Source organism: Clostridium felsineum DSM 794 (assembly GCF_002006355.2).
In the GTDB taxonomy this organism is placed as follows: domain Bacteria; phylum Bacillota; class Clostridia; order Clostridiales; family Clostridiaceae; genus Clostridium_S; species Clostridium_S felsineum.
Map to the genome: position 1 here is coordinate 1,326,443 of NZ_CP096980.1, position 461,373 is coordinate 1,787,815.

The 461,373-nt window shown below is 30.1% G+C and carries 406 protein-coding genes, 24 tRNA genes, 3 rRNA genes, 2 pseudogenes, 3 riboswitches and 2 other annotated features (2 of these 440 only partly in view); of the genes and pseudogenes, 353 read left to right on the plus strand and 82 right to left on the minus strand.

Translation table 11 applies throughout. The features are described 5' to 3' along the window. A protein-coding gene (locus tag CLFE_RS06210; RefSeq protein WP_077893448.1) for a LysR family transcriptional regulator crosses the window boundary here: on the minus strand, positions 1 to 798 show its 5' portion. 114 nt of this gene lie to the left of the window's left edge; 798 of the gene's 912 nt are visible here — the first part of the coding sequence; the start codon lies at positions 796 to 798; the stop codon falls past the left edge of the window. A 193-nt stretch (positions 799 to 991) separates the two neighbouring features. Here CLFE_RS06210 and CLFE_RS06215 point away from each other — a divergent pair, with 193 nt between their 5' ends. Then, positions 992 to 2,977, plus strand: coding sequence for an oxidoreductase (locus CLFE_RS06215; RefSeq protein ID WP_077893447.1), 1,986 nt, complete (start codon positions 992 to 994; stop codon positions 2,975 to 2,977). Positions 2,978 to 3,252: 275 nt separating this feature from the next. Next, positions 3,253 to 4,467 carry an MFS transporter gene (locus CLFE_RS06220; protein WP_169850940.1) on the plus strand — a complete coding sequence of 405 codons (1,215 nt, stop codon included), beginning with the start codon at positions 3,253 to 3,255 and terminating at the stop codon, positions 4,465 to 4,467. A 32-nt stretch (positions 4,468 to 4,499) separates the two neighbouring features. Here CLFE_RS06220 and CLFE_RS06225 read toward each other — a convergent pair whose 3' ends face one another. Then, positions 4,500 to 5,399 (minus strand): LysR family transcriptional regulator, encoded by a 900-nt coding sequence (locus CLFE_RS06225; RefSeq protein WP_308463930.1) that lies wholly within the window; start codon positions 5,397 to 5,399, stop codon positions 4,500 to 4,502. A 218-nt stretch (positions 5,400 to 5,617) separates the two neighbouring features. Here CLFE_RS06225 and aroD point away from each other — a divergent pair, with 218 nt between their 5' ends. The 3 genes from aroD to CLFE_RS06240 are packed head-to-tail and all read left to right on the plus strand — an operon-like array spanning position 5,618 to position 8,508. After that, positions 5,618 to 6,385, plus strand: a complete 768-nt coding sequence (gene aroD, locus CLFE_RS06230) for a type I 3-dehydroquinate dehydratase (protein WP_077893445.1) — start codon at positions 5,618 to 5,620, stop codon at positions 6,383 to 6,385. A 24-nt stretch (positions 6,386 to 6,409) separates the two neighbouring features. Next, positions 6,410 to 7,282, plus strand: coding sequence for a shikimate dehydrogenase (locus CLFE_RS06235; RefSeq protein WP_077832307.1), 873 nt, complete (start codon positions 6,410 to 6,412; stop codon positions 7,280 to 7,282). Positions 7,283 to 7,311: 29 nt separating this feature from the next. Beyond that, complete coding sequence (locus CLFE_RS06240) at positions 7,312 to 8,508, plus strand: MFS transporter (protein WP_139356163.1); 1,197 nt, start codon at positions 7,312 to 7,314, stop codon at positions 8,506 to 8,508. A 61-nt stretch (positions 8,509 to 8,569) separates the two neighbouring features. On the opposite strand, the gene CLFE_RS06245 is transcribed toward CLFE_RS06240, so the two are convergent. Both CLFE_RS06245 and CLFE_RS06250 read right to left on the minus strand, forming a co-directional pair. Then, a complete protein-coding gene (locus CLFE_RS06245; RefSeq protein ID WP_077832309.1) occupies positions 8,570 to 9,790 on the minus strand; it encodes a sensor histidine kinase in 1,221 nt (406 codons plus the stop codon). Beyond that, a complete protein-coding gene (locus CLFE_RS06250; RefSeq protein ID WP_077832310.1) occupies positions 9,791 to 10,468 on the minus strand; it encodes a response regulator transcription factor in 678 nt (225 codons plus the stop codon). 264 nt (positions 10,469 to 10,732) lie between these two features. On the opposite strand from CLFE_RS06250, the gene CLFE_RS06255 reads away from it, so the two are divergent. The 3 genes from CLFE_RS06255 to CLFE_RS06265 are packed head-to-tail and all read left to right on the plus strand — an operon-like array spanning position 10,733 to position 14,037. Further along, positions 10,733 to 11,671 carry a glycosyltransferase family 2 protein gene (locus CLFE_RS06255; protein WP_077832311.1) on the plus strand — a complete coding sequence of 313 codons (939 nt, stop codon included), beginning with the start codon at positions 10,733 to 10,735 and terminating at the stop codon, positions 11,669 to 11,671. Then, a complete protein-coding gene (locus CLFE_RS06260; RefSeq protein ID WP_139356156.1) occupies positions 11,665 to 12,081 on the plus strand; it encodes a GtrA family protein in 417 nt (138 codons plus the stop codon). Before CLFE_RS06255 ends, CLFE_RS06260 begins: the two co-directional genes overlap by 7 nt. A gap of 21 nt (positions 12,082 to 12,102) precedes the next feature. Beyond that, positions 12,103 to 14,037: a glycosyltransferase family 39 protein gene (locus CLFE_RS06265; RefSeq protein WP_077893442.1), complete on the plus strand. Its 1,935-nt coding sequence runs from the start codon at positions 12,103 to 12,105 to the stop codon at positions 14,035 to 14,037. A gap of 65 nt (positions 14,038 to 14,102) precedes the next feature. Here CLFE_RS06265 and CLFE_RS06270 read toward each other — a convergent pair whose 3' ends face one another. Both CLFE_RS06270 and yfcE read right to left on the minus strand, forming a co-directional pair. Next, positions 14,103 to 14,630: a GNAT family N-acetyltransferase gene (locus CLFE_RS06270; protein ID WP_077832314.1), complete on the minus strand. Its 528-nt coding sequence runs from the start codon at positions 14,628 to 14,630 to the stop codon at positions 14,103 to 14,105. 21 nt (positions 14,631 to 14,651) lie between these two features. Further along, positions 14,652 to 15,200, minus strand: a complete 549-nt coding sequence (yfcE, locus tag CLFE_RS06275) for a phosphodiesterase (RefSeq protein WP_077893441.1) — start codon at positions 15,198 to 15,200, stop codon at positions 14,652 to 14,654. Between the two features lie 122 nt (positions 15,201 to 15,322). Between yfcE and CLFE_RS06280 the strand changes: the two genes are divergently transcribed. The 4 genes from CLFE_RS06280 to CLFE_RS06295 all read left to right on the plus strand — a co-directional run bounded on the left by CLFE_RS06280 (position 15,323) and on the right by CLFE_RS06295 (position 20,133). Further along, entirely contained in the window at positions 15,323 to 15,646 is a 324-nt protein-coding gene (locus tag CLFE_RS06280) for a hypothetical protein (RefSeq protein WP_077893440.1), read from the plus strand. Between the two features lie 102 nt (positions 15,647 to 15,748). Further along, positions 15,749 to 17,194 (plus strand): DEAD/DEAH box helicase, encoded by a 1,446-nt coding sequence (locus CLFE_RS06285; RefSeq protein ID WP_077893439.1) that lies wholly within the window; start codon positions 15,749 to 15,751, stop codon positions 17,192 to 17,194. A gap of 49 nt (positions 17,195 to 17,243) precedes the next feature. After that, a complete protein-coding gene (locus CLFE_RS06290; protein WP_077893438.1) occupies positions 17,244 to 18,536 on the plus strand; it encodes a glycoside hydrolase family 18 protein in 1,293 nt (430 codons plus the stop codon). 157 nt (positions 18,537 to 18,693) lie between these two features. Continuing rightward, positions 18,694 to 20,133 carry an Ig-like domain-containing protein gene (locus CLFE_RS06295; RefSeq protein WP_077893437.1) on the plus strand — a complete coding sequence of 480 codons (1,440 nt, stop codon included), beginning with the start codon at positions 18,694 to 18,696 and terminating at the stop codon, positions 20,131 to 20,133. Positions 20,134 to 20,300: 167 nt separating this feature from the next. On the opposite strand, the gene CLFE_RS06300 is transcribed toward CLFE_RS06295, so the two are convergent. Then, positions 20,301 to 21,785, minus strand: a complete 1,485-nt coding sequence (locus tag CLFE_RS06300; protein WP_077893436.1) for a methyl-accepting chemotaxis protein — start codon at positions 21,783 to 21,785, stop codon at positions 20,301 to 20,303. A gap of 103 nt (positions 21,786 to 21,888) precedes the next feature. After that, positions 21,889 to 22,314, minus strand: coding sequence for a putative ABC transporter permease (locus CLFE_RS06305; RefSeq protein ID WP_077835653.1), 426 nt, complete (start codon positions 22,312 to 22,314; stop codon positions 21,889 to 21,891). Positions 22,315 to 22,482: 168 nt separating this feature from the next. Between CLFE_RS06305 and CLFE_RS06310 the strand changes: the two genes are divergently transcribed. Continuing rightward, the gene (locus tag CLFE_RS06310; protein WP_077893435.1) at positions 22,483 to 23,766 is read left to right on the plus strand and encodes an MFS transporter; all 1,284 of its coding nucleotides are present in this window, start codon (positions 22,483 to 22,485) and stop codon (positions 23,764 to 23,766) included. Between the two features lie 44 nt (positions 23,767 to 23,810). Here the strand turns inward: CLFE_RS06310 and gpmA are convergent, their stop codons facing one another. After that, entirely contained in the window at positions 23,811 to 24,542 is a 732-nt protein-coding gene (gpmA, locus tag CLFE_RS06315; protein WP_077893434.1) for a 2,3-diphosphoglycerate-dependent phosphoglycerate mutase, read from the minus strand. 192 nt (positions 24,543 to 24,734) lie between these two features. Between gpmA and hisS the strand changes: the two genes are divergently transcribed. Continuing rightward, positions 24,735 to 26,027, plus strand: a complete 1,293-nt coding sequence (gene hisS, locus CLFE_RS06320) for a histidine--tRNA ligase (RefSeq protein ID WP_077893433.1) — start codon at positions 24,735 to 24,737, stop codon at positions 26,025 to 26,027. Positions 26,028 to 26,055: 28 nt separating this feature from the next. Here hisS and CLFE_RS06325 read toward each other — a convergent pair whose 3' ends face one another. The 3 genes from CLFE_RS06325 to CLFE_RS06335 form a co-directional block, all read right to left on the minus strand. Next, positions 26,056 to 26,604, minus strand: a complete 549-nt coding sequence (locus CLFE_RS06325) for a TetR/AcrR family transcriptional regulator (RefSeq protein WP_077893432.1) — start codon at positions 26,602 to 26,604, stop codon at positions 26,056 to 26,058. Then, positions 26,594 to 27,757 carry an MFS transporter gene (locus tag CLFE_RS06330; RefSeq protein WP_077893431.1) on the minus strand — a complete coding sequence of 388 codons (1,164 nt, stop codon included), beginning with the start codon at positions 27,755 to 27,757 and terminating at the stop codon, positions 26,594 to 26,596. Before CLFE_RS06330 ends, CLFE_RS06325 begins: the two co-directional genes overlap by 11 nt. A gap of 244 nt (positions 27,758 to 28,001) precedes the next feature. Next, on the minus strand, positions 28,002 to 28,625 hold the full coding sequence (locus tag CLFE_RS06335; RefSeq protein ID WP_077893430.1) for an HAD-IA family hydrolase: 624 nt from the start codon (positions 28,623 to 28,625) through the stop codon (positions 28,002 to 28,004). A gap of 144 nt (positions 28,626 to 28,769) precedes the next feature. Between CLFE_RS06335 and CLFE_RS06340 the strand changes: the two genes are divergently transcribed. Both CLFE_RS06340 and CLFE_RS06345 read left to right on the plus strand, forming a co-directional pair. Beyond that, complete coding sequence (locus CLFE_RS06340; RefSeq protein ID WP_077893429.1) at positions 28,770 to 29,387, plus strand: LysE/ArgO family amino acid transporter; 618 nt, start codon at positions 28,770 to 28,772, stop codon at positions 29,385 to 29,387. Positions 29,388 to 29,402: 15 nt separating this feature from the next. After that, the gene (locus CLFE_RS06345) at positions 29,403 to 30,848 is read left to right on the plus strand and encodes an aminotransferase-like domain-containing protein (protein WP_077893428.1); all 1,446 of its coding nucleotides are present in this window, start codon (positions 29,403 to 29,405) and stop codon (positions 30,846 to 30,848) included. A 13-nt stretch (positions 30,849 to 30,861) separates the two neighbouring features. Here CLFE_RS06345 and CLFE_RS06350 read toward each other — a convergent pair whose 3' ends face one another. Then, positions 30,862 to 31,272, minus strand: a complete 411-nt coding sequence (locus CLFE_RS06350; protein ID WP_077893427.1) for an Lrp/AsnC family transcriptional regulator — start codon at positions 31,270 to 31,272, stop codon at positions 30,862 to 30,864. Positions 31,273 to 31,381: 109 nt separating this feature from the next. Between CLFE_RS06350 and CLFE_RS06355 the strand changes: the two genes are divergently transcribed. The 8 genes from CLFE_RS06355 to CLFE_RS06390 all read left to right on the plus strand — a co-directional run bounded on the left by CLFE_RS06355 (position 31,382) and on the right by CLFE_RS06390 (position 40,914). Beyond that, a complete protein-coding gene (locus tag CLFE_RS06355; protein WP_077835645.1) occupies positions 31,382 to 32,140 on the plus strand; it encodes an MBL fold metallo-hydrolase in 759 nt (252 codons plus the stop codon). A gap of 16 nt (positions 32,141 to 32,156) precedes the next feature. Then, positions 32,157 to 32,312: a hypothetical protein gene (locus CLFE_RS06360; RefSeq protein ID WP_242951616.1), complete on the plus strand. Its 156-nt coding sequence runs from the start codon at positions 32,157 to 32,159 to the stop codon at positions 32,310 to 32,312. After that, positions 32,294 to 32,683 carry a GNAT family N-acetyltransferase gene (locus CLFE_RS06365; protein ID WP_242951615.1) on the plus strand — a complete coding sequence of 130 codons (390 nt, stop codon included), beginning with the start codon at positions 32,294 to 32,296 and terminating at the stop codon, positions 32,681 to 32,683. The genes CLFE_RS06360 and CLFE_RS06365 overlap by 19 nt, the downstream gene beginning before the upstream one ends. Positions 32,684 to 32,708: 25 nt before the next feature. Further along, a complete protein-coding gene (locus CLFE_RS06370; RefSeq protein WP_077893426.1) occupies positions 32,709 to 33,236 on the plus strand; it encodes an isochorismatase family protein in 528 nt (175 codons plus the stop codon). Positions 33,237 to 33,313: 77 nt separating this feature from the next. After that, positions 33,314 to 33,970: a TIGR00266 family protein gene (locus CLFE_RS06375; RefSeq protein ID WP_077893425.1), complete on the plus strand. Its 657-nt coding sequence runs from the start codon at positions 33,314 to 33,316 to the stop codon at positions 33,968 to 33,970. A gap of 354 nt (positions 33,971 to 34,324) precedes the next feature. Continuing rightward, positions 34,325 to 36,016, plus strand: a complete 1,692-nt coding sequence (locus tag CLFE_RS06380; protein ID WP_242951614.1) for a cellulase family glycosylhydrolase — start codon at positions 34,325 to 34,327, stop codon at positions 36,014 to 36,016. Positions 36,017 to 36,220: 204 nt separating this feature from the next. Beyond that, positions 36,221 to 37,426, plus strand: coding sequence for an exonuclease SbcCD subunit D (locus CLFE_RS06385; protein ID WP_077834154.1), 1,206 nt, complete (start codon positions 36,221 to 36,223; stop codon positions 37,424 to 37,426). Further along, positions 37,426 to 40,914, plus strand: a complete 3,489-nt coding sequence (locus CLFE_RS06390) for an SbcC/MukB-like Walker B domain-containing protein (protein WP_077893424.1) — start codon at positions 37,426 to 37,428, stop codon at positions 40,912 to 40,914. The genes CLFE_RS06385 and CLFE_RS06390 overlap by 1 nt, the downstream gene beginning before the upstream one ends. 37 nt (positions 40,915 to 40,951) lie before the next feature. Here the strand turns inward: CLFE_RS06390 and CLFE_RS06395 are convergent, their stop codons facing one another. Continuing rightward, entirely contained in the window at positions 40,952 to 41,503 is a 552-nt protein-coding gene (locus CLFE_RS06395) for a helix-turn-helix domain-containing protein (RefSeq protein WP_077893423.1), read from the minus strand. A gap of 104 nt (positions 41,504 to 41,607) precedes the next feature. Between CLFE_RS06395 and CLFE_RS06400 the strand changes: the two genes are divergently transcribed. Further along, a complete protein-coding gene (locus CLFE_RS06400; protein WP_077893422.1) occupies positions 41,608 to 42,318 on the plus strand; it encodes an AzlC family ABC transporter permease in 711 nt (236 codons plus the stop codon). Further along, positions 42,309 to 42,623: an AzlD domain-containing protein gene (locus CLFE_RS06405; RefSeq protein WP_077893421.1), complete on the plus strand. Its 315-nt coding sequence runs from the start codon at positions 42,309 to 42,311 to the stop codon at positions 42,621 to 42,623. Before CLFE_RS06400 ends, CLFE_RS06405 begins: the two co-directional genes overlap by 10 nt. Positions 42,624 to 42,681: 58 nt before the next feature. On the opposite strand, the gene CLFE_RS06410 is transcribed toward CLFE_RS06405, so the two are convergent. After that, complete coding sequence (locus CLFE_RS06410) at positions 42,682 to 43,596, minus strand: SH3 domain-containing protein (RefSeq protein WP_077834159.1); 915 nt, start codon at positions 43,594 to 43,596, stop codon at positions 42,682 to 42,684. Between the two features lie 133 nt (positions 43,597 to 43,729). After that, positions 43,730 to 44,275, minus strand: coding sequence for a hypothetical protein (locus tag CLFE_RS06415; RefSeq protein WP_077893420.1), 546 nt, complete (start codon positions 44,273 to 44,275; stop codon positions 43,730 to 43,732). Between the two features lie 169 nt (positions 44,276 to 44,444). Here CLFE_RS06415 and CLFE_RS06420 point away from each other — a divergent pair, with 169 nt between their 5' ends. The 10 genes from CLFE_RS06420 (at position 44,445) to eutC (ending at position 54,559) form a co-directional block, all read left to right on the plus strand. After that, entirely contained in the window at positions 44,445 to 45,212 is a 768-nt protein-coding gene (locus CLFE_RS06420; RefSeq protein ID WP_077834161.1) for a histidinol phosphate phosphatase, read from the plus strand. 40 nt (positions 45,213 to 45,252) lie between these two features. Further along, positions 45,253 to 45,420 (plus strand): DUF896 domain-containing protein, encoded by a 168-nt coding sequence (locus CLFE_RS06425; protein ID WP_077834162.1) that lies wholly within the window; start codon positions 45,253 to 45,255, stop codon positions 45,418 to 45,420. Between the two features lie 32 nt (positions 45,421 to 45,452). Further along, positions 45,453 to 45,926, plus strand: a complete 474-nt coding sequence (locus tag CLFE_RS06430) for a hypothetical protein (protein ID WP_077834163.1) — start codon at positions 45,453 to 45,455, stop codon at positions 45,924 to 45,926. Positions 45,927 to 45,949: 23 nt separating this feature from the next. Continuing rightward, the gene (pepV, locus tag CLFE_RS06435) at positions 45,950 to 47,347 is read left to right on the plus strand and encodes a dipeptidase PepV (RefSeq protein ID WP_077893419.1); all 1,398 of its coding nucleotides are present in this window, start codon (positions 45,950 to 45,952) and stop codon (positions 47,345 to 47,347) included. 281 nt (positions 47,348 to 47,628) lie between these two features. Continuing rightward, a complete protein-coding gene (locus tag CLFE_RS06440) occupies positions 47,629 to 48,765 on the plus strand; it encodes an RCC1 domain-containing protein (protein ID WP_077893418.1) in 1,137 nt (378 codons plus the stop codon). A gap of 148 nt (positions 48,766 to 48,913) precedes the next feature. Continuing rightward, on the plus strand, positions 48,914 to 49,474 hold the full coding sequence (locus CLFE_RS06445; protein WP_077893417.1) for an ANTAR domain-containing response regulator: 561 nt from the start codon (positions 48,914 to 48,916) through the stop codon (positions 49,472 to 49,474). 2 nt (positions 49,475 to 49,476) lie between these two features. Further along, positions 49,477 to 50,892, plus strand: coding sequence for a histidine kinase N-terminal domain-containing protein (locus CLFE_RS06450; protein WP_077893416.1), 1,416 nt, complete (start codon positions 49,477 to 49,479; stop codon positions 50,890 to 50,892). A 229-nt stretch (positions 50,893 to 51,121) separates the two neighbouring features. Continuing rightward, positions 51,122 to 52,438, plus strand: coding sequence for an ethanolamine permease (eat, locus tag CLFE_RS06455; protein WP_077852219.1), 1,317 nt, complete (start codon positions 51,122 to 51,124; stop codon positions 52,436 to 52,438). Between the two features lie 25 nt (positions 52,439 to 52,463). Beyond that, positions 52,464 to 53,819 carry an ethanolamine ammonia-lyase subunit EutB gene (locus CLFE_RS06460; RefSeq protein ID WP_077893415.1) on the plus strand — a complete coding sequence of 452 codons (1,356 nt, stop codon included), beginning with the start codon at positions 52,464 to 52,466 and terminating at the stop codon, positions 53,817 to 53,819. A gap of 11 nt (positions 53,820 to 53,830) precedes the next feature. Continuing rightward, positions 53,831 to 54,559 carry an ethanolamine ammonia-lyase subunit EutC gene (eutC, locus tag CLFE_RS06465; protein WP_077893414.1) on the plus strand — a complete coding sequence of 243 codons (729 nt, stop codon included), beginning with the start codon at positions 53,831 to 53,833 and terminating at the stop codon, positions 54,557 to 54,559. Between the two features lie 160 nt (positions 54,560 to 54,719). Here eutC and CLFE_RS06470 read toward each other — a convergent pair whose 3' ends face one another. Beyond that, positions 54,720 to 56,330 (minus strand): IS1182 family transposase, encoded by a 1,611-nt coding sequence (locus CLFE_RS06470; RefSeq protein WP_250944600.1) that lies wholly within the window; start codon positions 56,328 to 56,330, stop codon positions 54,720 to 54,722. A 168-nt stretch (positions 56,331 to 56,498) separates the two neighbouring features. Between CLFE_RS06470 and CLFE_RS06475 the strand changes: the two genes are divergently transcribed. Then, the gene (locus tag CLFE_RS06475; protein WP_077894632.1) at positions 56,499 to 57,725 is read left to right on the plus strand and encodes a macrolide family glycosyltransferase; all 1,227 of its coding nucleotides are present in this window, start codon (positions 56,499 to 56,501) and stop codon (positions 57,723 to 57,725) included. Positions 57,726 to 57,855: 130 nt separating this feature from the next. Then, positions 57,856 to 59,133, plus strand: coding sequence for an L-cysteine desulfidase family protein (locus tag CLFE_RS06480; protein WP_077894633.1), 1,278 nt, complete (start codon positions 57,856 to 57,858; stop codon positions 59,131 to 59,133). A gap of 65 nt (positions 59,134 to 59,198) precedes the next feature. Here CLFE_RS06480 and CLFE_RS06485 read toward each other — a convergent pair whose 3' ends face one another. Further along, a complete protein-coding gene (locus CLFE_RS06485) occupies positions 59,199 to 61,130 on the minus strand; it encodes an ABC-F family ATP-binding cassette domain-containing protein (RefSeq protein WP_077894634.1) in 1,932 nt (643 codons plus the stop codon). 437 nt (positions 61,131 to 61,567) lie between these two features. On the opposite strand from CLFE_RS06485, the gene CLFE_RS06490 reads away from it, so the two are divergent. The 8 genes from CLFE_RS06490 to CLFE_RS06525 all read left to right on the plus strand — a co-directional run bounded on the left by CLFE_RS06490 (position 61,568) and on the right by CLFE_RS06525 (position 68,785). Beyond that, positions 61,568 to 62,215 carry a redox-sensing transcriptional repressor Rex gene (locus CLFE_RS06490; RefSeq protein WP_077834174.1) on the plus strand — a complete coding sequence of 216 codons (648 nt, stop codon included), beginning with the start codon at positions 61,568 to 61,570 and terminating at the stop codon, positions 62,213 to 62,215. A gap of 160 nt (positions 62,216 to 62,375) precedes the next feature. Then, positions 62,376 to 63,161, plus strand: coding sequence for a short-chain-enoyl-CoA hydratase (locus tag CLFE_RS06495; protein ID WP_077894635.1), 786 nt, complete (start codon positions 62,376 to 62,378; stop codon positions 63,159 to 63,161). A 13-nt stretch (positions 63,162 to 63,174) separates the two neighbouring features. Continuing rightward, entirely contained in the window at positions 63,175 to 64,314 is a 1,140-nt protein-coding gene (locus CLFE_RS06500) for an acyl-CoA dehydrogenase (RefSeq protein ID WP_077894636.1), read from the plus strand. A gap of 18 nt (positions 64,315 to 64,332) precedes the next feature. Further along, a complete protein-coding gene (locus tag CLFE_RS06505; RefSeq protein WP_077834177.1) occupies positions 64,333 to 65,112 on the plus strand; it encodes an electron transfer flavoprotein subunit beta/FixA family protein in 780 nt (259 codons plus the stop codon). Between the two features lie 18 nt (positions 65,113 to 65,130). Next, the gene (locus CLFE_RS06510; RefSeq protein ID WP_077894637.1) at positions 65,131 to 66,141 is read left to right on the plus strand and encodes an electron transfer flavoprotein subunit alpha/FixB family protein; all 1,011 of its coding nucleotides are present in this window, start codon (positions 65,131 to 65,133) and stop codon (positions 66,139 to 66,141) included. A gap of 92 nt (positions 66,142 to 66,233) precedes the next feature. Beyond that, on the plus strand, positions 66,234 to 67,082 hold the full coding sequence (locus CLFE_RS06515) for a 3-hydroxybutyryl-CoA dehydrogenase (protein ID WP_077834179.1): 849 nt from the start codon (positions 66,234 to 66,236) through the stop codon (positions 67,080 to 67,082). Between the two features lie 70 nt (positions 67,083 to 67,152). Next, entirely contained in the window at positions 67,153 to 68,031 is an 879-nt protein-coding gene (locus tag CLFE_RS06520; protein WP_077834180.1) for a DNA-3-methyladenine glycosylase family protein, read from the plus strand. A 49-nt stretch (positions 68,032 to 68,080) separates the two neighbouring features. Further along, positions 68,081 to 68,785, plus strand: coding sequence for a TVP38/TMEM64 family protein (locus tag CLFE_RS06525; protein WP_077894638.1), 705 nt, complete (start codon positions 68,081 to 68,083; stop codon positions 68,783 to 68,785). Between the two features lie 8 nt (positions 68,786 to 68,793). Here the strand turns inward: CLFE_RS06525 and CLFE_RS06530 are convergent, their stop codons facing one another. After that, positions 68,794 to 69,465 carry a TIGR01906 family membrane protein gene (locus CLFE_RS06530; protein ID WP_077834182.1) on the minus strand — a complete coding sequence of 224 codons (672 nt, stop codon included), beginning with the start codon at positions 69,463 to 69,465 and terminating at the stop codon, positions 68,794 to 68,796. A gap of 313 nt (positions 69,466 to 69,778) precedes the next feature. On the opposite strand from CLFE_RS06530, the gene groES reads away from it, so the two are divergent. Both groES and groL read left to right on the plus strand, forming a co-directional pair. Next, entirely contained in the window at positions 69,779 to 70,066 is a 288-nt protein-coding gene (gene groES / locus CLFE_RS06535; protein WP_077834183.1) for a co-chaperone GroES, read from the plus strand. Positions 70,067 to 70,105: 39 nt separating this feature from the next. Continuing rightward, a complete protein-coding gene (gene groL, locus CLFE_RS06540; RefSeq protein WP_077894639.1) occupies positions 70,106 to 71,737 on the plus strand; it encodes a chaperonin GroEL in 1,632 nt (543 codons plus the stop codon). A gap of 125 nt (positions 71,738 to 71,862) precedes the next feature. On the opposite strand, the gene CLFE_RS06545 is transcribed toward groL, so the two are convergent. After that, on the minus strand, positions 71,863 to 73,638 hold the full coding sequence (locus CLFE_RS06545; protein WP_077894640.1) for an EAL domain-containing protein: 1,776 nt from the start codon (positions 73,636 to 73,638) through the stop codon (positions 71,863 to 71,865). A 383-nt stretch (positions 73,639 to 74,021) separates the two neighbouring features. Continuing rightward, positions 74,022 to 74,119: riboswitch (purine riboswitch) on the plus strand. A 131-nt stretch (positions 74,120 to 74,250) separates the two neighbouring features. Here CLFE_RS06545 and guaB point away from each other — a divergent pair. Beyond that, positions 74,251 to 75,708: an IMP dehydrogenase gene (gene guaB, locus CLFE_RS06550; RefSeq protein WP_077894641.1), complete on the plus strand. Its 1,458-nt coding sequence runs from the start codon at positions 74,251 to 74,253 to the stop codon at positions 75,706 to 75,708. A gap of 114 nt (positions 75,709 to 75,822) precedes the next feature. After that, the gene (gene guaA, locus CLFE_RS06555; protein ID WP_077894642.1) at positions 75,823 to 77,355 is read left to right on the plus strand and encodes a glutamine-hydrolyzing GMP synthase; all 1,533 of its coding nucleotides are present in this window, start codon (positions 75,823 to 75,825) and stop codon (positions 77,353 to 77,355) included. Positions 77,356 to 77,420: 65 nt separating this feature from the next. Here guaA and CLFE_RS06560 read toward each other — a convergent pair whose 3' ends face one another. The 3 genes from CLFE_RS06560 to CLFE_RS06570 all read right to left on the minus strand — a co-directional run bounded on the left by CLFE_RS06560 (position 77,421) and on the right by CLFE_RS06570 (position 79,557). Then, positions 77,421 to 78,563 carry a site-specific integrase gene (locus CLFE_RS06560; protein ID WP_077894643.1) on the minus strand — a complete coding sequence of 381 codons (1,143 nt, stop codon included), beginning with the start codon at positions 78,561 to 78,563 and terminating at the stop codon, positions 77,421 to 77,423. 38 nt (positions 78,564 to 78,601) lie between these two features. Next, the gene (locus CLFE_RS06565) at positions 78,602 to 78,835 is read right to left on the minus strand and encodes a helix-turn-helix domain-containing protein (protein WP_077894644.1); all 234 of its coding nucleotides are present in this window, start codon (positions 78,833 to 78,835) and stop codon (positions 78,602 to 78,604) included. Between the two features lie 335 nt (positions 78,836 to 79,170). Continuing rightward, on the minus strand, positions 79,171 to 79,557 hold the full coding sequence (locus tag CLFE_RS06570) for a helix-turn-helix transcriptional regulator (RefSeq protein WP_077894645.1): 387 nt from the start codon (positions 79,555 to 79,557) through the stop codon (positions 79,171 to 79,173). A gap of 218 nt (positions 79,558 to 79,775) precedes the next feature. Here CLFE_RS06570 and CLFE_RS06575 point away from each other — a divergent pair, with 218 nt between their 5' ends. From CLFE_RS06575 to CLFE_RS06795, 46 genes are all read left to right on the plus strand, one after another. Then, positions 79,776 to 79,988, plus strand: coding sequence for a helix-turn-helix domain-containing protein (locus CLFE_RS06575; RefSeq protein ID WP_077894646.1), 213 nt, complete (start codon positions 79,776 to 79,778; stop codon positions 79,986 to 79,988). Positions 79,989 to 80,066: 78 nt separating this feature from the next. Beyond that, entirely contained in the window at positions 80,067 to 80,270 is a 204-nt protein-coding gene (locus CLFE_RS06580; protein ID WP_077894647.1) for a hypothetical protein, read from the plus strand. A 16-nt stretch (positions 80,271 to 80,286) separates the two neighbouring features. Beyond that, positions 80,287 to 80,685, plus strand: a complete 399-nt coding sequence (locus tag CLFE_RS06585; RefSeq protein WP_077894648.1) for a hypothetical protein — start codon at positions 80,287 to 80,289, stop codon at positions 80,683 to 80,685. Between the two features lie 7 nt (positions 80,686 to 80,692). Then, a complete protein-coding gene (locus CLFE_RS06590) occupies positions 80,693 to 80,842 on the plus strand; it encodes a hypothetical protein (protein WP_242951684.1) in 150 nt (49 codons plus the stop codon). An 11-nt stretch (positions 80,843 to 80,853) separates the two neighbouring features. Further along, on the plus strand, positions 80,854 to 81,585 hold the full coding sequence (locus tag CLFE_RS06595) for an ORF6C domain-containing protein (protein WP_077894649.1): 732 nt from the start codon (positions 80,854 to 80,856) through the stop codon (positions 81,583 to 81,585). Between the two features lie 12 nt (positions 81,586 to 81,597). Beyond that, a complete protein-coding gene (locus CLFE_RS06600) occupies positions 81,598 to 81,744 on the plus strand; it encodes a flavoprotein (protein ID WP_077894650.1) in 147 nt (48 codons plus the stop codon). A gap of 169 nt (positions 81,745 to 81,913) precedes the next feature. Beyond that, on the plus strand, positions 81,914 to 82,573 hold the full coding sequence (locus tag CLFE_RS06605) for a hypothetical protein (protein ID WP_250944737.1): 660 nt from the start codon (positions 81,914 to 81,916) through the stop codon (positions 82,571 to 82,573). A gap of 117 nt (positions 82,574 to 82,690) precedes the next feature. Further along, positions 82,691 to 83,554, plus strand: coding sequence for a phage replisome organizer N-terminal domain-containing protein (locus tag CLFE_RS06610; RefSeq protein ID WP_077894651.1), 864 nt, complete (start codon positions 82,691 to 82,693; stop codon positions 83,552 to 83,554). Positions 83,555 to 83,655: 101 nt separating this feature from the next. Further along, a complete protein-coding gene (locus tag CLFE_RS06615; protein WP_077894652.1) occupies positions 83,656 to 84,063 on the plus strand; it encodes a YopX family protein in 408 nt (135 codons plus the stop codon). Between the two features lie 9 nt (positions 84,064 to 84,072). Beyond that, complete coding sequence (locus CLFE_RS06620; protein WP_077894653.1) at positions 84,073 to 84,495, plus strand: DNA N-6-adenine-methyltransferase; 423 nt, start codon at positions 84,073 to 84,075, stop codon at positions 84,493 to 84,495. A 60-nt stretch (positions 84,496 to 84,555) separates the two neighbouring features. Next, positions 84,556 to 84,912: a hypothetical protein gene (locus CLFE_RS06625; RefSeq protein WP_242951686.1), complete on the plus strand. Its 357-nt coding sequence runs from the start codon at positions 84,556 to 84,558 to the stop codon at positions 84,910 to 84,912. 96 nt (positions 84,913 to 85,008) lie between these two features. Continuing rightward, the gene (locus CLFE_RS06630; RefSeq protein ID WP_077894655.1) at positions 85,009 to 85,971 is read left to right on the plus strand and encodes a DNA cytosine methyltransferase; all 963 of its coding nucleotides are present in this window, start codon (positions 85,009 to 85,011) and stop codon (positions 85,969 to 85,971) included. 31 nt (positions 85,972 to 86,002) lie between these two features. Next, positions 86,003 to 86,725: a hypothetical protein gene (locus CLFE_RS06635; protein WP_077894656.1), complete on the plus strand. Its 723-nt coding sequence runs from the start codon at positions 86,003 to 86,005 to the stop codon at positions 86,723 to 86,725. Positions 86,726 to 86,815: 90 nt separating this feature from the next. Beyond that, a complete protein-coding gene (locus CLFE_RS06640; protein WP_077894657.1) occupies positions 86,816 to 87,889 on the plus strand; it encodes a DNA polymerase III subunit beta family protein in 1,074 nt (357 codons plus the stop codon). Between the two features lie 5 nt (positions 87,890 to 87,894). Further along, positions 87,895 to 88,056 (plus strand): hypothetical protein, encoded by a 162-nt coding sequence (locus tag CLFE_RS06645; RefSeq protein WP_169850993.1) that lies wholly within the window; start codon positions 87,895 to 87,897, stop codon positions 88,054 to 88,056. Next, positions 88,057 to 88,275, plus strand: a complete 219-nt coding sequence (locus CLFE_RS06650) for a hypothetical protein (RefSeq protein ID WP_077894658.1) — start codon at positions 88,057 to 88,059, stop codon at positions 88,273 to 88,275. It begins immediately after the preceding gene. A 25-nt stretch (positions 88,276 to 88,300) separates the two neighbouring features. After that, entirely contained in the window at positions 88,301 to 88,810 is a 510-nt protein-coding gene (locus CLFE_RS06655; RefSeq protein WP_077894659.1) for a hypothetical protein, read from the plus strand. A gap of 195 nt (positions 88,811 to 89,005) precedes the next feature. Next, a complete protein-coding gene (locus CLFE_RS06660; protein WP_077894660.1) occupies positions 89,006 to 89,215 on the plus strand; it encodes a hypothetical protein in 210 nt (69 codons plus the stop codon). Next, positions 89,212 to 89,439, plus strand: coding sequence for a hypothetical protein (locus CLFE_RS06665; protein ID WP_077894661.1), 228 nt, complete (start codon positions 89,212 to 89,214; stop codon positions 89,437 to 89,439). Before CLFE_RS06660 ends, CLFE_RS06665 begins: the two co-directional genes overlap by 4 nt. A 226-nt stretch (positions 89,440 to 89,665) precedes the next feature. Then, a complete protein-coding gene (locus CLFE_RS06670; protein ID WP_242951687.1) occupies positions 89,666 to 90,133 on the plus strand; it encodes a hypothetical protein in 468 nt (155 codons plus the stop codon). Between the two features lie 66 nt (positions 90,134 to 90,199). Beyond that, complete coding sequence (locus tag CLFE_RS06675; RefSeq protein WP_077894662.1) at positions 90,200 to 90,838, plus strand: tyrosine-type recombinase/integrase; 639 nt, start codon at positions 90,200 to 90,202, stop codon at positions 90,836 to 90,838. Between the two features lie 257 nt (positions 90,839 to 91,095). Next, complete coding sequence (locus CLFE_RS06680) at positions 91,096 to 91,572, plus strand: Xaa-His dipeptidase (protein WP_077894663.1); 477 nt, start codon at positions 91,096 to 91,098, stop codon at positions 91,570 to 91,572. A 1-nt stretch (position 91,573) separates the two neighbouring features. Beyond that, on the plus strand, positions 91,574 to 92,023 hold the full coding sequence (locus tag CLFE_RS06685) for an HNH endonuclease (RefSeq protein ID WP_169850994.1): 450 nt from the start codon (positions 91,574 to 91,576) through the stop codon (positions 92,021 to 92,023). Positions 92,024 to 92,183: 160 nt separating this feature from the next. After that, a complete protein-coding gene (locus CLFE_RS06690; protein WP_077894665.1) occupies positions 92,184 to 92,660 on the plus strand; it encodes a phage terminase small subunit P27 family in 477 nt (158 codons plus the stop codon). Next, complete coding sequence (locus CLFE_RS06695; protein WP_077894666.1) at positions 92,657 to 94,348, plus strand: terminase large subunit; 1,692 nt, start codon at positions 92,657 to 92,659, stop codon at positions 94,346 to 94,348. Before CLFE_RS06690 ends, CLFE_RS06695 begins: the two co-directional genes overlap by 4 nt. 7 nt (positions 94,349 to 94,355) lie before the next feature. Further along, positions 94,356 to 94,541, plus strand: a complete 186-nt coding sequence (locus tag CLFE_RS06700) for a hypothetical protein (protein WP_077894667.1) — start codon at positions 94,356 to 94,358, stop codon at positions 94,539 to 94,541. Positions 94,542 to 94,550: 9 nt separating this feature from the next. Beyond that, a complete protein-coding gene (locus CLFE_RS06705; RefSeq protein WP_077894668.1) occupies positions 94,551 to 95,759 on the plus strand; it encodes a phage portal protein in 1,209 nt (402 codons plus the stop codon). Then, positions 95,752 to 96,363: an HK97 family phage prohead protease gene (locus CLFE_RS06710; protein ID WP_077894669.1), complete on the plus strand. Its 612-nt coding sequence runs from the start codon at positions 95,752 to 95,754 to the stop codon at positions 96,361 to 96,363. Before CLFE_RS06705 ends, CLFE_RS06710 begins: the two co-directional genes overlap by 8 nt. 46 nt (positions 96,364 to 96,409) lie before the next feature. After that, positions 96,410 to 97,504 carry a phage major capsid protein gene (locus CLFE_RS06715; protein WP_077894670.1) on the plus strand — a complete coding sequence of 365 codons (1,095 nt, stop codon included), beginning with the start codon at positions 96,410 to 96,412 and terminating at the stop codon, positions 97,502 to 97,504. A 49-nt stretch (positions 97,505 to 97,553) separates the two neighbouring features. Beyond that, positions 97,554 to 97,835: a head-tail connector protein gene (locus tag CLFE_RS06720; protein WP_077894671.1), complete on the plus strand. Its 282-nt coding sequence runs from the start codon at positions 97,554 to 97,556 to the stop codon at positions 97,833 to 97,835. Positions 97,836 to 97,843: 8 nt separating this feature from the next. Continuing rightward, a complete protein-coding gene (locus CLFE_RS06725; RefSeq protein ID WP_077894672.1) occupies positions 97,844 to 98,203 on the plus strand; it encodes a phage head closure protein in 360 nt (119 codons plus the stop codon). A gap of 1 nt (position 98,204) precedes the next feature. Then, on the plus strand, positions 98,205 to 98,564 hold the full coding sequence (locus CLFE_RS06730) for an HK97-gp10 family putative phage morphogenesis protein (protein ID WP_077894673.1): 360 nt from the start codon (positions 98,205 to 98,207) through the stop codon (positions 98,562 to 98,564). After that, positions 98,539 to 98,922: a hypothetical protein gene (locus tag CLFE_RS06735; RefSeq protein WP_077894674.1), complete on the plus strand. Its 384-nt coding sequence runs from the start codon at positions 98,539 to 98,541 to the stop codon at positions 98,920 to 98,922. Before CLFE_RS06730 ends, CLFE_RS06735 begins: the two co-directional genes overlap by 26 nt. Before the next feature lie 50 nt (positions 98,923 to 98,972). Further along, on the plus strand, positions 98,973 to 99,854 hold the full coding sequence (locus CLFE_RS06740) for a major tail protein (protein ID WP_077894675.1): 882 nt from the start codon (positions 98,973 to 98,975) through the stop codon (positions 99,852 to 99,854). A 50-nt stretch (positions 99,855 to 99,904) separates the two neighbouring features. After that, positions 99,905 to 100,261: a hypothetical protein gene (locus CLFE_RS06745; protein ID WP_077894676.1), complete on the plus strand. Its 357-nt coding sequence runs from the start codon at positions 99,905 to 99,907 to the stop codon at positions 100,259 to 100,261. 14 nt (positions 100,262 to 100,275) lie between these two features. Then, on the plus strand, positions 100,276 to 100,497 hold the full coding sequence (locus tag CLFE_RS06750) for a hypothetical protein (protein ID WP_077894677.1): 222 nt from the start codon (positions 100,276 to 100,278) through the stop codon (positions 100,495 to 100,497). 16 nt (positions 100,498 to 100,513) lie between these two features. Next, positions 100,514 to 104,185: a phage tail tape measure protein gene (locus CLFE_RS06755; protein WP_077894678.1), complete on the plus strand. Its 3,672-nt coding sequence runs from the start codon at positions 100,514 to 100,516 to the stop codon at positions 104,183 to 104,185. A gap of 4 nt (positions 104,186 to 104,189) precedes the next feature. After that, positions 104,190 to 105,410, plus strand: a complete 1,221-nt coding sequence (locus CLFE_RS06760) for a hypothetical protein (protein ID WP_242951688.1) — start codon at positions 104,190 to 104,192, stop codon at positions 105,408 to 105,410. Between the two features lie 15 nt (positions 105,411 to 105,425). Then, positions 105,426 to 109,550 (plus strand): phage tail spike protein, encoded by a 4,125-nt coding sequence (locus tag CLFE_RS06765; protein WP_077894679.1) that lies wholly within the window; start codon positions 105,426 to 105,428, stop codon positions 109,548 to 109,550. Between the two features lie 3 nt (positions 109,551 to 109,553). Beyond that, a complete protein-coding gene (locus tag CLFE_RS06770; RefSeq protein WP_077894680.1) occupies positions 109,554 to 109,880 on the plus strand; it encodes a hypothetical protein in 327 nt (108 codons plus the stop codon). A gap of 55 nt (positions 109,881 to 109,935) precedes the next feature. Then, entirely contained in the window at positions 109,936 to 110,463 is a 528-nt protein-coding gene (locus tag CLFE_RS06775) for a hypothetical protein (RefSeq protein ID WP_077894681.1), read from the plus strand. Positions 110,464 to 110,904: 441 nt separating this feature from the next. Further along, the gene (locus CLFE_RS06780) at positions 110,905 to 111,072 is read left to right on the plus strand and encodes a hypothetical protein (RefSeq protein ID WP_169850995.1); all 168 of its coding nucleotides are present in this window, start codon (positions 110,905 to 110,907) and stop codon (positions 111,070 to 111,072) included. Next, entirely contained in the window at positions 111,072 to 111,488 is a 417-nt protein-coding gene (locus CLFE_RS24455) for an accessory gene regulator B family protein (protein WP_077894683.1), read from the plus strand. The genes CLFE_RS06780 and CLFE_RS24455 overlap by 1 nt, the downstream gene beginning before the upstream one ends. Continuing rightward, the gene (locus CLFE_RS06785) at positions 111,485 to 112,486 is read left to right on the plus strand and encodes a GH25 family lysozyme (protein ID WP_077894684.1); all 1,002 of its coding nucleotides are present in this window, start codon (positions 111,485 to 111,487) and stop codon (positions 112,484 to 112,486) included. The genes CLFE_RS24455 and CLFE_RS06785 overlap by 4 nt, the downstream gene beginning before the upstream one ends. A 12-nt stretch (positions 112,487 to 112,498) precedes the next feature. After that, the gene (locus CLFE_RS06790; protein ID WP_077894685.1) at positions 112,499 to 112,867 is read left to right on the plus strand and encodes a phage holin, LLH family; all 369 of its coding nucleotides are present in this window, start codon (positions 112,499 to 112,501) and stop codon (positions 112,865 to 112,867) included. A gap of 76 nt (positions 112,868 to 112,943) precedes the next feature. Further along, on the plus strand, positions 112,944 to 113,561 hold the full coding sequence (locus CLFE_RS06795) for a DUF4352 domain-containing protein (RefSeq protein ID WP_077894686.1): 618 nt from the start codon (positions 112,944 to 112,946) through the stop codon (positions 113,559 to 113,561). A 1,041-nt stretch (positions 113,562 to 114,602) separates the two neighbouring features. Here the strand turns inward: CLFE_RS06795 and CLFE_RS06800 are convergent. Further along, positions 114,603 to 115,964: an MATE family efflux transporter gene (locus CLFE_RS06800; RefSeq protein ID WP_077894687.1), complete on the minus strand. Its 1,362-nt coding sequence runs from the start codon at positions 115,962 to 115,964 to the stop codon at positions 114,603 to 114,605. Between the two features lie 84 nt (positions 115,965 to 116,048). Continuing rightward, positions 116,049 to 116,486: a MarR family winged helix-turn-helix transcriptional regulator gene (locus CLFE_RS06805; protein ID WP_077834189.1), complete on the minus strand. Its 438-nt coding sequence runs from the start codon at positions 116,484 to 116,486 to the stop codon at positions 116,049 to 116,051. Positions 116,487 to 116,973: 487 nt separating this feature from the next. On the opposite strand from CLFE_RS06805, the gene CLFE_RS06810 reads away from it, so the two are divergent. The 6 genes from CLFE_RS06810 to CLFE_RS06835 all read left to right on the plus strand — a co-directional run bounded on the left by CLFE_RS06810 (position 116,974) and on the right by CLFE_RS06835 (position 124,320). After that, the gene (locus tag CLFE_RS06810) at positions 116,974 to 117,588 is read left to right on the plus strand and encodes a hypothetical protein (RefSeq protein WP_077894688.1); all 615 of its coding nucleotides are present in this window, start codon (positions 116,974 to 116,976) and stop codon (positions 117,586 to 117,588) included. A 360-nt stretch (positions 117,589 to 117,948) separates the two neighbouring features. After that, positions 117,949 to 118,734 (plus strand): electron transfer flavoprotein subunit beta/FixA family protein, encoded by a 786-nt coding sequence (locus tag CLFE_RS06815; RefSeq protein WP_077894689.1) that lies wholly within the window; start codon positions 117,949 to 117,951, stop codon positions 118,732 to 118,734. 20 nt (positions 118,735 to 118,754) lie between these two features. Next, on the plus strand, positions 118,755 to 119,699 hold the full coding sequence (locus CLFE_RS06820) for an electron transfer flavoprotein subunit alpha/FixB family protein (protein WP_077894690.1): 945 nt from the start codon (positions 118,755 to 118,757) through the stop codon (positions 119,697 to 119,699). 366 nt (positions 119,700 to 120,065) lie between these two features. After that, entirely contained in the window at positions 120,066 to 121,664 is a 1,599-nt protein-coding gene (locus CLFE_RS06825; protein WP_077894691.1) for an L-lactate permease, read from the plus strand. A gap of 30 nt (positions 121,665 to 121,694) precedes the next feature. After that, complete coding sequence (locus tag CLFE_RS06830) at positions 121,695 to 123,128, plus strand: FAD-binding oxidoreductase (protein WP_077894692.1); 1,434 nt, start codon at positions 121,695 to 121,697, stop codon at positions 123,126 to 123,128. A gap of 49 nt (positions 123,129 to 123,177) precedes the next feature. After that, entirely contained in the window at positions 123,178 to 124,320 is a 1,143-nt protein-coding gene (locus CLFE_RS06835) for an acyl-CoA dehydrogenase (protein ID WP_077834194.1), read from the plus strand. Between the two features lie 182 nt (positions 124,321 to 124,502). Here the strand turns inward: CLFE_RS06835 and CLFE_RS06840 are convergent, their stop codons facing one another. Continuing rightward, on the minus strand, positions 124,503 to 125,456 hold the full coding sequence (locus CLFE_RS06840) for a BtrH N-terminal domain-containing protein (protein WP_077894693.1): 954 nt from the start codon (positions 125,454 to 125,456) through the stop codon (positions 124,503 to 124,505). 440 nt (positions 125,457 to 125,896) lie between these two features. Between CLFE_RS06840 and CLFE_RS06845 the strand changes: the two genes are divergently transcribed. The 4 genes from CLFE_RS06845 (at position 125,897) to CLFE_RS06860 (ending at position 158,738) form a co-directional block, all read left to right on the plus strand. Next, complete coding sequence (locus CLFE_RS06845) at positions 125,897 to 126,139, plus strand: acyl carrier protein (RefSeq protein WP_077894694.1); 243 nt, start codon at positions 125,897 to 125,899, stop codon at positions 126,137 to 126,139. A gap of 59 nt (positions 126,140 to 126,198) precedes the next feature. Then, on the plus strand, positions 126,199 to 136,236 hold the full coding sequence (locus tag CLFE_RS06850) for a non-ribosomal peptide synthetase (RefSeq protein WP_250944740.1): 10,038 nt from the start codon (positions 126,199 to 126,201) through the stop codon (positions 136,234 to 136,236). 56 nt (positions 136,237 to 136,292) lie between these two features. Next, positions 136,293 to 143,813: a non-ribosomal peptide synthetase gene (locus tag CLFE_RS06855; RefSeq protein ID WP_250944742.1), complete on the plus strand. Its 7,521-nt coding sequence runs from the start codon at positions 136,293 to 136,295 to the stop codon at positions 143,811 to 143,813. Between the two features lie 99 nt (positions 143,814 to 143,912). Then, complete coding sequence (locus CLFE_RS06860; RefSeq protein WP_250944744.1) at positions 143,913 to 158,738, plus strand: non-ribosomal peptide synthetase; 14,826 nt, start codon at positions 143,913 to 143,915, stop codon at positions 158,736 to 158,738. Positions 158,739 to 158,905: 167 nt separating this feature from the next. Here CLFE_RS06860 and CLFE_RS06865 read toward each other — a convergent pair whose 3' ends face one another. Next, entirely contained in the window at positions 158,906 to 160,516 is a 1,611-nt protein-coding gene (locus tag CLFE_RS06865) for an IS1182 family transposase (protein ID WP_250944600.1), read from the minus strand. A 179-nt stretch (positions 160,517 to 160,695) separates the two neighbouring features. Between CLFE_RS06865 and CLFE_RS06870 the strand changes: the two genes are divergently transcribed. Then, positions 160,696 to 161,289 carry a CBO0543 family protein gene (locus CLFE_RS06870; protein ID WP_077834150.1) on the plus strand — a complete coding sequence of 198 codons (594 nt, stop codon included), beginning with the start codon at positions 160,696 to 160,698 and terminating at the stop codon, positions 161,287 to 161,289. Between the two features lie 164 nt (positions 161,290 to 161,453). Here CLFE_RS06870 and CLFE_RS06875 read toward each other — a convergent pair whose 3' ends face one another. Next, positions 161,454 to 162,023, minus strand: a complete 570-nt coding sequence (locus CLFE_RS06875) for a TetR/AcrR family transcriptional regulator C-terminal domain-containing protein (RefSeq protein WP_077895485.1) — start codon at positions 162,021 to 162,023, stop codon at positions 161,454 to 161,456. Positions 162,024 to 162,148: 125 nt separating this feature from the next. Between CLFE_RS06875 and CLFE_RS06880 the strand changes: the two genes are divergently transcribed. The 3 genes from CLFE_RS06880 to CLFE_RS06890 all read left to right on the plus strand — a co-directional run bounded on the left by CLFE_RS06880 (position 162,149) and on the right by CLFE_RS06890 (position 165,112). Further along, on the plus strand, positions 162,149 to 163,465 hold the full coding sequence (locus CLFE_RS06880) for a glycosyltransferase (protein ID WP_169851034.1): 1,317 nt from the start codon (positions 162,149 to 162,151) through the stop codon (positions 163,463 to 163,465). 95 nt (positions 163,466 to 163,560) lie between these two features. Further along, positions 163,561 to 164,397, plus strand: a complete 837-nt coding sequence (locus tag CLFE_RS06885; RefSeq protein WP_077895483.1) for an ATP-binding cassette domain-containing protein — start codon at positions 163,561 to 163,563, stop codon at positions 164,395 to 164,397. Beyond that, on the plus strand, positions 164,384 to 165,112 hold the full coding sequence (locus CLFE_RS06890) for a hypothetical protein (protein ID WP_077895482.1): 729 nt from the start codon (positions 164,384 to 164,386) through the stop codon (positions 165,110 to 165,112). The genes CLFE_RS06885 and CLFE_RS06890 overlap by 14 nt, the downstream gene beginning before the upstream one ends. Positions 165,113 to 165,175: 63 nt before the next feature. On the opposite strand, the gene CLFE_RS06895 is transcribed toward CLFE_RS06890, so the two are convergent. Continuing rightward, positions 165,176 to 166,156, minus strand: a complete 981-nt coding sequence (locus tag CLFE_RS06895) for a D-isomer specific 2-hydroxyacid dehydrogenase family protein (protein WP_077895481.1) — start codon at positions 166,154 to 166,156, stop codon at positions 165,176 to 165,178. 125 nt (positions 166,157 to 166,281) lie between these two features. Here CLFE_RS06895 and CLFE_RS06900 point away from each other — a divergent pair, with 125 nt between their 5' ends. Beyond that, entirely contained in the window at positions 166,282 to 167,121 is an 840-nt protein-coding gene (locus tag CLFE_RS06900; RefSeq protein ID WP_077895480.1) for a LysR family transcriptional regulator, read from the plus strand. A 26-nt stretch (positions 167,122 to 167,147) separates the two neighbouring features. On the opposite strand, the gene CLFE_RS06905 is transcribed toward CLFE_RS06900, so the two are convergent. Beyond that, a complete protein-coding gene (locus tag CLFE_RS06905; RefSeq protein ID WP_077895479.1) occupies positions 167,148 to 167,684 on the minus strand; it encodes an amidase domain-containing protein in 537 nt (178 codons plus the stop codon). Positions 167,685 to 167,962: 278 nt separating this feature from the next. After that, positions 167,963 to 169,267: a helix-turn-helix transcriptional regulator gene (locus tag CLFE_RS06910; RefSeq protein ID WP_077834143.1), complete on the minus strand. Its 1,305-nt coding sequence runs from the start codon at positions 169,265 to 169,267 to the stop codon at positions 167,963 to 167,965. A 327-nt stretch (positions 169,268 to 169,594) separates the two neighbouring features. On the opposite strand from CLFE_RS06910, the gene CLFE_RS06915 reads away from it, so the two are divergent. Both CLFE_RS06915 and CLFE_RS06920 read left to right on the plus strand, forming a co-directional pair. Then, positions 169,595 to 169,735: a hypothetical protein gene (locus CLFE_RS06915; protein ID WP_169851033.1), complete on the plus strand. Its 141-nt coding sequence runs from the start codon at positions 169,595 to 169,597 to the stop codon at positions 169,733 to 169,735. Between the two features lie 351 nt (positions 169,736 to 170,086). Beyond that, on the plus strand, positions 170,087 to 170,239 hold the full coding sequence (locus CLFE_RS06920) for a hypothetical protein (protein WP_169851032.1): 153 nt from the start codon (positions 170,087 to 170,089) through the stop codon (positions 170,237 to 170,239). A gap of 29 nt (positions 170,240 to 170,268) precedes the next feature. Here CLFE_RS06920 and recQ read toward each other — a convergent pair whose 3' ends face one another. Continuing rightward, positions 170,269 to 172,410, minus strand: a complete 2,142-nt coding sequence (recQ, locus tag CLFE_RS06925; protein ID WP_077895478.1) for a DNA helicase RecQ — start codon at positions 172,408 to 172,410, stop codon at positions 170,269 to 170,271. A gap of 106 nt (positions 172,411 to 172,516) precedes the next feature. Beyond that, on the minus strand, positions 172,517 to 173,869 hold the full coding sequence (locus CLFE_RS06930) for an alpha-amylase family glycosyl hydrolase (RefSeq protein WP_077895477.1): 1,353 nt from the start codon (positions 173,867 to 173,869) through the stop codon (positions 172,517 to 172,519). Positions 173,870 to 174,085: 216 nt separating this feature from the next. Here CLFE_RS06930 and CLFE_RS06935 point away from each other — a divergent pair, with 216 nt between their 5' ends. After that, the gene (locus CLFE_RS06935; RefSeq protein WP_077895476.1) at positions 174,086 to 176,359 is read left to right on the plus strand and encodes a glycoside hydrolase family 65 protein; all 2,274 of its coding nucleotides are present in this window, start codon (positions 174,086 to 174,088) and stop codon (positions 176,357 to 176,359) included. 41 nt (positions 176,360 to 176,400) lie between these two features. On the opposite strand, the gene CLFE_RS06940 is transcribed toward CLFE_RS06935, so the two are convergent. Further along, entirely contained in the window at positions 176,401 to 177,390 is a 990-nt protein-coding gene (locus tag CLFE_RS06940) for a sugar kinase (RefSeq protein ID WP_077895475.1), read from the minus strand. 440 nt (positions 177,391 to 177,830) lie between these two features. Here CLFE_RS06940 and CLFE_RS06945 point away from each other — a divergent pair. Further along, positions 177,831 to 178,376, plus strand: a pseudogene (locus CLFE_RS06945) (endonuclease V); the annotation flags it as partial. Between the two features lie 151 nt (positions 178,377 to 178,527). Here CLFE_RS06945 and CLFE_RS06950 read toward each other — a convergent pair. The 4 genes from CLFE_RS06950 to CLFE_RS06965 all read right to left on the minus strand — a co-directional run bounded on the left by CLFE_RS06950 (position 178,528) and on the right by CLFE_RS06965 (position 181,086). Continuing rightward, positions 178,528 to 179,733 (minus strand): IS256 family transposase, encoded by a 1,206-nt coding sequence (locus tag CLFE_RS06950; protein WP_169851002.1) that lies wholly within the window; start codon positions 179,731 to 179,733, stop codon positions 178,528 to 178,530. 394 nt (positions 179,734 to 180,127) lie between these two features. Further along, positions 180,128 to 180,409 (minus strand): spore coat protein, encoded by a 282-nt coding sequence (locus tag CLFE_RS06955; RefSeq protein ID WP_077834138.1) that lies wholly within the window; start codon positions 180,407 to 180,409, stop codon positions 180,128 to 180,130. A gap of 24 nt (positions 180,410 to 180,433) precedes the next feature. After that, entirely contained in the window at positions 180,434 to 180,643 is a 210-nt protein-coding gene (locus CLFE_RS06960) for a hypothetical protein (protein WP_077834137.1), read from the minus strand. 164 nt (positions 180,644 to 180,807) lie between these two features. Further along, positions 180,808 to 181,086, minus strand: coding sequence for an STAS-like domain-containing protein (locus CLFE_RS06965; protein ID WP_077895280.1), 279 nt, complete (start codon positions 181,084 to 181,086; stop codon positions 180,808 to 180,810). Positions 181,087 to 181,452: 366 nt separating this feature from the next. Here CLFE_RS06965 and CLFE_RS06970 point away from each other — a divergent pair, with 366 nt between their 5' ends. Then, the gene (locus CLFE_RS06970; protein WP_077895279.1) at positions 181,453 to 182,805 is read left to right on the plus strand and encodes a glucose-6-phosphate isomerase; all 1,353 of its coding nucleotides are present in this window, start codon (positions 181,453 to 181,455) and stop codon (positions 182,803 to 182,805) included. A gap of 27 nt (positions 182,806 to 182,832) precedes the next feature. Here CLFE_RS06970 and pulA read toward each other — a convergent pair whose 3' ends face one another. After that, entirely contained in the window at positions 182,833 to 184,989 is a 2,157-nt protein-coding gene (pulA, locus tag CLFE_RS06975) for a type I pullulanase (RefSeq protein WP_077895278.1), read from the minus strand. A 218-nt stretch (positions 184,990 to 185,207) separates the two neighbouring features. Between pulA and CLFE_RS06980 the strand changes: the two genes are divergently transcribed. From CLFE_RS06980 to gatB, 10 genes are all read left to right on the plus strand, one after another. Next, entirely contained in the window at positions 185,208 to 187,208 is a 2,001-nt protein-coding gene (locus tag CLFE_RS06980; RefSeq protein ID WP_077895277.1) for a triple tyrosine motif-containing protein, read from the plus strand. 61 nt (positions 187,209 to 187,269) lie between these two features. Beyond that, positions 187,270 to 187,989 (plus strand): lytic transglycosylase domain-containing protein, encoded by a 720-nt coding sequence (locus CLFE_RS06985; protein ID WP_077852254.1) that lies wholly within the window; start codon positions 187,270 to 187,272, stop codon positions 187,987 to 187,989. Between the two features lie 73 nt (positions 187,990 to 188,062). Next, positions 188,063 to 188,785 (plus strand): pseudouridine synthase, encoded by a 723-nt coding sequence (locus CLFE_RS06990; RefSeq protein WP_077895276.1) that lies wholly within the window; start codon positions 188,063 to 188,065, stop codon positions 188,783 to 188,785. A 316-nt stretch (positions 188,786 to 189,101) separates the two neighbouring features. After that, positions 189,102 to 189,398 (plus strand): YerC/YecD family TrpR-related protein, encoded by a 297-nt coding sequence (locus CLFE_RS06995; protein ID WP_077834130.1) that lies wholly within the window; start codon positions 189,102 to 189,104, stop codon positions 189,396 to 189,398. Positions 189,399 to 189,687: 289 nt separating this feature from the next. Further along, a complete protein-coding gene (gene pcrA, locus CLFE_RS07000; protein ID WP_077895275.1) occupies positions 189,688 to 191,958 on the plus strand; it encodes a DNA helicase PcrA in 2,271 nt (756 codons plus the stop codon). Between the two features lie 34 nt (positions 191,959 to 191,992). Then, positions 191,993 to 193,999: an NAD-dependent DNA ligase LigA gene (ligA, locus tag CLFE_RS07005; protein WP_077895274.1), complete on the plus strand. Its 2,007-nt coding sequence runs from the start codon at positions 191,993 to 191,995 to the stop codon at positions 193,997 to 193,999. 74 nt (positions 194,000 to 194,073) lie between these two features. Further along, complete coding sequence (locus tag CLFE_RS07010; protein WP_077834127.1) at positions 194,074 to 194,346, plus strand: hypothetical protein; 273 nt, start codon at positions 194,074 to 194,076, stop codon at positions 194,344 to 194,346. A gap of 307 nt (positions 194,347 to 194,653) precedes the next feature. Then, a complete protein-coding gene (gene gatC / locus CLFE_RS07015; RefSeq protein ID WP_077834126.1) occupies positions 194,654 to 194,941 on the plus strand; it encodes an Asp-tRNA(Asn)/Glu-tRNA(Gln) amidotransferase subunit GatC in 288 nt (95 codons plus the stop codon). Positions 194,942 to 194,958: 17 nt separating this feature from the next. After that, positions 194,959 to 196,416: an Asp-tRNA(Asn)/Glu-tRNA(Gln) amidotransferase subunit GatA gene (gatA, locus tag CLFE_RS07020; RefSeq protein ID WP_077834125.1), complete on the plus strand. Its 1,458-nt coding sequence runs from the start codon at positions 194,959 to 194,961 to the stop codon at positions 196,414 to 196,416. 18 nt (positions 196,417 to 196,434) lie between these two features. Further along, positions 196,435 to 197,862, plus strand: a complete 1,428-nt coding sequence (gene gatB, locus CLFE_RS07025) for an Asp-tRNA(Asn)/Glu-tRNA(Gln) amidotransferase subunit GatB (protein ID WP_077834124.1) — start codon at positions 196,435 to 196,437, stop codon at positions 197,860 to 197,862. Between the two features lie 63 nt (positions 197,863 to 197,925). Here the strand turns inward: gatB and CLFE_RS07030 are convergent, their stop codons facing one another. After that, positions 197,926 to 198,120: a hypothetical protein gene (locus CLFE_RS07030; RefSeq protein ID WP_077895273.1), complete on the minus strand. Its 195-nt coding sequence runs from the start codon at positions 198,118 to 198,120 to the stop codon at positions 197,926 to 197,928. A gap of 148 nt (positions 198,121 to 198,268) precedes the next feature. Here CLFE_RS07030 and CLFE_RS07035 point away from each other — a divergent pair, with 148 nt between their 5' ends. Continuing rightward, positions 198,269 to 199,867, plus strand: a complete 1,599-nt coding sequence (locus CLFE_RS07035) for an ABC transporter substrate-binding protein (protein ID WP_077895272.1) — start codon at positions 198,269 to 198,271, stop codon at positions 199,865 to 199,867. 99 nt (positions 199,868 to 199,966) lie between these two features. Here the strand turns inward: CLFE_RS07035 and CLFE_RS07040 are convergent, their stop codons facing one another. Continuing rightward, positions 199,967 to 201,355, minus strand: a complete 1,389-nt coding sequence (locus CLFE_RS07040) for a hypothetical protein (protein WP_077895271.1) — start codon at positions 201,353 to 201,355, stop codon at positions 199,967 to 199,969. 255 nt (positions 201,356 to 201,610) lie between these two features. Here CLFE_RS07040 and CLFE_RS07045 point away from each other — a divergent pair, with 255 nt between their 5' ends. The 24 genes from CLFE_RS07045 to CLFE_RS07160 all read left to right on the plus strand — a co-directional run bounded on the left by CLFE_RS07045 (position 201,611) and on the right by CLFE_RS07160 (position 204,661). Then, a complete protein-coding gene (locus tag CLFE_RS07045) occupies positions 201,611 to 202,216 on the plus strand; it encodes an XTP/dITP diphosphatase (protein WP_077852263.1) in 606 nt (201 codons plus the stop codon). 1 nt (position 202,217) lies between these two features. Next, a complete protein-coding gene (locus CLFE_RS07050) occupies positions 202,218 to 202,691 on the plus strand; it encodes a metallophosphoesterase (RefSeq protein ID WP_077895270.1) in 474 nt (157 codons plus the stop codon). Positions 202,692 to 202,779: 88 nt separating this feature from the next. Next, positions 202,780 to 202,855 (plus strand) — tRNA-Pro (locus tag CLFE_RS07055). A 4-nt stretch (positions 202,856 to 202,859) separates the two neighbouring features. Further along, positions 202,860 to 202,933, plus strand: a tRNA-Gly gene (locus CLFE_RS07060). Between the two features lie 6 nt (positions 202,934 to 202,939). Then, positions 202,940 to 203,016: transfer RNA gene (locus CLFE_RS07065), tRNA-Arg, on the plus strand. Between the two features lie 13 nt (positions 203,017 to 203,029). Further along, a tRNA-His gene (locus CLFE_RS07070) sits at positions 203,030 to 203,102 on the plus strand. 7 nt (positions 203,103 to 203,109) lie between these two features. After that, positions 203,110 to 203,184 (plus strand) — tRNA-Gln (locus tag CLFE_RS07075). A gap of 24 nt (positions 203,185 to 203,208) precedes the next feature. Continuing rightward, a tRNA-Lys gene (locus CLFE_RS07080) sits at positions 203,209 to 203,284 on the plus strand. 4 nt (positions 203,285 to 203,288) lie between these two features. Beyond that, positions 203,289 to 203,372: transfer RNA gene (locus tag CLFE_RS07085), tRNA-Leu, on the plus strand. A 14-nt stretch (positions 203,373 to 203,386) separates the two neighbouring features. Continuing rightward, positions 203,387 to 203,461 (plus strand) — tRNA-Gly (locus CLFE_RS07090). 6 nt (positions 203,462 to 203,467) lie between these two features. Then, positions 203,468 to 203,544: transfer RNA gene (locus tag CLFE_RS07095), tRNA-Arg, on the plus strand. 5 nt (positions 203,545 to 203,549) lie between these two features. Continuing rightward, a tRNA-Gly gene (locus CLFE_RS07100) sits at positions 203,550 to 203,623 on the plus strand. A 6-nt stretch (positions 203,624 to 203,629) separates the two neighbouring features. Then, positions 203,630 to 203,705: transfer RNA gene (locus tag CLFE_RS07105), tRNA-Lys, on the plus strand. Between the two features lie 13 nt (positions 203,706 to 203,718). Beyond that, positions 203,719 to 203,791, plus strand: a tRNA-His gene (locus CLFE_RS07110). Between the two features lie 7 nt (positions 203,792 to 203,798). Further along, positions 203,799 to 203,873 (plus strand) — tRNA-Gln (locus CLFE_RS07115). A 24-nt stretch (positions 203,874 to 203,897) separates the two neighbouring features. Further along, a tRNA-Lys gene (locus CLFE_RS07120) sits at positions 203,898 to 203,973 on the plus strand. Positions 203,974 to 203,977: 4 nt separating this feature from the next. Further along, a tRNA-Leu gene (locus tag CLFE_RS07125) sits at positions 203,978 to 204,061 on the plus strand. Positions 204,062 to 204,075: 14 nt separating this feature from the next. Beyond that, a tRNA-Gly gene (locus tag CLFE_RS07130) sits at positions 204,076 to 204,150 on the plus strand. Between the two features lie 6 nt (positions 204,151 to 204,156). After that, positions 204,157 to 204,233 (plus strand) — tRNA-Arg (locus CLFE_RS07135). Positions 204,234 to 204,236: 3 nt separating this feature from the next. Next, positions 204,237 to 204,310: transfer RNA gene (locus CLFE_RS07140), tRNA-Gly, on the plus strand. A 7-nt stretch (positions 204,311 to 204,317) separates the two neighbouring features. Next, a tRNA-Lys gene (locus CLFE_RS07145) sits at positions 204,318 to 204,393 on the plus strand. A gap of 17 nt (positions 204,394 to 204,410) precedes the next feature. After that, positions 204,411 to 204,486 (plus strand) — tRNA-Pro (locus CLFE_RS07150). Between the two features lie 4 nt (positions 204,487 to 204,490). Then, positions 204,491 to 204,564: transfer RNA gene (locus CLFE_RS07155), tRNA-Gly, on the plus strand. Positions 204,565 to 204,584: 20 nt separating this feature from the next. Beyond that, positions 204,585 to 204,661: transfer RNA gene (locus tag CLFE_RS07160), tRNA-Arg, on the plus strand. A gap of 142 nt (positions 204,662 to 204,803) precedes the next feature. On the opposite strand, the gene CLFE_RS07165 is transcribed toward CLFE_RS07160, so the two are convergent. Beyond that, complete coding sequence (locus tag CLFE_RS07165) at positions 204,804 to 205,970, minus strand: tyrosine-type recombinase/integrase (RefSeq protein ID WP_077895269.1); 1,167 nt, start codon at positions 205,968 to 205,970, stop codon at positions 204,804 to 204,806. Between the two features lie 393 nt (positions 205,971 to 206,363). Between CLFE_RS07165 and CLFE_RS07170 the strand changes: the two genes are divergently transcribed. After that, a complete protein-coding gene (locus CLFE_RS07170) occupies positions 206,364 to 207,659 on the plus strand; it encodes a hypothetical protein (RefSeq protein WP_077895268.1) in 1,296 nt (431 codons plus the stop codon). Positions 207,660 to 208,020: 361 nt separating this feature from the next. Here CLFE_RS07170 and CLFE_RS07175 read toward each other — a convergent pair whose 3' ends face one another. After that, a complete protein-coding gene (locus CLFE_RS07175; RefSeq protein WP_077895267.1) occupies positions 208,021 to 208,416 on the minus strand; it encodes a helix-turn-helix domain-containing protein in 396 nt (131 codons plus the stop codon). A 218-nt stretch (positions 208,417 to 208,634) separates the two neighbouring features. Here CLFE_RS07175 and CLFE_RS07180 point away from each other — a divergent pair, with 218 nt between their 5' ends. The 92 genes from CLFE_RS07180 (at position 208,635) to CLFE_RS07630 (ending at position 289,553) form a co-directional block, all read left to right on the plus strand. Further along, positions 208,635 to 208,874, plus strand: a complete 240-nt coding sequence (locus CLFE_RS07180; protein WP_077895266.1) for a helix-turn-helix domain-containing protein — start codon at positions 208,635 to 208,637, stop codon at positions 208,872 to 208,874. Next, positions 208,864 to 209,139 (plus strand): hypothetical protein, encoded by a 276-nt coding sequence (locus tag CLFE_RS07185; RefSeq protein ID WP_139356234.1) that lies wholly within the window; start codon positions 208,864 to 208,866, stop codon positions 209,137 to 209,139. Before CLFE_RS07180 ends, CLFE_RS07185 begins: the two co-directional genes overlap by 11 nt. Positions 209,140 to 209,142: 3 nt before the next feature. Next, the gene (locus CLFE_RS07190) at positions 209,143 to 209,400 is read left to right on the plus strand and encodes a MerR family transcriptional regulator (RefSeq protein WP_077895264.1); all 258 of its coding nucleotides are present in this window, start codon (positions 209,143 to 209,145) and stop codon (positions 209,398 to 209,400) included. Next, the gene (locus CLFE_RS07195) at positions 209,401 to 209,733 is read left to right on the plus strand and encodes a hypothetical protein (protein WP_077895263.1); all 333 of its coding nucleotides are present in this window, start codon (positions 209,401 to 209,403) and stop codon (positions 209,731 to 209,733) included. A 14-nt stretch (positions 209,734 to 209,747) separates the two neighbouring features. Beyond that, positions 209,748 to 209,915, plus strand: a complete 168-nt coding sequence (locus CLFE_RS07200; RefSeq protein ID WP_169851026.1) for a hypothetical protein — start codon at positions 209,748 to 209,750, stop codon at positions 209,913 to 209,915. Between the two features lie 14 nt (positions 209,916 to 209,929). Beyond that, the gene (locus CLFE_RS07205) at positions 209,930 to 210,097 is read left to right on the plus strand and encodes a hypothetical protein (protein WP_169851025.1); all 168 of its coding nucleotides are present in this window, start codon (positions 209,930 to 209,932) and stop codon (positions 210,095 to 210,097) included. Continuing rightward, entirely contained in the window at positions 210,060 to 210,266 is a 207-nt protein-coding gene (locus tag CLFE_RS07210) for a hypothetical protein (RefSeq protein ID WP_077895262.1), read from the plus strand. Before CLFE_RS07205 ends, CLFE_RS07210 begins: the two co-directional genes overlap by 38 nt. 119 nt (positions 210,267 to 210,385) lie before the next feature. Continuing rightward, positions 210,386 to 211,717, plus strand: coding sequence for a hypothetical protein (locus CLFE_RS07215; RefSeq protein ID WP_077895261.1), 1,332 nt, complete (start codon positions 210,386 to 210,388; stop codon positions 211,715 to 211,717). Between the two features lie 39 nt (positions 211,718 to 211,756). Beyond that, on the plus strand, positions 211,757 to 211,975 hold the full coding sequence (locus CLFE_RS07220; protein WP_077895260.1) for a hypothetical protein: 219 nt from the start codon (positions 211,757 to 211,759) through the stop codon (positions 211,973 to 211,975). A 30-nt stretch (positions 211,976 to 212,005) separates the two neighbouring features. Continuing rightward, on the plus strand, positions 212,006 to 212,140 hold the full coding sequence (locus CLFE_RS24230) for a hypothetical protein (protein ID WP_257675088.1): 135 nt from the start codon (positions 212,006 to 212,008) through the stop codon (positions 212,138 to 212,140). Beyond that, positions 212,131 to 212,499: a hypothetical protein gene (locus tag CLFE_RS07225; RefSeq protein ID WP_077895259.1), complete on the plus strand. Its 369-nt coding sequence runs from the start codon at positions 212,131 to 212,133 to the stop codon at positions 212,497 to 212,499. The genes CLFE_RS24230 and CLFE_RS07225 overlap by 10 nt, the downstream gene beginning before the upstream one ends. 194 nt (positions 212,500 to 212,693) lie before the next feature. Further along, positions 212,694 to 213,338 (plus strand): hypothetical protein, encoded by a 645-nt coding sequence (locus CLFE_RS07230; RefSeq protein ID WP_077895258.1) that lies wholly within the window; start codon positions 212,694 to 212,696, stop codon positions 213,336 to 213,338. 5 nt (positions 213,339 to 213,343) lie between these two features. Then, on the plus strand, positions 213,344 to 213,958 hold the full coding sequence (locus CLFE_RS07235) for a sigma-70 family RNA polymerase sigma factor (protein WP_077895257.1): 615 nt from the start codon (positions 213,344 to 213,346) through the stop codon (positions 213,956 to 213,958). 77 nt (positions 213,959 to 214,035) lie between these two features. Then, positions 214,036 to 214,335: a hypothetical protein gene (locus CLFE_RS07240; RefSeq protein WP_242951722.1), complete on the plus strand. Its 300-nt coding sequence runs from the start codon at positions 214,036 to 214,038 to the stop codon at positions 214,333 to 214,335. Positions 214,336 to 214,351: 16 nt separating this feature from the next. After that, positions 214,352 to 214,705 (plus strand): hypothetical protein, encoded by a 354-nt coding sequence (locus CLFE_RS07245; RefSeq protein WP_242951721.1) that lies wholly within the window; start codon positions 214,352 to 214,354, stop codon positions 214,703 to 214,705. 42 nt (positions 214,706 to 214,747) lie between these two features. Continuing rightward, positions 214,748 to 215,095 carry a PrgI family protein gene (locus CLFE_RS07250; protein WP_077895256.1) on the plus strand — a complete coding sequence of 116 codons (348 nt, stop codon included), beginning with the start codon at positions 214,748 to 214,750 and terminating at the stop codon, positions 215,093 to 215,095. Between the two features lie 15 nt (positions 215,096 to 215,110). Continuing rightward, positions 215,111 to 215,881 carry a hypothetical protein gene (locus CLFE_RS07255; RefSeq protein ID WP_077895255.1) on the plus strand — a complete coding sequence of 257 codons (771 nt, stop codon included), beginning with the start codon at positions 215,111 to 215,113 and terminating at the stop codon, positions 215,879 to 215,881. Further along, positions 215,859 to 217,718, plus strand: coding sequence for a VirB4 family type IV secretion system protein (locus CLFE_RS07260; protein ID WP_250944748.1), 1,860 nt, complete (start codon positions 215,859 to 215,861; stop codon positions 217,716 to 217,718). The genes CLFE_RS07255 and CLFE_RS07260 overlap by 23 nt, the downstream gene beginning before the upstream one ends. A gap of 15 nt (positions 217,719 to 217,733) precedes the next feature. Beyond that, entirely contained in the window at positions 217,734 to 219,800 is a 2,067-nt protein-coding gene (locus tag CLFE_RS07265) for a hypothetical protein (RefSeq protein ID WP_077894697.1), read from the plus strand. 79 nt (positions 219,801 to 219,879) lie between these two features. Then, complete coding sequence (locus tag CLFE_RS24460) at positions 219,880 to 221,760, plus strand: 3D domain-containing protein (RefSeq protein WP_077894698.1); 1,881 nt, start codon at positions 219,880 to 219,882, stop codon at positions 221,758 to 221,760. Positions 221,761 to 221,765: 5 nt separating this feature from the next. Next, positions 221,766 to 222,494: a hypothetical protein gene (locus tag CLFE_RS07280; protein ID WP_077894699.1), complete on the plus strand. Its 729-nt coding sequence runs from the start codon at positions 221,766 to 221,768 to the stop codon at positions 222,492 to 222,494. Between the two features lie 259 nt (positions 222,495 to 222,753). Further along, positions 222,754 to 224,088, plus strand: a complete 1,335-nt coding sequence (locus CLFE_RS07285) for a MinD/ParA family ATP-binding protein (protein ID WP_077894700.1) — start codon at positions 222,754 to 222,756, stop codon at positions 224,086 to 224,088. After that, positions 224,089 to 225,372 carry an ATPase, T2SS/T4P/T4SS family gene (locus tag CLFE_RS07290; protein ID WP_077894701.1) on the plus strand — a complete coding sequence of 428 codons (1,284 nt, stop codon included), beginning with the start codon at positions 224,089 to 224,091 and terminating at the stop codon, positions 225,370 to 225,372. Beyond that, positions 225,369 to 226,310 carry a type II secretion system F family protein gene (locus CLFE_RS07295; RefSeq protein WP_077894702.1) on the plus strand — a complete coding sequence of 314 codons (942 nt, stop codon included), beginning with the start codon at positions 225,369 to 225,371 and terminating at the stop codon, positions 226,308 to 226,310. The genes CLFE_RS07290 and CLFE_RS07295 overlap by 4 nt, the downstream gene beginning before the upstream one ends. A 21-nt stretch (positions 226,311 to 226,331) precedes the next feature. Continuing rightward, on the plus strand, positions 226,332 to 227,174 hold the full coding sequence (locus CLFE_RS07300) for a type II secretion system F family protein (protein WP_077894703.1): 843 nt from the start codon (positions 226,332 to 226,334) through the stop codon (positions 227,172 to 227,174). Positions 227,175 to 227,264: 90 nt separating this feature from the next. Continuing rightward, positions 227,265 to 227,492, plus strand: coding sequence for a hypothetical protein (locus CLFE_RS07305; RefSeq protein WP_077834937.1), 228 nt, complete (start codon positions 227,265 to 227,267; stop codon positions 227,490 to 227,492). A gap of 25 nt (positions 227,493 to 227,517) precedes the next feature. Beyond that, the gene (locus CLFE_RS07310; protein ID WP_077894704.1) at positions 227,518 to 227,949 is read left to right on the plus strand and encodes a hypothetical protein; all 432 of its coding nucleotides are present in this window, start codon (positions 227,518 to 227,520) and stop codon (positions 227,947 to 227,949) included. Positions 227,950 to 227,964: 15 nt separating this feature from the next. Next, positions 227,965 to 228,567 carry a hypothetical protein gene (locus CLFE_RS07315; protein ID WP_077894705.1) on the plus strand — a complete coding sequence of 201 codons (603 nt, stop codon included), beginning with the start codon at positions 227,965 to 227,967 and terminating at the stop codon, positions 228,565 to 228,567. 19 nt (positions 228,568 to 228,586) lie between these two features. Continuing rightward, positions 228,587 to 229,237 carry a Flp pilus assembly protein CpaB gene (cpaB, locus tag CLFE_RS07320; protein ID WP_077894706.1) on the plus strand — a complete coding sequence of 217 codons (651 nt, stop codon included), beginning with the start codon at positions 228,587 to 228,589 and terminating at the stop codon, positions 229,235 to 229,237. A 153-nt stretch (positions 229,238 to 229,390) separates the two neighbouring features. After that, positions 229,391 to 230,083 carry a hypothetical protein gene (locus CLFE_RS07325; RefSeq protein WP_077894707.1) on the plus strand — a complete coding sequence of 231 codons (693 nt, stop codon included), beginning with the start codon at positions 229,391 to 229,393 and terminating at the stop codon, positions 230,081 to 230,083. A 76-nt stretch (positions 230,084 to 230,159) separates the two neighbouring features. Continuing rightward, on the plus strand, positions 230,160 to 233,132 hold the full coding sequence (locus tag CLFE_RS07330; protein WP_077894708.1) for a hypothetical protein: 2,973 nt from the start codon (positions 230,160 to 230,162) through the stop codon (positions 233,130 to 233,132). 81 nt (positions 233,133 to 233,213) lie between these two features. Further along, positions 233,214 to 233,855, plus strand: a complete 642-nt coding sequence (locus CLFE_RS07335; RefSeq protein ID WP_077894709.1) for a prepilin peptidase — start codon at positions 233,214 to 233,216, stop codon at positions 233,853 to 233,855. Positions 233,856 to 233,871: 16 nt separating this feature from the next. Then, complete coding sequence (locus CLFE_RS07340) at positions 233,872 to 234,138, plus strand: SpoVG family protein (protein ID WP_077894710.1); 267 nt, start codon at positions 233,872 to 233,874, stop codon at positions 234,136 to 234,138. Between the two features lie 143 nt (positions 234,139 to 234,281). Further along, positions 234,282 to 235,334: a ParM/StbA family protein gene (locus tag CLFE_RS07345; protein ID WP_077894711.1), complete on the plus strand. Its 1,053-nt coding sequence runs from the start codon at positions 234,282 to 234,284 to the stop codon at positions 235,332 to 235,334. Between the two features lie 23 nt (positions 235,335 to 235,357). Continuing rightward, on the plus strand, positions 235,358 to 235,654 hold the full coding sequence (locus CLFE_RS07350) for a hypothetical protein (protein ID WP_077894712.1): 297 nt from the start codon (positions 235,358 to 235,360) through the stop codon (positions 235,652 to 235,654). Between the two features lie 234 nt (positions 235,655 to 235,888). Then, entirely contained in the window at positions 235,889 to 236,560 is a 672-nt protein-coding gene (locus CLFE_RS07355) for a hypothetical protein (RefSeq protein WP_077894713.1), read from the plus strand. Positions 236,561 to 236,941: 381 nt separating this feature from the next. Further along, positions 236,942 to 237,901: a hypothetical protein gene (locus CLFE_RS07360; RefSeq protein WP_077894714.1), complete on the plus strand. Its 960-nt coding sequence runs from the start codon at positions 236,942 to 236,944 to the stop codon at positions 237,899 to 237,901. A 7-nt stretch (positions 237,902 to 237,908) separates the two neighbouring features. Beyond that, a complete protein-coding gene (locus CLFE_RS07365; RefSeq protein WP_077894715.1) occupies positions 237,909 to 238,670 on the plus strand; it encodes a restriction endonuclease in 762 nt (253 codons plus the stop codon). Beyond that, positions 238,660 to 238,902 carry a hypothetical protein gene (locus CLFE_RS07370; protein ID WP_077894716.1) on the plus strand — a complete coding sequence of 81 codons (243 nt, stop codon included), beginning with the start codon at positions 238,660 to 238,662 and terminating at the stop codon, positions 238,900 to 238,902. Before CLFE_RS07365 ends, CLFE_RS07370 begins: the two co-directional genes overlap by 11 nt. An 84-nt stretch (positions 238,903 to 238,986) precedes the next feature. Further along, positions 238,987 to 239,115: a hypothetical protein gene (locus CLFE_RS24240; protein ID WP_284738950.1), complete on the plus strand. Its 129-nt coding sequence runs from the start codon at positions 238,987 to 238,989 to the stop codon at positions 239,113 to 239,115. Positions 239,116 to 239,165: 50 nt separating this feature from the next. Beyond that, positions 239,166 to 239,498: a hypothetical protein gene (locus CLFE_RS07375; RefSeq protein ID WP_077894717.1), complete on the plus strand. Its 333-nt coding sequence runs from the start codon at positions 239,166 to 239,168 to the stop codon at positions 239,496 to 239,498. Between the two features lie 18 nt (positions 239,499 to 239,516). Continuing rightward, positions 239,517 to 240,107 (plus strand): hypothetical protein, encoded by a 591-nt coding sequence (locus CLFE_RS07380; RefSeq protein WP_077894718.1) that lies wholly within the window; start codon positions 239,517 to 239,519, stop codon positions 240,105 to 240,107. A 241-nt stretch (positions 240,108 to 240,348) separates the two neighbouring features. Next, positions 240,349 to 241,239: a hypothetical protein gene (locus tag CLFE_RS07385; RefSeq protein ID WP_077894719.1), complete on the plus strand. Its 891-nt coding sequence runs from the start codon at positions 240,349 to 240,351 to the stop codon at positions 241,237 to 241,239. After that, positions 241,236 to 242,132: a hypothetical protein gene (locus CLFE_RS07390; protein ID WP_077894720.1), complete on the plus strand. Its 897-nt coding sequence runs from the start codon at positions 241,236 to 241,238 to the stop codon at positions 242,130 to 242,132. Before CLFE_RS07385 ends, CLFE_RS07390 begins: the two co-directional genes overlap by 4 nt. A 192-nt stretch (positions 242,133 to 242,324) precedes the next feature. Beyond that, a complete protein-coding gene (locus CLFE_RS07395; RefSeq protein WP_077894721.1) occupies positions 242,325 to 242,870 on the plus strand; it encodes a hypothetical protein in 546 nt (181 codons plus the stop codon). A 53-nt stretch (positions 242,871 to 242,923) separates the two neighbouring features. Beyond that, positions 242,924 to 243,697, plus strand: a complete 774-nt coding sequence (locus CLFE_RS07400) for a phage antirepressor KilAC domain-containing protein (protein WP_349497238.1) — start codon at positions 242,924 to 242,926, stop codon at positions 243,695 to 243,697. A 25-nt stretch (positions 243,698 to 243,722) separates the two neighbouring features. Continuing rightward, complete coding sequence (locus CLFE_RS07405) at positions 243,723 to 243,914, plus strand: Rha family transcriptional regulator (RefSeq protein WP_077894722.1); 192 nt, start codon at positions 243,723 to 243,725, stop codon at positions 243,912 to 243,914. Between the two features lie 64 nt (positions 243,915 to 243,978). Next, positions 243,979 to 244,233: a hypothetical protein gene (locus tag CLFE_RS07410; protein WP_077894723.1), complete on the plus strand. Its 255-nt coding sequence runs from the start codon at positions 243,979 to 243,981 to the stop codon at positions 244,231 to 244,233. Between the two features lie 15 nt (positions 244,234 to 244,248). Continuing rightward, positions 244,249 to 244,548 carry a hypothetical protein gene (locus CLFE_RS07415; RefSeq protein WP_077894724.1) on the plus strand — a complete coding sequence of 100 codons (300 nt, stop codon included), beginning with the start codon at positions 244,249 to 244,251 and terminating at the stop codon, positions 244,546 to 244,548. 41 nt (positions 244,549 to 244,589) lie between these two features. Continuing rightward, positions 244,590 to 244,877 (plus strand): hypothetical protein, encoded by a 288-nt coding sequence (locus tag CLFE_RS07420; protein ID WP_077894725.1) that lies wholly within the window; start codon positions 244,590 to 244,592, stop codon positions 244,875 to 244,877. 385 nt (positions 244,878 to 245,262) lie between these two features. Then, complete coding sequence (locus CLFE_RS07425) at positions 245,263 to 245,889, plus strand: hypothetical protein (RefSeq protein ID WP_077894726.1); 627 nt, start codon at positions 245,263 to 245,265, stop codon at positions 245,887 to 245,889. 13 nt (positions 245,890 to 245,902) lie between these two features. Next, complete coding sequence (locus CLFE_RS07430) at positions 245,903 to 246,103, plus strand: hypothetical protein (RefSeq protein WP_077894727.1); 201 nt, start codon at positions 245,903 to 245,905, stop codon at positions 246,101 to 246,103. A gap of 29 nt (positions 246,104 to 246,132) precedes the next feature. Beyond that, complete coding sequence (locus tag CLFE_RS07435; RefSeq protein WP_077894728.1) at positions 246,133 to 246,828, plus strand: DUF2786 domain-containing protein; 696 nt, start codon at positions 246,133 to 246,135, stop codon at positions 246,826 to 246,828. Between the two features lie 60 nt (positions 246,829 to 246,888). Continuing rightward, positions 246,889 to 247,116: a hypothetical protein gene (locus CLFE_RS07440; protein WP_139356212.1), complete on the plus strand. Its 228-nt coding sequence runs from the start codon at positions 246,889 to 246,891 to the stop codon at positions 247,114 to 247,116. 82 nt (positions 247,117 to 247,198) lie between these two features. Next, positions 247,199 to 247,864, plus strand: a complete 666-nt coding sequence (locus CLFE_RS07445) for a hypothetical protein (protein WP_077894730.1) — start codon at positions 247,199 to 247,201, stop codon at positions 247,862 to 247,864. A 277-nt stretch (positions 247,865 to 248,141) separates the two neighbouring features. Then, the gene (locus CLFE_RS07450) at positions 248,142 to 248,945 is read left to right on the plus strand and encodes a DUF2971 domain-containing protein (RefSeq protein ID WP_077894731.1); all 804 of its coding nucleotides are present in this window, start codon (positions 248,142 to 248,144) and stop codon (positions 248,943 to 248,945) included. A 90-nt stretch (positions 248,946 to 249,035) separates the two neighbouring features. Further along, positions 249,036 to 249,902 (plus strand): hypothetical protein, encoded by an 867-nt coding sequence (locus CLFE_RS07455; protein ID WP_077894732.1) that lies wholly within the window; start codon positions 249,036 to 249,038, stop codon positions 249,900 to 249,902. Positions 249,903 to 250,092: 190 nt separating this feature from the next. Beyond that, the gene (locus tag CLFE_RS07460) at positions 250,093 to 251,403 is read left to right on the plus strand and encodes a tetratricopeptide repeat protein (protein WP_077894733.1); all 1,311 of its coding nucleotides are present in this window, start codon (positions 250,093 to 250,095) and stop codon (positions 251,401 to 251,403) included. A 74-nt stretch (positions 251,404 to 251,477) separates the two neighbouring features. Then, positions 251,478 to 253,685 (plus strand): type IA DNA topoisomerase, encoded by a 2,208-nt coding sequence (locus tag CLFE_RS07465; RefSeq protein WP_077894734.1) that lies wholly within the window; start codon positions 251,478 to 251,480, stop codon positions 253,683 to 253,685. A gap of 23 nt (positions 253,686 to 253,708) precedes the next feature. After that, positions 253,709 to 254,218: a DUF5697 family protein gene (locus tag CLFE_RS07470; RefSeq protein ID WP_077894735.1), complete on the plus strand. Its 510-nt coding sequence runs from the start codon at positions 253,709 to 253,711 to the stop codon at positions 254,216 to 254,218. 4 nt (positions 254,219 to 254,222) lie between these two features. Then, a complete protein-coding gene (locus tag CLFE_RS07475; protein WP_077894736.1) occupies positions 254,223 to 254,456 on the plus strand; it encodes a hypothetical protein in 234 nt (77 codons plus the stop codon). Further along, entirely contained in the window at positions 254,449 to 255,774 is a 1,326-nt protein-coding gene (locus CLFE_RS07480) for a VirD4-like conjugal transfer protein, CD1115 family (RefSeq protein WP_077894737.1), read from the plus strand. The genes CLFE_RS07475 and CLFE_RS07480 overlap by 8 nt, the downstream gene beginning before the upstream one ends. A 735-nt stretch (positions 255,775 to 256,509) precedes the next feature. Further along, positions 256,510 to 258,417: a group II intron reverse transcriptase/maturase gene (ltrA, locus tag CLFE_RS07485; protein WP_077894738.1), complete on the plus strand. Its 1,908-nt coding sequence runs from the start codon at positions 256,510 to 256,512 to the stop codon at positions 258,415 to 258,417. 22 nt (positions 258,418 to 258,439) lie between these two features. Next, on the plus strand, positions 258,440 to 259,189 hold the full coding sequence (locus CLFE_RS07490) for a type IV secretory system conjugative DNA transfer family protein (RefSeq protein ID WP_077894739.1): 750 nt from the start codon (positions 258,440 to 258,442) through the stop codon (positions 259,187 to 259,189). 73 nt (positions 259,190 to 259,262) lie between these two features. Further along, positions 259,263 to 260,057 (plus strand): S1 RNA-binding domain-containing protein, encoded by a 795-nt coding sequence (locus tag CLFE_RS07495; RefSeq protein ID WP_077894740.1) that lies wholly within the window; start codon positions 259,263 to 259,265, stop codon positions 260,055 to 260,057. 166 nt (positions 260,058 to 260,223) lie between these two features. Continuing rightward, complete coding sequence (locus CLFE_RS07500; RefSeq protein ID WP_077894741.1) at positions 260,224 to 262,662, plus strand: SIR2 family protein; 2,439 nt, start codon at positions 260,224 to 260,226, stop codon at positions 262,660 to 262,662. Positions 262,663 to 262,872: 210 nt separating this feature from the next. Continuing rightward, positions 262,873 to 263,019, plus strand: a complete 147-nt coding sequence (locus tag CLFE_RS07505; protein ID WP_169850996.1) for a hypothetical protein — start codon at positions 262,873 to 262,875, stop codon at positions 263,017 to 263,019. A 24-nt stretch (positions 263,020 to 263,043) separates the two neighbouring features. Then, entirely contained in the window at positions 263,044 to 264,105 is a 1,062-nt protein-coding gene (locus CLFE_RS07510; protein WP_077894742.1) for a hypothetical protein, read from the plus strand. A 120-nt stretch (positions 264,106 to 264,225) separates the two neighbouring features. Further along, on the plus strand, positions 264,226 to 266,130 hold the full coding sequence (locus CLFE_RS07515; protein WP_077894743.1) for an ATP-dependent helicase: 1,905 nt from the start codon (positions 264,226 to 264,228) through the stop codon (positions 266,128 to 266,130). Positions 266,131 to 266,382: 252 nt separating this feature from the next. Then, on the plus strand, positions 266,383 to 267,078 hold the full coding sequence (locus CLFE_RS07520) for a hypothetical protein (RefSeq protein WP_077894744.1): 696 nt from the start codon (positions 266,383 to 266,385) through the stop codon (positions 267,076 to 267,078). 4 nt (positions 267,079 to 267,082) lie between these two features. Beyond that, the gene (locus CLFE_RS07525) at positions 267,083 to 268,234 is read left to right on the plus strand and encodes a helix-turn-helix domain-containing protein (RefSeq protein WP_169850997.1); all 1,152 of its coding nucleotides are present in this window, start codon (positions 267,083 to 267,085) and stop codon (positions 268,232 to 268,234) included. A 243-nt stretch (positions 268,235 to 268,477) separates the two neighbouring features. Then, complete coding sequence (locus CLFE_RS07530) at positions 268,478 to 270,655, plus strand: hypothetical protein (RefSeq protein ID WP_077894746.1); 2,178 nt, start codon at positions 268,478 to 268,480, stop codon at positions 270,653 to 270,655. A gap of 88 nt (positions 270,656 to 270,743) precedes the next feature. After that, a complete protein-coding gene (locus tag CLFE_RS07535; RefSeq protein WP_077894747.1) occupies positions 270,744 to 271,847 on the plus strand; it encodes a DUF3846 domain-containing protein in 1,104 nt (367 codons plus the stop codon). Positions 271,848 to 271,861: 14 nt separating this feature from the next. Further along, entirely contained in the window at positions 271,862 to 272,257 is a 396-nt protein-coding gene (locus CLFE_RS07540) for a hypothetical protein (protein WP_077894748.1), read from the plus strand. Next, entirely contained in the window at positions 272,254 to 274,110 is a 1,857-nt protein-coding gene (locus tag CLFE_RS07545) for an ATP-dependent helicase (protein WP_077894749.1), read from the plus strand. Before CLFE_RS07540 ends, CLFE_RS07545 begins: the two co-directional genes overlap by 4 nt. A gap of 212 nt (positions 274,111 to 274,322) precedes the next feature. Continuing rightward, complete coding sequence (gene holA / locus CLFE_RS07550) at positions 274,323 to 275,318, plus strand: DNA polymerase III subunit delta (RefSeq protein WP_077894750.1); 996 nt, start codon at positions 274,323 to 274,325, stop codon at positions 275,316 to 275,318. Positions 275,319 to 275,375: 57 nt separating this feature from the next. Then, positions 275,376 to 276,809: a DNA polymerase III subunit gamma/tau gene (gene dnaX / locus CLFE_RS07555; RefSeq protein ID WP_077894751.1), complete on the plus strand. Its 1,434-nt coding sequence runs from the start codon at positions 275,376 to 275,378 to the stop codon at positions 276,807 to 276,809. 129 nt (positions 276,810 to 276,938) lie between these two features. Further along, on the plus strand, positions 276,939 to 277,421 hold the full coding sequence (locus CLFE_RS07560; protein WP_077894752.1) for a hypothetical protein: 483 nt from the start codon (positions 276,939 to 276,941) through the stop codon (positions 277,419 to 277,421). Then, positions 277,414 to 278,058, plus strand: a complete 645-nt coding sequence (locus CLFE_RS07565) for a hypothetical protein (protein WP_077894753.1) — start codon at positions 277,414 to 277,416, stop codon at positions 278,056 to 278,058. The genes CLFE_RS07560 and CLFE_RS07565 overlap by 8 nt, the downstream gene beginning before the upstream one ends. Further along, positions 277,962 to 279,374, plus strand: coding sequence for a PcfJ domain-containing protein (locus CLFE_RS07570; protein ID WP_077894754.1), 1,413 nt, complete (start codon positions 277,962 to 277,964; stop codon positions 279,372 to 279,374). The genes CLFE_RS07565 and CLFE_RS07570 overlap by 97 nt, the downstream gene beginning before the upstream one ends. Before the next feature lie 13 nt (positions 279,375 to 279,387). Continuing rightward, positions 279,388 to 280,026: a metal-dependent hydrolase gene (locus tag CLFE_RS07575; RefSeq protein ID WP_077894755.1), complete on the plus strand. Its 639-nt coding sequence runs from the start codon at positions 279,388 to 279,390 to the stop codon at positions 280,024 to 280,026. 40 nt (positions 280,027 to 280,066) lie between these two features. Beyond that, the gene (locus CLFE_RS07580) at positions 280,067 to 281,125 is read left to right on the plus strand and encodes an SH3 domain-containing protein (protein WP_077894756.1); all 1,059 of its coding nucleotides are present in this window, start codon (positions 280,067 to 280,069) and stop codon (positions 281,123 to 281,125) included. Positions 281,126 to 281,319: 194 nt separating this feature from the next. Then, positions 281,320 to 281,556, plus strand: coding sequence for a hypothetical protein (locus CLFE_RS07585; RefSeq protein ID WP_077894757.1), 237 nt, complete (start codon positions 281,320 to 281,322; stop codon positions 281,554 to 281,556). Then, entirely contained in the window at positions 281,549 to 281,965 is a 417-nt protein-coding gene (locus tag CLFE_RS07590; protein WP_077894758.1) for a single-stranded DNA-binding protein, read from the plus strand. Before CLFE_RS07585 ends, CLFE_RS07590 begins: the two co-directional genes overlap by 8 nt. A gap of 98 nt (positions 281,966 to 282,063) precedes the next feature. Continuing rightward, a complete protein-coding gene (locus CLFE_RS07595) occupies positions 282,064 to 282,459 on the plus strand; it encodes a hypothetical protein (protein ID WP_077894759.1) in 396 nt (131 codons plus the stop codon). Positions 282,460 to 282,554: 95 nt separating this feature from the next. Next, positions 282,555 to 283,694 (plus strand): DNA polymerase III subunit beta, encoded by a 1,140-nt coding sequence (gene dnaN / locus CLFE_RS07600; RefSeq protein ID WP_169850998.1) that lies wholly within the window; start codon positions 282,555 to 282,557, stop codon positions 283,692 to 283,694. A 59-nt stretch (positions 283,695 to 283,753) separates the two neighbouring features. Further along, positions 283,754 to 284,650 (plus strand): hypothetical protein, encoded by an 897-nt coding sequence (locus tag CLFE_RS07605; RefSeq protein ID WP_077894761.1) that lies wholly within the window; start codon positions 283,754 to 283,756, stop codon positions 284,648 to 284,650. Between the two features lie 58 nt (positions 284,651 to 284,708). Continuing rightward, positions 284,709 to 284,879, plus strand: coding sequence for a hypothetical protein (locus tag CLFE_RS07610; protein ID WP_169850999.1), 171 nt, complete (start codon positions 284,709 to 284,711; stop codon positions 284,877 to 284,879). Positions 284,880 to 285,079: 200 nt separating this feature from the next. Beyond that, positions 285,080 to 286,393 (plus strand): Ig-like domain-containing protein, encoded by a 1,314-nt coding sequence (locus tag CLFE_RS07615; RefSeq protein WP_169851000.1) that lies wholly within the window; start codon positions 285,080 to 285,082, stop codon positions 286,391 to 286,393. Between the two features lie 200 nt (positions 286,394 to 286,593). Then, positions 286,594 to 286,746: an aspartyl-phosphate phosphatase Spo0E family protein gene (locus CLFE_RS07620; protein WP_077894763.1), complete on the plus strand. Its 153-nt coding sequence runs from the start codon at positions 286,594 to 286,596 to the stop codon at positions 286,744 to 286,746. A 254-nt stretch (positions 286,747 to 287,000) separates the two neighbouring features. Further along, positions 287,001 to 288,101, plus strand: a complete 1,101-nt coding sequence (locus CLFE_RS07625; protein ID WP_169851001.1) for a DUF3854 domain-containing protein — start codon at positions 287,001 to 287,003, stop codon at positions 288,099 to 288,101. Between the two features lie 246 nt (positions 288,102 to 288,347). Continuing rightward, a complete protein-coding gene (locus CLFE_RS07630) occupies positions 288,348 to 289,553 on the plus strand; it encodes an IS256 family transposase (RefSeq protein ID WP_169851002.1) in 1,206 nt (401 codons plus the stop codon). A gap of 160 nt (positions 289,554 to 289,713) precedes the next feature. On the opposite strand, the pseudogene CLFE_RS07635 reads toward CLFE_RS07630, so the two are convergent. Beyond that, positions 289,714 to 291,399: pseudogene (locus tag CLFE_RS07635) on the minus strand (molybdopterin-dependent oxidoreductase); the annotation flags it as partial. A gap of 221 nt (positions 291,400 to 291,620) precedes the next feature. Next, entirely contained in the window at positions 291,621 to 293,882 is a 2,262-nt protein-coding gene (locus CLFE_RS07640) for an ATP-dependent Clp protease ATP-binding subunit (protein ID WP_077895564.1), read from the minus strand. A 164-nt stretch (positions 293,883 to 294,046) separates the two neighbouring features. Between CLFE_RS07640 and CLFE_RS07645 the strand changes: the two genes are divergently transcribed. The 4 genes from CLFE_RS07645 to CLFE_RS07660 all read left to right on the plus strand — a co-directional run bounded on the left by CLFE_RS07645 (position 294,047) and on the right by CLFE_RS07660 (position 297,933). Continuing rightward, positions 294,047 to 294,991 (plus strand): NAD(P)/FAD-dependent oxidoreductase, encoded by a 945-nt coding sequence (locus tag CLFE_RS07645; protein ID WP_077895565.1) that lies wholly within the window; start codon positions 294,047 to 294,049, stop codon positions 294,989 to 294,991. Between the two features lie 36 nt (positions 294,992 to 295,027). Continuing rightward, a complete protein-coding gene (locus CLFE_RS07650; RefSeq protein ID WP_077895566.1) occupies positions 295,028 to 296,191 on the plus strand; it encodes an alanyl-tRNA editing protein in 1,164 nt (387 codons plus the stop codon). 15 nt (positions 296,192 to 296,206) lie between these two features. Then, entirely contained in the window at positions 296,207 to 296,605 is a 399-nt protein-coding gene (locus CLFE_RS07655) for a secondary thiamine-phosphate synthase enzyme YjbQ (RefSeq protein ID WP_077895567.1), read from the plus strand. Between the two features lie 122 nt (positions 296,606 to 296,727). Beyond that, entirely contained in the window at positions 296,728 to 297,933 is a 1,206-nt protein-coding gene (locus CLFE_RS07660; RefSeq protein WP_169851037.1) for an IS256 family transposase, read from the plus strand. A gap of 56 nt (positions 297,934 to 297,989) precedes the next feature. Here CLFE_RS07660 and CLFE_RS07665 read toward each other — a convergent pair whose 3' ends face one another. After that, on the minus strand, positions 297,990 to 298,745 hold the full coding sequence (locus CLFE_RS07665; protein WP_077832424.1) for a tRNA threonylcarbamoyladenosine dehydratase: 756 nt from the start codon (positions 298,743 to 298,745) through the stop codon (positions 297,990 to 297,992). Positions 298,746 to 299,116: 371 nt separating this feature from the next. On the opposite strand from CLFE_RS07665, the gene CLFE_RS07670 reads away from it, so the two are divergent. The 11 genes from CLFE_RS07670 (at position 299,117) to CLFE_RS07720 (ending at position 323,472) form a co-directional block, all read left to right on the plus strand. After that, positions 299,117 to 301,102, plus strand: a complete 1,986-nt coding sequence (locus CLFE_RS07670; RefSeq protein WP_077895090.1) for a methyl-accepting chemotaxis protein — start codon at positions 299,117 to 299,119, stop codon at positions 301,100 to 301,102. Positions 301,103 to 301,648: 546 nt separating this feature from the next. After that, positions 301,649 to 307,378, plus strand: a complete 5,730-nt coding sequence (locus tag CLFE_RS07675) for a X2-like carbohydrate binding domain-containing protein (protein WP_077895091.1) — start codon at positions 301,649 to 301,651, stop codon at positions 307,376 to 307,378. Positions 307,379 to 307,457: 79 nt separating this feature from the next. Then, positions 307,458 to 309,635, plus strand: coding sequence for a glycoside hydrolase family 48 protein (locus CLFE_RS07680; RefSeq protein ID WP_077895092.1), 2,178 nt, complete (start codon positions 307,458 to 307,460; stop codon positions 309,633 to 309,635). A gap of 79 nt (positions 309,636 to 309,714) precedes the next feature. Beyond that, positions 309,715 to 311,163, plus strand: coding sequence for a cellulase family glycosylhydrolase (locus tag CLFE_RS07685; RefSeq protein ID WP_077895093.1), 1,449 nt, complete (start codon positions 309,715 to 309,717; stop codon positions 311,161 to 311,163). A gap of 143 nt (positions 311,164 to 311,306) precedes the next feature. Continuing rightward, the gene (locus tag CLFE_RS07690) at positions 311,307 to 313,436 is read left to right on the plus strand and encodes a glycoside hydrolase family 9 protein (protein ID WP_077851410.1); all 2,130 of its coding nucleotides are present in this window, start codon (positions 311,307 to 311,309) and stop codon (positions 313,434 to 313,436) included. Between the two features lie 42 nt (positions 313,437 to 313,478). Further along, entirely contained in the window at positions 313,479 to 314,012 is a 534-nt protein-coding gene (locus tag CLFE_RS07695) for a cohesin domain-containing protein (RefSeq protein WP_077832418.1), read from the plus strand. 27 nt (positions 314,013 to 314,039) lie between these two features. Continuing rightward, positions 314,040 to 315,848 carry a glycoside hydrolase family 44 protein gene (locus CLFE_RS07700; RefSeq protein WP_077895094.1) on the plus strand — a complete coding sequence of 603 codons (1,809 nt, stop codon included), beginning with the start codon at positions 314,040 to 314,042 and terminating at the stop codon, positions 315,846 to 315,848. Positions 315,849 to 315,889: 41 nt separating this feature from the next. Then, a complete protein-coding gene (locus tag CLFE_RS07705; protein ID WP_077895095.1) occupies positions 315,890 to 317,968 on the plus strand; it encodes a glycoside hydrolase family 9 protein in 2,079 nt (692 codons plus the stop codon). 29 nt (positions 317,969 to 317,997) lie between these two features. Next, on the plus strand, positions 317,998 to 319,605 hold the full coding sequence (locus tag CLFE_RS07710; protein ID WP_077895096.1) for a glycoside hydrolase family 9 protein: 1,608 nt from the start codon (positions 317,998 to 318,000) through the stop codon (positions 319,603 to 319,605). A 40-nt stretch (positions 319,606 to 319,645) separates the two neighbouring features. Next, complete coding sequence (locus CLFE_RS07715; protein WP_077832414.1) at positions 319,646 to 320,929, plus strand: dockerin type I domain-containing protein; 1,284 nt, start codon at positions 319,646 to 319,648, stop codon at positions 320,927 to 320,929. Positions 320,930 to 320,952: 23 nt separating this feature from the next. Further along, entirely contained in the window at positions 320,953 to 323,472 is a 2,520-nt protein-coding gene (locus CLFE_RS07720; RefSeq protein WP_077895097.1) for a dockerin type I domain-containing protein, read from the plus strand. Between the two features lie 41 nt (positions 323,473 to 323,513). Here CLFE_RS07720 and CLFE_RS07725 read toward each other — a convergent pair whose 3' ends face one another. After that, a complete protein-coding gene (locus tag CLFE_RS07725; protein WP_077895098.1) occupies positions 323,514 to 323,858 on the minus strand; it encodes a phenylpyruvate tautomerase MIF-related protein in 345 nt (114 codons plus the stop codon). A 135-nt stretch (positions 323,859 to 323,993) separates the two neighbouring features. On the opposite strand from CLFE_RS07725, the gene CLFE_RS07730 reads away from it, so the two are divergent. The 21 genes from CLFE_RS07730 to CLFE_RS07830 all read left to right on the plus strand — a co-directional run bounded on the left by CLFE_RS07730 (position 323,994) and on the right by CLFE_RS07830 (position 341,747). Beyond that, the gene (locus tag CLFE_RS07730) at positions 323,994 to 325,139 is read left to right on the plus strand and encodes an amidohydrolase (protein WP_077895099.1); all 1,146 of its coding nucleotides are present in this window, start codon (positions 323,994 to 323,996) and stop codon (positions 325,137 to 325,139) included. Between the two features lie 224 nt (positions 325,140 to 325,363). Continuing rightward, positions 325,364 to 325,612: a binding site (T-box leader), on the plus strand. Positions 325,613 to 325,659: 47 nt separating this feature from the next. After that, a complete protein-coding gene (locus tag CLFE_RS07735; protein ID WP_077832410.1) occupies positions 325,660 to 326,283 on the plus strand; it encodes a class I SAM-dependent methyltransferase in 624 nt (207 codons plus the stop codon). Between the two features lie 18 nt (positions 326,284 to 326,301). Further along, a complete protein-coding gene (locus tag CLFE_RS07740) occupies positions 326,302 to 327,447 on the plus strand; it encodes a trans-sulfuration enzyme family protein (RefSeq protein WP_077895100.1) in 1,146 nt (381 codons plus the stop codon). Beyond that, a complete protein-coding gene (locus tag CLFE_RS07745) occupies positions 327,447 to 328,358 on the plus strand; it encodes a PLP-dependent cysteine synthase family protein (RefSeq protein ID WP_077895101.1) in 912 nt (303 codons plus the stop codon). The genes CLFE_RS07740 and CLFE_RS07745 overlap by 1 nt, the downstream gene beginning before the upstream one ends. Before the next feature lie 62 nt (positions 328,359 to 328,420). Beyond that, positions 328,421 to 328,591, plus strand: a complete 171-nt coding sequence (locus CLFE_RS07750; protein WP_077895102.1) for a YezD family protein — start codon at positions 328,421 to 328,423, stop codon at positions 328,589 to 328,591. Between the two features lie 178 nt (positions 328,592 to 328,769). Next, positions 328,770 to 329,981 (plus strand): ATP phosphoribosyltransferase regulatory subunit, encoded by a 1,212-nt coding sequence (locus CLFE_RS07755; protein WP_077895103.1) that lies wholly within the window; start codon positions 328,770 to 328,772, stop codon positions 329,979 to 329,981. After that, complete coding sequence (gene hisG, locus CLFE_RS07760; RefSeq protein ID WP_077895104.1) at positions 329,968 to 330,612, plus strand: ATP phosphoribosyltransferase; 645 nt, start codon at positions 329,968 to 329,970, stop codon at positions 330,610 to 330,612. Before CLFE_RS07755 ends, hisG begins: the two co-directional genes overlap by 14 nt. 1 nt (position 330,613) lies before the next feature. Then, positions 330,614 to 331,906 carry a histidinol dehydrogenase gene (gene hisD / locus CLFE_RS07765; RefSeq protein ID WP_077832404.1) on the plus strand — a complete coding sequence of 431 codons (1,293 nt, stop codon included), beginning with the start codon at positions 330,614 to 330,616 and terminating at the stop codon, positions 331,904 to 331,906. Between the two features lie 63 nt (positions 331,907 to 331,969). After that, positions 331,970 to 332,509, plus strand: coding sequence for an imidazoleglycerol-phosphate dehydratase HisB (gene hisB, locus CLFE_RS07770; protein WP_242951714.1), 540 nt, complete (start codon positions 331,970 to 331,972; stop codon positions 332,507 to 332,509). A gap of 12 nt (positions 332,510 to 332,521) precedes the next feature. After that, on the plus strand, positions 332,522 to 333,133 hold the full coding sequence (gene hisH, locus CLFE_RS07775) for an imidazole glycerol phosphate synthase subunit HisH (RefSeq protein WP_077895106.1): 612 nt from the start codon (positions 332,522 to 332,524) through the stop codon (positions 333,131 to 333,133). Next, positions 333,133 to 333,852 (plus strand): 1-(5-phosphoribosyl)-5-[(5-phosphoribosylamino)methylideneamino]imidazole-4-carboxamide isomerase, encoded by a 720-nt coding sequence (gene hisA, locus CLFE_RS07780; protein ID WP_077895107.1) that lies wholly within the window; start codon positions 333,133 to 333,135, stop codon positions 333,850 to 333,852. The genes hisH and hisA overlap by 1 nt, the downstream gene beginning before the upstream one ends. Before the next feature lie 5 nt (positions 333,853 to 333,857). Further along, positions 333,858 to 334,619, plus strand: a complete 762-nt coding sequence (gene hisF / locus CLFE_RS07785; protein WP_077895108.1) for an imidazole glycerol phosphate synthase subunit HisF — start codon at positions 333,858 to 333,860, stop codon at positions 334,617 to 334,619. Positions 334,620 to 334,636: 17 nt separating this feature from the next. Further along, entirely contained in the window at positions 334,637 to 334,975 is a 339-nt protein-coding gene (hisI, locus tag CLFE_RS07790) for a phosphoribosyl-AMP cyclohydrolase (RefSeq protein WP_077895109.1), read from the plus strand. Then, the gene (gene hisE / locus CLFE_RS07795) at positions 334,975 to 335,301 is read left to right on the plus strand and encodes a phosphoribosyl-ATP diphosphatase (protein WP_077832398.1); all 327 of its coding nucleotides are present in this window, start codon (positions 334,975 to 334,977) and stop codon (positions 335,299 to 335,301) included. The genes hisI and hisE overlap by 1 nt, the downstream gene beginning before the upstream one ends. Before the next feature lie 78 nt (positions 335,302 to 335,379). Beyond that, a complete protein-coding gene (tkt, locus tag CLFE_RS07800) occupies positions 335,380 to 337,368 on the plus strand; it encodes a transketolase (RefSeq protein WP_077895110.1) in 1,989 nt (662 codons plus the stop codon). A 137-nt stretch (positions 337,369 to 337,505) separates the two neighbouring features. Continuing rightward, a complete protein-coding gene (locus CLFE_RS07805; RefSeq protein WP_077895111.1) occupies positions 337,506 to 337,838 on the plus strand; it encodes a single-stranded DNA-binding protein in 333 nt (110 codons plus the stop codon). Between the two features lie 214 nt (positions 337,839 to 338,052). Beyond that, the gene (gene trhA, locus CLFE_RS07810) at positions 338,053 to 338,631 is read left to right on the plus strand and encodes a PAQR family membrane homeostasis protein TrhA (protein ID WP_242951715.1); all 579 of its coding nucleotides are present in this window, start codon (positions 338,053 to 338,055) and stop codon (positions 338,629 to 338,631) included. Between the two features lie 634 nt (positions 338,632 to 339,265). Beyond that, on the plus strand, positions 339,266 to 340,111 hold the full coding sequence (locus CLFE_RS07815; RefSeq protein ID WP_077895113.1) for a DegV family protein: 846 nt from the start codon (positions 339,266 to 339,268) through the stop codon (positions 340,109 to 340,111). Position 340,112: 1 nt separating this feature from the next. Beyond that, entirely contained in the window at positions 340,113 to 340,559 is a 447-nt protein-coding gene (locus CLFE_RS07820; protein ID WP_077895114.1) for a PadR family transcriptional regulator, read from the plus strand. 41 nt (positions 340,560 to 340,600) lie between these two features. After that, a complete protein-coding gene (locus CLFE_RS07825; protein WP_077835751.1) occupies positions 340,601 to 341,152 on the plus strand; it encodes a manganese efflux pump MntP in 552 nt (183 codons plus the stop codon). A 163-nt stretch (positions 341,153 to 341,315) separates the two neighbouring features. Further along, positions 341,316 to 341,747 carry a Fur family transcriptional regulator gene (locus tag CLFE_RS07830; protein WP_077835752.1) on the plus strand — a complete coding sequence of 144 codons (432 nt, stop codon included), beginning with the start codon at positions 341,316 to 341,318 and terminating at the stop codon, positions 341,745 to 341,747. 1 nt (position 341,748) lies between these two features. On the opposite strand, the gene CLFE_RS07835 is transcribed toward CLFE_RS07830, so the two are convergent. Further along, entirely contained in the window at positions 341,749 to 342,090 is a 342-nt protein-coding gene (locus CLFE_RS07835; protein WP_077895115.1) for a hypothetical protein, read from the minus strand. Between the two features lie 107 nt (positions 342,091 to 342,197). Here CLFE_RS07835 and CLFE_RS07840 point away from each other — a divergent pair, with 107 nt between their 5' ends. Both CLFE_RS07840 and CLFE_RS07845 read left to right on the plus strand, forming a co-directional pair. Beyond that, complete coding sequence (locus CLFE_RS07840) at positions 342,198 to 342,596, plus strand: DUF6762 family protein (RefSeq protein WP_077835754.1); 399 nt, start codon at positions 342,198 to 342,200, stop codon at positions 342,594 to 342,596. Positions 342,597 to 342,611: 15 nt separating this feature from the next. Continuing rightward, the gene (locus CLFE_RS07845; RefSeq protein WP_077895116.1) at positions 342,612 to 343,601 is read left to right on the plus strand and encodes a rhomboid family intramembrane serine protease; all 990 of its coding nucleotides are present in this window, start codon (positions 342,612 to 342,614) and stop codon (positions 343,599 to 343,601) included. A 37-nt stretch (positions 343,602 to 343,638) separates the two neighbouring features. Here the strand turns inward: CLFE_RS07845 and CLFE_RS07850 are convergent, their stop codons facing one another. Further along, positions 343,639 to 345,387, minus strand: a complete 1,749-nt coding sequence (locus tag CLFE_RS07850) for an ATP-dependent metallopeptidase FtsH/Yme1/Tma family protein (RefSeq protein WP_077895117.1) — start codon at positions 345,385 to 345,387, stop codon at positions 343,639 to 343,641. A 255-nt stretch (positions 345,388 to 345,642) separates the two neighbouring features. Between CLFE_RS07850 and CLFE_RS07855 the strand changes: the two genes are divergently transcribed. The 5 genes from CLFE_RS07855 (at position 345,643) to CLFE_RS07875 (ending at position 352,156) form a co-directional block, all read left to right on the plus strand. Continuing rightward, positions 345,643 to 345,813: a YtxH domain-containing protein gene (locus CLFE_RS07855; protein WP_077895118.1), complete on the plus strand. Its 171-nt coding sequence runs from the start codon at positions 345,643 to 345,645 to the stop codon at positions 345,811 to 345,813. 196 nt (positions 345,814 to 346,009) lie between these two features. Continuing rightward, complete coding sequence (locus CLFE_RS07860; RefSeq protein WP_077895119.1) at positions 346,010 to 347,314, plus strand: helix-turn-helix domain-containing protein; 1,305 nt, start codon at positions 346,010 to 346,012, stop codon at positions 347,312 to 347,314. Between the two features lie 19 nt (positions 347,315 to 347,333). Next, the gene (locus CLFE_RS07865) at positions 347,334 to 348,599 is read left to right on the plus strand and encodes a helix-turn-helix domain-containing protein (RefSeq protein ID WP_077895120.1); all 1,266 of its coding nucleotides are present in this window, start codon (positions 347,334 to 347,336) and stop codon (positions 348,597 to 348,599) included. Positions 348,600 to 348,666: 67 nt separating this feature from the next. Next, the gene (gene clpB, locus CLFE_RS07870) at positions 348,667 to 351,261 is read left to right on the plus strand and encodes an ATP-dependent chaperone ClpB (protein WP_077895121.1); all 2,595 of its coding nucleotides are present in this window, start codon (positions 348,667 to 348,669) and stop codon (positions 351,259 to 351,261) included. Positions 351,262 to 351,382: 121 nt separating this feature from the next. Continuing rightward, positions 351,383 to 352,156 carry a polysaccharide deacetylase family protein gene (locus CLFE_RS07875; protein ID WP_077835761.1) on the plus strand — a complete coding sequence of 258 codons (774 nt, stop codon included), beginning with the start codon at positions 351,383 to 351,385 and terminating at the stop codon, positions 352,154 to 352,156. Between the two features lie 43 nt (positions 352,157 to 352,199). Here the strand turns inward: CLFE_RS07875 and CLFE_RS07880 are convergent, their stop codons facing one another. Both CLFE_RS07880 and CLFE_RS07885 read right to left on the minus strand, forming a co-directional pair. Then, positions 352,200 to 352,931: a type 1 glutamine amidotransferase gene (locus tag CLFE_RS07880; RefSeq protein ID WP_077851085.1), complete on the minus strand. Its 732-nt coding sequence runs from the start codon at positions 352,929 to 352,931 to the stop codon at positions 352,200 to 352,202. 16 nt (positions 352,932 to 352,947) lie between these two features. Continuing rightward, positions 352,948 to 354,303 carry a Mur ligase family protein gene (locus tag CLFE_RS07885; RefSeq protein WP_169851016.1) on the minus strand — a complete coding sequence of 452 codons (1,356 nt, stop codon included), beginning with the start codon at positions 354,301 to 354,303 and terminating at the stop codon, positions 352,948 to 352,950. A 307-nt stretch (positions 354,304 to 354,610) separates the two neighbouring features. Between CLFE_RS07885 and CLFE_RS07890 the strand changes: the two genes are divergently transcribed. The 8 genes from CLFE_RS07890 to CLFE_RS07925 all read left to right on the plus strand — a co-directional run bounded on the left by CLFE_RS07890 (position 354,611) and on the right by CLFE_RS07925 (position 362,515). Then, a complete protein-coding gene (locus CLFE_RS07890) occupies positions 354,611 to 355,534 on the plus strand; it encodes an undecaprenyl-diphosphate phosphatase (RefSeq protein WP_077895122.1) in 924 nt (307 codons plus the stop codon). A 198-nt stretch (positions 355,535 to 355,732) separates the two neighbouring features. Next, entirely contained in the window at positions 355,733 to 356,179 is a 447-nt protein-coding gene (locus CLFE_RS07895) for a hypothetical protein (protein ID WP_077895123.1), read from the plus strand. Positions 356,180 to 356,632: 453 nt separating this feature from the next. Then, positions 356,633 to 358,138: ribosomal RNA gene (locus tag CLFE_RS07900) — 16S ribosomal RNA — on the plus strand. A 92-nt stretch (positions 358,139 to 358,230) separates the two neighbouring features. Beyond that, a tRNA-Ile gene (locus CLFE_RS07905) sits at positions 358,231 to 358,304 on the plus strand. A 253-nt stretch (positions 358,305 to 358,557) separates the two neighbouring features. Then, positions 358,558 to 361,462: ribosomal RNA gene (locus CLFE_RS07910) — 23S ribosomal RNA — on the plus strand. A gap of 68 nt (positions 361,463 to 361,530) precedes the next feature. Further along, positions 361,531 to 361,647: ribosomal RNA gene (rrf, locus tag CLFE_RS07915) — 5S ribosomal RNA — on the plus strand. Together the 16S, 23S and 5S rRNA genes with 2 tRNA genes alongside form the textbook arrangement of a ribosomal RNA operon. Positions 361,648 to 361,656: 9 nt before the next feature. Further along, positions 361,657 to 361,731, plus strand: a tRNA-Asn gene (locus CLFE_RS07920). Between the two features lie 58 nt (positions 361,732 to 361,789). Then, the gene (locus CLFE_RS07925) at positions 361,790 to 362,515 is read left to right on the plus strand and encodes a lysophospholipid acyltransferase family protein (protein ID WP_077894630.1); all 726 of its coding nucleotides are present in this window, start codon (positions 361,790 to 361,792) and stop codon (positions 362,513 to 362,515) included. Positions 362,516 to 362,651: 136 nt separating this feature from the next. Here CLFE_RS07925 and CLFE_RS07930 read toward each other — a convergent pair whose 3' ends face one another. Then, on the minus strand, positions 362,652 to 362,951 hold the full coding sequence (locus CLFE_RS07930) for a hypothetical protein (protein WP_077834377.1): 300 nt from the start codon (positions 362,949 to 362,951) through the stop codon (positions 362,652 to 362,654). A gap of 79 nt (positions 362,952 to 363,030) precedes the next feature. On the opposite strand from CLFE_RS07930, the gene CLFE_RS07935 reads away from it, so the two are divergent. The 7 genes from CLFE_RS07935 to CLFE_RS07965 all read left to right on the plus strand — a co-directional run bounded on the left by CLFE_RS07935 (position 363,031) and on the right by CLFE_RS07965 (position 372,864). Further along, entirely contained in the window at positions 363,031 to 363,498 is a 468-nt protein-coding gene (locus CLFE_RS07935; protein ID WP_077894629.1) for a hypothetical protein, read from the plus strand. Between the two features lie 345 nt (positions 363,499 to 363,843). Then, on the plus strand, positions 363,844 to 365,190 hold the full coding sequence (locus CLFE_RS07940) for a beta/alpha barrel domain-containing protein (protein WP_077894628.1): 1,347 nt from the start codon (positions 363,844 to 363,846) through the stop codon (positions 365,188 to 365,190). Positions 365,191 to 365,210: 20 nt separating this feature from the next. Then, entirely contained in the window at positions 365,211 to 367,139 is a 1,929-nt protein-coding gene (locus CLFE_RS07945; RefSeq protein ID WP_077894627.1) for an aconitate hydratase, read from the plus strand. A 74-nt stretch (positions 367,140 to 367,213) separates the two neighbouring features. Beyond that, positions 367,214 to 368,218, plus strand: a complete 1,005-nt coding sequence (locus tag CLFE_RS07950; RefSeq protein WP_077834373.1) for an isocitrate/isopropylmalate dehydrogenase family protein — start codon at positions 367,214 to 367,216, stop codon at positions 368,216 to 368,218. Between the two features lie 166 nt (positions 368,219 to 368,384). Then, positions 368,385 to 369,587 carry an argininosuccinate synthase gene (locus tag CLFE_RS07955; protein ID WP_077894626.1) on the plus strand — a complete coding sequence of 401 codons (1,203 nt, stop codon included), beginning with the start codon at positions 368,385 to 368,387 and terminating at the stop codon, positions 369,585 to 369,587. Beyond that, the gene (gene argH, locus CLFE_RS07960; protein ID WP_077850791.1) at positions 369,587 to 370,900 is read left to right on the plus strand and encodes an argininosuccinate lyase; all 1,314 of its coding nucleotides are present in this window, start codon (positions 369,587 to 369,589) and stop codon (positions 370,898 to 370,900) included. Before CLFE_RS07955 ends, argH begins: the two co-directional genes overlap by 1 nt. Before the next feature lie 221 nt (positions 370,901 to 371,121). Continuing rightward, entirely contained in the window at positions 371,122 to 372,864 is a 1,743-nt protein-coding gene (locus CLFE_RS07965; RefSeq protein ID WP_077894625.1) for a phosphoenolpyruvate carboxykinase (ATP), read from the plus strand. A gap of 51 nt (positions 372,865 to 372,915) precedes the next feature. On the opposite strand, the gene CLFE_RS07970 is transcribed toward CLFE_RS07965, so the two are convergent. Together CLFE_RS07970 and CLFE_RS07975 are read right to left on the minus strand one after the other, a co-directional pair. After that, a complete protein-coding gene (locus tag CLFE_RS07970; protein WP_077834369.1) occupies positions 372,916 to 373,125 on the minus strand; it encodes a DUF378 domain-containing protein in 210 nt (69 codons plus the stop codon). 78 nt (positions 373,126 to 373,203) lie between these two features. Then, a complete protein-coding gene (locus CLFE_RS07975) occupies positions 373,204 to 373,671 on the minus strand; it encodes an Lrp/AsnC ligand binding domain-containing protein (protein WP_077834368.1) in 468 nt (155 codons plus the stop codon). 158 nt (positions 373,672 to 373,829) lie between these two features. Here CLFE_RS07975 and CLFE_RS07980 point away from each other — a divergent pair, with 158 nt between their 5' ends. The 4 genes from CLFE_RS07980 (at position 373,830) to pflA (ending at position 378,266) form a co-directional block, all read left to right on the plus strand. Then, on the plus strand, positions 373,830 to 374,627 hold the full coding sequence (locus CLFE_RS07980; RefSeq protein WP_077850792.1) for a ribonuclease H-like domain-containing protein: 798 nt from the start codon (positions 373,830 to 373,832) through the stop codon (positions 374,625 to 374,627). Between the two features lie 52 nt (positions 374,628 to 374,679). Beyond that, positions 374,680 to 375,054: a CBS domain-containing protein gene (locus tag CLFE_RS07985; protein ID WP_077894624.1), complete on the plus strand. Its 375-nt coding sequence runs from the start codon at positions 374,680 to 374,682 to the stop codon at positions 375,052 to 375,054. Positions 375,055 to 375,128: 74 nt separating this feature from the next. Continuing rightward, a riboswitch (ZMP/ZTP riboswitch) is annotated at positions 375,129 to 375,207 on the plus strand. Positions 375,208 to 375,310: 103 nt separating this feature from the next. Then, entirely contained in the window at positions 375,311 to 377,542 is a 2,232-nt protein-coding gene (gene pflB, locus CLFE_RS07990) for a formate C-acetyltransferase (RefSeq protein WP_077894623.1), read from the plus strand. A 10-nt stretch (positions 377,543 to 377,552) separates the two neighbouring features. Further along, the gene (pflA, locus tag CLFE_RS07995; protein ID WP_077894622.1) at positions 377,553 to 378,266 is read left to right on the plus strand and encodes a pyruvate formate-lyase-activating protein; all 714 of its coding nucleotides are present in this window, start codon (positions 377,553 to 377,555) and stop codon (positions 378,264 to 378,266) included. Positions 378,267 to 378,322: 56 nt separating this feature from the next. Here the strand turns inward: pflA and CLFE_RS08000 are convergent, their stop codons facing one another. Further along, entirely contained in the window at positions 378,323 to 378,475 is a 153-nt protein-coding gene (locus CLFE_RS08000; protein ID WP_077834363.1) for a FeoB-associated Cys-rich membrane protein, read from the minus strand. Positions 378,476 to 378,674: 199 nt separating this feature from the next. Between CLFE_RS08000 and CLFE_RS08005 the strand changes: the two genes are divergently transcribed. From CLFE_RS08005 to CLFE_RS08035, 7 genes are all read left to right on the plus strand, one after another. Beyond that, on the plus strand, positions 378,675 to 379,070 hold the full coding sequence (locus CLFE_RS08005) for a PilZ domain-containing protein (protein WP_077834362.1): 396 nt from the start codon (positions 378,675 to 378,677) through the stop codon (positions 379,068 to 379,070). 181 nt (positions 379,071 to 379,251) lie between these two features. Further along, positions 379,252 to 379,355, plus strand: a riboswitch (SAM riboswitch). A gap of 76 nt (positions 379,356 to 379,431) precedes the next feature. Beyond that, positions 379,432 to 380,394, plus strand: coding sequence for a methionine ABC transporter ATP-binding protein (locus CLFE_RS08010; protein ID WP_077834379.1), 963 nt, complete (start codon positions 379,432 to 379,434; stop codon positions 380,392 to 380,394). Beyond that, on the plus strand, positions 380,394 to 381,050 hold the full coding sequence (locus CLFE_RS08015) for a methionine ABC transporter permease (protein ID WP_077850795.1): 657 nt from the start codon (positions 380,394 to 380,396) through the stop codon (positions 381,048 to 381,050). Before CLFE_RS08010 ends, CLFE_RS08015 begins: the two co-directional genes overlap by 1 nt. Before the next feature lie 15 nt (positions 381,051 to 381,065). After that, positions 381,066 to 381,884, plus strand: a complete 819-nt coding sequence (locus tag CLFE_RS08020; protein ID WP_077834360.1) for a MetQ/NlpA family ABC transporter substrate-binding protein — start codon at positions 381,066 to 381,068, stop codon at positions 381,882 to 381,884. A 313-nt stretch (positions 381,885 to 382,197) separates the two neighbouring features. After that, the gene (locus CLFE_RS08025) at positions 382,198 to 382,866 is read left to right on the plus strand and encodes a ribonuclease H-like domain-containing protein (RefSeq protein WP_077894621.1); all 669 of its coding nucleotides are present in this window, start codon (positions 382,198 to 382,200) and stop codon (positions 382,864 to 382,866) included. Further along, positions 382,853 to 384,322, plus strand: a complete 1,470-nt coding sequence (locus CLFE_RS08030; RefSeq protein WP_077894620.1) for a hypothetical protein — start codon at positions 382,853 to 382,855, stop codon at positions 384,320 to 384,322. Before CLFE_RS08025 ends, CLFE_RS08030 begins: the two co-directional genes overlap by 14 nt. Before the next feature lie 67 nt (positions 384,323 to 384,389). Further along, positions 384,390 to 384,767 carry a prepilin-type N-terminal cleavage/methylation domain-containing protein gene (locus tag CLFE_RS08035; protein ID WP_077894619.1) on the plus strand — a complete coding sequence of 126 codons (378 nt, stop codon included), beginning with the start codon at positions 384,390 to 384,392 and terminating at the stop codon, positions 384,765 to 384,767. A gap of 89 nt (positions 384,768 to 384,856) precedes the next feature. On the opposite strand, the gene gltX is transcribed toward CLFE_RS08035, so the two are convergent. Continuing rightward, a complete protein-coding gene (gene gltX, locus CLFE_RS08040; protein WP_077834356.1) occupies positions 384,857 to 386,314 on the minus strand; it encodes a glutamate--tRNA ligase in 1,458 nt (485 codons plus the stop codon). A 239-nt stretch (positions 386,315 to 386,553) separates the two neighbouring features. On the opposite strand from gltX, the gene CLFE_RS08045 reads away from it, so the two are divergent. Together CLFE_RS08045 and CLFE_RS08050 are read left to right on the plus strand one after the other, a co-directional pair. Beyond that, entirely contained in the window at positions 386,554 to 387,063 is a 510-nt protein-coding gene (locus CLFE_RS08045; protein ID WP_077853324.1) for a DJ-1/PfpI/YhbO family deglycase/protease, read from the plus strand. Positions 387,064 to 387,077: 14 nt separating this feature from the next. Continuing rightward, the gene (locus tag CLFE_RS08050) at positions 387,078 to 387,695 is read left to right on the plus strand and encodes a DUF488 domain-containing protein (RefSeq protein ID WP_077852992.1); all 618 of its coding nucleotides are present in this window, start codon (positions 387,078 to 387,080) and stop codon (positions 387,693 to 387,695) included. 21 nt (positions 387,696 to 387,716) lie between these two features. On the opposite strand, the gene CLFE_RS08055 is transcribed toward CLFE_RS08050, so the two are convergent. The 3 genes from CLFE_RS08055 to CLFE_RS08065 all read right to left on the minus strand — a co-directional run bounded on the left by CLFE_RS08055 (position 387,717) and on the right by CLFE_RS08065 (position 390,295). Then, complete coding sequence (locus CLFE_RS08055; RefSeq protein WP_077894618.1) at positions 387,717 to 389,003, minus strand: D-alanyl-D-alanine carboxypeptidase family protein; 1,287 nt, start codon at positions 389,001 to 389,003, stop codon at positions 387,717 to 387,719. A gap of 279 nt (positions 389,004 to 389,282) precedes the next feature. Then, positions 389,283 to 389,630: a hypothetical protein gene (locus CLFE_RS08060; RefSeq protein ID WP_077834352.1), complete on the minus strand. Its 348-nt coding sequence runs from the start codon at positions 389,628 to 389,630 to the stop codon at positions 389,283 to 389,285. Positions 389,631 to 389,797: 167 nt separating this feature from the next. Beyond that, on the minus strand, positions 389,798 to 390,295 hold the full coding sequence (locus CLFE_RS08065; RefSeq protein ID WP_077834351.1) for a hypothetical protein: 498 nt from the start codon (positions 390,293 to 390,295) through the stop codon (positions 389,798 to 389,800). Between the two features lie 275 nt (positions 390,296 to 390,570). Between CLFE_RS08065 and CLFE_RS08070 the strand changes: the two genes are divergently transcribed. The 5 genes from CLFE_RS08070 to CLFE_RS08090 all read left to right on the plus strand — a co-directional run bounded on the left by CLFE_RS08070 (position 390,571) and on the right by CLFE_RS08090 (position 394,746). After that, entirely contained in the window at positions 390,571 to 390,783 is a 213-nt protein-coding gene (locus CLFE_RS08070; protein ID WP_077834350.1) for a hypothetical protein, read from the plus strand. 53 nt (positions 390,784 to 390,836) lie between these two features. After that, entirely contained in the window at positions 390,837 to 391,244 is a 408-nt protein-coding gene (locus CLFE_RS08075) for a hypothetical protein (RefSeq protein WP_077834349.1), read from the plus strand. A gap of 177 nt (positions 391,245 to 391,421) precedes the next feature. Then, entirely contained in the window at positions 391,422 to 392,711 is a 1,290-nt protein-coding gene (locus tag CLFE_RS08080) for a homoserine dehydrogenase (protein WP_077834348.1), read from the plus strand. A gap of 17 nt (positions 392,712 to 392,728) precedes the next feature. Beyond that, positions 392,729 to 394,216, plus strand: coding sequence for a threonine synthase (gene thrC, locus CLFE_RS08085; protein ID WP_077894617.1), 1,488 nt, complete (start codon positions 392,729 to 392,731; stop codon positions 394,214 to 394,216). Positions 394,217 to 394,275: 59 nt separating this feature from the next. Then, positions 394,276 to 394,746, plus strand: coding sequence for an ASCH domain-containing protein (locus CLFE_RS08090; RefSeq protein WP_077894616.1), 471 nt, complete (start codon positions 394,276 to 394,278; stop codon positions 394,744 to 394,746). 50 nt (positions 394,747 to 394,796) lie between these two features. Here CLFE_RS08090 and CLFE_RS08095 read toward each other — a convergent pair whose 3' ends face one another. Both CLFE_RS08095 and CLFE_RS08100 read right to left on the minus strand, forming a co-directional pair. Continuing rightward, on the minus strand, positions 394,797 to 395,984 hold the full coding sequence (locus CLFE_RS08095; protein WP_077834345.1) for a pyridoxal phosphate-dependent aminotransferase: 1,188 nt from the start codon (positions 395,982 to 395,984) through the stop codon (positions 394,797 to 394,799). Positions 395,985 to 395,999: 15 nt separating this feature from the next. Further along, positions 396,000 to 397,481, minus strand: a complete 1,482-nt coding sequence (locus CLFE_RS08100; protein WP_077894615.1) for a nicotinate phosphoribosyltransferase — start codon at positions 397,479 to 397,481, stop codon at positions 396,000 to 396,002. Positions 397,482 to 397,767: 286 nt separating this feature from the next. On the opposite strand from CLFE_RS08100, the gene CLFE_RS08105 reads away from it, so the two are divergent. From CLFE_RS08105 to CLFE_RS08115, 3 genes are all read left to right on the plus strand, one after another. Then, a complete protein-coding gene (locus CLFE_RS08105; protein ID WP_077894614.1) occupies positions 397,768 to 399,765 on the plus strand; it encodes an ATP-dependent helicase in 1,998 nt (665 codons plus the stop codon). A 119-nt stretch (positions 399,766 to 399,884) separates the two neighbouring features. Beyond that, on the plus strand, positions 399,885 to 400,136 hold the full coding sequence (locus CLFE_RS08110; protein ID WP_077836150.1) for a hypothetical protein: 252 nt from the start codon (positions 399,885 to 399,887) through the stop codon (positions 400,134 to 400,136). A gap of 67 nt (positions 400,137 to 400,203) precedes the next feature. After that, on the plus strand, positions 400,204 to 400,548 hold the full coding sequence (locus CLFE_RS08115; protein WP_077836151.1) for a hypothetical protein: 345 nt from the start codon (positions 400,204 to 400,206) through the stop codon (positions 400,546 to 400,548). Positions 400,549 to 400,600: 52 nt separating this feature from the next. Here CLFE_RS08115 and CLFE_RS08120 read toward each other — a convergent pair whose 3' ends face one another. From CLFE_RS08120 to CLFE_RS08140, 5 genes are all read right to left on the minus strand, one after another. Further along, complete coding sequence (locus CLFE_RS08120) at positions 400,601 to 401,440, minus strand: peptidoglycan-binding protein (protein ID WP_077894596.1); 840 nt, start codon at positions 401,438 to 401,440, stop codon at positions 400,601 to 400,603. Positions 401,441 to 401,563: 123 nt separating this feature from the next. Next, positions 401,564 to 402,607 (minus strand): metallophosphoesterase family protein, encoded by a 1,044-nt coding sequence (locus tag CLFE_RS08125; protein ID WP_077836153.1) that lies wholly within the window; start codon positions 402,605 to 402,607, stop codon positions 401,564 to 401,566. A 226-nt stretch (positions 402,608 to 402,833) separates the two neighbouring features. Continuing rightward, on the minus strand, positions 402,834 to 404,390 hold the full coding sequence (locus CLFE_RS08130) for an FAD-dependent oxidoreductase (protein WP_077894595.1): 1,557 nt from the start codon (positions 404,388 to 404,390) through the stop codon (positions 402,834 to 402,836). 64 nt (positions 404,391 to 404,454) lie between these two features. Further along, positions 404,455 to 405,312 carry a metallophosphoesterase family protein gene (locus CLFE_RS08135; RefSeq protein ID WP_077894594.1) on the minus strand — a complete coding sequence of 286 codons (858 nt, stop codon included), beginning with the start codon at positions 405,310 to 405,312 and terminating at the stop codon, positions 404,455 to 404,457. A 102-nt stretch (positions 405,313 to 405,414) separates the two neighbouring features. Further along, entirely contained in the window at positions 405,415 to 405,870 is a 456-nt protein-coding gene (locus tag CLFE_RS08140; protein ID WP_077894593.1) for a GtrA family protein, read from the minus strand. A gap of 352 nt (positions 405,871 to 406,222) precedes the next feature. On the opposite strand from CLFE_RS08140, the gene CLFE_RS08145 reads away from it, so the two are divergent. Genes CLFE_RS08145 through CLFE_RS08160 form a run of 4 tightly spaced genes read left to right on the plus strand, consistent with a single transcriptional unit; the run spans position 406,223 to position 412,050 of the window. Then, on the plus strand, positions 406,223 to 408,238 hold the full coding sequence (locus CLFE_RS08145; RefSeq protein WP_077894592.1) for a cell division protein FtsA: 2,016 nt from the start codon (positions 406,223 to 406,225) through the stop codon (positions 408,236 to 408,238). Positions 408,239 to 408,252: 14 nt separating this feature from the next. Further along, a complete protein-coding gene (locus CLFE_RS08150) occupies positions 408,253 to 409,443 on the plus strand; it encodes a M20 metallopeptidase family protein (protein WP_077835438.1) in 1,191 nt (396 codons plus the stop codon). An 18-nt stretch (positions 409,444 to 409,461) separates the two neighbouring features. After that, positions 409,462 to 410,418, plus strand: coding sequence for an RluA family pseudouridine synthase (locus CLFE_RS08155; protein ID WP_077894591.1), 957 nt, complete (start codon positions 409,462 to 409,464; stop codon positions 410,416 to 410,418). A 12-nt stretch (positions 410,419 to 410,430) separates the two neighbouring features. Then, a complete protein-coding gene (locus CLFE_RS08160; RefSeq protein WP_077894590.1) occupies positions 410,431 to 412,050 on the plus strand; it encodes a putative polysaccharide biosynthesis protein in 1,620 nt (539 codons plus the stop codon). Between the two features lie 36 nt (positions 412,051 to 412,086). Here the strand turns inward: CLFE_RS08160 and spoVB are convergent, their stop codons facing one another. Next, the gene (gene spoVB, locus CLFE_RS08165) at positions 412,087 to 413,589 is read right to left on the minus strand and encodes a stage V sporulation protein B (protein WP_077835426.1); all 1,503 of its coding nucleotides are present in this window, start codon (positions 413,587 to 413,589) and stop codon (positions 412,087 to 412,089) included. Between the two features lie 146 nt (positions 413,590 to 413,735). Between spoVB and CLFE_RS08170 the strand changes: the two genes are divergently transcribed. From CLFE_RS08170 to CLFE_RS08185, 4 genes are all read left to right on the plus strand, one after another. Beyond that, on the plus strand, positions 413,736 to 415,025 hold the full coding sequence (locus tag CLFE_RS08170) for a PQQ-dependent sugar dehydrogenase family protein (RefSeq protein WP_077894589.1): 1,290 nt from the start codon (positions 413,736 to 413,738) through the stop codon (positions 415,023 to 415,025). A 9-nt stretch (positions 415,026 to 415,034) separates the two neighbouring features. After that, positions 415,035 to 415,772 carry a phospholipase C gene (locus CLFE_RS08175; RefSeq protein ID WP_077894588.1) on the plus strand — a complete coding sequence of 246 codons (738 nt, stop codon included), beginning with the start codon at positions 415,035 to 415,037 and terminating at the stop codon, positions 415,770 to 415,772. Between the two features lie 125 nt (positions 415,773 to 415,897). Further along, on the plus strand, positions 415,898 to 416,512 hold the full coding sequence (locus CLFE_RS08180; protein ID WP_077835429.1) for a hypothetical protein: 615 nt from the start codon (positions 415,898 to 415,900) through the stop codon (positions 416,510 to 416,512). Beyond that, positions 416,409 to 418,061 (plus strand): B12-binding domain-containing radical SAM protein, encoded by a 1,653-nt coding sequence (locus CLFE_RS08185; protein WP_077894587.1) that lies wholly within the window; start codon positions 416,409 to 416,411, stop codon positions 418,059 to 418,061. Before CLFE_RS08180 ends, CLFE_RS08185 begins: the two co-directional genes overlap by 104 nt. 201 nt (positions 418,062 to 418,262) lie before the next feature. Here CLFE_RS08185 and CLFE_RS08190 read toward each other — a convergent pair whose 3' ends face one another. From CLFE_RS08190 to nadA, 4 genes are all read right to left on the minus strand, one after another. After that, positions 418,263 to 419,468 carry an IS256 family transposase gene (locus CLFE_RS08190; protein WP_250944770.1) on the minus strand — a complete coding sequence of 402 codons (1,206 nt, stop codon included), beginning with the start codon at positions 419,466 to 419,468 and terminating at the stop codon, positions 418,263 to 418,265. Between the two features lie 143 nt (positions 419,469 to 419,611). Beyond that, positions 419,612 to 420,448 (minus strand): carboxylating nicotinate-nucleotide diphosphorylase, encoded by an 837-nt coding sequence (gene nadC, locus CLFE_RS08195; RefSeq protein ID WP_077895541.1) that lies wholly within the window; start codon positions 420,446 to 420,448, stop codon positions 419,612 to 419,614. After that, positions 420,429 to 421,733, minus strand: a complete 1,305-nt coding sequence (locus CLFE_RS08200) for an L-aspartate oxidase (protein WP_077895540.1) — start codon at positions 421,731 to 421,733, stop codon at positions 420,429 to 420,431. The genes nadC and CLFE_RS08200 overlap by 20 nt, the downstream gene beginning before the upstream one ends. A 7-nt stretch (positions 421,734 to 421,740) precedes the next feature. After that, complete coding sequence (gene nadA, locus CLFE_RS08205) at positions 421,741 to 422,652, minus strand: quinolinate synthase NadA (protein WP_077853409.1); 912 nt, start codon at positions 422,650 to 422,652, stop codon at positions 421,741 to 421,743. A 205-nt stretch (positions 422,653 to 422,857) separates the two neighbouring features. Here nadA and helD point away from each other — a divergent pair, with 205 nt between their 5' ends. Both helD and CLFE_RS08215 read left to right on the plus strand, forming a co-directional pair. Further along, positions 422,858 to 425,146 (plus strand): RNA polymerase recycling motor HelD, encoded by a 2,289-nt coding sequence (gene helD / locus CLFE_RS08210; RefSeq protein ID WP_077895539.1) that lies wholly within the window; start codon positions 422,858 to 422,860, stop codon positions 425,144 to 425,146. A gap of 229 nt (positions 425,147 to 425,375) precedes the next feature. Further along, positions 425,376 to 426,554, plus strand: a complete 1,179-nt coding sequence (locus CLFE_RS08215) for an FprA family A-type flavoprotein (protein ID WP_077835435.1) — start codon at positions 425,376 to 425,378, stop codon at positions 426,552 to 426,554. Positions 426,555 to 426,594: 40 nt separating this feature from the next. Here CLFE_RS08215 and CLFE_RS08220 read toward each other — a convergent pair whose 3' ends face one another. Beyond that, complete coding sequence (locus tag CLFE_RS08220) at positions 426,595 to 428,037, minus strand: lipase family alpha/beta hydrolase (RefSeq protein WP_077895538.1); 1,443 nt, start codon at positions 428,035 to 428,037, stop codon at positions 426,595 to 426,597. 208 nt (positions 428,038 to 428,245) lie between these two features. Between CLFE_RS08220 and CLFE_RS08225 the strand changes: the two genes are divergently transcribed. The 5 genes from CLFE_RS08225 to CLFE_RS08245 all read left to right on the plus strand — a co-directional run bounded on the left by CLFE_RS08225 (position 428,246) and on the right by CLFE_RS08245 (position 431,670). Further along, a complete protein-coding gene (locus CLFE_RS08225; protein ID WP_077835437.1) occupies positions 428,246 to 428,482 on the plus strand; it encodes a FeoA family protein in 237 nt (78 codons plus the stop codon). A 21-nt stretch (positions 428,483 to 428,503) separates the two neighbouring features. Continuing rightward, entirely contained in the window at positions 428,504 to 428,737 is a 234-nt protein-coding gene (locus CLFE_RS08230; RefSeq protein ID WP_077835803.1) for a FeoA family protein, read from the plus strand. A 26-nt stretch (positions 428,738 to 428,763) separates the two neighbouring features. Then, the gene (gene feoB / locus CLFE_RS08235) at positions 428,764 to 430,812 is read left to right on the plus strand and encodes a ferrous iron transport protein B (protein ID WP_077895537.1); all 2,049 of its coding nucleotides are present in this window, start codon (positions 428,764 to 428,766) and stop codon (positions 430,810 to 430,812) included. Between the two features lie 49 nt (positions 430,813 to 430,861). Next, on the plus strand, positions 430,862 to 431,119 hold the full coding sequence (locus tag CLFE_RS08240) for a transcriptional regulator (RefSeq protein ID WP_077835801.1): 258 nt from the start codon (positions 430,862 to 430,864) through the stop codon (positions 431,117 to 431,119). A 128-nt stretch (positions 431,120 to 431,247) separates the two neighbouring features. Continuing rightward, entirely contained in the window at positions 431,248 to 431,670 is a 423-nt protein-coding gene (locus tag CLFE_RS08245) for an HNH endonuclease (RefSeq protein ID WP_077835800.1), read from the plus strand. Positions 431,671 to 431,841: 171 nt separating this feature from the next. Here CLFE_RS08245 and CLFE_RS08250 read toward each other — a convergent pair whose 3' ends face one another. Both CLFE_RS08250 and CLFE_RS08255 read right to left on the minus strand, forming a co-directional pair. Next, the gene (locus CLFE_RS08250; protein WP_169851002.1) at positions 431,842 to 433,047 is read right to left on the minus strand and encodes an IS256 family transposase; all 1,206 of its coding nucleotides are present in this window, start codon (positions 433,045 to 433,047) and stop codon (positions 431,842 to 431,844) included. A 207-nt stretch (positions 433,048 to 433,254) separates the two neighbouring features. Beyond that, entirely contained in the window at positions 433,255 to 433,473 is a 219-nt protein-coding gene (locus tag CLFE_RS08255; protein ID WP_077895530.1) for a hypothetical protein, read from the minus strand. Positions 433,474 to 433,685: 212 nt separating this feature from the next. Between CLFE_RS08255 and CLFE_RS08260 the strand changes: the two genes are divergently transcribed. Then, positions 433,686 to 433,847 carry a hypothetical protein gene (locus CLFE_RS08260; protein ID WP_169851036.1) on the plus strand — a complete coding sequence of 54 codons (162 nt, stop codon included), beginning with the start codon at positions 433,686 to 433,688 and terminating at the stop codon, positions 433,845 to 433,847. A 46-nt stretch (positions 433,848 to 433,893) separates the two neighbouring features. Here CLFE_RS08260 and pyk read toward each other — a convergent pair whose 3' ends face one another. Further along, on the minus strand, positions 433,894 to 435,312 hold the full coding sequence (gene pyk, locus CLFE_RS08265; protein ID WP_077835798.1) for a pyruvate kinase: 1,419 nt from the start codon (positions 435,310 to 435,312) through the stop codon (positions 433,894 to 433,896). Between the two features lie 78 nt (positions 435,313 to 435,390). Next, on the minus strand, positions 435,391 to 436,158 hold the full coding sequence (locus CLFE_RS08270; RefSeq protein WP_077895531.1) for a polysaccharide deacetylase family protein: 768 nt from the start codon (positions 436,156 to 436,158) through the stop codon (positions 435,391 to 435,393). 513 nt (positions 436,159 to 436,671) lie between these two features. Between CLFE_RS08270 and CLFE_RS08275 the strand changes: the two genes are divergently transcribed. After that, on the plus strand, positions 436,672 to 438,054 hold the full coding sequence (locus CLFE_RS08275; protein WP_077895532.1) for a zinc ribbon domain-containing protein: 1,383 nt from the start codon (positions 436,672 to 436,674) through the stop codon (positions 438,052 to 438,054). A gap of 43 nt (positions 438,055 to 438,097) precedes the next feature. Here CLFE_RS08275 and CLFE_RS08280 read toward each other — a convergent pair whose 3' ends face one another. Continuing rightward, the gene (locus CLFE_RS08280; protein WP_077895533.1) at positions 438,098 to 438,832 is read right to left on the minus strand and encodes a TerC family protein; all 735 of its coding nucleotides are present in this window, start codon (positions 438,830 to 438,832) and stop codon (positions 438,098 to 438,100) included. Between the two features lie 252 nt (positions 438,833 to 439,084). On the opposite strand from CLFE_RS08280, the gene CLFE_RS08285 reads away from it, so the two are divergent. The 4 genes from CLFE_RS08285 (at position 439,085) to CLFE_RS08300 (ending at position 444,054) form a co-directional block, all read left to right on the plus strand. Continuing rightward, on the plus strand, positions 439,085 to 440,251 hold the full coding sequence (locus CLFE_RS08285; protein WP_077895534.1) for an amidohydrolase: 1,167 nt from the start codon (positions 439,085 to 439,087) through the stop codon (positions 440,249 to 440,251). A 50-nt stretch (positions 440,252 to 440,301) separates the two neighbouring features. Further along, positions 440,302 to 440,496 (plus strand) — a binding site (T-box leader). Between the two features lie 50 nt (positions 440,497 to 440,546). Further along, a complete protein-coding gene (gene argS / locus CLFE_RS08290; protein ID WP_077895535.1) occupies positions 440,547 to 442,238 on the plus strand; it encodes an arginine--tRNA ligase in 1,692 nt (563 codons plus the stop codon). Positions 442,239 to 442,252: 14 nt separating this feature from the next. Further along, complete coding sequence (locus CLFE_RS08295) at positions 442,253 to 442,630, plus strand: hypothetical protein (RefSeq protein ID WP_077895536.1); 378 nt, start codon at positions 442,253 to 442,255, stop codon at positions 442,628 to 442,630. 119 nt (positions 442,631 to 442,749) lie between these two features. After that, positions 442,750 to 444,054, plus strand: coding sequence for a helix-turn-helix domain-containing protein (locus tag CLFE_RS08300; RefSeq protein ID WP_077835791.1), 1,305 nt, complete (start codon positions 442,750 to 442,752; stop codon positions 444,052 to 444,054). A 380-nt stretch (positions 444,055 to 444,434) separates the two neighbouring features. On the opposite strand, the gene CLFE_RS08305 is transcribed toward CLFE_RS08300, so the two are convergent. Further along, the gene (locus CLFE_RS08305) at positions 444,435 to 446,045 is read right to left on the minus strand and encodes an IS1182 family transposase (RefSeq protein WP_250944600.1); all 1,611 of its coding nucleotides are present in this window, start codon (positions 446,043 to 446,045) and stop codon (positions 444,435 to 444,437) included. Positions 446,046 to 446,236: 191 nt separating this feature from the next. On the opposite strand from CLFE_RS08305, the gene CLFE_RS08310 reads away from it, so the two are divergent. The 4 genes from CLFE_RS08310 to CLFE_RS08325 all read left to right on the plus strand — a co-directional run bounded on the left by CLFE_RS08310 (position 446,237) and on the right by CLFE_RS08325 (position 449,621). After that, on the plus strand, positions 446,237 to 446,557 hold the full coding sequence (locus tag CLFE_RS08310; RefSeq protein WP_077895448.1) for a heavy metal-binding domain-containing protein: 321 nt from the start codon (positions 446,237 to 446,239) through the stop codon (positions 446,555 to 446,557). A 5-nt stretch (positions 446,558 to 446,562) separates the two neighbouring features. Further along, positions 446,563 to 446,793, plus strand: coding sequence for a hypothetical protein (locus tag CLFE_RS08315; protein WP_077895447.1), 231 nt, complete (start codon positions 446,563 to 446,565; stop codon positions 446,791 to 446,793). Between the two features lie 130 nt (positions 446,794 to 446,923). Continuing rightward, on the plus strand, positions 446,924 to 448,894 hold the full coding sequence (locus CLFE_RS08320) for an oxidoreductase (protein WP_077895446.1): 1,971 nt from the start codon (positions 446,924 to 446,926) through the stop codon (positions 448,892 to 448,894). A 76-nt stretch (positions 448,895 to 448,970) separates the two neighbouring features. After that, entirely contained in the window at positions 448,971 to 449,621 is a 651-nt protein-coding gene (locus tag CLFE_RS08325; protein ID WP_077895445.1) for a hypothetical protein, read from the plus strand. Positions 449,622 to 449,665: 44 nt separating this feature from the next. Here the strand turns inward: CLFE_RS08325 and CLFE_RS08330 are convergent, their stop codons facing one another. Beyond that, positions 449,666 to 450,619, minus strand: coding sequence for a DMT family transporter (locus tag CLFE_RS08330; RefSeq protein ID WP_077895444.1), 954 nt, complete (start codon positions 450,617 to 450,619; stop codon positions 449,666 to 449,668). Positions 450,620 to 450,850: 231 nt separating this feature from the next. On the opposite strand from CLFE_RS08330, the gene CLFE_RS08335 reads away from it, so the two are divergent. Both CLFE_RS08335 and CLFE_RS08340 read left to right on the plus strand, forming a co-directional pair. Then, a complete protein-coding gene (locus tag CLFE_RS08335; protein WP_077895443.1) occupies positions 450,851 to 451,762 on the plus strand; it encodes a LysR family transcriptional regulator in 912 nt (303 codons plus the stop codon). A gap of 21 nt (positions 451,763 to 451,783) precedes the next feature. Continuing rightward, positions 451,784 to 452,392: a YkgJ family cysteine cluster protein gene (locus CLFE_RS08340; RefSeq protein ID WP_207651428.1), complete on the plus strand. Its 609-nt coding sequence runs from the start codon at positions 451,784 to 451,786 to the stop codon at positions 452,390 to 452,392. A 71-nt stretch (positions 452,393 to 452,463) separates the two neighbouring features. On the opposite strand, the gene CLFE_RS08345 is transcribed toward CLFE_RS08340, so the two are convergent. After that, positions 452,464 to 453,624: a galactokinase gene (locus tag CLFE_RS08345; protein WP_077895441.1), complete on the minus strand. Its 1,161-nt coding sequence runs from the start codon at positions 453,622 to 453,624 to the stop codon at positions 452,464 to 452,466. Positions 453,625 to 453,972: 348 nt separating this feature from the next. On the opposite strand from CLFE_RS08345, the gene CLFE_RS08350 reads away from it, so the two are divergent. Next, positions 453,973 to 455,370, plus strand: coding sequence for a glycoside-pentoside-hexuronide (GPH):cation symporter (locus CLFE_RS08350; protein ID WP_077836027.1), 1,398 nt, complete (start codon positions 453,973 to 453,975; stop codon positions 455,368 to 455,370). Between the two features lie 594 nt (positions 455,371 to 455,964). Here the strand turns inward: CLFE_RS08350 and CLFE_RS08355 are convergent. Then, the gene (locus CLFE_RS08355) at positions 455,965 to 458,925 is read right to left on the minus strand and encodes a vitamin B12-dependent ribonucleotide reductase (protein ID WP_077895440.1); all 2,961 of its coding nucleotides are present in this window, start codon (positions 458,923 to 458,925) and stop codon (positions 455,965 to 455,967) included. Between the two features lie 203 nt (positions 458,926 to 459,128). Between CLFE_RS08355 and CLFE_RS08360 the strand changes: the two genes are divergently transcribed. Further along, positions 459,129 to 459,635 carry a gamma carbonic anhydrase family protein gene (locus tag CLFE_RS08360; protein WP_077895439.1) on the plus strand — a complete coding sequence of 169 codons (507 nt, stop codon included), beginning with the start codon at positions 459,129 to 459,131 and terminating at the stop codon, positions 459,633 to 459,635. Between the two features lie 260 nt (positions 459,636 to 459,895). Then, positions 459,896 to 460,324: a YaaR family protein gene (locus tag CLFE_RS08365; protein ID WP_077895438.1), complete on the plus strand. Its 429-nt coding sequence runs from the start codon at positions 459,896 to 459,898 to the stop codon at positions 460,322 to 460,324. Positions 460,325 to 460,372: 48 nt separating this feature from the next. Here CLFE_RS08365 and CLFE_RS08370 read toward each other — a convergent pair whose 3' ends face one another. Then, positions 460,373 to 461,373, minus strand: the 3' portion of a protein-coding gene (locus CLFE_RS08370) for an NAD(+) synthase (protein ID WP_077895437.1). Its footprint extends 913 nt past the window's final position; the window shows 1,001 of its 1,914 coding nt (coding positions 914–1,914); its start codon lies off the right edge, out of view — the gene reads right to left on this strand; the stop codon is at positions 460,373 to 460,375.

Below are 461,373 nucleotides of genomic sequence, written 5' to 3' on the forward strand. Positions count from 1 at the left end.
ATATCGTTCATACAAAGGTTTTTCTATATTAATAATTTTCACATTAAAATTCGATAAATTGGGTATTTTAGGTATTATAGCAATACCATAACCGATAGATACCAGTCCAGCAACAGCACTGTCTTCTTCAACCTCACAAATAATTTCAGGATTTATATCAGCGCGATTAAACATATCATTTATAATAGGTCTTAAACCACTTTTTTGATTAAATAAAATATAAGGATAATCCTCAGAAGCTTTTAAATCTATAGTATCTAAAATGCCTAGAGGGTGATCTTTGGGTACAATAAGTACTAAATCCTGCTTAGCCACTGGAACAAATTCAATTTCGGGTTCATCTTCTTTATAAGAACAAAAGATTAAATCAAATTTTTCTCTTTTTAAGTCTTCAATAAGGCTCTTAGTATTGCCCTGTGCGAAAGAAAATTTTATACCTTCATATTCTTTGTTATTTGAAAAGGACTGTACTAAATTTGGTATAAAAGTAGGCCCTAAAGTATAAATAAATGCCATATCAATTTTTCCCTCAGTGGAACTTGTTAATTTTAATAATTGCTTTTTACCAGTTTCTAATTCATTTAAAGCTCTTTCAACATAAGACAAAAAAAACGAACCATATTTTGTCAACTTTATGTTCCTGCCATCTTTTTCAAACAAATGTGTTTTTAGTTCTTTCTCAAGTTCTGTAATACTATAGCTTAAGCTTGGTTGAGTTATGTAGAGTTCTTTAGAGGCTTTAGTATAGTGCTCAGTTCTAGCAAGAGTTCGAAAATATTCTAATTGCTTTAAATTCATTAAATCACTTCCTAGTATAGTTTTATCTTAGTTTAAATTATAGCATTATCTATAGATAGTTTCTATAGATAATGCTTAAAATATTGATTAGATTAATAATATAACCTTTGTTATAATTAAAACAAAGGTTATTGTTAAAGAATAAACATACTTCATGTAGACTGCGTAAGTACATGAATTAGGAGGCAAAAACATGAAATATAAAAATCTCTTAAGTCCAATAGTTATAAATAGAATGTCAGTGAGAAATAGAGTAGTTATGACACCTATGGGAACGAATTTTGCTGATGTAGATGGGGAATTTAAAGAAAATCATATAAAATATTATGAGCAAAGAGCTAAAGGTGGAACTGGTTTAATAATAGTTGAAAATGCATGTGTAGATTTTCCTCTAGGATCAAACGGAACAACTCAAATAAGAATAGATCACGATAGATTTATGCCATCCTTAAATGAGTTAGTAAATAGAGTACATAGGTTTGGAGCATCAATTGCAATCCAAATAAATCATTCAGGAGCATCTGCTGTTCCAGGTAGAATTGGACAAACTCCTGTATCATCTTCTAACATACCATCAAAAACAGGTGGAGCGGTTCCGAGAGAACTTACAAAGGATGAAATATATGAAATAGCTAAAAAATATGGTGAAGCTGCAAAGAGAGCTCAAAGTGCAGGCTTTGATGCTATAGAAATTCATGGAGGACACTCGTATTTAATAAGCCAATTTTTATCACCGGTTTATAATAAAAGAGAAGATGAATTTGGTGGAAGTGTTGAAAACAGAACTAGATTCGCAAGACTTGTTATAGATAGTATAAGAAAAGAAGTTGGACCAATAATGCCGATTTCTTTAAGAGTAAGTGCAGAAGAATTTGTAGAGGGTGGAAACACTTTAGAGGACACACTAAAAATATTAGAATATTTAGATGACGGAGTAGATATATATAATGTTTCAGCAGCACTTAATGATTCGCTTTATTATCAAATAGATCAAATGAATCTTGAAGATGGATGGCGTGCGTACATGTCTGAAGCTGTTAAGAAGAAATTTGACAAGCCAGTAATAATAACAGGAAATATTCGTGATCCAAAGGTTGCAGAGAAAATTATTGAAGATAAAAAAGCAGACTTTATTGGAATGGGACGTGGTCTTATTGCAGAGCCTTATTGGGTTGAAAAGGTTAAAAACAATGAAGAAGCTTTACTTAGAAAATGTATTTCTTGTAATATTGGATGTGCTAACAATCGTATAGCTGCAAATTGTCCAATAAAATGTACAGTAAATCCAGATTTAATTAACAATGATGAATATAAGAAAAATAAAGTTAAGAAACCTACAAATGTTGTAGTTATAGGTGGAGGAACTGCTGGTCTTGAAGCAGCTTGTACAGCAGCAGAAGTTGGATGTACTACTTTCTTAATTGAAGAAAAGTCATATTTAGGTGGACTTGCAAGTGAGATTTCTAGATTACCCGATAAGAAGAGAATATCAGATTTTCCTAAATACTTAGTAAATAGAAGTGAGACTTTAAGTAATTTATTTGTTTTCAAAAATACTAAAGCAGATGCAGAAGTAATAAAGAAATTTAATCCAGATGTTATAGTTAATGCAACTGGTTCTACGCCACTATTACCACCAATTGAAGGATTAAAAGAAAACATAAATAAAGAAAATGGAAAAGTTAAATCCATATTTGGTTTACTTAATGATGTAGATAAGTACGATCACGACTATTCAGGAAAAGATATAGTAGTAGTTGGTGGTGGTGCAGTAGGTCTTGATGTGGCAGAATTTTTCTCAAAGAGAAATGCCAAAGTTAAAATGGTAGAAATGATGCCAGTAGTAGCTAAAGATTTGGACTTAATAACAAAAATGTCTATGATGAAAGAAATGAAAGAACATGAAGTAGAAATTTATACAGAAACTGTTCTTAAAGAAGTATGTGAAGATCACTTCAAAGTTACTAAAGATGGTAAAGAGTTAGATTTAAACTTTGATTATGGTTTTGTATGTCTTGGGATGAAAGCATATAATCCAGAATTTACAGCTATATTAGAAAACTTTGAAGATGCAGAAGTGTTAAATATCGGTGATAGTCGTCAAGCAAGAAAAATTATTAGTGGTACTGAAGAAGGAAGAAATATTATTTTTACTTTGAAAAAGATTGGTGTAATGTAAGAATAGTTTTACATTATTTTGAAGTTGAAAAAGAGAATCTCAAACTTTGCAAACTGGGTTTGAGATTTCTTTTTACAAAATTTTTTTAGAAAAGAGTGTTAAAAATATAGCAATCTTTTCAATAATATGATATTATCAATCTAATTAAATTTCATATTTCGACATTTTTTGAATACCAGTTTATTTGATTTTTCTATTAAAATAAAACACATTGATAAATTAAATATTCTGGCTATTTTTATAATATGAAGTTTTGTCACATAGGAGGAGAGAGTATGAAAAAAAATCCTTATTTTAAATCGGCATTGGGAATATATTTAAGTTATTGTATGTTAGGTATGATTTTAATTTTAATTTCATCTCATATGACATTTTTAGTTAAGCAGCTTAATACTGATGTGTCAGGAGTAGGTTTTCTTATTTCAGTAGAGGGAATTGTTAGATCGTCTACTTTATACTTTGCAGGAAGTTTATCGGACAAAATTGGTAGAAAGAAGTTTCTATACATAGCGCCTTTAATGTCAATAATTTTTTTAATTGGAGTGCCACTTTCTAAAAGTTACTACATAGCAATGATATTCGTAGCTTTTGCAGGTATATCACATGCATTTATGGATGCAGCTAGTTATGCATCTTTGATGGAGTGTTTTCCAGAAACCCCAGGTACAGCAAATATTCTAATAAAAGCCTCAGTAGCTACAGGCGGTGCAATTCTTCCTTATATCATATCCTTTTTTGTAAATAGAAATATGTTTTATGGAGATACTTTCTTTGTAATTGCAGTGGTAATGGTAATAAATTCAATAATACTATTTAACTCCAAATTTCCACAGGCTAATATTGAAAGGTCAAATGAGAAGATTGTAGAGGAGCATTATACAGAAGAAGCTAATTTCAAAAGAGAAGGAATAGCACTTGTAATAATAGGCTTCACTTCTAATGCTATTTTTACAATTTTTCAAACCTGGATTCCAACTTATACACAAAAGGTTTTAGGCTTTAATCAAATTTCTTCCCTTAAATTTATAACTTATTATAGCTTAGGTGCATTAGTATCTGTTTTAATTTTGGCAAAATTGTTACAAAAGACTGTAAAACCAGCATTAATAACATTACTTTATCCTTCAGTTGGTATCGTTTTATTGTTGATTTTATTGTTTGGACATGTACATGTTAATTCTATTAGTATAGTTTTAATTACTTTACTTGGAGCATCTTCAGCGGGAGTACTTCAAATGGCTCAAACTACTATGGGGGAGCTATTTTGGAAGAAAAAAGGTTCTACTATTGCATTGGTATCTACAGCTAGCGGATTGGCAGCAGCTGTAATTCCAGCATTAACAGGAGTTATTACAAAAAACTTTAGTGTAGTACATGTATTTTATTTTATGCTAATTTTATATGTTGTGGGAATAGCCTGTGGATCTGTAGTAAAATTAAGATATAATAAAATTATGAGGGGTAAAATTATAAAAGATGAGGCTATATGAAGATTAAGAGTCTGTTAATATAATGCAGACTCTTAATCTTTAATTAAACTATTTTCTTTTAAATAGGAAATAAATTTGTGAACAGCTGGTGGAAAGTATCTATTTTTTTTATATACAAAATAAATTTTTCTAGAGTATGATGGATTATTAATATTTATTTTTTTTACCTTTGCGTCTTTAAGTGCAGGTGCATCAGCAACAATAGCAACACCAAAATTGGCTTCTACTAAGGCACAAATTGCATATTCATCTGCTGCTTCGCAAACTCGTTGAGGAGATATTAGAACTTTTTCTAAAAGCTGTTCTGAGAGTTTTCCTAGTCCAGAATTTTTATCATAGGCAACTAAGGGGTAAGGTGCTATTTGTTTTAAATCAAGGTTATCAAATCTAGAAAGAGGATGATTTGGTGGAACAATAACAAATAATTCTTGATTTATAATTGGTACAAAGGTTAAATCAGGTTCATTTTCAACAAAGGATGAAAAGATGACATCATATTTGTCATGTTTTAAACCTTCAATCATTTCATCTGTAAAACCCTGTTTAAAAGAAAAGGTAACATTATTATTTTCTTTTAAATTCAAAAAACTACGAACAGTGGTGGGAATATAAACTTGCGCAAGAGGAGATATATAAGCAATATCTACATGTCCTTCTGAACTACTTGCAAGTTCTTTCATTTTCTTTTTAGAATTTTCTAGTTCGTTTAATATATTATCTACGTATTGCAGAAATATTTGTCCATATTTAGTTAAAGCAATATTCCGACCTTGTTTTTCAAAAAGGCATATTTCAAGTTCAGCCTCTAGGTTATTCATAGAGCTACTTAAACTTGGCTGAGAGATATTTAATTCTAAGGATGCTTGTCTAAAATGCTGCAATCGTGCAATAGTTCTAAAATAATATAATTGATTTAAATTAATTTTAATCACTCCCTAAAATATGCTATTGTTAATCTGTTAACGTGATAAATTGCATAATACTTACAAAAAAATAATGTAAAAGTTTACTTTATGTATATTATACCATGTTTGATAGATAAAAACTATCAATAAAGCGTGAAAGATGTATTAAAATTATCAAAAAAATATCATATAATATAATTATGATATGTTAAAAAAATAACTATTATGTTTGAAAGGTGATGCAAATGGAAAATATAGTACAAGTGAGAAATATAAAATTAGGAGAAGGTCTTCCAAAGATAGCAGTACCGTTTATGGGAAGTAATAATGAAGAAATACTTAAAGAAGTTGAATACTTAAAGACAATTAAAGTTGATATAGCAGAATGGAGAATTGACTACTATAAAGATGTTGAAAATTTAGAAAAAGTAAAAGAAATTCTAAGTATGGTAAGAAAAGCACTAGGTGAAATTCCATTACTTGTAACTTTCAGAACTGCTAAAGAAGGCGGAGAAAGAGAAATAAGTATCGAGTACTATGTAGAACTAAAAAAAGCAATTGCAGAAACTAAAAATGCAGATTTAATAGATGTTGAGTTATTTATAGCAGAAGATGAAAAAGTTAAAGATATTGTAGAAACAGCACATAAATTTGGATGTAAGGTTATAATGTCAAATCATGATTTTCATAAGACACCAGAAAGAGCTGAGATAGTTAAGAGACTATGCAAAATGCAAGAACTTGGTGCAGATATTCCAAAGATAGCAGTAATGCCAGTTGATGCAAAAGACGTATTAGAGTTATTATCAGCTACATATGAAATGAAGAGTGAGCACGGAGCTACTCCAATAATAACAATGTCTATGGGATCATTAGGAGTTGTTAGTCGTTTAGCAGGAGAAACTTTTGGATCAGCACTTACCTTTGGATCAGCAAAAACTGCGTCAGCACCAGGACAATTAGAAGCAAACAATCTTTACGAAATACTTAAATCAATTAGCACTAATAAATAATTAATACATAAAGGAGAGAGTAACATGGGAGAAAGAATAACAGGACATACAGAATTAATAGGATTAATAGCATATCCAATTAGACATTCAAGTTCACCAGCAATGCACAATGAGGCTTTTGCTAAATTGGGTTTGGATTATGCATATCTTGCCTTTGAGGTTGGAAATGAAGAGCTTGAAGCTACAATAAATGGTTTTAGGGCTATGAAGGTACGTGGAAGTAATGTATCAATGCCAAATAAAACAGTAGTACATAAATATTTAGATAAGGTGTCAGAAGCAGCTGAACTTTGCGGAGCTGTTAACACTATAGTAAATGATAACGGTGTTTTAACTGGACATATTACAGATGGTATAGGTTATATGCAATCATTAAAAGATGCAGGAATAGATGTTATAGGTAAGAAGATGACTATAGTAGGAGCTGGCGGAGCTGCTACAGCCATTGAAATACAAGCAGCTTTAGATGGAGTTAAGGAAATGTCAATCTTCAATATAAAAGATAAATATTTTGAAAGAGCTAAAAAGACAGTAAAAGACATAAATGAAAGAACTGGATGTAAAGCAACCTTATATGATTTAGAAGATCTTGATAAATTAAAGGAAGAAATAGCAGACAGTTATTTATTTGCAAATGCTACAGGTATGGGAATGAAACCATTAGAAGGAAAAACATACATTCCAGATAAAAGCTTCTTAAGACCAGACTTAATAGTAACGGATGTTGTATACGCACCAAGAGAAACAGAATTATTAAGAATGGCTAAAGAAGTAGGATGTAAGACTATGAATGGTTTAGGAATGATGTTATTCCAAGGAGCAGCAGCTTTTAAATTGTGGACAAATCAAGATATGCCAATTGAACACATGAAAAAGGTACTAGATATAAAATATTAATTAATAGGGGGATCACTACTTTGAATAATATGAAAAAATATTATCCAACAGCCTTTTGCCTATATTTAAATTATTTTGTGCATGGTATTGGAGCTTCAATACTTGCGCAAAACTCGAAATCATTACAAGCTATGTGGCACACGGATGCGGCAGCAGTACTTTATGTTATTTCAGCACTAGGAATAGGACGTTTAATTGCCCTTCCTTTCTCCGGTGCTATATCAGATAAATTCGGTAGAAGACCAACAGTTTTACTTGGAATGTTAATTTATGCAGCCTTCTTTGGTTTAATATTAATAACCCCAAATGCATCTGTTGGATTTGCAGTAGCATTGCTTGCAGGAATAGCAAACTCCTTCTTAGATTTAGGATGTATTCCAGCAGCAATGGAAATATTAGTGGAATCAACTGGACTAGCTAGTATTTTAACTAAGCTATTTATATCTATAGGACAATATGCTTTACCAGTTGCTATAGGTCTCTTGTTGTCAAACAACTTGTATTTTGGATACTCATTTATAATATGTATAGTAATATTAGTTATTAATGGTATTATATTATTAAAATTACCATTTGCGCCAATGAGAGCTAAAAAAGCGGAAAATTCTGAAGAAGCAGCTGAAGAAGTTGTAAAACCTAAATTTTTAGTAGAAGGTATTGCTCTAATTATAATGGGATTTACGTCAACAGCAACCTTTCAAATTTTCTTAAATGTAAATAAAAATTTCGGAATAGATGCGGTAGGTATGACTGCAAGTGCAGCTGGAAAAATTCAAGCTAATTATGCACTTGGTTCCATTTGTGCGGTTATATTGACAGCTTTATTAGTTAAAAAACTAGTTAAGCCTGTAAGATTCTTATTTATATATCCTTTGATTTCTTTTGTAATGTTAATGGCTATGTTTATTACAAAAAGTCAAACTATTGCTCTTATAGGTGGTTTTGTTATCGGTTTCTCAGCAGCAGGAGGAGTACTACAGTTAGTTGTATCTACAATGTCAGATTTATTTCCAGTTTCAAAAGGAAAAATTACAAGTATGGTTATGATGTCATCTAGTATTGCAACTTTTGCAGTTACTGCCATAGCTGGATTTGTTACAAAATCTGTTGGAATACAGTATACATTAGTAGTAGCAGCAGCTATTACAGCTGTAGGAGTACTTTTATCAATAGTTGTAAACGTAAGGTACAATCAGTTAGTAAAAGCAAAAAAACAATTAACATAAATAATAAATAAGTGGTCGCCAAGTTATCATAAATTTTTATGCTATTAAGGCGGCCACTTGTTTAAAAAGTAATTGGAAGCATTATGTGAAACTCAGAACCAATGCCGATAGTGCTAAGGACGTTTATACTGCCCCTATGTTCATCAACTATACTTTGAGCTATAGAGAGCCCTAACCCTGTTCCTCCTTGGCTTCTTGAACGAGATTTGTCCACTCTATAAAATCTTTCAAAAATTTTTTCTATATGTTCTTTTGGTATACCTTCACCATTATCTTTAATCTTTAGTTCACATATATTATTATGTTTTAAAAGGCAAACTTCAATTTTTCCATTAGAGGGAGTATGTTTAATGGCGTTATCAAGCATAATATTTATTAGTTGAATAATTCTCCACTCATTTCCCAAGATAATTATTTCATTTTCTATATTAAAAACTAGTTCTATATTTTTTTTATTAGTTAAAACTTTAAAAGTTTCATAAGTATTATTTATTGTGGTGCTTATGTTGAAATTTGACATTGGCATTTCTTCTTTTTTTACTCTAGCTAAGAACAATAAATCTTCTATAAGTTTTGTCATTCTAAAAAGTTCACTTTGAATGTTATTTAGCCATTTCATTTGACTATGTACGGTTTTATCTTTATTTTCAACTACTATTTCTAAGGTTGAATTCAAAACTGCAAGAGGAGTTCTAAGTTCATGTGAAGCATCAGCTATAAAGATATTTTGTTTATCTAAAGTTGTTTTAACTGGAACAATGGCTTTATTAGCAAGATATAAACTAATAATAATGACAAGAATAACACTTATAGTACCAACAAATAAAAACGATATAATAAGGTAAGTGTATAAATTGATTTCCATGTTGTTATCGATAAAGGCAATTATAAAACCATATTTTTTAGGAACCTTCAAAAATTTAAATCTTAAATGCCCAGTTTTAATATTTCCATACTGTATACCTTTTTTTAAAACTGTATTTTTTAAATTTGTAATATCACATTTTGGTATATTTATATTTTTAGAGTATCCCAAAACTTTTCCATATTTATTTATTTTTATAAAGAAGCTACTTGATACTACCATTTTTACATTATTTGAGGGACCTTTTATTAGAGAAACAGTCTCTTCATTTCTAGCAATATCATTTAAAACCACAGAAACTTGTAAATTCATTTCGTATAAGGTTATATAATATATTCCTAAAAAGATAATTAAAATTACTATAGTAAGGCAAATAGCATTAATTGTTAACAGTTGTATTTTTAATTTTTTGAACATCTAATTAATCTCCTTAAGACAGTAACCACTTCCGCGTATAGTTTCTATAAGCACTTTACAATTTAAAGTTGCAAGCTTTTTTCTTAAATATGATATATAAACTTCAATATTATTTAGTTCAATAGTGGCTTGGAAGCCCCAAATTTTTTGTAAAAGTTGTTCTTTAGTTATAACCATATTTTTATTTTTTAGCATTATTTCAAACACCTGAGATTCTTTAGAAGATAGTTTTATAGTTTCTTTATCAGTCTTAATTTCACCTCTTAAAGGATTAAAGGTGAGATTATGTATTTGAAGCTCCTCATTGTTTATAGAGTCAGTTTGTCGTCTGCCAAGAGCGCGCAATCTTGCAAGCAGCTCATCTTTGGAAAATGGTTTTACAAGATAATCGTCTGCCCCACTGTCTAAACCCTCAATCCTATCTTTTATAGAATCTTTAGCAGTCAAAATTAGTACAGGAGTTGTAATCTTTTGCTTTCGTAAATTTTTTAACACGTCTAATCCTTCTTTTAATGGAAGCATGCGATCTAATATTATTATATTGTATTTTTCAGATTCGGCCATTTTCTCACCTTGTATACCATCAAAAGCAGTATCTACTATATAGTTATTCTTTTTTAGAGTATAAACAAGGGCATCAGAAAGATGTATTTCATCTTCAACTAACAATATTTTCACGTTAAACTCACCACCTTCCACTTTTTTGAAATATATATTTACCATTAATATTAAAATGTAACTTAAGCTTAAATTGACAAAAAAATGTTTTTTCAAACTTAATTATATATCAAAAAGCTTAAGAAAAGCTTAAGAAATATATTAACAAAGAGTTTACAGTAGTTTTAAGAAAAGATTAAGAGAGAGAATATAATATTAAGATGTAACATGATATTTAAAGAAAGGTTTTTAATATGATTTATTGTAAAAGGAGACGATGAAAATATGACCGATAAAGTAATTCAATATTCTATAGTGGTACCTCTGTATAATGAAGAACTTGTTGTAAAAGAAACATATAAGAGGTTAAAAAGTGTCATGGATTCTACAGGAGAGAATTATGAGATTATTTTTGTAAATGATGGTAGTAGAGATAAAACAGCAGTAATAACAAAAGAAATATGTGATAGAGATAAGAAGATTAAGTTTATAAGTTTTTCAAGAAATTTTGGACATCAATTAGCAATAACAGCAGGCATGGATAATTCTAGTGGAAATGCTGTAGTTGTTATCGATGCAGACTTACAAGACCCTCCAGAAGTAATACTTAAAATGATTGAAAAGTGGAAGGAGGGATATGAAGTAGTGTATGGACAAAGGGCTAAAAGAAAGGGAGAGACTTTTTTCAAAAAGCTTACTGCAAGAATTTTCTATAGAATGTTAAATAGTATGACAGATATTGATATACCTGTTGACACAGGAGATTTTCGTCTAATAGACAGGAAGGTCTGCGATGCATTAAAAACAGTGCCAGAGAGAAATAGATATGTGCGAGGTCTTATAAGTTGGCTTGGTTTTAAGCAAATAGGAGTTCAGTTTATAAGGGAAGAGAGATTTGCAGGAGAAACAAAGTATCCTCTTAAGAAAATGGTGGAATTTGCTACAGATGCTATTACTTCATTTTCATATAAACCACTTAAACTAGCAATGTATTCAGGAAGTATTATATCTATAATAAGCTTTGTATATCTTATATTTGTCATTATTCAAAAGCTATTTACAAATGGTATTGTAGCTGGATGGACTTCTTTAGTGGCACTTATGCTGTTTTTTAATGGAGTTATACTTATGATTCTAGGAATTATGGGTGAATATATAGGGAGAATTTATGATGAGGCAAAGGGCAGACCGCTATATATAATTGGGGAAAAGAAGGGATTTTGATGCTAAATAAAGTAGGATATATATTTAACGGACGATTGAAGCAAATAAGTAGATTTTCAGCAGTTGGAGTCATTAATACTTTAATAGATTTTGTTATGTTTACTCTATTTAATAGTGTAATAGGGGTAGGATATAGCATAAGTCAAGTAATAGGATATGGTAGTGGAGTCATTAACAGCTTTATATTCAATAAAAAATGGACTTTCTCTGATAAAGCGGGTAAAAAAAAGCTTCATAAGGAATTAATAAGATTTATTTTTATTAATGTTATTACACTTCTAGTTACCTTAGTATCTATGAATTTGTTTGTAAAAGGTTTAGGGATTAATGTTTATGTAGCTAAGATATTAGTAACCCTTATTGCTCAGGCTATAAACTTTTTAGGTTATAAAATTTTAGTATTTAGTTAATTGCGCACGGAGGATAGATAAGTGAAAAAAATAAAATTATTGAAAGAACACATCATGTTAGCAGCAATTCTTATATTATCTGCAATTTTAAATTTCGGGAATCTAAAACTTGAGGGATATGGAAATGAATATTACTCTGCAAGTGTTAAGAGTATGCTTACAAGTTTTAAAAACTTATTTTTTTTAGCATCAGATCCTAAGGGTTTTTCAACTATAGATAAACCGCCTATAGGCTTCTGGCTGCAAGCAATTTCAGTAAAGATTTTTGGCTTTAATAGTTTTGGTATTATGTTACCTCAAGCTATTGCAGGAATAATTTCAGTTGCAATTATATATTTTCTTGTAAAGAAATACTTTGGTGTAAAAGCAGGGCTTGTTTCGGCATTATGTCTTGCAACTACTCCTATTTTTGTTGCTGTAAGCAGAAACAATACAATAGACAATCAATTGGTAATGGTACTCTTGATTGCAGCTTATTTTTTATTGAAAGCTATTGAGAGTGCAAAACTAAGGCATCTTATTATAAGTTTAGCTTTAGTTGGGATTGGATTTAATATAAAGATGCTTCAGGCATATTTAATAATTCCAGCTATATATATTACATATTTTATAGCATCCAATATAAAAATGAAAAAGAGAATTATAAATCTAGTTATTTCTACGGTAATATTGGTAGTTGTATCTTTCTCGTGGGCTACTGTTGTAGACTTAGTTCCGGCAGCTAATAGACCATACGTTGGAAGTAGTGCAAATAACTCAGAATTACAACTTATTGTTGGACATAATGGAGTTGAAAGATTAAATAATCAAAATAGCATTGGAAAAGAAATGTTCTCTATAGTTCAAAGGAAGATGAAAAAGAAAAGCAGTAATAAGAAAAAATCGAGTAATATTGTTAAAATTGTAGGAGCATTAGTTACTAACTCTTACTTAGATCAAATAAGTTGGCTTATACCACTGGCTATATTTGGATTTATAGCAGCTGCTTTAAAAGAGAAATTAAAGAGACCTTTTGATAATGGTAGAAAAATATCTATAGTATTTTGGATGGCCTACTTTTTGCCACAAGCCTTCTACTTTACATTTACACAAGGTTCTTCTCAAGGTTATTATTTAACAATGCTTTCAGCACCAATTGCAGCCCTTGTAGGTATTGGAATGAGATATCTTTGGAACTTATATAGAGAAAACAACAAAGGGGCATATATGCTTCCAATAGCCTTTTTGATTGACGGTGGATTTCAATTTATATTGTTATATTTCTATAGTAATATTTCAAGTGTAGTTAGCATTTTGATGGCTGTAGTTGGGATATTTAGTTTAGTAAGTTCCGGTGCTTTAATTTTAAATAAGAAAAAGAGTAAATTAAATAGTGGGTTTAAAAAAGCAATAACAGCATTGGGGTTGATAGGATTGATAATAACTCCAATGGTCTGGTCTGGAACAACTTTAGTATATAAAATGCTAGGAAGCTTTCCAACAGCAGGTTTTGAACTGAGAAGCAATAGCAGCATAATGAGTAATGTATTGACACAGATGAGTAGTGAAACAACACCAACTACTTTTAAACTTATGAAATATCTAGAGTCGCATGAGGATAATGAAAAATATTTGTTAATAACAGCTAATCCCATAATAGATGTATCAAGTATGGAACTTTATACAGATAGATCAGCTATAGCACTAGGTGGTTTTATGAGCACAGATAAGGTTATAAGTTTAAATGAATTTAAGGAAATGGTTAAAAATGGTCAGGTTAGATATGTTATGTATTCTGACATAGTAAGTAATGCTGATAAAGATAATCCCAATAATGCAATATTTGCTTGGGTGAAAAATAATGGAAAACTTGTTGATAAGAATGAGTGGTATGATTCGGATGATAAAAAACTCAGTGTTATGTGTTCACCAGAATTTTCTAAGCTTTATGATTTGAAAGGTTGTAAAGTTAATTAAAATTATTTGATTGAAAAGAGCTGTATAGTTAACATAAATTTTACGTTAATTACACAGCTCTTTTATTATAATATTTTTTCATAGAGTCTAAAGACATCTAAGCCATAATGAGAAAGACCTAGGTCAACAGAAGAAACGTAGTTAAAACCACATTTTTCATACAATTTAATTGCAGGAAAGTTTTTCTCATAAACATCTAATCTAACAGCTTTAGCATGATTTTTAATACTGTATTTAGTTGAGAAATCTATAAGGCTCTCTCCAATACCATGCCTTAAAAACTTAGGATGAACTACAAAGGTATATATAATAAATACATCCGAATAATCTGATTCAAAACTCCATTTTACATTATAATATGCTGGTTCTGGCTTATGACTTAATATTAAAGAGCCTACTATTTTCCCATGGTATTTTGCAATATATAGATTGCCATTTTTTATACCATCAATTGCATTTTGTCTAACAGGATACACTCCTTTTATCCAGCCTGGATAGTTTATTTCTGATGCCAAATAGTCATTTAAATCATTATAAAGAAGTTCTAGTTCATCAATATCATTTATTGTACCTAATTGAATAGTAGGTGACACGTTTATCAACTCCCTAAAATTTTATTCATTAATATTAAGTTCAAGAAAAGTATTTCCATCTAAATCTTTTATTTCAAATAAATTATCGCAAAGTACAGCATAAGAATTTGGACTGTCTTCTTTTGGTATAGAGATAGAACCAGGATTTATTATGTATATATTATTTTTCTTTTTTGCAACAGGAACATGGGTGTGACCATAAAGAAAAATATCACCATCTCTAAGTTTGGGCAAATTATCCTCATTATAAACATGACCGTGAGTTAAAAAGACTCTTTTATCATTGTATAAAATAGTAGAGTAGGTTGACATTATAGGGTAGGTTAAGACCATCTCATCAACTTCGCTGTCGCAGTTTCCACGAATAGCAATTATTTTTTCACTATATGTATTTAAAAGTTCAGCTACATCTTTTGGATTGTAACCTAAAGGAAGTGGATTTCTAGCACCATGATATAATTCATCTCCAAGGATAACTATAAAATCAGCCTTTTCAGCGTTGAATCTATTTAGGGCTTTTTGAAGATAATTGAGTGAGCCGTGGATATCAGACATAAAAAAGATTTTCATTTTACATACCGTCCTTTCAATATTAAGTATATTTTATTTAATTTGAGAATTTGTGTCAACATAAAGAATATAATAATATTAATTCTACTGCCCATATAAATTTGAATAGGTGGTGAAATATTTTGGATAAAATAATACTGGAAATTTTAAAAGCTATGCAGCAGGACATTAAAGTGATTAAACAGGAACTAGCGGGAGCAAAAGAAGAAATAAGGCTTACAAAGCTAGAGGTAAAAAGATTAAAAAAAGGAGAAGAAGAGAAAAATAAAGTACTTATTGAATTACAAACACTTATGGATAATGTTTTGGAAAATCAGGAAAATATAAAAACAAAAATAGATAGCGTTGGTACAGAATGTGAAAGTATGAGAAAAGATTTAAGTAATATTGAAGTTATAACAGCTAGTAACTGGTCAGATATAGCCAAATTAAAAAATGTGAAATAATTCATACAGGTTTTAAAGTAAACTGCTATTTTCTAATTAAAATTATTTATGTGGTATACTAGTAAAGAAAAAGATTTGAATATAAAAGTACGAGGTAATAATATGAAGAAACTAGAGTTTAAAGATTTAGGATTAAGTGAAGAAATTTTAGAGTCAATAGGAAAGCTTGGGTACAAAACACCATCAAGTATTCAGGAAAAAGTTATCCCAATAATTCTTAAAAATAGAGATATAATTGCAAAAGCAAAAACAGGAAGTGGAAAAACAGCTGCTTTTGCAATTCCAATATGTGAAAAAATAGAATTAGAAGAAAAGGCTCCGCAGGTTTTAGTTTTAACACCAACACGTGAACTTGCATATCAGATAAAAGAAGATTTTTTAAACATAGGTAGGTTTAAAAGGTTAAGGTGCGTAAGTATTTTTGGAAAAGAACCTATTTCAAATCAAATAAGGGAGCTTAAGCAGAGATGTCACATTGTAGTTGGAACCCCAGGTAGAATATTAGATCATATAGAAAGAGAAACCTTAAATCTTTCAAAGATAAAATATGTTGTTATAGATGAAGCAGATGAAATGCTTAATATGGGATTTATAGAACAAGTGGAAGGGATACTTTCAAAGCTTGAAAAGAATAGAAATACCCTTCTTTTTTCAGCTACACTTCCGGAAACCATAGTGAATTTATCTGAGAAATACATGAAAAACGCTGAAAATGTTGAGGTGAAAGATGAAGCTTCAAGTAAAGGTGAAATTGAGGAGCTTTACTATAAGGTAGAGGCAAGAGAAAAGTTTTCGCTTTTAGTTAAGCTTATATATAAAGAGCTTCCCGGCAGTTCTATTGTATTCTGTAGAACAAAAGATAATGTGGAAGAGGTATTTGGTAAAATGAAGGATAAAGGATTTATATGTGGTGCCCTTCATGGTGGTATGCTTCAGCAGGATAGAATACAGGTTATGAATGACTTTAAAAAAGGTAAATTTACATTTCTAGTAGCAACAGATGTAGCTGCAAGGGGTATTGATGTTGAAAACATAACACATGTCATAAATTACGATATACCTATGGAGAAGGAAAGTTATATTCATAGAATAGGTAGAACTGGACGTATGGGAAACAGAGGAAAGGCTATAACCTTTGTTACTATGAAGGAAGAAAGATTTCTAAAAGATATTGAAAATGAATTTTCGCGTTATATAAAAGAAGGAAATATGCCAACAAAAGAAGAGGTTCTAAAGGGAAGAGAGACTTTAAAAAGTACCTCTCAAAAGCTCAATAAAACAAAACATAATAAAATAGAAAAATTAAATAAAGATATTACGAAGCTTCATTTAAGTGCAGGAAAGAAAAAGAAAATAAGACCGGGAGATATAGCGGGAACCATATCAAGCATAGAGGGAATAAAGCCTGAAGACATTGGTATAATTGATATACACGATAGTTTTTCATATGTAGAAATATTAAATGGTAAGGGAAATGTTGTTATTAAGGCAATGGAGAGTAAGACTATAAAAGGCAAAAAAGTTAGGGCACAGGTGGCACAGAAATAAAAGAAGTGAATATAATAATTAATGGTAATATTTTAGAGAGGTAAATTAGTTGAGGATATATGTTGTTAGGCCAGGTGACAGTGTTTACAGTATAGCGAGAAGCTTTGGCGTTACACCTGAAAGTATTTTAGAGTCAAATAAGCTTCAAAATAATCAATTAGTTATAGGTCAGACGGTTGTTGTACCGAGTACAGAAATATCCTATAGAGTAAGACCTGGAGATACCCTGTGGTCTATATCACGAAAGTTTAGGGTATCACCTGAAAGTATTCAAAAGTTAAATAATCTTCAAAATCCATCTCAAGTTTATCCAGGGCTTATTTTAAGAATACCTGAAAATGCAAAAAATTACGGAACCATAGAGGTAAATGCATTTATACAGCCATCAACCAAGGAAAAGGAAGATGCAGTTTTGAGTGAAAGTTTACCATATCTTACTTATATAACACCCTTTAGTCATCATGTAACAGAAACAGCAGGTCTCACACCCCTTGACGATGAAAATATAATAAATCAAGCAAAAAAAGCAGGGGTTAATCCAATGCTTTCTGTTACCAATATAACAGGCACCACTGGGTCAAATTTTAATAGTGAGCTTATAAGTAACATACTTAATAGTGAAACTCTTGAGAATATCCTTATAAATAATATTTTGAGTCTGATTAGAAGTAAAGGTTATTATGGGGTAATAGTTGATTTTGAGAGAATACCACCAAAGGATAGGGAAAACTATAATAATTTTTTAAGAAAGCTCACAGAAAGACTACATCCTGATTATAAAGTAGCAACAGCATTGGCACCAAAAACCTATGATATAAAGGAAGGTTCCTGGCATGGAGCACATGATTACAAGGCGCATGGAGAGATTGTGGACTTTGTTATAATTATGACCTACGAATGGGGTTGGTCAGGAGGCCCACCACTAGCTGTGGCTCCGATAGATCAAGTTGAGAAGGTAATAAGATATGCGGTAAGTGTTATTCCGCCTTCGAAAATAATGATGGGAATTCCACTGTATGGTTATGATTGGACGCTTCCGTATATACCTAAAGGAGAATTTGCAGAAACTATAGGAAATGATGAAGCAATAGAAAGAGCAAGAAAATATGGAGCTAGAATAAAGTATGACATAAAATCTCAGTCGCCTTACTATAACTATGTAGACGCAGAGGGTAGACAGCACGTAGTTTGGTTTGAAGATGCAAGAAGTGTTGAAGAAAAGTACAAATTAGTTTTTAGGTATAAATTAAAAGGTGTAAGCTATTGGGTTTTAGCTAGGTCCTTCACTCAAAATTTTAAGGTTTTAGATAATATGTTTATGATAAAAAAATATAATCAATAGAATAGCGATGGTATGAGTATATAATATTGGAACAGGAGCGTACATTAGTTTTTACGTTCCTTCTTTTATTTTTTGGAAAACATAAAAAAAGAATGAAGTAATATATTTACAAAACGATAATTAAGTTGAAAACAATATAATATATGGAGGAAGAAAAATGAAAAAAAAATTAAAAATCGTTATAAGTATGTCATTACTTATAACTTTTAGTAGCGTATCAAATGTATTTGCAGCATCAGTTAAAAAAGGAAACCATAATTTAAAATTGGCAGCATATTCGCAAATGAAAAAAAGTATCAAAACTGCAGAAGCTGAGACACATTATAATGAAGCTACACCTGGAAGTGGTTTTATTAATGCAAAAGTAGGGGATGTGTTAGATAACCCAGAAGAAAGTTGGACAAGATATGATGATTCTAATAGCAAAATAGTTTATAAAGGTAATTGGACAACTTTAAATTATGGAGGAGATGGTAACTGGGATAAACAATATCAAGGAACAAATTCACTAGATGCAAGTATTGTATTTTGTTTTAAAGGAACCAAACTTAGATTGATATCTTCAATGTCAAACTATTGTAGCAATAACATAATAGTAACTATTGATGGAAAAGTTGATCATTTTAATGAAGGAAATAATAGTGATGGTGCTTTATGGAAAATGTTGGCTTATCAAAAGGATGGATTAGAGGATAAAATACATACAGTAAAAATATCAATGGCTCCTAACGAAACAAAACCAATAGATAATAAAAAAAATGGTGAAAACAATTATTGGATGGAATTAGATGCTGTTGATATAGATACAACTGGTGCGTTAGAAGATTTACCTACTGTAAATTTAGATAAGACAGAAGATTCAATATTAAAAGATCAAACAGAGCAACTAGTGGCTACAGTTAATCCGGAAGATTTGGCAAATAAGGACTTAGATTGGGTATCAAGTGATCCAAGTATAGCAACAGTTGATGAATCTGGAAAAGTAACAGGGATAAAGCCTGGAAATACTACTATAACAGCTACAACTAAGGATGGAAGTAATATAAGTGCAACATGTAAATTAGCAGTTGATGATTATTGGACTGGAACTACTTTAGGTAATGCTACTGTAAAAAATAAATTAGATCAACCTGATAAGGGTTGGATAAGATATGATGATTCTAATAGTAGAGTATTGCATAATGGTAGCTTTGAGACTTTAAAACTTGGAGGAAGCGAAAATTGTGGAGGCTCTTATCAAGGAACCCATTCAAAAGATGCAAGTATTGTATTTTCCTTTAAAGGAACTAAACTTAGGTTGATATCTTCAATGTCAAACTATTGTAGCGATGGAATAATGGTAACTATTGATGGAAAAAGTGAATATTTTGATGAAGGAAATAATAGTGATACTGCTTTATGGCAAATGTTGGTTTATCAAAAGGATGGGTTAGAGGATACAATACATACAGTAAAAATATCAATGGATAATGAAACACAACCAACAACTAATACAAAAATTGGTGCAAACAATTATTGGATGGAATTAGATGCTATTGATGTTGGTTTAGATGATGGACAAGCTCCACAAGATTTACCGGAAACAAATTTGAATTAAAAATAGTAAAAATCGAAAAAATAATAGAACTCATTTGTTATGAGTTAATTGTTTAAAGTGAAAAATTTACAAACAAAGAAAGAAGGATATAGATTCCTTCTTTTTTATTTAGCATATTTAGATGCTATCAAAAAGCTAAAACAGGGAGCTTCAGCTCCCCCCTATACCTACTTTTGTATGGTCTCCACAAGCTTCTTTACAATGTCCTGCATTTCCTCTATTGCCTTAAGAATTTCACCTATATTTTCATTCTGCTGTTCAATATTTCCTAGAATCTCTTCACTTGAAGCTGCATGCTGCTCGGACATACTTGATATAAAATCCATTTCCTCTTCAATATCTTTGAACAGGTCAGTTATATTATTTATCATTCTAGTTTCATCAAATATATTTAGTTTATTTGTATTAAAGGAACTAACTACAAAATTAAATTTGTTTAAAACATCATAAACTAGAGTAAAGCTTTCCTTGGCAGCTAAATTTCCTTTTGCAACTTTATTGAAGGTTTCGTTTGTTATCAAGTTTATTTCTTCAATAATTTCATTTATATTGTTGACCATTTCAGAGCTGCTGGTTGCAAGTTTATTTATTTCATCTGCTACTATAGCAAAACCACGTCCTGCTTCACCAGCCTTTGCGGCTTCTATATTAGCGTTTATAGAAAGAAGATTTGTTTGGTCGGCTATGCGTTTAATAGAACTCAAAAATTTTGTTATTTTACCAGCACTTTCTTGGAGCTTTATTACGGTTTCAAGAGAGGAATCCACAGCATCCTTAACGACTCTTACCTTATCACACATAGTGTTTATTTTATCGGTACCTTCTTTTATATTATCATTTAGTGTTATTTCTGATTCTTTGATACCATTTGAAAGCTCTTCAACTTTAACTTCTTTTTGAAAAACTGTTTGTATTTTATTAGATATAGTTAATATACTTTTGGCTTCTTCACTTATCCCTTCGGCATTTTCGTTTACAGCTTGTGTTATTTCACCGCTGGATTGTTTTAGACCAATTAGATTTAAATCGAAGCTTTTTAGATTTTTATCTAGTACAGTTGAAGTTTCAGAAATCAAGTCCATTGAAGCTTCTAAATTTTTTATCAATTTTTGGGTTTCCAAATCTTTTTTTTGTAGAGATTTTGTTAAGGCATTAGCCCACCTAGTTAAGAGATATATTAATACTATTACAGCATTTACTAAAACTAAAGTGAATATGAACATGAGAAGATTTGAATTAAAACCTAGAAGCATTTTTGATGAAATTATATATAAAGTTATCAAGGATATATTAAGAAAAAATCCATGAAATATTATAAGCTTTTCATTAAAGTACGTAGATATGGTAGTCATGCTTATAAAAAAGTAGATAAAAAATGAAATAGTTGTTTTTGAATTAAAGTAAGTTAGCGCAGAAATAGATAGGAGCATTAAAAGACTGTAGAGCATACCTTTTGTAGTTGTTTTTAAATTAAGCTTGTATATTAAAATTGCAATAACTTCAATTGCCAAAGAGAGAACTATCAAACCTATAAACTCAAATTCAGATACTTGATTAAATGCTAGTACAAGAAAGATTAGCAAAATTGTAGATATCACAATGGTATTTATTAAATTAGCTTTTTTTAAATTGTAACCCATTTTTTCATCCATTTTAAGCATCCACAAATTAAAAAATGTGAATTTTGCACCTCACTTTTTTAAAATAATAAATCACATAAAAGATATATGTGATTTATTATTTTATCGTAAGATATTACGAACTTGATTGTTCAGTAGTAATAGTGAGTTTTAGAAGTGCATCATGAAGCTTTTCAAAAAGTAGTCCAGCCACTAACCAATATGGAAAGTAGTCTAATCTGGTTATGCCCTGAATTGTAAATGGACCATTATTGTAATGCCATGGACAGGTACCCAATACGAGAGCTAAAAAAGAGCCTATTAAATATTCAAAAATAATTATCAATGCTGAATAAATCGCCCCCCTTATTATAATAGGCAAATGTCTTATATTGTTGTGAATGGGTTCTAAAAAAATTGCCAAACCATATATTAAAAACATCCACATATTTGTCCAAGCACGTAGAGTTACATCACCATTTAACATGGAGCCAAACCCAGTCCATACAATTTCAACACACCAACCAGCAATACCATAAAGTATAAATCTTAAAATTTTCATGAGTTTAGTTTGCCTACATTAACTTAAAATATTCATGCATAAAAAAGTATTAAGAGGCTTCTATATATACTATGCAGTATAAATTATTTTGGTATTTTACTTAGACTTAACATTCCCATAATGTAATAAAGCTATAATTAAACTAAATATTTAAAGTGAGGTATGTTTATGAAATTCAGTAAGACAGAAAAAAGTTGGATATTCTATGATTGTACTATTTCTACCTACAGCATGATAATTATAACAGCTATACTGCCTATTTACTTTAGAATGGTTTTTAAAAATGGGGGCTCCGAGGCTAGCGCTACAGCTTATTGGGGGTATTCAAATTCTATAGGAAGGTTCTTAATAGCGTTATTAGCACCAATACTTGGAACAATTGCAGATTATATGGGATATAAAATGAAGTTTTTTAAGGTATTTTGCATTATGGGTATAGCATTTACAGGGCTTATTGCAGCAGTGCCTGATACCTCTTGGGTGCTTCTTGTTATAGTATTTATATTTAGTACTATAGGAAATGCGGGAAGTAACATTTTTTATGATGCTTTTCTAGTAGATGTAGCACCTAAAAGTAAAATGGATATTATATCATCTATTGCGTATGCAGCAGGTTATTTAGGAAATATTCTAGCATTTTTTATATGTATGAGTATAGTTATAGCAGCGCAGCTTAAAATAATTCCAATTTCTATTACCTTGGCATGTAAAATCGTATTTGTAATAACTGCAATATGGTGTTTAATATTTTCACTACCTATAATTAAAAATGTTAAGCAGGTTTATGGTATAGAAAAGGAGCCAAAGGTTTTAAAAAATAGCATAAAAAGATTGGGACATACATTGAAAAATATAAAGGAACATAAGAATTTAGTACTATTTTTAGTAGCATATTTCTTTTTCATAGATGGGGTAAATACTATCATAACAATGGCAACTTCTTTTGGCGCGGATCTTGGCATAAATTCTTCAATGCTTTTAGTTGTGCTTTTATTTACTCAATTTGTAGCCTTTCCTTGTGCCATTCTATTTGGAAAGCTTTCTTCTAAATTTAAAGGAAAGAAAATGCTTTATGTGGGAATAATAATTTATTCAATAATTTGTATATATGCAAACTTCATTCATAATATAGTTGGATTTTTTATACTGGCTATGCTAGTGGGAACTTCTCAAGGTGGAATTCAGGCACTTAGCAGATCATATTTTGGAAAACTTGTACCAAAGGAAAAGAACAATGAATTTTTCGGTTTTTTTAATATATTTGGGAGATTTGCAACTATTCTAGGACCTCTACTCGTAGGAGTAATAACTCAAATTACAGGCAAGTCCACTAATGGAGTATTCAGTATTTTGATTCTTTTTATAATTGGTGGAATTATGCTTACTAAGGTTAAAGATGATGGTTGTGATAGTGAAAATATTGTAGGAGATAGTGTTGCGGCTGCGGAATGATTTCTTAAAAAAAGCTGACTTATTGTTTGTAAGTCAGCTTTTTTCTAAACATGTTTTGGAAATTTGTCGTCAGCTATTTTTCCTTCCATTCCTAAATAATAACGATCTATTGGTTTAAGGTCATCAGAAAGTTCATATACAAGTGGAGTTCCAGTAGGTATATTTAAGTTTGCAATTCCATCACTAGGTATATCGTCAAGGTATTTAACAAGTGCCCTTAGGGTATTCCCGTGAGCAGCTATTATTATATTTTTTCCTGAGTTTATATCCTTAGATATTAAGTTGTTCCAATCTTCAAGAACTCTTTTTTCTGTATCCTCTAGATTTTCAGTAAGAGGAAGTTCTTCTGGTTTTAAAGAAGCATATTTTTTTTCATTTCCTGGATATCTTTTATCCGTCTTTTCTAAAGCTGGTGGTCTTACTTCTACTGAACGCCTCCAAAGCTTAACTTGATCATCACCATATTTTGTTCTAGTTTCATCTTTATTGAGTCCTTGAAGTGCACCATAATGTCTTTCATTTAATCTCCATGATTTGTAAACAGGTATCCACAAAAGATCCATTTCATAAAGTACTATTTGAAGAGTTCTTATGGCTCTTTTTAGAACCGAAGTATAGGCAGCGTCAAAGGTATAGTTATTCTTTTTTAGTATTCTTCCAGCTTGAGCAGCTTCACTAACACCATCAATAGATAAATCAACGTCTGTCCAGCCAGTGAATCTGTTTTCTTTATTCCATTCGCTTTGACCATGCCTTAATAGCACTAATCTTCTCACAATATCGCCACCTTTTAAATAAATTTACATTACTTATAAATTATTATTAGGCAAATGAGTAAAAATTATTTATAATATATAATATACTGTATTTAAAAAATGTTATATTATTATAAAAAAAGGATTAGGATATAATCATAATTTATATAATGTTTAAAGGTAATTTACACTGTAGAAAGGAAGATTAATTAAATGAGTAATAAAATTAAACCGTCGATTTTGCCAGGCTTTATGGAACTTTTACCTAAAGAGCAGCTAGTATTTAATGATATTGTTTCAAAAATAACTGGTGTATATGAGCAAAATGGCTTCTTACCTATGGATACTCCAATAATTGAAAAGGAAGAGGTGCTGCTTGCAAAATCGGCAGGAGAAACTGAAAAACAAGTATATCGTATTGATAAAGAAGATAAAAGGCAAGTTCTAAGATTTGATTTAACAGTTCCGTTCTCAAGATTTGCAGCTCAATATATGAACGATTTAACTTTTCCATTTAAAAGATATCAATTAGGGAAAGTTTATAGAGGAGAAAGAAATCAAAAGGGACGTTACAGAGAATTTTATCAATGTGATGTTGACGTTGTTGGAAATGGAAGCTTAAGTATAAAAAATGATGCTTTTGTAATAAATATGGCTTCAAAGGCTTTAAAGAAAATAGGACTTAATAGCTATAAATTTCAAATAAGCAACAGAAAAATACTTACAGGTATATTAGAAGGACTTAACATAACAAACATGCAGGAAGTTATGATTCTTATAGATAAATACGATAAAATTACAGAAGAACAATTTTTATCTGATTTAGTTAAGCTTGTAGGTGAAGAAAATTCTAAGGTTATTGATGAAGTTATAAAGATAAGCGGTTCAAGTGATGATGTTGTAGAAGGTCTAAAAAAAGTAGCTGTAAAAAATGAAATGCTTGAAAAAGGAATAGAGGAAACTGAAGAAGTTATAAAGTACCTTAAATTATTTGGAGTAGAGGACAGCGAGTATGCTATAAACCTTAAAATAATAAGAGGACTGGATTATTATACTGGTACAGTGTTTGAAACTCTTTTAACAGGTAATGAATCTTATGGCTCTATATGCTCAGGTGGAAGATATGATAATTTAGCACAAAATTATACTGAAAATGTTCTTCCCGGAGTAGGAATGTCTATTGGTATAACAAGACTTTTCTTTGTGTTAAAAGAAATTGGTTTTATAGAAAATTATAAGGGATCATTGAATGATAAATATCTTATAATACCTATAGGGGAAACCTTTGAATACTGCACTGAAGTTCTAAATAAACTTCTTCAAAGCGGAAAAAGTGCTGAAATATACTTTGAAGATGGAAAACTTAAAAAGAAACTTACATATGCAAATAAGCTAGATATAAAATATGTAATTTTAATTGGAGAAGATGAGGTTACAAATAGCGAACTAGTTATAAAAGATATGGTAACTGGTGAGCAAAAGAAATTAAAAATAGAAGAACTTTAATAAAGAGGCTGCGATTTTAGGCAGCCTCTCATTTTTCTATGCCACGAAATATTATTTTTATAACCTCTTCGATTGCCTCATGAGAAGTTAATTTATTAGAAAGTAAAAAGTCATAATCTAAAAATGTATTGCTAATTTCCTCAAATATTTTACATAGTATAGGAAAATTTATGTCCTCACGAATATGGCCATTTTTAATCTCTTCCTTTAATAAATTATTTACTGCGTTTACTTTGAAATCCTTCAAAAGATTGAGTTTCTTAAAAGCCTCTGGATAAAATATCTCCATATCCTTTAATATTTTAATAGGTAGTTTGTACTTATGATTTGAATATATTATATTATTGAGTTTTTCGTGGAAGTCAACCTTATCATTAAGCACATTTTCTACACTTTCTTTGTCTGATTTTATTACGGAATTAAAGAATTCTTCTATAATTGCATCCTTACTATTATAGTATTTATATATAGTTTTTTTACTTATCTTGAGTTCTTTTGCAATATCATCTACTGTGAATTTTTTAAGACCGTACATTCGTATTTTTTCAGCAGCTAAATCCAATATTTTATCTTTCATTTTTTCCTCCATATAAAGAGATAAAAATACCTATAAGTGCAGTTAAAATAATGGTTATAAGTACTCCGTTTTGCGAAATAGATAAAAAGGCTCCTGCAAATATTCCACCTAAGAAGGAACCTATATATTGGAAGGAGTTAAATATACCATTACCAGTTCCTCGGCAATTTTCATCTACAATATTATTAATGTTATTGGCGGTTAAGGTTACTAAACATACATATCCGCACATAAAAAGTATAGTACCTATTAGTATATAAGTAAAACTATTATTATTGAAATACAGAATATTTCCCAAAAGTATACTAGTAAATGAGACAATTATAATAAGTGATGTATTTTTTTTAGTACAAAATTTTAAAACAATTTTCATTACGATTACAGCGATAAGAATAGATGGGAAAAATACTTTCCACATTCCATATTGATCAGTTAGCTTTTCTAAATAAATAGGAAGAAAATAAAATACAGATACCATAATAAAATTGTTTATAAAGGCAGATAAATTTGAAATTATAAATGATTTATTCTTAAATAAAAGTTTTAAGTCACTTTTTAGAGAGTTAGCTTTCTTCTCTATTTTTTTATCTTCCTTAAGGAATAATAGGATATAAAGAGAATTTATAAGGAGAATAAGTGAACATACTAAAAACATCTTATTTACGGATATAAAGTGATTTATAATAGGGCCTATAGCGAAGGACAATGCAGCAGCAATAGCTATAAAAGATCCCAGTATTCCTAAAGCTTTGGTTCTATTATTTTCACTAGCAGAACTAAAAACCCAAGAGTAGGCAGAACCTATTATAGCACCACTTCCTTGAAGAAACCTTGCAAATATTAAAACATATATATTTTTGGCAAAGTAGGCAAGTAAAAGACCTAAAACAACTTGAATTAGTCCAAGTACAACTACAGGTTTATTTCCAATTTTATCACTTAATATTCCATAGGGTATTTGGAATAGGGCTTGGGCAATACCAAAGGTGCCAAGAGCTGCTCCTGCAAGTAAAGGAGTGTTATAAGAAAGTGTTTTACTGTAGGTAGATATAAAAGGCATTACTAGTGTCATTGACATCTGTCGTATTCCAAGTGCAAGGCTTATCATTACTACAAAAGAAAGTTCTTTTCTGGTTTTGTAATTTTGATCCATGTTTAGCAACTCCTTATTATAAACTTTGGAAACTAAAATAGTTTTACTGGTTTCCTAACTTTATAATAAGTCATAAATTTCCGTATGTAAAGTGAAATTTATTTAAAGCTAATAATATTTAGACAAGATAGGGTATTAAAAAACTGCAGCTATTCTGATTTTTACTCCAAACAAGATGAAAAACAGTAGTGAAAATTATGATACATACTACTGTTTTGTTTGTAAAATTATCTTATATTTATCTTTAAAAGCTAACTATATCCATTAAATTTTTTAGAGAAGTTATGTAAAAATCAGGTTTTTCTTTAGAACAAATATTGTTTGTATCATATAAGCATGTCCTAATTCCACATGCCTTACCAGCCAATATTTCATAGTCTCTATCTCCAATTATTAAGGTTTTTGATTTATTCATTTTATATTTTTCTATTAAATATGTAAAAGCCTCAGGATCTGGTTTTCTCTTAAAGCCATATTTTTTTGTTATTATTTCTGTAAAGCACTCAAGCAGGTGGTAATGTTTAAGAAATTTTAAGGTTGAGTCTCCTCTATGAGTTATAATATAATTTCTACAGCCCATTTTAGTAAGCTTTTTTAATACTTCAATTGTAAAGGGAAAAGGCTTAACCATTTCAGGCGCTATATTGTTTTTATAAAAGTTATATTTACTGATAAAACTATCATCTAACCCATATAATTGTTTAAAGTGCTCTACCGCAAAGCCATCAGAAACCTTAAGGTAATTCAATATATTTTTCGTATCTTCAACTATTCCATTATCCAAAAGTGATTTTTTAAAGGCTTTAACTGTTTCAGGGTAAGTGTCAAATAGAGTTCCGTCAAAATCCCAAATAATATCTTTAATCAAAAAAATGCCTCCTTAAATTTGCTTAATTAAATTAATTATACCCTATTAATTTATGGTTGGTGTAATTAATTTTAATATGGCTTGGGACATTAAGATAATATAAAAATATAATTGTTATTATTAAATTATTTTTAGGAGGTTAAAATGTTTCAATATTATATTAAAGGCTTCATACTGGGATTAGCATATCTTGCACCAATAGGAATGCAAAATCTTTATGTAATTAATTCTGCCATAAAAAGTAAAGGCTTAGAACCTTATATGGTTGCAGGAATAACAATTATATTTGATATATCTTTATCAATTACATGTTTTTTTGGGGTAGGAGCTATATTAAATAAGTGGATTCTTTTTAGGGAGCTTGCTCTACTTATAGGAGGAATTGTGGTTGTAGTTATAGGAATAAAGCTTCTTAAAACTTCACCAGAAATTGATTATAGTATAGAGCAAGATAAAAATATTTTTAAAATTGTGCTTACATGTTTTATAACCACTTGGATTAATCCACAGGCAATTATTGATGGTTCAATGCTCTTAGGAGGGTTTAGAGTTATGCTTTCACTAGATCATTCTATTATTTTTATCTTAGGAGTATGTAGTGCATCCTGCTTATGGTTTATGGGACTTGCTGCTTTAGTATCAAAGATTAAGTACAAGCTTAACAATAAAATTCTTAAAATTATTAATTTTATATGTGGTATAATAATTATTTATTATGGTATGAATTTGGAAATTAGTTTTATAAAACTGCAATTTTTTTAAGGAGAAGATAATAATATGGTTACTATAATTTGGAAGCCAGATAAGAAATCAAAGATTCCTTTATATAAGCAAATTATTCATTATATAAAAGACAAAATAAAAAATGGAGAATGGATAATTGGAGAAAAATTGCCATCACAAAGGGAGCTTGCTGAAGTTTTTGAGGTGAATAGAAGTACAATAATAGAAGCTTTAGATGAACTTAGAGCAGATGGTCTTATTGAAGGCAAAAATAAAGGCGGTACAGTTATAATAAATAACACATGGTCAATAATGGCATCAAGGAAAGCACCTAATTGGGAAGAATATATAGAAAGTGGTATATATAAGCCTAATTTTGATACTATTCAGGTTATTAATAAGCTTGAATGGGATAATAATATAATCCGCTTAAGTACAGGTGAATTGTCAAAGGAGCTTTTTCCTAAAGAAGATATGGAAGAAGTATTTTTAAGTCTTTCAAGAGAAATTACAGGTTTAGGTTATGAAATGCCAAAGGGATCTTTAAAGTTAAGAGAAGAAATATCAAGATATGTGAGAAAGTTAGGAATAGATGCTTCACCAGAATCAATATTAATAGTTTCAGGCTCACTTCAGAGTTTTCAGCTTATAGCTATGGGACTTTTGGATTATGGATCAACAGTTCTTGTGGAAAAACCATCATACATAAAATCACTGAATGTTTTTCAGTCTAGTGGAATGCGTTTAAAGGGTATACCTATGGATCAAGATGGTATTATGGTGAAGGAAATTGAAAAAAATATAAATAGTAAAACAGCATTACTTTACACAATACCTAACTTTCATAATCCAACGGGTATTGTTATGAGTGAAAATAGAAGAAAAGAACTTTTGGATTTATGTTTAGAACGTAGGCTTCCAATAATTGAAGACAACGCTTATGGAGAATTGTGGTTTGAAAAGGTTCCTAAAACTTTAAAGAGCATGGATAAAAGTGGAGTGGTATTATATTCAGGTACGGCGTCAAAATCACTTTCAGCCGGAATGAGGCTTGGATGGCTAATAGGACCAGAAGCTGTTATCGAAAGACTTTCGGATATAAAAATGCAAACAGATTATGGGGCAAGTTCAATTTCACAAAAAGCTTTTTATTTATGGCTTAAAAGTGGAAAATATGAAGAATATTTAGAAAAGCTTAGATTTAAACTTAAAGCTAGAAGAGATGCCGTTATTGAAAGTTTAAATAAGTACTTTAATGATATAGCCTGCTTTGATATACCCAAAGGTGGCTTTTACATATGGCTTAAGCTTAAAGAAAAAGTGGATATGAAAAAAGTATTTTATATTGCAAAGAAAAGTGGAGTCTTAATAAATCCAGGTTATATATATGATTTTGAAAAAAATTATAGCATAAGAATATCCTATTCCTATGGTTCAATTAAAGAGATAGAAATAGGAATAGAAAAACTGTCTCAAATAATTAGAAGCCAAATTTTATAGATTTAAATTAGTATTATTTAATATTTTCTATTGATAAATTTATTTTATAGTTACCATATTTAAGTACTTCATCTAAGAATTTAAGAATTTCATCTTGGGATGCAGCTGCTTTTAAAATATAACATCCATCTCCACTTATTCTATGTGCTTCAATTATTATGGGTTTATTACGTATGTATTTTTGAAATGCTAGATGTTCAGTAGTTTTCATAAAAATAGTTATAAAAGCAGTTACTTTTTTATCAATTTTATTTGGGTTTATTTTTATAGTATACGTCTCTATAATACCTGATTTTTCTAGCCGTTCTACTCTATTTTTTACTGCTTGTCCAGTTAAGTGAACCGTATCACCAATTTCCTGCCACCTAGTACGTGAATTTTTGGTAAGTAAATTTAAAATTTCCATATCAGTTTTATCAAGCATATCATTTAAAATCCTTTCACAATTAAATAATTATCGCTAGTATACTTTAGCGAATCAATTAATAATTATTATATACTAAATGTAAGTTAAACAACAGGAGGATTATATTATGAAAGTTCAATTAATACGTCATGCTACTGTAATATTATATTTAGATAATAAAAAAATACTTATAGACCCTATGTTAAGTCCTATAAATTCTATGGTACCAATTCCAGATGTACCTAATGAAAGCTTAAATCCTTTAGTAGAATTACCGATTAATATAAAGAATATTATTAATTGTGATGCTGTACTCATTACTCATACTCATAGAGATCATTTTGATGATGCAGCAGCAAGTAGGCTACCTAAAAATATTACTGTTTTCTGTCAACCCGAGGATGAAATAAAAATCAAAGCTTATGGTTTTATTAAGGTATATTCCATTCATGACAGCTATACATGGGACAACATAACCTTTAATCGTACAGGAGGAAAACATGGACATGATGAAATAGCCTTGCAAATGGCACCAGTATCAGGCTTTGTTATTTCTTCAAAAGGACAACCTTCGATATATATTACAGGAGATACAGTATGGTGTGGTGAAGTAAAAGAAGCTATTAAAAAGTATAAGCCCGAAATAATTGTTTGTAATTGTGGTGCGGCTCAATTTTCTTATGGTAAACCAATAACTATGAATGCAGATGATATTCATAGATTATGCAAGGAATTTCAACAATTAAAAGTTATTGCTGTTCACATGGAAGCTTGGAATCATTGCAGATTATCACGTAAGGACTTAAAATATTATATTAATAGAAATAATATTGAAAAAAGTGTGCTTGTTCCTGATGATGGTGAAATACTAGAATTTAATTTCTGAAGGGAGAAAAAAGAAAATGGATGATATAACTTTAGTATTTCCAAAAGAGGACTTAGAAGTTAAAGCAATGGAGTTTAAAAAGGAGTTTTTTGATTTTGGGGAAAGAACTATAAATGGTAGTTTTAAGCTAGATTATAAGGATAATTATGCTGAATGGTTAAAGATAACTTAAGTAAAGAAACAGTAAATCCAGAGTGGGTGGTGTCAACAACTTTTTTTGCAGTTAAAAAAAGTGATAGTAAGATTGTTGGAATAGTTAATTTAAGACACTATTTAAATGATTTTTATAAAAATTCAGGACATATTGGATATAGTGTGCGTCCATCGGAGAGAAAAAAAGGATATGCTACAGAGATTTTAAGACAAACATTAGAATATGCAAAGCAAAGAGGACTTAAGGAAGTATATATAGCTTGTAAAAAAGAAAATGAAGGTTCAAGAAAAACAATTCTAAAAAATGGCGGTGTTTTAACTAGAACTTTTAAAGACCAAGGAAAAGAGCATGAAGTTTTTTATATAAATATGAAAAGAGGTGAAATTTAGTGGGAATACTCACTAAAGATAAATTATGAGCAAGACTGTATTATTAATTATTGATGTTCAAAATGCTATGTTTAATGGAGAAGAAGGATCAGTATATAATGGAGAAAAAGTTTTAAATAACATATTAAAGGTTCTTAATAAGGCAAGAGAAAAAGATGTGCCTGTTATATTCGTTCAACATACAGACAAAGAAGGTGAGTATAAAGAAGGAGAGGAAACCTGGCAGCTTAATGAAAAATTATCACCTAAAGAAGGTGAAGTAGTAGTACAAAAAGGAACCTGGGATGCTTTTTACAAAACAAAACTAGAAGAGGAATTAAAGAAGCTTAAAGCTGAAAAACTTGTGATTTGCGGAATGCAAACAGAATTCTGTCTTGATACTACTATAAGAAATGCTTACAGTAGAGGTTATGAACATAATGTGGTTATAGAAGATGCACATACAACCTTTGACAGCAGGGTGCTTAAAGCAGATAAAATAATAGAGCATCATAGTAATATATGGGGAGGCAGATTTGCAAAGTTAATAAAAGTAGATGAAATTAACCTCTAAAATGAAAAATAAAACCTTGAAAAGAGGTATTACATACTATATAATATCCTTATAAATATTTTATAGGGGGAATCTAAATGTCAGCAGATTATGAAATGCTTTATGGAGATACAAATAGGTTACTTAAAATAAAAGCACAAGCAGGAGATAAAGTTATTATAGAAGCAGGAGCTATGGCAGCTATGAATCCTAATTTTGAAATTAAATCGAAAGCAGGAAGTGTTGGAAAAGCTATTGGAAGACTGTTCAGTGGTACCTCTGCTTTTCTTCAAGAATATGTTGCTAAAAGTTATGGAGAAATATTAGTAGCACCTAAATATTTAGGAGATATTAAAGCAGTTAATATGGATGGTTCTGTTAAATATAGACTTGGAAAATCAAGTTTTTTAGCTTCAACGGATAAAATAAATCTTAATATAAAATCTGGCGGAGGAAGAGGTTTTTTATCAGGAGAAGGTTTTATTCAAATAGAAGCAGAAGGCTCAGGAACTTTATTTTTAAGTGCGTATGGAGCTATACATGAAATAAATTTAGCTCAAGGTGAAAAATACATAGTTGATACAAATCATCTAGTATTATGGGAAAGCAATATGAATTATAGTGTTGAGCTTTTAAATGGTTTATTTGGTTCAATTACAGGTGGCGAAGGACTGGTTTGTGTATTTGAAGGTCCAGGTAAAATGTTTATTCAAAGCAGAGATCCTTCTAAAATGGCTACAGGTAAAAGTTCATAAAGATTTTAACAGATAACTAATAGGTTATCTGTTTTTTTATCTTATTTTAACGATGAAGATAAAAAAATAATACATAATACTATTTTTGTTAAAAAAAGGTTAAAAACATTGACGAATATAGCGAGAAGTGATACTCTATACAAAGGATGTTTATACATATAATGACTTTATGTATAAATAATGGAAATAATATAATGATTAGTTGGAGAATTATAAGTTAAATAGAAGAGTGTTAAATAAAAGATGCGCGCTAATTTATTTGCACAAAAATTTAATTTAATTTGATTAAAATATTACAACTCACCAATAAATTATATAATTATTTCTAAATTTAAAATGCTTAAGGAGAATACTATGTTTAATAAACTTGCTATTTTTACTAGTCTTAAGAAGAGGATGCTCTCCATTGTTGTGATAATTGCTATGCTAATGTCATTAGTACCAATTTTAGCTGTTAAAGCGGATTCAAATTACACCCATTTAATTGGTAATTCTACAGTAAAAAAACCTTCAGTTGGAGGTGCGCTGCAGATACTTAATAAAAATAATACAAGCACCCTATGTGATAAAAATGGAGACCCTATTCAATTAAGAGGAATGAGTACCCACGGTTTACAGTGGTTTCCCGGAATCATTAATAATAATGCTTTTGCAGCCCTTTCAAATGATTGGAATGCTAATGTAATACGTCTTGCTATGTATGTTGGTGAGAATGGATATGCAACAAATCCATCAGTTGAGCAAAATGTTATTAATGGAATAAATTATGCAATAGCCAATGATATGTATGTTATTGTAGATTGGCATGTACTTAATCCAGGAGATCCGAATGCTAGCATATATTCAGGTGCACAAAATTTCTTCAATAAAATAGCTAGCCTATATCCAAATTGTAAAAATATAATTTATGAATTGTGTAATGAACCTAATAACGTTGGACAAGGAGTATCAGATGATGCAGCAGGTTGGGCTAAAGTGAAATCCTATGCAACACCTATTATAAATTCACTTCGAAATAGTGGTAATAAAAATCTTGTCATTGTTGGGGATCCATTTTGGAGTCAAAGACCTGATTTAGCAGCAGACAATCCTATTAATGATTCAAACACAGCTTATTCTGTACATTTTTATAGTGGTACTAACCCAGTATCAGAGGTAGATACTAATAGAGATAATGCTATGAGCAATGTAAGATATGCCCTTAACCATGGTGTAGCTGTTTTTGCAACCGAATGGGGCACTAGCTTGGCAACTGGTACTACCGGACCTTATTTAGAAAAAGCAGATGCATGGTTAGATTTTCTAAATGCAAACAATATAAGTTGGTGTAATTTTTCAATCTGTAACAAGGACGAAAAAGCAGCTGCACTTAATAGCTCTGCAAGCCTTGACCCTGGTTCTGATCATGTATGGTCAGATAGCGAATTAACTACTTCAGGTCAATATGTACGTGCTCGTATTAAGGGAATTTATTATAATACACCGGTTGATCCTACACCAAGCAAGCCATCAGCACCTACGGATTTTTCGTCAGGTTTTTGGGATTTTAATGATGGTACGACACAAGGCTTTGGCATAAATGCAGATAGTCCAATAACTGCTGTTACTGTTGAGAATTCTAACAATGCTTTAAAGCTTAGTGGACTTAATACTAATGGTAGTAATGATTTATCAGAAGGAAATTTTTGGGCAAATGTTCGTCTTTCAGCTGATATTTGGGGTAAATCCATTAATATATATGGAGACACAAAGTTAACAATGGATGTTATAGCTCAAGCACCTACAAATGTATCAATTGCGGCTATTCCACAAAGTAGTAGTAATGGCTGGGCAAATCCTACAAGAGCTATTAGTGTTTCTACAAATAATTTTGTTCGACAAGCAGATGGAACTTATAAAGCAACTTTAACAATTTCCACAGATGATAGTCCGAATTTAAAAACTATAGCATCAGATTCGTCAGATAGCACAGTAATAAACATGATTTTATTTGTAGGATCAAGCTCAGATAGTATTTCATTAGATAATATAAAGTTTAGTAAATAAAAATCTATATAAATTAGATTAATAGCATAGTTATAAAAAACTTGTGCAAGCAATGAAGGGGAAACTTTAGTGCTTACACAAGTTTTTGTTTTAAAAAAGAAGAAATATAAGAGGCCTTTTTAGAATGCATTAATATAATAATGTATGTTAAAATGTATCATATATATGTTGTAAAATAGTTATGAGTAAGGGGTGGATATTTTAATGAGGATTTTACATACTTCTGATTGGCATTTAGGCAAAAATTTAGAAGGCTTTAGTAGAATGGATGAACAAGAAGCATTTTTAGAGGATTTTGTTAAGATAGTAGAAGAAAATAACATAGATATGGTGGTTATTGCAGGAGATATATACGATAGTTATAATCCACCAGCTAGAGCTGAGAAGATGTTCTATAGTACTCTAAAAAAAATATCACAAAATGGAGAGAGGGTAACCCTTGTTATTGCAGGAAATCATGATAATCCTGAAAGACTTGTGGCAGCCGGACCGTTAGCGCGTGATCATGGAATAATAATGGTTGGAACACCTAAAACAGTAGTTACAACTGGTGACTATGGGAGACATAAGGTTTTAAGTTCTAAAGAGGGCTTTATTGAACTTAAAATTAATACAGAAATAGCATCAATTATAACTTTGCCTTATCCAAGTGAAAAGAGATTAAATGAAGTATTATATGGGGAAATGGATAGTGAAGAGGAAAAAGTAAAATCTTACGGAGATAGAATACAAAAGCTTTTCGATAAACTTAATGAAAATTTTAAAGAGGATACCATAAATTTAGTAGTTTCTCATCTTTTTGCAATGGGAAGTGAGGAAGGCGGCTCTGAGAGAAATGTTCAGCTTGGTGGAAGTTTTATTGTAAATGGAAACTGCTTTCCTAAAAATGCTCAATATGTGGCACTTGGACATGTACATAAACCTCAATTAGTACCTGGTACTCATAAAACGGCTAGATATTCAGGATCACCACTTCAATATAATAAGAAAGAAATAAATTTTAAAAAGAAATGCTTTATGGTTGAGTTAAAAGCAGGAGAAGAACCCAAGGTAGAAGAAATTGAATTTAAGATATATAAGCCTATAGAGATTTGGAAATGCGATGGAGTAGAAGAAGCAATTAAAAAATGTGAGGAAAATAAAGACAGAGATTGTTTTGTTTATTTAGAGATAAAGACAGACAAATATATTGGCGAAGAAGAAATGAAGGCAATGAAAAGTTTAAAGAAGGATATACTGGAAATTTCACCTAAGATAAGTATAGATGATGAGGTTATAGATATGACAAGCTTCAAGGAACGACCTTTTGAAGAAGTTTTTAAAGAATTTTATAAAAAAGAGAGAAAAGTAGAACCGGAGGACGAAGTTTTAGACTTGATTTTATCTATTATAAACGGGGGTGAAAAATAGTGAAGCCTATAAAAGTTAGAATAAGAGGTTTAAACAGCTTTGAAGATGAACAAGAAATTGATTTTGAAAAGCTTACAAGAAGGGGCTTGTTTGGAATATTTGGACCTACGGGCAGCGGAAAAACTACTATACTTGATTCTATAACGCTGGCACTTTACGGTGAGGTTGCAAGAAAAAGCTCTAACTTTATGAATACTAATTGTACTAGTCTTAATATTAGCTTTCAGTTTCAAATATCAGGAAAAGACATAAAGAGATATTTAGTTGAAAGAGAGTTTAGGAGAGATAACAAAACGGGAAGTGTTAGAAGTAAATCGGCTAAAATTATAGATATTACTTTAGAACCTATAGTTTTGGAAGAAGGAGCTAAAAGTGTAACTGAGAAGTGTGAGGAGATAATAGGTTTAAGCTTAGATGATTTTACAAGAACGGTTGTACTTCCTCAAGGTAAATTTAGTGAATTTTTAAAGCTTGAAGGAAAAGAGAGAAGAAATATGCTTGAAAGACTTTTTAACCTTCAGGAATATGGAGATGAACTTTCTATTAAGTTAAATAGAAAAATAAAAGAAGAAAGAGAAAAAGAAAATGTTTTAACGGGAGAACTTAAGGGTTATGAAGGCTTAAGTGAAGATATTTTGAAAGAGAAAAAAGCTAGCTTAAAGGAAAATGAAGATATTTTAAAAGAGGCTTTAAAGGGTGCAAAAAAAGCAGAGGAAGAATATAACGAAGGTAAAGAAATATGGAATCTTCAAATAGAGATAGCTGAAAAAACTGAAGTCTACAGGGAACTGAAAAGGTCTGAAGAAGAAATTAATGTTAAGGAAAAGAAATCTATACTGGGCGAAGGAGCTTTAAAGGTTAAGCCTTATATTGATAATTATGAAAATACGTTAAAGCAAATTGAAGAATTAAAAGAGAAAATTATAAATGCTGAAAATGAAATGAAAACTGTAGTGTTACAAAAGGAAGACATAGAAAAGAAGCTTAAAATTGCAAAGGATAATAAAGATAATGCACTTCCTAAGTTTATGATAAAAAAGCATGTTATATTAGAGGCTATAGAAGAAAAGAAAATTTTAGATAAGACTAAAGTTGAAGAAGAGGAGCTTAAAAGAAATATAGATAAGCTTAGTAAAGAGGTTTTAAGTAAGGATACCCTTATAAAAGAATATATATCTGAAGTCAATGTATTAACTGATAGTATTCAAACCTTAGAAAATAAAATTGGGATGCTTAAGGTTTCAGAGGATAAGAAAAATAAAATTAATGAAGGAATGTTCTTGTTAAAAAATTATGATGATAAATCAAGGCATATGACTAAGGTTAAATTTGACATAGATAAATTAGAAAAGGACTTAGAGCAGGCTAAAGAAAATGAAAATATGCATTTAAAAGAATTAGAGGAGAGTAAGATAAAATTACAAAGCTATAGGAAAAAATTAGAAAAATTAAATAAAGAACTTCCTGAGGATGAGGTATTACTTACGTTTCAAGAAAATTTAAATGAACTTAGACAGAAATGGAATAAGTACAAGGAGAACACAGAAAAGTTAGAAAAAAGTTCAAATAATTTAGAGAAGCTTAAACAGGAGTTGAAAAACGAAAAGCTTGAAGTAGAAAATTTAGATTGCAAGTTAGTAGATATAAATACAAGAATAGAAGCAATTGAAACAGAAAATATGGCTCATATACTTAGAGAGAAACTTAAAAATGGAGAGCCATGTCCTGTTTGTGGTTCTGTGCATCATGTTAAAGAAGAAGGAATAACAGTAGACCTTAAAGAACTTAATGAACTTAAAAATTACATGGAGACCTATGATAAAAAGCGTAAGAAAAAGAATGAAGAAGTATTCATAAAAGAGGCAAATATTAAGCTAGAAGAAAAAAATATTTTTGAGGTAAAAGAAAATATGAGTACTCTAGGAGAGGAATTTAAAAAAGTTTCTGTAGAAAATAAGGAAAAAGAATTTAAGGACTTAAAGGATAAAATAAATAAGTTTAATACTGAAAAATTAAAGCTGGAGGAAAAAATAAAAGTTTTAACAGAGGCTTCAAATAAAATAGAGATAGAGTATCAGAAGGAAAAAACAGTAGGAAAGCAGTGTGAAAACCATATAAGCTCTTTAAAAACTGAACTTCTTGAAAGTAAAGCTGAAGTTAGTGAAATAGAAAATGAAATAAAATTATTAAGAGAAGAACTTAAGATTCAGGATTTTCAGGCTGAAATGAAGGAAATACAGGAAAAGGAACGTTTAAAAGCAAAAGCAGAAGACGAAATAAAAAAATCCAGAAATCTTTTAAATGAAAAGCACACTGAAAAAGAAAAGTTGATGGAAAATACAACCAAAGTGAAGGAAGAGCTTAGCATTGAAAAAGAGAAGCTTAAGCAAAAGGAAAATACAATAAAGGAAAAAACGGAATTCATAAAAGGTAAAGTAGGTACTTTAGATAAACTAGATGAATTTAAGGAAAAAATAGAAGGTACAATAAAGAAAATAGAAGAACAGTATAATTTGTGTGAAAAGATGCAAAAGGATATTGAAGAAAAATATAGAAAAATTAGTGATGAAATAATAAAGTATAATAGTAACACATCTAGTCTTAAGGATAGGAAAGTTAATGATATAGAAAAACTTAATAAGATTCTTCTAGAGGAGAAATTTAAAGATATAAAGGATGTAAAGGAAAGCTATATAAGCCGAGAAGAAATAAATTTACTTAAGGGTGAAATAGAAAAGTATAGAAATGAAATTTTAAAAATAAATGGTGCTATAGAAGTATTAAATAAGAAACTTAAAAATAGAGTGCTTTCAGAAGAAAAATGGATAGAAATTCAGAATAATAGAATCGAGAAGGATTCTAAACAAAAAAAGCTTGAAGAAATAAAAATAAAACTTGAGGAAGAGATTAAAAATATAGAAGGAAGGCTTAAAGAACTTGGTACACTTCTTAAAAATAAAAAGACTTTGGAACATAGGTTAAGCCTTTTAGATGATCTTGAAAAACTATTTAAGGGTAAAAAGTTTGTGGAATTTGTAGCTCTAAATCAGCTTAAATATATATCTATAGAGGCGTCAAAAAGATTAAAGGAGATAACAGCAGGAAATTTTGGCCTTGAGGTAGATGATAATGGTAAATTTCTAATAAGAGATTATAAAAATGGAGGGGCAATGCGTGATGCTTCAACCTTATCGGGAGGAGAAACCTTTGTGGCATCATTAGCTTTAGCACTTTCTCTTTCAAATCAAATACAATTAAAAGGGAGCGCACCTTTGGAGTTGTTTTTCTTAGATGAAGGGTTTGGTACTCTTGATAGTAATCTTCTTGAGGTAGTAATGGATTCACTTGAAAAAATACACAATGAAAGACTTTCTGTAGGGATAATAAGTCATCTTGAAACAATAAAAGAAAGAGTTCCAGTTAAGCTTATAGTAAGCCCGGCAGAAGCAGGTGTTGGTGGAAGTAAAGTTAAGCTTGAAGTAAGTTAATATATAAAGGGTATAAGTTTTTGTACTTATATCCTTTTTACGTTGGATAATAATTTATTATAGTCATTCGAATCATTTTAGAATGTTGGTTTTTATATGTATGAGGCTTTGCGGCATCAAAAAAGATTGAATCGCCAGAAGCTAGAGTGTATTTTTCATTACCTGTCTCAAGGGTTAAAGTACCATCAAAAATAAGTATATATTCTTTATCATTTTCACCATGAGAATCTGAGGTATAAGAGCTATTAGCGTCCAGTTCTACAGTGAATATTTCAAAATTTCTATCGCTTTGAGCTGAAAATGAACAAAATACTCTGTAATGCATATCTTCACTACACTGCTTTATTGTGTTTTCTTTTTTTACTAAAATTACTTCATTAGAAGGTTCATCTATAAGAAAGGTATAGGGGATTTTAAGCCCGTTAGCTATTTTCCAAATAGTATTTATTGTGGGATTTGATTCACCACGTTCAATTTGACCCAGCATAACCTTACTGACACCTGAAAGCTCGGAAAGTTTACCAAGAGTTAAATTTCTTTGTTTTCTAAGTCTTTTAAGATTTGAAGCAATAATACTGTTAAGATTCATTAAATCACTCCTTGACAAAAATAACCTATAGTCGTATAAATATAATATAACGTACAGTAATTATATTATAACATACTTATATTATGAAACAAATAGGAGGGGAAATGTTAAAGGAAAAAACTATTATTTCAGAAAAATCTCAGTTCTATGAAGGAATAAAAGATTGCATGCCTACTGTATTGGGATATTTAAGTATAGGCTTTGCCTGTGGGGTTGTGAGTAAAGCTAGTGGACTTACAATTTTAGAGATAGCACTTATGAGTATTTTTGTATATGCTGGTTCTGCTCAGCTTGTGGCAGCTGGTATGATTGCTTCTTTAGCATCTATTCCAGCAGTAACTATAGCAATCTTTTTTGTTAATTTAAGACATCTTCTTATGAGTGCGTCACTAGCACCATATTTTAAAAAGAATTCCTATCTGAAAAATTTTACAGTAGGTGTACTTATGACAGACGAGACTTTTGCACTAGCGGCGGTAAAGGGGAAAAATGATAAACGTATAGATTACAAATGGATTATGGGAGCTAATATAATTGCATATTTAAATTGGCTTATAGCAACTGTTTTAGGTGCGTACTTTAGTACAGTGATATATGATTATAAAAAATTTGGACTTGATTTTGCACTTCCAGCAATGTTTATAGGTCTTTTGGTATCAAGTATAAAAGGAAATAATGAAGTAAAAAAAGGATATATAAGCATGGCTATTTCAGCTGTAATTTTTATTTTATGTGTGAAATTTATGTCTTCAAATAGTGCTGTTATGGTTGCTGCAATACTTGGGGCAGGGGTGATGATAAAGAAATGGATATGAAAATTTTGTATATAATTCTAGGGGGAGCTATAGTAACTATACTTCCAAGAGTTATTCCAGTTATGTTTATGTCTAAGCTTGAAATGAATAAAAATGTTTCTGAATTTTTAAAATATATACCAATTTCTATATTAACCGCACTTGTAATGGCAGCAGTTTTTGTTAATAACAATAAGATTTATATAGATTCACATATAATTTTTTCTGCAATTGCAGCGTTTATAGTTGCTATAAAAAAGGACAATCTTCTTTTAACTGTAATATCAGGAGTGGCAGCTATGGCAATACTTAGAATTTTGTATTAGCTTGAATATATAATAAGGACTTCACAGAAATCTATGAAGTCCTTATTATATAAAAGATTTAATTATTAACGTAAGTAAGGTAAGTAGCTGAAGCATAGCCAGTTATTCCATTTACACTGATTTTATACCAAGTATTATCAGAAGAATAACCAACAACTGTAGCCACTTGATTTTGAGCTAAGGAGCCTACTATTGGATATGCAGTAGATGGACCTGTTCTTATATTTAATGAAGTTGCATTAATAACTTTAACATAAGCATTATCTCTTATGTTTATATATCTTCCAGCAGTATATTTAGCATTTATAGTACTCATACTTATAAAGTACTGTTTTGTACCTTGAGTTCCACCATAGGTCGTATCTGGTGTTGCTTCGTATGTGTATGCGCCACTTACTCCGTTTCTAGTACCCCATTTATCAAATATGACTACATGAGAACCAGGGGCATTTAAAATATCCATATGTTTTATATCTGATAAATTAATTTTTGTAAAGTATTGATTAAATATAGTTGATGTAGATAATTTGTAATCTTTAATATTAAAGGCAGCTTGTACAAAACCTGAACAGTCAAGTCCAGCAGTACCAGGTATATGACCATAGGAAGAGGACTTTACATTACCTATAAAAGCACCCTTATTTACTGCATCTGTAAAACTTGTCCAAGGCTCGTTGTAAGAGGAAGAACTAAAACTATCAAAACCTCCCCAGCAATAAGGTATACCTGTAGTCACAACGGTTTCAACACCGCTAAGTTGAGAAGGTTGGGTTATACTTCCAGCATAGGCTGAAGGCACTATACCATTTTTGCTTTTATAGTATGTCCATTTTAAATTAATCATATCAAGAGCTCTTTTTTCAGCTTCAATCCTTGATATTGGAGTTTGTGTTGCTGCATGAATTTTGTTTGGAAAAGGTAAAAAAAGTAAAATTAAAAAAGCACCAATAACAATTAAACTTTGTTTTCTCATTTTCTCAAATATACCCCCTATATTTAGTACTCTAATTATAAAGGGAATAGATATGTAAGAGCAATCTGAAATTAAAGGTCCAATTACCATAGAATTCATGGTAATTGAACCGTAGGAAAAAGAGGTATGAAAATTATCTACATACAAAATATCTTATTTGTCTTAAATCTAAACCAAAGTAAACCCAACGTCTGCCCATCCATCTATAACCAGCTATAGAACGAGGTCCGACGAAGGTAATATATGCCCAAAATTCTCTGCCATTATTTAGCCAGATATAGGTGTATTTATATCTGCATATACGTATTGCGCCAGAATCTACAGCTTTAATAGAAGGACCACCAAAACCAGATTGGAATTGTGGTACATAAGTAGGAGGCGGACCAGGAGGCATCATTTGATCATATCCAGGCTGACCATATTGTCCAGGAGGATTGTGACCAGGTGGCATATGTCCGTGAGGAGGCATTGGAGGATTACCATGTCCATGAGGAGGCATTGGATCCCTTGTATTTTGGCAATCAGGAAAAAAAGGACATTCAGTTTCTGAATTTAAATCATCATTTTCAAATCGCATAGGATCAAAATCTACATCATTTTCATCATTGTAGTCATAGTCTAAATCATCATATCCGTAATCATATCTGTAATTGTCAAAGTCATTGTAATTGTAATACATAAAGTTCTCCTTAAAATTATGATTAATACATTATAAGATATGTAAGAAAAGAATAAAATGTTCCTTAAAAATAGCAAAATTTTCTTTGTAGTTTGTAAAGTGAAAACTAATTCTGTATAATAAAACTAAGGTTTTTGTTCTGTAAACTAATAAGGTGAGGTGATATTTTATGATTTTCGATACACATATTCATACTTTGTTTTCCACAGATTCAAAAATGGAAATAAACGAAGCAATAGATGCTGCAAATAAAAAAAATATAGGGATGATAATTACTGAGCATATTGATTTTAATTATCCGGTTAAAGGGAAATTTGTATTTGATATAGATAAATATTTTAAGGATTATTATAAATATAGAAGTGATAAAGTTTTACTTGGTGTTGAAATAGGCATGGGAGAAGAGATTAAAGATCAAAATAGAGAAATAAATAAAAACTATGATTTTGATTATGTTTTAGGATCAATACATCTTTTAGGTGGCAAAGATCTTTATGAGAAAGATATGTATAAGAACTCTGATAAAAGAGAGGTTTTTGAAACTTATTTTGAAACTATGCTAGCTTCTTTAAGCTGTCATACTTATATAAATTCCCTTGCACATATAGATTATATATCAAGATATGCAACTTATAAAGATCCAGAAATTTATTATAATGAATATAGTGATTATATTGATGAAGTGTTAAAGTTTATAGTGGATAGAGAAATAGCCTTTGAAATAAATACAAGAAGAATTGGTAAAAAAGAAATATGCGATAATTTAATTCCTATATATAAAAGATACAGAGAACTTGGGGGCAGGTTTGTAACAATAGGTTCTGATTCGCACAATAAAGAAAGCATAGGAGCGAATTTTGAAAATGCATTTAAAATAGCAGAAAGCTGCAACTTAAAGCCTGTATATTTTGAAAAAAGAAATATAAAATATATATAATTTATGTTAAAAATTAAACTAGTTTAAGGAGAAATATAATATGGAAATGAAGAAACTTATAGAGAGAATAAATTTGCTATATAAAAAGAGTAAGGAAGAAGGACTCACAGAGGAAGAAAAGAAAGAACAGGAAATTTTAAGAAGAGAATATATAGATATTATTAAAGGTAATGTAAAGGTACAATTAAATAAAGTAAAGAAGATTTAAAATTAGCCTATTTAGTGTATTGAGGTGTTATAGTGGTAGAAGAAGAAAAAAAGTTTTTAACAAATTTATGTAAGCTTTGTGTATGTGAATATCAGGTAGTAAATAATGCTCCTATGATAGGTGCACTTATAAGTCAGGTATGTAGGCTTAAAGAATTAGATGTACCACTAATTGATGGTATTTTGTACATTAAAATAGGTAAAAGAAAACTGCAATATGCACATTGCTTTAATACTTATCATGGTAATATAGTAGACGCTTCTATTTATCAATTTGCAATTATGAATAAAAATATAGAAAAGCTATTCCCTAAAGTTGTTATTGGTGAGGGAAATGAAGCAATAGAGTACTCTGTAATTAAGGAAATAAAGTATGAAAATCAGTTTAAATACAAAGATGAGTTTTTGAAGGAAGTATTATCTAAAGTAGATAAATACGAAAGTTTAGAAATTGATAAATTAGATGAGTATAAAGATAGCAAAAAACAAAATTTGTTTTATATATAATTTTTATTAATGGAGGTTTTTTAATGGATAAGATAAATGAGAAGATAGACTTGTTAAAAGATGATATGGTTTCATCTATTCAAGATATTTTAAGAATCAAAAGTATCAGTGGGGAGAAAGAAGGAAATGCACCTTTTGGAAAGGGAACAGCTGATGCGCTAGAGTATGCCTTAAAATTAGCAGAAAGACTTGGCTTTAAAACTGTTAATTTAGATAATTATGTTGGATATGCAGAATATGGTGAAGGAGAAGAGTATGTAGCGGTACTTGGACATCTTGATGTAGTGCCAGAAGGAGATGGTTGGAATTATCCTCCTTATGGTGCAGAAATACATGATGGAAACTTATATGCAAGAGGAGCAATGGATGATAAAGGACCAACAATAGCATGTCTTTATTCATTAAAAGCCATTGTAGATGCAGGACTTACTATGTCCAAAAAAGTTAGAGTTATATTTGGCTTAGATGAAGAAACAGGTTCAGGAAAGGATACTGAACATTATTTAAAATATGAGAAACCACCAGTTTTAGGCTTTACTCCAGATGCTGAATATCCAATAATCAATGGAGAAAAGGGAATAACTATTTTCAATTTAGTTAAGGATTTTAAAAATGATTATGAAGGAGAAACAAAAATCCAATATGTAAAAGGTGGAGATAGATCTAATATTGTACCTCCATATGCTGAAGCAGGAATAAAGGCTGATCTTAAAGGTGAAATAATCGACAAGTGTGAAAGCTTCTGTGAAAGAACAGGATATGATTTAAAAGCTGAAGAAAAAGATGATATGGTTATAATAAAGTCAAAAGGAATTGCAGCACATGGAAGTACTCCGCATCTTGGTAAAAATGCTATAATGCAGCTTTTAGCATTTTTAGATGAATTAAATTTAGGAAAATCTGATTTAATTGATTATATAACTTTCTTAAATAAATACATTGGAATGGAAACTGATGGAGAATCCTTTGGAATAGGAATGGAAGACAAAGTTTCAGGAAAGCTTTCTTTCAATGTTGGAGTAATAGATTTTGGTAGAGATTTAGGAAAGGTTATTCTCAATGTTAGATATCCTGTAACTTGCAAGTATGAGGACATGATGACAGGAATAAATGATAGAATAGCAAATACAGGAATTAGAATTGAAAATATGACACATCAAAAATCTTTATATTATCCAGAAGATCATAAGCTTGTAAAAATTCTTCAAAAGGTTTATGAAGATCAAACAGGAAATGAGCCAAAGCTTCTTTCTATAGGTGGAGGAACTTATGCAAAGGAAATGCCTAATGTAGTAGGTTTTGGACCTATATTCCCAGGAGAACCAGACGTGGATCATCAAGCAAATGAATTTATAAAAGTTGAACATATAGTACTAAATGCTAAAATTTATGCTCATGCAATATATGAGCTTGCTCGCTAAAACTTTAGATTATTAATAAAATGCCCTTTCACATATTAAATATTGTGGAAGGGCATTTTTTATTAATACAAATATGAAAAATGTTTTAAATGTATTAGATTTAAGAACATTGAAAAGAAAGATAAAAGAGTTATTAATGAATAAATATATTGGGGATTCTTGTAGCATTATTTTCAATTTTGTAAAAAATAATACACAAATTATTAATAAAATGTAAAATTTCCAATATTTATTACGATAATTAATTAGAATAATATTTTAAATGAAAGAGGAGAGTTATAATGAATTTTAAAAAAATATTTATTACAAGTGCTGCATTAGGAATTTCAATATCTTTAGCTAATGCCAATAATAATTTTAGAGTACATGCAGAAACTATAAAGCAGAATAATTCAAAAACCATAGCAACAGGACTAAGCTCTTTTGTCATAAAGGCAGATGGAAGTCTTTGGGCAACAGGTATGAATAAATACGGTGAACTAGGTGATGGTACATACGTAAATAAATCATCATGGGAAAAGGTTGGAGACGATTTTTCAGATATTGAATGTAGTTATAATCATTCATTAGGAATAAAAAAAGATGGGACACTATGGGCATGTGGCGGTAATTGGGATGGACAATTAGGCGATGGTACAGCTACAGAAACAAATAAACCAAACTGGGAAAAGGTAGGTTCTGATTTTTCTCAAATAGCTTGTGGAAGTCAACACTCGTTAGGAATAAAAAAGGATGGAACATTATGGGCATGTGGTGATAATGGACATGGACAATTAGGCGATGGAACAACTACAATTAAGTCAACTTGGGAGAAGGTAGGTTCTGGTTTTTCTCAAGTTGCAGCACAAGGAAATCACTCATTAGCATTAAAAAATGATGGAACACTTTGGGCTTCTGGATTTAATTTGTGTGGACAATTGGGAGATGGGACAACAGCAGATAGATCAACGTGGGAAAAGGTTGGTGATAATGTTGTACAGATTTCTTGTGGTACAGCTTTTTCTATGGCATTAAAAGCAGATGGAACCGTATGGGCAACAGGATATAATCAAGATGGACAATTAGGAGATGGGACAACAACAGATAAGTCAACTTGGGAGAAAGTTGGATCTGGTTTTTCTCAAATTTCATGTGGAGCAGTTCATTCTTTAGCGCTAAAAATAGATGGAAGTCTTTGGACAACAGGAGATAATGAAAGCGGACAATTAGGCGATGGTACATATGTAAATAAGTCAACTTGGGAAAATGTAGGTAATGGATTTTATAAAATTAATGCACGTAATGATGATACTATAGTCCTTAAAATGGATGGCAGCATATGGGATTGTGGATGGGCATATTATGGACAACTTGGCAATGGTAATGAATATCAAAGAGCATCATTGAAACAAGTACTTACAGGAGCATATATGTATTAAGTAGATATTAACAGATATAAAGAAAATTTGTAAAAAGCCTATCATAATTAATAAATTATCAATTATGATAGGCTTTTTTTGATAGAAATATTGAAATTTAGAAGCATTTGTGTTTAAATCATAATATATCAGAGGAGGTGATTTTAGGGTGGATAATAGAGTTGTGGTAGCTGAAGATGAACCTATTACAAGAATGGATATATGTGAAATGCTCACAGGGGCAGGTTATTATGTTGTTGGACAGGCGGCAAATGGACTAGAGGCTGTAGAGGTATGTAGAAGATTAAGACCTAATCTCGTTCTTATGGATATAAAAATGCCTAAGCTTGATGGAATTGAAGCTTCTCAAATTTTAGTTAAGGAAAATGTAGCAGATGCAATAATAATATTAACAGCATACAGTGGTAGAGAATTTATCGATAAAGTAAAAGAGATTGGTGCTATAGGTTATATTATAAAACCTATAGATGAAATAAGACTTATACCCCAGGTTGAGATTGCAATAGCAAAAGGAAAAGAAATCAGTAGTATTAAAAAAAATCTAAATAGTATTAAAATCACCTGTGCTGCTAAGGAAATATTGATGGAAAGATATAGAATTACTGAAAATGAAGCTTATAGAAAGTTAAGAAAAATGAGCATGGATAAACAGTTAACAATACTAGATATGTCTAAAAATATAATTGATAATATAAAAAGTAGGGATTAAGTATGCTTAGAAAATTATGTGAGCTAAATACGGATTTAAGTGAAGAGGATATAACAGAGCTTGAGAATATTGAAAGATCTATTTCTATGTTTGCAACACTTTTTGGAGGAGACATATTTATTGATTGTCTTACAAAAGATTCTGATATTGCTATTGTGGTTTCAGAAGCAAGACCTTTAGAAAATAAATCTTTGTACAAAAACTCTGTGGTTGGGGAATTTGCTTTGAGAAAAAATGAACCGGCGGTATTAAGAACTTTGGAAATAGGGACGCCAACAACAGAATTAAAAGCAGTTACACAAGAAAATATAGTTGTTAAGCAAAATACAGTTCCAATAAAAAATAAAAATGAAAAAGTTATAGGTGTTTTAATCATGGAGAAGGATGTAACTGAACATATAATTCAAAGTCAGAATATGGAGATATTATCTGAAACTACAAAACAGCTATCAGAAACTCTTATGAATATAAAAGATGTAGAGAATAATACTGCCTATAATTTAATAAATGATGGAATTTTAGCCATAGATGATGAGGGTACATGTGTTTATGCTAATTATACAGCTAAAGAACTTTATAAAAAAATAGGATATAAGGATGATATAGTGGGGATGTCTTTTGATAATTTGGTTCTAAATAAACTTAAATTAAAGGACATTTTAAGGGAACAAAAGTCCGTAATATTAGAAACAAGAGTAGGAAAATTTGATTTGCAGATTAAATATGGATTAATAAAAAAAGATATAAAAATCTGTGGAATTATTATACTTATAAAGGATTTAACTGATATTAAAAAGAAAGAAAAAGAACTTGTTTTAAAGGCAGTAGCAATTAGAGAAATACATCATAGAGTTAAAAATAATCTTCAAACTATAGCAAGTATATTAAGGCTACAAGCTAGGAGAATAGAGGATTATCATGCAAAAAAGGCTTTTTATGAAAGTATAAATAGAATTTTAAGTATAGCAACAACCCATGAAGTTCTAGCGCAAAAGGGTATAGATGATGCGGATATAAAAGTAATACTCTTAAAGCTTAAAGATAATGCGATAAGAAATTCGCTAGAGTGTAATAAAAGTATAATTATAAAGCTACAAGGGGACAATATTTATGTGAATTCTGATAAAGCTACAGCCATTGCAATAGTAGTAAATGAACTTATAGAGAATTCCATAAAGCATGCTTTTTATGATAAAGAGGAAGGTATTATAGAAATTTTAATAAATAAAGGACATGGCTATGCAAGTATAGCTGTTAGTGATAATGGAAGTGGTTTCAAGGGTAAAAAGTTAAGAGAAGATAGCTTGGGTCTTAATATTGTTAAAAGCATAGTGACTGATAAATTAAATGGTAACATAAAGATTGAAACAAATGAAAATGGCACTAAAGTAGCGTTTGATTTGAAAATACATCAATAAAAAAATAAAAAAATAATAAATTAATATTTTTATGGGGTTTACATTAACAAATTAATATGTTACACTGTATTCATAAGTTGATGCAACGGAGCATTGATTTGGCATTTTATACAATCCTTTAATTTTTTAATATTACATTTAGTGAGCAAAGGAGCTCAAACGATTAAGATACGTTTGAGCTCCTTTGCTATTTTATCAGGTTAAAAAATAGTTTATTGGGGGAATTTTTATGGCAAAGGAATTGAAAAAAACACTATCAACGTTTCAGCTTTGGGCTATCATAGTTGGAATGGTTATATCAGGAATGTATTGTGGATGGAATAATGCACTTACTTTTACTAGTCCAGTGGGATTTGTAGTTGCCACATTAATAGTAACGGTTTTTTATGGAACTTTTATGTTTAGTTATGCAGAACTTGCTACGGCGATGCCAAAGGCGGATGGTTCTTCTGAATTTGCATCAAGAACTATGGGCAGGCTTGGAGGGTTCTTTGCAGGATTTTCTTGTATTTTAGAATTTTTATTTGCAACTCCAGCTATAGCAATATCTATAGGTGCGTATGTTAATTTTATTATACCATCAGTACCAGTTACAGCAGCAGCGCTTGTTTTCTATGCGTTATTTGTTATTGTAAATTGCTTTGGAGTTAAAACAGCCGCGATAATTGAAACAGTTGTAACAATAGTAGCAATTATTGGACTTATAATTTTTGCAGGTGCATCTGCTACTCATATTGATCCAACTAAGATATTTGGAGGAAATATATATAAAGGAGGTGCTACCGGAATATTTAATGCAATACCTTTTGCAATATGGTTTTATCTAGCAGCAGAGGGTGGTGCTATGTCAGCAGAAGAATGTAAAAACCCTAAAAAAGATATTTCAAAAGGGTTTATACTAGCAATAATAACTCTTATGGTTTTAGCTTTAGGAACTTTTCTTTGCACAGCAGGTGTACTTGATAATAAAACTTTAGGAACCACCAATTCACCTATTCCAGATACTTTGAATGCTATATTTGGAAAGGGAAACTTTTTATCCAAATTTATGAGTTTCATAGGCTTATTTGGTTTAATAGCTAGTCTTCATGGAATAATAATAGGTTATTCAAGGCAGGTATTTGCAATGTCAAGATCAAGATATCTTCCAGAGTTTTTATCAAGAGTTAACTCAAAAGGTTCACCAGTACCAGCAATTGTAGTACCAAGTCTTATAGGAATGCTTTTCGTTCTTACAAACAATACTGCAACAATTATTGTGATTTCAAGCTTTGGCGCTATTGCTCTTCATGCAATAAGTATGATTGCTTTCTTTTTATTGAGAAAAAAAGAGCCTAATTTAGAAAGACCTTATAAGGTTTCTATAATATTACCCATAATAGCTTTAGTATTAAATGCAGTATTTTTAGTAACAACTATATATTCAAGTGTGTCAACAATATCATGGGTGATTTTATCTTTCGTGTTGGCTTTTGTGTATTATTTTATATATTCAAAATTAAAAGGTAGAAGTGATATAGAAGAAGAGCAAAAAGAAGCAGTTTAATATGGTAAAGAAATAGGTGAATTATATGAATTTAAAAACAACATTGTTTAATACAACTTATAAATTTAAAGATATAAAGGATGTACTTGCAAAGGCAAATGAAAAAAAATCCGGGGATGAAATGGCAGGAGTTGCAGCAAGTGGAGCAGCAGAAAGAGTTGCAGCAAAAACTGTTTTAGCAGATATAACACTAGAAGAATTAAGAAATAATCCTGTAGTGCCTTATGAAAAAGATGAAATTACAAGAGTAATACAGGATTCTGTGGATGAAGAGCAGTATAAAAAGATTAAGTGCCTAACGGTTGGTGAATTCAGAGAAGTTTTACTTGAAAATGATGACAAATGGATAAAGAAAATAAGAGATGGATTAACCTCAGAGATGATTGCAGCAGTAACAAAGCTTATGAGCAATATGGATCTTGTATATGCAGCTCAAAAAATTTGCAATACTGCTGAATGTAACACAATCATAGGTAAAAAAGGAACTTTTTCTTCAAGACTTCAACCAAATCATCCAACTGACAACCCTCAAGGTATTATGGCATCATTGCTTGAAGGCATAAGCTATGGAGTAGGAGATGCAGTTATAGGATTAAATCCAGTAGCAGATACTTTAGAAAGTGTATCAAGTGTGCTTAAGGTATTTAATGACTTTACTAAAAAGTGGAGAATACCAACTCAAAATTGCGTGCTTGCCCATATAACAACTCAAATTGAGGCTTTAAGAAATGGAGTGCCAATTGATTTAATGTTTCAAAGTATAGCAGGTTCTGAAATTGCCAATAGGGATTTTGGAATAAGTGTAGACCTATTAGATGAAGCCTATGAGCTTATGAAAGCTAAAAAAAGCTCTAAAGGACCTAATTTTATGTACTTTGAAACGGGACAAGGTGCAGAACTATCGTCAGAAGGTCATAATGGAGCGGATCAACTTGTTATGGAAGCAAGATGTTATGGATTAGCTAAAAGATATAAACCTTTTCTTGTAAATACAGTTGTAGGTTTTATTGGACCTGAATATTTGTATGATGGAAAGCAGGTTATAAGAGCAGGTTTAGAGGATCATTTCATGGGAAAACTTACAGGTTTATCAATGGGAGTTGATGCTTGTTATACAAATCATATGAAAGCAGATCAAAATGATCTTGAAAATTTAGCTATGCTTCTTTTAGCAGCTAATTGTAACTATCTTATGGGAATACCTTGTGGAGATGATGTAATGCTTATGTATCAATCTTCAAGCTATCATGATATAGCAACTTTAAGGGAAATATCAAACAAAAGGCCCATAAAAGAATTTGAAAGCAGGATGGAAGAATTAGGTATAATGAAGGATGGTAAACTAACAGAAAATGCGGGCGATCCTTCAATGTTTATGTAGGAGATGAATGTATGGAAAATTTATTAAAGGTTTATGATACAAAGGAAGAGGAATTATCAGAGTTTAAGGCTTTAACACCAGCTAGAATATGTGTAGGTAGAGCTGGCAGCAGACTTAAAACAAGTACTTTTCTTAAATTCAGAGCAGATCATGCTGTAGCAATGGATGCAGTATGGTCAAATATAGACGAAAAATTAATAGATACTCTCAATTTTTTAAAAGTGCAAACTTTGGTAAAGGATAAGGAAGAGTATATAACTAGACCGGATCTTGGAAGAAAATTTTCTGAAGAAACACTAGATTATATAAAAAATAATTGTATAAATGAACCTGATGTTCAAATTATAGCAGGGGATGGACTCAGTGCAACTGCAATTAATGCAAATCTTAGAAAAATATATTTTGTCATAGTAGAAAAACTAAAGTCAAAGGGATATAAGTTAGGTACACCTATATTTGTTAAATACTCAAGAGTTGCTACTATGGATAAAATAAGTGAAGCATTAAAGGCAAAGGTTACAATAATATTAATAGGTGAAAGGCCAGGACTTGCTACTGGTGAAAGCATGAGTAGTTATATGGCATACGAATCTAGCACAGAAAAACCAGAATCGCAGAGGACAGTTGTATCTAATATTCATAAAAATGGCATACCGCTGGTAGATGCAGGAAAAGAAATAGTTCGTATCATCGACATTATGATGAAAGAAAAGAAAAGTGGAGTTAAATTAAAAATTTAAGAGGAAGGGAGTGTCGCAAAATGATTAAAATTAATCATGAGCGATGCTCTTTTTTTGTTTAAGCTATAAAATTGCCTAATATTTTAAATACTATATTAATTATTTGAATTTCCATGAGATTTTGACGCACTAAAATAAACCTAACTATATTATTCCATAATTAGGAAATAGTTTTTAATTCGTGAAGATACTTTTGAGTTCTTTCATTTTGGATTTTTAAATGTAATTTGTTAATGTTATATCCAAAACAAAGCAAAATAAATTCAGTTTTTACACTATTTTTTCCACGTGTTAAAAATCTTTTGAATTCATAGTCGCTTTTTAAAATTCCAAACGCACCTTCAACTTGAATAGATCTGTTCATTCTCAATTTAGTTCCCAATTCAGTTTTGATATTGTTGTATGAAATTTGACGCTTTTTAATAAAAGTCTTTGAAACCTGCATTTTTCGGTTATTCTTTGCTTTTGTGCACTTTGATTTCAAAGTGCAGTTATCGCAATTTTCACATTCATAAACAGTAACCTCAGACGTATACCCACTTGCAGATTTTTTATGAATAATATATGATGGGAATAATTTTCTATTATTATGACAAATATATGTATCTGTTTTAACATCATATTTCATATTTTCACGCTTACTGATGTCGTTTTTAAAACTTCTTTTTTTCCATTTCTCATAAGTTTGAGGTTTTATATATGGTATTTGATTATTAGACTCTAAAAACAAATAGTTTTCTTCACTTTCGTAACCAGAATCTGCAATCACATTAGTATATTTATGACCAATTTTTTCTTGCATATTAGTAATCATTGGTATTAATGTTGCTATATCATTTCTATCATCAAATACTCCAACACCAGTTACATATTCACTATCAACTGCTATTTGTACATTATAGGCAGGTTTTAATTGACCATTTCTCATATGATCATCTTTCATATGCATGAAAGTTGCATCAGTATCAGTTTTAGAATAGCTATTTCTTTTTGAAAATATTTTCTTACTTAAATTATATTTTTCTTGTCTTTCTTTATATTGTGATAGTTGTTCTATCCACTTTTGAATTGCAGTTTTTCTTTTACCGATTCCATGAACAAACTCTATATTTCTTTTTTCTTTTTCAAATAAAAGCCATTGAAGAATTTTGTTTATATCATCAATCAAAGTTTCTCTCTCAATAGTGAATTTCATTAATCTTTCAAGATTAATGGTTTTAACAAGAGCAATAATTTTATCAAACATCTTACCTTCATTTTTATAAATAGCTTTCTTCCAAACAAAAGTATATCGGTTGGCATTTGCCTCAATTTTAGTACCATCGATAAATACATTTTCAAATAATAATTCTTTTTCTTTAGCTAAATAGTTAACTTGTTGATAAAATAAATCTTCAATCACTTCATTTGAAAGATATTTTTTTCGAAATCTACTTATAGTAGCGTGATCAGGTGCTTTAAAGCCTTGAAGTAGCCATTTGAAATTTATATCTCTTTTGCATGCTTTTTCTATCTTTCTACTTGAATAAATATTTTGAGAATAAGCATAAGATATTATTTTGAACATGATTTTGGGTTCAACTGCTGATTTTCTTCCTACGGAAGAATACGCCTTGTACAATTTTTTATAATTTAATCCCTCCAACAAATAGCTTAGCAAACGAACCGAATCATCTTCTGGTATTAAGTTTTCTAAATTTAATGGTAATATAAGTTGCAAATTATCATTAAATTGATTATAATTTTTTGTGTATAATTTAGTTACATTCATAATTTAATTATACAATCAATGTGAGTTCTTCGGAACTCACATTTTTTATATACAACAAAGGAGCTATTGCAAAACTATTTTTTAGTTTTGCAACAGCCCCTTTTTGATTTATTTATTACATTAGTGGTAAAATTTACATATAAACATTTAAAACAAAGAGGTGTTAATATGTCAAAAGTACTTTTTATGAATTTCCCAGCTTATGGGCATGTAAATCCTACTTTAGGATTAGTAGATGAATTAGTTAAAAGAGGTGAGGAAGTATATTATTTTTGTACAGATGAATTTAAAGAAAGTATTGAGAAAACAGGAGCTAAATTTATAAGTTATGGTGAAAGAATGAGTGCTCTAAAAAATGCTAATAGAAAGGGGAGAAAAGATAAATCACATGGAAAGATTATAATTAAATGTATTGATATTGCCGAACATGAAGTTGAAGATATCTTGAATAAAATAAAAGGAATAAAATTTGATTATGCTATTTATGATTCTATGTTTTGTGCAGGTAATATAATAGCACAAATACTTAAAATACCATCAATTTCATCCTTAGCTGTGTTTGCTACAATAAAAGAAGTAATGAAAATGCAATATTCACCTGTAACTGAAATTGAAATAGAAAATGATCCCACTATATTTAAGGCACATAATGAAGCAAAGGATAGAATTGAAAAAAAGTATTCTGTGAATATGCCTAAAATTAGTCAAATAATGTCATGTAGAGGTGATTTGAATATAGCCTATACAGCTAAAGAATTTGTGGCTAATATGGAATATTATGACGATAGTTTCAAATTTATTGGACCCCCTATTTATAATAGACAAGAAAGTTTGGATTTCCCTTTTGAGAAGTTAGAAAACAAAAAAGTAATATATATTTCTTTAGGAACAGTTTTTAACAATACTAATAGTGATTTATATAAAATATTTTTTGAAGCTTTTGGAGATTCTGATGTGGTAGTGGTTATGTCAGCATATAATATTGATATGTCTAACTTTAATATACCTAAAAACTTTATAGTTAAAAACTATGTGCCTCAGACAGAGATTTTAAAATATGCAGATGCAGCAGTTACACATGCAGGAATGAATAGTACAAGTGACTTAATTTATAATAAAGTACCATTTGTGGCAATTCCTATTGGTGCGGATCAATTGTATATGGCAGCAAGGGCAAAGGAATTAGGTACAGCTATAGTATTAAATAAGGACAAGCTTACTGCAAAAGAGCTTAGAGAATCAGTTGAAAAGGTAATGACAGATGCTTCTTATATTAATAATATAGAAAAAGTAAAAGAATTTTTTAGAGAAGCTGGTGGTTATAAAAGAGGTGTAGATGAAATCTTTAAACTTAAAATAGAAAAGGGTATAAAGGACTATGCTTGTGAATATTAGATAAGTTATATAATTTATTTGAAAAATAATTATTGAGGCTTTCACAGCTAACCAAGTATAATAAGATATAATTGAGGAACTACAATATAAGAATATATAGTTAACAAAAGAAAAATTAGGAGGCATGTAAGTGGAAAAAAGTGATTTAAAATATATAAATTACGTTAAAATTTTAAAAGAAGAACTAGTTCCAGCTATGGGATGCACAGAGCCTATAGCAATTGCGTATGCGGCAGCTGTAGCAAGAGAGAAGTTGGGTCATATACCTGAAAAAGTAATTGTGGAGGTTAGTGGGAATATTATAAAAAATGTTAAAAGCGTTATAGTTCCAAACACAGATCATTTAAAAGGTATAGAAGCAGCAGTGGCGGCAGGAATTATAGCAGGAAAATCTGAAAAAAAGCTTGAAGTAATTTCAAAGGTAACGGAAGAGGAAAAGCAAAAAATTAAAAATTATATTGAGAGTTCCACAATAGAGGTAAAGCCTTCAGAAACCCAATTTGTATTTTATGTACAGGTTAATTTATTCTACAAAGGTTCCTTTGTAAAAGTTAGAATTGTAAATTATCATACTAATATTGTTTTTATTGAAAAGAATGGTAAGGTTATTTATGAAAGAAAGGCAGAAGAGTCAAAGGAAGAAGGACTCTCAGATAAGAAATTACTGAATATAAAAGATATTATTGATTTTGCAAGTACTGTAGAGATAAAGGATATAGAAGATATTATAAGTAGACAGATAAGGTACAATTCAAAAATTGCAGAGGAAGGCCTTAAAAATAATTATGGAGCTAATATAGGCAGTGTTTTGCTTGAAACTTATGGTGATGATATAAAAGTAAGAGCAAAAGCTAAGGCGGCAGCAGGTTCAGATGCTAGAATGAATGGCTGTGAACTTCCGGTTATAATTATTTCTGGAAGTGGAAATCAGGGAATGACAGCATCACTTCCAGTTATCGAATATGCCAAAGAATTAAAGGTATCAAAGGAGAAGCTTTATAGAGCGCTTATTATTTCAGATTTAGTTACAATACATCAGAAAACAGGCATAGGAAGACTTTCAGCATATTGTGGTGCTATTAGTGCAGGTGCAGGGAGTGGAGCTGGTATTGCATATCTTAATGGTGGAGGCTATAAAGAAATTTCACATACCATTGTTAATGCGCTGTCCATAGTTTCAGGAATTGTTTGTGATGGAGCTAAGGCATCTTGCGCAGCTAAAATTGCAGCAGGTGTAGATGCAGGTATTTTAGGATATTATATGTATAAAAACGGACAGCAGTTTAGAGGCGGAGATGGAATAGTTAAAAAAGGTGTAGAAGCAACTATATCTAATATTGGTAAGCTTGCTAAAGAAGGAATGAAAGAAACTGACAAGGAAATTATAAAAATTATGACTGAAAAATAAAAATGGTCCTGTATAAGGTATTCTAGATTAGAACCCTATACAGGACTATTTAAAATATGTACATCCTAGTCTTCTATACTATTACTTAATTCGTCCCATTTTTCATATAATAAATCGAGATTTTCTTGAGTTTCAGTAATTTGGTTATTAACCTCTATACTTTTTTCTTGGTTTGAATAAACTTCTTCAAGACAAAGCATATTTTGAAGTTCTTCAAGCTTCTTTTCTAAGTCAGCTATTTCTTTTTCAGTATTTTTAAGTTCAACTTTTTTTACTCTTTTTTGCTTTTCATTTTCACGTTTTTTCTTCTTCTCAGTATTAATTTGAGTTTTTGTTTTTTGATTTTTAAATTCTTCTTCATCTTGAAACCTTGTTGGATTATTCTTTTTTTCTATATAATAAGAATAATTTCCAAGATACTCTTTAATACCATTTTTCTCTAGTTCAAATATTTTATGAACAACCTTATTTAAGAAATATCTATCATGTGATATTACCAGTACAGTTCCATCATAACTTAAAAGTGCATCTTCTAGAGCTTCACGAGAAACTATATCTAAATGGTTTGTAGGTTCGTCTAAAAGTAAAAAATTATTTTTAGAAAGCATTAACTTAAGTAGGTTAATTCTACACTTTTCTCCTCCACTTAAGGTTGAAATGATTTTAAAAACATCATCACCTATAAATAAAAAGGCTGCTAAAGCGTTTCTTATTTCTGTTGTAGTAAGTTCTGGAAAGTCGCCCCAAACTTCATCTATGATTGTTTTTTCGTCATGTAAATCAGATTGTTCTTGATCATAATAGCCCACAAAAACATTTTTACCCAAAACTTTAATACCTGAGTCGCTTTTCATTTTATCTAAAAGTATCCTAAAAAAAGTAGTTTTTCCACGTCCATTTTCACCAATTAAAGCGATTTTTTCTCCCTTTTTTACATCCATGTAGAGATTTTCGAATAAAGTTTTTTCCTCAAAATGTTTTGATAAATTTTCTACATGTAAAACGTCATTTCCGCTTTTTATTAGGGTTTCGAATTCAATACGGGTTACTCCAGTTTCCTTGTCAGGGCGGTTAACTCTTTCGATTTTATCAAGTGCTTTTTGTCTACTTTCAGCAGCTTTTATACTTTTTTCTCTATTAAAGGATCTAAAGCGTTCTATTATTTTTTCTTGTCTTTTAATTTCTTCTTGCTGAAGATTATAGGCTTTTAATTCTATATCATATTGTACTTTTTTTAATTCTAATGCTTTAGTGTAATTGCCATTAAAGCAATTTACATGACCATTTATAAGTTCAAGGGTTGTGTCAGTAATTGCATCCAAAAAATATCTATCATGGGAAATCAAAATTACTGTTCCTTTGTAATTTTTTAAATAATCTTCAAGCCACTCAATAGCATCTAAATCTAGATGGTTTGTGGGTTCATCTAAAAGTAATATTTCTGGATTTTTAAGTAAAAGCTTACAAAGAGCTACACGAGTCTTTTGTCCACCACTTAAAATGCTTATTTTTTTATCAAAGTATTCATTTGAAAAGCCAAGTCCTGTTAAAACTTTTCCTATTAAACCTTTATAAGTGTAGCCACCTTTTGCTGAGTATAGTTCTGTATAAGTAGTGTAGTCTTTTATAACTTTATTATGGTATTCATCCTTTGAAGGATCATATGGCTCACCCATTTTTATCTCTAAATCTTTAAGTTTAGTTTCTATTTGTAATAAATCACTAAATACAGAAGAGAGTTCCTCATATATAGTGTTATCAATATTAAGGTCAAGATGTTGAGATAAATATCCTAGTTTTTTACTTTTATCTATGAATAAATCACCTGTATCGTGATCTAATTGCGAAGTTAAAATTTTAAATAGTGTTGATTTTCCGGCGCCATTTGGACCTATAAGACCTATTTTTTCACCATCATTTATATTAAATGTTATATTTTCTAAAATTGTATCAATGCCGTAACTTTTACTGATATTTTTACAGCTAACAACTATCATGTGTATCACCAACCTAAAATGTATTATAAAATTAAAGTATACACTTAATTATACCATAGTAAAATTAAGGTGAAAGCTAATTTTTAATAATAAGATTGCATAATTTTATAAAGTATAAAATATTATTATAAGTGTTTAGTATGCATAGGATAAAATCTTCATAGAGATATTACGTTTATGGTAGCTTTTCGGAGTTTTATTGAAAAAAACAAAATAAATTAATAGTATTTAATACTAATAAGTATATTTAAGAATAATAAAGGCAAAAAAGATAGTGTAATTGAATGATAATGTGGTAAAATATATGATGTATTGTTATATATGAAGAGACAAGTTAATTATTAATTATAAAGGTTAAATGTATTTTAATTATTTAATATACCAAATTTAATTTGAACTTGGCTTCTACAAAAGTGATATAGTAAGAGGTGGTCAAAGTGGATAAGAAAAAAAACATATCAATGGCAGTTATCAGACGTCTTCCCAAATACCACAGATATTTAGAAGAGTTGCTAAAGAGCGATGTTGATAGAATATCTTCAAAGGAATTAAGTGAAAAAATAGGTTTTACTGCATCGCAGATACGCCAAGACTTGAATTGTTTTGGTGATTTTGGGCAGCAGGGATATGGATACAATGTTAAAGATTTGTGTAGGGAAATTGATAATATATTAGGACTAACTAAAACATATAATACCATAATAGTTGGTGCTGGAAATATAGGTCAGGCAATTGCTAATTATATAAATTTTCAAAAGATGGGATTTGATTTAAAGGCTATATTTGATATAAATCCTAAATTAATAGGGCTTAAAATACAAGATGTTGAAGTTCAAGATGTAGACAACATAGACAAGTATTTACAAAACAATAGAATAGATATTGGAATAATATGTGTTCCTAGTAAAAATGCACAAAAAGTTTGTGATATTATTGTTAAAAATAATGTTAACGGAATATGGAATTTTGCACCGGTTGACCTTTCCATTCCTGAAAATGTAATTGTTGAAAATGTACATTTGAGTGAGAGTCTTCTAACACTTAGTTGTTTGATGCAAGAGGTTAATAAAGGGCAGGAAGAATAAAAAATAATATAAATATAAATTAAAATTTAATATAAAATGGTTTTAATGTTGAAATATAAAATAAATCATTATATAATAACTATAGAAGCTTATGCTTCTAATTTTTTGCCCGTCTTTGTTATAATATTAACAAGGAAAAAAATTTTTAGGAGGATTAGTCATGGAACTAAACAATGTCATTCTTGAAAAGGAAGGTAAAATTGCTGTAGTTACCATTAACAGACCTAAAGCATTAAATGCATTAAATAGTGACACACTAAAAGAGATTGATTATGTTATAGGTGAAATTGAAAATGATAGCGAAGTACTTGCGGTAATTTTAACTGGAGCAGGAGAAAAATCATTTGTAGCAGGAGCAGATATTTCTGAGATGAAAGATATGAATACTATTGAAGGTAGAAAATTCGGAATACTTGGGAATAAAGTGTTTAGAAGATTAGAGCTTCTTGAAAAGCCTGTAATAGCAGCTGTTAATGGGTTCGCTTTAGGAGGCGGCTGTGAAATTGCTATGGCTTGTGATATAAGAATAGCTTCAAATAACGCAAGATTTGGTCAGCCAGAGGTAGGTCTTGGAATTACGCCTGGTTTTGGTGGAACACAAAGACTTTCAAGATTAGTTGGAATGGGAATGGCAAAGCAGCTTGTTTTTACTGCTCAAAATATAAAAGCAGATGAAGCTTTAAGAATCGGACTAGTAAATAAGGTAGTTGAACCTGAAGAATTAATGAATACAGCAAAAGAACTTGCAAAAACAATTGCAAATAATGCTCCTGTAGCTGTTAAGTTAAGTAAGCAGGCTATTAATAGAGGAATGCAGTGTGATGTGGATACTGCTTTAGCATTTGAATCAGAAGCATTCGGAGAATGTTTTTCAACAGAGGATCAAAAGGATGCAATGACAGCTTTCACTGAAAAAAGAAAAATTGAAGGCTTCAAAAATAGATAGGAGGTAAGTTGATATGGATTTTAGTTTGACAAAAGAACAAGAATTAGTAAGACAAATGGTTAGAGAGTTTGCTGAAAATGAAGTAAAACCAATAGCAGCAGAAATAGATGAAACAGAAAGATTTCCTATGGAAAATGTAAAGAAAATGGCTCAATATGGAATGATGGGAATTCCATTTTCAAAAGAATACGGTGGCGCAGGTGGAGATGTATTATCCTACATTCTTGCAGTTGAAGAATTATCAAAGGTTTGTGGTACTACAGGTGTTATTCTTTCAGCTCATACATCACTTTGCGCTTCATTAATAAATGAGCATGGTACAGAAGAACAAAAACAAAAATATCTAGTACCTTTAGCTAAGGGTGAAAAAATAGGTGCTTATGGATTGACTGAACCAAATGCAGGAACAGATTCTGCAGCACAACAAACAGTAGCTGTACTTGAAGGAGATCATTATGTAATTAATGGTTCAAAAATATTCATAACAAATGGAGGAGTTGCAGATACTTTTGTTATATTTGCAATGACTGATAGAACAAAAGGAACAAAAGGTATATCAGGATTTATAATAGAAAAAGGCTTTAAAGGCTTCTCAATTGGTAAAGTTGAACAAAAGCTTGGAATAAGAGCTTCATCAACAACTGAACTTATATTTGAAGATATGATAGTACCAGTAGAAAACATGATTGGTAAAGAAGGAAAAGGATTTCCTATAGCAATGAAAACTCTTGATGGAGGAAGAATTGGTATAGCAGCTCAAGCTTTAGGAATAGCTGAAGGTGCTTTCAATGAAGCAAAAGCTTACATGAAAGAAAGAAAACAATTTGGAAGAAGTCTTAACAAATTCCAAGGACTTGCATGGATGATGGCAGATATGGATGTGGCTATAGAATCAGCTAGACATTTAGTGTATAAGGCTGCATGTCTTAAACAAGCAGGACTTCCATATACAGTTGAGGCTGCAAGAGCTAAACTTCATGCTGCAAATGTAGCAATGGATGTAACAACTAAGGCAGTACAATTATTTGGTGGATACGGATATACAAAAGATTATCCAGTTGAAAGAATGATGAGAGATGCTAAGATAACTGAAATCTACGAAGGAACTTCAGAAGTTCAAAAGTTAGTTATTTCAGGAAATATTTTCAGATAATTTAAGGAGGTTAGAAGGATGAATATAGTTGTTTGTTTAAAGCAAGTTCCAGATACAGCGGAAGTTAGAATAGATCCAGTTAAGGGAACACTTATAAGAGAAGGAGTTCCATCAATAATAAATCCAGACGATAAAAATGCACTTGAGGAAGCTTTAGTATTAAAAGATAATTACGGTGCACATGTAACAGTTATAAGTATGGGACCTCCACAAGCAAAGAATGCTTTAGTAGAAGCACTAGCTATGGGAGCTGACGAAGCTATACTTTTAACAGATAGAGCATTTGGAGGAGCAGATACACTTGCAACTTCACATACAATTGCAGCAGGAATTAAAAAATTAAAATATGATATAGTTTTTGCAGGAAGACAGGCAATAGATGGAGATACAGCTCAGGTTGGACCAGAAATAGCAGAACATCTTGGAATACCTCAAGTAACTTATGTTGAAAGTGTTGAGGCTAATGGAGATACTTTAAAGGTTAAAAAAGCATGGGAAGATGGATATGAAGTTGTTGAAGTTAAGACACCAGTTCTTTTAACTGCAATTAAAGAATTAAACCTTCCAAGATATATGAGTGTTGGAAAAATATTCGGAGCATTTGATAAGGAAATAAAGATGTGGAGTGCTGATGATATAGAAGTAGATAAGGCTAATTTAGGTCTTAAAGGTTCACCAACTAAGGTTAAGAAGTCATCAACTAAAGAAGTTAAAGGACAGGGAGAAATCATTGATAAGCCTGTTAAAGAAGCTGCAGCATATGTTGTTTCAAAATTAAAAGAAGAACATTATATTTAAGTTAGGAGGGATTTTTCGATGAATAAAGCAGATTACAAGGGCGTATGGGTCTTTGCTGAACAAAGAGACGGAGAATTACAAAAGGTATCATTGGAATTATTAGGTAAAGGTAAGGAAATGGCTGAAAAATTAAGTGTTGAATTAACAGCTGTTTTACTTGGACATAATACTGAAAAGTTATCAAAGGAATTATTAGCTCACGGAGCAGATAAGGTTTTAGCAGCAGATAATGAACTTTTAGCACATTTCTCAACTGATGGTTATGCAAAAGTTATATGTGATTTAGTTAATGAAAGAAAGCCAGAAATATTATTTATAGGTGCTACTTTCATAGGAAGAGATTTAGGACCAAGAATAGCAGCAAGACTTTCTACAGGTTTAACTGCTGACTGTACATCACTTGATATAGATGCAGAAAATAGAGATTTATTAGCTACAAGACCAGCATTTGGTGGAAACTTAATAGCTACAATAGTTTGTTCAGATCACAGACCACAAATGGCTACAGTAAGACCTGGTGTGTTTGAGAAATTACCTGTTAACGATGCAAATGTTTCAGATGATAAGATTGAAAAAGTTGCACTTAACTTAACATCAGCAGATATAAGAACAAAGGTTGTTGAGGTTGTTAAGGCAGCTAAAACCATTGCAGATATTGGAGAAGCTAAAGTGTTAGTTGCTGGTGGTAGAGGAGTTGGAAGTAAAGAGAACTTCGCAAGACTTGAAGAATTAGCAGAAGTACTTGGTGGTACAGTAGCAGCTTCAAGAGCAGCAATTGAAAAAGAATGGGTAGATAAAGATCTTCAAGTAGGTCAAACTGGTAAAACTGTAAGACCAACTCTTTATATTGCTTGTGGTATATCAGGAGCAATCCAACATTTGGCAGGTATGCAAGATTCAGATTACATAATTGCTATAAATAAGGATGCAGAAGCACCAATAATGAAGGTAGCTGATTTAGCTATAGTTGGTGACTTAAATAAAGTTGTACCAGAATTGATAGCTCAAATCAAAGCTTCTAACAATTAATATAAATATTTAAAAATTATTTGTGCCAAAATACTTATATAGTATTTTGGCGTAATTTAGATAATTTTTCAAAATTTAAGGAGGTATGTTTGATGAAAAAGGTATGTGTTATAGGTGCAGGTACTATGGGTTCAGGAATTGCTCAAGCATTTGCAGCTAAAGGATTCGAAGTAATATTAAGAGATATTAAAGATGAATTTGTGGATAGAGGATTAGATTTTATTAATAAGAATCTTTCTAAATTAGTTAAAAAAGGAAAGATAGAAGAAGCTACAAAAGTTGAAATATTAACTAGAATATCAGGAACAGTTGACCTTAATTTGGCAGCTGATTGCGACCTAGTTATAGAAGCAGCTGTTGAAAGAATGGATATTAAAAAGCAAATATTTGCTGACTTAGATAACATATGTAAGAAGGAAACTATACTTGCTTCAAATACATCATCACTTTCAATAACAGAAGTGGCATCAGCAACTAAAAGGCCTGATAAGGTTATTGGTATGCATTTCTTTAATCCAGCTCCTGTTATGAAACTTGTAGAGGTAATAAGAGGAATAGCTACATCACAAGAAACTTTTGATGCAGTTAAAGAAATATCTGTAGAAATAGGAAAAGATCCTGTAGAAGTTGCAGAAGCACCAGGATTTGTTGTAAATAGAATATTAATACCAATGATTAATGAAGCTGTTGGTATATTAGCAGAAGGAATAGCTTCAGTAGAAGATATTGATAAGGCTATGAAACTTGGAGCTAATCATCCAATGGGACCATTGGAATTAGGAGATTTCATAGGTCTAGATATATGTCTTGCTATAATGGATGTTTTATATTCAGAAACTGGAGATTCTAAATATAGACCACATACATTACTTAAGAAATATGTAAGAGCAGGTTGGCTTGGAAGAAAGTCAGGAAAAGGTTTCTACGACTATTCAAAATAAAATATAAAAATCCCCATTATCAAATGGGGATTTTTTATATATAATATACTTTTAGAGGAGGGATTATTATATGGATTTTGATATGATTGAAGAAATAGAAAATGGAATTGTCATAAAAAATGTAAAAAGCTTTGAGCTTAAGGATATATTTGATTGCGGTCAATGTTTTAGGTGGAAGAGAGAAGACAATGGAAACTATATAGGAGTTGCCCTTGAGAAAGTAATAGAAGTTGAAAAAAGACAAAATGATGTTGTTATGTACAACATTAGTGAAAAAGAATTTAAAAATGTGTGGAGTGACTACTTTGATTTGTATAGAGATTATAGTGAAATAAAAGAGGAGTTGAGTAAGGATCCTCTATTAAAAAAATCAGTAGATTTCGGATCAGGAATAAGAATTTTAAAACAAGATCCATTTGAAATGCTTTTATCATTTATAATTTCGGCAAATAATAGAATACCAATGATAAAGAAATGTATAAATAACATAAGTGAGAGGGCAGGGAAGAAGCTTCAATATAAAGGTGAGACATATTATGCCTTTCCTACAGTAGATGAGCTTCATGACTTTACTGAGAAGGATTTTGAAGAATGTACGGCAGGATTTAGGGCTAAGTATTTAAAAGATACAGTAGACAGGATATATAATGGAGAGTTTAATTTACACTATATAAAAAGTTTGGATGATGATAAATGTCATGAGGAACTTAAAAAAATTATGGGAGTTGGACCCAAGGTTGCTGATTGTATAATGCTTTTTTCAATGCAAAAGTACTCAGCATTCCCTGTAGATACCTGGGTAAAGAAGGCTATGATGAGTCTTTATGTTGCACCGGATGTATCTTTGAAAAAAATAAGAGACTTTGGAAGAGAAAAATTTGGAGATTTATCAGGTTTTGCACAGCAGTATTTATTTTATTATGCAAGAGAAAATAATTTGAAGTTATAAGAGATATAATCAATAGCAGAATGTGTTTTTACTAAGGGAGGGATGGGTTTTGATAAGAAACTTATATAATAAGCTAAAAAAGTATAGATTGCATATATTAGGAGTGATTTTGCTTGCATTTCTAATATATGTTGGATATGTATATTATTCTAAGTATTTTTATATATTAAAAAGTCCGCAAAAAGTAAAAGCTTTTATTCTTTCTTATGGAAAGTTTAGCTTTTTAGCATTTTTTGTTTTACAGTTTTTCCAAGTAGTCGCATTTTTTATACCTGGTGAAATAATTCAGATTGCAGGTGGATATATATATGGAACAATGCTTGGAACACTGATATCTGTGTTAGGAATAACAGCAGGAAGTGCAGCGGCTTTTTATATCTCCAACAAATTGGGCAGACCTTTTGTAAAAAAAATATCAGGAAAAAATAATATAAGTTTCTTTGAAAAACTAATTAAAAATGGTGAAATAAAGTATGTAATAACACTTATTTATCTAGTGCCAGGTCTTCCTAAGGATATTTTAGCATATGTATGTGGAATAACTGAGGTAAAAGGTAGAGATTTTATACTTTATTCTACAATAGGAAGACTACCAGGCATATTTGTTTCTGCCTATTTTGGAAATACAATAACTAAGGGTAATATAAAGATGATGATTATAATAGCTGTTATTGCAGTTGTTTTATTTGGTATAGGTGTTATTAAAGGAAAATACATATTAAATCAAATATCTAATATAAAGTCTAAAAAATGAGAATAATCTTAGAATTTCTTTGATTTGTATAGCTTCATTAATATGCCTCCTAGTATAAAACATAATATTAATATTAATATAGAGCAGTGAAGAAAAAATTCTTCAGGCAATATTAATATTACAGGATCATCTGCTGGGTCAAAGAGCCAATAATTATTGTTGAAAAACAGTTCATGGAACTTTATAAAGACATTAGAAAAACCATTTAAGGATAGTATACCAATGATAATAGGAATAATAAAAAGCATAAGTGAGCTGATTTTAAGGTAAAGTTTTTTTCTTTTTTTAAAGCACAGTATAATTCCAACTAGAATTGGTAAAAATATAGAAAAAGCTGCCATATTAACTTTTTTTATAAGGTTTTCTACATCCATAAAATGAATTTGACCATGAGAAGAAGAAGGCAAATTTGGTAGATTAAAGGTTTTTTTAGGGGTAGCTCCATTTATATAAGAAATCATATAGTTATAGTCTTCTTTAACTTTAGAATCGTTTAACACAATCTTTTTCCCAGTGTAGCTCTCTACAGTACTGTTAAAATTAGATGTTATATTTAATGCCTTTATATCATAGTAATAAAGATATTTAAAGTTTATGGTTAAGTTTATTATCATTGAAAATAAGAAAGTAAAAATAAGTATGGATAATATTATTTGTAGAAAGTTAGATAATTTAGACATTTAATCATTCCTTACAATATAAAATTTATTTAATGATTATTTCCTGTATAATAAATATTATACACAAATAGTGATATGTGAAAAAGTAAGAAAAACAATAAAAACAAGAAGTATTTACTTATAATTAAAATATATCTAGCAAATTCAGGCTTATAAGGTAAAATTGATATTTGCTAATATATTCAGTATTATTTATTATAATAATTGTGTTAGCACTCAAGATTAACGAGTGCTAACAAGTTAAAATAAGCTTATACTAAAAGTAAATTAATATAATAAAAAAATTAACATATTTTTAAGGAGGGGTTTAAAAATGAAAATTAGACCACTTGGTGACAGAGTTGTTATTAAGAGATTAGAAGCAGAGGAGACTACTAAAAGCGGTATAGTATTACCTAGCTCAGCTAAAGAAAAGCCTCAAATGGCAGAAGTTGTTGCTGTAGGTCCTGGTGGAGTTGTAGAAGGTAAAGAAGTTCAAATGCAAGTTAAAACAGGAGATAGAGTATTTTTCTCTAAATACAGTGGAACAGAAATAAAGCTTGATAATCAAGAATTGTTAATTTTAAGACAAGACGATATTTTAGGAATAGTAGAAGAATAAGACCACATAAATTGTTAATAATTCAGGGAGGGATTCTAAATGGCAAAGCAAATATTATACGGAGAAGAAGCAAGAAGAGCTATGCAAAAAGGTGTAGATAAGCTTGCAAATACTGTTAAGGTTACTCTTGGACCAAAAGGAAGAAATGTTGTTTTAGATAAAAAATTTGGCTCACCACTTATAACAAATGATGGAGTAAGTATAGCAAAGGAAATAGAACTTGAAGATCCATATGAAAATATGGGAGCACAACTTGTTAAAGAAGTTGCAACAAAAACTAATGATGTAGCAGGAGACGGAACTACTACAGCAACACTTCTTGCACAAGCAATAATAAGAGAAGGATTAAAAAATGTTACAGCTGGAGCTAATCCAATGCTTATAAGAAGCGGAATAAGACTTGCTGTAGAAAAAACAGTTGAAGGACTTAAAGGAATATCAAAAAATGTTAATGGAAAAGAAGATATAGCAAGAGTTGCTTCAATTTCAGCAGCAGATCCTGAAATAGGAAAATTAATAGCAGATGCTATGGAAAAAGTAGGCAACGAAGGTGTTATAACTGTTGAAGAATCAAAATCAATGGGTACAGAGCTTGATGTTGTTGAAGGTATGCAATTTGATAGAGGATATTTAAGTCCATATATGGTAACAGATCAAGAAAAGATGGAAGCTGTACTTGATGATCCATATATATTAATAACAGATAAGAAAATATCAAATATACAAGAAATTCTTCCACTTCTTGAGCAAATAGTTCAACAAGGTAAGAAATTACTTATAATAGCTGATGATGTTGAAGGAGAAGCTTTAGCTACATTAGTTGTTAATAAATTAAGAGGAACATTTAACTGTGTTGCTGTTAAAGCACCAGGTTTTGGTGATAGAAGAAAAGATATGTTAAGAGATATAGCAATTCTTACAGGTGGAGAAGTTATATCTGAAGAACTTGGAAAAGATCTTAAGGATGTAAAAGTTGAGGATCTTGGAAGTGCTGAAAGCATTAAAATATCTAAAGAAAACACTACAGTTGTAAATGGAAGAGGCGACAAGAACGCAATCCACGACAGAGTTGCTCAAATAAGAGGTCAAATAGAAGAAACTACTTCTGATTTTGATAGAGAAAAATTACAAGAAAGATTAGCAAAACTTGCTGGTGGAGTTGCAGTTATAAAAGTTGGAGCTGCTTCAGAAACTGAATTAAAAGAAAGAAAAATGAGAATTGAAGATGCGCTTGCAGCTACAAAAGCAGCTGTTGAAGAAGGTATAATTGCTGGTGGTGGTACTGCATATATTAATGTATTACCAGAAGTAAAAGAATTAACTTCTGAAGACCCAGATATTCAAGTTGGTATAAATATAATAATTAAAGCACTTGAAGAACCAGTAAGACAAATAGCTGCAAATGCAGGACTTGAAGGTTCAGTAATTATAGAGAAAATAATAAAAAGTGATAAAGGCATTGGATTTGATGCATTACATGAAAAATATGTTGATATGTTAAATGTAGGAATTGTTGATCCAACTAAGGTTACAAGATCAGCACTTCAAAATGCTGCATCAGTAGCTTCAACATTCCTTACAACAGAATGTGCAGTAGCAGATATTCCTGAGAAAGAAAAGCCTGAAATGCCAGGTGGAGCACCAGGAATGGGAATGGGCGGAATGTACTAATAAAAAGCTCAAGCATATAAAATAAGATAATTAAAGGACTGAATCCTGTTTTTAGGATTTAGTCCTTTTCTTTTAATAATAAAAAAATATTAATTAAACGTTTTGAATTATAATAAGAAATACAACTAAATTTTCAGGTGAGAATTATTTTCTATTTTGTTTATAATGTAGCTGCTATGTTTTTGAAGCTTATTTTCTTTTTTAAGCTTGCTCATATAGAGAGAAAGATTACTACTCGTATCAAAGGCAGATATTGCCCCGTAAACCCCAGCGATAGAAATACAAGTCAGATTAAAGGTATCCTTAACACCTTTTCTATCAATACCAACTATATATTTATTTTTTCTATCTACTTCATTGAAAAAATTTAAAACCCCACTATCAAATCTGTCTATAATTAACCCACTTAATTTATAACATTCCTCCAAAGAGGCTTTAACAATGCAAATAAAATCATCCCCACCAATATGACCAACAAAGCTTTTTAAGGTGAATATTTCCAGTAAGCAATCTTTTATTATGTTTGCAGTAAATTTTAATATTTTATCGCCATTTTCAAAACCATAAACATCATTATAAACTTTAAAATTATCTAAATCTAAATAAAGTACACAAAAATTTTCATTTGAATTTAAAATATCTGATAGTGTTTTTTCAATAAGCATATTACCAGGTAAGCCAGTAAGGGGATTTAATTCTCTAGCATAATTTTTTTCAATTGCTACAGTAAATTCAAGAAGTTTTTTTATGGTAACTATACCGTAGTAGTAATTATTTTTAGTTACAATAACATAGTCATATATCTTATCAGAATCACGTTCCATTGCCATTTTAGCAGTATCACCTATATTTGTATTATAATCTACTATAAGAGCATTCTTGTCCATTACAAGTTCAACAGGACGTTTTGAAAATATAGCTACACCATATTGAGTTGCAAGTACGGAATCAAGAGTATGTTTCATAACAAGACCTACAGGAATATTATTTTCAACAATGCAAGCACCGGTAAGTAAAGTTGAATGAAAATACTTTTTTAGTTCAGAACATGAAAGTTTTCTGTCAAATGATGAATAATTTATTGCAATATCTCCTATTCTACCTTTATCAAAGCTAAAATAATTTCTTTTAAGTCTATTATAATTTAAAATGAGTTTTTTTACTTCAGTGGGTGTCTCATAAAAATCAGGTTTTGGTTTAAGAATAAAGAAGCCTTGGCCGGCATAAACACCTAAGTCTATTAAAGTTTTGAGTTCACCCTCTGTTTCGATACCTTCTGCTATTAGTTTTAGGTTTGCAGCTTTGGAAAAGTCTACGAAAGATTTTACAAGAAGTCTTTTGAAATTATTTTTATCTATATTTTTTATAAGTTCTATATCTAGTTTTATATAATGAGGTTTTGTTTCTGATATAGTTTGAAGTCCTGAATATCCTGAACCAGTATCATCTAGGGCTATTCTATATCCTTGATCAGTATAGCGTTTTAGTACTTTTGAAAAAGCTTTGTAGTCTGAAATTGCGGTTTTTTCGGTTATTTCAAATATTATATTGTCAGGAGATATATTATATTTAGCAAGATATTCTTTAGTTAAGCCAGTTTGAAAGTTTTTATTTTTAATAATTTCAGGATCTACATTTAAAAAAAGAAGTTTATTTGCATTTATGTTTCTAGCGTTTTTAATAGCACTAATTCTACATGCAAATTCAAGTTCCCAGGTTTTATTGAATTCTTTAGCTGTACTAAAAAGACTATTAGGTGAGTAGAGAGAAGAGTTTTCAGGACCTCTGCTTAGAGCTTCATATCCTAGAACTTTTCCATTTGAAAGAGAAATTATAGGTTGAAATAAGGTGGTTATATTCATATCTTTAAGAATTTCCTCTAATTGATATAACATATCCATTTTAACATCTCCAATATAAAATATTCATTTAGGTTAAAAAACATATAATACAAAAGTACGTATAGAATTTGTACTATAAAGTATTTTAGGTGCAATCCTTTAAGTAGAAAAGTCAATAAGAACAATTTAGTATTATTACAATGATATTACTTATATGTTAATTATAGGTTAAGGACGAGTTAAATAACTATACATATTTTTGCTATTTTAAGAAAGTTTTTAATCAAAGATGATGTAAAAATGATTGACAAAATGCATTTTTTTAAATAAAATAGAAGTTAAAATAATCGATATAGAGAAAATAATTTGATTGTTAAGTAAACGTGTCAAAAGATGCTCACAAAATTAATATTTTGATACATATAGCTTTGTGTTTATTAAATTCTCTATAATATAGTTTAACTCATATATTTCCTGAATATGGCGGGATGTTTCTACAAGGAACCTTAAATTTCTAACTATGAGTGATTTGGTTGTATGCAAAAGCATGCTGATTTTCACTCTGGAAATTGGTGTGCTTATGTTCTAAGTAAAAGGTTTCATAAAATTCTGTATATTTATTATTATATGTAATTATACTATCATAAATATTTTTGAAAGGAAGTTGTACAAATGGCAAAAATCATAAAACAAGCTTATACATTTGATGATGTTTTACTTGTCCCTAATAAATCAGAGGTATTACCAAAAGAGGTTGATCTTTCTACGAATTTAACAAAGAAAATAAAACTTAATATACCACTAATGAGTGCGGGAATGGATACAGTTACTGAATCAAAAATGGCTATTGCTATGGCAAGAGAAGGCGGAATCGGAATAATTCACAAAAACATGACAATAAAAGAACAAGCAAGTGAAGTTGATAGAGTAAAAAGACAAGAAAATGGAGTTATTACTAATCCTATATCCCTTTCAAGAGATAATTCAGTTCAAGAAGCCCTTGATTTAATGAAGAAATATAGAATATCAGGTGTGCCTATAACAGATAAAAAAGGAAAATTAATAGGAATAATTACAAACAGAGATATTGTTTTTGAAACAGATTATTCAAAAAACATAGAAGAATTAATGACTACAGAAAATCTTGTAACAGCACCACAAGGGACAACTATAGATGAAGCTAAAAATCTTTTAAAGAAACATAAAATAGAAAAACTTCCTTTAGTAGATGATAATTTTATGCTTAAAGGTTTAATAACAATTAAAGATATAGAAAAAATAAGAAAATTCCCTAATGCAGCAAAGGATTCTCAAGGAAGATTACTTTGTGGAGCAGGTGTTGGCGTAACAGGAGATATGATGGACAGAGTTAAAGCTCTTGTGGAAGCTTCTGTTGACGTAATAGTTTTAGATACAGCTCATGGACATTCACAAGGAGTTTTAGAAGCTGTAAAAACTATAAAGAAAGCTTATCCAGAACTTCAAGTTATAGCAGGAAATGTTGCTACAGCAGGTGCGGTTCATGATTTAATAGAAGCTGGAGCAGATTGTGTAAAGGTTGGTATAGGACCTGGATCAATTTGTACTACAAGAGTTGTTGCAGGAATAGGAGTTCCACAACTTACAGCAGTTATGGATTGTGTAGAAGAAGCTAATAAATATGGAGTTCCAATAATTGCAGATGGCGGAATAAAATACTCAGGAGACATAGTTAAAGCCTTAGCAGCTGGAGCAAAAGCAGTTATGATGGGTTCTATGTTTGCAGGTTGTGAAGAAGCTCCAGGAGAAACTGAAATTTATCAAGGTAGAAGCTATAAGGTATACAGAGGAATGGGATCTTTAGCTGCTATGCAGTGCGGAAGTAAAGATAGATATTTCCAAGAAGGAAACAAAAAACTTGTTCCAGAAGGTGTTGAAGGAAGAGTACCATTTAAGGGATCTGTAATTGAAACAATATTCCAAATTTTAGGCGGAATACGTTCAGGAATGGGATATTTAGGTTCAAGAACTATGACAGAGTTATTTGAAAAGGCAACTTTTGTAGTTCAAACATCAGCAGGATTAAGAGAAAGTCATCCACATGATATTTCAATAACTAAGGAAGCACCTAATTACAGCGTAAACCAATAATAAGAATTATAACAATAAAATTTTATAAAAAACTAGCTAATACTTAACTTATCATTGTATATTGATGCATAAGTTAAGTTTTATCTTGGCTTTTATATAAATTAGGAGGAAAAAATGGAAAAACAATTAGTTTTAGTTATTGATTTTGGTGGTCAGTACAATCAACTTATAGCAAGAAGAGTAAGAGAGCACAATGTGTATTGTGAAATAGTTCCATACACTTATTCAATAGATAAAATAAAAGAGAAAAATCCTAGTGCAGTAATATTTACTGGTGGTCAAAATAGTGTGTATGGAGAAAATGCACCTCAAGTTGATAAAGAAATTTTTGAACTTTCAGTACCTGTGCTTGGAATATGCTACGGTCATCAACTTATAACTCATACTTTAGACGGAGAAGTTAAGACATCAGAAATAAGAGAATATGGAAAAACTAATGTTACTTTAGATAATACTTGTGAATTATTTGAGGGAATAGAAAGCAATAATTCATGTTGGATGAGTCATACAGATAGAGTTGAAAAGGTACCAGAAGGTTTTAAAGTTGTTGGAAACACTGAAGTTTGTCCAGTTGCAGCTATGGCAAATAAAGATAGAAAGATATATGGAGTTCAGTTCCATCCAGAAGTTTTACATACCCCTTTTGGTGAACAATTTTTCTCAAACTTTTTATTTAAAGTATGTGGTTTAAAATCAGATTGGTCAATGTCTTCCTTTGCTAAGGAAAAAATTCAACAAATAAAAGAAGTTGTAGGAGATAAAAAAGTTTTATGTGCACTTTCAGGTGGAGTAGATTCATCTGTTGCTGCAGTTTTAGTTCATAAAGCAATTGGAAAACAACTTACATGCGTATTTGTTGATCATGGTCTACTTAGAAAAGATGAGGGCGATCAAGTTGAAAGTATTTTTAGAAAACAGTTTGATATGAACTTAATAAGAGTTAATGCTAAGGATAGATTTCTTGGAAAGTTAAAAGGAGTTTCTGATCCTGAAAGAAAGAGAAAAATAATCGGAGAAGAGTTTATAAGAGTTTTTGAGGAAGAAGCTAATAAGCTAGGTGAGATAGATTTTCTAGTTCAAGGAACAATTTATCCAGATGTTGTTGAAAGTGGAACAGATACTTCTGCAACTATAAAAAGTCATCATAATGTTGGTGGACTTCCAGAGGATATGAAATTTGAACTTATAGAACCATTAAGAGAATTATTTAAGGACGAAGTAAGAGCAGTTGGAGAAGAACTAGGAATTCCTCATAAGCTTGTATGGCGTCAACCATTCCCAGGACCAGGTCTTGGAATAAGAGTACTTGGTGAAGTGACAGAAGAAAAGCTTGAAATAGTAAGGGAAGCAGATGCTATTTTCAGAGAAGAAATTGCAAATGCAGGTCTTGAAGAAAAGATATGGCAGTACTTTGCATGCCTTCCAAACATTCATTCTGTTGGAGTTATGGGTGATGGTAGAACTTACTGTGAAACTGTAGCTTTAAGAGCTGTAACTTCTTCTGATGCTATGACTTCTGATTGGGCTAGAATTCCATATGAAGTTTTAGATAAGGTTTCAAGAAGGATAGTAAATGAAGTTAAAGGTGTTAATAGAATAGTTTATGACATAACTAGTAAACCACCTGCAACTATTGAGTGGGAATAGTTTCTACAATAAAAAATATGGCTCTATATAGGCATTTACACGTGGTTAATAGATTGGGTGACCAGCTATTGACCACGTTTTTTATTTTGGGCTAAAAAAGTATTTATGTTTTGGACTACATCAAATTGATGACGAGGATATAAATGCCCATATGTTTTTAATACTTCCCTTACATCTGTATGCCCTAACCTTTGAGCAATAGCAATTATATTAACGTCTAAAGAGATTAAAAAAGATGCATGCGAGTGCCGTAAAGCATGTACTTTTATCTTTTTTATTCCGGCTTTTTTTGAATGCCTTTCTATAGCATGTTTAGGAAAAAATTTATTTGTTGGTAATCCATCAAGTGAAAAGATAAATGAATCTTTTTTACTATTAAATAAAGTTTTCTGAACTTCTTGCCAGTCTAATAATAATTTACAAGTAATATCGTCAATTATAATATCTCGTATTGATGAATCATTTTTTAAATTATCAAATTGCCAAGTATCTTTATTTTTATAATTTAGATCTCTAGTTATTTTTAAAATCTTATCTTTACTAATGTCTTTCCACTGCAAAGCTTGCATTTCAGAAAATCTTAATCCAGTATAAAATAGAAAATGTATCATTATAAATCCAAAATATTGCAATAAATCATTTTTATCAAAAGTATTTAGTACTTGATCTAATTCATCTTTAGTCCAAAATTGTACTTCGGTTTTTACTCTTTTTACATTACCAGCTTTTTTTACTGGATTAATGTTTACTACACCAAGTGTTATTGCTCTTTCAAAAATAGCGCTAAGCATGATGTGCAAGTTTCTCACATAATTCTGATTGTTGCCATTTTCTAGTAAATATTGATGCCATTTTTCTATTTGCAAAGGTGTTATTTTTGATATAGAATATTCACCAAAATAATTAACTATATTTTTATCTATACTTGAAATTCTATTCTCGTAAGTTGTGATTCTAACTTGAGTTTTATACCACTTTTTATATTCCTCAATAAAAGCCTTAATCTTAGTAGATTTATTATATATTAAAGTGCCAGCATAATATTCATTTTTTAATTTGTTATATTCCTCTATTGCTTCTTTTTGATTTTTAAAACCACGTCTTGTTGTTTGCCGTCTTTTACCTGTTTTAGGATCAGTCCCTAATGAAATTTTAAACCAATATAGTTTTCTTGAATCTTGCTTTATGTTAGTATTTGAAGCAGCCATAAAATCACCTTTTCTTTATAATATTTATTCCAAATTTATTATAATTTTTTCTTTTTAGATTTACAATACTTACAATTACATTCTACAAGATCCCTAGGGCATACTTCTAAAACATTAGCTATTGTTTCTAAAGTATTTAAAGTAGGGCTTTTACATCTTTTATCCGATTCTAAATTTGAAATATATCCCTGTGCCAACCCAGATAATTTGCTTAACTTTTTTTGTGTAATTTTTTTCTTTTTTCGATATTGTTTTATCTTAAGTACAAACATTTTTGGTTCACCCTTTTAATTAAATTTAATATTATTTAATAACACTTAATTAATTTTATTACAATTTACAATTAATATCTATAATTAAAAAGTGGAAATATTCTGTCGGAAATATCTCTGGGAGCGATATTTTTTTGATGTATAATAATATTACAAAATTAATATTTTTAACAATTTTGTAATTGTTTCAATGTAAAAAGTTTTAATCTATTTAAAGTATTATTTATCATAGAAACATAAAAATACAATGGGGGAGTATATGTGGAATATACAATTAAGCTAGAAGAAGAATTTGAAAATAAATTAAAAAAGTTAATAGAAAAAGAACGCAAAAATTAATTTGCGCTCTTTTTCTTTATTATATAATGATTTACGTCAGCTTTCATAGCAGCAGTAAGGACTTCCATAACTCCATCAGAAAAATCAGTGTTCTCTTTTAATAATCCTATTTCTATTAATTGCTCTATTGCTTTTTTTAAGCATTTAAATTCTTGTCTTTTTTCAACCCATTCTTTTTCTTCTGTGACTCCATATAGCCAATATTCTTCTGGCTTTTTACTTAAGGTTACTAATTTCAAAAGAAATTTTTTAGATGCATTTCTTTTTCCACTCTCCAGCATATTGTAAAAGGCAGTACTTACATTTAGTAATTTTGCCATATCCTTTTGGTTTTCTATTCCTAGTTCAAGCCTATATTTCTTAAGCCTTTCATTAAATTCCATCTTAATGCCCTCCCGACAGTAAGATTATATAATAAGTTTACAATTTTGTAAAGTACGTTTATTAAATTAACAAACTTGTAAAACGTAGATATACATTAATAATGGAAGAAAAAGTAAGAATTAAAGAGATAATTTATAATAACAGTTGATTTTTATGATTTACAAATTAGTTAAAAAAGTTTACTATTAGGTTGTAGCAAGGAAGGAGGGAAAAGCAAATGACATTAAAGGAACTAAGACGGAAATCTTTTATACAGCAACAAGGAATCGCCTTAAAGCTTGGCATTTCAAGGCAGCAATACCACAAAATAGAAAAAGGAATAGCAACACTAGACAGCAAGAAACTTGAAAAATTATCCAATATTTTCAATAAAACACCGCTTGATATTTTAAAGTGTTGGGAGGAAAGCAGAAATGGAACTAGATGTTGAAGCAACGGCAAAACTTGTAGAATTTTTAGAAAAAATAAAAAAAGAAAAAGTTAACAAGAAGTAACTGGGAGTGAGCTAATGGAGAAAGAAAAAACAGATTATCCAATTGTTTTAACTGCAAAACATGTGGCTGAAATAATGAGTTGCAGTGAAGTAACAGCTAGGACATATATAAAAACAGTAAATGCAAAATTAACAGAACAAGGTAAGCTTTCAAGTAATGCAATTTCTAAAATATCAAGAGTGCCAAGAGATTATTTCTTTGAGATTTTTGGCATTTAATAAGGGAGTGATTTAAATGTTAAAACTTAAACATTTATTTACAAATGTAAGCGAAGACAAAGTGATTTCTTATTGCAAAGAATTGACTACAGGAAAGTATTACAAAGTAGTTAACAGCGGAGATATAGGACGTGTAATGGAGGAAATAACAGAAATAAGCCAAGACGAATTTACTTTAAAATTTACAGAAAGAATCCATGATAAGTTGAATTCTAAAAGCAAAATTTTAGGCATGAATGGGTATTATTTTGACAACTCAAGCAATGAAATTACTTTTGATCCTAAAGAAAAACTAGTGGAGGAAATTTCAAAGTCTTTACATTATGATTCAGCAGATTCTGAAATATACGCAAAGTATTGGCTTAAGAAAACAGTAGCAGAATATAAAAAAGCTTATTGCATATATAGATGCTGAGAATGACTTGATTATTAACAGAGTGAATTTTGCTTATAGATTAGGCACTGAAAAACTTAATAAGAGAGCAATGCAGACATTGAAACTTGACAAAGAAAGAAATCTTATTACAGAGAAAGAATTCTTAGAAGCTATGGAAGTTATAAAAAACAATTAGGGAGGTTTAATATGAACGATTTAAAAATAATTAATCATGAAGGAGTAAATGTAACTGACAGCAGAGAAGTTGCAGAAATAATAGGAAAAGATCACTCACATTTAATGAGAGATATTAAAGGATATGTTTCGATAATTTCAACCAATCCAAAATTGGATTCGTTAGATTTCTTCATTGTAGATAATTATAAAGATGCTAAAGGTGAAGAAAGACCATGTTACTTACTAACTAAGCAAGGTTGTGAAATGGTAGCAAATAAAATGACAGGTAAAAAAGGAGTACTTTTTACTGCTGAGTATGTTCAAGCATTTAATAATATGGAAAAGCAAGTAAAGATATTAACTCCAAGAGAAGAATTAAAATTGCATTATGAAGTTTTAGAAACACACCAAGCAGATATACAGGAAGTCAAAGCAGATATAAAGGATTTAAAAGAGAATTCGCCACTTTTCAATATTGAATGTGAAGAACTTCAAAAGTTAGTGAAAAAGATAGGAACTAAAGTATTGGGTGGACATGATTCTGTATCTTATAAAGATAAATCTTTGAGAACAAAAATTTATGCAGATTTACAAAGTCAGATAAGAAGGGAATTTGGAGTAGGTAGCTATAAAGCAATAAAAAGATGTCAACTAGAAGAAGCCAAAAAAATTGTATTAGGGTATAAAGCACCTATAGTACTTAAAGATAAAATAGACCTACTAAACAATCAAATTAATATGCATAGCCGCATGATTATGTAGGAGGTGTAAACAATGCCTAGAAGATATTTACCGCTCATAGTCGGCTTACCATATTTAACTTTTAAATATAAGAGTACGCTGACTAATAAGTATTTGAAAGATTATTATATAACGGATTTAGGCGGAGTGCTATTTATGGAAAGGAGACAAAATACATGACTTTTAGTGATGTAATTAAGGACTTAATGCTTAAAGATATTGTAATAGGTAGTATTAGTAGTGTGGTTGTAATTATAGCTTTATATACGCTTTATACAGCTATGTGGTGTATATAAAAAATACCCTCGCCAAAGGGTACAAATAAAATTTTATAACAAATTAATTGTAAATGAAAATTAATAAAAAATCAAATGGAGGTAATGAAAGAATGAATATAGATATATCAAAAATTATTAGTGACAAAATCAAGGATATGGAAGGGAACAAAGTCGTTGAAACTGTTATAGAAGAAACTATTGAAAACTCAATTGTAGCAGCAGTAAAAAGCGCACTATCAGGATATGAATTAAAAAGAACGCTTGAAAAGAAGATGGAGAAGGAAGTTTCACAAGTAGTATCCAACATAGGATTTACTGGTTATAACGGTTTTATTGCAGAAAAGGTTAAGGAAATTACACAAGGTGCTTTGCGTGAAGATATTGTTGAAACTATAACTAAAAAATTTAATGAAATTTTGATTATGAAAAAAGATAAAATAAAGCTTTCAGAGATATGTGATGCATACAGGGAGTATATTTGTGAGAATGTTGATGAAAGCGAAAAATATGAGCTTCAAGATTTTTATACAAGTATAAAAGAAGATGAAAAATATCACTGGATAGATGTAAGGTTTGCTAAAGCAGAAAAAGGATATTCATATGATAATAATGACATTAGATTTTCTCTTCATAGACGATCCAACAATAATGATGTTTGGTATATAGGAACCTTAAATATTGATGGATATGACATTTGTAAAACTTTAGATTTTACAAATGTCAGATATTGAGTTGCTTCTTATCAATCTAAAATACAATGATACATCAATAGAAATAGATGTTGATGAAGATGATATTGACAGTAGTTTTGATATAGATTATTAAAATGAAATAAAGCAGGTGAGGTTATGGCGGACAACAAAAAATATTATTATATGAGACTTAAAGAGAATTTTTTCGATAGTGAAGAAATTAAAATACTTGAGTCTATGCCAAATGGTTATAAATACTCAAATATACTTTTAAAGCTGTATTTAAAATCATTGAAAAATGATGGGCAATTAAGACTTAATAAGTATATCCCATATAATGTTGATATGATTGCAGCAATAACATGCCATGATATAGATACTATACGCTCGGCATTAGATAAATTTGTAGCATTAAAATTAATTGAAGTATTAGACAACGGAACAATTTACATGTTAGGAATACAAAGTTTTATAGGAAAAACAAGTACAGAAGCCGACAGAATCAGGACGTACAGAGCAAAAATTGAAGAAGAAAAAAAGCAACTTCAAGAGCCTGTTTGTACAAAATCTGTACAAATGTACACCAGAGATAAAGATAGAGATAAAGATAGAGATAAAGATAGAGATAAAGATAGAGATATTAAAATATCATGGAAAGATATTTTTGTCGTATGGAACGACCTACCTAGTCCAATAAAGCCAATAAAATCTATAACAGAACTTAGAAAAAATAAAATAAAGGCTCGTATGAACAGCTTAAAACTTAAGCAAGAAGATGTTCTAAAGGCTATTAGTAACATTAAAAACTCTAAATTTCTACAGGGTAATAATAGTAAGGGTTGGATAATCGATTTTGATTGGTTATTCAAGGATGATACTAGGTTTAGCAAGGTATATGAGAGCAAATATGATGATAAGGTAGCAAATAAAAAGATCGATAATTTCAATAATTACGAGCAGCGTAAATATGATTATGATGATTTGGAAAAGAAGCTATTAGGTTGGGATGAAGGAGAGTAAATGAGTTTAAATTTTTGGATAGATGAAGTAATAAGGCTAGTAAGAGAAGGACATAGCATTAAAAAGGCTTGTAAGGTAGTTAAGAATTGGAGGAATGAATAATGAGAAAAATTAAGTTTAAATTTTGGGACAAAGAAAAAAATAGAATGTATGATGAAACACCAGAATGGGCAATTGGATGTACTGGTGAAGTATCAAGATTAAAATATCATGATAGTAATGCAGGTGATTGTGTTGAATGGGAAGGGACATATTATTCTAAACATATAATTCCATTAGAGTATACAGGAATAAAAGATGATAAAGGGTATGAAATATGTGAGGGAGATATAGTCTTAAAAACATCTATGTTAGTATCTAATGTAAAACCATTCAAAGGTAAAGTTGAGTTTTCCGAAGGATCATGGTGGATAGATAATGGTAAAGATGCCATTAAGTTATTTACAGAATGTGACGAGTTAGAAAAATTAGGAAACATATATCAAGATCCAGAATTGTTGAAGGAATAGTGAAAAAAGATGAATAAAGAATTGATGTTTAGCAGTAAGGAAGATTCATGGACAACTCCACAAGACTTTTTTAATAAGTTAGACCGAGAATTTCATTTTAACTTAGACCCATGCAGCACACATGAAAATGCTAAATGTAGAAAGCATTTTACAATAAAGGAAGATGGCTTAAAACAAAAATGGGGGGGCAATACAGTGTTCTGTAATCCGCCATATGGTAGGAATTTAAAGTATTGGGTTAAGAAAGCTTATGAGGAAAGTAAGAAAGAAAATACAACCGTTGTAATGTTAATTCCAGTAAGAACAGACACAATATATTTTCACTCTTATATTTATCACAAAGCTAAAGAAATTAGATTTATAAAAGGTCGATTAAAATTTGGAAATTCTAAAAATGCAGCACCTTTTCCGAGTATGGTGGTTGTATTTTAAAAGAAGGTGAGAGCATGAAACCAATAGAGTCATTGCCTTGGTAGGGCGGAAGTTGAAAAAATGCGAAGAAATGGAGTTGAGAAAATGAAATTTTATGAGTTTAATAAAGAATATGAGTATTATGCTTTAATTGCAGTAATTCAAGGTGAAAAATATCCAATGGATGTTGCTATAAAAGCATATGCCGAGGAAAATGAAGGTGGAATAGCGGAATATAATGAAAGTTATAAAGATTCAGCACCAGAAGAAATAACAGAACAAGAAGCACTAGAAGAATATAAAAAGGCTAATATAGAAGGATATATAACAGAAGCAGATAAGATTGCAGAATTTTATAAACAAATCAATTCAGGAAATAACATTAAAGCTGATGATAATAAATATGTATTGTTACTTATAGATGGGGAGTTAATTTAAGTTAGCAATTCAAATAAGTGAATAACTAGGGCGTCATTTGACTATAGTTGCAGCTTGTTATTATCAAATGACACTCAATTGAAAGAAGGTGAAAACATGATACAAACTTTAGAATTGTTCGGAGGGATAGGAGCACCTAGAAAAGCATTTGTAAATTTAGGGATAGACATAAAGGCAATAGACTATGTTGAAATAGATGAAAAGGCAGTAAGAAGCTATAATGCAATGTTTAAAAAATATATAGAGTATAGTACACAAACGGTAGTAGGATATAACCTAAAACCAGACATTCTAATTCATGGTTCACCTTGTCAAGATTTTAGTATAGCAGGACATCAAAAAGGAGCTAATGAAGGTAGCGGAACACGTTCAAGCCTTATGTGGGAGACACTGAATATTATAAAGCAAATGGGACTATGGAAACCACGAGTAGTAATATGGGAAAACGTTAAAAATGTGTTATCTAAACATATGGTTCATAATTTCAATAAGTATTTAGAGGAAATGGAGAAAATGGGATATACAAGTAGTTATAAAATTCTAAATGCTATGGATTTTGGACTTCCTCAACAAAGGGAGAGAGTTTTTACAATTAGTTGTTTAGATGGTTCATTATTTAATTTTGAGACTTTAGAAAGAAAACATATGAGAAATATAAAAGAGTTTTTGGAAGATACAGAAGAAGAAAAATACATTGTAACGCAACCAAGTATGTTAAAGAAAATTGGTTTAAAAGATGGTAGTTTTGGCGGTAGAGTTGAGATTATAAAGGATCACTGTACAACAATAACTACGAAGCAAATGAGGTGTCCCAATAGTGGTGTAATTGATTTGAAAGATGGAAGATATAGATATTTAACTGAGAGAGAATGCTGGCGATTACAAGGTTATTCAGACATGGATTTTTTTAATGCTTTGAAAGTTCATCCAGGTAAAGAGGGAAAACTTAATGGAACGTTATATAAGCAAGCAGGAAATTCAATACCAATACCGATATTAGAAAGCATATTTAGACAGATATTGCAAACTTGGAATATTGACATACCGAAAGTGAGTTGATTTTATCAACTAAAAAGAAGGTGAGTAATAAGTGATTAAAGGACAAGTATCTATCTTTGAAATAATAGAACCTGTAAAAAAGGTAGATGTAAAAAAAGAGTTACCTAAAGTAGAAGTAATGGACAAACAACAGAAAGTTATTAAAGCTTACAAAAGTGCTGAATCTACAAGCAGAATAGTAAAAGGTTTTAGTGGAGATTTAAGAGTAGAAATTAAAGACAATAGAGGACATAAAACCTTATATTTTAATAAAGATGGATTAATGGAATTTGAGTATCTTAAGAAGGTATCCGTATTTCCTAAAGACAGAATTTTGTTTTATAAAGATAATTTTTTTATAAACACTATACAGCAGCAGAGATTACAGGAAGTTAAAGAAAAATATAAAGAGAAAATTAAAAGAGTGATCCATAGACATGGGGATGAAAATATTTTTATAGAGTTAGGGGATAAGCTTTTAGACATAATTGCTAATGGTTGGGTACTGGAATTTAAAGAGACTTTACATGTAGATTGTATGGAAGATGAAGTCTTAGAGGATTTCACAGTAAAAAAGGATATTGGAAGCCTAGTTAAAGTAGGCGATCAAGTAAAAGCAAAAATTAATGGAAGGATTGCAAATGGAACAATAACTAGAGAATATGGATTATGTAATGAAATCTTAAATATAAGCTTTGTAAAAGAAGATGGAGTAAGAGCCTGTACCGCAATTCCCAGATTTACTGTAGAAGCTATCTTAAAAGCAGCAATATAAAAAAGCTTATAAAGTCCCTAGCAGAAAAAATTTAAAAATCTATATCTCGTACATTGTTAGGGGCTTCTTTTTAAAATGGAGGGATAATAAATGAAAATAGTTGTTAATGCATCCGAATTAAAGGATGTTTTAAATAAAATAAATAAATTAAATATTAAAAAAGAAAATTCAATATTTATAAAGACAAACAAACTTAATCAAGTTGAATTTGAGATATATGATAACACAAGCGTTATACAAATAAATTCCATCTTAATAGATGTAAAAGTGTTAGAACATGGTACAGCAGTAATACCATATGAATTAATAAATATACTGATTCATCAAAGTGGAGATTCATATACAATAACTGATAATGAGTTAATCTATGATGATGGATATATAAAAGTTTTAGATAAAGTTTCTAAAGTAGATGGTTTTTTGGAGATAAAGAGAAAAGAACAGTTATTATATATGCATGAGTATGAATTGTACAGGTTAATAAAGAATGTTTCTTATTGTGCTGCCAAGGATGATACAAGGACTATACTTACCGGAATTAATTTTGATGGAAATAGAGTTGCAGCTATAGATGGTTATAGAATTGCAGTATCAGTAAGCAATGAATTTAATACAAATAAGCCTATAACATTATCTAAAGAGTTAATAAAATTTTTAAATAAAATACTTAATAAAAAATCAAAACAGTTAATAAGCTTCTTTTTAGATAAAACAGGTAGATATATAGAAATGCAAATAGGATTAACCTGTATTACATCTAAGCTGATTGAGGGAGATTATTTAAAGTATGAGGATATAATACCAAAAGAATATAGCTATAAATTTGAAATAGATGCAAGGCAGTTTGTGAGTAAATTAAAAACAATGGATAAGGCTGATTTTGGATGTACAAATGTATTAAAAATGATATTAAATAATGATAGCATGGAAATTATAAAAAGACTAGAAATGGCAGTTATGAGCAATAAAATAAATATTAATAAAGATTATGGCAATGATTTACCCTTTAAGATAGCTGCAAACCCAACCTATTTAAAGCAGGCAATGACAAAATATGATAATGCAATTATTAAATTCGGTAATGATATAGAGCCGATTGTAATAAGTGATGATATGAATTTAGATTTAATATTACCTATAAAACTGGCTTCAAGGGATATGTAAATCTTATGCAAATAATGATAATGAGATATAGCAAATATTGCTGGTATAGTGGAATTGATTATATAGGTAAGAAATACAAGGTTATCAGCCAAACCCAGTACTACTATGTTATAAGAAATGGTAAAGAAATTAGAGATATAAAAAAATGTGATGCGGTGGTGATTTAATTGATAGATTTTTTTATAAAACAAGCATTAGAAAATGACCATATACAAAGTAAGCCAATAGAACATTTTACGATAGAACAGTTAAATGAGCTTAGTGAAAAAGCAAGAGATAATAACCTATTAATAACTTTAAGGGTAGAACATAGCAACGTATGGCAAGGAACTTTAGTAAATTTAATAAAGAAAGAAATTGCAAATAAATTTTTAAAATATCTGTAAGGAGATGATTTAAATATTAACACAGATGGATAGAAAAAATATTGAAAATAGATTAAGGCAATATTACGAAGATAAGAAAAAAATAGAAACACTAGAGACCAAGATAAATTTATTAAAAAAGCAAAAAACAAGGATAGAAAGAAATATAAAAGAATGTAATTTTAATATAGAACCTGATTTAAATATGGGGATAGGGTACGGAGAAAAAGTACAAACAAGTCCTTCTGGAATAAGTTATGCAGAAAGTGCTATTGTAAAAGGAATAGATAAGCTTTTAAGAAAAAAAGATGAAGTTGAAAAAGAGATAAATAATTCAGTATGTGCTATAGAAGATATAAGACTTTTTAATATTCCCATTGAATGTATATTAAAAAGATTAAGTCATGAATCACAAAATATAATAGAATACAGCTTTAAAAGAAAATGGACTAATCAGACTATAGGCATAGAAATTTATACAACAGAAGCAGCAGTAAGAAAAAAGAAAAAGCATATTTTAGACTTCATAAACAGGTGGCTAAAAAACATTGCTTAAAAATATTAAGGTTCGATTTTAGTTCGATTTTGGTACGATTTTAAGGAAAATTTTAAGATATAATAATAGTATGGCAAAATTATAAAAAGGACATATGACGCAGACTTATTGAAAAAGATAGGACATTCATATTATCAAAAAGCACTCAATTTAATTTGGGTGCTTTTAATTTATCTACTAATAAAGGAGCAATCAATGAATTTAACTAAGAAAGAACAAAAATTACTTTGGTTAGATAGATATAACAGGAAGCATTGTAATTGTAGACTTAAAGTAGGAGACTATTGCAGAATCTTACATACTACAGCACATACATTATTAGGTAAAACCCAAGTGAGTTTAAGGGAAAAAGTTTATCAGTCTATAATTAGTGCAATAAGAAAAAAGAGAGGTAGTGAAAAATGATAATGTCACGTAAACAAGCTTATGAAGACTACTTAAATCAATATGGAACTAAAATAGATAATTCTATAAGAAAAGCAAATGAAAAGCAAGAGTCACGTATAGTTATAGAGACTAAGATACCTCAAGAGATAATGGATAAATTAAAGGCATGTGGTTATAAATTAGAGTTAACATTGGGAAATAGTTTAAACCCTAATTTTTTAATAGTTAGTTGGGATGAATAGGAAGTTATTGTTTGATGAAAGAGGAGGAATATTATGGAGGATACAGAGTTAATCAAAATAAGAGATAACTTTAGAGAAATAGCAAATATAATAGATGAACTTTTAACACTAGGAGAAAGAGAGAAAAAAAGGTGAGGATGTAACAAAAGAATTAGAGAGTGTAATGGGAAGATATATGTATAAAATGATGGAATTACAAACCCTTAGCGAGTAAGGAGGAATGATTATGAATATAAAGTTAGTAAATATAAAATATATTTACGATACAGACTTAATTGGGTATAATATCAGTTTTAGCACAAGTGAAAATGCATATCAAGATATAAGAGATATGTACGTGGTAAGCAATATAGAATTGACTATACAAGAAATAAAGGATAAGGTTTTCAAAAACTTATGTAAAGAAGATAGGAATTTACAAAAAATGAGTATTAAAGATTTAGAACAATGTTTTTATGAAGCAAATAATAATAATGCAAAGTATGTAGGTGTGAAAATCAAGATGCAAGGATTTTTAAAACCAGAGATTATAATAAATGCACATGCTAATTTTGATAGTAAATTCGCTTATTATAAAAAAGCGTATAATAAAGACTTAACTTTAAAAACATTTAATGGCATTAAAATAGTTGGATTCACTTATGGTAATTCAGTTGGAGAGATTGGAGATAAATTAATATGCAATAATAAATAAATTAAAATTTTTATAAAAGTGAGGTGATGATTATATGATTGTTAGAAACAAGGCAGGTGATAACAGATGATAAAGAAACCAGCAAGACCGATTCCAGAAAACCTATATTCAAGATTTAAATATAGGTTAGAAGAATTGAGTGGAGAGTGGTCGGAGAGAAATTTAACTTTGTTTTATCTAGCAGCAGCAACAGGCTATAGGATGCAGGATTTAGTTGATTTAACCATAGCAGATATAAAAGTAGCACTAGAGAATGAAAAGTTTGAGATCCAGGAGAAAAAACAATTTAATGCGTGGAAAAGTCATCTTAGAAAAAATCCAAAGTCATTAAAGCCAAAGCCACAGATAAGAGAACATGATATAGAACAACCGCTAGAAACAATTTTGAAAAGATATATTAAGAATAAAAAGAAAAGTGAATATGCGTTTCCTTCGCAAAAAGGGAACGGAAGTAAACATATAAGTGCTAAAGCTTATTCAGAAATATTGAAAAAAGTAGCAAATGACAAAGCGATAAATATTAAAGGCATAACAGGACATAGTCTGAGAAAAACATACGCAAGACGATTATATGAAGCTAAAAAGGACATTGAGTATGTAAGAATTGCACTAGGTCACAAGAGTAGAGAAGTAACAAAAAAATACTTAGGACTAGAAGATGATGTAAAAGAAGATGCAGCTAAAATAGCAGCAAGTAAATTATAAATAAATTCTAAAATCGGTATTTAGGTCAAGGTTACTTATTTTAGAATAAATAAAAAAAGCCTTCCATTATATGCACTAAAAAATAAAATAAGTAATCATATATGTTATTGCCGATTGTAGAAAAACGTATTTGGCATGTATTAAAGTGCTGGTATTACTAGCTTTAAAGTATATGAAATTTAAAATATTTAAATAAAGCTAAAAATTAAACATTGAGCCTTGAAAAATGTAAAAGTCTCAATGTTGGAGGTGACAAGATGAAATCTATTGAAGAGATTATAAATAGTAGTTTAGAAGAGATAGAAACTATGGTTGAGGATAATAAAACAGATAAAGAAATAGCTAAAGAATTAGGAATAGGATACTCCACTTTTAAAAGGTATAAAGCCACAAATGAGGGTATGAAAGAAGCTATAGCGGAAGGCAAAGATAAAAAGAACCAAGCAGTTGAACAGGCAGTATATAAATGTGCTATTGGTTACAAATACTATGAAGAAGTTATAACTAAAGTTAAAGTACAAACAGAAACAGAGAAGGGACAAATACTAGAAAATGAAGAAGTAAAGATAAGCAATGTAAAAAAATATAAAGGTCCTGATCTAGCAGCACAGAAATACTGGTTGAACAATAAACAAAAGTCAAAGTGGAGTGAAGACCCTAATAAGACTGTTAATGACAAGAAACTTCTTAAACTTAAAGAAAAAGAAATTAAATCTAAGACATTGGAGATATAGTATGCCATTGTATCGTAAATGTTCTAAATGTAAGAAGAAAGTACCAATAGGAACTTTATGCGAATGTGAAAAGAAAGTAAGAAGAGAAAGCTATAAGGCATATAAAAAAAGAAGGATGTCAGATAAGCAGGAGGCAGAAAGGCAAAGGTTCTATAACACTAATGCATGGAAGTTTCTTAGTGACACTGTAAAGAAACATTATCTAGGTATGTGCGTAATGTGTTGGTATAGAAACAATGAGATGGTTAACAGTGAATACACACATCACATCATAACATTAAAGGAAGACATGAATATGAGTTTGAATAAAGGTAACTGTATTCCATTATGTGATAGTTGCCATAAGAGAGTTCACATTGAATACGATAAGGGTAAAGACTATAGAATTAAAATGCAAAACATACTAAGAACAATCATATATGAGTTTAATCAAACTTTTAAAAGAAAGTAATAGATGATGTTGTTGTAGTAATAAAAAAAGTAATCATAAGAAATACCCCGGGGGGATGCGAAATTTTTTAAATAAAATTAGAAAGTCCGTGGTGCCCACACGGTCGAAAATATTTCCCAAAATGAGCTTTTTTAAGCCAAGCCAAAAAGGAGGAAAATTTATGGCTAGACCAGCAAAAATAGTTGACAGTCAGAGTAGACACAATACAAAAGAAGAAATAGAAGCTAGAAAAGAAGTTGAAGATAAAATAAAAGGTTTGGCTGATAAAATAGAAAAACCACCTAGTTATTTAAATAAAGAGCAAAAGAAAATTTATAAGTTTATAATAAGTGAATTGAAAGAAACTAATTTATTAACCAATTTAGATATTTTTATTTTAGCTACATGTGCAATAGCAGTTGATAGATTACAAAAAATCGAAAATATAATAAATAAAAATTTTGGTAGCATAATGAATAAAAATTTAATGGGTTCTAAAGACAAGTATACTAAAGACTTGTATAGATGTTGTAATGAACTTTCACTTTCTCCACAAAGTCGTGCGAAACTTGGAAGTTTAGCCTTAAGTAATAAAGAAAAGAAAGAGGATCCATTGCTAAAGGCACTTCAAAGTGATTTTGAAGATGATGAAGAATGATACTTTTAAATAAAGCTTTAAAATATTGTAAAGATGTTGAAAATAGTAAAGAGATAACTACAGATGAAGTTAAGCAACAATGTAAAATATTTTTAGATGATTATAATATCAATCAATATAAAAGTGACTTTGAATTTTGTTTTTGTGAAAAGAAGTTAAAAAAAATAAATAATATACTAAAACTATTTAACTATGCTACTGGTTTTGTAGCTGGAAAACAAGTATTAGAAGGGTTGGAAGGGTTTCAAGCCTTATTTTTATGTGCAATTTTCGGATGGAGATATAAAAATAATAAAAAGAAATTTAGGTACAGAGATGTAGTATTATTTATACCTAGAAAAAACGCAAAGAGTTTTATAGCAGCAATAGTTATCTTATTGCTTATGCTTACAGAGCAAAATTTTAGTGAATTTTATTCTATCTGTATTGATAGAGATTTAGCAAAGGAAACTAGAAAAGCAATGGCTCAACTAATAGCAGCTAGTCCATATATAGCAAAATACTTTTTTGTAAGTGATAGTGAAATTGGTATCATAAAATGTAAAATAACAAATAGTTATTATATTCCAAGAACATCAAAAGCGAATAAAAATAACTCTATTAGACCAGCTTGCTTTGTGGCTGATGAAGTTGGAGCATTTACCAAAAATGATAACATACAAGCCATGAGAAAAGGACAATTAAGTGTATTAAATCCTATCGAAATTCAAACAACAACAGCTTACGCAGAAAGTGATTCTATTATGCTTTCTGAATTAGATTATGATAGAGCAGTATTAAATGGAGTTGTTGAAAATAAAAATTTATTTTGCTTGCTATACTACTGCAGTAAAGAAGAAGTGTGGACAGAAGAAGGCTTATACAAGGCTAATCCACTACGAATTGAACAAAACTATGAAGAGATAAGAAAAGATAGAGAAATAGCTAAAATAAAAACAATAGAGCAGGAAGAACTGTTAACTAAAAACTTTAATATATTTTTACAGACAAATGAACTTAATAAATACTTAGATATTGAATATTGGAAAAAGGGAGAAATAACAGAAGAAGAGTTTAAAGAAAAAATCAAGGGTAAAAAAGTTAAGGTTGGAGTTGATTTATCAGTAACCACTGATTTAACAGCAGTAGGAATTGAATATGAAGATGAAGGGATAATTTATTGTAAATCGCATGGTTTCTTACCAGAAGGTAGTCTTGCAAAGAGAAGAGAAAAAATTGATTATAGAGAATATGAAAGGCAAGGATACTGTGACATACATAAAGGAATGACAGTAAACTATACACTTGTAGAAGAATATATAAGAGGATTAGAAAGTAAATATGAGTGCACTATCGAAACAATAATAACTGATCCTATGAATGCAAAAGAAATGATGGAAAGACTTTCAGAAGATTATGATATTGTAATGCTAAAACAAACTTATACAAATTTGAGTCCTGCAACAAAAGAATATAGAAAAGCTGTATATGATGATAAAGTTAGATATGTAAAAAATGAATTACTTGATTGGTGTATGAACAAAGCAAGCACTACAAAAGGAAAATCAGATGATGAAATGCTTATAAAAGAGGACAAAAACAAAGAAAGAATAGATATGGTTGTAGTTTTAATTTTCTGCTATACAGAGTTTGTTGATGGAGATATACATTATAATGCAGCAGATGAATTAGATAAAATGGATTGGTAGGTGAAGTATGAAAATAAAAGATAAAATAAAAGAAATAAAAGAAATAAAAGGGCATCAAGTAGCCGATATACTAACATTCATTGCCTTTATAATAGTGTTCGTAACTACATTTTTATTAAACAAATATGTTGGCATATACATTTTGGCATTAGAATTACTTATTTTTAGCTATTTCATAGCAAAAGAGAGGTGATAAACATAGATGTTTTGGAGCAAAATGGAAAGAAGAGATACTACAGGAGGAAGTTTTAATTGGACAGCATGGGTAAAAGGTGATGATGATAGTTTATATACAACAGCTTTAAATGAAAAAAATTATCTAACAGGGCTTAATTTTTTAGGAAATAGTGTTGCAAAGTTACCTATTTTAATAAAAAAGAATACAGATAAGGGAGAAGATGAAGCAAATAATCATTATTTAAATGATTTATTACAGTTAAGACCTAATTTAAGTATGAGTGCGTTTGACTGTATTAAAAGTTTAATAATGATGTATAAACATCAAGGCGCAGCAGGACTTTATATTGAAAGAGATCAAAAAGGAAATGTAAGTGCGCTATATCCTTGTAAAATAACACAATTTATTATAGATGATGTTGGATTAATTAAATCAACCAATACCATAAGTAAAGTATTGGTTGATTTTGAGTGTGTAGGAGTTCAGGGAAGTTGTTTAGACAAGGATATAATTATTTTAAGAGATAATTCTTTAGATGGAATTAACAGTAAGGCTACAAGACATTATATAAAAGATACTATAGATACAAATTTAGAAGCTCAATCTTATCAAAAATCTTTATTTTCTAATGGATTGACTAATAAATGTGTTGTACAAATGGTATCTGATATAAAAGATGAAAAAGAAATGAAAAAAATACAAGCAAAGTTCACAAGATTATATTCAAGCAATGGGCGTATATTTACAGTACCAGCAGGATATAACGTATCTTCTTTAAATCTTTCACTTGTGGATTCACAATTTGCAGAATTAAAACTTGATGGTAAAAAGGATATAGCCACAGCAATAGGATTACCTTATTCTTTATTACATGATGGAACAATAACAGAAGAGGATAATGTAGCCTTATTAACTAATACAATAATTCCTATTATCATACAAATAGAGCAGGAGATGAATTGGAAACTGTTATCTTCTAAAGATAGAAAAAGTTATAAAATTGAATTTGATATTAATAGCATGTTACGTACAAGTCCCGAAAAGCAAATGACTATTATAACTAACTATGTTAAAAACGGTGTTTATTCTTTAGAGTATGCCAGAAAATTATTAGGCATAACAACGGATTTTAAGAATGAAACCGTAACTCTACCAAGTGGGCAAATTTTATTAAGAGACTTGCTAAGTGGAAAAGCAACATGGCAAAAAAATAAAGGAGGTTCCAATGATTAATAAGGAAGAGAAAAGAGAATATAGAAAAGTATCGAATTATGAAGTAAGACAATTACAAGATAGCAATATGACAGAGATAACTGGATACATAGCAAAGTTTAACAGCGTAACAGAATTATTTGAAGGTTTTTTTGAAAAGATTGATCCACATGCTTTCGATAATACGTTAGCGGATGGACATAATATTTTCCTGTTATATCATCACGATTGGAGTAAGCCACTTGCAAGTACTAAAATAGGTACTTTACAATTAAATAGTGATGATGTGGGATTAAAATTCACGGCAACCATAAATAATAATATAAGCTATGTTAAAGATGTTATAGAGTTAATAAATGAAGGTTTAGTTTGTGGTTGTTCTTTTGGTTTTTGCTGTATAAATGATAGTTCAGAATATAATTCACAAGATGATACTATTACAAGGACTTTACTAGAGGTAGAACTTTCAGAGGGTTCACTTTTGTGCATACCAGCGTATGAGGATACAGAGGTATTTGCAAGAGCAAAGATGATTGAAAAGGAAGAAAGAGATAAACTCCAGAAACAAAAGAGTTTGGAAATTAGAAAAAAGAAAATAGAAATTGAACTAGAGCTAATGAATTAGTTCTTTTTTTATATAAAAAATTAAGAATAAGAAAAGGAGTGTTTTTATGAAAATTGAAGAATTAAGAAGTGCAAAGGATGCAAAAATCAAAGAGGTTAGAAGTTTAAATGAAGCAAATAAGATTGATGAAGCAGAGAAGACAATGGAAGAAGTTAGAAAATTAGACAAGCAAATAAAAATAGAAGAGGAACTTGAAGAAAATGAGAAGAGAGGTTTAGAAAATCAAAAAAAACAGAAAGAAAACAGAAAAACTAATACAGAAGTTAATGAAATGAGGGCATTAACAAAGTATGTAATTAAGAAAGAAGAATTAACTCCAGAAGAAAGGGCAGTTATAAAAACTTCTGATAATAGTGCAGTATTACCACCACAATTTATAAATCAATTACAAGAAATTAAAAAGGGATTTGGATCATTAAAAGAAATATGTGATGTTATTCCAGTTACTAAAAATGAAGGGACTATTCCAGTAGTTGATTACGATCAGAATGAAATGGCAGATATAGCAGAAGGTGCAGATATAGTTGATGGTACTTTAGTTACAACAGATTTAACATTTAAATGTGGTAAAGTTGGTTTAATACAAACATTATCAAGCGAATTAATTGATGATGCTGAAATTGAAATCGAGCAGATTGCACAAAATAACTTTACAGAAATTTCAGTGGCAAAAGAAAATAAAAAAATTCTTACAATTATAGATACTAATGCAACAGAAGTTACAGGGGCAACAGATTATACAGCTTTAGAAGATATAATGGCTAAAGCCCTGCCAGCAGTTAAGTCAGGGTTAATTACACTTGTAAATGTTGAAGCATATGCGCACTTAAAAAATATGAAAGATAAACAAGGAAGAAATCTAGATTTAATAACAACTGGAGCAGATGGAAAAGAGTACTATAATGGTAAGCCAATTTATACGTTCGATTCTTCGTTAGTTACTCCAAGTACAGGAATGACTAAAATATTTTATTCGTTAAATTCTAAAGAAGCGGCTAAATTTATAGAAAGAATGGGTGTGACTGTAGCAAGAAGCACAGAAGCTGGATTCAACGACGATACTATTAAATTACGTGTTTTGGAAAGAATAGATGTTGCAAAAGGTTCAGTTAGAAGCATAAAGAAAATTGAATTAGCTTAAAAAGGAGAGGATAATTTCGTCCCCTTTTTATATTAAGAGGTGAATTAGCGTGGCAACTTTAGATGATATGAAAAATTATTTAAGAGTAGATTCTGATGATTTTAATGAAGATATACAATCACTTATTGATAGTACTCAAATTTATATAGATAGTTGTGTTGGTACTGCCTATAAAGAAAGTAATGATATGGTTAAACTAGCAGATTTATTATTAAAAAAAATTGTTAGTGATAATTATGATAGCAAAAGTCAGTATGTTAGTACTAAAACAACAATTGATAATATGACTACAACTATTTTAGATATATTATCTAATTATGATGGAACTTAGGTGATATTATGAAGATGCAAGCTGGAAGTTTAAATAAAAAAATAACAATACAGAGATATAATAAATCAAAAATTGTTTATGATGATGAAGGAAATCCAACTACAGATGGTTGGTATGATTTTACTACTAAATTTGCAAGTATAAATAATTTATATGGTAATGAGTTTTGGAGTGCTAAGGCAGTAAATCAGCAAGACACAGTTAATTTTATAATAAGGTATTCTAAAAGCATAAGTGATATAGAAAAAGCTAACGGAGCTAAAATTTATCGTATTTTGTGGCAAGATAAAATTTATAATTTAGATTTTATTGATAATGTAAATTATTCTAATACATTTTATAAGATAAAGGCTAAAGCGGTGAATTAACATGGCTGGAATAGTAGTAGATGGATTAGATAATTTAATAGAAGATATGGATAAAATCACTTTAACTGATTCAGACAAAAAGAAAGTTATGAAAAATGCTATAGAAGCAGCATACACAGAAGTTCAGCAAAACGCACCTAAAAGGAAGGGTGGAATAGAAAAAGGAATTAAAGAAACTGTAAAGGTTCAAGATTTTGCAGTTGTTGGACAAATAATACTAGGTACCTGGTATACACAATTTACAGAGTATGGAACAAGTAAACAAAAGAAATATGTTGGTTGGTTTGAGAGAAGCATTGATAAAACAATGGATGAAGTAATAGGAAAATTAGCAGATGGATTATTTGAGAAAGCAAGGTGATGAGGTGAATATAAAAAGTTATGTAAGAAATCTTTTAATGGATTCAACTATTATAAATCTTACAGCAGATAAAATAGTATATTTTCTTCATGCTCAAAACCCTACACCACCTTACATTGAGTATGAATTTGTAGATGAAAATGGTGCATTTTATGAGGAAGGTGAAGAAATAGAAACTAATTATTCTTTACAGGTAGATGTATTTACAAAGGGTACAAGCAGCACAGAAATAGAGGAAGCAGTAAAAGTAAAGCTAAAAGAAAATGGATTTATTAGACAAAGTTTAGCCAATTTACATGAAGACACAACAGATTTAGATCATACAGCAATATGGTTCTTAGGAACTTTAGGAGACTAAATAAATTAGTCTTTTTTTATTATTAAAAAATAGAAAGGAAGTTGATATTAATGGCAACAGTAAACGTTGATAAATTATATTTAGCAACTATAACAAAAGACGAGAAAGGAACAGGCGGTTTAGTATTTGGTACACCAGAGTATATAGAAGGTATTCAATCATTCCAAGCAAAGGTAAAGACAAATACAGGGGAACACTACGAGGAAGGTGTTCTTACTGACCAAGACACTACTTTGCAAAACATAGAAATAAGTTTTGATCTTGGGCATGTTAAAAATACACAAATGGCAAAATATCTCGGAAACCATGTGGCAAGTAAAGGTGGTGTCTATGCTTTAAAAGATGATGTAGCGCCATATATTGCTATACTTGTTAAATATACTTTAGCTGGCGGAAAAGGATTTGGATATAAAGTTTACTATAAAGGAAAGTTAACTCCAGTTGATGAGACACTAAAGCAACAGGAAGGAAAAATAGATTATCAAGATACTACAGTATCATCCACATTCCAGCCACTTAACAACAATGGACTATGGAAATATGGGGTTGAAACTATAGACCCTAATTGTCCAGATAACATTGATACTTTATTCTTCCAGAGCGTAATAATTCCAGCCGAACAAGAAATTAGTGCGTTGGAGATATCTTCTATTACTCCAGTTAACGGTGGTACCAATGTAGCATTAAATGTTAAACCGACAATAACATTTAATAATGCAATAGCTGAAAATAATATAAGTGTATTTAGTGATACAGATAGTACGCCAATAAATATAACAATATCTTTTGATGATACTCAAAAGATATGTACCATAACACCAAACGCTAATTTAGCAACTAACAAAAAATACGAAATAGTACTGGCAGGTACAAAGGATATATATGGGCAAAAGCTAACGTCAGTTATAAGCTTTACTACAGTAACAGCATAATTGTAGGGTGGAAAATCCGCCCTTATTTTATTACATAGGAGGTTATATAAATGAATGTAGGAAAGGTAGAAGAATATAAATTAGAAATAGGAAAGAAAGAATACACTTTTAGATTAGATATGTCCTGTATTCTTAAATTAGAAAAAAAATATGAAAATAGTACAGAAATTATAAATCAATTTTTAAGTTTTAAGAAAGAATTTACTAATGCCATAAAAATTCTAAGTTGTGCTTGTGTAGAGAAAGAATGGACAGAAGAAGAATTTGCTAATTCTTTGAGTGCAGATTTCCCTACCATGAAAGTTATAGATGGAATATGTTATTCAATGATTCAAGGAGCTATTACATTGGATAAATCAGAAGATGAAAAGAAAGATAAGAAGGCAAAAACTAAAAAAAACAAGTAAGCCAGTCGGGTGATTTGATAGACCTAGACTGGTTTTTCTATATAGCAAAAAAGCATTTACATTATTCAGACGAAGAATTTTGGGATGCAACTCCAAGAGCGATTTTAAGCTTATGGGAACAACATTGCAAATTTATGGGTTGGAATAAAAATAACACAAATAGTAAAGGTGATAAGATAAATAATTTTAATGATCCTAGCACAATTATTAGCTTAGAAAGTTGCACATTTTTATAAGAAAGGAGGGTGATTAATGGCAGACCAAACTAAAAAAATAAACATCCAGTATATTTTGGACGATAGTGGATTCAGCAAGTCATTACAAGGTATAAACTCTAATCTTAAATTAAATAAAAGTGCATTGAATGAAGCTAACATTGGTGTAAAAGCTTTTGGAGAAAGTAATGCTAACTTAACAAAAGTACAGAAGTCTTTACAGGATGTAATTGCAAGCAGTAAACAAAAGGTAGATTTGTATGCGGAAAGTATTCAAAAAACTTCAACTAAACTTCAAGATAATATAGAAAAAAGAGCCAAGCTTAAAGAAGAATTGGACATGGAAAAAGAGAAACTTGAAGGTGCTATAAGTGCTTATGGTAAAGAGAGCGAAGTTACCCAAAATGTAAGAGATAAGATAGCAGATTTAACAGAACAATACAATAAAGCCGATAAAGCAGTAGAAACAAATGCTAAAAGCATTGAGAGTTTAAATACCAAAATGAATAATGCTATAGCAGATACGGAAAAATACGAAGGACAATTAAAGAAAACTAATGATACTATATCTAAAAATAATAATGTTTGGCTTAATTCTGGGAAAGTATTAACAGATACTTCGAAAAAAATAATCACTGTAGGTGAAGGAATGAGTAGTGTTGGTAGTGCGGTTACTACAAAATTTACACTACCCTTTGTTGGTGCTGTAGGGATTGCTGTAAAGTCTGGTGCTGATTTTGAACACCAAATGGCAGATATAAGAAAAGAATTAATAGCATCTGGCGAAAATGTAGATGAAGTTGATAGCTTAATGAAAGAAATGTCTACAGATTCTTTACAATGGAGTGGAGATTTTGGACAAAGTACAAGTGACATAAATGCTGGATTGCTGACAATGAAAAAAGATGGATATTCTGGTCGTGAAGCTATAGACGATTTAAAGATTTCCCTAACTACAGCTAGAGGAGCAAATGAAAGCCTTACAGATGTAATTAATACTTTAGGCGGTTCATTAGAAGCATATGGCATGAAGACAGAAAATGCAGCACAAAATACTCAAAACATGGCTCATATAGCTGATAGTTTTGCATACATAGCAAACCATACAAAATCTTCTGTTACTTCTCTTGGAGAAGGTATTTCTATTGCTGGACAAACTTTAAGCCAAATGAACCAACCTATAGAAGTTACAAGTGCCGCTATTGGGGAATTGGAAAGTAATAATATAGATGCAAGTACTGCGGCTAATGCTTTAAAAGCTGGTTTTGTAAATTTAGTTCGTCCAACAGATGCAATGGCTGGAGCAATGAAACAGATGAATCTACAGGTGGTTGATAGCAAGGAGCAAATGAAGCAGCTACCAGATATCATTGATGGCATTAAAAAAGGAACTCAAGGTTGGACAGAAGAGCAACGTAATAATGCTATAGCTACATTATTTGGTAAAGAAAGTTTAGCTAGTTGGAATGCTTTAATAAATAAAGGTGGAGACAATTTACGAACTCTATCTAATGGTGCTAAAAACAGCACAGGTGAAGTAAATAGACTATCTGACAGCATGAAGAATACACCTGTAAACCAATTTAAGGAATTAGAGGGCTCTGTAAAAGCTTTAGGTGTTTCTATTGGAGAAGATGTACTTCCTACATTGACACCTTTAATACAAGATGCTACAGGTGCAGTAAAAGCATTTGGTAGCTTAGATGATGGTACTAAAAGATTAATATTAGAGATTGGTACTGGTGTTGCTGTAGGTGGATTAGCAATAAATGTAATAGGGAAAACAGTTGATAGTGCTGGTAAATTACTTAAGGTTTTTGGACAAATTGGAGATTATGTAGGGAAAAAGGTATTTGAGAAATCTGTAAAAGATAACAGTAAAGCACAAGATGATAATACTAAATCTACAGCTTCTAATACAGAAGCAAAGGGAATAAATACAGAAGCAGAATCTACCAATACCGAAGCTACAACAGCAAATACAGAAGCCAAGAATCTTAATACCGAAGCAGAAAACGCAAAAGGTGGTATAGAAAATACAGCTAAAAGAGAAGCAGAAACAGTAGCGACAAAAGAAAGTACAATTGCACAAGAAGCTAATACTCTTGCTAGTGGCAAAGGTGTAAAAGCTACAGAAGAATTAGGAAAAACCGTAGCAGAAACTGCGGGTAAAGCTGGAATTGCTGGAGAAGCTGTGGCTGGTTTAGGAGAAGCTGGAGAACTTGGTGCTGGTGCTTTGGCTGGTGCTAGTACAGCTACAGTTGGTTTAGGTACTGCTTTAGCTACAGTTGCTTTACCTATTGCTGGTGTTGTTGCTGGGATAGGTGCTTTAAGTTATGGCGCTTATAAATTTGTTAAATGGGGAACAGATGATGCAATACCCACTACAGATATATTCAATAATAAATATAAAGAAACCAGTCAAGTAATAGATGATAATGGAAACGCTATAAATGTTACTACCACTAAGATGCTTAACTTTAGTAAAGCTACAAAAGATAATGTTACTGCCTATATGGATTTAGAAAAACAAGCGGTAAAAACTGGTATATCTATAGCTGAAAGTAATAATAAATTAGGCATTACTCCAGAACAATTAGCTAAAGTAAAGGGTACTTATGACCAAATGACAGGAGTTGTAAATAATGCAATAGATAAGCGAACCAAAGATGAAGAAGGAAAACTAAAAGATTTATTTAGTAAAAGTACAACCATAACTGGACAAGAACAACAAGTAATGTTACAGCAAATACAAACCAGTGCAGACCAAAGAAAACAGAAAACCCAAGAGTTAGAAACTCAATTAACGACTATTTATCAAAATGCTAGTAATCAACATCGAAATCTAACAACACAAGAAGAGCAACAAGTTAACAATATCCAAGCACAAATGAGAGCTAATGCAGTTAAAAATTTGTCTGATAGTAGTATCCAACAAAAAGTATTATTAGAAAGATTAAAAGACGATCATAATCATATAACACAGCAAGAAGCAGAAGAAGTAATCCAGAATGCAAATAAAGCAAGAGATGGTGCAGTTAGTGCAGCTAATACAAAATACAATGATGTAGTTGCCAACGCAATATATGAAAGAGATGTAACACATACTTTAAGTTCAGATCAAGCAGATAAGGTAATAAAAGAAGCAGGAAGACAGAAGGAACAATCCATTTCAGAAGCAGAAAAACAAAGAAGTGGAGTTATAGATAAGGTTCAGAAGATGGGCGGAGAAGCTGTTAGTCAGATAAATACAGACACAGGGAAAATGACAACTCGATACCAGCAATGGTCTAAAGATATTGAAGGCATATTATCCGGTACTATTAGTTTCTTTAAAAATCATCCTATAGTCGCTCAAATAGTACAATTAGGTGCAGATGCGTTAGGCGCTGGCGGCGCGACAAAGGCTATAACTGGTAAAAACGCAAGAGGTACTTCAAATTGGCAAGGCGGTTTAACTACTATGCATGAAGCTGGATGGGAAGTTTATAACCTACCACAAGGTACTAAAATATATAACCACGAAGCAAGTGAGTTCATGGTGAAGCAGACAGCACAAGAGGTTGCTAAAAGTGTTCTTGCTGGGTTTAGTGGTAATGGAAATAATCAACCTATTGTAGTTGAGATGTATATGGATAAAGATAAGGTAGGAAGAGCAGTAGCTAGTACTGTAAGTAATCAAATTTATAGAAACAGTAGGAGGGGATAAGGCTATGCAAATGCTTATAAATGGAACAGATTTAACACAATATAATAGTAGATTAATTAATTTAGATATACAACCATCTAGTGTTAATAATTCGGATGAATGGCTAAGAGATAGTTTAACCCCTCTTAACTTACATCAGCAATTTGAATATAAAAAGATAACAGCAGAGATTTTAGTAATTGGAAATAATAGAGAAGATGCTTTATTAAAAGTTTCTCAAATAACTAATTTATTAAAATTCACAGCAACTATACAATTTGATAATATGAGTTACTTCTATGATTGCAAATTAAGTGGTACACCAAGCCTTACTAAAGGTGTTATTGTAAACAAAGTTGTTATGACTTGCGATTTTAACGCAATTTGTTATAAGTCGGAGGAATCACATGGTTTTAATGGCTCTATAGTAGTAACCAACAATGGTACTATGGAATGTCCGTGTGATATTACCATTACAGAACCAGTTGACACACCAATAGTTACTATTAAAGGAATAACCGAAGAAGATATAAGAGTTTTGTATCTTAAGAAAGATATTCCTATAACTATAAGCGGAGAAAATAAGACCATTACAGAGCCAGACCTAGACCATTGGATTTCAGATTCTACTGGCAATGGCAAATGGATTTATAAGTACTGGAATATAGCAATGTCTAATAGTCCAGAACTAACAGCAAGACCAAACATATTACCTACTAAAGATTTTATAGATAAGAGTGTTTCTTGCTACCATCAAGAGTTATTATCTGATAGTACAAATTTAGTTTATAACGATATAACCAATATTATAGGAAGTATAAAGACAGGTTTATATGTAAATAGTGCCAAGAGTGTATCATTTCAATTCAAACATGATGATGGTGTAAATGTATATCTAAATAATAATAGCGTATATAGTAGTGCTAATGCAGAAATAAACACACCAGATAATCCAAATTATCCTACGATTACATTAGCATTACAGCAAGGTTGGAATGTACTAGAATTTGTATATATAAATCATCTATCAGAAGGTGGAGTATATGCACTAACACAAAAGTCAAGTGATATGGTAGATGGGCTTAATTGTTACTATGCAAGAGATTTAAGCTATTTAGAAGTTGCTAATAAATTTGCAGAAGTGACTTTATGGGAATTTCCTAAATTAGAGGTTGGCATAAATACAATAGCCCTATCCGATAATAATGCGGTTGCAAGTATTGCCCATAAGCCAAGATTTTTATAGAAAGGAGGGCGATTAATGGTTTTATTATTAGATACAAGTAGAAATAAAATAGGAAATATAGATGTATATAAAGATATGTCCATAACTAAAGAAGTTAAAAAGTTAGATAATTTATCTATATATATACCAATTACAGATCCAAATTATAATGTTGTTGCCGAAGAATATTATATAAGAACAAAAGATAATGAGTATGTAATAAAAGAAATAAATATAAATGATGATAATTATAAAGAACTTTATTGCGAGGTTAATGTAGAAGAATTAAAAGGCACATTAGTAGAAGACTTTAACCAGGTCCAAGGTCAGTGTGAAGGCACAGCTAATTTAGCTTTATCTTATACTAATGGATGGAGCGTAGCATATTGTGATGTTAATAAGAAAAGGAATGTAGTAAAGAAACAATGTACTGTCTACGACATTATACAAGAAATACAAGACATATATAAATGCGATATAGTTTTTAATGCTATAAATAAAGAAATATTTATATATCAATCAGTGGGAAGTGATAAAGGTGTATATTTTACAGAGGAATTAAATCTTAAGCAATTGCAATTACAAAGTAACACTAACGATTATATTACACAGTTAATACCGATTGGTAATAATAACATGACTATAGAAAGTGTAAATAATAACCTAAAGTATATAAGTAATTACCAATATACTACTAAAGTAATACAGGCTTATTGGATAGACAACAGATACACAATTCCACAGGATTTATATGAAGATGCGGTAGAAAGACTCAATGAACTTAGCAAACCTAAAAGAAGCTATAGTGTATCTGTAATAGACTTAGCAAAAATAAATAAAGACTATGCTATATTAGATTTTGATATTGGCGATAGTATTACTTTGTTGAGTAAAAGTAAGAAAATAAGAGATAATCAGAGGATAAAAAAGATAACTATATATCCAGATGAACCAGAAAAAAATACAGTTGAAATAAGCAATATATTAGATAATATAGAAGATTTAATTACTAGATTTGATAATACATCTAATACAGTTGATACAGTTACAAATTCTGATGGGAGTATAGATGGTAATAAAGTAGATGGTATTAACGGTAATCAAATTGTAGATAAAAGTATTAGTTCTCTACAAATAGGGAATGAAGCAGTTGGTACTGCTCAAATAGCATTAGCAAGTATTGGTAACGCACAGATAGATAGACTATCAGCAAATAAATTAGTTGTAGATACAGCAGATATAAAAGATGGTGCTATACAACATGCTAAGCTTGGAGATGCAGTAATAGAGAGTGCAAATATAGCTGATGAAGCGGTTACAAGTGCCAAGATACAAAATGAAGCAGTAGGTACTGCACAGATAGCAAAAGAAGCTGTAGGAAACGCACAGATAGCTAATATGGATGTAAGTAAATTAAACGCTGGTGACTTGAACGCAGATATAATTCATATGGTCAGCGGAGATAATAGATTACAATTAAAGGGTAATAAACTACAATTATTTGCAGATAACAATGGACAGCAAGAAAGGGTGTTATTAGGGCAACAAGACAATGGAGATTATGGATTATTGGTAAGAGGTTCAGATGGTCAGACGGTTTTGTTTAACGAAAATGGACAGACTAAGGAAGGGTTTACAGATGGATATGGGAAACTAGATGATAAATCCTTAGACCCCAAAAAAATAGACATAGAAAAAGTCGTTACAGAAATTAACGGAGCAACTACCAAAATACAAAGTTCTAGTGTTATAGTAGATAATAAAAGTTTAGATACTAAATTTACAGAGATAACGGAAACTGTAGATAATATTCAAATAGGTGGTACTAATTTATTAAGAAATAGTGACTTTTCTAAAGGTGAAAATTTTTGGAACAATATAACTGAAATTGTGGATGATAGTATCTATGGAAAAATGGCTTTGTATAATTTACAAAGTGCCCAAGCTTTAGGAGTGCAGAGTTTATTAATACAACATGGCACATATACGATGTCTGCTATAGTTAAAGCGAATGATTTTAGTAAAGTTACAGGTATTGGATTTGTATTTTTCTATACAGATAATAGTTATACTGACTATACATGGGAAGGTCATCAATGGATTGATTTAGGCAATGGTTATAAAAAAGTAATAACTACAGGTGCTACAGATACTAATAAAACGCTTAGTAGAGTAGATATAAGGATATATACTCAAGGGAATAATACATTACAATTTCAAGTAGGAAAAATGAAATTTGAAAAAGGTAATAAGGCTACCGATTGGAGTCCAGCACCAGAAGATGTTCAAACTCAAATAGATACTAATACAACCAATATAGAAGAAACAGCGACCCAAATAGGGTTTAACTTAGAGAGTCAAACATGGAGACAAACTGACAACTTAGAAACCTTCAAGGATTTTCAAACTTTTCTACAGGCTCAAAAGGGGAAAATATTAGCTAGTGTTTCCGAAACCGATATAGAAGGATTATTAATTAAGTGGACTAATATTGTGGGAGTATCTATAAATGGTACAACTCTTACAGCTACAGGAGCAAATAATAATTGGGGTAGTACTGGTTGTAGTTCTATACAAACGTTAAGTAATGGACAATATGTAGAATGTGTTCTTAATGCTCAATCTAAAAGAGGTATGATTGGTTTGAGTCATACTGATATAGACCAGAATTATAATACTATACAATTTGCTTTATACCCAGATTTAGATGGTAATAATAACCCTAGTGATTGGGTAGTGTATGAAAATGGTACATGGACTAAAGATTTAGGAAATTGGAATGTAGGAGACACAGGAAGAATTGCTATAGAAGATAATAAAATAAATTATTATATAAATGGTAATTTAAAGTATACAAGTACCCAAACACCTACATTACCATTAGTAGTAGATACAGCTTTTTATATTCCTAATACTCAATTTGTAGATGTAAAAATAGATTCTTTAGTAAATATAAAGTCCACTATAGAACAGAGCCCAGATGCAGTAAAGATAGGATTTAACGGCATAACCAATAAAATACAAATGGATACTAGTGGTTTACATATAAATGATGGTGCTATAGATATAAAAAACAATGTTGGAAATGTGGTATTTAGTTCAGATAGTAATGGTGACTTGAATTTGAGGGGATCAATTACACACTATGACAGTAACGGTCAACCAGCAATTCAGATACTTAATAATAGTCTTAAGGTTTATGATTGGTCAAGAAGTGGAGATTTTGTTGGTGGAGTGCAAAGTTATACAAATACTGGAGGAGCTTATGCTGGTCGTGGTGGTATAGAAGTTTATGCGGATCAAGGTAATCCACTTTCATTATCATATAGCACCAATACAGGAACATATACATTTTTAAAATTAGATGATACAAAGCAAGAAACCGGAAACATGGCAAGAGGGGCGTTTTTAGAAAATGTGGATTTTGTAAACTATTCAAGGCAATATTTTTATGGAAGTGATTTTAGCATCCCTTGTGGATCAGTTGGTCTGAGTGGCGATAATGATTTATGGGTAAGTACTAAGCAAGGCTATAATATTATACTAGGATATTATCAAAACAATGACGGCGGTGGAAATAGTGGAGTTTATACAAAAGTTACCAGTACAGAATTAACTCAACGGGGTGATATTTGGTGTACTGGTAAATTCTATAGTGCTAACGGAGATGGTGGTGCTTATTATTTAATACCAAGAACTAACCAAGATTCCACAGGAATACAATTATTCTACGAAAATGGTGGCAATCTTATATGGCAAAAGAATAACGGAGAACTAAGGTATTCTGTAGGAATTAATGCATCTGATAAGGCATTAAAGAAAAATATAGTAGATAGTACTGAAAATTATTTAGATATAGTAAATAAATTCAAACTCCATGAATTCGATTATAATGGAAAAATGGGTACAGAAGGACATGTTAAAGCTGGAATAATAACCCAAGAAGCAGAAAAAATAAATAAGGGCTTTACACAAACTTGGGCTAAAGATATAGATGATACAGAATATAAATGCCCGAATTGGTCAGCTATAAGTCCATACTTAATTGGGGCGATACAGCAGTTAAGTAATAAAAATAATCAGCTTGAAAAAGAAAACAACGCTTTAAAAGAAAGGTTAGATCAATTAGAGAATAAAATAAATAAATTATTGGAGGAATAAAAAATGGATAATATTGATACAAATTTAAAAGTAACACCAAAATCTGATGTAGTAAATGTAAGCGATACTACTGTAGACGCATTAGATATATTATGTAAAATGCCTAGTAGGGAATACGATGTAGGTTCAACTCACTACGCATTGGCATTATATGCGCAGGAAAACAAAGATGTGTGTCCAGATTTAATAGAGACAATGAATCTAGGCGCTGGAGATATTTTTTATCTATATGATACAACTAAGCTACTGTATTATGCAGTAGATGCAATAAAAAGATTAAATTTAAAAATTACAGATCTAGAAACAGAAATAGAAACATTAAAAAAATAAATAATAATTTAAAGAGGGCAGGAGCAATTCTTGCCCTCTTTAAAGGAGGTCGAAAATGGATGTAAAAGGGTATGTAACAAAGGAAGAATTTAATTTAGAGATAGAGTTATTAAAAGATAAAATAAATGGTTTAGAAAAAAGCAAAGCAGATAAAGAAATTATTGCAGAAATAAGAGAACAAATTAGTATACTTGGCACTAAAATAACAGACATGAAAGAATCACGACTAGAATTCAAAGAAGATCTAGATAAGCTTAATTTAAAAATACAAGATAATAATATAAACAATATAAAAATACAAGAGCAGCAGCAACAAAATAAACAACAATTATTAGAAGTTAAAGATACTATTAAAAATTTAAATATAAATTTAGTTGATCTAAAAAGTACATTAGACAACAGCTTGTGGAATACATTTTGTAGATTATATAGCAAATATAAAAGTGTAAAAATAATTACTCTTATATGTATTATAGTTTTTGTAACATTACTTATAAGTGCATTATTTTTTTATACAGCTAATGCAGATTATGCAGAGAAATTTAAAGATTTATATACATTTTTTAAAGGTGGGTTAAAATGATAACTATACTTCAAATAATATTATTAAATTCTTTAGAAACAATATTTCTATTTTTATTTATATTATTTAGCTATACTGGGAGAACAAAAATAAATAAAAAAGATATTGTGCTGATGATATTAATAAGTATAAGTTCTAACTTTATACAAACATATGGTTTACCTACAATATTTTCAAATATTATAGGTATATTTTTATATTATATAATATTTAGATTCTTTTATTTTAAAGATAAAAAATTAAAATTATTACAAATAATAATTTTATCATTTGTAAGTTTACTATTTATTCAAATAACTACTTATACACCTTTAATTTTATTTTTGAATTTAAACATAATTATTATACAGAACAATGTATTTTATTTATTTTTAATAAGGATACCAATAGACCTAATATGTTTTGTTATTTTATTATTTAAAAAAGAAAGGATGGATGAAAATGAAAACAGGAGAATTATTGATTAAAATAGGAAATAAATTATTTAAAAGCTCAAATAAAAGAGTTGTGATAGCTACATTTATTATACCTACTATAATACTTAAAGTGAGCACAGTACCTTGTTGGTGGCTTTTCGGAAAGCCAAGAAAACCAAGGTGTTTTAAATAATGTATAGACTATTAGCTTTTAAAATAGCTAAATGTATAGCTAATAAAGAAAATACAGATCACTTTATAAGACATGGGTATTACTATGTGTTGTTATTATTAATAAGTACTATAGGGGAGATAGCATTAATATTATTGCTGTCTCTTTTATTATGTTGCTTTAAGTATACAGTAGTTGTTTTAGTTACTTTTATTATCTTAAGACTTAGATTCAATACATACCATTGTCGCAAGATGAAGACTTGTACTATTTTTTCTTTGTTCTTTATTATATTACTAAGTTTTATAAGTAAGTTTATTTCTACTTATAATATTAATTTTATTGTCTCAGGATCATGTACAACTCTATTGTTTATATTACTTATCAACCAAAACAAAGTTCAAGGTATATTAAAAGAGATGGAGGGATTTTTTTGAATGGAATAGATATTTATAACGGCTCAGAGATTGCAGATTGGGACGCCATTAAATCAAGTGGAGTGCAATATGTATATTTAAAAGCTACAGAGGGATTGACTTTTAACGATTCAAAGATGAAGGAATTTTATAATGGTGCTAAAAGTGTAGGCTTAAAAGTTGGCTTTTATCATTTTTTACATAGGAATAATCCATATATGGAAGCACAACATTTTATTAATATGATAAGTAGCTTTAAAGCTGATATGAAATATATGATTGATGTTGAAGCACAGGAGTTTAGTAATGCTGGACAAAATGATACAAGCACAAGGGTTCGCCAATTTTATGACTATATGCAGAGCAAAGGATATGAATGTGCTGTTTATACTTATAGTTCTTTTTATAAGGAGTTATTTGATGATAGAGTTAAGAGTTTACCTTTATGGTTAGCTGAATATGGAGTTAAAAAACCGAGTGTTACCCAATATATAGGGTGGCAATATGCAGAAGATGGAAATGTACCAGGAGTAAATGGGAAATGTGATGTTAATAATTTTAGTGAAGGCATACTATTAGGAAATTCTAAACCATTAATACTAAATGTAAGCGAAGTTGCGGCGCCACAAAATATAGATAATACTACAAAAATAATACAGCAGCAACTTAATACACTTCTAAAGTTAAATTTAGTAGTAGATGGAATTAAAGGCACAAATACAGATAATGCTATAAAAGAATTTCAAGGAATAATGGGACTTGTACAAGATGGTATATGGGGGCAAAATACAGTTACAGCAGTTACCCAAATATTTAATAATCCAGTTGATGGGATACAGTATCCTCACTATGAATATGCCACTAGATACATACAGTATAGAGTTGGTGGATCAATTGATGGTGTGTTTGGAAATGGTACAAAAGTAAATGTCCAAAACTGGCAAGCTAGACATGGGCTTTCAGCAGATGGAGTTGTTGGTGGAGCCACTTGGAACGAACTAATAAATAAAAATAATTAGGAGGAATGAAAAATGAAAGAACAAATAATAAATGAAATATTAATACCAGGTTTAGGGGTGCTTTTTAATATAATTATAGGGGTAATAGCTTATTATGCTAAACAATTTTATAATAAAAATAAAAGCGTTATAGAGTTGCAAGAAGAGCAGTTAAAGCAAAAGATAGGCATAGATAAATATAATCAAGATGTAGCTATTATAAAGCAATCCGTTGAAGCGGTCGAGCAAATGGGAAAGGAATTTAACTGGACAGGTGAAATTAAAAATTCTAAAGTTCTACAACTTATAGAAGGGAAGACAGGACTTACAGATGAGGAAATATTTAACATAATCAAAGCTGCAGTACTGCAAGTCAATAATATTAAATCTGTAAGTAAATAATGAAAATGTAATTATTGACATAAATTATAAATTTGTTAAAATTAAGATAAATAATAATTACATAGGGGGATTTTACATGAATAAAAAGGAGAAAGTAATATTAGCCGTTGTCGCCGTAGTATTAGTACTTTTACTAGGTATTGCTATAGGTGATAAAGGAAGTAATAGTAAAGAAGCTTCAAATAATAAGAACCAAACGCAGAATAATAAAAATTCATCTAAAGCAACAGCAAGCAACTCAACCCAAGATTCAAAAAGTAAAATATATAAATTGGGTGAAGATGGTCAAATAAATGGTTGGAGCATTAAAGTTTTGGATGTTCAGGAAACTAATACAATAAGTGCTGGCGAAGGTGAGCCTAACATAACTACACAACAAAAGTTTATAAAGATAAAATTACAAATGACTAATAAAACACAATCGCCAAAGCAATATTCGAATGGGAACTTTCTTTTAGGGAACATGAAAGATAGCAAAAAATATCAATTAAATTCAGATGCTGGCTTAAAATTAAATGAAGTTGAAACTATAGATAATAAAAATAGTGGTTTCTTCTTAATGTATGATGACTTGAACCCAGAAACACCAAAACAAACATATCTAGTATTTGAAGTTCCAACTTCATTTAATATAAGTGATGGGGTGCTAGTGGCTGGAGATGATAAAAATACAGCCGGATATTATTTGAAATAAATAATTATAAAAATGACCACATAGTGACCACATTTTTTATTTAAAACAGTTTTTTTAATTAATTAATATTACTTTAAAGTGCCGATACTGCGTTAATTTATTTAGAAATAATATTAAAATAATTGAGTGGGAATAAAAGTAAATTGTTGTTAAGCCAGTGTTTACAAAGTGTTGAAATAAATTTATATTTGAATAATTAAGTAATGAAAAGTAATTAAGATAGAAATATCTTAGTTACTTTTTTGTTTTTTGCAGTGTTTTTGGAAGGGATTTGTATATGAGAAAAGGTGAACAGATATTATAACGTTAAGACTACAAGATATGGTTGTAATTATGGATGTATACCACAAGTTAACGAAGGAGAAAGTATCTTTAAGTATACACAAGGCAAAAAAAATAAAAGGAGCGGATTACCATAGACAATTTAATTGATAACTTGGATTTTTATATTGATTTAACATTTGGCGACTTTTATCAAGAACGAAAGACTGGGAAGTATAAGAAGTATTTTGAATGTCCAAGCTATTATTAGTTAAAAACAATAATCAACAGTATAAACTATTTAAGAAGATATGTGGTATGGAAATATTAAATGTAAAAGAAATGATTTAGGATATGGAAAATTAAAAATCCACCTATTTGTAGTAGATGACTTTTGCAAAATTAAATATTGTTAAATAAAACCTTAATAATTCTAACAATCTATAGGTAAAGTATATTTCAAAAACTGATTATTTTTAATACTTAACATATACTTATATACTGTATTATGTTATTTAATGTAAGGTGTGTATTTATTTTAGGTATAAAGAGATAAAGTACTATTATCGTAATATAGGTACTAATAATATTTAAAATTTAAACGAGTACTTCAATCCTAAACCAGTTCTCTCATGTTTTCATAGGAAATCTGATTTATTTAGATGTATGTCCAGATAATCCGCTAAACAAACAGATAAAAAAAGAAGCCAGCAGTGGTATGTGCTAGCTTTATGCTTTTTCTTAGATGTAATTAAAATATAGATACAATATTTATTAATGCTAGTTTGCTACTACTTGATTCTTCTTTAGTTTATTATTAAAAATAATATATAGCATTACTCCAATTAAAAAGGTAATTATTTCTGTAATTGTCATAGACCATATAACACCATACAATCCAAAGAAATTATTCAATACTATTATGACAGGAATAAAAAGAATTCCTTGTGTAATTGACATAATTGTTGATGGTGTTCCTTGACCTGATGCTTGAAAAATTCCTATAAATAATGTTGTGAATCCATTGAAAAATGCGGAAATAAGCATAGCAACCATGATATAAACTCCAACACTTAATACTGCTGCATCGTTAGAAAACAGATGAATAATTACATTTCTAAAAATATAAACTAAAGTAACAACCCCGCCTGATAATCCAAAAATCCATAAAGTTGATTGTTTTATACTGTCTTTTAATCTCTCAAAGTTTTCATTAGAAAAATTATATGCAAATAAAGGAATAATTCCTAATGCAAGTCCCATTGCAAGAAATTCTGGTACTTGTACAATTCTTAAAGCAATCCCAAAACTAGCTACTACACTTTCTCCATATCTAATTGAATAATTATTCAAAAGAAGAGTTGTAATAATTAGAAAACAAGCTAGGAACAATTCAGAAATCCCAATTTTATATATCTCTATTTTATCTTTAAGAGAAATATTAAAATTATTAATAAAGCCTTTTAAATTCTTACTTTTTGTTTTCAAGTAGTAAACATAGTAAATAGATGAAGCTATATTAGCTAAAATCATTGATAATGCTACCCCTACAACATTAAATTTAAATAATAGTATAAATAATGGGTCAAAGATAAGACTAAAAATTGTGCTTACAACCATTCCGAACATTGATTCTTTTGATGCTCCTTCTGCTCTTACAACTTGCTCCAATGCAAAGTTCATTATAATTGCAAAACCACCAATAAACATAGTTAAAGAATAACTTTTTGTATAATTAATAATAGCAGAAGTATCTGCCCCCATAATCTTAACAATAGGAGTAAGTACTATTGTTAAGATTATTCCAAGCAAAATTCCTATAATAATACTACTATAAAAAGTATATCCTGCTACCTTCTTAGCTTTATCTATATTTTGTTTTGCAACAAGACGAGTTATAAATGTTCCGCCTCCAGCGCCTAACATATTTCCAAAAGCCATCAATACAGTGAAGATTGGTAGTCCTAAGGTAATAGCAGTTAGCATATCTGTATTGTTTAATAGTCCAATAAAGAAAGCATTAATAACGTTATATATTGTACCTACTGACATACCAATCATCATAGGAATAGATAAATGTGCAATTGCCTTAGTAATTGGTGCATTTTCTAAATAATATTCGTTTGACAATTTTTGTTTCATAATTTCATCCTCCACAATAAGAATTCTTAGAATTCATATTCTTAGAATTCTAAGTTTTTGGTTATAAGTTATTATATTAATAACTTATAAGTTTCTATCTACTTTCAATAGCAAAGCTAACAACGTCTCTTTTTCTTGTTTCGTCAAGCTTCCGATAATATTTTCCTCTGTCTCAACCACTGATTTGTTAAAATACTCTATTAATTCAGCGCCTTTAGGCAATACATATATATATTTTTGTCTCTCATTCTCTTTAGGAATTCGCCTTTCTATATATCCCTTTTTCTCTAAACCTTGAAGCATACTTGTAATGCTTGCTTCTGTACGTTGAAATGCTCGAGCCAAATCTTTTTGAATAATACCACTGTCTTGATGTTCATAAATATAACCTATCATGCGTCCTTGTTGAGAATTTAATCCTAACTTTTTTACTTTTTCATCAGAACTGAGTTTCATTTTTATTGCAATACTTCTTATTAATTGCGAATATGGTGTTTGTATAGAGTATTCAGAATTAGTCATTCAAAGCCCTCCTAAAAGCATATTAGAATTCTAACTGTTTATAGTTTAACAGTTAGAATTCTAAGTGTCAATATTTATTTTATATTTATAATATTTTTTTTATCATTTATATGGAAATTTTTACATTTACGGGATTTGTCATCAACTTTCTTAATGTAAACAAAATAAGAAGGCCAACCTCCTTCAGTTCCACTTAGACTTGATTCTCTTGCTTTATTTAGGTGCATTGTTAAGTTGTTATTTATATTAATCTCTATTCATTGTATATATAGTTTTGTTTATAGTTATTTTTTAAATAAGCATGTGTAGTAATCTCTTTTGTTTCTGATCTTGTATACTTTAACTTTATATATTTTACTTGCAATTTGTTTTTTTATGTAGTTTGGACAGTATAAATATATATTTGCTTTGAATGAGCTAAAATTGTAGTATACATATATAAAGAGTTTAAAAACCAAAAATATTATTTATAAATATGAGTTGAAATATGAAGCTATATAAGTTACCTCTAGGTATTAGGATTCCAAGAGATGATGAATATCCTAATGGATATGATGTGAAATCAATTAATATCAAAAGAAATTTAGCAAATATAACTGAGGGATTTAAAATAAATGAAGTTAAAGGAGAAAAATTTTCTCATTATGCAACTATAAATATTGATGCTGACAAAATTTGGAATGTGTTTTGCAGTTTAACAAGTAGGTTAATTGATGATGTAGCTTATGGGATAATAGGGTTTAAAGATGATGAACCTATATTAAGTAAGTTCACAAATACTGAAAGAGTTATTGAAGTTTTCAGAAAGTACAAATTTGAATTGACTAATGATGGATATTTACAATTTGGCATAGCTAACTATAATGATAAGTCATTAAATGAAATTTTTATTACAAGCTTCAAGTATATGATAATATGGACTAATAATAAAGAGCAATTAGTCCAAATATTAAATAGTTTTGATATTGAAAAAGTAGAAAATCTTCAATTTATAGATGAGTTTCCGGTTGTATCAGAAGCACTTACTGCTAATGAAGATGATGGAATTAAACATTATTCGGATGTTATTGAGGATATAGAGAAAGAATTTGATGAATTATGATTTGCACATTATTAATATGTAATAAGAATGTGATTCAATAAAGGAATTAAAATATAAAGATTGAATGGTAATAAAATTTATAAATTCCGTAAGCTATCTAAAATAAGAGCTTGCGGACTTTTTTGCTTTGATTTACTTTATTATATAATAGATAGACATATGTGACAAAATTATGAATTAAAGAATAAAATTGCATAAGTAATTGTACTGTTTTAAATAGTGTGATAAAATTAACTAAAGTGGTAAGACCACTGTACCATGAAATGATTTTTATAAAATGGTACTTGATAAAAACTTGGATACACTGTAATTATATCAAAAGTAGTTTAATAATATGAAGGTGTAAAGGAGAGAAAAAGTATGAATATTCTGTTATGTGTAAAGCAAGTTCCAGATGATTCTATTGAAATTCATTTGGATAATAAAACGAAAAAACCTAATTTGAATGGAGTTAGTTTAGTAGCAAATGCGTTTGACACATATGCATTAGAGTTAGCAGTTCGTTTTATGGAGACTCATGGAGGAAATGTTAGTGTATTAACTATTGGAGCAGATGATTCTTTGAATACATTAAAAAATTGTCTTGCGGTAGGAGCTAAAGAAGCATTTTTTGTAAAAGATGATTTATATGCAGATTTAGACGCTATTGGAGCAGCTAATGCTTTGGCAGATGCTATTCATAAAATTGAAAAAGACAAAGGTGAAAAATTTGACTTGATTCTTTGTGGAAGAGAATCTACAGATGAGATTACTGGTCAAGTAGGAGCAATACTTGCTGAAAAATTGGAGACAGGCTTTGTAAGTAGTGCAATTGTAATCGATTTGAAAGATGATTACATGGAAATTCATCAAGAAATTGAAGAAGGATATAATGTAGTTTCTTTAAAAGCACCAGCTGTAGTAACAGTAAGTAAACCAAATTATGATCCACGTTATCCTACAATTAAAACTAAGATGGCAAGCCGTAGGGCAGTCATTCCAACTTATTCAGCAGCAGAAATTGGAGAGGTAAAACAAGCAAAAGTACGTTGCATAGAATATGTTGAACCTCCTAAGAGAGAGGCTGGCATAAAAATTCAAGAGAAAGATGCTACATTAGCAGTAAATGCTGCTATGGAGCAAATGAAAAAAGATAAGGCAATCTAATTAAGGAGGAAAACGAAAGTATGAAAGCATTATTGTTTATTGAGATAGATGGAGAAAAAGCAATAGGCGGAAGCCTTGAACTTATAAGTGCAGTAAAATCATTAGAGGCAGAAGCCTCAGCCCTTGTAGTTAAGAGTAAGTCTGTGGCAGATAATATAGCAACTTTTGGAGTTCCAGTTGTTTTCACAGAAGCTTCTACAGATTGTGATACTTTAACAGAAGTATTATCCGAAACTATTAAAGAACAAAATCCGGATATTGTTTTATTATCAAATACAGAATTAGCTAAAGATATTGCACCACGTGTTGCAGGACGTATGGAATTAGGCTGTGTAAGTGATGTGATATCAATGAGTAAAACTGATGGAAAAGTTGTATACACTAGACCAGCTTATGGTGGTACAATCCTAGAACATATTGAAGTAGAAGGTACTGCAATAGTTACAGTTAGAAGTGGAAGTTTTTCAAAGCCAGAGGCTAGTTCAAATGCAGGTGTTACAGAGAAAAAGATTGAAATTCCAGCTAGTGCTGTTAAGGCAAAAATAATTGATACAGTAAAAGAAATTTCAGAGTCTGTTAATTTAGAAGAAGCACAAGTTATTGTTTCTGGTGGACGTGGAATGGGAAATGCAGAAAATTTCAAGCTTGTTGAAAAATTAGCAAAGGTGCTTGGTGGTGTAGTAGGCGCAACAAGGCCGCCAATTGAAGAAGGGTGGATTTCTCGTGCACATCAAGTTGGACAATCAGGTAAGATTGTAGCACCAAAACTTTATATTGCATGTGGTATTTCTGGAGCCACACAACATACATCTGGAATGTCAGGTTCTAGTTATATAGTAGCAATTAATAAAGATGAAGAGGCTCCAATTTTTGAAATTGCTGATGTAGGAATCGTGGGAAATGTAACTGAAATTCTTCCAGTAATGATTGAAGAAATGAAGAAGGCAAAAGAAAAAGCAGAGTAAAGTTTTTGTCCCTTATGTAGAGATAAAAGTAAAATTATGAATAGATGTTTTAAAGTTGAAAAACTTAATAATAACGTATATGGTAAAGGGACTATCGCACTAAAAAATGAACCTCAATTCACAAGAAAATAAAATTTCATATATAGAAAAGTATTAAGGAAGTTAAAAATCTAACATATGAAAAACAGATATATAGGTAAGCTGCCAAAATTAATTTGTATCAAAATGCTTTAAAAGTAGTATTTTAATATAAATTAATTTTGAAGTTTATCTTTTAATAAGGGAAAAGTTATATGTCAAAATGTAAATGGCGATCACTCTTAATAAAGGAGCAGTGCCATAAAAAAATTGAATGAGGGGATAAAAATGTTATTTTTAAAATTTTTAATAGCGATATTACCAATTATTTGCCTCATAATTGCATTAAGTGGGTTAAAAATGCCAGCACATAAAGCTACGGTTATGGCACTTGTTATCACAATAGTTTTAGGTATTGTTTTCTGGAAGCTTAATGTAGTTTATGCCGCTTCAGCTGTATTAGAAGGAGTACTTAACGCATTATGGCCGATTTGTTTGGTTATTGTTGCAGCTTTGTTTGCGTATAATTTGACTTTACGTACAGGTGCAATGGAATCAATAAAAAGGATGTTAGCTGGAGTTTCTACAGATAAAAGAGTCCTAGCATTAATTATCGGATGGGGATTCGGTAGTTTTATGGAGGGAATGGCAGGCTTCGGTACAGCAGTTGCAATACCAGCATCTATGCTAGCAGGTATTGGCTTAAATCCATTCGCGGCAGTTGTAGCATGTTTGGTTGTTAATAGTACACCAACTGCATTTGGATCAGTGGGAATACCTTTGGTAACACTTTCATCGGTAACAGGAGTTTCAGCCCACACCTTGGCAACAAATACGGCAATGATTCAAGTAATTCTTGCTTTTATCAGTCCATTTATTATGGTATGTATTATAGGTGGAGGAATAAAGGCACTAAAAGGAGCATTTGCTATTACATTAATTGCAGCAATATCATTTGTATTGCCTTGGTATATTACAGCAACAGTAGTTGGAGCAGAACTTCCTAATATAGTAGGATCTATTTGTTCTATGGCATGCACAGTTATTGCAGCGAAACTATTTAATAGCAAGCCAGAAGCTGAGTATTCCATTGAAACTTCTAATAAGACAGAAGAAGCAATATTAATGGCTAAAGAAGAAATATCAGCATCAGTAAATCAGCATAAAGGAAATTCTATATCATTTGGTAGAGCATTACAAGCCTGGTGCCCATTCATTTTAATATTTATTATGCTATTATTTACATCAACTTTATTTCCAGCGATTAATCGTCTCATTGCACCAATAAAAAGTGTTGTGACTGTATATGCTGGTAAAGGCGGTAGTAAGTTGGCTTTTAGTTGGATTAATACGCCAGGTATTATGATTTTTATTGCTGCAATTATTGGAGGTCTTGTACAAGGCGCAAAAATACCAACAATGGGACATGTATTGGCTGATACACTAAAAGCAAACTGGAAAACAATTGTTACAATTTGCTGTGTTATGTCAGTTGCAAAGATAATGGCTTATAGTGGAATGATTTCAGATATTGCCAGTCTTTTAGTTGTAGCCACAGGAAGAGCATATCCATTGATTTCTCCATTAATTGGAGCAGTTGGAGGATTTGTTACAGGATCAGGTACATCAACTTGTGTTTTATTTGGAGGTTTACAAGCTAAAACAGCACAAAATCTTGGACTTTCTTCAGCATGGATGGCAGCAGCAAATGTTCTTGGAGGAGGTATAGGAAAAATGATTTGTCCCCAAGGTATTGCAATTGGTGCAAGTGCAATTAATAAATCTGGTTCAGAGAGTAAAATTTTGGGGAGTGTGCTTAAATATTTCTTGGTATATGTAGTTATAGCTGGTATTATATGTTTTGTAGGAACATTATTTATAAAATAAAAAAGTTGTATTCAGAAGGGAAGGGTTATTATGTCTCAGTATAATCAATTAACAGAAGAAATAATCTTAAAATTACAAAAGGCAGCTCCAGGACATATTTTAACAGGTGACAATATCAATGCAGATTATAGTCATGATGAAATGCCTATTTATGGAAAGAAATCTCCCCAAGTTGTATTAATGGCACACTCTACAGAAGAGGTTGCAGCAGTAGTAAAAATATGTAATGAAAATAAGATACCAGTAACACCAAGAGGAGCAGGAACAGGACTTGTAGGAGGAGCAGTTCCACTTTTAGGAGGAGTTTTAATTGATATTACAAAGATGAACAAAATAATTTCTTATGACTTGGAGAATTTTGTTGTTCATGTAGAAGCAGGTGTTTTGTTAAAAGATCTTGCAGAGGATTGTGCAAAACAAGGATTATTATATGCACCAGATCCTGGTGAAAAGTCTGCTTGCTTATGCGGTAATGTTTCAACAAATGCTGGTGGAATGAGAGCTGTTAAATATGGAGCAACTCGTGATTATGTGCGTGCAATGAAAGTTGTTCTTCCAACAGGAGAAATTACTAACTTTGGAGCTACAGTATCAAAAACAAGTTCAGGTTACAGTCTACTGAATTTAATGATTGGTTCAGAAGGTACTCTTGGAATTATTACAGAACTTACTTTGAAAGTTATGCCAGCACCAAAAGTAGTTGCAAGTTTAATCATTCCTTTTGAAAATTTAGATGATTGTATTTCTACTGTTCCTAAATTTAAAATGGAACACATGAATCCTCAAGCATTAGAATTTATGGAAAGAGAGATTGTTTTAGCCAGTGAAAGATATATTGGAAAGAGCGTATTTCCACAAGTAATCAGTGGAGTAACTGCAAATGCTTATTTACTTGTTACCATAGATGCAAGTAATGAGGATGAGTTAAATAATCTTATTGAGCAAGCTAGTGAAATAGTATTGGAAGCAGGAGCGATTGACGTTCTTGTAGCTGATACACCTGCCAAAATAAAGGATGCATGGGCTGCACGTTCTAGTTTCTTAGATGCAATTATGGCAGAAACAAAATTATTAGATGAATGTGACGTGGTAGTTCCAGTAAATAAAATTGCTTCGTATCTTGCTTTTGTAAATAAAGCTGGTGAGGAGTGTGGAATAACTATTAGAAGTTTTGGACACGCAGGAGATGGAAATCTTCACATATATCAATGTAGTAATGATTTAGAAGAATCAGAATTTAAAGCAAGAGTTAATAAATTCTTTAAGATTATTTACGAAGAAGCAACAAAATGTGGAGGGCTTGTTTCAGGAGAACATGGAATTGGTAGCGGAAAGATGAGCCATTTAGCAGATAGTGTTGGAGAAATAAACATGGAACTAATGAAAGGTATTAAAAAAGTGTTTGATCCTAATTCTATTATGAATCCAGGAAAAGTATGCTTACCACTAGATGGAGAAAATTAAAAAAAATTTAATATAAACATATTAAGAAAAAGAAAGGTAGGAAATAGATATGAATTTTAAACAAGATGAAAATCATGAGCAATTACAACAAATGTATCGCGAGTTTGCAGAGAATGAGGTAAAGAAAATTGCAAAAGAAATTGATGAAACTATGCGTTTTCCAAAAGAGAATGTAGAAAAGATGGCTGAAATGGGCCTACTTGGAATACCATTTCCAGAAGAGTATGGTGGAGCTGGAATGGATACCTTAAGCTATGTACAATGTGTAGAAGAATTATCTAAATGTTGTGGAACAACAGGTGTTATTGTTTCAGCACATACAAGTCTTTGTGCAACACCAATTTACACATATGGTACAGAAGCACAAAAAGAGAAGTATTTAAAACCACTTGCATCAGGTGATAAATTAGGTGCATTTGCATTAACAGAACCTGCTGCTGGAACTGATTCAGCTATGCAAAAAACAACAGCAGTACTTGATGGCGACCATTATGTATTAAATGGTAGCAAAATCTTTATTACTAATGCAGGATATGCAGATATATATATTATTTTTGCTATGACAGATAAGAGTAAGGGAACAAAGGGTATTTCAGGATTTATTGTTGAGAAGGATTTTCCAGGCTTTTCTGTTGGAAATCATGAATTAAAGATGGGAATTAGAGCGTCTTCTACATGTGAATTATTCTTTGATAATTGCATAGTTCCAAAGGAAAATCTTTTAGGAGAAGAAGGCAGAGGCTTTAACATTGCAATGGCAACTCTTGATGGAGGTCGTATTGGTGTTGCTGCACAAGCTCTTGGTATTGCAGAAGGTGCAATAGACGAAACTATTAAATATGTAAAGGAACGTGTTCAATTTGGACGTCCTATTTCAAAATTTCAAAATACACAATTTGAACTTGCAAAGATGCGTGCAAATACAGAAGCTGCAAAACTTTTAGTATATCAAGCTGCATGTGCAAAGGATGATCATGAAAAGTATACACATTTAGCTGCTATGGCAAAATTAGTTGCTGCTAATAATGCTAGTGATGTAACAAGACGTTGTTTGCAATTATTTGGTGGATATGGATATACAAGTGATTACCCAATTGAAAGAATGATGCGTGATGCAAAAATAACAGAAATTTATGAAGGAACATCAGAAGTTCAAATGATGGTTATTTCTGGATGGATGGGAGTTAAATAATAAATACCTAAAATAAAAAATATATAGAAGTAAATTATACAGTGTTTTAGGTATAAATAAGAGATGTGGCATTAGTATGCTTTTTATGATAATACCACACCTCCTTTTTATTCTTATCCATATACAAAACTATCAGCATTTTAATTAAGGACAAATTAAAAATGCTGATGGTTATAATTAGGTTATACAATTAATTTATAAGTATTGTCTTGCAAAAAGTAATCCCATAGTTTGTATTCATTTTTTAATAAGTAAATGACTCTTGATTTGATTTCATTAATTTTAGAAATATCGCCAGATAAACATGCTTTTATTAATAGATGTTTTAATGACTGATATTCTAATTCCATTTTTTCGAATTGTTCTTTTAAGTTAACTTCTTTATTATTACAGTCAAATGCATATTCGAAAAGAAATTTGTTAGATCGTTGCTTCATTCTTAATGAGTGAATATGAGTAGGAAGTACAACTGAAAGGTAATTCATATCTTTTTCTTCAAAGTTATTTATGTTCCACATGTCGTTACTCACGCTGATTAAGTTTGTTATAGAATCCATTATTTTTTTTGCATTGTCACAAATGCTCTTGTCACTCAACATTAATTCTTTTAAACTTGTTTCTGGAGCATAATCACAAACAATTGATTTATTACCACCGGAATTTATTGATAATACCAAGTCTTCATATGTAACAGTAAACTTTTTACCACCATCAAGAACGTGAAAAATTTTTTTCTCATTATCATAGCCATATACCATAGCCATATGTACAAAATGATTAATATGATAAGTATCTACATAATAAGGAAGCCAATGGTACATATCAACCCACAATATTATAATCTTTTTTTGTTCTAAAAAATCAATGATAGTATTAGTTATTTCTTCTTTGATATTAAACAAAATTTGTTTTTGGTTTTTTAGTAGTACTGATATTAAAAGTTCACCGTCTAGTGATAGTTGGATACTTTGAAATGGTTTACCACTTTCTGTATGATTAGATTTTAAAGAATACGTGTAATTATTATTATATATAGCTTCTTCTCTAGGATTGTTATTTGACATTAGTATACTAAATAATATACTAGTACCGCAGTCTAACCAAATTTTATCAAATTCTTTAATATTTAGTTCCAAGTTTATACCCCCTAATTGATTAAACACATAATTTATGCGTATTAAAATTGTTAATATTATTTTTGTGAAAAATTTTTTCTATTAATTGCTTCTAATTTAGATTTTGAAATGAATTTAATAAAGTATTCATAAGAATGTACAATAGTGCCTATATTTAATACATATACTTTGACAATAGAACTTTCCACTTTTCATGAAAGAAAGAATCACTGAAAATTTATTATTTATATGATTAACATGGTAAATATTACTTTATTATATAATTATACCACTAAAGATAAAATATGTATATATTTTTAGCTATATTTTAAATATATAAAATGTAACTTGTTGATATATACGTAAAATTGTATTATAATAGTAAAAAATAGGATATATCATACGGCGAAAATTGCCATATTGAGTATGGTAGTTTTTTAATAAAAGGAGGAATAAAAGTTATGGAAGAAAAAATTATTAATATTATATGTAATGCTTTGGGAAACAATGATAATAGGGATTTAATTTTAAAAAGTAAAGATTTAGCGGAATTTGGTTTTAATTCTTTAAACTTTATAAAAATCATAGTAAAGTTAGAAGATGAATTTGATATTGAATTTAGCGACAATGAACTTAATTGTTCTAATTATAACTCAGTATATAAAATATTGAATTTAGTAAAAAGTAAGATTGATGCAAATTAGTGTTGAATAATTATATAAATTAAAATTTTACTTTTTAATGGAGAGAAGTGGTGATTTGTATGAAAACGATTAAACGTTATAATGCGTGTATGAAAGCAAAGAATTTATCAGAGCAAAAAGAGTATTGGCTGAATGAATTTAAAGAAGAAGTTCCAGTGTTGGATATACCAATTGACTATATAAGACCAAAGGAAGAAAGCTTTAAAGAAGCAATGATTTTTAGAAAAATTGAAAAACAATTGGGAGAAAAAATAAATAGTACAGCAGGTAAAACAGGAACTACAGAATACATGATATTTTTATCAGCAGCAATGATAACTTTAAGCAAGTACAGCAGGCAGGAAGACATAGTAATAGGAAGTCCTATAAGTGGAAGAACTCATAAGCATAAGGATAAGCATGTAAATATACTCGCAATGAGAGGACGTCCAAAAGGGAATAAAGAATATATAGAATTTCTTCAAGAAATAAAAGAGAGCTGCATTAAGGCATATGAAAATCAAGAGTATCCATTTGAAGAACTTATAGAAGAACTTGATATAAGAAGAGATATGTCAAGAAATCCTTTATTTGATGTTATGCTTGTGTTTAAGAATAATGAAGAAATAGATTACAGTTTAAATGATATAAGGATAGAATATGCAAATGAAAAAAGTAAAATAGCGAAGTTGGATTTGACGTTTAATATATATGAGTTTAATGGAAAATTTGAAATAGGTTTGGAATACTGTACGGATTTATTTAAGGAAGAAAGTGCTGAAAGGATATTAACACACTATATAAGAATACTTGAGCAGATAACTGAAAATGTGGAAAGAAAGATAAGAGAAATTGATGCAGTAACAGAAGAAGAAAGAACGTTAATATTAAAAACCTTCAACGACACAAAAACAGATTATCTTAAGGATAAAACGGTAGTAGATTTATTTGAGGAGCAGGTAGAAAAGACCCCAGATAATACAGCATTAATATTTGAAGATAAACAGTTAACATATGCACAATTAAACAGAAAAGTAAATCAAGTGGCGATAAAACTAAGAGAGTTAGGTGTGAAGCCAGATGATTTTGTAGCAATAATGGCAGAACGAAGTATAGAGATGATAGTGGGTATTTACGGAATAATCAAAGCAGGAGGAGCTTACGTACCAATAGATCCTAATTATCCAAGGGATAGAATAAAATACATGATTGAAGAATGTGCACCAAAAGTAATATTGGTGTATAGAGCAGAAGTAAAAACGAAAATTCCAGTAATAAACCTTGAGGAAAAAGCAGTATGGGAAGGTGAAACTGCAAATCTAGAGAAGGTAAATAAGCCCAATGATTTAGCGTATTGTATATACACATCAGGTACAACTGGTAAGCCAAAGGGTGTTATGGTGGAGCATAAAGGCATAATAAATATGAAAAGTTATTATGAAAATAAAGTAGCAATATCTAAAGAAGATAAAATTCTTCAATTTGCTAATATAGTTTTTAGTGCGTCTGTTCCTGAAATGACTATGGCAATTTTAATAGGAGGAAGTTTAGTAATTGTTCCTGATTCAATAAGATTAGACGAACAAAAAGTACAGGAATATGCACAAAGAAATAAAGTTACAGTTGCTACATTACCTCCAAATTATTATATGCAAATGAATGATTTTCAACCTAGAATAATTATTATTGCAGGTTCAGAGTCAAATGGAAAGTTAATAGAAAAGACAGTAAATTCAAAATATATAAATTCATATGGTTTAACTGAAAATACAGTATGTGCAACACATTGGGAATATAAAAATGGAGAAGAAATACCTAAAAAAATTCCTATAGGAAAGCCTATAAGTAATGTACAGATATATATATTAAATAACAACAGTATGTGTGGAATAGGAATGCCTGGAGAATTATGTATAGTAGGAGCAGGAGTGGCAAGAGGATATCTTAATGGACCAGAACTTACAGCAGAAAAATTTGTAGATAATCCTTATGGAGAAGGTAAGCTTTACCGAACAGGAGATCTTGCAAGATGGCTTCCAGATGGAAATATAGAATATCTAGGAAGAATTGATGAGCAGGTAAAAATAAGAGGCTTTAGAATAGAATTAGGAGAGATAGAAAGCGTACTAAGGAAAATAGATAAAGTAAAAGATACAGTTGCAATAGTAAGAGAAGATGAAGATAAGGAAAAATCAATAAGTGCGTATATAGTATCAGATGAAGAGATAACTGTAAGTGAAATAAGGAAAGAACTTGAGAAAACGCTGCCAGATTACATGATACCAACATATATGATGCAGATAGAAAATATACCAGTAACAAGGAATGGGAAATTAGATAAGAAAGCACTTCCAAAGATAAAAGCAAAGAGTGAAAAAGAATATATAGCATCAAGAAATGATATAGAAGAAAAGATAGTTGCAATATTTAAAGAGATATTAGGTGTAGAAAAAGTAGGAATAAAGGACGATTTCTTTGAACTTGGAGGACATTCACTTAGGGCAACAAGGGTAATAAATAGAGTAGAAGTAGCAACAGGAGTATGTTTATCTGTAAAAAATATATTTGAAAATCCTACTGTAGAACGCTTAAGCAGGCTAGTAAGCCTTGAAAAAGGAGAAAAATATAAAACAATACCTAAGACAGAGAAAAAAGATTACTATATGATGTCTTCAGCACAGAAGAGAATATATCTTATTCAACAAATGGGTGATCAAGGAACAGTATACAATATGCCTCAAAGTTTAAGGCTGAGAGGGAAAGTTAATTTGGAAGCAATAAAGAATGCAATGCAAGAACTGATAAATAGACATGAAATATTAAGAACAGAATTTTTAATGATAAATGGAGAACCTGTACAAAGGATACAGGAGTATGTTAAAGCTGATTTTGAATTTATAGAAGATAAGAAAACAGATGAAGCGGATATTATAGATGCTTTTATAAGACCATTTGATTTAGAAAAGGCGCCTTTATTTAGAGTAAAGCTTGTAAAGAGAGAAGAATGTTACCTCTTTTTAATAGATATGAATCATATTATAAGTGACGGAATGAGTATGGGAACCTTTATGAAAGAATTTAGTCTTTTGTATAACGAAAATAAGCTTGAACCATTGACCCATCAGTATAAGGATTATAGTGAATGGATGAAAACAAGGGATTTAGCAAAGCAAAAAAAATATTGGGTGAATGAATTTAAAGAAGAAATTCCAGTATTAGATATGCCACTTGACTATGCAAGACCCAAAGAACAAAGCTTTAAAGGAGCAATGATTTTTAGAAAAACTAAAAAAGAATTGGAAGAAAAAATAAAGAGTACAGCAGGTAAAACAGGAACTACAGAATACATGATATTTTTATCAGCAGCAATGATAACTTTAAGTAAGTACAGCAGGCAGGAAGACATAGTAATGGGAAGTCCTATAAGTGGAAGAACTCATAAGGATACCGAAGGTATGCTTGGAATGTTTGTAAATACACTTGCAATGAGGGGATACCCGGAAGGAACTAAGAAATATATAGAATTTCTTCAAGAAATAAAAGAGAGCTGTATTAAGGCATATGAAAATCAAGAGTATCCATTTGAAGAATTAGTGGAAGAGCTTGATATAAGAAGAGATATGTCAAGAAATCCTTTGTTTGATGTCATGCTTGTACTTCAAAATAATGAAGAAATAAATTACAGTTTAAATGATGTAAGAATAGAATATGTAAATCAAAAAAGTAAAATAGCAAAGTTTGATTTAACGTTTAATATATATGAAACAGATAATGAAGTTAGCATAGGATTAGAATATTGCAGCGATTTGTTTAAGGAAGAAAGTGCTGAAAGGATATTAACACACTATGTAAGAATACTTGAACAGATAACTGAAAATGTGGAAAGAAAGATTAGTGAAATTGAAATAGTAACCCCTGAAGAAAGAAATTTAATATTAAAAAACTTCAATAATACAAAAACAGAATATCCTAAGGATAAAACAGTAGTAGATTTATTTGAAGAGCAGGTAGAGAAGACACCTAAAAATGTAGCATTAGTATTTGAAAATAAGCAGTTAACATATGCAGAGTTAAATAGAAAAGCAAATCAAGTGGCAAGAAAGCTCAGGAAATTAGGTGTAAAGCCTGATGATTTTGTAGCAATAATAGCAGAACGAAGCATAGAGATGATAGTGGGAATTTACGGAATAATCAAAGCAGGAGGAGCGTATGTACCAATAGCTCCTAACTACCCAGAGGATAGAATAAAGTATATGCTTGAAGATTGCACGCCAAAGGCAGTATTAGTATATAAAGCAGAAATGGAAATAGAAGTGCCAGTAATAAATCTTGAAGAAAAAGCAGTATGGGAAGGTGAGGAAACAAATCTAGAAAAGGTAAATAAGCCAAATGATTTAGTATATTGCATATATACATCAGGGACTACTGGAAAGCCTAAAGGAGTTATGAATAGACATACTGGTTTTATTAATAGATTTTTATGGATGAAAAATAAGTATCAATTGGATGACGGCGATGTAATACTACAAAAAACTACTTACACTTTTGATGTTTCAGTATGGGAAATAATTGGATGGAGTTTTATTGGAGCAAAATTGATACTGCTAATTCCTGATGGAGAAAAGGATCCATTAGTTATATGTAATACAATAGAAAGAAACAATGTAACAACTATACACTTTGTGCCATCAATGTTAAATGTTTTTTTATTATATATAGAGAACTATAAGGAATTAGTTGAAAAGGTAAAGAGTCTAAAGTTTATTTTTACAAGCGGTGAAGCGTTAAAACGTGAACATGTGGACAAGTTTAACTATTTAATTAAATCTTCAATTTGCAGTTGCAAACTAGCAAACTTATATGGACCTACTGAAGCTAGTATAGATGTAACATATTTTGATTGTAAAGATAATACTAACATAATACCAATAGGAAAACCTATATGGAATACCAAGATATATATATTAGATGGAAATAGTATGTGTGGAATAGGAGTACCTGGAGAATTATGCATAGCAGGAGCAGGAATAGCAAGAGGATATCTTAATAGACCAGAGTTAACATCAGAAAAATTTGTGGATAATCCATATGAAGAAGGCAAACTGTATCGATCAGGTGATTTAGCAAGGTGGCTTTCAGATGGAAATATAGAATATTTAGGAAGAATGGATGAGCAGGTAAAGATAAGAGGATTTAGAATAGAATTAGGAGAAATAGAAAGTGCACTAAGAGAGATAGATAAAGTAAAAGATGCAGTTGTAATAGTAAGAGAAGATGAAAATAAAGAAAAATCAATAAATGCATATATAGTATCGGATGAAGATATAACTGTAAGTGAAATAAGAGAAGAACTTGAGAAAATGCTGCCTGATTACATGGTACCAGCATATATGATGCAGATAGAAAATATACCACTAACAGCAAATGGAAAAATTGATAAGAAAGCACTTCCAAAGATAGAAGCAAAGAGCGAAAAGGAATATGTAGCACCAAGAAATAATGTTGAAGAAAAGATAGCTGGGATATTTGAAGAGATATTAGGAGTAGAAAAAGTAGGAATAAAGGATAGTTTCTTTGAACTTGGAGGACATTCACTTAGGGCAACAAGAGCAATAAATAGAATAGAAGCAGTAACAGGAGTATGTTTATCTGTAAAAAGTATATTTGAAAATCCTACTGTAGAAGGCTTAAGCAGGCTAGTAAACCTTGAAAAAGGAGAAGCATACGAACCAATACCTAAGGCAGAGAAAAAGGATTACTATACTATGTCCTCAACGCAGAAAAGAACATATCTTATTCAACAAATGGGTGATCAAGGAACAGTATACAATATGCCTCAAAGTTTAAGGCTTATAGGAAAAGTTAATTTAGACTCAATAAAGAACGCCATGCAAGAACTAATAAATAGACATGAAATATTAAGAACAGAATTTCTAATGATAAATGGAGAACCTGTACAAAGAATACAGGAGTATGTTAAGGCTGACTTTGAATTTATAGAAGATAAAAAAACACAGGAAGCAGATATTATAGATGCTTTTATAAGAACATTCGATTTAGGAAAGGCACCTTTATTTAGAATAAAGCTTGTAAAGAGAGAAGAATATTATCTGCTTTTAATAGATATGCATCATATTATAAGTGACGGAATGAGTATGGGAACTTTTATGAAAGAATTTAGTCTTTTGTATAACGGAAATATGCTTGAACCATTGACTCATCAATATAAGGATTATAGTGAATGGATGAAAAAAAGGGATTTAGCAAAGCAAAAAGAATATTGGATGAATGAATTTAAAGAAGAAATTCCAGTATTAGATATGCCCCTTGACTATTCAAGACCAAAGAAACAAAGTTTTAAAGGAACAATGATTTTCAGAAAAACTAAAAAAGAATTAGGAAAAAAAATAAAAATTACAGCAGGTAAAACAGGAACTACAGAATATATGATATTTTTATCAGCAGCAATGATAACTTTAAGTAAGTACAGCAGGCAGGAAGACATAATAATAGGAAGTTCTCTAAGTGGAAGGACCCATAAGGATACCGAAGGTATGCTTGGAATGTTTGTAAATACACTTGCAATGAGGGGATATCCGGAAGGAACTAAGAAATATATAGAATTTCTTCAAGAAATAAAAGAGAGCTGTATTAAGGCATATGAAAATCAAGAGTATCCATTTGAAGAACTTATAGAAGAACTTGATATAAGAAGGGATATGTCAAGAAATCCTTTGTTTGATGTTATGCTTGTACTTCAAAATAATGAAGAAATAAATTACAGTTTAAATGATATAAGAATAGAATATGCAAATCAAAAAAGTAAAATAGCAAAGTTTGATTTAACGCTTAATATATATGAAACAGATAATGAAGTTGGCATAGGATTAGAATACTGCAGCGATTTGTTTAAGGAAGAAAGTGCTGAAAGGATATTAACACACTATGTAAGAATACTTGAACAGATAACTGAAAATATGGAAAGAAAGATAAGAGAAATTGATGCAGTAACAGAAGAAGAAAGAACGTTAATATTAAAAACCTTCAATGATACAAAAGTAGATTATCCTAAGGATAAAACGGTGGTAGATTTATTTGAGGAGCAGGTAGAAAAGACACCGGATAATACAGCATTAGTATTTGAAGATAAGCAGTTAACATATACAGAGTTAAATAGAAAAGTAAATCAACTGGCAAGAAAACTGAGAGAATTAGGTGTAAAGCCTGATGATTTTGTAGCAATAATGGCAGAACGAAGTATAGAAATGATAGTTGGAATTTACGGAATAATCAAAGCAGGAGGAGCTTATGTACCAATAGATCCTAACTACCCAGAGGATAGAATAAAGTATATGCTTGAAGACTGTACCCCAAAAGTCATATTAGTGTATAGAGCAGATGTTAAAACGAAAGTACCAGTAATAAATCTTGAGGAAAAAGCAGTATGGGAAGGTGAAACTGCAAATCTTGAAAAGGTAAATAAACCAAAGAATTTAGCTTATTGCATATATACTTCAGGTACAACTGGTAAACCAAAGGGTGTTATGGTAGAGCATAAAGGCATAATAAATATGAAAAGTTATTATGAAAATAAAGTACCAATATCTAAAGAAGATAAAATTCTTCAATTTGCCAATATAGTTTTTGATGCGTCTGTTTCTGAAATGACTATGGCAATTTTAATAGGAGGTACTTTAGTAATTGTTCCTGATTCAATAAGATTAGATGTACAAAAAGTACAGAAATATGTACAAAAGTATAAAGTTACAGTTGCTACATTTCCACCAAATTATTATATACAAATAAATGATTTTGAGCCTAGAATAATTATTACAGCAGGTTCAGAGTCAAGTGGAAAGTTAATAGAAAAGACAGAAAATTCAAAGTATATAAATGCATATGGACCAACTGAAAATACGGTAAGTGCAACGCACTGGGAATATAAAAATGGAGAAGAAATACCTAAAAAAATTCCAATAGGAAAACCTATAAGCAATGTGCAGATATATATATTAAATAACAACAGTATGTGTGGAATAGGTATTCCAGGGGAATTATGTATAGCTGGAGTAGGAGTAGCAAGAGGGTATCTTAATAGACCGGAACTTACAGCAGAAAAGTTTGTGGATAATCCTTATGGAGAAGGCAAACTGTATAGGACAGGAGATCTTGCAAGGTGGCTTCCGGATGGGAATATAGAATATTTAGGAAGAATAGATGAGCAGGTAAAGATAAGAGGCTTTAGAATAGAATTAGGAGAGATAGAAAGCGCACTAAGGAAGATAGATAAAGTAAAAGATGCAGTTGTAATAGTAAGAGAAGATGAAAATAAGGAAAAATCAATAAATGCATATATAGTATCAGATGAAGAGATAAATGTAAGTGAAATAAGAGAAGAACTTGAGAAAACGCTGCCTGATTATATGATACCAGCATATATAATGCAGATAGAAAATATAACACTAACAGCAAATGGAAAACTCGATAAGAAAGCACTTCCAAAGATAGAAGCAAAGAGCGAAAAGGAGTATATAGCACCGAGAAATGATATAGAAGAAAAAGTAGTTAGCGTATTTGAAGAAATACTAGGAGTAGAGAGAGTAGGAATAAAGGACAGCTTCTTTGAACTGGGAGGCGATTCTATAAAGGCAATACGTGTAGTATCAAAAATGCGTGAAGCTGGATATGATATCTTAGTAAAAGACATAATGAAAAAATACACAGTTGAGGCTATAGCAGATAGTTCAGTATTAGAAGTAGAGAGAAAATATGAGCAAGGTGAAATCACAGGAACAGTTATAACAACACCTATTATTGAAACCTTTGAAGGCTGGAAACTAAAAAAGCCTCATCACTTTAATCAGGCAATTATGATAAAAGTTAATACAGATAATGAAAGAGAAATAAGAGAAGTACTTGATGCTTTAGTAAAGCATCATGATGTCTTACGTTCCGTGTATAGAAATAAAAAACTTGAAATATTAAGCATGATAGGAAGCAGAAAATATGATTTAAATGTGTATGATTTGAGAAATGAAAATAATACGCAGTATATAGTAGAAAAAGAATGTGGAAGACTTCAAAGAAGTATTGATCTTGAGAATGGACCTCTTATGAAGGTAGGCTTATTTAAAACTGATAATGGAAATTATATGATGATATGTATACAGCATCTTGTGGTTGATGGAGTATCCTGGAGAATATTATTGGAGGATTTCAACACAGTATTAACTCAGTTAAAAAATGGAGAAGAGATAGTATTGCCTAGAAAGACAGCATCATATAAAGATTGGGGAGAAGCACTTTCAGAATATAAAAATAGTAATATACTGAAAAAAGAAAGAGAATACTGGAGTAAAGTTGTATCTAATATTAAGGATGGAGAAATAAAAGGAGACAGCAGCTGCAGTGAAAGGGGCTATGGAAATATAAATATATCCTTTAGTAAATCAGAGACCAAGGACCTTATGTATAATGCTGGAAGAGCATTTAATACAGAAATAAATGATTTATTGATTAGTGCACTTGGAATTTCTGTAAAGAAATTAACAGGACAGAATAAGGTGGCAGTGGTGCTTGAAGGACATGGACGTGAGGAAATTCATAAGAAAATAGACATAGACAGGACAGTAGGCTGGTTTACAAGTATGTATCCTATAATAGTAGAATGTACAGAAGACATACAGGAAAGTATAGTATCTACAAAGGAAATGTTAAGAAAGGTACCAAACCATGGAATGGGTTATGGTTTGTTGAAAAGTGAGTTTGAAAAGGTAAGTGCAGATATTTATTTCAACTATCTAGGTGAAATGGATGCTGAAAATAAAAATAGTACAGATTATTCAATTGGAATAAGCATAGCAGAAGAAAATAGACTTCCAGGAGAGATTAATATTAATGGAAGTGTAATACAAGGTCAGTTAAGTTTTATAGTAACGTACGATAGAAACAAATATGAGAATGAAACCATTGGGAAATTTGTTGAGTTGTATAGAATCAGTCTGAAAGAACTTGTTATGTATTGTGTTAATCAGAAACAAACTGTTAAAACTAAGTCAGATACTTTTGCTAATGATTTAGAGTCAAATGATTTAGATATAATTAATTCGATGTTTTAAAATTAGGACTTTTTTAACTGTGAGATTAAATATAAGAAAGAAAGTGAAAAATAATTATGAGTAAAGGCGAAATTGTAAAATCATCTATATCAAACATCTATTCACTTACTTCATTGCAAGAAGGCATGTTGTATCAAAGCTTATTAGATAATAAATCTAGTAGTTATGTAATACAGAATGTACTTAGTTTTAGCGGAAAAATTGATGAGGAGAAAATTCAAGATGCACTTAAATTACTTGAAAAAAAACACGATGCACTAAGAACAGTAATAATGCATGAGAAAATATCAAAACCAAGACAAGTTGTATTAAAGAATAGAGAAATAGAATATAAAAGAGAAGACTTATCAACATTAAATCAAGCTGAGCAGAATAAAAAAGTGTTGGAAATAGAAAAACTTGATATTAAAAGAGGATTCAATTTACAGAAAGATACACTTATAAGGGTGAAATATATAGTTCTCGATGATGAAAGTAGTAAGCTGATCTGGACTATGCATCATATTATAGTGGACGGATGGTGTTTGTCTATAATATTCGGAGATTTTATGAGGTATTATAAAGAGCTTAAAGCTGGTAAAAGTATTTCTGAAATGGAACGAATAGTAGATAAAGAGAAAATGGAAACAGCAGAATATGGAGAATATATAAGCTGGATTGAAAAGCAGGATAAGGAGGAAGGAATAGAATACTGGAAAGAATTATTATCAGACTATGATGGAGTGGCAGAAATAAAGCCAATCAAGAAACCAAATCCTACAGAGGAACAGGTAAAAGAAGCTGAAATAATTAGTTCTAAGGAAGTAAGTGAAAAGTTATTTCAAGTGGCTAGATTAAATAATGTTACTATAAATAATATAGTAGAAGCGGCATGGGCAATAGTGCTTCAAAGATATAACGGAACAAATGATGTGGTATTCGGCAAGGTAGTTTCAGGACGTAATGCAGATATAAGAGGAATAGAGAAAACAGTAGGATTGTTTATAAATACAATTCCGTTTAGAGTAAAATGCGATGAAAGAACAACAATAAGGACTCTTCTTAAAGAACTTAAGCAACAAGGAATAGATGGAAATAGTTATGATTATTGTTCGTTAGCAGAAATACAAAATGAAACTCAGCAAAAATCAGATTTGATAAAGACAATATTTGCTTTTGAAAATTATTACGTTGACGAGAGTAATTTAAGAAGTAGTGAAGGAGCATTACAGGTAAAATATGAAGCTGCAAGAGAACAAACGGATTATGCAATAGGTTTAAAAGCTTATGTTAATGAGGACCAATTAGTGTATACCATGATGTACAATCCAAATGAATATGATAAAGGTGAAATAGAGACAATACTAAATCGAGTAGGAAAGGTACTTATTAAAATATCAGAAAATGAAGATGTTAAGGTATCGGATATTGAAGTAATAACAGAAGAAGAAAGAGAGCTGGTATTAAAAACCTTCAATGATACAAAAGCATATTATTCTAAGGATAAAACGGTGGTAGATTTATTTGAGGAGCAGGTAGAAAAGACCCCAGATAATACAGCATTAATATTTGAAGATAAACAGTTAACATATTCAGAATTAAACAGAAAAGTAAATCAAGTGGCAAGAAAGCTTAGGAAACTAGGCATAAAACCTGATGATTTTGTAGCAATAGTGGCAGAACGAAGCATAGAAATGATAGTTGGAATATACGGAATAATAAAAGCAGGAGGAGCTTACGTACCAATAGATCCTAACTACCCAGAGGATAGAATAAAGTATATGCTTGAAGACTGTACTCCAAAAGTCATATTAGTGTATAGAGCAGATGTTAAAACGAAAGTACCAGTAATAAATCTTGAGGAAAAAGCAGTATGGGAAGGTGAAACTGCAAATCTTAAAAAGTTAAATAAGCCAAATGATTTAGCCTATTGTATATATACATCAGGTACAACAGGTAGGCCAAAGGGTGTTATGGTAGAGCATAAGGGCATAATAAATATGAAAAGTTATTATGAAAATAAAGTACCAATATCTAAAGAAGATAAAATTCTTCAATTTGCTAATATAGTTTTTGATGCATCTGTTTCTGAAATGACTATGGCAATTTTAATAGGAGGCAGTTTAGTAATTGTTCCTGATTCAATAAGATTAGATGTACAAAAAGTACAAGAATATGCACAAAGGAATAAAGTTACAGTTGCTACATTTCCACCAAATTATTATATACAAATGAATGAATTTCAGCCTAGAATAATTATTACAGCAGGTTCAGATTCAAGTAAAGAGTTAATAGAAAAGACAGAAAATTCAAAGTATATAAATGCATATGGACCAACTGAAAATACTGTAAGTGCAACACATTGGGAATATAAAAATGGAGAAGAAATACCTAAAAAAATTCCTATAGGAAAGCCTATAAGTAATGTACAGATATATATATTAAATAACAACAGTATGTGTGGAATAGGAATGCCTGGAGAGTTATGTATAGCAGGAGCAGGAATAGCAAGAGGATATCTTAATAGACCAGAGTTAACAGCAGAAAAGTTTGTGGACAATCCATATGGAGAAGGTAAGATGTATCGATCAGGAGATGTTGCAAGGTGGCTTCCAGATGGTAATATAGAATATTTAGGAAGAATAGATGATCAGGTAAAGATAAGAGGCTTTAGAATAGAATTAGGAGAAATAGAAAGCGCACTAAGAAAAACAGCTAAAGTAAAAGATGCAGTTGTAATAGTAAAAGAAGATGAAAATAAAGAAAAATCAATAAATGCATATATAGTATCGGATGAAAAGATAACTGTAAGTGAAATAAGAGAAAAACTTGAGAAAACGCTGCCTGATTATATGATACCAGCGTATATTATGCAGATAGAAAATATACCAGTAACACCAAATGGAAAACTTGATAAGAAAGCACTTCCTAAAATAGAAGCAAAGAGTGAAAAAGAATATATAGCACCAAGAAATGATATAGAAAAAGAAATAGTTGAGGTATTTGAGGAGATATTAGGAATAGAAAAAGTAGGAATAAAGGACGATTTCTTTGAACTTGGAGGACATTCACTCAGGGCAACAAGAGTAATAAATAGAATAGAGGCAGTAACAGGAGTACGATTACCCCTAAAAAGTATATTTGAGAATCCTACTGTAGAAGGCTTAAGCAGGCTAGTAAACCTTGAAAAAGGAGAAGCGTACGAACCAATACCTAAGGCAGAGAAAAAGGATTACTATACTATGTCCTCAACGCAGAAGAGAACATATCTTATTCAACAGATGGGTGATCAAGGAACAGTATACAATATGCCTCAAAGTTTAAGGCTGAGAGGAAAAGTTAATTTAGACGCAATAAAGAATGCTATGCAAGAACTAATAAATAGACATGAAATATTAAGAACAGAATTTTTAATGATAAATGGAGAACCTGTACAAAGAATACAGGAGTATGTTAAGGCTGACTTTGAATTTATAGAAGATAAGAAAACACAGGAAGCAGATATTATAGATGCTTTTATAAGACCATTTGATTTAGAAAAGGCGCCTTTATTTAGAATAAAGCTTGTAAAGAGAGAAGAATGTTACCTATTTTTAATAGATATGAATCATATTATAAGTGATGGAATGAGTATGGGAACTTTTATGAAAGAATTTAGTCTTTTGTATAACGGAAATATGCTTGAACCATTGACTCATCAATATAAGGATTATAGTGAATGGATGAAAAAAAGGGATTTAGCAAAGCAAAAAGAATATTGGATGAATGAATTTAAAGAAGAAATTCCAGTATTAGATATGCCCCTTGACTATACAAGGCCAAAAGAACAAAGCTTTAAAGGAACAATGATTTTTATAAAAACTAAAAAAGAATTAGGAGAAAAAATAAATAGTACAGCAGGTAAAACAGGAACTACAGAATACATGATATTTTTATCAGCAGCAATGATAACTTTAAGTAAGTACAGCAGACAGGAAGACATAGTAATAGGAAGTCCTATAAGTGGAAGAACTCATAAGGATACCGAAGGTATGCTTGGAATGTTTGTAAATACACTTGCAATGAGGGGATACCCAGAAGGAAATAAGAAATATATAGAATTTCTTAGTGAAATAAAAGAAAGCTGCATTAAGGCATATGAAAATCAAGAGTATCCATTTGAAGAATTAGTGGAAGAGCTTGATATAAGAAGAGATATGTCAAGAAATCCTTTATTTGATGTTATGCTTGTACTTCAAAATAATGAAGAAATAAATTACAGTTTAAATGATGTAAGAATAGAATATGCAAATCAAAAAAGTAAAATAGCAAAGTTCGATTTAACGTTTAATATATATGAAACAGATAATGAAGTTGGCATAGGATTAGAATACTGCAGCGATTTGTTTAAGGAAGAAAGTGCTGAAAGGATATTAACACACTATGTAAGAATACTTGAACAGATAACTGAAAATGTGGAAAGAAAGATTAGTGAAATTGAAATAGTAACCCCTGAAGAAAGAAATTTAATATTAAAAAACTTCAATGATACAAAAGCAGAGTATCCTAAGGATAAAACGGTGGTAGATTTATTTGAGGAGCAGGTAGAAAAGACCCCAGATAATATAGCATTAATATTTGAAGATAACCAGTTAACATATTCAGAATTAAACAGAAAAGTAAATCAAGTGGCAAGAAAACTAAGAGAATTAGGTGTAAAGCCGGATGATTTTGTAGCAATAATTGCAGAACGAAGCATAGAAATGATAGTTGGAATATACGGAATAATAAAAGCAGGAGGAGCGTATGTGCCAATAGATCCTAACTATCCGAAGGATAGAATAAAGTATATGCTTGAAGACTTCATGCCAAAAGCAATATTACTATGTAAAGCAGAAGTAGAAACGAAAATCCCAATAATAAATCTTGAAGACAAAGCAGTATGGGAAGGTGAAACTGCAAATTTAGAGAAGGTAAATAAGCCAAATGATTTAGCCTATTGTATATATACATCAGGTACAACTGGTAGGCCAAAGGGTGTCATGATTGAGCATAAAGGCATAATAAATATGAAAAGTTATTATGAAAATAAAGTACCAATATCTAAAGAAGATAAAATTCTTCAATTTGCTAATATAGTTTTTGATGCGTCTGTTTCTGAAATGACTATGGCAATTTTAATAGGAGGTACTTTAGTAATTGTTCCTGATTCAATAAGATTAGATGTACAAAAAGTACAGGAATATGCACAAAGGAATAAAGTTACAGTTGCTACATTTCCACCAAATTATTATATACAAATGAATGAATTTGAGCCTAGAATAATTATTACAGCAGGTTCAGAGTCAAGTAAAGAGTTGATAGAAAAGACAGAAAATTCAAAGTACATAAATGCATATGGACCAACTGAAAATACAGTAAGTGCAACGCACTGGGAATATAAAAATGGAGAAGAAATATCTAAAAAAATTCCTATAGGGAAGCCTATAAGCAATGTGCAGATATATATATTAAATGAAAATAGTATTTGTGGAATAGGGATACCAGGTGAGTTATGTATAGCAGGAGCAGGAGTGGCAAGAGGATATCTTAATAGACCCGAACTGACAGCAGAAAAGTTTGTGGACAATCCATATGGAGAAGGCAAACTGTATCGCTCAGGAGATCTTGCAAGGTGGCTTCCAGATGGTAATATAGAATATTTAGGCAGAATAGATGAGCAGGTAAAAATAAGAGGCTTTAGAATAGAACTAGGAGAGATAGAAAGTGTACTAAGAAAAATAGATAAAGTAAAAGATGCAGTGGTAATAGTAAGAGAAGATGAAAATAAGGAAAAATCAATAAATGCATATATAGTATCAGATGAAGAGATAACTGTAAGTGAAATAAGAAAAGAACTTGAGAAAACGCTGCCTGATTATATGATACCAGCATATATGATGCAGATAGAAAATATACCACTAACAGCAAATGGAAAACTCGATAAGAAAGCACTTCCAAAGATAGAAGCAAAGAGCGAAAAGGAATATGCAGCACCAAGAAATGATGTTGAAGAAAAGATAACTGAGATATTTGAAGAAATATTAGGATTAGATAGGGTAGGAATAAAGGACAGCTTCTTTGAACTGGGAGGCGATTCTATAAAGGCAATACGTGTAGTATCGAAAATGCGTGAAGCTGGATATGCTGTATCAGTAAAAGACATAATGAAAAAATACACAGTTGAGGCTATAGCAGATAGTGCCATATTAGAAGTGAGAAGAAAATATAATCAAGGTGAAGTTATAGGAACAGTTATAACAACACCTATTATTGAAATCTTTGAAGCTTGGAAACTAAAAAAGCCTCATCACTTTAATCAGGCAATGATGATAAAAGTTAATACAGATAATGAAAATGAGATAAGTAAAGTACTTGACGTTTTAGTAAAACATCATGATGTCTTGCGTTCTGTGTATAGAAATAAAAAACTTGAAATATTAAGTATGAGAGAAAGCAAAAAATATGATTTAAATGTGTATGATTTGAGAAATAAAAATAATACGCATTATATAGTAGAAAAAGAATGTGGAAAGCTTCAAAGTAGTATTAGTCTTGAGAATGGACCTCTTATGAAGGTAGGCTTATTTAAAATCCAAAATGGAAATTATATGATGATATGTATACATCATCTTGTGATTGATGGAGTATCCTGGAGAATATTATCGGAAGATTTCAACACAGTATTAATGCAGTTAAAAAATGGAGAAGAGATAGTATTACCTAGCAAGACAGCATCATATAAGGATTGGGGAGAAGCACTTTCAGAATACAAAAATAGTAATATACTGAAAAAAGAAAGAGAATACTGGAGTAAAGTTGTATCTAATATTAAGGACGGAGAAATAAAAGGAGACAGCAGCTGCAGTGAAAGTGGCTATGGAAATATAAATATATCCTTTAGTAAATCAGAAACTAAGAATCTTATGTATAATGCTGGAAGAGCATTTAATACGGAAATAAATGATTTATTGATTAGTGCAATAGGAATATCTGTAAAGAAGTTAACAGGTCAGAATAAGACAGCAGTAGTTCTTGAAGGGCATGGACGTGAGGAAATTCATAAGAAAATAGACATAGACAGAACAGTAGGCTGGTTTACAAGTATGTATCCTATAATAGTAGAATGTACAGAAGACATACAGGAAAGTATAGTATCTACAAAGGAAATGTTAAGAAAGGTGCCAAACCATGGAATGGGTTATGGTTTGTTGAAAAGTGAGTTTGAAAAAGTAAGTGCAGATATATATTTCAATTATCTAGGTGAAATGGATGCTGAAAATAAAAATAGCACAGATTATTCAAGTGGAATAAGCATAGCAGAAGAAAATAGGCTTCCAGGAGCGATTAATATTAATGGAAGTGTAATGCAAGATAAGCTGAGTTTTTCAATAATGTATGATAGAAATAAATATATGCAGGATACTATTGAAGAATTTGCAAAGTTGTATAGAAATAGCTTAAATGAAATTATTATGTATTGTAGTAATCAAAATCAAACTATTAGAACCGCATCTGATTTTGGAAGCATACAGTTAAAATCAATTGAGTTAGATGAAATTACTAATTTATTTAAATAAATAATTGTTGGCAGCTAAAGATAAGCTGCATTGAAAATGTACATTTATATAGTAATAAATGTACATTTCTAACACTTAACAGCGAAAGGAAGAAAAAATATGGATAAAAACATAAAATCAATATATTCGTTAACTCCTATGCAAGAAGGAATGTTATTTAATAAAATTAGAAATGACAAAGACAATAGTTACCATATTCAAAATCTTTTTTTGGTACAAGGTAAAATAAATCTGAAATTTATTAAAAAAGCTTTAGATTTAATAGCAAGAAAGCATGATTCGCTTAAAACATCAGTTGTAATTCCAAAATCAACGGGAAGACCTTGGCAGGTTGTTTTAGAAGATAGAAAGTTAGAAATTAAATTTATAGAAGTCAATAAAGCTGTTAATGAGTCTATTGTAGAAGAAATAAAATCTAGTGATTTGAATCGAGGATTTGATTTACAAAATGATAGTTTATTAAGATTAACTATTGCTAGTTTTATTGAAGAAAAGTATGTGTTTTTGGTTAGTATGCATCATATTATAGTAGACGGATGGTGTTTGCCTATAATATTCGGAGATTTTATGAGGTATTATAAAGGGCTTAAAGCTGGCAAAAGTATTTCTGAAATGGAGAAAATAGTAGATGATGAGAAGAAAGAAACTGCAGAGTATGGAGAATATATAAGGTGGGTCGAAAAGCAGGATAAGGAAGAAGGAATAGAGTACTGGAAGGAATTATTATCGGATTATGATGGAGTGGCAGAAATAAAGCCAATTGAGAAACCACATCCTACAGATGAACAAGTAAAAGAAGTTGGAATAAATGTGCATAAGGAAGTAAGCGAGAAGTTATTTCAAGTGTCTAGATTAAATAATGTTACTATAAATAATATAGTAGAAGCAGCGTGGGGAATAGTGCTTCAAAGCTATAACGGAACAAATGATGTGGTATTCGGTAAGGTAGTTTCAGGCCGTAATTCAGATATAAAAGGAATAGAGAAAACAGTAGGATTGTTTATAAATACAATTCCATTTAGAGTAAAGTGTGATAAAAATATGACAATATGTAATCTCCTTAAAGAACTTAAACAACAGGGCATAGATGGAGATAGTTATGATTATTGTTCTCTTGCAGAAATACAAAATCAAACAAGACAAAAATCAGATTTGATAAAGACATTATTTGCTTTTGAAAATTATTATGTTGACGAGAGTAATTTAAGCAGTGGTGAAGAAGGATTTCAGGTAGAATATGAAGCTGCAAGAGAACAAACGAATTATGCAATAAGTTTAAAGGCTTATGTTAATGATGACCAATTAACGTGCAGCATTATGTATAATCCAAATGAATATGGCAAGGGTGAAATAGAGATAGTACTAAACCGTCTAGAAAAAGTACTTGTGAAAATATCCAAAAATGAAGATGTTAAAGTGTCTGACATTGAAGTAATAACAGAGGATGAAAGAGAGACAATATTAAATACCTTCAATGATACAAAAACAGATTATCCTAAGGATAAAACATTAGTAGAGTTATTTGAAGAGCAGGTAAAAAAGACACCAGATAATACAGCAGTGGTGTTTGAAAATAAACAGCTAACATATGCAGAATTAAATAGAAAAGTAAATCAAGTAACAAGAAAACTAAGAGAGTTAAATGTTAAGTCAAATGATTTTGTAGCAATAATAGCAGAACGAAGCATAGAGATGATAGTTGGAATATACGGAATAATTAAAGCAGGAGGAGCTTATGTACCAATAGATCCCAACTATCCAGAGGATAGAATAAAGTATATGCTTGAAGACTGTAAGCCTAAAGCGTTAGTAATATATAGAGTAGAAACAGAAGCAGAAATGAAAATGCCAGTAATAAATCTTGAGGAAAAAACAGTATGGGAAGGTGAAACTGTAAATCTTGAAAAGGTAAATAAGCCAAATGATTTAGCATGTTGTATATATACTTCAGGTACAACAGGGAAACCTAAAGGAACAATGATAGAGCATAAAAGTATAATAAGACTGGTAAAAAACTCAAATTATTTCAGGTTTGAAGATGTTAGAATGCTGCAAACTGGATCTATATCTTTTGATGCAGCTACTTTTGAAATATGGGGAACATTATTGAATGCAGGAAGATTGTATCTTGCAAATAAAAATGAATTCTTAGAAATGAAAAATTTAAAGAGAATAATAGAAGATAATAATATTAATACAATGTTTTTAACAACAGCATTATTTAATCAAATAGTAAGTATAGACTGTACAGTTTTTAATGGATTGAAAACTTTAATGTTTGGAGGAGAAAAAGCTTCAGAAATTTATGTAAGAAAGCTGCTGACTAAAAATAAGAAAATTAAACTTGTTAATTTATATGGACCAACAGAAACTACAACACTTGCAACATGGTATCCTATTGATCGTAATGATATTAAAGAAAATATACCAATAGGAAAACCTGTTTCAAATACTGAAGTTTATATCCTTAGAGGATTACAACTTTGTGGAATAGGAATGCCTGGGGAATTATGTATAGCAGGAGCAGGAGTGGCAAGAGGATATCTTAATAGACCAGAGTTAACAGCAGAAAAGTTTGTGGACAATCCATATGGAGAAGGAAAGATGTACCGAACAGGAGATCTTGCAAGGTGGCTTCCAGATGGTAATATAGAATATTTAGGAAGAATAGATGATCAGGTAAAGATAAGAGGCTTTAGAATAGAATTAGGAGAAATAGAAAGCGCACTAAGAAAAACAGCTAAAGTAAAAGATGCAGTTGTAATAGTAAAAGAAGATGAAAATAAAGAAAAATCAATAAATGCATATATAGTATCGGATGAAAAGATAACTGTAAGTGAAATAAGAGAAAAACTTGAGAAAACGCTGCCTGATTATATGATACCAGCGTATATTATGCAGATAGAAAATATACCAGTAACACCAAATGGAAAACTTGATAAGAAAGCACTTCCTAAAATAGAAGCAAAGAGTGAAAAAGAATATATAGCACCAAGAAATGATATAGAAAAAGAAATAGTTGAGGTATTTGAGGAGATATTAGGAATAGAAAAAGTAGGAATAAAGGACGATTTCTTTGAACTTGGAGGACATTCACTCAGGGCAACAAGAGTAATAAATAGAATAGAGGCAGTAACAGGAGTACGATTACCCCTAAAAAGTATATTTGAGAATCCTACTGTAGAAGGCTTAAGCAGGCTAGTAAACCTTGAAAAAGGAGAAGCGTACGAACCAATACCTAAGGCAGAGAAAAAGGATTACTATACTATGTCCTCAACGCAGAAGAGAACATATCTTATTCAACAGATGGGTGATCAAGGAACAGTATACAATATGCCTCAAAGTTTAAGGCTGAGAGGAAAAGTTAATTTAGACGCAATAAAGAATGCTATGCAAGAACTAATAAATAGACATGAAATATTAAGAACAGAATTTTTAATGATAAATGGAGAACCTGTACAAAGAATACAGGAGTATGTTAAGGCTGACTTTGAATTTATAGAAGATAAGAAAACACAGGAAGCAGATATTATAGATGCTTTTATAAGACCATTTGATTTAGAAAAGGCGCCTTTATTTAGAATAAAGCTTGTAAAGAGAGAAGAATGTTACCTATTTTTAATAGATATGAATCATATTATAAGTGATGGAATGAGTATGGGAACTTTTATGAAAGAATTTAGTCTTTTGTATAACGGAAATATGCTTGAACCATTGACTCATCAATATAAGGATTATAGTGAATGGATGAAAAAAAGGGATTTAGCAAAGCAAAAAGAATATTGGATGAATGAATTTAAAGAAGAAATTCCAGTATTAGATATGCCCCTTGACTATACAAGGCCAAAAGAACAAAGCTTTAAAGGAACAATGATTTTTATAAAAACTAAAAAAGAATTAGGAGAAAAAATAAAAATTACAGCAGGTAAAACAGGAACTACAGAATACATGATATTTTTATCAGCAGTAATGATAACTTTAAGTAAGTACAGCAGACAGGAAGATATAGTAATAGGAAGTCCTATAAGTGGAAGAACTCATAAGGATACCGAAGGTATGCTTGGAATGTTTGTAAATACACTTGCAATGAGAGGATACCCAGAAGGAAATAAGAAATATATAGAATTTCTTAGTGAAATAAAAGAGAGCTGCATTAAGGCATATGAAAATCAAGAGTATCCATTTGAAGAACTTATAGAAGAGCTTGATATAAGAAGGGATATGTCAAGAAATCCTTTATTTGATGTTATGCTTGTACTTCAAAATAATGAAAAAATTGAGTGTAGTTTAAATGGCATACAATTAGAATATGCACATCAAAAAAGTAAAATAGCGAAGTTTGATTTGACGTTTAATATATATGAAACAGATAATGAAGTTAGCATAGGATTAGAATATTGCAGCGATTTGTTTAAGGAAGAAAGTGTTGAAAGGATATTAACACACTATGAAAGAATACTTGAACAGATAACTGAAAATGTGGAAAGAAAGATTAGTGAAATTGAAATAGTAACCTCTGAAGAAAGAAATCTAATATTAAAAACCTTCAATGATACAAAAGCAGAGTATCCTAAGAATAAGACAGTGGTAGATTTATTTGAGGAGCAGGTAGAGAAGACACCTAATAATATAGCAGTAGTATTTGAAAATAAAAAATTAACTTATAGAGAATTGAATGAAAAATCAAATAGTTTAGCTAGGGCACTAAGAGAAAAAGGAGTAAAGGAAGACAGTATTGTAGGGCTTTTAGTAGAACGTTCACTTGATATGATGGTAGGGATAATAGGAATACTTAAAGCTGGTGGGACATATATGCCTATAAGTTCTAATTATCCTGAAGATAGAATCAAGTATATTTTAGAAGATAGCAAATGTAAACTTTTATTGACACAGTGGAATCTAAAAAATAAAGTTTCATATAATGGAAAAATTATGGCATTAGAAGATGAAAAAATATACATGATGCCAAATGCAAATATAGATTCAATTAATAATATTGAAAATTCAGCATATGTAATATATACTTCGGGGTCAACAGGCAGACCGAAAGGTGTTATGGTGACACATAAGGCATTAAGCAATTTTATATTTAACATATATGACAGCTTTGATAAAAATATGGGAACAAGTGACAAGTGCCTTAGTCTAACTAATATTTCTTTTGATGTTAGTATATGCGAAATATTCACACCTATTGTTTTTGGCTCAACTTTAGTGATTTTTGAAAACGAAATAGTACCAGATATTGAAAAGTTAGCAAGAACTATAATATGTGAGGACATAACTTTTGCGTATATACCTCCTACTATACTAAGGGAAGTTTATGATATTTTAAAATTAGAAAAGGTTAAGCTTAATAAAATGCTTGTAGGAGTAGAGCCTATTCAAGATTATATATTAGAAGAATATATGACCTTGAATGAAAATATGCAAATTATAAATGGATATGGACCTACAGAAGCTACTATTTGTACAACTTTTTATAAGTACATTAAAGGAAAAGCTTATGGTAAAATCGTTCCTATCGGTAGACCTTTAAATAATACCCAAATATATATATTAGATAAGAATAATAAACTTATGCCTCCAGGAACTGTGGGAGAGTTATGCATAGCAGGAGCAGGAATAGCAAGAGGATATCTTAATAGACCAGAGTTAACATCAGAAAAATTTGTGGATAATCCATATGAAGAAGGCAAACTGTATCGCTCAGGAGATCTTGCAAGGTGGCTTCCAGATGGAAATATAGAATATTTAGGAAGAATGGATGAGCAGGTAAAGATAAGAGGATTTAGAATAGAATTAGGAGAAATAGAAAGCTCACTAAGAAAGATAGATAAAGTAACAGATGCAGTGGTAATAGTAAGAGAAGATGAAAATAAAGAAAAATCAATAAATGCATATATAGTATCGGATGAAAAGATAACTGTAAGTGAAATAAGAGAAGAACTTGAGAAAACGCTGCCTGATTATATGATACCAGCATATATGATGCAGATAGAAAATATACCAGTAACAGCAAATGGAAAACTCGATAAGAAAGCACTTCCCAAAATAGAAGCAAAGAGCGAAAAAGAATATATAGCACCAAGAAATGATATAGAAAAAGAAATAGTTGAGGTATTTGAGGATATATTAGGAATAGAAAAAGTAGGAATAAAGGACAACTTTTTTGAACTTGGAGGACATTCACTTAGAGCGACAAGGGCAATAAATAGAATAGAAGCAGTAACAGGAGTACGATTACCCATAAAAAATATATTTGAAAATCCTACTGTAGAAGGCTTAAGCAGGCTAGTAAATATTGAAAAAGGCAAAGAGTACGAACCAATACCTAAGGCGGAGAAAAAATATTATTATAATATGTCTTCAGTACAGAAGAGAACATATCTTATTCAGCAGATAGGTGATCAAGGAATAGTATACAATATGCCTCAAAGTTTGAAACTTAGGGGAAAAGTTAATTTAGACGCAATAAAGAATGCCATGCAAGAATTGATAAATAGACATGAAATATTAAGAACAGAATTTTTAATGATAAATGGAGAAACTGTACAAAGGATACAGGAGTATGTTAAAGCTGATTTTGAATTTATAGAAGATAAGAAAACAGATGAAGCAGATATTATAGATGCTTTTATAAGACCATTTGATTTAGAAAAGGCACCTTTATTTAGAGTAAAGCTTGTAAAGAGAGAAGAATGTTACCTCTTTTTAATAGATATGAATCATATTATAAGTGACGGAATGAGTATGGGAACCTTTATGAAAGAATTTAGTCTTTTGTATAACGGAAATAAGCTTGAACCATTGATCCATCAGTATAAGGATTATAGTGAGTGGATGAAAACAAGGGATTTAGCAAAGCAAAAAGAATATTGGGTGAATGAATTTAAAGAAGAAATTCCAGTATTAGATATGCCCCTTGACTATGCAAGACAAAAGGAACAAAGCTTTAAAGGAGCAATGATTTTTAGAAAAACTAAAAAAGAATTAGGAGAAAAAATAAATAGTACAGCAGGTAAAACAGGAACTACAGAATACATGATATTTTTATCAGCAGCAATGATAACTTTAAGTAAGTACAGCAGGCAGGAAGACATAGTAATAGGAAGTCCTATAAGTGGAAGAACTCATAAGGATACCGAAGGTATGCTTGGAATGTTTGTAAATACACTTGCAATGAGAGGATACCCAGAGAGAAACAAGGAATATATAGAATTTCTTCAAGAAATAAAAGAGAGCTGCATTAGGGCATATGAAAATCAGGAGTATCCATTTGAAGAGCTTGTAGAAGAACTTGACATAAGAAGAGATATGTCAAGAAATCCTTTGTTTGATGTCATGCTTGTACTTCAAAATAATGAAGAAATAAATTACAGTTTAAATGATATAAGAATAGAATATGCAAATCAAAAAAGTAAAATAGCAAAGTTTGATTTGACATTTAATATATATGAAACAGATAATGAAGTTGTCATAGGATTAGAATACTGCAGCGATTTGTTTAAGGAAGAAAGTGCTGAAAGAATATTAGAACACTATGTAAGAATACTTGATCAGATAACTGAAAATGTGGAAATAAAGATAAGTGAAATTGAGGCAGTAACCGCAGAAGAAAGAAATTTAATATTAAATACATTTAATGATACAAAAGTAGAGTATCCTAAGGATAAAACGGTGGTAGATTTATTTGAAGAGCAGGTAGAAAAGACACCGGATAATACAGCATTAGTATTTGAAGATAAGCAGTTAACATATACAGAGTTAAATAGAAAAGTAAATCAACTGGCAAGAAAACTGAGAGAATTAGGTGTAAAGCCTGATGATTTTGTAGCAATAATGGCAGAACGAAGTATAGAAATGATAGTTGGAATTTACGGAATAATCAAAGCAGGAGGAGCGTATGTACCAATGGATCCTAACTATCCCAAGGATAGAATAAAGTACATGCTTGAAGACTGTAAACCCAAAGCGTTAGTAGTATATAAAGTAGAAACAGAAGCAGAAATGAAAATGACAGTAATAAATCTTGAGGAAAAAGCAGTATGGCAAGGTGAAACTGCAAATTTAGAGAAGGTAAATAAGCCAAATGATTTAGCTTATTGTATATATACTTCAGGTACGACAGGTAGGCCAAAGGGTGTTATGATTGAACATAAATCATTAAATAATCATCTTCAACATATCAAGAATCATTATTTAAATGAAAAAGAATTACTTATGCCATTGTTTACGTCTGTATCCTTTGATTTAACAGTACCATCTATTTTCACTCCATTAATTAGTGGAAAAACAGTAGTCATATGCAATACAATGGATACATTTAAGGATATATTATTTAGTGGAGAAAATAAATATATTATAAAGTTAACACCATCACATTTAAGATTATTAAAAGAAATGAAAGCTATAAATAAGTCAATTAAAAGAATTATTGTAGGTGGTGAGGAATTAACTGAGAAATTAGCTAAGTCTATTAGCAAATTATGTGAAAATGAAATAGAAATAATAAATGAATATGGACCAACAGAGGCTACTGTTGGATGTACTCTTCATAGGTATAATTATGAAGGAAATTATAGAAATTCAGTGTTAATAGGAAAACCTATAAGTAATACTAAAATATTTATAGTAGATAGTAACTATAAGCTTTTACCCATAGGAGTGCCAGGTGAGATTTTCATAGGTGGAGATGGAATAGCAAGAGGATATCTTAATAGACCAGAGTTAACAGCAGAAAAATTTGTGGACAATCCATATGGAGAAGGTAAGCTGTATAGAACAGGAGATCTTGCAAGATGGCTTCCAGATGGTAATATAGAATATTTAGGCAGAATAGACGATCAAGTGAAGATAAGAGGCTTTAGAATAGAACTAAGAGAAATAGAAAGTACACTAAGAAAGATAGATAAAGTAAAAGATGCAGTGGTAATAGCAAGAGAAGATGAAAATAAAGAAAAATCAATAAATGCGTATATAGTATCAGATAAAGAGATAAATGTAAGTGAAATAAGAGAAGAACTTGAGAAAACGCTGCCTGATTATATGCTACCAGCATATATAATGCAGATAGAAAATATACCAGTAACAGCAAATGGAAAACTGGATAAGAAAGCACTTCCAAAGATAGAAGCAAAGAGCGAAAAGGAATATATAGCACCGAGAAATGATATAGAAGAAAAAGTAGTTAGTATATTTGAAGAGATATTAGGAGTAGATAGGGTAGGAATAAAGGACAGTTTCTTTGAATTTGGAGGTGACTCTATAAAGGCAATACGTGTAGTATCGAAAATGCGTGAAGCTGGATATGATGTCTCAGTAAAAGACGTAATGAAAAAATACACAGTTGAGGCTATAGCAGATAGTGCAGTATTAGAAGTAGAGAGAAAATATGAGCAAGGTGAAATCACAGGAGCAGTTATAACAACACCTATTATTGAAACCTTTGAAGGCTGGAAATTAAAAAAGCCACATCACTTTAATCAGGCAATGATGATAAAAGTTAATACAGATAATGAAAAGGAGATAAGTAAAGTACTTGACGTTTTAGTAAAGCATCATGATGTCTTACGTTCTGTGTATAGAAATAAAAAACTTGAAATATTAAGTATGATAGAAAGCAGAAAATATGATTTAAATGTGTATGATTTGAGAAATGAAAATAATACACATTATATAGTAGAAAAAGAATGTGGAAAACTTCAAAGTAGTATTAGTCTTGAGAATGGACCTCTTATGAAGGTAGGCTTATTTAAAACCCAAAGTGCAAATTATATGATGATATGTATACATCATCTTGCGGTTGATGGAGTATCCTGGAGAATATTATTGGAGGATTTCAATACAGTATTAACGCAGTTAAAAAATGGAGAAGAGATAGTATTACCTAGAAAGACAGCATCATATAAAGATTGGGGAGAAGCACTTTCTGAATATAAAAGTAGTAAGATACTGGAAAATGAAAGAGGATACTGGAGTAAAGTTGTATCTAAAATTAAGGATGGAGAAATAAAAGGAGATAGCAGCTGCATTAAAAGTGGCTATGGAAATATAAATATATCCTTTAGTAAATCAGAGACTAAGGATCTTATGTATAATGTTGGAAGAGCATTTAATACGGAGATAAATGATTTATTGATTAGTGCAATAGGAATATCTGTGAAGAAGTTAACAGGTCAGAATAAGACAGCAGTGGTGCTTGAAGGGCATGGACGTGAGGAAATTCATAAGAAAATAGATATATACAGGACAGTAGGCTGGTTTACAATTATGTATCCTATAATAGTAGAATGTACAGAAGACATACAAGAAAGCATAGTATCTACAAAGGAAATGTTAAGAAAGGTGCCAAACCATGGAATGGGTTATGGTTTGTTGAAAAGTGAGTTTGAAAAAGTAAGAGCAGATATCTATTTCAATTATCTAGGTGAAATGGATGCGGAAAATAAAAATAGTACAGATTATTCAAGTGGAATAAGTACAGCAGAAGAAAATAGGCTTCCAGGAACAATTAATATTAATGGAAGTGTAATACAAAGTCAGCTGAGTTTTTCAATAACGTATGATAAAAATAAATATATGCAGGATACTATTGAAGAATTTGCAAAGTTGTATAGAAATAGCTTAAATGAAATTATTATGTATTGTGTTAATAAGGAACAAAGAATTAGGACCATGTCGGATTATTCAAAAGAAGAAATAACAACGGAAGATTTTGAAGTGTTAACTAGTTACTTCAATTATAAGAAAGCATATGTAATGGATATATATTCACTTACTCCATTGCAAGAAGGAATATTGTATCAAAGATTACTAGATAATAAATCTAGTAATTATGTAATACAGAAAGTGTTTGCCTTTAGCGAAAAAATTGATGAGGAGAAAATTCAAGATGCACTTAAATTACTTGGAAGAAAACACGATGTACTAAGAACAGTGATAATGTATGAGAAAATATCCAAACCCAGACAAGTTGTATTAAAGAATAGAGAAATAGAATATAAAAAAGAAGACTTATCAAAATTAAATAAAGCTCAGCAGAATAAAAAAGTGTTGGAAATAGAAAAACTTGATGTTAAAAGAGGATTCAATTTACAGAAAGATAAACTTATGAGGATTAAATATATTGTTCTCGATGATGAAAGTAGTAAGCTGATCTGGACTATGCATCATATTATAGTAGACGGATGGTGTTGGTCTATAATATTCGGAGATTTTATGAGGTATTATAAAGGGCTTAAAGCTGGCAAAAGTATCTCTGAAATGGAACGAAGAGTAGATAAAGAGAAAATGGAAACAGCAGAATATGGAGAATATATAAGTTGGGTTAAAAAGCAGGATAAGGAAGAAGGAATAGAGTACTGGAAAGAATTATTATCGGATTATGATGGAGTGGCAGAAATAAAGCCAATTAAGAAAACACATCCTACAGAGGAGCAAGTAAAAGAAGCTGGAATAAATGTGCCTAAGGAAACAAGTGAAAAGTTATTTAAAGTGGCTAGATTAAATAATGTTACTATAAATAATATAGTAGAAGCAGCGTGGGGAATAGTACTTCAAAGGTATAATGGAACAAATGATGTGGTATTCGGCAAGGTAGTTTCAGGCCGTAATGCAGATATAAAAGGAATAGAGAAAACAGTAGGATTGTTTATAAATACAATTCCATTCAGAGTAAAATGCGATGAGAGAACAACAATAAGGACGCTTCTTAAAGAACTTAAGCAGCAAGGGATAGATGGAAATAGTTATGATTATTGTTCTCTTGCAGAAATACAAAATGAAACTCAGCAAAAATCAGATTTGATAAAGACAATATTTGCTTTTGAAAATTATTATGTTGACGAGAGTAATTTAAGCAGTGGTGAAGGAGCATTACAGATAAAATATGAAGCTGCAAGAGAACAAACGAATTATGCAATAACCTTAGGAGCTTATGCTAATGATGAACAATTAATGTGCAGCATTATGTATAATCCAAATGAATATGACAAGGGTGAAATAGAGATAGTACTAAACCGTCTAGAAAAAGTACTTGTGAAAATATCGAAAAATGAAGATGTTAAGGTGTCTGACATTGAAGTAATAACAGAGGATGAAAGAGAGCTAATATTAAATACCTTCAATGATACAAAAACAGATTATCCTAAGGATAAAACATTAGTAGAGTTATTTGAGGAGCAGGTAAAAAAGACACCAGATAATACAGCAGTGGTGTTTGAAGATAAACAGTTAACATATGCAGAATTAAATAGAAAAGTAAATCAAGTGGCAAGAAAACTAAGAGAGCTAAATGTAAAGCCAGATGATTTTGTAGCAATAATAGCAGAACGAAGCATAGAGATGATAGTTGGAATATACGGAATAATTAAAGCAGGAGGAGCTTATGTACCAATAGATCCTAAGTATCCAGAGGATAGAATAAAGTATATGATTCAAGATTGCAAGCCAAAGGCAATATTAGTATATAAGGCAGGAGTAAAAACGAAAGTACAAGTAATAAATCTTGAAGAAAAAACAATATGGGAGTGTGAAGGGACAAACTTTGAAAAAGTAAATAAGCCAAATGATTTAGCATGTTGTATATATACTTCAGGTACAACAGGGAAACCTAAAGGAACAATGATAGAGCATAAAAGTATAATAAGACTGGTAAAAAACTCAAATTATTTCAGGTTTGAAGATGTTAGAATGCTGCAAACTGGATCTATATCTTTTGATGCAGCTACTTTTGAAATATGGGGAACATTATTGAATGCAGGAAGATTGTATCTTGCAAATAAAAATGAATTCTTAGAAATAAAAAATTTAAAAAGAATAATAGAAGATAATAATATTAATACAATGTTTTTAACAACAGCATTATTTAATCAAATAGTAAGTATAGATTGTACAGTTTTTAATGGATTGAAAACTTTAATGTTTGGAGGAGAAAAATCTTCAGAAATTTATGTAAGAAAGCTGCTGACTAAAAATAAGAAAATTAAACTTGTTAATTTATATGGACCAACAGAAACTACGACACTTGCAACATGGTATCCTATTGAGCATAATGATATTATAGAAAAGATACCAATAGGAAAACCTGTTTCAAATACCGAAGTTTATATCCTTAGAGGATTACAACTTTGTGGAATAGGAATGCCTGGGGAATTATGTATAGCTGGAGTAGGAGTAGCAAGAGGGTATCTTAATAGACCGGAACTTACAGCAGAAAAGTTTGTGGATAATCCTTATGGAGAAGGCAAACTGTATAGGACAGGAGATCTTGCAAGGTGGCTTCCGGATGGGAATATAGAATATTTAGGAAGAATAGATGAGCAGGTAAAGATAAGAGGCTTTAGAATAGAATTAGGAGAGATAGAAAGCGCACTAAGGAAGATAGATAGAGTAAAAGATGCAGTTGTAATAGTAAGAGAAGATGAAAATAAGGAAAAATCAATAAATGCATATATAGTATCAGATGAAGAGATAAATGTAAGTGAAATAAGAGAAGAACTTGAGAAAAACCTGCCTGATTACATGATACCAGCATATATGATGCAGATAGAAAATATACCGGTAACAAGGAATGGTAAGTTAGACAAAAAAGCACTTCCAAAGATAGAAGTAAAGAGCGAAAAAGAATATATAGCACCAAGAAATGATATAGAAGCTTTAATATGTACAATATTTTCTAAAGTACTTAATGTAAAAAAGGTAGGAATAAACGATGATTTTTTTGAACTTGGAGGTCATTCATTACTTGCAATTAAATTTGAAGTCGAAATGAATAAGTACAATTTTGCTTTTAAAGTCAGAGATATATTTAAGTATAAGACACCTTATCAGATTGAGAATTATATTACAGGAGAAGAAATGGATATAAAAGATTTAGAAGAAGATGTAAATATTCCTGAAAAAGTATCTATAGACTGCAATGACAATTGTATTGATAATATAGAACCATTTAACGATATATTTTATAAAAACTGCTATTACAATGCGCTTTTCCCAGTGATTAAACATTACAACAAAAATATTTTATTATTTTTAATAAATGATGTTTTAGTATATGATTATAATGCTGAGAAAGCTTATATAGATATACAATATATAGGATGTAATCCAATAAAAGATATTCTATATGAGGAAGGAATTGATATTTGTGGAAAGGATATTTCTAATGATATCATAGATGATATTATTAAAGCTATAAAAAAAGAAAGTCCTGTTATAATAACAATAGACTGTTATTATAGTTCTATAAGGCAAGACACATACAAAAAAATTCATTGGTCACATGCATTATTAGTATACGGATTTAATTTAAATACAAAAAAATTTAATGTAATTGAGCATAGTCATAAAGATAATCTTACGTATAGCAAAGCAACTATGTCATTTGAAGATTTGAAAAATTCTTATTTGGGATATATTAAAAATTTCAGTAAAAAAGAACCAACATATTTTGAAATAGTTAATGTTAAAGAAAATAAATCTAATATGATAGCAAAAGATGAATTAGATAAATTGCAAAAGAAAACTTTGATTAAAAATATTTTGTTGAAGAAGGAAGAGTTATATAAAGGTTTGAATGAATTACAGAAATTTGTTCAAATGTATTCAGATGTAATAATAAATGAAAAAACTATAAAAGAAAAGGTTGAAAGCTATGTTGAAGGAATAAATCATATTATTAATGCTAAATATGTTGAAAAGTATAGGATAGAACATGTATTGGGAAAGAATACAACTTACTACAAAAAAATTATTGAAATAATAGAATTATGGGAGAATGTTAGAATTTATCTTGGGAGATATATGTATTCAGGAAAATTTATTGCTGAAAATTTTAAATTGAGTGTTGAAAAAATGTATAAAATAATTGAAAAAGAAAAGGAATTCATTGAAATGTTTGTTGATTCAATAATTTCGATATAATATCTATATATAAGGGAGTGTCGCAAAATGATTAAAATTAATCATGAGCGATGCTCTTTTTTTGTTTAAGCTATAAAATTGCCTAATATTTTAAATACTATATTAATTATTTGAATTTCCATGAGATTTTGACGCACTAAAATAAACCTAACTATATTATTCCATAATTAGGAAATAGTTTTTAATTCGTGAAGATACTTTTGAGTTCTTTCATTTTGGATTTTTAAATGTAATTTGTTAATGTTATATCCAAAACAAAGCAAAATAAATTCAGTTTTTACACTATTTTTTCCACGTGTTAAAAATCTTTTGAATTCATAGTCGCTTTTTAAAATTCCAAACGCACCTTCAACTTGAATAGATCTGTTCATTCTCAATTTAGTTCCCAATTCAGTTTTGATATTGTTGTATGAAATTTGACGCTTTTTAATAAAAGTCTTTGAAACCTGCATTTTTCGGTTATTCTTTGCTTTTGTGCACTTTGATTTCAAAGTGCAGTTATCGCAATTTTCACATTCATAAACAGTAACCTCAGACGTATACCCACTTGCAGATTTTTTATGAATAATATATGATGGGAATAATTTTCTATTATTATGACAAATATATGTATCTGTTTTAACATCATATTTCATATTTTCACGCTTACTGATGTCGTTTTTAAAACTTCTTTTTTTCCATTTCTCATAAGTTTGAGGTTTTATATATGGTATTTGATTATTAGACTCTAAAAACAAATAGTTTTCTTCACTTTCGTAACCAGAATCTGCAATCACATTAGTATATTTATGACCAATTTTTTCTTGCATATTAGTAATCATTGGTATTAATGTTGCTATATCATTTCTATCATCAAATACTCCAACACCAGTTACATATTCACTATCAACTGCTATTTGTACATTATAGGCAGGTTTTAATTGACCATTTCTCATATGATCATCTTTCATATGCATGAAAGTTGCATCAGTATCAGTTTTAGAATAGCTATTTCTTTTTGAAAATATTTTCTTACTTAAATTATATTTTTCTTGTCTTTCTTTATATTGTGATAGTTGTTCTATCCACTTTTGAATTGCAGTTTTTCTTTTACCGATTCCATGAACAAACTCTATATTTCTTTTTTCTTTTTCAAATAAAAGCCATTGAAGAATTTTGTTTATATCATCAATCAAAGTTTCTCTCTCAATAGTGAATTTCATTAATCTTTCAAGATTAATGGTTTTAACAAGAGCAATAATTTTATCAAACATCTTACCTTCATTTTTATAAATAGCTTTCTTCCAAACAAAAGTATATCGGTTGGCATTTGCCTCAATTTTAGTACCATCGATAAATACATTTTCAAATAATAATTCTTTTTCTTTAGCTAAATAGTTAACTTGTTGATAAAATAAATCTTCAATCACTTCATTTGAAAGATATTTTTTTCGAAATCTACTTATAGTAGCGTGATCAGGTGCTTTAAAGCCTTGAAGTAGCCATTTGAAATTTATATCTCTTTTGCATGCTTTTTCTATCTTTCTACTTGAATAAATATTTTGAGAATAAGCATAAGATATTATTTTGAACATGATTTTGGGTTCAACTGCTGATTTTCTTCCTACGGAAGAATACGCCTTGTACAATTTTTTATAATTTAATCCCTCCAACAAATAGCTTAGCAAACGAACCGAATCATCTTCTGGTATTAAGTTTTCTAAATTTAATGGTAATATAAGTTGCAAATTATCATTAAATTGATTATAATTTTTTGTGTATAATTTAGTTACATTCATAATTTAATTATACAATCAATGTGAGTTCTTCGGAACTCACATTTTTTATATACAACAAAGGAGCTATTGCAAAACTATTTTTTAGTTTTGCAACAGCCCCTTAATTTTTTTTGGTATAATTATCATTTTGTGAGAAATAATAAAATCAATACATATTATTTTATAAAGGTTGTGCTTTTATGAATATTGGTTGGAACGTAGAGACATTTTTTTTGATTACAGGAACAGTACTTTCGACTATTGGCTCTATATTTATTATGAAAAATAATTGGAAGCAGTATGGAATTCTATATATTTCAAGTGGAGTTGTAGGAGAATTATTATGTTACTTTTTTATTATTACAGGACTATATGTATATCCCTATAGAATATTGCCTCAAATATCACAAATGCCATTAACATTAATTATGACTATGTTTCCTTTCTATGTTATGTTTGGTGTTAGATATAGCCCTGCTAGATGGGCATACAAAATTCCATTCTACTGGGTGCTAGTTCATATTGGAATGTTCGGAGAAGTTATTGCACAAAACTTTACAAGGGTCATTAAGTATAATAGGTTTTGGGATACATGGGATTCTTATACCTGGTGGTGGCTGTTTTTGTTAATTTTTGAGGTGATTGGTGGTATATTGGTATCTAAAGAATATAGAAAACCTATTGATGAAGGTGTATTTACATATGGTAAATTAGGATGGTTTATTGTACATTTTATTTTAATTAGTACTGTTTTTCTGGCAGGATTTTTTATGGGAATGAAGACTTTAAAATAAGTATAATAATTATTAAAGTCTAACAAATAATATTATTTTTCGCTAGACTTATTTTATTGTCTATGGAATTAATATGGAGGAATTATGAATACTTGATTTATACAGCAGAAAATTGATGAATTTAAAATTAAAAAATTCATCAATTTTGCGTTAAGTAAAAAGATTTATATGTAAAAATAACTCTCTTTGATAAAATCAATTTGTTTTGAAATAATGTGAAGTAGTTGTGAAGAAGTCTCTTTTTTTCCATGTTTAATCCAAACCAACAATATGCCAATAAAAATACTACTACGTATTGTTATAAAGTATTCATAACTGGTATTGGGAAGTGGTTGTAACTTACCAAAGAAGTCTAAGATAGTTAAAGAGTTTTTTTGATGACAAGCATATATAATATCCACTCTGTTAATAGAAAGTAATTGTTCTAATATAGTACTGTGTTCAGTCCAATAATCCAAAAAACAAAGTAGAAGACCTTCTTTTTTATGTTTGTATACTTCGTTTTTGAAAAATATAGTAGTCACATCTTGAAAACAGCAATCACACTGCCAATGTAATACATCAATTAGATGATCGAAGCCTCGATAAAAGGTAGCACGTCCTACTGTAGATGCTTGTTGTATATCGGTGATTGTTATTTTATCAAAAGTTTTTTTTTTCAAACAATATGATAGTCCTTGATAAATCATATTTGCTGAAGTTTTAGCACGTTTATCTTCTTTAATATGATACATTTTTACACCTTCTGTATTGTAAGTTATGGAACTATTGTATTATAACACGAAAATTGTTAAACTTGAAATGCAATGAGATTTTATGTTACAAGAGTAATTAAAATATGAAAAGGAGGAAGGATGCTATGTCTAAAATAATGTTTGTTACTCAACCAACTATGGGACATACAAATGCTATATTAAGTATTGCAGTAAGATTAAAAGAACTTGGACATGAAGTCCTCTTCGTGATTCCTAATGCAAAGAGAATTCCTAAAAAAATAATTAATAGGCTTCCTGATTATGTTAAAACTTCATTATCAATACCTGGAAAGGTAAGAGCAAATGGAATTAATTGTGTTAGTATAGATATGCCTATTAAAGTACTTTTTAAATATATGATATTGCCTTTTGCTAAGCGGTTTACAGAAACTCAGTATGCAATGAATGTATTTTCAGATTGTTTATATAAATATTCTAAACTAATTGAAGGTATTGTTTTAAGAGAAAAACCAGATGTTATAGTCAATGATTTTTTCTTTTTTCCTCCATATATAGTTGCAGAAAGGTATGATATACCATGCGTAACTATATATCACAGTGGATTGCCTTTTAGAGGAGATGGCATACCACCATTCGGAAGTGGACTTGCTATAAATGGAAATTGGGGAGTGAAGGGAAAGTTGTACGCCATTCTTTCAAGAAATACTAATAAACTAGTAACAAAGAGATATATTAGAGCTTGTAAAAAGATGGACGTTTCAGATATTAGAAAAGTAAATTGGAGTAAACCATATTCAAAATGGCTAAATTTATTACTTACAGCAAAAGAAATTGAAGCACCAAGACAATTAAATAATAACAATACAATTTTTGTAGGACCATGTTTCTCATGTAAAAGAATAGACATACAAGATAAGTTTCCTTTTGAAATTTTAAGTGAGGAGATTCCAAAGATATATGTGTCACTTGGAACTGTATTTAATAATAAACCTAAGGTTTTTAAAAAAATCTTGAGTGGACTTGAAAAAGAAAATTACCAAGTTATAGTTAGTGCTGGAGGAGCTTATAATAAGCTAATAAAATACAATTTTAATAATAATATATTGATATTTAAGAGGGTTCCTCAACTTGAAATTTTAAAAAAGGTGGATATTGTTATTAGTCATGGTGGAAATAACACAATAAATGAAACCTTGGCAGCTGGAAAACCAATTATTGTAATGCCTATAGGTGGTGAGCAGGGAGACAATGCTAGTAAAATTCAGTATTTAAATGTTGGTAAGAGAATAAATATTTCAAATTTTAGCAGTAATGAAGTATTAGAAAAAGTGAAAAGTATCTTTGCTGATTCTATATATAAACAAAATGCTGAGAGAATTAGAAAAATAATAAGTAAAACAGATGGAGTTAGTACTTCTGTTAAATTAATAAGTTCGGTAGCTGAAAACAGAAAAATATAGGACATTAAGAGTAGATTTGTCTTTACAGAAATGAAAGGGTATAATGTAAGAAAATGCATATACTTTCAAGGAAGCTGTAATTAGGAGGATACCCCATGGAAAGACTGATTGAAATAAAAAATATCACCAAAAGTTTTGGTAACAAAACCATACTAAAGAATGTTAATATGACAATTAATAAGGGAGATTCAATTGCAATAATAGGACATAATGGATCAGGCAAAAGTACTTTTTTGAAAATAATCTGCAAATTATCATCAATAAATGAAGGTGAAATAAAATATTATAAAAAAATAAAATTTAATTATGTTCCAGAAAGGTTTCCGAAAATGCCAATTACACCGAGGCAGTATATTCTTAAAACTGGATTAATTGAGGGAATAACTAAAAATGAAATAGAGGATAAGTGCAGCGAATTATTTAGAAAGTTTTTTATGGAAAAAATGATTGATACGCCGATAAAATATCTCTCAAAAGGTTCAATACAGAAGGTAAGTGTTATACAAGCATTAATAACTAAACCGGATATTTTACTTTTAGATGAGCCTTTATCTGGACAAGATGTAGATTCTGAGAAGGTATTTATAAAGTTGATAGATGGTTTAATTAAAGAGGGAATTACGGTTGTGATGTCCTGCCATGATAGTATATTAATTAATTCTTTGTCAAATTTAGTATATGAAGTTAAAGAAAGAAACATTGAAAAAGTAGATTATTTAAAGGCAAGCTGCAGGGAATATGATATTTTAGTTTTTAATGGAAGTTCAAATATAAAAGAAAGATATAAGGACATAAAAAAACAAGTTGAAAAAATAGACGTTGATGAAAATAAAATTAAGTTAGTGGTTGATAAAAGCAGGAGTAATGATATATTGAAAACTATGCTTAATTACGGTTATGAACTTAGGAGGATGTACAGTGAAGACTTTTAATTCTCTTTTAAGATATAATTTTATTATATACATAAAAAGTAATAAATTTATAATGCCACTCATAGTATGGATTGCTTTCATGGGTGTTATGTATTCAATAAAGCCATTAGATATAGTATCAAGTTTTATATTTTCCATGATGTTTTTATTTGCTGTAATGCTGTGGATTAGTTTTTCGTATTTAGAAGCTTTAGATAGTGTATCAGAACAATTAGTCATATTAAAGGTTAGAAAAGAATGGATGTACTATTTAGGCAACAATGTTTTTTTAATGCTCATAGGAGTAATAATGAGTTTTATAGGAGTTTTATGCCCTATTATAATAAATGTGGTGAATAATTTTACTTTATTTAATAGAAGACTTACTTTAGAGGATTGTTTATCATCATTAATCTTACATATTATTTTTGCTGTTTTAGGATGTTCAGTTGGGATACTAAGTGGACCAAGATGCATTAAAAGCAGGAAATTAGCTGTAGAAATTATTGTACTGGTTGCAATAATTTCAGTAATAAAATTTCAACTAATAGAAAAAGTTAATATAATTAAGTATATTACATGGATTCTACCACCTGTATGTGATATCCAAGCATTCTTTAGTAATAAAGGTTTTTTTGATATACAAAATACTGTAAAGTCTATAATGTATGGAGTTATATATACATTTATTTATAATGTCATTAATATAGAACTTCTAAAAAGAAAGCGATTTTAGGAGTTAAATAAAGTGCCTATAGATTTTTTATAGGCACTTTTAAAATTAGCCAAGTACCAGCTATTATATACTTGTAGGGCAATCACCTTTTTTTACAAAATCATGAATTGCCTCAATTGAGCATTTTACCATATTTTCTACTGCGGTATCAGTATAAAAAGCCATGTGTTGTGTAAGAATTACATTTGGAAATTGACGAAGATATGCAATCTTTTGATTACTAATAATATCACTTCTTTTATCTTCGTGATAAAGTCCGTCTTCGCCTTCTATAACATCTAAACCTAAAGCACCTATTTTTTTTGATTCAACGCCGTAAATGAGAGCGTTAATATCCATAAGTTCTCCTCTAGCACAATTTATCAGGACAACATTATCCTTCATTTTATTAATTTTTTCATCGTTAATTAAATGATATGTACTTTCCAAAAGTGGTGTATGTAGTGAAATAATATCTGAGGAAGTTATAAGTGTGTCTAAATCCGTATAGGTAGCATATTTTTTGGTTTCATCATTTTCATATTTATCGCAAGCAAGTATTTTGCAGCCAAAGCCAAAAAGATTCTTTATCACACATTGACCAATCTTGCCTGTACCTATAATGCCTACAGTTAAAGAATTAAGTTCACGCCCCTTGAGCCCACTTAATGAATAATCATTTACTTGTCCACGCCACATTGCTTGTTTGTAATTTCTTAAGGACATTAATATAAGCATTACGGTATGCTCAGCAACACCTGTAGGTGGATAATTCGAATTGGCTACTTTTAATCCAATTTTATGAGCATGTTCTATATCTATATGATTAAAGCCAACAGTTCTTGTAGAGCAGAAGTTAACCTTTGATGCCTTTAAGTTATCTTCTATATCAGCAGTTAAATGGCTTTTACCTAAGATAGATACGCCATCATAGCCATTTGCCATTGGCAGAGTTTCGAAATTTAAAGGAGCCTCAGTTAAGGTGATTTCACAGTTGTATTTATCAGCATATTTTTTAAAATATAATTCTTCATCCTCACGTACTTCAAATGCTAAAATTTTCATAATATCCTCCGGGTATCTGTATTAATTTATTAAAAGCATAGCAAATAATACGATAAGTTGCTAATATCAATTTTTAGAGTTATAATAACTTAAAGTTATAACAAATATATAATGAGGAAATAAATATGAACATTAGGCAATTAGAATACTTTGTAACTTTATCAGAAACCCTAAGCTTTACAAAAACAGCACAGAAATTTTTTATATCACAAACAGCAATAACAAAGCAAATAAAATTATTGGAAAGTACTCTGGATACTAAACTATTTAATAGAGATAAACATTATGTAGAGTTAACACCAGCTGGAAGTGTTTTCTTGGTGGAAGCAAAAGCTATTCTTCGTAAAATTGAAGAAGCAACAGAAAGAGTCCATCTAACTACTATAGGATTTGTTGGATTACTTCGTATTGGTTTTATAAAAGGGTATGAAAAAACATGTTTTACTGATTTGATTTTTAAGATATATAATAAATACCCTAATATATCTATTGATTTTTTTAGGGGAACAGAAGAGGAATTATATGATAAAGTTTTAAATTCTGAATTGGATATAATATTTAATAATTTTAAAAAAGAAAGTATGGAAGTAGGACTGGAAAAGAAATTAGTGGGGGAATACCCACTAAAGGTTGTTGTTCATCCAACACATATTTTGGCCACAAAAAAATCAGTATGCTTTGAAGAACTTAGAGGAGAAACAATCTTTAAATATAGTGATGGCGAAGATATGGAGGTTATTCTTTTAATGGTATCTGCAAATATGGGTGTTGCTATTATGCCTTCGTATTGTGTAAGATACTTAAATCAATCTCAGCATATTATGATAATAGAATTAAAGGATAGTGATGCTTATGTTAATATTGGAGCAATATGGAATAGAAAAAATAATAATCCAGCCTTATTAAGAATGCTTAAAATTATTGAAGAAGATAAAATTTCTCTTAAAAAAATGCATGAATTATGATCATGCATTTTTTTAAGAGAAATATATTATATAATGATTTTTACATAATGATATTTAAAAACAGGCCAAGATTTTTTATATGGAATATTTACAGCTTCATAAGAGTGTTGACTAATAAGTGGCTGTCCTAATAAAAACCCAGTTACAATGCTTGAATGAAATATAACACCAGCTTTATTTTGAAAAAATATTAAATCTCCAAGTTCTAAGTCTTTTGCAGCAGTAGTTTCTATACCCTTTGCATAGGGAAGATTTTTTTCGTGATTTATTCTTAGGTAATAGTATAGAGAATGTGCAACGGTCCAACTTATAGACCAAGTATCATAGGCTTTATTTGCAGCATGTTTATACCACCACGGGCGAAAACTATTGAAATTCATAGGAGCGTTTCCAGCTAGTAAACATTGAGAAACAAAATTTGAGCAGTCTCCACTGGTATCATTTATCAATTTAAAGTACCTATAGTTGGGATTAGGATTTAAGGCATAGGTAAGTGCATAATTAACAGAAGCGCTTCTTAAATATTTATTTGGCTGTCTTTTTAGGTTTGTTATATAGTACATAAGGTATTCCTTAAAAGTATTATCAATTATTATATTATGAAATAGGTAAATGAGAAGTTCAAAATAAAGTTAGATTATATAAGTAAAATAAGGGTACTTTAGAAAGTCCCCTTATTTTAAGTGTTATTTTTGATAACGTTTACTTGAACTACCAAGGCATATAAGGTATGCTTGATAGCAAACAAAAATTATTTGCTAAAAGTATACCTAGAGATGCAATTCCTAAAACTAAAGTTGATAATAAAATACATTTTTTAAGCATTATGTCTCCACTCCTTTCATTGGAATTTTTTTGTGAAGTTGTGAATTTGTCTAAGAGCTTGAATGTCATTTATATCTAAAAAATAATCTATTAATTTGTTTTTAATAGAATTATTTGGTTTATTATTTTTGGCAGATAGTATGAAAAATTCATTCATAATATCATAAATTTTATCTTTATGATTTGAGCTTATATATATGTTAACTAATTCACATAAAATATCTGGTTCTAAGTGAAAACGTATGGTATTTTTTGTGTATTTTAATGCGCCCAAGAAATATTCCTCAGCTTTTTCTATAAGATTTATTTCTTTATAAATCTTACCGATTTCGAAATATATCTCTGGTAGATAGAGAAAATTTTCATCTAAATGAGATTTATATTCTACTATAGAATTTAAAATTTCCCTTACTTTATCAAAATTATTAATAGAGATATATACGTCACAGATATTAAGAAGTATGATTATGTATTTTTTGTAATTGTCCTTACCTACAATTTCTAGTATCTTATAAAGTAATTTCAAGCTTTTATCATATTCTTTTAGTTCATGAAGGCAAACAGCTTTTTGTAGAATAACTTCATAATATTTATCAGTATGTACCTTTTTTAATTGTTTTTCAATGCTAACAAATCTTTTTAGTGCTATGTCAAATTTATTTAATTTCATATAACATAAGGCACTATTATAAACAAAAATATATTGATAATCCTCTTTCATGTTTTTAAACTGGTTTAACGCAAAGTCACAGCATTTTATATCATCCTCGTATCTACCCATATAAAAGTATACAGTTGATAGTTTTCTTAAAATTGATATTATATGATGATTAGGTTTAGTTGTACTTATTAAAGCTTTTGCTTTTTCGTAGTATATTGAACTATTATAAAGGTCATTTGTGTTGCAAAAAAAATCTCCAGCTAGCTCAAATATTGCAAGCTTTTTATCTTTTAAATCCCAATTAACTAAAAATTCTTCAGCTTCAAATAATTTTGAAGTAAATATTGCATCTTTATAAATACTTAAATCTTTAAGTTCTTTTATATATTTATCAAGTATTTTTATAGCTTGTGATTTTTCATTTTCTAGAAGATAGTCTAAATTTATATCTATGTCTATTTTGTTCTTTTTTGATATTAATTTTAGGTTTTTTAATATTACATTAGCTACGCTAACTGTTAGATTAGCTTTGTTATGTTCTATTTGACTTATTAGATTTCTAGTTATTTCATTTCCTACTATATCATCTTGACTTAGGTTATATTTTTTTCTTAAGTTTTTCAATTTATCTCCAACTGATAGTATCTCGAAACCTTCCATAACAATTCTCCTCAAGGTAAAGTATTATATTAACCAATTATACCACTAATTGGTTAATATGTAAATAATGTCTGGGATTCAGTAAGAAGTTAAAATCTTTGTTAAAAAAATAATAACACTGTTTGATTTTTAACAAACTATTATAGACGTTTTCATAAACGATTTCAATACTTTAAAATAAATATTAACAATTTATATTTATAATAGTAACAGTTTGTTAACAATTTAAAACGATTTCCATTTTGCATTATTTAAAAAAAACGTATATGATAAATGTGTAAGGAAAATTAATGAATAAAAAATAAAAACTAGCAGGAGGTAATTTTTATGAAAAAAATAGTAGAAGCTTTAAAAAATAGTGTGATGATGTTAGGATTCTTTCTTGATCCAGAATTGGTGAGATATGCCAATATAAATGAAATAGTAAAAAACAATTATAAAGATATAGATATAAAAAAGGTTGCATAGGTTTTTTGAATAAAAACTGTGCAAATTCTATCTAAAGAAAAAATTAAATATAAAAGTTTGTGAGGATAGTTTGGAAAATGATAAAATTTTATTTTCATAAAATATTTGTAAATTCAAAAATAGTGTATGTTTTTTAACTTTAAGGTTAATATGCATACACTATTTTTAATTTGAGAAAATAATTATAGACGTTTTCACAAACGATTTCAATAGATACCTATAATAATTCATTATTTATTAACATATTATTTAAATGCTGTTAACAAAATGAAACGATTTCTATTTTGATTTATTTTTAAAATTGAGGTAATATAAACGTGTAAGAAAATTAAGTTTTAGGAGGAAGTAAGAATGAAAAAGTTAATAAAAGAAATATTTAGTTTAGAAAGTATAAATAGAGGACTTGTTGCAGTAGGATGTTTCTTTGATTCACAATTAGCTAAGGATTGTTACAAAAATTCAAAGATAATTGAGCAAAGACAAAATGAAAAAAAGATTGCATAGTTAAAAATATAAAAACTATGCAATCTTTTTTATATTGCCTTATTTTTAGAAGTATATTTAAAAATTGCAGATTTTATTGCCATATAGTCAACATCATCAGGCAAGGCTTCTTTTATAGGTCTTAGTTTAGAGGTGCCAAGAGTTTTAATTTTTTCATATATTAAATCCTTGTATTCTTCAGGGATGTATGAATCTAAATTAACATTAAGACCTTCATTTGCGCATTTTAAAATATGCTCTTGCACAGTTGTAATAGATAAGTTTCGAGTTTTAGCTATTTCCGATAAATTCAATCCTTTTTTATATAGATTAAAAGTTTCTATATGGGTTGACAATTTTTTGGAAAGAATTTCAGGAACAATTAAGGTAGCTTTATTGTCTTCTGGAGTTAAATTTGTTTCCTTAATATATTCCTTTATTTTTTTCTCAAATATCTCGCCATATTTATTGTATTTTAATTCACCTATACCCTTAATTTGAAGCATGGATATCTTATCTTTTGGATAGTATTTACACATCTCGCTTAATACGGCATCTGAAAAAATAATATAAGGAGGTACATTTTCTTTTCTTGAAAGCTCTAGACGCAAACCTTTTAAAATTTCGAATAAATTATTATCAGTACTTAGTGAAAGTTCTGCTACGATATGAATTTTTTGCACTACTTTTTTGGAGCCTTTAAGAACATCAATACTTTCTTTAGACATTTTTACAATGGGATATTCACTATCAGAAAGATATAAATAACCATCTGCTATAAGTGTATTTATAAAGTTTGTAATTTGTTTTAAAGTGTAGTCCTTCATTATTCCATAAGTAGATAACTTATCAAAATTAAACCTTAAAACTTTATTATTTTTAGAGCCTTTAAGAACTTCAGCTATCATAGTTACCCCAAAATTCTGTCCCATTCTGTAGATGCAGGAAATTATTTTTTGAGCGTCTAATGTAATATCTACTATTTCTACGTTACCAGTACAATTAATGCAGTTATCACAATTATCCACCTCATAATCTTCTCCAAAATAATTTAAAATATATTTTCGAAGGCAGGAAGTAGTCATGCAATAATTTATCATGTCATTTAATTTTTTCATTTCTATTCTTTGTCTATCAAAAGAAGGTATACTTTGTCTTATTAGAAATTTTTGTATTTGTATATCTTGACCGCTAAACAAAATTATACATTCACTTTTTTCACCATCTCTACCTGCACGACCGGCTTCTTGATAGTAAGACTCTAAGTTTTTGGGCATGTTATAATGTATTACAAAACGAACATTTGATTTATCTATACCCATACCAAAAGCGTTTGTTGCTATCATCAGTTTTGTTTCATCGTATAAAAATAGATCTTGACTTTTACTTCGATCATTGTCGCTCATACCCGCATGATATTTTCCTACAGAATAACCTTGACTCAATAGTTTTTGATGAAGAGAATCAACTTCCTTTCTAGTTGCAGCGTAGATTATACCTGAAACATCTTTATGTTTTGCTAAATATTTGGTTATAAAATCAAATTTGTTTTCGTTTTTTACTATTGAAAAGAATAAATTATCTCTATCAAAGCCAGTGATAAAAGAATTGGGCTCTCTAAGCTCTAGAAGATTTATTATATCTTTTTTTACTTCATCAGTTGCAGTTGCAGTAAAAGCAGCTAAGATAGGTCTTTTATCAAATATAGTTATAAAAGGAACTATTCTTTTATAACTAACTCTGAAGTCATGTCCCCATTGAGATACACAGTGAGCTTCATCTACAGCCACCATTGCAACAGGCAAATCTTTAATTGCATTTCTAAAGTATTCCTGTTCTAATCTTTCTGGTGCTACATATAAAATTTTTAAATGTCCTGAAAGTGCTGACATTAAAGTATCGTTTGTTTCTTTTTGGGATAATGTGCTATTTATGTAACTAGCATTAACTCCATTTTCTCTTAAGGTATCAACTTGATCCTTCATAAGTGAAATAAGTGGAGTTATTACAATTGTAAGACCGTTCATATAGAGGGCTGGTATTTGATAACAGATAGATTTACCGCCTCCAGTTGGCATAATAGCAAAGGTATCATGACCATCTATTATACTTTGTATTATGTTTTCTTGACCTTGTCTAAATGAAGAATAGCCAAAGTATTTTTTTAATATATTAAATATGTTGTTATCCATATAAGACTCCTTAAGTAAACAATATAGGGAAAATAAGAGATAAACTAGTTCACATCTTATTTCCCTACATTTAATTATAAACAAAAATTTAAATAAATAAACTATTTTAACTCATAACTTTAAATATTCTTGCTTCGTTTTCTTTTAAATCTATGTTTATATTATCATTTAAATTTAGTTTTATAGTTTTTTCATTTAAAACATCTAAAAGAGAGGTTATTCCTAAATTATTTTGAAAATTTATTATGCTGCATTCTTTAGAACAGTTCAGGGCTACAATTATTTTTTCGTTTTTACTATATCTTAAAAAAGCAAATTGTTTATTTGAAATAAAGAGCTGTTTATATAACCCTTCTGCTAGTGCTTCGGAATCTACTCGCAGTTTACAAAGAACTTTAATAAAATCAATTAATTGCTTGTTTTCACTATTTTTAATAATGTCTGTTTTTAGTGCAGGTCTTAAATCTTTATCTGAATTATTTTGTTTTGTACCTTTTATTGCAAACTCACTTCCATAGTATATTGATGGTATACCAGGCATTGTAAGCAGTAAAGCGTAAGTTGGGTATATATTATCTATGTCAGTTAAAGTACTTGCGATACGATTAACGTCATGATTATCAATAAAATTGTATAATGGCAAATCTTTGTATATGCCACCTTCACCAAATTCTCTGTTTAAAGAATAAGCTATTTCGAAGTAATTTAGAGAATTGTGGCTAGAATAAAGTCCTTTATAAGCTTCATAATTTGTTACAGAGTCTAAAGTATCTTTGTTTGCCCATCTTGAGTAATCTCCAAAAATTATTTCGCCTAAAAGGAAAAATTCTTCTGATTTGCTTTTGCAAAATTTAGATAGTTCTTTTAGGAAATTTAAGTCTATACAGTCTGCAGCATCAAGTCTTAAGCCATCTATTTTAAATTCTTTTATCCAAAAGTCTACTATTTTTAAAATTAGATTTTTAACTTCCCCGTTGTTAAAGTTTAACTTAACTAAGTTATAATGACCACCCCAAGTATCGTAAGAAAAACCATCATTATAAGGGGTATTTCCATTAAAGTTAATTCCGGAGAACCAAGATGCAAAAGGAGAAGATCCCTTATTTTGTAGTACATCTAGAAATTGAGGAAAGTTCCTCCCTACGTGGTTGAATACACCATCAAGTACAATTTTGATTCCATTTTTGTGAAGTTTAGTTATAAGTTTTTTTAAAGTAGCATTGGTTCCGAGTCTCCTATCTACAGTAAAATAATCTGCAGTATCATATCCATGAGAAGTGGATTCAAAAACAGGTCCAAGATACAATGCGTTTATTCCTAAGGATTTTAAATGAGGAATCCAGTCCTCTATTTCTTTAAGCCTTTCTATTGGTTTTGAAGTAAAATCATTTTCAAGTGGTGCGTCACATAATCCTAAAGGATAGATGTGGTAAAAAATTGCATTTTTAGTCCAAGTCATAATTTTCCTCCTTAATATTATGAATTTACTTAATACTAATATATATAGATATATGTAATTTGTGTTAAAAATAAAAGTTGTAAAATGTAGTAATTGTTTCGTTAAAATACCTATATTAATATAAGGAAACAAGGAGAGACTATATTTTATATAGCTTTAGTGGTTTTAGTTAACTAAAATTTTATGTTTTTTAAAGAAATTAAGTAGGTGATTTATTTGAAAAGATATTTTGATTTAGATTCATGGAATATTGTGCAAAATTATTTTAAAGATGAGGACAATGAGTTTTGTGAGAGTATTTTTAGTATTGGCAATGGATATATGGGGCAAAGAGGAAATTTTGAAGAAGATTATACGGGAGAAAGCCTTCAAGGAAGCTATATGGCTGGTATTTATTATCCTGATAAGACAAGAGTAGGTTGGTGGAAAAATGGTTATCCTGAATATTTTGCAAAGGTGATTAATTCTACAAATTGGATTGGTATAAAGGTGGAAGTTAATGGCGAAAATCTGGATATAGCTAAAGGTGAGATTGAAGAATTTAAGAGAGTTTTAAATATGAAAGAGGGATATCTCTTAAGAGAAGTAGTATTAAAATACAAGGGTAAAAGGATACAAATTAAGTCTAAGAGGTTTGTAAGTGTAAAAGATAAAGAGATAGGAGTATTAAGGTATTCAATAACCCCTCTTGATTCTGATTGTGAAGTCTGTTTTTTACCATATCTTGATGGTGATATAAAAAATAAAGATGCTAATTATGGAGAAAAATTTTGGGATGAGGTTTCTAAAAAGATAGAGGATGATAGAGCACAGCTTGTAATAAAAACTAAAAAATTAGATTTTTATCTTTGTTCCTCCATGAAGTATGATGTGTTTAAAAATGGTGAGAAATGTAATGTTGAATATGAAAATATTGAAAAAAATAAATTTGTAGGAAGTAAAATTAAATTAAAAGTTAAAAGAGCGGAAGAAGTGGAAATATTTAAATATGTCTCAAATGTAACTTCTAGGGATTTTTTGGTTACTGACCTTATAGATAAAGGAAATGAAATATTAGATAGGGCATTAAAAAAAGGATTTGATAAACTTATATATGAGCAGAGAGAAGCTTTAAAGGATAAGTGGGAAAAAAGTGATATAGTAATAGAAGGAGATGAAGAAGCCCAGCAAGCTATAAGATATAATATATTTCAACTAAATCAAACTTATACAGGTGAAGATTCTAGACTTAACATTGGACCAAAGGGATTTACAGGTGAAAAGTATGGAGGTAGTACTTATTGGGATACAGAAGCATATTGCCTTCCGTTCTATTTGGCAACTGAAGATATGAGTGTTGCAAGAAATCTATTATTATATAGGCATAATCAGCTTGGACGTGCAAAAGAAAATGCTAAAAAACTAGGCTTTAAAAAAGGTGCACTGTATCCCATGGTAACTATGAATGGGGAAGAATGTCATAATGAATGGGAAATTACCTTTGAAGAAATACACAGAAATGGAGCTATAGCGTATGCCATATACAGGTATACTAATTATACAGGTGATACTGAATATTTATTTAAATATGGTATTGAAGTTTTAGTTGAAATATCTAGATTTTGGGAAGAAAGAGTAAGTTTTTCAGAGGAAAAAAATCAATATGTTATTTTAGGTGTTACAGGTCCTAATGAGTATGAAAATAATGTTAATAATAATTGGTATACAAATAGAATTGCAGTTTGGACATTAGAATATACAGTTAAAGTTCTAGAAGAATTTAAAGAAAATATAAAGTTAAAAGTTGCAGAAGAGGAAATTTCAAAGTGGAAGGATATTATAGCTAATATGTATTATCCTAAAAATGATAAGTTAGATATATTTCTTCAGCAGGAAGGATATATGGATAAAGAGCAGCTTACAGTAGAAGATATTCCTAAAGAAGAACGTCCAATTAATCAAAATTGGTCCTGGGATAGGATTTTAAGATCCTGTTTTATAAAGCAAGCAGATGTACTTCAGGGAATGTATTTTTTTCAGCATCTATATGATGAAGATACCATAAGAAGAAATTTTGATTTTTATGAGCCAAAGACAGTACATGAATCTTCTTTATCACCATGTGTACACTCTATTTTAGCTTGTAAATTAAAGAGACCAGATAAAGCGTATGAGCTTTTTCTTAGAACGGCTAGATTGGATTTAGATAACTATAATAATGATACAGAGGATGGGTGTCATATTACGAGTATGGCTGGAACTTGGATGTCTGTAGTAGAGGGTTTTGGTGGCTTTAAGGTGGAGAATAATATGATTTCTTTAAGTCCAATATTACCATCAAAGTGGAAAGAATTTTCTTTTAGAATAGTGTTTAGAGAAGTGATGCTGATGGTGAGGGTAAGTGAAAATGTTATAGAAGTAGAAAATGAAAGTGATAAAGAGTTGGAATTAATTATTGTAGGAAACGAGTATAAAGTAGATGGAGGAAAAAATATTTCAGTAGATAGATAATGTATAAAAAATGAGTGCACCTTTATGCACTCATTTTCAAATTATCTGCTTACTTTTCCTGAACCGTCACCATTCATAAGAGTTTCAACTTCCTCTACAGTTGAAAGGTTAACGTCACCATTCATACTATATTTTAAGCATGAACCAGCTGTTGCAAATTCTATTATTTCTTGATTTGAAAGCTTAGATGTTATAGCGTATATAAGTGATGCAGCAAAAGCATCTCCTCCGCCGATGTTATCTACAACATGTATATCATATTTTTTAGCATTGTAAAAATCTTTTCCGTCATAAAGTACAGCTGTCCAATCTACGTCTTCTGCTGTAAATCGGTTTCGTAATATAATTGTAGCATATTTAAGGCCGAATTTTTCTACAAACTTTTTAAGTACAGTGTTACAATCTTCACCGATTCCTTCACCAATAGCCATTTCGGCTTCTTCCATACTTCCAAGAGCTACATCGCAATATTGTAAAAGCTCTCTTATTGCCTTACTAAAAGTAGGTGCATCCCATAAATTTTCTCTATAGTTTAAGTCTATACTTACTGTTAATCCTTTTTTCTTAGCAGACTTTACAGCATCTAATGTGATTTTTGCGCATTCTTCTGAAAGAGCTGGAGTTATTCCTGAGAAATGGAACCATTCTGCTCCTTCGAAAATTTTATCCCAATCAAAGTCTTCTCTTTTAGCTTTAGCGATTGCGGAATCTTTTCTATCATAAACAAGTTTTGCAGGTCTTTGTGATTCGCCGTTTTCACAGAAATAAAGACCTATTCTTTCTCCTCCACGTACGATATCGTTTGTAAGAACACCATATTTTCTTAATTCATTTATTGCACATTGTGCTATAGCGTTATCTGGAAGCTTAGTTACATAGCTAACTTCTTTTCCGAAGTTAGCAAGTGAAACTGCTACGTTTGCTTCACTTCCACCATAAAATGCATTGAATTGTTTTGCTTGAGAAAATCTATCATAGCCTTCTGGTGAAAGTCTAAGCATTATTTCTCCTAATGTTACTATTTTGCTCATTTTATTCACTCCTCTAATACTTTAGATTATACTAAAAAATAGGTGAGATAAAATCACTTACTTTTTAGTATATATAATGCGAAAATACTATTACATTATATATAAAATATTTTTACCCTATGTAATAAGATGTAAAAGGCTCCACATTGTAGTTTGATTATATATTAAATGAATACAAAATTCAATGTTTTTGTTAACCGATTTACATATGTATAAATTAATAAGAGAAATGTTATAATAGATTTTTGCCAAATACTATAGTATTATAATAGAAAGTTTGAATAAGGCTTATGTTTTGTAGAATGTTATTAATAAGTAAAGAATTAAGGGAAAAGAGGAAAGAAAACTTGAATAAAGAAGATATAATAAATAGTTATGATTTTAAAAATATAAAAACTGAAAAAGAGGCTGCCGAAGTTCAGCTTAAACTTAATGAATTTATAGAAATTGATAAGAAGCTAAAAATTGAGAAAATAAAAAAAGTGGCTGGTGTTGACTTAGCCTATTGGAAAAAGGAGGACGTAGAATATGCTGTTTGCTGCATTGTAGTTATTGATTACAATACAAAAGAAGTTGTTGAAAAAGTTGAATATGTTGGTGAAATTAAATTTCCATATATACCAGGCTGTCTTGCATTTAGAGAATTGTCACTAGTTTTAGAAGCAGTCAAAAAGTTAAATTTAGATCCTGATTTATATGTATTTGATGGAAATGGCTATCTACATCCTCGACATATGGGTATAGCTACTCATGCAGGAATATATTTAAATAAACCAACTATAGGTGTTGCAAAAAGTTATTATAAAATTGCAGATACTGATTTTGTAGAGCCTGAAAATAGTGAGGGAGCATACACAGATATAGTAATTGATAAGGAAGTTTATGGACGAGTATTAAGAACACACAAAAATGTAAAACCTATTTTTATATCAGTTGGAAATTATATAGATTTAGAAACTTCAACAAAAATTATAAATAAGAGAGTGTAAAATTCTTTCTGTAAAATAACTTTCTATGGTAAGTTTTAAAAGACAAGATTGTCAAAAGTGACTTTCTATCTTGTTTTAAATATACATTCTAAAAATATGTATGTCAAGAACGCCTTTAAAAACAGGCGTTTTTGGCATATTAAGCTTTTTATTCAGTAAGTCGTCCTTCATACATAATGGATAATTCACCGTACACTTTACCCCAATTTCTTAGTGGCAAACGCCATTTTTTTGTAGCTTCAAAAGTAGCAAGGTATAAAGCTTTTAAAAGTGATGTATCGCTTGGAAATACAGTTCTTTGTCTATTTAATCTACGATATGTGCTGTTGAGACTTTCGATTGCATTTGTAGTATAAATAACTTTTCTTACATCAGCAGAGAACTTAAAAATAGGGCTAATAGCATCCCAATTTGATTTCCAGCTTTTCATTGAGTTAGGATAATGTTTTTCCCATTTTCCAGTGATTTCTTCTAATTGCTTATATGCAATTTCCTCAGAAGGTGCATGATATATAGTTTTTAAATCTTTTGCAAATTCTTTTTTATCTTTATCAGAAACATACTTTAATGTATTTCTTACTTGATGAACTATACAACGTTGATATTCAGTATTTGGAAAAGCTACTGATATAGATTCCTTTATCCCTGTAAGACCATCTGCACAAAGGATAAGGATATCTTGAACACCTCTATTTTTTAATTCATTGAGAGCACTAAGCCAATATTTACTGCTTTCATTTTCTCCAATATTTATAGAAAGTACTTCTTTTCTGCCTTCATTATTTATACCAAGAATAATGTAAGCTGCAAGCTTACGTATAACGTTATTTTCCCTTACGGAAAAATGAACTGCATCAATGAAAACAATTGGATATACTGTAGATAAAGGTCTATGTTGCCATGCTTCTATTTCAGGAAGAAGTTTATTGGTTATATTTGAAACCATTCCTTCACTAACTTCAAACCCATATATATCTTCAATTTGTTCTGAAATTTGTCTGGTACTTAATCCTTTAGCATACATAGAAATAATTTTTTCTTCTATACCAGAAATATCTTTCTGGTGTTTTTGTACTATTTTAGGTTCAAAAGAACTTTCTCTATCCTGTGGTACATCTATATTCATCTCACCATATTTGCTTCGAATTCTTTTTTGTTTTTTCCCATTTCTTGAGTTTGTAGTTTCGGCTCGTTCATATGGTTCATAGCCTAAATGCTCGTCCATTTCACCTTCAAGCATAGATTGAATAGTTCCACCTAATAGATCTTTTAAAGCTTCCTGAATATCCTCAGCTGACTGAATATCATACTCGTCTATAAGAGCTGATATAATATTTCTTTTTCCTTCATTCATTGGTTTTACCTTATAAATATCTTTTTTTCTTGCCATAATAAAAGGCCTCCTATGATTTTATTTTACCATAGAAAGCCTTATTATTTTTATTTACAGACTTTTCTTCACATGCTCATAAATAAGCTTTTAAACAAGGAAAGCCACATTCCAATTCCAACAAGATTGGCCGATATAGAAACACATAAAATGAGAACCTTATATAAATAATTAATATATTGTATTTATTATTGTAACATAGTTGTAACATTAATAAGTTAATATATAATCATAGTAATCAATAAAACAAATTATTAATATAGGCAGTCAGTTTGTTCCCCCTTACTGACTGCATTTTTTATTTAAAAAAATAATAAAAGCAGCATTAATTCGAGAATTAATGCTGCTTTACCATATCTTATCTTATATCTCTTGATAGATTAGTAGCGTCAGTTTTTACTTGTTGAACTTCGCTGTCTTGAGCATCTTTTGTAGGATACCAACCTTTTTGTTTCATAGCATCGAAAATTTTGTATTGTTCATCTTCGCTAGACTTTAAGTTATTTACTAAAACATTTCTTAAATTTTGACAAGAGGATTCAGTGATCCCTGTACTATAAGAAGATATTAAATGTTTTTCAGAAGATAAAAGATCCTCTGTTAAATCCTTTTCAGTCATCATATTCATTGTACTATTCATAATAAGCTGCCTCCTTTTTAATAATTATTGGTGTGAGTCAAGATAAGATTTTAAAGAATTAAAATTTTGTTTATGAACTTGGCATCCTGCATCGAATACAGCTTTTAATTGAGGATCAGTGCACATACTAGAATATTGATTGCATTTTTTGTTCATAAGGGCCTCAGCAGCTATATTGTCTTTTATTACTTTGAGATTGTTGCTTTCAATTTGTTTGCTTTGAGTATTCAACATGTTTAACCCTCCTAGTTTTGAATTTGATTATGCTTAGATTTTTTAAAACATAACCTCTGTTTGTACTACGAGAGTTATTATTAACATTTGTAAATTAAATTATGTATTCAAAAAAACAAAAAATAAAAAAGCCGCCTTATAAGTAAGACAGCAAGGAAAGGAAATTAAGAAGAAACAGTAGTGCCTTTTATTACTCTATTGTAATCATTCATATTTGCCAAATTTTTAACTTTGATGTGATCTGATATATAATTTCTGTCGTTGCTATATAACAGTTCTGAAAATAAGTTGTAAAAGAATGTTGTGGGAACATTGCCTAAACCTGCAAAATCTAAAGTTACATTTTCACCTTTGTTCTTTAGAATGTGGTATCTTAGCACAACTGCATCCTGACAAGAGAATTTATCACCTAACATATTTTTAACATTTATTGTTTTTTCCATAAATAAGACCCTCCTTTATAGAAACTATTTATCATTTATCTTATGTGTCTATTATATAACAGTTTTTTGTACTTGTCAAACTTTTAACAAAGAAATAACAAAAAAATTTATGTACAAACTGAGGTCAAAGCATGTTTTATAGATTATTAAGGAAACTAAGTTGCTTTAAAAAGGAAACTAAGTTGCTTTAAATTGGTAGTAATAGCTTGATTTATTTCATTATATAGTCTAAAATTGCTATAGGAAATAAATATAGGATATCTATAAAGTTAAAGGTAATTTTTAAGTGTTTATAATTTAACATATGTATAAAAAGTATAAAAATAGAGAACCTATATCAATAAAAAATATGGAGGATTATAACTTATGTCAGAGTGTTTTAATTTAGAATTAAAAAATACAAAACCATACCTTCAAGATGAAGAATTGAAAAATTTGAAACCAGCAGTAGAAGCAGCGCATCAAATGGTACATAATAAAACAGGTGCAGGTAATGACTTTTTAGGTTGGGTAGATTTACCTGTAGATTATGATAAAGATGAATTTGAAAGAATAAAAAAAGCAGCTCAAAAAATAAAAAATAATACAGATGTATTTATAGTAATAGGAATTGGCGGATCATACTTAGGGGCAAGAGCAGCTGTAGAGATGCTTTCGCATTCATTTAGTTCTAGTGTTTCTAAAGATGTAAGAAAAAGTCCTGAGATATTATTCTGCGGTAACAACATAAGTTCAACTTATATGGCCGATTTACTTGAAGCTATAGAAGGAAAAGATGTATCTGTTAATGTAATATCAAAGTCAGGAACAACAACTGAACCTGCAATTGCTTTTAGAATATTTAAAGAATTATTAGAAAAGAAATATGGAAAAGAAGAAGCTAAAAATAGAATATTTGCAACAACAGATGCTAAAAAAGGAGCACTAAAAACTTTATCAGATAATGAAGGTTATGAAACTTTTGTAGTACCTGATGATGTTGGTGGAAGATATTCAGTATTAACAGCTGTTGGACTTTTACCTATAGCTGTTGCTGGAATAGATATAGATGAAATGATGAAAGGTGCAGCTAAAGCTAGAGAAGTATACTCAGAACCTGATCTTGAGAAAAATGAAGCTTATCAGTATGCAGCAGCTAGAAGTGCACTTTATAACAAAGGTAAGTCTATTGAGATGGTAGTTAACTTTGAACCTTCTCTTCATTATTTTGGTGAATGGTGGAAGCAGCTATTTGGAGAAAGTGAAGGAAAAGATGGTAAAGGATTATTCCCAGCAGCAGGAGATTTTTCAACAGACTTACATTCAATGGGACAATATATCCAAGAGGGAAGAAGGCAATTAATAGAAACATTTATTAATGTAGTAAATCCTAAGAAAGAAGTTATAATAGAAAAAGATGCTGATGATCTTGATGGATTAAACTTTGTAGCTGGAAAGACTATGGATTTTGTTAATAAACAAGCATTTTTAGGAACTGTATTAGCACATCATGATGGTGGAGTTCCTGTTATGGTGGTAAATATTCCTGAACTTTCAGCTTACTATTTTGGATATATGGTTTATTTTTTTGAGAAGGCATGTAGCATAAGCGGATACTTATTAGGAGTTAATCCATTTAACCAACCAGGAGTTGAAGCATACAAGAAAAATATGTTTGCTCTTTTGGGAAAACCAGGATATGAAGATATGGCTGAAGAATTAAAAAACAAATTGAAGTAATAAAAAAGGAGCTAAAAGCTCCTTTTTTTATATTATATAGAAGAAAATATCTTCATTGTTTTTATAAAGAACATTTACACTTAAAGGCTCACAAACATAGGAATCACTTACTTCTTTGATTTTTTCATTTCCAGCATTATTCTTATCAATACATAAATTCCAGGTTCCGCTTAAAGGAACGGTTATATTTGAGTTATTTGCGTTGTAGATTATCATTATATCTTTAAAGACATCATTATTTGCATTGTTTTTAAGAATATATCCAACAGCATTTTTAGGAAGTGATAATGGTTGTAAATGTTTTTTGAAACTTTCTGAAGATGTAAATCTAAAAGCTGAGTGCTTTTTTCTAAAGTCTATAAGATTCTTAACATAATTTACAAGAGATATATTTTTATCCCTAAGCTCCCAATCTATCCAATTTATTTCTTTAGGAGAGTTATAACTGTTCTCAACTCCAAATTTAGTCCTGGCAAATTCTACACCGCAGTGAAGGAAGGGGATACCCTGAGAGGTTAATAGTATGCCCAGTGCTAATTTTATTCTGCTTATACGTGTAGTTTCATCATCAGAGGGTTTTGAAGCAAGTAATCTATCATATAGCGTACTATTATCATGACAAGTTACATAGTTTACTGACTGTAAAGGTGATAGAAAAATCTTTCTGTATTCGTCTAAATCAAATGAACAAGCTAGGGAAGTGAATAAGATTCTATTTTCTAGTTCTGGCTTTCCACTAATAAAACCAATATCTGTTGATGAAAATACATTACCTTTTAAGGCATCACGTATAACATCATTAAAGAAAGCTACATTAGGCATTTTAGAACAATTTGCAATAGTTGCCTTTTTAGAACTTGGCAAATTAGTAGACAAATCCCATCCTTCACCGTACATCATTATATTTTTGTCTATATCATCAAGTTCTTCACGTAATTTATTCATGGTATCGATATCGTGAATACCCATAAGATCAAATCTGAAGCCATCTATATGATATTCGTGTGCCCAATATTTAACTGAGTCTAATATAAATTTTCTAAACATGTAATGCTCAGATGCAGTATCGTTACCACAGCCTGTTCCATTTGAAAAGGAATTATCATCATTACGTCTTAAATAGTATTCAGGAAAAAGTTTTTCGAAATTATTTTCTTTTGCATTCCATAAATGATTAAATACCACATCTAGATTTACACATATTCCATTTTCATGTAATTCTTTTATAAGAGATTTTAACTCGTATATTCTGGTTTTTGGGTCATATGGATTTGTGGAATAAAGACCTTCTGGTACATTGTAATTTTGAGGATCATATCCCCAATTATAGGTAGTTGGGTTAGCTTCATCTACGCTTTCGTAAGAAAAATCATATATTGGCATAATTTGAACGTGAGTTATACCTAGTTCCTTTAAATATTTTATTCCTGTAGGGAAATTATTTTTAGTCACAGCGTTTTCTTCTGTTAAGCCGATAAACTTTCCTTTGTTAAGAATTCCACTATTTGGATTTAATGAAATATCATTAATACTAAGTTCGTATATTACAGCATCAGTAAAATGTTTAATGTTTTTTGGTTTGGAATCTTTTTTCCAATTAGGAGGGTTTGTGCTGTTAAGGTCTAGTATAGCTCCTCGTAATCCATTTACACCAACAGCCTTTGCATAAGGATCAACTACTTCTAATGTTTCGTTATATCTTGTGACTCTATAATTATAACAAAAGCCCTTAAAATCTCCGTTTAAGATTAAAGTCCATAGTCCATTTTCTTCTTTCATTGGTATAATTTCATCGGGTTTCTCTGAATTTGTATTTGGTAGGTATAGTAATAAATCCATTTTAGATGCGCAAGGAGACCATACTTTGAAGGTAGTTTTATCTTTTGTGTATGATATTCCTAGTTTTCCGTTATATGCATAAATGTCGTTAAATTCTTTGGTTGAGAATAGTTTGTAAAAGCTGCACTTTAAAGTAGCGTCATCATAGGAAACGTAATAATTTTTCTTAATATCAATATCATCAATGGTGAGCCATACTGTATCATCTGAATAGCTATATTCCTTAATTCTAACCTCCCCATCATCATTTCTAACATAAATTTTTGATAAAAGAAAACTATAAAAATCATCAATTCTAAATTCTATTTTATTAAAATGAACAATAGAAGCATTGTATATAAACATGATTTCCTCCACAAAATAAGTTTTATAGTTATTAAATTATATGAGTATTTTAAATTTAATGAAAATTTAGAAATTGCATAGATGATATATATTATATAATAAAAAAAACAAAATAAAAAGTAAATATTCATATAACATTTTTTGGAAAAGTAGTATAATATAGATAAAACACTTTAAGGTCTGAGTGTGCTTACATTAAATATTCAGGGGATGATTTTATGAGCGATTTTTATATTGAATTTGATAAAGAAAGCCCACAAAAAAAGGATCAGAAGATAAATATATGTATAAAAGGAAATGAAAAAAGTAAATTTGTATATAAGTTTATTGAAGGGTTTCATGGGAAATGGTCAATAATTAAGGATTTTTCTTCCGATAGGGAGGTTTTATGGCAACCTAAGGAAGAGGGTATTTATACTATTATGGTTCAAATTGCTAAGGATAATTTAGGAGCTTTTGAATTTGTTCTTAGAGAAGATTTTGTTATAGGAGATGTAGATAAAAATCTTATAAAGGCTCTTATTATAGATAAAAAAAGTCTTGTGATAGGTGAAAAAATAAACGCTAAGCTAGATAGTGTGGTTTCAGAAAATGTACTTTATAGATATTATATAAAAAATGGTTTGGAAACAAATATTCTGAGAGATTATAGTTGTAAAAGTGATATATCTTGGACAGTTACGGATTCTGGAAAGTATACCCTTGTTGGAGAGTGCAAAAGGGTCAACTCGCTTAATGAATTTGATTCTAAAAAAGAAGTTGAATATGAAGTTAAGGCTATAAAAAAAGTTCAGATAAGGGATTTTAAATGTTTAAATGATGAACTTTATTGTGAATCGGAAATTGTTTTTGAGGTTGACGCAGTGCATGAAGATAATAGAATGATCTTATACAAGTTCGAAAAAATAGACTCTAATGGTAATTCTGAGTGTGTTCAAGATTATTCCACCAGAAAAATATTAAGTTATGTTGAAAAAGGCTATGGTGATTTTAAGATATTATGTTTTGTTAAGGATATGTACTCTCAAAATAAATTTGATGATAGGGCAGTGATAAATTATAGTGTCAAAAAATACAAAGAAGTACAAATAAAAAGCTTTACTACAGATTTAAGTTCTCCACAGCTTGCAAATACTAATATACAACTTAAGGCTTTAGCTAATGGAGGAAGAAAGCTCGTATATAGATATATTATAGAAGGAAGTAAAAAGGAAGATAGTGGATATATATATGAAGATAGCTATCTATGGAATGAGAAGATACCAGGGGAGTATACCATTACACTTATGGTAAGGGATGAGTCTTCAAAAGAAAAATATGAGGATACTAGAACAATAAACTTTATAATAGATAAAATAAAAAGACCGGCTGTAAAAATGAAAAATGTAATAATAGATAAAGATAAGGACATTATTAAGGGAGAAACTATAAAAATTAAAATAGCTGCAGAAGGTGGGTTGGATTTAAGATATGGCTTTGATGTGGAGAAAAACGGAATTAAAATTCAGAAAATAACATATGGGAATCTTAGTACTATAAGATTTAAATTTAATATACCAGGTGTTTACAAAATAAATGCATATGTTAAAGACAAATATTCGGAAAAAGAATATGATGCACATGATGAAGTATACATAAATGTTTTTGATTATATGCCTGCTAAAATAGAATACGTGCTTATAAATAACAATAATTACTATATGGTTGGAAATGAAATAGAAACTAATACTATATTGAAAAATACTAGAAATATGATTCTTAGATATATACTTAAAATGGAGGGTAGAACTGTTCAGGATACAGGGTACATAGCCTCTGATAAGTATAGTTTTGTTCCAAAGTGTGCTGGAAAATATGAAATTACTGTGTTTGCAAAGAATGTAAAAAGCGATGATGTATGTGATTCGAAGAAAATAGTAAGTATACTTGTACATGATGTGCTCCCCATAACAGATACAAAAATATCATGTGATAACAAGAAGGCTAAAATCAATGAAACTGTTACTTTCAATGTAGAATGTAACGGGGGTAAGGATATATTATATGAATTTTATTTAATGGAAAATGGAGAATGGAAATTGATGCAAAAATATAGTAGGAAGAATTTTTATTCATTTATGATATTTAATGAGGGAATTTACAAAGTTTTAGTGCTTTGCAAAAGTCAATTTAGTATTTCTTCTTATGAAGATTATGATATAATAAAATTAAAGGTTTAAAGTATGGTATTGATTATTACGATAATTATTAAAGGTTAAAAATTATGTGAGAGGTGATATTGTGTCAGTAAACAATGATTCTAATGTCCAAAATGCTCAGAGATTATTGGAACTTCAGCTTCTAAATCAAATGTTTAGTAGTGTATCAAAAAGTGCCAAAGAAGGTGATAGTTCAAGTAGTTCTACAGGTGCTAACGCTTTCGAGTTTATGATGGAAAGTCTCATTAATTCTATGGAAAAATCTGATGGCACATATGATTTTAGTAGTCTAGACAATATGTTTGGTGGAAGTAATGATTTGAGCAAGCTTGGATATAATAAGGGCTATAATATGAATAACATAAAAAAAGAAGATGTGCAAAATTCTGCAAATTATGTTAAGAATGCCACTAGTTCGGGAAGTGTTACTATAGATCAAGCGGTAGATGCGGCATCAAAGAAGTATGGTGTAGATAAAAAGCTTATAATGTCAGTAATACAGCAAGAATCTAGTTTTAATCCTAATGCTACCTCGGGAGTAGGTGCACAGGGATTAATGCAGCTTATGCCGGGTACTGCAAGAGAACTTGGAGTAAATAATGCTTACGATATTCAGCAGAATGTGGATGGTGGAACTAAGTATCTTAAGCAGCTTTTAAATAAATTCTCTGATATGAAGCTTGCAGTTGCTGCCTATAATGCTGGTCCTGGAGCAGTTCAAAATAGCAAAGGAAATATAAGTGGCCTTCCAAGTGAAACTAGAAATTATGTCTCTAAGGTTTTAGGTTACTATAATTCATAAGAATGTTCCCATAGAAAACATTGGTATACTTTTCTATGGGAATTTTATATTTAATTATTGAAAGGAAAATATAATGGAAAGATTAGATAAAATCATATCAAACATGGGTTACGGTTCAAGAAAAGATGTAAAGAAGATAATAAAGGATGGAAGAGTTAAGGTAGATGGGGTTGTTATAAAGGATAATAATAAACAAGTAGATCCAGAGAAAACAAAAATAGTAATAAATGGAGAAGAAGTTTTTTATAAAAAGTACATATATTTAATGCTAAATAAACCCGCTGGAGTTATATCAGCTACTTTTGATAATTATGATAAGACAGTAATAGATCTCTTAAATGTAGAGGATCAAATGTTTGAGCCATTTCCTATAGGAAGACTTGATAAGGATACGGTAGGACTTCTTTTTCTTACAAATGATGGAGATTTTAATCACAGACTAATATCACCTAAATGGCATGTGGATAAGATTTATTATGCAAAAATAAATGAAAAAGTGACAGATGAAGATGTTGAAGCTTTTAAAGAAGGAATAGTTCTTGATGATGGTTATAAATGTATGAGTGCTGATTTAAAGGTTTTAAACTCGGATAAAGAATATGAGGTAGAGGTTATTGTAAGAGAAGGAAAGTATCATCAAGTAAAAAGAATGTTTGAAGCTAGGGGTAAAAAGGTAATATACTTAAAGAGAATAAGCTTTGCTGGAATTGATTTAGATGAAAAGCTTAAAGAAGGGGAATACAGAGAGCTTACAGAGGAAGAGATGAAAATTATAAGAGAAAAAATAAAAATGTAAAAAATAATAAGATATACATTGTAATTTATGGTTACTAAGTCATACTTTGAAATTTAAGGCCAATTCGTTAATTATTTATTTATAATAAAGTTTTCAAAGTCTATTGATTTTTTTAAAACTGTTTACTATAATAGGTATGTAAGATAAATAAAAAGAATGAATAGCCCCCTTTTTATTTATTATGACAGCCCAGCCCCAAGGGCTGTCTTTTATTTTGCGTTCTATTAACATAAAGTAAAACATTCATAAAACTTTTATGGTATTTTTGAAGGAATAATGATAAAATTATGCTATAGTTTTGAAAGAGGTGTGTGGCATGTCTGAGTTTAAATCAAAATTAGAAAGCGAAACTCTAGATTTTTTATGTGACGCTATATTAACATTAGAAAATAGAGAAGAGTGCTATAGGTTTTTTGATGATATTTTTACCATAAACGAAATTAAAACTATAGAACAAAGGCTTCAAGTAGCTAAGATGCTTAAAGAAAAACATACATATTCAGATATTTCAGCTGAAACAGGAGCTAGTACTGCAACTATAAGTAGAGTAAATAGGTGCATTAATTATGGAAGCGATGGATATAATATAGTTTTAAAAAGATTAAAAAAATAGATTATTTGTTAGAAGAATCAGTATAAGGGATTATAGGTTTTTTATTATTATTGGTACATAAATTTAGAAGTAAGTATTAATAATACTATTAGGAGGCCTATACAAGGAAAAGCCGATTCACATATTAGGTTATAACTGTAAAATTGGTAAAAGCTTTTTGCTTTTTAGTTGTAATTTAAGTTTTGCTTTGGTTTCTCTATAACTTATACTGATTTTTAATTTATACTGATTAAATAGTTTTTTAGATGTTATAATATAGAATATTAAGTATTGAGGAGTGGAATAATTTATGGATTTAAAGAAACTGCTTAATGAAGAACAATATAAAGCTGCTACAAAGGTGGATGGACCTATTTTAATACTAGCAGGAGCAGGAAGTGGAAAGACTAGAGTACTTACATACAGGATAGCGCATATGGTTAAAGATCTTCAAATTTATCCATCTCAAATTTTAGCTATAACATTTACAAATAAGGCAGCTAAAGAAATGAAAGACAGAGTTAAAGCGCTTATTGGTGGAAATGAGATTGATAACATGTGGATATCTACTTTTCACTCTTGTTGTGTAAGGATACTTAGAAGAGAAATTGATAAGATTGGATATACTAAAAATTTTACTATATACGATAGTGATGATCAAAAGGTTCTAATGAGAGAATGTATAAAACAAATTGGAATAAATGAAAAAGATATAACGGAAAAAGAAATAATATCTAAAATAGGAGCTGCTAAAGACAGGCTTATATCTGCAAACCAATATAAGAACCAGAATTCAAATAATTTTAAGCTTAATAAAATAGCAGATGTGTATCTTCTTTACCAGAAAAAACTTAAAGAAAATAATGCTCTTGATTTTGATGACCTTATATTCAAAACAGTAGAGTTATTTAATAAAGCACCAGATGTTTTGGCTTTTTATCAGAGGAAATTTAAGTACATAATGATAGATGAGTATCAAGACACCAATAAATCTCAATATGAATTTGCAAGACTGTTAGCCATGGCAAATAAAAATTTATGTGTTGTTGGAGACGATGATCAGTGTATATATGGTTGGAGAGGTGCAGATATAAGAAATATACTCAATTTTGAGAAAGATTATAAGGATGCTGTAATAATAAAGCTTGAGGAAAACTACAGATCAAAGGGTAATATACTTAAAGCAGCCAATGTAGTTATAAAGAACAATCCACATGAACATTTGAAAAGCCTTAGGACAAGAAGTGAGGACGGAGCAAAAATCAATGTATACAGAGGAGAAACTGATCTTGATGAGGCTAATTTCGCAGCGTTTAAAATAAATAGTGAAATAAAAGAAAAGAAGCGTGAATTTAAGGATTTTGCAATATTATATAGGACAAATGCTCAATCACGTGTTTTCGAAGATATTTTTATAAAAAGGAACATACCGTATAGAATTATTGGTGGACTTAAGTTTTATGATAGAAAAGAAATAAAGGATTTAATGGCATATCTTAAGCTTATAGGAAATCCACTTGATAATGTTAGTCTTAAAAGAATAATAAATGTACCTAAAAGAAGTATAGGACAGACAACTGTAGGAAAATTACAGCAATTTTCAGATGAGGTTGAAGAGTCTTTATATGATGTGCTTTTAGATGTAGATAATGTGCCTGGTATACCTAAAAGAGCGCTTTCTTCAATTAAAGAATTTACAGGAATTATAACAAGTTTTATAAGAAGAAAAGATGAGATAAGTGTATCGATTTTAATAAAAGAAATATTAGAACAAACAGGATATTTAAGTGAACTAAAGGCATCAGAAGATATTCAAGATAAGGCTAGAATAGAAAATATAGAAGAATTAGTAAATGCCGCAGTTGATTTTGAAGAAAATTCTGATGATAAGAGTTTAGCAGCCTTTTTGGAAAAAACAGCACTTGTAGCAGATGTTGATAACTACAATGAAGATGCTGATACAGTAGTAATGATGACAGTTCACAGTGCCAAGGGATTAGAGTTTCCTGTTGTTTTTATGGCAGGTATGGAAAATGGTATATTCCCAGGAATGTCTTCCTTTAATAACGAGTATGAAATGGAAGAGTCAAGAAGACTTGCTTATGTTGGAATAACTCGTGCAAAAGAAAAACTGTATATGACTTCAGCTAAGCTTAGAAGGGTATTTGGAAGAACTCAGGCATTTGAAGAATCTGATTTTATAAATGAAATAGACGAAAATTTAAAAGAATATGTAAGTCTAGAGGGAGATAGTAGGAGGAAAAAGGATACTACGGGATTATTTACTACTATAAATAGTGATATACCACCTAAAAATTCCGCTTTTTCTAACTTTATGTCAAAAAACGGTTTTAATGCAAATGGTGTGATTAAAAAAACAGTGCAGGCAGCGAAAAAAGAAATTAGAACTTTAAGTGAAGAAGAGGCGGTAAAGGGAGCAAAGGTAGTTCATATGAAATTTGGTAAGGGTACAATAATAACCACAAGTAAAACAGGTGGACATATGAATTTAACAATAGCTTTTGAAAATATGGGAATTAAAAATTTGAGACTTGATATGGCACCGCTTCAGCTTCTATAGCTAACGTATAAAATTTAGTGAGGTAGTAATAAGTATGAACGAAAAAAGTATAGATATTTCAAGAATGCAGGAACTTATAGAAGAATTAAATAAATATTCATATAGCTATTATGTACTTGATGATCCAATTATAGCTGATAAGGAATACGATAAAAAGTATGATGAACTTGTAAAGCTAGAGGAGAAAACAGGAATTACTTATCCATATTCACCTACCAATAGGGTTGGTGATATAGTTTTAAAGCAGTTTGAAAAGTATACACATAAAGGCAGACTTTGGAGTCTTGATAAGGCGCAAAGTATTGAAGAAATCATTGATTGGCATAATAGGAATAAAAAAGCCCTCAATGAATATAATAGTACTCATGAGGATAAGCTTCCGGAGCTTAAATATGTTTTGACTAAAAAGTTTGATGGACTTACTATAAACTGCACTTATGATGAAAGTGGCGTTATGATAAAGGCTGCGACACGTGGAACTGGATCTATAGGTGAGGACATAACTAGTCAAGCTAAAACTATAAAATCCATACCACTTAAAATAGAAAATGGAGCAGTTATTGAAGTACACGGAGAAGCAATAATGACTAAAGGTGCTTTCGAAAATTACAATAGAAATGCAGAAGTACCCCTCAAAAACTTAAGAAATGGTGCAGCAGGAGCACTAAGGAATTTAAATGTACGTGAAACTGCACGAAGAAATTTATCAGCCTTTTTTTATGATGTTGGATACAATGAAGGTGAAGGTTTTAAATCCTATATAGAAATGATGAATTTTATAAAAGACATGGGATTTCCAGTTGATGAGTACATAAGTGAGTGCAGTGATATTGAAGAAATAAAAAAGGAAATTGAATATGTAGGAAGCATAAGAAGTAGCTTGGATTATGATATAGATGGTGTTGTTATTGTAATCGATGATTTTAAGACAAGAGACTATCTTGGATATACTGTGAAATTTCCTAAGTGGGCAATAGCTTATAAATTTGAAGCAGAAGAAGCGACTACAAAGCTAATAGATGTGGAATGGAATGTTGGAAGAAGTGGAAGAGTTAGTCCTACAGCTATTCTAGAACCTGTAGAATTAGCAGGAGTAATGGTTAAGAGAGCTACTTTAAATAATATGGATGACATAAAAAGAAAAAAGGTTAAAAAAGGGGCTAGAGTATTTGTAAGAAGATCTAATGATGTAATACCTGAGATTATGGGAATAGTAGAAAGTGAAGAGGTTACGGAAGAAATAGAAGCACCAACAATATGTCCATCCTGCGGTAGTGAAATTGTAAAAGAGGGTGTACATTTATTTTGTGAGAATACCTTGTCTTGCAAACCTCAAATGGTTAAGAGTATAGTTCATTTTGCAAGTAGAGAAGCTATGAACATAGAAGGCTTTAGTGAAAAAACCGCAGAGCAGTTGTTTGAAAAGCTAAATATAAAAAGTATATCCGATTTATATAGGATAAAAAAAGAAGAACTGCTGTCACTCGATAAATTTAAAGATAAAAAGGCAAGCAATCTTATAAATGCTATAGAGAAAAGTAAAGAATGTGATCTTGCTTCCTTTATATATTCATTAGGTATACCAAATGTAGGTAAAAAAACAGCAACGGATTTATGTAAGCAATTTAAAAGCTTTGAAAATATAAAGAAAGCTTCTTATGATGAACTTATTTTAGTTCAAGATATAGGTTCTATTGTGGCAGAAAGTATTGTTGAATTTTTTAAGCAAGAAAAGATAGAAAAAAGTCTTAATGAATTATTTGAACTTGGAGTAAAGCCATTCTATGAGGAAAGTGAAGTTTCCGAAAGTGTATTTAATGGTAAAACTGTAGTTGCAACAGGAAGTCTTGAGAATTATAGTAGAACAGAGATAAAGGAAAAGTTGGAAAGTCTTGGTGCTAAGGTTGCTGGAAGTGTTAGTAAAAAAACTGATTATGTAATAGCAGGTGAAAATGCAGGATCTAAGTATGATAAAGCTGTAACACTTGGAGTTAAAATATTAACTGAAGAAGAGTTTGAAGAATTAATAAATAATATGTAAAAAGAATAATAAACTGTTTACAAATAATAAAAAATGTTATAATATATGAACAGGTTGTGTTAGGGGGAAATAGTATGGTTAAGAAAACAGTGGAATGTCTAGGTTGGGTATTTGTTTCGTTAACTACATTGGCTCTAATTTTTACTGTATTAACTACATATCAACTTTTAACAATACAATATTTCAATAATTACAAAATGTTTCAAAGTTTTATGATATGCACTATGCTTTTATGGGCAGTGAAAATTTATGATAAAACTGACAAGATAAAAAGTTTAGTTTATTCTTTATGTTGTGCTGCAATAGCAGTTGGGACTGCATTTTTTATGTATATTGGAGTATTCTAGAAAAAATTACATAATGTGTTTTGCTAGAAACCTTAATAAGTGACATAAGTAAATAATAAATTGGGGAATTGCATATGTACAATATCTCTGATTTATCGTTTGCTATTTAAAGTTGTCATTTGTTAAGGTTTTCTATTTATTATAAAATAAAGTTATGAAAAAATTTGAGATTGTATGATAAAAATTGTATAATTTAATTTAGTATATTATATAGTGATAATGGATAATAAGAATATGAATAAGTCAACGGCAACTTTTATATTGAAATTGGCTTTTTTATATTGGAAATGGGAAAGTGAGGTATATTATGTCTGTTTCTAAAAAAGATGTTGAATATGTTGCAGAACTTGCGAGACTTAGCTTTAGTGAAGATGAAAAAGAAGGACTTATGAAGGATCTTAACAGTATACTTTTATATGTTGATAAATTAAGTGAACTCAATACTGATAATGTAGATATAATTGTTAATCCATATTATATTGAAAATAAATTTAGAGAAGACGAAGTAGAGGAATCTATGGATTTAAAGGATGTTATTAAAAATGCTCCTAAAAATCTTGAAGAATACATAGTAGTACCTAAGGTAATAGATTAAGCTAAGGAGGTATAATAATGAAGCTGTATAAGCTAAAAGCGCATGAGCTTAAAGATATGATTTCAAAAAAGGAAGTCAAAGTTGAAGAAGTTACAAATTCCTTTATTAATAGAATAGATGAAGTGGATGAGAGAGTAAATGCTTTTTTATATGTAGCAAAAGAGGAAGCTTTGATTGCAGCAAGAGAATTAGATAAAAAAATTGAAAATGGAGAAAAATTAGGTGGGCTTTCAGGAGTACCTGTAGCTGTAAAAGATAATATAAGTGTAAAAAATATGCAAAATACATGTGCATCAAAGATACTTGAAGGATATGTGGCCCCCTATGATGCTACTGTGACAGAAAAATTAAAGGAAAATAGTGGTGTTATAATAGGAAAAGCAAATATGGATGAGTTTGCTATGGGTTCATCCACAGAAAATAGTGCCTATAAAATATCAAAAAACCCATGGGATTTAGAAAGAGTACCAGGTGGCTCTTCAGGTGGTTCAGCAGCTTCGGTAGCATCTCTTGAAGCGCCAATAGCGCTTGGAACGGAGACAGGAGGTTCTGTAAGGCAACCAGCTTCTTTTTGTGGCCTTGTTGGATTAAAACCAACCTATGGAAGAATATCAAGGTATGGAGTTGTTGCTTTTGGATCTACTTTAGATCAAGTTGGAATGTTTGCAAGAGATGTAGAAGATTGTGCACTTTTAACACAAAATATAGCAGGTTTAGATAAAAAAGATTTTACAACTGTAGATACTCCAGTTCAGGATTATTCTAAGAGTTTGAGCAAAGACTTAAGAGGCAGAAAAATAGGTATACCTAAGGAGTTTTTTGAAGATGGCTTAGACGAAGAGGTTAGAAAAGCAGTTAAAGAAGCCATAAAGGTTTTTGAGGAAAATGGAGCTGAGGTCAAAGAGTGTTCACTTCCATTATCAGATTATGCACTTGCTACTTATTATATAGTTTCATCAGCAGAAGCTTCATCTAATCTTGCTAGATTCGATGGTGTAAGATACGGTTATAGAAGTTTAGAGGCTGAAAATCCTTTGGACTTATATATTAAATCTAGAAGCGAAGGTTTTGGAAAAGAAGCAAAAAGAAGAATTATGCTTGGTACATATGTACTTTCAAAGGGGTATTATGATGCATATTACAAAAAAGCTTTGAAGGTTAGAAATTTAATTAAAAATGACTTTGAGAAAAACTTCAAAGAATTTGATGCAATTATTACACCAACAACTCCTACACCAGCATTTAAAATAGGCGAAAAGATAAAAGATGTACTCTCAATGTATATGTCTGATATTTATACAGTGCCAGTAAATATAGCGGGAATTCCTTCTATATCATTGCCTTGTGGTTTTGTTTCGGGACTTCCAATTGGTCTTCAAATAATGGGAAATTATTTTAAAGAAGATACGTTATTTAATTTAGCTTATAGTTATGAACAATCGACTTCATGGCATGCAAAGATTGCAAATGTATAAGTAGGAGGTAAAAAGGTAATGGAATACGAAATTGTTATAGGTCTTGAAGTGCATGCAGAATTAGCAACAAAAACAAAAATGTATTGTGGGTGTACTGCTGAGTTTGGAGGACAGCCTAATACACATGTTTGTCCTGTATGTATGGGTCTTCCGGGTGCACTTCCTCATATAAATAAAAAAGCAGTTGACTATGGTATTAAAGCTGGTTTAGCGTTAAATTGTTCAATAACTCATATTGGAAGAATGGATAGAAAGCATATTTTTTATCCTGATAACTCTAGAAATTATCAAATAACTCAAGATGAACTTCCTTTATGTACAAATGGTTATATAGAAATAGAGCTTGAAGACGAATCGAGAAAAAGAATTGGAATCGAGAGAATACATATAGAGGAAGATGCTGGAAAACTACTTCATACAAATGCGGGGACTTTAGTGGATTTTAATAGATGCGGAGTTCCGCTTGCAGAAATAGTTTCAAAGCCAGATATGCGAAGCGCTAAAGAGGCTGTGGCTTATCTAGAAGAATTAAAGAGCATACTTTCATGTGTAGGTGTATCAGATTGTAAAATGGAAGAAGGATCACTTAGATGTGATGCTAATATTTCCGTAATGGAAAAAGGTTCTGAAAAGTTTGGTGTTAGAACGGAAATAAAAAATATGAACTCCTTTAAAGCGGTTGAAAAAGCTCTTAACTATGAATATGAGAGACATATAAAAGCTATAGAAAGTGGGGAGAAGTTAACTCAGGAAACAAGAAGATGGGATGATACTAAAAACGAAACAGCACCAATGAGAAGTAAAGAAGAAGCCAATGATTATAGATATTTCCCAGAAGGAGATCTTGTAACTTTAAATATAGATGAGCAGTGGATAGAGAATATAAGAAAAACTATACCTGAACTTCCAAAGCATAAGAGAGAAAGATTTGTAAAAGAGTTTGGTATACCAAAGTATGATGCATCAGTCCTGACACTTACTATGTCTATGGCTAATTTTTTTGAGGAAACCGCAAAAATTAGTGGAGACGCTAAATCTGCATCAAATTGGCTTATGAGCGATATTTCAAAGATAATGAAAGAAAACTATGTATGGATTGAAGATTTGAAATTCACACCTAAAGATCTTGCAGAGCTTATAAAACTTATAAATGAGGGAACTATTTCTAATGCTATAGGAAAAAAAGTTATTGTAAGGATGTTTGAGGAAGGTAAATCACCTAAGGATATTATTGAAGAAGAGGGTCTTGTACAAAACAGTAATGAGGATGAAATACTAAATGTAGTCAAAGAGATTTTAAGTGAAAATGATAAATCTATAGAGGATTATAAGAATGGAAAGAAGAGGGTTGTTGGATTCTTGGTAGGTCTAGTTATGAAAAAGACAAAAGGCAAAGCAAACCCTAAAATAGTTAACAAGTTAGTGATGGATGAATTAAATAAGTAATATAAAAAGGATTAGGCAGTTTTATGCTTAATCCTTTTTGAAATTTATATAATGTAATAAGTACTAATTAATTTCGTTATCATCATCTACATCTTTGCTTTTAGAAAAAATAACTAAACTTTGTATTAACTTTTCTATTAAATAGTTCTGGTATTTTAATTGTGACAATGTTTTATTAAAAAGTATAAAGCTCCATATTCCGATAAAAGTAAATATAAGTATTGCCGAAAGGCCAGCTATTTCCAAAGCAATCTGCATTTTGGTACCTCCAAGTAATTTAATTTATATTATTAATTATGTAATCTCGCATATCATTATAGCATAAAATCAGTCATAAATGTTTAATTACTAAGTAAGTGGAAACAATTATATATATAATAATAAATTTATATAAAGGTAGATATATATGAAGAAATTTTTTAGAGTATGTGCTATTTTTTTTCTCATTTGCTTAATTCTAAGTGGATGTGTTGAGAAAAAAGAAGCAGAAACTAAGGTATCAAGCAAAGAAAATTATTTGGTATATGATATTGGAGAAATTCCAGAGGATTTATACTCCATAAATACTAAAAATACTAAGAATGATGAGGTTCTTAGTATGCTATTTAGTGGTCTTGTTAGCGAAGATTATAACACAATGGAAATAAAGCCAGCTTTAGCAGATACGTGGACTTTATCGCCAGATAAACTTCAATATACCTTTCATATACGTGAAGGTGCTAAGTGGAGTAGTGGTGAAGATATAACCGCATATGATGTGTATGATTTCTTTAAACAAATACTATCAAGCTCTAATGGGAAATTCTATGCGTATGATTTAAAAAGTATATATGGTATTGATAATTATATTAGTGGAAAAACACCATTTGAAGGAGTAGCTATAAGTGTTGAAAATGATAATGTATTAAAAATAAGACTTAATTCACCATGTAGTTATTTTTTAAAGAAGTTGACACAACCTATATATTACATAAGAAAAATGGATAATAATCTAAAGAATTGGAGTAAAAATTATAACGAAATAAAGTATTCTGGACCGTACAAAATATCTGGAATTTTAAACAATACAGCATTACTTGAAGAAAATAGTAATTTCTTTTCAAAGGAAACAAATAGTATGAAAAAATTCAAACTAAAATATCACTATAATGAAAAAGAAGTAAGTGCATATACTACTGCAGATTTTGAAAATGCTAAAAATATAGATGTGTTTTCTAATCCTACACTTAGTGAGGTGCCAAGATTAAAGGCTAAAGGACAAATAGATATGTTCAAAACTTGGGATACTATTGCATTTTATTTTAACATGAATAATTCTAGTATAGCTGGTGATATTAATTTTAGAAAGGCTATGACATATTTAATTGATAGAAATAAAATTTTAAATTCTATATCTAATGATTTTGCTGTGAGTGAAAACACTTTTGTGCCAGCTGAACTTTTTAATGCAGGAAAATGTGAAGACATATTTAGAGATTATGATATGAATTTAGCATTTCAAAGTCTTGATAAGAGTGGTTATAGTTTTGGTAAAAAAGTTACGTTAATTTATAAAGAAAATACACTAAACAGGGAGTTGTGTGAAAATTTTGTTTATGAAGTAAATAAGACGTTACAAGAGCAAAATAGAAGTAAAATAGATTTTGATGTGAAGGCATATTCAGGAAAAGCACTTGATAATGTAATAAGTAAAGGTAAATATGATATTTACCTTGGCGATTATAACATATGGTATAACAGTGCTGTAAGTTTCTTTGATATGTGGGATTCAAGATCACCGTTAAATGTAAATTATAAAAATAATGTTTATGATGATTATATCTATTCTCTTCACAATGTAGATAGTGATAGTGATAATATTTTAAAAAAAATGGAAGAACAGTTGGCAAATGACTTGCCAGTAGTGCCAGTAGCTTTAAAGAAAGATATTGTATGTAGAAGAAATAGTTTAACAGGGCTAAAGGAAAATAGATATGGAGAACTAATGATAAATTTTTTGAGATAATTAAGGCAGCCTTGCAATAAAGCAAGGTTGCCTTAATTAATATTGAACTAAAGATTTTAAGGGAGAGGAATATTTTATGAGTTAAGGTTTTTAGCTATTTTATTGCGTATTATAGTAATCTTTAAATAAATGAATAATTATAAAAAATAAAAACAAATTGTTATCGCTATAAAATGATTTCTTGGATATTGAAAAAGTTTTCTTTTTTTTGTTATAAGTAATCTTTTTAAAGAAAACAGATGCAATTTCAGTATTCTTTGGTGATGATATGGTAGGCATTTTGAAATAGGTTTCCTCTAATAAATCTTCTGACTTTAATGAAAAATTTTTATATCTCTCGCAATCCTGTATGTTTGGAGCCTCAGGCCAGGATTGTATGATTCCAGATTCTATAAGCTGATGTTTAAATACGTTTACTAGTATATTTTCATGAATAGATTTATCTTCACATAATTCTGATACTAACATCGAGTTTAGAATATATAGTACTATTTCATTACAGGAAAACTTAACTTCCTTTTTTTCTGTATCTTTTATGAAAATTCCTAGAGCTGGATTATATAAATCACTTAAGGAGGAATGAATTTTTAATGCATAATCTTTAAACTTAAACATATTAGAATTATTATATAGAAGAACAGAGTTTAAACATAATAAAGAACTATTTTCGATGTTGTCATTGGAATCAATATAACCGTAATTTTCACTTAAGTACTCAAATATATCAAGCAATAGTTCATAAGATTTTTCGTTTTTACTATAGCTATAAAATATGTTAAGAGCTAGTGTTAGTTTATTTAATTCGGAAAAAGATAAAGAATACAGATCATTTCTAAAATTAATAAACATATTTAGTATATCTAGAGAAAAGTTTTGATACTCTTTTGAGAACTTTTCGTTAGATATCACAGAATATTTATAATAAGCACACATTAAAAAAGCTTGGTTTGAAAACTTGAAATTTTCATCTTTATTCTCAAGTTTTATCTCAGATATTAAATCACTTGAAACATCAGTTTTATCAACAAAAACTCCTTCAAAATTTCGTAAATAAGAGTTATAAAAATCCAGCTGATTTTTTATAATTACTAAATATAAATTACTTATGTTAAATTTCTTTTGATTTACATCTTTAAGGCTTTTATAGTAACTACATAACTCTAAAAGACTTAAAGTCATATAAGCATTGGATGAAACCAAAATGTCCTTCTTTATATTAGAATTTTTCCACTTTAATTTATTGTTTGAGGTATAGAGTTTACAACTGGATTTGCTATATAAACTTACTAGTGGAGAAAGTGATTTAAATGTGTTAATATCATTTAAAGGGGACTGCTTAGTTTTTAAGTTTTTAAAAGGCATTTTAATTCCACATTCAGAGTTAAACAAGATATCACGTATAGATTCTTTTGACAAATGAAGTAATTGATTTTTTATAGAATTTTTATTTAGTGAATTAAGCCTAAAAAACGGTCCTATATAATTCAAAGGCTGCACCATCCTAGTATAATTAATCTATTTATATAATATGATTTTACTTCTAGATATGTGCTATATATAATACATAAAATTCTAACATTATGGCTTAGAAAATATTCCTGCAAAAGAGGCTTAACTCAAGAATCTTTTATGAGGCAGAATGTAATAGAATTTTCGTGTTATATAAAAATACATAAAATTCTAACATTATGGCTTAGAAAATATTCCTGCAAAAAATAAATTCAGAAGAAGTGGTGAGGTAGAGTGAAAAAAATAATTATTGCAAGTAATAACCAAAATAAAGTAGAGGAGATAAGGAATATATTAAAAGATTTTAAATTTAATATAGTATCTCTTAAAGATGAAAACATAAATATTGAAGTAGAAGAGGATGGAAAAACATTTATGGAAAATGCTTTTAAAAAAGCATATGAAATATATAAGGTTAGAGAGGATTGTATGGTTATGGCAGATGATTCAGGACTTTCAGTAGATATTTTAGATGGAAAGCCAGGAATATATTCTGCTAGATTTGCAGGAATACATGGAGATGATAAAAAAAACAATGAAAAATTACTTTCATGTTTAAAGGGAATTCCTTTTGAAAAAAGAAGTGCAAAGTTTTTATGTTCTATTGTTTTGATTGTAAATAACCAAAAAACAATAAAAGTAGAAGGTAGTATTGAAGGATTTATAACAGATAAGGAAATTGGACACAATGGTTTTGGATATGATCCCTTATTTTACATACCAGAATTAAAGAAAACCGCAGCGGAGCTTACAAAAGATGAGAAAAATTCAATAAGCCATAGAGCAATTGCGCTTAAAAATTTGTGTCAAGAGATAAGAAGGTTAAATTGGGGGGAATAAAATGCTTATAGCAGTTATGAGTGACACACATATGTCAAATGAGCATATAAAGAGGGCGTGTGACAGTTTGAAAATGTCACATGCAGATATTGTTATACATTTAGGAGATAATGTTCAAGATATAGAAGAGATTAAAAAGTACTATAAAGGCGAAATAATATATATTAAAGGAAATTGTGATTATACAAATGTACCAGCTGAAAAAACTTTTTCGTTAGAGAAAAAAAGATTTTTTATAACACATGGAGATAGGTATGCGGTTAAATATAATACTATGAAATTAGAGTATAGAGCAAAAGAATTAGAGGCGGATATAGTATTATTTGGTCATACTCATATATCGAAAATTGATTTTAATGATGGAATTTGGTACATAAATCCGGGAAGTGTATCATACCCCAGAAATGGTTGCAATAGCTTGGCTTACATAGATATTGTTGATGGTAAAATACATGCAAAAATAAAAAAAATATAAAAAAGTTTTAAAAAAGGGTTGACGAAACTGGCTGGATAGTGTAGAATAATTTTTGTCGTCAAGCGGTAAACAAAAACAAGGACGACATCGGGGTGTGGCGCAGATGGGAGCGCGCGTGGTTTGGGACCATGAGGTCGCAGGTTCAATCCCTGTCACCCCGACCAATATGCGGGTGTAACTCAATGGTAGAGTGCTAGCCTTCCAAGCTAGTTACGAGGGTTCGATTCCCTCTACCCGCTCCAAAATATGCGTTTTTAGCTCAGTTGGATAGAGCAACGGCCTTCTAAGCCGTGGGCCAGGGGTTCGAATCCCTTAAAACGCACCATTTAAAAACTTTGGTGGGTATAGCTCAGTTGGTAGAGCGCCAGATTGTGGTTCTGGATGTCTAGGGTTCGAACCCCTATATTCACCCTAATGTTGGGATGTCGCCAAGCGGTAAGGCACAGGACTTTGACTCCTGCATCCGCAGGTTCGAATCCTGCCTTCCCAGCCAACATTTTAAAATTAATACATATATGGTTTATTAGCTCAGTTGGTAGAGCACATGACTTTTAATCATGGTGTCCGGGGTTCGACTCCCCGATAAGCCACCAAAGTGCAGGTGTGGCGGAATTGGCAGACGCACTAGACTTAGGATCTAGCGCCTACGGCGTGGGGGTTCGACTCCCTTCACCTGCACCAATTAAATAAAATATGCGGGAGTGGCTCAGTGGTAGAGCGTCACCTTGCCAAGGTGAACGTCGCGAGTTCGAATCTCGTCTTCCGCTCCAAAATATGCGTTTTTAGCTCAGTTGGATAGAGCAACGGCCTTCTAAGCCGTGGGCCAGGGGTTCGAATCCCTTAAAACGCACCATTTATGCGGGTGTAACTCAATGGTAGAGTGCTAGCCTTCCAAGCTAGTTACGAGGGTTCGATTCCCTCTACCCGCTCCAAAATATGCGTTATTAGCTCAGTTGGTAGAGCACCTGACTCTTAATCAGGGTGCCCAGGGTTCGAATCCCTGATGACGCACCATTTAAAAACTTTGGTGGGTATAGCTCAGTTGGTAGAGCGCCAGATTGTGGTTCTGGATGTCTAGGGTTCGAACCCCTATATTCACCCTGATGTTGGGATGTCGCCAAGCGGTAAGGCACAGGACTTTGACTCCTGCATCCGCAGGTTCGAATCCTGCCTTCCCAGCCAACATTTTAAAATTAATACATATATGGTTTATTAGCTCAGTTGGTAGAGCACATGACTTTTAATCATGGTGTCCGGGGTTCGACTCCCCGATAAGCCACCAAAGTGCAGGTGTGGCGGAATTGGCAGACGCACTAGACTTAGGATCTAGCGCCTACGGCGTGGGGGTTCGACTCCCTTCACCTGCACCAATTAAATAAAATATGCGGGAGTGGCTCAGTGGTAGAGCGTCACCTTGCCAAGGTGAACGTCGCGAGTTCGAATCTCGTCTTCCGCTCCAAAATATGCGTTTTTAGCTCAGTTGGATAGAGCAACGGCCTTCTAAGCCGTGGGCCAGGGGTTCGAATCCCTTAAAACGCACCATATGCGGGTGTAACTCAATGGTAGAGTGCTAGCCTTCCAAGCTAGTTACGAGGGTTCGATTCCCTCTACCCGCTCCAAAGGTATGCGTTATTAGCTCAGTTGGTAGAGCACCTGACTCTTAATCAGGGTGCCCAGGGTTCGAATCCCTGATGACGCACCATTTTTTATTGAATACGCCGGGGTGTGGCGCAGATGGGAGCGCGCGTGGTTTGGGACCATGAGGTCGCAGGTTCAATCCCTGTCACCCCGACCAGTATGCGGGTGTAACTCAATGGTAGAGTGCTAGCCTTCCAAGCTAGTTACGAGGGTTCGATTCCCTCTACCCGCTCCAATTTTTAAAAGCGTATTTTAGTGCCCATAGCTCAGTTGGATAGAGTCGCAGACTTCGAATCTGAAGGTCGGGGGTTCGATTCCCTCTGGGTGCACCAAAATATAACTAAATTAAGGCATTACGTAAGGTTGATATTTATATCAGCCTTTTTTTATTTCTCAGTTTCCCACACTTTTCCCGCACTAGAAAAGTATAAGATGAATTTCCCACATTTATTCCCACTAAATAAAATAATTATGTTAGGCAAATAGATCGTTTAATTTTTCAGCAGCACTAATTTTCTTTTCCGGCATTACATGAGTATAGATATTGCTTGTTATTGAAATATCAGAATGACCTAATAATGTTTGAACTGTCTTTAAGTCTTCACCACGCTCAAACAGTTTTGTAGCATATGTATGTCGTAATGAATGAAATTTCTTATATTTTATTCCTGCACTTTTTAAAATTCTTTCATAAGTTCTAGCCATATTTCTACCATTTAATATTTTTCCGTTTTCTGTTGTGAAAATATAATCGTTTTTTTCATAGCTTAATCCTGCTTTTAATTTATCTTTTTTTTGCAGTATTTTTTGCTCTTCTAAAATATGCATAAGATTTTTAGGTATAGGTACTTTTCTAATAGAATTTAAAGATTTAGGAGCTTGTTCTATAGTTTTGTAAATTCTTTCACCATTCTTATCAATTACACTTACTTGAGATATACTTTTTTCTACACTAAGTAAAAGATTTTTAGTATTTATATTACTCCATTTTAGTGCTAAAAGCTCTCCACGTCGTAAACCAGTACCTAATGCTAATAATATTAGCCCTTTTAGTCTATTGCCGTCTAAGGCTTTAATAAGGGCTTTAATTTCAGTATCACTAAATACTTCTATTTCTTCTTTAGAAACTTCTTGTTCTCCTGGAATAACTAATCTTTTTCCGCATGGATTTTTAATTAGGTATCCTTCATCAACTTCATAATTAAAAAATGATTTTAATAGCTTATTTAAATTTTTTATTACATTACTACTTTTGCCATTATCATATAATTCGTTGTAGTATCGTTGCAATATAAGCTGTTTTATATCACTTAACTTTATATTGTATATGGAGCTGTTTTTTATGTAATTTCTATAGATACCTTCATATCTATTGAAGCTACTGGGCTTGATTTTAGAGCTTATACGTACAACTTCAAATAGCCAAGTATGCATTAGATCACCTAGTGTTACTTTTTCATATCCAATATTTAATCCACTTTTTATGTCATTTAAGTACAAGTCTCTTTTTTTTTCTGCTTCACTTTTGTTTTTACCGTAAAATTCTTTTCTTATCAGTTTTCCATTTGAATCTCTTCCAATGGTGGCGGTAATTCTATAATATTTCTTACCGTTCTTAATACAATTTGTTTTATTCGCCATAAAATCACCTCGATATTTATTATAACAAATATACTACAAATGTATATATAATATTAAATAGGAAAAATTTAAGAAACAAGTAATTAAATATGATATAATTAAGTGTAATGTATTATAAAGCACTATATAGAGTATATTTTCAGCAATGTAAGGAAATATAGTATATAAATACAAGTATAAGGAAAATATTAAGATAACCAAGCAAAAAAAGCTGATAAATAACATCAGCTTTTATAATAAAAAATATAAAACCCCTATAGGTCACAGTCTCCAAACTACAAACCTATAGGGCTCCGAGGAAATATGAAATTTCCATATATATCGTAGCATACTAACTGCGATAAGTAAATAAAATAATGGAAATAAATATATCCTCAGAAGATGGGAGGAATTATGGATAAAAATAAAGTATTTAAAACAACAGGAGACAAGCTTAAGTATTTAAGAAAAATAACGGGTGCTACGTTAGCTGAAATTGGTGGAGATAAATTAAGTAAAGCAATAGTGTGTAATATAGAACATAATAGACGACAATTAAATTTAAAAGAAGCTAATTATATAGCAAAAATAATTAATTCTAAAGCTCAAAAAAGAAAGTTGGAATTAAATATAAATGTTACAGGTAAGTGGTTAATGGCTGATTTGAATCAGCAAATAGATATTTGTGTAAAAGAATTTATTAGTAAACTTGAATATAAATTAAATCAACAGGAATATGAATATGCTAAAAAAGAATTAAATGAGATAAAAAGAAATGGAGATATAAGTGATGCACAATCTTATGTGATATACAATATTTGTGCTAAATGGTTTATGAAAAGAAACTTTAATGTTGCAAAGGAGTACTTATTACGTATGTACGAATTGGCAAGTAAAAAGGGTGATATAAATAAACAAATATATGTACTTAAGCAATTAACTAATGTATGTATGTTTCTAAAGGATTATAAAGAGGTTATAATTTGGAGGAATCTTGCTAATACATATTGTGTTAAAAAGTATATACCTAATTTTGTAAGGGATATTGAATTTAATAAAGCATTGGCATTACATGCACTTAAAAATTTTAAAGAATGTAAAGAATCTTTAGAGTGCCTAAAGAAATTTACATTAGGTATAAAAGAAAGTGTCGATGTACAGCTATTAAAGGCAGAGTGTGAAAAAGAGTTAACTAATTTAGATTTATCAGAAAATATACTAATAAATTTATTAAAAATAAATATGGATGACGTATATAGAAAAGCAAACATTTACTCACACATGGCAGAAATAAAGTATTTAAAAGGAAATAATGCCGCTATAGAGTATATAAATAGAGCCTTAGCAGTAAAATTAGAACAAGATTTGAAATTCAAATTTGTAGAGAATGAAATCGCATATAATGCATTAAGAATATATATAAAATTTAATGTAAATCAAGTAGCTGAAATGTTTGAAAAAATATGTTGTATATCAAAAACTATTAAAAACTATAATATATATATTAAAGCAGTAACTGAACTTTATGAATATTACAGCAAAAATAATAACATGGGTGCACTAAAAAGTTTATTAATAGAATTAGAAAATTTACAGTATAAAAATGACAAAATAATAGTATTATACTATAAAATTTTAAAGGTTTTATACAAAACACAAGATAATGTATGTAAAAATGAATTAATAGAAAAAAGTTTTAAAATTTTATAAAAGTAAGAATCAAAGAAAGTATGATATCATAAGCACATAGGGATATAGGAGGTGCTTATAAATGTTAGACATTCTATCAATAGTATTGCCATGGTAGTAATGGCATAAATATAGTAAATATGGGGAAGTTACTCAAAATAGATGAATTTGAGTAACTTTTTTTAGTACAAAAACATTGAAATATCTATTTCAATGCAATATTATAAGTATAAAGAAATGTAAAAAATAAAATTTACAAATGTGTATTGTTCCGATACAGGGGGAGTGTAATGAAAGCGGAAAAGTCGAAATCAATATTAGAAGAATTAGAAGACTATCTAAAAGAGATAGAGGATTATATAAAGAAAGAAAAGAAGCAAGACTAATTATTATCTTGCTTCTTTTTTAATAAACGTATTTTAATTTCTAATTCTAAACCTTGCAGTAAAATATCTAAAAGTTTTTCATCTTTTCTTATATCCTCGGGGCTTATTATAATGCCTTCTGATATTAATTTATCTAGAACTGTTTCTAAGGTTTCGAGTCCAGTGTAGGATTGAATAAATTCTTCTTCAGCATTTTCATTTAGCCAATATGCAACACTTGTTTTAAAGAAAGTTGCAAGCTTTATAGCGAGATTTTTACTTACTCCACGTTTAGATTCAGCTCCAGAGATTACAGACTTTGTAACCCCAATCCTGTCAGCTAATTCCCTTTGAGAAATACCTCTCTTAGCCCGAGCATCTTTTAATCTCTCACTTATCAATTTATTATTCATGAATAGATCTCCTAATCAAAAATTACATTTTAATATACGTATATTATACGTTAAATTTGGTCGCATTTCAAGACCGCTACCAAAAACATTTTGCAATGAAAATATAAGGAATTAAGTAAAAAAACAGGTAAAATATATATAAACGCACTTAAAAACGCTTTATCAAACTTTACTAGGTCGCAAAATGAGTGCATAATTTAAAGTAGGGAGGAGATAAAGTGGAAGAAAGAAATTTAAGAGATTTAAGAAATTCAATTGGATTAACCAGAAAATTTGTAGCTGAAAAATTACATGTTAATCCAGACCATGTAACTAAGATTGAAACTGGCACAAGAAGACTTACTCAAGTAAATGCAGAAATTCTAGCTAGTTTATATAGTGTTAATTATAGTGAGTTAACACATATTGCTAATAAGGTTTATTTAAATAGGCAATCAAAAAAATATGATGGAAAATGAATTAAAGAATAATTGGTATGCATTAATATTATGTATTTTGAGAAATAAAACAATTGATGAGGCATTGAATGTATTTGAAATTATAACAAACAAATATAGAATTGTAGGTAAAAAAAAGAATAGTTACAGTGTGAGGGACATTGAAAAAATACTGTATATAAAAAAAGTAGGCATGAAAAATAAAGATATTGCAGAATATTTTGGTATTACAAGAAGTCAGGTTAAAGCTATTATTCAATATCATTCAAAAAGAAAGGGGAGATAAGTAATGGAAGTAAAAAAGGAGGAAATTAAAGAAATCATAAAAGAAGCTGTTAAAGAAGCTATAAATTTAAATAATAAATTAACATTAACAGTAGATGAGACTGTTAAATTTAGTGGAATTGGAAGGAATAAAATAACTGAGCTTATATATAAAGAAAATACTGATTTTCCATACTTTCGTGTAGGTAGTAAAACTTTAGTTAATAAGGTCTTACTAGAAGGGTGGTTAAACAAAATATCTGAGGAAAAGCGAGTGATATAGGTGAAGCAATATATAAATATGCTTATAAAATCATCACTGGAAACGAATAGAAATATGAGAAAGATAAATGAAAGTTTAAAAGATATACTGAAAGAATCACCAAGCAAATATACAAAATATGGTGAGAAGTTTTTAAAAACTATAAAGAATGATGTAGATGAAAGAAATAAGGTTATAGAAGAACTTAAAGTATTAAAGTCAAAAGATAAATTTAATAGAATATTTGAATTAATGTACAAGCTAAAAAATCTTGATTATATGGATAATGTATCGTGCAAATCGTTTTTTAGTATGTATATTAACTCAATGGCTATAGGAAAATTTATTGGATAGGGAGATGAAGAGAAGTGCTAAGTAATAAAAGAATTAATGAATTAACAAAATTATTCAAGAAACATATAAAAGCTCCTGAAGATGAAAAAGCAGCGATAGAAAAAGAAATGAAGAGGTATGGATGCAGTAATTCAACACAAGCTTTTAAGAAGATAAGAGAGTATAGGAGAAATATTAAGTAAGGAGGATGGTAAAAGTGACTGAAACAGTAAAAGCTTTAATACACGATGAATTAGAAAATGAGAATAAAAAACTCAAGGAGCTTCTTCAAGAATCAATACAGCTACTTGAAAAATATAATTTGAAATTAAAGGTTGGTGATTTTTATGAAAATAACACCTATATGTCCAGTTATAAAAATTAATCAGAAATTTAAGCATCATAGTGAAAGTGATGCTTTTAAAAATATATTAAAAAAGGTGGAAAATGATATTGATATTGATGGTGATAATGTATATGACAAAAACACAAATAATGTCTTATGTAATTTAGATAATATTGATGTAATTATTTTAAAAAGGCTGCTTTATTAGAAAAACATAATTTAAATTGAATGGAGGATAATACAATGAAATATTTTTGTAAAAATTATATTGAAAATGTTTAAAGTATCTATAAGGGAATGGATAAATTAAGGAGAGGAGATCTTAATATGGCTAAATATAGATATGTTTATTCTGCATTTTGGGAAGATCCAGATGTTATGGAGCAATTTACACCAGAAGATAAATTGTTTTATTTATATATACTTACTAATCCCAAAACAACTCAAATAGGAGTGTATAAAATAACTAAAAAGGAAATGGCTTTTGGTCTTGGATATAGTATTGAATCAATTAATAGTCTAGTATGTAGGTTTATAGAGCATCATAAATTAATCAAATATGATGAAGGTACTAGAGAGTTAGCAGTAAAGAATTGGGGCAAATATAACCTTAATAAAGGTGGAAAGCCTATAGTAGATTGTATTAATAAAGAGTTTAATGAAGTTCAAAATTTGGAGCTTATAAATTATGTTGCTAAAAATATTAGAAATGAAAGTATAAAAAATATATATGTGAATTTTATAAAAGATTCAGTGAAAAATTTAAAATCAAACGATACGTTGGACGATATGTATAGCGACACGAGATACGATACGTCAGCGAAACGTGAAGAAGAAAAAGGTGAAATTAAATTTTTAGGTAAATCCTTTAATAATGCGGTGTCTGACGATACGTTACTCGATACGGTAACGATACGTGGACAAAAAGAAAAACAAAAAGAAAACAAAAAACAAAAAGAAAAAGAAAATAATAATACTACTTTTAGTAAAGATACTGCTTTAAGTAATATAAGGCTAGAAGAGATAGAAAAAAAAGAAGCTGTAGAAGCTGATAATGATAAAAATGATTTTGTTAAAATACTAGATTATTATAAATTAAAGGCTCATGTAATTATTGAAAAGCCAGATGATGTAGTATTATCACAACAATTAGTAACAGAAGGAATACCGTTAGATATAGTTAAAAATGGTATAGACGTAGCTTTTAAAACCTTTAAGCCTAAATATCAGGGAGATAAAATAAGGTCTTTTAAGTTCTGCGAAGGTTTCATTAGGGATTTAGCCAGTGAGAAAGAGAAGAGGGAAGGTTTAAATGTCAGATTGATTTCTGAAACGGAAATAAGGTCAATGCCAGATATATTAAAAAATAAAATTCCAAATAGTGATATAACTAAAGTAATAGAGTGCTTAAGTAAAGCAAATACAGGAGATAAGGACAAACTAGAGTATCTAAAAGAAAAAGTAACTGTTGTAGAGAGATATGCAATAGGAAAAAATATAAGTTATACAGGAGCTTTAATAAAAGCCATAAAAGAAAATTGGAAAAGAGAGCAATATACAACATCAACAAGAGATAACTTTAACAGTTATGGGCAAAGAAAATACGATTATGACGATTTAGAGAAAAGGCTCCTAGAAGGACAGGGGTTTTATAATTAAGAACTTATTGTTTGGACAAGCAATAGAAGGGAGAAAATCATGGAGAATAGAGAAAGATTCAAAGCAATGTGTAGTGAATGTGGACATACATTTTATGCTTCTAAGTCTATTGTTCAAGAGATAGGTATATTGGATGCGGGACATGGTTCTTGCCCTAAATGTAGAACTTTCTTGAATTTAACTTTTGATGAAAATAGTAATGAAATGAAGACAATGGAGTGGAGTAAATATTTAAAATCTGTAAATAGAAATAAATAATATTTTAGTTAAGAAACAGGGTGATTATTTATGGAAATAGAGTTGAGGTTTAAACCAGAAAAAGAAGACAGGGGATGGAAATATAGACAGATGTATTTTAAATTTAAAGATAATAGTAAAGCAAAGAAAGATATTAAATTAAAAGGTGATAGACAATGCAAGTAAAATATAAAGATGATAAAAGTATAGAAAGTAGGATAAAAAGATACTTTGATGATTTGAAAAAGATAGAAATATATAAAAGTAAGTTAAAATATTTTGAAGAATATAAAGACGTAATTATGGATGATATTAGAGAAGATGTAAAACATATAAAAGCTACAATAGCTTCAATGGAATTTAAAAATAAAGATGTAGAATTGGTGCTTAAAAATTTAAGTAGTGAAGAAAAAATATATGTTGAGAGTAGATATAAAGATGAATTAAGCATCGTTAAAGTTAAGGAAAAATTATATATGAGTAAAAATACTTATTATAAAGTAAGAAAAAATGTTATAGAAAAGGTAAGAAAGTTAGTGCTTTAGTTTATTATACTAGAGCATTTTTTATTAAAAAGAGGAACAAAAGTGGAGAAAAAATCCAGAAAAATTAGGGACAAAGTGGGAGACCTTTTTGTTTTTGTTATATTGTAAAATAGATATGTCTTTAGGAAAACTATGTAAAAAATCATGTTAGTAATTTTTTTACTCATGTAAACTTATTTGGGGAGTGAAGATGATTGAACAAACAAGAAATTATAGATATGTATTTTAATAAAAACATGTCAGTTAAAGATATTGCTAATAAGTTTTGTAAGAGTAGGACTGCAATATATAAAATCATAAAATCCGACATTAGGTATGAAGAAACTAAAAATTTTAGAGAACAGCAAAAAAATGAATTAGTTAAAGAAAATCAGGATTCAGTTAAGAAATTATTCTTTACTGAAAATAAAAAGGTCTGTGAAATATCAAAGAAACTTCAAATAAGTAATGCATTAGTTACTAGAATTATAAAATTAGACAGTAGATATGAAACTGAAAAGAGTAAGAGAAGAATAGAAAGTAAAAAAAGAAACGTTAAAGCTACCAAAGAAATTATAAATAAAAAAAGACAGAGTATGAGAAGTTCATATGACAATTCAATTGTTAGCGGAATGATGCTACTTCAGAAACAAAATGCAATTTCAATGTCAAGAAATAGAAAAATGTCCACTACTGGAATTGTAGCAGCTAACCTTAATCATTATAATTATGATAGTAAAAGACAAAGATTAGTATTTGATAATTCAAGTGGAGTACGACCAGTAGATTTACCACGTAGTATTAAAATTCATACATGCGACTATATTCCATTAAAAACTTATGAGGAAAGTGAGGTGTAGATAGTATGGATAAAGAAAAATTAAAAGAGGTGATTGAGAAGGCAAAAGCAGGAGATAAGAAAGCCAAAAATATTATTATAAATGATAATATGAAATACATAAAAATCATAGCGAATAAGTTTCGTTTGAAAAATAGGAATTTATCACTGGATGATTTAATTCAAGATGGAGTAATAGCAGTTATTAAAGCTATAAATTCTTATGATATAAATAAATATGTAAAGTTCAATACATATGTTTATAATTTTGTAACTCTAAGTATCATAAGCAATATAAAAAAGAAATACATGACTGTAAAATTACCCCAGGGTATTCATGTTCCTGTTGATATTTTTTCACTGGATGAAAATATTAATGAAATTGAAATTTTATTAGATAAAATTAAGTACGAAGAAAATAAATTTGATTATATAGATGACTATATAAAGTGGGAACAGATATTAAAAAATAAGCTTACAACCTTAGAAAAAAAGATTATATTAAAAACTTATTTTGAGAATAAAACAGTTGAGATTACATCAAATGAATTAAATATAAATAAGAGAAAGGTATCTATATTGAAGCATAGGGCTATTAAGAAAATTAAAAAGTGTGGAAATCATTTAGAGGAGGAATTTTAAATTTCTCCTTTATTTATTTTTTGAGGAGGGAAGTGATGAAAATGTTTGTTGAAAAATTGTTGAAAGGAGGAGGTTAAGTGGATGCACAGTCTTTAAATTCAATTAAAGCAGTATCCCCAGAATTAGTAAGTTCTAAACTTATTGATGTAGTTACAGTTATCTATAATACAATAACGCCAGTTATATATCCTTTAGCGTTATTAGGATATGCTGTAGCTTTTATCTTTTTAATAGGAGGTGCAATATTTCATTCAAAAACTATAAAAAAGATGGGAGGAGTAGATTTTTGTGTTATAACATTGGCACTTATTTTTTATTTCTCAATGCCAGTTTTTATAGGACTTTTGAAAACAATACAAAATGTTGTAATTAAGTAATGAAAGGATGATATGAATGTTAAAAGAAAAGATTAAAAATTTTGGAACAAAGATATGTGTAGGAGCTACTGGTTTAGCTCTAACATTATCTAATTATGTACATGTATATGCAGACAGCCAAATAACAAAACATACACCAAGTGAAGTTGCATCACATATATTTACCGCCAATCAAGGTATAGCCGAAGCCTTTGGTGGTGCTTTAATTGGAATAGCAGTTGTTGTTATAGGAATAAAAATGCTTATGGCAAGTAAGAAACAAGAAGCAAGAAGCGAAGCTATGGATTCAATTTTAACTGTAATAATAGCATCACTTTTAATAGGCGGTTTTGCTATTTTTGCAGGACTGTTCTTTGGATTTGGACAATAAATTTTAGGGCAGAGAAATCTGCCTATTTTTTGGAGGTGAACAATGAGGTACTTTAAAGTCCCATTCAACATAAATGAAGAAGACAAAATTATAGGTGGATATATTTCTTTAAGGCAGTTTGGTTGGATAATACTTTCTGTCTTTTTAATTGCAATTTTATTTTTAGCAAATAGAAGTTATATGACAGTTACAAGAAGCCTAGGTCATTCGCCTAATATAACACTGCATCCAATTAATTTAACCATAAGATTAGTAGTAGCGTTTGCAATTGTTATATTTTCAGCCCTATGTGCTTTTTATAAAGTAGAGGATACTTACAATTTTGATAAATACCTTATAAAAATGCTTAAGTTCAAAATGAGAAATAAAATGTTTAAATTTAGAAAATAGAAGGGAGGAAACTAAATGTTAATTATAGCTTTGGTGTTTCCTATTTTGGCTTTTATATTTTTAGGAAGTGTTGTTTTATATACAAGAAAGAAAAGCAAGCCTAAAAAGACAAAGAGTAATTTAAATGAAGGGGAAAAGGATAGTGAGAGTAGCAAGATAAATAGTAGTGAATTAAAAAAACTCACTGGAATTAAGAAATTAAAGGATAGCAAAATATATATGAAAAACGGCTCTATAAGGGTTAATTTATCAATATCTTCTCCTGACTTTGAGCTTTTAACAGATGAAGAGCAAACTTCTTTTGAAGACTGTCTTATGATGTCAGCCTTGTCATTAAATTTTCCAGTTCAATTTCACACAACCTTGAAGAAAATAGAAATAAGAGAACCGGCGGAGCTTGTGGAAAAAACAATGAATAGTTCGGATACTCTGATTTCAGATAGTTTAAAGGACTACTGCTCACAGCTTTATACATCATATAGGAAGCTTGAAAATGAAAAAGGTATATATGTTAGAAAAAGCTTTTGTACAGTGGGAGCTTATCTTGAAGGAAAGGATGAAAAGAATATTTTAAATGAACTTCAAGCACGAGTAGACAATATAGCTGGAGGACTTTCAAGGGCTAGAATGAAGGTTAATCTGTTAACTTCAGAAGGTGAGGCTCAGCTTTTAGGTGATATATTTAACAGAGGTAAAAATGTAAACATAGAAGATTTAGAGAAAAATGGAGCATTTGATTTATATACAGAGGGAGTTGGAAAGGTTGTTGAAATCGAAGAAGAATAAAAATAAAGATAAAAAAGATAGTCAGAGTGATTTCTTTAAAAAAGGAACTATAAATATTATGGATATTATATCGCCTGATGGAATTATTGAAGGAAAGGATTATATTTATCTAGGTCCAGGAAGATACTCAAGAGTTTACGCCATAATAGGTTTTCCAAGAAATATGACAGTAGGCTATTTAAATGAATTATTTCAAATTGGAGATATTGATATTACAACCTATATTGAAAACATACCAGATGGATCTGTAATAAGAAAACTTACTGGAAAGTATAGTCAGTATATGAGTAATATAAATCTTCAATTAAAACATGGATACTCTATGGATTATGGAATGAAACTGGCGGCAGAAGATTTGGATGAAACAAGAGCACAAATACAGACTAATACAGAAAGAATGTTTTATGTACAGCCTATAGTATTTTTGTGGGGAAAAAATCTAAATGAACTAGAAGAAAAGTCTGAAAAATTCGATACAATTTGTGCAAGAAAATCGCTTGTTAGTAAATGTCTTGTGGGAGATCAACTTAAAGGCTTCTTAACAGGAGTACCTAACCTTAATATGCAGTATTCAGAAGGACTTAGAAATATGGTAACTGGTTCTGTTGCCTGTTTAGTTCCAGTTGGAAATACTGAGCTTTGTCATAAAAATGGAATATTCTATGGTGAAAATATGTTTACTAAATCGCCGATAGTATATAACGAATTTATAGGAGCACCAACCTTAACAAATCCCCACACCTTTGTAAGTGGAACTACAGGCGCAGGAAAATCTGTCTTTTTAAAGCTCAAAGCAGCACGTTCAGCAGCTGCCGGAAGATGGACAGTCGTACTCGATCCACAGGAGGAGTACCGCCCTCTTATAGATAAATTAGGAGGACAGTATATACAGCTTAAACCAGGGGTTAAATCTGGTATAAATCCTTTTGAAATAGAGGTTGAGGAAGATGAAAATGGAAAGAAGAAGATTGATATATATGGAAAACGTTCAGAAATAATAGAAATGATTTCAATATTTTCAGAGAAGTTTAGAAATGGAAATCCACTTCAAGGTGAGGAAATAACAGCAGTAGATGAAAGTGTAGCAAAACTTTATGAAAACTTAGGAATTACAGAAGCGCCTAAAAGTCTTTATGAAGAGAAAACCTATGAAAAGGAAGGTAAGTTTTATACAGGAAACATTAAAAAGGATTTACCAACATTAAGTGATTTAAGAAATATGCTTATTGAAAGAAATAAAACTATAGGCTCACAAGGAGTAAAAGAACTTATAGAGGTTATGAAAATGATAACTGGTGATGGTCCTATGGCAATGTTTGATTGCAAATCTACTATAAATTTTAACAGCAAAATAATTGCTATAAGTTACAAGCATTTAACTGATGAATTTACAAAATTTTATGCTATGATAAACAGCCTGTCATGGATATGGACAACCTTTTCTAACTACAAATACAAGGATATTGAAAAGGAAGTTATAGTTGATGAAGGACATTTATTTGCAAAGTTTGAAAGGTCACTTCATTTTTTAGAGCTTATAGCTAGATTAGGAAGAAAACTTAAAATAGCTCTTACTTTAGCTACTCAGTTTATGCAGGATTTTATAGGTAGTAAAGAGACAGAGGCGATTATACATCTGTGTGGTACAAAAATACTTTTAAAACAAGAAGAAGCTATTGCTAAAAAGGTTTGTGAGTTTTTAGGTCTATCTGCTAGGTGTAGGCAACTTATGACTACCTTTATTTCGGGACAAGCAATACTGCTTTCAGAGCAAGAACTTGTACTTATGCACGTTAAACCCTTTGAGTTTGAATGGGATATGGTGAAAACTTCATAGAAGGGAGGTTTTAAATTGAATTTTATATCGTCAAATGCAGATGCTCCTACTAGAATAATATATGAATATATAAGTGCCTTTGGCGGAATATCAATGGCATTTGCAATAATTATGCTGGGTATAAAAATGCTTATTACAGCACATAAAAAGGATTCAAGAGAAAAAGCTATGGAGTCATTAGGGAAAATAGCAGCTGGTGGTTTTATACTTGGTATAAGTTTAATTCTTGCCGGATTTTTAGGCTGGGTAGCTAATACATCAGGAGTAGAGCTTAATACCAAGAATGTAGCTATAAGTGATACCTCAAAGATAGATAATAGCGATGATGGTGGTTCTTTTGTAGTGCGTGCAGTAGGAGAAGTTATAGACACTGTACCAAAGGCAGTAGATAAAATTGTTGATGCAGGAATTGGATTTAAGCCCTTAGGTGATTTGATTTTTAACACTGACAAGCTTAATTTAGCACCCTTTAAAGATGCAGAGTGGCAAAATTTAAATTACCTATATGTTCTTATGTGTACTTTAGTTGCACCGCTTCTTCTCATTATGATTGCTAAAACAGGTTTTAGTATGATTATATTCTCAGATTCTACTGCTAAAAGAATAGACTTAAAGGAAGAATTAATGAACTGGTTTATTTGTGCTTTTCTTTTAGCCGTAGCTCCATTATTTATTCAAGGCTTATTTGAGCTATTTAATGCTTTTACAGATGCATTAACTACGGCAACAAAATCAATCTTAGGTGATGTATCGAAAAGTCCAGCATTTACTACATCTGCGTTATCTTCATTGAAAACAGGTTCACCAGTAACTACAGCTATAGTGCATCTTCTTTATGCGTGGCAGATAGTTAGAATAAACATAATATTTTTAAGTCGAAAAGTTGTACTTACAGTTATGTACGTGTTTACTCCAATAGCTATTGCATTATGGGGGATAAATCATAAAGTACATGCGGCGGCTATTTGGTTTGGGGAAATAATAACTAATGCATCTATGCAGTTTTTTTATGCCTTTACTTTTACAGCAATGATAGCAGCATTAGGCGCTTCAACATGGCAGGACTGGCTTCTTGCATTAGTATGGATGACAGCTTTAACAAAGATTTCAGAAATGCTTAGAAATTCACTACAAGGATTTTTCACAAAGGTTTCAGGATTGGATGAAACTGCACTGGCAGGAGGAGCACTTGGAACTGTGGGGGCTATAGCAGGAGGCATGACGGCAGCCTTTGGAATGACAGTAGGAGGAAATCACAGCGGTGGAAATAGTGGTGGAGGTTTTAAAGATTTTAAAGCTTCAGAGATAGGAAATAAGGTATTTGGAAATACTCTTGGAGGTTCATTTAAGGGTGGGAATTCTGTAAAGGGTTCAAATTCTTCAATTAAAAATGCTACATCTTTTGGAGACAATCTAAAAGACTACGGAAATTATAATATGGGTGATGGCTTTCCAGTTGGGAACAATGATGAAGAATATAATATGGATAAACCTGATACAACAATAGAACAATTTAAACAAGATAGTGCAAAACAAGGATTAAACAATTCAATTCTAGCAGATAATTTAAATGCTGAAATGTCAAATAATAAGGCAGGAAGTAGAGCAAAAGGAGTTTTAACAGCAATGACAGCAGGAGATCCTATGTTTAAGGGATTAGCTCAGGCAGGAGGAAATCTAGTAGGTGGAGTTCAAAATAGAATTTCAACAGCTAAAGCCATGTATAAGACGGCTTCACAGATGGAGAAGCTGGGACTTGCTAAAGATAAAAAGGAAGCTATGGAGACTTTATTTGGTGGAAATGATGATTTGAAAGCTAACTTTAAAAAGTTAAAAGTTTTAAATAAACCAGCAAATGCATTATTAAATCACACCGCCAATACTAAGGTAGGTAAAACTTTAAGAACAGCTCATAACGTAAGTAGCTTTTCTAAGAATATATCACAGGGAAATAATAGTGCCGCCGCTATGAATTTAGCTAAGGCACATCCATTTAATAGGTTAGAAGATAAAGACAAGACAAAAATCATAGCACAAACTAATCCCTATACATCCATAGATGGCTTTAATGGCTGGTCATAAAATTAAAAATATCTTATAGGAAACAGTTCATACGGTTTGTATAGACTGTTTCTTGTTTTTTGGAAGGGGGGCAAATTAGGTGAAAAATAATAATGGATTAGGCGGTATGTTTAAGAATATGGCTAAAAAGAAAGGTAAAACAGTTCTCAAGGGTTTAATAAAAAAAATAATGTTCCCTTGGGGACTTATTTTTTTATCTTTTTTATTTATTGTGATATTTGCTATATCTGTAGCCAAAACTGGCTTTATGGGTGATCAGACAATAAGTGATAACTTTAATACTTATCAAAACAAAGAGCTTCAGGAGTACTTGTCTAAAAAAGTTAAAGATGCAAATGGTCCGATGGATGATATGTATGGTATGGCAAAAAAGGTGGCGCTTACAGAGGGAAATGTTGAAGGTTTTATATCACTTGCAGAAATGGAAAAAGGGCAAGACATAGATAAGATAGTATCAAAGAATGGACAAACAGGGCTTGCAGGTGCCGAGGATATTATATATGAATATGCAGAGCTTTTAAAGCCAGATTTTAATTATAGGGATGATTATATAGTTACAACGGTTAATATCAACACAAAAGATTCAACAGGTAAAAACGATAATGCAGCACCACAGATTACAAAAGAAAAGGTAAAGCTTTTAACAAGTGCTGATGCACTTAAAGGAAAAGTGGATATAACATATAAAGTTCAATCAGAGACTAAGACAGAAACAAAAACTAGAACATATCAAAAGCCTAAAGATAATCAGCCAATAACTAATGATCCAAATAAAAAACCTGAAATGGAAACAGTAACAGAGACTACGACTACAACAACAAAGGTTGATACTCCAGTGATTGATAAGGTAACTGAAAGTGGAAAGGATATGGAAAGATTAAAAAGTATAATCAAGAAGGAATTTTCAAATGAAGATACTGAGGATAAGCTTAAAATGGCTGCACATTTTGTTATAGAAGGTGCTAGTAATGATTACGATACAAAGAGTCAAAATGGAGATTGGATGAACAAAGACCCTAATGAGGACAGTATAGTAAATGATATATTAGAAGCTGGAGCAGATGGAGGTTTTGAGGGACAAATACCGCTTTTTAGACAGACTGATGCAAGGTGGGCAAATGTACTTTATGGACAGGGAGATGTAGCAACAAGTGGATGTGGTCCAACAAGTTTTGCAATGATAATTTCAGGACTTGGTGGAAATTTAGGATCATGGGATAAAAATAAGGATGGCATATTAGATCCAGGGGAAGCAGCAGAGTATTCAATAGCTTCTGGATACAATAGTTCTAGTGGAGAAGGTACTTCATGGGCGTTATTTGATAGTGGTTCCACTTCAAGATTTGGAATTAATAGTTCAGGTGAAATAGAGTCATCAAACTATAGTTATATATATGACCAACTTAAAAACGGTAATCCAGTAGTTGCAAGTATGCACGCTGGGCATTTTACTAAAGGTGGACATTTTATTGTACTAACTGGAATCGATTCAGATGGACAAGTGCTCATAAATGATCCTAACCCGGCTACAGGTATAAATAAATTTCCAATGGAAGGAATAGCATCAGAAGCCAATGTTTTTTGGGCATTTAACAATCCTAATATAAAGTATGAAAGTTTTATATGTACAGCCTACGGTGGAGTTCATGATGCTATGGAAGGAAGCGGAACTACAGCAGACGGAACAAATCTTGATGGAAAGGATTTTACAAGTAGGGTAATTGCAGTTGATCCAAGTGTAATAAAACTTGGAACTAGGGTGTATCTTCAATTTCCTGATAATAAGAGGTATCAAACTAAAAACGGACAAAGGTATGATTTAAATGGTTGGTATACAGCACATGATACAGGTGGAGCAATAAAAGGTAATCATATAGATTTGTTCATGGGTTTTGGAGGAGCTGAGGATACTGCAAGATGTGATGATTTTGGAACTGTAAATATAAAGGTTAGAAGGTAGATAAAATGAACAGGAAACTTAAATTTATAATTATTATAAGTATTATAACAGCATTGTTTATGGGATTAGGTGTATTCTTATTTTTAAAATTTGTTTATGTAGATAATCATACCATTAATCCTAAAAAAGACATTCAAACTAAGGTTAAAAGTGCAAAATCTAATATAGAAGATGGAAAGGAAAAAAGAGTAAATATCGAAATAAAGCGTGAAAGCAAAAAAAATGATAAGCTTAAAAAGTTTGAGAGCAAGGATGATAATAATGTAAATGTAGGAGCTAATACATCAAATGAAAGAAAGAGTAATGGAAGTTTTTATGTAGACAATATAAATGATTTATACGATGATAAGCTGGTATCTTTAGATGAAATGTTTTTGATAGAGAAAAGGTTAAAAGAAGCAGTAGAAGATATGCCAAAACTTCATAGAGAAACTTTAAATATTAAAAACAATGGTAAAGCTTTGAGTAAATATATATTAAAGAATAAGGACAGAATTGACTACTTGTATGGGATAGATGATGTAAATTCTCTTAGGGCATTAATTAACAAACTCAGTGTTGGAGGAGATAATTCTAAATCAAGGTATGGAGTTATAGACAATTTGAATAAGCAAGATGATAATAATCTAAGATTCATACTGAATGTGCATTTAAATGAAAACAAATGCCAAGCATTTAATATAAACTTAGAGTTTAAACATAATCGAGCTATATTAAATATAAAAATAATGTAGGGACAAATTGCAGACAAAACTAAGAAAAATTGCAGACAAAATAAGGACAAATAGGGAGACCTTTTTGTCATGAATATGATATACAATAGTATTGTCCTTAGAGAAATTATATAAAAATATGTGCTAGTAAAAAATTTACTCATGTAAACTTTTAGTTATCTAGGACTATTCCTCCTTTATTAGTTAAGCAGTTGTTTATTAATTTAAGCAGCTGCTTTTTTGTTGTGTAGAAAAATAAAATATGAGGAGGTAATAAAGAATGAGAGTGGCAATAGCAACAGGAATGACCGAGCTTGATGAAAAGATATGCAGCAACTTTAAAGAAAATGAAGATATACAAATAACAGTGGTAAATTATCGAGAATTCTTTGATAAGGAAAAATTTGATGTTGCAGTTGTATCTAAGCGACTTATGGGAGATATGAATTTAGAACAGTTATTCTTCTTACTGAAATCTAAAAATACTAGAATAATATACTTAACAAGCAGTGATGATGTGTTAGGTGTTAAAAGATGTTTTAAGTATTCCAATGACATACTGTTTGATCCTGTGGAACCCCAAGATGTAATTAAATTAATTTTAAAACCAAATTCATTTTCAGACATTACAGATATTTACTTGAAATATAGCAACATGGAACTTAAAGAGGGTGAGACAGGAACACCAGTTAAGATTATAAAAGAAGGCAGCAACACGCAAACTAGGATTGTAGAAAAAATAGTTGAAAAGCCAGTTAAAGTTACAGAGACAGTATATAAGACTAAAATTTTAAAAAAGAAGGTAATTACTTGCTATACTACAGACAACGCACTTTTGACAGCAGATTTAATTACACAACTTTCTGTGCTTTTATCAAAGAAAACAAATCAAAAGATATTGATTTTAGATTTTAATACATTATTCCCTGTTATGGATAATTTTCTTGGAGTGACTAGGGAAGTAGACATTGAAAGTAAATATGATGTGGAAAAAAGTACAAGTCTTACTTTAATGTATAATGCCATAGAAAGGAATAATTTAAACGAGAGTAATTTTGCTAAGTTTGTTAAAAAGACAAAATATAAAAATTTAGATTTGGCAACAGGAAACTATAATCTAATGTTGTTTGAAAAAACACCTAATGATTATTTTTCAAAAATAGTTAACATAGCAAGTAGGATTTATGACACTATACTTATAAATACAAATCCAGATATAAGTTTGGCAAGTACTTTTGAATCAATAAAAATTGCAACGGATAATATACTTATTGTTAAGCCTAATTATACAAGTATAAGAAACACTCTTCTTTTAGTGGATAGTCTAAAAACTATAGTAAATAAAGAAAAATTAAAGTTTGTTATTTCTGAAATTTCAAGTAGTAGTTTAGATAGTGAGACCATTGAAAAACTCTTTGAGGGATGTAACATAATAGGATATCTTAAAAAAGATACTAGAAAAGAAGAAGCCTTAAATAAGCAAAAACCTTTTATAGATAGTATTGCTTTAAAGAAGAGTGATATAAAACCTTATATAAATATTTTAGAAAAATTTGATTATATTCCTCAAAGTAGATTTTTCGATAAGGTATTTTTCAAAAAAGAGGTGTTATAGATGGGAAAAGTAAACCTAGTAGAAGAGCTTAACTATAAAGACAAAAAAGACATAAATAGAAAAAAGGTGGGAAAAGCAGGGAGTGAACTAATAACTCTAGTGGACAGCATAATAAAGGAGTTTACAGAGAAAAGACCTTATTTAATAAATGATACAGAGAATGGTAAGATTCCAGAGCAATCTCTCAAAAATGAAATACTAAATTATGTAGATGAAAGAGGAATTGAAATAAGCGAAACAAATAGAAACAATTTAATAAAGAGTGTTAAAGATTATTTGTTTGGGTATTATGTAATTCAAGACTTAATTGATAATGAAGAAATTTCAGATGTAAGGGTGCTTTCTTATGATAATATTTGGATAAAAATAAAAGGAAAAAGAATGCCTGCAAAGGTTAAATTTCCTTCAAAAAAATCTTTTGATATATTTTCAAATTACATTGTTATAAAGCTTGGTGGTGTTTTAGATAAAAAGAATGCACTTCAAGTTCTATCAGACAGTACGGAAAAATTTCTTCTAAGAATAAGTGTAAGTTCATCTTTTGTAAATTCTGTTGATAATGCTTATATATCAATAAGAAAACTTCCTAAAAAAAAATTATTTCTTGAAGATTTAATGATTAAGAAAGGTATGTTTAATAACAGTATATATGATTATCTTGTTGAGCAAATAAATGTAGGAGCCAATATACTTTTGTGTGGAAAAGGTGGAAGTGGAAAGACTACTCTCATAAATGCAATGTTAGAAAAAGTTCCATATGATAGATCTGGGCTTATAATACAAGAAGTGAAGGAGTTATTTGCAAGTAAGCATCCTAACATGATGTCACAAAAAGAAATAACTGAATATACTTTAAATGGATTTACGAGATTTGCAATGACTGAAGATTTAGACATGATAATAATAGGAGAGATAAAAGGTAAAGAATCTTTAAGTCTTTCTAAGGTAATTGGCACAGGACATATTGGTTGGGCTTCTGTACATTCCAATAGCTCAAAAGAAGCTGTTGAAAAAATGGTTGATTATATGTTGGAAGGAAATCCTAATTTGAGCAGATATGCTATATTAAAATTACTTTCAGCAATAGACATTATAATATTTATGAAAGATTTTAAAGTTAATGAAATAACGGAGGTTTCGGGCTTTGATGAGAATAATAAGGAGCTTGATTTTAACTCTGTATTTAAATTTAATAAGGGAAGTTTTGAAAAGTTAAATGACAGCTGCGAAAAAGTACAGAGAAAAATACAATATTATGATTATTTTAATGGCGGTGATAAATGATGATTATTGCCTTACATTTAATTTTATTTTTAGTTGTTATTGTTGTATCTTATGGTATTACAAAGCTTTTTATAAATAAAAATAAAATAAATAAGGTACTGTCCTATTTGGATAAAAAGTACAGAGAAAGGTTGTTAGATAAAAAGGTAGATGAAGCATACAGAAAGAAGAAAAAGAATATCTTTGGAAAATTAGATTCACTAATATATATGTCAGGCATAAGAAAATACTTTAAATATATGAACTCCGAGTTATTTGTCGTAGGAGTTTTTATTATATCCTTCTTATTTTCAGCTTTTATTTTTAAACTATATGAAAGTTGGATATTTACTGTTGAGGCATTTTTAGCAATACCTCTTATTTTTTATGGGATTTTAAAACAAATGATCCAAATAAATTTTGATAGAATTGATAATAGCATAATGTTTTTCATAAGTTCATTAAAAAGTAATGCTAATATAGAAAACAATATTGTTTTCATGATGAAAGAAACAACTAAAAAACTTAAGGAACCAATCAGAACATACAATGATGATTTTATAAGAGATATACGATTTGGAATTCCTATAGAAAAAGCCTTTGAAAATTATATAAACAAAGTTGAAAATATAAGACTTAAGAATATACTTAAAAACTTATATATATGTTCCATAAACAATGCTAATTATTCAAAGCTCCTTGATAAAACTAGGGTAGTGGTTAGAAATTATTATGAGGGAAAAGAGAAGAGGAAGAAAAAAGTTAGGTCAGCACAAATAAGTATTATGGCAATAGTAGGGGTAAGTTTAGTAATATTACATTCCCTCTCTGGAATTACAAGTAACTTTTATGCTCTTTTGACAAGAACAACAGCAGGACAAATTCTTGTTGGATATATGATATGTGTAGTTCTGATAGCAATATACAAATGTATAACTCTTAAAGAGTTTAATTATTAGAAATTAGAAAGGGGTGCAAAAATGGAATATGTTGTTTTGAATACTGCACTTCTTATATGTATGCTTATAATTGCATACTACATCAGGAGGACAGTTAAGTTTCGATTTAGTAAACAATACAGAAATATTAAAAAAAGTAATGAAGGAAACAAGAAGGATAATGTTTCACTGGTTAAATATTTTAATATACACAAAATAGAAAGGAAACTTATTATATGCGGTAATCCGCTAAAATTAACGGTTAATAGATATATACTACTAAAAATTTTATTAGCAGTTATTTTTTTAATAACAGGATTTAGTTATATGGGTATTAATCCAGTTGGATTTACTGTAGCCTTAATAACAGCTATATTAGGTTTTTTTTCAGTAGATATAGTAAATTATTTGAGTAATGAGGATGATAAAAATAAAATAAGGATGGATTTAGCAGATGTTTATGATCTTATAAGTTTACAAACAGTTGCAGGAGTAAATCTTGGGCATGCATTATTGGGGGCACATGCAGTTTGTAAAAGTAAAAGATTCAAGAAAAGTCTTATAAGATTGGCGGCTAAAATAAACTTATCTAAAAATATTGAAATGGCACTTAATGAATTTAATAATGAGTATGATATGCATGAGATAGATTCTTTTGTTGCACTTATGAAGGAAAGCTTATCAAGTGGTTTAAAAGAAGAAGCAATAGACGATCAAAGTTCAGCCTTGAAAGCTGTAAACTCTTTTTATACATCTAGTGAGACGGAAAAAATAGATATGTATATTTTAATTATATCCATGCTACTTTTAGGAGGAATTATTGCAATTGTTTACTATGCTATAGGTGTTAACTTAATGCAAAGTGCTCATAAGATTTTTAGTTAATGATAATTTAATATTTGTTTTATGGGTTACAGGAAACTGTGACCTTTTTTATTGTAATGAAAAATTTTAAAAGAAGAGAGTGTTGTAAAAATGAAAAATTTAGGAATTGTATTGGCTACAAAGGTAGTGTCTTTAAAGGAAGGAGTTAAAAATAAAGTTTTAAAGAATAAGAAAGGAGAGGTAAACACTGTAGCGGTTTTAGTAATTATAGCAGTATTTTTACTCATAACCTACCCTATGTATAAAACGCTTATAAGTGGATTTATGTCAAGCGTACAAACGTGGTTCTCAAATACTACTAAAAATATATTCTCTTAATAGGATCACTTAAGGGAGTGATTATGTGTTAAAAAAACGATTAAAACAAAAAAGTGAAGGCAGTATTGAGGTTGTTGTTGCAACCTTAATTGCTGTTTTTGTTATTGGAACTATTATGGTGTATTTTACAGAAAATATGATTCCAATAAACACCAAAATTAAAGCTGAGACTATAGTAAGAAAGTATATGTTGAAAGAGGAAGAGAATGGGTACTTATCTAATGAAAATATATCAGCGATTGAATCTGAATTTAAGACTATAGGAATAAGTAATGTAAACATTTCAGCTATTACTTCTCCAGTGACATATGGGAGTGATGTATATTTAAATGTAAGTTACAAAGATAATGTGAAAAAGATAACTGTTACCAATAGTATAATACCAAGCTTTACTAGTGAAGAAAAAATTGTGAATATACAAAAGAGTTCTACTAGTAAAAAGGTAATAGTTCCTTAAAATGAGGTGGTGATAATGAAGAAAATAAGAAAGGTGTATAGTAAAATTTTAAAAAAGAAAAATGAAGGTAATACTGCAATAGCTATATTAAGTTTATTTACGATTATACTTATTGGACTATTTGGAATGTTTATTTTATTTCATCAAGTTTTAGTAAGTAGAGCTGAAGGAGTTCAAGATGATGTAACTTTATCAAATCTTGCAACTTATAAAAATATAGACCAACAAGCTTTAGCTATAAATAATAGTGATTTGAGAATAACAGATGCCGAAGGAGCTTTTGAAACATTCAAGCAATACTTACAGAAAAATATGAGACTTGATTCTAATATGAATGGATTAAGTGACAGTGTTGCTGATGGCACAGTTACAATAAAAGAATTTACAATCTACAATGTTAAAGAAAATGATGTTGAAATATTTACATATAGTGATAATACACATATTTTTGTAATGAATGAAGTTAAAGATAAAAATATAGGTATTGTTAAAACTGTAAATAATGCAATAGTAAAAAATACAACTGTACATGCAACTATTCAGTACAATATAGACTTAATGTTTAGTAATAAAAAAGAAGTTACAACATCTGTTGGTACGGATCTAGTTAAAAACTAAATAAGAGAGGATGATAAAAGTGCATTTTAGAGTTAAAACACTTATAGGAACTGTTTTTATTGCAACTGCTTTGTTCGGAACACTAATTTATATAGAAGATAAAGCTGTGAATAAAATACCAAAAACAGAAGTTTTAGTTGCAACAAAGGATATAAATCAAGGTAATTTAATTAAAGAAAGTGATTTTAAAAAGGTTCAATATAGTTCTAGTGATGTTAATGATAATGATATTAAGAACTTTGATGACATAAAAGATAAGTATGCTTTATCCAATTTATATAAAGGTGAAACTATTAATAAGAATAGAATAGCAGATAAAGATGATAATTCAAAAATATTTTTGAAGAAAAACGAAAAGGAAATTTCGATACCTATTAATAAAATAAATGGCGATGTTTTTGCAGGAACTCTTAGAAAAGGAGATGTAGTAGATATAGCACATACTGTAAATAACAATACTCAAGGAGTAGAAAATCAAGCACAAATAGACGGAAGACATGTAAAGATTTTAGGTGCGGTTGATTCGCAAGGTAAATTTTTAAATGATAATGACAAAAATGTTGTTGCAGCATCAATATTGATCGCTGGATCAGAAGATGAATTTATAAAGATATCAGGTCACCTATCTTCTGGTTATTTTACAATAGCAAAATCTTCAATAGCAAAATAAATAAAGTTGCCTTATTTATATAGAAAATAATTAAAAAATTAAATTTAAAAGTTTAAATTCATTTGCAAACTTATAAATTAGATTGTAAAATGAAATTAATAAAAGGAAATAAAAAGTTATTTATGAAAAAACATATAAATAAGGAGAATTATGATGGGAAAGATGAAGATATTAATAAAGAATATTTTAAATATGTCTGTAAAGACAAAAATAATTGCTGGAACTGTAGCAGTTGTAATAGCTGGAGGCGGAGCAACTGGCGTTATTTATAAAATACATTTAAACAATTTAGCACAGGCAAAACAAATTCAAGAACATAAAACAGCTTTAGCAAAAAAAGCAAAAGTTAAGGCAGATAAAATAAAAAAACAAAAGGAAGAAGAGGCTAAGAAAGCAGCTGAAGCCAAAAAAGCACAAGAAGTGGCACAACAGCAAGCAGCACAAAAAGCTGCACAGGATGCTGCTCAAGCGGCAGCTCAACAAGAACAAAAACAGCAACAAGTAGCACAATCACAACAGAAGCAATCGAGTGGAAAGAATAATTCTTCATCTGTAGGTAGTAAAGATAATCCTAATCCTTCAAATAATAATGGAGGTTCTAGAGTTATAAGCCAAGGAGGTAGTCCTTCTTCTGGTAAAGGTCACTCAAGTGGAAATGAATCTAATGGTGGTCATTCAGGCGGAAATGGTCCTTCAAATTCTGGGGGAAATAACGGAGGGGATCATAGTAGTTATCAAGCACCAGTATCAAAAAGTAATTTTGATACGAGTCATATTGGAGAAAATGTAGGCAAACAACAACCAACACAAAGTGAGGTTGATCAACTTGCGAATATGAGTAATTAAACTAATTTTTAAGTGTATCAGATAAATGGTACGCTTATTTTTTTATCATTATTTTTTGAAAGGAGTCGGTTGAATTGTGAATAAAAAAATATTTATTGCATCTTTAAGTTTACTTTTTGTGTTGCAATTTAAGGTTAATATATTTGCATCAACACAGATATATGATGCTTACGAAGGTGTTGATAATTGGCTATCGAACAATCTGAGTTATTCACCAGCAGGAGGTAATTTTAATAGTAAGCCTAATGCACCACGTAATAATATGAGAGCACTTCCTAATATGTCCAAAACTAGTAATTGGGATAATTTTTATGATCATGGAAGGTATTGGTCATTTGATAGTAATAGGGTGATACAAGCATTAGATAATAGATATAATTTGCCAAGCACAGTTATGTATTATCTTAATGATATTAACCAACATGGACAAATGTATTATGACAATGGAGTACCTAATGCATATTGTGCATACTATTATATCTTTTACAGAAGACCAAAACCATACTTTGTTTACACAAAATTGTCAGATGAAAATTATTATAAAGATGTAGCAGGCTCATACTGGATTAAGCCTAATAAAAGTATAAATATAACTTCTAAATGGTTTGATAATGAAGGAAGAATGGATTTGGGCAAAGTATTTCTTAGGTTTACTAATAGTGTAAATGATGAAGTCTATCATCAATTTTATTCATCTAATATTAATGTAGTGTCTTTTGATAATAATGTGAATTTTATGCCTAGTGGTGATAGCGATTGTGACAGTAACGGATATGGTGCTATATTTAACTTTGCTATTACTAAGAATAACGCTGATGTGCAAGTGAGTACTTCGGCGCAAAATAGTCAAGGTACTGCTTATCATGGAGGTAATAAAAATAGTGAAAATTGGGGACCTGCTGGAGATCAAGAGTGGATAAATAATTTTATGATAAAGACAGATGGAGATGCACCTGATTATGGAAGAACTTATATAGATAACTTATCACCTACTGGCTTTGATGTATGTATTGATAATGTTAGAGACTCAAGAAGCGGAGTTAAAAGTGTACAATTTTTAGATAGTGGTGTTTATAAAAATACTGAAAACATTGGAAATGGACTATATAGGTATCATTACAATTTAAATAGCGATAGTGATACTTATTCAATAAAAGTAAAATTAACAGATAATGTAGGAAATGAGCAAGTAGTCAAAGCTCCAACGGCTAAGCCAACAGCATTATTTAATTGCCAAAATTCTATATTTCAGAATCAGGAATTAGATATGTCTGATACATCTAACTCAAATGATCCTAAGGATATTGTAAATAGTAATAAACAATTTCAGTATTCAGGAGATAACGGAAGCACTTGGAATGATTTAAATTTACAGCAGCAGACGTCTCAAGTCAACTATTCTTCACATGTATCAAATGAAGGATGGGAAAATGCTGTTGATGATGGTACTATTTCAGGGAATTTAAGCAACCAAGATTTATATAGTTTTCAAGCTTTGAAAATTCAATTGAATAATAATAAAGTAAGTGGTATGGGTATAAAATATCGTGCGCATTGTGCCAGTATAGGTTGGCAAGACTGGGTATCTGATGGAGCTATGGCAGGAACAACGGGACAAGGATTGAACTTGCAAGCTTTAAATGTAGAACTTACAAACGCACCGCAAGGTATGCATGTGTATTATCAAGCATGTATACAGGGTGATGGATGGCAAGATTGGGTTTCAGATGGTCAACAAGCAGGAACAACAGGACAAAATAAAGCTATTATTGCGTTAAGGATAAAAGTAGTTAATTTGAATTATAAACTGGCTCCATATTCTTTAGAACCTGGTAATTATCAAGTAAGGGAGAAGGTACAGAATATGGACAGTAAGAGGTGGTCGTATTATTATATCAGGAATCTATTAATAAAAAGTTTAATACCTATAAATGCCTCTTTAGAGGTCCAGCAGTATGACTATAAAGAAAATGATAATAACTATTGGGTGCGTCCTAATAGTGTGTTTGGTGTGTACACAAATGGATATTTTCCACAATCTTATGGGATATATCCTTCAAGGACTTATGTGTTGTTTGCTAAGGATGGCAATATGACAGTAAACAGTGCTAGAGAGTATGCAGATATAAGCGGTCATTATTCCAATGGTTCTGATTATAGTCAGCAATTTAATTTTTTAAATAACGGAGATAGAGCAGTACAAAGTTCTTTGAATAGTAATAATTATTTGAGTGCAGTTCATAGGCTCACTGCTAAGAATGATGGTGATAGCTTCAAGTTATTTTACACAAATAGTTGCATAACAAATAAAGAATATGCAGCATCTTATCAAGATAGTGGTAAATGGCTTCATATTGATGGTAAAGCTCCAACAGGAGTTATAAGTTATGGGGTAAATGGTGAGACAGTTAATATATGTGGTGCAGATATGACAGATAATGATGGCTCTGGTATAAAAGAAGTGTACTCAATTGTGACAGATCCAGACACAGGAAAAAGTATGAAAGTAAATTTGCATAAGAAAGATAATCTTGATAACTGGGAAACTGGCAATTTTGATGCATACGCTTTAGCTCAAGGTGATAAAGTTAATATTAAAACTTATGCTACAGATAATGTAGGTAATACTGCACTGCTAGAAGATAAGACTATAGATTTCCTAACAATTAAAGCTACACTAACACCGGATAGTGCAAAGCAGGGACAGCAGGTTACTTTTGATATTACAACTACAGGGTATGCTAAATATTTGTATATCTATCCACCTGAAGATATAACATCACAGGATAAAGTAAATACATTTCCACTTTACAAGGAAATCAAAGAGGAGCCAATACATGAAGAAAAAATAAATTATATAATACCTCTTACTGTTCCACAAACTTATACAACGGATGGAAGAAGAAGACAACCATATATTATACGTATAGATGCTAAAAAAGATAATGGACATACTGTAACAGCATATGTTAAGTTGGACGTTTGTGATAATGTCTTAAGTGGTATTAAGACAGAAATCATTGATACAGGTCAGGATGTAAATAAATAATTAAGAGGCGGATAGGCAGAAATGTTTATTCGCTTTTTCTATTTTTTGTGTAAGTGAAAATTAGTAAAAAGGGGATGAAATATGTTAGTAATATTAATTTTTATATGTGGGTTATTTTGCGGAAGTATGATTGAATGGGTTGCAAGAAAAGTTCCTAAAGAAAAAAAGGGAGATGAATTAAGAAAAGATGCCTTTAGGTATATTAAGAGATTAATTAATAGACGTATAATTGTAACTTTTTCAATTGGATTAATTTATTGTGCTTTTTACTTAAAATATAAAGTATCAATAGATTTTTTAAAGTACTGCGCTGTAAGTTCTGTATTAATATTAATTGCAATCATAGACTACAAAACTAAGTATGTTTATTTTTCAACTATACTTGTAGCTCTTGTGATTAATTCTATATTTATATTTGTAGAATTTTTTAATGGAACTGACATAAAAGTATATGTTATGGGAGCTGTTTTTGCATTGGTGGTTTCAACAATATTAGCATTTTTAAAAGTTTTTGGTTGGGGTGATGTGGAAATATTCTTGGTGTGTGGACTTCTAACTGGACTTAATAATACAGCAATTATTATGCTGGATTCAATAGTTATTTGCGGATTATACGGAATTTACCTAATGCTTAAAGAAAGAAAAATATTAATTAAAATGAGGGTGGCTTTCGGACCATATATAGTAGCTTCACTATTGTTTACAATTATGATTTTAAAATAAGAAAGGAAAATTTATAATGGAAATAACAAATGTAAGAATTACAAAGAATGAGTCAATATTAAAAAATACAAAATTGAAGGGATTTGTAGCCATAACAATTGATGGCCAATTTGTTATCAATGGAATAAGAATAATTGAAGGTAAGAAGGGATTATTTCTTGATTTTCCAAGCAGGAAAAATAAAGTAGGGAAATATATAAATTTAGCATTTCCTATAACCAATAAGGCAAGAAAAGAAATAGAAGAAGCAATAATGAAAGTGTACAACGACAAAAAAGAATAAAAGATTATTAACCCTTTTACTTTTTAAGTGAGAGGGTTTTTAAAAAAATATTTCAGAAAAACCAGCGAAAGCCTTTGCTTTTTCTGCAATGAAAATGTGTACATAGTAAAATATAAGTAAGGAATAATTTGGAGGGATGATAAATGTTTAAGATAGCATTGGATCTTGGATATGGATATACTAAAGGAGTTAACGATAGTAATGAAGAAATACTTTTTCCATCAATAATTAGTATGGACATGGGATTTTCTCCGCTGGATAGCTCTTCTGACGTATTTAAAAAGCATAAAGAATTTAATATAAGAACTGTACAGGAAAACTTAAAAATTTCTATTTCAAATGGTATGGATAAAAGAGAGTTTTTAGTTGGAGAAAATGCAAGAAATGAGAGCAATTCGAGTAATCTTCTTGATAATAATAAAATAAACAGTATTGAGACTAAAGTGCTTTTAGCTGCAAGTTCTGTACTGCTGTTTCCGCATGATAAAGTACCTGTAAATTTAATTACAGGACTTCCTATAAATCAAATCAGAAGTCAGAAGCAGGAGTTTAAGGATATGCTTATAAAATATAAAGCAGTTGTAAGCTTACCAGAATATAATATTGAAAAGTTAATAAAATTTGATAAAGTTGATATTCTGCCACAGGGAACTGGAGCTGTTTATGCATCTATATGGAATGATATTAAGAAATATACTATTCCCAATACCTACATACTGTTTATTGATTGGGGATATAAAACAATTGATTATATTGTTTTTTCGATTAATTCAAATGGTGTTCCAAAACTTGCGGGTAATTTTTCAGGGAGCTTAAATAATGGAATGTTTCAGATAGGTAATGATGCAAATATGGCATTTCAAAATAAGACAGGCCAGATGTTAGAAGTAGGTTTCCTTAATCAATTAGTAGCTGATGGGAAGACATGGTTCGATGGCAGATGGATAGATATAAGTAAAGAATTAGAACTTATAGAAGATGATAGGGCTAGAAAAGTAAAGGCAGCTTTAAAATCTAAATTGGCAGATATAATAGATAAAATAGCAGTAACATTTATTGGCGGCGGTGGTGGAATTACAATGTTTCCATATTTAAAAGATTTTTCAAGTAATACTCAATTAGTAGATAATGCTCAAATGGGAAATGCGAAAGGGTATAAGTTAATAGCAGATATTAGAGACAAAATGCAAAAATAGTTTAACATTTTAGGGGTGTTAATATGGTTTTAAATCTGCGATTAAGAAAACAACAAGATGATGATATTGGAGTGGAACTTGAAAAGTTAAAAGATAATAAGGAAAGGGCAGAACTTACAAGGGAAGCTCTTAGATTTTATTTTAAATATAAAGATATAATTACATCACTGAATAAAAATATTATAGAAATAAATGATACATTGAATGAAATAAAAAGGTCAGGAATAAAAAATATTAATGTTGAAAATATTACTGAAAATAAACAGAATAATGACATAGGAAAATGGGATAAAAATGTTGGAGATTTATTTAATTTCTAATAAAAAAATGTAACATACTTTAAGGTTGCTTTAATAAAGGCTTTTATGGGTATAAAAGTGTTAAAATGTTACATTTAAATGTAACACAACTTAAAGATAGAAGTATCAACATATTAAAGTATATTAAAATTTAAAAATGTAACACCTTAAAGTATGTGAATATATAAAAGTGTAACACTTTTAATAAAAAACTTTCTTAAAATTAGATACACAAAGGTGTTAAGAGTGTAACATTTGCATAGACTTGTTCTTAAATTGGAGCAGGTCTTTTTTTATGTAAATAATTTTGAAAGGACTGATTTAATGAAAGAAGATATGTTGATGTACCAAGATACTACATTCGTTAAAACTAAAAATAATGAAGATATAATCCATATAATAAAAACATTTGAAGATTTGAGAATGAGTTTATACAAGCTTGCAGAGGAAAAGATAGAAGTGCTTAAAATAAATCCTGAAACGTATGAGTTGGCTAAAAAAATGGAAAAGTCTTTAGAATTGAAATATGAAATTGAGTGCAGCAGGGAGAGAATAAAAATAGTTGTTTATGATTATTTGCCTAGTATATACATAAAAACAACTAATAAAGGGGGTGGATATTTTACAGAAAAGTGGAAAAATACAATCAGTAAAGCTATAAGATCATTAGATTCAATTAAAGCTGTTGATGAAATTTTTGTTTATATCAAAATGTATGCTCCAGTAGGGGTAATATTTGATGCTGATAATAAATATTTTAAACCTGTTTTTGATGGAATTGGACGAAGCGGGTTAATTTCTGATGATTGCATAAAATACATTTCATCTTTTGGTTTTGAAGTGGAAATGGATAGAAAGAATCCACATACTGAAATATATATTTATTTTAACGATATGGGTAAAAGAATATCAGATTTAATAAAATAACCTATATCAATTTGCAAAAAAAGTGTGACGGAGAAATGCGAGTTTTAAGGGCATAAAACATATATCAACTTGCAAGTTTTGTTATAAGGGTTTAGTTGATATTATATCATTTCTGAAAAAAGTGAGTAAAAATGAGCCTTTAAGGAGTGTGATTTTTTCAAAAACAAGAGTGCTAATAGGCACTCTTTGTCTTGATTAGAGAAAATGGCACTTACTGATTTTGAAAATAAGAAATTAAATTTAAAATAGAACTTCAGGTACAGAATAAATGCAGTGAAAAAATAAGAATGAAAACTTAAAATAGCAAAGAAAATTAAAGTAATAACCATTCATTAAAAATAATAATTATGCAAATTAAGCATTAACAAAAGAGGTGGTAATGTGATTAGACTTCAACAGAGAGATATAGAATATTTAAAACTATTAGGAAGGTTTGGTGTACTTAATAAATCTACGGTTGATAAGCATTATGGCTTACACATTCAATATTCTAGGTATAGAAGAAAAAAACTAGCGGATGCAGGATATATTCTAAAGAATCAAAAGATAAGTTATCTATCCAGTGATGGAAAAGAATATGTACGTGGTTTAGGTATAGAACCTAGAAATATAAGTGGAGATAAAAGAGCTAGAAATAGAATAGCTAAAATAGCAGAGATATTAATATCGCTTGAAAAGGTATATAAAATATATCCAAGCTGGGAGATGAAAAATTCTTTTGCAGATATGAAACTGCTGTACTATGGTAAGATAGTGAATCCTTTGAATTCCAGTGAGTATTATATATATAATCTTGGAAAATTAAATGAAAATCCTTCAAAAGGAGCAGTTACTTTAAAAAAGAGACTTGTAAAAAATATTAGAGAAGAAATAATTCAAAAATCAAGGGAAGGTTTATTTGATAGTGTAATAATATTTGCTGAAGATGGTTTAACAATGAACCTATATAAAGAAGAATTAAGAACTCTGGAAGTTAAAGAACAAGTGTTATTGCCATTAACTGATTATGGTCTTAGTCTTCTTAACCTCTACGGAGTAAAAGATGTTAATTATGTAGCTGCCAAATTAGTTTATGGTAATGTCAATCTTTCTAAGTCAAGTTTTATCTTTGCTGACTATGTTACATCAGATGGTGTTAACATAATTACTATGATAAATAACGATATGGAGAAACTTGTGAAATTAAAACAGTATAGAACAATGTTTGAATATAACTCTGCATCTGTAAGAGCAAAAATAGAAGTAGTGTGCTTAGAGGAGCAGGAAGAAACTTTAGAAAAAGAATTACCAGGAATAAAAATAAGGACTGTAAACTTAGAAGATTTAAAATTAAGAAGGTGATGGTTAAGTGTCAAGGAAAAAAAGAAGAATGAAAGATAGACGAAGAAAACTGTATTTAGAAGTAATTATAAGTGCTGTCGGCTTGATTCTGTGCTACCTGAAAGTAAATAAAGTGTCTGAATATAGGTTTGATGTTGGAAGTATAAGAAATGTCATGCTAATTGTAGTGGCATTTTTATTTTTCATAGTTTTAATAAAACTTCTGTATAAACAGTTCTTAAATAATAGAACATCATCAAAGTATTTAAATAGTAGTATCAACATTGTTGACAAAATGACAGGTGAAGAGTTTGAGGAATTTCTAAAAGCTCATTTTGAAAAGTTAGGATATAAAGTTGAATTAACTCCTAAGACAGGAGACTATGGAGCAGACCTTGTGTTAAATAGAAATGGTAGTAAGACTGTTGTACAAGCTAAACGCTGGATAAACAAAGTTGGAATTGAAGCAGTTCAACAAGTTATAGGTGCTAGGGCTTACTATAAAGCTGATAAATGTTTAGTTGTAACGAATAATTATTTTACACCTAATGCAATTAATTTGGCTGAAAGTAATAAGGATGTAGAGCTTTGGGATAGAAAAGAACTTATAAAAATTATGAATAAGAATAATCCCAATATAAATAATTCCAGTGAGATAAGCAAAAGGGTTATATGTCCCAAGTGTGGAGGAGAAATGAAACTGATACATGGGAAGAATGGAGATTTCTATGGATGCAATAATTATCCTAAGTGCAAGGGTACAAGGAGATGTTCCACCAGTGAGAAATAAAGAAATAGATAAACTGCAAAAGAGAATAAATAAATTAAAATCAATTTCTAATGTAGTAGTTCTCATAGGAGCAGTTTTAGTGACATTATTTATAAAACTAAATTTTATGACTTTAGCTATTATCATAGCTGCGGTTACATTTGTTGTTGCTTTTGGTTTTGATGCAGTAAGGAAGGTATTAAATTTTATTATTAATAAAGTAAACAAAAATAAAGATAAAAGTGATATTTAATGTTCTTAGTGATAAATGAATAGATAGGAATTATAGTCCATAGGGGCTTATTTTTATGTAAAAAAATAGTTGGAGGTAGATTGTATGAGAGCTATTATAATGTCTTCATCAAATAAAGACGATTGGTATAGAGATAAAATCGGAAAAACATATAAATTTATAAGAAAAGATACTTATTTCTGTTATGTAGATGTTAATAGAGAAATAAAGTAAATAAGAGTAAATGACTGTCAGATATATTAAAAAAATAAGGGGATGAACGGATGGAAAGTTTAATTGACAATTTAAATGATGGCAAAAAGATAGTTGTATTAACATATGACATTGATAAATTAGAAAGTATAGGTTTTAATGGCAAAATAAAAGTATATGATAACCTCAAAAGGATGTATAGCTTTAAGAATGACTTAACAATAGTTAATCTTCATCAAAATAATGATGAACTTAATGAGATGGAAATAAAAATATTATTGATACTTTTTAAATCAGCAAGTAGGCAAAAAGTAGATTACGTTTATATACCTAGAAAGTTTAAGGATATTTTTATTAAATATCATGAATTTACTAAATACAAAGAGGTTATAAAGTATATTTAAAATAGAGGTGAATTAAATATGGAACTAACAGTAGAGGAAATGGTACAAAGACTTATAGAAGCACAGAATGACATGCAAAAAGCTGTTGAAAAAGCTAGAGAAGAAGAACGAGCTAAAGTAGAGGAAGAGAAGGATACAGAAATTCAAGGTCTTAACAATCAGATTGAAGTTGCAAATTCAAATATAAATTTACTTACCAGTGAGAAAAAAGAATTAAAAAAACAGCTAAAACTTGTAGAGGTGAAAGTCCAAGATAAAATTAATGATGGAATAAAAGAGAAGCTTACACAAATAGACTATGCACCATCTATTTTAGACATATGCAATAAACTTGATGAAACTATTGGCGGACAAGTAACTAAACTCAAAGGAATTCATGAAGCTCTTGGAGGAAACTTTGATGATATAAGTAAGCAGAGGCTTTATAGTGTGCTTATTAATTTAGAAAGCAATGTAGAGTTAATAAAAAAGTTTCTTGATATTGTTCCTGAAGAAAGTAATATACAATTAGATGATCCACAAGAAGTTATTCAAGAAGACGAAGCTGAAATTGATAATATAAATACTGGTGATAGTAACAATATTGTAGGACTAAGTATGAATTTTTAATATAAACAGGGGGCAACGAAAATGAATGTATTTTTTTATAATCAAGCAATTTGATTAGGTACTGAAAAAGATGTGTATTACTACTTTCCACAGAAAATATATTGAAGAAAGTTGTATAATTATTAAATATATTTATAAAAAGTTAAAATAAAGTAATGATATAAATATTTGTTATATTTTTGTATTTCATATATAATCGTTTATATAGTATAAGATTATATAATTTTTATAAGGAGTAGATATGGGAAATAACAAAAAGGTAAGATTAATTGAAAAAAGATTCGATGGGAAAAAATTATGTGTAGTAACTTCAGTTAATGGCCAAAATAATATAGTTGTTGATAGTAGAAGCAAAAGACCTATCGGTGTTGATAAAGGGCAAGAAATTGTATATATTCAAGAGATTAATAGAATAGAATTCGGTAAAAGTGACAATGTAATAAGCTATTATGCACCAAATAATGTTGGTATATTATTATCTATAGCCAATAAAGCTCTAATCAATGGTAAAAATATATATGAAGAAAAAATAAATCCTAATAAATATAGACATTCAGATGGTATAGGTGTAAATACTTTTAAGCAATTATCAGAAAATACATCAATAATTTATGAATATATAGAGGATATTCAAACAAGTATAGTATTTGGGTATACAGCTATTGAAGCATTTACTAATCTAAGTATAAATGAAGATTATCAGTACAAAAATATTATTAGTAATAAAGGCATAATTGAAATTTATGATAAAAAAGCTATAGAAAGATGGTTATCATTAGATGTTAAAATATCAGATATATTAGTTGATATTTATCAATGTGAAAGCATAAAAAGAGGAGAAATGTGGAACAAGTTTAAAAAATTTGAAAAATGTAGGAATGAAATAGTACATCAAAAATCTATTGAAATTAATAGCCTCTATGAAGAATATTTTAATGAGGAAATCTTTGAATTGTGCAACGTTCCGGAAAAGGTAATTAAATTTTTCTTTGAAAAGGGTGAAAATAAAGGAATTAATAATGTACTTTGGCCATTTGTTATAAATACTCCTAATGAAATAAACGTATTTCAAGATTATAATAATAAGGAATCATGGGAATTTGTAAAAAAACTTGGGGATGATTTAAAATGAGTTTTAAGAATAAGTTTTCATGGAGGAACATTGTATATTGGTCGAAAAATAAGGCTTCACCTTGGCTAGAAAAAAAAGAACGATATATGATGATGGTATTTTTATTTGGTTTAGTTGGGTTTATTTTAGGAATTTTGTTGCTTTTTTTAAACAAAAATTTAGCAAGGGGTATTATGGGTATAGGTTTTATAATTATGATTGTAATATTATTTTTTTATTCCTTAATACAATTTTTAAAAGATCCAGATGCAATAGTTATTATAATATCTTCAATTGTTGCTTTTGTTGTAATATCAATTGCTATTGGACAAGGAATCTTAGAAATAGTTAGTGCTTATTTTACTACAGAAAAAGAAGGTGAGATGGTTGGATATTATTCAAGTTTAACCAGTGGAGTTTTTTCGGCAATAATAGGTGTTGCTGGAGCAATAATAGGAGCTAAAATAGGAGGAAAAAAATCTTATGAGGCTTCAATGGATGCAATAGAAAAGCAAATTCATTATGATAAATCAAAGTACGAAAATGAAAAGCAAGAAGAAATTAAAAAAGTTCAAGAAATGATTGATTATTTTTTAAGAGAAGAAATAATTTATAATTTTAAAAGACTTGAAATGTTTAATGAAAATAATAAAAAAATACTAATTGATTCATTTAAGAATAATCGATTTCCTTCGTATAATTATTATAATGTTAGCAATATGAAAGATCGTTTTAAATTTGATGAGTTTAATAATATAAAATATAAGTATCTTAATTATTTAAGCAAAGAAATTATTGATATTTATAGGATGTTTAGCTTGTTGGAAAGAGGATCATTTAATAAACTTAATAAAAAAGAAAGGGAATATGTAGGAGAGGCGTATCTAAATTATTATTTAAAGTATACATATTAACTCTTTTTTCAACCTTCCAGTGATAAAAACAAAAAAATAATGTATAAAGATAGTAGAGACATTTTTTAGTCTTTACTATTTTTTTAGTAACATTTATTTTCATTAGGTCAATTTTGGCTAACAAAACTGTGCGTAGGCATTTTATGTCTGTGTACGGTTTTTATTTTATCTAAAATTAAGGGAGGAAGAAAGATGGGACAATATTTTGAAGCAATAAACATTACAAAAGGAGAATTTGTAGAACCGCATGACTATGATTCATTTTCAAAACTTACAGAGCACTCGTATAGAAAAAACGATTTTATGTGTGCAATTGAGGGATTACTTCAACCTGGTGGTGCATGGCATAAAGATAAAATTGTATGGGCTGGAGATTATGCAGAAAGTGGTTTATATACACCAGAAGGATATGAAGGAAATATTTATGATTGTGCTAGTGATGGAGTGTTAAAAAAAATAGAACCTGAGATTACAACGCATTTATCGGAATATCTACTAAATCACGATAAGAAACAATTTATTAATATGGAAACTTTACCTTCATATGATGGTGGATGGATTATACACCCTTTATCATTGCTTACAGCTATAGGTAATGGAGAAGGTGGTGGAGATTTCTATACCAGTGATAAAAAAATGCTTTCATATGTTGGAAGTTGGGCTGGAGATAGTATAAGTGCTGAAGAATTTGTTCCAGCAGATTATGAAGAAATTAAACCTGATTTTATAGAAGGATAATAATCATGAAAAGGATACAAAGAAAATTTAAAATTGTGAGAGGAGAAAAAAAGATGAAATATCAAAATGAGTTGCAAATTTTTAAAGAACATCACTTAATACCAATTAGAAGGAATGAAAATGGTGAAGTAATTGTAAGTGCTAGAGATGTTTATAAATTTTTAAAGGTGCAGCAGGATTTTTCTGATTGGATAAAAAAGCAGCTTGATGTTGTTGAAGCAGTTGAAAATAAAGATTTTACTCGCTTCCCTTTTAAAAAGGAAGGTAACAATGCAACATTAATAGGGTATGCTCTTACATTAGATACTGCAAAAGAAATTTGTATGATAGCAGGAGTGGCTCCACGTACGAATGAAGAAACAAAGAAACTTAGTAAACAAGCACGCAAGTATTTTATTGCAGTAGAAAAAGCATGGAATAGTCCAGAAATGATTATGAAACGTGCATTAGAAATTGCAAAGCAAAGTATTGAAAAATTAAAATTAGAAAATATTGAAAAAGATGAGCAATTAAAAGAGCAGCAACCTAAAGTATTGTTTGCAGAAAGTGTTCAGTCTTCACAGACTTCAATTTTAGTAGGTGATTTAGCAAAAATAATAAAACAAAATGGTCATGAGGACATAGGAGCTAAAAGATTATTTGAATGGATGCGTAATAATGGCTATTTAATTAAGAGAAAAGGAACTGATTATAATATGCCAACACAAAAATCTATGGATTTTGGATTATTTGAGATTAAAGAAACATCAATAATTCACAATGATGGACACATCAGTATTTCAAAAACATCTAAAGTTACAGGAAAAGGTTCAGATATATTTTGTTAATAAATTCAAAGGGGAAATGTAAAAGATGGAAAATGAATTAGTAAACAGTATCAATAAAGAAGTAACTTTAGATAGTAGAGAAGTAGCAGAAATGGTAGGTAAAAGACATGATCATTTAGTTAGAGATGTTGAAACGTACTCAAATCAAATTGAAGAAGCAAATAAAACAATTTTAAAAACCCACTCAAAATTGAGGACGTCTGATTATAATGTTTGATATACATCAGGAGAAGCAGAGAAATACTTTAAAGAAAATTGTGGAGCTTAAGGGGGAAATTTAAATGTTAGATACAAAATCAATGGCATTAATTAAAAGTCCAGCAAAAACGGAAGAGGGTAAACTAAAGCAAAAAATATTATGTGCTTATATAGATGGTTTTTTAGATGGTGCAAGTGAGTTAAGTAAGCATATAACTAGTATGTATCAAAATAAGAATCCTAATGCACATACTGTTTTTACTGAAACGGCAGATGTAAATAAAATAGTAGACAAGAAGTATGAGAAGTTTGTGAAATTATTAAATTCAATAGAATGAAGAGGAATAATAAAAATGGGAAAGATAGATGAAATAAAAAGTTTGAGAAATATTGAAATAAACTTTAAAAATTTATTAATAAATGTTTTTGATATTAAATCTATTTCAACGAAAACGGCTATAAAAATTATTCGTGAAAGAAAACCGATAGGAAAATTCTTAGAGTTTAGAAAAGATGGAGGATTTACAGCTGTTGATAATTCCAGTGGCGATGCATGGACGGAAGATTTTGAAACTATTGAAGAAGCTTTTAGGTATCTTCAAGGAGAGGATTTATATGATATACAACAAAATAAAAATTATGAGAAGGATTAACTTTTAATGAGGTAATCTTTTTTATTTGGAGGTAAATGGATATGACTAAAAATGATATTCCATTTTATGAGGAATGTACATTTGGATATTATGAATGGTTTGTTAGAAAAGAAAATGATGAAATAGTTATTTGTAAAGTACCCACATTAGCACCTTTTAAACAGATTATTGATAATAGAAGCTATGAGCTTGATGTTAAGTATTCAGTTATGGGACAAAAGCATAAAGGTAAATTTATAAATAGGGCTGATGCATATGCACTGGTTAGGAAGTATTGGACCGATAATTGTTCTAATAATTATTTGGGATATTTAAAAATAAGAATTTAAATCTATAGCAAAAATATGAGAGAGTTTTAAGGAGAAGGATGAAAATGAGTATATATGATTTTGTGGATAGAAAACATATAGCAGTTAGTGAAAATGAGTGAGATAAATACAGGAGCTACAATGAAGTAGATTATAAGGACAAGAAATATAATGATTCAAAATATAATTGGAAAATGGTTTATTGGGAAAGAAATGATGAAAAATACGGTAGAATAATGGTTAGCGAAGATTATAAACTGAAAAGAGGTTTAACCATGGGAGAATTCTACGGTGGAGGAATAGTAGATTAAATTTAATAAAAATTATATAAAGCAGCTATCTAAAGGGTTTATTGTAGGTAGTTGTTTTTATATATTTGATTTTCAAAGTGAAGGGTGGAAATTTAATGTATTGCGTAACAAGAAAGAATATGAAATTTGCACAATATGAAATACCAGAAGGCACTAAAGGTTATGTTATTGGACAACCAGATGAACATATAGTTAATGCACCAGGAGTTGAATTTAAAATGTATATTTTATTATGGGATATAGAACATACATTAGTTTCAAAGCCAGTGATAAACAATGAATTAAAAAATAGATACTCTACAGGATCTCAAATGACAGCAATAGTAATTGATACAAATACTAAAGAGGTATATATGGGAATAGACGAGGACGATGGATTTTATGATAATGTTACTTTATCATTATTTCAATTAAAAAAGATATTTGGAGAGGATATACCAAAAGAGATTGATAAAGCAGAATATAATGATAGATATATGCTTTCAAGTGTTGTTAATTATCTTGAAAGTAATTTTACTAAATGGGTTAATAAAAATTGTGATTTTATAACTGTAACTAAAGAGGATATTGAAAATGGAGAATATCACAATTTGGAAGAAGGATATAGAGTACTTTCAGTATTAGGTATTAGACAATTTGAAGAAATGAAAAAGAAATATCAAGCTAAACTTGAAGCTGTAGGATTTACTTATGATTTTAAAGGCGGATTAAATTGGGATTAAGGAAGTAATATATATGGATATAGAAAAAGGAGATAAGGTTAAATTTAATTATAAAGGTGAAATATTAGAAGGGGAAATTTATTCAATTTATAATCATGGAGATACAGTTAATATTGTATCAGGGAATAAGCTATATACATTTCCAGTGATAGCAATAGAACGCAGTAAAAAAGAAATAAAAAATAAAGGAGAGCAGTTATCTATATTCGAATAGGTAGCTGCTTTTTTGTAGGAGGAATAATTATGGATACTAAAATAATTAAGAAGATACAGAAACTTTTAAGCTTAAGTGAAAGTAGTAATGAGCATGAGGCGGAAGTTGCTATGCTTAAAGCTCAAGAACTTCTTGTGAAATATAAATTATCAATTAAAGAGGTAAAAGAATATAAGAGCTATGATAGTAAAATACAAGAAAAAGTAACAGACGTAACTTTTACTAAAGCTAAATGGAAGGCTCAACTTGCAAAAGTAATTTCAGAGAATTTCGGCTGCTATGTTTATTACAAAAGAAGAAGAATTAATACTATAGTTTTCTTTGGCAGAGAAGAGGATGTTATAGTATGTAATTTAGTTTTAAATTATGCAGTGGATTCAGTATATAGTGTAGTTAAAAAGCTAAAATATCAGTATTCAAAGAATGGATATAGTACTAGAGGTATAGAAAATGATTATAGTTTAGGTTTTATAGATGGACTTGAGGAAAAATTTGAGGAGCAGAAAAGGAATAACAAAGAATGGGGTATTGTACTTGTTAAAGATAAAGAAGTAGTTGAAGCTCATGAGAAAATAAAGTTTAAGAAAAAGGTAACAATGAATACAGCATATAGAGGTAATGAAGATGCTTATTCAAAAGGGTGTGAGGATGGTAAGAAGTTCAGTATATCCAACAAAATTACTGAAGGAGAAAAAGAAGAGCATATTCAGTTACAAAGCAAGTAATTAATTTAAAAACTGAGGTAAAAGAAATTTATATGATTTTTTAAAATTCAGGAGGAAAAAATGATGTTTGTTAATGTTATTGTGAAAAATAAAATGACAGGTGAATTATTAGAAACCGAAAAAGATGGTTTATATATAAGTCTTGATATTGAAGCAGATGGAAGTATTGAAATTGAGGATATTGGTACATGTATAGATAATTCAACTTACTTAGAACAAGATACAAAAGAAACACAATTAAATGCTATTGAGTTTGAATTAGTTTCGATAGATTTAATTAAAAAATAATAACTAGTATGATGGCAGTTGCTTATTAATTTAAGTAGCTGCCTTTTTCTATGTAAAGAATTTTGAAAGGGAGGTACAAGAAATGAGAATACAAATGAGAATACCTAAAACAAATATTAGAGGATTCAGAGAAGAGGTATGTAAATTTTTCACTGGTAATAAATTTAGAAATATTTCATTTGATTATAGAAACAAGAAAATCATAGCTGTTGGCTTCATAGGTGTATGTAGTTTAATTATTGTTGTTTCAATAATAATGTATGCACATAGTAAAAGTGTCAGTAGGGAAAATCTAAAACATATTAATTCTGTAAGTATTGCAAGTCCAGATGTAGTAAATAAACAGTACATTAAGGATAGTATCAATAATTTAAGTCCCTATGAAAATAAATTAATGAATAGGGTTGCTGAAAAAAACAAGAAAACTAATTCATTTAATAAAGATGATTTAGAAATTAACGATTATCTTGATGATTTACAGGATTATAAGAAAAAGAGTAGTGATGAATTAACAAAGCTTCAAGGTGTAAATTCCTCTACGGAAACAGCTATTTATAAGAATAATGTTATAAAGGAATACAAAGTATTTGTTGATGGATTAAACCATGAAATTAATTATATAAATGAAAAATTAAAAGGTAATAACTCTCCTGAAATTGATGTTGCTAAAGAAGATTACAAAGAGTTAATTAACATTTATAAGGAAAATGACAAGGAGCTTGATAAGATTCAAGGTATGTATAAATAAAATATGGTATATTTTATAAAAATAGTTGTAAATATGGTATAATATAGGTGAAAATTACATTTGGAAAGTATTGTTTTAGTAGATAAGATGTAATAAATTACACTGCTAAATTTCATCTAGGATGCAATAGATATTAAGTTATTAAGAGATTTTTTATAATATGAATTATGTAATTTTAAATTTAAAGCGTTATCCTGTAGTTAAAAATGATAAAGAACACGCAAGTGATTTGGGAGATTTGATTATATAATGAAAAGTAAGGGGAGGAGAAATTCACATGGAAAAATGGATAGAAGAATATGAAAAAAAAATTTTAGATAAAAATATTTCATATGAGAGTATAAAAAAATATGTTAGTGAATATATGCCTAAAAAGTTATATAGATATAGAAAATTTGATGAATATTTAGAAAATAATTTATCAGGTGAGATTTACTTCTCTAATCCTAGAGAATTTAATGATCCATTTGATTCTGCAATTGAAATTGATTATATAACTTGTGCAAGCCTTTATTTGAAAATTGACCGGAGAATAGTAGAAAATCTACTAGAAAAAGAACCTAAAATGAAACGATTGTTTGATGAGCATTTTTATAAAACATATACGAATTTTAAGAACAATGTTAGAATAGCTTGTTTCACTGTAAGTCCGTATAATACTTTAATGTGGAGTCATTATGCTGAAAATCATAGTGGTTATTGCATAGAGTATAATACAGAAAATATAATGTTTAGGAATATGGTATTGCCAGTAATATATAAAGATGAAATGTATGATTGTACAGAATGTTTGATTACAGGGTCTAAAAATATTGCAATAAATGCAATATTTTTTAAAGATAAAGTTTGGGATTATGAAAATGAATGGAGAGCATTTGGAACTACTGATTATTTTGAAGAGAGTGGTGCGAATCCAGTACAACTTACAAATGCAATATCTGCTATTTATATTGGGACAACAAGTAATCAGAAGAATACTAAAGAAGTAGAGCAATTGCAAAAAATTGCGAATGAAAAGAATATTCCTGTATATAAAATGAAAATGTCGAGCAATAAATATAAATTAATTCTTGATAAATGAGAAATTGTATAGTATATAGGTAAATGGTAATTTTATGAATTGAAAGTACTGAAGTCTATAAAATAATTCATAGTAAATTGGGGTGGAAATATGAAATTAAAAGAAATATTCACTATTTATTTTAAGAAGATTTGGTATACGATACTGTTAATTTTAAGTACTATATATATTTGGCATTTTAAAAGTAATATTTATCAACTTAAAGAGATTAATGTTACAAATTTGATTTTTATATTATGGATTGTTCTTTTATTATTTCCTTTATTTTCTGAAATGGAGTTTTTAGGTATAAAGCTAAAAAAAGAAGTAGAAAAAGCAAAAGCTGAAGTAAAAGAAAATTTAAATGATTTGTATATGCAGATTATGGAATTAAAAATTTCTAATTCCAATACAAACACAATAAATTTCGGAAATGATGTTCTTCCTTCAGAACAAAAAATCAAGGAAATGTGTCAGGAATTTCTAAACAATTTAAATACTATAGATGATAATTTGAATGGATTAAAGTCTAAAACTCAAGAAAATAAATCAACAGAACCAGGAATACATGACATTGTTGATGTTGATGCTGAAATTGCTGAAGAATCTGTATATTTATTTAAAGTTAGGTTAATAATTGAAAAGAATTTAACAGATTTATGTGAAAAAACAGGTTATAATGGTCGTAAGTCGATGTTCACAATGCTAGAATATCTATATAAATGTGAAGTAATAAATTTGAAAACAGTAGATCTAATCAGGCAAATTGTGAAAATTGCCAATAGAGGTGTTCATAACGAAATAGTTAGTAATAAATATATTAATTTTATTAAACAAGTTTTTCCAGAACTTAAAAAACAACTTTATGGAATTAATACTCAATTACATTATCATACTTGCTCACGATGTAATTATTCCGGTTACTCCCCAATAGAGAATGTTTGTCCTAAATGCGGATTTATAAGTGATGATGATTGATTAAATATTGATAATTTTCTACAAGTTATTAGATTTATAATTACAAAAAAATATAATATAAAAATTATGATGTTGAAAATGATATTTATGATTAAATTTAGAAAAGTAAGACAAATGTAACCACTAATAAATGACATTTAAGTTGTTAATACATTAAATTAACTAATATATATGAATAAGGAGAGATAATATGGGTATTATAGAAGTTTTAATCAGTGTTTTTACAGGAGTGTTTGGTAATAGTATATATGATTATATTACAAAAGAAAATTTAGAGGATAAAATTAAGGATGCATATAATAATGCAAGTAAAAGTTTTTATAAAATTTATGGAAATAAGTATGGCGATAGTCTTAATAGTTTTTTGACAAGACAAGAAAATTTAGATTTGATTATAAATTTATTTGATTTTTCAAAGAAAGATCCCATTATAAAAGATTTTAATAATTATTCATATGATAACAGTAAATTTGCTAATAATGAAGTAATAAGCAAATTTATAATATTATTTAAAGAAGAAATAAAAAAAGATTTAAATTTAGGTAAGATATTAGCAGAAAAAGAACATATAAATGAACAACATCGTATAAGACAAAATGTAGAGGATATTTTACAACTAGTAAAAATCAATGCGTCAAAAGATAGAGGTATTGATGATAGAAAAATTAATTTTGATGAAATTATGGATATATACAATGAAAAAAATCAATTGGAGCAGGATTATAAACTAATTAAGTGGATACATATAAATAAAGCTCATAAGGAAGGAATTGTATTAAAAGCATACATTGAATATAAAAGAAATAATTTTGAATTAGCTAAAAAAGTCTTTAGCTATATAGTTGAACAATACGAAGAGGAATTTGAATTTAATAATACAATAGCATTAATAGATGAAAAGCTTGGGAATCTTGAACAGGCAGAGAAGAGATATCTTTTAGTTTTGAAAAAAAATCCTAAAAGTTTAAATAGTTTGTTTAATATTGGTACATTATATGCAACGAAACTTGAAAAAATTGAAGAAGGATTAAAATATCTATTTAATGCTAATAAAATAGCGCCTGATGATAGTGAAGTGTTAAATAATATTGGTGCAATATATAAAGACAAGATTCATGATTATTCCAATGCAAAGAAATATTTTGAATGTTCGATACATTGTTCAACAGATAATCCACTGCCATATATTAATATGGGGGAATTATACTTAGAATTTTACAAGGAATATGATAAAGCTGTTAAATTATATGAGGAAGCCTTGAATATTCCTAGGATGGATAATATAGATAGAATGCAAATACATAATATGTTAGGATTGATATATGGAAGTATCAAATTTCATGATAGAGCTAAATCCGCAATGCATTTTGAAAAGGCTATAAAAATAAATTCGGATTTCAAAGAGGCAAAAATGAACTTAAATATTATAAAGTCAAGCCAAAAATATTTTGATATGTTTAAAACAATATCTTCTAATAAAATTATAGATTTGTTGAAATAATATGAAAAAATAAATATATTATTATTTATAAGGTCGCTTATTCAGGCGACCTTTTTTTACGTGGGGTGATTTAATTGATTGTTATATATGCAGAGAAACCAGATATAGCAGAAAAGTTAGCAGCTATATTAGGTAAATGCTGTGTAGAAGATACAGAGCTTACACTTGATATTCTTATTGATTCTAAATTCAAGAAAAAACTAACTGCTTATGAAAATGAAAAAGGCTTTTTTAGATGTGTATTTGAAGGAAAAGAATATTTAGTTACTTGGGGTTTTGGTCATATGGCAGAGTTAAAACAGGCTAAGGAATATGATCCAAAATACAAAGTATGGAAGGAAGAAAATTTTCCTTTTGTTCCAGAACATTTTCAGATACAGATTAAGAAAGAAGCAAATGTAAAAAAGCAGTTTCAGGTAATTAAAAAGTTATTTAATGATGTTAAAACAGAAATGATTATTAATGCAACAGACAGCGACAGGGAAGGACAGCTTATATTTGATTGGGTGAGAAGTTTATCTAAAACTAAAAAGCCATGCATGAGGTTATGGCTTAATTCTTATACAAAAGAAGAAGTTGTAAATGCACTTCATCAACTAAAAAGTAATGATGATTATATCAATCTTACTAGAGCTGCAAGATGCAGAAGTTTAGCAGATTGGCTTGTTGGAATTAATCTCACTGCTGTAAGTACTATTAAGTATGGTACAAGTAAAAATATGTTTCCTATAGGAAGAGTTCAAACAGCTGTTCTTTATATGATAGTTGAAAAAGAACTGGAATTAAGGCAGTTTAAAAAAGAAACTTATTATGTCATTGAAGCACAGTGTAGAACTAAAGACAATAAGGAATTCACATCAACTTGGTTTAATGAAGATGGTAATAAACTTTCTGATAAAGAAGAGGCAGAGGAAATAGTTAAATCACTTAAAGATTTAAAGGGAAAGGTATTAAATTATGCTGAAAATGAAACTAGGAAAAAGCCACCTCTCCTTTATGACCTTACAAACCTTCAAATGGATTCCAATATAAAATATGGACTTACAGCAAAAGAAACTCTTAAGATTGCGCAAAAACTTTATCAAGAGCAACTGCTTACTTATCCAAGGACAGATTCCAGGTATCTTCCTAAAAGTAAAAAGGTTGAAATCGAGAAGATTATAAAAAGCTTTCCTTGTGTATATGAAAATTTGAAAGAAAATGTTTTAAAGTACTTAATATTAGAAAACAACAGAGTATTTGATGATAACAAAGTAAATAGCCATTATGCTATTATTCCAACTTATAAGACAGCAACAGAAGATTTATCGCAAAAAGAAATAATGGTATATGGACTTGTTGCTAGAAGTTTACTTAAGGTTTTTATGTGTGATGTAGCATACAGTAATAAGAAAATTGTTATAGGAATAGGTGATGAAACATTTGCTTTTAGAGGTAGAAAAATTGTAAAGGAAGGGTGGAGAGCAGCAGAGAAGAAGCTCAATAACATTAAGCTTGATTATGAAGAGGAAAGTGATAGTGAAGAAAATACAATTGATATGACCAGTGATATAAAAATTAATATTGATGATGAAGTAGAAATAATGAAAATCAATGTAGTGGAGAAGATAAGTAGGGCACCAGCTAGATTTACAGAAAGAAGTATTCTTCGTGCTATGGAAACCTGTGGTAAGAAGGTAGTTAAGGAAGAATTAAGAGAAGCATTAAAAGAGCATGGTATAGGTACTCCAGCAACTAGGGCAGATATAATAGAAAAATTAATAAGTAGTAGTTATATAACTAGAAAAGGTAGATATTTAATACCTACAGAAAAAGCCAAGAAGCTTATAGAAAGGCTCCCAATAGAAGAAATTAAATCCCCTAATTTTACTGGTGAATGGGAATATAAATTATCACTGGTGGAAAAAGGGGAACTTTCATCAGAGGATTTCTTTAAAGAAAGTATGAATACAGCAATAAGCATGACTGAAAAGCTAAAAACAACAAAAAGAGAAGTTATAGGTTGTAATACACTCGGTAAGTGTCCAGAATGTGATGGAGAAATTATAGAAGGTAAAAAAGGATATGGATGCACTAATTATGCTAATGGTTGTAAGTTTATAATATGGAAAAATGCCTGTGGTGCTAAAATTAATTCCGCTAATGTAAGAATATTATTAAATGGTGGTACTACAGGTAAAGTAACATGCAGAAAAAAAGACGGAACAACATACACTGCAAGGTTAAAACTTGTTAAAGAAAAAGATAATGAACACTATAAAGTAATTGCAATAAAAGTGTAGATAATAGAAAGGTTGGAGATAAGATGTATTACGTAAATTTAAAACAGGAAAAAATACTAAATCTCATAAATAAATTTGGATGTATGACGTATGACCAGATTAAAAAGCTTAATAATTTGAGAAATTTAGACAAGCAACTTAAAACACTTGTAAGGCAGAAAATGTTAAAAATAATTGAAGATAATATCTATGTGCCTATAGGTATTAGAGAAATAAATAGAAAGATTCTTAGAGCTATTGATATATACATCTATTTAATCAATGCAGATAAAGAAAAAAATATTGAATGGTGTACTCTTAATGATTTTCCTTTTGTAATGTCATTTTTCAGAAATGGTAAGGTTTTTGATGTAGCAGTTATAGAAGAAGGAGAGGAGCTTATATATTCAACTGCAATAAATAGGAAAGCTTCAGAAAGAATAATAATTATTATAGAAAATAAAGATCAGATTGAAAAGATAAAAATAAATGAAAAAGTAAAGTACTGCACTATAAAAGATGGTGCGGTTATTTTTTTAGGAGGAGATGAATAAATAGATGGCTGCATTTAAATTTAGTGACAAAGATATAGTTGAAAAGATGCCCCATATTGGGGATGTTGTAGTTAAAAGTAGAGGAGAGGTTAAAGATAAATTCATAATAATTAAAGAGTATGAATGTTTCTTTTTAGCAGTTGCACAAAGACTTGGATTTAGAGAATGTTTCAGTAAAGCAAGTTTTGCACTTTCTGAATTTAAAATAGAAAGAAAAGAGATGATTACAAATGCATGAGAAACATAAGTATAAACTTATTCTGTACATGTTCCCAATTTACCTTGTAGCTTGTATATATTTATTAATTCCATTAGTTGTATTAAAACAGAAACTATCAAAGGTTAGTTTAATGAGCAGTTCAGGTATTGATTTATTTCAAACAGTAGATATGTATAAAAATCCTATGCAAAGTTTAAGTGTTATTGTAAGTGATGGTAAAGTGCTTAAAGGTTTTATATTAGCTTTTTTACTGTTTACAGTTATACTTGTTGTACTATACTTCTTATTTAAGAATATGGAAACAGGAGAAGAGCAGAACGGTGTAAATTATTTAAAGGATAATGGAACACAGGGGACAGCAAATTGGATGGATAATGAAGAAGCTAAAAAAGTACTTGGTGTTGGAACTGAAGAAGGTTTGGTATTTGGAACTGTAAAGGATGGTATTAAAAATAAAATGGTTACGCTGCCTCCAGATACATTCTTTAATAAAAACATAGCTGTATTTGGTGCAAGTGGAAGTATGAAAAGCAGAAGCTTTGTAAGACCTAATATAATGCAAATAGCTGAACTTGGTGAATCAATTATTTTAACAGATCCTAAGTCAGAGATTTTTGAATCTATGTCTGAATTTTTAAGAGATAAAGGATATAACGTCAAGGCTTTAAATTTAGTTAATATGATTAATTCTGATAGGTGGAATCCGCTAAATGAAGTAGAAGATGACATATCAGCTCAAAGTTTTGCTGAAACTGTTATGGCAAATACAAAAGAGCCAGGAGCAAGACAGGATGAATTTTGGAGTAAAACAGAAATGAATCTTTTAAAAGCTCTAGTTTTATATGTAGTTAAAGAAAATCCAGAAGAAGAGAGAAACTTATCGGCGGTGTATTCAATGTTAGCGTTAAATGATCCTTCAACTATAGATGCAGTATTTAGGGCTTTACCTTCAACGCATCCAGCTAAAATGCCTTACAATATATATTCACAAGCTAGTGAAAATGTAAGAACAGGAGTTGTTATAGGTTTAGGCTCAAAGCTTCAAGTATTTCAAAATAAGTTAGTACAGAATCTAACATCAACCAGTGATATTGACTTAACTCTACCCAAAAAAGAAAAGTGTGCATATTTTTGCATAACTTCAGACATGGAGTCAACATTTGATTTTATAGCAGGGTTATTTTTTTCGTTCCTTTTTATAAAGTTAGTTAAATATGCAGATTATGCACCAAAAAAAGGACAGCAAGATGTATATTTTATCTTGGACGAGTTCCCAAACGGTATGACACGTTCTACAGTTAAAACGGTAGAAATAACCGACAAAGCTGTAGCTTAAAACAATAAATGTTTTAAAGAACTATATAACTGAAATCTCAAATGATAGGGTAACGCCTTGAAGGGGATTCGCTAAAACTTTGGATAGCGTTCAACTATGCGTGAGTTGAGGGTTATAAGTCCAAAGAAGTCGTGTGAAGCATACCCTAATATTTCTGACTTGGAAGTAAGGAAAGATGTCTGGAGGCAGATGTTGTGTGTGACAATGCGGGCGGGGTTATTATATGGTTAGAATGACTAAATTAAGAGTCTGACGAAGCTCTGAATGTACGGCTCTAAAGGAATAATCTACAGAAATGTAGACATACCATAAGGTATGTAAGTGAGGTAAAGTAAAAGTTGTTAGTATGAAATACCTTCTGTGCTCATGGGGCACAGGTATCCTAAACGGTAGTTTGAGGATAATACTTACAGGGCTAAAGGAGCGACCTAAGTAATAACAATCCTAAGTTATATGGAACGTGGAAAGCAACTAACGTAGGAGTCAAATGCAAGGCGATTAAAGAACTACGGTTGTACTGAAAATAGATTAATTCTATATAAATGCATTTATAGTTGTGAGAGTAGTGCCACAGTAGCAATGAAACCATAATAATAAGTGGTGGAGCGATAGGCACAAGCCAACATTAGTTTTATTAATATATCTATATAGTAATCAACTATTAAATAGAGGAGATTTTCATAGCTGTCGAGGTGTGACTAAGAAAAAATCATTCTCCACAAAGGGATGGTTACTATGACAAAACGAATTGTAAACAGAGCAGAGCGAAATGCAGAAAGATATGATGCAAAAGAAGTAGCATATAGATTGTATAAAAACAGCCTAGGTAATAAAAAATTTGACAGGCTCATGCCTCTTATTCTATCAGAACAAAATGTAATTCTTGCATATCGTAATATATGCAAAAACAAAGGAAGTTTAACTCCTAGCATTGACGGCAAGACAATAACTGATATAGATGAACTATCTATAGAAGCAGTTATTAAAACAGTGGGAAACAAGCTTAATAATTATCAACCTAAAAAAGTAAGAAGAGTTGAAATACCAAAACCTAATGGTAAAACAAGACCACTAGGAATACTGAGCATATGGGACAGATTAATTCAACAATGTATTTTACAAATATTAGAACCAATTTGTGAAGCCAAGTTTCATGAAAGAAGTAATGGTTTTAGACCATATCGTTCAACTCAAAATGCAATAGCACAATGTTATAAAATGGCACAAATACAGAATTTGCATTATGTAGTGGATGTTGATATTGTAGGATTCTTTGATAACATAGACCATCATAAGTTAATACGCCAGTTATGGGCATTAGGTATATGTGATAGGAAGCTAATAGTAATACTCAAACAAATGCTAAAGGCGGAAATATTATTCAATGATATAATAATTACCCCTGAAACAGGAACACCACAAGGGGGCATATTATCACCGCTTTTATCGAATATTGTACTTAATGAATTAGATTGGTGGATAGCAAATCAATGGGAAATGTTTAAAATTAGAGAAGGCTCAACAGGTTATGAATTTAGAAAAGTTGATAAGAAAGGGAACATCACAATAGATAGGTCGCAGAGATGGAGCAAGCTAAGGGAAAAAACAGAATTAAAGGAAATGTATATCGTAAGATATGCAGATGACTTCAAAGTATTCTGTAGAGATTATGTAACTGCACAGAAGTTAATGTGTGCAGTAAAGCTTTGGCTCTCAGAAAATCTACACCTGCAAACAAGTGATGAAAAGTCTGGAATTAAAAATCTTAGGAAAAATTATACAACATTTTTAGGAATTAAATTCAAAGTAATTCCTAAAGAAAATAAATGGATTGTTACCTCCCACATTGCTGATAAAAGTAAGGATAGCGTAATTAAGAAAATAAGGAATATATGGGGCAATATTAAAAATCCATCTAAACAATTTGAATTGGATAAAAATATAAGTCTCTATAACTCAATTGTAATCGGTATGCATAATTACTACAGCATGGCAACTATGGTATCTAAAGATTTTGCTGAAATTTCTTATAAAGTAGTGGGAAAAAGTAATGGAATGAATCACAATAATAGAGCTTACTCTATAGAAAGAGATGGCAGTATTACGAGTAAATTCATCCTTAAGAAATATGGAAAATCCAAACAGCTAAGATGGATAAAAGACAGAGTTATAATTCCTATTGGTTATGTTTCTCATGAATATCCTAAATATAAAAGAAGAGAAGTAAATAAATATATCAGTAAATCTACTGATAATGGAAACTGCATTAGTTTTGATGTAATCAAGCATATGATGAAAAATACTCATAATTATCCGACAATTGAAATGGCTGATAATGCACTGTCAAGATATATAGCTCAGAAAGGGAAATGTGCAATTACACACAAGCCTTTGTTTATTGGAGATATGGACTGTAGACATATAAAGTCATATAAGAATAAAAGAAATGATACATATGCTAATCTGATTATATTGTCAAAAGATGTATCAACCATTATTGATGCCACAAAGCCTGAAATAATAAAAGAGTATGTAGATAAATTAATTTTTACAATGGAAATGCGGGAAAAGGTTAATAAGCTTCGTATGTTAAGAGAGCTGGAAATAATACAATTCGATGACTATATAGATACTAAAAAATAAAATTAAGTCGGTGGAACGCCGTATGACGAGAAATTGTCATGTACGGTGTGGAGTGGGGGAAAAGTCCGAGTCCTTGACAGAGACTTACCTATCACTATTCGGCGCCATACCTGACTTTACAAAGAAAATATCAACCATGAGATCAAGAGGAATTTCAAGTTGTGTAATATTTCAGAATATAGCTCAACTTCAAAATAGATACCCCAATAATGGGTGGTCTGAGATTATAGGAAATTGTGATAGTAGATTGTTTTTGGGAGCAACGGATATAATTACAGCTGAATTTGTATCAAAGCTATTGGGTACAACTACTGTTAAGGATACAAGTTTAAGTAAATCAGCAGGGTTTGAGGGTATGATGGATTTTGGAAAGATAACAAGTAGAGCTGTTAAAAGAAATCTCATGAATCCAGATGAAATATTAAGACTTCCAAATAAAAATGAAATACTTATTTTAAGAGGGCAAAAGCCTTTAATACTTGATAAGATGGATTACACTAAACATAGACTTTCAAAAGAAATGAAACCTATAAAGGTAAGCGATTATAAGCCAGAATGGACACAAGAATATTTTCAGGAAGAGAATAAAAAGACACTTAAAAAAGCACAAGATAAGTCCAGTGAAGATAATTTAGGAAATAACAATTCTGATACTGAAGAACCTAAGATAAAAGAAAATGAAAGTATAAAACATTCATTTGGTGATAGTAAAGATAGTTTAAATAGCAAAAATACTAAGATTAAAACAACTAAAAAATCTGATTTTTGGTAAACAAAACTTCTCATAAAGGGGAGTTATTTTTATATAGAAAAATAAAATATTAAAATTTTAAGGAGATGTTTTTATGTTAACAAATATTAATTCAAAAGCTTATGATATCATGGCATCAAGACAAAGCAGAAAGATACTTACAGGAATACTATCAGCAGTGGAGACTTTTAAAAATGGTGATGGAAAGGAATTAGATTGTGCTGTTATTTTTTATGATGTATTTAAGGTGTTGATACCTTTAAAACACATGAGCATATCAAGAGAAAATAAGAGAGTTGTAAGAAGCATGATAGGTGCAGAGATTGATTTCGTTGTGAAAGAAATTGATGAAAAAAATAAAATAGCAGCTGCATCACGAACTGAGGCAATGGAGCTTAGGAAATCACTAGAACTAAAGAAGCATAAAGTAGGAGATAAAATTTCAGTTAGGGTTACATCTGTTGGAAGAGATAACTGTAGAGTAGATTGTTATGGATTAGAAACGAAAGTACCTATAGATGAAATAGACTACGGATATATAGATGATATAAGTAAATTTGTTAAGATGGGTACTAAAGTACAGGCTGTTATCAAGGAACTTGATTTGGAAAAGGATAAAATAAAGGTTTCAATTAAAGAGGCAAAGGAAGATCCTTACGAGCAGTTAATAAAATCTATAACTAAAGGTGGAGAGTATTTAGGAGTAGTTACAGGTATTCAGGAATATGGGGTGTTTTTTAATATTAGAAAAGGAGTAAACTGTCTTTGTCCGTTTCCTAACTGGACAAACTTTGCTCCAACTATTGGTGAGAAGTATGTTGTTAAAATAAAGAATATTGATTACAAGGAAAGGAAGATTGATGCTAATATTATGAGAAGTATAGGGTAGGAGAGATTTTATTAAGGCTAGATAATATTTATATTGGATATTATCTAGTTTATGTAAAATAATTTAAAATAAGTATTAAAAATAATTATAAGTATTATTATGATATAATTGGTAATGAACAAATATCTATTATTTATGTTTATAATGTTAAGTTGGAGGGACATATATGGAAACAGTTAAATTTGAAAATGTAAAGGAAGAAATAAAAAGCCTTATAAAGAATCGAAAGTTAATCCCGATTATTGGAGCGGGATTTACTTTTGGAGAAAAAGCGTTTAATGGTGTAGTACCTAATGGAAATATGATGGAACAACATATGAGGGATGAATTAATAAAAGAAAAACCTAATTTGAAAAATAAGTTGATTGAAAAAGGGTTTCAGGATATAGGTAAATATTACATAAGGTATATAAACAAGAATAAAAGAGATAATTTTCTAAAAGATAATTTTACGAATGTTGTTTTAAATAGTTATAAACAATTATTTGTTAAAATAAATTGGCCATGTATTTACACACTAAATTTTGACGATGCACTTGAAAGATATAATAATTATGAGGTTATTTATCCATATAAAAATTATAAAGAAAATATAAGAGAAGAATTCAAATGTATTTTTAAATTACATGGTGATGCAAAGTATGAAATAAAATATAAGGATAGTAACTTGATTTTTAGTAGAAATGATTATATTAAAAGTTTGACAGATAATTCAGAAATAAGACGTTTTTTTGAGATGGACTACATTGGAAACAACATAATGTATGTAGGTTGTAGTTTGAAGAATGAATTAGATTTGTTATTTTCTGTATATAAAACAACACAAATTTCTAAGTTTAAAGTTAATAGATATTATATAACAGATCAAAAACTTGATGAACTCGAGTTAGCTGATTTAGAAGATTATAATATAACTAAAGTTGTACTCATAGATAATTACAATGATTTTTATAATGAGATGAATAAGATTAATAATAGTACGAATGAAATTGAAATAGATGAATTGGAGATGTTTAGAAATATACAGTTAGAAAAAATAAATATGAGTACAGAAGAAAATCTTAAAAATTTACTTTTTTCTATCAGTGGAATTAATGAGAATGAAAAATTCAAGTATAGATTGCCAAACTTTTATATGTATAGGACAGTATCAGATAAAATTATTGAGAATTTAGAAACTAAAAGAGTTCATTTGATTGTAGGACATAGAATGAGTGGAAAAACGTATTTGGTATTTAATCTAATTGATAAAATTAAAGACAGGGATACTTATTTTATACCATCAAAGTATAATGTGAATTTTATAAATTTAGATAAATTAATTAATAAAAAAAGAATAGTAATATTTTTCGATAGTAGTACTTTAGGAATAGATGAATTAGATTATATAATAACAAATAAACATAGAATAAATGAGAATGATATATACATATTTATATTATTAAATACTTCAGATAAATTATTATTATCTTCATTTAGAGATGATGATTATATAGATTTAGATATTGAACTATACAATCAATTAAAAGGTAACGAAGTAAATAAAATTAATGAGAAATTATCGTTAAAGACACTACCTAAATTTGGATACAAATTATCTATTCTGGATAATTTGTATAGTTATCAAGATTTTTGTAAAAATAACTATCCGGAAATTTTTGCTAAATGTGATTTGAAAAGTGTAGATATTCCACTTAATGAATCAGAATTAATTACATTTATAATGTTGGCTACTAATGATAAATTGCTTCTTTCTGAAATAAAGATATTAGGATTAGAGGTAGAAATAAGTAAGATTATTGATAATTATAATACAATAATACAAGTAGATTATACTTTGAGAATAGAAAAGGGATATTCAGTAGGATATAAAATAGTTCCTAATGCTAAATATTGGATTCTTACTGCTTTGGGTAATTTTGCCAAGATAAAAACTAATAGAGTTGATATTGCAAAAGCAATTTGTAAGATAGTGAAACTATTGAGAAAAGAGCAAGAGCATTTTGAAACAAGCATACAAATAATGTTGTTTGATACTTTAAATGATATATTTCCAAGTGAAAAAGGTGGGGCAGTGGGGTTGATACATAAAATATATGAAGAACTTGGTGAAATATTGCACGGGGATAATCATTATTTAATACAAAGAGCAAAAAGTATTCTATACCTTGATAGTGATAGAATAAAAGAATTAAGAAAAGGTGTGTTATTTGCAGATACTTCTCATAGAAATCTTATAAAAGAAAAAGAAAGTTGTAATATTGAGAAAAAAACTAGGAAAATTGAAAATGTAATACAACATGCAGTGCTTACTAAAGCGATGTTATACGGAAGAATAATAAATATTAATAAATATTCCAATATTGATGATATAAAGAGAACTATTGAAAATTATTATGAAGCATTTAATGCTAATGATAATCAAGCTTATGTTAGAGGACTAATGAAAAAAACATTAAAAAATAAGCATAGTACTAAATCAGATTTATATATGCTAATTACCAATTATAAAAATGCAGGAGAACTGGGGAAAGAGTATCGAAGGAAAATTAGTTTTATAGCGAATACACTAAAAAGTTATGAAAAAAATAATTTTAGAAAGTAAAAAACAATTTATTAATATTAGAAATTTAATTTGGTAGTGATAAAAACCAAAAATCAGTGTATAAGAATAGTAGAGACATTTTTAAAGTCTTTGCTATTCTTTTTTTATTGGCAACATTTATTATTAGGTCAATTGACTAACAAACTGTGTATAGGCAAATTCTGTTTATATGCAGTTTTTTTATACAAAAAATTAATAAGGAGGAGAAACATGACATTAATAGTTTATAACAAAGAAACAGGAAGAGAACTAGATAAATACGACAAAATGACTTCTATTAGGGGTTCAGAACTTAAGAACATCATATCAAGAATTGAAAGAGAGTATAGGACAAGTACTGTTTTTATTATCAAATAATTAAAAATAAAAGGTGGAATTATAATGGAAAATAAAGAGTTAGTAAAAGAAAATGAGAAGGAAGTTGCAACACTGGGAGATGGACAAGTATTTATTAAAAGAACACCTCATGGAGCTATAAAGTCTATATGTGCAAAATTAAAATTAGAAGAAACAAAAGGAGAACTAGCCAATATACAGGGAAATATTAGCATCACGGCTGCTGGATATAATACACTTAATAAAATAGCAAGTATAAGTATATTTACTCCTGAAAAATTAACATTACCAGATGGGAGTGTTGTCGTAAATCCATTTCCTGTTTTTGATAAAGAAAGCGGAAGCATAGAGAAAGTATGGGTGAGGAAGACGGCAATAGGATATGCTCCTAGTGGTAATTTAGTTATAACATCTACTACTTTACTCTACGACATTAAGCTTTATTTTATACAGGATTTAATTAAGAAAATCAAAAAAAATAAAGCAGTAGGACGAATAACTGTTGAAAGTCTACTTACAGAAGAAGAAAAGGGCAAAGGAATTTTTATACCCACACAAGGTAAAATTGGAGTGTATGCTAACCTTGAAAATATAGATGCATTAACGTGCTTTGAAACTTTTGTACAGAATAAATTATTTGGAGATAGGAAAGCACAAACCGTTGCAGAGAGAAATGTACTTAAAAAACATCCTGCTTTAGCTTTTTCCAAAGTACAGGCTACAGGTCAAGAAAAGCGTCATGAAGTATATATCCAAGTTATTGGATGGAACAATGATCTTACACAAAAGGATTATATGAAACTTGCAACTATGTACGAAAATGGAGAGAACATAAGTGATTATAAAGGTATTAATGTTGAAGGGTATGAAGTATCCGGAGATATATCTGATGAAGATTTAAAAGCAAGTGCAGATGAAGAAGAAATAAATAATGAAGAAGAAAATACTATAGTTCATGAGCTTACAGAAAAAACGGCAGAACCTGTTCAGCAAATAATTATAGATACTGAAAAGGATAAAGTTAAAGTACCCGTTGGTAATGAAAATAACTTATTTGATAACAATGGAAAAATAAAAATAGAAGACTTGGGAGATGATCCATTCTAAATATAAAATAATTAATAATAATTAAATTTATTAAAAATCCTCTTCTTATAAGAATTTTATAGGTTGAGGATTTTATTTTTTATATGCTAAGCAAATTGAAATATAAGGAGAGATATTCAGATGATTAACGAAAAAGAATTGCTAAAAGGATTAGATATTGACCAGAAAGAAGCTGTAACGGCTCCATTAGATAAGCCAGCTTGTGTAAGAGCAAATGCAGGTAGTGGAAAAACAAGGGTACTTTCATCAAGAGTTGCATATTTGGTTTTAAAGAAAGTTAGTGGCATTATGCTTTTAACTTTTACTAATAAGGCAGCTAAGGAAATGACAGAAAGAGTTCAAAAATTAGTAGGAGATAATATAAGTACTAGAATAATATCAGGAACTTTTCATCATATGGCTTGTATATTCTTAAGAAGGTATTCTAAGGCAGTTGGCATAGATAATAAATTTAGCATACTTAGCCAATCAGATGCAGAGTCTATTATAAGTAGAACACGCAAAGAGGTACTCTCTGAAATACCTAAAAATGAAGTTCCTAAAGATTTTCCTACAGCTCCAAAGATAATGTCAAAGTATTCTTTCTATAGAAATAAATTTAAGGATATAACATTTGATGCTTTTTTAAGAAATATTAATATTATGCCCAAAAGTAGACAACTTATAGAAAATATAATTGAGGAATATGAAATATTTAAAAAAGAATCTAACTCACTGGATTTTGATGATTTGATTATATATTTTAGAAAACTGATCTTAAGTTATATAAAAGTGAGGCAATCAATACATTCTGCTTATCCATATATTTTATGTGACGAGTACCAGGATGTAAATTATATTCAGAAAGATATTATTGATATGCTGGATATGAATAATACTCAAATGGTGGTTGGTGATGAAGGACAGAGTATATATGGATGGCGTGGAAGTAACATAAACTACATTTTGAATTTTAAGGAAAATTATAAAAATGCTTTGATATATACTATAAGATACAATTATAGAAGTGGTTCAGGAATAGTAAAACTTGCTGAAAATGCTATAAACCTTAATGTTGAAAAAGAAGAAAACAAAAAGATTATGATACCATTTCAAAAACAGAAGGTAATTCCAGTGATAAAAGGTTTTATAGATGAAGTAGAACAAGGGAATGTCATAGCAAACCAAATACTAAGTGAAAAATATAATTTTGGAGAAACAGCGGTACTTGTTAGAAGTAATAGACTCACACGAGATTTAGAATTTGCTTTTAGAAAAAGTCATATAAGATATAAAGTTGTTGGAGGTAATCCTTTTTATGAAAAGGCTCATATTAAAGATTTATTTGCGTTTTTAAAGTTTGAATACAATAGGAAGGATAGAATATCATTTATAAGAATTATTACTATGGCAAATGGTGTAGGGGCTAAGACAGCAGAGAAGATATATGAAACTTTTGGAAGATGCAATTTTAATTATGAGTTTATCAGAACCCTTAAAGTCCCTAAAAAATCAAAGAATGATGTTGAAAATATATTTAATATCATGGAAGAAAGCGAGAATATTAAGTTTACAGCAGAGAAATTACAATATATATGTGAGAGCTTTTATGAAAACTATTTATATGACGAATATAATGATGAAAGTATTGAAAATAGATTAAATGATGTTAGAAAGTTTATAGAGATGGCAGAGGAATATTTAACAATAGATAGATTCATAGAAGATTTAATACTAGATAACAAAAATGATGATGATGATAAGTCAGATGTAGTAACTATTTCTACTGTGCATAGGGCTAAGGGCTTAGAGTGGGATAATGTATTTTTACCATACCTAAATGATGATATATTTCCATCTAAGATGAGTACAACTATAGAAGAACTACGAGAAGAACAAAGGTTATTTTATGTCGCAATAACTAGAGCAAAAAAGAATCTTTTTATTTCATATGTTAATGCTTTTACAGATGATCCTAAGCAAAATATACAGTATTCGTCTGAATTTATAAAACAGCTAGATGGGAGGTTGTTTGTTGCGGAATAGATAATAATATGTAGTTTTTATAGAGGAACGTGAGTTAGTGAAAAGTATACTACCTGCGTTCTTTTATTTATAGAGTTGATTATAATATGTTGACATAGAGCAAAAAGTTGCTAATACATATTTTTTAATAAAGTAAAACTAATAATGTACATTGAAAAAATTCAAATGTTTTATACATTTAATATGATATTGACATTTAGAATATAAAGAATTAATATATAAATATAATAGTGACGAAGAGGTGAAAAATATATGAATTTGTTAACTGAGAAATCAATATATACTGAGGGCGAAGCTTATATTGATTCTGTGATAGATGATAAATGTTTAGGTTGGCTGTTACCAATTTTAGAAACTGGTGAAACTGCTTGTAAAGCATTTATGAATTTAAATAGTGAATTTTTTAACTGTAAAGATTATTTAAATATGGTTCCTGGGCATTTATTAAGTTATTGTATTAATAAGCAATTATCTACTCAAAGCTTGATTTCATCGTGTCCTTTTATATCATACAAAGAAGTAATTAATAAAAGAAATGGTTATGCTATACCTATTTTAGGTAAGGAAAATGTTACTATTTCGGTAATGCGCAGTTCAAAACAAAAGCAAGTTGATTTAAGTGATAGAAGATATTTAAAGGAGAAATGTATAAGTAATGATGAAATAGATAGTCAATTATCAATGTTTAATGAATGTAACCAAGATTATTATAAAAAAGATAAATATCATGGTGTGTTATTATATGGAACAAAAAAAGATTGGGAAGGTATTGAATTTGCTGATATAATTTTTTTTGATAGTAAATTAAAAAGAGAATGCTATTCTTTAGATTTAGTTAACAGACTACATATTTATGAATCTACAATGAGTAACGAAGAAAAAAATCAAACTTTATTGAACGCAAAGAATTTAATTAACAATGAAAAGAGTAATTTGGAGGCTGAGTAATGACATGAAATCGGGGAACAAAATAGTAAATTTAGTTGCAACAAACAAAGTAAGGTCAGTAATCCCTGAAAGAATAAAAGAAGCAAGAGTTTATAGAGGATTAACTCAACATGATTTAGCTGAAGAAATAGGTGTTACTCGTCAAGCAATTTGTAAGTATGAGACTGGTGTAAATATTCCGCCGGTAGATATGCTTTTAGAAATTTCACGAAAGTTAGATTTTCCAATTAATTTTTTCTATAAGAAACGAGTCGAAAATTGCAATGAAGGTGAGATTTACTTCAGAAGTAGTACAATACCGAGTAAAACAAAAGATATGTTAAAACAAAAACTTAATTATCTTTCAACAGAAATTGTATATTTTGCTGAAAAATACATAAATTTACCCCAAATAAATTTAATTGACATTAAATACAAAAACGAATATAATATGGACGATATTAAAAATATAGCTAAAAGTTTAAGAAAACATTGGAACTTAGGGAATAAACCAATAAGTAATTTAACATATATAATGCAAGAAAATGGATGTATAGTGGCTAAATTAACGTTAGATTCAAATAAAGTTGATGGATATTCAAGATGGTTAAATAATAGACCGTATACATTCATAGATATTAAGAAAAATGCAGCCGTAAGAGCAAGATTTACTTTAGCTCATGAACTAGGTCATATAATATTGCATCGTAATCTTAAAAGTGGTGAAAACTTAAAAAGAAGAGAAAAAGAAGCACACTATTTTGCAGGCGAATTTTTATTCCCTAGTGAAGCTGTTATGGATGAAATTTCATATGTATCTTTAGATTCTTTAGTTCCTATAAAGTATAAATGGGGAATATCTATTGGAGCTATAGTTCGTAGGTGTCTTGATTTAGAACTTATTACTGAGGAAAGATATACTACACTGCAAAAACAAATTAGTAAACGAAAATGGCGTAAATTTGAGCCATTAGATGATGTGATTAAACTAGAAGAGCCACAGTTATTTAAGGAAGCATTTAATTTGTTAGTAGATAATGGTGTTATGAAAAAATCAGAAATTGTTAATTCAATTTTACTTAGTGAAAATGAATTAACAGATATATGTTGTTTACAGAAAGATTATTTTAAGGAAGAAAAATTAACTATAAATCCTAAGCTAAGCATAATTAAATAGATACGTTTTAAAACATATTATCAATATGAGAAATGAATTTTTTTGTATATAAATTAAAGTGATAAAATCAAAAAAATAATGTATAAGAATAGTAGAGGCATTTTTTAAGTCTTTGCTATTCTTTTTTTATTGGCAACAATTATTTTAGGTCAAAACTGACTAACAAACTGTATGTGAGTACAATTATGTGCTTATATGCAGTTTTTTTATATTTAATTTTAAAATTTGAAAGGCGGAATTATTATGAAAATTAAAGAAGTTACAATGAATGGATTCAAAAACAATAATATTGTACAGGAGCTTACAGGCTTTGATTTATTTACAGGACACAACGGTAAAGGAAAATCTTCAAGACTTCAAGCGGTAGCTCTTGCAATGATGGGTTATATACCTCAGTATGGAAAAACACTAGCAGATATATATAAACTAGCTTCAGATAAAGAAATTAATGTAGGCTTGAAACTAGATAATTTCTCTTTTGATAGAAGTATATTAAGAAAAATAACCACAAAGAGAAAAACAGGAGAAAAAGAAATTAAGTATGGAGAAGAACTAACACTAGTACCAAGTTTAGGTGAGAAAAAAATAGCAGATAAAGAAGCAAGGATAAAATCGGAACTAGGAAACTTTCCTATGATGATTGATTTTCAAGAGTTTTTGAATATGAGTGATACTGAAAAGAGGAAATTTATATATTCTATCACTGGAGTAAACGCAAATACTTGGAATAAGGATTCAATCCAAAAGTATCTTGAAAATAAATTACTTACACTTGAACTTCAAGTAAAAAAGCCTGACCAATATGAGGGTATGAGAATTTTAATTGATGAGGTTATGAATGATTATGTTGATGGTATAGATGTTCAAGTAGCCATAGAAAACCTTGTTTATAGAGCAAAAGAAAAATTATCATATTATAAAGAAAATGCTTTGAAAACAGAGGGTACAGTTCAAAAACTCGCTGAACTCAAAAATTCAACGAATGTAGATGGAGATTTTAAAGAGGTTCAAGATGAACTTAAAAGCTTACAGGACAAGTTACTTCAAACTGAAAAGCTTATAAGTACGTCTATAGAAAGAAAAAAGGTAATAGATAATAGACTTAATAAAATTAACATTATAAAGATAGAAGTAACTAATCTTGAAAGGTTTAAACCAGCTAATGATTTAGATAGTTTAAATAACAAGATAAAAGAACTTAATTTACAGGTGAAGAACGAAAGTGTAAATTATGATGATAAGATAAAAGAAGTTGTAGATAAAATACAGAAGCTTCAAAGTGAACTTCCTGAAAAACAAAATGAAGCACAGGAAATTATAAGGAAGGGAACTGAGAAGAAGACTGTTATTGAAACGTATGAAAAATCACTGAATGATATAGCTTGTCATGGTGGAAAATGCCTTGTTGATGCAAGAATAAAGTGTAATAAGGATTTCGCTAAATTTAAGGCATATGCAGAGGATTTAGTTAAAGATGCTAGAATTGAAAAGGATAATCTTTTAAACAAGTACAAGTGTGTAAAAGCTGAAATCATAGAAATTCAAAATGAAATAAAGGCTTTAGAAAATAAGAGGCATAGTATTCTTTCAGAAGAGAGGGAATTAAATAATAAGAACACTTCAATTAATAATGAAATTCTAAAAGTAACATCTCAAATAAATTCTATTAAAACTGATATAAAATTAAATGCAGAGAAATTGAAGATTAAAAAAGATGAACTGTCTAATTTACAAAATGAAATGGCGACTACAGAACCAGCAGCTCCAATAGATGCTTTGCAAAAACAGGCAGCCGCATTAAGAAATACTATAAAAACTTTTGAAGATGAAAGTAAACTTCAAGAAAAATCTAAAAATGATTATGAGAATCTTAAAAAAGTAATGCTTGAAAATAAAACTTCTGAACTTAATGTAGTGCTTTTAAATCAACTTATAGATGCTTTAGGAGCTAAAGGACTTCAAGGTGAGATTATGAAACAAGGATTAGAACCTCTAAAATCACTGGTTCAAGAAAATCTAAATCTATTAGGCATTAAAAATGAATTTTCATTTATATGTGAGTCTGAAAAAGGGAAGGAAGTTTTTCAGTTTGGATGGATAAATGAGAAAAAGAGTTTTGTTGATTTTAATGCTTTGTCTACAGGTCAGCAGATGATGTTATTAATAGCATTTTTAACGGCGGTGATAGAAAAGAAATCACCTAAATTGAAAGTACTTATGATAGATAACCTTAATGACCTTGATAGTATTAATTTAAAGAATGTATTATCTGGTCTTAAGAGTTTATCATCAAAATTTGATAATATTTTAATTGCAGGTATTGTTAATCAAAAAATAGACATGGATGGACTTAAAGTTTGGGATCTTGATGAAATGGTAGAAGAAAATAAAGACATGGAAGTTAAAGAAGAGATTATATAAATGAGAATAAATATTAAAAATAAAGTGCTAAATGGTTAATTGAACTGTTTAACACTTATTTTTTTCTATATAAAAGGAGGAACTAAAAATGAAATTGATTAAAACTTTAAAGAATATAGATATAAATGATTTAGGCTTTGAAGAATGGTACAGCTTTAATGAAAATGTATATTTTAAATTCTATAACACAAGTTTAAAAATTTTCAGTCTTGAAAATGCAATGAAGAGAGGAAAAGAGGTAAGTATATACAGCATTTACAGTAAAAATCATAATAATAATTTTAAAACCTTATTTTTTAGTCGTTTAAATGATTTAGGATTAAGTATTATTGAATTCATTTCAAAGCTTAAAAAAGATAAGGTAAAAGAAACTGATGAAATAGGTATAAACATTACATTAGAAAAAGGTGTTAGAGTATTTAATCCTTTTTATATCCCTAAAGATTTTAAGGAGCCTGATAAGTGGAAAATACAACATATAGTGAAAGCAATTTTATCAGGTTATGTCATTAAGGGTGAATGTACTAGATATCTTACGGATGATTATACTTATGATGCAGAAACCAATTTTGGTAAAGGTGAAATTGATGTTTTAGAACTTTGTAAGGATCTTGTTGAAAATCCAAGTGGTTGGTGGGTTAGTAAGGAAGAGAACTCAAAGGATTTAAATGGATATAAAATATTAGGAGTAAATTGTTATAGCTTTAATTATAATCAAATTTACTTTAATGAAAAAGCTCAAAAAAGAACAATAAAATTTGAAGGGGAGAATAAAGGTATGAGGAAAATAAGATGTTTATTATGTAAGGATGAAAAAATCGAAGAAATAATAATAGAGGATAATCTTAAAACATATTATGAGCTTTTAAAATGCAACTCAATTGATTTTATGAATGTACCTATTACAGAGAATATGAAGTATTCGATTGAAGCGATTGTGGATGATGAAGGAAGACTTGTTAATAAAGAAATAAGTAAAATATTATATCCATATTTAAAAAGAAAATACGAGTATGGTATAGCAGGAGATTTTTTAATAGTTAAAGTAGATAATACAACTGGTGAGACAATAAGTATGACAGATGGAGACATTAAAATGGTCACTACATTTATAAATGTTCAAGAATATAATTATGGAGAAAAAACTATAGAATATGATACTCAAAGAGAAGTGGAAAAAAAGGAATTTTAGGGGAGGAAAAGTTTATGAAGTTATTAGAAAAACAAGCATTTAAAGTGAAAAATAATTTAAAAATAGGACATATGAGGTGTTCATTTGAAGATAAAAGTATGTGTAATCAATGGATTTCACTTTATAGAAGTAACTTTAAGACTAACAGTGAGTTAAAAGAAATTCAGAAGGTTGTTAATGAAATAGTGGACAAGTATGATACCTTTGAAAAAATTGTTAAAAAGTGTGAAGCTTTTCATGGCTTAGAAATTGATTATATGTTTAATGGGCTAAATTACAATGCAGATTTATTTTTATCAAAAGGTACTTTCAATTACTGGGTAAGGTTGATACCTCAGATTGGAGAGTACAATTTGTATATTTCTGTCTATGATAAACATGATAGAGAAGTAGGAAGTGATAAACAATGAAGGTATTAAATCATTTAAATGATAATCAGCTTAAAGCTGTTACATCTGATTCAAAAACAATCCTCTGTTTAGCAGGGGCAGGAAGTGGAAAAACTACTGTCCTTACACATAGGATTTCTTATTTAAATGAAACTCAAAGAGTAGGCGGTAGTGGTATATTGTGTCTTACCTTTACCAGAAATGCAGCTAAGGAGATGAAGGATAGAATTAAACTCCTTATGGGGGAAGAAGAAGGCGGAAAAGTATTCTGTAATACCTTTCATGCTTTTGGTATTTCTATCCTTAAAGAATGGGGATTTAAGATTGGATATAATAAGGAATTTAGCATTTATGATGAAGAAGATAAGGAAGATATTATAAAAAATATTTTAGTGGATTTATGTATATGCCAAAGTAAAGAAGCAATAAGTACAAGAGATATTCTTAGTTCACTGGAATGTATGGAACATCCAGAGTATAAAGCTGAAAAATATCCAGCATTAAAAAATTATATATTGGCCGCTGGAGAATACAGGCACAGACTAAAGAAAAATTCAGCTGTAGATTTGGATATGCTACTTATAGATGCTGTAAAGTTATTAGAGAAATGCCCTGAAGTTAGAGAATATTATAATAAGAGGTATGAGTATATCTTTTGTGATGAATTTCAAGATTGTGATGATATTCAGATGAAGCTTATAAAAATACTTAAACCAAGAAATTTATTTGTAGTAGGTGATCCTGATCAGTGTATTTATGAGTGGAGGAAAGCTAAACCTAAATATATTGTAAACTTTGAAGCTTATTTTCCAGGTTGTGAGGTAATAACATTAGAAGATAACTATAGGTCTACAGGGGAAATAATAAATGCAGCCAATAAATTAATTTGCAACAATGATGATAGAGTTGATAAGAAACTTATATCCCATAAAGAAGGAGAAAATATAGAGTGTATTACATTTGAAAATATTGAAGAAGAGGCAGAATTTATAGCTAGCACCATTAGAAAAAGTAATAAAAGCTTAAAGGATTTTGCTGTGCTTTCAAGGACAAATAAGCAACTTAATATAGTAGCCCAACAGCTTAGAGAAAGTGGCATTTCATATCAAATTATAAATAACAGCCAAGATGTATTTAAAAAGTATGATATAAGAAAAATACTTAATTTTATAAATTTTGTTATTAATACTAAAGATGATAGGGCAGTGAAAAGAGCAGTTAACTTTCCTAAAGCTATTTTAAATTCAACACAAATATCAAAAATTGAGCTTAAATGTTCGGAAAAGAATTTAAGTTTCTTTGAGGGGCTTCAATCACTAAAGTTTAAGGATCAGGATGAAATTGATTTGTTTTTAAAAAGAATATTAAGCCTTAATGAGTTTATGATTAAGGAAAATAGTAATGCATATGATGTTTTTAAATATGTTGTAGAATTACTAGATGTACAAGCTATATATTCAGAAGAAAATAGAGATAGTAAAAATGATGATATACAAGTAGCCTTAGAAAAAATATCTCACTGGACAGATATTCAAGAGGAGATAAATCAGAGCATTTCAATTTCAGCTTTTCTAAAGTGGCTAAAGACAAAAGATATTCAGGAAAGATTGTTAGAGCAAAAGGATGCGGTAAAGCTCATGACAGTTCATGCATCCAAAGGTCTAGAATTTCCTGTAGTATTTGTTATTGGAATGAATGAAGGTATTTTTCCTAACAGACGAAGTGATATAGAAGAAGAGAGAAGACTTTTCTATGTTGCTGTAACTAGGGCAAAGGAAAAACTCTATATAACAAGACCAAACAAGGTTTTATATAGGAGTGGACTAGAAGTTGATACAGAAGAAAGTCAGTTTATAGGTGAAATGAATATATAATATAGTTTATTAAATAGAATAGTTTTTTATTTACTGTGATAAAAACAAAAAATTAATGTATAAGATATAGTAGAGACATTTAGTTTTTGCTATTTTTAGCGACATTCATTTGGTAGGTTTAATTTAAAAATAACTAACAAACTGTTTATGAGTGCTTTTTAAGCATTTATAGGCAGTTTTTTTATTTACAAAAATTAAGGAGGGGATGAAAATTGATTAATTTTAGAGAGTTACGTAATCAATTGAAAATGAACAAAAGTAAAAATGTTATGGTTTTATATTCGGTTGATTATTATAGTGTAAAAACTACAATTGAACACTTTAAAAAGTACATAGGAGTGCCTGAACTAAATATATCATATATAAATGATATAGATGATATGAAGCAGATTATAAATGCTTGTGAGACACTTCCATTTATGAGTGGAAAAAGGCTAGTACTTCTAAAAAGTGATTTTTTAGAACCTGATATTAAAGATAAAAACAACTTATTACAGGATATTCCAAAATATATTCCTAATGTTCCTGATACAACTAATTTGATCTTATATTCTTTTCAGAAAGATAAAAGAGAGAATGTTAGTAAAAATAAAAAATTATTAAAACTTGAAAAGTCAGGAGCATCAGTTGTTATAAGTCTTAAAAATAATTCATACGAGGTTAGAACTTTAATACATGATTTCTGTGAGAAATATAATTTGAAACTGATTAAAGAAGTGGAGAATTTTATAGCTACCAATTCAGGTAATAATTTAGATTTCTTGCTTAATGATATTAATAAACTTAGATTTATGGATGAAATATCTATAGAAAATATTAAGAAGGCTTTTTCAAACTTGAATGAGCAAGATATATTTGATTTTATAGAAGCCATAAGTAATAAGGATGGGTTAACCTCACTTGAAATACTAAATTCACTTACTCAAAAAGGAGAGACACCTATAGGTATTTTATTTATGCTTATTAGGCAGTTTAAGTTGTTATTCTATGCAAAAGTTTCAATAGAAAAAAAGGTTATTAGCGATGATTTTGCAAAAAAGAATAAACTGCATTCTTACGTTGGAAAAATAATTTATTCTCAAGCTAAAAATTTTACATTAAAACAGCTTCAGAGTTATCTAAGTATTTGTATAAAATATGAGATTAAATTTAAAACAACAGGAGCTTCAATGGTGGATTTGGAAATGCTTTTATCATTACTAATTTAAAATAACAATAATCTAAAAATTATCTATAAAACAAAAGTTGAAAGGGGAAATAATATTATGCTTTACAACGATTTTAGACCACAAAACTTTAATGACATGATAGGACAGGAACATATTACAAGAATACTTAAAAATCAGATTAAGTCAGGGAAACTTTCACATGCATATTTATTATGTGGTACAAGAGGAACTGGAAAAACAACTAGTGCTAAAATAATTGCAAAAGCTGTTAATTGTCTTTCACCAATAGATGGAGAACCATGTGGAGAATGTGAGATGTGCAGAAAAATTAAACAAGGAATATGTACGGATATTACAGAACTTGATGCTGCTTCGAATAATGGTGTAGAAGATATTAGAGGAATAATAAGTTCATTAATATATCCACCAGTTGAAGCAAAGTATAAAGTTTATATATTAGATGAGGTTCATATGCTGTCTATGGGAGCTATAAATGCTTTTCTTAAAACACTTGAAGAACCACCTGAAAATGTGATTTTTATTCTTGCAACTACTGATTCTCAAAAGCTTCCAGTAACTATATTATCAAGATGTCAAAAATTTGATTTTAGAAGAATCAGAACTGAGGATATATATACTAGACTAAAGTATGTATCAGAAAAGGCTCATATAAATATTGAAGATAAAGGACTTAAGCTTATATCAAAAGTATCAGATGGAGCAATGAGAGATGCATTAAGTATATTAGAACAGGCTATGTCTCTTGATACTGAAAGTGGTGTTAATTATAATGATTTATTGAACCTTTTAGGAGTCAGTAATAACAATAATCTTTTTAAAATAACTGAGAATATATTAGAAAATAATAAAATTGAATTATTAAACATTGTTGCTTCACTGGATGAACAAGGTATAGATTTAATGCTTTTAACTAAAGATTTAATAAAGTTTTCAAGGAATTTGCTTATGGTAAAAACTATGAAAGAAAGTGCTTTGAGAGTTGTTCCTATGGCTGAAGAAGATGTTGAAAAGTTGAAAATTATGTGTGAAGATACTCCAAGTGAGAAGATAATATCCTTAATTAAAATGCTTCAAGATTGTGAATTAAAAATGAAAACTTCAAGTCAAGTAAGAGTAGTTTTGGAATTAGGCTTAATTGAATATGATAATTCAATTAATACTATAAAATCAGATATAAGTAATCTTGAAGATGAAATAAAGGAGTTAGTAGGTAAGCTTAATGGTAAAGAGCAAATTAATAATTCTGTAAGTGATATAAAGATAAGGATAAAAGAAAGTAAGGAAAGGATAATTGAAACGTTAAAAAATTCACCTAAAGTTAATATAAAACACGTAGGAGAAGCTTTAGAAAAGACTAAATTAAAAGTTTCTATATTTCCTAAGATTACAATAATATCAGAAAATAAAGAAGGAAGATTAATTTTAAATAATGCTATTGAATGTATAAAAAGAGGTTTTGCTAAATATTTAAATCAGCCTGAAAAAGAGGTTGAGATTACTGTTATATAAGTCAATTAGAATATTATGTAAATTAAGAAAAAACTGTATGTTAATGCAAAAGCATTTATGTGCAGTTTTTCTTTTAAGTAGAAGTTTTAAAGCTAAATTATTTAAATAAAAATTATGGAGGAAACTAATATGAAAAATGAAAATTCAAGAGAGAAAGCTGAAAATAAAATAACAGAAGAGCATAAAAAGTTTAAAGAGAAGGTGCTCAAAATGAAGGTAGAGCAGATATATAATATGTCTGGTACTATTATTTTTACTGAAGCTACAATCTATCATTTACATCAACTTATGAAAAGTGATGAACTTTGTGAGTTAATAAATAAAGAAGATGCAATACTTGAAGGTGCAGTACAGCATATTATCATGAATGTGAGAAAAAAATATGGTCAAACGGGGGATTTACCTGTAGAAGAATTCCATAGTCTTATATGGGATTATTATAAGATGGACCACAGTAAAGCAAAAAAGGCAATGGAATTAAAGGAGAAAGTTAAAGCTAATTCACCAACTAATGATATATTATTAAAGCGTATCAAAGATAAACCATCAAGTCCAAAGGCAGGAGTTCTTCAAATGTCTTTGTTTGACCTTGGAGGTGAAAATAATGCGTAAAGCTAAATTAGTAGAAATAAAAACGTGTAAACTAAAAAAATCATTTCTTATTAATTTTTTAGAGACAAATATAAAGTACTTTGTATCTTCTCAAATTATTAGACTTGATAATGATATATTAATGTTTTGTATATATTCAAAACATAGTAGTTCCAGTGAAGTAGAATTGAGTTATAGAGTATTTATAGATAATACCCAAAAAGATTATATAACTCAAGATTTTACTTCAAATGAAATAAAATGGCGTAAGGCTAGGCTATCAAATATTTTAGGATGGTTATGGGAAGAAAATAGTGTTTTAGTTGATAATAAGTCAACTCGAAATATACTAAAATATTTTAAAGTCAAAGAAAAACCTCTTTCTGCTATAGAAAAGTTTCAAAATGCTGTACTTAAAGAAAAGTTAGAGAAAAAGCATGAGATTATTACGAAAAGAATAGACAAAGAAATGAAAATAGTACCTAAGTTGCCTGATGATTTTGCACAGTGGGTTGAGGAAGAAGCTTTATTTATTATAAGTACAGAAAAGGTAGTAAACCAATGGAAGGATATTGCACTCACTGCGGTAAAAAGGTACTTATTAATAAACCTAGACATAATAAAGAGGGGATATGTCCTAAATGCAAAAGTAAAGTAGTATATAAAGCAGAAGGAAAATCTAAAAATATAGATGATTGTACAAGAACGTCTATTATACAGAAAGTACCTAATGGAGTTATTATAAGAGCTTTTAGCATAAGGAAATTTTATGGGAGCAATTATAAGAAACCTAAATTAATAATACATGAATTTTCAAGAGATTTTTATGAGTTTAATAATGATAATTCTTTGAAAATTAAAACATATGAATGGTGGAATTTTAAGCAAACAGGTGTTATGCGTTGGTGCGAAGGTGGGGGGAATTCCAACTTTGACTATTATAATATCTCCTTATATAGTACAAATTTAAATGATGTTTTATGTGATACCATATGGAAATATTCAGAGATCAAACATTTTGCAACTATAGAACAAGGTCATACATTCCCCGTATATTCTTATTTAGGGTTGTATATGAAATACCCATTTATAGAGCAATTGATGAAACTTAATCTAGTACATTTAGTTAAAGATATATTAAGTTGCTACTATTATTATGGAAGATGCTGTTTTGGTGAAGATTATGTATTTAGCTTTAATGAAAAAAATATAAAAGATATTCTTAAAATAGATAGAAAGTTTTTACACCTTCTTCAAGAACTGAATGCCGGTATAAATGAATTAAAGGTAATACAGGAAGTTTTTAAAGGAAAATTTAATATTACAAATGAAAAAATATTATATATTGCAGCCAAGTTTTATAACCCAAAGGATATTTTTAATTTTTCAAAAAAGTACTCAATAACAATACACAGAATTATTAAATATATAGAATTCCAAATGATTAATTGTAGTTCAAAGGAAAATGATATTCTTTCAGATTGGGAGGATTACTTAAATAATTGTACTTTTTTAAAATATGAGATAAAAAAGGATTCAGTTATATTTCCAAGAAACCTAAAACAAAAACATGATGAGATATATAAGTTAATACAGAATAATAAAAAGGAGTTATATGATAAAGCTATAAAGGAAATGTATAACGAACTTTTAGAAAGATTTAAGTGGAGCTATGGAAAGTACATTATAATTCCACCTAAAAATGCAGATGAATTAGTAAAGGAAGGAAATGTATTAGACCATTGTGTAGCGACAAATTATATGGGAATTATGGCTATGAGAAAAACTGTAATATTGTTTATACGGAATAAAGATGAAATTGATACTCCGTTTTATACCATTGAAGTTAAGGATAATGAGATAAAACAATGCAGAGGTAAGAGAAACTGTGGTATGACAGATGAAGTTGAAAACTTTATTGAGGAATTTAAAGATAAAAAGCTAAGGAAAACTTTAAATAAAAAAATAGCATAGGAAGGTGAAAATCATGACAGGGAAAACGCATATAAGTATAGGACTAGTTGCTTCGGCAACTGTTCTTTCAATAAGTAATCCAACGGTAGAGAATGTTACAGATGGATTAGCAATTGGAACACTAGGAGCATTGATGCCAGATATAGATACAGGAAGGAGTACCATAAGTTATAAGGTTAGAAAAATACTGCTGTATATTATGATAGGAGTATTAACTACGTATATATTAATATCAAATTTTAGTAATCAAATTGAAATGATTAATTCTGTTTTTCAGAGAATAGGATTAAACAAGCTTACAAGTTACGTACCTCATAATTTGAAATTTTCAAATACAGGATTGGTGATTATATTAGCATGTATGATATTTTCCCAGTTTACCAAGCACAGGAGCTTTGCACACAGTATATTGGGACTTGTACTATTTACCATTGGGTTTAAGCTATTACTTGGAAATTTGGCTTTATATTTTGCAGTAGGTTTTATATCACATATGATAGCTGATACTTTAACCAACAGCGGAATAGAAATATTTTATCCAATAAGAAAAAAGGTAGCACTTAAGCTTATTCATACAGGTTCAGTAATGGATCATGTAATAGGTGGACTAGCTTTTATTTATTTTATATCGGCAATGAGTAAAATATTATAAATTTGTTTTAATATGGTATAATTTTATATAGGTGATTTAAATGGAAAATAAAAAAAATTATGCAAAATCAACAGAACTACTTTCAAATTTAGCTAAAGTGAATGAGAAAAACTCAAATAGTGCTATTTCGAACATGATTCTAAACTCTTCAAAAGTAGCTGAAAAAAACTTAAATAGTGTTATTTCGAACATGATTCTAAACTCTTCAAAAGTAGCTGAAAAAAACTTAAATAGTGTTATTTCGAACATGATTCTAAACTCTTCAAAAGTAGCTGAAAAAAACTTAAATAGTGCTATTTCGAACATGATTCTAAACTCTTCAAAAGTAGCTGAAAAAAACTCAAATAGTGCTATTTCGAACATGATTCTAAACTTTTCAAAAGTAGCTGAAAAAAACTCAAATAGTGATATTTCGAACATGATTCTAAATTCTTCAAAAGTAGCTGAAAAAAACTTAAATAGTGTTATTTCGAATACAATTTTAAATATTGTTAAGGCAACTGAAATAAATGAAAGTATACTAGATATTAAAGTAAATAATGATGGAACTATAGATTGTTTAGATGAAAAGAATATTGATGTCGAGAAAAATATTAATGAAATTCAAAATATATTTTCTCAAAAAGCTAATCAAACTTTATATAATAAAGTTGAAGGTTTTAAAAAAAGTCATTTTATCATATTTATATTACTATATATTTTTATTATTAATCCAATTAGTTCCTCAATAGATGATTACATCAAGCAAGGGCTAAAAGTAAAAGTAGTAAATATATGTAATTTAAGCAAATGTAAAAATCCAAAAACTATTTCTAAAAAAATAAAGAAACCTATCTATTCTGAAATAAAAAAGCAAGTCAATAATAAATATATTAGAAGTACTGTAATTAGTAATTATAGATTTGTAAATACAAATTCATTAAATGTAAGAGTATCAGATTCAATGAAATCATATTCAATATATAAATTAAAATTATGTCAAGTTGTGAAGATAATACATAAAAACAAAAATTGGACACGAATTGAATATGAAAATGAGGATGGAAGTATAGTTATACGTGGATGGGTTAATACACGTTATATTAGTAGATTTAAATAAAAATTTAAAATTTGGTGATAAAAATAAAAAATTAATGTATAAGAATAGTAGAGACATTTTTAGTCTTTGCTATTCTTTTTTATTTGGCAACAAATTTTTAGGTCAAATTGACTAACGAACTACATGTGGGCAGTTTCTGTCTATGTGTAGTTTTTTTATATTTAAAAATAAAATTTTGGAAGGTGGAAGTTAAAATGAGTAACATGAGTTATTGTAGATTTAGAAACACAGAAATTGATGTTTATGATTGTATTGAATCGTTGGGAGAAGGTAAAAGTTTAAGCAAGGAAGAGGCAGTAAGTGCAGAAAGAATGTTTAATAATATTTTAGAATTTCTTCAGGACAATAATGTAATTCAAAGCTATGATAAAGAACAATTACAAAAAGTTATAGAAGATTGCAAAGAGAAGGAGGAAAACGAAAATGAATAAGGTTGTATTAATAGGAAGATTAACTAAAGATCCTGAGTTGAAATTTACTCCAGGAAGTGGGACAGCGGTAGCACAATTTAATATAGCTGTAGATAGAAGATTTAAAAAAGAAGGTAAGCCAGAGGCAGATTTTATTCCTATCGTTGTATGGGGAAAACAAGCGGAATCGGTATCAAACTATATGTCAAAAGGTAGGCTTATAGGTATTAGCGGAAGAATACAAACTAGATCATATGATTCCAAAGATGGAACTAGAAGATATGTTACAGAAATCATAGCTGAGGAAACTCAATTTTTAGATTATGGTTCTAATGTAAATACAAGTAGTAGCGGAAATCAAAGTGGCTCAATGGATATATCACATAATAATGATATAACACCAATAGATGATGGGGACATTCCATTTTGACCAGTAAGATAAACATATAATCAAAAAAATAAATCGTTTGAGATATTAAAAGTATCTTGAGCGATTTTTTATTTTAAAAATGAAGGAGAGAATTCACAATGAAAAGTTTTATTGAAAATATAAAAAGGCATTTAGTATATATATTTAGAGGAAACAAGATGGAAGAAGAAATGCAAAACATTCAAAGATGCAACCAAGAATTTATAGATTTATATAAAAGAGCAGAAGAGAAAAATAAAGAACTAGAAAACAAAATTGATGAGATTAAGAAAAAAAGTGAGGAAGAGAAAAAAGAGCATGAATTGGCATTAGAAAAAGCTATTAATGAAAATATTGACTTAAGATATTTCATAAATGAAGTACTTCCAGAGATTCTTAAGAATAATAATTTTATGGATAAGAATACTGCTTATAGTACATTCTTAAAAGTAGTAAAAAGGGGTTCGTTTGAAGAAAAGAAAAAGAAACAATCCCAAATAGTTTTAGTTAAATAGAAAAATCAAAAACTGTATGTAGGTAAAAAGAAGCTTATATGCAGTTTTTACTTTACAAAATAAAAAGTTCTAAAATTGTGAATGGAGGAAAGTATATGAGATTTTCATGTGATAAAAATAATTTACTAAGTAGTTTAGAAGTTGCAACGAGAGCTGTTAATGGTAGGAATACCATGAAAGTTCTCACTGGAATATTGATAGAAGTAAAAGATGGAGAGGTAACTATAACAGGAAGTGAATTAGATTTAACTATTGATTCATCATTTAAAGTTTTAGATTTTGAAAATGGACAGACTGTTGTTGATGCTAAATTACTTTTAGAATATGTTAAGAAATTAAAAAATGGAAGTATATCAGTTTTTACAGAGGGAGAGAGGTTGGTTGTAAAGTCTGGAAGGTCTAGTTCTGGCTTTATAACAATGGATTCTAAGGATTACCCTAAAAAAGTAATCAATTCAAATGAAACTCAAATAAATGTACTTGCTTCTGAATTAGCGACAAGCATAAAAGAGATATTATATGCAGTTGCTAATTCAGAGATAAGACCAATCCTTACAGGGGTTTTATTTGAGATAAAAGATGGAGAATTAAAATTAGTTGCTATGGATGGGTATAGACTATCAATGTCAACTGTGGCTGCTGATTCAGAAAAAGATATATTAATTGTAATACCAGGAAAAGCACTTAAGGAAGTATTAAAGCTACTTCCTAAAAATACTGATACCAACAATGATAAGGATATAGATGTAAGACTTAGTATATCAGATAATTTTGCGAACTTCATTATAGGTAATATAGCTATTGATATAAGACTGCTAGAAGGAGATTTTGTAAAATACAGTAATTTGATAAAGAAAGAATTTAAAACAACTATAGTAGTTAATAAAGAAGAATTAAATAGTGTTCTTGATAGGGCTTCAATAATGGATGAAAAAAATAATTTGATTAAGATGGATATTACGGAAAATAAAATTATAGTTACGTCAAACAGTAATGTAGGAAGTGTTAATGATGAGGTTGAGATAAAAAGTTTTCAAGGAAGTAAATTAATTATAGCTTTTAATTCAAAATATTGGCTTGAACTGCTTTCAGCTTTAAGTACTGAAGATGGAAATATAGAAATAAATTTAAATAGAAATATAGATTGTGTAATTATTAAAAAGGTGAATGATGATAGCTTCACTGGACTTATTTTGCCAGTAAGATTAATTGGAGAATTGAAGGAAAGTGCTTAAAAACAATATTGAAAAAATTTACATTAATACTATAATTAATTGTAATGGAGGATTTTAATATGAGTTTGTTATCACCTTGTAATCAAAATAGTGTATTGCATATATTTCTTTTAAGTTTATATGCAATTCCGATTATTTTTATAATATATGCGTTAGTATCATATAAACTGTCATTTTCAGATGAAACAGTAAGTTTATTTAAAAAGATTTACTATATAATTTGGATATTAGCTTATATAATATTGGTAAATCATGTAGAGTTAAATAAAATATCTATTAAAGATAGTTTTGGAGTACCATATAACATGTGGACTCTAATTATTATTTTTATAATATTTCTAATGGTAGCTTACTTATTAGATATTTTTATTTTATTCGGAAATGGATTTAAGGAATTAAGCATCTTTGGAGCCAAGTTTGTAAAGGAAGATAGAGAAGCAATAACAATTCAGCAGAAAAACACTCAATTGTTTCTTAAAAAAACACAAGCTGCAAATACTATACTTATAGGACTAAGAAAGTATATTAAAGAAAATGATTTTAGCGGACAGATTATAAAAGGAAAATTTCATATAATACAAGAGCTTGTTAAAATAATAAAGAAATATTATGAGATACAATATCTAGGTGCAAATGTTAATGTAATTACCGTTAATAATGCAAAAGAGGATATTGAAAAATTATCATCTAATTATAATATTGATTTTGTAAAAAGAGCAGAATTAAAAAGACACTACAAGCATTCTAATTCATACATTATAGAACAAAATAATAGAAATGTTTTATTTATACCATATACAAGTGATATATATGTTAATGAAGATAGAGATAACAAATCTATGCTAGTAGTTATAGAGGCTGAGAAGGATCTTATGTTAGAGGAACAGTATACAATTATGAGTATTATTACTCTTTATGAAGCTGAAATACTTGAAATAATTAACAATAATAATTAAACTTATATTGAAAAAAATGTATTTAAGGAGTACAATTTATAACAGGGAGTGGTACTTTATGAAGAATGAAAATGATGTATTAACTTTAGATATGCTTAAAATTGCAGCGGAAAAGGTTAGAGAAACTGGTGGAGTAGTTCAGAAAACAAAATTGCCCAAAAGGCGAACTGATAGTTTTGCAAGAGCTAATAAAAGGGTTGAAAAACTAGTTGCATTATTTAAAAGATAATTAATATAAAGCTCCTTTAACTAAAGAACAGAATTTATGCTATCACTTAATCGTGGTAGCTTTTTTGTTTTTTGAAAATACATCCTACATTATTTTAAATGAAAGTTTGTTTTATTATTTACTTGAGTAAATTTATACATTGTTTTACAATAATATTGGTTATAAGTAAAAATAATACATATATTAAAGGGGGAGTAAAAGTGAAAAACAGATTTAAAGTATCGTTGTTAGTATTTCTAATTGTTATTTTGGGATGTTTTACAAGTGTTTTTGCAGATACAACTAAAGATGGTGCTGAAATTGGAACTGCCAATTTGAATAATACTACAGAAAATAGTGCGAAAGTCGGGTACAGATTATCGAATCCGGAAAAAGGATGGAAGAGATATGATGACAGAGATTCAAGAATTAATTATTTGGGTTCTTGGATATCAAATTATCATACCGCTGACTATTTAGCTTCATTAGGATTTTATAATAGTACAGGTATGTGTGCGGGGTCAATGCAAGATAGTTTGAAATTTATAGTATCTTCAAATAAAATTAGAATATTGACATATTGTTATACTGATCAATCTGGTTATTGGATTAAGATAGATGGTAAAACTATTGGAAATTTTGCATGTAATTATGTATCAAGTAATATGGCAGGTGGTAATGGAGATGTTATAAGTTACGAAAATTCCAATTTGGGTAGTGGATATCATACTGTAGAATTAGGAATACAATCTAAGTCTTATTTTAATGCAACGAATGATAGTCTATGGATAGATTCTATAGATATTGACGATTCTGGCTATTTATTTGGCATTTCATTAAATAAAAAAAATTACTCAATGTTAGTAGGACAAACTGATAATATAACAGCAACAGTAACACCAGATAATGTAACAAATAAAGCTGTAACATGGACATCAAGTGATACATCAGTAGCAACAGTAGATTCAAATGGAAAAGTAACTGCTCTTAAAAAAGGAACAGCAACTATAACAGCAACTACACAGGATGGAAGTAATTTAAGTTCTTCATGCACAGTCAATGTTACAGAACCAACAACTATAAGTTTAGATAAAACGAATGATTCAATAAATGTAGGACAAACTGATAATATAACAGCAACAGTTAATCCTTCTAACGTAGGTGTAACATGGATTTCAAGTGATAATTCTATTATAACAGTAGATTCTTCTGGTAAAATAACAGGATTAAAAGAAGGACAGGCAATAATAACAGCAACTACAACTGATGGTAAAACAGCAACCTGTACGGTAAATGTAATAGCTCAACAAGTTACAAAAGTTAAATTAACGCTATATATGAATGATTCAACAACAAGAAAATTTGATTTAACACAAGATGAATTTAATGATTTCATGAATTGGTATACAAATATGAGCGAAGAAGTGAAAGGAACAATACCATATTATATATTCAGTATATCAGCACAAGGAAGTACTCCAGCTCAAAAACATTGTGTACCATTTGCTAAAATAGAAAGCTTTGAGTTTGAATAATAAAGATTTTAATTCCACTGTGATAAAAACAAAAAATTAATGTATAAGAATAGTAGAGACAATTTTAAGTCCTTGCTATTCTTTTTTTAGCAACAATTATCTTAGGTCTTTTTAGGCTAACAAACTGTGTATAGGCAAATTCTGCTTATAGGCAGTTTTTTTATATCTAAAATTTTAAAATTTGAAAGGTGGAATATTTTATGAAAAACAAAATTGAAAAATTAAGAGGAGAGCTTTATATGCTAATTAAAAATCATAATTTAACAGATTCAGAGGTATTAACAAAATCACAAGTATTGCAGAACGAAATAAATAGTTTTATGAAAAAAGATTTAAAGGTAAAAGCTTCATGAGAGGATACATAAGTAAACAATTTATTTGGATACAATATAGAAATTACATCGTTATTTATATAAACAACACAATGCTTGTAGGTATAATTTTGAATGAATTTGTTGTTTACTTTAAGAAAATAAGAAAAGAGTTTGTTAACTTAGTAGATGCATTAAGTGTTATGGAGCTGGAACTAAGGAATAGAGAAAAGTGTTAGATTACATATCTAGCACTTTTATTTTACATATAAAAAAGTTGAAAGGAGTTGTTTATATTGAATGAAAAAATTGATTATGACACTGATCCTAGACTTAGTATTTTAAATGTAGCAGATAAATGTGGAATATTATATAGGCAAGAAGGTAAAAGATTTACAAGTGTATGTCCATTTTGTGGTTCTGAATTAGGACATTTCTATTTAACACCTGAAGATAAAAAATACAAGAATGTTTATCATTGTGTTAAATGTGGAGAACATGGTTCAGGTATTATGCTTTATTCAAAGCTTCATAACTGTACTAATAAAGATTCTTTTAAAGAGTTAATGGGTTTTGATGTAAGTTCATCTACAATTAATTTTATAAAGGAAGCTAAAAAGGTTGCTAGTGTAAAGTTAAATCATATGGCACCTATTGAGGTTAGGAACAAAGTATATAGGAATTTAATTAGAAGAATATCGTTGTCTGAGAAACATTATTTAAACCTTAGAAATAGGGGACTTTCAGAGTATGATATTAAAAATAATGGTTATAAGACATTACCTTTTGATAAAGACTTGAAAAAGAGAATATGTAGAGAACTTATAGGAGTTGGATTTAATCTTGCTGGAATATCAGGATTTTATACAGATAAAAATGAGTGGACTTTCTGGACACCAAAAGAAGGTGGATTTCTAGTACCAGTGATTGATTACTTAGGAAGGGTTCAGGGATGCCAAATAAGAAAAGATGCAGAGAAGAAAAAGTATCCTTGGTTCTCATCAAGCTATATGGAGAATGGTACGCAGTGTAATGGATTTATACATGTTCATTGGAATAAGAATCATTCATCTGAAAAGATAGTTATTACTGAAGGAGCTTTAAAGGCTACAACAGCAAGTATTTTATCAGATACAACATTTGTAGCAGTTCCAGGAGTAAATGCAATTAATAATTTATTTCAAACTCTAAAAATATTGAAACCACAAAAGATTTTTATTGCTTATGATATGGATTATAAGGATAAGAAAGAGGTACAGAAAGCATTAAACACACTTAAATGGAATTTAAAAGTTAATAGATATAATTATACCCAAAGTGTTTGGAATGAAGAATTTAAAGGTATAGATGATTACATGCTTCATGTTGTTAAAAATAAGGAGCTAGTAGTAAATTAAAAAATAATGAAAAAAGCATATATAAATTAAGTATAACTTCATAATTTAAAATATAATTTAGAAGGCATGTCAATACTTCATATAGAGGTAATGACATGCCTTTTAAATTGAATAAGTACTATAGCAATTTTAGAGCATGTGAAGAAAAGTCTGTAAATAAAAATAATAAGGCTTTCTATGGTAAAATAAAATCATAGGAGGCCTTTTATTATGGCAAGAAAAAAAGATATTTATAAGGTAAAACCAATGAATGAAGGAAAAAGAAATATTATATCAGCTCTTATAGACGAGTATGATATTCAGTCAGCTGAGGATATTCAGGAAGCTTTAAAAGATCTATTAGGTGGAACTATTCAATCTATGCTTGAAGGTGAAATGGACGAGCATTTAGGCTATGAACCATATGAACGAGCCGAAACTACAAACTCAAGAAATGGGAAAAAACAAAAAAGAATTCGAAGCAAATATGGTGAGATGAATATAGATGTACCACAGGATAGAGAAAGTTCTTTTGAACCTAAAATAGTACAAAAACACCAGAAAGATATTTCTGGTATAGAAGAAAAAATTATTTCTATGTATGCTAAAGGATTAAGTACCAGACAAATTTCAGAACAAATTGAAGATATATATGGGTTTGAAGTTAGTGAAGGAATGGTTTCAAATATAACCAATAAACTTCTTCCTGAAATAGAAGCATGGCAACATAGACCTTTATCTACAGTATATCCAATTGTTTTCATTGATGCAGTTCATTTTTCCGTAAGGGAAAATAACGTTATACGTAAGCTTGCAGCTTACATTATTCTTGGTATAAATAATGAAGGCAGAAAAGAAGTACTTTCTATAAATATTGGAGAAAATGAAAGCAGTAAATATTGGCTTAGTGCTCTCAATGAATTAAAAAATAGAGGTGTTCAAGATATCCTTATCCTTTGTGCAGATGGTCTTACAGGGATAAAGGAATCTATATCAGTAGCTTTTCCAAATACTGAATATCAACGTTGTATAGTTCATCAAGTAAGAAATACATTAAAGTATGTTTCTGATAAAGATAAAAAAGAATTTGCAAAAGATTTAAAAACTATATATCATGCACCTTCTGAGGAAATTGCATATAAGCAATTAGAAGAAATCACTGGAAAATGGGAAAAACATTATCCTAACTCAATGAAAAGCTGGAAATCAAATTGGGATGCTATTAGCCCTATTTTTAAGTTCTCTGCTGATGTAAGAAAAGTTATTTATACTACAAATGCAATCGAAAGTCTCAACAGCACATATCGTAGATTAAATAGACAAAGAACTGTATTTCCAAGCGATACATCACTTTTAAAAGCTTTATACCTTGCTACTTTTGAAGCTACAAAAAAATGGCGTTTGCCACTAAGAAATTGGGGTAAAGTGTACGGTGAATTATCCATTATGTATGAAGGACGACTTACTGAATAAAAAGCTTAATATGCCAAAAACGCCTGTTTTTAAAGGCGTTCTTGACATACATATTTTTAGAATGTATATTTAAAACAAGATAGAAAGTCACTTTTGACAATCTTGTCTTTTAAAACTTACCATAGAAAGTTATTTTACAGAAAGAATTTTACACTCTCGACTCGAAAACAAACTTAGCTTTTTTCGAAGCAGTATAATATTTATTATCTTCATATAATCGTCTTTGATCTTCTTTCAAAATTTCTCCTTCTCTAAATGGCCATTGTATTCCTTTTGAGTTTATTAATCCGTCATATGTAACACCACTCATATCACAAGGCATATTTCTAGAGCACTCTCTCATTAGGTTAAATGCATCTCTAGGAGTTTTCCACCTATCAAGAAGATTTCCCATACATAAAGATTCGCCAACCTTGTAAATAACTTCGTAATCGCTTTTCTCATCTTCAGATTTTTCAAGTACAGGTCTCATTGCAGAAATACGTCTTTCTGTATTTATAAAAGTTCCTTCTTTTTTTAGACCAGAAACTACAGGAAGATATAAATGGCAGTTTTTTGAACTATCAGTATCACCATATATATCTTGTACAATAAAAAATTCTAATTTATCCATAGCTTCTTTAAACTTTGTATTATTTGCCCACGAATGACGTGGATTTGTTCCTAAGACCCATAATGCTTTTATTTCTCCTGAGTTAATTTTATCAACAATACGGTTATAAGTTATTGTGGGTTTAATAGGTAATACAGCTTCATTAACTCCAAGAATCTCTGATACTCTTTTGCGCCTTGCCATATTATTATAATCGCCTCCGCCATAAAGCATAGTTGTATTACTATAAACACGTGATCCCATTGCATTACATTGACCTGTGATGGAGTTAGCGCCTGTACCAGGTTTGCCAATATTACCAGTCATTAATGCTAAATTAATAATAGCCTGTGCTGTTCTAACTGCTTCATAGCCTTGGTTAACTCCCATTGTCCACCAAAAGGAAACTCTTTTACCATTGTGTATTAATTTTACAAGTTCTAAAATAGCAGCTTCATTAATACCTGTTGTTTTTGAAGCTTTTTCTATACTGTATTGTTTAACAAATTCTTTGAAAGCTTCAAAACCTTCGGTATAATTATTTATATATGAATTATCTATATAGTTGTCTTCTATAAGTTTATTGGCTATAGAATAAAAAAATATTATATCTGTTTTCGGTTTTATTCCATACCAGTAATCAGCATTTTGTGCTGTTTCTGATTTTCTTGGATCTATAACTATTAACTTTTTATTTTTATTATTTCTTATTCTATTCCATAGTACTGGCTGTGTTATAACTGGATTAGCACCTATTAATATTATTGTATCAGATAACTCTGCATCTTTTAAGGTATAGGGTGGTGCATCGAAACCAAAGCTTTCCTTGTGAGCAACTACCGAGGTTGCCATGCATTGTCGTGTATTTCCGTCAACATTAGCCTTTAAATAATTTCTCATTACATGACCAAATAAAGCAAGCTCTTCTAAAGTTAATTGACCTGTACTAATACCTGCAATGCTTTCATTTCCATATTTATTTTGCAATTCTAAAAATTTATCTGCAATTATGTTATATGCATGTTCCCAAGGAATTCTTCTAAATGAACCATCCTTTTGCTTGATTCTAGGTAGTGGTAGCTCTTTTATTAATGTTTGTTGTTTATCTAAAGATACTCCTTTAATACATCCAAAAGCTCCGTTAACTGGATAGTCTTTTTTTGGTGTAATTTTAACTATTTTATTATGTTCAACATAAAAATCTAAATTACATGCCAAAGAGCAATAATTACAAGTAGATTGAATTTTTTTCATAAAAATATCATTCCTCTCTTAAGATAAAATATCTTACATATAGAGTAATTAAAATAAAAAATAAACACCGTGATATGTATCACGGTGTTTAGAAACAATTAGAAGGTTTTTGCAAATAAGGTATATTAGTAATAGTGATATTATAAGAATTAAAGAAAAACCATCAACTAAGTAAAGTTACCTGTTTTTCATTGACAACTTCTACTAAGCTGATGGCTTTTTTATTCAAAAGCAATATTGTTATCTTTAATATAAATAGTTACATTACTTCCATCCTTATATATTCCTTTTATATAGAATTCAGCTAATTCATCTTCTATATATTTTTGTATAGTACGTCTGAGTGGACGTGCACCATATTTTTTATCATAACCTTTATCAAAAATAAAGTTTTTAACTTCTTCGTTTATATTAATAGATATATTTTTATCTCTACCCTCACTTATTATTTCCTTAAGCATTAAGTCGATTATTTTCATAAGCTCATCTTTGTTTAGTTCTGTAAATATAATTGTTTCGTCTATTCTATTTAAAAATTCAGGTCTAAAGGTTTCACGAAGTACATCTTTAATTTTACTAGAAAGGGAGAAATAATCATCACGAGAAAAACCTATTCCGCTGGATTTTAAATTTGTTCCGGCATTTGAAGTCATTATTATTATTGTATTTTCAAAGTTTACAGTTCTTCCTTGACTATCAGTAAGTCTTCCGTCCTCAAGTATTTGAAGCAAAATATTAAATACATCAGGATGTGCTTTTTCAATTTCATCAAGAAGAATAACTGAATAAGGATTTCTTCGTACTTTTTCAGTAAGTTGACCTCCGTTATCATAGCCTACGTAACCGGGAGGCGCTCCTATTAATTTAGATACAGTATGTTTTTCCATGTATTCAGACATATCTACCCTTATTAAAGCCTTTTCATTTTGAAACAATTCCAAAGCTAAAGTTTTTACAAGCTCTGTTTTTCCAACGCCAGTTGGACCTACAAATATAAAAGAGGATGGTTTCTTTAATTTTTTAAAGCCGGATCTATTTCTTCTGATAGTTCTAGCAACACTCGATACAGCTTCGTTTTGTCCGATAACTCTTTTATGAAGTCTTGATTCTAAATTTAGAAGTTTTTCAGCCTCTATTTCTGTTATTTTTTGTACAGGAATTTTAGTCCAAGATTCTACAACTGAGGCTACATCATCTAAAGTTAACATAACATTAGAATATTCATTTTTAAAGTTATCGATTTTTGTTTGTATTTTACATTCTTCAACTTTATATTCGGCTGCCTTTTCGAAATCATTTAATTCGGCACATTTAGTTATTTCTTTTTGAATATTTGAGAGTTCGTTTTTTAATGCTTCAAGTTCTACAAGTCCCTTATTTTTTAAATTTGCTCTAGAACCAGCTTCATCAATTACATCTATAGCCTTATCAGGGAAAAATCTATCAGATATATATCTTCCGGATAGTCGAACAGCATTTTCAATTACATCATCTGGAATTTTTATTTTATGATAATTTTCATAATAAGATTTTACACCTTTTACTATTTCAATAGTTTGCTCAATAGTAGGTTCTTCTACCATAATAGGTTGAAAACGTCTTTCCAAAGCAGAATCTTTTTCTATATATTTTCTGTACTCTTCTATAGTAGTGGCACCTATAAGTTGAAGTTCACCCTTAGCTAAAGCAGGTTTTAATATGTTTGCAGCGCTTAATGAACCACTTTCAGCATTGCCAGCACCCATTATATTGTGAATTTCATCTATAATTAAAATTATGTTTTTAAATTGATTTATTTCGTCGATAATGCCTTTCATACGAGCTTCAAACTGACCTCTAAATTGAGTACCTGCTACAAGCGAATTTAGTTCAAGCATGTATACCTCTGTGTCTAAAAACCTTGCAGGAACATTTTTCTCTGCTATTCTTACAGCAAACCCCTCAGCTATTGCTGTTTTACCAACACCAGCTTCACCTATAAGAATAGGGTTGTTTTTGGTTCTTCTGTTTAAAATCTGAATTAACCTGTCGATTTCTCTTTCTCTTCCAATAACAGTATCAATTTCACCGTTTTTGGCCTTAATAGTTAAATTTATTCCATAAGAATCTAAATATTTTTTCTTTTTTGCTTTTTTACGAGTACTAGTAGTAGTTTTTGAATCTTTAGTGTATTCAGGTTCCTTAGTTTCACCTTGTTCAGAATTGTTAAAAGCATTATTGAAGAAATTTAACAGTCCGCCATTTCCGTTTTCATCCGAAATTTTATCTAAATCAATATTTTTAAGCATATCATTCATTTGAGTGCTTAAATTTTGAAAATCATCTTCTTTCATATCTTTTGTATCAACTATTTGTGTTAAAGGTGAAATGCCGAGTTTTTTTGCACAAGGTAAGCATAGACCAACTAATTCTTGTTTACCATCTATTACTTTATTTGTGAAAATAACAGCAACATTTTTCTTACATACAGAACAAGTAACCATTAGTATTATCATCTCCAATGTTTCAAGTTTATAATAATCAAGTTTATGTTTAATTATATTATATCAAAGAAAAAAGAAATTCATATATTAAATTAATTAAAAAAGTTTATAATATGGTTTATAATATAATATAGTATAAGTTATTCCAATTGGAGGAGAGGATAATGGAGTATGATTTGGTTATTATAGGTGGTGGATTGTCTGGAATAAGGACTGCAATCTCTGCTAGAAAAGAAGGAGTAAAAAATATATTATTAATAGAAGCAGAAGATACTTTAGGGGGAATCCTAAATCAATGCATACATAATGGCTTTGGAGAAAGAATTTTTAATGAAGAACTTACAGGAACAGAATATATCCAAAGATTTATAGATGAGTTTTTGAGGCTTAATATAAATTATAAATTAAATAGTACCGTTATAAAGCTTAGTAGAAATAAAACAGTTACTTTTGTGAATTCAGAAGACGGAGTAGTTGAAATAAAGGCTTGTAGCATAGTTTTTGCTTGTGGAGCTATTGAAAAACCTAAAAAATCAATAAGGCTTTTAACAAGAGATTTAAGTGGAATTTATTATGCGGCTGCAGCTGAAAGGCTAATAAATATACATGGATATATGCCAGGAAAGAGTATAGTTGTACTTGGAGCAAATGAAATTGGTAATTTACTTGCAAATAGAATATATATTGAAGGCGGTAAGGTTAAAGCAGTAATAGATAATGGAGTTAGTTTAAATAAAAAAAATGAAATTATAGAGTTGTTAGCAAAGATAAATGTACCACTTTTATACGATTATGATATTATGAAAATTAAAGGACGAGGAAGAATAGAAGGAATTTATATAAGTAATAGAAATTTTGAAGAAAAATTTATTTCTTGTGATACACTTATTTTTGCTCAAAAATTATCTTGTAACGATAAGCTTTTAAAAGATTCCAATATAAAAAGCTTAAATAAGGAAGAGAAAGAATCAAAAACAAATACTTCTGGAATATTTATAGTAGGAGATGCACTGTATATACATGAATTTAACTCTAATGATATTGTTTTTGAAAGTGAAAGGCTAGGTAAAGTAATAACAGAATATATTAAAGAATGTACAGATAAGTAAAGCTTAATTAAAATTTATATAGGAGATGAATTTATTATGACACATAAGTTATTTTATGATGATCCATACATATGTGAATCAGAAGGAAAGATAGTAAGTGTAATAGAAAAGGATGGAAAATTCGAGATTGTTTTAGATGAAACAAGCTTTTATCCAGAAGGTGGTGGTCAACCTTGTGATTTAGGAACAATAAATGATATACCTGTGGAATATGTATATGAGAAGGATGACGTAATATATCATGTAATGAGCATAAAGCCTAATGGAGATACAGCAAAATGTAAGGTGGATTTTTTAAGAAGGCAGGATAATATTCAACAGCATACAGGAGAGCATTTACTTTCAGCTGCATTTTTCAAGCTATACAATGGAGTGAATTGCGGCTTCCATATGGGAGATGATTATTTAACTATAGATATAGATATGGAAGAAGTAACACAAGATATGATAAAGAAAATAGAAGATGAAGCAAATAAATATGTATACGCAAATGTAGAAACTAAAACTTATTTTATGAGTAAGCCTGAAGCTGAAAAACTTCCACTTAGAAAGGCAATAAAAGCTGAGGGTAAAATAAGAATAGTTCAGCTTGGTGATGTTGATTATAGTGCTTGTTGTGGCACGCATGTTGTTAGAACTGGAGAAGTTGGAATTATAAAGATACTTAAAACTGAAAAGCATAAAGGAATGACAAGAGTTTATTTTAAATGTGGTAAAAGAGCATTTGAAGAGTATACAAAAGAGCATAATATTATAACTGAGCTTCAAAAGATTTTATCAATAGACGAAGAAAATATTTTAAATAAAGTTAAGTCTAATAAAGAGGAAATCTCTACCTTGAAAAAAATAGTATCTGACTATAAGAAGAATGAAGCCAAGATAGAGGCTGATAAACTTAAAAATGAGAAAAATGACGGAGTTATATTTAAACATTATGAGGATGGGGATTTCAGTTTTATAGAGGAAATATATGACGGCATTAAGGACGAAAATGCTATTATAATACTAACATCAGGTTTAGATAACAGAATTTTATTTGCACAAAATGGGAGCAGCACAGTTGAGTGTGGAAAAATATTTAAGCAAAATATAAAGAACTATAATGGAAGAGGTGGCGGAAACGCTAAAAGAGCTCAAGCAGCTTTTTCTAATAAGGAGGATCTTTTTAAGTTTGCTGAATTCTTAAAGAAAATAGAATGAATTTGAGGTGGTCAAATGAAAGGTGTAATTGAATATCAATTAAAAACTATAAAGGATAATCAGTTTGTTGATATAACAAGTCTAGTTGAAAAAGCAGTAGATGACAGTGGAGTTTCAGAGGGAATAGCTTTAGTATTTTGCCCACACACTACAGCAGGTATTACAATAAATGAAAATGCAGATTCAGATGTTGTAAGAGATATTTTGGTGAATTTGGATAAGGCTTTTCCTAAAGAGGGAGATTACAAACATGTAGAAGGAAATTCACATGCACATATAAAGGCATCTTTAATGGGTGCAAGTCAGCAAATTATTATACAAAATAGTAAACTGAAATTGGGAACTTGGCAGGGAATATATTTTACTGAATTTGATGGTCCTAGAACAAGGAAGGTATTTGTAAAAATAATATAACTAAAAATGAGCGTGTGAAGAAAAGTCTGTAAATAAAAATAATAAGGCTTTCTATGGTAAAATAAAATCATAGGAGGCCTTTTATTATGGCAAGAAAAAAAGATATTTATAAGGTAAAACCAATGAATGAAGGAAAAAGAAATATTATATCAGCTCTTATAGAAGAGTATGATATTCAGTCAGCTGAGGATATTCAGGAAGCTTTAAAAGATCTATTAGGTGGAACTATTCAATCTATGCTTGAAGGTGAAATGGACGAGCATTTAGGCTATGAACCATATGAACGAGCCGAAACTACAAACTCAAGAAATGGGAAAAAACAAAAAAGAATTCGAAGCAAATATGGTGAGATGAATATAGATGTACCACAGGATAGAGAAAGTTCTTTTGAACCTAAAATAGTACAAAAACACCAGAAAGATATTTCTGGTATAGAAGAAAAAATTATTTCTATGTATGCTAAAGGATTAAGTACCAGACAAATTTCAGAACAAATTGAAGATATATATGGGTTTGAAGTTAGTGAAGGAATGGTTTCAAATATAACCAATAAACTTCTTCCTGAAATAGAAGCATGGCAACATAGACCTTTATCTACAGTATATCCAATTGTTTTCATTGATGCAGTTCATTTTTCCGTAAGGGAAAATAACGTTATACGTAAGCTTGCAGCTTACATTATTCTTGGTATAAATAATGAAGGCAGAAAAGAAGTACTTTCTATAAATATTGGAGAAAATGAAAGCAGTAAATATTGGCTTAGTGCTCTCAATGAATTAAAAAATAGAGGTGTTCAAGATATCCTTATCCTTTGTGCAGATGGTCTTACAGGGATAAAGGAATCTATATCAGTAGCTTTTCCAAATACTGAATATCAACGTTGTATAGTTCATCAAGTAAGAAATACATTAAAGTATGTTTCTGATAAAGATAAAAAAGAATTTGCAAAAGATTTAAAAACTATATATCATGCACCTTCTGAGGAAATTGCATATAAGCAATTAGAAGAAATCACTGGAAAATGGGAAAAACATTATCCTAACTCAATGAAAAGCTGGAAATCAAATTGGGATGCTATTAGCCCTATTTTTAAGTTCTCTGCTGATGTAAGAAAAGTTATTTATACTACAAATGCAATCGAAAGTCTCAACAGCACATATCGTAGATTAAATAGACAAAGAACTGTATTTCCAAGCGATACATCACTTTTAAAAGCTTTATACCTTGCTACTTTTGAAGCTACAAAAAAATGGCGTTTGCCACTAAGAAATTGGGGTAAAGTGTACGGTGAATTATCCATTATGTATGAAGGACGACTTACTGAATAAAAAGCTTAATATGCCAAAAACGCCTGTTTTTAAAGGCGTTCTTGACATACATATTTTTAGTTATTCATTATATCTTTTATAACTTCTCCGCCTATAATCATTCCAGCTACAGGAGGAACAAAGGATATACTTGCAGGTATTTGCCTTTTTTGTGTGCATTTTCTTGAACCATTTGAACATACACAACCTTCTTTGCAGGTTATAACTTCATCCAATTTTGGTTTAAGAGGAGTTTCTTTCGAATAAAGAACTTTAAGAGATTTTACACCCCTTTTTCTAAGTTCATGTCTCATAACCTTAGCGAGAGGACAAATGGAAGTTTTATATATATCTGTAACTTCGAATTTTGTTGGATCTAATTTATTACCAGTTCCCATACAGCTAATTATGTTTATATTACTTTTTTGACACCAAACTATAAGTGCTATTTTTGCAGATACAGTGTCGATTGCATCAATAACATAATCCGTATCAGGTGTTATTAAATCGCTAATATTATCTTCTGTAACAAAGATTCTATGAGTTTCAACATTGCAATTAGGATTAATATCAAGTATTCTTTCCTTCATGACATCAACCTTAGGTTTTGCTATAGTTTTAAAAGTAGCTTGAATTTGTCTGTTTATATTTGTAAGACATACGGTATCGTCATCTATAAGGACAATATGTCCCACTCCAGATCGTGCAAGTGCTTCTACAGAGTAACTTCCTACACCACCTATACCGAAGACTATGACTTTGCTATTTTTTAATTTTTCTAATCGTTCTTTTCCAACCAGTAATTCAGTTCTTGAGAGAAAATGTTGACGCATTTAGTCATCTGCAGTTTTGACTATATAAAAACTACAGAATTTTCACCACCTTCTAAATAAATTATAAGTTACAGTGTTTATCATAAAATTTTTATAAAAACATTAATAACATATTAATTCTATCATTTTTTTACTTTATAGCAACAGTATATTTAAATAATTATAACAAGTTCAAAATGTTATTTTTAAAATAAGAGATATTTATAACTTTATTTTAAAAATAATCAAATACATGGAATATAACTATTTGAAAACCTTTTATGTATAAATAATTACTAAATGGTAATTTTGTCAAATAAACTCATGTTATGGTATATTATATTGTATTGTATAAGTATTTTCAAATATTATGGTTAAGGGGTGTACAGATAATGAACAAAAGCATAAGGAGTAAGTTGATTGTAACTATTAGTTTGGTATGTATTATTCCAGTTATACTATTCGGTAGTATTTTATATCGAGATGTGTATAACGTTTTAATGGAAAAACTAAATGGTGACTCTCAACAGAGTTTAACAGAGGTAAATAGAAGTATAAACAATTATTTTCAAACTATGGAGAATAATATAGATATTCTTGCAGGAAATTATGATATACAGAATGTAAACAATCATCCTGAGTTTGAATCCTATGTGGCTTCTAATCTTCAGGAAATAAAAGATAATAATAAAGCAGCAAAAAATGTATATTTTGCTACTAGCTTAAAGAAAATTTATTTATCTCCAAAGGTTAAACTGCCAGATGGATTTGATCCTACTAGCAGAGATTGGTATAAAGATGCTGTAAAAAATAATGGAAAAATAGTATTTAGTAATGTTTATAAAGATGCTGCAACTAAAAATAATATAGTATCGATATCAAAAGCTGTATACCAAAATGATACTTTGGTTGGTGTGGTTTGCATGGATGTTGATTTGAGTAAATTAAGCAATGAAATGAAAAATATTAAAATTGGTAGGGATGGGTATATATGTGTAACAGATAAAAAAGGAACAATGATTGTTAATCCTGTTAAATCTGAAATAGGTAAACAGAATATAATTAAAACAGAATTATGGAGAAAATTAAACGGTAACAAATCCGGATTTAGTGAATATAAGAACGAAGATGGAAAAGAACAATTTTCAACCTTTGCATTAAATGAGAATTTGGGGTGGAAAATAGTAGGGATTATGAATAAAAGTGAACTTACTAGAAATACATCATCAATATTAAATACAACAGTAATATTAATACTTATAATTTTAGTTTTGGCAGTTATTGTATCAATACTTATAAGCAAAAGTTTTACAAAAAACATAAATAAAATAGTTGAAATTATTAAGCTTGGAGCAGAAGGAGATTTATCCAAAAGAGTTGAGGTTGATGCTAAAGATGAATTTGGAAAGTTGTCAGATTATTTTAATGATATGATAGAGAAAATACATTTCTTGATTAGTGCCATAAAGCAGTCTTCAGATAATATACTTAACTCATCAAAAATTATATTAAATATGTCAGGGGAAACCAGCACAGCAGTAGATGAAGTTGCTCAAACTATAGATCAAGTAGCACAAGGAGCATACTCCCAGGCTGAGGATATAGCAAATAGCTTTGATGAATTTAACAAATTAAGCAATGAAATTACATTAATCAAGGGTAAAACAGAGAGTATAAATGAATTATCTAAAAACACAAATAATTTTAGTAAAAACGGACTTGAAATAATGGAAGTACTTATTGACAAAACAAAACTTTCAAATAAGTCTTCTAAAGAAGTTACGAAAACTGTAAATGATATGGTTGAAGCATCAAATGCTATAGGAAGTATTACAGACACTATAAACGGAATTTCAGAGCAAACAAATTTATTGGCATTAAATGCAGCTATTGAAGCAGCTAGAGCAGGGGAAGCAGGTAAAGGATTTTCTGTGGTAGCAGAAGAAATTGGAAAGCTTGCAGAAGAGACAACTTTAGCGACAAAAGAAGTTAAAGAACTTATTGAAGATATAAAAAGTAAAAATACAATGGTATTCAAATCGTTAGATGTTTCATTAAAATTAGCTGATGAACAAACTACTGCCGTATCACAAACAAAAAATATATTTAATAAAATTTTAGAACTATTAAATAATTTATCAAACGAGATAGAGGATATAGAGGGGTCTATAAATACTACGTATCAAAGTAAAAATTTTATATATGGTAAATTAGAAAGCATCTCAGCGTCAGCTCAACAATCAGCATCTAGCGCAGAGGAAGTATCAGCAACTACAGAAGAAGTATCTGCTAGCATGAGTGAATTTAATAAGACCTCTGAAAAACTAGAAGAGGTTGTAAATAAACTTGAGGAAGAAATAAATAAATTTACACTTTGATAATTAACTAGTAAAAATTAAATATTAACAAAATGTTTTGTAAAGTAAGCTCTTAATTAATAAAAAATAACAAAATGAGCTGTATTTTAAGCAGTTGGCTAAAAAAGTACAAAGGTAAGAATAAAAATGTACTTTAAAGCTAATTGCTTTTATTTTTTTCAAAAAATCGCTTAAAATCTAAATTTAATAGGCCATTTGTAATAATTATTAGTGTGAAAGGAGAAAATTAAAGTAAAACAAAGAAATTACAAGCATAGATAATGCTGAGATAAATGTTTATATAAATGAGTTTATTTCAATAAATGGCAAAATGATATTAAGTTTGAAGTTTGCAAAACAATTAACTATAATTTAAAATGTAAACAAAATATAAATTATTGTAAAGAGCATAATTTACTAAAAACGCAATTCATTTTGAAAGAACGTAAAACTATTAATTTAATAAAAGGGGGATGAAAAAAGGGGTTTTTGGGTAATTAATTTTGTTTATATGTACTGACAAAATGTTTTTTGCTAAAAGCTTATAATAAATGGAGGGTTAAAACAGTGAAGAAAAGAAATATTGCCATTCTAGGAATGTTTATGATGACAGCATCTTTGGGTATTTCTAAAAACCATGTTTTTGCTGATACAGTGAAAGCAAGTAATTCGGGTGTTCAAGTACAATTAGCTGAGACAAATACTAATGCAACTTCAAATACAATAGCATCGAAATTTAAAGTTACCAATAATACAGGTGCACCTTTAGATTTGACAACTTTAAAATTAAGATATTATTTTACATCAGACGGTACTCAAGCACAAAATTTCTGGTGTGATTATGCAGCAATAGAGGGTGCTAATTATAAAACTATTACGAGTAACGTAGTTGGTAATTTTGTTGCTATGGATAATCCAACAAAAACAGCAGATCATTATCTTGAGATAAGTTTTTCAAGTGGAACAGGACAACTTGATGCGGGTTCATCAATTGAAATTCAATCAAGAGTAGCTAAAAATGATTGGAGTAACTACGACCAATCAAATGACTATTCTTTTAATGCCAATGCAACTAATTATACTGATTGGAGTAATGTAACAGCATATTCCAACGGATCTCTTGTATATGGAAATCCACCAGTAGTAGATCCTGTTATTGATCCAACTAGTGCTACTTTTGATGTGGCAAATCCAAGTGATGTTAATGTAGCTTTACAGTTAAATGAATTTACATTAAATGGGTTAACAGATGAAAATGGACAAACTATAGATCCATCAAATTACACAATATCAGGAAGTAATTTGGTATTAAGTAAAGCTTATCTTCAAAAAGAAGCAATAGGCAAACATACTGTTAATTTTGCATTTACTAAAGGTACAGCAACAGTAAATAAATCATTAGCACTTACAGTTGAGGATACAGCTGGTATAGTAGTAAAGCCTACAACTGTTTCATTTGATAAAGCAGCACCAGCAGATCAAAGTGTTGCTCTTACATTAAATGGACATGCACTTGGCGATGTAGTAGGTCCTAAAGGAACTTTAGTAAAAGGAACAGATTATACTTTAGCTGATGATGGAACTGTAACTCTTAGCAAGGCATATCTTGCAACACTTCCACTTGGTAATAGTACATTAACATTTAAAGCTGCAGATGATCCTAGTAAGGCTGCAACAGTAACAGTAACTGTTAAAAATGCAAATGCTACAAGCATTACAGTTGGTGATGTTACTGGAGCAAAGAAAGGTGATACTGTAAAAGTTCCTGTAACTATAAGTACAGTAAAGACACCAGTAGGATTATTATGTATGGATATAAACTATGATCCAAAGGAATTAAATGTTAAAGATGTACTTCCTACAGATTTAATTAAGGGAGTAGATACTAACAGTTTCATAGTAAATACAACAACACCAGGAAAAATAAGCATTACATTCCAAGACCCAACTTTAGGCAGTGATCCAATAAGTGCAGAAGGAATTATCGCATATTTAGAATTTATAGTAGCTGGCGAAAAAGCAGGAAAATTTGATTTAAAAGTAAATCCAACTACTGTAATACTTGCAGATGAAAATGATAGTGATATAGATTGCAATCCACCAAAGGATGGAAGCGTATCTGTTATTGGAGATCCAATTGTAACTCCAACTCAAATAACCTTTGAACAGGATTCTGCAACAGCTCAAAACGTTACTGTAGATGCAAATGGAAACACATTTAAGGATGTTGTTGAAGAAGATGCTAGCGGTAAAGTTATAAATACTCTTAAACAAGGAACTGATTATACAGTAACAGATACTGGAATTACTTTAAGCCAAGCTTATCTTTCAACTCTATCTGTAGGTACTCATAACTTAGTATTAGAGTTTACTGCTGCAGATGGAACAATAAAGACACAAGCAATATCAGTAGTTGTTACTAAAAATACTACACTTACAATATCAGTTGCAAATGTAGCAGGAAAAACAGGAGATACAGTTAAAGTTCCTGTAACTATAAAAAATGTAACAACACCATTAGGTTTGTTGTGTGCAGAAATAGATTATGATGCAACTAAGTTTACTGTTAAGGATGTACTTGCTAATACAGATTTAATAAAAGATAGCAATGTAAACTTTATAGTTAATACAAGTACACCAGGAAAGATTACAATTACTTTCCAAGATTCAACACTAGGAAATGACCCAATAAGTGCAGATGGAATATTAGCATATTTAGAATTCTTAATAAATGAAGATGCTGCAACTGGAGTAAGTCCAGTAACAATAAGTACAGATCCAACAAAATTAATAGTTGCAGATGAAAATGACGCTGATATAAAAGATAAATCTTCAAACGGAAGTATAGAAGTTACACAAGCACCACTTGCAGATCCAGTAGTAAACACTACACAGGTTAATTATGATAAGTCAGCACCAGCAGATCAAACTGTTAGTGTTACATTTAACAAGGATACTGTTAAAGATGTAAAGAATGGAGATACTGTAATTCCAACATCAGCTTATACAGTAACAAGTGATGGAGTTGTTCTTAGCAAGGATTATCTTGCAACATTAGCTAATGGCACATATACATTTACAATTGATTTCAATAGAGGAAGCTCAGCAACCTTTACTGTTGTGGTTTCAGGAATTGCAACTTCAGTAGTAAATACAGGAAGCGTAACTTATAGTCAAGCATCACCAGCAGATCAAAATATAAGTATTTCATTCTATGGAAATACAATAGTAGATGTAAAAGATGCACAAGGAAATGTTCTTAAAGCTGGAAGCGATTATACAGTAACAGATGCTGGAATTGTTTTAAGCAAAGCTTATCTTGCAACATTAGCTGAAGGAACATATGCATTTACAATTGATTTTAGCCAGGGAAAAGCAGGAAGCTTTAACGTTGTTGTTAAGGGAATTGTAAATTCAACAGTAACTACAGGAAGCGTAACTTATGATCAAAATGTACCAGCAGCTCAAAATATCAATATTGCATTTAACGGAAATACAATAGTAGATGTTAAGGATGCAAAGGGTAATGTTCTTAAACAAGGAACAGATTACACAATAACAGATGCAGGAATTGTTTTAAGTAAAGACTATCTTGCAACATTAGCAGCAGGAACATATGCATTTACAATTGACTTTAGTGAAGGTCAGGCAGGAACATTTAATGTTGTTGTTAAACCACTTACAATATTAAATTTAACTGTTGGAAATGCAACAGGTAATCCAGGAGATACTGTAAGAGTACCTGTAACAATAAATACAGTAACAACACCAGTAGGTTTAGTTTGCATGGAAATTAGTTATGATGCAAGCAAATTTACAGTTAAAGATGTACTTCCAGCTGATTTAATAAAAGATAGTGGTGTAAACTTTATAGTTAACACAAGTACGTCAGGAAAAATAAGCATAACATTCCAAGACTCAACATTAGGAAGTGACGCAATAAGTGCTGATGGAATATTTGCATATTTAGATTTCTTAATAAATTCAACTGCAACAGCTGGAGACAGTGCAATAACAGTAAATCCAGATCCAACAAAATTAATAGTTGCAGACGAAAATGATACTGATATTAAGGATGCATATAAAAATGGAACAATAACTGTTACTGGAACACCAGTAGTAACAAAAGATTCAACAGTTACTACAGGAAGTGTAACTTATGATCAAAATGCACCAGCAGCACAAGATGTTGCTATTACATTTAATGGCAATACAGTAGTAGATGTTAAGGATGCAAGTGGAAATGTTCTTAAAGCAGGAACAGATTACACAGTAACAAGTACTGGAATCACACTTAGCCAAGGTTATCTTGCAACATTAGCAGCAGGAACATACACATACACAGTTGACTTTAGTTCTGGAAAAGCAGGAAGCTTTACAGTTGTTGTTAAAGCAGCTAATACACCAGTAAGTGATAAAACTACTATAGTAGTTGGAACAGTTACTGGAAAAGCAGGAGATACTGTAAGAGTACCTGTAACAATAAGTAAAGTAACAACACCATTAGGCTTAGTTTCTGTAGAAGTAAGCTATGATGCAAGCAAATTTACAGTAAAGGATGTACTTCCAGCTGATTTGATAAAAGATAGTAGTGCAAACTTTGAAGTGAATACAAAAGTTCCTGGAAAAATAAAAATAACATTTAACGATTCAACACTAGGAAGTGAAGGAATAAGTGCAGATGGAATATTTGCATACTTAGATTTCTTAATAAATTCTGGAGCAGTTCAAGGAGATAGCGTATTAAAAGGTAATTCCGTAGTTGCAGATGAAAATGATGCAGATGTAGCTAGTAGTTTTACAAATGGAACAATAACTGTTCAAGCTGCAACACCAGTAGTTCAAGATTCAGTAGTTACTACAGGTAGCGTAACTTATGATCAAAATGCACCGGCAGCACAAGATGTTGCTATTACATTAAATGGCAATACTGTTTCAGATGTAAAAGATGCAAGTGGAAATGTTCTTAAAGCAGGAACAGATTATACAGTAACAAGCACAGGAATAACACTTAGCCAAAGTTATCTTGCAACATTAGCAGCAGGAACATACACATATACAGTTGACTTTAGCGCAGGAAAAGCAGGAAGCTTTACAGTAGTTGTTAAACCAGTAGTTGTAGCAACTAAAACTGTTTTAACTGTTGGAACAGCAACAGGAAAAGCAGGAGATACTGTAAAAGTACCTGTAACAATAAGTAAAGTAACAACTCCAGTAGGTTTGGTTTGCATGGAAATCAATTATGATGCAAGCAAATTTACAGTAAAGGATGTACTTCCTAATGCAGATGTAATTAAGGATAGCAGTGTAAACTTTATAGTTAACACAAGTACAGCCGGAAAAATAAGCATAACGTTCCAAGATTCAACATTAGGTAAGGACGCAATAAGTGCAGATGGAATCTTTGCATATTTAGATTTCTTAATAAATTCAGGGGCAGCATCTGGAGACAGTGCAATAACAGTAAATTCTGATCCAACAAAATTAATAGTTGCAGATGAAAATGATGCAGATTTAGCTAGTAGTTTTGCAAATGGAACAATAACTGTTCAAGCTGCAACACCAGTAGTTCAAGATTCAGCAGTTACTACAGAAAGTGTAACTTATGATCAAAATGCACCAGCAGCACAAGATGTTGCTATTACATTAAATGGCAATACTGTCTCAGATGTAAAAGATGCAAGTGGAAATGTTCTTAAAGCAGGAACAGATTACACAGTAACAAGTACTGGAATAACACTTAGTCAAAGCTATCTTGCAACTTTAGCAGCAGGAACTTACACATATGCAATTGACTTTAGTGCAGGAAAAGCAGGAAGCTTTACAGTTGTTGTTAAGCCAGTTAATACGCCTACACCAGTAAGCAATAAGACTACTTTAGCAGTTGGAACAGCACAAGGAAAAGCAGGAGATACTGTAAGAGTACCTGTAACAATAAGTAAAGTAGCAACACCAGCAGGCTTAATATGCATGGAAATTAGTTATGATACAAGTAAATTTACAGTAAAAGATGTACTTGCTAATACTGATTTAGTAAAACAAAGCTCAATAAGCTTTATAGCTAATACAAGTACAGCAGGGAAAATAAGCATAACATTCCAGGATCCAACACTAGGAAGTGATCCTATAAATGCAGATGGAGTATTTGCATATTTAGACTTTACAATAAATTCAGGAGCAGCAGCTGGAGATAGTGCATTAACAGTAAATCCAAGCTCAACAAGCTTTGTAGTTGCAGATGAAAATGATACAGATATAGCTAGTACTTTTTCAAATGGAACAATAACTGTTGAGTAATATATAAAAAACTACCGCTATTAAAGTAGCGGTAGTATATAAAAAATTTAATTAATTATTTTATAAAGGAGATATTATTATGTTAAAGATAAGTAAGAATTTTAAGAAAATAATGGCTGTAGCTCTTACATCTACAGTTATATTTGGTTCATTATCTGGAGTATTAACTAGTAAAGTAGCAGCAGCAACAACTGATACTTCTTTAAAAGTAAATAATGCATATACTCAAAGATTTGAAACAATGTACAATAAAATGCATGATTCAAAAAATGGATACTTCAGCCAAGATGGTGTTCCATATCACTCAGTTGAAACCTTTATGGTAGAAGCACCAGATTATGGTCATGAAACTACCAGTGAAGCCTTCAGTTATTATATGTGGCTTGAATCAATGCAGGGAAAATTAACAGGAAACTTTAATGGAGTAGGAACTGCATGGGATACAGCTGAAAAATATATAATTCCATCACATCAAGATCAACCTGGTATGGGAAGATATGATGCATCTAAGCCAGCAACTTATGCACCAGAATGGGAAGATCCAAGTCAGTATCCAGCTAGATTAGATACAGGTGCTGCAAGAGGACAAGACCCAATAAGTGATGAACTTAAAAACACATATGGAACTTCAGATATGTATGGAATGCACTGGTTAATGGATGTAGATAACTGGTATGGCTTTGGAAATCATGCGGATGGAACTTCAAGAAATTCATATATAAATACTTATCAAAGAGGAGAACAAGAATCTGTTTTCGAAACAATACCACAACCATGTTGGGATGCTTTTAAATATGGTGGAAGAAATGGATACTTAGATTTATTTACAGGTGATAATAGCTATGCAAAACAAGCTAAATATACAGATGCACCAGATGCTGATGCTCGTGCAATACAAGCAACTTATGAAGCAGCTCAAGCAGCTAAACAAGATGGAGTAGATTTAAGCTCAGTTATAGGTAAAGCTTCTAAAATGGGAGATTACTTAAGATATGCTATGTTTGATAAATACTTCAGAAAAATAGGAAACTCAACTCAAGCAGGAAATGGTAAAGATTCAATGCACTATTTACTTTCTTGGTATTATGCTTGGGGTGGATCTCAAAATGATGATTGGTCTTGGAAGATAGGCTGCAGTCACAGTCATTTTGGTTACCAAAATCCATTTACTGCATGGATACTTTCAACAGATGATAGCTTTAAACCAAAGTCAGCAACAGGTGCTAGTGACTGGGGTAAGAGTTTAACAACACAAGTAGATTTCTATCAATGGTTACAATCATCAGAAGGAGCTATAGCTGGTGGTGCTAGTAACTCAAATCATGGACGTTATGAAGCTTGGCCTACAGGTACAGCTACATTTGATGGAATGGGATATCAAGAAGAACCAGTTTACCACGATCCAGGTAGTAACACATGGTTTGGAATGCAAGCATGGTCAATGCAACGTATGGCTCAATATTACTACAATTCAAAAGATCCAAAAGCAAAAGCTTTACTTGATAAATGGGTTAAATGGGTTAAGTCTGTAGTTAAGGTAAATGCAGATGGAGCTAATACATTTGAAGTACCATCAACATTAAGTTGGAAAGGTCAACCAGATACATGGAATGGAACTTATACTGGAAATCCTGGTTTACATGTAAGTGTTGATTCATATAGCCATGATATAGGAACAAGTTCATCACTTGCAAATACACTTGCATACTATGCAGCAGCTACAGGAGATAAGGATTCACAAACACTTTCAAAAACTATACTTGATGATATCTGGGCAAATTACCAAGATGATAAGGGTGTATCAGCACCAGAAGTAATGGATTCTTATAACCGTATCTTCAATCAAGAAGTATATGTTCCACAAGGTTGGACAGGAACAATGCCTAATGGAGATGTAATTAAATCAGGAGATAAATTTATAGACATACGTTCAAAATATAAGAATGATCCTGATTATGCTAGAGTTAAAGCTGATGTTGAAGCAGGAAAATCAAGTACATTCAACTACCACCGTTTCTGGGCTCAAAGTGAATATGCTATAGCTAACGCAGCATATGGAACTTTATTCCCATATGTAAAGGGCGATGTAAATGATGACGGTGCAGTTAATGGAAGAGATCTTATGTTATTAAGACAATATGTAGCTGGTAAAGTTGATGGTTCAAAATTAGATCTTAACAATGCTGATGTAAATGGTGATGGTGTTGTTAATGGAAGAGACATCATGGAACTTACTAAATTAATTCAACAACAATAAGATTAGTTTGAATATTATGGGAGAAGTGTTTTGATATGAAAAAAAAAATTTTCGCGTAGGTGCTTTAGTTGCATCAGTTATGACAGCATGTCTTGCATTTGGTAGTGTAGTTTATGCAGATGATGTTAATGTTAGTAATTCTAACGATTATCTTCATACAGATGGAAGTAAGCTTCTTGATGATTATGGAAATCAAGTTAGAATGACTGGTATAGCTTGGTTTGGTCTTGAAACTCCAAATTACTGCTTCCATGGATTATGGGCAAATAGAATTGATAATCTTGTTAGTATAGTTGCAGATAATGGATTTAACACTCTTAGAGTGCCATTATCTGTTGAACTTGTAAATCAGTGGCGTCAAGGCGTTTATCCTGATCCAGATTCAGTGAACACTTATATAAGTCCAGAGCTTAAAGGACAAAATAGTCAGCAAATACTTGACGATGTTATAGCTGAATGTAAGAAAGATGGAGTCAAGGTTATGCTGGATATGCACAGAATTGAAAGTGCAGGACAGACAGCTACTTGGTATACAAGTAAATATACAACAGATGATTATGAGAAATGCTGGCAGTATCTTGCTGACCGTTATAAAAATGATGATACGGTTATAGCGGCAGATATATTTAATGAGCCACATGGAAAAGCTTATAGAGCAGAGACATCAGCTAAATGGAATGACTCTACAGATGAAGATAACTGGAGATACGAGGCTCAAAAAGTAGGTAAGGAAATCTTGGATATAAATCCTAAGATGCTTATAGTAGTCGAGGGTGTAGAAACTTATCCTAAAGAAGGAACGGCAAAAGGAAGTACTAATCCTGATGACTATTATGGCGGTTGGTGGGGAGGAAATCTAAGGGGTGTCAAGGATTACCCTGTAGATATAGCTCCATACAAAAACCAAGTTGTTTATTCACCACATGATTATGGACCTGGAGTATCAGATCAATCATGGTTTGATGGTGACTTTACTGAACAAAGTCTTTTAAATGATGCATGGCGTCCAAGCTGGTTCTATATTCAAGAACAAAATATAGCTCCATTATTAATAGGTGAATGGGGTGGAAATATGGACGGTGGAAAGAACGAAGCATGGATGACAGATATTGCAAAACTTATTGCAGATAATAAAATGAACCATACCTTCTGGTGCTTAAATGCAAATTCAGGAGACACTGGAGGAATACTGGGGTATGATTTTAAGACAATAGATGCTAAAAAACTTGCTTTAGTACAACCTACATTGTGGAAGGATGATGCTACAGGCAAATTTGAAGGTTTGGATCATGAAGTTAACCTAGGCCAAAATGGAACACATGTAGAAGGAAAAGCTGTCGTTAAATTTCAAAAAGGTGACGTTAATGACGATGGAGTTGTTAACGGAAGAGATGTTATGGAACTTAGAAGATATTTAGCAGGACAAACATCAACTATAGATAAGGATGCGGCAGATGTAAATGGTGATGGGATAATTAATGGGAGAGACCTTATGGAGATAATGAAAAAAGTATCAGGTAACCAATAATAAAATTGATGATGTACCACTTCAAAGTATTATAAAGATATAAATGGAGAAGTGGTATATCTTTATATAAGAATTTATTTGCCATATAAAGAAAGGCAAAATTAAATTATTTTTCTTATAAAAAGATTTGGTGGTGAGAAGCTATGGTGAAAAGAAAATTAAAAAACTTAACATCCGCAGTAATTATAGCAGCTATGATTGGCGGATTTTTTAATTTAGCTGGACAAAAAGTTTTAGCAGATGAAACTAATACTAACTTTAATTATGGAGAAGCACTTCAAAAGTCACTTATGTTTTATGAATTTCAGCGTTCTGGTAAGCTTCCAACGGATAAAAGAGATAACTGGAGAGGTGATTCTGGTTTAGATGATGGTAAAGATGTTGGACTTGACCTTACAGGAGGCTGGTATGATGCAGGAGATCACGTTAAATTTAATCTTCCAGCTTCATATACACTTGCTATGCTAGGCTGGTCCTTATATCAAAATAAGGATTCATACACAAAAAGTGGGCAATTAAAGTATTTAACAGATGATATGAAGTGGTGCAGTGACTTTTTAATGAAATGTCATCCATCACCTGATGTATTTTATTATCAGGTAGGAGATTCAGGACTTGATCATGTATGGTGGGGACCAGCTGAAGTAATGCAGATGAAGAGACCTTCCTTTAAAGTTGATGATGATAATCCAGGATCAGCTGTTACAGCTCAGGCAGCAGCAGCGCTTGCAGTAACTTCGATGGATTTTAAAGACAACGATGCTGATTATGCAGCTAAATGTCTTAGTCATGCGAAAGATTTATTCAACTTTTCAGATAAAACTAGAAGTGATAAAGGATATACAGCTGCAAATGGATATTATAGTTCCACATCCTTCTATGATGACTTATCATGGGCAGCTTGTTGGCTGTATTTAGCTACAAATGACAAAACTTATTTAGATAAAGCAGAATCCTATGTAGACAATTGGAGTAGAGAACAGCAAACAGATACTATTTCTTATAGATGGGGAATGTGTTGGGATGATGTTCACTACGGAGCGCAGGTTCTTTTAGCTATGTTAACTGGCAAACAAGTATATAAGGATTCAGTCGAGAGAAACCTTGATTATTGGACAGTTGGGTATGATGGTAATAGAGTACAATATACACCTAAGGGATTGGCTTGGATAAGCTCATGGGGGCCATTAAGATATTCATTAGCTACAGCATTTTTAGCTGATACTTATTCAAAATGGTCTGGCTGCAGCACAGACAAGTCTAAAACTTATGAAGATTTTGCAAAAAGCCAAGTTGATTACGCGCTTGGAAGTAGTGGAAGAAGCTATGTAGTAGGTTTTGGAGTAAATCCACCACAGCATCCACATCATAGAACAGCTGAAAGTTCTTGGTTTGATCAAAAAACTGTACCAGGCTACAGCAGACATACACTTTATGGTGCAATGGTTGGAGGTCCAAATTCAGATGACAGCTATGAAGATGATGTTGCAAACTTCAATCAAAATGAACCAGCTTGTGATTATAATGCAGGTTTAGTAGCAACACTTTCAAGTATGTATGGTAAATATGGTGGAGATCCAATAGCTAATTTTAATGCAATTGAGAAACCTACTAATGATGAGTTTTATGTTGAAGCAGCAGTAAATGCAAAAGACAGAAACTTTGAAGAGATAAAAGCAAAAATATACAACAAGACAGGCTGGCCTGCACGAGTTACGGATAAATTATCTTTTAAATATTTTATTGATATAAGTGAACTTGTGAAACAAGGATATAAAGCAAGCGATGTAAAGGTAACTACAAATTATAATGAAGGTGGAACTGCATCACAGCTTATACCTTGGGATGAAAAGAACAATATATATTATGTAAATGTTGATTTTACAGGAACAAAAATATATCCTGGTGGTCAATCAGCCTATAGAAAGGAAATTCAATTTAGAATGACAGCACCAGACAAGGCTACTTGGGATAATTCAAATGATTTTTCATACACAGGGGTTGAAGAAACACCCGGAAATGATCCGACTTTAGATAAGAACATTCCAGTATATGATGCTGGTACAAAGGTTTATGGTAATGAGCCTAAGGGAAATACAATAATTGGAGACATAAATGGTGATGGAGTTGTAAATGGACGTGACCTTATGGAGTTAAGAAAGTATTTGGCTGGAAAAACAACAGATATAGATATGACAGCAGCGGATATAAATGGTGACGGAATAATAAATGGTCGCGATCTTATGGAATTGGTAAAAAAGATTTCTAACTAAGTTTTAAAATTTAATGAGAATATAACGGAGGGAAGAGTATTCATGAGGAAAAAAGGAATAGTTGTAATAGCAATATTGAGTTTAATAGTTATTAGTATGGTGGGTTGTAAATCTAAAACAGCAGATACTAACATTATAAAGACAGACAAGCCCACTATAAAAATTGAAGATGCTAGCGGAAAAAAAGGTGATAATGTAAAAGTCAAAATTATTACAAACAAAGTAAGTGGAAAGAATACAGTTTGTTGTGATTTTAAAATAAAATATGATCCCAACAATTTTGAGGTTTCAAAGGTAGTACCTGGTTCTATTTTAAAAGATCCTAAAGATAATTTTGATTACACAATAGATGGCAAGAATGGTATTGTTTCCTTCTTATATTCATATACAGATAAAAATTTAGGTAAGGAATTAATATCAACAGATGGTGAATTTGCAACAATAAATATAAAAGTTAAAAATGAAGCTAAAAAAGGTAAGTCTCAGATAAGTTTTAATGATAAAACAGAATTTTATGATAAAGGACAAAAACCAATAACTGTTGCTTCAGAGAATGGTGAAATAGATATCAAATAGATATCTCAATTTAAGGGGGAAAATAAAATGAAAAAAAATAAAATTTTAGTGTCAACGTTGGCAATAATCTTTTCGTCTATGGTTTTAGCGCCTGCCAGTGGAATTAAAGTTTTTGCAGATACTGCGGACATAAATGTTAGTGTTGATTCAACTTCTGATAAACAAGCAATAAGTCCATATATATATGGTACAAATCAAGATTTTTCAAATGCTAAAGTTACAGCAAGAAGAATAGGTGGAAATAGATCAACAGGATATAATTGGGAAAATAATGCATCTAATGCTGGGACAGATTATAAAAATGAAAGTGATAATTATTGGCTTACATTATATGATGTGCCTAAAGATCAATCAGATGTTCCAGCTTCAACATATACAACTTTCCATGATAAATCTTTAGCTATGGGAGTTCCATATACACTTGCAACAGTTCAAGCAGGAGGATATGTTGCAGCAGATAAGGATGGAACAACTGTAACAGATCCAGCACCATCTTCAAGGTGGAAAAAGGTTGCATTTAATAAAAATGGTCCGTTATCACTTACACCTGATACAACAGATGATACGGTTTATATGGATGAGTTTGTAAATTCCCTTGTAAACAAATATGGGAGCGCATCAGGTAAAACAGGAATAAAAGGATATTCTCTTGATAATGAACCAGCATTATGGCCAACTACACATCCTCTTATTCATCCAAACAAAACTACTTGTGCTGAGGTATTAGACAAGGATACTGAGCTGTCAAAAACTGTAAAGAAAATAGATCCAGCAGCTGAAACCTTTGGACCTGCATTATACGGATTTGCAGCATTTAGTAATTTCCAAAGTGCACCTGATTGGGACAGCGTTAAAGGAAGTTACCAATGGTTTATAGATTATTATCTTGATAATATGAAGAAAAATTCAGATGCGGCTGGAAAAAGACTTTTGGATGTTTTAGATCTTCATTGGTATCCAGAAGCTAAGGGTGGCGGACAAAGAATAACAACAAGTGATACCTCTAATGTAGATTGTAATAAAGCTAGAATGCAAGCACCAAGAAGTTTATGGGATTCAACATATGTAGAAGATAGCTGGATAGGTCAATGGAATAAATGGGCACTTCCACTAGTTCCTAAAGTTAAAGCATCAATTGATAAATATAATCCAGGAACTAAATTATCCTTCTCAGAATATAACTACGGCGGTGAAAATCATATTTCAGGAGGTATAGCACAGGCTGATGCACTTGGTGCATTTGGTAAGACAGGCGTTTATTTTGCAAGCTATTGGGAATGTGAAAACAACAATAATAACTATGTACAATCTGCATTTAATTTGTATAACAACTATGATGGAAACAACTCTAAATACGGAGATACAAACATAAAGTGTGATACATCTGATATAAATAACAGTTCAAGTTATGCTTCACTTACAAGCAATAACGGAAAGAGAATGGACTTAATAGTAATGAACAAAAACTATACAGATGCAATAAACTTTAATTTCAATGTTAATAGTAGTGAAAAGTATACTTCTGGTGATGTATGGGGATTTGATAGTAATAGTTCTAACATCACTAAAAGAGATTCTATAAGTTCAATAAGTGGCAATAAATTCACTTATAAAATACCAGCACTTACAGCAGTTCATATTGTGTTAAATGCTGATAGTAAAAAAGGTGATTTAAATGGTGATGGAACTGTGAATGGAAGAGATCTTATGCTTTTAAGACAGTATTTGGCAGGAAAAACATCGGATGTAGATTTGTCAGCTGCAGACATAAATAACGATGGAGTTGTAAATGGAAAAGATCTTATGGAACTTGTAAAACTTATTTCACAGCAGTAATTTATAGGTGATTTTATACCTATAAAAGGGAGGTAATATGCATGAAAAAGTTTTTAGCTGTAGTAACTACTATTTTCTTAATAGGAATGCAGATGACACCCATTAAAGCAGCTGAGAGTACGGAAGATAAAAAGTATAACTATGTAGATGCATTTTCTAAGTCAATATTGTTTTATGAAGCAAATTGGTGTGGAGCTGATGCAGGAAACAATAGACTTAAGTGGCGTGGACCTTGTCATGAAGAAGATGGTAAAGATGTTGGGCTTGACTTAACAGGAGGCTTTCATGATGCAGGAGACCATGTTAAATTTGGATTGCCGCAGGCTTATGCGGCATCCACTTTAGGATGGGCTTATTATGAATTTAAAGATTCCTTTGTAAAAAAGGGACAAGATAAATATATGTTAAATATATTAAAGCATTTTACAGATTATTTCTTGAAATGTTATCCAAACAAAACTACCTTCTACTATCAGTGTGGAGATGGAACAACAGACCATTCTTACTGGGGACCTCCAGAACTTCAGACGCCTGATATAACTTCAAGACCAACTTTATATGCAGCAACGCCTGAAAAACCAGCATCAGATGTTTGTGGAAGTACTGCTGCAGCGCTTGCTATTATGTATCTTAACTATAAGGATATAGATACAGATTATGCAAATAAGTGCCTTACAGCAGCAAAAAATCTTTATGATTTTGGAAAGACATATAAAGGACTTAGTCAAAGCGGTGGTTTTTATGGTTCAACTGGATACTGGGATGATCTTTCCTGGGGAGCTGTATGGCTTTATAGCGCAACAAACGACAACAGCTATATAAATGATATTGACTCATTTTTAACTGCAAAAGGAATTGGCGGAGATAACACCTATGCAAATCATTGGACACAATGTTGGGACGATGTATTTGGAGGGGTTTTTGTAAGATTAGCAGAGGTTACTAATAATGCTAAATACAAATCTATAGCTGAAGAAAATTTAAATTACTGGATAAAGGATGCTCCAACAACTAAAGGAGGGCTAAAATATATTGCTTCTTGGGGTACTTTAAGGTACACAGCAGCAGAATGTATGCTAGCGTTAGTTTACTATAAATATTCTAATAATAAGGATTATTTAGATTTTGCTAAGAGTCAAATTGACTATATATTAGGAAGCAATCCAAGAAATAGTTCTTATGAGGTGGGTTTTGGAAACAACTATCCTAAATATCCTCATCACAGAGCAGCCAGTGGCAGAATGGAAGGAGCACCAGGTTACGAGAAAAAGACAGATCCAGAAAAACATCTGCTTTACGGTGCTTTAGTTGGAGGACCAGATGGAACTAGTGATGATTATTCTGATGATGTAAACCAGTATGTAAATTCAGAGGTAGCTATAGATTATAATGCTGGGTTTGTAGGAGCACTAGCAGGTATGAGTAATTACTATGGAGGAGAGGATCTTCCAGAGGCAATACCAGGAATTGAAGCGAATACTCCACAGTATTATGTTGAGGCAAATGTAATGAAGGAGAGTAATGAGGAATGTACTATTCAAGCATTTATGCATAACGACTCACTTCTTCCTCCACATTATGAAAAAGGCTTATCCTTTAGATATTATGTGGATTTAAGTGAACTTTATAAGAATGGTTATACAGCAGCAGATGTGGCAGTAAGGGCTAATTATGCAGCAGGGGGCGGAAGTCTCTCAGGACTTATTCCTTATGATGAAGCTAAGCACATCTATTATGTTGAAGCTTCATGGCCAAATCAGCTTTATGGTAAGGCTGAAATGCAGTTTGCAATTACTGCTTACAATGCAAAATGTCTGGATGCTTCTAATGATTTTTCAAGACAAAATCTTAAGGGTGATAGCAATGTTACATCAGAAAATATACCTGTTTACAGAAATGGTGTAAAGATTTTTGGAAATGAACCAGGAGAATCAGAAGTAAAAGCTGGAGACGTAAATGGAGATGGAGTAGTAAATGGACGTGATTTAATGGAGCTTAGAAGATATTTAGCAGGAAATAATAATAACATAAATTTGAAAGCAGCAGATTTAAATGGAGACGGTATAGTAAATGGACGTGACCTAATGCTTTTAACAAAACTTATTTCAAGTAGTAAATAAGGCGTTTAGTTTTTAAGGGGGATTATAAAATGAAGAAACTTGCGGCAATTCTTACTATAGGATTGTTTTTGGGGATACAAATCAAACCATTAACAGCAGCTGCAGATACTACTCAAAAGCATAATTATGTAGATGCATTTTCTAAATCAATATTGTTTTATGAAGCAAATTGGTGTGGATCTGATGCAGGAAATAATAGATTTAAGTGGAGAAGTGGTTGTCATGAAAATGATGGTAAAGACGTTGGTCTTGATTTAACAGGTGGATTTCACGATGCAGGAGATCACGTTAAATTTGGCATAACACAAGCATATTCAGCATCTACTTTGGGGTGGGCTTACTATGAGTTTAAGGATACATTTGTAAAACAGGGACAGGATAAGTACATGCTTAATATAATGAAGCATTTTACAGATTATTTCTTAAAATGCTATCCAGACAACAATACGTTCTATTACCAATGTGGAAATGGTGATACAGATCATTCATATTGGGGACCACCAGAACTACAAACGACATCAAGGCCTACACTATTTAAAGCAACACCAAGTACACCAGCCTCAGATGTATGTGGAAATACAGCAGGAGCACTGGCACTTATGTACCTTAACTACAAGGACATTGATTCCGCTTATGCTAATAAGTGTCTTACAGCAGCAGAAAGTTTGTATAATTTAGGCAAAAACTACAAGGGATTAAGTCAAGGTCAAAGTTATTACACATCTTCAGGATACTGGGATGATCTTTCTTGGGGGGCTATATGGTTATATGAAGCAACTAATAACAGCAGTTATCTAAGTGATGTACAATCATTTTTACAATCTGCCAATATAAACGAGTACTATCAATATAATTGGACGCATTGTTGGGATGATATGCTTGGAGGAGTTTTTGTAAAAATGGCTCAAATAACTGGAGACGATAAATACAAAAAAATAGTTAATAGTAATATTGATTATTGGACAAATTCTGTTAAAACCACTCCAGGGGGACTAAAATTCAGAACAGGATGGGGTACTCTAAGGTATACTGCCGCAGAATGTATGTTGGCTCTGGTTTACTATAAGACATCTAACGAAAGTAGAGCTCTTGATTTAGCTAAGGGACAAATTGATTATATTTTAGGAAGTAATCCTCAAGGAATGTCCTATGAAGTTGGGTTTGGAGATAAATATCCTAAATTCCCACATCATAGAGCAGCTAGCGGAAGAAATGAAACTGCAGGTGAGAAAAAAACACAGCCTGAAAAGCATATTCTTTACGGAGCTTTAGTTGGAGGACCAGATGAAAGTGATAACTATCAAGACAATATAGAAGACTATCAACATTCAGAAGTAGCAATTGATTATAATGCTGGATTTGTTGGAGCACTTGCAGGAATTTCAAATTATTTTGGTCAGGGTCAAACAGTTGAGAAGATAAACGATCCAGAGGTTAAGGATACTACAGTTACAACTGTGCCAGGAGATTTAAACGATGATGGTGTAATAAATGGTCGTGACATAATGATGATGAGACAATATTTGGCAGGAAAAACTGTAAATGGTCTCGATAAAAATGCTTTGGATGTAAATGGAGACGGTATAGTAAATGGACGTGACTTAATGGAGCTTATAAAAAAGGTTTCAAATAATTAATTACTAAAGTTGAAAATGAAAAAGGGAGATGGGTTAAATAATGAGTAAGTTAAAAACAATATCTTCAGTTATGGCTGGAGTACTATTGTGTACAATGGTTAGTTTTTCGGGTTTAAAAACTGTAAAGGCAGATACAACTACTGATACAAGCAATAATTTAGGAATAAATTGGATGGATGGTTCTAAATATTTTCCTTTAGGTGCTAATTATGCTTGGGATGAATGGGACAATGATTTTAATGACAATGGATGGACAACAAGGTTTGCAAAAATAAAATCAGATTTTGATGCTATGTCAGCGCAAGGCGTTCATGCCGTAAGATGGTGGGTATTCTGTAACATGTATGCATCACCGTTATTCTCATCACAAGATGGAAAAGGAGTATGTACTGGTCTTCCAGCTAAATGGACTGATCATATGAAGGAAGCAGCAGATTATGCTAATTCAAAAAATATGAAAATATACTTCACACTTACTAGCTTTGATGTAGCAAAAACTAATAATAATTTCTATCATGGAACTATTATAGATGATCCAACTATTCGTAAGAGTTATATAGATAATGCTGTTACTCCAGTAGTTAAAGCCCTTGGAGATAACCCAGGTGTAATGGGTTGGGATGTTATTAACGAACCAGAATGGACAATTTCAAGTGCAGACGGAGGAAACCCAGGAGAATCAATAAAAGGATATCCATTAAGTACAGTTAGATCTTTCGTTAAAGATGTAACAGATTGTATACATCAGTATGCTAAACAACCAGTAAGTGTTGGTGCTGCAAGTTTAAAATGGCTTGGAGAACAATATGATTTCTGGTCAGGTCTTGGATTGGATTTTTATGATTTCCATTGGTATGATTGGGCAACACCTTATTTCAATCCATTAAAAACACCAGTGTCACAGTTAAAAGCAAAACTTGATAAACCAGTAATAATAGGTGAAATGATGCCAGACACACAAAATTCTTCACTTAAAATGTCACATAAACAAGTTCTAGATGGTTTGGTTAAAAATGGTTATAGCGGATATATGTTATGGGCATGGACTGATGCTTCAACAAACTGCGTTGGAAAAACATCTCCAGATTTCGATCAATTTAAATCAGAGCATCCAGAGCTTCCTATAGATATGCCAAAGGCTGCTGGATTAAAAGGTGATGTTAACGGTGATGGATTAGTTAACGGACGTGATCTTATGGTATTAAGACAATACTTAGCGGGTCAAGCTGTAACAATAAATCAAGCAAATAGTGATGTTAATGGTGATGGAGTAGTAAATGGACGTGATCTTATGGAAATAGTAAAAATTATAAGTGGATTATAATTAAAAAAAAGGGGGAAAAACAAATGAATAAAAAAATTGTTAGTATGGTTCTTGGGTTAAGCTTAGTTATGACAAGTGGCTTTGCATCACAAATAAATGCACAGACAACTGCAAAGGCTGCAGCTACAGTTCAAAGTCAAGCTTATAAATGGGACAATGTAAAGATAGAAGCTGGTGGATATGTTCCAGCAGTTATATTCAATAAAACTGAGAAAAATTTAGTATATGCTCGTACAGATATGGGAGGAGCATATAGATTAGATACTCAAACTAATAAATGGATACCAATTACTGATAATCTTGGTGATTGGACACTTCAAGGTTGTGAAAGTATAGCAACAGACCCAGTTGATACAAATCGTGTTTATATAGCAGCAGGTATGTACACTAATAGTTGGCAAAGTGAGAATGGATATATTCTTAGTTCACAAGATAAAGGTAATACATGGCAGAAATATGAGCTCCCATTTAAAGTTGGAGGAAATATGCCAGGAAGAAACATGGGAGAAAGGCTTCAAATAGATCCTAATGATAATAAAATACTTTATTTAGGAGCTAGAAGTGGTAATGGTCTTTGGAGAAGTGAAGATTATGGAAAAACTTGGTCAAAAGTTGATAATTTCCCTGACGTAGGAGACTATGTACAAGATCCTACCTATGAATATAGTGCAGATAAAGTTGGAGTAGTATGGGAAACTTTTGATCCTACAACAGGAACAAAAGGAAGTCCAACTCAAACGATGTATGTTGGAGTAGCAGATAATAAAGGTAATAGTATATACGTAACTAATGATGGGGGAAAGACTTGGAGTCCGGTAAAGGGACAACCAACAGGATATCTTCCACAACATGGTATACTTGCATCTGATGGTATGATGTATATATCTTACAGCAACAATTGCGGGCCATATGTAGGAACAGACGGTCAGGTTTGGAAATATAACACAAAAACAGGAGAATGGACAAACATTAGTCCAACTTTTATAGGAGATGACAAAACTGGTTTTGGTGGTATTTCTGTAGATGCACAGAATCCAAATAATCTAGTGGTTGCAACATTAAACAGATGGTGGCCTGATGAAGAAATATATAGAAGTACAGATGCAGGAAAGACATGGAAGCCTATATGGGATTGGAATGGATATCCAAGTCGTACTTTAAACTATACTTTAGATTACTCAAAACAACCATGGCTTGATTGGGGTAAAACTGGAGTAACACCACCAGACCCACAGGTTAAAATAGGATGGATGATAGGAGATCTAGAAATTGATCCATTTAATCCAGATAGAATGTTCTATGGTACAGGAGCAACTCTTTTTGGAACTGATGATTTAACAAATTGGGATAAAGATGGAAAAGTTGATATTTCAGTAAAAGCAGATGGAATTGAAGAATGTGCTGTAAATGATGTTGTAGTACCAACTAAAGGAGCACAACTTTTAAGTGGTGTTGGAGATGATTGTGGTTTCTATCATACTGACATAACTAAAGTTCCAAGTAAGTTAATGACAACACCTACATTTAGTGGTACAGCAAGTATTGATTATGCAGAGAGTGTTCCTAATTTTGTTGTTCGTGTTGGAGATGTTGATACTGGTAAGAATCCTCAAGATAAGGATTGCGGAATATCTTATGATGGAGGTAAAAACTGGTTTTCAGCAGGAAGCAATATATCAGGAGTTACAAAACCAGGAACTGTAGCAGCTGGTGCGGATGCAAAGACTATTGTATGGTCACCAGAGACTGGTGCTAGTGCAGCATATAGCACTAATAATGGAAACTCATGGACTACATGTTCTGGTCTTCCACAGGGAGCAAAGGTTAGGGCAGACCGTGTAAATCCAAAGAAATTCTATGGTTTCTTAAATGGCAAGTTCTATGTTAGTACTGATGCTGGTGCAACCTTTACACAAAGCACACAAACAGGTCTTCCTACAAATGGAAAAGGAGTCTTCAAGGCAGTTATAGGTCATGAAGGTGATATTTGGATTTCAGGAGGAACAGATGGATTATGGCATTCAACTGATTCGGGTGCAACCTTTACAAAGGTATCTGGTGTTGATGCTTCTGATACAGTAGGTTTTGGTAAGTCAAAAACTGATGGTGGATATCCAGCTATATACATGAATGCTACAATTGGTGGTACAGCAGGAATATTCCGTTCAGATGATGAAGGCGCAACTTGGGTAAGAATAAATGATGATGAGCATCAATATGGAGATCCAAATTACTGCATAACAGGAGATCCTAATAATTACGGAAGAGTTTATGTTGGAACAAATGGAAGAGGTATTATTTATGGTGATGTATCGGGAGATCCAACTCCTACACCAACACCAAGCGTAATGTTAGGTGATGTAAATGGAGATGGAGTAATAAACGGAAGAGATATTATGGTACTTACTCAGTATATAGCTGGTAAAGATGTAACCATAGATCAAAAGGCAGCAGATGTAAACGGAGACGGAGCTATAAATGGAAGAGATCTTATGTTAATAAGACAATATATAGCAGGAAAAATAACTTCATTTACAAAATAATATTTAATGGCTGGGGCAAAATTTTGCTCCAGTCTTTTAATTTAGAAAAGTTTACCATTCCATGCCCAAGTAGAAACTTCATCTACAGTTATGTATATGGAGTCCTTAGGAATTGAAAGTTCTCTTTCCATTAAATTAGATATTTCTGAAACTAAATTATTTTTGGCTGACTTTTCAGCTGATCCAAATATCTTTACTTCAATAAAGGCAGCTTTATCCTTTTTTTTACCCTTAAAGTAAAGAGGATAATCGTCTTTAAAACCTACCATAAGCCACTCTTCACTTTTTCCAGGAAGTAGTTCGATTAGTTTTCCGAGTTCTGTCTTTAGTTTGTTTTCCTTTTCTTTGTCTAACTTTACAGTTAATGTCGAATTTATAAATGGCATAAAATCACTCCTTTAAATACCTAGTGTATAAAATATATACTTAAATTAAATTTTACATATAGTAATAATAAAGTCAAGTAAGTGAGAAAATAAAGTTAATAAAAGTTGTTAATTTTGTTAGAAGGAGATTGATTTATGAGCCTTAAAGAAGAATCAGATAAGCTGATTAAGAAGTTGACAGACTATAGAAGGGAACTTCATAAATATCCTGAGTTATCTATGAAAGAATATCAAACCACAGAAAGAATAAAAAAGTGGCTTAAGGAAAACGATATTAAAATTTTAGATTTTCCAATAAAAGTAGGTGTGGCAGCAGAAATTGAAGGAGCTTATGAAGGAAAAACTGTAGCGCTTAGAGCAGATATTGATGCGCTGCCAATAGAAGAGAAAACAGGGCTTCCATTTGCATCCTTAAATGAAGGAGTTATGCATGCTTGCGGTCATGATTTTCACACATCAGCAATAATGGGAGCTGCAATGCTTTTAAATGAAAGAAAATCTGAACTTCATGGAAAAGTGAGAATAATATTTCAACCAGGAGAGGAAACTGGTAAAGGATCAGAATATATTATAGAAAAAGGTTTACTTAAAGGTGTGGATTGCATATTTGGAATGCACAATAAACCAGATTTACCAGTGGGAACAATAGGTATAAAAGCAGGAGAACTTATGGCAAGTGTGGATAGATTTGAAATTAAAGTTATTGGAATGGGTGGTCATGCAGGAATACCTAATAGATGTGTTGATCCTATTATACTGGCAACTCAAATAGTATCTGCACTACAGATAATTGTAAGCAGAGAGGTAAATCCTATTGATGATATAGTAATAAGTATAACAAAGCTTAATTCAGGAACTACCTGGAATGTTATTTCTGATAAAGCTGAAATGGAAGGTACAGTTAGAACCTTTAGGAACAGTATGAGAAATGATATTAGAAATAGGATAGAAAAAACGGCAAAAGGAATAGCAGAAGCTTTAGGAGGAGAAATAGAATTCCAGTGGCTAGCGTATTCTCCAGTTCTAGAGAATGATCCTAGATTTGAAAAGATGTTAATAGAGGTAGCTAAGGAAAATGGTTATAATTATGTTAAAGCTGAAAAAAATTTAGGAGGAGAAGATTTTGCTTTTTACCAAAGTGTAGTTCCGTCTTTTTTTGTATGGATGGGAGTAGATGGAACAGAACAGTGGCATAGGGCAAACTATAATCTTAAAGAAGAAGCACTTAGTGTTGCAGCTAATTACTTTAATGAGGTAGCGCTGAAGATACTTTCTAAATAGTAAAATATTGTAGGAGGCAAACTTAACAAAAATATAGTTTGTCTCCATTATATATAAAATTATTGACATATATATTTAAATTTGTTAATATGGAAATGTAATAAGTTCGTGTATTTAAAAACCTACTTAATCAATATGAAAAATATGTTTAATAAAAGAAAATGCAAAATATGTGTCTACAAAAATACTGTTATTGTAATATAATATCTTAAGGAAAAAAATGATTAAATACTGTGATAAGAAATAGTAACATAAATGTAAGCCTAAAAGAGAGATCTCCTTGGCTGAAAGAGATTAGGTGTAAGTTTATGTGAATGCATCTTTGAGTACTGCTTCGAAATGTAAAAATAGTAGACGGCAGCGGGTACGCCCGATTAAAGCGTTAAGGTATCTTGTACCGAATTAAATGAGTTGTCATGTTGCTTTAATGTGATAATTAGAGTGGAACCGCAAAAAAAACTTTTGCCTCTATATTTAGAGGCAGAAGTTTTTTTATTTTAGAATAAAGGGAGTGTATATTATGAGATCAATACAGTATTTTGATAATATTGCGGCTAATTGGAATGTAATAAGAAGCGAGTATTTTGAAGAAAGATTGAAATATAAAGTTTTGTCTAAGGTGGATGTTAGAAATAAAATAGTAGCTGATTTTGGATGTGGGACAGGTTTTATAAGTCTTAAGCTTGCAGAGGAAGCTAATATGGTTTTTTCACTGGATAATTCTAATAATATGCTTAAAGAATTAAAAAAATCTGCATACGAAAGGAAATTTAATAATATTCATTTATTAAAATCTTCTTTAACTAATGTAACTTTATTTGATGAATCTATAGATGATGTATTTATAAATATGGCGCTTCATCACATAAAAGATGCGGATTTAGCCATAAAGGAGATGTATAGAGTTTTAAAAAAGGGTGGAAATGTAGTTATATCAGATGTGTCAGAGCATAATGGTGAGTGGGCAAGAGAAGAAATGTTTGACCAGTGGCTTGGTTTTTCAAATGAACAAATTTATAGTTGGTTAAAAAATGCTGGATTTAAAGGTATAGATATTGAAAACACTGACTTAAAGTGCAAAGGAACCTCAAGCAGAGGTGAGTATACAGAAGCTTCAATATTTATAGCAAGAGCATCAAAATAAATTTTAGGAGGAAAAGAAATGAAAATAGAATCATTAGTAATTCACGGAGGAAAAGATGGAGATGAATATACAGGTGCAGTTAATGTTCCTATATATCAAACTTCAACTTTTAAGCAAGAAAAGCTTGGTGTAAACAAAGGTTATGAATATTCAAGAACAGGAAATCCTACGAGGGAGGCCCTTGAAAAGCTTATTACAGATTTAGAAGAAGGATATAAAGGCTTTGCTTTTGCCTCTGGAATGGCAGCAATCACAGCGGTATTATCATTATTTAGAAGTGGAGATAAAATAATAATATCTAATAATGTATATGGAGGTACCTTTAGAGTTTTAGATAAAGTATTCGATCATTTTAATATTGGATATAAAATAGTTGATACTTCAAAAATTGAAGATATAAAAGATAACATTAATGAAGATGTAAAAGCAATATATATTGAAACACCAACTAATCCACTTATGGACATTACAGATATAAGGCTTGTTTCAAAAGTGGCAAGAGAAAAGGGACTACTTACAATAGTAGATAATACCTTTATGACACCTTATCTTCAAAAGCCAATTATACTTGGCGCAGATATAGTACTTCATAGTGCTACAAAGTATTTAGGAGGACACAGTGATTTAGTTGCGGGGCTTGTTGTTGTAAATAATAATGATTTGGCAGAAAAGCTTCATTTTATACAAAATTCAACAGGAGGAGTATTAGGACCTTTTGATTCATTTCTTCTTATAAGAGGTATAAAAACACTTGCAGTGAGAATGGATAGGCATAATGATAATTCAAATAAGATTGCTTCTGTTTTAAATCATAGAAAAGAAATAGATAAAGTATATTATCCAGGCTTGGAAGAGCATTTAGGACATGAGGTTCAGAAAAAACAGGCATTAGGCTTTGGCGCAATAATATCCTTTGTTTTAAATGAGAGATATGATTATAGAAAATTTATAGAAAACTTAAAGCTTATTACTTTTGGAGAAAGCCTTGGAGGAGTGGAGTCTCTTATATGCCATCCTGCTACTATGACACATGCTGCAATTCCTTATGATATAAGACAAAAGGTAGGTATAGTTGACAATCTTATAAGGCTTTCTGTAGGAATTGAAAATAGTGATGATTTAATCCATGATTTATTAAAAGCTCTTGAGGGAAGTGAAAAATAATGAATTATGTAAGCGATATTAGGCAGCTTATAGGAAACACACCTATAATTAAAATTAATAGTTTTCAGCTGAAAACTAATGTGAATATTTTTGCCAAATTGGAACTATTAAATCCAGGTGGAAGCGTTAAAGATAGGGTTGGAGTATATATGATAGAGGATGCAGAAAGGAGAGGAAGGCTAAAAAAGGGATATACAATAGTAGAAGGTACAGCTGGAAATACAGGCATTGGTGTAGCGCTTGCAGCTATTAATAAAGGTTATAATGTAATATTTGTTGTTCCGGAGAAATTTTCTGTTGAAAAGCAGACGCTTATGAAGGCTTTTGGGGCGAAAATAATAAATACTCCTAGAGAAAGAGGAATGCAGGGAGCGGTTGAAAAAGCAAATGAGCTTTTAAGAAGCATACCAAATTCTATAAGCCTTGGTCAATTTGAAAACCCAGCAAATCCATTGGCACACTATGAAACTACGGGACCAGAAATATATAGAGATCTTGAGGGGAAGATTGACTATGTGGTTGCTGGTGCTGGAAGCGGAGGAACTTATGTTGGAGTTGTGAAATTTTTAAAGGAGAAAAATCCAGAGGTAAAGGGCATACTTGCAGATCCAGTTGGTTCAACTATGGGTGGAGGAGAAAAGGCAAGCTATGATATAGAAGGCATAGGCAACGATTTTGTTCCAGACACTATGAAAATGAATTTAGTAGACGAAGTTATTAAAGTTAATGATGCTGAAGCCCTTAGTATGGTGAAGCATCTAGCATTAAGTGAAGGATTAATAGTTGGAAGTTCCTCTGGAGCGGCTATGGCAGCGTCATTGAAATTAAGCAAGAAAATTAAAAGTGGCAATATAATTACTATTTTTCCTGATAGAGGAGACAGATATTTTAGTAAAAAGATTTTAGAATAGGCATATATAGATGAATAGGTGCAACAACTTTCTAGCTTAAATTAAAAATAGGGGGAGATTTTATGAATGATTTAAATTATAAAACTCATAAAGCTAAAGAGATTAAGGGGGACGATTATAAAGAAAAAATCTCAAAACTTTTAAAAGAAATAAAATATGGGTCTATAACTTTAGTTATTCAAGATGGGGTTGTAATACAAATAGATGCAAGTCAGAAAATAAGACTTAAATAGGAATCGCATATAGTAAAAAAGAATGAAAGTGAATATTTTAAGTGGAAATCAAGTTAAATTGGTTTTCACTTTTTTGTTTATTACTTAATTAAAGGAATTGACAGAGGAACAATAAATTGATAATATATATTTAATGCGTTAGCACGTTAAAGCGATAAAGAAAATAGGAAGTGAAGAAATGATAAATTTAAAAAAATATATACCTGAAGGTTCAAGAGATATTTTGTTTGAAGAATGTACAATAAAAAATAATATTGAAAGTATATTAAGAAATGTTTATATAAATTTTGGATACGAAGAAATTAAATCTCCAACATTAGAATTCTACGATGTGTATAATCTTGAAAATCAGCCTATAAGTCAGGAAAAAATGTATAAGCTATTTGATAACACAGGGAGAATTTTGGTGCTTAGGCCAGATATGACAACGCCAATTGCTAGAATTGCTGCTACAAAGGCAAAAAATAAAAATTATCCATTAAAGCTAAGCTATTTAGGTAATATATATAGGATGAATAAAGCACTTGATGGTAAGATAAGCGAAATTACTCAATCTGGAATAGAAATATTAGGCACTTCAAACCTTAGAGCGGATGCGGAAATTTTAATAACAGCTATAAAATCCATTTTAAAAACAGGACTTAAAGAATTTAAAATTGAGATAGGGCAGGTTGAATTTTTTAAAAGTATAATTGGAGCCACAAAGCTTTTAGAAGAAGATATTGAGAAATTAAGAAATTTAATTGAAAATAAAAATTTTAGTAAGGTTGAAGAGTTTATTACTGAAAAAGGTAATTTAATTGATAAGGTGAGCTCCGAAATATTAATGAAGCTTCCTACATTATTTGGAGGAGAGGAAGTTATAGAAAAAGCTGAAAAGTTAACTCATAATAAGGGAGCAATAGAAGCACTAGAAACTATTAAGAATTTATATGAAATATTAAAAATATCTGGCTTTGAAAAATATCTTTTAATAGATTTGGGAATGGTTCAACATATAAATTATTATACTGGACTTATTTTCAGAGGATACGCAGATGGAATTGGTGATGATCTTTTAAGTGGTGGAAGATATGACAAACTTATAGAACAATTTGGATGTGATATTCCTGCAACAGGACTTGCTATAAATGTTGATAACTTAGTCTCAGCACTTAATTATAAAGTAATGGAAGAAGATAAGCATGTAATTTTCACAGATATTAAAAATATAGCAGAGGCTTATGAGTTAATTGAAAAATTGAATTCAGAAGGCAAAAAGGCAGAGATAAGCTTGTTTGATAATATAGAAGATACAAAAAATCATTATCTTAAAAATAGCAATACTAAAATTTTTGATTTAAATACAGGAGAAACAATTTTGGGGGAAGGGTATTATGGAAAGAATTAAGACTATTAGAATTGCATTAACAAAGGGAAGACTTGAAGAGTCGGCTACTGAGATTTTTGAAAAAATTGGACTTAATTGTAGTGAGCTTAAAGATAAAGGGAGAAAACTTGTATTCAATGATTATGATAACAATATAGAATTTGTTTTAGTAAAAGCACCAGATGTTTTGACTTATGTTGAACATGGTGCAGCGGATATTGGAATAGTAGGTAAGGATACCTTAAGAGAGATGAAAAAGGATTTTTATGAGGTTCTTGATTTAAAGGTTGGAAGGTGTAAATTTTCTTTGGCATCAATTCCTAGTTTTAAATTAAATGAAGGTTTTAATAGATTGAAGATAGCCACAAAGTATCCTAATGTGGCAAGAGAATATTTTAGAGAAAAGGGAATAGATGTTGAAATAATAAAAATAGAAGGTTCTGTTGAACTTGCACCAATACTTGGGCTTGCAGATGCAATTGTGGATATAGTTGAAACAGGAACAACACTTAAAGAAAATGGTTTGATTATTTTTGAGGATATATGTGATATAAGTGCAAGAATGATAGTAAATAGAGCTAGTATGAAATTAAACAAGTTAAGGATAGAGGACATAATAAATAAGATGAAAAAATATGTAGAGGGTGTTTAAGGTGGATATTATAAAAGTAATACAAGATAAAAGTAAGGCCGGAGAAGAATATTTTAAGTTATTAAAGGAGAGACAAGGTAAAGAAAATGTAGAAGTTATTAAAATTGTTGAAGACATAATAGAGAAGGTTAAAAAAGATGGAGATAGAGCTTTAATTGAATATACTAATAATTTTGATAAAGTTCTTCTTAAAAATATAGAAGTAACAAAAGAAGAAATAAAGGAAGCTTATAGTAAAGTTGAGGATGAATTTATTGAAGCTTTAAAAACTGCCAAGGAAAATATAAAAGAGTATCACTCAAAGCAGGTTCAAGATTCATATATATTAACTAAAGATAATGGGATTGTAATGGGGCGTACAGTTAGAGGGTTAGATAGGGTTGGTATATATGTGCCAGGAGGAACGGCAGCATATCCTTCATCTGTACTTATGAATGCTGTACCGGCAAAGGTGGCTGGAGTAAATGAAATAGTTATGACTACTCCACCTAGCTTTGATGGAACCATAAATCCTAACATTTTAGTTGCGGCAGATTTAGCTGGAGTAGATAAAATATATAAAATAGGGGGAGCACAGGCAGTAGCAGCACTTGCTTTTGGAACGGAAACAATAGATAAAGTTGATAAGATTGTTGGACCAGGAAATATTTTTGTTGCTATGGCAAAGAAAAGTGTGTACGGGTTTGTGGATATAGACATGATTGCAGGACCTAGTGAGATACTTGTCATTTCAGATGAAACTGGAAATCCTAAATTCATAGCAGCTGATTTAATGTCACAAGCAGAGCATGATGTACTTGCTTCTTCAATTTTTGTTACTACATCTAGAGAACTTGCAGATAAGGTTATAAAAGAAATAAAACTTCAAGTAGAAGATTTAAGTAGAAAGGAAATAATACTTAAGTCATTAAAAGATTACGGAGCTGTAATATTAGTTGAGGATTTAAATAGAGCTATAGAAATTGGGAATGTTTTAGCACCAGAACATCTTGAAATCATAACGAGAAACCCTTTTGAGTATTTAAATGATATAAAAAATGCAGGATCAATATTTTTGGGAAGTTATTCACCAGAACCTTTAGGTGATTATATGGCAGGACCTAATCACGTTCTTCCTACAAGTGGAACAGCGAGATTCTCATCTCCTCTTTCTGTAGATGATTTTGTTAAGAAATCAAGTTATTTGTACTATTCGGAAAAGGCTCTTAAAAACGTAAATTCTAAAGTAATTAAAATCGCTGAAACAGAAGGACTTACAGCACATGCTAATTCAATTAAAGTAAGGTTCAATTAAGGAGGAATTGCTTTGGATACAAGAATATCTAAAATTAAGAGAAAAACAGCTGAAACGGATATAATGGTTGAGTTGAATTTAGATGGTGAAGGAAAATATGAAATAGACACAGGAATAGGCTTTTTTGATCATATGTTAAGTCTTTTTAGTAAGCATGCACTTATAGATCTAAAGGTAAAAGCAGTGGGAGATCTTATTGTTGATAGTCACCATACAGTAGAAGATGTAGGTATAGTTATAGGTGAATGTATAAAAGAAGCATTAGGTGATAAAAAATCAATAAATAGATATGGAACAGCATTTGTACCTATGGATGAAAGCTTGTGTCAGGTTTCAATGGATATAAGCGGAAGAGCATTTTTGGTGTTTCAGGGTGAATTTACAGCAGAAAAGCTTGGGGAATTTCAAACGGAAATGGTAGAAGAATTTTTCAGGGCAGTAGCTTTTAATGCTGGTATAACACTTCATATGACAGTGCTTTATGGAAAAAACAATCATCATATGATAGAGGGATTGTTTAAAGCATTCGCTAGATCTTTAAGTGAAGCAATCTATAAAAATCCTAGAATAAAGGGTGTTATGTCAACAAAAGGAACTATATAAGGGGGCTTAACAATGAATAAAAAAATAGCCATAGTAGATTATGGTATGGGAAATCTTCTTAGTGTTAAAAAGGCACTTGACTATATTGGGGCAAATTCATTCATAACTTCAGATGCAGAAAAGCTTAAAAAAAGTGATGCAATAATACTTCCAGGGGTGGGAGCATTTCCGGATGCTATTGAGAGCCTAAAGAAAAATGGATTAAATAAAATAATTACCAATGAAGCTAAAGAGGAAAAACCGTTTCTAGGAATATGCCTTGGAATGCAGCTTTTGTTTGAAGAAAGTGAAGAGGTTACTAAAACAAAGGGACTTGGACTTATAAAGGGTAGAATTATAAAAATAAAAACAGAGTTTAAGATTCCACAGATTGGATGGAACAGCATTAATATACCCAAAGAGTGTGAATTGTTAAAAGGAGTTTTAGAGAAAAGCTACGTATATTTTGTACATTCATATTGTGCAGCTTTAGAAAATAAAGATAATTTAAATGCATATTGTGACTATGGTGCTAAAATCCCAGCTGTAGTAAGTAGTAAAAATGTATTTGGAATTCAGTTTCACCCAGAAAAAAGTGGAGAAATTGGACTTAAAATGCTTAAAAACTTTTGGGAGTTGATATAATGATAATTTTACCAGCAGTAGATATAAGACAAGGAAAATGTGTGAGGCTTTATCAAGGGATATTTGAAAAATCCAGTGTTGTTGCAGAAAGTCCAGTTATAACTGCAAAATCTTTTGAAAAAGCAGGTGCAAAATTCATACATGTAGTTGATTTAGATGGAGCCTTAGAAGGAGAGGTTGTAAATCTTGAGGCTATTGAAAATATAATAAAGGCTACAAAAGTACCTGTAGAGTTAGGTGGAGGAATAAGAAATATAAAAACAGTAGATAAGCTTATAAATATAGGAGTTAAAAGAGTTATATTAGGTACAGCAGCTTTAAAGGATAGGGAGTTCACAAAAAAAGCTGTGAAAGAATACGGTAATAGTATAGCCGTAGGAATAGATGCAAAGAGTGGATATGTAGCAGTAGATGGCTGGCTTAGCGTAAGTGAAGTAAACTATATAGAATTCGCGAAAGTAATGGAAGACATAGGAATAAATAATATAATATTAACGGATATAAGTAAGGATGGAACCTTAAATGGACCAAATTTTGAAATGCTAAAAGAGCTAAATAGCAGTGTAAGATGTAATATAACAGCTTCAGGAGGAATAAAGGACTTAGATGATTTAGTGAAGTTAAGTGAGATGAATATATATGGGGCTATTGTTGGTAAAGCAATATATAGTAACAAGGTGGATTTGAAAAAGGCTGTAGAAAGCATAGAGGTGAGGTGAAGAGTATGCTTACAAAACGAATAATACCCTGCCTTGATGTTGATATGGGAAGGGTTGTGAAGGGAATTAATTTTATCGATCTTAAAGATGTAGGAGATCCAGTTGAAATAGCTGATTTTTATAATAAAGAGGGCGCGGATGAAATAGTTTTTTTAGATATAAGTGCTACCAATGAAGGTAGAAATACAATGATAGAAGTAGTAAGGAGAACGGCAGAAAAGGTATTTATACCACTTACTGTAGGAGGAGGAATAAGAAATACTGATGATTTTAAAAATATATTAAGAGCTGGAGCAGATAAAATTTCTATTAATTCCGCAGCAATAAGGGATCCAAAACTTATAAGTTTAGCTGCTAAAAGATTTGGAAGTCAGTGTGTTGTGGTTGCAGTGGACGCAAGAAGAAATGAAGAGAATGGAAGTTTTAATGTTTTTATAAATGGTGGAAGAGTGGATACAGGAATAGATGCTATAGAATGGGTGAAGAAATGTGAAAGACTTGGAGCAGGAGAAATACTTCTTACAAGCATGGATGCAGATGGTACTAAAAATGGATACGATATAGCTCTTACGAGAGCAGTATGTGATTCTGTTAGAATACCAGTCATAGCTTCAGGAGGCTGTGGAAAGTTAAAGGATTTTAGTGATGTGTTTAATAAAACTTCAGCAGATGCAGCGCTTGTAGCATCCCTTTTTCACTATAAGGAATATACAGTACGTGATGTGAAAAGTTACTTAAAAGAAAATAATATTAGTGTTAGATTGTAAATTAGGTGGTGATTTATTTGAGTTATGAAGAGGTATTAAAAATGATGGATTTCTCAAAAGGGCTTGTGCCAGCCATAGTTCAAGATTATGAAAATAATGAAGTATTAATGCTTGCGTATATGGATAAAGAGGCTCTTAAGAGAACTATTGAAACAGGTAAGACATGGTTTTTTAGTAGATCAAGAAAAACCTATTGGAATAAAGGTGAAACTTCAGGGCATTTTCAGTATGTAAAAAGTATAAGTATAGATTGTGATTGTGATACTTTGCTTGTAAAAGTTGATCAAATAGGAGCGGCATGTCACACAGGAAACAGAAGCTGTTTTTATAGAGGAATTAATGGAGGGATAAAATAATGAATGAAATATTAAGTAAACTTTATTCTGTTATAGAAGATAGAAAGAATAATCCTATTGAAGGCTCGTATACAAATTATCTTTTTGATAAGGGAATTGATAAAATATTAAAAAAAGTAGGAGAAGAAACTACAGAGGTTATAATAGCTTCAAAGGATGATAATAAAGAAGATTTAATAAATGAAATGTGCGATGTTATATATCATACCTTGGTACTTTTAAATTATAAAAATATAAAACTTGAAGATATTGAAAAAGAGCTTGAAAAAAGAAATGAGAAGATTTGCAACAAAAAACAAGAGAGAAGACCTATTGAAAATATATAGTTTATTGTGTATTATTAGTGTAGTTAAAGGATTACTAATAAAAATATTTAAATAACGGGAAGCGAGGATAATAAATATATGAACATTGATCAATTATCAATAAACACCATAAGGGTTTTATCAGCTGAAGCAATAGAAAAGGCTAATTCAGGTCATCCAGGAACTCCACTTGGAGCAGCACCTATGGCATATACACTCTGGTCAAAGTATTTAAAGCATAACCCTTCAAATCCTAAATGGATCAATAGAGACAGATTTGTCTTATCTGCAGGTCACGCATCTATGCTATTATATTCACTTCTTCATTTATTTGGCTATAAAGTTTCAATAGAAGATTTAAAGAAGTTTAGACAATGGGAAAGTATCACACCAGGACATCCAGAATATGGAGTAACTGAAGGTGTTGAAATCAGTACAGGACCACTAGGTCAAGGAATAGCTAATGGAGTAGGTATGGCTATTGCTGAGGCACATCTTGCGTCAAAATTCAATAAAGATGGTCTTGATATAGTAGATCATTATACATATGTTTTAAGTGGAGATGGCTGTATGATGGAAGGAATATCTAGTGAAGCTGCATCGCTTGCTGGAACATTAGGTCTATCAAAACTTATAGTAATATATGATGATAATGATATTTCTATAGAAGGAAATACGGATATAGCTTTCAGAGAAAATGTTGGAGAACGTTTTAAAGCATATAATTGGAATGTAATAAACGTTGATAATGGAACTGATATTAGTAAAATAGGTGAGGCAATTGAAAAGGCAAAAAGTCAAAATGATAAGCCATCAATTATTATAGCTAAAACAGTAATTGGTTTTGGATCACCTAATGAAGGAACTGCAGGCGTACATGGATCACCTCTTGGAGAAGAAGGGGTAAAGGGCTTAAAGAAAAACTTAGCTTGGAATTATGAAGAAGATTTTTATGTTCCAGAAGAAGTAAAAAATCATATGAAAGAACTTCAGAAAACTTTTGAAAAAAATGAAAAAGCTTGGAATGAACTTCTTAACAAATATAAAGAAAAATATCCAGATTTATTTGATGAATTTAATGCTTGGATGAGCGGTAAGGTAAAAGTTAATTTAGATGAGATTGATGCATTTAAAGAATTAGAAAAACCAATGGCAACAAGAGATTCATCAGGAAAAGCTTTAAATATAATAGCAAATGAGGTTTCTAATTTAATAGGAGGTTCTGCTGATTTAGCGCCATCTAATAAAACATATATGAATGGTAAAGGTGATTTTTCAGCTGAAGATAGAAACGGAACAAATCTTCATTTTGGAGTAAGAGAGCATGCTATGGCTGCTATTGCAAATGGAATATCTGCACATGGTGGACTTAAAATATTTGTATCAACCTTCTTCGTATTCAGCGATTATATGAAGGGTGCAATAAGAATGTCTGCTATAATGAATCTTCCTGTTATATATGTACTTACACATGATAGTATAGGAGTAGGAGAAGATGGACCAACACATGAACCAGTAGAACAATTAGCAGCACTTAGAAGTATACCTAATTTAACAGTGTTTAGACCTTGCGATTCAAAGGAAACTGTAGAAGCTTGGAAATATGCTGTAGAAAGAGAAGATGGACCTACAGTTCTTGTACTTACAAGACAAAAGCTTCCTTTATATGACGAAACAGGGAAGGGTTTATTAAAAGGAGCATATATATTAAAAGATTCTAAAAAGGATGTTCCTGATATGCTTCTTATGGCTTCAGGATCAGAAGTAGAATTAGTATATAAAGCACAAGAAGAGCTTTTGGAAAATGGAATAGATTCAAGAGTTATAAGTGTTCCATCCTTTGAACTTTTTGATAAACAAGATAAAGCATATAAAGAAAGCATCATGCCAAATAAGGTTAGAGCCCGTGTTGCAGTAGAGGCGGCTTCATCATTTGGATGGCATAAGTATACTGGAATTGATGGAGAAGTTATTTCAATAGATCATTTTGGAGCTTCTGCACCAGCTGAAATATTGTTTGAAAAATTTGGATTTACAAAAGAAAATGTTATAAAAACAAGCGAAGAAGTATTAAAAAACAATAAATAGTATTTTAATAAGTTAGGCATAGAGGAATGCCTAACTTATTTATATGATTATTTTCAAAAATATTACATAAATGTTTATATATTAAGGAACATGACAATAATATTAGTAAAATATATTATTTAATGAGGAGAGAATATATGAATAAGATACTTTTGATAGGAAGAATGACCAAGGATCCAAGTATTAAGCAATTTGAAAACACAGGAAATAACAGATGCAATTTTACTATTGCAGTAAGAAAAAGAACAAAGAATAATAATGGAGAAAATGAAGCTGATTTTATTTCAATTACAGTATGGGGAAAAACAGCTGAGAATGTTGCTAAATATATGAAAAAGGGATATCTTGTTGGTGTGTCAGGAAGATTACAGGTTAGAAGCTATGATGATGTAAATGGAAATAAAAAATATATTACTGAAGTAGTTGGAGAAGAAGTTCAATTTTTAGAAAGTAAAAAAGAAGCGGTTTAGTACTTAGCATCTTAAAATCTTTATATAGATTTTAAGATGCTTTTTATATAAATAACAATATTTATTAAAAAATAATGTTAATTAGTAATTGTAAAATTTAAATTCACATGATATAATAACCAAACAATTATATAATAATTATTATGGGGGTGATAAGGTGGATGAGGAAAACTTTTATACAAAAGGAGAAGAAATAGCAAATTCTATAACTCATATGGTAGGATCAGCTTTAGCAATTGCTGCAATTGTAATCTTAGTAGTTTTTGCAGTGAAACATCAAAGTGCCTGGTATGTTGTTAGCTACGCTGTTTATGGTGCTTGTCTTTTTATACTTTATTTATTTTCTACTTTATATCACAGTATATTTAATAAAAAAGCAAAAAAAGTATTTAGAATATTTGATCATGCATCTATATACATATTAATTGCAGGAACGTATACACCATTTTCACTAACAGTGCTTAGAAAACATGGAGGATGGATAATATTCTCAGTTGTTTGGATAGCAGCGATTATAGGAATAGTAATTAAGGTTTTTTATTGTGGTAAGTTTGAAAAATTGTCAACCCTACTTTATGTAGTAATGGGTTGGATGATAGTAATATATTTCAAAGCATTACTATTATCAATGCCTTTTGCAGGTATAGCATTTTTAGTTGCAGGAGGAATAGTATACACGCTTGGAGCATTACTATTTCTATTTGATAAAATACCATACAACCACGCCATCTGGCACCTATTTGTAATGGCTGGCAGCATCTGTCACTTCTTTGCTGTGCTTTATATACAATAAACCTAATAAAACTTAAAATACACCTTGTACCAAAATCACAATCGTCAAGTGATTATGGTACAAGGTGTATTTTTGTAGTTTTATTAAGGTTTATTGAATCTCAGAGATAAAGAAGAAACTAAAAAAATAAATCACAATCGTCAAGTGATTATGGTACAAGGTGTATTTTTGTAGTTTTATTAAGGTTTATTGAATCTCAGAGATAAAGAAGAAACTAAAGAATAAATCACAATCGTCAAGTGATTATACTGCAAGGTGTATTTTTGTAGTTTTATTAAGGTTTATTGAATCTCAGAGATAAAGAAGAAACTAAAGAATAAATCACAATCGTCAAGTGATTATACTGCAAGGTGTATTTTTGTAGTTTTATTAAGGTTTATTGAATCTCAGAGATAAAGAAGAAACTAAAGAATAAATCACAATCGTCAAGTGATTATACTGCAAGGTGAATTTTTGTAGTTTTATTAAGGTTTATTGAATATAAAAATTTATTATCAATAGTGATAGTATCACTATTGATATATCACTATTGATAATGATATAATAAAATCGAATTTTAAAGTTATAAAATATTGATATAATGTACAATTTAAACTTTGAAGATATATGCTAACTAAGAAGGAGATAAATATTTATGGAGAAAATAGCTATTATAACGGATACTACAGCAGATTTAACAACTGAGTTTATAAAGGAACATAATATAAATGTACTATCCTTTAGAATTATATACAGGGATAGGGAATATAAGGATAAGGTAGATATAACATCTGAAGAAGTATATAAAAATTTTGAAATTGAGGTACCTAAGTCTTCTATGCCAGCACTTCAAGATATGGAGGAGTTATATCAAAAGCTTGAAGAAGAAGGCTATACACATGCGATAGGGATAACACTTTCAAGTGGTCTTTCTGGAATATTCAATGGGCTTAAAATGATTGCGGAGGAACATAATAAAATTAAATCGTTTATATATGATTCAAAGCTAATATCCTTAGGTGAAGGGGCTATAGTTGAAGAATGTGTAAGAATGCTTGAGAATAATAAAAGCTTTGATGAAATTGTAAATGAAATACCTGAAATCAGAAAAAGAATACATTTGTTTTTTGTTGTTGGAACACTTGACTATTTAAGAAAAGGTGGTAGAATAGGAAAAATAGCAGGAACTATAGGAAAACTTTTAAATATTAAACCTATAGTTTCAGTAGATGAAAATGGAGTCTATTACGCTTATGACAAGGTTCGAGGAAGAAAACAGTCACTTAATAGAGTGCTTGAAATAGCAAAAGATATAACAAAAGAAAATAATTGTAGAGCATATGTTATGCATGGTCATGCGGAAGAAGAAACAAGGGAATTCTTTGAAAAAATAAAAGGACTTCCGAATATAAATAATGCCATGTATAATGGATGTATAAGTCCGGTTTCAGGAGTTCATAGTGGACCAGGGCTTGTAGGACTTGTACTATTAGAGGAATAATATGCATAGAAATGAATTAGATATTAAAGAAGAAGAAAAGAAACTTTATGAAGAGTATAAACAGAAACTTGCAGAGATAAGAAAAATAAAAAAAGAGGGAGAAGCAGTTGGGCAGGTATTTACAAAAGGTCTGCTTCCTCTTTATGTTCTTTTTATATTGAGTTTAGGAGCTACTAATGGTAATGATATTGCAAATCAAATAGGTAAAAGAACAAATGGATTATGGATTCCAAGTACAGGTGGAATATATCCAATACTAAAGAAAATGGAAAAGAAGAAATTAATATTAGGAAAATGGAATGATGAAAGTAAGAAAAAACAAAAAATATACAGTATAACAGATATAGGTCTAACTGAACTTGAGAATAGGAAATATCTTTTAAAAGATAGGATAAGTGATGCACTTCATGTTTTTGAAATAGTCTATAGAGATTTATATGAAAAATAAAATAAAAGTATTTTGTATATAGTAATTTTTGGGGGGAGTCTATGAATATATACTCGCTATTCATGATTGCAATAGCATTGTCATTAGATGCATTTGGAGTTGCTCTTAGCATAGGACTTGATAATTCCGTAAAAAGGAATAATAAAATATTATTTTCTATTTCTTTCGGATTCTTTCAATTTTTATGCACATTTATAGGAGCTTACTCAGGATTTCTTTTTAATACATACATAACATATTTGCCTCAGATTATTGGGGGTATAATAATTGCTTTTGTGGGTATGTTCATGATAAAGGAAGGCTTTGAGGACAAAGAAGAGAAGTTTTTATTGAATTTTAAAATGTATTTTGTTCTTGGTATTTCTGTAAGTATAGATGCAGCTGTAATTGGATTTACTATGTTTAATAAAATTTCAAGCAATTCAATTATATTTATGGATTCTATATTTATAGGAATAATAACATTAATTCTTTCTGCTGTAGCGTTTATTCTGTCAAGATATTTGAAAAAAATAACATTAGTATGCAAGTATGCTGATTATATAGGTGGAATTATACTTATTTTGTTTGGAATAAAAATGATGTTTTTTTAATGTACAAGTTTAGAATTACGATGTGGTTATCTTATAACTAGGATATCCACATTTTTTAATTTTAATTTACATTGTTTTCCCCGCTGACAAGTATTGTGATATAATTAATATAAACAATTGTATATGTTGTTGTATATTTTTAATAAGATACTAAGGTGAGATTATGGATTTAAAAACTTATTTAAAAAGTTACAATATTAAGGTTACTAAATGTAGGCTTAAAGTATTAAAAATATTGAGTGATGCAAATGATGCTCTTACAGTTGAAAAGATATATAAAACTTGTAATGATGAGGGTAAGATTGCAGATTTATCTACGGTTTATAGAAGTTTGGATTTATTTGAAGAGAAAAATGTAGTTAGTAAGGTTGATTTAGGTAATGGCAAATATAGTTACAAAATAAAAGGAGAAACACATAAGCATATATTAAAATGCAATATGTGTAATAAGGAAATAGAAATAGAATGTCCAATGGATCAAGTAGAGGAAATTATAAAGAATAAGACAGGTTTTGTCTTAATAGATCATGAATTAAAAATGAAAGCACTTTGTAAAGATTGTATGGATAAAGCAAATAATGAGAAAAAGGTATAATTTAGTTTAAAGAATTAGCTTGTTCTATATGTTTTAATTTCCATATTCCATATGTTTTTAACATAGTAAGCTTATAGGTTACAGTTTTGTGTGGGGATTTTGACTCAATACCACTTACAAATAAAATTGATTCATCAGTAGAAGCAAATTTAAGTGTATATGAATCTATTTTGTAGAGTTTGTGAGTATTAAAAATTCCAGAAGTCATATAATAATTAGCGGCATAGGTTATATCACTACGTTTACTTAGATTGATTCTGTAATCTGCATAAAGAATAATTAAAAAAGCTGAAAAAGCTAAAATAAATATCTTTTTATTTTTTAAAACAAAATTTTTTAACATAACACACCTCTTGTAAATGTAAAATATTCCCAGATATAATTATATTGCTAATTTATATAAAAAACAATAATGTATATAAAAAATAGTTAAGAAAGGATCTATTATATATGGATTTTACGTCTTTAGTTTTATTTGAAAAAAAAGAAAATGACAATAGTTTTTTAAAGGAAATTGGAAGTTATGAGGTTAACGATGGAGCTGAGTATATAGTTAAAATGTACTATAATGGGGATAATATAAAAGCATGGTTTAATACTAAAAATGATGTAGAGGATTGGGAGTATTCTGCTTATTACGATCTTTTAAATAAACAAGTATTCTTAGAAAAAGATTTTAATATAACAGAAGTAGAAGATGAATACAATCCAACTTGGCTTGTTGAATTTGATTTTATAGAGGAACATAGTGATATGTTATATAGAATAAACGAACTTTGCAGTTTGATAAAAAAAGAAATGGATAGAATATCTAATGATATGAAAGGGAAAAAAGAAGAGTACATTTAAATTTTCGGAGGATTTATGAATAAGTCAGAAAAATATATAATTGAAAGTCTGTGTAACAGGGGACAATGTTCCCTTGAAGAATTTATATATGGACAAAAACAGTTAGAGTTTTGGGGTGTTTCGTTTGTACACAATGAAATTTTAAATTATGTTATTTTTTCAGATGAAGATAAATTTAAGTACATTGATTATTCGAACATAAGGGATAAAAAAATTGAAGACATTAATAGTGAAAATATTATTAAAGTATTATTAGTGGATAACAATAATTCATGGAAACAATACGCTGAGGATCATGGCAAAGGAAAGCTTATAGTAATAAACCATTTACAAAATAGCATAGTTTATGCAGATAAAACAGGAACTAATATTACACAAATATTAGGTTTGTTTTTAAATGAACTCAAAACCTCAAAACAAAAAACAAAAAGTAATATGACTATAACATGGACGTTAATTATAGTAAACGTGATAGTATATGGGGTTACAGCCTTGCTTTCCCAAAATATATTTAATATAAATAACAATGTTCTTAATCTTATGGGGGCAAAAAACGATTTATTAATAGATAGTGGACAATATTATAGGTTGATAACATGTATGTTTTTACATGGAAGCATAATACATATCGCCTCAAATATGTATTCGTTGTATTGTATGGGGTATATGCTTGAAGAGATTTATGGCAAAGTAAAATATTTAGCTATATACTTTGTATCAGGAATTACAGCATCAATATTCAGCTACTTTTTTAGTAGAGGTGGCATATCAGTTGGTGCATCTGGGGCTATTTTTGGGCTTCTAGGAGCAGCGTTTATATTTGGGTTTAAACTTAGAAAAAGAATAGGAAAAGGACTCCTTACAAATATTGCAAGTGTTTTGGCATTAAATATATTTATAAGTGTAAGTGTACCTAATATAGATATTTTTGCGCATATGGGTGGATTTATAGGAGGAGTTATTATAGCAACTATACTTGGTAGAAAAATATGGATAAAACAATAAGAATGGCTTTGTATTTATAAAACCATTCTTGTTGTTTTTAGTTCATATTCAAATTTTGTATATCTTCATAATTAAGAGTTTCTACCTCTAAAAGGTTACTTGTAATGCTTTCAAGTGTGGTTTTATTTTCTAAAAGAATGTTTTTGGTATCCTCATATAAATTTGCGACTAATTCCTTACATTCATTAATGACAGTATCTGGAATAGAGTAATTAACTTCAGATAGTGCATCACCATTTAAAAGACCTAAACTTGCTCCCATACCATATTGGGTAACTAATTTTATTACAGAGCTAGTTACCTTTTGAAGATCATTATAAGCGCCTGTGGTTACATGGGCTTTACCGAAAATTATTTCTTCTGCTGCTCTACCCCCAAGTAAAACTCTAATCCTATTAAGGATATACTCTTTATTTTGATACATTTTATCTTCAGGTATACTTAAAGTGTATCCTCCGGCACCATTGGTACTAGGTATTATAGTTATTTTTGATATTTTTTCAGAAGGAAGTACTTTTAAAGATACTAAAGCATGTCCTGATTCGTGATAAGCTGTTATTTTTCTATCATTTAAACTTATATGAGATCTATCTACTTTTTCATAGCCTGCAAGTACAATGGAGAAAGCTTTATCTAAATGACGGTGCTCAATAAAAGAACTATCTTCTTTACAGGCAAGGATAGCAGCTTCATTAACGAGATTTTCTAACTTAGCACCTGAAAAGTAAGCTGTTTTTTGTGCAAAATCATTAAAATCTATATTCTTTATTGGTTTGTTCTTTGTAAGTAGATTCAAAATTTTCTTTCTTGCTGAAATATCAGGTAAATTTATCTCTATATGTCTGTCAAATCTTCCAGGACGCAGTAGGGCACTATCTAATATATCAATTCTATTAGTTGCAGCAATAACAACTATACCTTCTTTTTCTTTGAAGCCAGACATTTCAGTCAAAAGTGCATTTAAGGTTTGATCACGTTCATCAGAGCCACCTGATTTTCCTCCATCACGTTTTTTTCCAATGGCATCTATTTCATCTATAAAAATAACTGCTTTTCCGTTTGAACGAGCCTTTTTAAAAAGTTGCCTTATTCTACTTGCTCCAACTCCAACGTAAATTTGTACAAAATCCGAACCAGACATTGCATAAAAGGGAACATTAGCTTCACCAGCAATAGCCTTAGCAAGTAGTGTTTTACCAGTACCTGGTTCACCATATAAAATAACACCTTTTGGCATCCTTGCTCCATACAAACTATATTTTTCAGGATTTTTAAGAAAGTCAATTATATCTTGTACACTTTCTTTTGCTTCTTCGTTTCCTGCTATATCAGCAAATTTAACACCAATATCGTTTATGCTATCGGTTTCAAGTTTGTCAACCGCAAAAGCTTTTTTTGTAGGAAAAGGCACTTTGTAAACTTTAATTAATGAAATAATAAGATATAACGTTGATATTGAAAGAATAAATAAAGAAAGTGTATTTTGAGAATTTTTGAAGTCGTCTTCTGATACTTTTACACTGTTTTTTAATAAATTTTCTTTAAAGTCATTAGTCCTTGGATTGTCAGTAGTATAGACTAAACCATTTTTTAATTTTACAGTCACAGTGGGGGATGAGGTTAAGTATACTGTATCAACTTTCTTTTCTTTAATATCCTTTTGAAAATTTGTGTACATGTTGTATGAAATTTTGTTGCTATAAATAGAAGAAAAAGTAAATAAAGTTAAAGAACATAAAAATATAAGCACAGGAACAATAAGATTCATATGTTTAAAATGTTTCATTCCGTATCCTCCTAGGTATCAAACTAGTTTACATAATATATAATACATTATACATGATATTAGTTTTATGTCTATTGGTAAATAAAACAAGTAAATCAAATGTTTAAAAATATCAAAAATGCATAACATATTAGCGAAAGAATCATGTAATGTGATTTCATTTATAAAGACAGATTCAAAGTGTAGCTTGTTTTTATTAAAGAAATTGTTTTACTATTTTTATCTAATACTTAAATAGGTAGGAGGAATGTAGTTATGAAATCTTTCAGAGGTATAACAACAGGAGCAGTTATAGGAGCAGTTACAGGAATGATTATAGCTCCACAGCTTAGTAAGAACGCAAAGAAAAAAATCAGAAAATCAGGTAGAATGATAAGAGATACTGCAGAAGACTTGATGGATTCAATGAAAATGTGGAGTAAATAAAAAAATCGGATAGAAATATCCGATTTTTTATTTAAAAAGATTTAAAAAAAATACTTGACTCTTGGAATTTTAAGAAAAAATATGGTATAATCATATTACGAAATAAAAAAATTTAAATTAATAACATATAAATACAAATAATTAGTAGGGAAATTAAGTAGGATTAAATTACATGAGCAAGTAAAGGAAGATACGTATGGAAATATTGTCTTTGGGAGAAAAAATTAAAGCCAGAAGAAAAGAATTAAATATGACACTTAAGGATTTGGCAGGTGACAGAATTACACCAGGACAAATAAGTCTTGTTGAGTCTGGAAAATCCAATCCAAGTATGGATTTACTTGAATATCTTGCCAATACACTTAATACATCGGTTGAATATTTAATGGAATCGGAAGAAACACAAGCTGAAAAAATATGTGTATATTATGAAAATACAGCAGAAGCATATATGCTTAATGATGAACTTATGGAAGCTGAACAGTATCTTGAAAAGGCAATGTATTATGCAGAAAATTATAAAATTTCTTACAGGAAGGCAAGAACTTTATATTTGTATGGCTGCATAAATATGAATAAGAATGAATTAGGGGTAGCACAGCAGTTTTTTCTTTCATCAAATGTTCTTTTTATAAAACTAAATGAATACGAGGATATAATAAATACTTTTATAAATCTTGGTAAAATAACTCTTAAATTAAAAGCCTATAATTCATCTTGTAGTTATTTTGAACAAGCAGAAAGAGTTTCTCGTGATAACGATATAGGAAATGATTTTCTTATCGGTGAAATATATTACTATATGTCTTTGGTTTATTTTAAAATGAATAATAGCAACAAAACGATTAAATATTGTTTGATGGCTAAAGAAAAGTTTGCGGAACTTGAAAATAAAAAGGAATATGCAAGAACTCTGCTTATACTATCTAAAGAATACAGTAAAAGTGGAGATGTTGATAATGCAATAAAGTATTCTAAGAAGGCCCTAAAAGCATTTAAAGAAAATGATAATATGTTTGCAGTTGCAGATATAGAAAATGAGCTTGGAAAACTATTCTATGAGTTTGAAAATATCGAAGAATCATTTATACATTTAAATAAAGCAAAAGAAATAAGAAAAGCAGTAAAGGGACATGAATTTATAGAAACTTTATGCAACATTTGTGAGAATTATATAAAGCTCAAGGATACTGAAAATTCCCAAAAAGTTTTAGATGAAATAAAAGAAAATATAGATGGTAATAATGTATTTGATATACTTAAATACTATATGCTTAAATATAGAATAAGTATTTTGAATAAGAGCTTGAAGGAAGCTGAAAATATTTTATTAAGAGCTCTTCAATATGCTGAAAATATGGAACTTGAAAAAGAGGCAGCTGAATTTTCAGTTATAATAGGTAAGTATTATATTGATAATGGTGACGATGTAGAAGCAGCTAAGTATTTAAATAGTGGTATAGAAAAATTTAAGAAGATAGGCGTATTGAAGGATTTGTAATCAGATAGGTGTGAGAAGGATGGAAATATTATCTGTTGGTGAAAAAATTAAAAGAGCAAGAATTTATAAGAGATTAACACTAAAAGATATATGTGATGATAAGGTATCAGTATCTAAAATGAGTTGTATTGAAAATGGAAAGATAAATCCAGACGATGAGATTTTAGAATTTGTAGCTAAGAAGTTAAATGTTGCTCTTGATTACTTAAAGTATGATGTTAAGGATCAATTTAAAAATAACCTTGATAACTTAAAAAATGTTGAAGATTCAAAAAAAGATGAATATTTAAGATATAATATATATTATGCTGAGCAATATGAGTATTATGATATTGCTTTTCAATTTATGCATGAATTATTTAATTTTTATGTAAACAAAAACAGGTTAGATGTAGTACAAAGTTTGACGTCAGAATATTACGACATATGTCGAAAAGTTACAGATAGTGACAATAAATCTCTGTATAATCTTGATGTAGGAAAATATCTTTTAACAAGTAGAGAATATTATCAAGCTATAAATTATTACAGTAGAGTTAGAAAAGAATTAAAGGATATATTTTACGAAAATAAAAAAAGAATTAAGATGATAATAGAAAGCTATTATTACGAAACATTAAGTTACATTTTAAGTGAGGATTACGATAAAGCGTACGAACTGGAAAAAGAATTGCTTGAACTTGTTGACTATGTAGAAACGGACAACCAAAATGCAAAGATTTATAGTGTAATGATGTTTTTATGTCTGAAGAAGAATATAGATAAATTTGATTATTACAAAGAAAAAGTTGAAAATTATTGTGATATTAATCGTGAAATAAGAGCTAGAGTTTTGTATGTATGTGCTTTAAAGATGATTAATGACAAGAATGTCAAAGAGGCAGGAGAATACATAACAAATGCATTAAAGCAATTTCCGGGAACTTTAGAAAGCAAATATGTTCCTTTTATAGTAGAATTGATTGATGAAATTTCAAAATGTGATAATTTAGAGGAATATAGAGAAATATGCGATAATATATTAGATTACTCTATAGGAATAGAAAATAGTGTTCTTATGGAAAGGTGCTATTATTTAAAATCTAAAATACTTAAAGCAGTAGATGATTTTGGGTCTTATGAAATGTATATGAACTTAGCTTTAGATTTGCTTATTAAGAATGGTGATGAAGAAGCTATTTATGGAAGATATATGGAAATGGGGAATATGTATTCTACATTAGGGAATGTGAAAGATTCTCTTAGATATTTTAATTTAGCAATTAACATGAGCAATAAAATGTAAATTTTATTGCTCATGTATAATTTTATAGATAATTATTAATTTTATATAGTAAAAGGGAAGTGAAGGTATGGATGTTGATAAATTAACATTGAAGGTTCAACAAGCTATTAATGAATGTCAAGCAATAGCTATAAGGTATAAACATCAACAAATAGATACAATTCACCTTTTTATGGCAATTATATCTCAAGAAGATGGACTTATACCAAATATATTGGGTAAAATGGGAGCTAACATAGAGAAAGTTAAAACAGATACAGAAGCTGAACTTGATAGGATGCCTAAGGTAATTGGAGATGGTGCACAAAATTCTTCTATTTATGCAACAAGAAGATTTGAAGAGGTATTTGTGAAGGCAGAAACAATATCTAAGGATTTTAAAGATTCATATATAAGTGTAGAACATATTATGCTTGTATTAATAGATATGGATAATGATGCAATAAGAAAAATTTTAGATAAAAACAGCATTTCTAAAAAAGAATTTTTGAAAGCGTTAAGAGAAGTAAGAGGTAATCAAAGAGTCGATACGTCAGACCCGGAGGGTACTTATGATGCCTTGAATAAGTATGGAAGAGATCTTGTTAAGGATGCTAAGAAACATAAATTGGATCCTGTTATAGGTAGAGATGAGGAAATAAGAAGAGTTATAAGAATATTATCTAGAAGAACTAAAAATAATCCTGTTCTAATTGGGGAACCGGGTGTAGGTAAAACAGCTATAGTGGAAGGTCTTGCAGAGAGAATTGTCAGGGGAGATGTTCCTGAGGGATTAAAGAATAAGATATTATTTTCTCTTGATATGGGAGCTTTAGTTGCAGGAGCAAAATACAGAGGAGAATTTGAAGAGAGACTTAAAGCTGTATTAAAGGAAGTTGAAAGAAGTGAAGGAAAAATAATTCTTTTTATAGATGAAATCCACACTATCGTTGGAGCTGGTAAGACAGATGGAGCAATGGATGCTGGGAATATTATAAAACCAATGCTAGCAAGAGGAGAGCTTCATTGTATAGGCGCTACGACTTTTGATGAATATAGAAGGTATATAGAAAAAGATAAAGCGCTTGAAAGGAGATTTCAACAGGTTCAAATAGTGGAACCTACAGTTGAAGATGCTATATCGATACTTAGAGGTCTTAAAGAGAGATTTGAAATACATCATGGAGTGAGAATACATGATAATGCAATAGTTGCAGCTGCAAAATTATCAGATAGGTATATAACTGGAAGATTTTTGCCGGATAAAGCAATAGATTTAATTGATGAAGCTGGCGCTATGATTAGAATGGAAATAGATAGTATGCCTACAGAACTTGATGTACTTAAAAGAAAAATATTTCAAATGGAGATAGAAAAGGAAGCATTAAGTAAGGAAAATGACAATTTTTCTCGTGAAAGATTTGAAGCAATACAAAAGGAACTTAGTGATTTAAAAGATAAAGATAAAGCTTTAACTGCTAAATATGAAAAAGAAAAATCTCAGATTCAAGGCATAAAGGATCTTAAAACAAAGCTTGATGAGATAAGAGGACAAATTGAAAAGGCAGAAAGAGAATATGATCTTAACAAAGCAGCAGAACTTAAATATGGTGAAGTTCCAAAACTTGAACATCAAATTGAAGAAAAAGAGAATATTATAAAACAAAATGGTCAAAACGCAATGCTTAATGAAGAGGTTACAGAGGAACAAGTATCTCAAATAGTATCAAAATGGACTGGAATACCTGTATCTAAGTTAGTTGAAGGTGAAAAAAAGAAACTTATGAGGCTTTCTTGTGAGTTAGAAAAAAGAGTTATAGGTCAGAGTGAAGCGGTAAAGTCTGTTTCGAATGCTGTTATTAGAGCAAGAGCAGGGCTTAAAGATATGGGTAAGCCTATTGGATCATTTATCTTTTTAGGACCAACGGGTGTGGGAAAAACAGAACTTGCCAAAACTTTAGCTAGAGTTTTATTTGATAGTGAAGATAATATAATAAGAATTGATATGTCGGAGTATATGGAAAAATATTCGGTATCAAGGCTTATAGGACCACCTCCAGGTTATGTAGGATATGAAGAAGGTGGTCAGCTTACAGAGGCAGTTAGAAGAAATCCATACAGCGTAATATTATTTGATGAAATAGAAAAAGCTCATAGTGATGTATTTAATATATTTCTTCAAATATTTGATGATGGAAGACTTACAGACAATAAAGGAAATACTGTGGATTTTAAAAATGCTATAATTATAATGACATCAAATATAGGTAGTGAATATCTTCTTAATAATAAAGGTGATTTGAGCATTGATGAAGACACTAAAAATAAAGTAATTAATGAACTTAAAGGGAAATTTAAGCCTGAGTTTTTAAATAGACTTGATGATATAATAATGTTTAAGCCTTTATCAATAACTGCAATAGGAAAAATAATTGATGTATTCCTTGAAAGTATAAGATATAAATTAAAAGAAAAAAATATAGAATTTAATATTACAGAGAGAGCTAAAAGCTTTATAGCTGAGGAAGGCTATGATCCTGTTTATGGTGCAAGACCATTAAAAAGATATATAGAGAATACAATTGAAACAGAAATAGCTAAAATGTTTATATCCGGTGAAGTTTCAGAAGGCGATGCTCTTGAAATAGATTATATAGATCGAATTATAATAAAAACAAAATAATGTTATTGTAAAAAATAAATATAGTTTTTAAATAGAAGGCAGGATTAAATTACCTTCTATTTTTTTGTGTGTAAAGACCAATAATAAGTAGGAATGATGATAATATTGGAGATGTTAATATATGAGATTAAAAAAATATTTTGTTTTTATTTTAATTATTGTAATTTCATTGCTGCCTTTTAATGCTAGGGGAGAGGATTTGAGCATTTTTGGGAAGAAACAAGAAAAAGTGGCATTCTTAACTTTTGATGATGGACCAACACCTAATAACACAGTAAAAATAATTGATGAATTAAATAAAAATAAAATCAAGGCAACATTTTTTATAGTTGGGCAAAAAGGAGAAGAATATCCCAAGGCTTTAGACGCTCTTGTGAAAAATAAAATGTGTATAATGCCTCATAGCTATACACATAAAGCTAATATATATAAGAGTGTAGAGAACTATAATAAAGATTTAAAAGAATGCATTGATTTTATAAATAATATTCAAGGTAATAAAAAGAAAAACAAGATTAAGTTTATAAGAATGCCAGGAGGCTCATATAGTACAAGAAATAAATATGTAGTAAGTAATATAAGAAAAAGTATATTGGATCAGGGGCTCAATTATGTAGACTGGAATGTATGCTCTGGGGATGCAGAAGCTCATTTTGTTCCTAGGCAAAAAATAATTAACAAGGTTAAGAAGCAATGCAAGGATCAGAAGTTTTTGGTGATATTGATGCATGATTCTTATTATAAAAAAGCAACAGTGGAATCAATTAGTGAAGTTGTAAAATATATAAAAGAAAAGGGATATAAATTTAAAACTTTTGATGATATAAGTGAACAAGAAAAAAATGAATTAATAAAAATGGGAGTAATTAATAAGAAGCAAAAAATAGATAAATAATAAAAAGTGGCTTTTATGGTGTTATCCATAAAAGCCACTTTTGTTATTTATTAGAGGTTTCCCTTTTTATTATAAATTCTTTTGCTTTGATTTCGAAAGAATCGTCAATAGGTTCTAAAGTTATTTCTTTTTTGTATTTTAATTCAAGAGCTGTCTTTATAAATCTATCGGCTAGTTCTGGATTTTTTGAAAGTAAAGATCCATGAAAATATGTACAATAAGTATTTTTATAAATACAGCCTTCATAACCATCAGATCCATTGTTTCCATAACCTACAAGAGTTTTACCAAAAGGTTTTAAATCGTTTATGTATGTTCTTCCAGAATGATTTTCAAAGCCAACATAAGTTTCATTAAAAAGGTCATTTTTAATAACAGTATTACCAATAAACCTTTTATCCCCAGGTTCTGTATATATGTTTAGTATATCTAATCCTGGAAGTTTTTCGCCTTCAGGTGTAGTATAATACTTTCCTAAAAGTTGATAACCGCCGCATATTGCAATAAACACTTTACTATTTTCTATATAATTTTTTATTGATTCTTTTTTTGTGCTTGTTAAATCTTCGGATACTATAGATTGTTCATAATCCTGTCCGCCCCCAAAGAAAGCAATATCAAAATTTTCGTTATCGAATTTATCTTTTAGAGATACATTTGAGATATTGACTTTTATACCTCTTTTCTCGGCTCTATATTTTAATATTCTTATATTACCGATATCTCCATATACATTTAATAAGTCAGGATATAAATGACATATATTTAATTCCAATTTATTTCACCACCAATTACCAAAGTTTTTTTATGAAGCCCTTAGAATAAAGAAATTTTCTAAAATCTATCATTGCAGTATATGTAGCAAGTACATAAATTATTTCTCCAGTACAATTTTCCATGCTGCTAAGCAACTCTTCAAAATTGTTTTCCATTTCAAAATTATCATTATTGAGACCAGCAATTTTTAGACGCACAGCCATATCATACAATCTTATTCCAGAAACCATTACTTTATTTATATTAAGTTGATTTAAATTTTCAAAATCCACATCCCATATCCAGGATACATCTCTACCATCTGCGTAGTTATCATTTAATAAAACAGCTAAGTTAAGCTTTCTTGTATCTAATGATATTGTTTTTATGGCTTCATCATAGCCAGCAGGATTTTTAACTAATATTATTTTTACGTTTTTACCATTTATGTCTATAGCTTCTTGTCTTCCGAAACTACTTTTAGAATTTTTTAAGGAATCAAAAATAGTAGTATCATCAACATTTAAGAATTTTGCTACAGAATATGCACATAATGCGTTATATATATTATAAACTCCTGGCTGATTTAAATAAAAGTCAGTACCGTTTATTGATATTGAAGAACCAGAAGGATCTAAAGATTTTACTTTATCAATATAATAATTTAAATCAGGCCTTTTATAGCCGCAGTTATTACAGAAGAATTTTCCTAAATGATTATAAGTTATAAATTCATATTCATAAGGGTGTTTACACTTATTGCAAAACTTAGCATCTGCATTTATACTTATTTTATTATTCTCATTAATAGGACAATCAAATCCATAGTAAACTGTTTTGTTAGGAACATCTAAATTACCTAGAAGTGATTCGTCACCGTTAAGTATTAATGTTGTTTCAGGAACTTTTTTTACACCTTCCATTATCTTTAGTAGAGTGGTATAAACCTCACCATATCGATCAAGTTGATCTCTAAAAAGATTGGTTATAATTATCGCTTTCGGTTTAGTATATTCAGTTAAAAATTTTAAGTTAGCTTCATCAATTTCGATTATTGCATATTTCTCTTTTTGGTTATTAAATTTAAAATTTTTTATAAAACATGATGTTATTCCTGGTTTTAAGTTTGCGCCAGTATTATTTGTTATTACTTCCTTGCCACTTGATTTAAGAATGTTATAAATTAAATTAGTAGTAGTAGTTTTACCATTAGTTCCAGTTACAAATACAATGCTATAATTTTTAGTTACTGTTGAAAGGATATTTTTATCTATCTTTAAGGCTACTCTACCGGGAAAATTTGTTCCTCCTTTGAAGAGCCTACTGGATATTCCTATTATGGTTTTAGAAATAATTATGCTGAAAAAACTGCGTATATTAATTTTAAACACCTCCGAATGTTTGTTGTATGTGTTTTTACTTGAGTTGTAGGCTAATGTAAAAACATCATTTAAAATTATAAGTTATAAAATAAAAGCTGAAAACTAAACAGTTTTTAATAAATATAAATTAATATTTGAATTGGTTTCACTATATTATAATACATAATTTTAATATTTACATCAATATACGAATATTTTTAATGAAGTTAGTTATAATAATTTGTTAAAAATATAAAAGGCTATTTCAATAATATAATTTAAATAGTATAATTAACCTGTGTACTTTTGCAAATTAGTTGCTGAAAGGAGCCGTAGAATGTATACAAATATAATATTTATATTCAAAATAATTTTAGAAGGTATTATTGAAGGTGTGACTGAATTCTTACCAGTATCTTCAACAGGACATATGATAATTTTGGGAAGTATAATAGGGTTTAAAGAAGGAGCAAAGCCAGCGTCTTTATATGGGGCAGAATATATACATATGTTTGAAATAATAATACAATTGGGAGCTATACTTGCAATTGTGGTTTTGTATTGGGATAAAATATTTTCTGCACTTAAGCCATCAAATTTATTCCCTTCTATGAAAGAGCACGAAAAAACTGGTATTGCTGTAGTAGGCGAATTTTTCACAAAAGGTTACAGAACAATGCCTGGTTTTAAATTTTGGACTAATATAGTGGTAGCTTGCATACCAGCTATAGTAATAGGTTTACCTTTTCAAAAGAAAATAGATAAATTATTGTTTTTTCCTACACCAGTTGCAGCAGCTCTTATTTTAGGAGCAATATGGATAATTTTTGCTGAAAACAAGTATAGAAAAAAAGCTAAAATTAAAAGTGTTGATGACATAACTATAAAACAAGCAATTATAATAGGATGTTTCCAATGTCTTGCATTATGGCCGGGAATGTCAAGATCAGCATCAACCATAATAGGAGCATGGATAATTGGAGTATCTACAGTTGCGGGAGCAGAATTTTCATTTTTTCTTGCAATTCCAATGATGCTAGGTGCGTCTTTATTATTTTTAATAAAAAATAGTGTAATGCTTTCAAATATTCAGATATTGGGGCTTGGAGTAGGTTTTATAGTAGCATTTATAGTAGCATTAATAGTTGTAGATAAATTTATAAGTTTCTTGAAAAAGAAGCCAATGAGAATATTTGCAGTATACAGATTAATAATCGGAGTGATTGTTTTAGTTTTGGGTATCGCTAAAGTAATAAGCTAATTAATACATATATAATGTGAAAATACTTATTATATTTTGTAATTTAAAACATTTTATAATTTCAGTATTTATTAATGATAAGTTTAAGGAGAGGATATAAGCCTCTCCTTAATTATTTTTTGAATATGTCATTTTGTATAGATATTAGATAAAGGATAATAATAATTCTATAATTCAAAGAAGGGAGATTTTTGATAAATGGATTATTTAAAGACTATAGAAGAAATTATAAGAGAAAATAAGTGGATAAGAAATGATATAGGAATGGGAAAAATTCAGTGTACAAAAATAGTTAAAGAAAACGAAAAACTTATGGCTATAATAGTGTCAAATAAATTAGAAACTCCTATATCCAGTTTTATAAGAAAAATTATTGTATTAGATGGAGAAATAATATTATTTTATGATGGTGAATACTATGAGAAAGTTGAGGAAGGGGAATATAATCGTTACAAAGATTATTTTAGCGATGATGAGTGGAAAATTATAATGGGAAATAACAAAACACAAGAATTGGTTCAAAGAGATAAGGTAAGTAAAAGAGAAGGAATTTATGTTGAGATACATGAAACAGCAAAAGAATATATAAATAGCAATTATGATGAAAAGCAAACAAATGAATTGAATAATATGTATAAACTTTAAAGTTAAGTGAAAAAAATATTTATGTATGAATTAATTTGTGATTTATAACTTAATTCATACATAAATGCCTAATTTTCCTTAAATCAAATAAATAAAAATAGTATTTATTAAAAAATGTTGACAAGGTTAAATAAAAATGATATTATAAATAAGCTGTCTGAGTGCAGCAAACAATTGAACTTTGAAAATTAAACAGAGAATTAAAGAACCAGCAATTCTTTTGAATAGAATTTATTCTATTTAAATAAATTTAGCGATGAGCTAAAGGAATACAGAGTAGCATCTGTATAAAAGATTCAGAAGACACTCGTTTTAGTAATAGCGAGGAAATTTTGGATAAGACGAGGAAATAAAGCGAGTCAATAGTAATCTATGATGAGTTTTATTGACGAAGTATTATACAAAATTAACCACTATAATCTATAGAGAGTCGCATGATTCTAATCAAACTTTTAAATTGAGAGTTTGATCCTGGCTCAGGACGAACGCTGGCGGCGTGCTTAACACATGCAAGTCGAGCGGGGAACTTCGGTTCCCAGCGGCGGACGGGTGAGTAACACGTGGGTAACCTGCCTCATAGTGGGGAATAGCCTTCCGAAAGGAAGATTAATACCGCATAATACTCGGAAATCACATGATTTCTGAGCCAAAGGATTTATTCGCTATGAGATGGACCCGCGGCGCATTAGCTTGTTGGTGAGGTAACGGCTCACCAAGGCTTCGATGCGTAGCCGACCTGAGAGGGTGATCGGCCACATTGGAACTGAGACACGGTCCAGACTCCTACGGGAGGCAGCAGTGGGGAATATTGCACAATGGGGGAAACCCTGATGCAGCAACGCCGCGTGAGTGATGAAGGTCTTCGGATCGTAAAACTCTGTCTTATGGGACGATAATGACGGTACCATAGGAGGAAGCCACGGCTAACTACGTGCCAGCAGCCGCGGTAATACGTAGGTGGCAAGCGTTGTCCGGATTTACTGGGCGTAAAGGATGTGTAGGCGGATATTTAAGTGAGATGTGAAATCCCCGGGCTTAACTTGGGGGCTGCATTTCAAACTGGATGTCTGGAGTGCAGGAGAGGAAGGCAGAATTCCTAGTGTAGCGGTGAAATGCGTAGAGATTAGGAAGAATACCAGTGGCGAAGGCGGCCTTCTGGACTGTAACTGACGCTGAGGCATGAAAGCGTGGGGAGCAAACAGGATTAGATACCCTGGTAGTCCACGCCGTAAACGATGAATACTAGGTGTAGGAGGTATCGACTCCTTCTGTGCCGCAGTTAACACAATAAGTATTCCGCCTGGGAAGTACGGTCGCAAGATTAAAACTCAAAGGAATTGACGGGGACCCGCACAAGCAGCGGAGCATGTGGTTTAATTCGAAGCAACGCGAAGAACCTTACCTAGACTTGACATCTCCTGAATTAGTCCGTAATGGATGAAGTCCCTTCGGGGACAGGATGACAGGTGGTGCATGGTTGTCGTCAGCTCGTGTCGTGAGATGTTGGGTTAAGTCCCGCAACGAGCGCAACCCTTATCATTAGTTGCTAACATTTAGTTGAGCACTCTAGTGAGACTGCCCGGGTTAACCGGGAGGAAGGTGGGGATGACGTCAAATCATCATGCCCCTTATGTCTAGGGCTACACACGTGCTACAATGGTAGGGACAAAAAGATGCTATACCGCAAGGTGGAGCTAAACTCAAAACCCTATCCCAGTTCGGATTGTAGGCTGAAACTCGCCTACATGAAGCCGGAGTTGCTAGTAATCGCGAATCAGAATGTCGCGGTGAATACGTTCCCGGGTCTTGTACACACCGCCCGTCACACCATGAGAGTCGGCAACACCCGAAGCCCGTGAGGTAACCTTTTGGAACCAGCGGTCGAAGGTGGGGTTGATGATTGGGGTGAAGTCGTAACAAGGTAGCCGTAGGAGAACCTGCGGCTGGATCACCTCCTTTCTAAGGAGTCGACATGGAAATGTAATTTTCATGAAGGTTCTTTGTTCTCTGTTTAATTTTGAAAGTTCAACTTTCTATAATATTTATAATGTGGGTTTATAGCTCAGCTGGTTAGAGCGCACGCCTGATAAGCGTGAGGTCGATGGTTCGAGTCCATTTAAACCCACTATTGTACTTTGAAAATTGCATAGTAATTAAGAGTAATACTCTAAAGCAAGGCAAAGTTAATTCTTTGTTGTTTGAATTTAAATATATTTACTTAGTATAGGATTCAATACCTCATATTAGTAATGATGAGGAAATTTTGGTGAATGCGAAGAGATAAAGAAAACTTATAGTAATATATAGTTGGCTTTACTCTGAAGTATTGAACGAAATTATCCATCATAATCTATAGGGATATTAATGAATTCTTGTAAGGTCAAGCTACAAAGGGCGCATGGTGAATGCCTTGGCACTAGGAGCCGATGAAGGACGTGATAAGCTGCGATAAGCTTCGGGTAGACGCAAATAGTCTGTGAACCGAAGATTTCCGAATGAGGAAACTCTCATGGGTAACCCCATGAACTATATACTGAATTCATAGGTATATAGAGGTAAACCCAGGGAACTGAAACATCTAAGTACCTGGAGGAAGAGAAAGAAAAATCGATTTCCTTAGTAGCGGCGAGCGAAACGGAAAGAGCCCAAACCGGAAACTTGTTTCCGGGGTTGCGGGCAGATCATTAAAGCTTTATATCTTAACCGAAGATTTCTGGAAAGTTAAACCATAGAAGGTAATAGTCCTGTAGGTGAAAAGAGAAAAAAGCCCGATCTGTACCAGAGTACCACGAGACACGTGAAACCTTGTGGGAAGCTGGGAGGACCACCTCCCAAGGCTAAATACTACCTAGTGACCGATAGTGAAGCAGTACCGTGAGGGAAAGGTGAAAAGAACCCCAGACGGGGAGTGAAATAGAACCTGAAACCGTGTGTCCACAACCGATCAAAACACGTTAATGTGTGATGATGTGCTTTTTGTAGAACGAGCCAACGAGTTACGGTATGCAGCAAGGTTAAGCACTTAAGGTGCGAAGCCGAAGGGAAACCAAGTCTGAATAGGGCGCATAGTTGCATGCTGTAGACCCGAAACCGGGTGACCTATCCATGGCCAGGGTGAAGCGGAAGTAAAATTCCGTGGAGGCCCGAACCACAATGGTGTTGAAAAACCATGGGATGAGCTGTGGATAGGGGAGAAATTCCAATCGAACTCGGATATAGCTGGTTCTCCTCGAAATAGCTTTAGGGCTAGCGCCATGAATGAGTACCGGAGGTAGAGCACTGAATGAGGTAGGGGCTGACAACAGTTACCGAACTCTATCAAACTCCGAATGCTGGATACTTGAATCATGGTAGTCAGACTGCGAATGATAAGATCCGTAGTCAAAAGGGAAACAGCCCAGATCACCAGCTAAGGTCCCAAAGTATAGATTAAGTGGTAAAGGATGTGGGATTTCTAAGACAACTAGGATGTTGGCTCAGAAGCAGCCATTCATTAAAAGAGTGCGTAATAGCTCACTAGTCAAGAGATCCTGCGCCGAAAATGTCCGGGGCTAAAATCTAACACCGAAGCTGTGAACTTGTACTTCGTACAAGTGGTAGAGGAGCATCCTGTATGGGCTGAAGTCGTACCGAAAGGAGCGGTGGACTGTACAGGAGAGAGTATGTTGGCATAAGTAGCGAGAACTAAGTGAGAATCTTAGTGGTCGAAAACCTAAGGTTTCCTGGGGAAGGTTCGTCCGCCCAGGGTAAGTCGGGACCTAAGCCGAGGCCGAAAGGCGTAGGTGATGGACAATCGGTTGATATTCCGATACCGCAGAGTAACGTTATGAGAAATGGGATGACGCAGAAGGATAGGATATGCGTACGTTATTGGAAGTACGTCTAAGCACTGAGAGTGGAAGATAGGAAAATCCGTCTTCCTTAAGCTTGGGGTGTAATGGTGAGGTAGTTTACTACCGAAATATCTGATTTCATACTGCCAAGAAAAGTCTCTATCCAGGAGCTCTGTGCCCGTACCGCAAACCGACACAGGTAGGTGAGGAGAGAATCCTAAGACCATCGGAAGAATTGCTGTTAAGGAACTCGGCAAATTGACCCCGTAACTTCGGGAGAAGGGGTGCCTACGAGAGTAGGTCGCAGAGAATAGGCCCAAGCAACTGTTTATCAAAAACACAGGTTTCTGCTAAAGCGAAAGCTGAAGTATAGGAGCTGACGCCTGCCCGGTGCTGGAAGGTTAAGGGGAATGCTTAGCGCAAGCGAAGGCATGAACTTAAGCCCCAGTAAACGGCGGCCGTAACTATAACGGTCCTAAGGTAGCGAAATTCCTTGTCGGGTAAGTTCCGACCCGCACGAATGGCGTAATGATTTGGGCACTGTCTCAACAGCAAATCCGGCGAAATTGTAGTGCAAGTGAAGATGCTTGCTACCCGCGATTGGACGGAAAGACCCCGTAGAGCTTTACTGTATCTTAGCATTGAATTTCGGTATTGTCTGTACAGAATAGGTGGGAGACTTGGAAGCAGTTCCGTCAGGAATTGTGGAGTCGTCTTTGGGATACCACCCTGACAGTACTGAGGTTCTAACCGGAGGCCATGAAACTGGTCACGGGACATAGCTAGGAGGGCAGTTTGACTGGGGCGGTCGCCTCCTAAAAAGTAACGGAGGCGCCCAAAGGTTCCCTCAGCGCGGTTGGAAACCGCGCGTAGAGTGCAAAGGCAGAAGGGAGCCTGACTGCGACACAAACAAGTGGAGCAGAGACGAAAGTCGGGCTTAGTGATCCGGTGACTCCTCGTGGGAGGGTCATCGCTCAACGGATAAAAGCTACCTCGGGGATAACAGGCTGATCTCCCCCAAGAGTCCACATCGACGGGGAGGTTTGGCACCTCGATGTCGGCTCGTCGCATCCTGGGGCTGAAGTAGGTCCCAAGGGTTGGGCTGTTCGCCCATTAAAGCGGCACGCGAGCTGGGTTCAGAACGTCGTGAGACAGTTCGGTCCCTATCCGTCGCGGGCGAAGGAAATTTGAGAGGAGCTGTCCTTAGTACGAGAGGACCGGGATGGACTGACCTCTGGTGTACCAGTTGTCTTGCCAAAGGCACGGCTGGGTAGCTATGTCGGGAAGGGATAAACGCTGAAGGCATCTAAGCGTGAAGCCCACCTCAAGATTAGATTTCCCATAACATAAGTTAGTAAGACCCCTGTAAGAACAACAGGTGATAGGTCAGAGGTGTAAGAATGGTAACATTTTAAGCTGACTGATACTAATAGGTCGAGGGCTTGACCAATTAAAGTAAATATGATATAATTACTATGCAATCTTGAGAGTACAAGGTACTTTCTAAAATTAAATAAATCCGGTGATCATAGCATGGTTGTAACACCCGTTCCCATACCGAACACGAAGGTTAAGAACCAGAACGCCAATGGTACTGCAGGGGAGGCTCTGTGGGAGAGTAGGTCATTGCCGGGTAGAATGTATTCCGCGATAGCTCAACGGTGGAGCACTCGGCTGTTAACCGATAGGTTGAAGGTTCGAATCCTTTTCGCGGAGCCATTTTATTTTTTGATGTAGTATAGCTTTGCTATTATTAAGTTAAAAAGAGGTAACATTTATGCGATGGATTTTTTTGTATATATATTTTGTTTTTTACATGATTAGAACTATGTTTTTTAAGATAAAACTTAATAAAATAAAAAAGACTAGGACTAATGAAGAATATGAAGCAGCTGTTCATAACGTAATTTTTAATTGGGCAAAAACAATACTCAAAGTTATTGGAATCAAAGTAAATGTAAAGGGAATTGAAAATATACCTAAAGATACATGTGTTTTTATTTCTAATCATCAGAGTAATGTTGATTTTTTAGCTATAATGGGAACTATTGATAAGCAAATAGGATTTATAGCGAAGAAGGAAATTTTGAAGATAAAAGTTGTAAGTGGTTGGATGAGAATGATGCATTGTGTATTTATTGATAGAAATGATATACGTAAATCTCTTATGGCTATAAATGAAGGCGTGGATAACTTGAAAAAAGGATATTCTATGGCTATATTTCCAGAAGGAACTAGAAGTAAAAGCAGTAATATGAGTGAGTTTAAAAAAGGTAGTTTAAAACTTGCTACAAAAGCTAATGCAATTGTTGTACCTATAGCTATTGATGGAGGGTACAAGCTTTTTGAAGAAGTCAATGGCAAATTAAGATCAGGTGTTGTGAATATGTCAATATTAGAACCTATAAATATTGCAGAATTAGATAAAGAGCAAAAAGCAAACATATCAGAAATTCTTCATAATAGGATTAATAGTGAATTGAATAATATAAAGATGAAGTAATAGATGAATATAAGATGTATTTATGAAAAGATTTAGATAAATTAATATAGGAAAAATAAGCTTTAATATAGTATATTGGTTAATAATACTATATTAAAGCTTATTTTTTAGTATAAAAAATTATTATTGAGAATAATTAATCCATTGAAGAATTAATATTTTCATTTAAAAGTGATTCTAGTGCCATAACTTTAACTTTTAAAATAGTATTTTGTTGAACTAATTTTTCGATGTTTTTTTGATAATTAATATTAATTGATTCTATTTTTTTAAAATTAGTTTCTAAATTAATTATTTTTTCGTTTTTTTCATTTATTAGATGGGAATAGATTTCATCAATTAAAATAGTTTTTTCTGATTTGAATTTTAAGGTTTCTATTATCTCATGAGCCTTTTCATTGGTGTCCTTTAAAATTTTATAAAACAAATTTTCCATAAATTAAGTAACTCCTCTTTTATAAGTAGTATATAAGTTTATTATATGTTAATAATAAAAATTAATGAGGGAGAAATCTATGAATGAAAATAAAGATATAAACAAATTTTTACATAAAAAAGAATTAAAAAATAGAAAGTTAGACAATAAGATAAATAATCTTGAAAATTTATTATCTAAGTTAAATAAGCAAAATGATAAGCTTTTGTATAAGCTTAAAGAGGAAAAATTAAGAAATGCTATACTAAATAATAGATATAATATTCTTTTGGATGAAATTAAAGAAAGAGGAATTGTATTTAAAATAAGAAAAAATGGTTCAAGATTGCTTGAGTGGCAAAACTTGTATTTTGATGTTAATGGAGAAAATGTTTGTATTAGAACATTAGATAAATATTTAATATATGAGTTTGATAATAATATAAGTTCACTAATCAAAATACTAATAAGGGAAAACTCTTATAGCCTTATAGTAATAAGAGTGAATGAAAAAAATGTAAAAATTCAATTAAGAATAACAGAAAGGTATAATACAAATAGAGAATGATAAAAAGTTATTAATCATTTAAGCGATTAATAACTTTTTTTTTATATAATGAATGAAAAATTAATAAATTGATATGCATATTAAAATGAAACTGGAAAAATGAAATGTTATTTAACTAATTATTCAAAAAAGATTATATATAAATTGAAAACAACATTTTTATATGTTAGAATATATTATATTAATTAGAAAAAAACAATATAAATCTAGCAAATAAGAGGTTTTGCAAAAAAGATACTGTATTGGAGCAAAATGAATTTATTATTGTAAAAAATTCTATTGATTGAATTATGAAGGATTTAAAAAATAAAAATCATTTTGAATTTTATATTAGGAAGTGATTTTATGAAAAAGATAAAGTTAAAGAATGTTGAAAATGCGAATCTATATAGAGAAATTTTCCCATATAGTGATGTTCCCAAAATTAATTTTAATATGAACGAAATAAAAGTAGACATTCCAGATAAAATATGGATAACTGATACAACTTTTAGAGATGGACAACAATCAATGACACCATTTACAGTTGAACAAATAGTTAAGCTTTTCGATTATTTGAATAAATTAGATAATAATACTGGTGTTATAAGACAAACTGAGTTTTTCTTATATACAAACAGAGATAAAGAAGCTTTAATTGAATGTATGCAGAAGGGATATAAATTTCCAGAGATAACTACATGGATTAGAGCAAACAAAAATGATTTTAGCTTGGTAAAGGATATAGGGATTAAAGAAACAGGAATTTTAATGTCTTGTTCTGATTATCATATTTTTAAAAAGTTAAATATGAATAGAGAACAAACTTATAACAAATACATTGAAATAGTTGAGGAAGCTCTCTCAAATGGCATAGTACCTAGATGTCATCTTGAAGATATAACTAGAGCTGATTTCTTTGGGTTTGTAGTTCCGCTTGTAAATAAGCTGATGGAGCTTTCAGATAAATATGGCATTCAAGTAAAGATAAGAGCTTGTGATACTTTGGGGTTAGGAGTTTCGTTTCCAGGTGTGGAGCTTCCAAGAAGTGTACCTGCAATAATTAGTGGACTTAGAAAGTATTGTAATGTTCCAGCTTCAGCACTTGAGTGGCATGGTCATAATGACTTTTATTGTGTTGTGCCTAATGCTACAGCAGCATGGATGTATGGGTGTTCTTCTGTAAATACAACATTACTTGGAATTGGAGAACGAACTGGAAATTGTCCTTTGGAGGCTATGGTGTTTCAGTATTGTCAACTAAAGGGTAATCCTGGTATGAATATTCATGCTATAACAGAAATAGCAAAGTATTTTGAAAATGAAATGAAATATGAAATACCACCTAGAACACCTTTTGTTGGTACTGATTTTAATGTTACAAGGGCTGGTATTCATGCAGATGGAATTTTAAAGGACCAGGAAATATACAATATATTCGATACAGAAAAAATTCTTGATAGGCCAGTGCTTGTAGCTATAAATGAATATTCAGGATCAGCAGGGATAGCGGCTTGGATTAATATCTATTTTAAATTGAACAAGGAAAATGAGGTCCATAAAAAGGATGATCGAGTTGCAGAAATAAAAAAATGGGTAGATAATCAATATGAAGGTGGAAGAACAACTTCTATAACAAATAAAGAACTTGAAATAGAAGTAAAAAGATATTTTAAAGAATTAATAGATGTAGAAAATACTAGAGCTAGCTAGATTATTAAGGAGAGATTTAAATGGGATTAACATTAACAGAAAAAATAATTAAAAGTCATCTTGTAAAGGGTGATATGACAAAAGGCAGTGAAATAGGTATAAGAATTGATAATACACTTACTCAAGATTCAACTGGTACAATGGCATATTTACAATTTGAAGCACTTTCAATAGATCAAGTAAAAACAAAGAGATCAGTTGCGTATATAGATCATAATATACTTCAAACTGGTCCCGAAAATGCAGATGATCATTTGTATATACAGACAGTAGCTAAGAAGCATGGTATATATTTTTCAAAGCCTGGGAATGGTATATGTCATCAGGTCAATTTAGAGAGATTTGATGTACCTGGAGAAACTTTAATAGGATCAGATAGTCATACTCCTACAGCAGGAGGAATGGGAATGCTTGCAATAGGTGCAGGTGGATTAGATGTAGCAGTTGCTATGGGTGGAGGAGAATATTATATAATAAACCCAAAGGTAGTTAAGGTAAATCTAAAGGGAAAACTTAATACAATGGTTTCTGCAAAGGATATAATATTAGAGGTTTTAAGACAAGTTACCGTAAAAGGTGGAGTAGGAAAGGTATTTGAATATATAGGAGAGGGAGTTAAATATCTTTCTATACCAGAGAGAGCTACTATTTGTAATATGGGAGCTGAGCTTGGAGCAACTACTTCAATATTCCCAAGTGATGAGAAAACAAAAGAGTTTTTAGAGGCTCAAGGTAGAGTAGAAGATTTTAAAGAACTTTCTGCGGATAAAGATGCAGTATATGATGAAGAAGTAGTTATTAATTTAGATGAACTTCAGCCGTTAGTAGCATGTCCGCATAGTCCTGATAAAGTTGAAAAAGTTTCTGGAATAAAAAATCTTAAAGTTAATCAAATAGCTATAGGAAGTTGTACAAATTCATCATTTGTTGATTTGATGAAGGTTTCTGAAATATTAAAGGGAAAAACTATTGCAGAAAATGTATCCTTGGTTATAGCTCCAGGATCAAAGCAAGTTTTAACTATGCTTTCAAAAAATGGAGCGCTTGCAAATCTTGTTTCAGCAGGCGCGAGAATACTTGAATGTGCATGTGGACCTTGTATAGGTATGGGACAATCACCATCAACAGATGCAGTTTCATTAAGAACCTTTAATAGAAATTTTGAAGGAAGATCAGGAACGGTTTCAGCTAAGGTTTATCTTGTGAGCCCTGAAACTGCTGCTGTTTCAGCATTAACAGGAGTATTAACAGATCCAAGAGAGTTTAAAGAAACAGTAGAGAAGATAGAAATACCAGAAAAATTCTTAATCAATGATAATTTGATAGTAAGTCCTTCTAAAACACCAGAAGATATTGAAATAGTAAGAGGACCTAATATAAAACCTTTCCCTAAGGCAAAACCTCTTTCAGATGATATCACTGGAAAAGCACTTATTAAAGTTGAAGATAACATAACAACAGATCATATTATGCCATCAAATGCGAAATTGTTGCCATTTAGATCTAATATTCCACATTTAGCTGACTTTTGTTTAACACCTTGCGATAAAGATTTTCCTAAGAATGCAAAAGAAAATAATGGAGGATTTATAGTAGCAGGATCAAATTACGGTCAAGGATCAAGTAGAGAGCATGCAGCTCTTGCACCATTATACTTAGGTATAAAAGCAGTTTTTGCCAAATCTTTTGCAAGAATACACAAAGCTAATTTAATAAACAATGGAATTATTCCTCTTGTTTTTGAAAGTGAAAATGATTATGATAAAATAAGTAAAGGTGATGAACTTCAAATAAATGATACTATAAATCAAGTTCAAACTGGAACTTTATATGTTGAAAATATATCTAAGGGTGAAAAATATAAGATGATTTTAGATATACCAGAAAGACAAAAGGATATGCTTATATGTGGTGGAAAGCTAAATCAGATAAAAAAGAGCGAAAAATAAAAGATTAATGAGGGCTTTATGCCCTTTTCAATTTTTGCATAAATATAAATTTTATAATTGGAGGTATAGCATTTATGAAAAAGAAACATACAATAACACTTATTCCTGGAGATGGAATAGGTCCAGAGGTAACAGATGCAGCTAAAAAAGTAATAGAAGCAGCAGGTGTTGATATTACTTGGGATATAGTTGAAGCAGGAGCAAAGGTTATGGAGGAGTTTAGCACACCTCTTCCTGAATATGTACTAGATAGCATAAAGAAAAATAAGATAGCACTTAAGGGACCGATAACAACTCCTGTTGGAAGTGGCTTTAGAAGTGTAAATGTTGCTTTAAGGCAAGCTTTTAATCTATATGCTAACGTTAGACCTATAAAGACATATGAAGGAATACCTACAAGATATAAAGATATAGATTTAATTATAGTTCGCGAAAATACGGAGGACTTATATGCAGGAATTGAGCATAAAATTGGAGATTATGCAGCTGAAAGTATTAAAATAATAACTAGAGAAGCAAGTGAAAGAATCGTTGATTTTGCATTCCAAATGGCAGTTAAACAAAGTAGAAAAAAAGTTACAGCTGTACATAAAGCTAACATAATGAAATATTCTGATGGGTTATTTTTAAGCTGTGCGAGAAAGGTAGCTGAAAACTATAAGGATAAAGAATTTGAAGATATGATAGTTGATGCTATGAGTATGAAGCTAGTTCAAACTCCAGAAAAGTATGATGTGCTTGTAATGCCTAATCTTTATGGAGACATATTATCCGATATGGCAGCAGGACTTGTTGGTGGGCTTGGAGTAGCACCAGGAGCAAATATAGGAAAGGAAATTTCAATATTTGAATCAATTCATGGTTCAGCTCCAGATATAGCAGGAAAAAATATTGCAAATCCAACAGCAGCCATACTTTCTGGTGTAATGATGCTTAGATATATAGGTGAATTTGAAGCGGCAGATAGAATAGATAATGCAATAAGGGTAGTATTAAAGGAAGGAAATAAAGTAACTTCTGATTTGGGTGGAAGCACTGGTACAAAGGAGTTTGCTGAAGAAGTTATAAAAAATCTATAAAGTAAAAAGTAAAAGATGAGAGCTCAAGGGCTCTTATTTTTTTATGAATAATTATAAAAAATGTTGCATAATTATAAAAAAAGACGTATAATTATAACATAAAAGGTTACGTGTATTACATAGATTTATGACTTATAAATAGTATTCATGAAAGGTGTTTGATAGTATGAAGGAAAAAGTAGTTTTAGCGTATTCAGGTGGACTTGATACATCAGTAACAATTCCATGGCTTAAAGATAATTATGATGTTGAAGTAATAGCTGTCTGTGTTAATGTAGGACAGGAAGATGATATGGATAAGGTTAAAGAAAAAGCTATAAAAAGTGGTGCAGCTAAAATATATGTTGAAGATGTTAAAAACGAATTTGTAACTGATTATTTATACAATGCTATAAAATGGAATGCAACTTATGAAGGAAAATATCTTTTAGGAACATCATTTGCAAGGCCATTAATTGCAAAAAAATTAGTTGAGGTTGCACATAAAGAAGGTGCTAAATATATATGTCATGGATGTACTGGAAAGGGAAATGATCAGGTTCGTTTTGAGACGGCTATTGCGGCCATGGACCCTTATATTAAAATCATTGCTCCATGGAGACTTTGGAATATAGATTCAAGAGAAGCAGAAATAGATTATGCGTTAAGTAAGGGAGTAGAGGTTCCAGTAACAAAGGAAAAGATATATTCAGAAGATTGGAATCTATGGCACATAAGTCATGAAGGTGGAGATTTAGAAGATCCTAAAAATGAGCATAAAACAGATATGTATAAATGTGTTATTCCACCAGAGAAAGCAAAGGATGAGGACACATATATAAGCATATATTTTGAAGAAGGTATACCATATAAGATTAATGGAGAAGAATTAGAACCTGTTAAGCTTATTGAAAAGGTAAATAAAATAGCAGGAGAAAATGGTATAGGGGTTGTAGACCTTGTTGAAAATAGACTTGTTGGAATGAAATCAAGAGGAGTGTATGAAACACCAGGTGGAACACTTCTTTATGAAGCACATGACCAGCTTGAAAGATTAACAGTTGATAAGGATGCATATCACTATAAGCAAATGCTCGCTTTAAAATATTCAGAGCTTGTATATGATGGATTATGGTTTACAACAACGAGAGAAGCGCTAGATGCTTTTGTAGACACAGTGGAGAAAAATGTTACAGGTACTGTAAAACTTAAATTGTACAAAGGAAATATGAAAGTTTCCAGTGTAGAATCTGAAAATGCATTATATGATGAGAGTATATCATCTTTTGGGGCAAGTGATTTATACGATCATAAGGATGCACAAGGATTTATAAATTTATTCAGCCTTCCAAGTAAAATAAAAGCTATGAAAAAAATGGAGAAAAAATAATGAAACTTTGGGGTGGAAGATTTAGAGAAAGTGAAAGTGAGCTTATGGAGGAATTTAATGCCTCTTTAAGCTTTGATAAGAAGCTATATAAGGAGGATATAGAAGGAAGCATAGCTCACGTTAAAATGCTGAATAAATGTAAAATAATAAATGAAGAAGAATGTGAAAAAATATTAAGGGGACTTAAATCAATAGATGATGATATAGAAAATGGTAAACTAAAAATAGAAGGAGACTATGAAGACATACATAGTTTTGTAGAAGTAAACTTGATAGATAGAATTGGGGAAGTAGGAAAAAAGCTTCATACAGCAAGAAGTAGAAATGATCAAGTTGCAGTAGATATGAAAATGTATGTTAAGAAAGGTTCTTATATTATAATTGATTGTATAGATAAGCTTATGTCTACAATTAAAAATAAGGCGGAAAATAATCATTTTATAATGCCAGGCTATACTCATATGCAAAGAGCACAAGTAGTAACCTTTACTCACCATATGATGGCATATTACAGTATGTTTAGTAGAGATAAAAAAAGGCTCTTAAATGCTATTTCAAATTTAAATGAAAGTCCACTAGGCTGCTGTGCCCTTGCAGGTACAACTTATGATACAGATAGAGAGTTAACAGCTAAAGAACTTGGCTTTGATAAACCAGTAGATAATTTTTTAGATGGTGTAAGCGATAGAGATTATCTAATAGAAGTATTATCCTCATTTTCAATATGCATGATGCATTTAAGCAGGTTAAGTGAAGAACTTATTATATGGAGTACTAAAGAGTTCAGTTTTGTTCAAATGGATGATAAATTTTCTACAGGTAGTAGTATAATGCCTCAAAAGAAAAATCCAGATGCAGCAGAACTTATACGTGGAAAAACTGGAAGGGTATATGGAGACTTAATGGCAATGCTTACAATTATGAAGGGTATTCCGCTTGCTTATAATAAGGATATGCAGGAAGATAAGGAACAATTTTTTGATTCTTTTGATACATTAAAAATGTGTTTATTAGTTATGGATGGAATGATTGATACCATGAAGGTTAAAGAGGCAGCTATGAAGGAAGCGGTAAAAGGCGGATTTTTAAATGCCACAGATGTAGCAGACTATTTAGTAAATAAGGGAATAGCTTTTAGGGATGCTCATAAAATATCAGGTGAAATTGTAATATACTGTGAAAATAATGATAAAACTATAGAAGAATTAAACATTGATGAATTTAAAAAATTCTGTGATTTATTTGATGATGATGTTTACGAATTTATAAATTATCATAATGTTATAAAAAAAGGAAATAAAAAAATAATGTAATATATATTATAGGGTTTTCAAAGTAACTTTAATTTGTGTACTAAAGTCATATAATGGTGCATAAATTAAATGATGCAGGAGAACCCTATATATTTTTGCGCAAATGAAAGGCGCACAATAGAAAAAACATTTTTGTGGTATAATATACATTGTTGGGCTATAGATGAATTATATGGATAATACCACATTCATCTTTATTTATTTAGGGGGCGAGGAATGAAATGCAAAAGGAATTTTCAATAAGTAATGATAAGGTTATAATTAATTTTACAGCAAAGTACTGTGATACATCTGAAAAAGTGCTAAATAGTGAAGGGTTTAAAAGAGTACTTGAAAAATTCATAAAAAAAGGAAGACATAAAACATCAAATGACTACAAGTATATAGAAGAGAATATTATAGAAGATAATGAAAAAAGCATGGCAAATAAACTTGTAGAAGTATTTAAGCTTTTATTAGTGTTTAAAAGAGAAGAAATAATTGATATGAATCCTAAATATGAAAGTTTTCTATCAAATAAAGATGAAATTATAAAAATAATAGAAAATATATATGGATTCTGGAGAAAGCTTGAAAGGTATACAGTAGTTCATAATAGCAAAATTAATGAAGGACTTGAAAATGTAAGCTTTGTGGATGCTAATCTTCAGTTTTCTCAACTTATAGTTAACACCTATAGAAAGATCGAAGAAAATATATTAGGTTCAAAACCTAAGGTGTATAGACAGCTTCCAGCAGGAGCTAATGCAGGTCTTATTGTTAATAGCATAAAATGGAAGTATCCAGAAGGATATGAATGTCTTAACGGAGTTCCAATTATAGATTCTGTTTTAATAGATCCGCCATTTATATCATATCCTAAAAAAATAAAAAGAGATGGAATTTTTTCAGAAGTATTTGAAAATCCACTTAATTGTAGAATAAATAAAGATCATTGGTTTTGCTTTCCAGTTAAAATAGGAACACTTCTTGCATTTATTTATTTCCATAGAGATTTTATGGCTCACGGGATAACTTTGTGTAACTTGTTTGAAATAGCTAAGGAAAGTGAATATAAAGATACAAAACCAGATATAGTATTTGTTTTTGGAGCGAGAGATAATAGTGAAATTACTAGGACTATATTTTATGATGATAAGAAAAATGATATTATGCTTGGATACATTAATTATAGTGTAAACATTGATTACTTTGGATATATGAAAAAGATGGCATTAACGCTGCATAATTTAATAATGATTAAGCGAGGATATTTACCAATACATGGTGCCATGGTAAACATTATTACTAAAGATGGTAATGAGGTTAATATAGTTATAATGGGTGATAGTGGTGCAGGTAAATCTGAAAGCCTTGAGGCGTTTAGAGAATTAGGAGAAGAATATATAAGCGATATGACAGTAATATTTGATGATATGGGAGTTGTAAAACCAAATGCACTAAATGGTAAGCCAATGGGGTATGGAACAGAAATTGGTGCCTTTGTAAGATTGGATGATCTTGATCCAGGATATGCATTTAGGGAAATTGATAGAAGTATATTTATGAATCCTGACAAGACAAATGCAAGACTTGTTATACCTGTTGCAAGCTATAGTGATATAACACATGGATATCCTATTGATTTATTTTTATATGCTAATAATTATGATAAAGGTGGAGAAGAACTTTCATTTTTTAATTCCGCAAAAGAGGCTATAAAAGTTTTTAGAAATGGAGCTAGAATGGCAAAAGGTACTACCACAGAAAAAGGTCTTGTTACAACGTTTTTTGCTAATCCGTTTGGACCAGTTCAAAAAGAGAAAGAAACGGACATACTTATAAATAAATATTTTGATGAATTTTTTAAGGCAGGAATAAAGGTGGGACAAATAAGAACACGTTTAGGAATAAAAGGTATGGAAAAGGATGGCCCTAAAAATGCAGCCATAAGGCTTCTAGATATAATAAAAAAATATAAATAATATAAATAATAGCGCAGGACTAATGTTCTGCGCCATTATTTATTCTAAACTTTATTTCTCTACTCTTACTTCTCTATCCCTTCCTAAAAAGGATATTGCATATAAGCCACATATACCTACTAGTGCGTAAATAATTCTTGTTAAAGAGGACATGGTTCCAAATAAAGCAGCAACTAAATCGAAGCTAAAGAAACCAATTAAACCCCAATTTATAGCGCCTATTATGACAAAAACTAACGCAATAACATCTAATGTTTTCATCACTACATCTCCTTTTATTAAGTTTACAGAATTATTATATGCGAAATAGCGTATATTATGTTAGAAAATAAATTTAGTTTAAGAAAAATCTATATTTCTATCTATTGGTTGGGAAAGAGCCATAAAAGTATTGGTTCTTTGTACACCATCTATAGTTTGTATTCTGTTAAGAAGAAGGTCTTGAAGACCAGATATACTTCGACAGACTACTTTTGCGAAAATAGAAAATTCACCTGTAATATAATAAAGTTCTACTATTTCCTTTATTTCCTTCATTGATTCAAGTACACTTGGAAATGAAACAGCTTTATCAAGATATATACCAACTAGACAGCAAATATCGTATCCTAATTTAGTATTGTCTACTATAAGCTTTGTACCTTTTATAATTCCCATGTCCTCCATTTTTTTCATTCTAACATGAATAGTTCCGCCGCTTACATGACACTCTCTCGCTATTTCTAGATATGGCGTTCTCGAATCTTCAACTAGAATATGTAATATTTGTAAATCTAAATCATCCAATCCATTAACTTGTAAATTCATTAAAATCAACTCCTATAAGTTATAGTAAACAACAATATTATAACAAATTCAATACCATTTTATCAAAATAAATATAAAAAATATTATAAAATTATAGTATTTTATTAGAAATCTATTTGGTGTATAATTTAAATGTATACACTGATTGGGGGATTTTTATGTATATTAATGAAAAAGACATAAAATTAGAGTTAGATAAAGAGATAATAAAACAATATAATATGAAGTCAATGATTTATTTTGATATAGAGACTACTGGATTTGATAGGGAACAAGATAACATAATATTAATATCAATAGGGTACTATAAAAATCAGGATATATTTCATATAAAGCAGTATTTTGCACAGGAATTAGAGCAAGAGAAAAGTATTTTAGAAAACTTAAAAAATTCTATAGAAAAATTTGATACATGGTGTTCATATAATGGAAAGGCTTTTGATGAACCTTTTATAAAATCAAGGATGAGTAAGTATAATATTGAGTTTAGAGTTCCAAGTGAACATTTTGATTTATATAGAAAGATAAGACCTTATCAAAAACAACTTGGCCTTGAGAGATGTAACTTGAAAACTGTCGAGCAGTATATAGGCATAAATAGAAAAGATACTATAGATGGTGGTATTAGTGTAGAGTTGTACAAAAGATATTTAAAAGATAAAAATGATGATTTAAAGCATACTATAATGCTTCATAATTATGAAGATGTATTAAACTTACCTAAAATATTTAAAATACTTTGGAAGATAAAGAAATGTGATTTTCTACGTGAGGACCATATAACGGAAAAGCAGCTTAAATACTTGAATTATTTGATGAAAAAACACAATGTATTAATAGATATTAACCTAGATAAGATATCCAAGCGAGCAGCATCAAAAGCTATAGGTGCAATATTAGAAGGAAATCACGATATTATAAGTATAAAGGATATCATAAAAAATAATTGCGTTTAGATTAAAAATAAAAATTATATATTAATGAATTTTAAGAGAAGGAGAGAGGAATATGGTAATAAGAGATATAATGATAAAAGATATTTTAAAGGTGCGAGATAATGCCACGTTAAAGGATGCACTCAAGATAATGACAAGTGATACAGTTAACAGCGCACCAGTGGTAAATGATAAGGATGAATTAGTTGGTATAGTAGTTAAAGCTGACATATATAGATTTTTGATAGAAGAAGGACACTATGATAGTTATCCAGTAGAAGCAGTAATGACTAAAAATGTAATATCAGTAAACGCTTCCAGTGATATAGTTGAGGTTGGAAAAATTTTAAGGGATAATAATATATTTGCAGTTCCTGTAGTTGAAGATAGTAAGGCAATAGGAATTGTTACATTAGAAGAATTACTTGATTATTTCCTAGAAAAGTAAAGTGGAATTTTAAAAAATAAAGCTTGTTGACATAAAGATAAAAGTATGTTATTTTTATTTTAGAATAATTGAATTAAAGGTCGTATAACCGGCGGAAGTGGAATAACCACAGGGAGTACGATTTTATTAAAGCCGACCGCCTGGGCAAACTAGTATATGTCCGGGTGGTTTTTATTTTACTCCTGGATAAGCTAATATTAGAAAATTTTGTGATTTAAAGAGCAATCGAAAATTTCAAACAAAGGAGAGTTTTGGTATGATTAAAGAATGGAATGATTTTAAAGAAGGTACATGGTTAAATAATATTGATGTTAGGAACTTTATACAAAAAAATTACACCCCATATATGGGTGATGAAGAATTCTTAGAAGAAGCTACAGAAAAAACAAAAAAACTTTGGGATAAGTGTGAGAAGCTTCTTATAGATGAAATAAAAAAGAATGGTGTTTTAAAGGCAGATAATAAAACTGTATCTGGAATAGATAGTTTTGAAGCTGGATATATAGATAAAGATAATGAAGTGATTTTTGGGCTTCAAACAGATGAACCGCTTAAAAGAATGGTAAATCCTTTTGGTGGAATAAGAATGGCAAAACAAGCTTTAGAAGCTTACGGTTATGAAATAGATGAAGGAGTTTATGATACATTTACAAAGTACAGGAAAACTCATAATGAAGGTGTTTTTGATGCTTATACAGATGAAATGAAAACGGCTAGACACGTTGGACTTTTAACAGGTTTACCTGATGCTTATGGAAGAGGAAGAATAATAGGAGATTTTAGAAGAGTTGCACTATATGGAATAGACTACTTAATTGAAAAGAAAAAAGCAGATTTAAAAGAATTAAAAGGCAATATGCTTGAAGATTTAATAAGAAGAAGAGAAGAAGTGTCAGAACAAATAAAAGCGTTAAAAGAAATGAAGTCTATGGCACTTAAATATGGAATAGATATATCAAGACCGGCAGCAAACGCTAAGGAAGCTGTTCAATTCACTTATTTTGGATATCTTGCAGGTATAAAAGAGAACAATGGTGCAGCTATGTCCCTTGGAAGAGTTTCAACATTTTTAGATATATATATTGAAAGAGATTTGAAAAATGGAGTTATAACTGAAAAAGAAGCACAAGAGATAATTGACCAATTTATAATAAAATTAAGATTCGAGAGACATCTTAGAACACCTGAATATAATGAACTTTTTGCAGGTGATCCTAATTGGGTTACTGAATCTATAGGTGGTATGAGTGTAAATGGAGAAACTTTGGTTACAAAAAATTCCTTTAGATTCCTTCATTCATTAACTAATTTGGGACCAGCTCCAGAGCCTAATATGACTGTACTTTGGTCAAACAAGCTTCCTGAAGACTTTAAGAAGTATTGTGCAAAGATGTCAATAAAAACAGACGCGCTTCAATATGAAAATGATGATATAATGAGACCTATATATGGAGATGATTATGGTATAGCTTGTTGTGTATCTGCAATGAAAATAGGTAAACAAATGCAGTTTTTTGGAGCTAGATGTAACTTAGCTAAATCTTTATTATATGCTATAAATGGTGGAGTAGATGAAAAGAAATTTGATTTAGTAGTACCTAACATAGAAAGAATAGAGGATGAAGTACTTGATTATAATAAAGTTAAAGAAAACTATTTTAAGGTTATGGAGTATGTAGCTAAGTTGTACGTAAATACTCTTAATTTAATACACTATATGCATGATAAGTATGCCTATGAAAAAGGGCTTATGGCACTTCATGATACAGAAGTTCATAGATTTTTGGCTTGTGGAGCAGCAGGACTTTCTGTAGCAGCAGATTCTTTAAGTGCAATAAAATACGCAAAGGTAAAACCTATTAGAAATGAAAATGGAATTGCTGTAGATTTTGAAATAGAAGGAGATTTTCCTAAGTACGGAAATGATGATGATAGAGCTGATGATATTGCAGTTGAAATAGTAAACAAATTTATGTCTGAGTTAAGAAAAACACCTACTTATAGAAATGCAGAGCATACATTATCAATATTAACTATAACTTCAAATGTAATGTATGGTAAAAAGACAGGAGCAACACCAGATGGTAGATTATCAGGAGAGGCTTTTGCACCGGGAGCTAATCCTATGCACGGAAGAGACAAAAATGGAGCATTAGCATCTTTAAATAGTGTTGCTAAAATTCCATATAGAGATGTTTGTCAGGATGGAATTTCAAATACATTTTCTATTATTCCAGATGCATTAGGAAAAAGTGAAGAAGATAGGAAAAGTAATCTAGCAGCTATTCTAGATGGGTATTTTGAGCAGGGGGCACATCATTTAAATGTAAATGTATTTAATCGTGAAACACTTTTAGATGCAATGGAAAATCCAGAAAAATATCCTACACTTACAATAAGGGTATCAGGATATGCAGTTAATTTCGTTAAACTTACAAGAGAACAACAGATGGAAGTTGTTAAGAGAACATTTCACGAAAGAATGTAGAGGTGTTAATTTGGGAAAAATTCATTCAATAGAGACAATGGGACTTGTTGATGGACCGGGAATAAGAGTTGTTGTTTTTTTGGCAGGATGCAGACTTAGGTGTGCATTCTGCCATAACCCAGATACGTGGAATATTAATTCTGGAGAAGAAATTTCTCCAGAAGATTTACTTAAAAAAGTTAAGAGATATAAAAATTATTTTGATAGATCTGGTGGTGGAATTACTTGTTCCGGCGGTGAACCTTTAATGCAGCCAGAGTTTTTAAAAGAATTTTTGAAGTTATGTAAAGAAAATGGAATAAACACGACAGTTGATACAGCAGGCTTTGGATGTAACCACTATGAAGAGATTTTAAAGTATACGGACTATGTTCTTCTTGATATAAAGCATATAAATAGTGAGGGTTACAAAAATTTAACTGGTGGAGACATGAATGAGTTTTACAAATTTGTTTCGGAAGTCAATAATTCAAAAGCAGTAGTCTGGATAAGACATGTTATGGTACCGGGGATAACTGATAATTATGAAAGTATGGATAGACTTGCAAAAATAGTACAAAAAGTTAAAAGAGTTGAGAAAGTTGAAATCTTACCATATCATACTCTTGGGATAAAAAAATATGAGAAGCTTGCAATAGAATATAAACTAAAGGGAATAAAAGATATGGATAAAGATACAGCATCAAAATTCGAAGAATATGTTAATGAGAAACTAAAGAAATAATTATATGAACCCCCTTTAATTATTAAATCATATCTTAATAATTAAAGGGGGCTTTATTACTTATTTTTTTTAATTGGTGAGCAGCCACTACAGGATTTTGAGCCACTACAGCAACTACAGTCTCCTTTTGCACTTTTCTTGAAGCTTTTATAAAAAATGTATAAGGCTGAACATATAATAATAAGTGTTATTAGTATTTCAATAATCATAAAAACTCACTCCTTTTAAGTACATACAAAATCACTAGAAATGAATATCATTTTCAATTAAATATTATCATTTAATCGTGATGATGTCAACAGAACTTAAGTTAACAATATTGAAAATATATTTCGAATTTTGTCGAAACATGATATAATATATTTATTAATTTGGTAACTGTACATAAATTCAGAAGGAGGAATTTATATGGTATTGGTCTCTACGTCAGATATTGATGATAGGAATAAACTCTGCAGGTACAAAACTGAAAAAAGAGGTAAAGTAAGAAAGAGAATTGAACTAGAAATATCATATCCTAGAGTAAATGATGAAAGTATTTACGAAAAATACAAAGGAGAAGAGCCACTATTAGAGGCAGTTAATATATCTGAATTTGGAATAGGTTTTAAAAGTAAGCTGCCGTTAAAATCAGGTGATTTTATAAGTTTCCTTCTTAGTATTGATGGAAAACCATCTTTTTGGTGCATTTCAATGATTAAATGGGTAGGATATAATGACAAATCATATGTAATTGGGTGCGAATTTATATCGTTAAATATGCAGCAGATAAGAGTGATAAGAAATTTTGTTGATAAGGATTAAATGCTGAAAATGTAGATTTAGCCTTAATAGTATTAGTTTTCTTTTAAGGCACTATTTTTAAAAACAAAAACATATTATTTTGATTGGAAAAATATATTTTGTGTATAAAATGGCTAAATTCGTATTGACATTTAAATGTAGACTAACTATAATATTAACTAAAGAATTAATAAAAATGGTGCACTTATCAAGAGAGGTGGAGGGACCGGCCCTGTGAAGCCCAGCAACCTGTATATATTTTATTACAAGGTGCTAATTCCTACAGCGCTAGCTGAGAGATGAGAATATATTTGATTTTAAAGTCAGAGTTTATTCTCTGGCTTTTTTATTATTTTTTAATCTAATGAGAAAGGTGAATGGCATGATAGAAATAAAGAATGTTTCCAAATACTTTTCAGGGAATAAGGTTCTTAAAGATGTTAACCTTAAGATTAAAGGTGGAGAAATATTTGGAATTGTTGGACATAGTGGGGCTGGAAAATCCACATTACTTAGATGTATTAATGGACTAGAAACTTATGATGAAGGAAAAGTAATAGTTAGTGGTAAAGAGCTGAAAGAAGTTCAAGGAAAAAGTCTTAGGGAATTTAGAAAAGAAATAGGTATGATATTTCAAAATTTTAATCTGCTTAATAGAAAAGATGTATATCATAATATATCATTACCACTTGAGGTTTGGGGAACTGACAAAAATAAAATAGATGCTAGAGTCAAAGAACTTTTAGAACTTGTAGATTTAAGTGATAAAGTAAAGAGTAAACCTTCTAATTTAAGTGGTGGACAAAAGCAGAGGGTAGCTATCGCAAGAGCATTGGCATTAAACCCTAAGATACTCTTATGCGATGAGGCCACATCGGCGTTAGACCCTAATACAACAAAATCTATATTAAATTTATTAAGAACAATAAATTCAAAATTAGGTATAACAATAGTTATTGTTACACATCAAATGGAGGTTGTTAAAGGAATATGTGAAAGAGCTGCCTTAATAGACGGAGGAGTTATAAAGGAAATTGGAGAAGTTGAGGAGCTATTCTTAAATCCAAGTGGTGAGATGAAAAAACTTATAGGACAAAGTGATGATGAGGTTCTACCTAAAGAAGGAATAAATATAAGAGTAATATTCCCTAAAAATAGCAGTGAAGGAGCTTTAATAACTTCCATGGCAAGGGAACTTAATGTGGATTTTTCAATTGTTTGGGGAAAACTTGAAAAGTTTAGAGATAATGTTTTGGGAAGTTTAGTTATAAATATTTCTGAAGGTGACAAGGAAATTATATGTAATTATTTAACTTCGCATAATGTAGTTTGGGAGGTGGCATAATGAGTACAGCAGAGATATTGAAACAAATTCTACTACCTTCGCTTTGGGAAACAATTTACATGGTTTTTGTAGCCACCTTATTTTCTATAGTAATTGGATTTATACCAGCAATAATACTTGTAATAACAGATGAAAATGGACTAAAACCAAATAAAATAGTATATAAGATATTAGATTTTATAATAAATATGCTTAGATCCTTCCCTTTTTTAATTTTGATGATTGCTATATTTCCATTTACAAAATTACTTACAGGAAAACAAATAGGTACGACAGCAGCAATAGTCCCATTAACTATTGGAGCATTTCCTTTTGCAGCTAGAGTTATAGAATCTTCACTTAAAGAGGTAGATAAAGGAATAATTGAAGCAGCTAAATCTTTTGGTTCAAGTAATTTTCAAATTATATTTAGAGTTATGATAAAGGAAGCTATGCCTTCAATTGTCCTTGGAATTACACTTACAGTTATCAACATAATAGGATATTCAGCTATGGCAGGAGCAATAGGAGGTGGTGGCCTTGGAGCTGCCGCTATGCAATATGGCTATAATATGTTTAATACAACCGTCATGGTTTATACAGTAATAATACTTATGATTATTGTTCAAATATTACAATCAATTGGAAACTTTATCTATAAAATGATGATTAAATAAATAGGGGGAACAAATATGAAAAAGAAATTATTGGCAGCACTTTTGTCAGGAGCAGTTTTAGTTGGAGCATTAACAGGCTGCAGCAGTTCAGGTTCAAGTAATTCTAGTAGCAACGATAAAAAAACAATAGTAGTAGGGGCAACAGCAGTTCCACATGCAGAAATCTTAAATAATGTTGTAAAACCAATATTGAAAAAGGAAGGCTATACATTAAAGGTAAAAGTATTTACAGATTATGTAACTCCAAATACAGCACTCAATGATGGTGATTTAGATGCAAATTATTTTCAACATGTGCCTTACTTAAACACATTTAATAAGGAAAAACATATGGATTTAACATATACAGTTAAAGTTCATATTGAACCTATGGGCTTATATTCTCATAAAATTAAAAAATTAAGTGAACTTAAAGATGGAGATGAAATAGCTGTACCAAATGATTCAACAAATGAATCAAGAGCACTTAAATTATTAGAAGAAAATGGAGTAATAAAACTTAAGAAAGCTGATCTTGTTACTAAACTTGATATAACTGAAAATAAGAAAAATATAAAAATAAGAGAATTAGATGCAGCACAGCTTCCAAGAGTTCTTGGTGATGTAACAGCAGCAATAATTAACTCTAATTATGCAATACAGGCAAATTTAAATCCTACAAAAGATGCAATTGTTTCAGAACCTAAAGATGCACCATATGCTAATATCCTTGCAGTGAGAAAACAAGATAAGGATAAACCTTATATAAAAGCTTTAAATAAAGCATTAACATCTCCAGAGGTTAAAAAATATATTAATGATAAATATAAAGGTCAAATAGTACCTGCATTTTAATAAATATGTGTATAGAAGACTTTAAAGAAAAACTTTAGAGTCTTCTTTTTTTAATGTTATTATAGTTGAAATTATGATAAAATACATAAATAGCATTAAATAATTATAGATATTATTTTAAAACAGAATAAATATGTATAATGAAAAAAATTACATTATATGGTATAATGTAATTGCTTTAAAATAGGAAGTTTAATAATTTGTAAAGTTTAGAAATTAATTGGCGTAGAATATAGGTTTTTTACGGATTTAACTTATATATTAATTTTAGTCAGTGATTTTCTTAAATTAAGAAAAAAAGAGAGTGATAATTTTGATTAAAAGAAATGCTGTAACAAACATAAAAATTGATGAATATGTTGATAGGTTTAAAGTGGAAGGCGAGAATAAAATATATTCTAAGGCGTTATTTTTTGATTTAGAGCATTATGTCTATAAAAAGCCTATATGCATTGGAGTGTTTGGGTGTGCATATTATGATGAAGAAACTAAAAATTTAAAGACAACTCAGTATATGATAGAAAATAGAAAGGATTCTGAGGAAATATTAAAAATTGCAGAAGAATACTTTATTAAAGCTAAAATTAAACTCAAAAAGGAATACATAGTTACATTTTCAGGTAATAATGATTTTACAGTTGTAAATTATTTATTTAAAAAAAACAATATAAATATGGAGGTGAATAAAGAATTTAAGAGTATTGATTTACAAAAGGAATATGAAAAGGTTACTAAAAAATGTGTTGGACTTAAAAATTTAGAAAAAGTATTTGAAATAAACAGAGAAAGTGAGATTATAAGTGGATCTACACTAGCAAAGACTTTTGGAAAAATTGTTAAGGATGAGGAATACTCTTTAAGAATGCCTGAAGAGAAAAAAGACAAGATACTCCTTTATAATAGACAGGATGTTGAAAGCTTATTTAATATGATTACCACGTGGAACAAATATGTGAAGGAAGTGGATGATGCTGAAAAGTAGTATTTTAAATATTTTAAGCAATAGAATTAATAAGGTAATAGTATTTAGAATTTGTTTCATACTCGCACTTATTACAGCTTTTGTTTTTGGATTTAAACTAAATGTTATAAATGATGGTTTCTGGCATATAAAGGTTGGAGAATATATTATAAAAAATAGTATTATACCTCATAGAGATATATTTTCTTGGTATGGAATCCAAAATAAACTAGAGTGGATAAGCCATGAATGGTTATTTGGTATTATAGCTTATTTAATATATAAAATTAAGGGATTTGCCTCTGTTATAATTTTTTTAGTAATAATAAATTTGATAACATGCATTACATTATATAAATTTGCACTAATAAGAAATAAAAATAAAGTGATATCTTTAATAATAATGTGGGTTTACATATTTGCTAATGCTAATGATATTTTTTATAGACCATTATTAATATCAAAATTTTTATTATTAATAATATTTATATTACTTGAGAATAAAAAATATATAGCAGCATTATTTACTCTGATTTTAGGAATTAATATTCATGGGGGAGTTTATCCGCTTTATTTAATAGTTTTTGCGTATTATACAATTCCTAAAAATTATAAGTATTTTATTGCAGCACTTATAGGTATATTTATAAATCCATATGGATATAAGCTTTATGAATATACTTATTTAGCAATGAGAAATAGTGATATAAATAGATACATAAATGAATGGGTTATAACGCCATTATATGCGTATAAATTAGCTTTGATTGTAATTTGTATAACAGTGTGTGTGCTTGCTGTTTGCAAAGTCAAATTTAGAGATTTTTTAATATGTGGAGCATTAATAATATTGGCTATAAGTGCTAAAAGGCATATGTTTGTAATATGCATATTTGTTTTTCCCATTATATCTACTTATGTTATTGATTTTTATCATGATTTTTTTGATAAGTTTTTTGAAAAAAGCTTAACGGCTAAAGTTAAAAATTTAGAAACCAAACTAAATTATATAACATGTGCGATTCTTATAAGTGTGTTATGTATGAAGTCTATTTTTGATGCAGGTAGTTACTTGCTGTATGTAAACGTACAAAATTTAACAAAGGTGGTTTATAATGTAGATTGCCCAGTTAAGGTTTGTGATTATATAAATACTCATGAAGAAATTAAAAATTCCAGAATCTTTAATGATTACAACAGCAGCCCGTATCTTATATTTAGGGGAGTAAAAACATTCGTGGATACTCGTGAAGATTTATTTACGTATAATTTTAATAGAACAAATGCATTTGTAGATCAGATAAAAGCGTTAAATGATTATAATTATATGATTTATGTATTCAAAAAATATAAGATTCAATATGCTATATTAAGAGATGATATGAATAATACAAAACTTCTCAGAGATAATGATTGGACTTATAAAATCTATGATGATAATACTTATTCGATATTTGAAATTAATAGTTATAAGTAAAAAAATGTATACAATCCATTTTAATGGTTATACTACAAAATAAACATAAACTATTAATGGAGAAAAAATGAAAAAAAGAATAAAAAAGGAAGGTTTTACTCTCATAGAATTAATAATAGTAATAGCTATTCTTGCTATTCTAGCGGCTATTTTAATACCATCTATTTCGCAATATAAAATGAGAGCAGAAAAGTCAAATATACAAGCAAGTGCAAGAACTTTAGGTCAGGCTATTGATGCGTATAATGCAGAGAATACAGATAATAGTATAGATACTTATGACGATTCTGCTGAGACGCTTATTCAAAATGATATAAAGCCAAGTAAAGTTCCTGGTTGTTTAAAAGGTAAGACGAAAGAAGAAATTAATGATATTGCGTCAGGAAAGTTTACAATTACAAAGGAAGATGGGATAAATACAACAATTACAATATCACAAAATTAAAAGATACATGCAAAACGATATGCCTTCTTTATAGAATAATAAAAACTGTTTCTATAAAGAAGGCATATTAAAGTTGTATGTGATTTTGATTATTTTTGTAGTTTCTCAATTCCTATTTTTATTCTTTTTATAGATTCTTCTTTACCTATTAAATCGGCTATTTCAAAAGCACCACCAGGAGTGAATTTCTTTCCAGAAAGAGCAGTTCTTAAAGGCCATAATACAATACCATTTTTAACGCCCAAATCTTTAATGTAATTCATTATAGTGTTTTCTATACTTTCTAAATTCCAATCTTCTATATTTTCAATAACAGGAAGAGATTTTGTTAAGCTTTCTAGAGATACTTCAGGGTTAGTTTTCATTTTCTTATGAGTATACATCTCTATATCATAATCAGGTAATTCATTAAAGAAATCTACCATTTCGGGAATATCACTAAAGATTTCTATTCTTGTTTGAATTAACTCACTTATTTTTTTAAGGTCTATATTTTCTTTTGTTATAACACCCTTATAGTAAGGAAGTGCAAGTGAGTGGAATTCATCCAAACTAAGCTTTCTTACATATTCTCCATTCATCCACTTTAATTTAACAGGATCAAATACAGCAGGAGATTTGTTTATGTGAGTATAATCAAATAATTTAATCATATCTTCAAGAGATAAAATTTCGTTAGTTCCTTCAGGATTCCAACCTAAAAGAGCAATATAATTTAAAACTGCTTCTTTAAGATATCCTTTTTCAATTAAATCTTGGAAAGAAGCGTCACCATTTCTCTTACTTAATTTACTGTGAGCATCTTTCATAATTGGAGGACAATGTACATATGTTGGTACATCCCAATCGAAAGCCTCATATAATCTATTGTATTTTGGAGCAGAAGATAAATACTCATTTCCACGTACAACATGAGTTATGCCCATTAAATGATCATCTACAACGTTAGCAAAGTTGTAAGTTGGGTATCCATCTGACTTTATTAAAATCATATCATCAAGTTCTGAGTTATCAACAGAAATTCTTCCATATATAACATCATCAAAAGTAGTTGAACCATCAGTTGGATTATTTTGTCTTATGACATAAGGTACTCCAGCATTAAGTTTTTCCTCAATTTCCTCTTTGGATAAATGAAGACAATGTTTATCATATTTAAATGGTCTTTTTAGAGTTTCTGAATTTGTCTTTAGCATATCTAATCTTTCTTTAGAGCAAAAACAGTAGTAAGCTTCACCTTTCTCTACTAATTTTTTTGCATAATCAAGGTAAAGACCTTTTCTTTCACTTTGTACGTATGGACCAACAGGACCACCTATATCAGGACCTTCATCATGTTTTAAACCAGTCATTTCAAGGGTTTTATAGATAACAGCTAATGCATCTTCTACATACCTTTCTTGATCTGTATCTTCAATTCTTAAAATAAATTTACCATCTTCATGCTTTGCAATAAGGTAAGTATATAGAGCTGTTCTTAAGTTTCCTATATGCATATAACCTGTAGGGCTAGGTGCAAAACGTGTTCTTATTTCCTTTGCAGCCATTAAAAATCACTCCTATGTAATATTAAAAATAATATAAAACGCCTCGCACCTAAAAATTGGTGAAGGCTAATTAAAACGGTATTTTAATAATATAATATTAGATATTTTATGTCAAGTTTTATAGGATAGCTCTGAGTGATTTTTACGTTGGAATTTTGAGTGTGCAATCATATAGAAATTATATTATAATAATAGGATGTAATTTTGTAAATAAAAGATAGTAGTAGGGAGAAGAATAAATGGCTAATTTAATTATATTTGTAGAAGATGAGTTTGAGGATATAGAACTTTTATATCCTTTATATAGATTAAGAGAGGCTGGCTATGATGTGACTTTAGTTGGGACAGGAACTAAATATAATTATACAGGAACACATGGTTATATTGTTGATGTTGATGCTTCAGCACATCAAATTGATGAAACTAATTATGATGGCATTATAATTCCAGGAGGATATGCATCATATAAACTCAGGGTCAATGATGATGTAAAGAGAATAGTAAGGCACATGAAGGATAATAATAAACTTTTAGGTGTTATGTGTGAAGGGAATTATGTCCTTATATCAGCAGAAGTATTAGATGGATATAAAGTAACCTGCAAAGAATGTATAAGTGATGATGTTATTAATGCAGGTGGAGAATATATTAGAGTGGGAAATTGGGTTGACAGAAATATAATAACTGCAAAAATGCAGGTTAATTTACCACAATTTATGAATGACATTTTTGAGTATTTAAATAAATAAGAAAAGAGGTTCTAATGAAAAATTTAATTTATACCGTAGGATGTGGAAATAAAAGTAATGAACAACTTTGTGATTCCCTAATGAATTATAACATTAACTGTGTTGTTGATATAAGAAATGAGCCTACAAAAGTAGAGGAATTAAAAAAAATTCTCAATAAGAAAGGTATATACTATATACCAATGTATAATGAATTTAATTTAAGTGAAAAGGTAGAGGAATTTTTTGATTTTGAAGCTGCAAGGATAAGTTTAAGTGTAAAAAGTGGTATAGAAAGAATAGAAAATGGACTTTCAAAAGGATTTAATATTGTAATCATGGGAGAAGAAGAGAATCCATTAAATTGTAATAGAGGAATTCTAATAAGTTATATACTAAAAAATAAAGGGATTAATATAAAACATTTAATTAGTGAAGATTTAGTTAAATGTCAAAAAGATTTGGAAGACGAGCTTTTAAAGTTTTTCGGTGTTAAATTAATAAAAAAGGTAGCTGAGCTATCAATAAAAGGTATAATGAAAAATAAAGATCTTGAAATGGATGAAAAAGACTTTACAAATGAAATGATAGAAGAGGCTTATAGGATAAGATATAAAGAAATATTAAAAAAGAACGCAGGAACATATGATTGAATATTGTTCCTGCGTTTCTTTTTACCAAATATTATTTTTATTATTCCTATGTTTTAAAAATTTATTTATACCAAAAATTAAAAGAGCAACAATAACTAAGAAAATAGCAGCACTTCCTAAGTACATAAAATTATTGCTAGATACAATTTCTTTAGTTGAAATTTTAGGATATAGCTTGTATTGTTTTGTGGTATCTCTTTCTTTTAAAGTTAAAGTTCCTATAGATTTATCCTTATTCAGATGCCAAGCATCAACAGAGACCTTTTCTGTTAGTTTCTTTTCAGAATCATTTAGAGAATTTTTATAATAAGTTACATCTTCTTTAAGTAGTAATGGAACTTTTATAGTTTTAGTAGGTCCGAAATATTTTAAAGGTTTATAAGTTATTGTCTTATATTTATATACTTTATTTTTATTATATAAAACAGTTGGTTTTATGCTGTAGCTGTAGTTAATAAGATTATTCATGTCTTTAAATACCTGAAGATCGTTCTTATCATTCTCAGATTTCATTACCACGCCTATTATTTTTTGATTGTTTCTATTAAATATAGTTACTAGGCATCGTCCGGCCTGGTCTGTGTAACCTGTTTTTCCACCAATACATGTTTTATCAAAAACAGATTCCTTAGGATTTATTATTTTATTTGAGTTTTCAAGATTTATGTTTGTACCATCATTTAGAGTCACTGTAGTTTTTTGAGTAGATATTGTTTTGAATATCCAATTCATTGAAAAAGCAGTTTTCGCTATTCTACTCATATCATAAGCAGTTGAATAATGGTCAGGATCATGAAGACCATTTGCTGTTACAAAATGAGTGTTTTTTAATCCTAATTTTTTTACCTCATCGTTCATAAGAACAGAAAAGTCTTTTTTTACTTCATCAGTAGGAGCGTTGATTTTATTTACAAGATTCGCTGCTATTACATAAGCCATATCATTTGCTGAATACATTAAAAGTGATTTTAGTACAACGTCACTAGGTAATTTCTCTCCTACGTTTAAAGGATGAAGATTTTTATCAAAAGAGTATTCAGGCTGCTCTTTTGCGCTTTGAGAGTAATAAAGGTAATCAGTTGGCTTTTTCTTATTGTTTAAAATTATAGAAGTCAATAATTTTGTTGTACTTGCGGGAAAAATTTTGGAATCTTGATTTTTAGCATAAATAACTTCACCAGTTTTAGCATCAATAGATACAGCAGAAAAACCTACAATATTAGGTGGATTTGCATCTGCCATTGCAGTTGATGAAATAGATAACGAGAATATTGCTGATAATAAAATAGATAAAAGTTTACGTTTCAAAGGTCATCTCTCCAATAAATTTTATTTTATATAGGTTTCTGTGTAAAAGTATACTATTTTTTAAAATTGTTATATAAGATTAAACTGTTCAAAATACAACATAGTAGAAAGCCTATAGTACACTTTACGAGTATAACATTTTAGGAGTATGAGGACAAGATGATGTATTAATAAAAAGCATTAATTTTCATATAAATTGTAAAAAATGTATGTTAAATTAGGTGCTAAATAGAGATAAACCTATTATTGAATAGAGTATTTAATAATAGGTTTATGAGGTTATATATCTGTTGATTTTTTATTAGCTTTAACAGAAATTAGCGACGCTATAATTAAAGCCATATAAATAACTAAGTATATTATAGAGACAGTACCCGCATTTACGAACAGAGATAAATACAAAAATATTATAAAAGAAATAGCTGTCCAAAACAGTATTCTAATTGATAATTTATTGTTACGTATTCTCCAGGATATGGGATCTTTCATATTTCCAAGGATTTTTTCACGATCTCTATGTCCTGGGGAGGTTTTCATAACTAAGCTTTTATAATAGTATGTTAGAAAAACACCAATTATGGTAAGAGCCAGAAAAAAGTATTTAAGTGAAATGGTTGTAATATTCAAAAGTATCACCTCCAATTGAGTTTATCACATATAAGTGTTCCCATAAGGAAATAAATTATTCATTAATATGGAGGTTATAGTAAGTTTTACTTTTCAATTTTACATGACATTTAAGTTAAAAATTTCCCCTCATAATAAATAAAATATGAGAGGAAAAATTATATATACTAATTTTTTTGTGTGTGAACTGTTATGTTATGAAATTTATCAAGGAAACTTATTAAGTTCCAGTACTTGTATTCAATGTAGGGTTCTTCATCTGTTTTAAGATCACTTTTTATATCATTTTTTTGTATTACTTTATCAATGGTTTTATTGTTATGTTTAAACTTAACTATATAGATATCATCTGAATCAACATCTATTTCAAGTATTCCAAGATTTATTGATTTTTCTTTTAGCTTTTTTATTGATATAACTTTAGTCTTTATCGTTGGTATTTTATTTAACCTATATATCATAAAATTTTTTGAAGATTTTAATATTAATAATGTTATAAAACCTAATATTAAAACCCCAAAGTACATTTTTATTATATACCTAGCTGTGAAGAAATAAGTTATATAACTAAATACTGTGAATTTTAGAAGTATGAAAAGTAATACAGGACCTAAAACACATGAAATAAAAAAAGTCAAAAAAGCATTTAGTAATTTATTCTTCATAATATGAAATCATCTCCATGTAAACTTGTAAAATTATACTTTGGTAGAATAGATACTTAAGGTAGTCTATTCAAATTTATTATACCATAAAAAGCAGGTTAACAGATAAAGAGTTAATTTAAATTAAAAGATATGTATAAAAATTTAATAAAAAAAATATAAAATATTTATTATATTACTATAGAGAGTGAATTTTCAAAAATATAAGAAAATACTTTATATTTATTGTGACATAGTTTATAATATTATATATATTTTGTTTTGGAGGCGTAGATATGGGAAATTGTCCATTTTTAACTACTACAGAAAAGGAAATTTCATGCTTTGAAGAGTGTATTTTCTATAAGGATGAAACAGCAAAAGATGAGTGCCCTTTTAGAAGTGTTGAAAAATTAGGGGATGATGGAATAACTAAAGCATACTATGACTATATTATGAAAGGAAATGAATATTTATCAGAAGAAGAATATTATAAGAAAACAGTATAATGATCAATAAAAATGTTTGATTTGTATATGCTATATCTCGGAGGGTAAATAGCATGGAAAAAATATTAGTAATATTAAATCCTATAATTGTAGAAAAAAAGTTAGTAGGCAGTATATTAGGTTTCTATGAAGAATTAGGATTTTATATAGAAAACTTAAAGCTTACACGACTAAATGAATTAGAGAGTAGTATAGATAACAATATGATAAAAAAATTAGGTATGGATATTCAATTAGAAGATAAACTTTGTGCAGTAGTTTTTTCTTATAAATATTCTAAATTGAACTTCACCGAAATAGAAGAAAAACTAAAAAAATACCTCAAAACTGTATTGGAAAATTGTAGTTGTGACGAGGTATATATGCTCCATGATGAGCAAGTTGGTGATGAAATAGAGTTATGGTTTCCTGAAATTAAAAGTAAATTTGCATTTAAGGAAAGTAAACTTATAAATGTTTAAAATATAATATGTATAGATATAGAGGGATGCTTAGAAATTTTAGGCATCCTTTTGTAGTGATGTGTATATATTACACAAACAATTGTATTTTATCCTAAAACATGTTAAGATAGTTATAATATTAAGGCGTTTTCGCATTGTATCTAATTGGTATAGTAAATTTTAGGAGGGCTATAGATGAACAAAATCAAAATAGGAATTTTGGGGCTTGGTAATGTAGGTAGAGGTGTTTTGAAAATACTCAACACCAATAAAGAAGAAATACAAAAAAGATCAGGGTATGATATAGAAATTGCAAAAATTCTTGTAAGAGATATAGATAAAAACAGGGGAATAGATGTACAAAAAGAAATACTTACAGTAAATCCGGATGATATACTTGAAGATGATTCTATAAAAATAGTTATTGAAGTAATTGGTGGGGTACATCCAGCTAAAGAATACATATTAAAGGCTATGAAAAATAAAAAGCATGTGGTAACTGCAAATAAAATGCTTCTTGCAACAGAGGGAGATGCTTTATATGATGCAGCCGAAGAAGAGGGAGTTATGTTTTATTATGAAGCAAGTGTTGCAGGTGGAATACCAATAATACATGCAATAAATGAAAGCCTTACGGCTAATAAGATTGAACAGCTTATTGGAATAATAAATGGTACTACAAATTATATTTTAACTAAAATGACACTTGAAAAAATGAATTTCAAAGATGCACTGAAAGAGGCACAAAATAAAGGATTTGCAGAGGCTGATCCAACTTCAGATATTGAGGCCTATGATGCTATGTATAAGCTTGCTATATTGAGTTCGCTTTCATTTGGTACAAAAATAAATGTTGATGATATATATAGAGAAGGAATAACTAAAATAGAACCTATAGATATAGAATTTGCCAGAGAATTTGGATATATAATAAAATTAATTGCAATTGTAAAGGAAACGGAAACAGGACTTGAAATGAGGGTTCATCCTGCAATGATTCCTGAAAGACATCCGCTTGCAAGTGTTAATGATTCATTTAATGCAATATTTATAAAGGGAAACGCTGTTGGAGATATAATGCTTTATGGAAGAGGAGCAGGTGATTTACCAACAGGAAGTGCGGTTGTGGCAGATATTATATCTATTCTTAGAGGCAGTGTTGATGTGTCTGCTATTAGTACAGTTAAAAAGAATTTTTGGGATAGAAAAATTAATTCTATGGATAAAACAAGAAGTGAATACTATGTGAGAATAACCGTAAAAGATCTTCCAGGTGTTCTTGGTGAAATTTCAATGATTTTTGGAAATGAAGGAGTTAGTCTTCTTTCTGTTATGCAAAAGGGAAAAAGAGAGGAATGTGTTACTGTAGTTTATTTCACTCACTTAGCAAACGAGGGAATGATAAATAGTGCCATAGAGAAGATTAAAAATTCTAAGTACACCAAGAGTGTAGACAATATTATAAGAATAGAAAATATACAATAAATATTGGGGGAAGAGTAATGAATCATATCTATTATAAAAGTACTAGAGACAATGATATTAATGTTTTAGCATCAGAAGCTATTTTAAAAGGTATATCTGATGATGGTGGACTTTTTATTCCGGAAAAAATGCCAGAACTTGACTTTGATATTAAAGATATTGTTAACATGAGCTATAAAGAAATAGCTTATAAAGTGATGAAGAGCTTTTTTACTGATTTTACAGAAGAAGAGCTTAAATATTGTATAGAAAATGCGTATGATAGTAAATTTGATACAGAAGAAATAGCACCAATAAAAAAGACTAAGGATGCTTATTTTTTAGAGCTTTATCATGGACCTACACTTGCATTTAAGGATATGGCATTATCTATTTTACCGTATCTTTTAAAAACAGCTTCAAAGAAAAATGGAATTGAAGATAAAATAGTTATTTTAACAGCTACATCAGGAGATACTGGTAAAGCAGCATTAGAAGGTTTTAAGGATGTTCCTGGTACAGAAATAATAGTGTTTTTTCCAAGTGATGGTGTAAGTGAAGTTCAAAGACTTCAAATGGTAACACAAAACGGAAAAAATACTCATGTTGTAGCTATAGATGGAAATTTTGATGATGCTCAAAGTGGAGTAAAAAAGATATTTACAGATAAAGAATTTATAAAAGAGCTTAAAGATAATAACTGTGTATTTTCATCTGCAAATTCAATTAATATTGGAAGGCTTGTGCCTCAAGTGGTATATTATTTTTATGCATATGCAAAAATGTGTTCAAAAGATGAAATTAAATTTGGAGAAAAAATAAATTTTGTAGTACCTACAGGGAACTTTGGAAATATACTAGCAGCATATTTTGCTAAAAACATGGGAGTTCCAGTTAATAAGCTTATATGTGCCTCAAATGATAATAAGGTTCTTTATGATTTCTTTGAAAGCGGAAGTTATGATAAAAATAGAGAATTTGTAACAACAATATCGCCCTCTATGGACATTCTAATTTCAAGTAATCTTGAAAGGCTTATTTATTTTATATGTGATAGAGATTCAAACAAAGTAGCTGAGTTTATGAAGGAACTTAGTGAAAATGGAGTTTATAATATAAGTGAAGAGATGAAGGATAAACTTAAAGATTTTTATGGTGGATATGCTACAGAAGGTGAAACTAAAAAAGCTATAGGTAAAGTTTATGGTGAAAATAAATACCTTATAGATACTCATACAGCAGTAGCTTATAGCGTATATGAAGACTATTTAAATAGTACTAAAGATACTCTAAAGACAGTTATAGCGTCAACAGCAAGCCCATACAAGTTTACAAATGCGGTTATGACTTCGCTGCATGATAAATATACTTCTGTAGATGATTTCGAACTTATGAAGAAAATGAGTGAACTTATAGGTTCAGAAATACCTAGTGGTGTAAAGAATCTTAATGAAAGAGAAGTTATTCATAAAGATGTTTGCAAGAAGGATGAAATGAAAGAAATAGTTAGAGGCTTTTTAAAATAGATAAATAAGAGGGTTTGATAATTTTATCAGATCCTCTTAGTGTTAATAAGGAGAATAAAATGGAAAAAGAACATAAGTCAGTAAAAGAAATGTGGACAAAATATTTGAAAGTAAATGGTGAAGATATAGAAAGTACGAAAAAAACGTATTCTTCTTGGTACTTTGGTGATAAAAGTATTGCTGATGATTTGGCTGAACTTGTTAAGAAAGGCATTAAAAGAGGAACTACAAGTCTTTATTGTTTGTATGAGCTAGAAAACGAAGAATTACCCAAAGAAGGAAATTTGAATATAATAACAGATTATGAGGGTATAGCCAAATGTATAATTGAAAATATTAAGATAACAGTACTGCCTTTTAACGAGGTTACAGAAGAGTTAGCAGGAATAGAAGGAGAGGGTGACAAATCTTTAGATTATTGGCGAAAAGGTCACATAAAGTTTTTTACTATGGAGATGGAAGCGATTGGAGAAAAATTTTTAGAAGATACGCCTGTAGTATTTGAAGAGTTTAGGGTAGTGTATAAATAAATGGTTAAAAAAATAACAGCGTATTATTCGCTGTTATTTTTTTGCTTGAGTTATTTATTATATTCTTCTAATGCTTTTTTAAGTATAACTATTGAATTTTCTATATCCTCTATACTTGTACAATATGAAAATCTTGCTTCGCTTTTTCCAAGACCTTTAGTTGCATAGAAACCAGAAGCAGGAGCAAACATAACAGTTTCATTATTATACGAAAAATCTGTAAGAAGCCATTTTGCAAATTTCTCCGAATCATCCACTGGAAGCTTTGCTAATATATAGAAAGCTCCTTCAGGCTTACTGCATACAACTCCAGGAATACTTGTAAGAGCTGAATACATTATATCTCTTCTTTTTTTGTATTCCATTTTAACATCAGTTATATAGCTTCCCATAGTATTTATTAGATTTGCAGCAGCATATTGTTCAATAGTTGAAACGCAAAGTCGTGCTTGACATAATTTGAGAATTTGGTGCATTAAATCTGTGTTTTTAGAAGCAACTAAGCCAATTCTAGCACCACAAGCACTGTAATGCTTTGAGATACTATCGATTAGTATAACTCTATCAAGTATATCAGTTAGATGTATACTCGAAGTATAAGGAACGTTATCAAATATAAATTGTCTGTATACCTCATCTGATATTATAAATAAATTGTATTCCTTCGCTATTTCACCAAGCATTTTCATTTCTTCATAAGTATAAACTGTTCCAGTTGGATTACATGGGTTTGAAAGCAGGATACATTTAGTTCTATCAGTTATTTTTGATACAATTTCTTCTTTTTTTGGAAGATGAAAGTTATCTTCTATTTTTGTTTCAAAAGGAACGATTTTAGCACCAGAAATTCTAGCGAAACCATTGTAGTTAGAGTAGAAAGGTTCTGGGCTTAATATTTCATCACCTGGATCACAGGTAGCCATTATTGCAAATTGTATAGCCTCACTTCCGCCGTGAGTAATCATTATTTCATCTTTATCAAAGTATATATTAGAATCAGATAAAGATCTTATAAAGCTATCTATTAAAGTATCTATTCCCTGTGAATCTGAATATTTAACTATTTTTTCATTATAATTTGTAATTCCCTGAAAAAAAGTATCAGGAGTCTTTACATCTGGTTGACCTATATTTAAATGGTATACCTTTATACCATTATCTTCAGCGGCCTTTGAAAGTGGAACTAATTTTCTTATTGGTGAAAAATCCATATTGTGAACTCTATTTGAGAAATTCAAATTAACATCTCCTTATTAGCTATTAAATGCGTTAGAATATTTTTCAAGTAAGTTGTGCTTTAAATCCCAAAGCTTTCTAGAAAGATCTACATAGTAAGTATGTGGATTTTCGAGTCTTAAAACCTCAGGCCAGAGTTTTTCTGTTTCTATATTTGCTATATCTTTTATTTCAAGAACGTCGGGATTTTCATATATGAGTTTTCCTTTTTTGAATAATTGAACTCTTAAATCCTTAGCATAGTAATGAGTTAATCTTTTCTTTTTCCAAGTATAAATAGGATCAAATAATTCAAGAGGCTTAGTTTCATCGATTATTTCATCATCTAGGGTAATTAAATCAGCTAAAGCCTTATCTGTTTCTTTATCGAAAATCCTATATATTTTTTTGAAACCTGGATTTGTTATTTTTTCTTGGTTTTCACTTATTTTAATTTTAGGTATAATTTCACCATTATCATTTTCAACCGCACAAAGTTTAAACACTCCACCAAAAACAGGTTCTGATTTTGCGGTTATAAGTCTTTCTCCTACACCAAAACTATCTATTTTGGCACCTTGAAGCAAAACATTAGTTATTATGTGCTCATCAAGTGAATTTGAAATTACAATCTTACAATCAGTATATCCAGCTTCATCAAGAATTTTTCTACATTTTTTTGTAAGATAAGTTATATCTCCGCTATCAATTCTTATTCCGCTAGGTTTTATACCCTTTGGTTTTAAAATTTCATCAAAAACTTTTATAGCATTTGGAAGACCAGATTTTAATACATTGTAAGTATCTATTAGAAGTACACAGTTTTCTGGATATACTTCAGCCCAAGCTTTGAAGGCTTCGTATTCATTATCAAATAATTGAACCCAACTGTGAGCCATAGTACCAACAGCATTAACTCCAAACATTTGCTCTGATATAGTACAAGCGGTTGAACTACAACCACCAATAACAGCAGCTCTAGAACCATATATAGCTCCATCATAGCCTTGAGCACGTCTAGAACCAAATTCCATAACAGGTCTATTTTCCGCTGCTCTACATATTCTATTTGCTTTTGTAGCTATTAAAGTTTGATGATTTATAGTTAAAAGGATCATAGTTTCAACAAATTGAGCTTGAATTGCAGGTCCTTTAACTGTTACAAGTGGCTCATTTGGAAATACAGGATTACCCTCTGGTACTGCCCATACGTCACATTCGAATTTAAAATTTTCAAGATATGAAAGAAACTCATCGGAAAATTGATGCTTACTTCTTAAATAATCTATATCATCTTTTGTGAATTTTAAATTTGAAAGATATTCTGTTAATTGTTGGACACCAGCCATTATGCAGTATCCTCCATTATCAGGGATTCTTCTAAAAAACATATCAAAGTAGGCGGTTTTATTGCCAACATTTTTATTTAAGTAACCATTTCCCATAGTGAGTTCGTAGAAATCTACAAGCATTGTAAGATTTCTATCATCTTTAATATCAAAATTCTTTCTGAATTCCATAAAAAATTTCCCCTATCATATAAGTGGTATAGTTATACATTTGTTTTAAGTTTTATGTAGCAGAATAACTACATTATTATATATTATAACTTATTCTAATACCATATCAAAATTATTACAATATATTTTCTAAAGGTAAGGGCATACCACCTTAAAAGTATTTTTTGTATGTAGTGGTACATAGGTACTGTATAACTGTATTAAAAATGAGTATAATGTATAGTTGAATAGATTTATATATATTAAAATTAATTTGAAACTTAGCAATGGAGGAAACTTTTGTACTATGGAATATAAATTAGATGATTTTCAACAAAAAGCAGTTGTTACAGATGAGAAAAATGCTATTGTCATTGCAGCCCCTGGAAGTGGAAAAACAAGTGTAATAATAAATAGAGTAGCATATCTTATCAAGGTGAAAAATGTATCCTGTGATAATATTATAGTAATAACTTTTACAAAAGCGGCTGCCATTAATATGAAACAAAGATATATAAATTATTTTAATAGCAGAAGAACGCCTTTTTTTGGTACATTTCATAGTTTATTCTATAAAATATTATTAAGGCATAAAGGAAATATAAAAATAATAGATGAGTTTCAAAAATACAATATAGTAAAATCAGTACTTATAAAATATATGGACGAGGTAAATGAGGATAAGTTAAGAGAAGTTATAAATGATATATCAAGTTTTAAAAGTGGAGAATTTGATATGGAAAACTTTAAACCTCAAATAGATAAGAAGATTTTTGATGAGTGTTATGAAAAATATGAACAGTATAAGATAGAAAATTCACTTATGGATTTTGATGATTTGCAAATACAGTGTATGAAAATGTTTGAGGAAAGACCAGAACTTCTTCGTGGTTATAGCAATTTATTCAAGTATGTTTTAGTAGATGAATTTCAAGATTCGGACACACTTCAAATAAGGCTTTTAAAAATGCTAAGTGAAAAGAGCAGTATATACGCAGTTGGAGATGAAGATCAATGTATATATTCTTTTAGAGGTTCGAGACCTGATTGTATGGTGGATTTTGATAAAATTTTTAATAAGGGAAAGAAGTTTTTCTTAAACACAAATTATAGAAGTGTTAGTAATATTGTTAAAATATCTAAGCATTTAATAGAAAATAATGAAAAGAGAAATTCAAAGAATATAAATGCTAATAAAGTCAGTGACGGAAATATAAATATAATTAATAGTAAAAATGAAAACATAGAAGCGGACAAGATAACAATAGAAATTGAAAAGCTCAAAAATATATCAGAATATAGATACTCAGATATTGCAATATTGTACAGGACAAATGTTGAAAGCAGAAGCCTTATTGATAGCTTTATAAGAAAAAATATACCTTTTAAATTTTTGGACAGGGAATACAATTTTTTTGAACATTTTATATGTAAGGACATATCAGCATACTTAAAACTAAGCATAGATGAATTTGATAGAGAAAGCTTTTTAAGAATAATAAATAGGCCTTTTAGGTACATAAGTAAGATTAATCTCCAAAAAGTAAAGAATTACAGAAATAGGGAGAGTGTTTTTGACATATTAAAAAATTTAGAGGATTTACCTATATTTCAAATCAGAGATATCGAAAAGCTTCAAGAAAAAATAAGAAGTCTAAATAAAATGTCACTTTTAAGTGCAGTACAATTTGTGATTTCTGACTTAGGGTATGCAGATTATATTCAAGATTATGCTATAAAAAGAGGTTTTAATGTAGAAGAAATGATGGACATAATTGAAGAATTTAAAAGCTCCTGTGAGGGTTATAATAACATAATTAGATTTTTAGCCCATATAGAAGAGGTTAAGGAAAAAATAAAAGAAAATAAGGTTGATAAAAATAGGGATACGGTACTATTAAGTACAATTCATGGCGTAAAGGGCATGGAATTCAAAAATGTATTCATAGTAAATTGCAATGAAGAAAATATACCGCATAAAAATAGTATTGAAGAAAATATAGAAGAAGAGAGAAGACTTTTTTATGTTGGAATAACTAGAGCTATAGAAAACTTGTGGATTTCTATAGTAAGCGAACTTAAAGGCTGTGAGCGTAAGCCATCAAGATTTATTAAAGAATGTAAACTAAACTTAAATGATTTTGAAGGGAAATATAAAAAAGGCGAGAAAGTACAGCATGTTTCCTTTGGAATAGGAGAAATTTTAAACATTGATGATGACGTTACAGAAATAAAGTTTCAGGATAGTGTAAGAAGATTTGATACTAGTGTGCTTTTAAATGCTAAACTTATGTGGAAATGTTAGTGAAAAAGAAAACTTATCTTGAGAAAAAGTTTGTTGGAGATAAAATGTAAACGATTGAAAAGATTTAACATTAATTATATAATATTGATTATAGTATAAATTGTGGGGAAGTGAAATTAATGTTAAAGAATGAAAAAGCACAGGATAAAAAATTCTTATTTAAAAAAATTTATTTTTGGATTATAGCACTATTATTGATAATAATGATAGTACATTCTGGGTTTGGTAATAAAGCATCAGATTCTAATAAGGATGATTCAAGTTCTAAACATAAAATTTCAACAAAAGCTGGGGAAAATAACAATAATAAAAAGTCTAAATCTACACAACCAAATCAAAGGACAAGCTTAGATAACACTGAAAATAAATGAATTATGTACCATGTGATATTAAATTGAATACTATATTAAAGTAATTAATTATTTACGAGGTTACAAAATGTATGGTTATAGAGATTACGCAAGGAGAAGAAGCGTTGGATTCCGCTGCCCTTATTTTGGGTATAGACCAAAGGTAGAAGAATATCCAGCACAGTATCAAAATCATCCACAAAATCCGCCTCCAACATATATACCTAAAATGCCACAGGTTACAGTAGGAACTAATACTATAAATATATGTACTGATAAATACACATATTTGTGGTTAAATAATGGAGATGCTTTCTGGGCTTATATTGTATATATAGGGACACAATCAATTTCTGGATGGCGGTATGAAAGAGGTGTATGGCGTCAATTTGGGGTGAATTTATCTCAAATTAAAAGTTTTCTCTGTGTTTAAGGTTATAAAAAAGAAACCTTCTAATTCAAGTAGGAGGTTTCTCTTTATAACCTTAAGCTGGCTTAAGACCATTTAAAAGTTGTTCAGTACTTAAACCAAAGGTATATTGAAAATGAGGAGTATCAACTAAACTAATGGCATAACTGGTCCAATTACCGCCCCATTCTAAACCAATCTGTTGACCAAGGACTCCCATTTCATTAAAAGCAGCTGAATCATCCCAAGCAACTCGGCCATTTTCAAAGGGGGCAGAGTCGAAGGCTAATCCCCAATTATGGTATGAATCTCCTCCTTGAGCATCAGTTACTATATTTCCAGGTGCAGTTCTACCCTGAGCATATAATATATCTTGTTCATCCCAGCTTCGAAAGGCTGTAATTATAATTACATTTAAACCATTTTTAGTACACAAGTTAAGAAATTGCTGTGCAAGAGATGCTACATAAGGATTTAAAGAACTTAAGCTTAAAGAACTAGGACGATTACTGTAGTTTATTTCAGGATTAGGGTTAAAAAGCTTTTGCCTTGTTCTTGGAGTAACAATACCATTTACAAGTAGGTTATTAGCACTTTGAAAGTTTTTAACAGCCATGGTTGTTTTAGCTCCAAATATACCATCAACATTGCCTAGTGGAAAATTTATAGAGTTTAGTTTGCTTTGTATATAAGTAACTTGATTTAAGATAGCAGTCCAGGTAATAGGACCAACAATTCCATCAGGCACTAGTTTATGTTCTACCTGAAAATCTCTTACTACCTCGTAAGTTAAAATATCAAATTTTCCCGTAACTTGAAGTCCATTATACCTATAATTTAAGCCATATAAATTCATTTGAAGTATCCTAACGTAAGAACCTTCATAATACAATTTTAAAGTAGGGAAAGTAGGCATTATAAATCTCCTTTAAAAATATATACATATTCATATTATGTTAATAGCAATTATATTGTGAAACATTATATTTAAATTAAAATAAAAAGTGGAGAGGCTTAAGCTTTCTCCACTTATATTACATTAAAAGTTTATTGTACGTGTATTTACTTGTACAGTTCCAGAGCTTGTATATTTTACACCTTGAACTACTACACCATCACTATATACAGTTACATGATAACCTTCAGGGTCGCCGTCAGTGTTTCCAATAGAAGGAACACCAAAAACGCTGCTGTAAGAAGGTGTTAAAGTGCAAAAATTTTCACTATCACCATAATATGAGCCGTCAAAATCCCTATGTGTGTGACCTGTAAACATTATAACCTCAGGATGATTAGTTCTTAAAGCGTACTGTTTCAAAGTATCAGTATTTAAAAGAGTTCCCCAATCAGCAAAGTTTGGATTGGTAGGATCTGAACCATAGACAGTGTTTTGTAGAGGTTGATGTAAGAAAACAAACATAGGTTTTTTACCTCTTGATGAAGTAGTCCATTCATTTTTGTTTTTAATAATTGTAGAATTTAACCAATCTATTTGGCTAGGAGCAAGATAAGCATCACAAGGATTAGATGGAAGTTCATCAGTTCCTAAGAAGGCAAGCCTATCATTTTTGTTATTGATATACTGTAGATCATAAGAATTAGCACGGTTAGTATCGGTTACACCAGCTCTAGAGCCTATCATTGAACGAATTCTATTTGTGTTGTAGTTGAAATTATTAAGACAAGTTTGATAATTTCCTGTATTAGTACCACCAAAACAGTATTCATGATTACCAATATTAAAGTACATGTAAGGAATGGTTTTGCCTTGACTTGATAAATCATTTTTTACTTGAGCTATTGTGTTATATAATTGATCGTAACTATCCTGATAAGCAGTATCTACATTATCACCATTAAATACTACACATTGATCATTAGAATGATATTTTGCTATACAGTTTAAAGTAGTTTTTAAATTTCTAGTAGCATGCCAGCCACCCATATCATCAGAGCCAATATGAGTATCAGAGATAACATCAAATTCGTATTGAGCATTTGCTTTAACAGCAGCAACAGAAAATACACTTAAAGCTGTAATCGTTGTAATTAAAAATGATAATAGTCCTCTCTTTTTGTTCATTAAGTTTTCCCCCTTAAAATAAATATATTATTGTATCTTTTCTTGAATTTCATTATACATAAAGAATGAAAAAATGTCAAATAATGAAATATAGTAAAATATAATACAATAGTAAATAAAAAAAGTTACTAAATGGTAGCATTACTCAATAAAAAAGAGAAAACAGAAGCATAAATGAAATTGTATGATTTTCACTTATGCTTAAAATTTTTTGTTTTATTACAATTTATATGTTTGAATCAATTGTATTTTTTCCTGCTTTGTAATAATGTAATCGGCAAACTGCAGGGCCTTCTATAATATCCCCCTCAAAGGTGAATCTTGAACCATGACAAGGGCAATCCCAGGACTTTTCTGCGTTATTCCACTTTAATTCGCAGCCTAGATGGGTGCAAGTTACATCAACTAAATGTAATTTCCCATTTATATCTTTATAAGCACCATATTTTTCACCATTAATTTTAACTATTTTTCCTTCATCATTTTTTAAAGAAATATTATCAGATCCTAGTTTAAGTTTGCCTTTAATTAATTCTTTAGCTACATCAAGATTTTCCCTAACTATATTCTTTATACTACTAAGATGGATTTCACGAGAAGGATTGTAGATATCTTCATAGGGACTTTTACCATTAACTATGAGATCTTTTATTATGTTTGCAGCAGCAGTGCCATTAGTCATGCCCCATTCACCATAACCGGTAGCTACATATATATTTTCTTCAGAAGAAGTAATATGACCAACATAAGGAACGCCGTCTACAGTTATATAATCTTGAGTAGCCCAGCAGTATAAAAATTTTTCAATATCAAAGGTTGTTTCTGCATATTTTTTTAGTTCATAGTAGCGATTTTTAATGTCATTATCATGAGCTGTTTTGTGATCCTGACCTCCAATAATTAGCATAGAGGTGTCTCTATATTTTTCTTCTCTAAAGTACCAGTCTTCATTGCTGCTAGCCACAAAGGTACCACTAGGAAGCTTATTTTTAATTTTTGCAGTAACAACATAAGATCTTTCGGGACGAAGTTTTGCAAAATATAAGCCTAAATTATCATAGAAGGGAAAATGAGAAGCTAGAACAACCTTTGAAGCAGTGATTTTTAAGCCTGTGTCTGTTACTAAAGTATAGTTATCACTTTTTTCTATATCAACAATTCGTGTATGCTCATATATTTGGTTGTTGGAATCTGGTATATTTTCTGCTAACTTTAATAGGTATTTTCTAGGATGAAATTGAGCTTGGTTTTCAAAAAGGAGTGCACCTTTTATTTCAAATGGTAAATTAAGATTTTCAGTATACTTTGCGTTTATACCTAGGCTTTTAGCTGCATTGGCTTCATTTTTTAAGGTTTCGGTGTAAGTTTCATCTCTTGTATAGGTGTAAGCAGGAAGTCTTAAAAAATTACAGTCAATGTTATATTTATGGATCATATTTTCTATAAAATCTATTGCAGTTTCGTTGGCTAAGGCATACTGCTTAGCATTTTCAAAACCGAAGTTATCTATTAAATTGTTATATATTACTCCATGTTGAGAGGTCACAAAGGCAGTTGTGTGTCCCGTGGTTCCTTGAACTATTCTATCAGCTTCAAGTACAGCTACTTTTAAACCTTCATCTTTTAAAAGTAGGGCGGTGGTTATACCCGTGATTCCACCTCCTATAATAGCAACATCAACGGTAACATCATTTTTTAAGGTAGGGTAATTTGTTTCTTCTGTTGAATCAAGCCAATATGATTTTGAATTTAAATCATCAAGAATACATGTGTTTTTACTCATAAAAGAACTTCCTTTCTAAAAAATAAATATAGTTATTTTGTGCTTTTATAAGTAAAAATATTTATTATTCAGGTATGCCTAATATATTAGCAGCCTTTTCCCAGCATTTTTCTGGAATATCTGATAAAACAGAATCAATATCTTTTCTATGATGCAGTTTTTTTGCTAGGTTAACGCAGTTTTCTCCATAATCTATTCCTGTTAGTATGTTATACCTAGATAATCTTGACCATACCTTTGCTTTTTTATTTAACTTACTTTTTTCGAATTCATTTATAACAGAAGCTTTATCATAGTCTAATCTAATATATTCTTCTTCCCAGCCATATTTATTTCCATGAAGAATAGCAAATTGAGCTTTTGCATTATGGTGAGAAGGTATACCAACAGAGCCAGGATTAATTAATTTTTTGCCTGCATATTCATATGTACCCTGCTCATGAGTATGTCCACATATCAGCATGTCTGTTTTTAATTCAGATAATATTTTTTGTGTAATAAGAGTATTTGATAACAATTTTTCATGTGAAGAGGTAAGAGAACCATGACAATAGTTAAATGCTTTATACCCATGATTAGAGAATTGACCATGTATAGCTAGACTTTTGAAGAAATTAAAGTCTTTTAAAGTGAGATTTTCGTAAGTATAAAGAAGAGTACCTGTAGAAGATGAATATTTCCAAGTATTATTGTTATACATATGATTAAGAAGATATTCTTCTCTGTTGCCTTTAATAAGTAAACAATTATAATTATCTATAAGTTCATATATTAGTTTCATCGTTTTTGAAGGATATGGACAATCACTAACGTAATCGCCTAAGAATAAAAAATTTTTTATATTTCTTTTTTGAATATAAGAAATACAGGTTTCAAGAGCAATATGATTACTATGTATATCACTTAGAACTGCTATTTTCATAAATTTAGTCCTTTCTTATAGAATTAGTATAATAAATCCAGTATAACACACAAAAACCAGGTGAGATTTAAGCCACCTGGCGTTATAACATATAAAATAAACTTATGCTACATTTTTTTTATTCAATCTATCTATTTTTCCAAAAACCCAAAATCTATAGCCTAAAAAGTTAACAACTTGAGCAAGTACCATTGAAAGTATTTTGGCAATAAAGGAATTAATATGATTGTTATTCATTAGTATACTAAGACCTATTAGGCTTACACCAAGTGAAGCGGCATTAACCACAATAAATTGAACGATTTCGCTTGTTGTTTTTTTCTTTGTTCTTGTATCAGTAAAAGTCCAAAACTTATTAAATAAATAACTATTTAAAGTTCCACTTGAATATGAAACTATTTGACTTATTATATAATTTAGACCAAATAAGCTGTTAAGAATAGAGAACATTCCGAAATCTACTAAAGTATTTAAACATCCAACACAGCCAAATCTTATTAAATGTTTAAATTTTTTGTGATCCATAAAAGTGCTGTAGATATTTTTTATAATACCCATGTTAATCACCCCTTCAATATTAATTAAGGATTTTATTTATAATGACTAAAATAGTTATATTAGACACAGTACTTTAATCCTTTTAAATGTATGTATTCTTTGATGATGTCCATAGATAAATAATATCAACTAAATACGGAATAAATACCATATAAATATGTTAAAATTATGTGATTTGAAAACAAACTGAAAATTTAAATTTAAAATCAACTGTAATAACAAAGTTTATTGAATAATTCTAGTCCTTATTATATAATTTTAAATGAAGCAGTATGTAAAATAAGGTATAAAATATTTATAAATTACTTTTGGCTATAACTAAAAATTTGAATAAAGGGTAGGATTGGCGTCAATGAATATTAATATAGATGATTTAATATTTTCACTTGATATAGGAACGAGAACTGTTATAGGAACTGTAGGGTCAATAAAAGATAAGAAGTTTAATGTAATTTGTGAAAAATACACAGAGCACGAAGAAAGAGCTATGGTAGACGGTCAAATTCATGATATAAGTTTAGTAGCTAAGGCAGTAAATAAGATTAAAAATGAAATAGAAGAGGAACTTAAAATTGAGATTAAAGATGTAGCAATAGCTGCTGCTGGTAGGTTTTTAAGGACTACAGCGGTAAAATCTGAAATAAGCATAGACCAAGATAAAGAGATAGATAAGGATATTGTAAGAAGTCTTGAATTAACAGCAGTAAAAAAGGCTCAAGATAATGTAAACAAAGATACTGAAGGCAAGCTTTACTGTGTAGGTTATAGTGTGAAAAATTATTTCTTAAATGGATATGCTATTTCAAATCTTTTATCTCATAAGGGTGAATCAATAGCAGTTGAAGTAATAGCTACATTTTTGCCTAGGTCAATAGTTGAAAGCTTATATGCGGTTATGAATAAGGTTAACTTAAACGTAAAAAGTTTAACCTTGGAACCAATAGCAGCAATGGAAGCAGCAGTACCTAAGAATTTAAGGCTTCTTAATATAGCACTTGTGGATATTGGTGCAGGAACTTCAGATATTGCTATAAGTTCAAAGGATACCATAAGTGCATATGGAATGGTTCCTTTTGCAGGAGATGAAATAACTGAAGTAATAGCACAAAATTATTTAGTTGATTTTAATACAGCAGAGGTTATAAAAAGAAGCTGTACAGTTGATACTGAAATAAAGTATACTGATGTTCTTGGAATTGAAAATACCATAGAAAGTGAAGAGGTTATAAAATTAATACAGCCTACAGTTCAGAAATTAGCTGAAGAAGTAGCAAACAAGATAATTAGTTTAAATGGAGAGAAGGCACCAAATGCTGTATTTATAGTTGGAGGGGGAGCACACACACCTACTCTCAAAGATATTTTGGCAGAAAAGTTAGGTATGAAGCCAGAGAGACTTGCTATAAAAGGAAGAGAAGCTGTAGTAGATTGTATTTGCACAGATAATTCACTAGGAAGTACAGGTGTTACTGTTTTAGGAATTGCACTTATTGCCATAAGAAGATTTGGAAATGATTTTATAGATGTAATTTTAAATGATAATGTAATAAGTTTGTTTAATGCACGTATTCATACAGTAAAGGATGTTGTAGTTCAAGCAGGAGTGAATCCAAAACTTTTAATAGGTAAAAACGGTAAGAACATAAGGTTTACTCTGAATAAGGTTAAAAGAGTGGCTTTTGGAACTGTAGCTAAAAATGCGGAGATGAAAATAAATGGACATATAGCAAACATAGATTCAGAAGTAAAAGAAAATGACAAGATAGAAATAAAATATGCAGAAAATGGCATAGACGCAGCACCAGTGGTGCGAGATTATGTTAAGAATCTATATAGTCTTGGCTTTTTTATTGATGATCAAGTTGTAAATTTAGAACCTATATTTATAATAAACGGTAATAAGGTAACAATAGATACAGAAATATCTGAAGGAGATGAAGTAGAGACAGTATATCCTTCTAAATTGTTAGATTATATTAAATATGTTGATAGTGATTTAAATAAAGAGTATTATATGAATAATGTGAAGCTTTACGAGAGCTATGAAATAAAAGAGGGAGATAGAATTTACACAGCTCCTAAAAAAGAAGAGCTTCCTAGTGATATTGAAGTAAAAGATAGTGATATTGAAGTTTCGGCAAAAGAAATTGAGAAAGTAGAGCCCGAGAATAATATAGAAGTTGTTGTAAATGGTAGTAAAATAAATATGTCAGGAAAAGAAAAATACAAATTTGTTGATATATTTGATTATTTTAGATTTGATTTAACACAGGTAAAGGGAAATCTTGTGTTAACTTTAAATGGTGATAAAGTGAGCTTTTTTGACGAATTGCATGATAAGGATGTAATAGAAGTAAAATGGGAATAGGAAGGAAAGTGAAAATGAATTATATTGAAAAGGCAAGAGAAATATATGATGAATTAGTAGCTATACGAAGGGATTTTCATGAGCACCCTGAGCTTGGTTTTGAACTTGAAAGAACTAGCTCAAAAGTAAAGGGATTTTTGAAAAGTGAAGGAATAGAATACTATGAAACTGCAAAAACTGGTATATGTGCTATTATAAAAGGGAAAAATACTGGAAAAACAGTGGGGTTAAGAGCGGATATGGATGCACTTCCACTTATGGAAACTCATGAAAATAGAGATTACCATTCTAAAATAGATGGCAGAATGCATGCTTGTGGACATGATGCACATACAACTATTTTAATGGGGGTTGCCAAGGTGTTAAATGGTATGAAAGAAGAGCTTCATGGAAATGTAAAGCTCTTTTTTGAACCAGCAGAAGAAACTACAGGTGGAGCTCAAATTATGATAGAAGAAGGAGTTCTCGAAAATCCCCATGTAGATGCAGTAATAGGGCTGCATGTTTCAGAAGATATAGATTGTGGAAAAATAGGAATAAAAAAAGGTGTTGTAAATGCAGCCTCCAATCCTTTTAGTATAGTGATAAAGGGAAAGGGAGCACATGGAGCTCACCCTAATGCAGGGGTAGATCCAATTGTAGCAGCTTGCAATATAGTAAATATGCTTCAAACACTTGTTAGTAGGGAAATCTCCCCTGTAAATCCAGCAGTTTTAACTATAGGATATATTCATGGTGGTACCACAGCTCAAAATGTAATACCAGAGGATGCTAAAATAGGTGGAATAATAAGAACTATGAAGAAGGAAGACAGGGAATTTGCTAAGAAAAGATTAAAGGAAATGGTAGAAAGTGCTGCAAAAGCTATGAGAACTGAAGCTAAGGTTTTAATAGAAGAAAGCTACCCTTGTTTGTATAATGATGAAAGTATGTTTGAGGCTTTTAAAAAGTTAGCAGAAGATCTTTTAAAAGAGGAAAATGTAATAACACTTGATGATCCAAGTATGGGTGTTGAAAGCTTTGCATATTTTTCAATGGAAAGACCAGCTGTATTTTATTATCTTGGTACTAGAAATGAAGAAAAGGGAATAGTGAATCCAGCTCATGGAAGTTTATTTGATGTGGATGAAGAAAGTCTTCCTATAGGAGTAGCACTTCAAGTAAGAGCAGCAGTAGATACATTAAAAAGGTTGTCAGAAAAATAAAGTTTTATAGGAGGAAATATGAAAATAGTTATAGGACCAAACGAAGCAGGACAGAGAGCTGATAAATTTATAAGAAAGTGGCTTAAGGATGTACCCTTAAGTGCTATTTATAAAGCATTTAGAAAAGGTGACGTTATAATCAATGAAAAAAAGTGTAAAAAAGAAAATTATAGCCTTGTAGAAGGTGATACACTTGAGATAAAATATATAAAGTCTGATGCTAAGAAAAAGAAGTTCATAAGAATAGAAAATAACTTTAAAGTTACTTATGAAGATGATAACATTCTTCTTGTAGAAAAGTGGCCAGGAGTTTTAGTACATTCAGATAAAGAAAAAACATCACCAACCCTTACAGATTATGTTTTATCTTATTTATATGACAAAGGTGATTATGCACCAGAAAAAGAGGTTACTTTCACACCATCACCATGCAATAGGCTTGATAGAAATACCTCTGGAATAGTTATATATGGAAAAAACTTTGAAGCATTAAAATGTTTAAATGAGATGGTAAGGGAAAGAAAAGTAAAGAAGTACTACTATGCTTTAGTAAAGGGAAGAATAAAAGATGGAATTTATGAGGCTTATATAAAGAAGGACATAACATCTAATAAGTCAGAAATACTTGACAAATCTACTGAGGGAGCAAAAAAAATATCTATGGAAGTTAAATGTGTTGAAACTTGTGGAACATTTTCTTTTGTAGAAATAGAGCTTTTAACGGGTAGAAGTCATCAATTAAGGGCACATTTAAGTCATTTGGGTAATCCAATTTTAGGAGATCCTAAGTATGGTATTAAGGATATAAATAGTTATTTTGATAACAAATTTGGACTTAATTATCAGTTTCTATATGCCTATAAGCTTATATTTAAAGATTGTCCTGAGAAGTTGAGTTATATGGAAAATAAGACTATTGCACAATCTCTTCCACCAATATTTAAAAAGGTGAAAAGGGATGTATTTAAATTTTAAGGAGTAAGTCTTATGAAGAAACAATCTATGGCTAAAGGATTTGCAATACTTTCAGTTGGGACTATGATAAGTAAAATTTTATCATTAGTATATGTTCCACTTCTTACAAGGATACTTGGGGGTTCGGAACCTCTAGGAGTATATAATGTAGCATATCAGATATATGCACTTATTTATGTTTTAACTAATGCAGGTATACCTACAGCCATCTCTAAGTTGGTCTCTGAGTTTGTAGCAACAAGAGATTATAAGGATTCAGTTAAAAGTTTTAGAATGTGTAGAACAATTCTTATACTTTTAGGAGTTTCAATGGCTTTAATTATGTACTTTGCATCAGGAACTATTGCGTCTCTTATGAATTTCCCACAAGCAAAGTTTGCGGTTATGGCGCTTAGTCCGGCAATTTTATTTACTTCAATATCATCTACATATAGAGGATATTTTCAAGGTAATAGTAATATGACCCCTACAGCTGTTTCTCAGATTATAGAACAGATTTTTAATCTAATATTTTCTTTGACTTTTGCAGCTATATTTCTTAAAGAGGGAGTTGCACAAGCATGTGCAGGAGCTACTGTTGGAACTACTTTGGGAGCTTTTGCATCAGCAGTATATCTTATGGTTACTTACGAGATAGGCAGAAAAAAGGGAATACATATAAGAAATCCAGAAGGAGTTAGAAGAAAATCAAATAAGCAAATTTTGAACAAAATTATAAACTATGCACTGCCAATAACAGTTTGTATTGGAATGCAAAATTTGGGGACTTTATTTGATACTTCAAATACTAAGACTAGGTTACTAGTAGCAGGGTTTAAAGATCATAAAGCAACATCTTTGGTTGGAAATTTAGCACAGTATCAACCACTTATAAATGTTCCAATAACAGTGCTTACTCAACTTGCTGTAGTTATTCTTCCAGCAATATCGGCTGCAATGGCTATAAAAGATAAAAAAACTGTAGCAAGTAAAATCAATTTTGCTTTTAGATTGTGCTTTATAATAGCAATTCCATCAGCTGTTGGACTTTCTGTTTTAAGTAATCCAATTTACAAGGCAATTTATCCAAGTTCAGTAGCTGGATATAGGATAATGCTTATGGGAGCTGAAGTATTAGTATTTATGTGTTTACTTCAGATTCAGACGAGTATACTTCAAGGCGTAGGTAAGTTATATACAGTTACGATATATTCACTTATAGGAGTAGCGGTTAAGATATTTACCAATTATATTTTGGTGTCTATACCAAATATAAATGTATATGGTACTATAATTGGAAGTATTGTAGGTTTTAGTACAACCATATTATTAAATTATTTTTTAATGAAAAAATCTATGAGAGTAAAGTTTCATATGTTTAGGTTTATGAAAAAACCTATTTTGGCTTCTATTTTTATGGGAGGAGCTTCATATGGAGTATACTATGCTTTGAATTTTATTATAATGTATATTACTAAGGTAAGTTATATGGCCAATTTAGTGGCATTAATTTGTGCTATGGTGGCTGCTGTTATTGTTTACGCAGTTGTTCTTATAGTTGTTGGTGGAATACGCAAAAGTGATATGGAACTTATGCCAGGAGCTTTAAAAAGACGTGTACCAATTAAAATAATGGCTATAATGCGAAAATAAATAAAAAATAAACTTATACAGATAAAATGTATAAGTTTATTTTAGTTTGTCTTTAATTTTGCTGATTGCAAAGAAAAATAAACCAAATCCTAATATTATTATAAATAGTGCCTTAGGAAGCATAAATCTATTTGGCAATATATTATTTAAGATGGAAAGCACTAAGTATACTAAAATGCAAAGTAAAGTATCTATGAACATATCCACATAAGAAAAACGTATGTAACAAAATTTTCTTATTTCCTTCATGTTTAATATATATGCAGTTAAACAAGTTAAAAATAATGTTATAGCATATCCATAAATATTTATAGTTCTTATACCCGTCAGTATATAAAGCAGAATAAGTTGTTCAATTGAAACAATTAAAGAATTAATAAGAAGCTTGTTTTGTTTTCCAAGTCCACTTAATATTGAAAAAGTAGCAAAGGAAGTATAATCCACAGGTACTGATAAAGCAGAGGCTGCTATATAAGAACCAAGGTCATTTCTATTAAAGAATAATTTTCCTAAAAGATTTGGTATACTTAGAGATACTATCATAGTAATGGTGCCTATGAAGAAGGAAATTTTTAAAACTTGAGTAACTCTCTTTTCAATACTATAGTAGTCCCTTTTATTTAGATTTTGAGAAATTTCAGGAATCAAAACTGTAGACATTGCAACAATTATGACAACAGGAAAAGAAGTTACAATTAAAGCCATTCCAGAAAACTTTCCAATAAGAGAAAGAGCTTCACTATGTAAAAAACCAGCATGTACAAGTCTCACAGGAAGTATAAGAGTTGAAGCAGCTGCTAGTAGTGATGATACAAAGCTATTCACACATAGGGGAAGTGAAACCGAAAAAACATCAAAAACAAGTTGACCTGAACTCTCTCTTGGGGAATAAGCAGGATGCAGATTCCTTCTATAAATCAAAAATGCTACATATAAAGCTAGTAGGCTTATAAACTCTCCAAGACTTAAAACACCGTAAACAGCAGTAACTGTACTAGAAATGCTTTTTAACATAAGAATACTTATTACTGCAAGTACAACAGCAACCCTAGAGGCTTTCTCTAATATGTCTATGTACGCTGGAACCTTGGCTTTTGATATGCCATAAAAATATCCCTTTAAAATAGCTGAAATTGTAATAAAAACTAAAGCTGGACAAATTATCTCGATAGAATATAGTGAACGCATGTCCTTTATAAATGAATTTGAAATAAGTTTTGAGTTAAAAAATAGCCCAAAAGCTACTATTGATGACCAAATAAAGCAAACAAAAGAAGAAATTTTGATAAGTGAATTTACATTGGAGTAGTCATTTTTCCCAGATAATATAGCAACTTTTCTTGATATAGCCACGGTTAGTCCACCACAAACAAGGCAACAAAACAGGTCATAAACAGGCATAATAAGTTGATAAAGTCCAACACCCTCAGCACCTAATTTTTCTGATAATATTACTGAAAATATAAACTTTAAGATTCCTGTGGCGAAGTTTGATATTGTTAGTAAAATAGTATCTTTGTAAAAACGCTCTAATTTCATGAACACTCTCCTTAAAATTATTATCACAAATAATATTTATGTATATAGTTATCAAATATATACCACTATAGGGAAAGTAAGTATGAATATAGTTTGGGATTTGTAATATATTTAAAACTAGAAGAATTTTATTTTAGGAGGGCAAGGTGAAGAAACTTTTAAAGTTTATCATAGTTATTATTTTTATATTTGCAGGAATTATTATCGTATTTAAATATGTACATAACGGTTATACTGTTAAATGTAAAGAAAATAACGTGAATTATATTATAAAATTTAAGGGGATAACTGGTGCAGTGGATTTTGCAGAAGATATGGATAAAAACTTTTATGTAGCCTATAAAAATGGAATACAGGAGATATGTAAGGATGGGAAAACAGAGAGTATACTAAGAAGTAATGATGAAAATATAATGAGTATGGTGTATTATAATAATAAGTTATACTTTTCCTCAAATCATAGTGTAGGTTATTATGATTTGAAAACTAAAAAGAATGTGAAAATTATAAATAATATACCTAATTTTGGGGACTATAAAGATGTATTTATAACAATAAGAAATGGATATTTATATGCGTCAATAGGATCAGCGACCAATAATGGTGTTGTAGGAAAAGATAATAAATGGATTAAAGAAAATCCGTATACTTTTGATGTAACACCAAAAAATATAACACTTAAAGGAACAAATTTTGGGGATGAAATGACAGGTGCATTTGTTCCTTATGATACACCAAATATAAAAGGACAAATAATTCCAGGTCATTTTCCAGGAAATAGTTCTGTTATTATTTGTAATCTTAGTACTAAAGCTGTTGAAACCTTTGCTTGGGGTATAAGAAATGTTGGTGGAATGGATATTGATAAAAGTGGAAAAATAGTAGCAACTATTGGAGGAATGGAAGACAGAGGGGCACGTCCTGTAAAAGGTGATAGTGATTATATATATGAAATAGATAAAGATAAATGGTATGGATGGCCAGACTATAGTGGAGGAGATCCAGTTGATTCACCTAAATTTAAAAATAGAAATAGAAGAATTTTAGATAAGGTTCCAAGTATAAATCCTCCAGCACCACTTTACCAGTATGATAAGGTGGGAAGTCTTAGTTCACTTGCAATAGATAAAAATGGATTTTTAGGGATAAAAAATTGTATTTTTGTATATGATAAAAATGATAATTCTATAGTTAAATTGCATGGAAGTGTAAAAGATAAATTTATAAATTTCACAAATAAGTCTTTTATTAAATCAGTACACATTTTTGATGATGGAATGTATGTTTTAGATTCAAAGGAGGGATGTTTGCTACAAATATATAAAGGAAATAAGAGTGATAAAATTTTAGTCGATAAGAAGATTGTATATTCTCTTATAGGTGTAATGGGTATATCATCTTTAATGATATTTATATTAGGTTTTAAGAAGAACTAGGGGGAAAATATGAAAAAGAAATTTGAGAGTACTTATGGTAGAACTATCAGGGGAATATTTTTCGTTATAAATCCAGTTAAAAAGAAAGTCATAAAAACCACATGTATTATTCATAAATATATAAATTCTTTAGCTATAGAAATATTAAAGGGTAGAGGAAATGAAAATGAATACAAATTTTTTAGCAATAATATTGAATTTATAAACGAAGGAACTGTTTGGGCAGATCAAGATTTTAAGTCAACAAATCATTTTTTCGATTTTGAAAAAGGAAGAGGACTATATGGTTTTTCTAATTTAATTGATGAGGGTCAGAAGTACTATAATATGTCTATAAATTATTTGAAAGCTGGAGACAAGAAAAAATCATTATTTTATTTTGGTGCAGCTTGTCATATAATTCAGGATTCAACCGTTCCGCAACATGTTAATAACAGGCTCTTAAATAGTCATAGAAATTTTGAAATGTGGATTATACAGAAATTTCTTACGGGATATAGATTTATCAAAGCGGATGAAATACTTAGAAGTGAAAGTATAAGAGACTATGTGAAAAAAAATGCTATAGTTGCAAATAAAATTTACAATAGGTGCTTTACTATAAAAGATAAAGAAAATAGGTATAATTCAATATCAAATTATATTATATGTCAAGCACAAATGAGTACATCAGGACTTATGATGGATTACTACGATAAATATAAAGCTATATGTGAAAAAGATAGTAGTTCAAAAATGGTAATGTAAATATTTAAGATATAGTGTTTTAATGATATCAGTATTATTAAAACACTATATTTTTTATAATTGTGTACTATTTTAAAGTTTTAAATAATATCTTTGTTATATATCAATATAGGGAGGTATTATTTATGGAAAGATTATTTATAAATTTAGAAAATGAGGTTTTACGTGGTAATGTTTTGGATGTTGGTAGTGAGAACTATGGAATAGTATATGAACTTTGTAAGAAAACAAATAAGACAGATATAGATGTGAGTTATATTTCAGGAAAAGAAGAAAAAAATTGTATAAATAAAAATTCTTATGATAGCTGTGTAGCTTTTTTTATGCTTAAAGACCTAATAATGGATAGAGATAAGAAAAAGTTTTTTAGGGACATGCACGATTTCTTGAAGGATGATGCTATACTTTATTTATGGGATATAGATAAAAGTATGTTTAAAACTTTTAGGAGAAGCATAAGAATAGTTTTACCGGGAATGAAAATAAGAGATATAGAAATAAATAATTTTAATATACTTTCCAATAATTCTTGTAAAAAAATTTGCAATATGATGTCTCCTTATTTTAAAATTATAGATGTAAAATGTTCAGATGACCTGTATTACATAAAAGCACAGAAAAAGGAAGGTAATTTCAATGAAAAAAGTACTTCTTACAGCAATAAATTCTCAGTTTATACACAGCAATTTAGCGGTGAGATATTTAAAAGCCTACGCAAAGGAATTGGACTTAGAAATTAAGATAAGGGAATTTTCTATTAATGATAGAATAGAGAGGGTATTCGAGGAGATAATGGAGGAAAAGCCCGATATGATAGGCTTTTCCTGTTACATATGGAATGGAGAGTATGTAGATAAGTTAAGCACTTTAATAAAAAGAGTTGATGAAAGTATACAGATATTTTATGGAGGACCTGAAGTATCTTTTAACTGCGAAGAAGTTTTATTAAATAGTGAAGGCGACTTTTTAATAGAAGGAGAGGGAGAGGAAAGCTTCAAGGAATTTTTAAAGTGGAAGCTTGAAAACGGATTTGACAGAAAGGACTTGAAGGTAAAAGGGATTTACAGCAAAAATGACAAGAATGAAATAGTATATGGTGGAAAAAGAGAAGCTATTGATATGAATTCATTAGTATTCCCTTATAATGAAAATGAAGATTTATCTAATAAAATAATTTATTATGAAGCGTCACGTGGATGTCCATTCAATTGCAAGTATTGTCTTTCTTCAACTATAAGGGGAGTCCGTTTTTTAGAGCCAGACAGAGTGAAAAGAGAATTAAAGTTTCTTTCAGATAAAAAAGTCAAAATAGTTAAATTTGTAGATAGAACCTTTAATGCCGATGCTAAGTTCGCTATAGAGATTTGGGAGTATTTGATGAGTCTTGATACGGAAACGGTATTTCATTTTGAGATAACAGCAGATATTGTAACAGAGGAAGAAATTGAACTTTTAAAGAAGGCTCCTAAAGGAAGATTTCAGTTTGAAGTAGGAGTTCAATCTACTAATAATGAAGTATTAAGAAATGTTAATAGATACATAGAATTTAAAGATATAAAAGAAATTGTAATGAGAATAGAAGAAGGAAAAAATATAAATCAGCACTTGGATTTAATAGTAGGACTTCCAGGAGAGAATTTTGAATCCTTTAGAAACTCTTTTAATGATGTTTATTCAATAGGACCCGAGAAACTCCAAATAGGATTTTTAAAGCTTTTAAAAGGATCTTCTATGCGAGAAGAAGCAGAAAAATGGGGGATGTCTTATTCTCCATATCACCCATATGAGATACTTAAAACGAAGGATATAAGTTTTGAAGAAATAAGTAAGTTAAAAAGAGTGGATTCGGTGGTAGATAAATATCATAACACTGGTAAATTTAATGAGATAGTAGAATTTATGATAGGTGATTTTGATACGCCTTTTGATTTTTATTATAGTCTTTCAGAGTATTTTTATAAAAAAGGATACTTTAGTAGAAGTATATCAGCAAGTGAGTACTATAAAGTTTTCTTGGATTTTAATAAAGAAATACTTAAAAAAGAAAATAATGTATTAGAGGAAGTTGTTAAGTTTGAATATCTCAAGTTCAATAAGAAAAGTTGGCTACCTCCGTTTTTAACAAGGCTAAATGTGAAAGAGGAAGAGCAGGCTATAAAAGAGAAATTAAGAGCAGAAAATAAATTTGACAAAAAAATGCATCTAGAGAAATTTTCAATAGATATTGAAAGATACATAAATAAAAAGGAAATAGTTTTTAAAGAAAAGTATTATATATTTATAGTATAAGAAAATTTTATGGCTTACTCAAGTAGAAAAACGTGTTCATATTGAGAGTGTAAAATTCTTTCTGTAAAATAACTTTCTATGGTAAGTTTTAAAAGACAAGATTGTCAAAAGTGACTTTCTATCTTGTTTTAAATATACATTCTAAAAATATGTATGTCAAGAACGCCTTTAAAAACAGGCGTTTTTGGCATATTAAGCTTTTTATTCAGTAAGTCGTCCTTCATACATAATGGATAATTCACCGTACACTTTACCCCAATTTCTTAGTGGCAAACGCCATTTTTTTGTAGCTTCAAAAGTAGCAAGGTATAAAGCTTTTAAAAGTGATGTATCGCTTGGAAATACAGTTCTTTGTCTATTTAATCTACGGTATGTGCTGTTGAGACTTTCGATTGCATTTGTAGTATAAATAACTTTTCTTACATCAGCAGAGAACTTAAAAATAGGGCTAATAGCATCCCAATTTGATTTCCAGCTTTTCATTGAGTTAGGATAATGTTTTTCCCATTTTTCAGTGATTTCTTCTAATTGCTTATATGCAATTTCCTCAGAAGGTGCATGATATATAGTTTTTAAATCTTTTGCAAATTCTTTTTTATCTTTATCAGCAACATACTTTAATGTATTTCTTACTTGATGAACTATACAACGTTGATATTCAGTATTTGGAAAAGCTACTGATATAGATTCCTTTATCCCTGTAAGACCGTCTGCACAAAGGATAAGGATATCTTGAACACCCCTATTTTTTAATTCATTGAGAGCACTAAGCCAATATTTACTGCTTTCATTTTCTCCAATATTTATAGAAAGTACTTCCTTTCTGCCTTCATTATTTATACCAAGAATAATGTAAGCTGCAAGCTTACGTATAACGTTATTTTCCCTTACGGAAAAATGAACTGCATCAATGAAAACAATTGGATATACTGTAGATAAAGGTCTATGTTGCCATGCTTCTATTTCAGGAAGAAGTTTATTGGTTATATTTGAAACCATTCCTTCACTAACTTCAAACCCATATATATCTTCAATTTGTTCTGAAATTTGTCTGGTACTTAATCCTTTAGCATACATAGAAATAATTTTTTCTTCTATACCAGAAATATCTTTCTGGTGTTTTTGTACTATTTTAGGTTCAAAAGAACTTTCTCTATCCTGTGGTACATCTATATTCATCTCACCATATTTGCTTCGAATTCTTTTTTGTTTTTTCCCATTTCTTGAGTTTGTAGTTTCGGCTCGTTCATATGGTTCATAGCCTAAATGCTCGTCCATTTCACCTTCAAGCATAGATTGAATAGTTCCACCTAATAGATCTTTTAAAGCTTCCTGAATATCCTCAGCTGACTGAATATCATACTCGTCTATAAGAGCTGATATAATATTTCTTTTTCCTTCATTCATTGGTTTTACCTTATAAATATCTTTTTTTCTTGCCATAATAAAAGGCCTCCTATGATTTTATTTTACCATAGAAAGCCTTATTATTTTTATTTACAGACTTTTCTTCACATGCTCTTCATATTTTATGAGCACGTTTTTTATACTTATTCATTTCTTAAATTTTTCATACTTATGTCGAGAACATTAAAGGAATGTGTAAGCATACCGGAAGAAATATAATCAACTCCGCATGCAGCCTTTTCATGTATGTTTTCAAAAGTGATATTTCCCGAAACTTCAATTAAAGCTTTTTTATTTATAAGTGCTACGGCCTTTTTAATAGTTTCTACATCCATATTATCAAGCATAATTATATCAGCATGTACATTAAGAGCTTCCTTGACTTGTTCTAGAGTTTCAGTTTCAACTTCTATTTTTCTTACAAAAGAGGAATTTTTCTTAGCAAGCTTTACGGCATTTGTTATTCCTCCAGCTGCATCTATATGATTATCTTTTATTAGAATACCATCGGAAAGTCCAAATCTATGGTTGCAACCTCCTCCAATTTTAACAGCATATTTTTCTAAAAGTCTCATACCAGGAGTAGTTTTTCTTGTATCCAATAATTTTACGCCTGTGCCTTCCAAACGTTTGTTTAAATTATAGGTAGTCGTGGCAATACCACTTAACATTTGAAGTAAGTTAAGTGCTGTTCTTTCTCCAGATAAGATTGAGTGAGTTGAGCCAGAAACAGTTCCTATAATCTCTCCTTTTTTTATTTTTGAACCCTCACAAACTTTAAAATTAGCTTCTGCACCTTTAAAAACTTCAAAAACCCTTTTAAATATTAAGGTTCCTGCTATAATTCCATCTTCTTTTGCAATAATATCTGCAGTGCTTTTTGACGTGTCTGATATTATTGAATTGGTAGTTATATCGTTGTAAGCGCCATCGTCTATTAATTCTCTTTTTATAAAATCATCAAATATTGACCAATTCATTTTTCTTTTCCCCCAAAATGGATTTGAATTTTTTTATTACAGTAGTTCTATTATGTTCTATAGTACCTAAAGCATCAGCTAAGGTTAAATTTTGTTTTATGTTTTTATTTTCGGTAAAGGGAATTGTATTATTTATATTTTTAGCAGCTCTTTTGGAAAAAACTAATCCTTCAAGAAGAGAATTACTAGCAAGTCTATTAGCACCATGTACTCCTGTGCTGCTAACTTCCCCGCAAGCGTATAAATTCTTCATTGAGGTTAAGCTATTAAAGTCAACCTTTATACCACCCATAAAATAATGCTGTACAGGTGTAACAGGAATTTTATTTTTAGTTATATCAAGTCCACGATTAAGACATTCATTATAAATGCCAGGAAATCTTTTTATTACAAAATTTGAATCCATAAAGGTTAAATCAAGATATACATAATTACTGTTATCTTTTTCTTCTTCTTTATAAATTGCATTTGCAACCACATCTCTAGGAAGAAGTTCATCTATAAATCGCTCATTTTCTACACTTAAAAGTTTACCGCCTTCTCCACGCACGGATTCAGAAATTAAGAATTTTTTTTCATCAGAGTTTTCATCATACAAGGCAGTAGGATGAAATTGAATGTAATTTAAGTCACGAACTTCTATATTATTTCTTAAAGCTATGGCAATTCCATCAGCAGTAAGAGTTCTTTGATTAGTAGAGTTTCTAAATATGCCGCCTATTCCACCTGAAGCTAAAATAGTAGCCTTTGAGTGAAAAGTATAAATAGTATTATCTTTTAGTGCTAGAGCACCAAAACAGGTATTATCCTTTGAAATTAGATCAAATACTTCTATATTTTCAATAATATCTATGTTTGATCTTTTTTTTGCTTCATTAAAAAGCGTCTCAAAAACCATTTTACCGGTTTCATCAGTGCTGTGAACAATTCTATTTACACTATGTGCACCTTCTCTTGTGTAATTTAGACTGCCATCTTTATTTTTATCAAGCTTCATTCCTAAGTTTATTAAATTAGCTATATTTTCTTTGGATTCAGAAGCAAGTATTTCAACAGATTCTTTAAGATTTTTATACTGACCAGCCCTTAAAGTATCTTCAACAAATAGTGGCTCGTCTTTTTTATTTAAAGCAGTAGATATTCCACCTTGAGCGAGATAGGTATTACACTCAGAAACTGTTGATTTTGAGAGCATTGTTACCTTTATATCTTCGCTTAAAGATAAAGCAGAATATAAACCTGCTACCCCTGTGCCTATAACTAATACGTCAGTTAATATATCCATAAATAAATCACCTTCCAAGTATTAACATGTTTTCCAGGGAAGAAAGCGCCTTTAGTCTTAAATCTTCTTCTATATTTATTTCAAAAGTAGAATTTAATAGGCTGTTATAAACATCTTCTAAGTGGGTTGCTTTCATATTTACACAAACCATATTATTTAAAGGATAGAAGGTTTTATTAGGTACTCTTTCCTGCATTTTATACATTATTCCAGTTTCAGTTACAACTAAATATTTGTCTGAGGTTGTATCTTTTTCTGCATAATCTATCATTGCACCTGTACTACCTATAAAGTCTGCCATATCTCTAACCGGTTTCCAACATTCAGGATGGGCTAAAATTTTCATATCGCCATACTTGCTTTTAATCTCTTCTATATCAGTAGGAATTATCATGTTATGAACCTTACAGAAACCATTCCATAAAATTATGTTTTTCTCTGGAACCATTTCTTGAACATAGGAACCTAAGTTTTTATCTGGAAGAAATATTATTTCATCACCTTCAAGTCTTTTTACTATTTTTGCTGCATTAGAGGAGGTACAGCAAGTATCGGATAAAGCTTTTACTTCAACTGAAGAGTTTATATAGCATACTACTTTTGCGTTTGGGTGTTTAGCTTTTAAAGCAGCAAGGCCTTCTGCATCAGCCATATCAGCCATTGGACAACCTGCTTTAGGTTGAGGTAGCAAAACCTTTTTTTGGGGAGATAACACTTTGGCGCTTTCTGCCATAAATTTTACACCACAGAAAACTATTGTATCAGCATTATTTTCTTTAGCGATTTTGCTTAAATTATATGAATCACCAATGAAATCAGCTATTTCTTGAACTTCAGGTCTTTGATAATAGTGAGCTAGAATAATAGCATTTTTTTGGCGTTTTAGTTCGAGTATTTTTTCTTTTAAGTTTTCGTTCATTAATAAGTACACTCCTTTTTTATCATTAACTGTATGCAGTAAAATGTTTTAGTGTATACAGGTGTATATACATTAAATATAATATTACAACTTTGTTCCGGATTTATCAATACAAAAATCAATACAAATGTTGACTTATTCATATATTAACTATATATTTAACTATGAATGTAGTTTTTATGCCTAAAATTAGGGGGTATAAGTGTTGGCAATAGAAAAAAAAGAATTTGAATATGAAAAAGATAAATTAAAGGATACTGAAGAGTGGATAGAAAATCAGATATCTGAAATACAAAAGGATAATGTTGAATTTCAAAATAAAATAGGAAATCTAAAAAAACAATCAAAAGGTAAGTATAGTGAAGAACTTGAAATAACTGAAAAACTTTACGATATAACCCACAAAAATCTTGAAAAATATAGTGAAGCAAAATTAAATCCATATTTTGCAAGAATTGATTTTAGAGAAAGAAAAAGAACTGAAATTGAGAGCTATTATATAGGAAAGTTTGGTTTAGGTGATAGCAAAAACGGAGAAGAGAAAATAATAGACTGGAGAGCACCTATTGCAGATTTATATTATAGTGGTACAGCAGGCAAAACTTCTTACAAAATTTCTTCAGGATACGTAGACGGTGAACTTTATCTCAAGAGGAAGTTTTTACTAGATGGCGAAACTTTAAAGGATGCTTTTGATGATGCAATAAATGAAATAATTTTAAAAGCTCAAGGCGGAGAAGAGAACAATCTAGTTGATGAATTTTTGAAAATAAATCTTGAGAAGAATGTAAGTAGTAAGTTAAAGGATGTAGTTGCTACAATACAAAAGGAACAAAACGATATAATAAGAAGTGAAAAGAATTCTGCACTTGTAGTTCAAGGGTCTGCAGGTTCTGGAAAAACCACGGTAGCTCTTCATAGACTTGCATATCTTATATATAAGTATAATAAGTCCTTAAGTGGAAAGGACGTTCTAGTTGTGGCGCCTAATAAGCTTTTTTTGGATTATATATCAGATGTGCTTCCTAGTCTTGGAGCAAATACTGTAGTTCAAGAAACCTTTGAAGACATAGCACTGAAAGTTTTAGGAATAAAATCAAGGGTATATACAAAGGATAAAAAACTTGCATACATATTTGAAGATAAAAATGAAGATGATAAAAAATTTGTTATAGAAGGAAGTAACTTTAAAGGTTCTCTTGTATTTAAAGATATGATAGATGAATATCTTAAAACAATAGAAGAAAAGGATGCTGTAGTAGAAGACATAAAAATTGATGGATATGTTTTGTTTGAAAAGAAGGAAATTGAAAGGCTTTTTAGAGAAGACATGGCACATTTGCCTATAGACGAAAGAAAAGATGAAATAAAAAGGTATTTTAACCTTAAAATAAAAGATAAAATAATGAGCATTTGTGATAAAATTTCATTTACATATGAATACAGTATTGCAAGAGTCAAAAGAAATATGGAAGACAGTGTAGAGAGAAGAAAAAAATTAATAGAACTTTACGATGATAGAGATAATAAAAAAAATAACATAAAGAAAAATGCATCTATAGCAATGGATGAATATTTTGAAAACTGGAAACATACTGATACAGCAGTAATTTTAGATAACTTTTTTAATAGTCAAGAAGTATATAACAATATTATTAAAGGAAAAATATCACAAAGGCTTTTTAAGTATGTTAAATTAGAATTTAATGAAAACAGAAAAAAGAAAATAATTGATAGCGATGATTTAGCAGCAATGCTCTATGTTAAGTTTAATATAGAGGGAAATAATAAATTTAATTTTAAGCATATAATAGTGGATGAAGCACAAGATTACAGCATATTTCAATTTGCAGCATTAAAAAATCTATGCAGTAGTAATTCTTTTACAATAGTTGGTGATTTAGGTCAAGGAATTTATTATTATAAAGGAATAAATGATTGGGCATCAATAAATAAAAATGTATTTAATGATAATTTTAACTATGTTGCACTTAGCCAAAGCTATCGTTCAACAGTAGAAATAATAGAATTTGCCAATAAAGTTTTGAAAAAACAAAATATAAATTTAGATCCAGCAAAACCGGTGTTAAGGCATGGAGTTAAACCAGAGGTTATAGAATTTGATACTAATAAAGCATTTGTAGAAAAGTCAGATGAAATTGTAGATAAACTTGAAAAATTAAATAAAAAGAATATAGCCATTATAGGTAAGACATATGATGAATGTAAAAAAATTAATGATGCTTTAAGAAAGTATAGTAAGCATAAATGGAAAGTAATTAAAGAAAATGATAAGAGCTTTGAAACTACTAGAATAGTAATACCTTCATATATAACCAAGGGATTAGAATTTGATTGTAGTATAATTTATAATTGTAGTGAAGATAATTATAAGAATTCAGAACTTGATAAAAAAATATTGTATGTGTCTCTTACAAGGGCACTTCATTATGAATATATATTTTACAAAGGAAAAAAATCAAAGCTTATTTAATAAATAATTATTATTAATTAATAATTCCTATTGAATAATTAAGTTTATGTGTTATAATGTATATATAAGGTTTCTAAAGTTTTATTATGTTAAATTTTTCAATGGAAATTATAACGGAATCAAGGTGAGTGTGTTTAAAACAATAGAAACAAAGTTTTATATAATTTTAGATAGTAAATCAAATAGCAGATTTACTTTGAAATTTCTATAGTATTAAGGAGGAGTTAAAATGAGTGCTGAGAAGCTTTGTGATAATGTATATTGGGTAGGGGTAAAGGATAAGGATTTAGAAGTTTTCGATATAATAATGAATACGAAAAAGGGATCTACCTATAATTCATATTTAATTAATGATGATAAGGTTGCAATAATAGATACTGTAAAAGATGGTTTTTATGATGAATTTATAAATAATATTAAGAGTGTGATTGGTGATAAAAAAGTAGATTATATAATAGTGCAGCATACAGAACTTGATCATAGTGGTTCTATGTATAGGCTTATAAAGGAATATCCAGAAGCAAAGGTTGTAGCTTCAAAAGCAGCAAATATGTATTTAAAGGAAATAGTAAATGATGATTTTAATAACTTAGATGCTATTGAAATGAAGGAACTTAGTCTTGGAAAAAATACATTGAAGTTTATATCTGCTCCAAATCTTCATTGGCCAGATACAATGTTTACTTATAACGAAGAAAATAATGTATTATTTACTTGTGATGTTTTTGGATGTCATTACTGCCCGGATGGCAGCATAAAAGATGAGGGTGGAGAAGATTATCTTCCAGAAATGAGATATTATTATGATGTTATAATGTCACCTTTTGGAAAGTTTGTAAACATGGGATTGGATAAGATTAAAGGATTAGAGCTTAAAATGATAGCTCCAAGTCACGGACCAGTTCATATAAAGGATATTAAAAACAGCATAAAATTATATACTGATTGGGCAAAGCCAAAAGCAGCAAAAGAAAAAAATGTTCAAATATTTTACATTACTGCATATGGAAATACAGGTAAAATGGCAAAGTATTTATGTGACAATATAAAAGATAAAGGAATTAAAGCAGAGGTTCATGAAATAACAGAAATGAATATGGATGATATAGTTGAACTTATATCCGAGGCAGATGGAGTTTTAGTAGGTTCTCCAACTATAAATCAAGATGCTGTAAGACCAGCATGGGATGTTCTTTCCTCTATATGCCCTATAACAAATAGAGGAAAAGCAGCAGCTGCATTTGGTTCCTATGGATGGAGCGGAGAAGGTGTTCCTATGATGATGGACAGATTAAAATCTTTAAAATTCAAAACTTTAGAGAATGGACTTAAATTTAAATTTGTACCTGATAAAAAAGAGTTTAGTGAAGCTGATAAATTCATAAGTGATTTCTTAAATTTACTATAGAAAAAGTGTCCATAGCAAGCTGCTATGGACACTTTTTTTGTTAAAAACCTCTATTTTTTAAATCAGACACGATTTCTACATATTTCTCAAGTACATCAAAGCCTTTATAGTCTTCTCTTCTTAAGTCGATAATATCTCCATGAGAAATTCCCCGTCTTCTATTATTTCTAATAACACCTTTAAAATTGCCCCATTTTGCAGAATCAATAGATACTAGTCCATCATTTTCTCCAGCAGTTATTTTAGAAAGAATATAGGGAATACATACCACATAATCGCTAAAAACATTTTTTACAACAGTTGCATAGCTTTGGTAATAAACATTAGGGACATCAAGTACTTCCTCATTAAATTTTTTACTATTATAAGTAGAAAACTGTCTACTAGCAGTGTAGAAATCGGGATTTTTATCTCCTAAAATTCTATAGTATTTATTAAAGAGTTTAGCAACAGCTTTATATATTTTGTCAGGAATTTTACAAGCAACATCAACGAATTTGCAGCCTCTATGAGGTGAGGACATCATTGTAAGAGAAGCTACATACTTACTCATACCTAGTTTGCTAATCATATAACGTGAATCTAGTCCACCTTTTGAATGTGCTATAATATTCACCTTTTCACATCCAGTTTCTTTTATAATTTGAAGAACTTTATCTTTTATATCATGGGCATTATATTCAACAGTTCCCCAAGCTTCCTGATTTCCATAATAAATAGTTGCTCCATTTCGTATTAATTCTTTAGGTATCCTACCCCAGTAATTAATATATTTTAAATCCCTAAAGCCTACGCCATGAACCAAAACAAGAGGATATTTTGTTTTGCATACATGAGAATCTATGCGCTGTTTATTGGTAATGACCTTATATAAATCATGGTCATATTCAATTTTAGCTGTATGAGAGGCATATAGAATTACAAAAATATTTACAATTGGAATGAAAGAGGCAAAAGCAACTATAATTCTTTTTATTATATTTAATCTTTTTGAAGTACATAAGATACGTAACATTCCATTTATAAGTACTGTGAGTATAACAAGTATTGTAAGTATAATATCTATTATAAAAATATGAGTAGGAATTTTTAAGTACTTGAGATTTGAGAAATATACAATGTACATTAATATTTGCACAAAAATACTGTATAATCCGAATAAAACAAGTCTTCTTCCACCAAGCATTATTTTTAATCTGAAGCTTGCATTTTCACGTTTTATATTTGGAAATAGGTTTATCTTTGTCCAAGTATAAAAAAGGAAAATGGAAAGTTCAATTAAAATAATCCATTTGCATACAGCATTATTTTTTCCAATATGGCTGCGATTAATAAATAGATAATAAAGCATAACAAAGTGTGGAGCAAAGATAAAATATACACTCATGATGCTTTTATGTAGTAAAGGTATTTTTTTAGTTAAATCTAATATTAGTAAAATGAATATGAATATTAGTGAGATAAATGTTATTAAAAATGTCATAAATAAGTCATCCTTTGTTTGATAATTCAACTTTACTACAATATAACATATTTTTTGGAAAAGATACAGGCATATATATGTATTCTAATTAAAAAATAGTTTAAAATGAATTTGCTATTGACATTTCAAATAAAGAGTAATAAAATAAATACAGTGATAATGATTATCAAATTGAATTGATAATCATTAGTATTCAGGAGGCGATATTGTGATAAAAGAAGTAAAACTTGATGAAGTTGAAATAAAATCAAAAGTTAAAGTTTTAGGAATTGCTAAAGAAAGTAAGGTTAGAAGAAAAATAATGGATATGGGAATAGTTAGGGGCACGGAAATATATATTGAAGGAAAAGCACCAATGGGTGATCCAATAGCTTTAAGGCTTAGAGGATATAGTTTAAGTTTAAGAAAAAGTGAAGCAAGGGATATAATGGTTGAGTTAATATAAAATGTTTAAGGAGTGGTTTAAATGGTTAAAAGTAGTATGCCTTTAAATTTTATTTTAACAGGTAGAGTTGCAAGGGTTAGTGATGTTAAAGGAAATGAGGTTATGTGTAAAAAACTTATGGAGATGGGGTTTAATAGTGGAGCTGTTATAAGTATTGTTAAAAATGATGCGGCGCACATAGTTGTAAAGGTTGGAGAAACTAGATTAGCTTTAAATAGGGGAATGGCTCAAAGGGTTATGGTTACAGAGGTTTAGCACATAGTACAGCATTAGGAGGTTTGATGATGAATAAAAATTTAGTAGTAGCTTTAGCAGGTAATCCAAATTGCGGTAAAACAAGTTTATTTAATGAGCTTACAGGCTCAAAACAGCATGTTGGTAATTGGCCTGGTGTTACAATAGAGAAAAAAGAGGGAAAGCTTAAATTTGAGGGAAGAGAAATAACTATAGTAGATTTACCAGGAACCTATAGCTTGGGTGCTTATTCTGAAGACGAAGTGGTTGCTCGTGATTTCATATTAAAAGAAAAGCCAGATGTAGTTATAAATGTGGTTGATGCTTGTAATCTTGAAAGAAACTTGTATCTTACAACTCAAATTTTAGAAACAGGTGCAAAGGTAGTTTTAGCTTTAAATATGATGGATGAAGCAGAAAATAAAAATATAAAAATCAATATTAGTAAGCTTAAAGAAGCAATGGGCATACAAGTAATAGGGACAGTTGCTACCAAAAAGCAAGGAATAAATGAACTTGTTAAAGCAGCAATAGAGTTACACGAGCATAATGATAATAAAACCTACAAAATAGATTATGGTAAGGATATTCAGAGAGAAATAGAAAATATTGAAGATGCGTTTTCAGAGATTAGTGCAGAATTAGACTATCCTAAGAAATGGGTGGCATTAAAGCTTTTAGAAAATGATGATTACATAAGAGAATATACTGATAAAAAGACGAATAATAGTTTAAAGGATAAGGTTCTTGGAGCTATAGAGAATTTAACTAAGGTTATTGGCTATGAACCAGATGCATTTATAATAGATAAAAGGTATGAGTGTATAAGTAATTTTACTAAGGATAGTGTTAAGAGAAGCGAAGTTCAAAAAGAGAGTACTTCAGATAAAATTGATAAGGTTGTTACAAATAAGTTTTTAGGTATACCAATATTTGCACTTATAATGTTTACAGTATATCAAGTGTCTATTAATTTTGGTAATGGAACTCTTTCAGATTTAATAAATGATTCTATAGGACAGCTTGGAACAAATATAGCTTTTACTTTAGACGGTATTGGTGCGCCTAAAATTGTTGGTGCTTTTGTAAGAGATGGTATGTTTGCTGGAGTGGGTAGTGTTTTGGGATTTTTTCCTATGATATTAATAATGTTCTTTTTAATATCTCTTCTTGAGGATAGTGGATATATGGCAAGAGCAGCTTATGTTATGGATAGGCTTATGAGTGCTGTAGGTCTTCATGGAAAGACTGCTGTTTCATTGATAATTGGAAGTGGTTGTAATGTTGCAGGTATAATGTCAGCTAGAACGCTTGAAAGTAAAAAGGATAGAATGATTGCTATCTTAATATCGCCATTTATATCGTGTACAGCAAGGTTAACTGTATATGGAGTTTTTGTAGGAGCATTTTTCGCAAAGCAAAAGTTTCTTATATTTAATTTAGGTGGAATTATAATATTTTTATTGTATGCACTTGGTATATTTGTAGCTATAGTAGTTGGGAAATTTTTCAGTTCAAGGGTATTTGAAGGAGAAGCTTCTTATTTTGTTATGGAACTCCCACCATATAGGTTACCAACGCTTAAAGGAATTTTAATTCATATGTGGGAAAAGTCAGGTCACTTTTTAAAGAAGGCAGGAACTGTTATTTTAGGAGTGTGTGTAGTTGTATGGTTACTTGCAGATTTACCAGCTGGAGTGGATTATGGAAGCAAAGATTCTTATCTTGGAATAATAGGTAATTTTATTGCACCAATATTTAAACCAGCAGGTTTTGGAACATGGCAAGCTGGAGTAGCACTTATAACAGGATTTGCAGCAAAAGAAGCTGTTGTAGGAACTCTTGGAACAATATATGGAGTTAGTGAAGGAGCTCATCTTTTTAATGCAATACACAATACCTTTACACCACTATCAGCTATATCATTTATGATAATGACACTTTTATATGTTCCATGTGTTGCTACAATAGGAGCAGTAAAAAGTGAAACAAATTCTAATAAGTGGACAATAGCGGTTATTATATATACGTGCGTAATTGGATGGGTATTGGCAACAGTATTTTATCAAGTAGGAAGATTACTAGGATACATGTAATAAATTAGTGAGAATGAATTTTAGTATCAACAAGAAAGAAGGTATATATATGCTTATGAAAATTCTTAAAAGATTAAAAGATGGAGGAATTTATTCAAATAAAGCTATGGCAAGAGAACTTGGAGTTGAAGAAGCGGTAATAGAGCAGATGATACTTCAACTTCAACAGCTTAAATATATAGAAAAGGATGTTATGACATCAGATTGTGATTGCGGTAGTTGTTCATCTAAAAAGAAAAGTTGCTGTAAAAGTAATGCAAAAATTGATTTGTGGCGACTTACAGAGAAGGGGAAAAGAGCAGTTTAATACCTGATAATTATAAATATTGTGAAAAAAGTATTCAAAATTTTGTTTTGAATACTTTTTCTTATTCTATATTTGGTGTAAAATATAAGTGTAAGTTACTATAATATTATTTAGGAAGCGGTGATTTATTGAGGGGAGAAAAATGTGTTGTATGCGGAAAAGATGGTGAAAGACACCATATAGTATATAAGAGTCAGGGTGGACTCGATTTTCCTCTTAATTATGTTTATTTATGTGATGAGCACCATAGGGGAATTAATGGACCTCATAAGAACAGGAAAGTTGACTTATATTATAAGCTTCAAATGCAAAAGCAGCTTTGTAGTATTTTAACTAATGAGTACTATAAGATAAAAGATCTTATAAAACTTCTTCAAATTAATCAAAGACAAGCCAAAATTATGACTAGAAATTTTAAACTTTATAAAGAAGGATATAGTAAAAAAGACATTATAAAAAGGATTATGGGTGGAACTTTTTATTATAAAGATATGTTAAAGGATTACTATGATGAATCTTTATATAGTTTGTTAGAAGAAAGAATAAAATAGATATAAAAAATCAGAGAGTGTAAAATTCTTTCTGTAAAATAACTTTCTATGGTAAGTTTTAAAAGACAAGATTGTCAAAAGTGACTTTCTATCTTGTTTTAAATATACATTCTAAAAATATGTATGTCAAGAACGCCTTTAAAAACAGGCGTTTTTGGCATATTAAGCTTTTTATTCAGTAAGTCGTCCTTCATACATAATGGATAATTCACCGTACACTTTACCCCAATTTCTTAGTGGCAAACGCCATTTTTTTGTAGCTTCAAAAGTAGCAAGGTATAAAGCTTTTAAAAGTGATGTATCGCTTGGAAATACAGTTCTTTGTCTATTTAATCTACGATATGTGCTGTTGAGACTTTCGATTGCATTTGTAGTATAAATAACTTTTCTTACATCAGCAGAGAACTTAAAAATAGGGCTAATAGCATCCCAATTTGATTTCCAGCTTTTCATTGAGTTAGGATAATGTTTTTCCCATTTTCCAGTGATTTCTTCTAATTGCTTATATGCAATTTCCTCAGAAGGTGCATGATATATAGTTTTTAAATCTTTTGCAAATTCTTTTTTATCTTTATCAGAAACATACTTTAATGTATTTCTTACTTGATGAACTATACAACGTTGATATTCAGTATTTGGAAAAGCTACTGATATAGATTCCTTTATCCCTGTAAGACCATCTGCACAAAGGATAAGGATATCTTGAACACCTCTATTTTTTAATTCATTGAGAGCACTAAGCCAATATTTACTGCTTTCATTTTCTCCAATATTTATAGAAAGTACTTCTTTTCTGCCTTCATTATTTATACCAAGAATAATGTAAGCTGCAAGCTTACGTATAACGTTATTTTCCCTTACGGAAAAATGAACTGCATCAATGAAAACAATTGGATATACTGTAGATAAAGGTCTATGTTGCCATGCTTCTATTTCAGGAAGAAGTTTATTGGTTATATTTGAAACCATTCCTTCACTAACTTCAAACCCATATATATCTTCAATTTGTTCTGAAATTTGTCTGGTACTTAATCCTTTAGCATACATAGAAATAATTTTTTCTTCTATACCAGAAATATCTTTCTGGTGTTTTTGTACTATTTTAGGTTCAAAAGAACTTTCTCTATCCTGTGGTACATCTATATTCATCTCACCATATTTGCTTCGAATTCTTTTTTGTTTTTTCCCATTTCTTGAGTTTGTAGTTTCGGCTCGTTCATATGGTTCATAGCCTAAATGCTCGTCCATTTCACCTTCAAGCATAGATTGAATAGTTCCACCTAATAGATCTTTTAAAGCTTCCTGAATATCCTCAGCTGACTGAATATCATACTCGTCTATAAGAGCTGATATAATATTTCTTTTTCCTTCATTCATTGGTTTTACCTTATAAATATCTTTTTTTCTTGCCATAATAAAAGGCCTCCTATGATTTTATTTTACCATAGAAAGCCTTATTATTTTTATTTACAGACTTTTCTTCACATGCTCAAAAATCATCTTAAGATGTATACAATGACAATTCATTATATATACTTAAGATGATTTTTACATTTTAATATATAGTATAATAATAACTATATATTAAATTTCCTCTTCGCTTTCAATGTCGTCTTCAATTACTTCAGGTGCTTTAGCTAAGGATACCTCAAGTTCTTCAGCTAGCTTCTTTGTAATTTTATCAAAATTTTCTTGAAATAGTATACCGTCTATAATTTTGGATGTTAATAAACTTCCATCTTTATATACACTTATGGAATCACTTTTACCTTTGAACAAAAATCCGTTTATGGTTTTTTCCACAATAATGCCTCCCTAATATATAATTATATATAGAAAACCAATAAAGAATAGCTTACCAATTAAAGTAAGCTTTACTATGGTATCTATAAATACACATTTACAAAATGTATTTACATCTCATTATACAAAAACAATGACTAATTTTCAATACAGATTTAGCATAAGTTTAAAAAATGAAATAGTGGAGATAATTATTCATAGAGGTGAGTGTTTTGAAAAAAAATATTTTATTGTGTAATGATGATGAAATTTGGATAATAAAACTAGGACTTTTGAATTATAACAATTTTTTATTGAATGAAAAGCTTAAAGGAAATAAAAATGTAAATGGTAGGCGTGAAAAGGTTAGAAAAATTTTAGAAAAATTAGAGTAGCAGATAAAAGAATAAATTCTAATATCTGCTATTATATTAATTAATTTTATGTGTATTGAATTTTTAACATATTTGTAGTTCCGGATTCTCCAACAGGAACACCAGCAACTACAACAACTAAGTCACCTTTTTTAATTAAATTTTCATTTAATGCTCTTTTTATTGAAACAGATATAAGCTCATCTGTTGAAACTACTTTTTCAGATGTAATAGGTGTTATACCGAAATTTAAAGCAAGTCTTCTTGCAACATCATCATGAGGAGTAACAGCTATTATAGGACAAGTTGGTCTGAATTTTGATACCATTCTTGCAGTTATACCGCTTTGAGTAGCTGTAATTATAGCAGCAGCTTTAAGTTCAGCAGCAGTTGAGCATGCAGCAAGACTTATAGCATCTGAAATTTTTGTTATAACTTCATCTTTTCTTTCATTAAGAGCTTTTGTGTAATCAATTTGAGATTCTGTTTTTTGAGCTATTTTTGACATAGTCTCAGCAGCTTCAATAGGATATAAACCGCTTGCACTTTCACCACTTAACATTATAGCATCTGTTCCATCGTAGATTGCGTTTGCTACGTCTGATGCTTCAGCTCTTGTAGGTCTTGGATTTCTTATCATTGAATCGAGCATTTGAGTTGCAGTTATTACTATTTTTCCGGAATCGTTACATTTTTTTATTATCATCTTTTGAATAGCAGGAACATCCTCTATTGGAATTTCAACGCCCATATCACCTCTGGCTACCATAATTCCATCAGATAATTCGATGATTTTATCGATGTTATCAACACCTTCTTGAGTTTCAATTTTGGAGATTATTCTTATATCTTCTCCACCATTTTCTTCAAGAACTTTTCTAACTACAGATACGTCTTCTGCTTTTCTTATAAAAGAAGCAGCAACTAAGTCGGCCTTTTGTTCACATGCGAATTTTAAATCTTCTATGTCTTTTTCAGTTACAGCAGGAAGTCCTATGGAAATACCTGGGGCATTTACACCCTTATGATTTGAGATAACACCATTATTTTTTGCTATACATATTATGTTTTTATCGCAAACATCAGTTATCTGAAACTCGAGAAGACCATCATCAACAAGAAGAAGTCCTCCTTTTTTTACATCTTTATAAAGCTGTGTATAAGAAACTGAACATTTTTCGGAGTTACCTAAAATTTCTTCTCCACACACTATTGTAAAGGTTTGACCCTTTTTAATTTCAGCTGTTCCATTTTCAAAATTGTGAGTTCTAATTTTAGGTCCTTTAACATCAACTACAATTGCAACATTCTTATTTAATTCTTTTCTAAGTTTTTTGATAATGTCTATTTTTTCTTTGTGATCTTCATGAGTACCATGTGAAAAATTTAACCTTGCAGCATTCATTCCCACATTCATTAATTCTGTTAATTTCTCCTCTGTATCACTAGAGGGCCCTATTGTAAAAATCATTTTTGTTTTTTGCACTATATATCACTCCTAAAATTTATTACAAAGCAATTATACCACATAAAATAAATACATGAAGTACAATTGCTAAAAAAACTATTGTAAGGCTTTTAAGGCATAATTTTGTGATTTTAGAAATTGTATTATTTCAGGTAGAGCCTGTGAGGTAGCTTCATTTGAAGATGTATCATGTAGTAGTATTATTAAGCTATTATTGTTTTTACAAGAAGCTTTAACTGTATTTACAATATCAGTAGGCAATTTGTGCTTTGTTTTAATAGCATCTTTTGAATCTACATTCCAATCTATAAAATTATATCCTCCCTTTTTTATGAATTTTGTGAAATTTTTATCTACCATAGTAGAACCACCAGGGAATCTTACTAATTTTGAATTGAATTTCCCATTACCTATTATGGCATTTAAAATGTCTGTACATTCATTAATATCATTTATATATGAACTTGGAGAAGAATATATTTTTTTTGTATTATTATCAAAGCTTTTTATGGCTATAGTATTTCCAGATTGGGCTTCTTTCACAAGTGTTAATTTATTTATTATTGAGTTTTTTCCAGTGACGAAAAAAGTTGCTTTTGCATCATAGGTTTTTAATATATCTAGTATGTGTGGTGTTACATCAGGCGATGGACCATCTTCAAAAGTTAGATAAGCTATTTTTTGAATTTTTGAATTCTTTAATCTATTAGAAATTGGTGCTTTTGCATTTGTAGCTTTTGAGATTTTAGTATGCGAAAATAAAAGATTTGTTTTTGCTATGTAAATAATACCTAAAATTATAAGGGTTATTGATATAAGCACAGCAGATCTTTTTAAAACTAAGTAAATTTTGTTTTTTTCCATGACTATTCCCCCCTAAATATATTTAATGAGTAAAATATTAACGTGGTTATTAAAAAACATTTTTGTAAATTAAGTCGACCTTACGATCTTTTTTTAGGCAGAATGTACTAGTATTTTCACATTTATATATAATGAGTAAAATACTAACAGTCTATATATTGATTATAGAAGTTTTAATAAAAGAAATAAAGTGATTTATAAAATTATATAAATAAAACTGATATTTTAAATACTAAGCTTGATTTATCTAATGAATTTTGAAGAAAAATTAAATTAAAAATAAAGATTATAAATTAAGTTGTTTAAAAACACTCAACAAAAAACCTAATATAATACATAAAATACCTTTTGATGAACTAATTTATTTTACTAAACTAAAAAAATATAGTAAAATATAAAACGCTATGAAAAAAAAGACGAAAAATGATATATTGGAGGTGAAATGATTTTTTATTAACGTAATTACAATATTTTAGATTAAATAATATGTTATTTATTGGAAGGAAGGTAATAATGAAATTTTGTATTAAATGTGGAAACAAATTAGAAGAGGGACAAAATGTATGCACAAAATGTGGTACTAAAATTCAAAATAGTTTGTCACAAAATAGGGGGATGAATTCAGGAACAATGTCAAAGGGTGTTCTTGGAGGAAAAGGAAAAATCGCAGCGATAGCTTGTGCAGCAATCATAGTTTTAGTAGGTATATTTATTTATGTTGGAAAAGGACAAACTAACCCTAAAAAGGTAGTGGCAGATTTTGAAGCTGCTGTGGATCAAAATGATAAAGTAAAAGTTAAAGAACTCTTAGTAGCATCAAATAAAGATCTTAAGATAGATGATGAAAATGTAGACATTCTTATTAAACATCTAAAAACAGCTTCAGATAGAGACAATTTATATAAAAATTTAGATTATCAAGCTTCTAGATTATCGGAGGATTCAAAGGCTGACCTTCAAAAATATAATATTATAAATTTAACAACTGAGAAAAAAAGTTTGTTTTTCACAGATTATAAAATATTAGTTAATCCATCATATATAACAATTAATAGTAAATTAAAGGGATCAGATATATATGTAAATAACAAAAAAGTGGGAACTATTACAAGTAATAATTTTACAAAAAAATATGGGCCATTTATGCCAGGACTATACAAATTAAAAACAGTTTACAAGGGCAAATATGGTAGTATAAATAAAGTATATTCTATTGATACTACACTTTATACTAAAACTATAAAATTAGCAGGAAAAATGCAGAATTTTGAAGTTACAAGTGAAGAGGAAGATGCAGAAATATTTGTAGATAACAAAGATACTGGCAAGAAGGTAAAAGATATGGCTACGATAGGACCTATTGCTGAAAATACAAAAATATATTTAACTATGGAAAAAGACGGAAAAAAATACAAAAGTGAAGTAAGAACAGTAGGCTATGATTACGATAGTTCAAATGATAAAAAAGATGAAGATAAACCAGAAAAGTTCTTTTTAGATTTCCGCAGCTATGATGGGGTGCAAAGTACAAATGAAGGTGCAGTGAAGGATCTTGTTAGAAACTATGTGTCTAGCCGATCTGATGCAGCTAACACAAATAATCTTGATGCGGTAGAAAAGTTTTTATATCCAGATAGTGAAATTTCAAAAGAGGTAAAAGAATATGTTAAAAATGCACAAAGTAAAGGACTAAAAATAACTAATAAAAGTTGTGATATTAGTGCTTGGAAATTTTGTGGAGATGGAAAATATGGACGTATAAGTACATACGAAGTATATAGTATAGTAGACAAAAATGGAGAAGAGACAACAAAAGGATTTTATTGTGGTTATAGTTTTAAATTTAATGATCAAACTAATTCTTTTCAATTAAATAGATTATTAGAAAGTAATTAAATAAAATTAAGCTGTTGTATGAAATTTATACAACAGCTTAATGCTATTTTTTTGTTTTTGTTATTGCAGATTCATCTCGATTTTTTTTAGAAATTTTATTGCTTGTACTATTACTAAAGGAAAGTACAATAAATCCATATAATAAAGTTAAAGCAGCGAAAGCGTATGGTAGAAAAATTCCTAAAGAATGAGGAACTATATGTTTAAGAAGTCTATCTTCAAATATCATTGAGAAAGATGTATGAGCTAAAATAGCACCACCTATATAGACAACTATTTTGTATTTTTGCATTAGTTTTGCCACGTACTGGCTTCCCCAAAATATTATAGGTATATTTAAAATCAATCCGAATACAATTAAACCAATATGTCCTTTAGCAGCAGCTGCAATAGCAAGTACATTGTCAAGGCTCATTGTAAAGTCAGCAAGTATAATACTTTGAATTGCAGTTATCATTTTTTGTGAATTATGTATTTTAGCAGTTTCTGAATTTTCACCCTGAGGTTTTATAAAGTCCCAAGTTATTTTTACTAAAATAATACCGCCAACTAATTTGATAGGTAGCCATTGAATCATTAATATATAGGTTATTAAACAAGCAAATATAATTCTAAGTGTAACAGCAGCTATAACTCCAATAAAGGAGGCTTTTTTTGCCAAACTTTTTGGTAAATCCTTTGTAGCTAATGCAATTACACCTATGTTATCACCACTTAAGACTACGTCTAGTAGTGTTATTTGTAATGCACCTAGAAAAATAACTATTAAATTATCCATTTTTTCCTCCTTGTAATTTTTATACTGAATATATTCAATATAAAAATATGATTTGTAAACAATTATATATACAGTTTATAATTAGATATATATGTATAATTCCATATTGAGTTATAACCTATAATAAAACGTTTGCTAACTCTTAAAGTGGTTTTATTAACTGCATATAATGTTATTGATTATTATTATATTATTAAATCGAAAATATTTCAAGGTTTTAATATATATATATTATTGATAGGAGGAAAATATATGTTACTTATAAAAAATGGAAACATAATAACTATGACAAATAAAGATTATAAGAAGGGAAGTGTTTTAATAAGTAATGGAAAAATAATTGAAGTAGCAGGTAATATAAAAGAAACTGACGATATGGAAATAATTGATGCAAAAGGCCTTATGGTATTCCCTGGAATAATTGATGCGCATACACATATAGGAATTGATGAGCAGGATATAGGAAAGGTAGGACTTGATATAAATGAAATGTCTAATCCAATCACACCAGAGCTTAGGGCAATAGATGCAATAAATCCAATGGATTCAGCCTTTAGAGATGCAGTAATGGGTGGGATTACTAGTGTTATGACAGGACCAGGAAGCGCAAACGTAATTGGCGGTCAATTTGTTTTTATGAAAACTTATGGAAAATGCGTAGATGATATGGTGCTGCTTAATCCTTCGGCGGTTAAGGCAGCGCTAGGAGAAAATCCTAAAAGAGTTTATGGAAATAAGGGAAAATCTCCGGTTACAAGAATGGCAACGGCAGCTCTTTTAAGACAAACTCTTTTAGAGGCTCAAAATTACAGCAATAAGAAAATAAAGGCAGAAGAAAAAGAAGAAAGTTTTGAAAGAAATTTAAAAATGGAGGCCTTGGTTCCAGTAATTGAAGGTAAAATGCCTCTTAAAATTCATGCTCATAGAGCTGATGATATATTAACAGCTATAAGGATTGCGAAAGAATTTAAAATTAAAATTACACTGGATCATTGTACAGAAGGACATTTAATAGGAGAAAAGATTAAAGAAAGTGGATTCCCAGTTCTTGTAGGACCATCGCTTACATCAAGATCGAAAAATGAAGTGGCTAATAAAACCTTTAAAACACCAAGAGTGTTATCTGAGTTAGGAATAAAAACTGCTATAATAACGGATCATCCTGTTGTACCTATTCAGTATCTTCCGCTTTGTGCCGGACTATCAGTAAGAGAAGGAATGGACAAAAGAGAAGCACTTAAGGCGATAACTATAAATGCGGCTGAAATATGTAATGTAGCAGATAGAGTTGGCAGTATTGAAGTTGGTAAGGATGCAGATATTGCTATTTTTGATGGCAATCCTATGGAGGTATTTACAAGAACAATATATACAATTATAGAGGGAAATGTTGTTTATGAGAATAAGGATATTGATTAATATTAAATTGTAAAGTATAATAAATGCTGTTATAATATATAATAATGATATAAAAATCTATGAAGTGGAAAGTAGCATGTTAATATTTTAAGCGAGCTGATGTTTGGTGTGAGTTCAGTAAGTAGTTATACATGTGAAATAGAACCATGGAGATGTGTAAACCGCTAAATGCGTTAAAATTTTAAGGTGGACTTATTTAATTTAAGTCAATCAGAGTGGTACCGCGAAATATAATCGTCTCTGCAGTTATGTAGATGACGTTTTTTTTATATTTAAAATCTAAGGAGGTAAAATTGTGGACTACAAGAAAATAATAGCTGAAAGAATTAATGAAATCATCGGTATGGATGTTGAGGAACTTTATAAGATTATAGAAGTACCGCCAAAAAAAGATATGGGTGATTTTGCACTTCCATGTTTTCAATTTGCTAAGGTTTTGAGAAAAGCTCCGAATGCTATAGCAGAAGATATAAGTAAAAAAATAGACAAATCAGGTTTTGAGAAGGTAGAAAATTTAGGACCATATCTTAATTTCTTTGTTGATAAAGCCGATTTTGTGCGTGAAACTGTAGAAAAGGTTTTAAATGAAAAGGATAACTATGGTTTAATGAAGGTTGGAGAGGGAAAGAAAGTACTTATAGAATACTCGTCTCCTAATATAGCAAAACCTTTTCATGTGGGACATTTGTTTGGTACAGTATTAGGAAGTTCTTTATACAAAATATTTTCAATGGCAGGTTATGATTGTGTTAGAATAAATCACCTTGGAGATTGGGGAACACAATTTGGTAAACTTATATCTGCATATAAAAAATGGTGTGATGAAGAAGCCCTATATAAGGATCCTATAAAGGAATTATTAAGGATATACGTGAAATTCCATAAGGAAGCGGAAAAGAATCCAGCACTTGAAGATGAAGGAAGAATGTACTTTAAGAGGCTTGAGGATGGAGAAAAAGAAGAGGTAGAGCTTTGGACAAAATTTAAGGATTTAAGCTTGAGAGAATTTAAAAAGGTATATGATGAACTTGGAGTTGAGTTTGATTCATATACAGGAGAAAGTTTCTATAGTGATAAATTAGATAAAATTGAAGAAGAACTTGCGAATAAGGGATTATTAACAGAAAGCAATGGAGCTAAGGTTGTTATGCTTGAAGATTACAATATGCCTCCATGTATAATAAAGAAAGCTGATGGTGCAAGTATATATGCAACAAGAGATTTAGCAGCTGCTGAATACAGAAAAGAAACTTATAATTTTGATAAGAGTATATATGTTGTGGGACTTGAACAATCACTTCACTTTAAGCAATTTTTAAAAACTTTAGAACTTGCAGGTCATGAATGGGCTAAGGATTGTATTCACGTCGGTTATGGTCTTGTAAGATTTGCTGAAGGAAAGCTTTCAACAAGAAATGGAGCTGTTATATTCCTTGAAGATTTACTTAAAGAATCAGTTCAAAAAACAAGGGAAATAATAGAAGAAAAGAATCCAGAACTTAAAGATAAAGAAGAAGTATCTAAGAAAGTTGGAATTGGAGCTGTTATATTCACTTATCTTAAAAACGGAAGAGAAAGAGATATAATATTTGATTGGAAAGAAATGCTTAGCTTTGAAGGAGAAACTGGTCCTTACGTTCAATATTCTTATGCTAGAGCTAAGAGTATTTTAAGAAAACTAGGAGAAGCAAAAGAAAGTGTAGATTACAGTAAGCTTGTTTCAGATGTTGAATTTGATTTAGTAAAACAGCTTAAGAATTTTAACGATGTTATTTTACATGCTGTAGATAGACTTGAACCATCAGTTATAACGAGGTATGCAATAGAAGTTGCAAAGGCATTTAACAAGTTCTATAATGCGTATAATATCTCAAATACAGCTGATGAAAAGTTAAAGAATGCAAGACTTGCTCTTGTTGAGGCAACTTCGATAGTTATAAAAAATTCACTTAAACTTATAGGGATAGATGTAGTTGAAGAAATGTAAGGGGGAAATAAGGTATGGCGTTTAGTATTAAAACTTTAATAATACTTTTTGTATTAATGATTGGTGTAATGACAATTTACAACATTACAAAACCTTTCTTTATATCTAAGTTAAATAGATGGGTTATATTAGTTTTTATAGTAGTTATGTTTTTTGCTTCAAATTTACTTGGAAGTAGATTAAAGATAGGAACTTCAAAATTTCAGATAGAACAAATAGGATATTATATTACTATGGCACTATTCTTATTTGGCTTGTATGCTTTCTTTGATGTAATAGGATGGAGTAAAACAGGTAAAATGAATGGAAAAGGCACAAGAAGTTCAGAAAAAAAGATGGTTATAAAGCCTAAAGCGAAACCAAATAGAGCAAAGAAGAAGGATGGAAAGTAGGATTTCTATCCTTCTTTTTTTTATACAAATAAAAAGGAACTTTTTTAAATATATGGTTGAATTTACATAAAATGGTGGTATAATTATAAAAAGAGTTGATATTAGTAAGGAGAATTAATATGGAGAGTTATGAGATACTGCCTATTGGGGTTAAACTTAAGAGGTTAAGAGAAAAATACAAACTAAATCAAGATAGCTTGGCAGGAAATGACATAACTAGAAACCTTATAAGTCAGATAGAACATGGAAAAGCTAATCTTACAAGGCACGCAGCAGAGGTAATGTTAAAAAATCTAGAAAAAATTTGCACAAAAAAGAATATAAAAATAGAAGAAGATATAGATTATTTAATAGAAGATGAAGTATCACAAGCAGATAAAGTACTAGAAAAGTACATAAAAGAATTGCAAGACTTGATTGTATATAGAGACATAAGTTTTATTGACAAACTAAATGAGGTAGAAGCGTTTTTAGTAAATTGGGATATCAAAGACAAAAAAATAGCTATTTTTGAACTAGCTGGTGATTATTTTTGTAGTATGAATGATTTCTATAAAAGTTCTATCTATTATGAAAAAGCTAGATCATTAATAAATATAGACATGCCTACTGATAACGTAGTGCCTATTTTTAGGAAACTATCCATGGTGTATTTTTATATGGGTCAATACGATTATGGTGCTAAATGTTGTGAAGTTGCATTGGAACGCTTTTATGATATGGATGATAAATACACATGTATATTTCTTTTTAATAGTTCACTATGTTATATAAAACTAGAAGAATATTATAAGGCATTAAAAAAATTGTGCACACTTGAAAAGGTAATAAAAAAAGTAAATGAGAAAAAATATTATGAAGTACTTTTGCAAAAAGCAGCTTGCTTTGAGGCACTTAAAAATTATGGAAGGAGTTTGGATATATGTAATGAGATACTAAGTGTTATAGACGAAAAAGCTAATGAACAATATTTAATGATACTCATAAATTTAGCACAACTTTATATAAAGCTTTCAGAAAAAGAAAAAGCAAGGGAGATATTAAAAAGTACTTTGAAAAACTTAGCTAATATTAGCAAAGAGTTTAAATTATTACCTAACATGTATTTTGAAATAGCAAAAGTATATAGAGAGTTATCTGATTTAGAAAAAGCGGAGGAACATTATTTAAAAGCGTTAAAGTACTCTAAAAAGTATTCATATTATTTTTTAATAGATGATATTCTATTAGATTTAATTGATATGTATGCTAAGCAGAACGAAAATTCAAAAATGGCAGATGTGAAAAATGAATTTTTTATTCTTTCAAGTAAAAAGGATAAAATTAATTTTAAAATTATGTTTAAATTAATAAGATTTTACTTGGATAAAAGAGATATTAACTCATTGGAAGATATATATGAGTTTAGCGCAAAGTTAATATAAGTAGAAAAGGAGTGAATGTATTTGTTTTTTAAAAAGCATAAATTAATGTTTTCAATGTTTTTAATAGGCATATTATTTTTAGGTATAGCATTTATGAATACATCTATAATGGCATTTTATCCTGGAATGCCATGGTAAAACCTGATAACGTTATCTTATGATTTTACATAAAAGTATAATTACTGTGATATTTCATCAAGATAACAAAATTTCTAAATTAGAAAAAGGGAGTGTCGCAAAATGATTAAAATTAATCATGAGCGATGCTCTTTTTTTGTTTAAGCTATAAAATTGCCTAATATTTTAAATACTATATTAATTATTTGAATTTCCATGAGATTTTGACGCACTAAAATAAACCTAACTATATTATTCCATAATTAGGAAATAGTTTTTAATTCGTGAAGATACTTTTGAGTTCTTTCATTTTGGATTTTTAAATGTAATTTGTTAATGTTATATCCAAAACAAAGCAAAATAAATTCAGTTTTTACACTATTTTTTCCACGTGTTAAAAATCTTTTGAATTCATAGTCGCTTTTTAAAATTCCAAACGCACCTTCAACTTGAATAGATCTGTTCATTCTCAATTTAGTTCCCAATTCAGTTTTGATATTGTTGTATGAAATTTGACGCTTTTTAATAAAAGTCTTTGAAACCTGCATTTTTCGGTTATTCTTTGCTTTTGTGCACTTTGATTTCAAAGTGCAGTTATCGCAATTTTCACATTCATAAACAGTAACCTCAGACGTATACCCACTTGCAGATTTTTTATGAATAATATATGATGGGAATAATTTTCTATTATTATGACAAATATATGTATCTGTTTTAACATCATATTTCATATTTTCACGCTTACTGATGTCGTTTTTAAAACTTCTTTTTTTCCATTTCTCATAAGTTTGAGGTTTTATATATGGTATTTGATTATTAGACTCTAAAAACAAATAGTTTTCTTCACTTTCGTAACCAGAATCTGCAATCACATTAGTATATTTATGACCAATTTTTTCTTGCATATTAGTAATCATTGGTATTAATGTTGCTATATCATTTCTATCATCAAATACTCCAACACCAGTTACATATTCACTATCAACTGCTATTTGTACATTATAGGCAGGTTTTAATTGACCATTTCTCATATGATCATCTTTCATATGCATGAAAGTTGCATCAGTATCAGTTTTAGAATAGCTATTTCTTTTTGAAAATATTTTCTTACTTAAATTATATTTTTCTTGTCTTTCTTTATATTGTGATAGTTGTTCTATCCACTTTTGAATTGCAGTTTTTCTTTTACCGATTCCATGAACAAACTCTATATTTCTTTTTTCTTTTTCAAATAAAAGCCATTGAAGAATTTTGTTTATATCATCAATCAAAGTTTCTCTCTCAATAGTGAATTTCATTAATCTTTCAAGATTAATGGTTTTAACAAGAGCAATAATTTTATCAAACATCTTACCTTCATTTTTATAAATAGCTTTCTTCCAAACAAAAGTATATCGGTTGGCATTTGCCTCAATTTTAGTACCATCGATAAATACATTTTCAAATAATAATTCTTTTTCTTTAGCTAAATAGTTAACTTGTTGATAAAATAAATCTTCAATCACTTCATTTGAAAGATATTTTTTTCGAAATCTACTTATAGTAGCGTGATCAGGTGCTTTAAAGCCTTGAAGTAGCCATTTGAAATTTATATCTCTTTTGCATGCTTTTTCTATCTTTCTACTTGAATAAATATTTTGAGAATAAGCATAAGATATTATTTTGAACATGATTTTGGGTTCAACTGCTGATTTTCTTCCTACGGAAGAATACGCCTTGTACAATTTTTTATAATTTAATCCCTCCAACAAATAGCTTAGCAAACGAACCGAATCATCTTCTGGTATTAAGTTTTCTAAATTTAATGGTAATATAAGTTGCAAATTATCATTAAATTGATTATAATTTTTTGTGTATAATTTAGTTACGTTCATAATTTAATTATACAATCAATGTGAGTTCTTCGGAACTCACATTTTTTATATACAACAAAGGAGCTATTGCAAAACTATTTTTTAGTTTTGCAACAGCCCCTTTTATATTAAAGATATTTATGTTGTAAGGTGGGTACATATGATATATAATTGATAAAATAAATATATAGTTTTTTAAGGAGGAATTGTTAATGATAATTGTTACTACTGAAAATATTGCTGGGTATAAAATAAAAGAGGTAAAAGGAGAAGTTTTTGGATTAGTTGTAAGAAGTAGAGGCTTCGGAGGGAATTTTATGGCAAGTCTTAAAAGTTTAATAGGAGGAGAAATTCATCAGTATACATCCTTACTTGAGGATACACGTAAGCAAGCAGTTGATCGTTTGGTTAAAAATGCTGCAGCTATGAATGCCAATGCAATTATAATGATGAGATTTGATTCAAGTGAAATTGGTCAGACAATGAGTGAAGTAGTTGCCTATGGTACTGCCGTAATAGTTGAAAAGGAATAAAACCTATGGAGATAGTGGGGCTGATTTATTTTATGATTATAATAGGTATGATCATTTTAGCTATAATAACTTATTTAGTTTTTGATAAAAGGTATCATAAAAATCATGGGAAACAAATTCCAGCGGGATTCGAAAAAACGGAGGAAATAACAATTGATCCATCAGATGGAAGAAAATTAAGAGTTTATTATAATAAACAAACAGGCGAGAGATTCTATTTTGAAGAAAATCCATAACTAGGGCTTATGGTAAAGTATTGTAATTATACGGATAATATTCTAATATAGTAATAAGTGTAGTTTTAATGGTTAAGAGGAAAGAGGTGAGTTTTAGTGAAGGAGTATAATTTCCTCGCTAAAATAAATTATGTATAATAAACTATTTAAAAATGGCAATATAGGAAAGTTAGAAATAAAAAATCGTATAATTATGATGGCTTTAGCAACTGGAACAGCAAAAGAAGATCAAACCGTAGGGGAAGATGTAACAGAATATTACCTAGAGCGTGCAAAAGGTGGAGTTGGACTTATAATTGCAGAAAATACTAGAATAAATGATAAAAATGGTGTGGCTGCAAAGTGTCAGGTATCTGTTGCACGGGATGAACATATAGCACCTTTGAAAAAATTAGTTGATGCATTACACAAAGAAGGAACAAAGTTTTTTGTACAATTACATCATCCAGGTAGAGAAACTTACTCTAATTTAAATGGAGATAAGCCAGTTGTAGCACCAAGTGCTGTACCTTGCAATGTATGTAAACAAAATACGCGTGAGCTAGAGACTGTTGAAGTAGAGAATTTAGTTAAAGATTTTGTTTGTGGTGCCAAAAGAGCCCAAAAGGCAGGAGTAGATGGAGTAGAGCTTCATGCAGCACATGGATATTTAATTTCACAATTTTTAAGTCCATATACAAATAGAAGAACAGATAAATATGGCGGAAGCTTTGAAAATAGATTTAACTTCGTAAAGGAAATAGTTTTAGGTATAAAGAATGCTTGTGGACAAGACTATCCAATAAGTGTGCGTTTAACAGTAGATGAATTATTAAATTTGAATGGATTTAAAGGAGAGTATTTTAATTTAAATGAAGGAGTTAAAGTATCGAGGGAACTTGAAAAAATAGGAGTAGATGCTATAAATGTTTCAAATGGAATTTATGAAACTTTTAATTCCTTATCAGAACCTATGACCTATGATCAAGGGTGCAGAACACCAAGAATTAAAGCCATAAAAGAGGTTGTAAATATTCCAGTAATAGCTGTTAATATGATTAAAGAGCCCTCCTTTGCTGAAAAAATGTTAGAGGACGGGTTAGTGGATTTTGTTGGACTCGGAAGAGCTTTAGTAGCAGACCCAAATTGGGTTAAAAAGGCGGCAGAAGGAAGAGAAGAAGATATAAATCGCTGTATTTCCTGTACTTTTTGCTTTGAAACTTTATTAAGTCAAGTTATCCCTAATGTTGGACCAATAAAGTGTGCAGTAAACCCTAGGGCTGCACACGAACTTCAGTATAAAGAGTTCAATAAAAATGGTAAGGGAAGAGTGGTAGCAGTTGTAGGGGCTGGAGTAGCTGGACTTGAAGCAGCAAGGGTACTTGCAATTAGAGGATTTAAACCAGTGATTTTAGAAAAAGCAGATAAAATAGGTGGGCAAATTAATGTTGCAGATAAACCGCCAAGAAAAGAGAAAATTGATTGGATAATTGAATACGAGAAAATACAGCTTAAAAAACTTAGAGTAGAAATTAAACTAAATACTGAGGCTACTGTAGATAAATTGAAAGCCTTGAAGCCTTATGCAGTGTTCATTGCCACAGGAGGTAGTCCAGTAGTTCCAAAATCAATTGAGGGTGTAGATAGAAAAAATGTATTAACTATAGATCAGCTTTTAGGTGGTAATATTAAGCTTACAAATAAAAAGGTTGCTTTAATTGGCTCAGGAGCCTCTGGACTTGAGGCAGCAGAGTTCTTGTGTGAAAATAAAAATGAAGTTTCAATTATTGAGATGCAGGATGCTATTGGAAAGGGAGTTTATATACAGCATTATTTAGATGCAATGGATAAACTGAAAAAGTACAAGGTTAATTATATGCCATCAAATAAGCTCCTTAAAGTAACAGACATGGGGGTTAAATTAGAAGACACTAATAAAAATGAAATTGTAGATTATAAAGTGGACTATGTAGTACTATCTTTAGGCGTAAAATCTAATAATGAACTGGTGAATTTATTGAAAGATGAGTTTGAGAATGTAAGAATAATTGGAGATGCTAAAGTTGTAGGAAGAGTTGAGGGAGCTGTAAGAAGCGGTTTTGATGCTGCATTTAAATTGTAAAAAATAAATGAGATGTACCTAAATCAAGTGGATTTTAATTTAGGTATGTCTTGTTTGTATATTTGGGAGTAATATTATGAGTTTTTGGAAAAGGCTAAACGAAATAAAAATAATTATAGCATTAGCTATAATTATTTTAGTGTTTATTACTATAATATTTAGAAGCGGTAACAATTCACATACTTCAAGGGTTAAAGATGTAAACTTACATTCAAAGCATGAAAATTTAAAAGCTGAAAATGGTCCTCTAATAGACAATAATAGAAAAACTTCAAAAACTGATTATAAAATAGATAACGAATATATAACCAATCCAATTCCTATGACAATTATATGGAGAGGACATGGAATTTATTTAGTAGGAGAAAAGTTTGAACACGACATATCCAAGCTTCAAGGAGGAAAGCAAATAGGAAATTTTTGTAGTAATGATGGTATATATGAAAAAAGTGGAGTTGAATCAGATAAATGTGTAATAGTAAAACATAATGATGAATATTTGGAGTACTACTTTTTATGTAGTGATACTGTTAATTTTAATGGGAATACTTACTTATTAAGTAATGATTTTGGAAATTATAAAGTGGGAGAGAAAATTGGAACAGTTGATTATAGAGATGTCTTTAAGATAAAAGGACTAGAAGAGTCTAAGGCTATATATGTTTCTGTTGAAGGAAAAGGGGATGTGACAAAATTCAAGACTATTTTTTTTGCGTATAAAAAATGACAATATAAATAAGGGCAGCTTGACTGTCTACTGCCCTTATTATATTAAGCTGTTTTCCCTAATTTAGATTGTTTTTGACTTAATAAATTGGGTAAAATGGAGGAAAGCGAACCTAAAAGTATAAACAAAATTCCAATAGTCATGTTAAGAGGAATACTTTCGTTAATTATAATTAATGCAAGTATTGGAGCAAGTATTGGTTTGAAAAAGAAAACTAAAGAAGTAGTTTGAGCGGAGGTTTCTTCCATCGCTTTAAAGTAACAAGCAAAGCCAACACCAGTGTTAATAATGCAAATAAAGGCTGCAATGGGAAGTGTTTTTAAAGTGTAGCCTGTAAATAAAGGAATATTTGAAAACACCTTCATACCGTTATTATAGAGTAGATTTGCAATTGGAGTAATATGAGTTAGGCCAATTAAAATAAGCATTTCAAGACTTCCAAATAAGAAACCAAAGCAGGTAACAACTATTCCTCCGTATTTAGTACATTTCTTTTTTCCAGAAACGCCGTATGCTGCAAAGGTTATAGTTGAGGCTATTGTAAGCGTAATACCCAAAACACTTAATTTTGTATTTAAAGGATTTATTATTACTATAGTACCAATAACCTCAAAAATCAAAGCTGCAATATTGCTTTTGTGAATAGTTTCGCTTAGAAGAAAGAAGGCTAAAATTGTAACAAAAACGGGATTGCAGCTAAAAAGTACTGCAACTACTGAGGCTTTGGTATTTTGGACAGCTAATTGATACAGTCCCATGCTTATAAATGTACCTAAAAAGCCCAAAAAGGCGAAGTAACCTAAATCCTTACGTGAAATAGATATTTTTTTTGTACGAAGTGCACTTAAGGCAAAGGGTATTAAAAATAGGCCACCTATAAAAAATCTAGTAAAAGTAAGCTGTATTGGATTAAAATCCTTGGAAACAAGTTTTAATGCAATTTCCATGGTGCTGAAAATAATAGTTGTTAGAGCTATATACACGTATCCCTTTTTCATATTAGTTCCCCCCATACGTTATAGGGAATCAGTGGACTTATAAGATACAACTGTCAAAATTCATGTTCCGACATTCATAAGTTAAGTCTAATCTAACCTCCTATAGCTTAATATTGTAATAAAAAACTTTAAATTGAATCTAACTTTAGTATATAATAATAATAAATGTAATGCTAATACATATTTTCTATATTTTTTATGCATTTAAGCTATATTTTGGAGGGATAAAGAATGGACTTTAAAGAATTGCAATATGTTTTAGCCATTGCTAAAAATAATAGTATTTCAAAAGCTGCTAAAGAACTGTATATATCTCAACCATCTTTAAGCAAGTATTTGCAGAATCTTGAAAGAAATTTAAACATTAGGCTTTTTGATAGAATGGGAAATAATTTTATATTAACATATGCAGGTGAAAGATATATAGAATGTGCAAAGGATATATTGAGAATAAAGAAAAATTTAGATGATGAATTTTTTGATATTGTAAACCAAAAAAAAGGTAGATTAAATATAGCATGTTCAATAGTTAGAAGCCCATATTTAATACCACAAACTATCCCTAAATTCAAGGAAATTTATCCTAATGTAGAGGTGAATTTTTTAGAAGAGACAGAATCAAACGAATTAGACAGGTTAGTGAGCAATGGTGAAGTGGATGTGGCGATTTTTAACTACTCAAAGGATAATCCTATGCTTCAGTGCGAGCTTTTAAAAAATGAGGAGATTACATTAGTAGTTTCAAGAGATCATCCTTTAGCAAAAGAAGGAAAAATAATTAAAGGGTGTAATTTTCCTTGGATTGATATCAAGAAATTCAAGAATGACAATTTTATAGTTAATTATACAGATCAGAAAAGTGGAGAGATGGAAAAAGATATATTTGATAAGCTTGAAATAAAGCCTAAGGTAGTACTTAAAACGAGAAGTGTAGAATGTGGCATTCGTTTAGCAGCTTGCAATTTTGGTGTTTCTTTTGCATTGGAAACTCATTTTAAGTATTCTGATTTAGAAAATACACCTATATATTTTTCAATAGGTAAACCAAAGATCACTACTAAACTTTTTGCAGTATACAGAAGGAAAGGATATTTGCCTAAGTATGTACAGGATTATATTAATATTGTAAAAAAAGTAGTTTAGATATAGTAAGGAGAACATATAATGAAATTAATATTAGATAATGAAGGTAAAGTAAATTATGAAGAAATAGAGAAGAATTCTACGGTAAAGGACTTATTAGAGGCGATTGATTTATTTTTAAATAGTAATCCACTTCCTTGTAGTAGCTGTAGGGAAAGTTGTTGTAAAAAGTCTTGGTCCGTAGAAATGGATAATGTTTGTGTCAACAGACTAGTAAATAATGATGATAAGCTTGCTACCAAGTTTGTAAAGAATAAGTTAGTTAAAAAAGAGAATTATTATAGAGATTTTGATCAATATGTTGTTAAAAAAGACAAAGCTTGTATTTTTATTACAGATGAAAATTTATGTGCTATTTATGATAAAAGACCTGTAATTTGTAGGCTTTATATATGTACAGATAAAAGTTATAGATACAATGTTGTTAGAGAACTTATAGGTAGCACATATTTAGAGGCATTAGTTCTTGAGGAAGAAATAAGAAATAATAATTTAGAAAGGGAAGTTATAGAAAGTTTTAAAAATCCAGCACTTTTTAAAGATAGGTATGATATTTCTTTAGAAGACATATTTGATTATGCTGAAGATGTTGGATGGCTTTATAAAGAAGATAGAGCAGGTTTATATTAGAGTAAAAGTTTTTATACTTAACATAAAAAGATGATTTCAGTAAACTTGAAATCATCCTTGAATTTTTGAAATTAATATATTTGATGTGTTCCGTTGCCTATTCCACTTGAGTAGAAGCTTGGTTCATATCCAATTCTTTCAGTATAAGCTTTTTTTACTTCATCAGTAAAGCTATCTATCTTATCAGTTTTTACTAGGGCTATAGCACAGCCACCGAAACCAGCACCAGTCATTCTTGCGCCAATACAGCCTTCAGCCTTTAAAGCTTCTTCAACTAAAGAATCAAGTTCTTTTCCTGTAACTTCATATAAATTCTTTAAAGAATCATGTGATTCCATTAAAAGTCTTCCGAATTCTTCTAATTTACCATCGTTAAGACAATCAAAAGCACTTATTACTCTGTCATTTTCATATACTGCATGTTTTGCTCTGTTTTTTATATTATCTTTAGTAAGTAAAGGTTCTACCTCATGAAATTCTTCAGGAGTTAATTTACATAGATTAGCTACAGGCTTTTTAGTTTGTATTATTTTTAAAGCCTCTTCACATTCTGCTCTTCTTTCATTATACTTAGATTCATTTAGAGCTCTTCTCTTGTTGGTATTCATTATTACTATAGAATAATCTAAAAGATTCATGTCAGCATATTTATAACTTAAGCTGTTACAATCTAATAGAATAGCTTTATTAGTTTTACCCATACCAACTGCAAATTGATCCATTATACCACAATTAACACCTACGAATTCGTTTTCAGCCATTTGCGATATTTTAACTAATTCTACTCTATCTATTTTTCCATCGTTGAATAAATTATTTACAACTACAGAAGTTAGTACTTCAAGTGAAGCTGAAGATGAGAGACCGGCACCATTAGGTATATTTCCGCTTATAAGTATGTCCATACCTTTAACAGTATAACCTTTGTCTAACATTATTTTTATTACGCCCTTAGGATAATTTGCCCAATCATCTTCTTTTGTATATACTAAATTGTTTAAATCACAGCTTACTTTCAAATCAAAGTTTGTAGATGCGAAATTTAATTTATTGTCTTCTCTTAAATTAACAAGAGCATAGGTTCCGAAATCTAATGCACATGGAAATACTAGGCCGCCATTGTAATCTATATGCTCACCTATAAGATTGATTCTACCAGGTGAAAAGAAAGAGAACTCATTCTTTTTTCCGTATATAGTTTGAAATATTTCTTCTAATTTATTTAGTTCCATAAAAGTATTCCTCCCAAATTTATATCTTAACGAATTTAAGAAAACCTTTTCTATATATATTAATATATCAGATAAAAAATATGTTCTCAAGAGTTTTCTGCATTTTTATATTTTTAAAAAGTTTTAAATTTTATCATTTTATTGTTAAGTATCTAATATATATACTATTGATATCAATGTAAATATGCAGTTTTTAAGTCATTATTTAAAAAGTTTTTATGATAAATAGAAAACGTTTTACAAAAAACTATTGTGCTATTAAAAAATATCTGATAGAATAAAAGAGTAAAAAAGAAAACCTTTTCTATAAAAATCATAAATACAAAAATATAAGGGAGGAAATATACAATGAAACAAAGAATTTCATATGCATTGGGAGCATTTGGACATGATATTTATTACGCAACATTATCAACATACTTTATGATTTTCGTTACAAAAGCAATGTTTACCGGAGCACCGAAGGATGTTCAAGCAAAGATGATAGCTTTAGTTACTACATTAGTTGTAGGTATTAGACTTGTTGAGATTGTTTTTGATCCAATAATAGGTGGAGTTATAGATAATACTAAAACTAAATGGGGAAAATTTCGTCCATGGCTTTGTGTTGGAGGAACAGTCAGTGCAGTTTGTCTAGCAATGTTGTTTACTAACTTCTTTGGACTAGCAACAGGTAATCAAACTTTATTTACAATCGTATTCATAATTGTTTTTATAATTTTAGATTGCACTTATTCATTTAAAGATATAGCGTTTTGGTCAATGATTCCTGCACTTAGCGAGGATTCAGCAGAACGTGGAAAATTAGCAACATTTGCTCGTTTCGCATCTTCTTTAGGAGCAAATGGAACAACATTAGTAGTAGTTCCTATAGTTTCTTTCTTTACATTAATGGCTACTGGTCATACTGGTCAAGCGGCTAGTGGATGGTTTGCTTTTGGTTTAATAGCAGCAATAGTTTATGGTGTTACAAGCTGGATAGCAGCGCTTGGAACAAAGGAAGAAGATAGTGCTTTACGTCAGCAGAAAGAAAAATCTTCGCTTAAAGATATATTTAGTGCACTTGCTAAAAACGATCAATTAATGTGGCTTGCTTTAGCATACATCTTATTTGCTATTGGATATGTAGCTACAACAGCTGTGTTAATGTTATATTTCCAATATGTAATCGGTAACATAGCAGCCTTCTCAATTGTAGGTATTGTTTCTGCAATCTGTGGTATTATAGCTGTTCCACTATATCCATTTGTAACTAAAGTTATTTCTAGAAAATATGTTTATATAATCGGTATAGTATCAATGATAATTGGATATGGATTACTTTCTATAGGATCAGCAAGCGCAATGACAATTATTATTGTAGGTTTAGTATTCTTCTATTTCCCATACCAATTGATTTTCTTATCAGTTCTTATGACAATAAGTGACTCAGTTGAATATGGACAATGGAAAAATGGAGTTCGTAATGAAGCAGTAACATTATCTCTTCGTCCATTATTAGATAAAATCGCAGGTGCATTATCAAATGGTATTGTTGGTTTCATATCAGTAGCATGTGGTATGATTGGAAATGCACAAGCTAAAGATATAACAGCAAAAGGTATCACAACATTTAAAATGTATTCCTTCTATTTACCAGCAGCATTAATGATAATTTCCGCTATCATCTTCTTTGTTAAAATCAAATTAACAGAAGAAAAACATGCTGAAATAGTAAAAGAATTAGAAGCATCACTTGGAAAATAAATGTATGTTATAAATTAAAATGGTTAAAAATACAAGTTTCTTATATTTAAAGGCACGAGAAAATTAGTAAAAGTAAGAAGGAAAGCCTTTACTATAAGTAAAAGAGAAACTATTTTGATAAGGTTATTAGTTTTATGTTAATTAAAATTGTGTGTTTAGATTGAAATATATTACATTTAAATAGAGAGGTTTGAATCTGTTTTAGGTTCAAACCTCTCTATATTTATATAATAAAATAAAGTTTTTTGTGTTTTTAATATAAAAAATGCTACTTGGAATTTTTATTAATAAAAACTTGAAGTAGCATTCTAAACCCCATGCAGAGAAAGTAGTAAGAGTGTCTCATGTTAATGCGGAGACGGTGTTTATATGGTTTAAGATCCGACATGGGCTAAAGCCCAAACCCCATGCAGAGAAAGTAGTAAGAGTGTCTCCTGTTTAATGTGGAGACGGTGTTTATTGGTTCAAGATTCGACATGGGCTAAAGCCCAAACCCCATGCAGAGAAAGTAGTAAGAGTGTCTCCTGTTTAATGTGGAGACGGTGTTTATTGGTTCAAGATTCGACATGGGCTAAAGCCCAAACCCCAATAGGATTAGCTACATCCTGTGGTGGTTCCGCAGTCTAGGCAGACGTAGCAGGTTCCATTTTGTGTCATTCTTGTTGAGGAACAGTTGGGGCAGGTTATGTCATAGCGTCTTTCTACTTTTGGTTTTTCTTCCCTTGTTAGGAGTTCAGGTTTAATGTATTTAAAGTCCTCCGGTTTTACTTGGCATCTTGTAAAGTCGTTTAGTTCTATGTCTATTATTTTGCTTATTAAATCAGAAATTGATGTTACATATTTAATGTATGGATGTTTTTGTACAAAGCCGTAAGGTTCGTATTTCTGACCGCGAAGCATTTCTGATATATCTTTAGGTGGAACATGATATTGGAGCATTACGGATATGGATTTGGATAGAGAGTTTAAAAGTCCCATTATTAAAGTTCCTTCTCTATCTGTTGTAATGTATACTTCAGACATTTCGCCATTATCACGTCTGTTTACAGTTGTATATATTTTTATACCACCTATTTGAGCAGGGTGAGTTTTACCATTTCTTATGCCTACAGCTCTCTCTCGTTTCATATATTTTTGAGGGGTGCTATCCTTTACTATATTTAGTAATTGACTGTAAGTCATATCTTCAGGAGAAGTAGCACTATCCTCGCTTAAACTTGTATTAAGAGGCTGACTTTCTTTTGAAGAGTCTCGGTACAAAGTTATACCTTTTACGCCAAACTTCCAAGAGTCTATTATTATATTCTTGAAATCATCAATGGAGGCATCCTTAGGAAGATTAACTGTTTTTGACACAGAGCCTGAAATTAAAGGTATTATTGAGGCTACCATTAGAATGTGTCCCATTGGACTTATAAATCTTTCGCCTTTTCCACACTTGTTTGCGGTATCAAAGATAGCAAGATGTTCTTTCTTTAAGTGAGGTGCACCTTCTATTTTTCCATCTAGTATAGTGTCATACCTTGAACCATCTTTATTTGTTATTGTTTTCTTTCTTAAAATATAAGCGGTTATATCTTTTATTTCATTTTCCGAGTATCCAAGATTTTTTAGAGATTCTTCTATTAAAGGATTAGTTAAAGTCATGTAACCTCCGCCAGATAGTTTTTTGTAAATGACATGACTGAAAAATGGTTCTACTGAGGTTGAGGCACAGTCCATTGCAAAGGAAATAGTTCCCGTTGGTGCCATAACGGATACTTGAGCATTTCTAAAACCGTATTTTTCGCCAGCTTCAAGAGTAAGATTCCAAGTTTTCTTTAGTTCGTAACCAATATAATCTAAATTCTCCTTTGAGAGAACAGAATGATTTACTTTTAGAGGTTCATAATTTAAAGACTCAAAAGGCGAAGTGATACTTCCAGCAGCCCTTGCACTATTTCTTAGAATCCTAAGCATATATTTTTGGTTTATATCGTATTTTTCAAAGGAACCTACTTCTTTTGACATTAAGGATGAAATATAGTAGGAATAGCCTGTAAGGATACCAATAAGTGAAGAAGACACAGCTCGTGCGTTATCTGAATCATAAGGATAACCCATTACCATTAAAAGAGCAGCTAGGTTTGAAATTCCAAGACCTGTTGTTCTAAAGAGGTGAGTTTTTCTTGCTACATCTTCTGTTGGAAATTGCCCCCAATGGATAGAGGCTTCAAGAATTAATTGTACTAAACCTATTATATGCTTGTAGCCTTCAAGATCGAAGGTTTTATTTTCACTATCGTAAAACTTATATATATTTATTGAAGCTAGATTACAGGAGGTATCATCTAAGAAGGCATATTCTCCACAAGGGTTTGTAGAATTTATTTTGTTGTACGAGGCATCAAGCTTACCATCTTCACCACATGGGCAAGTGTGCCAAGCGTTTAAACGATCTGAAAATAATGGAGACGGATCAGCACATCTAAAGGATGATTTGTTTAAGGCATTCCATATGTTTGAAATTTTTTCTATTTTGTTTACAGAAGAGTCGATTCTTCCCTTGAGTTCTATGGTTTCGTCTGGATTATTTTTCAAGTTCAAAACTTTTTTCATAAATTCATCTGAAAGCATAACGGAATTATTTGCATTTTGACCAGATACAGTTTCATAAGCCTCTCCTTCAAAACTAGCATCATATCCCATTTTTCCAAGAGCTTTTACTTTATCCTCTTCTTTTGCCTTCCAAGTTATGTAGTCTACTATTTCAGGATGATCTACATTTAGACAGAGCATTTTTGCAGCACGCCTTGTAGTTCCACCTGATTTTATTGCACCAGCATTTCTATCGAGTCCCTTTAAAAAGCTCATTAGACCAGAAGAAACACCTCCTCCTGATAGCTTTTCACCTTTAGCTCTTATAGTAGAAAAGTTTGTTCCAGTTCCAGAACCGCCTTTAAATAACTTTGTTTCTGTTACATATTGTTCGGATATGGAGTGTGGTCCTAAAAGTTTATCTTCAATAGAAATTATAAAGCAAGCAGAAGCCTGAGTTCGTGTATAAGAATCGCTGCAAGGGAGTACCTTCTTTTGATTTGTATCATAATAAAAGTGCCCTTGTGGCTCTCCTTTTATTCCATATACTAGGGATAAGCCGGTGTTGAACCATTGAGGAGAGTTTGGAGCATACATTTGATTTAAAAATGCATAAACAATCTCATCATAAAAAATAGCAGCTTCAGCTTCAGTTTTTATGATTTTTTCATCTTTAAGGGACTCACACCAAAAGAAAGCAAGTCTATGTGCTACCATTTTCATGCTGTTTTCATATCCACACTCATTTGGAATTCCTGATTTTCTAAAATATTTTGAAGCTATTATGTCACATGCATTTTGAGAGTAGTTATATGGAAATTCAAGATTTTTCATATCGGTGAGTACTTCGCCTGTTTTGTGATCAATTATTTTAACATCAACTTTTTTCCACTTGAACAAGTCATATACAGTTTTTGTTTTAGAATTCTCCAATTCCTTGGTATAAAATCTTTTAAATAGTATTTTTAAGTCTTCCATCAAAATTCCTCCACTGATATACTATATATAGTGACAAAACCAATAATAAACACTATATATTGTATATGTATTATAAAATAAATTGGATTTTAATTCAAGAACTATTTTGTAAATAAAAATTTATATGATACTATATATAGAAAAAATACTTATATATAGTGTGAACAAAATACTAGAAAATAATAATTAGAAGGTGATTATTAATGATATATAATTATGAGAGTAAAATTCCTAATATACATTCTTCTGTTTTTATTGCTGATAGTGCAGATATTATTGGCGATGTAGCTATAGAAAAAAATAGTAGTGTGTGGTTTTCTGCTGTTATACGAGGAGATTCTAATTATATAAAAGTGGGAGAAGGAACTAATATCCAAGATAGAGTAGTGATTCATGCAAATAACAGTGATAATGGAGTAGAAATTAAAAATAATGTAACAGTAGGACACGGCGCTATAATTCATGGATGTACTATTAATGATAATTGTATTATAGGTATGGGTGCAATTATTATGGATAATGCACAAATAGGAGAAGAAACTATTATAGGGGCAAATAGTCTTGTTACTTCAGAAAAGAAAATACCAAGAGGAGTACTTGTAATGGGTAGTCCTGCTAAAGTTATAAGAAAACTTACCCCTGAGGAGAAAATGGAAATACGTAAAAATGCAGAGCATTATATTGAAATTTCAAAAAAATATTTTAAATAATGAATATTTAATTAGAAAAAGCACATAATAACTTTGGATATGAGAGAAAATCATATTCAAGGCAGTCTAAAATATATATAAGCGGTTCTTGGTGTTGGATATTTGGAAATTTATATGCATAAAAAATAAAAAATGTCAAAGAACTTGTATTGAATTTACAGCCGCTAATAATATATTTTAGGCTGCTTATTTATTTTTTTGATATATTTTGTTACAATAGGTGTATGGTAAGATGGTATAAAAATTATGGGGGTTAAGATATGGAGATTTCTAGAGCAAGAGGAAAAAGCAGTACACCTGTAAGTAACAATAGTAAACAAGTAACAGTGAAAAAGGACTTTTCCCAGAGTTTCAGTTTTGCACAGCAGCAAAAATCTGAACAGGACTTAAAAAATATGCAGGATGATATAAAAAAGAAGGGGAATAGGCTTAGTATAACAAAATGCTATGCGGATGTTAGAGCCTATAAAAACATGATACGTGAATATCTTGAATCTGTATTGAATTATATGTATTCTGTAAAAAGAGACATAAGTTTCTGGCAAACACAATATTTTATAACTGTTGAAACTATTGATAATAAGCTTGAAGAACTTACACAAGCTCTTTTAAGTGAAGAAAAAGAAAAATTGCAAGTAGCTAGTACGATAGACGAGATAGCAGGACTTATAGTAGATATATATAAATAATTTTAAATACATAAAGAAGTATGCTTAAGTTGCATACTTCTTTTAGTTTTATCTATTCCAGCCACTATATGAGGCATCAGAAGGCATTCTAAGATCACCCCTTGGTGATAAGCTTATAGTTCCAACTTTAGGTCCATCAGGTATAGCAGAACGCTTAAATTGTTGACTGAAAAATCTTTTTATAAATAACTTAAACCATTTTTCTATAGTTTCTTTAGAATAAGTATCTTTAAAGGCATGTTGTGCCATAAATATTATCTTTTCTGACTCAGAACCCTGCTTCATAAAATAATACAAGAAAAAGTCATGAAGTTCGTAAGGTCCTATTATATCCTCTGTCTTTTGAGATATATTTCCTTTTGAGTCCTTAGGTAAAAGTTCAGGACTTACAGGAGTGTTTAAAATATCGATTAGGGTTTTTGAAACTTCACCAGTGAGTTCTTTTTCAGCAACATAAAGAACCAAATATCTTACAAGTGTCTTTGGAATAGATGAGTTTACAGCGTACATGGACATATGATCTCCATTATAAGTACACCAACCAAGAGCAAGCTCTGATAAATCACCAGTACCAATTAAAAGACCGCCTTCTTTATTTGCAATGTCCATAAGTATTTGAGTTCTTTCTCTTGCTTGAACATTTTCATAAGTAACGTCATGAGTTTCTTTAGGATGGTTTATATCCTTAAAGTGAAGGAGACATGCTGGTACTATGTCTATTTCTCTAAGGTCACATCCTAGATAATTACATAAATCCACTGCATTATTATAAGTTTTATCTGTAGTTCCAAAACCAGGCATTGTGACAGTTATTATATTTTTTCTGCTTATACCTAACATATCAAAGGTTTTTACTATGACAACAAGGGCAAGAGTAGAGTCTAGTCCACCCGAAATACCTATAACTGCTTTCTTTAGACCAGTATGTGTAAATCTCTTAGCAAGGCCAGCTGTTTGTATATTAAATATTTCTTTGCAGCGGTTTTCTCTTTGTTTTTCATTTGAAGGAACAAAAGGGTGAGAATCGATAAATCTATCAAAATTGCCCA

Bases quoted from the DNA above. Each gene is read 5' to 3' on its own strand.
- CLFE_RS06950 (WP_169851002.1), bottom strand. From the start codon at position 179,733: ATGAATGAAGGAAAAAGAAATATTATATCAGCTCTTATAGACGAGTAT.
- CLFE_RS06910 (WP_077834143.1), bottom strand. From the start codon at position 169,267: ATGGAAGGTTTCGAGATACTATCAGTTGGAGATAAATTGAAAAACTTA.
- CLFE_RS07480 (WP_077894737.1), top strand. From the start codon at position 254,449: ATGCATGAGAAACATAAGTATAAACTTATTCTGTACATGTTCCCAATT.
- CLFE_RS06830 (WP_077894692.1), top strand. From the start codon at position 121,695: ATGTCTCAGTATAATCAATTAACAGAAGAAATAATCTTAAAATTACAA.
- CLFE_RS08270 (WP_077895531.1), bottom strand. From the start codon at position 436,158: ATGGAAAAAAACAAAATTTACTTAGTTTTAAAAAGATCTGCTGTGCTT.
- CLFE_RS07530 (WP_077894746.1), top strand. From the start codon at position 268,478: ATGAAAATTAAAGAAGTTACAATGAATGGATTCAAAAACAATAATATT.
- CLFE_RS07725 (WP_077895098.1), bottom strand. From the start codon at position 323,858: ATGCCATTTATAAATTCGACATTAACTGTAAAGTTAGACAAAGAAAAG.
- CLFE_RS06795 (WP_077894686.1), top strand. From the start codon at position 112,944: ATGAATAAAAAGGAGAAAGTAATATTAGCCGTTGTCGCCGTAGTATTA.
- CLFE_RS08320 (WP_077895446.1), top strand. From the start codon at position 446,924: ATGTATAATAAACTATTTAAAAATGGCAATATAGGAAAGTTAGAAATA.
- CLFE_RS06940 (WP_077895475.1), bottom strand. From the start codon at position 177,390: ATGAGCAAAATAGTAACATTAGGAGAAATAATGCTTAGACTTTCACCA.
- CLFE_RS07435 (WP_077894728.1), top strand. From the start codon at position 246,133: ATGGATACTAAAATAATTAAGAAGATACAGAAACTTTTAAGCTTAAGT.
- CLFE_RS07185 (WP_139356234.1), top strand. From the start codon at position 208,864: ATGGAAAATGAATTAAAGAATAATTGGTATGCATTAATATTATGTATT.
- CLFE_RS08275 (WP_077895532.1), top strand. From the start codon at position 436,672: ATGAAATTTTGTATTAAATGTGGAAACAAATTAGAAGAGGGACAAAAT.
- CLFE_RS24230 (WP_257675088.1), top strand. From the start codon at position 212,006: ATGGAAATAGAGTTGAGGTTTAAACCAGAAAAAGAAGACAGGGGATGG.
- CLFE_RS06350 (WP_077893427.1), bottom strand. From the start codon at position 31,272: ATGCTTGATAAAACTGATATGGAAATTTTAAATTTACTTACCAAAAAT.
- dnaX (WP_077894751.1), top strand. From the start codon at position 275,376: ATGCTTTACAACGATTTTAGACCACAAAACTTTAATGACATGATAGGA.
- CLFE_RS06615 (WP_077894652.1), top strand. From the start codon at position 83,656: ATGAGAAAAATTAAGTTTAAATTTTGGGACAAAGAAAAAAATAGAATG.
- CLFE_RS06660 (WP_077894660.1), top strand. From the start codon at position 89,006: ATGAATTTAACTAAGAAAGAACAAAAATTACTTTGGTTAGATAGATAT.
- CLFE_RS06820 (WP_077894690.1), top strand. From the start codon at position 118,755: ATGAAAGCATTATTGTTTATTGAGATAGATGGAGAAAAAGCAATAGGC.
- eat (WP_077852219.1), top strand. From the start codon at position 51,122: ATGGCAAAGGAATTGAAAAAAACACTATCAACGTTTCAGCTTTGGGCT.
- CLFE_RS07815 (WP_077895113.1), top strand. From the start codon at position 339,266: ATGGAGAAAATAGCTATTATAACGGATACTACAGCAGATTTAACAACT.
- pflB (WP_077894623.1), top strand. From the start codon at position 375,311: ATGATTAAAGAATGGAATGATTTTAAAGAAGGTACATGGTTAAATAAT.
- CLFE_RS07685 (WP_077895093.1), top strand. From the start codon at position 309,715: ATGACAGCATGTCTTGCATTTGGTAGTGTAGTTTATGCAGATGATGTT.
- CLFE_RS06305 (WP_077835653.1), bottom strand. From the start codon at position 22,314: ATGAAAATTTTAAGATTTATACTTTATGGTATTGCTGGTTGGTGTGTT.
- CLFE_RS08330 (WP_077895444.1), bottom strand. From the start codon at position 450,619: ATGAAAAAGGGATACGTGTATATAGCTCTAACAACTATTATTTTCAGC.
- CLFE_RS07340 (WP_077894710.1), top strand. From the start codon at position 233,872: ATGGAAATAACAAATGTAAGAATTACAAAGAATGAGTCAATATTAAAA.
- CLFE_RS07830 (WP_077835752.1), top strand. From the start codon at position 341,316: ATGGATTTAAAAACTTATTTAAAAAGTTACAATATTAAGGTTACTAAA.
- CLFE_RS06345 (WP_077893428.1), top strand. From the start codon at position 29,403: ATGGTTACTATAATTTGGAAGCCAGATAAGAAATCAAAGATTCCTTTA.
- CLFE_RS07965 (WP_077894625.1), top strand. From the start codon at position 371,122: ATGCAAAAGGAATTTTCAATAAGTAATGATAAGGTTATAATTAATTTT.
- CLFE_RS06970 (WP_077895279.1), top strand. From the start codon at position 181,453: ATGTCAGAGTGTTTTAATTTAGAATTAAAAAATACAAAACCATACCTT.
- CLFE_RS08110 (WP_077836150.1), top strand. From the start codon at position 399,885: ATGTTAAAGAATGAAAAAGCACAGGATAAAAAATTCTTATTTAAAAAA.
- CLFE_RS08325 (WP_077895445.1), top strand. From the start codon at position 448,971: ATGAGTTTTTGGAAAAGGCTAAACGAAATAAAAATAATTATAGCATTA.
- CLFE_RS06630 (WP_077894655.1), top strand. From the start codon at position 85,009: ATGATACAAACTTTAGAATTGTTCGGAGGGATAGGAGCACCTAGAAAA.
- CLFE_RS07805 (WP_077895111.1), top strand. From the start codon at position 337,506: ATGAATAAGATACTTTTGATAGGAAGAATGACCAAGGATCCAAGTATT.
- CLFE_RS08160 (WP_077894590.1), top strand. From the start codon at position 410,431: ATGAAGAAACAATCTATGGCTAAAGGATTTGCAATACTTTCAGTTGGG.
- nadC (WP_077895541.1), bottom strand. From the start codon at position 420,448: ATGAATTGGTCAATATTTGATGATTTTATAAAAAGAGAATTAATAGAC.
- CLFE_RS07455 (WP_077894732.1), top strand. From the start codon at position 249,036: ATGAAATTAAAAGAAATATTCACTATTTATTTTAAGAAGATTTGGTAT.
- CLFE_RS07515 (WP_077894743.1), top strand. From the start codon at position 264,226: ATGATTAACGAAAAAGAATTGCTAAAAGGATTAGATATTGACCAGAAA.
- argH (WP_077850791.1), top strand. From the start codon at position 369,587: ATGAAACTTTGGGGTGGAAGATTTAGAGAAAGTGAAAGTGAGCTTATG.
- CLFE_RS06675 (WP_077894662.1), top strand. From the start codon at position 90,200: ATGATAAAGAAACCAGCAAGACCGATTCCAGAAAACCTATATTCAAGA.
- CLFE_RS07280 (WP_077894699.1), top strand. From the start codon at position 221,766: ATGAACAGGAAACTTAAATTTATAATTATTATAAGTATTATAACAGCA.
- CLFE_RS07750 (WP_077895102.1), top strand. From the start codon at position 328,421: ATGAATGATTTAAATTATAAAACTCATAAAGCTAAAGAGATTAAGGGG.
- CLFE_RS06575 (WP_077894646.1), top strand. From the start codon at position 79,776: ATGACATTAAAGGAACTAAGACGGAAATCTTTTATACAGCAACAAGGA.
- CLFE_RS08035 (WP_077894619.1), top strand. From the start codon at position 384,390: ATGAAAAAAAGAATAAAAAAGGAAGGTTTTACTCTCATAGAATTAATA.
- CLFE_RS07950 (WP_077834373.1), top strand. From the start codon at position 367,214: ATGAAAAAGAAACATACAATAACACTTATTCCTGGAGATGGAATAGGT.
- CLFE_RS07170 (WP_077895268.1), top strand. From the start codon at position 206,364: ATGGATAAAAATAAAGTATTTAAAACAACAGGAGACAAGCTTAAGTAT.
- CLFE_RS06740 (WP_077894675.1), top strand. From the start codon at position 98,973: ATGGCAACAGTAAACGTTGATAAATTATATTTAGCAACTATAACAAAA.
- CLFE_RS06610 (WP_077894651.1), top strand. From the start codon at position 82,691: ATGGCGGACAACAAAAAATATTATTATATGAGACTTAAAGAGAATTTT.
- CLFE_RS07740 (WP_077895100.1), top strand. From the start codon at position 326,302: ATGAAAATAGAATCATTAGTAATTCACGGAGGAAAAGATGGAGATGAA.
- CLFE_RS08295 (WP_077895536.1), top strand. From the start codon at position 442,253: ATGGCGTTTAGTATTAAAACTTTAATAATACTTTTTGTATTAATGATT.
- CLFE_RS07545 (WP_077894749.1), top strand. From the start codon at position 272,254: ATGAAGGTATTAAATCATTTAAATGATAATCAGCTTAAAGCTGTTACA.
- CLFE_RS07650 (WP_077895566.1), top strand. From the start codon at position 295,028: ATGACACATAAGTTATTTTATGATGATCCATACATATGTGAATCAGAA.
- CLFE_RS06495 (WP_077894635.1), top strand. From the start codon at position 62,376: ATGGAACTAAACAATGTCATTCTTGAAAAGGAAGGTAAAATTGCTGTA.
- CLFE_RS06440 (WP_077893418.1), top strand. From the start codon at position 47,629: ATGAATTTTAAAAAAATATTTATTACAAGTGCTGCATTAGGAATTTCA.
- CLFE_RS06870 (WP_077834150.1), top strand. From the start codon at position 160,696: ATGAATATTGGTTGGAACGTAGAGACATTTTTTTTGATTACAGGAACA.
- CLFE_RS08355 (WP_077895440.1), bottom strand. From the start codon at position 458,925: ATGGAAGACTTAAAAATACTATTTAAAAGATTTTATACCAAGGAATTG.
- CLFE_RS06960 (WP_077834137.1), bottom strand. From the start codon at position 180,643: ATGTTGAATACTCAAAGCAAACAAATTGAAAGCAACAATCTCAAAGTA.
- CLFE_RS08220 (WP_077895538.1), bottom strand. From the start codon at position 428,037: ATGACATTTTTAATAACATTTATCTCACTAATATTCATATTCATTTTA.
- CLFE_RS07350 (WP_077894712.1), top strand. From the start codon at position 235,358: ATGGTTTTAAATCTGCGATTAAGAAAACAACAAGATGATGATATTGGA.
- CLFE_RS06775 (WP_077894681.1), top strand. From the start codon at position 109,936: ATGGATGTAAAAGGGTATGTAACAAAGGAAGAATTTAATTTAGAGATA.
- CLFE_RS06310 (WP_077893435.1), top strand. From the start codon at position 22,483: ATGAAATTCAGTAAGACAGAAAAAAGTTGGATATTCTATGATTGTACT.
- CLFE_RS07335 (WP_077894709.1), top strand. From the start codon at position 233,214: ATGTTAGTAATATTAATTTTTATATGTGGGTTATTTTGCGGAAGTATG.
- CLFE_RS06240 (WP_139356163.1), top strand. From the start codon at position 7,312: ATGAAAAAATATTATCCAACAGCCTTTTGCCTATATTTAAATTATTTT.
- CLFE_RS07250 (WP_077895256.1), top strand. From the start codon at position 214,748: ATGAGGTACTTTAAAGTCCCATTCAACATAAATGAAGAAGACAAAATT.
- CLFE_RS06500 (WP_077894636.1), top strand. From the start codon at position 63,175: ATGGATTTTAGTTTGACAAAAGAACAAGAATTAGTAAGACAAATGGTT.
- CLFE_RS08230 (WP_077835803.1), top strand. From the start codon at position 428,504: ATGGTTAAAAGTAGTATGCCTTTAAATTTTATTTTAACAGGTAGAGTT.
- CLFE_RS06980 (WP_077895277.1), top strand. From the start codon at position 185,208: ATGAGCGATTTTTATATTGAATTTGATAAAGAAAGCCCACAAAAAAAG.
- CLFE_RS07325 (WP_077894707.1), top strand. From the start codon at position 229,391: ATGGGAAAGATGAAGATATTAATAAAGAATATTTTAAATATGTCTGTA.
- CLFE_RS06930 (WP_077895477.1), bottom strand. From the start codon at position 173,869: ATGACTTGGACTAAAAATGCAATTTTTTACCACATCTATCCTTTAGGA.
- CLFE_RS07945 (WP_077894627.1), top strand. From the start codon at position 365,211: ATGGGATTAACATTAACAGAAAAAATAATTAAAAGTCATCTTGTAAAG.
- CLFE_RS06855 (WP_250944742.1), top strand. From the start codon at position 136,293: ATGAGTAAAGGCGAAATTGTAAAATCATCTATATCAAACATCTATTCA.
- CLFE_RS08250 (WP_169851002.1), bottom strand. From the start codon at position 433,047: ATGAATGAAGGAAAAAGAAATATTATATCAGCTCTTATAGACGAGTAT.
- CLFE_RS06800 (WP_077894687.1), bottom strand. From the start codon at position 115,964: ATGAAACAAAAATTGTCAAACGAATATTATTTAGAAAATGCACCAATT.
- CLFE_RS06885 (WP_077895483.1), top strand. From the start codon at position 163,561: ATGGAAAGACTGATTGAAATAAAAAATATCACCAAAAGTTTTGGTAAC.
- CLFE_RS07865 (WP_077895120.1), top strand. From the start codon at position 347,334: ATGGAAATATTATCTGTTGGTGAAAAAATTAAAAGAGCAAGAATTTAT.
- CLFE_RS07610 (WP_169850999.1), top strand. From the start codon at position 284,709: ATGAAGAATGAAAATGATGTATTAACTTTAGATATGCTTAAAATTGCA.
- CLFE_RS08360 (WP_077895439.1), top strand. From the start codon at position 459,129: ATGATATATAATTATGAGAGTAAAATTCCTAATATACATTCTTCTGTT.
- CLFE_RS07970 (WP_077834369.1), bottom strand. From the start codon at position 373,125: ATGAAAACATTAGATGTTATTGCGTTAGTTTTTGTCATAATAGGCGCT.
- yfcE (WP_077893441.1), bottom strand. From the start codon at position 15,200: ATGAAAATCTTTTTTATGTCTGATATCCACGGCTCACTCAATTATCTT.
- CLFE_RS06295 (WP_077893437.1), top strand. From the start codon at position 18,694: ATGAAAAAAAAATTAAAAATCGTTATAAGTATGTCATTACTTATAACT.
- CLFE_RS07575 (WP_077894755.1), top strand. From the start codon at position 279,388: ATGACAGGGAAAACGCATATAAGTATAGGACTAGTTGCTTCGGCAACT.
- trhA (WP_242951715.1), top strand. From the start codon at position 338,053: ATGGTAGGATCAGCTTTAGCAATTGCTGCAATTGTAATCTTAGTAGTT.
- CLFE_RS07850 (WP_077895117.1), bottom strand. From the start codon at position 345,387: ATGAAACATTTTAAACATATGAATCTTATTGTTCCTGTGCTTATATTT.
- pepV (WP_077893419.1), top strand. From the start codon at position 45,950: ATGGATAAGATAAATGAGAAGATAGACTTGTTAAAAGATGATATGGTT.
- CLFE_RS06605 (WP_250944737.1), top strand. From the start codon at position 81,914: ATGAAAATTAATAAAAAATCAAATGGAGGTAATGAAAGAATGAATATA.
- CLFE_RS08155 (WP_077894591.1), top strand. From the start codon at position 409,462: ATGAAAATAGTTATAGGACCAAACGAAGCAGGACAGAGAGCTGATAAA.
- CLFE_RS06920 (WP_169851032.1), top strand. From the start codon at position 170,087: ATGAAAAAGTTAATAAAAGAAATATTTAGTTTAGAAAGTATAAATAGA.
- CLFE_RS08340 (WP_207651428.1), top strand. From the start codon at position 451,784: ATGAAATTAATATTAGATAATGAAGGTAAAGTAAATTATGAAGAAATA.
- tkt (WP_077895110.1), top strand. From the start codon at position 335,380: ATGAACATTGATCAATTATCAATAAACACCATAAGGGTTTTATCAGCT.
- CLFE_RS07305 (WP_077834937.1), top strand. From the start codon at position 227,265: ATGAAAAATTTAGGAATTGTATTGGCTACAAAGGTAGTGTCTTTAAAG.
- CLFE_RS07420 (WP_077894725.1), top strand. From the start codon at position 244,590: ATGACTAAAAATGATATTCCATTTTATGAGGAATGTACATTTGGATAT.
- CLFE_RS08150 (WP_077835438.1), top strand. From the start codon at position 408,253: ATGAATTATATTGAAAAGGCAAGAGAAATATATGATGAATTAGTAGCT.
- CLFE_RS06425 (WP_077834162.1), top strand. From the start codon at position 45,253: ATGGAAATGAAGAAACTTATAGAGAGAATAAATTTGCTATATAAAAAG.
- CLFE_RS06520 (WP_077834180.1), top strand. From the start codon at position 67,153: ATGGATTTTGATATGATTGAAGAAATAGAAAATGGAATTGTCATAAAA.
- CLFE_RS24455 (WP_077894683.1), top strand. From the start codon at position 111,072: ATGTATAGACTATTAGCTTTTAAAATAGCTAAATGTATAGCTAATAAA.
- CLFE_RS08130 (WP_077894595.1), bottom strand. From the start codon at position 404,390: ATGAGTAAAAACACATGTATTCTTGATGATTTAAATTCAAAATCATAT.
- CLFE_RS06770 (WP_077894680.1), top strand. From the start codon at position 109,554: ATGGATAATATTGATACAAATTTAAAAGTAACACCAAAATCTGATGTA.
- CLFE_RS08305 (WP_250944600.1), bottom strand. From the start codon at position 446,045: ATGAACGTAACTAAATTATACACAAAAAATTATAATCAATTTAATGAT.
- CLFE_RS06545 (WP_077894640.1), bottom strand. From the start codon at position 73,638: ATGGATATGTTATATCAATTAGAGGAAATTCTTAAAGATATGAATATA.
- recQ (WP_077895478.1), bottom strand. From the start codon at position 172,410: ATGGATAACAACATATTTAATATATTAAAAAAATACTTTGGCTATTCT.
- spoVB (WP_077835426.1), bottom strand. From the start codon at position 413,589: ATGAAATTAGAGCGTTTTTACAAAGATACTATTTTACTAACAATATCA.
- CLFE_RS08140 (WP_077894593.1), bottom strand. From the start codon at position 405,870: ATGGGTATTATAAAAAATATCTACAGCACTTTTATGGATCACAAAAAA.
- CLFE_RS06810 (WP_077894688.1), top strand. From the start codon at position 116,974: ATGAAGCTATATAAGTTACCTCTAGGTATTAGGATTCCAAGAGATGAT.
- CLFE_RS06505 (WP_077834177.1), top strand. From the start codon at position 64,333: ATGAATATAGTTGTTTGTTTAAAGCAAGTTCCAGATACAGCGGAAGTT.
- CLFE_RS07525 (WP_169850997.1), top strand. From the start codon at position 267,083: ATGAAATCGGGGAACAAAATAGTAAATTTAGTTGCAACAAACAAAGTA.
- CLFE_RS07940 (WP_077894628.1), top strand. From the start codon at position 363,844: ATGAAAAAGATAAAGTTAAAGAATGTTGAAAATGCGAATCTATATAGA.
- CLFE_RS06625 (WP_242951686.1), top strand. From the start codon at position 84,556: ATGCGAAGAAATGGAGTTGAGAAAATGAAATTTTATGAGTTTAATAAA.
- CLFE_RS07620 (WP_077894763.1), top strand. From the start codon at position 286,594: ATGAAAAACAAAATTGAAAAATTAAGAGGAGAGCTTTATATGCTAATT.
- CLFE_RS07640 (WP_077895564.1), bottom strand. From the start codon at position 293,882: ATGGTTACTTGTTCTGTATGTAAGAAAAATGTTGCTGTTATTTTCACA.
- CLFE_RS06670 (WP_242951687.1), top strand. From the start codon at position 89,666: ATGAATATAAAGTTAGTAAATATAAAATATATTTACGATACAGACTTA.
- CLFE_RS07955 (WP_077894626.1), top strand. From the start codon at position 368,385: ATGAAGGAAAAAGTAGTTTTAGCGTATTCAGGTGGACTTGATACATCA.
- CLFE_RS07165 (WP_077895269.1), bottom strand. From the start codon at position 205,970: ATGGCGAATAAAACAAATTGTATTAAGAACGGTAAGAAATATTATAGA.
- CLFE_RS08350 (WP_077836027.1), top strand. From the start codon at position 453,973: ATGAAACAAAGAATTTCATATGCATTGGGAGCATTTGGACATGATATT.
- CLFE_RS06895 (WP_077895481.1), bottom strand. From the start codon at position 166,156: ATGAAAATTTTAGCATTTGAAGTACGTGAGGATGAAGAATTATATTTT.
- CLFE_RS07430 (WP_077894727.1), top strand. From the start codon at position 245,903: ATGGATATAGAAAAAGGAGATAAGGTTAAATTTAATTATAAAGGTGAA.
- CLFE_RS07495 (WP_077894740.1), top strand. From the start codon at position 259,263: ATGTTAACAAATATTAATTCAAAAGCTTATGATATCATGGCATCAAGA.
- hisG (WP_077895104.1), top strand. From the start codon at position 329,968: ATGGAAAGAATTAAGACTATTAGAATTGCATTAACAAAGGGAAGACTT.
- CLFE_RS07890 (WP_077895122.1), top strand. From the start codon at position 354,611: ATGTATACAAATATAATATTTATATTCAAAATAATTTTAGAAGGTATT.
- CLFE_RS06220 (WP_169850940.1), top strand. From the start codon at position 3,253: ATGAAAAAAAATCCTTATTTTAAATCGGCATTGGGAATATATTTAAGT.
- CLFE_RS06580 (WP_077894647.1), top strand. From the start codon at position 80,067: ATGGAGAAAGAAAAAACAGATTATCCAATTGTTTTAACTGCAAAACAT.
- CLFE_RS06645 (WP_169850993.1), top strand. From the start codon at position 87,895: ATGCAAATAATGATAATGAGATATAGCAAATATTGCTGGTATAGTGGA.
- CLFE_RS07035 (WP_077895272.1), top strand. From the start codon at position 198,269: ATGAAGAAATTTTTTAGAGTATGTGCTATTTTTTTTCTCATTTGCTTA.
- CLFE_RS07285 (WP_077894700.1), top strand. From the start codon at position 222,754: ATGAGAGTGGCAATAGCAACAGGAATGACCGAGCTTGATGAAAAGATA.
- CLFE_RS07580 (WP_077894756.1), top strand. From the start codon at position 280,067: ATGGAAAATAAAAAAAATTATGCAAAATCAACAGAACTACTTTCAAAT.
- CLFE_RS06805 (WP_077834189.1), bottom strand. From the start codon at position 116,486: ATGACTAATTCTGAATACTCTATACAAACACCATATTCGCAATTAATA.
- CLFE_RS07695 (WP_077832418.1), top strand. From the start codon at position 313,479: ATGAGGAAAAAAGGAATAGTTGTAATAGCAATATTGAGTTTAATAGTT.
- CLFE_RS08335 (WP_077895443.1), top strand. From the start codon at position 450,851: ATGGACTTTAAAGAATTGCAATATGTTTTAGCCATTGCTAAAAATAAT.
- CLFE_RS06570 (WP_077894645.1), bottom strand. From the start codon at position 79,557: ATGGAATTTAATGAAAGGCTTAAGAAATATAGGCTTGAACTAGGAATA.
- CLFE_RS06510 (WP_077894637.1), top strand. From the start codon at position 65,131: ATGAATAAAGCAGATTACAAGGGCGTATGGGTCTTTGCTGAACAAAGA.
- CLFE_RS07190 (WP_077895264.1), top strand. From the start codon at position 209,143: ATGGAAGTAAAAAAGGAGGAAATTAAAGAAATCATAAAAGAAGCTGTT.
- CLFE_RS08190 (WP_250944770.1), bottom strand. From the start codon at position 419,468: ATGAATGAAGGAAAAAGAAATATTATATCAGCTCTTATAGACGAGTAT.
- CLFE_RS07315 (WP_077894705.1), top strand. From the start codon at position 227,965: ATGAAGAAAATAAGAAAGGTGTATAGTAAAATTTTAAAAAAGAAAAAT.
- CLFE_RS06690 (WP_077894665.1), top strand. From the start codon at position 92,184: ATGGCTAGACCAGCAAAAATAGTTGACAGTCAGAGTAGACACAATACA.
- CLFE_RS08000 (WP_077834363.1), bottom strand. From the start codon at position 378,475: ATGATTATTGAAATACTAATAACACTTATTATTATATGTTCAGCCTTA.
- CLFE_RS07720 (WP_077895097.1), top strand. From the start codon at position 320,953: ATGAATAAAAAAATTGTTAGTATGGTTCTTGGGTTAAGCTTAGTTATG.
- CLFE_RS08200 (WP_077895540.1), bottom strand. From the start codon at position 421,733: ATGGATATATTAACTGACGTATTAGTTATAGGCACAGGGGTAGCAGGT.
- CLFE_RS08180 (WP_077835429.1), top strand. From the start codon at position 415,898: ATGGAAAGATTATTTATAAATTTAGAAAATGAGGTTTTACGTGGTAAT.
- CLFE_RS07395 (WP_077894721.1), top strand. From the start codon at position 242,325: ATGGGACAATATTTTGAAGCAATAAACATTACAAAAGGAGAATTTGTA.
- CLFE_RS06340 (WP_077893429.1), top strand. From the start codon at position 28,770: ATGTTTCAATATTATATTAAAGGCTTCATACTGGGATTAGCATATCTT.
- CLFE_RS06860 (WP_250944744.1), top strand. From the start codon at position 143,913: ATGGATAAAAACATAAAATCAATATATTCGTTAACTCCTATGCAAGAA.
- CLFE_RS06715 (WP_077894670.1), top strand. From the start codon at position 96,410: ATGAAAATTGAAGAATTAAGAAGTGCAAAGGATGCAAAAATCAAAGAG.
- CLFE_RS07410 (WP_077894723.1), top strand. From the start codon at position 243,979: ATGTTAGATACAAAATCAATGGCATTAATTAAAAGTCCAGCAAAAACG.
- CLFE_RS06245 (WP_077832309.1), bottom strand. From the start codon at position 9,790: ATGTTCAAAAAATTAAAAATACAACTGTTAACAATTAATGCTATTTGC.
- feoB (WP_077895537.1), top strand. From the start codon at position 428,764: ATGATGAATAAAAATTTAGTAGTAGCTTTAGCAGGTAATCCAAATTGC.
- CLFE_RS06815 (WP_077894689.1), top strand. From the start codon at position 117,949: ATGAATATTCTGTTATGTGTAAAGCAAGTTCCAGATGATTCTATTGAA.
- CLFE_RS07660 (WP_169851037.1), top strand. From the start codon at position 296,728: ATGAATGAAGGAAAAAGAAATATTATATCAGCTCTTATAGAAGAGTAT.
- CLFE_RS06865 (WP_250944600.1), bottom strand. From the start codon at position 160,516: ATGAATGTAACTAAATTATACACAAAAAATTATAATCAATTTAATGAT.
- clpB (WP_077895121.1), top strand. From the start codon at position 348,667: ATGGATGTTGATAAATTAACATTGAAGGTTCAACAAGCTATTAATGAA.
- CLFE_RS08145 (WP_077894592.1), top strand. From the start codon at position 406,223: ATGAATATTAATATAGATGATTTAATATTTTCACTTGATATAGGAACG.
- CLFE_RS06765 (WP_077894679.1), top strand. From the start codon at position 105,426: ATGGTTTTATTATTAGATACAAGTAGAAATAAAATAGGAAATATAGAT.
- CLFE_RS06365 (WP_242951615.1), top strand. From the start codon at position 32,294: ATGGTTAAAGATAACTTAAGTAAAGAAACAGTAAATCCAGAGTGGGTG.
- CLFE_RS06395 (WP_077893423.1), bottom strand. From the start codon at position 41,503: ATGAATCTTAACAGTATTATTGCTTCAAATCTTAAAAGACTTAGAAAA.
- CLFE_RS07820 (WP_077895114.1), top strand. From the start codon at position 340,113: ATGCATAGAAATGAATTAGATATTAAAGAAGAAGAAAAGAAACTTTAT.
- CLFE_RS06880 (WP_169851034.1), top strand. From the start codon at position 162,149: ATGTCTAAAATAATGTTTGTTACTCAACCAACTATGGGACATACAAAT.
- CLFE_RS08050 (WP_077852992.1), top strand. From the start codon at position 387,078: ATGAAAAATTTAATTTATACCGTAGGATGTGGAAATAAAAGTAATGAA.
- CLFE_RS08120 (WP_077894596.1), bottom strand. From the start codon at position 401,440: ATGCCTACTTTCCCTACTTTAAAATTGTATTATGAAGGTTCTTACGTT.
- CLFE_RS07730 (WP_077895099.1), top strand. From the start codon at position 323,994: ATGAGCCTTAAAGAAGAATCAGATAAGCTGATTAAGAAGTTGACAGAC.
- CLFE_RS06560 (WP_077894643.1), bottom strand. From the start codon at position 78,563: ATGGCTGCTTCAAATACTAACATAAAGCAAGATTCAAGAAAACTATAT.
- CLFE_RS06825 (WP_077894691.1), top strand. From the start codon at position 120,066: ATGTTATTTTTAAAATTTTTAATAGCGATATTACCAATTATTTGCCTC.
- CLFE_RS07980 (WP_077850792.1), top strand. From the start codon at position 373,830: ATGTATATTAATGAAAAAGACATAAAATTAGAGTTAGATAAAGAGATA.
- CLFE_RS07605 (WP_077894761.1), top strand. From the start codon at position 283,754: ATGAGTTTGTTATCACCTTGTAATCAAAATAGTGTATTGCATATATTT.
- CLFE_RS07585 (WP_077894757.1), top strand. From the start codon at position 281,320: ATGAGTAACATGAGTTATTGTAGATTTAGAAACACAGAAATTGATGTT.
- CLFE_RS07380 (WP_077894718.1), top strand. From the start codon at position 239,517: ATGGAACTAACAGTAGAGGAAATGGTACAAAGACTTATAGAAGCACAG.
- CLFE_RS08300 (WP_077835791.1), top strand. From the start codon at position 442,750: ATGGAGAGTTATGAGATACTGCCTATTGGGGTTAAACTTAAGAGGTTA.
- CLFE_RS06585 (WP_077894648.1), top strand. From the start codon at position 80,287: ATGTTAAAACTTAAACATTTATTTACAAATGTAAGCGAAGACAAAGTG.
- CLFE_RS06725 (WP_077894672.1), top strand. From the start codon at position 97,844: ATGAAGATGCAAGCTGGAAGTTTAAATAAAAAAATAACAATACAGAGA.
- CLFE_RS07415 (WP_077894724.1), top strand. From the start codon at position 244,249: ATGGGAAAGATAGATGAAATAAAAAGTTTGAGAAATATTGAAATAAAC.
- CLFE_RS07475 (WP_077894736.1), top strand. From the start codon at position 254,223: ATGGCTGCATTTAAATTTAGTGACAAAGATATAGTTGAAAAGATGCCC.
- CLFE_RS06685 (WP_169850994.1), top strand. From the start codon at position 91,574: ATGCCATTGTATCGTAAATGTTCTAAATGTAAGAAGAAAGTACCAATA.
- CLFE_RS06790 (WP_077894685.1), top strand. From the start codon at position 112,499: ATGAAAGAACAAATAATAAATGAAATATTAATACCAGGTTTAGGGGTG.
- CLFE_RS07595 (WP_077894759.1), top strand. From the start codon at position 282,064: ATGAAAAGTTTTATTGAAAATATAAAAAGGCATTTAGTATATATATTT.
- CLFE_RS08090 (WP_077894616.1), top strand. From the start codon at position 394,276: ATGGAAAAAGAACATAAGTCAGTAAAAGAAATGTGGACAAAATATTTG.
- CLFE_RS06235 (WP_077832307.1), top strand. From the start codon at position 6,410: ATGGGAGAAAGAATAACAGGACATACAGAATTAATAGGATTAATAGCA.
- CLFE_RS08080 (WP_077834348.1), top strand. From the start codon at position 391,422: ATGAACAAAATCAAAATAGGAATTTTGGGGCTTGGTAATGTAGGTAGA.
- ligA (WP_077895274.1), top strand. From the start codon at position 191,993: ATGAACGAAAAAAGTATAGATATTTCAAGAATGCAGGAACTTATAGAA.
- CLFE_RS07235 (WP_077895257.1), top strand. From the start codon at position 213,344: ATGGATAAAGAAAAATTAAAAGAGGTGATTGAGAAGGCAAAAGCAGGA.
- CLFE_RS06665 (WP_077894661.1), top strand. From the start codon at position 89,212: ATGATAATGTCACGTAAACAAGCTTATGAAGACTACTTAAATCAATAT.
- CLFE_RS06845 (WP_077894694.1), top strand. From the start codon at position 125,897: ATGGAAGAAAAAATTATTAATATTATATGTAATGCTTTGGGAAACAAT.
- CLFE_RS07645 (WP_077895565.1), top strand. From the start codon at position 294,047: ATGGAGTATGATTTGGTTATTATAGGTGGTGGATTGTCTGGAATAAGG.
- CLFE_RS06460 (WP_077893415.1), top strand. From the start codon at position 52,464: ATGAATTTAAAAACAACATTGTTTAATACAACTTATAAATTTAAAGAT.
- CLFE_RS07735 (WP_077832410.1), top strand. From the start codon at position 325,660: ATGAGATCAATACAGTATTTTGATAATATTGCGGCTAATTGGAATGTA.
- CLFE_RS08215 (WP_077835435.1), top strand. From the start codon at position 425,376: ATGAGTGCTGAGAAGCTTTGTGATAATGTATATTGGGTAGGGGTAAAG.
- groES (WP_077834183.1), top strand. From the start codon at position 69,779: ATGAAAATTAGACCACTTGGTGACAGAGTTGTTATTAAGAGATTAGAA.
- CLFE_RS07175 (WP_077895267.1), bottom strand. From the start codon at position 208,416: ATGAATAATAAATTGATAAGTGAGAGATTAAAAGATGCTCGGGCTAAG.
- groL (WP_077894639.1), top strand. From the start codon at position 70,106: ATGGCAAAGCAAATATTATACGGAGAAGAAGCAAGAAGAGCTATGCAA.
- CLFE_RS07470 (WP_077894735.1), top strand. From the start codon at position 253,709: ATGTATTACGTAAATTTAAAACAGGAAAAAATACTAAATCTCATAAAT.
- CLFE_RS07385 (WP_077894719.1), top strand. From the start codon at position 240,349: ATGGGAAATAACAAAAAGGTAAGATTAATTGAAAAAAGATTCGATGGG.
- CLFE_RS06705 (WP_077894668.1), top strand. From the start codon at position 94,551: ATGTTTTGGAGCAAAATGGAAAGAAGAGATACTACAGGAGGAAGTTTT.
- CLFE_RS07345 (WP_077894711.1), top strand. From the start codon at position 234,282: ATGTTTAAGATAGCATTGGATCTTGGATATGGATATACTAAAGGAGTT.
- CLFE_RS07925 (WP_077894630.1), top strand. From the start codon at position 361,790: ATGCGATGGATTTTTTTGTATATATATTTTGTTTTTTACATGATTAGA.
- CLFE_RS07440 (WP_139356212.1), top strand. From the start codon at position 246,889: ATGATGTTTGTTAATGTTATTGTGAAAAATAAAATGACAGGTGAATTA.
- guaA (WP_077894642.1), top strand. From the start codon at position 75,823: ATGGAAAAACAATTAGTTTTAGTTATTGATTTTGGTGGTCAGTACAAT.
- CLFE_RS07630 (WP_169851002.1), top strand. From the start codon at position 288,348: ATGAATGAAGGAAAAAGAAATATTATATCAGCTCTTATAGACGAGTAT.
- CLFE_RS06700 (WP_077894667.1), top strand. From the start codon at position 94,356: ATGAAAATAAAAGATAAAATAAAAGAAATAAAAGAAATAAAAGGGCAT.
- hisH (WP_077895106.1), top strand. From the start codon at position 332,522: ATGAATAAAAAAATAGCCATAGTAGATTATGGTATGGGAAATCTTCTT.
- CLFE_RS06385 (WP_077834154.1), top strand. From the start codon at position 36,221: ATGAGGATTTTACATACTTCTGATTGGCATTTAGGCAAAAATTTAGAA.
- CLFE_RS07755 (WP_077895103.1), top strand. From the start codon at position 328,770: ATGATAAATTTAAAAAAATATATACCTGAAGGTTCAAGAGATATTTTG.
- CLFE_RS07050 (WP_077895270.1), top strand. From the start codon at position 202,218: ATGCTTATAGCAGTTATGAGTGACACACATATGTCAAATGAGCATATA.
- CLFE_RS07425 (WP_077894726.1), top strand. From the start codon at position 245,263: ATGTATTGCGTAACAAGAAAGAATATGAAATTTGCACAATATGAAATA.
- CLFE_RS07030 (WP_077895273.1), bottom strand. From the start codon at position 198,120: ATGCAGATTGCTTTGGAAATAGCTGGCCTTTCGGCAATACTTATATTT.
- CLFE_RS06595 (WP_077894649.1), top strand. From the start codon at position 80,854: ATGAACGATTTAAAAATAATTAATCATGAAGGAGTAAATGTAACTGAC.
- thrC (WP_077894617.1), top strand. From the start codon at position 392,729: ATGAATCATATCTATTATAAAAGTACTAGAGACAATGATATTAATGTT.
- CLFE_RS06655 (WP_077894659.1), top strand. From the start codon at position 88,301: ATGGATAGAAAAAATATTGAAAATAGATTAAGGCAATATTACGAAGAT.
- CLFE_RS06780 (WP_169850995.1), top strand. From the start codon at position 110,905: ATGAAAACAGGAGAATTATTGATTAAAATAGGAAATAAATTATTTAAA.
- CLFE_RS07220 (WP_077895260.1), top strand. From the start codon at position 211,757: ATGGAGAATAGAGAAAGATTCAAAGCAATGTGTAGTGAATGTGGACAT.
- CLFE_RS08310 (WP_077895448.1), top strand. From the start codon at position 446,237: ATGATAATTGTTACTACTGAAAATATTGCTGGGTATAAAATAAAAGAG.
- CLFE_RS06760 (WP_242951688.1), top strand. From the start codon at position 104,190: ATGCAAATGCTTATAAATGGAACAGATTTAACACAATATAATAGTAGA.
- CLFE_RS06990 (WP_077895276.1), top strand. From the start codon at position 188,063: ATGGAAAGATTAGATAAAATCATATCAAACATGGGTTACGGTTCAAGA.
- CLFE_RS06375 (WP_077893425.1), top strand. From the start codon at position 33,314: ATGTCAGCAGATTATGAAATGCTTTATGGAGATACAAATAGGTTACTT.
- CLFE_RS06620 (WP_077894653.1), top strand. From the start codon at position 84,073: ATGAATAAAGAATTGATGTTTAGCAGTAAGGAAGATTCATGGACAACT.
- CLFE_RS06695 (WP_077894666.1), top strand. From the start codon at position 92,657: ATGATACTTTTAAATAAAGCTTTAAAATATTGTAAAGATGTTGAAAAT.
- CLFE_RS06300 (WP_077893436.1), bottom strand. From the start codon at position 21,785: ATGGATGAAAAAATGGGTTACAATTTAAAAAAAGCTAATTTAATAAAT.
- CLFE_RS07215 (WP_077895261.1), top strand. From the start codon at position 210,386: ATGGCTAAATATAGATATGTTTATTCTGCATTTTGGGAAGATCCAGAT.
- CLFE_RS06370 (WP_077893426.1), top strand. From the start codon at position 32,709: ATGAGCAAGACTGTATTATTAATTATTGATGTTCAAAATGCTATGTTT.
- nadA (WP_077853409.1), bottom strand. From the start codon at position 422,652: ATGAACGAAAACTTAAAAGAAAAAATACTCGAACTAAAACGCCAAAAA.
- CLFE_RS08005 (WP_077834362.1), top strand. From the start codon at position 378,675: ATGGTATTGGTCTCTACGTCAGATATTGATGATAGGAATAAACTCTGC.
- CLFE_RS08345 (WP_077895441.1), bottom strand. From the start codon at position 453,624: ATGGAACTAAATAAATTAGAAGAAATATTTCAAACTATATACGGAAAA.
- CLFE_RS07390 (WP_077894720.1), top strand. From the start codon at position 241,236: ATGAGTTTTAAGAATAAGTTTTCATGGAGGAACATTGTATATTGGTCG.
- CLFE_RS06965 (WP_077895280.1), bottom strand. From the start codon at position 181,086: ATGGAAAAAACAATAAATGTTAAAAATATGTTAGGTGATAAATTCTCT.
- CLFE_RS08010 (WP_077834379.1), top strand. From the start codon at position 379,432: ATGATAGAAATAAAGAATGTTTCCAAATACTTTTCAGGGAATAAGGTT.
- CLFE_RS07710 (WP_077895096.1), top strand. From the start codon at position 317,998: ATGAAGAAACTTGCGGCAATTCTTACTATAGGATTGTTTTTGGGGATA.
- CLFE_RS07290 (WP_077894701.1), top strand. From the start codon at position 224,089: ATGGGAAAAGTAAACCTAGTAGAAGAGCTTAACTATAAAGACAAAAAA.
- CLFE_RS07490 (WP_077894739.1), top strand. From the start codon at position 258,440: ATGACGAGAAATTGTCATGTACGGTGTGGAGTGGGGGAAAAGTCCGAG.
- CLFE_RS07565 (WP_077894753.1), top strand. From the start codon at position 277,414: ATGCGTAAAGCTAAATTAGTAGAAATAAAAACGTGTAAACTAAAAAAA.
- hisA (WP_077895107.1), top strand. From the start codon at position 333,133: ATGATAATTTTACCAGCAGTAGATATAAGACAAGGAAAATGTGTGAGG.
- CLFE_RS07855 (WP_077895118.1), top strand. From the start codon at position 345,643: ATGAAATCTTTCAGAGGTATAACAACAGGAGCAGTTATAGGAGCAGTT.
- CLFE_RS07405 (WP_077894722.1), top strand. From the start codon at position 243,723: ATGGAAAATGAATTAGTAAACAGTATCAATAAAGAAGTAACTTTAGAT.
- CLFE_RS06485 (WP_077894634.1), bottom strand. From the start codon at position 61,130: ATGATAGTTGTTAGCTGTAAAAATATCAGTAAAAGTTACGGCATTGAT.
- CLFE_RS06215 (WP_077893447.1), top strand. From the start codon at position 992: ATGAAATATAAAAATCTCTTAAGTCCAATAGTTATAAATAGAATGTCA.
- CLFE_RS07745 (WP_077895101.1), top strand. From the start codon at position 327,447: ATGAATTATGTAAGCGATATTAGGCAGCTTATAGGAAACACACCTATA.
- CLFE_RS07510 (WP_077894742.1), top strand. From the start codon at position 263,044: ATGGAAAATAAAGAGTTAGTAAAAGAAAATGAGAAGGAAGTTGCAACA.
- CLFE_RS08365 (WP_077895438.1), top strand. From the start codon at position 459,896: ATGGAGATTTCTAGAGCAAGAGGAAAAAGCAGTACACCTGTAAGTAAC.
- CLFE_RS07975 (WP_077834368.1), bottom strand. From the start codon at position 373,671: ATGAATTTACAAGTTAATGGATTGGATGATTTAGATTTACAAATATTA.
- CLFE_RS06755 (WP_077894678.1), top strand. From the start codon at position 100,514: ATGGCAGACCAAACTAAAAAAATAAACATCCAGTATATTTTGGACGAT.
- dnaN (WP_169850998.1), top strand. From the start codon at position 282,555: ATGAGATTTTCATGTGATAAAAATAATTTACTAAGTAGTTTAGAAGTT.
- CLFE_RS08280 (WP_077895533.1), bottom strand. From the start codon at position 438,832: ATGGATAATTTAATAGTTATTTTTCTAGGTGCATTACAAATAACACTA.
- gatA (WP_077834125.1), top strand. From the start codon at position 194,959: ATGAAGCTGTATAAGCTAAAAGCGCATGAGCTTAAAGATATGATTTCA.
- CLFE_RS06405 (WP_077893421.1), top strand. From the start codon at position 42,309: ATGGATATGAAAATTTTGTATATAATTCTAGGGGGAGCTATAGTAACT.
- CLFE_RS06565 (WP_077894644.1), bottom strand. From the start codon at position 78,835: ATGTTTGTACTTAAGATAAAACAATATCGAAAAAAGAAAAAAATTACA.
- ltrA (WP_077894738.1), top strand. From the start codon at position 256,510: ATGACAAAACGAATTGTAAACAGAGCAGAGCGAAATGCAGAAAGATAT.
- CLFE_RS06735 (WP_077894674.1), top strand. From the start codon at position 98,539: ATGGATTATTTGAGAAAGCAAGGTGATGAGGTGAATATAAAAAGTTAT.
- CLFE_RS07715 (WP_077832414.1), top strand. From the start codon at position 319,646: ATGAGTAAGTTAAAAACAATATCTTCAGTTATGGCTGGAGTACTATTG.
- CLFE_RS07245 (WP_242951721.1), top strand. From the start codon at position 214,352: ATGTTAAAAGAAAAGATTAAAAATTTTGGAACAAAGATATGTGTAGGA.
- CLFE_RS07690 (WP_077851410.1), top strand. From the start codon at position 311,307: ATGGTGAAAAGAAAATTAAAAAACTTAACATCCGCAGTAATTATAGCA.
- CLFE_RS08285 (WP_077895534.1), top strand. From the start codon at position 439,085: ATGTTACTTATAAAAAATGGAAACATAATAACTATGACAAATAAAGAT.
- CLFE_RS07680 (WP_077895092.1), top strand. From the start codon at position 307,458: ATGTTAAAGATAAGTAAGAATTTTAAGAAAATAATGGCTGTAGCTCTT.
- CLFE_RS06475 (WP_077894632.1), top strand. From the start codon at position 56,499: ATGTCAAAAGTACTTTTTATGAATTTCCCAGCTTATGGGCATGTAAAT.
- CLFE_RS24240 (WP_284738950.1), top strand. From the start codon at position 238,987: ATGAGAGCTATTATAATGTCTTCATCAAATAAAGACGATTGGTATAGA.
- guaB (WP_077894641.1), top strand. From the start codon at position 74,251: ATGGCAAAAATCATAAAACAAGCTTATACATTTGATGATGTTTTACTT.
- pulA (WP_077895278.1), bottom strand. From the start codon at position 184,989: ATGTTTATATACAATGCTTCTATTGTTCATTTTAATAAAATAGAATTT.
- CLFE_RS08115 (WP_077836151.1), top strand. From the start codon at position 400,204: ATGTATGGTTATAGAGATTACGCAAGGAGAAGAAGCGTTGGATTCCGC.
- CLFE_RS07845 (WP_077895116.1), top strand. From the start codon at position 342,612: ATGAATAAGTCAGAAAAATATATAATTGAAAGTCTGTGTAACAGGGGA.
- CLFE_RS08015 (WP_077850795.1), top strand. From the start codon at position 380,394: ATGAGTACAGCAGAGATATTGAAACAAATTCTACTACCTTCGCTTTGG.
- gatC (WP_077834126.1), top strand. From the start codon at position 194,654: ATGTCTGTTTCTAAAAAAGATGTTGAATATGTTGCAGAACTTGCGAGA.
- CLFE_RS08135 (WP_077894594.1), bottom strand. From the start codon at position 405,312: ATGAAAATAGCAGTTCTAAGTGATATACATAGTAATCATATTGCTCTT.
- gatB (WP_077834124.1), top strand. From the start codon at position 196,435: ATGGAATACGAAATTGTTATAGGTCTTGAAGTGCATGCAGAATTAGCA.
- CLFE_RS08075 (WP_077834349.1), top strand. From the start codon at position 390,837: ATGGAAAAAATATTAGTAATATTAAATCCTATAATTGTAGAAAAAAAG.
- eutC (WP_077893414.1), top strand. From the start codon at position 53,831: ATGGAAAATTTATTAAAGGTTTATGATACAAAGGAAGAGGAATTATCA.
- CLFE_RS06640 (WP_077894657.1), top strand. From the start codon at position 86,816: ATGAAAATAGTTGTTAATGCATCCGAATTAAAGGATGTTTTAAATAAA.
- CLFE_RS06360 (WP_242951616.1), top strand. From the start codon at position 32,157: ATGGATGATATAACTTTAGTATTTCCAAAAGAGGACTTAGAAGTTAAA.
- CLFE_RS07930 (WP_077834377.1), bottom strand. From the start codon at position 362,951: ATGGAAAATTTGTTTTATAAAATTTTAAAGGACACCAATGAAAAGGCT.
- CLFE_RS06900 (WP_077895480.1), top strand. From the start codon at position 166,282: ATGAACATTAGGCAATTAGAATACTTTGTAACTTTATCAGAAACCCTA.
- CLFE_RS08020 (WP_077834360.1), top strand. From the start codon at position 381,066: ATGAAAAAGAAATTATTGGCAGCACTTTTGTCAGGAGCAGTTTTAGTT.
- CLFE_RS06400 (WP_077893422.1), top strand. From the start codon at position 41,608: ATGTTAAAGGAAAAAACTATTATTTCAGAAAAATCTCAGTTCTATGAA.
- hisB (WP_242951714.1), top strand. From the start codon at position 331,970: ATGGTTGAGTTGAATTTAGATGGTGAAGGAAAATATGAAATAGACACA.
- CLFE_RS07255 (WP_077895255.1), top strand. From the start codon at position 215,111: ATGTTAATTATAGCTTTGGTGTTTCCTATTTTGGCTTTTATATTTTTA.
- CLFE_RS07210 (WP_077895262.1), top strand. From the start codon at position 210,060: ATGAAAATAACACCTATATGTCCAGTTATAAAAATTAATCAGAAATTT.
- CLFE_RS06915 (WP_169851033.1), top strand. From the start codon at position 169,595: ATGAAAAAAATAGTAGAAGCTTTAAAAAATAGTGTGATGATGTTAGGA.
- CLFE_RS06710 (WP_077894669.1), top strand. From the start codon at position 95,752: ATGATTAATAAGGAAGAGAAAAGAGAATATAGAAAAGTATCGAATTAT.
- CLFE_RS07450 (WP_077894731.1), top strand. From the start codon at position 248,142: ATGGAAAAATGGATAGAAGAATATGAAAAAAAAATTTTAGATAAAAAT.
- CLFE_RS08070 (WP_077834350.1), top strand. From the start codon at position 390,571: ATGGGAAATTGTCCATTTTTAACTACTACAGAAAAGGAAATTTCATGC.
- CLFE_RS07400 (WP_349497238.1), top strand. From the start codon at position 242,924: ATGAAATATCAAAATGAGTTGCAAATTTTTAAAGAACATCACTTAATA.
- CLFE_RS06955 (WP_077834138.1), bottom strand. From the start codon at position 180,409: ATGAATAGTACAATGAATATGATGACTGAAAAGGATTTAACAGAGGAT.
- CLFE_RS07935 (WP_077894629.1), top strand. From the start codon at position 363,031: ATGAATGAAAATAAAGATATAAACAAATTTTTACATAAAAAAGAATTA.
- CLFE_RS06600 (WP_077894650.1), top strand. From the start codon at position 81,598: ATGCCTAGAAGATATTTACCGCTCATAGTCGGCTTACCATATTTAACT.
- CLFE_RS07010 (WP_077834127.1), top strand. From the start codon at position 194,074: ATGGTTAAGAAAACAGTGGAATGTCTAGGTTGGGTATTTGTTTCGTTA.
- CLFE_RS08185 (WP_077894587.1), top strand. From the start codon at position 416,409: ATGAAAAAAGTACTTCTTACAGCAATAAATTCTCAGTTTATACACAGC.
- CLFE_RS08030 (WP_077894620.1), top strand. From the start codon at position 382,853: ATGCTGAAAAGTAGTATTTTAAATATTTTAAGCAATAGAATTAATAAG.
- CLFE_RS08100 (WP_077894615.1), bottom strand. From the start codon at position 397,481: ATGGAATTCAGAAAGAATTTTGATATTAAAGATGATAGAAATCTTACA.
- CLFE_RS07460 (WP_077894733.1), top strand. From the start codon at position 250,093: ATGGGTATTATAGAAGTTTTAATCAGTGTTTTTACAGGAGTGTTTGGT.
- CLFE_RS07590 (WP_077894758.1), top strand. From the start codon at position 281,549: ATGAATAAGGTTGTATTAATAGGAAGATTAACTAAAGATCCTGAGTTG.
- CLFE_RS06420 (WP_077834161.1), top strand. From the start codon at position 44,445: ATGATTTTCGATACACATATTCATACTTTGTTTTCCACAGATTCAAAA.
- CLFE_RS07665 (WP_077832424.1), bottom strand. From the start codon at position 298,745: ATGCGTCAACATTTTCTCTCAAGAACTGAATTACTGGTTGGAAAAGAA.
- CLFE_RS07560 (WP_077894752.1), top strand. From the start codon at position 276,939: ATGAAAAATGAAAATTCAAGAGAGAAAGCTGAAAATAAAATAACAGAA.
- CLFE_RS07535 (WP_077894747.1), top strand. From the start codon at position 270,744: ATGAAATTGATTAAAACTTTAAAGAATATAGATATAAATGATTTAGGC.
- CLFE_RS07700 (WP_077895094.1), top strand. From the start codon at position 314,040: ATGAAAAAAAATAAAATTTTAGTGTCAACGTTGGCAATAATCTTTTCG.
- hisF (WP_077895108.1), top strand. From the start codon at position 333,858: ATGCTTACAAAACGAATAATACCCTGCCTTGATGTTGATATGGGAAGG.
- CLFE_RS07225 (WP_077895259.1), top strand. From the start codon at position 212,131: ATGCAAGTAAAATATAAAGATGATAAAAGTATAGAAAGTAGGATAAAA.
- CLFE_RS07705 (WP_077895095.1), top strand. From the start codon at position 315,890: ATGAAAAAGTTTTTAGCTGTAGTAACTACTATTTTCTTAATAGGAATG.
- hisE (WP_077832398.1), top strand. From the start codon at position 334,975: ATGAATGAAATATTAAGTAAACTTTATTCTGTTATAGAAGATAGAAAG.
- CLFE_RS06380 (WP_242951614.1), top strand. From the start codon at position 34,325: ATGTTTAATAAACTTGCTATTTTTACTAGTCTTAAGAAGAGGATGCTC.
- pcrA (WP_077895275.1), top strand. From the start codon at position 189,688: ATGGATTTAAAGAAACTGCTTAATGAAGAACAATATAAAGCTGCTACA.
- CLFE_RS07500 (WP_077894741.1), top strand. From the start codon at position 260,224: ATGGAAACAGTTAAATTTGAAAATGTAAAGGAAGAAATAAAAAGCCTT.
- CLFE_RS07670 (WP_077895090.1), top strand. From the start codon at position 299,117: ATGAACAAAAGCATAAGGAGTAAGTTGATTGTAACTATTAGTTTGGTA.
- CLFE_RS06680 (WP_077894663.1), top strand. From the start codon at position 91,096: ATGAAATCTATTGAAGAGATTATAAATAGTAGTTTAGAAGAGATAGAA.
- CLFE_RS07295 (WP_077894702.1), top strand. From the start codon at position 225,369: ATGATGATTATTGCCTTACATTTAATTTTATTTTTAGTTGTTATTGTT.
- CLFE_RS06875 (WP_077895485.1), bottom strand. From the start codon at position 162,023: ATGTATCATATTAAAGAAGATAAACGTGCTAAAACTTCAGCAAATATG.
- CLFE_RS07840 (WP_077835754.1), top strand. From the start codon at position 342,198: ATGGATTTTACGTCTTTAGTTTTATTTGAAAAAAAAGAAAATGACAAT.
- aroD (WP_077893445.1), top strand. From the start codon at position 5,618: ATGGAAAATATAGTACAAGTGAGAAATATAAAATTAGGAGAAGGTCTT.
- CLFE_RS08315 (WP_077895447.1), top strand. From the start codon at position 446,563: ATGGAGATAGTGGGGCTGATTTATTTTATGATTATAATAGGTATGATC.
- CLFE_RS06995 (WP_077834130.1), top strand. From the start codon at position 189,102: ATGTCTGAGTTTAAATCAAAATTAGAAAGCGAAACTCTAGATTTTTTA.
- CLFE_RS06255 (WP_077832311.1), top strand. From the start codon at position 10,733: ATGACCGATAAAGTAATTCAATATTCTATAGTGGTACCTCTGTATAAT.
- CLFE_RS06515 (WP_077834179.1), top strand. From the start codon at position 66,234: ATGAAAAAGGTATGTGTTATAGGTGCAGGTACTATGGGTTCAGGAATT.
- CLFE_RS06745 (WP_077894676.1), top strand. From the start codon at position 99,905: ATGAATGTAGGAAAGGTAGAAGAATATAAATTAGAAATAGGAAAGAAA.
- CLFE_RS07570 (WP_077894754.1), top strand. From the start codon at position 277,962: ATGGAAGGATATTGCACTCACTGCGGTAAAAAGGTACTTATTAATAAA.
- CLFE_RS06530 (WP_077834182.1), bottom strand. From the start codon at position 69,465: ATGTCTAAATTATCTAACTTTCTACAAATAATATTATCCATACTTATT.
- CLFE_RS07445 (WP_077894730.1), top strand. From the start codon at position 247,199: ATGAGAATACAAATGAGAATACCTAAAACAAATATTAGAGGATTCAGA.
- CLFE_RS06285 (WP_077893439.1), top strand. From the start codon at position 15,749: ATGAAGAAACTAGAGTTTAAAGATTTAGGATTAAGTGAAGAAATTTTA.
- CLFE_RS06410 (WP_077834159.1), bottom strand. From the start codon at position 43,596: ATGAGAAAACAAAGTTTAATTGTTATTGGTGCTTTTTTAATTTTACTT.
- CLFE_RS07835 (WP_077895115.1), bottom strand. From the start codon at position 342,090: ATGTTAAAAAATTTTGTTTTAAAAAATAAAAAGATATTTATTTTAGCT.
- CLFE_RS06415 (WP_077893420.1), bottom strand. From the start codon at position 44,275: ATGTATTACAATTACAATGACTTTGACAATTACAGATATGATTACGGA.
- CLFE_RS07655 (WP_077895567.1), top strand. From the start codon at position 296,207: ATGAAAGGTGTAATTGAATATCAATTAAAAACTATAAAGGATAATCAG.
- CLFE_RS06905 (WP_077895479.1), bottom strand. From the start codon at position 167,684: ATGTACTATATAACAAACCTAAAAAGACAGCCAAATAAATATTTAAGA.
- CLFE_RS07520 (WP_077894744.1), top strand. From the start codon at position 266,383: ATGAATTTGTTAACTGAGAAATCAATATATACTGAGGGCGAAGCTTAT.
- CLFE_RS07895 (WP_077895123.1), top strand. From the start codon at position 355,733: ATGGATTATTTAAAGACTATAGAAGAAATTATAAGAGAAAATAAGTGG.
- gltX (WP_077834356.1), bottom strand. From the start codon at position 386,314: ATGGCTGCAAAGGAAATAAGAACACGTTTTGCACCTAGCCCTACAGGT.
- CLFE_RS06355 (WP_077835645.1), top strand. From the start codon at position 31,382: ATGAAAGTTCAATTAATACGTCATGCTACTGTAATATTATATTTAGAT.
- CLFE_RS08175 (WP_077894588.1), top strand. From the start codon at position 415,035: ATGAAAAAGAAATTTGAGAGTACTTATGGTAGAACTATCAGGGGAATA.
- CLFE_RS06325 (WP_077893432.1), bottom strand. From the start codon at position 26,604: ATGAAAGATAAAATATTGGATTTAGCTGCTGAAAAAATACGAATGTAC.
- CLFE_RS08105 (WP_077894614.1), top strand. From the start codon at position 397,768: ATGGAATATAAATTAGATGATTTTCAACAAAAAGCAGTTGTTACAGAT.
- CLFE_RS07300 (WP_077894703.1), top strand. From the start codon at position 226,332: ATGGAATATGTTGTTTTGAATACTGCACTTCTTATATGTATGCTTATA.
- CLFE_RS07825 (WP_077835751.1), top strand. From the start codon at position 340,601: ATGAATATATACTCGCTATTCATGATTGCAATAGCATTGTCATTAGAT.
- CLFE_RS07985 (WP_077894624.1), top strand. From the start codon at position 374,680: ATGGTAATAAGAGATATAATGATAAAAGATATTTTAAAGGTGCGAGAT.
- CLFE_RS07540 (WP_077894748.1), top strand. From the start codon at position 271,862: ATGAAGTTATTAGAAAAACAAGCATTTAAAGTGAAAAATAATTTAAAA.
- CLFE_RS07860 (WP_077895119.1), top strand. From the start codon at position 346,010: ATGGAAATATTGTCTTTGGGAGAAAAAATTAAAGCCAGAAGAAAAGAA.
- CLFE_RS08065 (WP_077834351.1), bottom strand. From the start codon at position 390,295: ATGAAGAATAAATTACTAAATGCTTTTTTGACTTTTTTTATTTCATGT.
- CLFE_RS06330 (WP_077893431.1), bottom strand. From the start codon at position 27,757: ATGGATCAAAATTACAAAACCAGAAAAGAACTTTCTTTTGTAGTAATG.
- CLFE_RS07505 (WP_169850996.1), top strand. From the start codon at position 262,873: ATGACATTAATAGTTTATAACAAAGAAACAGGAAGAGAACTAGATAAA.
- CLFE_RS08125 (WP_077836153.1), bottom strand. From the start codon at position 402,607: ATGAACAAAAAGAGAGGACTATTATCATTTTTAATTACAACGATTACA.
- CLFE_RS07875 (WP_077835761.1), top strand. From the start codon at position 351,383: ATGAGATTAAAAAAATATTTTGTTTTTATTTTAATTATTGTAATTTCA.
- CLFE_RS06835 (WP_077834194.1), top strand. From the start codon at position 123,178: ATGAATTTTAAACAAGATGAAAATCATGAGCAATTACAACAAATGTAT.
- CLFE_RS06730 (WP_077894673.1), top strand. From the start codon at position 98,205: ATGGCTGGAATAGTAGTAGATGGATTAGATAATTTAATAGAAGATATG.
- CLFE_RS08045 (WP_077853324.1), top strand. From the start codon at position 386,554: ATGGCTAATTTAATTATATTTGTAGAAGATGAGTTTGAGGATATAGAA.
- CLFE_RS06850 (WP_250944740.1), top strand. From the start codon at position 126,199: ATGAAAACGATTAAACGTTATAATGCGTGTATGAAAGCAAAGAATTTA.
- CLFE_RS07375 (WP_077894717.1), top strand. From the start codon at position 239,166: ATGGAAAGTTTAATTGACAATTTAAATGATGGCAAAAAGATAGTTGTA.
- CLFE_RS08240 (WP_077835801.1), top strand. From the start codon at position 430,862: ATGCTTATGAAAATTCTTAAAAGATTAAAAGATGGAGGAATTTATTCA.
- CLFE_RS06470 (WP_250944600.1), bottom strand. From the start codon at position 56,330: ATGAATGTAACTAAATTATACACAAAAAATTATAATCAATTTAATGAT.
- CLFE_RS06450 (WP_077893416.1), top strand. From the start codon at position 49,477: ATGCTTAGAAAATTATGTGAGCTAAATACGGATTTAAGTGAAGAGGAT.
- hisS (WP_077893433.1), top strand. From the start codon at position 24,735: ATGAGTAATAAAATTAAACCGTCGATTTTGCCAGGCTTTATGGAACTT.